The organism is Thalassospira sp. B30-1, from assembly GCF_015767575.1.
Classification (GTDB): domain Bacteria; phylum Pseudomonadota; class Alphaproteobacteria; order Rhodospirillales; family Thalassospiraceae; genus Thalassospira; species Thalassospira xiamenensis.
Map to the genome: position 1 here is coordinate 4,014,931 of NZ_CP065232.1, position 461,373 is coordinate 4,476,303.

Annotated in this window: 390 protein-coding genes, 5 tRNA genes and 1 riboswitch (1 of these 396 only partly in view); of the genes, 164 read left to right on the forward strand and 231 right to left on the reverse strand. The window is 54.9% G+C overall.

Annotated features, from left to right (window positions below):
* Window positions 1-75: 75 nt before the first annotated feature.
* Window positions 76-327: a hypothetical protein gene (locus IT971_RS18845; protein ID WP_139189979.1), complete on the reverse strand. Its 252-nt coding sequence runs from the start codon at window positions 325-327 to the stop codon at window positions 76-78.
* 352 nt (window positions 328-679) lie between these two features.
* Between IT971_RS18845 and IT971_RS18850 the strand changes: the two genes are divergently transcribed.
* Entirely contained in the window at window positions 680-3,100 is a 2,421-nt protein-coding gene (locus IT971_RS18850) for a DUF4175 domain-containing protein (RefSeq protein ID WP_065701851.1), read from the forward strand.
* 81 nt (window positions 3,101-3,181) lie between these two features.
* Here IT971_RS18850 and IT971_RS18855 read toward each other — a convergent pair whose 3' ends face one another.
* Entirely contained in the window at window positions 3,182-3,997 is an 816-nt protein-coding gene (locus IT971_RS18855; protein ID WP_074624793.1) for a DUF3426 domain-containing protein, read from the reverse strand.
* Window positions 3,998-4,361: 364 nt separating this feature from the next.
* Between IT971_RS18855 and ftsE the strand changes: the two genes are divergently transcribed.
* From ftsE to IT971_RS18875, 4 genes are all read left to right on the forward strand, one after another.
* On the forward strand, window positions 4,362-5,039 hold the full coding sequence (ftsE, locus tag IT971_RS18860) for a cell division ATP-binding protein FtsE (protein ID WP_037987102.1): 678 nt from the start codon (window positions 4,362-4,364) through the stop codon (window positions 5,037-5,039).
* A 47-nt stretch (window positions 5,040-5,086) separates the two neighbouring features.
* Window positions 5,087-5,989 carry an ABC transporter permease gene (locus IT971_RS18865; protein ID WP_063094384.1) on the forward strand — a complete coding sequence of 301 codons (903 nt, stop codon included), beginning with the start codon at window positions 5,087-5,089 and terminating at the stop codon, window positions 5,987-5,989.
* Window positions 5,990-6,109: 120 nt separating this feature from the next.
* Entirely contained in the window at window positions 6,110-6,835 is a 726-nt protein-coding gene (locus IT971_RS18870) for a YdcF family protein (RefSeq protein WP_062948446.1), read from the forward strand.
* Between the two features lie 72 nt (window positions 6,836-6,907).
* Entirely contained in the window at window positions 6,908-7,759 is an 852-nt protein-coding gene (locus IT971_RS18875; RefSeq protein WP_063094382.1) for a 1-acyl-sn-glycerol-3-phosphate acyltransferase, read from the forward strand.
* 74 nt (window positions 7,760-7,833) lie between these two features.
* Here IT971_RS18875 and IT971_RS18880 read toward each other — a convergent pair whose 3' ends face one another.
* The 6 genes from IT971_RS18880 to IT971_RS18905 all read right to left on the reverse strand — a co-directional run bounded on the left by IT971_RS18880 (window position 7,834) and on the right by IT971_RS18905 (window position 13,355).
* Window positions 7,834-8,769 (reverse strand): DMT family transporter, encoded by a 936-nt coding sequence (locus IT971_RS18880; RefSeq protein ID WP_063094380.1) that lies wholly within the window; start codon window positions 8,767-8,769, stop codon window positions 7,834-7,836.
* Entirely contained in the window at window positions 8,769-9,329 is a 561-nt protein-coding gene (locus IT971_RS18885) for a gamma-glutamylcyclotransferase (protein WP_063094378.1), read from the reverse strand. Before IT971_RS18885 ends, IT971_RS18880 begins: the two co-directional genes overlap by 1 nt.
* A 45-nt stretch (window positions 9,330-9,374) precedes the next feature.
* A complete protein-coding gene (locus IT971_RS18890) occupies window positions 9,375-10,256 on the reverse strand; it encodes a DMT family transporter (RefSeq protein WP_063094376.1) in 882 nt (293 codons plus the stop codon).
* Between the two features lie 87 nt (window positions 10,257-10,343).
* Window positions 10,344-11,309 carry a prephenate/arogenate dehydrogenase family protein gene (locus IT971_RS18895; protein ID WP_007092001.1) on the reverse strand — a complete coding sequence of 322 codons (966 nt, stop codon included), beginning with the start codon at window positions 11,307-11,309 and terminating at the stop codon, window positions 10,344-10,346.
* 1 nt (window position 11,310) lies between these two features.
* The gene (hisC, locus tag IT971_RS18900) at window positions 11,311-12,408 is read right to left on the reverse strand and encodes a histidinol-phosphate transaminase (RefSeq protein ID WP_063094374.1); all 1,098 of its coding nucleotides are present in this window, start codon (window positions 12,406-12,408) and stop codon (window positions 11,311-11,313) included.
* A gap of 53 nt (window positions 12,409-12,461) precedes the next feature.
* Window positions 12,462-13,355: a chorismate mutase gene (locus IT971_RS18905; RefSeq protein ID WP_063094372.1), complete on the reverse strand. Its 894-nt coding sequence runs from the start codon at window positions 13,353-13,355 to the stop codon at window positions 12,462-12,464.
* 177 nt (window positions 13,356-13,532) lie between these two features.
* On the opposite strand from IT971_RS18905, the gene IT971_RS18910 reads away from it, so the two are divergent.
* The 4 genes from IT971_RS18910 (at window position 13,533) to IT971_RS18925 (ending at window position 16,599) form a co-directional block, all read left to right on the forward strand.
* Complete coding sequence (locus tag IT971_RS18910; RefSeq protein WP_007091998.1) at window positions 13,533-14,693, forward strand: homoserine O-acetyltransferase; 1,161 nt, start codon at window positions 13,533-13,535, stop codon at window positions 14,691-14,693.
* A 3-nt stretch (window positions 14,694-14,696) separates the two neighbouring features.
* The gene (gene metW, locus IT971_RS18915; RefSeq protein WP_007091997.1) at window positions 14,697-15,341 is read left to right on the forward strand and encodes a methionine biosynthesis protein MetW; all 645 of its coding nucleotides are present in this window, start codon (window positions 14,697-14,699) and stop codon (window positions 15,339-15,341) included.
* 87 nt (window positions 15,342-15,428) lie between these two features.
* Window positions 15,429-16,298 carry a hypothetical protein gene (locus IT971_RS18920; protein WP_063094370.1) on the forward strand — a complete coding sequence of 290 codons (870 nt, stop codon included), beginning with the start codon at window positions 15,429-15,431 and terminating at the stop codon, window positions 16,296-16,298.
* A 10-nt stretch (window positions 16,299-16,308) separates the two neighbouring features.
* Window positions 16,309-16,599 carry a hypothetical protein gene (locus IT971_RS18925; protein WP_063094368.1) on the forward strand — a complete coding sequence of 97 codons (291 nt, stop codon included), beginning with the start codon at window positions 16,309-16,311 and terminating at the stop codon, window positions 16,597-16,599.
* Here IT971_RS18925 and moaE read toward each other — a convergent pair.
* The 7 genes from moaE to IT971_RS18960 form a co-directional block, all read right to left on the reverse strand.
* Entirely contained in the window at window positions 16,596-17,054 is a 459-nt protein-coding gene (moaE, locus tag IT971_RS18930) for a molybdopterin synthase catalytic subunit MoaE (RefSeq protein WP_063094366.1), read from the reverse strand. The genes IT971_RS18925 and moaE overlap by 4 nt on opposite strands.
* Window positions 17,055-17,078: 24 nt before the next feature.
* Window positions 17,079-17,630, reverse strand: coding sequence for a CDP-diacylglycerol--glycerol-3-phosphate 3-phosphatidyltransferase (gene pgsA, locus IT971_RS18935; protein ID WP_007091993.1), 552 nt, complete (start codon window positions 17,628-17,630; stop codon window positions 17,079-17,081).
* A gap of 156 nt (window positions 17,631-17,786) precedes the next feature.
* Window positions 17,787-19,037: a uracil-xanthine permease family protein gene (locus IT971_RS18940; RefSeq protein WP_223304878.1), complete on the reverse strand. Its 1,251-nt coding sequence runs from the start codon at window positions 19,035-19,037 to the stop codon at window positions 17,787-17,789.
* Between the two features lie 175 nt (window positions 19,038-19,212).
* Window positions 19,213-21,132, reverse strand: coding sequence for an excinuclease ABC subunit UvrC (gene uvrC, locus IT971_RS18945; protein ID WP_139189980.1), 1,920 nt, complete (start codon window positions 21,130-21,132; stop codon window positions 19,213-19,215).
* 439 nt (window positions 21,133-21,571) lie between these two features.
* A complete protein-coding gene (gene folB / locus IT971_RS18950) occupies window positions 21,572-21,997 on the reverse strand; it encodes a dihydroneopterin aldolase (protein WP_051682075.1) in 426 nt (141 codons plus the stop codon).
* 62 nt (window positions 21,998-22,059) lie between these two features.
* Window positions 22,060-22,830 (reverse strand): SDR family oxidoreductase, encoded by a 771-nt coding sequence (locus IT971_RS18955; RefSeq protein WP_040060167.1) that lies wholly within the window; start codon window positions 22,828-22,830, stop codon window positions 22,060-22,062.
* 158 nt (window positions 22,831-22,988) lie between these two features.
* Window positions 22,989-23,951 carry a calcium/sodium antiporter gene (locus IT971_RS18960; RefSeq protein WP_063094364.1) on the reverse strand — a complete coding sequence of 321 codons (963 nt, stop codon included), beginning with the start codon at window positions 23,949-23,951 and terminating at the stop codon, window positions 22,989-22,991.
* Between the two features lie 317 nt (window positions 23,952-24,268).
* Between IT971_RS18960 and IT971_RS18965 the strand changes: the two genes are divergently transcribed.
* Window positions 24,269-26,029: a cation:proton antiporter gene (locus tag IT971_RS18965; RefSeq protein WP_007091987.1), complete on the forward strand. Its 1,761-nt coding sequence runs from the start codon at window positions 24,269-24,271 to the stop codon at window positions 26,027-26,029.
* A 62-nt stretch (window positions 26,030-26,091) separates the two neighbouring features.
* Here the strand turns inward: IT971_RS18965 and phoB are convergent, their stop codons facing one another.
* From phoB to IT971_RS18995, 6 genes are all read right to left on the reverse strand, one after another.
* On the reverse strand, window positions 26,092-26,787 hold the full coding sequence (gene phoB / locus IT971_RS18970; protein WP_007091986.1) for a phosphate regulon transcriptional regulator PhoB: 696 nt from the start codon (window positions 26,785-26,787) through the stop codon (window positions 26,092-26,094).
* A gap of 17 nt (window positions 26,788-26,804) precedes the next feature.
* A complete protein-coding gene (gene phoU / locus IT971_RS18975) occupies window positions 26,805-27,527 on the reverse strand; it encodes a phosphate signaling complex protein PhoU (protein WP_007091985.1) in 723 nt (240 codons plus the stop codon).
* 21 nt (window positions 27,528-27,548) lie between these two features.
* Window positions 27,549-28,352 carry a phosphate ABC transporter ATP-binding protein PstB gene (gene pstB / locus IT971_RS18980; RefSeq protein WP_037987065.1) on the reverse strand — a complete coding sequence of 268 codons (804 nt, stop codon included), beginning with the start codon at window positions 28,350-28,352 and terminating at the stop codon, window positions 27,549-27,551.
* A gap of 1 nt (window position 28,353) precedes the next feature.
* Window positions 28,354-29,703 carry a phosphate ABC transporter permease PstA gene (gene pstA, locus IT971_RS18985; RefSeq protein ID WP_063094362.1) on the reverse strand — a complete coding sequence of 450 codons (1,350 nt, stop codon included), beginning with the start codon at window positions 29,701-29,703 and terminating at the stop codon, window positions 28,354-28,356.
* Window positions 29,696-31,075 carry a phosphate ABC transporter permease subunit PstC gene (pstC, locus tag IT971_RS18990; protein WP_007091982.1) on the reverse strand — a complete coding sequence of 460 codons (1,380 nt, stop codon included), beginning with the start codon at window positions 31,073-31,075 and terminating at the stop codon, window positions 29,696-29,698. Before pstC ends, pstA begins: the two co-directional genes overlap by 8 nt.
* Window positions 31,076-31,210: 135 nt before the next feature.
* Complete coding sequence (locus tag IT971_RS18995; RefSeq protein WP_063094360.1) at window positions 31,211-32,239, reverse strand: PstS family phosphate ABC transporter substrate-binding protein; 1,029 nt, start codon at window positions 32,237-32,239, stop codon at window positions 31,211-31,213.
* 427 nt (window positions 32,240-32,666) lie between these two features.
* Between IT971_RS18995 and IT971_RS19000 the strand changes: the two genes are divergently transcribed.
* Window positions 32,667-32,957 carry a hypothetical protein gene (locus IT971_RS19000; RefSeq protein ID WP_063094358.1) on the forward strand — a complete coding sequence of 97 codons (291 nt, stop codon included), beginning with the start codon at window positions 32,667-32,669 and terminating at the stop codon, window positions 32,955-32,957.
* 91 nt (window positions 32,958-33,048) lie between these two features.
* Here IT971_RS19000 and glcF read toward each other — a convergent pair whose 3' ends face one another.
* The 4 genes from glcF to IT971_RS19020 all read right to left on the reverse strand — a co-directional run bounded on the left by glcF (window position 33,049) and on the right by IT971_RS19020 (window position 40,668).
* The gene (gene glcF / locus IT971_RS19005) at window positions 33,049-34,368 is read right to left on the reverse strand and encodes a glycolate oxidase subunit GlcF (RefSeq protein WP_007091657.1); all 1,320 of its coding nucleotides are present in this window, start codon (window positions 34,366-34,368) and stop codon (window positions 33,049-33,051) included.
* Window positions 34,368-35,609: a glycolate oxidase subunit GlcE gene (gene glcE, locus IT971_RS19010; protein ID WP_063094356.1), complete on the reverse strand. Its 1,242-nt coding sequence runs from the start codon at window positions 35,607-35,609 to the stop codon at window positions 34,368-34,370. The genes glcF and glcE overlap by 1 nt, the downstream gene beginning before the upstream one ends.
* A 90-nt stretch (window positions 35,610-35,699) precedes the next feature.
* Window positions 35,700-37,184, reverse strand: coding sequence for an FAD-linked oxidase C-terminal domain-containing protein (locus tag IT971_RS19015; RefSeq protein ID WP_063094354.1), 1,485 nt, complete (start codon window positions 37,182-37,184; stop codon window positions 35,700-35,702).
* A 16-nt stretch (window positions 37,185-37,200) separates the two neighbouring features.
* Window positions 37,201-40,668, reverse strand: coding sequence for a pyruvate carboxylase (locus IT971_RS19020; protein ID WP_063094352.1), 3,468 nt, complete (start codon window positions 40,666-40,668; stop codon window positions 37,201-37,203).
* Window positions 40,669-41,102: 434 nt separating this feature from the next.
* On the opposite strand from IT971_RS19020, the gene IT971_RS19025 reads away from it, so the two are divergent.
* The 3 genes from IT971_RS19025 to IT971_RS19035 all read left to right on the forward strand — a co-directional run bounded on the left by IT971_RS19025 (window position 41,103) and on the right by IT971_RS19035 (window position 44,107).
* Window positions 41,103-42,506 (forward strand): cache domain-containing protein, encoded by a 1,404-nt coding sequence (locus IT971_RS19025; protein WP_037987450.1) that lies wholly within the window; start codon window positions 41,103-41,105, stop codon window positions 42,504-42,506.
* Window positions 42,507-42,552: 46 nt separating this feature from the next.
* A complete protein-coding gene (locus IT971_RS19030) occupies window positions 42,553-43,224 on the forward strand; it encodes a response regulator transcription factor (protein ID WP_007091662.1) in 672 nt (223 codons plus the stop codon).
* 166 nt (window positions 43,225-43,390) lie between these two features.
* On the forward strand, window positions 43,391-44,107 hold the full coding sequence (locus tag IT971_RS19035) for a Crp/Fnr family transcriptional regulator (protein WP_223304880.1): 717 nt from the start codon (window positions 43,391-43,393) through the stop codon (window positions 44,105-44,107).
* Between the two features lie 19 nt (window positions 44,108-44,126).
* Here IT971_RS19035 and IT971_RS19040 read toward each other — a convergent pair whose 3' ends face one another.
* From IT971_RS19040 to IT971_RS19055, 4 genes are all read right to left on the reverse strand, one after another.
* Complete coding sequence (locus IT971_RS19040; RefSeq protein WP_230729277.1) at window positions 44,127-44,786, reverse strand: hypothetical protein; 660 nt, start codon at window positions 44,784-44,786, stop codon at window positions 44,127-44,129.
* 139 nt (window positions 44,787-44,925) lie between these two features.
* On the reverse strand, window positions 44,926-45,285 hold the full coding sequence (locus IT971_RS19045) for a TraR/DksA family transcriptional regulator (RefSeq protein ID WP_007091665.1): 360 nt from the start codon (window positions 45,283-45,285) through the stop codon (window positions 44,926-44,928).
* A gap of 112 nt (window positions 45,286-45,397) precedes the next feature.
* Window positions 45,398-46,612, reverse strand: coding sequence for a hypothetical protein (locus tag IT971_RS19050; RefSeq protein WP_063094341.1), 1,215 nt, complete (start codon window positions 46,610-46,612; stop codon window positions 45,398-45,400).
* Window positions 46,613-46,703: 91 nt separating this feature from the next.
* Window positions 46,704-46,982 carry a hypothetical protein gene (locus IT971_RS19055; RefSeq protein ID WP_063094339.1) on the reverse strand — a complete coding sequence of 93 codons (279 nt, stop codon included), beginning with the start codon at window positions 46,980-46,982 and terminating at the stop codon, window positions 46,704-46,706.
* A gap of 511 nt (window positions 46,983-47,493) precedes the next feature.
* Here IT971_RS19055 and IT971_RS19060 point away from each other — a divergent pair.
* From IT971_RS19060 to IT971_RS19075, 4 genes are all read left to right on the forward strand, one after another.
* Window positions 47,494-49,410, forward strand: a complete 1,917-nt coding sequence (locus IT971_RS19060) for an ABC transporter substrate-binding protein (RefSeq protein WP_223304881.1) — start codon at window positions 47,494-47,496, stop codon at window positions 49,408-49,410.
* Window positions 49,411-49,455: 45 nt separating this feature from the next.
* The gene (locus IT971_RS19065) at window positions 49,456-51,813 is read left to right on the forward strand and encodes an ATP-binding protein (RefSeq protein ID WP_063094335.1); all 2,358 of its coding nucleotides are present in this window, start codon (window positions 49,456-49,458) and stop codon (window positions 51,811-51,813) included.
* Between the two features lie 263 nt (window positions 51,814-52,076).
* The gene (locus IT971_RS19070; RefSeq protein WP_063094333.1) at window positions 52,077-52,301 is read left to right on the forward strand and encodes a hypothetical protein; all 225 of its coding nucleotides are present in this window, start codon (window positions 52,077-52,079) and stop codon (window positions 52,299-52,301) included.
* A gap of 155 nt (window positions 52,302-52,456) precedes the next feature.
* Window positions 52,457-52,687, forward strand: a complete 231-nt coding sequence (locus IT971_RS19075; RefSeq protein ID WP_063094331.1) for a hypothetical protein — start codon at window positions 52,457-52,459, stop codon at window positions 52,685-52,687.
* Window positions 52,688-52,704: 17 nt separating this feature from the next.
* Here the strand turns inward: IT971_RS19075 and pncB are convergent, their stop codons facing one another.
* The 3 genes from pncB to IT971_RS19090 all read right to left on the reverse strand — a co-directional run bounded on the left by pncB (window position 52,705) and on the right by IT971_RS19090 (window position 60,185).
* Entirely contained in the window at window positions 52,705-53,994 is a 1,290-nt protein-coding gene (gene pncB / locus IT971_RS19080; RefSeq protein ID WP_063094329.1) for a nicotinate phosphoribosyltransferase, read from the reverse strand.
* Between the two features lie 181 nt (window positions 53,995-54,175).
* On the reverse strand, window positions 54,176-58,726 hold the full coding sequence (gene gltB / locus IT971_RS19085; RefSeq protein ID WP_063094327.1) for a glutamate synthase large subunit: 4,551 nt from the start codon (window positions 58,724-58,726) through the stop codon (window positions 54,176-54,178).
* 28 nt (window positions 58,727-58,754) lie between these two features.
* Window positions 58,755-60,185: an NAD(P)-dependent oxidoreductase gene (locus IT971_RS19090; protein WP_007091673.1), complete on the reverse strand. Its 1,431-nt coding sequence runs from the start codon at window positions 60,183-60,185 to the stop codon at window positions 58,755-58,757.
* Between the two features lie 265 nt (window positions 60,186-60,450).
* Between IT971_RS19090 and IT971_RS19095 the strand changes: the two genes are divergently transcribed.
* The 5 genes from IT971_RS19095 to IT971_RS19115 all read left to right on the forward strand — a co-directional run bounded on the left by IT971_RS19095 (window position 60,451) and on the right by IT971_RS19115 (window position 63,414).
* On the forward strand, window positions 60,451-61,281 hold the full coding sequence (locus IT971_RS19095) for an undecaprenyl-diphosphate phosphatase (RefSeq protein ID WP_063094395.1): 831 nt from the start codon (window positions 60,451-60,453) through the stop codon (window positions 61,279-61,281).
* A gap of 65 nt (window positions 61,282-61,346) precedes the next feature.
* A complete protein-coding gene (locus IT971_RS19100) occupies window positions 61,347-61,895 on the forward strand; it encodes a GNAT family N-acetyltransferase (protein WP_223304883.1) in 549 nt (182 codons plus the stop codon).
* 147 nt (window positions 61,896-62,042) lie between these two features.
* Window positions 62,043-62,363 carry a metalloregulator ArsR/SmtB family transcription factor gene (locus IT971_RS19105; RefSeq protein WP_063094324.1) on the forward strand — a complete coding sequence of 107 codons (321 nt, stop codon included), beginning with the start codon at window positions 62,043-62,045 and terminating at the stop codon, window positions 62,361-62,363.
* A complete protein-coding gene (locus tag IT971_RS19110) occupies window positions 62,360-62,737 on the forward strand; it encodes an SRPBCC domain-containing protein (protein WP_065701852.1) in 378 nt (125 codons plus the stop codon). The genes IT971_RS19105 and IT971_RS19110 overlap by 4 nt, the downstream gene beginning before the upstream one ends.
* Before the next feature lie 41 nt (window positions 62,738-62,778).
* Window positions 62,779-63,414: an ATP-dependent Clp protease proteolytic subunit gene (locus tag IT971_RS19115; RefSeq protein WP_063094322.1), complete on the forward strand. Its 636-nt coding sequence runs from the start codon at window positions 62,779-62,781 to the stop codon at window positions 63,412-63,414.
* 9 nt (window positions 63,415-63,423) lie between these two features.
* Here IT971_RS19115 and IT971_RS19120 read toward each other — a convergent pair whose 3' ends face one another.
* The 3 genes from IT971_RS19120 to IT971_RS19130 all read right to left on the reverse strand — a co-directional run bounded on the left by IT971_RS19120 (window position 63,424) and on the right by IT971_RS19130 (window position 64,603).
* Window positions 63,424-63,699, reverse strand: coding sequence for a DUF3572 domain-containing protein (locus IT971_RS19120; RefSeq protein ID WP_063094320.1), 276 nt, complete (start codon window positions 63,697-63,699; stop codon window positions 63,424-63,426).
* Between the two features lie 46 nt (window positions 63,700-63,745).
* Entirely contained in the window at window positions 63,746-64,138 is a 393-nt protein-coding gene (locus IT971_RS19125; protein WP_063094318.1) for a hypothetical protein, read from the reverse strand.
* 376 nt (window positions 64,139-64,514) lie between these two features.
* Window positions 64,515-64,603: transfer RNA gene (locus IT971_RS19130), tRNA-Leu, on the reverse strand.
* Window positions 64,604-64,840: 237 nt separating this feature from the next.
* Between IT971_RS19130 and IT971_RS19135 the strand changes: the two genes are divergently transcribed.
* The 3 genes from IT971_RS19135 (at window position 64,841) to IT971_RS19145 (ending at window position 67,309) form a co-directional block, all read left to right on the forward strand.
* Complete coding sequence (locus IT971_RS19135; RefSeq protein WP_223304885.1) at window positions 64,841-66,238, forward strand: hypothetical protein; 1,398 nt, start codon at window positions 64,841-64,843, stop codon at window positions 66,236-66,238.
* Between the two features lie 101 nt (window positions 66,239-66,339).
* Entirely contained in the window at window positions 66,340-67,029 is a 690-nt protein-coding gene (bluB, locus tag IT971_RS19140) for a 5,6-dimethylbenzimidazole synthase (protein WP_063094316.1), read from the forward strand.
* Between the two features lie 28 nt (window positions 67,030-67,057).
* A complete protein-coding gene (locus IT971_RS19145) occupies window positions 67,058-67,309 on the forward strand; it encodes a hypothetical protein (RefSeq protein ID WP_063094314.1) in 252 nt (83 codons plus the stop codon).
* Window positions 67,310-67,316: 7 nt separating this feature from the next.
* On the opposite strand, the gene IT971_RS19150 is transcribed toward IT971_RS19145, so the two are convergent.
* The 3 genes from IT971_RS19150 to mutT all read right to left on the reverse strand — a co-directional run bounded on the left by IT971_RS19150 (window position 67,317) and on the right by mutT (window position 69,002).
* A complete protein-coding gene (locus IT971_RS19150) occupies window positions 67,317-67,667 on the reverse strand; it encodes a hypothetical protein (RefSeq protein ID WP_007091681.1) in 351 nt (116 codons plus the stop codon).
* 82 nt (window positions 67,668-67,749) lie between these two features.
* Window positions 67,750-68,511, reverse strand: coding sequence for a molybdopterin-binding protein (locus IT971_RS19155; protein WP_063094312.1), 762 nt, complete (start codon window positions 68,509-68,511; stop codon window positions 67,750-67,752).
* Between the two features lie 59 nt (window positions 68,512-68,570).
* A complete protein-coding gene (gene mutT / locus IT971_RS19160) occupies window positions 68,571-69,002 on the reverse strand; it encodes an 8-oxo-dGTP diphosphatase MutT (protein ID WP_007091683.1) in 432 nt (143 codons plus the stop codon).
* Window positions 69,003-69,221: 219 nt separating this feature from the next.
* On the opposite strand from mutT, the gene IT971_RS19165 reads away from it, so the two are divergent.
* Window positions 69,222-70,097: an alpha/beta hydrolase gene (locus IT971_RS19165; protein ID WP_196871090.1), complete on the forward strand. Its 876-nt coding sequence runs from the start codon at window positions 69,222-69,224 to the stop codon at window positions 70,095-70,097.
* A 57-nt stretch (window positions 70,098-70,154) separates the two neighbouring features.
* Here the strand turns inward: IT971_RS19165 and IT971_RS19170 are convergent, their stop codons facing one another.
* From IT971_RS19170 to secA, 3 genes are all read right to left on the reverse strand, one after another.
* Window positions 70,155-72,194, reverse strand: a complete 2,040-nt coding sequence (locus IT971_RS19170; RefSeq protein ID WP_063094308.1) for a tetratricopeptide repeat protein — start codon at window positions 72,192-72,194, stop codon at window positions 70,155-70,157.
* Window positions 72,195-72,450: 256 nt separating this feature from the next.
* Window positions 72,451-74,490 carry a tetratricopeptide repeat protein gene (locus tag IT971_RS19175; protein ID WP_063094306.1) on the reverse strand — a complete coding sequence of 680 codons (2,040 nt, stop codon included), beginning with the start codon at window positions 74,488-74,490 and terminating at the stop codon, window positions 72,451-72,453.
* A gap of 161 nt (window positions 74,491-74,651) precedes the next feature.
* The gene (gene secA / locus IT971_RS19180) at window positions 74,652-77,363 is read right to left on the reverse strand and encodes a preprotein translocase subunit SecA (protein WP_037987025.1); all 2,712 of its coding nucleotides are present in this window, start codon (window positions 77,361-77,363) and stop codon (window positions 74,652-74,654) included.
* Between the two features lie 334 nt (window positions 77,364-77,697).
* Here secA and IT971_RS19185 point away from each other — a divergent pair, with 334 nt between their 5' ends.
* The 4 genes from IT971_RS19185 (at window position 77,698) to argJ (ending at window position 82,444) form a co-directional block, all read left to right on the forward strand.
* On the forward strand, window positions 77,698-78,801 hold the full coding sequence (locus IT971_RS19185) for a hypothetical protein (RefSeq protein WP_063094304.1): 1,104 nt from the start codon (window positions 77,698-77,700) through the stop codon (window positions 78,799-78,801).
* A 69-nt stretch (window positions 78,802-78,870) separates the two neighbouring features.
* The gene (locus IT971_RS19190) at window positions 78,871-79,986 is read left to right on the forward strand and encodes a hypothetical protein (RefSeq protein WP_063094302.1); all 1,116 of its coding nucleotides are present in this window, start codon (window positions 78,871-78,873) and stop codon (window positions 79,984-79,986) included.
* A gap of 227 nt (window positions 79,987-80,213) precedes the next feature.
* Window positions 80,214-81,068, forward strand: coding sequence for a peptidylprolyl isomerase (locus tag IT971_RS19195; RefSeq protein ID WP_007091688.1), 855 nt, complete (start codon window positions 80,214-80,216; stop codon window positions 81,066-81,068).
* Between the two features lie 146 nt (window positions 81,069-81,214).
* Window positions 81,215-82,444 carry a bifunctional glutamate N-acetyltransferase/amino-acid acetyltransferase ArgJ gene (gene argJ / locus IT971_RS19200; RefSeq protein ID WP_063094299.1) on the forward strand — a complete coding sequence of 410 codons (1,230 nt, stop codon included), beginning with the start codon at window positions 81,215-81,217 and terminating at the stop codon, window positions 82,442-82,444.
* An 81-nt stretch (window positions 82,445-82,525) separates the two neighbouring features.
* Here argJ and IT971_RS19205 read toward each other — a convergent pair whose 3' ends face one another.
* The gene (locus IT971_RS19205; protein ID WP_063094297.1) at window positions 82,526-83,797 is read right to left on the reverse strand and encodes a pentapeptide repeat-containing protein; all 1,272 of its coding nucleotides are present in this window, start codon (window positions 83,795-83,797) and stop codon (window positions 82,526-82,528) included.
* Window positions 83,798-84,164: 367 nt separating this feature from the next.
* Here IT971_RS19205 and IT971_RS19210 point away from each other — a divergent pair, with 367 nt between their 5' ends.
* The 11 genes from IT971_RS19210 to IT971_RS19260 all read left to right on the forward strand — a co-directional run bounded on the left by IT971_RS19210 (window position 84,165) and on the right by IT971_RS19260 (window position 96,896).
* A complete protein-coding gene (locus tag IT971_RS19210; RefSeq protein WP_037987020.1) occupies window positions 84,165-85,385 on the forward strand; it encodes a response regulator in 1,221 nt (406 codons plus the stop codon).
* 12 nt (window positions 85,386-85,397) lie between these two features.
* A complete protein-coding gene (locus tag IT971_RS19215) occupies window positions 85,398-86,591 on the forward strand; it encodes an HD domain-containing phosphohydrolase (RefSeq protein WP_063094295.1) in 1,194 nt (397 codons plus the stop codon).
* Window positions 86,592-86,607: 16 nt separating this feature from the next.
* On the forward strand, window positions 86,608-88,041 hold the full coding sequence (locus IT971_RS19220; protein WP_063094293.1) for a nitrogen regulation protein NR(II): 1,434 nt from the start codon (window positions 86,608-86,610) through the stop codon (window positions 88,039-88,041).
* 113 nt (window positions 88,042-88,154) lie between these two features.
* On the forward strand, window positions 88,155-89,186 hold the full coding sequence (locus IT971_RS19225) for a LacI family DNA-binding transcriptional regulator (RefSeq protein WP_063094291.1): 1,032 nt from the start codon (window positions 88,155-88,157) through the stop codon (window positions 89,184-89,186).
* A gap of 147 nt (window positions 89,187-89,333) precedes the next feature.
* Window positions 89,334-90,593, forward strand: a complete 1,260-nt coding sequence (locus tag IT971_RS19230; protein ID WP_063094289.1) for an ABC transporter substrate-binding protein — start codon at window positions 89,334-89,336, stop codon at window positions 90,591-90,593.
* 108 nt (window positions 90,594-90,701) lie between these two features.
* On the forward strand, window positions 90,702-91,634 hold the full coding sequence (locus IT971_RS19235) for a carbohydrate ABC transporter permease (protein WP_063094287.1): 933 nt from the start codon (window positions 90,702-90,704) through the stop codon (window positions 91,632-91,634).
* Window positions 91,631-92,461 (forward strand): carbohydrate ABC transporter permease, encoded by an 831-nt coding sequence (locus tag IT971_RS19240; protein ID WP_062951245.1) that lies wholly within the window; start codon window positions 91,631-91,633, stop codon window positions 92,459-92,461. The genes IT971_RS19235 and IT971_RS19240 overlap by 4 nt, the downstream gene beginning before the upstream one ends.
* 4 nt (window positions 92,462-92,465) lie before the next feature.
* Window positions 92,466-94,088, forward strand: a complete 1,623-nt coding sequence (locus IT971_RS19245) for a glycoside hydrolase family 43 protein (RefSeq protein WP_139189981.1) — start codon at window positions 92,466-92,468, stop codon at window positions 94,086-94,088.
* Window positions 94,081-95,112 (forward strand): ABC transporter ATP-binding protein, encoded by a 1,032-nt coding sequence (locus IT971_RS19250; RefSeq protein WP_063094285.1) that lies wholly within the window; start codon window positions 94,081-94,083, stop codon window positions 95,110-95,112. The genes IT971_RS19245 and IT971_RS19250 overlap by 8 nt, the downstream gene beginning before the upstream one ends.
* 15 nt (window positions 95,113-95,127) lie before the next feature.
* A complete protein-coding gene (locus tag IT971_RS19255; RefSeq protein WP_063094283.1) occupies window positions 95,128-96,237 on the forward strand; it encodes a Gfo/Idh/MocA family protein in 1,110 nt (369 codons plus the stop codon).
* Window positions 96,238-96,248: 11 nt separating this feature from the next.
* Window positions 96,249-96,896 (forward strand): ThuA domain-containing protein, encoded by a 648-nt coding sequence (locus IT971_RS19260; protein WP_063094281.1) that lies wholly within the window; start codon window positions 96,249-96,251, stop codon window positions 96,894-96,896.
* A gap of 89 nt (window positions 96,897-96,985) precedes the next feature.
* Here the strand turns inward: IT971_RS19260 and IT971_RS19265 are convergent, their stop codons facing one another.
* The 3 genes from IT971_RS19265 to IT971_RS19275 all read right to left on the reverse strand — a co-directional run bounded on the left by IT971_RS19265 (window position 96,986) and on the right by IT971_RS19275 (window position 98,938).
* On the reverse strand, window positions 96,986-97,306 hold the full coding sequence (locus tag IT971_RS19265; protein WP_063094279.1) for a YnfA family protein: 321 nt from the start codon (window positions 97,304-97,306) through the stop codon (window positions 96,986-96,988).
* A 12-nt stretch (window positions 97,307-97,318) separates the two neighbouring features.
* The gene (locus IT971_RS19270; RefSeq protein WP_063094277.1) at window positions 97,319-98,341 is read right to left on the reverse strand and encodes an asparaginase; all 1,023 of its coding nucleotides are present in this window, start codon (window positions 98,339-98,341) and stop codon (window positions 97,319-97,321) included.
* 111 nt (window positions 98,342-98,452) lie between these two features.
* Window positions 98,453-98,938 (reverse strand): Lrp/AsnC family transcriptional regulator, encoded by a 486-nt coding sequence (locus tag IT971_RS19275; protein ID WP_063094275.1) that lies wholly within the window; start codon window positions 98,936-98,938, stop codon window positions 98,453-98,455.
* Between the two features lie 142 nt (window positions 98,939-99,080).
* Here IT971_RS19275 and phhA point away from each other — a divergent pair, with 142 nt between their 5' ends.
* Window positions 99,081-99,971 carry a phenylalanine 4-monooxygenase gene (gene phhA, locus IT971_RS19280; protein WP_063094273.1) on the forward strand — a complete coding sequence of 297 codons (891 nt, stop codon included), beginning with the start codon at window positions 99,081-99,083 and terminating at the stop codon, window positions 99,969-99,971.
* Window positions 99,972-100,097: 126 nt separating this feature from the next.
* Here phhA and IT971_RS19285 read toward each other — a convergent pair whose 3' ends face one another.
* Window positions 100,098-100,520 (reverse strand): response regulator, encoded by a 423-nt coding sequence (locus IT971_RS19285; RefSeq protein WP_007091698.1) that lies wholly within the window; start codon window positions 100,518-100,520, stop codon window positions 100,098-100,100.
* 312 nt (window positions 100,521-100,832) lie between these two features.
* Window positions 100,833-100,933: riboswitch (cobalamin riboswitch) on the forward strand.
* A 114-nt stretch (window positions 100,934-101,047) separates the two neighbouring features.
* On the opposite strand from IT971_RS19285, the gene IT971_RS19290 reads away from it, so the two are divergent.
* The 5 genes from IT971_RS19290 (at window position 101,048) to IT971_RS19310 (ending at window position 108,244) form a co-directional block, all read left to right on the forward strand.
* Window positions 101,048-103,111: a methylmalonyl-CoA mutase family protein gene (locus IT971_RS19290; protein ID WP_063094271.1), complete on the forward strand. Its 2,064-nt coding sequence runs from the start codon at window positions 101,048-101,050 to the stop codon at window positions 103,109-103,111.
* Between the two features lie 2 nt (window positions 103,112-103,113).
* On the forward strand, window positions 103,114-105,270 hold the full coding sequence (gene scpA / locus IT971_RS19295; RefSeq protein WP_063094269.1) for a methylmalonyl-CoA mutase: 2,157 nt from the start codon (window positions 103,114-103,116) through the stop codon (window positions 105,268-105,270).
* A gap of 16 nt (window positions 105,271-105,286) precedes the next feature.
* Complete coding sequence (gene meaB / locus IT971_RS19300; RefSeq protein WP_082822628.1) at window positions 105,287-106,372, forward strand: methylmalonyl Co-A mutase-associated GTPase MeaB; 1,086 nt, start codon at window positions 105,287-105,289, stop codon at window positions 106,370-106,372.
* 103 nt (window positions 106,373-106,475) lie between these two features.
* Window positions 106,476-107,780, forward strand: coding sequence for an SDR family oxidoreductase (locus IT971_RS19305; RefSeq protein ID WP_065702158.1), 1,305 nt, complete (start codon window positions 106,476-106,478; stop codon window positions 107,778-107,780).
* On the forward strand, window positions 107,777-108,244 hold the full coding sequence (locus IT971_RS19310; RefSeq protein WP_063094266.1) for a DUF2269 domain-containing protein: 468 nt from the start codon (window positions 107,777-107,779) through the stop codon (window positions 108,242-108,244). Before IT971_RS19305 ends, IT971_RS19310 begins: the two co-directional genes overlap by 4 nt.
* A 55-nt stretch (window positions 108,245-108,299) precedes the next feature.
* Here the strand turns inward: IT971_RS19310 and IT971_RS19315 are convergent, their stop codons facing one another.
* On the reverse strand, window positions 108,300-108,455 hold the full coding sequence (locus tag IT971_RS19315) for a hypothetical protein (protein ID WP_156487990.1): 156 nt from the start codon (window positions 108,453-108,455) through the stop codon (window positions 108,300-108,302).
* A 298-nt stretch (window positions 108,456-108,753) separates the two neighbouring features.
* The gene (locus IT971_RS19320) at window positions 108,754-108,909 is read right to left on the reverse strand and encodes a hypothetical protein (protein WP_156487991.1); all 156 of its coding nucleotides are present in this window, start codon (window positions 108,907-108,909) and stop codon (window positions 108,754-108,756) included.
* A gap of 230 nt (window positions 108,910-109,139) precedes the next feature.
* Between IT971_RS19320 and IT971_RS19325 the strand changes: the two genes are divergently transcribed.
* Window positions 109,140-110,138 (forward strand): tRNA-dihydrouridine synthase, encoded by a 999-nt coding sequence (locus IT971_RS19325; protein WP_252724159.1) that lies wholly within the window; start codon window positions 109,140-109,142, stop codon window positions 110,136-110,138.
* A gap of 86 nt (window positions 110,139-110,224) precedes the next feature.
* Here the strand turns inward: IT971_RS19325 and IT971_RS19330 are convergent, their stop codons facing one another.
* The 3 genes from IT971_RS19330 to IT971_RS19340 form a co-directional block, all read right to left on the reverse strand.
* On the reverse strand, window positions 110,225-133,048 hold the full coding sequence (locus IT971_RS19330) for a M10 family metallopeptidase C-terminal domain-containing protein (protein ID WP_065701854.1): 22,824 nt from the start codon (window positions 133,046-133,048) through the stop codon (window positions 110,225-110,227).
* A 239-nt stretch (window positions 133,049-133,287) separates the two neighbouring features.
* Window positions 133,288-134,592, reverse strand: a complete 1,305-nt coding sequence (locus tag IT971_RS19335) for an HlyD family type I secretion periplasmic adaptor subunit (RefSeq protein WP_063092721.1) — start codon at window positions 134,590-134,592, stop codon at window positions 133,288-133,290.
* Window positions 134,592-136,904 carry a type I secretion system permease/ATPase gene (locus IT971_RS19340; RefSeq protein ID WP_063092720.1) on the reverse strand — a complete coding sequence of 771 codons (2,313 nt, stop codon included), beginning with the start codon at window positions 136,902-136,904 and terminating at the stop codon, window positions 134,592-134,594. The genes IT971_RS19335 and IT971_RS19340 overlap by 1 nt, the downstream gene beginning before the upstream one ends.
* A 444-nt stretch (window positions 136,905-137,348) precedes the next feature.
* On the opposite strand from IT971_RS19340, the gene IT971_RS19345 reads away from it, so the two are divergent.
* The 3 genes from IT971_RS19345 to IT971_RS19355 all read left to right on the forward strand — a co-directional run bounded on the left by IT971_RS19345 (window position 137,349) and on the right by IT971_RS19355 (window position 139,461).
* On the forward strand, window positions 137,349-138,245 hold the full coding sequence (locus IT971_RS19345; protein ID WP_063092719.1) for a M48 family metalloprotease: 897 nt from the start codon (window positions 137,349-137,351) through the stop codon (window positions 138,243-138,245).
* Window positions 138,246-138,276: 31 nt separating this feature from the next.
* Entirely contained in the window at window positions 138,277-138,609 is a 333-nt protein-coding gene (locus IT971_RS19350) for an HNH endonuclease signature motif containing protein (protein WP_065701856.1), read from the forward strand.
* Between the two features lie 153 nt (window positions 138,610-138,762).
* The gene (locus IT971_RS19355; protein ID WP_114093483.1) at window positions 138,763-139,461 is read left to right on the forward strand and encodes a MarC family protein; all 699 of its coding nucleotides are present in this window, start codon (window positions 138,763-138,765) and stop codon (window positions 139,459-139,461) included.
* Window positions 139,462-139,480: 19 nt separating this feature from the next.
* Here IT971_RS19355 and IT971_RS19360 read toward each other — a convergent pair whose 3' ends face one another.
* The 4 genes from IT971_RS19360 to IT971_RS19375 all read right to left on the reverse strand — a co-directional run bounded on the left by IT971_RS19360 (window position 139,481) and on the right by IT971_RS19375 (window position 145,924).
* Window positions 139,481-140,626, reverse strand: a complete 1,146-nt coding sequence (locus tag IT971_RS19360; protein ID WP_063092718.1) for an HPP family protein — start codon at window positions 140,624-140,626, stop codon at window positions 139,481-139,483.
* Window positions 140,627-140,856: 230 nt separating this feature from the next.
* A complete protein-coding gene (locus IT971_RS19365; RefSeq protein WP_063092717.1) occupies window positions 140,857-141,786 on the reverse strand; it encodes a calcium/sodium antiporter in 930 nt (309 codons plus the stop codon).
* A 163-nt stretch (window positions 141,787-141,949) separates the two neighbouring features.
* The gene (locus tag IT971_RS19370; RefSeq protein ID WP_082822551.1) at window positions 141,950-144,334 is read right to left on the reverse strand and encodes a transketolase; all 2,385 of its coding nucleotides are present in this window, start codon (window positions 144,332-144,334) and stop codon (window positions 141,950-141,952) included.
* Between the two features lie 372 nt (window positions 144,335-144,706).
* Complete coding sequence (locus tag IT971_RS19375) at window positions 144,707-145,924, reverse strand: methionine gamma-lyase (RefSeq protein WP_063092715.1); 1,218 nt, start codon at window positions 145,922-145,924, stop codon at window positions 144,707-144,709.
* A gap of 224 nt (window positions 145,925-146,148) precedes the next feature.
* On the opposite strand from IT971_RS19375, the gene IT971_RS19380 reads away from it, so the two are divergent.
* From IT971_RS19380 to IT971_RS19390, 3 genes are all read left to right on the forward strand, one after another.
* Window positions 146,149-147,759 (forward strand): sigma-54-dependent transcriptional regulator, encoded by a 1,611-nt coding sequence (locus IT971_RS19380; RefSeq protein WP_063092714.1) that lies wholly within the window; start codon window positions 146,149-146,151, stop codon window positions 147,757-147,759.
* Between the two features lie 81 nt (window positions 147,760-147,840).
* The gene (locus IT971_RS19385; RefSeq protein WP_063092713.1) at window positions 147,841-148,626 is read left to right on the forward strand and encodes a 3-hydroxybutyrate dehydrogenase; all 786 of its coding nucleotides are present in this window, start codon (window positions 147,841-147,843) and stop codon (window positions 148,624-148,626) included.
* A 3-nt stretch (window positions 148,627-148,629) separates the two neighbouring features.
* Window positions 148,630-149,154, forward strand: a complete 525-nt coding sequence (locus IT971_RS19390) for a hypothetical protein (protein ID WP_063092712.1) — start codon at window positions 148,630-148,632, stop codon at window positions 149,152-149,154.
* A gap of 19 nt (window positions 149,155-149,173) precedes the next feature.
* On the opposite strand, the gene IT971_RS19395 is transcribed toward IT971_RS19390, so the two are convergent.
* Window positions 149,174-150,049, reverse strand: a complete 876-nt coding sequence (locus tag IT971_RS19395; protein ID WP_062951191.1) for a LysR substrate-binding domain-containing protein — start codon at window positions 150,047-150,049, stop codon at window positions 149,174-149,176.
* A 101-nt stretch (window positions 150,050-150,150) separates the two neighbouring features.
* Between IT971_RS19395 and IT971_RS19400 the strand changes: the two genes are divergently transcribed.
* Complete coding sequence (locus IT971_RS19400) at window positions 150,151-151,275, forward strand: S-(hydroxymethyl)glutathione dehydrogenase/class III alcohol dehydrogenase (protein ID WP_063092711.1); 1,125 nt, start codon at window positions 150,151-150,153, stop codon at window positions 151,273-151,275.
* Between the two features lie 73 nt (window positions 151,276-151,348).
* Complete coding sequence (gene fghA / locus IT971_RS19405; RefSeq protein ID WP_063092710.1) at window positions 151,349-152,206, forward strand: S-formylglutathione hydrolase; 858 nt, start codon at window positions 151,349-151,351, stop codon at window positions 152,204-152,206.
* A gap of 92 nt (window positions 152,207-152,298) precedes the next feature.
* Here fghA and IT971_RS19410 read toward each other — a convergent pair whose 3' ends face one another.
* From IT971_RS19410 to IT971_RS19485, 16 genes are all read right to left on the reverse strand, one after another.
* The gene (locus IT971_RS19410; RefSeq protein ID WP_063092709.1) at window positions 152,299-152,901 is read right to left on the reverse strand and encodes an energy-coupling factor transporter transmembrane protein EcfT; all 603 of its coding nucleotides are present in this window, start codon (window positions 152,899-152,901) and stop codon (window positions 152,299-152,301) included.
* Complete coding sequence (locus IT971_RS19415; protein WP_063092708.1) at window positions 152,898-153,572, reverse strand: energy-coupling factor ABC transporter ATP-binding protein; 675 nt, start codon at window positions 153,570-153,572, stop codon at window positions 152,898-152,900. Before IT971_RS19415 ends, IT971_RS19410 begins: the two co-directional genes overlap by 4 nt.
* 74 nt (window positions 153,573-153,646) lie before the next feature.
* Entirely contained in the window at window positions 153,647-154,195 is a 549-nt protein-coding gene (locus tag IT971_RS19420) for a biotin transporter BioY (protein WP_007088871.1), read from the reverse strand.
* Window positions 154,196-155,596: 1,401 nt separating this feature from the next.
* The gene (gene ureG / locus IT971_RS19425; RefSeq protein ID WP_063092707.1) at window positions 155,597-156,217 is read right to left on the reverse strand and encodes an urease accessory protein UreG; all 621 of its coding nucleotides are present in this window, start codon (window positions 156,215-156,217) and stop codon (window positions 155,597-155,599) included.
* Window positions 156,214-156,939 carry an urease accessory protein UreF gene (locus tag IT971_RS19430; RefSeq protein WP_063092706.1) on the reverse strand — a complete coding sequence of 242 codons (726 nt, stop codon included), beginning with the start codon at window positions 156,937-156,939 and terminating at the stop codon, window positions 156,214-156,216. Before IT971_RS19430 ends, ureG begins: the two co-directional genes overlap by 4 nt.
* Window positions 156,929-157,546, reverse strand: coding sequence for an urease accessory protein UreE (locus IT971_RS19435; RefSeq protein ID WP_063092705.1), 618 nt, complete (start codon window positions 157,544-157,546; stop codon window positions 156,929-156,931). The genes IT971_RS19430 and IT971_RS19435 overlap by 11 nt, the downstream gene beginning before the upstream one ends.
* Before the next feature lie 11 nt (window positions 157,547-157,557).
* Window positions 157,558-159,267, reverse strand: a complete 1,710-nt coding sequence (gene ureC / locus IT971_RS19440; protein WP_063092704.1) for an urease subunit alpha — start codon at window positions 159,265-159,267, stop codon at window positions 157,558-157,560.
* Between the two features lie 2 nt (window positions 159,268-159,269).
* The gene (locus IT971_RS19445; RefSeq protein WP_007088864.1) at window positions 159,270-159,581 is read right to left on the reverse strand and encodes an urease subunit beta; all 312 of its coding nucleotides are present in this window, start codon (window positions 159,579-159,581) and stop codon (window positions 159,270-159,272) included.
* Window positions 159,582-159,597: 16 nt separating this feature from the next.
* Entirely contained in the window at window positions 159,598-159,900 is a 303-nt protein-coding gene (locus tag IT971_RS19450; protein WP_007088863.1) for an urease subunit gamma, read from the reverse strand.
* A 9-nt stretch (window positions 159,901-159,909) separates the two neighbouring features.
* Window positions 159,910-160,767, reverse strand: a complete 858-nt coding sequence (locus IT971_RS19455) for an urease accessory protein UreD (RefSeq protein WP_223304887.1) — start codon at window positions 160,765-160,767, stop codon at window positions 159,910-159,912.
* 222 nt (window positions 160,768-160,989) lie between these two features.
* A complete protein-coding gene (gene urtE / locus IT971_RS19460) occupies window positions 160,990-161,685 on the reverse strand; it encodes an urea ABC transporter ATP-binding subunit UrtE (protein WP_062951169.1) in 696 nt (231 codons plus the stop codon).
* A gap of 2 nt (window positions 161,686-161,687) precedes the next feature.
* Window positions 161,688-162,479, reverse strand: coding sequence for an urea ABC transporter ATP-binding protein UrtD (gene urtD, locus IT971_RS19465; protein WP_063092703.1), 792 nt, complete (start codon window positions 162,477-162,479; stop codon window positions 161,688-161,690).
* Entirely contained in the window at window positions 162,476-163,663 is a 1,188-nt protein-coding gene (gene urtC / locus IT971_RS19470) for an urea ABC transporter permease subunit UrtC (protein WP_063092702.1), read from the reverse strand. Before urtC ends, urtD begins: the two co-directional genes overlap by 4 nt.
* 3 nt (window positions 163,664-163,666) lie before the next feature.
* A complete protein-coding gene (gene urtB, locus IT971_RS19475) occupies window positions 163,667-165,361 on the reverse strand; it encodes an urea ABC transporter permease subunit UrtB (RefSeq protein WP_139189982.1) in 1,695 nt (564 codons plus the stop codon).
* Window positions 165,362-165,477: 116 nt separating this feature from the next.
* A complete protein-coding gene (gene urtA, locus IT971_RS19480) occupies window positions 165,478-166,752 on the reverse strand; it encodes an urea ABC transporter substrate-binding protein (RefSeq protein WP_063092701.1) in 1,275 nt (424 codons plus the stop codon).
* Window positions 166,753-167,107: 355 nt separating this feature from the next.
* The gene (locus IT971_RS19485) at window positions 167,108-168,052 is read right to left on the reverse strand and encodes a LysR family transcriptional regulator (RefSeq protein WP_063092576.1); all 945 of its coding nucleotides are present in this window, start codon (window positions 168,050-168,052) and stop codon (window positions 167,108-167,110) included.
* Window positions 168,053-168,156: 104 nt separating this feature from the next.
* Here IT971_RS19485 and IT971_RS19490 point away from each other — a divergent pair, with 104 nt between their 5' ends.
* Complete coding sequence (locus tag IT971_RS19490) at window positions 168,157-169,140, forward strand: MBL fold metallo-hydrolase (protein WP_063092564.1); 984 nt, start codon at window positions 168,157-168,159, stop codon at window positions 169,138-169,140.
* A 96-nt stretch (window positions 169,141-169,236) separates the two neighbouring features.
* On the opposite strand, the gene IT971_RS19495 is transcribed toward IT971_RS19490, so the two are convergent.
* Window positions 169,237-170,433, reverse strand: a complete 1,197-nt coding sequence (locus IT971_RS19495) for a urate hydroxylase PuuD (RefSeq protein ID WP_063092563.1) — start codon at window positions 170,431-170,433, stop codon at window positions 169,237-169,239.
* 262 nt (window positions 170,434-170,695) lie between these two features.
* Between IT971_RS19495 and IT971_RS19500 the strand changes: the two genes are divergently transcribed.
* A complete protein-coding gene (locus IT971_RS19500; protein WP_063092562.1) occupies window positions 170,696-171,610 on the forward strand; it encodes a LysR family transcriptional regulator in 915 nt (304 codons plus the stop codon).
* A 64-nt stretch (window positions 171,611-171,674) separates the two neighbouring features.
* Here the strand turns inward: IT971_RS19500 and IT971_RS19505 are convergent, their stop codons facing one another.
* The 3 genes from IT971_RS19505 to IT971_RS19515 all read right to left on the reverse strand — a co-directional run bounded on the left by IT971_RS19505 (window position 171,675) and on the right by IT971_RS19515 (window position 174,523).
* Complete coding sequence (locus IT971_RS19505; RefSeq protein ID WP_063092561.1) at window positions 171,675-172,712, reverse strand: histone deacetylase family protein; 1,038 nt, start codon at window positions 172,710-172,712, stop codon at window positions 171,675-171,677.
* Between the two features lie 75 nt (window positions 172,713-172,787).
* On the reverse strand, window positions 172,788-173,963 hold the full coding sequence (locus IT971_RS19510; protein WP_063092560.1) for a methyl-accepting chemotaxis protein: 1,176 nt from the start codon (window positions 173,961-173,963) through the stop codon (window positions 172,788-172,790).
* Window positions 173,964-173,989: 26 nt separating this feature from the next.
* Window positions 173,990-174,523, reverse strand: coding sequence for a PAS domain-containing protein (locus IT971_RS19515; RefSeq protein ID WP_007088850.1), 534 nt, complete (start codon window positions 174,521-174,523; stop codon window positions 173,990-173,992).
* A gap of 266 nt (window positions 174,524-174,789) precedes the next feature.
* Between IT971_RS19515 and IT971_RS19520 the strand changes: the two genes are divergently transcribed.
* A complete protein-coding gene (locus IT971_RS19520; RefSeq protein WP_063092559.1) occupies window positions 174,790-175,173 on the forward strand; it encodes a hypothetical protein in 384 nt (127 codons plus the stop codon).
* Between the two features lie 71 nt (window positions 175,174-175,244).
* On the opposite strand, the gene IT971_RS19525 is transcribed toward IT971_RS19520, so the two are convergent.
* The 9 genes from IT971_RS19525 to uraH form a co-directional block, all read right to left on the reverse strand.
* On the reverse strand, window positions 175,245-176,327 hold the full coding sequence (locus IT971_RS19525; RefSeq protein ID WP_174441863.1) for a BMP family ABC transporter substrate-binding protein: 1,083 nt from the start codon (window positions 176,325-176,327) through the stop codon (window positions 175,245-175,247).
* Window positions 176,328-176,544: 217 nt separating this feature from the next.
* The gene (locus IT971_RS19530) at window positions 176,545-177,465 is read right to left on the reverse strand and encodes an ABC transporter permease (protein ID WP_051682096.1); all 921 of its coding nucleotides are present in this window, start codon (window positions 177,463-177,465) and stop codon (window positions 176,545-176,547) included.
* Complete coding sequence (locus IT971_RS19535) at window positions 177,465-178,544, reverse strand: ABC transporter permease (protein WP_139189984.1); 1,080 nt, start codon at window positions 178,542-178,544, stop codon at window positions 177,465-177,467. The genes IT971_RS19530 and IT971_RS19535 overlap by 1 nt, the downstream gene beginning before the upstream one ends.
* The gene (locus IT971_RS19540; RefSeq protein WP_063092558.1) at window positions 178,531-180,114 is read right to left on the reverse strand and encodes an ABC transporter ATP-binding protein; all 1,584 of its coding nucleotides are present in this window, start codon (window positions 180,112-180,114) and stop codon (window positions 178,531-178,533) included. Before IT971_RS19540 ends, IT971_RS19535 begins: the two co-directional genes overlap by 14 nt.
* Before the next feature lie 122 nt (window positions 180,115-180,236).
* On the reverse strand, window positions 180,237-180,689 hold the full coding sequence (locus IT971_RS19545; protein WP_062951155.1) for a nucleoside deaminase: 453 nt from the start codon (window positions 180,687-180,689) through the stop codon (window positions 180,237-180,239).
* Window positions 180,690-180,820: 131 nt separating this feature from the next.
* Window positions 180,821-181,855: a xanthine dehydrogenase accessory protein XdhC gene (xdhC, locus tag IT971_RS19550; RefSeq protein WP_063092557.1), complete on the reverse strand. Its 1,035-nt coding sequence runs from the start codon at window positions 181,853-181,855 to the stop codon at window positions 180,821-180,823.
* 5 nt (window positions 181,856-181,860) lie between these two features.
* On the reverse strand, window positions 181,861-184,269 hold the full coding sequence (gene xdhB / locus IT971_RS19555; RefSeq protein ID WP_063092556.1) for a xanthine dehydrogenase molybdopterin binding subunit: 2,409 nt from the start codon (window positions 184,267-184,269) through the stop codon (window positions 181,861-181,863).
* Entirely contained in the window at window positions 184,262-185,755 is a 1,494-nt protein-coding gene (xdhA, locus tag IT971_RS19560) for a xanthine dehydrogenase small subunit (protein ID WP_063092555.1), read from the reverse strand. Before xdhA ends, xdhB begins: the two co-directional genes overlap by 8 nt.
* A 7-nt stretch (window positions 185,756-185,762) precedes the next feature.
* Window positions 185,763-186,116: a hydroxyisourate hydrolase gene (gene uraH, locus IT971_RS19565; protein ID WP_062960626.1), complete on the reverse strand. Its 354-nt coding sequence runs from the start codon at window positions 186,114-186,116 to the stop codon at window positions 185,763-185,765.
* Window positions 186,117-186,537: 421 nt separating this feature from the next.
* Between uraH and puuE the strand changes: the two genes are divergently transcribed.
* The 4 genes from puuE to IT971_RS19585 are packed head-to-tail and all read left to right on the forward strand — an operon-like array spanning window position 186,538 to window position 189,619.
* On the forward strand, window positions 186,538-187,458 hold the full coding sequence (puuE, locus tag IT971_RS19570) for an allantoinase PuuE (RefSeq protein WP_063092554.1): 921 nt from the start codon (window positions 186,538-186,540) through the stop codon (window positions 187,456-187,458).
* 33 nt (window positions 187,459-187,491) lie between these two features.
* Window positions 187,492-188,019, forward strand: coding sequence for a 2-oxo-4-hydroxy-4-carboxy-5-ureidoimidazoline decarboxylase (gene uraD / locus IT971_RS19575; RefSeq protein WP_063092574.1), 528 nt, complete (start codon window positions 187,492-187,494; stop codon window positions 188,017-188,019).
* 51 nt (window positions 188,020-188,070) lie between these two features.
* Window positions 188,071-189,102, forward strand: coding sequence for an allantoicase (gene alc / locus IT971_RS19580; RefSeq protein WP_063092553.1), 1,032 nt, complete (start codon window positions 188,071-188,073; stop codon window positions 189,100-189,102).
* A 4-nt stretch (window positions 189,103-189,106) separates the two neighbouring features.
* On the forward strand, window positions 189,107-189,619 hold the full coding sequence (locus tag IT971_RS19585) for an ureidoglycolate lyase (protein WP_063092552.1): 513 nt from the start codon (window positions 189,107-189,109) through the stop codon (window positions 189,617-189,619).
* A 39-nt stretch (window positions 189,620-189,658) separates the two neighbouring features.
* On the opposite strand, the gene IT971_RS19590 is transcribed toward IT971_RS19585, so the two are convergent.
* The 9 genes from IT971_RS19590 to IT971_RS19630 form a co-directional block, all read right to left on the reverse strand.
* Window positions 189,659-190,336, reverse strand: a complete 678-nt coding sequence (locus tag IT971_RS19590) for an HAD family phosphatase (RefSeq protein WP_063092551.1) — start codon at window positions 190,334-190,336, stop codon at window positions 189,659-189,661.
* Window positions 190,333-191,109 (reverse strand): type IV pilus biogenesis/stability protein PilW, encoded by a 777-nt coding sequence (locus IT971_RS19595; protein ID WP_223304889.1) that lies wholly within the window; start codon window positions 191,107-191,109, stop codon window positions 190,333-190,335. Before IT971_RS19595 ends, IT971_RS19590 begins: the two co-directional genes overlap by 4 nt.
* A 56-nt stretch (window positions 191,110-191,165) precedes the next feature.
* Window positions 191,166-192,872, reverse strand: coding sequence for a DUF4153 domain-containing protein (locus IT971_RS19600; protein WP_063092549.1), 1,707 nt, complete (start codon window positions 192,870-192,872; stop codon window positions 191,166-191,168).
* Between the two features lie 143 nt (window positions 192,873-193,015).
* Window positions 193,016-193,798, reverse strand: coding sequence for a succinate dehydrogenase iron-sulfur subunit (locus IT971_RS19605; protein WP_063092548.1), 783 nt, complete (start codon window positions 193,796-193,798; stop codon window positions 193,016-193,018).
* 25 nt (window positions 193,799-193,823) lie between these two features.
* On the reverse strand, window positions 193,824-195,620 hold the full coding sequence (gene sdhA, locus IT971_RS19610; protein ID WP_063092547.1) for a succinate dehydrogenase flavoprotein subunit: 1,797 nt from the start codon (window positions 195,618-195,620) through the stop codon (window positions 193,824-193,826).
* A gap of 4 nt (window positions 195,621-195,624) precedes the next feature.
* On the reverse strand, window positions 195,625-196,008 hold the full coding sequence (sdhD, locus tag IT971_RS19615) for a succinate dehydrogenase, hydrophobic membrane anchor protein (protein WP_007088830.1): 384 nt from the start codon (window positions 196,006-196,008) through the stop codon (window positions 195,625-195,627).
* Window positions 196,009-196,035: 27 nt separating this feature from the next.
* Window positions 196,036-196,416, reverse strand: coding sequence for a succinate dehydrogenase, cytochrome b556 subunit (sdhC, locus tag IT971_RS19620; protein WP_007088829.1), 381 nt, complete (start codon window positions 196,414-196,416; stop codon window positions 196,036-196,038).
* Between the two features lie 272 nt (window positions 196,417-196,688).
* The gene (locus tag IT971_RS19625; RefSeq protein WP_063092546.1) at window positions 196,689-197,741 is read right to left on the reverse strand and encodes a MaoC family dehydratase; all 1,053 of its coding nucleotides are present in this window, start codon (window positions 197,739-197,741) and stop codon (window positions 196,689-196,691) included.
* Window positions 197,742-197,827: 86 nt separating this feature from the next.
* On the reverse strand, window positions 197,828-198,706 hold the full coding sequence (locus tag IT971_RS19630; RefSeq protein ID WP_063092545.1) for a CoA ester lyase: 879 nt from the start codon (window positions 198,704-198,706) through the stop codon (window positions 197,828-197,830).
* A 220-nt stretch (window positions 198,707-198,926) separates the two neighbouring features.
* Between IT971_RS19630 and IT971_RS19635 the strand changes: the two genes are divergently transcribed.
* From IT971_RS19635 to IT971_RS19645, 3 genes are read left to right on the forward strand one after another with little or no spacing between them, the layout of a single operon-like run.
* Window positions 198,927-200,477, forward strand: a complete 1,551-nt coding sequence (locus tag IT971_RS19635; RefSeq protein WP_063092544.1) for an OmpA family protein — start codon at window positions 198,927-198,929, stop codon at window positions 200,475-200,477.
* A gap of 1 nt (window position 200,478) precedes the next feature.
* Entirely contained in the window at window positions 200,479-202,014 is a 1,536-nt protein-coding gene (locus IT971_RS19640; RefSeq protein WP_063092543.1) for a hypothetical protein, read from the forward strand.
* Window positions 202,004-202,885: a hypothetical protein gene (locus IT971_RS19645; RefSeq protein WP_063092542.1), complete on the forward strand. Its 882-nt coding sequence runs from the start codon at window positions 202,004-202,006 to the stop codon at window positions 202,883-202,885. The genes IT971_RS19640 and IT971_RS19645 overlap by 11 nt, the downstream gene beginning before the upstream one ends.
* 7 nt (window positions 202,886-202,892) lie before the next feature.
* On the opposite strand, the gene IT971_RS19650 is transcribed toward IT971_RS19645, so the two are convergent.
* The 11 genes from IT971_RS19650 to pspA all read right to left on the reverse strand — a co-directional run bounded on the left by IT971_RS19650 (window position 202,893) and on the right by pspA (window position 212,111).
* Window positions 202,893-203,795 (reverse strand): HlyD family secretion protein, encoded by a 903-nt coding sequence (locus IT971_RS19650; protein ID WP_063092541.1) that lies wholly within the window; start codon window positions 203,793-203,795, stop codon window positions 202,893-202,895.
* A gap of 8 nt (window positions 203,796-203,803) precedes the next feature.
* The gene (locus IT971_RS19655; protein WP_063092540.1) at window positions 203,804-204,007 is read right to left on the reverse strand and encodes a DUF1656 domain-containing protein; all 204 of its coding nucleotides are present in this window, start codon (window positions 204,005-204,007) and stop codon (window positions 203,804-203,806) included.
* On the reverse strand, window positions 204,004-206,097 hold the full coding sequence (locus tag IT971_RS19660) for an FUSC family protein (RefSeq protein ID WP_063092539.1): 2,094 nt from the start codon (window positions 206,095-206,097) through the stop codon (window positions 204,004-204,006). Before IT971_RS19660 ends, IT971_RS19655 begins: the two co-directional genes overlap by 4 nt.
* A 15-nt stretch (window positions 206,098-206,112) precedes the next feature.
* The gene (locus tag IT971_RS19665) at window positions 206,113-206,520 is read right to left on the reverse strand and encodes a MarR family winged helix-turn-helix transcriptional regulator (RefSeq protein ID WP_223304891.1); all 408 of its coding nucleotides are present in this window, start codon (window positions 206,518-206,520) and stop codon (window positions 206,113-206,115) included.
* Window positions 206,521-206,712: 192 nt separating this feature from the next.
* Window positions 206,713-207,843 (reverse strand): serine hydrolase, encoded by a 1,131-nt coding sequence (locus IT971_RS19670; RefSeq protein ID WP_223304892.1) that lies wholly within the window; start codon window positions 207,841-207,843, stop codon window positions 206,713-206,715.
* Between the two features lie 62 nt (window positions 207,844-207,905).
* Window positions 207,906-208,238, reverse strand: a complete 333-nt coding sequence (locus IT971_RS19675; RefSeq protein WP_063092536.1) for a hypothetical protein — start codon at window positions 208,236-208,238, stop codon at window positions 207,906-207,908.
* A 22-nt stretch (window positions 208,239-208,260) separates the two neighbouring features.
* The gene (locus IT971_RS19680; protein WP_063092535.1) at window positions 208,261-208,830 is read right to left on the reverse strand and encodes an EndoU domain-containing protein; all 570 of its coding nucleotides are present in this window, start codon (window positions 208,828-208,830) and stop codon (window positions 208,261-208,263) included.
* A 102-nt stretch (window positions 208,831-208,932) separates the two neighbouring features.
* Window positions 208,933-210,309, reverse strand: coding sequence for an ATP-binding protein (locus IT971_RS19685; protein WP_063092534.1), 1,377 nt, complete (start codon window positions 210,307-210,309; stop codon window positions 208,933-208,935).
* A gap of 256 nt (window positions 210,310-210,565) precedes the next feature.
* Window positions 210,566-211,144, reverse strand: coding sequence for a PspC domain-containing protein (locus IT971_RS19690; protein ID WP_063092533.1), 579 nt, complete (start codon window positions 211,142-211,144; stop codon window positions 210,566-210,568).
* Window positions 211,141-211,389 (reverse strand): envelope stress response membrane protein PspB, encoded by a 249-nt coding sequence (pspB, locus tag IT971_RS19695; protein ID WP_007088817.1) that lies wholly within the window; start codon window positions 211,387-211,389, stop codon window positions 211,141-211,143. Before pspB ends, IT971_RS19690 begins: the two co-directional genes overlap by 4 nt.
* A gap of 56 nt (window positions 211,390-211,445) precedes the next feature.
* Window positions 211,446-212,111 (reverse strand): phage shock protein PspA, encoded by a 666-nt coding sequence (gene pspA, locus IT971_RS19700; RefSeq protein WP_063092532.1) that lies wholly within the window; start codon window positions 212,109-212,111, stop codon window positions 211,446-211,448.
* A 168-nt stretch (window positions 212,112-212,279) separates the two neighbouring features.
* Between pspA and pspF the strand changes: the two genes are divergently transcribed.
* The 3 genes from pspF (at window position 212,280) to IT971_RS19715 (ending at window position 214,760) form a co-directional block, all read left to right on the forward strand.
* Window positions 212,280-213,284: a phage shock protein operon transcriptional activator gene (gene pspF, locus IT971_RS19705; RefSeq protein ID WP_063092531.1), complete on the forward strand. Its 1,005-nt coding sequence runs from the start codon at window positions 212,280-212,282 to the stop codon at window positions 213,282-213,284.
* 2 nt (window positions 213,285-213,286) lie between these two features.
* On the forward strand, window positions 213,287-213,763 hold the full coding sequence (locus tag IT971_RS19710) for a hypothetical protein (protein ID WP_063092530.1): 477 nt from the start codon (window positions 213,287-213,289) through the stop codon (window positions 213,761-213,763).
* A 220-nt stretch (window positions 213,764-213,983) separates the two neighbouring features.
* Window positions 213,984-214,760, forward strand: a complete 777-nt coding sequence (locus tag IT971_RS19715; RefSeq protein WP_082822555.1) for an outer membrane protein — start codon at window positions 213,984-213,986, stop codon at window positions 214,758-214,760.
* A gap of 64 nt (window positions 214,761-214,824) precedes the next feature.
* Here IT971_RS19715 and IT971_RS19720 read toward each other — a convergent pair whose 3' ends face one another.
* From IT971_RS19720 to IT971_RS19760, 9 genes are all read right to left on the reverse strand, one after another.
* Window positions 214,825-215,958 (reverse strand): acyl-CoA dehydrogenase, encoded by a 1,134-nt coding sequence (locus IT971_RS19720; RefSeq protein WP_007088813.1) that lies wholly within the window; start codon window positions 215,956-215,958, stop codon window positions 214,825-214,827.
* A gap of 69 nt (window positions 215,959-216,027) precedes the next feature.
* Window positions 216,028-216,648: a carbonic anhydrase gene (locus IT971_RS19725; RefSeq protein WP_007088812.1), complete on the reverse strand. Its 621-nt coding sequence runs from the start codon at window positions 216,646-216,648 to the stop codon at window positions 216,028-216,030.
* Between the two features lie 142 nt (window positions 216,649-216,790).
* On the reverse strand, window positions 216,791-217,102 hold the full coding sequence (locus tag IT971_RS19730; RefSeq protein ID WP_063092528.1) for a P-II family nitrogen regulator: 312 nt from the start codon (window positions 217,100-217,102) through the stop codon (window positions 216,791-216,793).
* A gap of 4 nt (window positions 217,103-217,106) precedes the next feature.
* Window positions 217,107-218,081: a sodium-dependent bicarbonate transport family permease gene (locus IT971_RS19735; protein WP_037987627.1), complete on the reverse strand. Its 975-nt coding sequence runs from the start codon at window positions 218,079-218,081 to the stop codon at window positions 217,107-217,109.
* Between the two features lie 163 nt (window positions 218,082-218,244).
* The gene (locus IT971_RS19740) at window positions 218,245-219,432 is read right to left on the reverse strand and encodes an acetyl-CoA C-acyltransferase (RefSeq protein WP_007088809.1); all 1,188 of its coding nucleotides are present in this window, start codon (window positions 219,430-219,432) and stop codon (window positions 218,245-218,247) included.
* A 30-nt stretch (window positions 219,433-219,462) separates the two neighbouring features.
* Window positions 219,463-220,635: an isovaleryl-CoA dehydrogenase gene (locus IT971_RS19745; RefSeq protein ID WP_063092527.1), complete on the reverse strand. Its 1,173-nt coding sequence runs from the start codon at window positions 220,633-220,635 to the stop codon at window positions 219,463-219,465.
* Between the two features lie 58 nt (window positions 220,636-220,693).
* Window positions 220,694-221,158 carry a PaaI family thioesterase gene (locus IT971_RS19750; RefSeq protein WP_063092526.1) on the reverse strand — a complete coding sequence of 155 codons (465 nt, stop codon included), beginning with the start codon at window positions 221,156-221,158 and terminating at the stop codon, window positions 220,694-220,696.
* A 189-nt stretch (window positions 221,159-221,347) separates the two neighbouring features.
* The gene (locus IT971_RS19755; protein WP_223304894.1) at window positions 221,348-222,190 is read right to left on the reverse strand and encodes an ABC transporter substrate-binding protein; all 843 of its coding nucleotides are present in this window, start codon (window positions 222,188-222,190) and stop codon (window positions 221,348-221,350) included.
* Between the two features lie 253 nt (window positions 222,191-222,443).
* Window positions 222,444-224,255: a DEAD/DEAH box helicase gene (locus tag IT971_RS19760; protein ID WP_063092524.1), complete on the reverse strand. Its 1,812-nt coding sequence runs from the start codon at window positions 224,253-224,255 to the stop codon at window positions 222,444-222,446.
* 375 nt (window positions 224,256-224,630) lie between these two features.
* On the opposite strand from IT971_RS19760, the gene IT971_RS19765 reads away from it, so the two are divergent.
* Window positions 224,631-226,301 carry a methyl-accepting chemotaxis protein gene (locus tag IT971_RS19765; protein ID WP_063092523.1) on the forward strand — a complete coding sequence of 557 codons (1,671 nt, stop codon included), beginning with the start codon at window positions 224,631-224,633 and terminating at the stop codon, window positions 226,299-226,301.
* A gap of 106 nt (window positions 226,302-226,407) precedes the next feature.
* On the opposite strand, the gene IT971_RS19770 is transcribed toward IT971_RS19765, so the two are convergent.
* Both IT971_RS19770 and IT971_RS19775 read right to left on the reverse strand, forming a co-directional pair.
* Window positions 226,408-227,268, reverse strand: coding sequence for a prephenate dehydratase (locus tag IT971_RS19770; RefSeq protein WP_007088803.1), 861 nt, complete (start codon window positions 227,266-227,268; stop codon window positions 226,408-226,410).
* A gap of 81 nt (window positions 227,269-227,349) precedes the next feature.
* A complete protein-coding gene (locus IT971_RS19775; protein ID WP_063092522.1) occupies window positions 227,350-228,090 on the reverse strand; it encodes a 3-deoxy-manno-octulosonate cytidylyltransferase in 741 nt (246 codons plus the stop codon).
* Between the two features lie 335 nt (window positions 228,091-228,425).
* Here IT971_RS19775 and IT971_RS19780 point away from each other — a divergent pair, with 335 nt between their 5' ends.
* The 3 genes from IT971_RS19780 (at window position 228,426) to IT971_RS19790 (ending at window position 231,284) form a co-directional block, all read left to right on the forward strand.
* Window positions 228,426-229,133 (forward strand): cytochrome c family protein, encoded by a 708-nt coding sequence (locus tag IT971_RS19780; RefSeq protein ID WP_007088801.1) that lies wholly within the window; start codon window positions 228,426-228,428, stop codon window positions 229,131-229,133.
* Window positions 229,134-229,240: 107 nt separating this feature from the next.
* Window positions 229,241-230,026, forward strand: coding sequence for a histidinol-phosphatase (gene hisN / locus IT971_RS19785; protein WP_063092521.1), 786 nt, complete (start codon window positions 229,241-229,243; stop codon window positions 230,024-230,026).
* A gap of 31 nt (window positions 230,027-230,057) precedes the next feature.
* Complete coding sequence (locus IT971_RS19790; protein WP_063092520.1) at window positions 230,058-231,284, forward strand: sodium:proton antiporter; 1,227 nt, start codon at window positions 230,058-230,060, stop codon at window positions 231,282-231,284.
* A 174-nt stretch (window positions 231,285-231,458) separates the two neighbouring features.
* Here the strand turns inward: IT971_RS19790 and IT971_RS19795 are convergent, their stop codons facing one another.
* The 5 genes from IT971_RS19795 to IT971_RS19815 all read right to left on the reverse strand — a co-directional run bounded on the left by IT971_RS19795 (window position 231,459) and on the right by IT971_RS19815 (window position 236,405).
* Window positions 231,459-232,124 carry a LysE family translocator gene (locus IT971_RS19795; RefSeq protein ID WP_063092519.1) on the reverse strand — a complete coding sequence of 222 codons (666 nt, stop codon included), beginning with the start codon at window positions 232,122-232,124 and terminating at the stop codon, window positions 231,459-231,461.
* Complete coding sequence (locus tag IT971_RS19800) at window positions 232,124-232,624, reverse strand: DinB family protein (RefSeq protein ID WP_063092518.1); 501 nt, start codon at window positions 232,622-232,624, stop codon at window positions 232,124-232,126. The genes IT971_RS19795 and IT971_RS19800 overlap by 1 nt, the downstream gene beginning before the upstream one ends.
* A gap of 48 nt (window positions 232,625-232,672) precedes the next feature.
* Complete coding sequence (locus IT971_RS19805; protein ID WP_063092517.1) at window positions 232,673-233,632, reverse strand: DMT family transporter; 960 nt, start codon at window positions 233,630-233,632, stop codon at window positions 232,673-232,675.
* Between the two features lie 113 nt (window positions 233,633-233,745).
* Window positions 233,746-235,704 carry a potassium/proton antiporter gene (locus tag IT971_RS19810; protein WP_063092516.1) on the reverse strand — a complete coding sequence of 653 codons (1,959 nt, stop codon included), beginning with the start codon at window positions 235,702-235,704 and terminating at the stop codon, window positions 233,746-233,748.
* A gap of 236 nt (window positions 235,705-235,940) precedes the next feature.
* A complete protein-coding gene (locus IT971_RS19815) occupies window positions 235,941-236,405 on the reverse strand; it encodes an Lrp/AsnC family transcriptional regulator (RefSeq protein WP_007088794.1) in 465 nt (154 codons plus the stop codon).
* 155 nt (window positions 236,406-236,560) lie between these two features.
* Between IT971_RS19815 and IT971_RS19820 the strand changes: the two genes are divergently transcribed.
* The 4 genes from IT971_RS19820 to IT971_RS19835 all read left to right on the forward strand — a co-directional run bounded on the left by IT971_RS19820 (window position 236,561) and on the right by IT971_RS19835 (window position 240,356).
* Complete coding sequence (locus tag IT971_RS19820; RefSeq protein WP_255356823.1) at window positions 236,561-237,577, forward strand: DMT family transporter; 1,017 nt, start codon at window positions 236,561-236,563, stop codon at window positions 237,575-237,577.
* Window positions 237,570-238,547: a DMT family transporter gene (locus tag IT971_RS19825; protein ID WP_063092514.1), complete on the forward strand. Its 978-nt coding sequence runs from the start codon at window positions 237,570-237,572 to the stop codon at window positions 238,545-238,547. Before IT971_RS19820 ends, IT971_RS19825 begins: the two co-directional genes overlap by 8 nt.
* Window positions 238,544-239,416 (forward strand): DMT family transporter, encoded by an 873-nt coding sequence (locus IT971_RS19830; RefSeq protein WP_063092513.1) that lies wholly within the window; start codon window positions 238,544-238,546, stop codon window positions 239,414-239,416. The genes IT971_RS19825 and IT971_RS19830 overlap by 4 nt, the downstream gene beginning before the upstream one ends.
* A 178-nt stretch (window positions 239,417-239,594) precedes the next feature.
* Window positions 239,595-240,356: an SDR family NAD(P)-dependent oxidoreductase gene (locus IT971_RS19835; RefSeq protein ID WP_063092512.1), complete on the forward strand. Its 762-nt coding sequence runs from the start codon at window positions 239,595-239,597 to the stop codon at window positions 240,354-240,356.
* A 116-nt stretch (window positions 240,357-240,472) separates the two neighbouring features.
* On the opposite strand, the gene IT971_RS19840 is transcribed toward IT971_RS19835, so the two are convergent.
* The 3 genes from IT971_RS19840 to IT971_RS19850 all read right to left on the reverse strand — a co-directional run bounded on the left by IT971_RS19840 (window position 240,473) and on the right by IT971_RS19850 (window position 242,173).
* Window positions 240,473-240,763 (reverse strand): 4a-hydroxytetrahydrobiopterin dehydratase, encoded by a 291-nt coding sequence (locus IT971_RS19840; protein ID WP_007088789.1) that lies wholly within the window; start codon window positions 240,761-240,763, stop codon window positions 240,473-240,475.
* Between the two features lie 81 nt (window positions 240,764-240,844).
* Window positions 240,845-241,480 carry a uracil-DNA glycosylase family protein gene (locus IT971_RS19845; RefSeq protein WP_007088788.1) on the reverse strand — a complete coding sequence of 212 codons (636 nt, stop codon included), beginning with the start codon at window positions 241,478-241,480 and terminating at the stop codon, window positions 240,845-240,847.
* 27 nt (window positions 241,481-241,507) lie between these two features.
* Window positions 241,508-242,173, reverse strand: coding sequence for a glutathione S-transferase family protein (locus IT971_RS19850; RefSeq protein ID WP_063092511.1), 666 nt, complete (start codon window positions 242,171-242,173; stop codon window positions 241,508-241,510).
* A gap of 328 nt (window positions 242,174-242,501) precedes the next feature.
* Between IT971_RS19850 and IT971_RS19855 the strand changes: the two genes are divergently transcribed.
* Window positions 242,502-243,902 carry a M17 family metallopeptidase gene (locus tag IT971_RS19855; RefSeq protein ID WP_063092510.1) on the forward strand — a complete coding sequence of 467 codons (1,401 nt, stop codon included), beginning with the start codon at window positions 242,502-242,504 and terminating at the stop codon, window positions 243,900-243,902.
* A gap of 94 nt (window positions 243,903-243,996) precedes the next feature.
* Window positions 243,997-244,344 carry a MarR family winged helix-turn-helix transcriptional regulator gene (locus tag IT971_RS19860; protein ID WP_007088785.1) on the forward strand — a complete coding sequence of 116 codons (348 nt, stop codon included), beginning with the start codon at window positions 243,997-243,999 and terminating at the stop codon, window positions 244,342-244,344.
* A 324-nt stretch (window positions 244,345-244,668) separates the two neighbouring features.
* Here the strand turns inward: IT971_RS19860 and IT971_RS19865 are convergent, their stop codons facing one another.
* The 7 genes from IT971_RS19865 to IT971_RS19895 all read right to left on the reverse strand — a co-directional run bounded on the left by IT971_RS19865 (window position 244,669) and on the right by IT971_RS19895 (window position 253,235).
* Window positions 244,669-245,337 (reverse strand): LysE family translocator, encoded by a 669-nt coding sequence (locus IT971_RS19865; protein ID WP_063092509.1) that lies wholly within the window; start codon window positions 245,335-245,337, stop codon window positions 244,669-244,671.
* A gap of 220 nt (window positions 245,338-245,557) precedes the next feature.
* Window positions 245,558-246,244 carry a hypothetical protein gene (locus IT971_RS19870; protein WP_063092508.1) on the reverse strand — a complete coding sequence of 229 codons (687 nt, stop codon included), beginning with the start codon at window positions 246,242-246,244 and terminating at the stop codon, window positions 245,558-245,560.
* Window positions 246,245-246,325: 81 nt separating this feature from the next.
* A complete protein-coding gene (locus tag IT971_RS19875; RefSeq protein WP_063092507.1) occupies window positions 246,326-247,960 on the reverse strand; it encodes an ABC transporter ATP-binding protein in 1,635 nt (544 codons plus the stop codon).
* Between the two features lie 10 nt (window positions 247,961-247,970).
* On the reverse strand, window positions 247,971-249,002 hold the full coding sequence (locus IT971_RS19880; protein ID WP_063092506.1) for an ABC transporter permease: 1,032 nt from the start codon (window positions 249,000-249,002) through the stop codon (window positions 247,971-247,973).
* Between the two features lie 2 nt (window positions 249,003-249,004).
* Window positions 249,005-250,114, reverse strand: a complete 1,110-nt coding sequence (locus IT971_RS19885; protein ID WP_063092505.1) for a microcin C ABC transporter permease YejB — start codon at window positions 250,112-250,114, stop codon at window positions 249,005-249,007.
* Window positions 250,115-250,117: 3 nt separating this feature from the next.
* Window positions 250,118-251,998 (reverse strand): extracellular solute-binding protein, encoded by a 1,881-nt coding sequence (locus IT971_RS19890; protein ID WP_065701861.1) that lies wholly within the window; start codon window positions 251,996-251,998, stop codon window positions 250,118-250,120.
* Between the two features lie 310 nt (window positions 251,999-252,308).
* A complete protein-coding gene (locus IT971_RS19895; RefSeq protein WP_063092503.1) occupies window positions 252,309-253,235 on the reverse strand; it encodes a LysR substrate-binding domain-containing protein in 927 nt (308 codons plus the stop codon).
* 154 nt (window positions 253,236-253,389) lie between these two features.
* Between IT971_RS19895 and IT971_RS19900 the strand changes: the two genes are divergently transcribed.
* Window positions 253,390-253,599 (forward strand): DUF1127 domain-containing protein, encoded by a 210-nt coding sequence (locus tag IT971_RS19900; protein WP_063092502.1) that lies wholly within the window; start codon window positions 253,390-253,392, stop codon window positions 253,597-253,599.
* Window positions 253,600-253,833: 234 nt separating this feature from the next.
* On the opposite strand, the gene IT971_RS19905 is transcribed toward IT971_RS19900, so the two are convergent.
* The 3 genes from IT971_RS19905 to IT971_RS19915 form a co-directional block, all read right to left on the reverse strand.
* Window positions 253,834-255,099: a bifunctional 2-polyprenyl-6-hydroxyphenol methylase/3-demethylubiquinol 3-O-methyltransferase UbiG gene (locus IT971_RS19905; RefSeq protein ID WP_063092501.1), complete on the reverse strand. Its 1,266-nt coding sequence runs from the start codon at window positions 255,097-255,099 to the stop codon at window positions 253,834-253,836.
* 135 nt (window positions 255,100-255,234) lie between these two features.
* Entirely contained in the window at window positions 255,235-256,218 is a 984-nt protein-coding gene (locus tag IT971_RS19910; protein ID WP_063092500.1) for an NADPH:quinone oxidoreductase family protein, read from the reverse strand.
* Between the two features lie 117 nt (window positions 256,219-256,335).
* Window positions 256,336-256,641 carry a hypothetical protein gene (locus IT971_RS19915; protein WP_007088774.1) on the reverse strand — a complete coding sequence of 102 codons (306 nt, stop codon included), beginning with the start codon at window positions 256,639-256,641 and terminating at the stop codon, window positions 256,336-256,338.
* A gap of 333 nt (window positions 256,642-256,974) precedes the next feature.
* Here IT971_RS19915 and IT971_RS19920 point away from each other — a divergent pair.
* Window positions 256,975-257,064: transfer RNA gene (locus IT971_RS19920), tRNA-Ser, on the forward strand.
* 173 nt (window positions 257,065-257,237) lie between these two features.
* Entirely contained in the window at window positions 257,238-259,040 is a 1,803-nt protein-coding gene (locus tag IT971_RS19925; RefSeq protein ID WP_063092499.1) for a monovalent cation:proton antiporter-2 (CPA2) family protein, read from the forward strand.
* Between the two features lie 12 nt (window positions 259,041-259,052).
* Here the strand turns inward: IT971_RS19925 and IT971_RS19930 are convergent, their stop codons facing one another.
* Window positions 259,053-259,586: an NUDIX hydrolase gene (locus IT971_RS19930; RefSeq protein WP_063092498.1), complete on the reverse strand. Its 534-nt coding sequence runs from the start codon at window positions 259,584-259,586 to the stop codon at window positions 259,053-259,055.
* Window positions 259,587-259,682: 96 nt separating this feature from the next.
* Entirely contained in the window at window positions 259,683-260,339 is a 657-nt protein-coding gene (locus tag IT971_RS19935; protein ID WP_063092497.1) for an NAD(P)-dependent oxidoreductase, read from the reverse strand.
* 195 nt (window positions 260,340-260,534) lie between these two features.
* Here IT971_RS19935 and IT971_RS19940 point away from each other — a divergent pair, with 195 nt between their 5' ends.
* A complete protein-coding gene (locus IT971_RS19940) occupies window positions 260,535-261,092 on the forward strand; it encodes a DJ-1/PfpI/YhbO family deglycase/protease (protein ID WP_063092496.1) in 558 nt (185 codons plus the stop codon).
* Window positions 261,093-261,206: 114 nt separating this feature from the next.
* Here the strand turns inward: IT971_RS19940 and IT971_RS19945 are convergent, their stop codons facing one another.
* The 4 genes from IT971_RS19945 to IT971_RS19960 form a co-directional block, all read right to left on the reverse strand.
* Window positions 261,207-262,019: a hypothetical protein gene (locus IT971_RS19945; protein WP_063092495.1), complete on the reverse strand. Its 813-nt coding sequence runs from the start codon at window positions 262,017-262,019 to the stop codon at window positions 261,207-261,209.
* A gap of 32 nt (window positions 262,020-262,051) precedes the next feature.
* Window positions 262,052-263,674: a hypothetical protein gene (locus IT971_RS19950; RefSeq protein WP_231858553.1), complete on the reverse strand. Its 1,623-nt coding sequence runs from the start codon at window positions 263,672-263,674 to the stop codon at window positions 262,052-262,054.
* A 79-nt stretch (window positions 263,675-263,753) separates the two neighbouring features.
* The gene (locus IT971_RS19955) at window positions 263,754-265,496 is read right to left on the reverse strand and encodes a hypothetical protein (protein WP_063092494.1); all 1,743 of its coding nucleotides are present in this window, start codon (window positions 265,494-265,496) and stop codon (window positions 263,754-263,756) included.
* Window positions 265,497-265,523: 27 nt separating this feature from the next.
* Window positions 265,524-267,380, reverse strand: coding sequence for a tyrosinase family protein (locus IT971_RS19960; RefSeq protein ID WP_074624794.1), 1,857 nt, complete (start codon window positions 267,378-267,380; stop codon window positions 265,524-265,526).
* 109 nt (window positions 267,381-267,489) lie between these two features.
* Here IT971_RS19960 and IT971_RS19965 point away from each other — a divergent pair, with 109 nt between their 5' ends.
* Window positions 267,490-267,990: an Lrp/AsnC family transcriptional regulator gene (locus IT971_RS19965; RefSeq protein ID WP_196871093.1), complete on the forward strand. Its 501-nt coding sequence runs from the start codon at window positions 267,490-267,492 to the stop codon at window positions 267,988-267,990.
* A 49-nt stretch (window positions 267,991-268,039) separates the two neighbouring features.
* Here the strand turns inward: IT971_RS19965 and IT971_RS19970 are convergent, their stop codons facing one another.
* The 7 genes from IT971_RS19970 to hutI form a co-directional block, all read right to left on the reverse strand.
* Window positions 268,040-269,587, reverse strand: coding sequence for a TRAP transporter large permease subunit (locus IT971_RS19970; RefSeq protein WP_063092492.1), 1,548 nt, complete (start codon window positions 269,585-269,587; stop codon window positions 268,040-268,042).
* Window positions 269,587-270,090 (reverse strand): TRAP transporter small permease subunit, encoded by a 504-nt coding sequence (locus IT971_RS19975; protein ID WP_063092491.1) that lies wholly within the window; start codon window positions 270,088-270,090, stop codon window positions 269,587-269,589. The genes IT971_RS19970 and IT971_RS19975 overlap by 1 nt, the downstream gene beginning before the upstream one ends.
* Window positions 270,091-270,150: 60 nt before the next feature.
* Window positions 270,151-271,248: a TRAP transporter substrate-binding protein gene (locus IT971_RS19980; protein WP_007088762.1), complete on the reverse strand. Its 1,098-nt coding sequence runs from the start codon at window positions 271,246-271,248 to the stop codon at window positions 270,151-270,153.
* A 71-nt stretch (window positions 271,249-271,319) separates the two neighbouring features.
* The gene (gene hutU, locus IT971_RS19985) at window positions 271,320-272,996 is read right to left on the reverse strand and encodes a urocanate hydratase (RefSeq protein WP_063092490.1); all 1,677 of its coding nucleotides are present in this window, start codon (window positions 272,994-272,996) and stop codon (window positions 271,320-271,322) included.
* On the reverse strand, window positions 272,993-273,802 hold the full coding sequence (gene hutG / locus IT971_RS19990; protein ID WP_007088760.1) for an N-formylglutamate deformylase: 810 nt from the start codon (window positions 273,800-273,802) through the stop codon (window positions 272,993-272,995). Before hutG ends, hutU begins: the two co-directional genes overlap by 4 nt.
* Window positions 273,799-275,340 carry a histidine ammonia-lyase gene (gene hutH, locus IT971_RS19995; protein ID WP_007088759.1) on the reverse strand — a complete coding sequence of 514 codons (1,542 nt, stop codon included), beginning with the start codon at window positions 275,338-275,340 and terminating at the stop codon, window positions 273,799-273,801. Before hutH ends, hutG begins: the two co-directional genes overlap by 4 nt.
* A 54-nt stretch (window positions 275,341-275,394) precedes the next feature.
* Complete coding sequence (gene hutI / locus IT971_RS20000) at window positions 275,395-276,552, reverse strand: imidazolonepropionase (protein ID WP_369813947.1); 1,158 nt, start codon at window positions 276,550-276,552, stop codon at window positions 275,395-275,397.
* A gap of 148 nt (window positions 276,553-276,700) precedes the next feature.
* On the opposite strand from hutI, the gene IT971_RS20005 reads away from it, so the two are divergent.
* The 3 genes from IT971_RS20005 to IT971_RS20015 all read left to right on the forward strand — a co-directional run bounded on the left by IT971_RS20005 (window position 276,701) and on the right by IT971_RS20015 (window position 280,836).
* Complete coding sequence (locus IT971_RS20005) at window positions 276,701-278,065, forward strand: formimidoylglutamate deiminase (protein ID WP_063092488.1); 1,365 nt, start codon at window positions 276,701-276,703, stop codon at window positions 278,063-278,065.
* Window positions 278,062-278,766, forward strand: a complete 705-nt coding sequence (locus IT971_RS20010) for a GntR family transcriptional regulator (RefSeq protein WP_063092487.1) — start codon at window positions 278,062-278,064, stop codon at window positions 278,764-278,766. Before IT971_RS20005 ends, IT971_RS20010 begins: the two co-directional genes overlap by 4 nt.
* Window positions 278,767-279,714: 948 nt before the next feature.
* On the forward strand, window positions 279,715-280,836 hold the full coding sequence (locus IT971_RS20015; protein ID WP_156487963.1) for a hypothetical protein: 1,122 nt from the start codon (window positions 279,715-279,717) through the stop codon (window positions 280,834-280,836).
* A gap of 60 nt (window positions 280,837-280,896) precedes the next feature.
* Here IT971_RS20015 and thpR read toward each other — a convergent pair whose 3' ends face one another.
* From thpR to IT971_RS20045, 6 genes are all read right to left on the reverse strand, one after another.
* Complete coding sequence (gene thpR / locus IT971_RS20020) at window positions 280,897-281,439, reverse strand: RNA 2',3'-cyclic phosphodiesterase (protein WP_063092484.1); 543 nt, start codon at window positions 281,437-281,439, stop codon at window positions 280,897-280,899.
* A 61-nt stretch (window positions 281,440-281,500) separates the two neighbouring features.
* Window positions 281,501-282,367 (reverse strand): pirin family protein, encoded by an 867-nt coding sequence (locus tag IT971_RS20025; protein ID WP_063092483.1) that lies wholly within the window; start codon window positions 282,365-282,367, stop codon window positions 281,501-281,503.
* 49 nt (window positions 282,368-282,416) lie between these two features.
* Entirely contained in the window at window positions 282,417-283,457 is a 1,041-nt protein-coding gene (locus tag IT971_RS20030) for an NADP(H)-dependent aldo-keto reductase (protein WP_063092482.1), read from the reverse strand.
* Between the two features lie 144 nt (window positions 283,458-283,601).
* Window positions 283,602-284,720 (reverse strand): FIST C-terminal domain-containing protein, encoded by a 1,119-nt coding sequence (locus tag IT971_RS20035; protein ID WP_063092481.1) that lies wholly within the window; start codon window positions 284,718-284,720, stop codon window positions 283,602-283,604.
* Window positions 284,721-284,855: 135 nt separating this feature from the next.
* Window positions 284,856-285,557: a J domain-containing protein gene (locus IT971_RS20040; RefSeq protein WP_007088749.1), complete on the reverse strand. Its 702-nt coding sequence runs from the start codon at window positions 285,555-285,557 to the stop codon at window positions 284,856-284,858.
* Between the two features lie 912 nt (window positions 285,558-286,469).
* Entirely contained in the window at window positions 286,470-287,228 is a 759-nt protein-coding gene (locus IT971_RS20045; RefSeq protein WP_223304897.1) for an arylesterase, read from the reverse strand.
* 184 nt (window positions 287,229-287,412) lie between these two features.
* Between IT971_RS20045 and IT971_RS20050 the strand changes: the two genes are divergently transcribed.
* Both IT971_RS20050 and IT971_RS20055 read left to right on the forward strand, forming a co-directional pair.
* On the forward strand, window positions 287,413-288,159 hold the full coding sequence (locus IT971_RS20050; RefSeq protein ID WP_110252387.1) for an ABC transporter ATP-binding protein: 747 nt from the start codon (window positions 287,413-287,415) through the stop codon (window positions 288,157-288,159).
* Window positions 288,156-290,714, forward strand: a complete 2,559-nt coding sequence (locus IT971_RS20055; protein ID WP_063092480.1) for an ABC transporter permease — start codon at window positions 288,156-288,158, stop codon at window positions 290,712-290,714. Before IT971_RS20050 ends, IT971_RS20055 begins: the two co-directional genes overlap by 4 nt.
* A 77-nt stretch (window positions 290,715-290,791) precedes the next feature.
* Here the strand turns inward: IT971_RS20055 and IT971_RS20060 are convergent, their stop codons facing one another.
* The 3 genes from IT971_RS20060 to IT971_RS22470 all read right to left on the reverse strand — a co-directional run bounded on the left by IT971_RS20060 (window position 290,792) and on the right by IT971_RS22470 (window position 294,021).
* Window positions 290,792-292,408: an acyl-CoA synthetase gene (locus IT971_RS20060; protein WP_063092479.1), complete on the reverse strand. Its 1,617-nt coding sequence runs from the start codon at window positions 292,406-292,408 to the stop codon at window positions 290,792-290,794.
* Window positions 292,409-292,544: 136 nt separating this feature from the next.
* Complete coding sequence (locus IT971_RS22465) at window positions 292,545-293,075, reverse strand: hypothetical protein (protein WP_252724160.1); 531 nt, start codon at window positions 293,073-293,075, stop codon at window positions 292,545-292,547.
* A complete protein-coding gene (locus tag IT971_RS22470; RefSeq protein ID WP_252724161.1) occupies window positions 293,065-294,021 on the reverse strand; it encodes a hypothetical protein in 957 nt (318 codons plus the stop codon). The genes IT971_RS22465 and IT971_RS22470 overlap by 11 nt, the downstream gene beginning before the upstream one ends.
* Window positions 294,022-294,330: 309 nt before the next feature.
* On the opposite strand from IT971_RS22470, the gene IT971_RS20070 reads away from it, so the two are divergent.
* Window positions 294,331-295,050: a Bax inhibitor-1/YccA family protein gene (locus tag IT971_RS20070; protein ID WP_063092477.1), complete on the forward strand. Its 720-nt coding sequence runs from the start codon at window positions 294,331-294,333 to the stop codon at window positions 295,048-295,050.
* A 115-nt stretch (window positions 295,051-295,165) separates the two neighbouring features.
* Here IT971_RS20070 and IT971_RS20075 read toward each other — a convergent pair whose 3' ends face one another.
* Window positions 295,166-296,743, reverse strand: a complete 1,578-nt coding sequence (locus tag IT971_RS20075; protein WP_063092476.1) for a hypothetical protein — start codon at window positions 296,741-296,743, stop codon at window positions 295,166-295,168.
* A 193-nt stretch (window positions 296,744-296,936) separates the two neighbouring features.
* The gene (gene htpX / locus IT971_RS20080) at window positions 296,937-297,878 is read right to left on the reverse strand and encodes a zinc metalloprotease HtpX (RefSeq protein ID WP_063092475.1); all 942 of its coding nucleotides are present in this window, start codon (window positions 297,876-297,878) and stop codon (window positions 296,937-296,939) included.
* A 345-nt stretch (window positions 297,879-298,223) separates the two neighbouring features.
* On the opposite strand from htpX, the gene IT971_RS20085 reads away from it, so the two are divergent.
* On the forward strand, window positions 298,224-298,814 hold the full coding sequence (locus tag IT971_RS20085) for a hypothetical protein (RefSeq protein ID WP_110252386.1): 591 nt from the start codon (window positions 298,224-298,226) through the stop codon (window positions 298,812-298,814).
* A 67-nt stretch (window positions 298,815-298,881) separates the two neighbouring features.
* Here IT971_RS20085 and IT971_RS20090 read toward each other — a convergent pair whose 3' ends face one another.
* From IT971_RS20090 to IT971_RS20105, 4 genes are all read right to left on the reverse strand, one after another.
* The gene (locus IT971_RS20090) at window positions 298,882-302,061 is read right to left on the reverse strand and encodes an efflux RND transporter permease subunit (protein WP_063092473.1); all 3,180 of its coding nucleotides are present in this window, start codon (window positions 302,059-302,061) and stop codon (window positions 298,882-298,884) included.
* 38 nt (window positions 302,062-302,099) lie between these two features.
* Entirely contained in the window at window positions 302,100-303,266 is a 1,167-nt protein-coding gene (locus IT971_RS20095) for an efflux RND transporter periplasmic adaptor subunit (RefSeq protein WP_065701863.1), read from the reverse strand.
* 123 nt (window positions 303,267-303,389) lie between these two features.
* A complete protein-coding gene (locus IT971_RS20100; RefSeq protein ID WP_063092570.1) occupies window positions 303,390-304,043 on the reverse strand; it encodes a TetR/AcrR family transcriptional regulator in 654 nt (217 codons plus the stop codon).
* A 288-nt stretch (window positions 304,044-304,331) separates the two neighbouring features.
* Window positions 304,332-309,167, reverse strand: a complete 4,836-nt coding sequence (locus IT971_RS20105) for an NAD-glutamate dehydrogenase (protein ID WP_063092472.1) — start codon at window positions 309,165-309,167, stop codon at window positions 304,332-304,334.
* A 371-nt stretch (window positions 309,168-309,538) separates the two neighbouring features.
* On the opposite strand from IT971_RS20105, the gene fabI reads away from it, so the two are divergent.
* A complete protein-coding gene (fabI, locus tag IT971_RS20110; RefSeq protein WP_063092471.1) occupies window positions 309,539-310,297 on the forward strand; it encodes an enoyl-ACP reductase FabI in 759 nt (252 codons plus the stop codon).
* A 12-nt stretch (window positions 310,298-310,309) separates the two neighbouring features.
* Here the strand turns inward: fabI and IT971_RS20115 are convergent, their stop codons facing one another.
* From IT971_RS20115 to IT971_RS20130, 4 genes are all read right to left on the reverse strand, one after another.
* Window positions 310,310-311,467: a calcium-binding protein gene (locus tag IT971_RS20115; RefSeq protein ID WP_063092470.1), complete on the reverse strand. Its 1,158-nt coding sequence runs from the start codon at window positions 311,465-311,467 to the stop codon at window positions 310,310-310,312.
* A gap of 153 nt (window positions 311,468-311,620) precedes the next feature.
* A complete protein-coding gene (locus tag IT971_RS20120) occupies window positions 311,621-312,295 on the reverse strand; it encodes a DUF488 family protein (protein ID WP_063092469.1) in 675 nt (224 codons plus the stop codon).
* A gap of 69 nt (window positions 312,296-312,364) precedes the next feature.
* Window positions 312,365-312,439 (reverse strand) — tRNA-Gly (locus IT971_RS20125).
* A gap of 35 nt (window positions 312,440-312,474) precedes the next feature.
* A tRNA-Gly gene (locus IT971_RS20130) sits at window positions 312,475-312,549 on the reverse strand.
* A gap of 217 nt (window positions 312,550-312,766) precedes the next feature.
* On the opposite strand from IT971_RS20130, the gene IT971_RS20135 reads away from it, so the two are divergent.
* The 5 genes from IT971_RS20135 (at window position 312,767) to IT971_RS20155 (ending at window position 315,631) form a co-directional block, all read left to right on the forward strand.
* Entirely contained in the window at window positions 312,767-313,276 is a 510-nt protein-coding gene (locus IT971_RS20135) for a prolyl-tRNA synthetase associated domain-containing protein (RefSeq protein ID WP_063092468.1), read from the forward strand.
* A 135-nt stretch (window positions 313,277-313,411) separates the two neighbouring features.
* Window positions 313,412-314,338: a thioredoxin gene (trxA, locus tag IT971_RS20140; protein ID WP_065701864.1), complete on the forward strand. Its 927-nt coding sequence runs from the start codon at window positions 313,412-313,414 to the stop codon at window positions 314,336-314,338.
* Window positions 314,335-315,021 carry an LON peptidase substrate-binding domain-containing protein gene (locus tag IT971_RS20145; RefSeq protein WP_037990752.1) on the forward strand — a complete coding sequence of 229 codons (687 nt, stop codon included), beginning with the start codon at window positions 314,335-314,337 and terminating at the stop codon, window positions 315,019-315,021. The genes trxA (IT971_RS20140) and IT971_RS20145 overlap by 4 nt, the downstream gene beginning before the upstream one ends.
* Before the next feature lie 20 nt (window positions 315,022-315,041).
* Window positions 315,042-315,230 carry a Trm112 family protein gene (locus IT971_RS20150; RefSeq protein ID WP_037990751.1) on the forward strand — a complete coding sequence of 63 codons (189 nt, stop codon included), beginning with the start codon at window positions 315,042-315,044 and terminating at the stop codon, window positions 315,228-315,230.
* 14 nt (window positions 315,231-315,244) lie between these two features.
* Window positions 315,245-315,631: a gamma-butyrobetaine hydroxylase-like domain-containing protein gene (locus IT971_RS20155; RefSeq protein WP_063092467.1), complete on the forward strand. Its 387-nt coding sequence runs from the start codon at window positions 315,245-315,247 to the stop codon at window positions 315,629-315,631.
* A 111-nt stretch (window positions 315,632-315,742) separates the two neighbouring features.
* Here the strand turns inward: IT971_RS20155 and IT971_RS20160 are convergent, their stop codons facing one another.
* Both IT971_RS20160 and IT971_RS20165 read right to left on the reverse strand, forming a co-directional pair.
* A complete protein-coding gene (locus tag IT971_RS20160; RefSeq protein WP_063092466.1) occupies window positions 315,743-316,408 on the reverse strand; it encodes an OmpW family protein in 666 nt (221 codons plus the stop codon).
* Window positions 316,409-316,611: 203 nt separating this feature from the next.
* On the reverse strand, window positions 316,612-317,838 hold the full coding sequence (locus tag IT971_RS20165) for a UbiH/UbiF/VisC/COQ6 family ubiquinone biosynthesis hydroxylase (protein ID WP_063092465.1): 1,227 nt from the start codon (window positions 317,836-317,838) through the stop codon (window positions 316,612-316,614).
* Between the two features lie 487 nt (window positions 317,839-318,325).
* On the opposite strand from IT971_RS20165, the gene IT971_RS20170 reads away from it, so the two are divergent.
* From IT971_RS20170 to IT971_RS20195, 6 genes are all read left to right on the forward strand, one after another.
* Window positions 318,326-318,664: a P-II family nitrogen regulator gene (locus IT971_RS20170; protein ID WP_007088725.1), complete on the forward strand. Its 339-nt coding sequence runs from the start codon at window positions 318,326-318,328 to the stop codon at window positions 318,662-318,664.
* 23 nt (window positions 318,665-318,687) lie between these two features.
* The gene (locus IT971_RS20175) at window positions 318,688-320,016 is read left to right on the forward strand and encodes an ammonium transporter (RefSeq protein WP_007088724.1); all 1,329 of its coding nucleotides are present in this window, start codon (window positions 318,688-318,690) and stop codon (window positions 320,014-320,016) included.
* Window positions 320,017-320,400: 384 nt separating this feature from the next.
* Window positions 320,401-321,609, forward strand: coding sequence for an aminotransferase class I/II-fold pyridoxal phosphate-dependent enzyme (locus IT971_RS20180; protein ID WP_063092464.1), 1,209 nt, complete (start codon window positions 320,401-320,403; stop codon window positions 321,607-321,609).
* Window positions 321,610-321,656: 47 nt separating this feature from the next.
* The gene (locus tag IT971_RS20185; RefSeq protein ID WP_007088721.1) at window positions 321,657-324,134 is read left to right on the forward strand and encodes a DNA translocase FtsK; all 2,478 of its coding nucleotides are present in this window, start codon (window positions 321,657-321,659) and stop codon (window positions 324,132-324,134) included.
* Between the two features lie 276 nt (window positions 324,135-324,410).
* Window positions 324,411-326,096 (forward strand): methyl-accepting chemotaxis protein, encoded by a 1,686-nt coding sequence (locus tag IT971_RS20190; protein WP_063092463.1) that lies wholly within the window; start codon window positions 324,411-324,413, stop codon window positions 326,094-326,096.
* Window positions 326,097-326,331: 235 nt separating this feature from the next.
* Window positions 326,332-328,014, forward strand: a complete 1,683-nt coding sequence (locus tag IT971_RS20195) for a methyl-accepting chemotaxis protein (protein ID WP_037988440.1) — start codon at window positions 326,332-326,334, stop codon at window positions 328,012-328,014.
* A 99-nt stretch (window positions 328,015-328,113) separates the two neighbouring features.
* Here the strand turns inward: IT971_RS20195 and trxA (IT971_RS20200) are convergent, their stop codons facing one another.
* From trxA (IT971_RS20200) to tsaE, 6 genes are all read right to left on the reverse strand, one after another.
* Window positions 328,114-328,434, reverse strand: a complete 321-nt coding sequence (gene trxA / locus IT971_RS20200; protein WP_007088718.1) for a thioredoxin TrxA — start codon at window positions 328,432-328,434, stop codon at window positions 328,114-328,116.
* A 105-nt stretch (window positions 328,435-328,539) separates the two neighbouring features.
* Window positions 328,540-332,001 (reverse strand): double-strand break repair helicase AddA, encoded by a 3,462-nt coding sequence (addA, locus tag IT971_RS20205; RefSeq protein ID WP_063092462.1) that lies wholly within the window; start codon window positions 331,999-332,001, stop codon window positions 328,540-328,542.
* Window positions 331,998-335,132: a double-strand break repair protein AddB gene (gene addB / locus IT971_RS20210; protein ID WP_063092461.1), complete on the reverse strand. Its 3,135-nt coding sequence runs from the start codon at window positions 335,130-335,132 to the stop codon at window positions 331,998-332,000. The genes addA and addB overlap by 4 nt, the downstream gene beginning before the upstream one ends.
* Entirely contained in the window at window positions 335,132-335,905 is a 774-nt protein-coding gene (locus IT971_RS20215; protein ID WP_063092460.1) for a nucleotidyltransferase family protein, read from the reverse strand. Before IT971_RS20215 ends, addB begins: the two co-directional genes overlap by 1 nt.
* Window positions 335,905-337,014 (reverse strand): aminoglycoside phosphotransferase family protein, encoded by a 1,110-nt coding sequence (locus IT971_RS20220; RefSeq protein ID WP_063092459.1) that lies wholly within the window; start codon window positions 337,012-337,014, stop codon window positions 335,905-335,907. The genes IT971_RS20215 and IT971_RS20220 overlap by 1 nt, the downstream gene beginning before the upstream one ends.
* Entirely contained in the window at window positions 337,011-337,487 is a 477-nt protein-coding gene (tsaE, locus tag IT971_RS20225) for a tRNA (adenosine(37)-N6)-threonylcarbamoyltransferase complex ATPase subunit type 1 TsaE (protein WP_063092458.1), read from the reverse strand. The genes IT971_RS20220 and tsaE overlap by 4 nt, the downstream gene beginning before the upstream one ends.
* Before the next feature lie 230 nt (window positions 337,488-337,717).
* On the opposite strand from tsaE, the gene IT971_RS20230 reads away from it, so the two are divergent.
* From IT971_RS20230 to IT971_RS20240, 3 genes are all read left to right on the forward strand, one after another.
* Complete coding sequence (locus IT971_RS20230; RefSeq protein ID WP_063092457.1) at window positions 337,718-338,740, forward strand: NAD(P)/FAD-dependent oxidoreductase; 1,023 nt, start codon at window positions 337,718-337,720, stop codon at window positions 338,738-338,740.
* A 34-nt stretch (window positions 338,741-338,774) separates the two neighbouring features.
* Entirely contained in the window at window positions 338,775-339,194 is a 420-nt protein-coding gene (locus tag IT971_RS20235) for a hypothetical protein (protein WP_063092456.1), read from the forward strand.
* 100 nt (window positions 339,195-339,294) lie between these two features.
* Window positions 339,295-339,708, forward strand: a complete 414-nt coding sequence (locus tag IT971_RS20240; RefSeq protein ID WP_063092455.1) for a GFA family protein — start codon at window positions 339,295-339,297, stop codon at window positions 339,706-339,708.
* Between the two features lie 21 nt (window positions 339,709-339,729).
* Here IT971_RS20240 and IT971_RS20245 read toward each other — a convergent pair whose 3' ends face one another.
* Both IT971_RS20245 and IT971_RS20250 read right to left on the reverse strand, forming a co-directional pair.
* Window positions 339,730-340,524, reverse strand: coding sequence for an SDR family oxidoreductase (locus IT971_RS20245; protein ID WP_007088710.1), 795 nt, complete (start codon window positions 340,522-340,524; stop codon window positions 339,730-339,732).
* Window positions 340,525-340,574: 50 nt separating this feature from the next.
* A complete protein-coding gene (locus IT971_RS20250) occupies window positions 340,575-340,892 on the reverse strand; it encodes a hypothetical protein (protein WP_063092454.1) in 318 nt (105 codons plus the stop codon).
* 103 nt (window positions 340,893-340,995) lie between these two features.
* Between IT971_RS20250 and IT971_RS20255 the strand changes: the two genes are divergently transcribed.
* Entirely contained in the window at window positions 340,996-341,337 is a 342-nt protein-coding gene (locus IT971_RS20255; RefSeq protein WP_007088708.1) for a helix-turn-helix domain-containing protein, read from the forward strand.
* A 41-nt stretch (window positions 341,338-341,378) separates the two neighbouring features.
* Here IT971_RS20255 and IT971_RS20260 read toward each other — a convergent pair whose 3' ends face one another.
* Together IT971_RS20260 and lepA are read right to left on the reverse strand one after the other, a co-directional pair.
* A complete protein-coding gene (locus IT971_RS20260; RefSeq protein ID WP_037988388.1) occupies window positions 341,379-341,837 on the reverse strand; it encodes a heme-degrading domain-containing protein in 459 nt (152 codons plus the stop codon).
* Window positions 341,838-341,967: 130 nt separating this feature from the next.
* The gene (gene lepA / locus IT971_RS20265; protein WP_007088706.1) at window positions 341,968-343,773 is read right to left on the reverse strand and encodes a translation elongation factor 4; all 1,806 of its coding nucleotides are present in this window, start codon (window positions 343,771-343,773) and stop codon (window positions 341,968-341,970) included.
* Between the two features lie 534 nt (window positions 343,774-344,307).
* On the opposite strand from lepA, the gene IT971_RS20270 reads away from it, so the two are divergent.
* Together IT971_RS20270 and IT971_RS20275 are read left to right on the forward strand one after the other, a co-directional pair.
* On the forward strand, window positions 344,308-346,350 hold the full coding sequence (locus tag IT971_RS20270) for an ATP-binding protein (protein WP_063092452.1): 2,043 nt from the start codon (window positions 344,308-344,310) through the stop codon (window positions 346,348-346,350).
* 108 nt (window positions 346,351-346,458) lie between these two features.
* Complete coding sequence (locus IT971_RS20275; protein ID WP_063092451.1) at window positions 346,459-346,914, forward strand: hypothetical protein; 456 nt, start codon at window positions 346,459-346,461, stop codon at window positions 346,912-346,914.
* Window positions 346,915-347,010: 96 nt separating this feature from the next.
* Here the strand turns inward: IT971_RS20275 and pheT are convergent, their stop codons facing one another.
* The 8 genes from pheT to IT971_RS20315 all read right to left on the reverse strand — a co-directional run bounded on the left by pheT (window position 347,011) and on the right by IT971_RS20315 (window position 354,984).
* On the reverse strand, window positions 347,011-349,419 hold the full coding sequence (gene pheT / locus IT971_RS20280) for a phenylalanine--tRNA ligase subunit beta (RefSeq protein WP_063092450.1): 2,409 nt from the start codon (window positions 349,417-349,419) through the stop codon (window positions 347,011-347,013).
* A gap of 4 nt (window positions 349,420-349,423) precedes the next feature.
* Entirely contained in the window at window positions 349,424-350,494 is a 1,071-nt protein-coding gene (gene pheS / locus IT971_RS20285; protein ID WP_063092449.1) for a phenylalanine--tRNA ligase subunit alpha, read from the reverse strand.
* Between the two features lie 117 nt (window positions 350,495-350,611).
* The gene (gene rplT / locus IT971_RS20290; protein WP_007088700.1) at window positions 350,612-350,968 is read right to left on the reverse strand and encodes a 50S ribosomal protein L20; all 357 of its coding nucleotides are present in this window, start codon (window positions 350,966-350,968) and stop codon (window positions 350,612-350,614) included.
* A gap of 16 nt (window positions 350,969-350,984) precedes the next feature.
* A complete protein-coding gene (gene rpmI / locus IT971_RS20295; protein ID WP_007088699.1) occupies window positions 350,985-351,182 on the reverse strand; it encodes a 50S ribosomal protein L35 in 198 nt (65 codons plus the stop codon).
* Between the two features lie 349 nt (window positions 351,183-351,531).
* On the reverse strand, window positions 351,532-351,936 hold the full coding sequence (locus tag IT971_RS20300; protein ID WP_007088698.1) for a response regulator: 405 nt from the start codon (window positions 351,934-351,936) through the stop codon (window positions 351,532-351,534).
* A 38-nt stretch (window positions 351,937-351,974) separates the two neighbouring features.
* The gene (infC, locus tag IT971_RS20305) at window positions 351,975-352,490 is read right to left on the reverse strand and encodes a translation initiation factor IF-3 (protein WP_007088697.1); all 516 of its coding nucleotides are present in this window, start codon (window positions 352,488-352,490) and stop codon (window positions 351,975-351,977) included.
* 248 nt (window positions 352,491-352,738) lie between these two features.
* Window positions 352,739-353,755: a glycosyltransferase family 9 protein gene (locus tag IT971_RS20310; protein WP_007088696.1), complete on the reverse strand. Its 1,017-nt coding sequence runs from the start codon at window positions 353,753-353,755 to the stop codon at window positions 352,739-352,741.
* Window positions 353,752-354,984: a glycosyltransferase family 4 protein gene (locus IT971_RS20315; RefSeq protein WP_063092448.1), complete on the reverse strand. Its 1,233-nt coding sequence runs from the start codon at window positions 354,982-354,984 to the stop codon at window positions 353,752-353,754. Before IT971_RS20315 ends, IT971_RS20310 begins: the two co-directional genes overlap by 4 nt.
* Before the next feature lie 174 nt (window positions 354,985-355,158).
* Here IT971_RS20315 and IT971_RS20320 point away from each other — a divergent pair, with 174 nt between their 5' ends.
* A complete protein-coding gene (locus tag IT971_RS20320; RefSeq protein ID WP_063092447.1) occupies window positions 355,159-355,821 on the forward strand; it encodes a carboxylesterase in 663 nt (220 codons plus the stop codon).
* A 23-nt stretch (window positions 355,822-355,844) separates the two neighbouring features.
* On the opposite strand, the gene IT971_RS20325 is transcribed toward IT971_RS20320, so the two are convergent.
* From IT971_RS20325 to tsaD, 5 genes are all read right to left on the reverse strand, one after another.
* The gene (locus tag IT971_RS20325) at window positions 355,845-356,195 is read right to left on the reverse strand and encodes a Rieske (2Fe-2S) protein (RefSeq protein ID WP_063092446.1); all 351 of its coding nucleotides are present in this window, start codon (window positions 356,193-356,195) and stop codon (window positions 355,845-355,847) included.
* Window positions 356,192-356,605, reverse strand: coding sequence for an EVE domain-containing protein (locus tag IT971_RS20330; RefSeq protein ID WP_063092445.1), 414 nt, complete (start codon window positions 356,603-356,605; stop codon window positions 356,192-356,194). The genes IT971_RS20325 and IT971_RS20330 overlap by 4 nt, the downstream gene beginning before the upstream one ends.
* A gap of 3 nt (window positions 356,606-356,608) precedes the next feature.
* Complete coding sequence (locus tag IT971_RS20335; protein WP_063092444.1) at window positions 356,609-356,887, reverse strand: YciI family protein; 279 nt, start codon at window positions 356,885-356,887, stop codon at window positions 356,609-356,611.
* 101 nt (window positions 356,888-356,988) lie between these two features.
* A complete protein-coding gene (locus IT971_RS20340; protein ID WP_063092443.1) occupies window positions 356,989-357,996 on the reverse strand; it encodes an NAD(P)H-dependent glycerol-3-phosphate dehydrogenase in 1,008 nt (335 codons plus the stop codon).
* A gap of 54 nt (window positions 357,997-358,050) precedes the next feature.
* Entirely contained in the window at window positions 358,051-359,109 is a 1,059-nt protein-coding gene (gene tsaD, locus IT971_RS20345; RefSeq protein WP_007088689.1) for a tRNA (adenosine(37)-N6)-threonylcarbamoyltransferase complex transferase subunit TsaD, read from the reverse strand.
* A 263-nt stretch (window positions 359,110-359,372) separates the two neighbouring features.
* Between tsaD and hemC the strand changes: the two genes are divergently transcribed.
* The 4 genes from hemC (at window position 359,373) to IT971_RS20365 (ending at window position 364,097) form a co-directional block, all read left to right on the forward strand.
* Window positions 359,373-360,326 (forward strand): hydroxymethylbilane synthase, encoded by a 954-nt coding sequence (hemC, locus tag IT971_RS20350; RefSeq protein ID WP_063092442.1) that lies wholly within the window; start codon window positions 359,373-359,375, stop codon window positions 360,324-360,326.
* Window positions 360,298-361,089, forward strand: a complete 792-nt coding sequence (locus tag IT971_RS20355; RefSeq protein WP_252724162.1) for a uroporphyrinogen-III synthase — start codon at window positions 360,298-360,300, stop codon at window positions 361,087-361,089. The genes hemC and IT971_RS20355 overlap by 29 nt, the downstream gene beginning before the upstream one ends.
* A gap of 366 nt (window positions 361,090-361,455) precedes the next feature.
* Entirely contained in the window at window positions 361,456-362,667 is a 1,212-nt protein-coding gene (locus tag IT971_RS20360; protein ID WP_223304900.1) for a COG4223 family protein, read from the forward strand.
* Window positions 362,664-364,097, forward strand: coding sequence for a heme biosynthesis protein HemY (locus IT971_RS20365; RefSeq protein WP_063092439.1), 1,434 nt, complete (start codon window positions 362,664-362,666; stop codon window positions 364,095-364,097). Before IT971_RS20360 ends, IT971_RS20365 begins: the two co-directional genes overlap by 4 nt.
* A gap of 85 nt (window positions 364,098-364,182) precedes the next feature.
* Here IT971_RS20365 and purH read toward each other — a convergent pair whose 3' ends face one another.
* The 3 genes from purH to IT971_RS20380 form a co-directional block, all read right to left on the reverse strand.
* On the reverse strand, window positions 364,183-365,760 hold the full coding sequence (gene purH, locus IT971_RS20370; RefSeq protein WP_063092569.1) for a bifunctional phosphoribosylaminoimidazolecarboxamide formyltransferase/IMP cyclohydrolase: 1,578 nt from the start codon (window positions 365,758-365,760) through the stop codon (window positions 364,183-364,185).
* Between the two features lie 279 nt (window positions 365,761-366,039).
* A complete protein-coding gene (locus IT971_RS20375; protein ID WP_063092438.1) occupies window positions 366,040-367,998 on the reverse strand; it encodes a nucleoside-diphosphate sugar epimerase/dehydratase in 1,959 nt (652 codons plus the stop codon).
* 117 nt (window positions 367,999-368,115) lie between these two features.
* The gene (locus tag IT971_RS20380) at window positions 368,116-369,135 is read right to left on the reverse strand and encodes a glycosyltransferase family 4 protein (protein ID WP_063092437.1); all 1,020 of its coding nucleotides are present in this window, start codon (window positions 369,133-369,135) and stop codon (window positions 368,116-368,118) included.
* A 189-nt stretch (window positions 369,136-369,324) separates the two neighbouring features.
* On the opposite strand from IT971_RS20380, the gene IT971_RS20385 reads away from it, so the two are divergent.
* Together IT971_RS20385 and rpe are read left to right on the forward strand one after the other, a co-directional pair.
* Window positions 369,325-370,674, forward strand: coding sequence for an RsmB/NOP family class I SAM-dependent RNA methyltransferase (locus IT971_RS20385; RefSeq protein ID WP_063092436.1), 1,350 nt, complete (start codon window positions 369,325-369,327; stop codon window positions 370,672-370,674).
* A gap of 126 nt (window positions 370,675-370,800) precedes the next feature.
* Window positions 370,801-371,469 (forward strand): ribulose-phosphate 3-epimerase, encoded by a 669-nt coding sequence (gene rpe, locus IT971_RS20390; RefSeq protein WP_040061298.1) that lies wholly within the window; start codon window positions 370,801-370,803, stop codon window positions 371,467-371,469.
* 113 nt (window positions 371,470-371,582) lie between these two features.
* On the opposite strand, the gene IT971_RS22475 is transcribed toward rpe, so the two are convergent.
* Window positions 371,583-371,843, reverse strand: coding sequence for a DUF1674 domain-containing protein (locus IT971_RS22475; protein WP_007088679.1), 261 nt, complete (start codon window positions 371,841-371,843; stop codon window positions 371,583-371,585).
* 248 nt (window positions 371,844-372,091) lie between these two features.
* On the opposite strand from IT971_RS22475, the gene IT971_RS20400 reads away from it, so the two are divergent.
* The gene (locus IT971_RS20400) at window positions 372,092-374,470 is read left to right on the forward strand and encodes a Tex family protein (RefSeq protein WP_063092435.1); all 2,379 of its coding nucleotides are present in this window, start codon (window positions 372,092-372,094) and stop codon (window positions 374,468-374,470) included.
* 187 nt (window positions 374,471-374,657) lie between these two features.
* Entirely contained in the window at window positions 374,658-374,963 is a 306-nt protein-coding gene (locus IT971_RS20405; RefSeq protein WP_051682147.1) for a hypothetical protein, read from the forward strand.
* Here the strand turns inward: IT971_RS20405 and IT971_RS20410 are convergent.
* Window positions 374,951-375,250 carry a hypothetical protein gene (locus IT971_RS20410; RefSeq protein WP_063092434.1) on the reverse strand — a complete coding sequence of 100 codons (300 nt, stop codon included), beginning with the start codon at window positions 375,248-375,250 and terminating at the stop codon, window positions 374,951-374,953. The two genes, IT971_RS20405 and IT971_RS20410, sit on opposite strands and share 13 nt — an antisense overlap.
* A gap of 96 nt (window positions 375,251-375,346) precedes the next feature.
* Between IT971_RS20410 and IT971_RS20415 the strand changes: the two genes are divergently transcribed.
* Together IT971_RS20415 and IT971_RS20420 are read left to right on the forward strand one after the other, a co-directional pair.
* Complete coding sequence (locus IT971_RS20415; RefSeq protein ID WP_007088675.1) at window positions 375,347-375,952, forward strand: superoxide dismutase; 606 nt, start codon at window positions 375,347-375,349, stop codon at window positions 375,950-375,952.
* Between the two features lie 278 nt (window positions 375,953-376,230).
* Entirely contained in the window at window positions 376,231-377,670 is a 1,440-nt protein-coding gene (locus IT971_RS20420; protein ID WP_139189986.1) for a hypothetical protein, read from the forward strand.
* 78 nt (window positions 377,671-377,748) lie between these two features.
* On the opposite strand, the gene IT971_RS20425 is transcribed toward IT971_RS20420, so the two are convergent.
* The 4 genes from IT971_RS20425 to IT971_RS20440 all read right to left on the reverse strand — a co-directional run bounded on the left by IT971_RS20425 (window position 377,749) and on the right by IT971_RS20440 (window position 383,015).
* Window positions 377,749-379,248 (reverse strand): aldehyde dehydrogenase family protein, encoded by a 1,500-nt coding sequence (locus IT971_RS20425; protein ID WP_110252385.1) that lies wholly within the window; start codon window positions 379,246-379,248, stop codon window positions 377,749-377,751.
* Between the two features lie 34 nt (window positions 379,249-379,282).
* Window positions 379,283-380,626, reverse strand: coding sequence for an aspartate aminotransferase family protein (locus tag IT971_RS20430; RefSeq protein WP_082822557.1), 1,344 nt, complete (start codon window positions 380,624-380,626; stop codon window positions 379,283-379,285).
* A gap of 62 nt (window positions 380,627-380,688) precedes the next feature.
* On the reverse strand, window positions 380,689-381,876 hold the full coding sequence (locus IT971_RS20435; protein ID WP_063092432.1) for an FAD-binding oxidoreductase: 1,188 nt from the start codon (window positions 381,874-381,876) through the stop codon (window positions 380,689-380,691).
* Between the two features lie 77 nt (window positions 381,877-381,953).
* Window positions 381,954-383,015 carry a DUF1338 domain-containing protein gene (locus tag IT971_RS20440; RefSeq protein ID WP_063092431.1) on the reverse strand — a complete coding sequence of 354 codons (1,062 nt, stop codon included), beginning with the start codon at window positions 383,013-383,015 and terminating at the stop codon, window positions 381,954-381,956.
* A gap of 179 nt (window positions 383,016-383,194) precedes the next feature.
* Here IT971_RS20440 and gcvA point away from each other — a divergent pair, with 179 nt between their 5' ends.
* The gene (gene gcvA / locus IT971_RS20445) at window positions 383,195-384,112 is read left to right on the forward strand and encodes a transcriptional regulator GcvA (protein ID WP_063092430.1); all 918 of its coding nucleotides are present in this window, start codon (window positions 383,195-383,197) and stop codon (window positions 384,110-384,112) included.
* Between the two features lie 173 nt (window positions 384,113-384,285).
* Entirely contained in the window at window positions 384,286-386,007 is a 1,722-nt protein-coding gene (locus IT971_RS20450) for a methyl-accepting chemotaxis protein (protein ID WP_063092429.1), read from the forward strand.
* Between the two features lie 35 nt (window positions 386,008-386,042).
* On the opposite strand, the gene IT971_RS20455 is transcribed toward IT971_RS20450, so the two are convergent.
* Together IT971_RS20455 and IT971_RS20460 are read right to left on the reverse strand one after the other, a co-directional pair.
* On the reverse strand, window positions 386,043-387,317 hold the full coding sequence (locus IT971_RS20455) for an MFS transporter (protein WP_063092428.1): 1,275 nt from the start codon (window positions 387,315-387,317) through the stop codon (window positions 386,043-386,045).
* A gap of 72 nt (window positions 387,318-387,389) precedes the next feature.
* Window positions 387,390-388,022 carry a LysE family translocator gene (locus IT971_RS20460; RefSeq protein ID WP_063092427.1) on the reverse strand — a complete coding sequence of 211 codons (633 nt, stop codon included), beginning with the start codon at window positions 388,020-388,022 and terminating at the stop codon, window positions 387,390-387,392.
* A 295-nt stretch (window positions 388,023-388,317) separates the two neighbouring features.
* On the opposite strand from IT971_RS20460, the gene IT971_RS20465 reads away from it, so the two are divergent.
* The 13 genes from IT971_RS20465 (at window position 388,318) to IT971_RS20525 (ending at window position 401,706) form a co-directional block, all read left to right on the forward strand.
* Window positions 388,318-388,551 carry a glycine zipper domain-containing protein gene (locus IT971_RS20465; protein WP_040060230.1) on the forward strand — a complete coding sequence of 78 codons (234 nt, stop codon included), beginning with the start codon at window positions 388,318-388,320 and terminating at the stop codon, window positions 388,549-388,551.
* Complete coding sequence (locus IT971_RS20470; protein ID WP_063092426.1) at window positions 388,548-389,159, forward strand: RT0821/Lpp0805 family surface protein; 612 nt, start codon at window positions 388,548-388,550, stop codon at window positions 389,157-389,159. Before IT971_RS20465 ends, IT971_RS20470 begins: the two co-directional genes overlap by 4 nt.
* Window positions 389,160-389,391: 232 nt before the next feature.
* Entirely contained in the window at window positions 389,392-389,688 is a 297-nt protein-coding gene (locus IT971_RS20475; RefSeq protein ID WP_063092425.1) for an SCP2 sterol-binding domain-containing protein, read from the forward strand.
* 23 nt (window positions 389,689-389,711) lie between these two features.
* Window positions 389,712-390,383 (forward strand): DUF6134 family protein, encoded by a 672-nt coding sequence (locus tag IT971_RS20480; RefSeq protein WP_063092424.1) that lies wholly within the window; start codon window positions 389,712-389,714, stop codon window positions 390,381-390,383.
* A 54-nt stretch (window positions 390,384-390,437) separates the two neighbouring features.
* On the forward strand, window positions 390,438-391,745 hold the full coding sequence (locus IT971_RS20485; RefSeq protein ID WP_063092423.1) for an OmpP1/FadL family transporter: 1,308 nt from the start codon (window positions 390,438-390,440) through the stop codon (window positions 391,743-391,745).
* A 98-nt stretch (window positions 391,746-391,843) separates the two neighbouring features.
* On the forward strand, window positions 391,844-393,535 hold the full coding sequence (locus tag IT971_RS20490; protein ID WP_063092422.1) for a long-chain fatty acid--CoA ligase: 1,692 nt from the start codon (window positions 391,844-391,846) through the stop codon (window positions 393,533-393,535).
* A 104-nt stretch (window positions 393,536-393,639) separates the two neighbouring features.
* The gene (locus IT971_RS20495; RefSeq protein WP_062950364.1) at window positions 393,640-394,044 is read left to right on the forward strand and encodes a MerR family DNA-binding transcriptional regulator; all 405 of its coding nucleotides are present in this window, start codon (window positions 393,640-393,642) and stop codon (window positions 394,042-394,044) included.
* A gap of 47 nt (window positions 394,045-394,091) precedes the next feature.
* Entirely contained in the window at window positions 394,092-395,228 is a 1,137-nt protein-coding gene (locus IT971_RS20500) for a thiolase family protein (RefSeq protein WP_063092421.1), read from the forward strand.
* The gene (locus IT971_RS20505; RefSeq protein ID WP_063092420.1) at window positions 395,228-397,552 is read left to right on the forward strand and encodes a 3-hydroxyacyl-CoA dehydrogenase/enoyl-CoA hydratase family protein; all 2,325 of its coding nucleotides are present in this window, start codon (window positions 395,228-395,230) and stop codon (window positions 397,550-397,552) included. Before IT971_RS20500 ends, IT971_RS20505 begins: the two co-directional genes overlap by 1 nt.
* An 18-nt stretch (window positions 397,553-397,570) precedes the next feature.
* Window positions 397,571-399,355: an acyl-CoA dehydrogenase C-terminal domain-containing protein gene (locus IT971_RS20510; protein ID WP_063092419.1), complete on the forward strand. Its 1,785-nt coding sequence runs from the start codon at window positions 397,571-397,573 to the stop codon at window positions 399,353-399,355.
* A 55-nt stretch (window positions 399,356-399,410) separates the two neighbouring features.
* Complete coding sequence (locus tag IT971_RS20515; protein WP_063092418.1) at window positions 399,411-399,941, forward strand: thioesterase family protein; 531 nt, start codon at window positions 399,411-399,413, stop codon at window positions 399,939-399,941.
* A 37-nt stretch (window positions 399,942-399,978) separates the two neighbouring features.
* Complete coding sequence (locus tag IT971_RS20520) at window positions 399,979-400,785, forward strand: enoyl-CoA hydratase/isomerase family protein (RefSeq protein ID WP_063092417.1); 807 nt, start codon at window positions 399,979-399,981, stop codon at window positions 400,783-400,785.
* Between the two features lie 21 nt (window positions 400,786-400,806).
* Complete coding sequence (locus IT971_RS20525; RefSeq protein ID WP_063092416.1) at window positions 400,807-401,706, forward strand: NAD(P)-dependent oxidoreductase; 900 nt, start codon at window positions 400,807-400,809, stop codon at window positions 401,704-401,706.
* 488 nt (window positions 401,707-402,194) lie between these two features.
* On the opposite strand, the gene IT971_RS20530 is transcribed toward IT971_RS20525, so the two are convergent.
* The 7 genes from IT971_RS20530 to IT971_RS20560 form a co-directional block, all read right to left on the reverse strand.
* Window positions 402,195-402,677: a hypothetical protein gene (locus IT971_RS20530; protein ID WP_063092415.1), complete on the reverse strand. Its 483-nt coding sequence runs from the start codon at window positions 402,675-402,677 to the stop codon at window positions 402,195-402,197.
* Window positions 402,678-402,816: 139 nt separating this feature from the next.
* The gene (gene mdoH, locus IT971_RS20535; RefSeq protein WP_230729274.1) at window positions 402,817-404,910 is read right to left on the reverse strand and encodes a glucans biosynthesis glucosyltransferase MdoH; all 2,094 of its coding nucleotides are present in this window, start codon (window positions 404,908-404,910) and stop codon (window positions 402,817-402,819) included.
* A gap of 112 nt (window positions 404,911-405,022) precedes the next feature.
* Window positions 405,023-406,789 carry a glucan biosynthesis protein gene (locus IT971_RS20540; RefSeq protein WP_223304902.1) on the reverse strand — a complete coding sequence of 589 codons (1,767 nt, stop codon included), beginning with the start codon at window positions 406,787-406,789 and terminating at the stop codon, window positions 405,023-405,025.
* Window positions 406,790-407,129: 340 nt separating this feature from the next.
* The gene (locus tag IT971_RS20545) at window positions 407,130-408,728 is read right to left on the reverse strand and encodes a gamma-glutamyltransferase family protein (protein WP_063092413.1); all 1,599 of its coding nucleotides are present in this window, start codon (window positions 408,726-408,728) and stop codon (window positions 407,130-407,132) included.
* Between the two features lie 18 nt (window positions 408,729-408,746).
* The gene (locus IT971_RS20550; RefSeq protein WP_007088644.1) at window positions 408,747-410,267 is read right to left on the reverse strand and encodes a tripartite tricarboxylate transporter permease; all 1,521 of its coding nucleotides are present in this window, start codon (window positions 410,265-410,267) and stop codon (window positions 408,747-408,749) included.
* Between the two features lie 17 nt (window positions 410,268-410,284).
* Window positions 410,285-410,836 carry a tripartite tricarboxylate transporter TctB family protein gene (locus IT971_RS20555; protein ID WP_063092412.1) on the reverse strand — a complete coding sequence of 184 codons (552 nt, stop codon included), beginning with the start codon at window positions 410,834-410,836 and terminating at the stop codon, window positions 410,285-410,287.
* Entirely contained in the window at window positions 410,833-411,777 is a 945-nt protein-coding gene (locus IT971_RS20560; protein WP_063092411.1) for a tripartite tricarboxylate transporter substrate binding protein, read from the reverse strand. The genes IT971_RS20555 and IT971_RS20560 overlap by 4 nt, the downstream gene beginning before the upstream one ends.
* A gap of 238 nt (window positions 411,778-412,015) precedes the next feature.
* Here IT971_RS20560 and IT971_RS20565 point away from each other — a divergent pair, with 238 nt between their 5' ends.
* Complete coding sequence (locus IT971_RS20565) at window positions 412,016-412,849, forward strand: sulfite exporter TauE/SafE family protein (RefSeq protein WP_037988410.1); 834 nt, start codon at window positions 412,016-412,018, stop codon at window positions 412,847-412,849.
* A gap of 113 nt (window positions 412,850-412,962) precedes the next feature.
* The gene (locus IT971_RS20570) at window positions 412,963-413,634 is read left to right on the forward strand and encodes a FadR/GntR family transcriptional regulator (RefSeq protein WP_063092410.1); all 672 of its coding nucleotides are present in this window, start codon (window positions 412,963-412,965) and stop codon (window positions 413,632-413,634) included.
* Between the two features lie 23 nt (window positions 413,635-413,657).
* Here the strand turns inward: IT971_RS20570 and IT971_RS20575 are convergent, their stop codons facing one another.
* The 5 genes from IT971_RS20575 to IT971_RS20595 form a co-directional block, all read right to left on the reverse strand.
* A complete protein-coding gene (locus IT971_RS20575) occupies window positions 413,658-414,413 on the reverse strand; it encodes an aspartate/glutamate racemase family protein (RefSeq protein ID WP_063092409.1) in 756 nt (251 codons plus the stop codon).
* The gene (locus IT971_RS20580; protein ID WP_063092408.1) at window positions 414,410-415,237 is read right to left on the reverse strand and encodes an ABC transporter permease; all 828 of its coding nucleotides are present in this window, start codon (window positions 415,235-415,237) and stop codon (window positions 414,410-414,412) included. Before IT971_RS20580 ends, IT971_RS20575 begins: the two co-directional genes overlap by 4 nt.
* Before the next feature lies 1 nt (window position 415,238).
* Window positions 415,239-416,084, reverse strand: a complete 846-nt coding sequence (locus IT971_RS20585) for an ABC transporter permease (protein ID WP_223304904.1) — start codon at window positions 416,082-416,084, stop codon at window positions 415,239-415,241.
* 98 nt (window positions 416,085-416,182) lie between these two features.
* Window positions 416,183-417,499 (reverse strand): PotD/PotF family extracellular solute-binding protein, encoded by a 1,317-nt coding sequence (locus IT971_RS20590; RefSeq protein WP_063092407.1) that lies wholly within the window; start codon window positions 417,497-417,499, stop codon window positions 416,183-416,185.
* 27 nt (window positions 417,500-417,526) lie between these two features.
* Window positions 417,527-418,612, reverse strand: a complete 1,086-nt coding sequence (locus tag IT971_RS20595) for an ABC transporter ATP-binding protein (RefSeq protein WP_063092406.1) — start codon at window positions 418,610-418,612, stop codon at window positions 417,527-417,529.
* 315 nt (window positions 418,613-418,927) lie between these two features.
* Here IT971_RS20595 and IT971_RS20600 point away from each other — a divergent pair, with 315 nt between their 5' ends.
* The gene (locus IT971_RS20600; RefSeq protein WP_063092404.1) at window positions 418,928-419,659 is read left to right on the forward strand and encodes a GntR family transcriptional regulator; all 732 of its coding nucleotides are present in this window, start codon (window positions 418,928-418,930) and stop codon (window positions 419,657-419,659) included.
* 595 nt (window positions 419,660-420,254) lie between these two features.
* Window positions 420,255-421,832, forward strand: coding sequence for an aldehyde dehydrogenase (NADP(+)) (locus IT971_RS20605; protein ID WP_063092403.1), 1,578 nt, complete (start codon window positions 420,255-420,257; stop codon window positions 421,830-421,832).
* A 100-nt stretch (window positions 421,833-421,932) separates the two neighbouring features.
* Here IT971_RS20605 and chrA read toward each other — a convergent pair whose 3' ends face one another.
* The 4 genes from chrA to IT971_RS20625 all read right to left on the reverse strand — a co-directional run bounded on the left by chrA (window position 421,933) and on the right by IT971_RS20625 (window position 425,921).
* Window positions 421,933-423,300 (reverse strand): chromate efflux transporter, encoded by a 1,368-nt coding sequence (chrA, locus tag IT971_RS20610; protein ID WP_063092402.1) that lies wholly within the window; start codon window positions 423,298-423,300, stop codon window positions 421,933-421,935.
* 1 nt (window position 423,301) lies between these two features.
* Window positions 423,302-424,120: a sulfurtransferase/chromate resistance protein gene (locus IT971_RS20615; RefSeq protein ID WP_063092401.1), complete on the reverse strand. Its 819-nt coding sequence runs from the start codon at window positions 424,118-424,120 to the stop codon at window positions 423,302-423,304.
* 187 nt (window positions 424,121-424,307) lie between these two features.
* Window positions 424,308-425,618, reverse strand: coding sequence for an MFS transporter (locus IT971_RS20620; protein ID WP_063092400.1), 1,311 nt, complete (start codon window positions 425,616-425,618; stop codon window positions 424,308-424,310).
* Window positions 425,619-425,642: 24 nt separating this feature from the next.
* Entirely contained in the window at window positions 425,643-425,921 is a 279-nt protein-coding gene (locus IT971_RS20625; RefSeq protein ID WP_063092399.1) for a metal-sensing transcriptional repressor, read from the reverse strand.
* A 103-nt stretch (window positions 425,922-426,024) separates the two neighbouring features.
* Between IT971_RS20625 and IT971_RS20630 the strand changes: the two genes are divergently transcribed.
* The 3 genes from IT971_RS20630 to IT971_RS20640 are packed head-to-tail and all read left to right on the forward strand — an operon-like array spanning window position 426,025 to window position 427,802.
* The gene (locus tag IT971_RS20630) at window positions 426,025-426,357 is read left to right on the forward strand and encodes a hypothetical protein (RefSeq protein WP_139189987.1); all 333 of its coding nucleotides are present in this window, start codon (window positions 426,025-426,027) and stop codon (window positions 426,355-426,357) included.
* Between the two features lie 47 nt (window positions 426,358-426,404).
* Window positions 426,405-427,136: a HupE/UreJ family protein gene (locus tag IT971_RS20635; protein WP_082822558.1), complete on the forward strand. Its 732-nt coding sequence runs from the start codon at window positions 426,405-426,407 to the stop codon at window positions 427,134-427,136.
* An 18-nt stretch (window positions 427,137-427,154) separates the two neighbouring features.
* Window positions 427,155-427,802 (forward strand): hypothetical protein, encoded by a 648-nt coding sequence (locus IT971_RS20640; RefSeq protein ID WP_063092397.1) that lies wholly within the window; start codon window positions 427,155-427,157, stop codon window positions 427,800-427,802.
* A 1,112-nt stretch (window positions 427,803-428,914) separates the two neighbouring features.
* On the opposite strand, the gene IT971_RS20645 is transcribed toward IT971_RS20640, so the two are convergent.
* A complete protein-coding gene (locus IT971_RS20645; RefSeq protein ID WP_062950308.1) occupies window positions 428,915-429,364 on the reverse strand; it encodes a PaaI family thioesterase in 450 nt (149 codons plus the stop codon).
* Window positions 429,365-429,598: 234 nt separating this feature from the next.
* Here IT971_RS20645 and IT971_RS20650 point away from each other — a divergent pair, with 234 nt between their 5' ends.
* On the forward strand, window positions 429,599-429,775 hold the full coding sequence (locus tag IT971_RS20650) for a hypothetical protein (protein WP_156484574.1): 177 nt from the start codon (window positions 429,599-429,601) through the stop codon (window positions 429,773-429,775).
* Window positions 429,776-429,875: 100 nt separating this feature from the next.
* The gene (locus tag IT971_RS20655; RefSeq protein WP_063092343.1) at window positions 429,876-430,808 is read left to right on the forward strand and encodes a LysR family transcriptional regulator; all 933 of its coding nucleotides are present in this window, start codon (window positions 429,876-429,878) and stop codon (window positions 430,806-430,808) included.
* 10 nt (window positions 430,809-430,818) lie between these two features.
* Here the strand turns inward: IT971_RS20655 and IT971_RS20660 are convergent, their stop codons facing one another.
* The gene (locus tag IT971_RS20660) at window positions 430,819-431,607 is read right to left on the reverse strand and encodes a sirohydrochlorin chelatase (protein ID WP_223304907.1); all 789 of its coding nucleotides are present in this window, start codon (window positions 431,605-431,607) and stop codon (window positions 430,819-430,821) included.
* A 96-nt stretch (window positions 431,608-431,703) separates the two neighbouring features.
* Complete coding sequence (locus IT971_RS20665) at window positions 431,704-432,615, reverse strand: LysR family transcriptional regulator (RefSeq protein WP_063092342.1); 912 nt, start codon at window positions 432,613-432,615, stop codon at window positions 431,704-431,706.
* A gap of 138 nt (window positions 432,616-432,753) precedes the next feature.
* On the opposite strand from IT971_RS20665, the gene IT971_RS20670 reads away from it, so the two are divergent.
* The 4 genes from IT971_RS20670 to IT971_RS20685 all read left to right on the forward strand — a co-directional run bounded on the left by IT971_RS20670 (window position 432,754) and on the right by IT971_RS20685 (window position 435,882).
* A complete protein-coding gene (locus tag IT971_RS20670) occupies window positions 432,754-433,455 on the forward strand; it encodes a pirin family protein (RefSeq protein ID WP_037989206.1) in 702 nt (233 codons plus the stop codon).
* A gap of 38 nt (window positions 433,456-433,493) precedes the next feature.
* Window positions 433,494-433,964, forward strand: a complete 471-nt coding sequence (locus IT971_RS20675; protein WP_082822657.1) for a DoxX family protein — start codon at window positions 433,494-433,496, stop codon at window positions 433,962-433,964.
* Between the two features lie 210 nt (window positions 433,965-434,174).
* On the forward strand, window positions 434,175-434,645 hold the full coding sequence (locus IT971_RS20680; protein ID WP_007088624.1) for a response regulator: 471 nt from the start codon (window positions 434,175-434,177) through the stop codon (window positions 434,643-434,645).
* Window positions 434,646-434,667: 22 nt separating this feature from the next.
* Complete coding sequence (locus IT971_RS20685; protein ID WP_063092341.1) at window positions 434,668-435,882, forward strand: response regulator; 1,215 nt, start codon at window positions 434,668-434,670, stop codon at window positions 435,880-435,882.
* Between the two features lie 46 nt (window positions 435,883-435,928).
* Here the strand turns inward: IT971_RS20685 and IT971_RS20690 are convergent, their stop codons facing one another.
* The 3 genes from IT971_RS20690 to IT971_RS20700 all read right to left on the reverse strand — a co-directional run bounded on the left by IT971_RS20690 (window position 435,929) and on the right by IT971_RS20700 (window position 439,172).
* On the reverse strand, window positions 435,929-437,392 hold the full coding sequence (locus IT971_RS20690) for a sensor histidine kinase (RefSeq protein WP_223304908.1): 1,464 nt from the start codon (window positions 437,390-437,392) through the stop codon (window positions 435,929-435,931).
* A gap of 43 nt (window positions 437,393-437,435) precedes the next feature.
* Window positions 437,436-437,801 carry a hypothetical protein gene (locus IT971_RS20695; protein ID WP_233495314.1) on the reverse strand — a complete coding sequence of 122 codons (366 nt, stop codon included), beginning with the start codon at window positions 437,799-437,801 and terminating at the stop codon, window positions 437,436-437,438.
* 204 nt (window positions 437,802-438,005) lie between these two features.
* A complete protein-coding gene (locus IT971_RS20700; RefSeq protein WP_063092338.1) occupies window positions 438,006-439,172 on the reverse strand; it encodes an EAL domain-containing protein in 1,167 nt (388 codons plus the stop codon).
* A gap of 134 nt (window positions 439,173-439,306) precedes the next feature.
* Here IT971_RS20700 and IT971_RS20705 point away from each other — a divergent pair, with 134 nt between their 5' ends.
* On the forward strand, window positions 439,307-440,284 hold the full coding sequence (locus tag IT971_RS20705; RefSeq protein WP_223304911.1) for a response regulator: 978 nt from the start codon (window positions 439,307-439,309) through the stop codon (window positions 440,282-440,284).
* A gap of 8 nt (window positions 440,285-440,292) precedes the next feature.
* Here IT971_RS20705 and IT971_RS20710 read toward each other — a convergent pair whose 3' ends face one another.
* Window positions 440,293-441,699, reverse strand: a complete 1,407-nt coding sequence (locus IT971_RS20710) for a sensor histidine kinase (protein WP_037988904.1) — start codon at window positions 441,697-441,699, stop codon at window positions 440,293-440,295.
* Entirely contained in the window at window positions 441,696-442,361 is a 666-nt protein-coding gene (locus tag IT971_RS20715) for a response regulator transcription factor (protein WP_007088617.1), read from the reverse strand. Before IT971_RS20715 ends, IT971_RS20710 begins: the two co-directional genes overlap by 4 nt.
* Before the next feature lie 228 nt (window positions 442,362-442,589).
* Between IT971_RS20715 and IT971_RS20720 the strand changes: the two genes are divergently transcribed.
* The 4 genes from IT971_RS20720 (at window position 442,590) to IT971_RS20735 (ending at window position 445,489) form a co-directional block, all read left to right on the forward strand.
* The gene (locus IT971_RS20720; RefSeq protein WP_223304913.1) at window positions 442,590-443,636 is read left to right on the forward strand and encodes an ABC transporter substrate-binding protein; all 1,047 of its coding nucleotides are present in this window, start codon (window positions 442,590-442,592) and stop codon (window positions 443,634-443,636) included.
* Between the two features lie 93 nt (window positions 443,637-443,729).
* The gene (locus IT971_RS20725) at window positions 443,730-444,116 is read left to right on the forward strand and encodes a hypothetical protein (RefSeq protein WP_110252574.1); all 387 of its coding nucleotides are present in this window, start codon (window positions 443,730-443,732) and stop codon (window positions 444,114-444,116) included.
* 93 nt (window positions 444,117-444,209) lie between these two features.
* Window positions 444,210-444,713 carry an RNA polymerase sigma factor gene (locus IT971_RS20730; protein ID WP_063092336.1) on the forward strand — a complete coding sequence of 168 codons (504 nt, stop codon included), beginning with the start codon at window positions 444,210-444,212 and terminating at the stop codon, window positions 444,711-444,713.
* Window positions 444,710-445,489 carry an anti-sigma factor gene (locus tag IT971_RS20735; RefSeq protein ID WP_063092335.1) on the forward strand — a complete coding sequence of 260 codons (780 nt, stop codon included), beginning with the start codon at window positions 444,710-444,712 and terminating at the stop codon, window positions 445,487-445,489. The genes IT971_RS20730 and IT971_RS20735 overlap by 4 nt, the downstream gene beginning before the upstream one ends.
* Before the next feature lie 4 nt (window positions 445,490-445,493).
* On the opposite strand, the gene IT971_RS20740 is transcribed toward IT971_RS20735, so the two are convergent.
* Both IT971_RS20740 and IT971_RS20745 read right to left on the reverse strand, forming a co-directional pair.
* Window positions 445,494-446,342 carry a citryl-CoA lyase gene (locus tag IT971_RS20740; RefSeq protein WP_063092334.1) on the reverse strand — a complete coding sequence of 283 codons (849 nt, stop codon included), beginning with the start codon at window positions 446,340-446,342 and terminating at the stop codon, window positions 445,494-445,496.
* Complete coding sequence (locus tag IT971_RS20745; protein ID WP_063092333.1) at window positions 446,339-447,556, reverse strand: CaiB/BaiF CoA-transferase family protein; 1,218 nt, start codon at window positions 447,554-447,556, stop codon at window positions 446,339-446,341. The genes IT971_RS20740 and IT971_RS20745 overlap by 4 nt, the downstream gene beginning before the upstream one ends.
* Before the next feature lie 119 nt (window positions 447,557-447,675).
* Between IT971_RS20745 and IT971_RS20750 the strand changes: the two genes are divergently transcribed.
* The 10 genes from IT971_RS20750 (at window position 447,676) to IT971_RS20795 (ending at window position 458,919) form a co-directional block, all read left to right on the forward strand.
* Window positions 447,676-448,356: an IclR family transcriptional regulator gene (locus IT971_RS20750; RefSeq protein WP_007088610.1), complete on the forward strand. Its 681-nt coding sequence runs from the start codon at window positions 447,676-447,678 to the stop codon at window positions 448,354-448,356.
* Window positions 448,357-448,682: 326 nt separating this feature from the next.
* Window positions 448,683-449,681: a tripartite tricarboxylate transporter substrate binding protein gene (locus IT971_RS20755; RefSeq protein WP_007088609.1), complete on the forward strand. Its 999-nt coding sequence runs from the start codon at window positions 448,683-448,685 to the stop codon at window positions 449,679-449,681.
* A gap of 46 nt (window positions 449,682-449,727) precedes the next feature.
* Complete coding sequence (locus tag IT971_RS20760) at window positions 449,728-450,201, forward strand: tripartite tricarboxylate transporter TctB family protein (RefSeq protein WP_007088608.1); 474 nt, start codon at window positions 449,728-449,730, stop codon at window positions 450,199-450,201.
* A 10-nt stretch (window positions 450,202-450,211) separates the two neighbouring features.
* Window positions 450,212-451,747: a tripartite tricarboxylate transporter permease gene (locus IT971_RS20765; protein ID WP_037988912.1), complete on the forward strand. Its 1,536-nt coding sequence runs from the start codon at window positions 450,212-450,214 to the stop codon at window positions 451,745-451,747.
* Between the two features lie 35 nt (window positions 451,748-451,782).
* On the forward strand, window positions 451,783-453,465 hold the full coding sequence (locus IT971_RS20770; protein WP_063092332.1) for a methyl-accepting chemotaxis protein: 1,683 nt from the start codon (window positions 451,783-451,785) through the stop codon (window positions 453,463-453,465).
* Between the two features lie 2 nt (window positions 453,466-453,467).
* The gene (locus IT971_RS20775) at window positions 453,468-454,586 is read left to right on the forward strand and encodes an AbrB family transcriptional regulator (protein ID WP_063092331.1); all 1,119 of its coding nucleotides are present in this window, start codon (window positions 453,468-453,470) and stop codon (window positions 454,584-454,586) included.
* Window positions 454,587-454,656: 70 nt separating this feature from the next.
* On the forward strand, window positions 454,657-455,322 hold the full coding sequence (locus IT971_RS20780; RefSeq protein ID WP_082822656.1) for a sugar transferase: 666 nt from the start codon (window positions 454,657-454,659) through the stop codon (window positions 455,320-455,322).
* A 65-nt stretch (window positions 455,323-455,387) separates the two neighbouring features.
* Entirely contained in the window at window positions 455,388-456,554 is a 1,167-nt protein-coding gene (locus tag IT971_RS20785) for an outer membrane beta-barrel protein (RefSeq protein WP_063092329.1), read from the forward strand.
* A gap of 4 nt (window positions 456,555-456,558) precedes the next feature.
* Window positions 456,559-457,080 (forward strand): polysaccharide biosynthesis/export family protein, encoded by a 522-nt coding sequence (locus IT971_RS20790; RefSeq protein WP_063092328.1) that lies wholly within the window; start codon window positions 456,559-456,561, stop codon window positions 457,078-457,080.
* A gap of 171 nt (window positions 457,081-457,251) precedes the next feature.
* Window positions 457,252-458,919: a thiamine pyrophosphate-binding protein gene (locus IT971_RS20795; RefSeq protein ID WP_063092327.1), complete on the forward strand. Its 1,668-nt coding sequence runs from the start codon at window positions 457,252-457,254 to the stop codon at window positions 458,917-458,919.
* 27 nt (window positions 458,920-458,946) lie between these two features.
* Here the strand turns inward: IT971_RS20795 and IT971_RS20800 are convergent, their stop codons facing one another.
* From IT971_RS20800 to IT971_RS20810, 3 genes are all read right to left on the reverse strand, one after another.
* Window positions 458,947-459,597, reverse strand: coding sequence for a 5'-methylthioadenosine/S-adenosylhomocysteine nucleosidase (locus tag IT971_RS20800; RefSeq protein WP_063092326.1), 651 nt, complete (start codon window positions 459,595-459,597; stop codon window positions 458,947-458,949).
* Between the two features lie 102 nt (window positions 459,598-459,699).
* Window positions 459,700-459,776, reverse strand: a tRNA-Arg gene (locus tag IT971_RS20805).
* Window positions 459,777-459,917: 141 nt separating this feature from the next.
* Window positions 459,918-461,373 carry the 3' portion of an adenylate/guanylate cyclase domain-containing protein gene (locus tag IT971_RS20810; protein ID WP_063092325.1) on the reverse strand. The gene runs 281 nt beyond the window's last position, so the window shows 1,456 of its 1,737 coding nt (coding positions 282-1,737); its start codon lies off the right edge, out of view — the gene reads right to left on this strand; its stop codon occupies window positions 459,918-459,920.

A 461,373-nucleotide genomic window follows, 5' to 3' on the forward strand; every position in this document is an offset into this window, starting at 1 on the left:
CGCATCGATCACCGTCCGGCCAAGGCGACAACCTACTACCCCGACGTTCAGACACACCTCGGGCATCCGCCATTTTCACCGGCAGACGGACTTCGGGCGCACTGCCACCAACCTGTCCACCACCGACGGGCCACAATCCGATGCCGTCACTGCCGCCACCGCTGCCATTGCTGCCGCTTCCGGCAAATCCGGGGTCCGTTCCCCGACAAGACGCACCTCTCCCGTCATGACAAACAAGCGTGTTAAAAGCGTATTAGAACCGGCGCGTAATACCGCCGTAATGGCTCCGCCATCCGCCGACGCATATCCTGCGGACTGCCCCTCCACCCTGCCTCAATCCTTGCCGCTGCATCCTGATCCCCTCTTTGATCCGGCCCCAAACGCAAAAACCCGCGAGGCTCAGGGCCTTGCGGGTTTCTGTCCGGGTGCATTTCTCCCGTTGACTTTTCTCTTATGCCATAATCAAAAGAACAAATCAAGAACTTTTTGAAAAAACTTTATATACCGTCCAAGGCTGCCGCCCTTCAGGGACCGCCTTTTATTTTGGCCTGGCCGCGATCCTGACTTGACCCGCCCCGCCAAAGCCCCAAACTTAGATTAAGGTCTGAAATCTGTTCATAGGACCACGCTGGCGTCACATGTCCCGGACACGGGGCGATTGCAGGGGCCTGAAATCGATATGTCGATCATACCACCCAATCCCCGACTGGAACGGCATCTGCGCCTGGCGCGGATGATCATGTCGTGGGAACGGGTGTGGCCCCGGCTGATCCCGCCTTTGACAATCGTGATGCTGATTGCCGGTCTGACCCTGACCGGTACCTTTGAAATACTGCCCGCGACCGGGCATATCATTTTGCTGTCGATCCTGTCGGTTGCCGGTCTTGCTGCCATTATCCTGCCGTGGCGCCATTTCACATGGCCCAATCGCCGTGCTGTCCTGCAAAGGATGGAACAGGAAAACGGCCTTGAAAACAACCCGCTGCAAAGCCTTGAAGACCATATCGAAGATCGCGACGACCCACTGACCAGCTATCTGTGGCAAAAACAATTGCAACGCCACGAAGCGATGCTGAACCATCTGCATCTGCCGCGTCCCGCGCCGTCCCTTGCCAGGGTGGATCGATACGGGCTGGTCGTCTTGCCGGTATTGCTCCTGAGCGTTGGGCTGTTTGCGGGCCATGACCGTATCAGCGAGCGGTTTTACAAGGCATTCAGCCCCCTGCAACGGCTGGGTACCGCCGATTTCAGCACCACATTGTGGGTGACCCCACCGGCCTATACCGGACAAATCCCGCGCGTCCTGCGGTTTGAACAGGTTAAAGGCGCGCAAAAGCAGGATGATGGCGGCTCTGACGCATCACGCGTCATTGATGTCGACGTGCCTGTCGGATCGACACTGGCCGGCAGCATCGGCAGCGTCTGGCAACCGACCCTGCATACGCCGACCGGTGAACGCGACATTTCCGAAAGCAGCGACAACAGCTATGTCCTCTCGACCGCTCTTGATCAGGCCGGACCATGGCGCATTTCGGTGTGGGGCACGGATCGGCTGACCCTTAATGTCAATCTGGTTGCCGATAAACCACCCGCCCTTTCATTCGTAAGCCCGCCTTCGATTACCCGGCGCGAACATATCCGGCTGGATTACGTTGCGACCGATGATTACGGCATGAAAAATCTTGAACTGGTTATCACACCCGCAACCGACGGCATTGGTCGGGAACAGTTTGGCACCATCGATAATATCCGTATCGATCTGTCTGGTGGCGACACCCCGGGGGGGGAGGCCGCCATGCCAACACGGATCGAAGGACCACGTTTCATTGATCTGGTATCCCATCCATGGGCGGGGCTCCCGGTTAACCTGCAACTGGTATCAAAAGACAATGCCGGACAGGATGGTGAAAGCGACATACGTTCGATTATCCTGCCCGAACGCGAGTTCACCCATCCCGTCGCCAAAAAACTGATCACGATCCGCCGCGGATTGCTGCGCTATCCCGACAAGGCCCTTGAAATGCGCAACGCCCTTTTGCCTGTCATTTATGCCCCGCAGGCATTCAACGGCCATATCGGCATTTTTCTGGCACTTTCCGTGACCGAGGCACGGCTTTCGGCGCATCTGCGCGACCGCGCGGTCCATCAAGACGTGGCCGGTTTGCTTTGGCACATCGCCGAAGAGATCGAACGCGGCAGCTATGGCATGGCCGAACGCAATCTGATGGAGGCCGAGGAACGGCTGCTGGATGCCCTTGCCAACCCGGACGTGACCGAAGCCGAAATCGCCGATCTGATCGAAAACTATCGCCGCGCCCTTAACGAATATATGGCCGCCCTCGCCCGCGAGGCACCGCAGAATCAGCAAAGCCAGCAACAGGGCCCCGCCGCCATCCTTGAACAGCAGGACCTGTCACGTATCGTCGATCAGATCGAAGCACTCATGCAGGCTGGTGCGCGTGATCAGGCGCGCGCCCTGATCGACCGCCTGCGCGAACTGGTCGAAAACATGCAGATCACATCGGGCGACGGCGGGGCCGATATCACATCCACCTTGCGCGAAATGCTTGATGGCATTCGTGATCTTGCCCGCCGCCAGCAGGACCTGATGAACCAGGGTGACAATCCGTCAAGCCCCGGCGGAAATGGCAACCGCGCCCAGCAGCAGCAAAATCTTGCCGGGGACGCACAGAACCTGACCAATAATTCCGGCTTTGGCCAGTTTGGCAATCTCAGCGGCATTGAAACCGCGATAGAGGCCATGCAACGCGCCGCAGAGGCCCTTGACCACAACCGTGCCCACGAAGCCCTGCAACAACAGGGACAGGCCATGGAAGCCCTGCAACAGGGTATTGGCGAGTTAAGCCGTGCTCTTGAAGGTTTAAGCCAGATGATGCCGATGCTCGATGAACTTCAGGGGTCGGGCAATCGTGATCCGCTTGGTCGGCCGGTGGGCGGCGATGGCACCACCGTCATCCCCGAAGTCGACACCCTTGAAAGGGCATGGCGCATTCTTCAGGAACTCCGCCGTCGTTCCGGCGACCCGGACCGCCCGGTGATCGAACAGGAATATATTGATCGCTTGCTGAAACGGTTCTAAAGGCCTGTCCAAAGGACGACACAGATAAAACAAAAGGGCAGCGACGGATCGCTGCCCTTTGTCATTTTCAGATCAAACCGGTCAGGGTTCAACCGCTTCCCGCGGGTCAAGGAATGTGACCTGCAAACGGGTTGCTGTCGGGTTCGGACGGCGGATTTTGGTTTCGACCGTCATGGTTTCACCAACCGGCAGCATCTGGGCTTCCATCGGCATGTCCGCCCCGCCCTGCACCGCACTTTCGTCATAGATCAGCGGCACCTTTTTGCGCTGAACCACACGATCCAGCGGATCGAGAAGCTCAATCAACAAATAGGGCAACGCCCGGTCGATCTCATCGATATTGACGATCTCGGCGCGAACGACAAGAACGTCAACACCGTCTTCTTCTTCGCGAGTCGGCGGCAATTCACGAATATCAAGGCCTTCGCCAACATGAGGGACGTCAAGCCCGACCATGTCATAGACCTTCGCAATCGGCGGCCACAAATTGATCAGGATATCTTTGGCAAAATATCCGCCCGCACCAATCCCGCCAAGGATCAGGAAGAACAGGATCCAGCCAATCACACCCTTTTTCGATTTCGCAGGCGGTTTCGGATTGTTGCGAATCAGCTGCTGCGGGATGGGGGGCGGATCGGGAATTTTGTCCGCGTCCTCGAAACCGGGATCAACCTGACCTGGCATCTGATCGGCATTGAAATCGGCACCAAGCGCGCCATCCTGATCGAAAGGCGGCGGCAGCTTGTTTTCCTGTGCTGGCGACGGGGTTTTCATTCCCGGCGGGTCCTGATGCCAGCTATTGCCGCAGTTCTTGCAGCGTACGGTTCTGCCCTTTGGGCCGATCGCCTCTGTTTTCACAGAGTATTTTTTTGAACAATCTGGGCAAGTAATGATCATTGCAAACCTGGCATCTCGATGTCAGCGGCATGAAACCCGGGGCACGGCCATAACCTAGTGATTTCCGGCGATCCCCCGAATTCGCCGGGTAGGGCAGAACCTACACTATATGTAAATAGCGGCGATTTAACAGACTGTTAAGCACAGATAACTGAAGCTGCCCCAATTTGGATAGCACAGCATTGCACATATGGTGCTTAGATGACATCCGAAGAACTGTTTAAGTCGTCATATTTTCGGCCAATCTATAATGATACCCACTTTGGGATCAGCCAGATCGGACTTTTGCAATTGTTCAACCGGCCCCATCATTATCATGTTATGTCGGGTCTGATACGTCGTGCTGCGATATGGAGCGCAAGTTTTGACTGAAGTCGTAAGTTTCAGGAATGTGGGTGTCCGCTATGAATCCGGGCCGGAGATTCTGCGCGATCTGAACTTTACCCTGCATCGTGGCAGCTTTCATTTCCTGACCGGGGCTTCGGGCGCGGGCAAATCGACATTGATGCGCCTGCTCTATCTTGCCCTGCGCCAGACACGCGGCGAGATCAATATTTTCGGACGCGACAATATCCGCATTCCGCGCGACGAACTGCCCGCCATCCGCCGCAAGATCGGCGTGGTGTTTCAGGACTTCCGCCTGATCAATCATTTGACGACTTTTGAAAATGTCGCCCTGCCGCTACGCGTCGCCGGGGTCGAGGATTTGCAAATCCGCAAGAACGTGACCGAACTTCTTGAATGGGTCGGCCTTGGTGATCAGATCAACGCGGTGCCGTCCCGGCTTTCCGGCGGGCAGCAGCAACGCGTTGCCATTGCGCGCGCGGTTATAGGTCGCCCGGCCCTGCTTTTGGCTGACGAGCCGACCGGCAACGTTGATGACCGGATCGCCATGCGGCTGTTATATCTTTTTGAAGAACTGAACAAACTTGGCACCACGGTGCTGATCGCCACCCATAACCGGCAACTTGTGCGTCGCTTTGGCCATAATCAATGGCTGCTTGAGGCTGGCACCCTGCACGACATCACGCATAGCGCGTAACCGACCAAACCGACGGCAACTGGCTCAGACAGGACCCAAAATCGATCATGGCTTTTCGTTCGCAACCGTCACATCTGCCACTTGATAGCGACTCATCGACGCGCTTTTTGCCAAGCATCGTCGCATTGATGGTGGCCTTGCTGACGTTTTCGATCGTTGGCCTGGCGGCCCTGCATGACAGTGTCGGCAAATGGTCCGGTCAGATCGAAGGCAGCCTTTCGATACAGGTTCCCCCGACCGGCATGGCGGATCGCGACCCCGAAGAACGCGAACAGGCTTTGCAGGCAACCGTTGACGATATTATCGAACAGCTCGCCGACATGCCCGGCATCTCCCGGATCGAGGAACTCAGCCCCGAAACCATGTCGGCCCTTCTTGAACCGTGGCTTGGCCCCGATGAAATCGTCAGCGAATTACCGATCCCGCGCATTATCGAAATCACCCCGGAAACCGGGTTTAATTTCGATATGCTTGAACGCCGTCTGGGTGAAATCGCCCCCGAAGCCGTTCTGGACGATCATCGCATCTGGATCGAACGGATTGCCGATGTTGCCTTTTCGGTGGAACTGGCATTGATGGCGTTAATCGTCGTGCTGTTTGGGGCAACGATGCTGTCGGTTGTTTTTGCCACACGTTCGGGTCTTTCAATCCATCGGACGATCATTGAATTGCTGCATCTGATCGGGGCACAGGATTCCTATATCGCGGGCCAGTTTGCCCGCCATAACCTGCGGCTGGCATTTTTCGGGGCATTGATCGGCCTTCTGATCGCCCTGCCGGTTTCGGGTGTGATCGCGTGGCTTGGCCTGCGCGCCGGATGGCCTATCCCGACACTGGTTTTCAGCCCGCTTTTCATCGGCATCATCATCGCCATTCCGTTCGTGGTCGCCGGTGTCGCACAGATGACGGCCAAAAGAACTGTGCTGCGTGTCTTGCGCAGAATGTTGTAACCTGCCTCACTCCTCCGTATAGTCGGCCTGCAGCGTCGTGATCATTTACTGTTTCGGATCATGACCTTGTCCCAAAAGGAGAGCCCCGTCGCATGCCAGCGTCCCGCCAGGCCCAATCATATGAATAGGCCGCCCCTTTCCGTTCAGCACCGACGACGCTTTCGCCGGTTCCGGTTTTTGCTATCGACCCTGATCCTGCTGGGGCTGGTCTGGGCGGGTGGCTTTATCTGGTATGTCGACATCATTCCAACCGCGGTTGATGAACCTGATCGCAAGACTGACGCCATCGTTGTTCTGACCGGTGGCAGTGAACGGCTTTCGGAAGGGCGCCGTCTTCTGACCCGCCAGCTTGCCAGAAAACTGTTTATTTCCGGCGTCTATCGCGGGGTTGAAGTCGACGAGCTTCTATCGGCGGGCAAAGCCGATCCCCGGCTGGTTTCATGCTGTGTAGTTCTGGGTCATGTTGCGGAAAACACCCGCGGCAATGCGCAGGAAACGGCGGTTTGGGTGTATGAGGAAGGCTATAAAAGCCTGCGCATCGTCACGGCAAACTATCACATGCCGAGGTCGCTTCTGGAATTTCGCAGCCTGATGCCCGATGTCGAAATCATCGCCCACCCGGTGTTCCCCGATAACGTCAAGGTCGACAGTTGGTGGCGGTGGCCGGGAAGCGCCAGCCTGATCGCAAGCGAATATAACAAATTCCTGTTTGCCAGCCTCAGGAACTATATCCTGCGGCTGCTGCCAGACGGTGATCGCGCCAACCTGCATGGCCCCGCCCCGACACCAGACCCCTCCGGACAGGATTATTCCGCATCAAATCGCCCGGCGCAGAAATCGGGTTGAAGATACAGCGTTTCACTCGTGTCGTATAACTGTTACAAACCCTTTGACTAAGTGTTTGAAGGATCTGTCTGCATGAGAGCCCTGCGCGCGTTTTTGTTTAACGTGTTGTTTTTCGCCGGTACAACAGCACTTTGCATTTGTATGGTTCCCCTGATGCCGTTTGGTCGCAAGGCCAATCAGCTTGTTGGACATATGTGGTGTCATTTGACGCAAGGCGCGTTGGCCATCTCTGTTGGCATGTATAAACGTATTCGCGGCCTTGAAAACCTGCCCAAAGGCCCCTGTATTCTGGTTGCCAAACATCAGTCTGCGTGGGAAACCCTGACCTTTCACACGGTCGTGCCTGACCCGGCATATATCCTGAAAAAGGAACTGACCCGCATTCCGTTGATGGGGCAGTTCCTGTTGTTTTCCGGGCAGATTGCGGTCGACAGATCGGCTGGATCATCCGCCCTGAAAGACATGATCAAGGGTGCTGAACGTGCGCTTGAGGACGGCAGGCAGATCGTAATCTTCCCCGAAGGAACCCGCACACCGCCCGGTTCGGATCGGCCGTATCATCCCGGTATTTATGCGCTATACAAGGCGTTCCCCAATACGCCGGTCATTCCCGTTGCCATCAATTCCGGCATGTTCTGGGGACGTCACAGCTTCATGAAATACGGTGGCGAGGTCACCATGGAATTCCTGCCCGCGATTGAGCCGGATCTGGATCGCAAAACATTTATGAAAACCATCAAAAGCAGGATTGATGACCGCACACGGGAACTTGAACGCGAAGCACAGGCGGAGTTTAATCTGCCGACCCTGACATCACGTGACGTCGAGATCGAGGAAGCCCGCGAAAAAGCCGAAGCCGAACAGCAGGAAGCCAAAACCGCGATTCCGATGAAATCCGTCAACCAGGAAAAAACACCTTCCTGATCATACGGATCGTTCGAACACCCAAAAGGCCGGAGTTTGATCCGGCCTTTTCGATTCTATCCGTCCGGCAGCTTTTATGCTTTCCGGCGTGTTGCCTGCCAGATGCCAAAGGCAATCAATGTGATCCCGCCCAGATGGTAAATGTGTAGTTCCTCGCCCAAAAAGATGATGGCAAGGATGCTGGCAAAAACCGGCATCAGATACAGAAACACACCGGCATTTGCCGGGCCGACAACCGCAACCCCCTTGTTCCAGAACAGATAGCCCAAAAAAGCGGGCCCCGCGCCGATATAGAAAATCTTGAGCATATCGGGCCATGCCGGATCAAGATGGGTAAAGAACGGCTCATTGCGAACAGTCACCGACCAGATATAAAGCGGAGTCAGGAACACCAACCCGATCAGGGCCGAAACAAACACAAGGCTTAGCGGATGGACCCCCTTGGGGGCGCGTTTCAAAAGCATCGAGTATGCCGCCCAGACCATTGCTGAAATCATCGCAAACAGATCGCCCGAGACAAAGTTCATCTCGGCAAAGACCGAAAAGTCGCCTTTGGCAATGATCACCGCCGTCCCGACACCGGCAATCAGCACACCGGCCCACTGGCCAAGCTTGGGTTTATCGGCCGTAAGCACCGCTGCAAATAACAGAACCCAGACCGGAGTTGTCGCATTGAGAAGCCCGGTATTGACCGCCGTTGTGTTGTAAGCCGCCAGATAAATGACGATTGAAAACATGAAAACGCCGGTTGTTCCGATCAGGAACATCGACATTTTATGATCGGCCATCAGCCTCAGATCGCGTTTAAGGTGCGGAATACAAACCGGAAACAGTAATACGGCGGCCACAACCCAACGCCAGAACGCCAATGCTTCAAGCGGCACCGTGGCATTCACCCCGCGTGCAACGACATGGTTTGACCCCCACATCATCGCGCAGGCAACCAGCATCAGATAGGCAGCCATCATCGGGGCATTGGCACCTTTGGACGTTGTGGTGGCGTCCGACATCAGATTCCGGCTCCCATATTGATTTCACCGTATTCGCGGCGCACCATATCCATCAGATCGTGCAACGGCGGGTCGACAATTCCCATCTCGTCAAGATGGCAGACCGTGTTTTCAAGATATTCCAGGTTCGGGCCAATATTGCCATGTGCCGCAACAATGATTTCAACCGCCGTTCGCACCGGCAGGTTTCCGGCGAACTGTTCATGCGTTGGATCGGCGACATAGGTGTGCGCGATGACCGTGCGTCCGTCGGCAAGCTCGACCTCGACATCGGCGGGAATATAGGTGTTGGTCACCAGTTCGCGTTCATCAAGATAGGCCTTGACCAGCGGCCAGTTGTCAGGCGCGATCCGAAACGCGTTCCCGACACATTCCCCGCCGACATTCAGCCCCAGGACCAACCCCGGATTTTCCGGTGTGCCGCGATAGTGATGGGAATAGATGCAAAAGGACCGGTGATAGCCGCGCAGCGTCGCGCGTGCCCGTTCTTCAAATTCGAAGCCCGGACGCCACAGCAGCGATCCATATCCAAATACCCATCTTTCCTGGGGCTCAGTCAAAATTTCCTCCGGTCACGCTGGCATTTTTCAAGTTTCGCCCTGAACCTAGCGTTTCACCATTACCAATGCCACCCCAAGTGCGGCAATTGCAAATCCGGCAAAGCCGAGCATGCCCAGATGTTCATCAAAAAGCAGCCAGGCAAAGAAGGCAGCCGTGGGCGGGACAAGGTAAAACATGCTTGCAACCCGGGTTGCCTCGCCCTGCTTGATCAAAACCATCAGAAGCATGATCGCGCCGATTGACAACACCAGAACCAGCCACGCCATCGCAAGAATGAAGTTCATGCTCCATTCGATCACCAAGGGTTCCTTGATCAGGGCAACCACCCCGACAAAGGCCGCCGCGGCAACATACTGGATAACCGTACCGCTCATCAGGTCCATGCCCGTGCAGAACCGCTTCTGATAAAGCGTCCCGGCCGTCATGCCAAACAGCGCCATGATGGCAAGCCCGATGCCAAAGGCCGTAATACCGATCCCGTCACCGATTTTGGGCACCAGCACCAACGCCACACCGATCAGGCCAAGAACAAGCCCCGCCCACTGGCGTCCACTGACACGTTCCCCAAGAAGGGCACCGACGACCGATGCGGTCACGACCGGCTGCAATCCGACGATCAAGGCCGCCAAGCCCGACGGAAGCCCCGTATCAATTGCCCAGAAAACACCGCCCAGATAAATCCCGTGGACAAGAACACCGGTCGTGCTGATATGGGCAACCTGCTGCCAGCTTTTGGGCCATTTGGCACCTAGCAACGAAATCACCGGCACCATCAGAACAATCACAATGGCGAAACGGGCAAACAGAAAGGTAAACGGGTCGGCATAGGGGAGTCCGAACTTTGCGCCAACAAAGCCCGTGCTCCAGAGGAACACAAACAAGAACGGCATAATCCTTGCAAAAGCCGGATGATCGGTGGCAGGCATGACGTTCCCCTTTTTCCGGCGAAAGATGCTGTTTGGGGCGCATCTTTCCACCCGACGACGGCCTGCCATTTGCAAACCGTGAATTGATTATTTATCGGTCTTGTTTTTGCCCTTGGCGTCGCTTTGGCGGTCTTCACCTTCGGCCGAGAAATTGGTGAAATACTGCCCGGCATCGACAATACCACGGCGGATTTCACGCGTACGGCTGAACAGGTCGAACAGTTTTTCGCCCTCGCCCCAGCGGATCGCGCGCTGCAACGCCATCAAATCTTCCTGAAAACGGCCAAGAACTTCAAGGACCGCTTCGCGGTTGTTCAAAAACACGTCGCGCCACATCGTCGGGTCGGATGCGGCAATACGGGTGAAATCACGGAAACCCGATGCGGAAAACTTGATGACTTCCTGACGCAGTGCATCTTCAAGATCGGTTGCCGTCCCGACGATGGTATAGGCGATCAGATGCGGCAGATGCGATGTGATGCCAAGAATGCGATCATGATGATCGGCATCCATGCACTCAACCTTCATGCCACATGCTTCCCAAAGGGCCTGCACGCGCGCGGTCGCACTTTCCTTTTCACCGGGAACCGGGGTCAGGATGCACCACCGGCCTTCGAACAGTTCGGGAAAACCTGAATCCGGTCCGGAATGTTCGGTCCCGGCCAAAGGATGGCCCGGCACGAACGAGACGCCTTCGTCAAGATGCGGCGCAATGTCACGAATGACCGCCTGTTTGACCGACCCGACGTCGGAAACAATCGCACCCTTTTTAAGTTTTCCGGCAAGCTGTGCGCCGATGGCTTCATTGGCCCCCACCGGCGCACAGATCATCACCAGATCGGCATCCTTAACCGCTTCCTTGATGTCGCAATAAGCTTCATCGGCGATACCCAGTTCAAGCACCCGGTCACGGGTGGCTTCGGAACGCACGGCACAGGTGATTTTTTTCGCCAGACCGTCGCGCAGGATACGACGGGCAAGTGACGAGCCAATCAGCCCCATGCCGATAAAGGCAACGGTATCAAAAAGCGGTTCGGATGCGGTGTTGGTCATTTTACCTGTTCACAAAGTCTTTGATCGCCTGAAGGCAGATTTCCATTTCTTCCTTCGTACCAATCGAAATACGCAACATCTGCGGCAGGCCATAAGCACCGATTTTGCGCGGGATAACGCCCTGTGCCATCATGAAATCATTGGCAGCATCGGCGTTTTTGCCTTCTTCCTTGGGGAATTCGACCAGAACAAAGTTGCCATAGCTCGGATGGGCGATCAGGCCGTCAATCGCGTTCACCTGATCGCGGAACCACGCCAGCGTTTCAGCATTATGACGCACGCAGGCATTGACGAATTCATCATCATCAAGTGCCGCAAGACCGGCTTCCTGTGTCGGAAGGGCCACGTTAAACGGATTGCGCAGGCGTTGCAGAACATCGGCAATATCAACCGGCGCATAGCACCAGCCAAGGCGAATGCCACCAAGACCATAAATCTTGGAAAAAGTGCGGGTCATGACGGTATTTTTACCGGCACGCACCAGTTCTTCACCGGCGGAATAATCTTCCTGACCAGTCATGAATTCGGCATAAGCCGCATCAACAACCAGAACGATATCTTCGCGCAAACCATCACGCAGGCGTTTCATTTCCGCATCATTGATGTAGGTGCCCGTCGGATTGTTCGGGTTCGCGACAAAAACGATTTTGGTTTTTTCGGTAACAGCCGCCAGCAACGCCTCAACGCTGGTGGTCATATTGGTTTCGGCCGCAGTCACCGGAACCGCACCGACACCCTTGGCCGCAATCGGATACATCAGGAAACCATGCTGCGAATACAGCACTTCATCCCCCGGACCGGCATAGGCACGGATCAGAAGGGTGATCAACTCGTCCGAGCCGGCACCGCAGACAATCTGATCGGCTTCAATATTGTATTTCTCGGCCAGCTTTTTGCGGAGCGCCTCGCAACCGCCATCGGGATAGCGATGCAGCTTTTCAGCCGACTTGCGGAGCGCCTCGATGGCCTTGGGGCTCGGACCAAGCGCGCCTTCGTTCGATGAAAGCTTGATCACGCGGGTTGCACCATCGGTGCGCGACTTGCCGCCAACATAAGGCGCAATATCAAGAATGCCGGGACGTGGGGTGGGCGCAGACATTTCCTAGTTTCTCCCAGTGGGCAGGGCCGGTGACAATCAACCGACCGGTATTATCAACTCAGCGCGTCTTCAGGAATCGGCACGCCATAGGCACCGACAACACTGAGCCCTTCGGGATCAAGTCCCTGATCGGTCAGTGCACGCTGAAACGCTTCGGCGCGATTACAAAAGAATCCCGGCACATCAACAAGAACAAAACGCCGATCACCGGTTTCATCGGCAGAAAAGCCAAGGATTGCCGATCCATCGATGCCACTCGCAATTTTTTTGCGCGCCGTATCCATCGAAATCTCGTTTGGCAGGCTGACGATAAACAGCGTGCGATCATCACCGCTTTCTTCAAGCTCGATTGCCGCAAGGACAAATCCTTCGGTCTGCTCACCCCGTCCGACCGGACGTCCGCCAAATGGCAGTTTCGAGACAATGCGCACCGGGCTGTCATCGGACAACAAGGTCCACCATGGCTGTGCTTCGCCCAGTTCGGGTTTCGGGAACACACCGACCGCCGCGCGCCCTTCTTCAAGGGCATAAAATGCTTCGCGCGGTGTATCGAATTCGACGATTTCGTTCAGGCAGCCAAAGTTAAGGCGCGCAAGTTCCCAGCAATCCACCCCGTCGGCATTGCGGCAAAGGGCGACCGTATAAGGCGCTTCAAGGCGCGTTCCGGCAGCGATCATTTCGCGCCAGATCTGGATCAGGGCCGTTTTCGGAAAGGCACCATCGTGACGATCAACCAGTGTACGCATGATACGGGCTTCACGTGCCGGACGATACGGCACCTTGACCTTGCCACCGGCCGCAATCACCCGGTCCTTATAGGCCCCGACTGCCTGCACAACCTTGGTGCGCCGAATGATCAGCGATTGCAGTGCCTGATCGATATCATCGATTTCCGCCCTCAGCCCGTTCAGATCAAGATTTGCTAAATTTTCGTCGCTTTGCGCCATGATCCGCTCTTTTGTCAAACGGGGCCCAGTATTAGGACAGGGCAGCCGAAAAGCAAAGAAAAGATTGACTAAATCCCGGTCTATTCCTAGCTAGAATAGGCTTGTTTTCTTTGATGCCAAGGAACAGCCAGCCCTGCCTGCAACAAAAACAACCTAATCCAAGGGAAACGGACATTCATGTCGACCGCCGCCAGCACAAATCAGCGCAGCAAACTTCCCGGCCATCACATGGTCCTTGGGGAAACGGAAAAGCTGCGTCTTGATAGCGGCATCGAATTCGGGCCGTTCACCATTGCCTATCAGACATATGGTGAACTTAACGCCGACAAGACCAACGCCATTCTGGTTTGCCACGCCTTGACCGGCGATCAGTATGTCGCCGATGAAGTCCACCCGATCACCGGCAAGGAAGGCTGGTGGCGTGAAATCGTCGGGCCGGGCAAAATCATCGATACCAACAAATATTTCGTCATTTGTTCGAACGTGATTGGCGGTTGCCTGGGAAGCACCGGGCCCAAGGAAATCAACCCGGCTACCGGCAAGCCCTGGGGCCTTGATTTCCCGGTGATCACGATTGCCGATATGGTGCGTGCGCAGACCATGCTGATTGATGCATTGGGCATCGATACCCTGTTTGCGGTTATTGGCGGCTCGATGGGCGGCATGCAGGTTCTTGAATGGTGCAAAAGCTATTCCCATCGCGTTTTTGCCGCCGCGCCGATTGCAACCAGCTTCCGCCATTCGGCGCAAAACATCGCGTTTCACGAAGTCGGGCGTCAGGCGGTCATGGCCGATCCGGACTGGTGCGGGGGCAATTACCTGCTGGAAGGCAAAAAGCCTTCCCGCGGGCTGGCCGTGGCGCGGATGACCGCGCACATCACCTATCTGTCGCAACCGGCCCTGCATCGCAAATTCGGCCGCAAGCTTCAGAACCGCGGGGCGATCACCTATAGCTTCGATCATGATTTCCAGATCGAAAGCTATCTGCGCCATCAGGGCAAAAGCTTTGTCGACCGGTTTGATGCCAACAGCTATCTCTATATCACGCGGGCGATGGATTATTTCGATCTGTCCGCCGATGCCGAAGGCCGCCTTGGCGAAGCCTTCGTTGGCTGCAAAACCCGTTTCTGCGTCATTTCTTTTTCCAGCGACTGGTGCTTTACCACCGCCGAAAGCCGCCAGCTGGCCCATGCACTGAATGCGTCGTCATGCAATGTCAGTTGTGTGGAAATCGAAAGCGACAAGGGGCATGATGCCTTCCTGCTCGACGAGCCGGATTTCCATATGGTGTTAAGCGGCTTTATCGAGGGCGCTGCTGAAATCCGGGGATTGAAATAGGTTATGAATCATTCTTTACCAAACGCGACCAGCGTTATCCCTAATGACCGTATTCGTGTCGATCTGCAGCTGATTGCCGATATGGTCGAACCGGGTACGCGCGTGCTTGATATCGGGTGCGGCGATGGTGAATTGCTGGGTTATCTGACGCGCAGCAAGGATGTTGACGGTCGCGGACTTGAGCTTTCCAACGAGGGGGTGCGCAATTGCGTGGCACAGGGTCTTCCGGTGATGCAGGGCGATGCGGATCGTGATCTTGGCGATTATCCCGACGGGGCGTTTGATTACGCCATCCTCAGCCAGACATTGCAGGCGACCAACCGCCCGAAACAGGTTCTGAGCGAACTGCTTCGCATCGGTCAGAAAGCCATCGTTTCCTTCCCGAATTTCGGTCACTGGCGTGCGCGGTTTGATTTGATGTTCCGCGGGCGCATGCCCCAAAACCCGAACCTGCCGATCATGTGGTACGAAACCCCGAACATCCATTTTTGTACCGTCCGGGATTTTGTGGCCCTTTGTGATGAATGCGGCTTTAAAATCGAACGGTCGATGGTGCTGAATGAAAGCGGATCGAAAGTCAGTCTGGATAGCCATTCACGGCTTGCCAACTTCTTTGGCAATCAGGCGCTTTTCATGCTGAGCAAGTAGTTCCTGCCAACGCCTTTGTCATTTTTGCCATCACAATTGCCCCCCATCCCCGTCAGATGACGAGCATGATCACGTGATGGGGACGTTATGGCAGTTTCATCGATCTACCAATTCACACGCAAGGCAGTTCTGATTATTGGCATCGGGCTTTTGGCCGCCTGTTCGCAAAAGGCCGAAACCCTGAAAATCACGGTCACCCAGTTTGGCAGCGCGACCGAGGATGCCTTTGATGCCTATGGCACGGCACAGACCGCGCAATTTGCGCCATCACCAAAATCGCAAAACGCCCGGCAATCGGAATTCATCGCGAATATGGAAGCCTTCACAGGCAAGGTGACGCCATCCAATCTGCCCACCCTGCTTGATCCGGATGCGGTTAAAATCGATCCGAATGTTGCGCAACAATGGCAAAAGACACTGGCCAGCCTGCGAAACCAGTATCAGCAATTTGTCGCGATTTTCGATCAGATCGAAGCCGGATCGGCACTTGGGGCATCGGCGGTAACGGATACCGGTCCGATCCTTGAAAAACTACGCAATCAGCTTGACGCCATCACCAGCGATCTGGCCAAAGACCCGCCGCAATTTCTGGTGCGCCGTGGCACACTGATTGCCGATTTGAACAAAATCCGTTCCGAACCGAACGATGATGACGATGCCAAATCACTGCGTCTGCAAATCTGGTGGCAGGATTGGAACGCTTTGATGGCCGAAGAAAAACTGCTTCAGGCACATACATTGCGCAGTTTCATGGCGGCATCTGCGTTAGGCAGACATTTGCAAACGCAGATCGATAATTACGCCAAGCTGGATGTAAATGCCCTGATCGGGGCTGCCGAACAAGGCATAACACTGGCCGGAAAAGTGCGCAGCCTGTCCCCAACGGAACTTGTCGCCGAGGGCCGCAATCTGTTTGAGACCGCAACCGGCAGCACAACAGCCACACCGGCACAATAGGGAGATTCCCATGAACAATCTTGATGAATTGATCCGTGCGGCCAAAAACAGCTTTGTTGAAATTGACGCAGCCTATCAGGCAGCCGACATCAACGAAAAACTCGTGATGGCCGAAAAGCGCAACAAGGCCGCCGATCAGCTTATAGCGCTTCAGGCCAAGCGACTTATCCGGAATGCATCGGCAATTACCGATGCGGATATAACCGAGATGAAGAACCTTAAAGACCGGATCGACGATGCCGCCCAAATCCAGACAGCCCTGCTGCAATTTGTCGGGTTGCTGGCAAAATTTGTCGGTTAATCCGTGTTCCAGCGATCGGCATCGGCATCGTCCGATGCCTTCGCTGTGACCCAGTGATCGCCTTTGGGGGTTTGTTCGCGTTTCCAAAAGGGTGCACGGGTTTTAAGGAAATCCATGATGAAGTCGCAGGCTTCGAACGCGGCGCGACGATGGGCCGACAACGTGATCACCAGGACAATCCGTTCACCGGGCAACATACGGCCGAACCGATGCACAATCCGCACATCATCAAGCTGCCAGCGTCTGGCGGCTTCGTCTGCGATATTTTCAAGTTCGCGTTCGGTCATCCCCGGATAGTGATCAAGGGTCAGGGCCGAAACCTGATCACCGCCATGAATATCACGCACCAGTCCGACGAAACTGACCGCCGCCCCGATATCGGCACGGCCATCGGTCAGGGCTGCCAGTTCGGCGCCCGGATCAAAATCGTTTTCCTGAACGGATACGCGTGCCATGCGGAATCTTATCCTATGCAGCTCTTAGTCGAGATGCTTAAGCCCGGTGCGAAGATAGATATACCCGGTCTGAACCGTCACCAGCCCGGCAATCCATAACAGGATATCACCAATCAGGATCGACGGGATCATGTCCGGCGACGCATCGCCAACCAGAAGAAACCCGATGGCAAGGATTTGTGCCGTGGTTTTCCATTTCGCAAGCACCGTCACCGGTAGCGGTACTTTCAGTTCGGCCAGATGTTCGCGCAGGCCCGACACCATGATTTCCCGGCACATGATGATCACAGCCGGCAAAACAGCCAGACCGGAAATACGTTCAAACGCCACCATCATCATCAGGGCGGCGGCAACCAGAAGCTTGTCCGCGATGGGATCAAGAAACCGGCCCAGCGGCGAAACCACATTCATGCTACGCGCAAGGTAGCCATCAAAAAAGTCCGTTACCCCGGCAAAGGCAAACAGCACAAACCCGATCCAGTTGCCAATCGGCCCGTTGATATAGAAGGACGCGACCAATGCTGGAATCACGATGATGCGCGACAAGGTCAGCAGATTGGGAATCTGGTTTTTCATGAGGGGCCTGTTTGCGGGTATGTGCGGCAGTAATAAAATTTCGGATGACCTGTTATGAGCCAAACCGCACAATTATTAAAGTCTTGAATATATGACAACAAGGGCGATGTTTCAGATGTCAAACAACCGAAACATCGCCCTTGCGTTTCAAACGCCTCAGTCCGCGGGGGCCTCTGATGATTTGCGACCAATGCTGAGCAACTGGTAAAGAATGATTGCCGCAAGCGTCGCCGTGCCGATCCCGCCAATCGCGAAACCACCAAATTGCACCGTGAAGTCGCCGCCCCCGAAAATAAGGGTAATACCAACGGTGAACAGATTGCGCGGATCGGAAAAATCGACCCGGTTATCCACCCAAAGGCGCACCATTGCCGCCGCAATAAGTCCAAATACCGCAACACCAAGCCCGCCCAGAACCGGCCCCGGGATGGTATGGAGCAACGCCCCGAATTTCGGCGAAAAGCCGAGTAAAATCGCAATTACCGCCGCAATCACAAAGATCAGGGTCGAAAAGACGCGCGTTACGGCCATGACACCCATGTTTTCAACATAGGTGGTCACCCCCGTACCGCCACCGGAACCGGCCAGCATGGTTGCCAGACCATCGCCAACAAAGCCACGGCCGATATAGCGATCCATATTCTGTTTGGTCATGCCACCAATCGCCTTGATATGGCCGAGGTTTTCCGCCACCAGAATGAAGGCCACCGGGGCGATCATGAACATTGCCGAACTTTCAAAGCGCGGCGCGACAAAGGATGGCATGCCAAACCACGCTGCCTGCGAGAGTTCTGTAAAGTCAATCGCTGGCATCAGGCCAAACCCGTTCCCCAACACCAGAACCAGCACGTAACCCGCCAGAATCCCGATCAGAATCGAAACACGGCGCACTGAAACCGGCGCATAGACAGAAACCATCGCCACCGACAGCAATGTCAGAAGCGCCACCAGCATATGCATGTTATCGCCGGAAATACCGTTGATCCCGACGGGTGCCAGATTAAGACCGATGGCCGCCCCCACCGCTCCCGTCACAGCCGGTGGCATCAGTTTTTCAACCCAGCCGGTTCCGGTTGCCATCACGATCAAACCGATCACGACATAAAGCGCACCTGCCGCAATAATACCGCCAAGCGCGCCACCGATATCCGGGTTGGGCCCAGATCCGGCATAGCCGGTCGCGGCAATAACCACCGCAATAAAGGCAAAGGATGACCCCAGATAGCTTGGTACACGTCCCGCCGTGCAAATAAAGAAGATCAGCGTGCCGATCCCGGAAAACAGGATCGCAAGGTTCGGATCAAACCCCATCAGAAGCGGGCCAAGAATGGTGGCACCCGACATGGCGACAAGGTGCTGCAAGCCCATCGGGAACATTGCCCCCCACGGCAGACGTTCGTCAGGCATGACGGTAGAAGACCGGGTCAGAGACCAGGAAGGAAAATATCGCATCGGTTTCCTTAAGCTGACTTTTAGACGTTACCCCAGTAACGCACTCTGCCCGATCAGCATGGCGCGTTATCAAACCGCGTCGGGTATCGCGCCCTGACCGGCAAAAAGCAAGATGCCTGCCGCAGGTTTTTTATTCCGTGTCATGAAAATGATCGTAAATCTTGCGGGCGAGGGCGGCACTGATGCCATCTACCGCCTCAAGGTCGGTCAAACCGGCATCCGCCACCCCGCGTGCCGACCCGAAATGATGCAGCAACGCCTTTTTACGCGCCCCGCCCACGCCGGGCACATTATCAAGAACGCTTTTGCCGATCTGCTTGGACCGTTTGGCGCGATGCGTGCCAATCGCCCAACGGTGCGCTTCATCGCGCAAACGCTGGATGAAATATAAAACCGGATCCTGCATATCAAGACGCACGGGCGGTTTTCCGGGGATATGCAGCACTTCCTTGCCCGCATTGCGATCAACACCCTTGGCAACGCCGACAAGCATCACGTCTTCGATCCCAAGGTCTTCAAGCACTTCGCGGGCCACACCAAGCTGCCCCAAGCCACCATCGATCAGACAAAGGTCCGGCCATGTGCCGTTTTCCCGGTCCGGGTCTTCCTTTTGCGCACGCGCAAAGCGGCGGGTCAGAACTTCGCGCATCATGGCAAAATCATCACCCGGTGCGATATCGCCCTTGATGTTGAATTTGCGATAGGCACTTTTCATAAAACCCTCGGGTCCGGCAACGATCATGCCGCCCACCATGTTGGTGCCCTGAATATGACTGTTATCGTAAACCTCGATCCGTTCTGGCGTGCCGTCCAGTTCGAGTTTATCGGCCAGATCTTCCAGCAATTTCCGTTGCGAAGCACTTTCGGCCATGCGCCGCCCAAGCGCGTCCTTGGCATTGGTCAACGCATGTTCAACAAGCTTGCGTCGACCGCCACGCTTGGGCACCTGCAAGGTGATCTTGCGGTTATTATTGATCGACAATGCGGTTTCGACCAGTTCCTGACCTTCGATCTCATGCGATAGCAGCACCTGTTTCGGGGCCGGTTTATCGGCATAGAACTGCCCGACAAAGGCCGACAGGATTTCGGCAATTTCCGCCCCCTGTTCATGGCGCGGGAAATAGGACCGGTTGCCATAGTTCGAGCCCGAGCGGAAGAAGAAGACCTGAACACAGCTTTGCCCGCCTTCGTGATGCAGGGCGATCACATCGGCCTCTTCTACGCCTTCCAGATTGATGTCCTGATGCGACCTGATCTGGCTTAACGCACGGATACGATCACGATACATCGCGGCCTGCTCGAAATCCATCCGCTCAGACGCGGCAAGCATGTCACTTTCAAGCTGCTTGAGGATTTTCTGGCTGCGCCCGGTCAGGAAGTCACGGCAGATATCGACAAGCGCGTCATATTCGGCTTTGGCAACCCGATCCACACACGGCGCGGAACAGCGTTTGATTTGATACAGCAGACACGGACGCGACCGGTTGGAAAATACGGCATCTGTGCAGGAGCGCAGCAAAAAGGCACGCTGCAAATGGTTGATCGTGTTGTTCACCGCCCAGGCGGACGCAAACGGACCAAAGCAACTGCCATCCTTGGCCCGTGCCCCGCGATGTTTGACGATGCGCGGATAATCATGATCCTCGGTGATCAGGATATAGGGGAAACTTTTGTCATCGCGCAGAAGGATGTTGTAACGCGGTTTAAGCTTCTTGATCAGGTTGGATTCAAGAAGAAGCGCCTCGGCTTCGGTGTGGGTGGTGATGATTTCCATCCGCACCGTCTGTGCGACCATACGGGCAATCCGTATCGGCAACTGCATCAGACGGGTATAAGCCACCACGCGCTTTTTAAGGTTCTTGGCCTTGCCGACATAAAGAACCCGGTCCTTGTCATCAATCATGCGATAGACACCGGCCGATCCCGGCATGGTTTTCAGCGCATGTTTGATGGCCTCGACACCGCGCGCAGCCCCCCCGTCATAATCATCGCCTTCAAGCGACAATCCGATTTCCCGAGCGGGGTTTTCGGAGGGGGTTTCAGGCTTCATCAGGCGTCTCCGGCAGATTTATTAAAAATCAAAAGTTGTGACGGCTGTCACTTCTCAAAGTGGCTTCCGACAATACCCAAAAAGATTAACGTCGCAACATCACTTCACAGAATCGCAACCCAAAAAAGATGTCCACCAAGGCTGTGGATAAGTTTGTGGGTAATAGGGGGGCTCTTTGCTGCACCCCTTGAGAGTCTTAACGTTCTATGAAGTGCACATTTATTGAGCAAACAATCTAAGTTATTGTTTTTAAACACAAAAAATACTGTCAACCTGAAAACATTCGGTAATACAGGAGTCAAAAAAGAATATTTTCCTTTGATTCCATGCCCCCAGATGCTTGTGCATAAGGGAGACAGCGATTCGGCCTAGAGGAATCACAGAGTCCCCGTCCAAAACCGTTAACAAAAGTAAATTTTAAGCAGATTTACGGATGGGATCAGCGCGCGATATTAAAGCGCTCTATTTCCACTCCGACCGCGGCAACGTCGTCAAAGACATCAAGCTTTTCAACTCGGACGTTTACCTTGCGTACCCGACGATCCGCCAGGCACATATCGGCCAGTTTTTCCCCAAGGGTTTCCACAAGGTTCACATGACCGTCACGGCAAATTTCCCGCGTGCCGGTCACCAGATCTTCGTAGCTTAAAACAGTGGCAATATCGTCATTCTGGACACCCTCGCCTTCCAGAACGGCAAGGTCCAGATTGATACGCACCCGCTGCGGGGCATGTTTTTCATGATCATATACGCCAATGGATGTCTCGACGACCATGTCACGCACGAAGACACGACGCAAACTGCCGGCATGATCTGCGTAGGGCAGTGTCGTAATGTTATCGTCCTGCTTAAGGCCTGCGGTCATGGTCTGGTCTTCCTTGTGCTGCGCTTGGTGCGGCCAGATGTCCGGAACCCAAGCCCGACGCATCATTCCTCTGGCATATTCTGTTCGCCACTGGGCGCCCAATTGAGGTGCTGCCCGCCGTCAAGCGCTAACATTTGCCCGGTGATGGCTGGCGCGGCAAGGAAAAATCGTACCGCGTCGCAAATCTCTTGCGGGTTTGTCCCAATTTTCAGGGGCGTCTGATCGCATTGCTGATCGAAAACTTCCTGTGTTTGCCGGACACTAGGCAGTGCCGGGCCGGGACCAATCGCATTGACCCGGATGTGCGGCGCCAATGCCAGTGCCAGTGTCTGGGTCAGCGTCCAAAGGCCGGCCTTGGACAAGGTATAAGTCATGAAATGCGGTGTCAGATTCCAGACACGCTGATCAATCAGGTTGATGATGACGCCCTTTTGCCCGGCGGGCAGCCGTTTGGCGAAATCCTGCGACAACACAAACGGTGCGCGCAGATTGGCTTCCATATGATAGTCCCAGCCCTCACGCGTGGCGGTGCTGATATCATCATATTCAAAGGTGGATGCATTATTGATCAGCACACCAATCGGGCCAAGTGCAGCCGTTGCTTCGCGTACGACACGGCTGCTGTCTTCTTCCTTGCCAAGATCAGCGGAAATAACGCAGGCGCGACGACCAAGGGACCGGATTTCCTCGGCAAGCTGTTCCGCATCCCTGCGCGAGGAATGGCAATGAAGGGCAACATCATAACCCTGTGTCGCCAGATCAAGCGATAAAGCCCGTCCGATACGCTTGGCAGCCCCGGTTACAAGAGCCGTTTTAGGCATTTTCCCTGTCATCTGGTTTCCATCCCGTTCATCAAGATGCGCCCCTTCCCGGGGAAGGCAGCCCCCTTAAATATCGGCCGCCGTCATTTATGTTTGGTCATTCCGGAACTTACAATCAAACCCGCCAGCCGGTCCATAACCGCATTTATCGTTTCAGGCATGAAGATCAATCATGCCGTAACCAGACTCGCAACATATCCCAGATAAGCCAGAACAAAGACGATCCCGGTGATCCGCGACACTCCGCGCAGGAAATAGCCGACCACCAGCAAAAGAATGGTAACTGCCAGCATGATCCAAAGATCGGATTGCAGAATCTGGTCTGGCACGGCAATCGGCGCAATCAGCGATACACCACCGATGATCACCAGCAGGTTCAAAAGATTGGAACCAACAACATTGCCAAGTGCAACGTCGGAATGCCCGCGGAACGCCGCAACAATCGATGCCGCCAGTTCAGGAAGCGATGTTCCGAATGCGACAAGGGTCAAGCCAATGACGGCTTCGGACACACCGAACTGACGCGCGACAGAAACACCACCATCCACCAGCAGATCCGCCCCATAGGTCAAGGCGACAATCCCGATAACAGTGGCAACAATCGGCTTGAGCCAACCGCTTGGTACTTCGCCGACTTCGTCGACTTCTTCCTCATGCAGGTGGCTGGCATCACCCGGGCTTTTTTTGTCATGCTGATAGGTAAAGTACCAGATCGCTGCCAGAACCAGCAGCATCACCGCCCCAGCCCAGCGTTCGACAACGCCAAACATGCAAAGCCCGATGAACAGAACGGTCCCCAGCAGCATGGTGCCGCCATCGCGCACAACCATGGTCCGCGATGCCGTAATCGGTTTTAGAACCGCTGTTGCGCCGAGGATCAAAAGAATATTGGCAATGTTAGAACCAACCACGTTCCCCATCGCGATGTCGCCCGACCCGGCAAGCGCCGCATTCAGCGACACGACAAATTCGGGGGCCGACGTCCCAGCGGCAACCACGGTCAAACCAACAATGATCTTGGAAACCCCCATCAACAGCGCCAGACCGACAGCACCGCGAACAATGAACTCACCACCGGCAGTCAAAAGCACAAGACCACCGATAATCTGCAAATAGGGGATGAACTGTTCCAATTCCGGCCTGCTCGTTTGGGGAAATTTCTGATTGTTCCATGCCCTTTTACGGGCCAGCGGAACATGGCATTGCGAACGTAGAATAGCAAGCTGCGTCGTCCCGTCGTAATACCATTCGTCACATCGGTGTGATGCGGTTCCCACACTGGCACGCATACCGAAAGCAATCGTCGCGGTCGCCTGCTCTTAAGACGTGTCATCCATCACAGATGCCCTCTCATACGCGAAATTTCCATAGAAATCATAGGGGTATTTCCGCTATCCTGATTTGAACGACTTCCTTTACACGCCTATCTGCGCCGGACGCATAATCCATCATGTCACACAGCGTTCTTTTCGAGCTGTTCCTTGTCCTGACCGCCGCGGTGATTGCCGTCCCGCTGGCACAGAAATTACGTGCGAACTCGATCATCGGTTTCCTGATCGGCGGCTTTTGCATCGGCCCTTTCGGTTTTGGCCTGATCAGTGACCGCGAAGACATTTCAACCGTCGCCGAGCTTGGCATTGTCTTTCTGCTGTTCATGATCGGTCTTGAATTGTCGCGCGAACGCCTGCGCGTGATTGGGGGCCGGTTCGCGACCCTTGGTTTCCTGCAGATCGGCGTCACGATGGCCGTGATGTTCGGTGTATTGCTGCTGATCAATTACGATATGCCCGCCTCCATCGTGATTGCCGGAGCACTGGCCCTGTCATCAACAGCCATTATCCTTAAACAGCTTTCTGATGAACGCCAGTTGCACACACGTTTCGGGCGTGCAGCCCTTGCCATCCTGCTGTTGCAGGACGTTGCGGTTGGTCCCTTCCTGATCATGGTGCAGGCCGCTGGCAATGCCGGGAGCGAAACCAGCCCCTGGATCAGCGCACTAAGCGGTGTGGGGGCGGTTGCTGTATTGTTGCTGACCGGTCGTTATCTCCTGCCGCGACTGTTTCGGTATATTGCGGCTCTTAAAAACCCGGAACTTTTTGCAATCGGGACCCTGTTTGTCGTTCTGGCTGCCAGCACATTGACCGAAGCCGCGGGCCTTTCAATGGCGCTTGGTGCCTTTATCGCCGGGGTAATGTTGGCCGAAACCGAATTCCGCCATCAGATCGAAGCCGACATTTCGCCATTTCGCGGTGTTTTCCTGTCGCTGTTCTTCATGTCTGTGGGAATGTCGGTCAATGCCAATGTGGTCATCGGTCAGGCCGGAACGATCATTTTGTGGCTGATCGGGCTTCTGGTCATAAAGGCAGCGGTTCTTTTCGGATTGTCCCTGCTGATCGGCTTTAACCGTGCATCTTCAATTCGGGTCGCCATGAGCCTGGCCGCCGGTGGTGAATTCGCCTTCGTCATGCTTGCACTGGCATCGCAGAACGGGGCGGTTCCGATTGACATCGCCGTGATGCTGATCCCGGTGGTTGCGATTTCGATGGGTCTGACGCCGACTTTGATTTCGCTCGGCCACCGCATCGAACAGAAGCTTCATCCAAAGGAAACCGATCAGCTAAGCGAGATCTCGGATGAAACCGACGGCATTCAGAAACATGTTCTGGTGATTGGTTGCGGGCGCGTCGGCCGGGTTCTGGCCCGTCTGCTGCGCACCAAGGAAATCCCGTTTATCGTTCTGGAATCCGATGCCCAACAGGTTTCGCGTGGCCGAGCCGAAGGTCTGCCTGTTTATTTTGCCGATGGGTCCCGACCGGAAACATTTCGTGCCGCCCATACCGAACAGGCCCATATTGCCGCCGTTGCCATGGGCAACCCGCACGCAACCGAAAAGACCGTCGCCTTGCTGCGACAGCATTATCCGCATCTGAAAATCTTTGCCCGTGCCCAGGACATCACCCATATCGGTCCGCTGTCACGCAGTGGTGCCGATGCGGCCATCCCCGAGGTACTTGAAACCGGTTTACGCCTGTCCGATCACGTTCTGGCGGCCTGCGATATCCCGCAGGAAGATATCGATATCGAAATAGCCAAGTTCCGGCGTGCCGATATGCTGCTGATGAACGAACTTGCCCCGCGCACCGCGCGCCAAAAAACCGAAGACCAGGCACAAAAAACTGCCAAACCGGCAAAATCCAGGAAAAGCACCTGAAACACAAAGACCCCCATCACGAGAATGGGGGTCTTTCGTTTCGTCTTCCAGAATAACCGCAATCAAGCGGCTTCGACATCCAGTGCATAGCCAGCAGCACGAACCGTGCGGATCACATCGCGCGTTCCCTTGACGTCATTCAATGCCTTGCGCAGACGACGAATGTGAACGTCAACCGTGCGGGTTTCGACATAGATATTCGGCCCCCAAACCGCATTCAGAAGCTGCTCGCGCGAGAAAACCCGCCCCGGATGTTCCAGGAAATAACGCAGCAGACGGAATTCGGTTGGGCCAAGATGGATAGCCTTGCCGTTACGACTGACACGATGGGCGGCCAGATCCATTTCGATATCGGAATAGATCAACTGCCCTTGTGGTTGCGCCGGACCGGATCGACGCAGAAGTGCGCGAATACGGGCCAGCAATTCACCAATCGCAAACGGCTTGGTTACATAATCATCGGCCCCGGTATCAAGGCCGCGGATGCGGTCGCCTTCTTCGCCACGCGCCGTAACCATGATCACCGGCAAATCGCGGCTTTCAGGCTTCCGGCGGATCTGGCGGCAAACCTCGATCCCTGACATCACCGGCAGCATCCAGTCCAGAAGGACCAGATCGACATGGGTTTCGGCCAGAATTTTCAACGCTTCGTCACCGTCCCCGGCTTCGACAACCTGCATCCCCTCGCGTTCGAGGTTGTAGCGCAACATGGTTACGATTGCAGCTTCGTCCTCGACGATAAGAACCGTTGGGTCCATCTTCCTATGCTCCAGTGTCACTCATTCGGTTCTACGACGGCAAAGTTCGCCGCGTCATTTTTTGGCCGAGTATCCATCGGCAGGTCTTCGCCCTTGATCCGGTAATAGATCGTTTCGGCAATGTTGGTCGCATGATCGCCAATACGTTCGATATTCTTGGCGATAAACAGCAGATGGGTCGATGCCGTGATGTTACGCGGATCTTCCATCATATAGGTCAGCAGTTCACGGAACAGGGAATTGTACATATCGTCAACTTCCTGATCGCGCGCCCAGACACGCTGGGCCTTTTCCGCATCACCTTCGATATAGGCATCCAGAACGTCCTTGATGATTTCCTGGCACAGCTTGGCCATGTTCGGGATCACCTGAACCGGGCGGATCGGCGGCACCTGGTTAAGAACCTGCGCACGCTTGGCGATATTTTTCGCCAGATCACCGATACGTTCTAGATCGTTGGACAGTTTAAGCGCGGTCACCACCTGTCGCAGGTCATCTGCCATCGGCTGACGCAGGGCCAGAAGACGTACGGCAAAATCCTGCACTTCCTGTTCCAGCGTATCGATACGGTGATCGGAAAGAATGACCTTCTCGGCCAGTTCAGAATCCCGTTTAACGATCGCACGAATGGCGGAAATCAGCTGACTTTCGGCAAGCCCGCCCATCTGCGAAATGATGTTGTTCAGACGGGTCAGTTCTTCGTCAAACGAACTGACGATATGATGTTTCTCATCGACCATCGAAAATACTCCTGCCCGGACTTAACCGAAGCGACCCGTAATGTATCCCTTGGTGCGCTCGTCCTTGGGATTGGTGAAAATCTGATCGGTTTCGCCCACTTCGACCAGCTTGCCGAGATGGAAAAACGCCGTGCGCTGCGACACGCGGGCAGCCTGCTGCATGGAGTGCGTCACGATCACAATGGTGTAGTTCGAACGAAGCTCGTCGATCAGTTCCTCGACCTTTGCGGTTGCAATCGGGTCAAGTGCCGAACACGGTTCATCCATCAGGATGACTTCGGGGCTGACGGCAACCGCACGTGCAATGCAAAGACGCTGCTGCTGCCCACCAGAAAGACCGGTTGCCGGTTCCGGCAGACGGTCTTTGACTTCTTTCAGTAGACCCGCCCGTTCAAGCGAGGTCATGACGATTTCATCGAGCTCGTCGCGCGAATTCACCAGACCGTGAATACGTGGGCCATAGGCCACGTTGTCATAAATCGACTTCGGGAACGGGTTCGGTTTCTGGAACACCATGCCAATGCGCGCGCGCAACTGAACAACGTCGATTGCCTTGTCATAGATATCACGGTCATCAAGCGTTACCTTGCCCTTGATCGTGACACCGTCAATCGTGTCATTCATGCGGTTCATGCACCGCAGGAAGGTTGATTTGCCGCAGCCCGACGGGCCGATAAGTGCTGTGACCTGACGTTCGACAATGTCAAGATTGACATCAAAAAGCGCCTGGTTGTCGCCGTAGAAAAGATTGAGGTCACGGGCCGTCATTTTCGGGCTAGTGACTGACGGCTCTGCCGTCATTGCGCTTTGAGTTACAACAGCCATTTTACCACTTCCGTTCAAATTTCTTGCGCAGATACACGGCCAATCCGTTCATCAGAATCAGGAAGCCCAGCAAGACCATGATGGCCGCCGAAGTCTTCTCGACAAAGGCACGTTCCGGACTATCCGCCCACAGATAAATCTGCACCGGCAGAACTGTCGCCGGATCAAGTGCCCCGCCCGGGATATCAACAATAAACGCCACCATACCGATCATCAGAAGCGGTGCGGTTTCCCCAAGAGCCTGCGCCATGCCGATGATGGTCCCGGTCAGAATACCGGGCATCGCCAGCGGTAACACGTGATGGGTCACCGTCTGAACCGGCGACGCCCCAAGACCAAGGGCAGCCTGCCGGATCGACGGCGGCACTGCCTTGATCGCCGCACGTGATGCGATGATGATGGTCGGCAATGTCATGAGGGCCAGCGTCAGACCACCAACAACCGGGGCCGACCGCGGCAGGTGCATGACATTAAGGTAAACCTCAAGCCCGAGAAGACCGAACACGATCGACGGCACAGCCGCAAGGTTGTTGATGTTGACTTCGACAATCGTCGTGAACCGGTTTCGCGGTGCAAATTCTTCCAGATAGATCGCCGCCAGAACACCAATCGGAAACGACAGTATCAGTGTCACAACCAGGGTATAGAAAGACCCGACCGCAGCGCCCCAGATCCCGGCCAATTCCGGTTCGCGGGAATCACCATTGGTAAAGAACCGCGTATGGAACTGCTTTTCGACCGATCCTTGAGAGACCAGTGTATTATACCAACCAATTTCCTGATCGTTCAGGCGACGGTCGCCTTCGTCTGTGTTTGCACTGATATAACCTTTGTTGAGCATATCAAAGTCGTCACCGGAAATCAGCCAGACCTTCCGGGTCTGTCCGATCAGAGACGGATTTTCAAGCACCCTCTCGCGCAGATCATAAGATGCCCCGCCCGAAACAATGTCATAGAGATCACGCCGTTCGCTACGTCCGCTCACTTCCGGGAACTGTTTGCTCAGTGCATCCCTGATCAGACTATCAAAATTGGCCCTGCCAATAATTGCCGGATCACCTGTTCCGTCCGGATCAATCTTGGCCGGGTCGAAAAAGATTTCCATCTGAACATAGGTCTGGAAAAAGGCACTATAACCTTTCGAAATGATCGAATAGCCAAGCACAACCAGCGCCATAAGAGCGATGGCAATTGCGCTTAAGCCGTAAATCTTGAACCTGCGTTCCGCTGCGTAACGTTTTTTAATGTTACGTGCCAATTTCGGGCTGTCCCAGTCAACCGGCGTGTGCAGATTGCCAGAGATCACTTTTGCGGCGGCTCTGTCTTCCATAAGCGATGCCATATCAGTCATATTTCTCGCGATACTTCTGAACAACCTTAAGGGCAAACACGTTCAGACCCAAGGTGATAAGGAAAAGAAGCAGACCCAGTGCAAATGCCGACAGGGTTTTGGCACTGTCGAATTCCTGGTCACCGACCAGAAGTGTTACGATCTGCACGGTAACAGTGGTCACGGCCTGCAACGGGTTTACCGTCATGTTGGCGGCAAGTCCGGCAGCCATCACAACGATCATGGTTTCCCCAATCGCACGCGACACCGCCAGCAATACCGCACCAACAATACCGGGCAGGGCTGCGGGGAAAATCACATGCCGAATGGTTTCAGACCTTGTTGCACCAAGGCCATATGATCCGTCGCGCAACGACTTCGGCACCTGTGACATGACATCATCAGACAGCGATGACACGAACGGAATGATCATGACCCCCATGACCAGACCCGCAGCCAGCGCACTTTCGGAACTGACATCAAGTCCAAGCACAGCACCATTGTCGCGCAAGAACGGAGCAACTGTCAGGGCAGCAAAGAAGCCGTACACAACCGTCGGAACACCGGCCAAAATTTCAAGGGCAGGTTTGGCAACCGCCCGGAATTTCGGCGATGCATATTCACCCATATAGATGGCAGAGAACAAACCGACCGGCACCGCCACAAACATTGCAATCAGCGTAATCAGCAATGTTCCAACAAAAAGCGGGATTGCGCCAAATGCACCGTCGGACGCCACCTGATCTGCGCGGATGGCCGTCTGCGGGCTCCATTCCAGACCGAACAGGAAGTCCAGCGGGCTGACCTTGCCAAAGAAATGCAGCGCTTCAAACAAAAGCGAGAAAACAATGCCGACCGTCGACAGGATGGCAATCGCCGAACACACGATCATGATATAGCGAAACAGCCGTTCGACATTGTTTCGCGCGCGCATTTCCGAAGAAATCCGGCGGTAAGACAGAGCCAAGCCCACCAGGGCAACAGACACCATCACAACAATAAGAGCAGCATTTGCGATGGTGTTAAGATTGGCAAGCCGATGGCCGGCCTCTACAATCTCGGGAGAAACGGTAAGATGTTCCCCGCCTCCGGCAGCAATTTGCGAGATGCTGTTAAGCGCCAAAGATAACAGCCCGGAATTGGACGTCACTTCTTCGGGAAGATCGGCAACGATCATTGTCTGAATGATCGTCCCTTCAAACATCATCCAAACCAGCAAAAGGCCCAAAGCCGGCAGGCCGCACCACAACGCCGTATACATCCCGTAATGCGCAGGCAGCGAATGAAGATTGCTGTATCGACCGTTCGACAGGGCAACCGCGCGCTGTCGACCGAAATAAAATGACACGGCACACAGGAGTGCCACAGCAAGCAGCAAATAGGTCAGGGACATTGCGATTAATCCATTTGCCAAAGAATGACCAAAAAACTTGGTGCGCGTTTAAGGCAGGTCCAAGAATAAATCAATTAAAGCCTGAAAACAAAGAAACCGGTGGCAGAAAAGGCTGCCACCGGTTGAAAGATCGCGTTACATGCTCAGCGGAGCAAGGTTCAGCGCAGCATTACGAACTGCTTCACGCTCGGCCGCATCCATCGGGATGAGACCACGGTCAGCAAGGTAACCTTCGTCACCAAATGCTTTGTCGGAGGTGAATTCGGTCAGATATTCTTTGATACCCGGAATGGTACCAACATGGGCGTTCTTGACATAGAAGTACAGCGAACGCGAAACCGGGTAATCACCAGCAGAGATGGCTTCGAAGGTCGGCTCAACACCGGCAATCAGGGAACCCTGAAGTTTGTCGCCGTTCTGATCAAGGAACGAGAAGCCGAAGATGCCAAGCGCATCATGGTTTGCTTCGAGTTTCTGAACGATCAGGTTGTCGTTTTCACCGGCTTCAACATAGGCACCGTCTTCACGAACGCCTTTGCAAACTGCACCGTGCTGATCTTTGTTGTCCTTGATTGCCTTAATGGCTTCGAAGGAGTCACAGGCTTCTTCAAGTACCAGCTCGGTGAAGGCATCACGGGTACCGGAGGTCGGGGGCGGGCCGAGAACTTCGATTTTAACGTCCGGCAGGCTCGGGTCGATTTCGGCCCAGGTGCTGTACGGGTTATCGATCAGCGACTTGCCGTCTTTCGAAGGAACGGTTTTGGCCAGCGCCAGGAAGATCTGTTCTTTGGTCAGGTCAAGACGCGGAGCATCTTTGGAGTTCGACAGAACGATACCGTCGTAACCGACTTTGACTTCGGTGATTTCGCTGATGCCGTTTTTGGCACAGGTTTCAACTTCGGACTTCTTGATGCGACGCGAAGCATTGGTAATGTCCGGATGCTGTTCGCCAACACCGGCGCAGAACAGCTTCAGACCACCGCCGGAACCGGTCGATTCAATAACCGGTGTCTTGAACGAGGTGGTTTTACCGAATTCTTCAGCAACCGCAGTTGCGAACGGGAAAACGGTGGACGAACCAACGATACGAATCTGGTCGCGTGCCTGAGCCGCGCCAACAAAGGCAACGCTCATCAGCGCCGCAACAGCAAGAGTCTTCTTCATGGTAAATTCCCCAGTAATTGTTCCAAACCGGAACGGTGCAACGATCTGCGAGGCGGACTCTAACGCTGGGTGCTTACGGTATTGCGTCACTTTTGTTAACATTATGTGACAACGCATCGGAGATGAAAAAGACCTCGAAAAAACCTTTATTTATCAAAGGTTTTCTAAAATAGATCCGGGCCGGAATCAAAACTGGAACCGGCATTTTTCCTGTTTCCAGCCGCAGGTTTTACAGTCTTCGTTACATAAACTGTAACATTGCCCCGAAACATCACCCGGACTGGATAGACGACGCCACGGCAGCAGACCATCAACTGTTTTCGGTTTCCCTGCCTTTACAAAGTCCCCTGAAAACACGAAGCTTGTTCATAAGATATCAATCCGTTGGGAACAAAGTAGCGCAGAACTGCGCAAAAGGGAGACGACCATGAGCACTTCGCTCGACGAGATTCAGGCACTGATCCAGAAGCTTTCCGGTGAACTGGGCGACATGTCCGAAGCCGCATCACGCCACATCGATGACCTGCATGTCGCGGTCAACAACATTGCGTCTCATGTCCTTGCCATGGAAGCCGTCATTGCGGTGATGGCAACAAAGGTCGATGTCAGCGAAGCCGAAGTTCAGAACTGGATTCGCGAAAAAACCGCTGCTTTTGCCGAAGACAGCAGCGAAGGTTCTGCCGCCGAAAGTATCGCCACCAGCCTGCTTGCGAAATAAGCGGTTTCGCAAGCAGTCTCTGCCAGATTGCATAAAAGCCCGCACGACGCAACGTCGGCGGGCTTTTGCATTTAGACGTCCAAACCGTTGTCTAGGCGATCTTTTCAGCATAGTACGGCAAAAGCTTTTCGGGGGTCGGTCCCCCCGCTGCCCAGTCAAGCAATTGCACCGTATGCACAACTTTCAACGCATCGGTTTCAAGCTGCACCATGCAGCCGATATTGCCCGTCGCAACCAGATCCGGTGCCGTGTTTCTGATATTGCCAAGTTTGCGGTCGCGCAATTTGCCCGCGATTTCAGGCTGCAACAGGTTATAAACCCCCGCCGACCCGCAGCATAAATGCCCTTCGGCAATTTCAAGCACCTCGTACCCGGCCTTTTTCAGAAGGTCGCGCGGTTCACGAATGATCTTCTGACCATGCTGCATCGAACATGCCGAATGATAGGCAACCCGCGCCCCGCCATGAGTCGCCCCGGCAAAACGATCCGCCGGGACATCAATCCCTGCCAGATATTCGGTCACATCACAGGCAAGGTCGGAAATTTTGGCCGCTTTCGCCGCGTAGTTCCGATCATGGCGCAACATGTGCCCGTAATCCTTGACCGTTGTGCCACATCCCGATGCCGTAATGACAATCGCATCAAGCCCCTCGCCCGCAAGTTCCCGGCTCCAGGCATCAATGTTGGCTTTGGCCTGTTGATGGGATTGCGCTTCCTTTCCCATATGATGGACAAGCGACCCGCAACAACCCGCCCCTTGGGCCACAACGATTTCGATGCCAAGGCGTGTCAGTAAACGAACGGTTGCCTCGTTTATCTCGGTCTCAAGAACCTGTTGCGCACAGCCGGTCAGGATGGCGACCCGGCCTTTGCGTTGACCAATTGCCGGGATCACCTGCGGCTTGTCGACCCAGCTTGGCGGCGGCATATGGCGCGCCCCCATTTTGACCATGCCCTTCAGACGGCCCGGCAAAAAGCGTGCGAATGGCGATGCCAGTTTCGCCCCGATCAGGGAAAGCCTGAAAAGCGTCGGATTTGGCACGACAATCGATAAAATCCGGCGCAACCATTTATCTGCAAACGGCCGGTCATAGGTTTCTTCGATATGGGCGCGCGCATTGTCGATCAGGTGCATGTAATCGACACCCGATGGGCATGTCGTTGTGCAGGACAGGCACGACAGGCACCGATCAAGATGTTTGACCACCTTTTCTGTCGCCGGTTTATCGTTTTCCAGCATGTCCTTGATCAGGTAAATCCGCCCGCGCGGACTATCAAGTTCATCCCCCAAGGTCACAAAAGTCGGGCATGTCGCGGTACAGAACCCGCAATGCACGCATTTGCGAAGGATCTGTTCACTTTCGGCAATTGCCGGGTGGGCAAGCTGGGCGGCGGTAAAGTTCGTTTGCATTACGCGTTCCCCCGCTTGGCAATCATGTGTCCGATCCGGCCCGGATTAAGGATACCTTCAGGGTCAAAATTCTCGCGGATTTTGGCATTGATGCGGGCCAAAGCCGCGTCCTCGGCATGGAAAACCGGCACCTGATTTCTAATATCTTCGGGCGCGCGCACCAGAACCGCCCGCGCATCGTGAGACACGGCAATGTCGCGCACTTTATCGGCCATCGCATCACCCCCGGCCAGTTGCAGCCAGGTTTGCGCCCCGGCCCAATCCATCATGATCTTCCCGCCGGTTTCGTCGGCCAGTTTCGCAGCAATCGCACCGCCAGATGCCGGTGGCCCGGAAACACGCCATAGCAATCCGATCCCCCCTGCAAACGGGGCAACATCGGCAACCGCCTGCCAGAACGCGTTGCTGTTGGCGCTATGAAGTTCTTCACTGGCACCGATATCGGCCAGAAGCTTACGCAATGCCTCGCACCGCCAGGCAACCGAGGGTGCAGGACCTTCAACGCGCAGCGCGACAATACCGGTCCCGATGCCGGTCACAATGTCCAGACCAAGTTTTACAACCTGTTCCCGCGCAATCCATGCGGCGGCCGAAACCTCGTTCTCGCTGCCCAGGGCGCGCGTCATGGCACTGCCTGCAATTTGCATATCGTCACAGGCGATCAGAACAGTTCGGGTTTTCTCGTCGCGCGGCATGACTTTCATGGTGATGGTATGCATCACGCCAAGCGTGCCAAACGATCCCGCCATCAGCTTTGACAGATCAAACCCGGTTACGTTCTTCATGACCCGTCCACCGGATTTAAAATCCTCGGCCCGGCCGCTGATGGCTTCAAATCCCAAAAGATGATCGCGTGCCGCACCGACCTTGATCCGGCGCGGTCCCGAAAGATTGGACGCAATCAGTCCGCCAATCGTTCCGGCATGATCCGCAACACCATCGGCGAGCAACCCCGGAAAATTTCCGGGTTCAAAATGGAATTGCTGGTTCTTATCGCGCAGTAACGCGTGAATTTCGGCAAGAGACGTGCCCGCCCGCACAGAAACCACCAGTTCTTCCGGTTCATAAAACATGACCCCGGTCAATTTCGACAGGTCCAGAACATGGTCGGCTGCTACCGCATGCCCATATGTTTTCTTGCTGCCCGATCCAATGATTTCAAGCGGGTTTTTTGAACCAAGCGCCCAACTGATGGCCTCACGCAATTGTTCGGGCGTGGTGGGGGATATGACTTCCGTCATTGCGGCTTCTCTCTTCCTCTCCTGATCCTTGCCAACCGGTTGGTGGGAACCGGTGGCAGGATTATTTTTCTTCTCGTCTCTCGTTCCGACCTAAAAGCGCGGGATATCCGGGAATTTGTTGGCGACTTCGCGCGCATGCAGGGTTTTAAGTTCGCCACAGCCATGCAAGGTCGGGAAAACCTTGCCGGGATTAAGCAATTCATCCTCGTCAAACGCCAGCTTCAGGCGTTCCTGATGTTTCATGTCATCTTCGGTGAACATTTCAGGCATCAGATCGCGTTTTTCGACGCCAATCCCGTGCTCGCCCGACAAAACCCCGCCGACCTCGACACATAGTTTCAGGATATCGGCACCAAATGCCTCGGCCCGTTCCAGTTCGCCGGGCTGATTGGCATCAAACATGATCAGCGGATGCAGATTGCCGTCGCCTGCATGAAAAACATTGGCAACCCGCAACCCGTGGCGTTGCGACAAAACCTGCATCCCGGTCAGGACTTCGACCAGACGTCGGCGCGGGATGGTGCCATCCATACAGATATAATCGGGCGAAATACGGCCAATCGCCGGAAAGGCATTCTTGCGCCCCGACCAGAACAGCAGCCTTTCATCCTCGCTTTCGGAGATACGCGAATAAACCGCACCGCATTCACTGGCAATCGCGCCCACCCGTTCAATCAGATAATCGACCTCGACCTTTGGCCCATCGAGTTCGACAAGCAGCAACGCCTCGACATCAAGCGGATAACCCGCATGGACGAAATCCTCGGTCGCCTTGATGGCCGGGGCGTCCATCATTTCAAGACCGCCCGGAATGATCCCGTCGGCAATGATCCGGGCAACGCAATTGCCGCCCTCCTCGCTACTGTTAAAGCCAAGCAGAAGCGCGCGCGCCGTTTCAGGCTTTCGCAGAATGCGCACCGTGACTTCGGTAACGATGCCAAGCAACCCTTCGGACCCGGTAATCACCCCCAAAAGGTCATAGCCCGACTGATCCAGTCCCTTGCCCCCGATCCGAAGGATTTCACCCTCGATCGTGACCATTTCAACACCAAGGACATTGTTGGTGGTTAGTCCGTATTTCAGGGAATGCACACCACCCGAATTTTCCGCGATATTGCCGCCAATCGAACAGGCGATCTGGCTGGACGGGTCCGGGGCATAATAAAACCCCTTATGTTCGACCGCGCGCGTGATCCCAAGATTGGTCACACCGGGCTGCACGACGACCGCCCTGTTGTCCCAGTCGATATCCAGAACGCGGTTAAACTTCATCATACTGATCGTGATCGCATCCGCCATCGGCAACGCACCGCCCGAAAGGCCGGTGCCCGCCCCACGTGGAACGACACGAATTTTGTGGGTATGGCAATATTTCAGAATGGCCGCGACCTGCCCGGTATTTTCGGGCAGGACCACGATCATCGGAAGCTGGCGATAGGCCATCAACCCGTCGCATTCATAGGGCCGGAGCCGGTCTTCATCAACAATAACCCCGCCGTCGTTGGGAACGATGTTCCGCATGGCAGCAATGATGTCCTTGCGACGTGCAAGGGTCGATTGATCCGGCTCAGGCATCCTAAGCATGCGACGTTTACTCCCTTAATTCGATCAGCAAATCCTTGCTGTCGACCTGTGTACCGGCGGGGGCATGAATGGTCGCCACAACCCCGTCCCTTTCCGCATGAACCGCGGTTTCCATTTTCATCGCCTCAAGCGAACACATCACATCGCCCGCCTTGACCTTCTGGCCCTCGGCAACATGGACCTCGACGACAAGGCCCGGCATCGGGGCCGCGATATGAAGCTGGTTACCATCCTCGGCCTTTGGCTTGACCTTGCCCGTGGCGGCCAATGTCTTATCGGCAACCTTGACTGTCCGGGGCTGGCCGTTCAGCTCAAAGAACACGGTCCGATTGCCTTCCTCGTCCCCGCCTTCGGAGGTCGCGAGATAGCGGATCACAAGCGTCTTGCCCTTTTCCAGATCGACGGAAATCTCGTCATTCTGGCTCATGCCATAGAAGAAGATCGGGGTCGGCAGGATCGAAACATCGGCGTTGTGACTACGATGTTCGGCATATTCAAGGAACACCTTGGGATACATCACATAGGATGCAACCTCGGCATCACTGATGCTGCGATGGGTTTTCTTTTCGATTTCCTTGCGGGTTGCTTCGAAATCAATCGGGGCCATGGATTTGCCCGGTCGATCCGAAAGGGCTTCGGCCCCCTTAAGCACCTTGCGCTGAAGGGCTGGCGGGAAGCCACCAACCGGTTGACCGATTTCACCACGGAAGAACGAAATGACACTATCGGGGAATGCGATGTCCTTTTTCGGGTCCAGCACATCCTTTTCGGTAATGCCCGACGTCACCATCGTCAACGCCATGTCACCGACAACCTTCGAGCTTGGCGTCACCTTGACGACATCGCCAAACATCTTGTTGACTGCGGCATAAGCTTTGGACACTTCCGGCCAGCGTTCCTCGATACCAAGGGAACGTGCCTGCTGGCGCAGGTTGGTATATTGGCCGCCGGGCATTTCATGGACATAAACATCCGATGTACCGCTGCGGATATCGCTTTCAAATCCGGCATAATACCGCCGGACCTGTTCCCAATAGGTCGAAACTTCTTTAAGCGCCTCGGTATTAAGCCCCGGATCACGTGGTTGCCCGATATAGTTATTGGCAATCGAACCAAGGTTTGGCTGAGATGTCAGGCCAGACATCGAATCCATGGCTGCATCCACCGCATCCACCCCGGCATCAATCGCGGCAATCACGGTGGCCGCCGAAATGCCGCTGGTATCGTGGGTATGGAAATGGATCGGAATATTGACCGTATCCTTCAACGCCTTGATCAGGGTCGTTGCCGCCGCCGGACGCAGAACCCCCGCCATATCCTTAAGCCCCAGGATATGCGCACCGGATGCCTCAAGCTCCCGGGCCATTTTGACATAGTAATCAAGGTTATATTTCGGGCGTTTCTCGTCAAAGATATCGCCCGTATAGCAAATGGTTGCTTCGCACAGCTTGTCGGTTTTCAGAACCGCATCCATGGCAACCTTCATGTTTTCGACCCAGTTCAGGGAATCGAACACACGGAAAACATCCATGCCGTGTTCTGCCGCCTGCTTGACGAAATATTCGACCGCATTGTCGGGATAGTTGGTGTAACCGACCGCATTCGACGCCCGCAACAGCATCTGTGTCAGGATATTGGGAACCCGTTCACGCAGTTTGACCAGACGATCCCACGGATCTTCTTTCAGGAACCGCATCGCGACGTCAAACGTCGCCCCGCCCCAGCATTCCAGCGAAAACAGTTCCGGCAGCCCATGCGCATAATAAGGCGCGATTTCAAGCATATCGAAGGTTCGCATCCGGGTCGCCAGCAACGACTGATGGGCATCACGCATCGTGGTATCGGTGATCAGAACGCGTTTCTGATCCTTCATCCAGCGTGAAAAGCCCTCGGCCCCCAACTGGTCAAGCTTCTGCTTGGTGCCCGGGCGGATTTCACCCAGATCAATCGATTTCGGCATCACCGGCGCATGCAGGTTTGTCGGCACCACCCGGCCTTCGACCTCCGGGTTACCGTTGACCGTAACCTCGCCAATGAAACGCAGCAAACGGGTCGCGCGGTCGCGACGGCGCACGAATTTGAACAGTTCGGGCGTTTCATCAATAAACCGCGTGGTATATTCACCGGCCCTGAATTTCGGATGATTGATCAGGTTTTCAAGGAAGGCCAGGTTGGTCGCAACACCGCGAATACGAAACTCGCGAAGGGCACGGTCCATACGGTCGACCGCTTCGCGCGGGGTACTTCCCCATGCGGTGACCTTTTCCAGCATACTGTCATAAAACGGGGTGATCACCGCCCCGGAATAGGCCGTGCCACCATCCAGACGGATGCCAAAACCGTTGGCCCCGCGATACACCTTGATGATCCCATAATCGGGCACAAAGCTGTTTTCAGGGTTTTCCGTCGTGATGCGGCACTGAAGCGCATGATCACGCAGCTTGATCTTGTCCTGCCACGGAATGCCGGTTTCCGACGGGAAACCGATGCGTCCCCCCTGCGCAACAAGGATTTGCGCCTTCACAAGGTCAAATCCGGTCACGCATTCCGTCACGGTATGTTCAACCTGGATGCGGGGATTGACCTCGATGAAGTAAAACTTGGATGTATCAACATCCATCAGGAATTCGACGGTCCCCGCATTGACGTAATTCGCAGCCTTGCCCAGACGAAGGGCTGCTTCGCAAAGTTCCTTGCGCTGTTCTTCGTCAAGGTAGGGGGCGGGTGCGCGTTCAACGACCTTCTGGTTGCGGCGCTGAACCGAACAGTCGCGTTCAAACAGATGCACCAAAGTGCCATGCGTATCACCCAGAAGCTGGACTTCGACATGGCGGGCGCGACGGATCAGTTTTTCAAAATAAACCTCGTCATTGCCAAATGCAGCGGCGGCTTCGCGTTTGGCGGCCAGAACCTGCTTGGAAAGATCCTTGGAATTCTCGATGACGCGCATCCCGCGGCCACCACCGCCCCAACTGGCCTTCAGCATGATCGGATAACCGACCTGATCGGCGATGCGGGTAACTTCATTCATATCGTCAGGCAATGCACCCGATGCCGGCATTACGGGCACACCGGCACTTTCTGCCAGATTACGCGCGGCAACCTTGTTGCCCAATGTCCGCATGACTTCGGAATCAGGACCGATAAACGTTATTCCGGCCTCGGCACAGGCGTCGGCAAAATCGGGGTTCTCAGACAGAAACCCATAGCCCGGGTGAATGGCATCAACGCCAGCTTCACGGGCAACACGCAGGATATCCTCGATATCAAGATAGGCGCGAATGGGTTTGTTGCCCTTGCCAACGGTGTAACTTTCGTCGGCCTTGAACCTGTGCAGGGCAAAACGGTCTTCGTCGGAAAAGATGGCAACTGTGCGAATGCCAAGCTCGTTGGCGGCACGCAGAACACGAATCGCGATTTCACCGCGGTTCGCGACCAGAAGTTTACGGATACGCTTTGGTGCAGAACGCGTCATGGACACCGGGCTCCTACCAGATTTGTAGGGCAGGTGCGTCCCTGTGCGCCCCTGCCGAAAACCAAGAGAAACGCCACGATATGATCCCGGAATGCGTTGCGGTGCGGGATGCCTGCAACGCCATACCATCTGTGGCGATAAAGGATGTCTGTCACGTTAAAACGCGTGCAGCGCATCCAGGGTTCCTGGCGCCCGGTGGGCAGGCGACGTGTCTGATATATGCGCAATGCGCTGCCTCTGTCAAAGCATGATCTTCGAAATTGGTAATACCAATTTCACTTTATCGCAGCCAGTGTCTTTTCACCATGTGGAAAATCGCGCCTGCGCCTAATGCAACCCAAAGGTTCAAAACCTGTTATCAGGCGCAGACTTTTGGTGCTTTTGTGATATTGTCCGGCCCGAAAATTCTTCCTGTATCCGAGACTGTTGTGCCCATGCGGAAAATCAATCTTCGACTAAAGTTTTTGCTGCTGTCGATCCTGCCACTGGTTCTGGCCGCTGCGGCAATATCGTATCTGGTATTTGCACAGGCCGAACGACTGGCCGAAGCAGAAATCAGAACGTTCGAACGCAACATTCTCGAAGCCCGCAAGGAAGAGCTTAAAAGCTATCTTGAACTCGCCCTTGCTTCGATAGATCACATTTATTCGGTCGCAAGCCCGCTGGATGCCGTTTCCAAGGAACGGGTCAAAAGCATCATCGAAGACCTGTCCTATGGCGAGGATGGCTATTTCTTTATCTATGACCGTGATGGTACGGCCCTTGTCGACCCGCCACAGCCATGGCGTCTGGGGCGCACATATTGGAACCTGCGCGATTTGAACGGAAATTCCGTCATTCAGGCGCTGATTTTCAATGCCGAAAAAGGTGGTGGTTTCCTGCGCCATGTCTGGGAAAAACCGTCAACCGGCGAACCCGCCGAAAAAATCGCCTATTCCCTGATGCTTGAAAAATGGGGCTGGATGATCGGTACCGGGATTTATATCGATGACATTTCCGAACAGGTGAAGGAAATCGAGACCGAGGTATCATCCCATATCCGTGACACGACAATATCGATTGTCGGCATCACCATTCTGGCGGTTTTGCTCGTCGGCATTTCGGGCACCGTCGTCACCCTTTCGGAACGCAAACTTGCTGATTCCAAGCTAAAGGAACTGACCCATCGGGTTGTTGATGTGCAGGAACAGGAACGTTTGCGGGTGTCGCGCGAATTGCATGACGGCATCAGCCAGATTCTTGTTTCCGTCAAATATTCGGTAGAAACCGCAATCGCACGCCTGGGACCGGAAAAGAATGCCGCGACCGAACCGATGGAAAAGGCCGCCAAGCGATTGCAGGATGCCATCCACGAAGTCCGTCGCATATCGCGCGACCTACGCCCGGCGGTTCTCGATGATCTTGGCCTGCGCCCGGCCATTGAAAGCATGTGCAAGGAACTGGCAGACCGGTCCGACATGCAGATTGATGTCAAATCGGACAATATCGATGTTGTTCTTGATATCGCGAAAAAGACGACACTGTATCGGGTCTTGCAGGAAACCCTGACCAATATCGAACGTCACGCCGATGCCACGCATATCAAGGTCACGATCCGCCGCGAAGGTCAAAGTGTCGTGATGAAAATCATCGATAACGGTGTCGGATTTGAAACCAACCGGTATATTCGCAACCGTGATCCGCGTGCGGGGATCGGCCTTCGAAATATGCGCGAACGCATGGAATTCCATGGTGGGGGCATGACCGTCAAATCCGAACCGGACGATGGAACAACCATAACTGCCTATATTCCGGTTTCGCGTGATAATGATCTACCCGTCACCGTCATCAGCGGCTAAGGTGGCAACAGATGTTTCAGCAATGTGACAGAGAACAGAATTGACCATGAGCAGCGCAAATACCCCCTATTCGCCCAACCGTCCCATTCGTGTTTTGCTGTGCGACGACCATGCGCTGGTCATGGATGGCATTCGCTCACGCCTTGAATGCTATGACCATATCGATATCGTCGGCGAGGCTGGAAACGGCATGGAAGCCCTGTCGCTGGCCGGAAATGTCAAACCCGACATCGTTCTGATGGATATCTCGATGCCGGTCATGAACGGGCTGGAAGCCGCCGAAAAATTCCGCGAAACCATGCCCGATATCAAGGTCATCATCCTGACCATGCATGAGAATCCGGAATATCTTCGTACCGCCCGACTGGCAGGCGCGCGCGGCTTTATACTGAAAGATGTATCGTCAAACGACATGGTGCGCGCGATCGAGGCAATTGCAAATGGCGGCGAAGCTTACAGTCCGACATTTGATCGCATCAGCAACACCGAAGGCGTTCCTGACGACGGCATGCCGCTGACCACGCGGGAACGCACCGTCTTGCGGCTTCTGGCCAAAGGTGCCAGCAACAAACATGTCGCCCGCGAACTTGATATAAGTGTTCGTACCGTGGAAACCCATCGCCGCAACATCAAGCGCAAGCTCGACATCGACAGTTCCGCCGGCCTCGTGCGTTATGCGATAGAAAAGGGCCTTGTCACCCTGGACAGCACCGCCTGACGGCACGCCCGAAAAAGTCGTACTATTGTGATGTTTTTCACCTTTTGATCGCTATTAGGTTGAATTTACAAACCAATAGGGTAGATTGCTCAAAGATTTAGAGTGCTTCCATTTAACAGCCTGCGGCGACCGATCCTGTATCTGTCCCGTTCCGTCAGGGGGTTTTGTGAATTACTCCGCGCCGCAATCAACCATGCCAGACATGTTGCGCTGCCGCCGATGCGGCGTCCGGCAACTTGCGCTTTTCAACGATCTGACGGATGACGATTTCAAGCTGGTTCATCTGCCGATTGAGGACATGGCAATTGCCAAACGCGCGATCCTTTACAATGCCGGGGACAATGCAAACGCGCTGTTCACCTTGCGCAGCGGTCTGATCAAATTGACGCATTATCTGGCCGATGGTTCGCAACGGGTTGTGCGCCTCGTCCGTCCCGGTGGCACAATCGGCCTTGAAGCCCTCGTCAGCGACAGCTTTGCCCATCACGCCGAAGCCCTCCAGGACAGCACGCTATGCCGGATTCCGGTTGCGGTTGTTGAAAAACTTGATCGCGAAAGCCCCCATTTACACAAACAGTTGCTCACACGCTGGCATCAGGCGGTAATGGAATCAGATAACTGGTTGACCCAGATGTCGACCGGATCTGCCCGGGAACGTGTTGCACGGCTATGCCTTTATCTGTGTGATGATGCGGATGACAGTTGCGTTCTGCCCGGTCGGGAAGATATTGGCGCAATGTTGGGTATCACCACCGAAACCGCCAGCAGGATCATCGCCGAATTTCGCCGAAACGGTCATCTAAACCCGCGCTGCCGTTCGGAATTCGATCTTGATGTCAAAGCACTTCAGGTCGTCGCCGGACTTGATCACGAAGCAGCCTGATCAGATCGTGCAAAATCCGTCAGCGCATTGCATCGGGCAATGTTGTCTGGAATGCCGAATTTGGCCCGCACGCCTTCGATAGCCGTTCATATTCATCCTGGGTATCTATCGCACGATGGTCTTCGCGCCGCAAAAGATCAATGGCGCGCAAACGGCGTTTGAAATCCTGTCCATACTGGTTCAGTAACCGCCGTTGCAGGCGTTGCACCTCGCCCGCACCAACCGGTCGCATGGCGGCAAAGTCCGCCGTGATTTCGGCGACCATGGCATCAAGTTCCCGCTGGATATCCTGTTCCATATGCTGATTGATCTGCACATGCTGCCCTTCATGGGCATAAACCACATCATATTCACATGTGCCACGCTCTAGCTCGGACGCGACATACACCAGATGCTTGATCACTTCGACCTCGGGGTTAATCCGGATCGGATACAGACAGAATGCCCCAACGCCAACCTCGACCGGCTCCAGCCGCATGTCGAACCGTGCCTGAAGTTCATATTCGGTCAGGCCGGTCACCATATAACGACTTCCCTGATTGGCCCGGTTGTTAAGCCAGCGAACAGACCGATGACGATCCAGCATCGGGTCCTGATTGATAAATGAGAGGCTTGCAACAGGCGCACGCGCGACCGCACAGCTGTTTTGCTGTGCTGCGGCATGATCGCTCGGCGTCACAAACAGAAACACCGTGATCAGAATGCATACTGCAACCGCGCCCCACCTGATCGATGATTTGGGTGCAACGTGTTTCGCCCTTTGATCTGCCATATAAAAGATACGTTAATTCGGTCTGAACGGTTTGATCAATCCATCCCTAACTGTGTTTGACATGGGCAGCGCAATCAACGCAAAGCGGTGTGGTCGGGTCAAATTCCAGACGCTTCTTCTCGATTTCTTCGCCACAATTGTGGCAGAAGCCGTAATCGGCATGCTCGATCCGGGCCAGCGTCTTTTCGATGCGATCAAGTTCGGCAGCACGACGGCGCTCCTGTTCCAGATGCATTTGCTGATCCTGAAGCGCATCCATCCGTGACAGGCGGCCGACGGCCTGCTGATCAAGCTCGACCGGCTTTCGATAATCTTCCGAATGATTTGAATGGGCACTTATATCCGCGCGCCGGTCTTCAAGTCGCTGACGCAAGAATGCAATGTCAATATCGCTACGCTCAGACATTCTGGTCCCTCACCGATTTGTTGCCGCCATAAAACATATATATGGGTAGCGACCGATGCATTTCGCCAAGGGGGGGGATACGAATTTGTTCCACCCCGGCATTCAGCCTTGCCTAGCCACAGTTTCCGCAGGCATCCAACAGCTTCTCCATCGCCGCCTCCGCTTCGTCATCATCGAGTTTTTCGGCCTTCATCTTTTTCTGGATCTTGCAGCACAGTGCAGGACCATCGGCAAAGGCATGGTCTGTCCAGAACGGAATATCGGTGCCGAAATATCCAATCTGATCAAGGAACGACACACCATAATAATACGCCGCCCCGACCGAATTATAAAAAGTCGGGTCATCGATGAACCCGCCATCCGGCGTCATGGATTTGGTCAGACACCAGTCCAGGATCGTGGAAATATCGGCTGATGCCAATTTCTGGCTATCGCTGTCGACTTCCGCCCAGCCAAGGTCAAAGATTTTGGCAACGTCATAATTGTTGTGATTGTTGAAGTCACCATTGTGCTTCCAGCCAAACGGATAGACATCATCACGGATCGCCAGTGTCGTTTTGAAAATAGCGGGCCAAAGCCCGACCTTGCCATGCTGATACGAAATATTGTGGAACGTCAGACTAAGGTCCGGGCTTTTCAGCATATCGCCCGTATCTGTTTCAAACCAGCCGCCCCAATATCCCGATTGCGCGTCCTGCCAATCATCCAGCCAGCTTTTATAAGCTGCGATATAATCGTCGCTAAGATCGAAACCTTTGACATACTGGCGGAAATAATCGCGGATTTCGCTTTTGAAGCACATTTCCGACAAGGCGGCACTGACCGCGCCCAATGCATCGCGACGATCCAGACCATCGGCAAAAATCCGTGATGTTTTCTGACTGTCCAGCCAGGCAACAAGATCGGCGGGTTTGGCAATCGGCGACAGAAAAGTCAGCGGATAATCCGGTGCAATCCCCTCGTCTGCCAGCGCGTTGATCGCATCGATCATCGCATCCACCTTCAGGAACCACTGGTCATAGCATGGTCCCCACGAACCATCGCTTGCCACCTGTTCCTCTGCCCAGTCCTGATCCTTGTTTTTCAGCGATTTTTCAAACTGGGCTATCTTCTTTTCCAGCCCATCCCAGTCAGCGGTATAAAGCAGCAACCACTTGCACTCGATCATATACTGATCGGACGCGGCCATGCTGTTGCCGGTCTGCTGGGCCGCAATCAGTTTTTCTTCCAGCGGGGCAAGCTTGTCGGCATAGGTACCTTTTCTATCGGAATAGTCCGGATCAAAAGCACTGAACTGCTGCTCTATCAAGGAATTGAAATCTGTCACGCTGGCCCCCTGTCATCGATGTGTTCGACGACTTAAAACAGGTGCCGCCCGAAATGCAAAGTGAAACAGAAACAAAGATCAGAAACGACCATCAGTTCTGGGCCAGCCAATTTCTGATCACACGCAATGCCTGTCCAGGATCGGTATCGACAATCCGGTTTGCAATATTGGCCTTGCGACGATCAATTTTCCCGTCAATACCGGCCACAGAAAAACTGTAAGCATCAATGTCATCTCCCTCATCGTTCGGGCGATGACGGCCCGGCGATGATCCCGGCTGATAACGTGGGATCGGTGCCGACGGCTTTGGCCCGGGCAGATACCCCGGATCAGAAGAAGCCTGCCCGGATGATGCAGATTTTTTTGCCATTCAGAAATTGTCTCTCAGATCCGCTCGTTCTGGCAAGAAGAATCACAATTGGTGTCTTTGTCGTCAAATGCCCCACGAAACGGCCCAGAACGAAATTGATCACCGAAAGCTTATATGATGGCAGTACCCATATTAGGTTATGTTAAACTTTAGTCGAATTCGCTGTTGATCCGGGCAAAAGATCATTCCTGTCCAAATGGTCGGGAAACCGGCACAGATCAAGGTCAAAACTCTTGACCTTGGCGTAACTGGGGCCCTTCAATCGCTTCATTTCACGTGGTTCAAGCGAAACCACGGCGGACCGATATGTTGTTTATCGATCCCAAAAGGTGCAAATAGGAAAATTATCCGCCTTTGCGTTGTAAAAACGAACAGCTCGCGCATCTTTAAAAGATCAGGGGAAAATCCGCTTTCAGAACTTTACCCGGAAATGGCTTTAGGATATTCACCACCTAAGAGTAGGATAATCGATACCTTTCGATAAGCATAAGAAATTCAGGGGAAGCCCGAAGTGTACAGGGTAGTGGGTTGCTTTATATCGCTGGTATTATTGCTGGCCGTGGTTTTGACCGCGCCCCGGAATAATGCGTATGCGGCCGAATTCGGCGAAGCGCCGATGCTTGCCGAGATGGTGGCGAACGGCAAATTGCCCCCGGCCGCAGAACGCCTGCCCAAGACCCCGATGATTGTTACCCCGACTGACAAGCTTGGCCAGTATGGCGGCACCTGGATGATGGCGCAAAATTCGGAACGCGATCACGCCCTTCTGATCAGGACGATCGGCTATGAACCGCTTCTGCGCTGGACCCCGCAATGGACAGACACGGTTCCCAACGTTGCTCTTTCGATGCAGGCCAACAGTGACGCGACGGAATTTGTCTTCCGGTTGCGTCCGGGCATGCGCTGGTCAGATGGTGCGCCTTTTACCGCCGAGGATATATCCTTCTGGTACGACGACATTTTACGCAATCCGGCTTTTGGCAATGCGACGCCTGAATGGCTGACCGCAGGCGGAAATCCGGTGCATGTTGAAAAAATCGACGAAACCACGGTCGCGTTCCGCTTCGACACGCCCTATGGGCTGTTTCCGACCTTTCTTGCCCGGCCCGAAGGTGTCGAACCGGTAAGCTATCCCGCCCATTTCCTGAGGCCACTGCTTCCGAAATATAACAGGCACGCAGATGCCGATGCGCAAAAGCTTGGCTTCAAGGATTGGAAAGATCGCTTCCTTTCGGTGTTAGGAACGCCGGGCACCATAGACGATCCCAGCCGCTGGATGAACCCGCAGGTTCCGACCCTGAACGGCTGGTGTCTGACCGGGACATATGGCAAAGACGATCCGCTGGTTGCGGTTCGCAATCCGTTTTATTGGAAAATCGATCCGGGCGGACGTCAGTTACCCTATATCGACCGGGTTTCCTTTGATCTGGTCGGCAGCAAAGATGAAGCCGGTGACACCGCGATCACAGGCAGGGTCAATATGCAGGAACGCCATATTGGACGCCGCGTGGACGAAATTCTTGCGGCCAATAGCAATCTGCAATCCTTCACGCTGATTGAAAGCGACATGAATATCCTGACCCTGTCGCTTAATCTGAACGACAGGGACCCGGTGCTTCGCGACATATTCCAGAACAAGGAATTCCGCGTGGCGCTGTCGCATGCCATCGACCGCGACAGCATCATTGGCCGGTTCGTTCCCGGTGCCCTGCCCCATCAGGCAGCACCACGTCCCGAAAGCCCGCTTTACCACACGGTTCTCGCACGCCAGTTCATTACCTATGATCCGGTACTTGCCGCAAGCCATCTGGCGAATGCCGGTTTGACACGCAAAGACGACGAAGGTTTCCTTCTGCGTCCCGATGGCAAAAGGCTGTCCTTTACCATCGATACCGAAGGCGCATCCCGCTTCGAAATGCTCTCTGCCGTTATCGATTACTGGCGTGATGTCGGCCTTGATGTGACGGCCCGCGACTTATCGCGTGATGTATTTGTCGATATGCGTGAAAAAAACAATCACCATGCCAGCGCATGGGGCGGTGATGGCGGGCTTGATGCCATGGTTCTGCCGATCAACTACCTGCCGGTATCCAGTGAATCATCCTGGTACGCCACCGGTTGGGCACAATGGTATTCCGACCCGAAAAATCCCGACGCGGTTGAGCCCCCGGCCGAGGTTATCCGTCAACTGGAACTCTATAACCAGTTGAAAGCCACCGCAGATGCAGAAAAACAGAATAAACTTATGCGCGATATTCTCGACATCAGCGCAAATCAGTTTTACGTTATGGGAATTGCCTTGCCGCCCAATCGCAAAGGGCTGGTGGCAAAGAACTTCAAGAATGTTCCCAAGGTCATCCCGGCGGCTTGGAGCTATGCCACACCGGCACCAACCAATCCATCCCAGTATTATCTTGAGAGCCAATAACAGAATTCACCGGCAATCAGGCTGGGCCAGGGTTTAGAGGTTGGCGTGAAGAAGCTTTTTGACCGCCTGTTTGGCAGTCTGGTTTTCAAGATCGGGATCGCAATTGTCATTGTCGAAACCATCCTGCTTGGCCTATTCGGTGGTTACTATGTTCAATATTTCGGTGCAGAAATTGATCGGCGGATCGCCGAACAGATCAGTGCGCCCGGTCGCCTGATTCAGGATGAACAGCTCAAGATTTCCGTCATTAGCGATCCCAAGCAGCTTGAACTGCTGTTGGGACCGCATCTTCGCGAAGCCATGGCCATAGGCTTTGATGGTACGATCTATCACGCTATGGACCCGATGCTGATCGGATCCGATATTGCCTCTGTCCCGGATTTCCCCAAAGACCGGCTTTCTGCTGATTTGCGCAGTCAGGTGCTGTTTACCACCGATGGCCCGGATGGCCGCAACATGGTCAGCATCACACCCCTGTTCAGCCTGAATGCCAACCAGCCCTTCATGTTTGCTTATTTCAAGGTCTCGACCCTCGGTCTGGAACAAAGCCAGCGACAGATGCAGTCGGTTCTGCTGATCGGCTCGGTTCTGTGCATTCTGATGACGTCGGGACTGATTTTCCTTTTCATGCAGCAAACCGTTCTGCGTCGCCTGATCACGGCCGCGCAATTTGTTTCTGAAATCCAGTTTGGAAAGCTCAGTGCCCGACTGAAACCGGCTGGTCGCGACGAAATCGGCGCGCTTGAACGTGGCCTGAACACTATGGCCGAAAGCCTGGAGCGGCGCACCAACCAGCACCAGATCGCCCAAGAGGCCCTTCGCGATAGCGAGGAACGTTTCCGCGACTTTACCCTGTCGTCCGCCGACTGGTACTGGGAAATGGGGCCGGACCTTAAAATCGCGTTTGCATCCTACAAATTCTATCAGCTGATCGAAGAACTGAACGGCTCCCCGCAGGGTCAATCCTTTGACAAACTGGGCCTCAAAGCTGAAACAGATCATAGCTGGAACAGTCTGATCAAACGGCTCGAAAGTCATCTTGCATTCCAGAATTTCGAATTTTCCTGGATGTCGCGGGACGGACAAAAACATTTCGGGCGCATCAATGGCGTCCCGGTTTTTGATCTTGATGGCTCGTTCAAGGGATATCGTGGCACCGGTAGTGACGTCACATCACAGCACCGCGCGACCGAAGAACAGCATGCCCTGCAACGTCAGCTCGCCACGTCACAAAAACTCGAAGCCGTCGGTCAGATGGCAGGCGGCGTGGCGCATGAATTCAACAATTGCCTTGCAGGTATTCTAAGCTTTGCCGAAGTAGCTCGCGCGAAAATTGATGATCCGGAACGGGTCAAGGAATATCTGGACCATGTGATTTCCCTTGGCGAACGCGCCACCAGTGTCGCCGATCAGCTTCTGATGTTCTCGCGCCGCCGGATTGATCAGCCGACCGTCGTTCAGGTCGATACAGCCATTACCGAAATGGAAAAGCTGCTGATCACGCTGCTGGAACACCGTATTGAATTGCAAATCTGGGCCAATGATGCCCCGCTATATACGCGGGTTGATCCGACACAGCTTTCGGCCTGCATCCTGAACCTTGCGATCAATGCCCGTGATGCGATGCCCGATGGCGGCACATTGCAGATTTCCTGCTATGGCGCGACAGTCCCGCCTGCGGATGAACGCTCCCCCGATGACGAAGATGACATCTTCCCGAAGGCCGCCGCAGGCGACTATGTCGTGGTAACAGTTCAGGATACAGGTACGGGCATCCCTGCCGACATTCTTGGCAACATCTTCGAACCCTTCTTCTCGACCAAGGAACCCGGCAAGGGCACCGGGCTAGGACTGTCGATCGTTCATAGCTGGGTCGAAGAATCGAACGGCTTTATCGATGTCGAAAGCGTCGAGGGCGAAGGCACGACCTTCTCGATCTATCTGCCGCGCTCCGAAGCCGGAAAGGTCAAGGCATCCGCCTTGCAGGAAATCGACTATTTTCCGGGCAATGGCGAACGGGTTCTGATTGTTGATGATGAGCAATCCCTGCGCACGACCGCCAAGATCATCCTTGAAGATGCCGGCTTTGATGCCCTTGTGGCCCGCAGTGCCGAAGAAGCCCTGCAAATCATTACCGAATCCCATAAAACAGATCGCATTGATGTCATTCTGACCGACGTTGTGATGTCGGGACTGAGCGGACCGCAACTTGCGATCGAAGCACAACGTCAATATCCCGATCTGGCCGTCGTCTTCATGTCGGGCTATCCGGCACGCACACGCAAGGAAATGGAAAAGATGCTGGGCGACTATATCTTTGTCAAAAAGCCGTTCCGCCCGGCCCAATTGCAAAAAGCCATTCACGAGGCCCTGGCCCATAAAACCGAACGCCAGCGTCTTTAGAAAGCTTGTTCGATTCGTTCAAGCTCATCCAATGTTCTGGTCTTCCGCACGGCAAGCCCCCCCTGCACGCAAAAATTTTATTATTCCAGCCACAGATAACCCATTGATATAAAACGGCTCACAAAAATGTCATCGGGTTCAAATGCCACATTGTGACCGCTGTCACTTTAAAAGTGTTAATTGAAGCCTAATTTCTAAGTCAGAAGCAAGGATATCTTGATGTACAGGTACCCCAACTTCACGAAATTTGAGGCGAGGATACAATGATCGGTTCAGTGGGTTCAGGACTAAGTTCAGCAGCGCAAGCCGTTAATGACGCCATTACGCCGGGTGGCGGAAAAGATGGCGTATCCGCACCGCTCGCCGCTGCAACCTCCTCCATCCAGAAGGCTCAGGGCCTTGCCCAGGTTATCGGGTCCATCGTTACGGAACATCAGCCGCTTGAAACCAGCGGTGCACGCGGTACCCGCGTCAATCTTCTAGCGTGATTTTCCCTCTCGTTAGCTTCCTTGGGGTGGTTCTGACCACCCCTTTTTCTGTGTGCGTCCCTATCCACAGCGGTCCCACCCGCTACCCGCTTCAACGTCATGACAAAACCCGTTGATCATGCTAATGTTTTTGCAGTTTCAGAACGGATAAACTCATGGCAACCAACCGGATTGGCAGCAGCGCCACACAAACGGGCCTTCTTGATGCCCGATCCATGCCGCAAGGCGTGCCTTCGGGTACGCGCGGCCGTGTTGCCGCGAACGCGGATCAACCATCATCCGACAGCTTCATCGCCGCCCAGCTTGCCCGTCTGCGCAATCTGATCGCCGCCGACCAGATTGACCACAATGCGCGGCGCGGGACATATCTGAACATTGTCCTTTGATCAGGCCTTATCCCGGCCTACCCTTGCCTTGTGGGATGACCAAAAACCCGGATGTAACGTTCGACCTGCCTGGGATCGCCCGAAATCTTTTCCGGATTGTCTGAAAGCTTGACCGCCGGATGACCATTGGCACTTGTCACCTTGCACACCAGCGACATCGGCTCAAGCCCCTTCTCCCCCGCCGGATCACAACCGCGAAAATCATTGGTCAGGTTCGTGCCCCAGCCAAAGCTCATACGGACCCGGCCATGGAAATGCAGATAGGTTTCGATAATCGCATCAATGTCGAGATTGTCTGAAAAGACCAGAAGCTTCTCGCGCGGGTCCCTGCCGTGTTCTTCCCACCAACGGATGATCTGTTCACCACCTTCAATCGGCGGCGCACTGTCGGGGCGAAAGCCGGTCCAGTCCGCCAGCCAGTCGGGCGCGCCTTTAAGAAACGACGCCGTGCCATATGTATCGGGCAACGCGATCAGGAGATTGCCGCTGTAATGCTGGCGCCATTGCTCCAGCACCCGATAAGGCGAAGCCGCAAGTTCGTCATCATTTTTGGAAATCGCCGCTTCGACCATCGGCAATTCATGGGCATTGGTACCAATCGCCTCGATATCCGCGGTCATTGCCAGCAACACATTTGACGTGCCGATGAACCGGTTGCCGATCCCCTCTTTCAGGGCTTCGACACACCAGCGCTGCCACAAAAAACCATGCCGCCGCCGAGTACCGAAATCGGCAAGAACAAGGTCTGGCAAATCGCGAAGCCGTTCAACCTTTTCCCAAAGCTTGGCCTTGGCACGCGCATACAGCACATCAAGTTCGAACCGCCCGCGATTGCGCAACACAGCACGCGACCGCAATTCGGTAATGATCGCAAGGGCCGGTGTTTCCCACATAGAACTATGCGTCCATGGCCCCGTAAAATGCAGTTCAAACTGCCCGTCGATCTTGCGCAATTCATATTCCGGCAATTGGAAATCGCCAAGCCAGCGAATAAATTCCGGCTTGAACATATGGTTGCGCCCGTAAAATGTCGCCCCCGCCAGCCAGATCAGTTCCTGGCGGGTAAAACGCAGGCTGCGCGCATGGTCAAGCTGCGCGCGTAATTCGCCTTCATCAATGATATCGCCAAGCCTTATATGTCGGCTGCGATTGATCAGTGAAAAGGTAACATCCACATCCGGGTGTTCCTGCCAGATCGCCTGCAACATCAGAAGCTTGTAAAAATCGGTATCCAGAAGACTGCGGATGATCGGATCAAGCTTGAAATTGTGGTTATAGGTCCGTGTGGCAATATCGGTAACGGTCATGAACCACCTGTCAGATTGGCAAAGATGTTCGCTTTGACATAAGTATCAATGCCACCGGGCGAAAGCGCCACCCCGCAAACATCCCGACCGGCAAAAAAAGAAGCCCCGTACAAAGTACGGGGCCAGTTTGTTTGTCCGGGTGTATGGACAAGGGAGCTTGCGCAAAAGCGTGAAAAAGGGTTCACGCAGTTGCCTGGTTTTCGCTCATCGAGCGAATGGGGTTTTCCAGCTTGTCGACGATTTCTTTCGGCACGATCTGCCAGAAATTGCCGCGTTCGCGATCCCAATTGTCAAGGATGGTGCGTGCAAAACCGCTATCGGTTTCCGCAACATGCTCTTCAATCAGCGAACGACAGACTTCGTCCCAATGCTGGGTTTCAATACGTTGGTACAGGATGGAGCCATCGTTGACGACATCCCCAAAGGTGCCCTCGACGTCATAGATGAACGCCATGCCACCGGTCATGCCAGCACCAAAGTTCTCACCAACCGCGCCAAGGATCACGGCGGTACCGCCGGTCATGTATTCACAACCGTTCGAACCACATCCTTCGACCACAACCGTAGCACCCGAGTTACGAACGCAGAAACGTTCCCCGGCCTGACCGGCTGCAAACAGCTTACCCGCCGTTGCACCATAAAGGATGGTGTTGCCGATAATCGTGTTTTCGTTGGTCTTAAGCGGGCTTGATGGCCGCGGGCGCAAGACGATGGTACCGCCCGAAAGACCCTTGCCGACATAATCGTTGGCATCGCCCTGAACTTCGATTTTCAGCCCCTGAACCGCAAACGCGCCCAGCGACTGACCGGCAGAACCGCGCAAACGCACATGCAGATGGCCCGGTTTCAGGCCGGTCATGCCATATTTCTGCGTGATCAGCGACGAAATACGCGTCCCGATAGCACGCTGCGTGTTCTGAATGTTGTATTGCAGCTGCATCTTTTCGCCGTCTTCAAGCAATGCGCGCGCATCCTTGATCATCTGGGCGTCAAGCGTATCGGGCACTTCGTTGCGCCCCTCAATCGTGCAGTAACGTTTGTGATCACCGGCATCGGCCTGTGCAAGCAGCGGGTTCAGGTCAAGGTCAACAAGGTCCTTCGCACCGCGATGAACCTGCTGCAGCAGGTCCGAACGGCCGATGATTTCCTGCAGGTTGTCATAGCCAAGCTCGGCCAGGATATCCTTGACCTCTTCGGCCATGAAGGTGAACAGGTTGACCAGCTTGTCCGCCGTACCGACGAACTTGGCACGCAATGCCGGGTCTTGGGTACAAACGCCAACCGGGCAGGTGTTCGAATGGCACTGACGCACCATGATACAGCCAAGCGCGATCAGGGATGCGGTACCAATACCAAATTCTTCCGCACCCAGCATCGCACCGATCACAACGTCACGGCCGGTTTTGAAACCGCCATCGACGCGCAGCTTGACCTTGCTGCGCAGGTTGTTCAGCGTCAGAACCTGATTGACTTCCGAAAGGCCCATTTCCCAAGGAATACCGGCATATTTGATCGAGGTCTGCGGGCTGGCACCGGTGCCGCCATCATAACCCGAAATCAGGATGACGTCGGCCTTTGCCTTTGCCACACCGGCCGCAATCGTACCCACGCCCGAACGCGACACCAGCTTGACGCAAACGCGGCAACGCGGGTTGATCTGTTTCAGGTCATAGATCAGCTGCGCCAGATCTTCGATGGAATAAATATCGTGATGCGGCGGCGGCGAAATCAGGGTCACACCCGGCGTCGCATGACGCAGCTGTGCGATTTCAACCGTGACCTTGAAGCCCGGAAGCTGACCACCTTCACCCGGTTTTGCACCCTGGGCGACCTTGATCTGGATTTCTTCGCAGTTGTTCAGGTATTCGGCGGTCACACCGAAACGACCCGATGCCACCTGCTTGATCGATGAACGTGCATTGTCCCCGTTCGAACGCGGCCGGAAACGTTCACGCGATTCACCACCCTCGCCAGAGTTCGATTTCGCACCGATGCGGTTCATCGCAATCGCCAGTGCCTCGTGGGCCTCGGTCGAAAGCGCACCGTGGGACATGCCCGGGGTAACGAACCGTTTGCGGATTTCGGTGATGCTTTCAACCTGCTCCTGACGAACCGGTTTGCGGTCAGAACGGAAATCAAGCAGATCGCGAAGATGAAGCGGTTCACGCGAACGAAGCCCCTCCGAAAACTTGCGGAAGGTATTGTACGACCCCGTGGTGACGGATGACTGCAACGTATGGATCAGCGGACCGGTCCAGACATGGCGTTCACCCGAACGACGATATTTGTAAAGGCCACCGACCGGAAGGGTCACGACATTGCCGTTAAACGCTTCCTTGTGCTGGGCAATGCAACGACGCTGGATACCCTGAAGACCGATACCCGAAATGCGCGACGGCATGCCGGGGAAGAATTCCGCCACCAGCGACCGCGACAGGCCGATACTTTCAAAGTTATAGCCACCGCGATAGGAACTGATGATCGAAATGCCCATCTTGGACATGATCTTGAGCAGTCCGGCATCAATCGCCGCCTTGAAACGCTGCATGACTTCGGCCGTGCTGCCGACATTGGGGAACAGCCCGCGCGCATAACGGTCCAGAAGACCTTCCTGCGCCAGATAGGCGTTCACCGTCGTCGCACCTACACCGATCAGAACCGCAAAGTAATGCACATCCATGCATTCCGCCGAACGGACGTTAAGCGAGATATAGGTACGCAGCGACGTTTTCACGAGATAGCTGTGCACACCACCCGTCGCCAGAACCATCGGGATTGCCGCACGCTCGGCCGAAATGCCCTCGTCGGTCAGGATGATATGAAGCGCACCGCCACGAACCGCTTCTTCGGCTTCGCGCTGGATACGGGTGATCGCATCGCGCAGTGCTGACGCGCCGCCATTGATGTCGAACGTGGTGTCGATTTCGACCGCCGTATCGCCCATATAGCCGCGCATTGCGTCATATTCGGCATTGGTCAGAACCGGGCTTTCAAGCTGAAGCAGGTCGCACTGGCTTTCATCTTCGTCAAGGATGTTGCCAAGGTTGCCAAGGCGCGTTTTCAGGCTCATGACGCGGGCTTCGCGCAAAGAGTCAATCGGCGGGTTGGTTACCTGCGAAAAGTTCTGGCGGAAGAAGTGATGCAAACCGCGATACCGATCCGAAAGGATCGCAAGCGGGGTATCATCCCCCATCGAGCCAATGGCTTCCTTGCCGTCTTCACCCATCGGATGCAGGATCAGTTCAAGGTCTTCGTGCGTAAGACCCATTGCCTTCTGCAAGCGCAGAAGCGCTTCCTTGCCAAGGCGCGCGGGTTCGGTGTGCTCCGGCGAAATCAGGTCATCAAGCACCTTGGTGCGACCCACCCATTTCGACCAGTCACGACGGTTCGCAAGCTTATCCTTAAGCTCGCTGTCATGGTACAGCTTGCCTTCTTCAAGGTTGATGGCAATCATCTGCCCCGGGCCAAGCCGCCCTTTTTCAAGGCAGCTTTCCTCGTCGATATGCACCATGCCTGCTTCGGAACCGGCAATCAGAAGACCATTGCCAGTGACGGCATAACGCAGCGGACGAAGACCATTGCGGTCGGTCCCCCCCATCAACCACTTGCCGCCATAAGCTGCCAGTGCCGCCGGGCCGTCCCACGGTTCCATCACCGCGTTGCAATAGGCATAAAGGTTTTTATAGCTGTCCGGCGTCGATGCCTTTTTCGACCAAGCTTCGGGGACCATCATGGTTTTCACCATCGGCAGGTCACGACCGGCACGCACCATCAGTTCGAACACGGCATCAAGGGCGGCCGAGTCAGATGACCCCGGCTGAATGACCGGTTTCAGATCTTCGATAGTGTCGGAAAAGGCCTCGTGCGCCATGCGGGCTTCGTGGCTTTTCATCCAGTTGACGTTACCGCGCAGCGTGTTGATCTCGCCGTTATGGGCCAGAACACGGAACGGCTGCGCCAACGGCCAGCTCGGGAAGGTGTTGGTCGAATAACGCTGATGATAGACGCAGAAATTCGAAACGAACCGCTCGTCACGCAAATCCGGATAGAAAATGTCGACCTGCTCGGCAAGGAACATGCCCTTGTAGATGATCGAACGGCACGACATCGAACAGATATAGAAATCCTTGATCGCTTCGGACAGGACCGCTTTCTCGACACGACGACGGATGGTGTAAAGATCGACCTCGAACTGGTCTTCATCAACGTCACCCCGCGCACCGATCAGAACCTGTTCGATTTCAGGCCGCGTCTGGTTGGCTTTTTCACCGACAACCGAAACATCCACCGGAACCTGACGCCAGCCAAGAATGCCGTAACCCTGTTTCAGGATTTCGGTTTCAACGATGGCACGGCACCGTTCCTGTGCCGACATATCGATACGCGGCAGGAATACCTGACCAACCGCAATCAGGCTTTCCGGCGCTTCCTGATTGATAACCTTCAGATACGCCTTGAAGAAATCCTGCGGGATCTGCAGGTGAATGCCCGCGCCATCGCCGGTTTTGCCGTCGGCATCAACCGCACCACGATGCCAGATCGCCTTAAGCGCTTCGATACCGGCTTCAACCACCTCGCGACGCGGCTTGCCATCAATCGCACCGACAAGACCCACACCACAGTTGGCATGTTCTTCGGCCGGGTCATACATACCGTACGCCGACAGATGTTCGGCATTCTTTTCAAAACGGGCGATCTCTTGCGCGCCACGGTCATGAATAATCTTGTTCATAACTCTCTCTCCTAATGCGGCAGCGGGCTTAAGCAGCAGCTTCTTTGCGCGCCAGCAGATATTCATCGATCCGGTCAGCCGCATCGCGACCGTCACGGATGGCCCAAACCACCAGCGACGCACCGCGCGCAATATCACCGGCGGCAAAAACGCCATCCAGATTGGTCATCATCGAACGGAAATCGATTTTAACCGTGCCCCAGCGTGATACACCCAGTTCCGGCGCATCAAACAGGGTCGGCAGGTCTTCCGGCTCGAACCCAAGCGCCAGGATGACCATGTCAGCATCCATGGTGTAGTTCGACCCTTCGATCAGTTCGGGGCTCTGACGGCCACCGGCATCCGGGGCACCAAGGCGCATCTTGACCGCACGCACACCGGTCACCTTGTCGTCGCCAACAAAGGCTTCCGGGTTGGTCAGCCAGACAAACTCAACGCCTTCTTCCTCGGCATTGGCCACTTCGCGCTGGGATCCCGGCATATTCGCACGGTCACGGCGATAAAGACATTTGACCGATTTCGCACCCTGACGGATCGCGGTACGGACACAGTCCATGGCCGTATCGCCACCGCCAATAACCACAACGTTTTTGTCTTTGGCATTCAGCGTGCCATCGTCATAGGCGGCAACCGTGTCGCCAAGGCCGATGCGGTTCGAGGTGGTCAGATATTCAAGGGCCGGATAGATATTGCCAAGACCAACACCGGGCAGCTTCAGATCGCGGGACTTGTAAACACCCGTGGCGATCAGAACGCTGTCATGTTTGCGGCGCAGTTCATCAAGCGTCGCGTCGCGGCCAACCTCGAATTCGGTGTGCATGACGACACCACCTTCTTCAAGCAGCTTCACCCGGCGTTCAACGATATGTTTTTCAAGCTTGAAACCCGGAATCCCGTAAACCAGCAACCCGCCCATGCGGTCATAGCGGTCATAGATATGGACTTCATATCCTTTAAGGCGCAGTTGTTCCGCAGCCGCCATGCCTGCCGGGCCACCACCGATGATCCCGACCGACATGCCGTTTTCCTGCGTCGGCTTGGGTGCCTTGACCCAGCCATTCGCAAAGGCGGTATCGGTAATGTATTTCTCGACCGACCCAATCGTGACCGCACCATGCGTTGACTGTTCGATCACGCAATTGCCTTCGCACAGGCGATCCTGCGGGCAGATGCGGCCGGTCACTTCGGGCATGTTGTTGGTTGCCGCCGAAATGGCATAGGCTTCTTCCATGCGACCTTCGGTCGTCAGGCGCAGCCAGTCCGGGATGTTATTATACAAAGGACAATGGGCCTGACAGAACGGCACGCCACATTGCGAGCAGCGCGCAGACTGATCCGCCGCGGCTTCTGTCTCGAAACCTTCGTAAATTTCATTGAAGTCCGTGCGACGCTCGGATGCTTCTCTCTTGTGCGGATATTTTTGTTCAAGATGAACAAACTTCAGCATCTTTTCTGTCATAGCGGCCCTCTAAAAGGGTTTTATGTTGCGGGTTGGCTTTTGTATACGCGCCGGTTTTGCAAGAATCCAGCACAAAATGCATGATAGGTCAATATTACTGACCATTATATCCCCAAATAAAATCAGGATATCGGGAATTTCGGGATTTAAAGCGCTGAAAGAAAGTTTCATTAGTACCATAATGGTACTATTAATGCATTTCGTCTGTTTGCGCTAAGCTGCTATAAGCGGTGAGTTTTTGCCGATAACAGCGATCGAGGCCGGGGTGACGTTACAACATATAATTCTTCTGGCGGTCATCCAGGGGATCACGGAATTCCTGCCCATCAGTTCATCGGGTCACCTGATCCTGACCCCCGCCCTGACAGGGGCCGCAGATCAGGGTTTGTTGGTAGATGTTGCCGTCCATGTCGGCACACTGGCCGCCGTTATGATCTATTTCTGGCGCGATGTTTTCGCGATGATCGGCGGATTCTTCTTCCTTTTGTCCGGGCGCATCAATCCCGGTGCCCGACTCGCCCTGCACATCATCCTCGCCACCATCCCGGTGGTCGCGGTTGGCTTCTATTTCAAAGTCTCGGGCATCGAAGAACAGCTTCGCTCGGTCGAAATCATTGCTTGGACGACGCTTATATTTGGCATCGTGCTGTGGATTGCCGACAAGATCGGCATGACGATCAACCGGCTTGAACATATGCGTTGGGGCGGGGCGCTGTTCATCGGCCTTGCACAGGTTCTTGCCCTCATTCCCGGCACCAGCCGTTCGGGCATCACCATGACGGCCGCACGGCTGATGGGGTACGAGCGCGCCGATGCCGCACAGTTTTCCATGCTGCTGTCGATTCCGGTTATTCTGGGCGCGGGTCTTCTGGCCGGGATTGACCTGCAACAGTCCGGTGACATGGCCCTGACCATGGATGTCCTTCTCGCGGCGGGCCTGTCCTTCATTACCGCCCTGATTGCCATTGCCATGCTGATGAGCTGGCTTAAACGCTCCACCTTCACGCCGTTCGCGATCTATCGCATCCTTCTGGGCGGCGGCTTGCTGGTGTGGATTTATGGCTATGGCGGCGGTCCGATCCCGTTACTTGGGTAATCCACCGTCAAGACAGCCTGCCATTGCGCCACTGACCGACTAACCGACTGGCTAAGTGATCGACCATGCCTGCCCGAATGTTTCTTCGTCCGATTGATCCTGTTGTCGACGGTGCGGCTCTCCATACCATTTTTGGTAATCCGGAATGCTGCACATGGCTTCCCGAACCGGCCTTTGCATCAATCGCGGATACCATCGCAAAGCTCAAACACTGGAACAGCGGCTTTGAAAAGACGTCATGGGCGGTTGCCGCGTCGCCGAATGGCCCGGCCCTTGGCCGCATCGCCCTTTATAATACCGGCGATGATCCCGACGTATGGGAAGCCGCCTGCATGATTTCCCCTGCGGCACGCGGGCAAAACCTTGCTGCGCGGGCCTTGTCCCATGCCATTGGGTATCTCTTTGAAACCACGACCGCGCGCCGCATCTTTGCCGATATCGATCCCGACAACATTGCATCAATCCGGGTATTCGAAAAACTGGGCTTTACCCGCGAAGGTCAGCTTCGCGGGACCTGGAACACACATATCGGCATTCGTGATTCGGTGATCTACGGATTGATGAAAACAGACCCACAACCCGATATCGGCCCGGCCCCCATCGTCATTGCATGACCCCGGCCTGACGCCACGACCGACGAAGACTAATTCAGACCGATTGCACAATGCGCACCGGTTTCCCATAACCGGCAATCGGCGTTGCACCTTTTCGTCTCTAATTTACCTTGCCCAAACACATAAGCCTGTGCTTATGTGTTTTGCATGATGGAAAACGACATATTCAAAGCACTGGCCGATCCGACCCGGCGCACAATTTTTGAAAAGCTTGCCAGCAGCCAAAGCATGAATGCCAGTGCCCTTCGCGACGGCATGAGCATCAGCCAACCGGCCATGTCCCAACATCTGGCTGTCCTGCGTCAGGCAAAGCTGGTGGATGAAGAACGACAGGGACGCTTCGTCCATTACCGTGTCAATCCCGATGGCCTGGCGCTGATTGTTCAATGGGTGGCCCGATACAGCACCACCTTCTGGCCGGACCGGATAGATGCCCTACGCCAGACCCTAAAGGAGATGGACCAGTGACCGACAGCAAGACACGCACTGCCAAACCCAAAAAGCCCAAAGCTTCCCGTCACCTTGAATTTGAATTCAGACTGGATGCACCAAGGGAGAAGGTCTGGCGGGCGATCAGCATTCCCGAAATTCGCGAAAGCTGGTTACCCGGCACCAATTTGCGCAACGCCATACCGATACGGCAAATTCCCGGCAAGGAAGTGACCTATCTGATGCGTGATCCCTATCCGCCCCATCTGGAAAGCATGGTGACCTTTCACCTCGCGCAATCTGGCGAAAACAGCACCTGCCTGCGCATCATTCACCAGTTAACCGATGCAAAATGCCTGCCCCCGGCCAAGGCCGCCAACAGCAACAGTGTGGAAATGATCTGCGCGGCCTGACGCCGCCTCACCCGATCCCTTTTCGAACCCGGAGCCCCTCGATGCGCGACATGATGCAACTGATCCCGATGGTTGTTGAACAGACCAGTGCTGGCGAACGGTCCTTTGACATTTTTTCGCGACTTTTGCGCGAACGGATCATTTTCCTCAATGGCGAAGTGAATGACACGATCTCATCGCTTGTCTGTGCGCAATTGCTGTTCCTCGAAGCCGAAAACCCCAAAAAACCGATCAACCTTTATATCAATTCCCCGGGTGGCGTCGTCACCAGTGGCATGGCGATGTATGACACGATGCGCTACATAAAGGCGCCTGTTCATACCCTATGCATGGGCACCGCACGATCGATGGGATCGTTCCTGCTGATGGCAGGCGAACCGGGCCACCGCGCAGCCCTCCCCAATGCCAGCCTGCATGTGCATCAACCGCTGGGTGGCTTTCAGGGCCAGGCATCGGATGTCCTGATCCATGCCGAAGAAATGCGCCAGACCAAACAGCGCATGATTTCGCTTTATGCCAAACATTGCGGTCGCAGTTACGAGGAAGTGGAACGCACCCTGGACCGCGACCGTTTCATGACCGCAAATCAGGCTCTGGAATGGGGGCTGATAGATCAGGTACTCGAACATCACGGTGCCAATGACGATGACGCAGCCAGATCCACAGCAGACACCTGATCTGACGCATCAATCCTGCCAGATCGGCCCGCCCGAAAGGATGATTTGCGCCCGCGCCGGGTCTTCCGGCGCATAGCCGCTATCGTCGACAAAGCGCATCAGGAACGGCTCATGCGACATTAAAAAATCAATCGCGCCCAATTGGACTTCATTGCTGGTAATCCCGGCTTTCAGGTCATCAAGTCCCATACCGGTCTGGGCAAAAAGCCCCTCCAGCAACTCGTCATCACCGGCAATAAACGCTATTGCCCGGATGGCAAGCGTTTCGGCTGCTTCCTTGTTCATTGTCCATCTGCCCTTTACCGCATGACCGGCCTGTTGACCCAAAGTACTAGCTGAACCACTTCGCCTTGGCCAAGGCGCGCCAGACAACCAGCCCGGCAATCACGATCAATACCGTGCCAATCATACCAAAATTCTGCCCCAGCAACACGACAAGTCCCCAGAACCCGATGGTTCCGAACCCGACCGCAAGGGCCAAAAACGCCGATTTTGTAAGGCTGTCCTGATTTTTCTGGGCGGCTTCCGCCCGCTTGAGCTCGTCAACAATCTCGTACCAGGCAATCTGTTGCCAGCGGGAATATTTAAGACCCTTGCGCGGACCTTTGCGCAGAAACTCGTCAAGCAACTTGACGATATTGTTTGCACGCTCCTCGGGCACGACATATTTGCCGAACCGCTCCTTCTTGCGCGGGCCTTCGTCTTCACTACCGATATCGTTCACCCAACCACTCCGAAAGCTGCCCGTTTTCGGGCCATGTCATCGGTCATAAGCGTTTCTGATTTATATCCGGTAAATCAGAAACGCCATGATAACGATCACACGGCACTTTATGTCCCGCAAAGGATTGCAGGAGAAAGGTCACGGCAGAAACCAGACGGTTGGAAATATCCAGGCTCAGGCAACGACCATTGCGGTAATTGCGATCACGCCAAATGCAAGAAGATGGATCATCATTTTCTCCTGTTGCTAGGGACATTCGTCCCGGCCAAACGTATGCGTCTTACGTTTGTTCATAATCCCTAATCTGCAAAACAGGTAATTTGATGGCGCAATTCCGCGCCAAAAACGACGACCAAACAATCGTGACTGGGGAATATGGTGCGGGCGGCCGGACTTGAACCGGCAAGGTCTTTAAGGACCGGCGGATTTTAAGTCCGCTGCGTATACCAATTTCGCCACGCCCGCAAAGCGCTTACAAGGTTGGTGTCCAACCGGCAGAACAGGGTTCTAGCGCGGCTTTAAAAACGGCGCAATACCGGAATGCCCGATTTTATCAATCCGCAAAAGCCGAAATCCGATGCCATCGCACAAAAGCGAATACGGCATTGCGACATAATTGCCTGTCTTTCACCACATTACCCCCATTTTTCCGCGGCACGGTTGCAACGATCCCGTAGGAATCAACAGGCGACCCGGTTGAACGTGAAGAGGCACAGCGACATTTCACTGGCTATCTCAGCATGTCTGGCACTTGCCATGCTTGGCCTTTTGCTGCGTCACGAAATCGTCCCGAATGCCAATGCCGAAGATGACGGCTCCGGTCGCCCCGACGCCCCGATTTTGCGCAGCGAAACACTGAACCGCGCCGCCAACCAGCAACGCCATATCGACCGCCTGTATGACAAGATGGAAAATGACCTGCTGGGCAGCACCATCGGCCCCCTGTTTCTTGACGATTCTGTCCCCGCGCCTGAACAGCCACCCAATGCCCTTGCGCTTGGCACCGGGAATGCGACCACGATTGAAACCTTTGGCGGGCGCTCGGCACTGGCATCCATCGCCAAGAAACTGGATTTCGATACCGCAAATGGCACCTTTCCCAACCAGACCCGCAGCGGTGCAACCCCGATCAGCCTGTGGGTCCATGGCAGCCAGACCGACATCGAAAACCGGGTTACCGATACCGGCTATAACCCGAACCTCAGCGGCGACGTCATTTCAATTGATACCGGGGTCGATTATCTGGTGGATGACAGCCTGATCATCGGGCTTGGCGTTGGCTGGGGCAGCACACTTAGCGAGGCCGCCGCCCGTCAGGTACTCTACCGGGAAAATAACGTCACCTTTTCCCCGTATTTCGTATCGCGCATGACCGAATGGCTTAACATTCGTGGCAGTGTGGGGATGGGCACAAGTACCATCACCCAGTCCGCCATTGATGGCGGCCCGGATAATCTCAGTTACGCCGAAAATCTTGAAAGTTCGACACTATCAAGCTCGATCGGTTTTGGTACCGAATACGATCTCGGCTTCGTGCCAGTCACAGTAAGCCTCGATGGCGACATCATCACCGCCCGCGAGGAATTTGAAAGTGCGCGCGGTGCCGACGGGTCACTGATCCCTGCCCGAACCGCCCTGACCCAGCTTTTCGATAGCACCGCAGAAGCACGCTATAACCTTGTCCTTGGCGACCATAGCCTTGTGCCCTTTGCCGGGCAGGATCAGACCGTCACCCTGATGAATCAGGGCTATGGCCGATCCACCAATCGCCGTTATTTTGTCGGCACCGAATATGTCTATGACCCCTGGCATATCGGCGCATCCGTCGAAGGATTCCGCGAATTTTCCCCCAATACCGATCCTCTCGAAGGGGTGCGTTCCGAAATCAGCCTCAGTTCCGAACTTCCCTATGGTTACGGGGTTCTAAGCCCCTATGTGACAAGTGAAAATACCAGTACCTATTCACAGGTAGGCGGCGGCATCACCCATAATTGGGGCGGCATCCCCGGCCAGATGAGTCTCGAAGTGCAGCGTAAACTGACCTTCGCAACCGAACACAACAACATGTCTGGCCTGATGACCGTCCGGTTCAATTTCTGATGCTTTCCTTACGGCTTTGCTATGTTGTGGCTTGGCGTTACCGTGCTGTCCGGTTAGGGTGCACAAAGAATTAAAACCGTCCAGCCCAGCAGGTCCGCGCCATGACACAATCCGATCGCGATGCGCCCGATGCGCCCAGCGCGACAGATACACTCACCCCGCCGGTGTTTGATCGCACCTTTCAAAAACAGTTCATCGATCTGTTATTGTGGCGTCGTGATGTGCGGCGTTTTCGCACCGACCCGATCCCCAAGGAAGACATCGACGGCCTGATCAAGGAAGCCTGCCTTGCCCCGTCTGTTGGCAATTGTCAGCCATGGCGCTTTGTAAAGGTCAACGATCCCGACCGTCGCAAAGCCATCCGCGACAGTTTCGAACGCGCCAATCAGCAGGCGCTTAACGACTATCACGGCGAACGTGCCAGACTTTATGCGTCCCTGAAATTGCAGGGCATGGATCAAGCCCCCATACAGCTCGCCGTTTTCGCCGACGAGGAAACCGAGGCCGGCATGGGGCTGGGCCGCAAAACCATGCCCGAAATGCTTGATTATTCCGCTGTCGCCGCCGTACAGCTTTTGTGGCTGGCCGCGCGCGTCAAGGGGATCGGGGTTGGCTGGGTTTCGATCCTTGAACCCGAAACCGTTCTCAAAACACTAGACGTTCCGTCGCACTGGCGTCTGATCGCCTATCTGTGCATCGGCTATCCCGAAGAAGACCACGTCGTTCCCGAACTCGTCCGCGAAGGCTGGCAGGATCGCATTGATCCGGCTGCCCTGACGCTTGAACGCTAACCAAATTCGATCATCAAAGGAAACCCCGATGTCCGCCGACAAAGGCCAACCGACCAATCCCGAACACCCCGCCAAGAAAAGCCTGCCGAACGGTCACTATTTCAAGATCATGGGCTATCTGCTGACTGCGGCGTGGGTCGGCTACATTCTGGCGATTTCCGGGGGCGATACCACGCACCCGATGTTTGATTATATCTTTGTCGTTCCGCTGGCATTCTGGATTGGCGGCATGATCATCGGCAAAATCCTGCGCGCGCGCAGTGGTGCAGATCGGCCCTAGAGCCTTTTTATTCGCCCCTGCCGTCATTGCGGTCATTCCGGTGGCTTTTGCGTTCGTCCTCATAACGGTCGTTATCGGAAAAACCGCCCAGATTCATGATCCCGATGCCAAGACTGATGCCGCCAAACGTGATGAACAACCCGAAAAACAGCAACATGATAAAGATCGGCGCATCGCGTGATGCCATGGCAAGGCTGTAAATCCCGCCAATATCAAAAAACAGCACCAAGGCACCAAAAACCAGCGCCCCGAACCCGCCATAGGCGGTATGTTCAATCATGAATTTGACAATCGACCGGGCTTCGCGCGCAGCCCGGCTGTTGCGAATTTCATCCGTTTCCTTCGGGTCACCTGTCATACCGGTCCCTCCAACGCACCCTCAAACGATTGTCATAGCCGCAATGATAGCCCCGCCAAAATGATCAATCGCAATCCGCACGTTACGAAACGGCACCACTATCTTCGATAATCTCGCGGCCCAGCTCAATGATCACCGCGCGAATGCGCTCTGATGCAAGGTCAACATCCTTGGCCTCTTCGCCCCGCACCACAAGCGTCGTGCCCAGCTTCCCTTCGCGCAGGAACGGATAGGACCCGATATCAGTATCGGGGAAATCATGCTGGATCTCGCCCAGCACCTTGGCAATCGTGCCTTCCGGGATATACCCGCCGACCGACCGCGATACCATCGGTCGCCCGCCGGTCAGCTGATGTTTGATCCCCTGGAACATGGCCTGCATGATCATCGGCACACCGGCCATGACATAGACATTTTCCATCCGGAACCCCGGTGCCTTGGAAACCGGGTTATCAATCAGCTCCGCCCCCACCGGAATATGCGCCATGCGCAGCCGTGCCTCGTTCAGGTCGGCAGGGTTCTCATAATGGCTTTTCAGCAATTCATGCGCTTGCGGGTTCAGTTCGATCTCGACCCCGAACGCACGCGCCACACAGGGCGATGTAATATCATCATGGGTCGGACCTATGCCGCCCGTGGTAAAGACATAGTCGAACTTTGCCCGGCATTCATTGACCGTCTCGATGATCGTGGTTTCGATATCGGGAATCACCCGCGTTTCTGCCAGGCGAATGCCAAGCTTGTTCAGCTCCTCCGCCAGATAAGGCAGATTCTTGTCATGGGTCCGTCCCGACAGGATTTCATTGCCGATAATGATCAGACAGGCCCGAACCGCTTCAGACATCACAACCTCGCAAACTTGAACTCAATATTCAAATACGACCGCCAAAAGGGGTCGGATCGTCACAGAAAATCGCGCAACATCGCCACCAGCGGCACATCGGCCGGCGGCATCGGATAATCACCCAACCGGATCGGGCGCACCCATTTTACCTGCTGGCCTTCCATCGGGGTGATTTCCCCTTTCCAGACCCGACACAGATAAAGCGGCATCATCAGATGGAAATCATCATAGGTAAATGACGCAAAGGTAAAAGGTGCCAGACAGCTTTCGGTAATATCAATGCCAAGCTCTTCCTTAAGCTCGCGCACCAATGCCATTTCCGGCGTCTCGCCGGCCTCGACCTTGCCGCCCGGAAATTCCCAAAGCCCCGCCATGGATTTGCCTTCGGGGCGTTGTGCGATCAAGACACGATGATCGGCATCCACCAGCGCCACCGCACTGACAAACACCGTTTTTTCGGGGATTTTTCCCTGCCGCAAGTCCACCGACATGCAGCCTCTTTCTGTATTTTGAATGGTCATGCGATTGTTTTATCCTGCATGGCGGCTTTCGCCAAGAGATGCATTTGACGGATACCCGCCCCTTCCCGATCCGGGTTGAAACGGCAATATCCTTTGCGTCATATTTCCCTGAAATAAAAAAGAACCCGATAGCGGGCTATCGCGTACAACAGTCAAAATCAAATCAATAATATCTGTTTTACGGTGACAATGCGCGTATTCAAACTGACGGCAAATGCCCTGATCGCGGCCCTGTTTCTCGCCGGTTGCGATAAGCTCGCCGCATTCAATCACCTTCAGGCTGGCGACTATCAGCCGACCGTTGCCGATCTGCGATATGGCGATGCGGATCGCCAGAAACTTGATCTTTATCTGCCTGCGGATCGCACAAAACCGGCCCCGTTGATCGTCTGGTTTTATGGCGGATCATGGGATTCGGGCGATAAGGCAAAATACGCTTTCGTCCCCAAACGCTTTACCGAAATGGGCTATGCCGTCGCCATCCCCGATTATCGTCTGGTGCCTGAAATCCGTTTCCCGGAATTCATCAAGGACGGCGCCAAGGCCCTCGCCTTTCTGAAACAGTACGGCCAGGAACATCCAAACCGCATCACCGCAACCCCGATGATATTGGCCGGTCATTCCGCTGGTGCCTATAACGCGGTTCAACTGGTGGCCGATCAATCCTATCTGGCATCCGTGGGGATGTCGGCCAACGACATTGCCGGGATCATCGGGCTTTCCGGCCCCTATGATTTCTATCCCTACGACGTCAAGGCAACCCGAATCGCCTTTGGCGATACCCCCGCCGCCCAAAGCCAGCCGGTCGAGCAGGATTTATTCCACATGCCGCCGATGCTTCTGATCACCGGCAACCGCGATCACACGGTTTATCCCCGCAATTCCCGCCGATTGGCCGAACTCGCCCCGGACACGAAACTGATTGAAATCGCCGACACCGGCCATGCCGGAACTCTGATTGCTTTGGGCAGTATCCTGACAGAAAACCGGGAAATTCTGGCACCAATGTCTAAGTTTCTAACCAAACATCTGCCCGCGCCAACAAAGAGGACTGACGCATACTGAAACGTGCATCAGCCGCAATAGTCGTCGCTCTCATTCAGTCCTATTTGTAACGCTACCCTATTTGATCTCGATATCCTGCGCCGCCTTACCTTCGCGATACAAGTCATATGCCTGGGTGAAGGCCGCCTCCAGATGACGTGTGTAACGTTCGGAATCAAACAATGGATGCGTCGAACGGTTCTCAGCCAGTTTACGACGAATATCTGCCAGCTTTTCCGGATTCAAAGCCAGATCAAGGGCAATTTCTTCGTAATCCGCATCACTTCTGGCCACAAGCTCCGTCATGCCAACTGCATGCAGAAGACTTGCTGCGACGCGCGCAGCAAACTGTTTTCCGGGCCGTGTAATGACCGGCAAGCCTGCCCAAAGTGCATCACTGGCCGTCGTATGTGCATTGACGTTAAAGGTATCAAGAAACAGATCGGCATGCTTTTGCCGCGCCAGATGTTCTTTCTCAACAAGCCTTTGAGCAAAGACCAGGCGGTCCGGGTCAACACCACGCGCCTTTGCCTCGCGGCGCAGGTTGTTGACCGCCCAGTCATTTGAATGAAACAGCCAAAGAACGCTTCCCTCAACCTTGTTGAGCAACCTCATCCAGATATCAAATTCTCGCGGGGTAATTTTGTAATTGCCGTTAAAACAACAAAAAACAAACCCGTCGTCGGGCAATCCGAAATCCGCGCGGGTCGTTTTTGTATCTGCTATTTCCCGGCAATTGTCATTTGGCTGATAACTGTCGGGCAGATAGATAACCTTTTCCGTGTAACAGTCTTTGCATTCCTGCGGGATGACAACCTTGTCGGCCACGATATAGTCGATGAAATCAGTGCCCAATGTTCCCGGATAACCGACATAGTTCATCTGGACCGGCGCCAGTTTATAGGCAAACACCGCTGTCCTGCCTTGGCGGGTGTACCCCTTCAGTTCAATGGCGATATCCAGATCCTTTTGGCGTGCGCGTTCCACCATTTCCTCATCGGAAACCCCGAACACATTTTCAAAAGAATCCACAAGACCCAGTAGCCGGTCTCTCGTTTGCCCCTGCTGAACTTGACCATAACTGAACGCATGGATTTCAAACCGACTGCGATCATGATGCTTAAACAGTCCCATCATCAGGGATACGGTCGCATGGTTATGAAAATCGGCAGAAAAATAGCCGATTTTCAACTTGGCCGTTTTCTCTTTCGGTTTTCCAAACACCGGCTGTGGTGGTTTATGGAAATTGGTGCGCGCATATGCCTGTGACCGCTGAAGCTGATGCTTCGGATCATCCTCATAGGACAGCATGGTAAAGGGCTCGATGGCCTGATCTCGCGTACCAATCCGATCCGCAACCCGTTCAAATTCGGTTATTCCCGACCAGTCACATAGAATGGCCTGAATATAAAGCTTCTGGGACAGGGCACTCCAATAATCCGTCCTCATCCTGCAGGCAAAGGCAAAACCCTCCTGCGCTGCGGTAAGCTTGCCTTTGTCAAACAGGACAGTTCCAAGATTGTTATAAGCTTCGGCATATTTTGGATTGGCTTTGACCGCTTGAACAAAATATGCCTCGGCCGCGTCCAGCCTGCCAAGTTTGTAAAGCACACCACCAAGCGTGTTGTAGGCTTCTGCATCATCCGGATTTGCTTTAATCGCCGCAACCAGGGTTTCGCATGCGGCGTCCATCTTACCCTGATGGAAATAGAGCGTGCCAAGATTTGAAAGTGCCTGTGCGAAATCCGGGCGAAGTACGATTGATTTTTTCAAGCTGTCTTCGGCAACATCAAGCAATCCGAGGCGAAAGGCTGATGCCCCTCTGATGTTCCAGGCCATCGCAGCATCAGGGAATTCTTCCACAAGCGCGCTTGCACCCGAAAATGACTGGCTTACCTGCCCTTTCGCGAAAAGACTCACAACTTCTTCAAGTCTTTTCTGCAATGGTCGTCCCTGATCCTGTCTCTGCGCAGTCAGGTCCGCAAGGGCTTTGCGTGCACGTTCGTTTTTCGGGAAAGCATTCAGAAACTCTTGATAAAGCCCGACGGCCTGCCCGACTTCCCCGTCGCGCACCAACTTTTTTGCCCGTCGTGCGACCTGATCAAATGTAAGCTTCAAACCCCGTTCTCCAAACAACCCGCAACATAATTCACCAGCATCCCCCGAACGACGACACACCTCAAATATCTAACCGTTTATACGACTACGGTTACAATAAAGCTAATTGCCCCGTCCGTCTGGAAACAACTTTTACCACACAAAAAGCCCGGAAAATCTCTGTGATTTTTCAATCGTCATGCCTCGTCCCAAGGCCCATTTTCACCATCAGGCGCAGTCCCCGCACGGTGATTATCCCGGGGTCAGCCCCCTAACCTTACGAAACAAAAATATGATCTGGTTCTTTGCCTTCGAAATAACGGTCATATGCCTCAACATATGCTTTTTCCAGATGCTTGGTATAAGTCGCCGAATCAAATAGCGGCGCGCTTAAACGGTTATCGATCAACTGCTGGCGGATTTGAGCAAGCCGTCCGGGGTTTTCCACCAGATCAATGATCAACGCTTCATATTGCTCTTCGGTTTCTGCCACCAGCTCAGGCAATCCAACCGCACAAAGCAGACTTGCCGCAACGCGCGCCGCAAAGCTCTCCCCGGTTTTTGTCACAATTGGCAACCCGGCCCAAAGCGCATCACTCGCTGTTGTGTGCGCATTGACATTAAATGTATCAAGGAACAGATCTGCATGTTTGTGGCGTGCCAGATGCTCGGGCTCTTGTAACCGTTCGGCAAATACGATCCGTTCCCGTGCAATTCCCCTGGCTTCGACCTCGCGCAACAGGTTTTCGCGAACGCCTTCATTGGCGTTCAACAGCCAAAGAACGCTGTCGTCATATTTCGCCAAAAGTCGCATCCAGATATCGAATTCTCTGGGCGTTATCTTGTAATTGCTATTGAAGCAGCAAAACACAAAACCCTTTTCGGGCAGTCCAAAGTCGCTGCGCGTCGTTGTTGTTTCGGGAATGATGCGGTTACGGTCATTGGGCTGATAACTATCTGGAAGATAGATCACTTTTTCGGTGTAAAACTGTCGCAGATTGTCAGGAATGATGACCTTGTCAGCAACGATGTAATCCATGAAATCTGCGCCAAGCGTCCCCGGATAGCCGAGATAGCTGATCTGGATCGGTGCCAAACGATAGGCAAAAAGCCCACTGCGCCCCTGACGGGTAAAGCCCTTCAGATCAACAGCGATATCAATTTTCTGCTGCCTGACGGCCGCCACGATCTGCGGATCGGACGCCATCGAAATATCGACAAAGCTGTCAACAAGCTTGCTCAATCGGTCCCGTTTGACACCCTGTTTGACGATCCCATAGCTATAGGCATGAATTTCAAACTTCTCGCGATCATGATGCTCAAGCAATCCGATCATCAGAATAAGCGTCGCATGATCGTGGAAATCGGCTGAAAAATAACCGATTTTGATTTTTTCCGATCGGGCCACCGGTCGCTCCGGCAACGGCACCGCATTCACGTGACACCGTTTGCGGATCATATTGGCCGCACGCTTTTGCTGGCGTTCTGCATTGTCATCGTATGACAGCATGGAAAATGGCTCGACGGCATCGCCTTCAATACCGATACGCGGCGCAAGCTTTTCAAAATCGGCAATTCCCGACCAGTCACATAACAGCGCCTGCATATAAAGCTTTTGCGACATGGCGGGCATATTCTCGCCCTGAACCTGTGCCGCAAAACCAAAACTTTGCTGCGCAGCACTGATCTTGCCGCTTTTGAAGAAGGTATTGCCTAGATTATAATAGGCTTCGGCATAGTTCTTGTTGGCCTGTATCGCCCCAACAAAGTATTTCTCCGCCGCGTCAAATTTACCCAATTTGTGGTAAATGCCGCCAATGCTGTTGTATCCCTCGGCATATTGCGGATTGGTTTTGATCGCGTTGGCAAAGGCTTCCAACGCGGCCTGAAGCCTTTCCTGCTGATACAGCAAAACCCCCAGATTGGCGTGGGCTTGGGTAATTTCCGGTTCCAGTTCGACCGCTTTGCGGAAACTCTGCTCGGCAAGGTCGAATTTCTTAAGGCCAAAGGCCGCCGCGCCGAGCAGATTCCAAACCACGCCAGAATTCGGCACTTCTTTTAACACCGCGTTCGCCGCATCAAATGACGCTTGGATCTGTCCGCTGTCAAACAACCTGCGAACTGCGGTCACTTTCTCCTGCAACGAACCCTTGGCGACTTCCGCTGGCAGCTTAAGCTCGGCAAGTGCCTTTCGCGCGCGTTCATTTTTCGGATAGGATTCCAGGAACTCTTCATAAAGCTTGATCGCCTCGTTCTTGCTTCCCTGACGCTCAAGTGATTTCGCCCGACGCCTGACCTGATCGAATGAAAGCTTCAAGTCCCGTTCCCCGCAACACACAAATTATCAATCAACCTGCCCGATCCCAAACTTGGGACTCCTCGGTCTCATTGTTCCGTTCAGGCAGTATTTGTCTTCCATCATCATGAAAAAAGCCCGGATCAACAATCCGGGCTTTGTATTAATTTATGATTTCTGCCTTACGCCAGCTGACCGTGGCAATGCTTGTACTTTTTGCCTGATCCACACGGGCAGGCGGCATTGCGTGCAACACGGCCCCAGGTCGATGGATCGTTCGGATCAACATTACCCGATGCAGCCCGCGAATGGACCGTTGCGCTGTCACCACCCTCACCTGCCATGGCTTCGGGTTCCGGGTGATTTTCGTGCATTTCCTGCGGCGCGCGGCGCGGTTCCAGATCTTCCGGGCGGGGCGTCGATTGCAATTCAACATGTGACAGCATCTGGGTCACGCGTTCGCGCAATGTCACCAGCATGCCTTCAAACAGGTTGAACGCCTCGCGCTTGAACTCGTTTAACGGATCGCGCTGGCCATAAGCACGAAGCCCGATGCCCTGACGCAAATGGTCAAGGGCAAGAAGATGCTCTTTCCATGTCTGATCAAGCAGCTGAAGCACAAGGCTCTTTTCAACCTGGCGCATGATATCGGCACCATAATTGGCAACCTTGGCCGCCATCTTGCTCTCGACCGCCTGCTCGATCCGCTCGCGCATGACTTCGACATCAATGCCTTCTTCCTTGACCCACTCGGCCACCGGAAGATCAAGACCGAACAGACGTGTGCATTCTTCATGCAGGCTGGCGGCTTCCCACTGTTCCGGATAAACCTTCTCCGGGCAGTATTTGGTCACAAGGTCCTCGACAACCTCGCTGCGCATATCCGCCACATCTTCGGCAACATTCTTGGCCTGCATCAGATCGCGGCGCTGTTCATAAATGACCTTGCGCTGGTCATTCATCACATCATCGAATTTCAGTACGTTCTTACGAATGTCGAAGTTACGCGCCTCGACCTTCTGCTGTGCCTTTTCAAGCGCCTTGTTGATCCACGGATGATAGATCGCCTCGCCTTCCTGAAGGCCAAGCTTCTGAAGCATCCCGTCCATGCGCTCGGACCCGAAAATGCGCATCAGGTCATCTTCAAGCGACAGGAAGAATTTCGATCCCCCCGGGTCACCCTGACGGCCAGAACGACCGCGAAGCTGGTTATCAACGCGGCGCGATTCATGGCGCTCGGTACCGATCACAAACAGGCCACCGGCATCAAGAACCTTCTGCTGATCGGCTTTGACTTCGGCCTTGATCCGCTCGATCCCCTCGGCACGCTTTGCGTCGTCTTCGATATTGGCAAGCTCGATCTCGGCACGCATTTCAACGTTGCCACCAAGCTTGATGTCGGTACCACGACCGGCCATGTTGGTGGCAATCGTGATCGCGCCCGGCGCACCGGCCTGTGCCACGATGAACGCTTCGCGTTCATGCTGCTTGGCGTTCAGGACCTCGTGCGGGACTTTACGTTCTTTCAGCAACGCGCCAAGAATTTCCGACTTTTCAATCGACACCGTGCCGACAAGGGCCGGCTGGCCGCGTTTGTGGCAATCTTCCAGAAGATCGGCAATCGCGTTCCATTTTTCCTTGGCCGTCCGATAAATTTCATCATCGGCGTCTTTACGGGCAATCGGGCGATGGGTCGGGATTTCGACAACCTGAAGATTGTAGATTTCCTCGAATTCCTCGGCCTCGGTCATTGCCGTACCGGTCATGCCCGCAAGGGTCGGATAAAGACGGAAATAGTTCTGGAAGGTGATCGATGCCAGAGTCTGGTTTTCGTTCTGGATCTTGACCTTTTCCTTGGCTTCCAGCGCCTGATGCAAACCGTCCGAATAACGGCGGCCTTCCATCATGCGGCCGGTGAATTCGTCAATGATCACGACCTTGTCATCCTTGACGATGTAATCGGTGTCCTTCTGGAACAGCTTGTGCGCCTTAAGCGCCTGATTGACGTGATGCACCAGATGCACGTTGGCAACGTCATAAAGCGTGCCTTCGGTCAGGATGCCCATCTGCTGCAAAAGCTGCTCGGCATTCTCGGTGCCATCTTCGGTCAGGGTGACGGCACGTGCCTTTTCATCCTTCTCGTAATCGTCCTCGGTCAGTTTCGGGATCAGCGCATCAATCGCGCGATACAACTCCGAACTGTCTTCGGCCGGGCCGGAAATGATCAGCGGCGTCCGTGCTTCGTCAATCAGGATGCTGTCAACCTCATCGACAATGGCAAAGTTGAACGGGCGCTGCACCATGTCTTCAAGGCGGAACTTCATGTTATCGCGCAGATAATCAAAGCCCAGCTCGTTATTGGTCGCATAGGTGATATCGCATGCATAGGCCGCACGCCGCTGGTCATCGGTCATGCCATGCATGATCACGCCAACAGAAAGCCCCAGGAAGCCGTAAACCTGCCCCATCCATTCCGCGTCACGACGCGCAAGGTAATCGTTGACCGTCACAACATGGACGCCCTTGCCTTCGATCGCGTTCAGATAAACCGGAAGCGTCGAAACAAGCGTTTTACCTTCACCGGTTTTCATCTCGGCGATCTTGCCAAGTGTCAGAACCATGCCGCCCATCAGCTGCACATCGTAATGACGTTCGCCGCGGACACGCTTGGCAGCCTCGCGAACGGTGGCAAATGCGTCAGGAAGAATATCCTTCAGAGTCTCGCCCTTGGACAGACGTTCGCGCAGCCAATCGGTACGGGCGCGCAGTTCGTCGTCACTAAGCTTCTCGACTTCGGGTTCCAGGGCATTGACTTGCTCGACCGTGGCCCGCAGGGCTTTGACTTCACGATCGTTAGCTGAACCGAAAATTTTCCGGGCAATTACGCCGAGCATTAAAACGTTCCTGAACAAATGAAAAAACAGTTATGGGGCAACGGCTATATACCGAGGCCCGATCACAGATAGAACCCTGTCTGCCATCTGTCAACGGAACGAACCATTATCACTAATGTTAGGGCGGTTATGGCCGCAAAAAGTCCCGACCAAGGGCACGCAGTTATACAACCTTTGCCTGCACACGCAGATGTCACTTCCTTCACGCTTGAGGAAATCACAAAAAACACGTATGATCTGTGTTCAACTTTGAATTTCAGAGCAAGTAGCTCATCTTTTTCGCGATATCTCAGGGCTTGGGTGCCCTGCGCGAAAGAAGCCTCAGGAGGAGGAAATGGTGGATTTCTCCACGCTTAATCCCTTTCGACAGGGACAATCATCCCTGACCGACGCGCGTCAGCCGATTGCCACATCTGGCAGTCAGGCTGGTCAGAATGCAAGCAAAACCGGTGGCAATCCGACCCCGGTTGTTGATCCTGTTGACCTGTCCGAGGATGCGGTTGCCGCACGCAATGCGGATAAAAACCCGTTGCAGGCTGCCGGTTCGAAATCCCTGAAATCCGAACCGATGACCACCGACGAGCTTTTCGCCAAGGCGCTCGACGCCGCCCTTGAGCTGATCAAGGATGATATGGTCGAAATGTTCAAGCTGGCCGGAATGGATGACAAGGAAGCCCTTGCCGCGACCAACGCGATGTTCAAGGGAATCCGCGAAATGGCTGCTGATGACGGCCAGATCGATTTCTCCTTCCAGCAAGCCATCGCAAGTCACTCGCGCACCGAAATTTCCTATGCAGGTGCCAATGGTGCGGGTGTCGGCGTTTCCGAGTCCGCGATGATGGCGATGCAGTCTCTTGATATCAACATCAACAGCGACACCGGCGAGTTTTCATTCAATTACGAGGCCTCCAAGATCCAGGTTGTCAGAACCGAAGCCGTTGCCATTGGCAACAGCATGGGGGCGGCGATGGGCGCGCTTGGTACCGTGATGAACGGCCTTGGCGGCGGCAATCTCGTCGATATGCTGGGGAACCCGGCCGGTGCGGGCAATGGCGGTCTTCTGTTTGATATGGAAGGCAGCGGAGTCGCTGACTTCATCCGCGATCTGATGCTTGATACCACCGGGGCCGCACCGGCCGCCGACGGCAAAGAAAATGCAGATGGCACCACCGAAGACGCCAGCATGCAGGAAATTCTCGCCAGCCGCATGGCCAAACTCAATGCCCAGATCATGGAACAGGCAACCCTGGTCGTACGTGGCGTGACCGAAACCATGGCCGAAGACGGTTCTGGTGATCCGATGCTGAAACTGTCGGTCGACATGCTGATGCCGATGGGCCGTTTCGGACAGGATGAAAACGGTGCCACCTTCCAGTTGCCGAACGGCGAAACCGTCTCCGTAATTGACCCAAGCCAGGAACAGGACGTTCTGGCCTGACCATAGCAGCACGGGATGGGGCCGCAGCAATTGCCCCCGTCCCGCAGCCCTTCAGGAAGGAGGCGCTGAATGTTTGGACAAATCAATATCTCCAATTCTCCTGCCGACGCGACAGAACGCTATGTCGCGGCGACACCTAATGTCGTCACGAACGTCGTTGACGAAGCCAAAAGCACCGCACAGTTGGAAGAAGACATCACTCGGACACGTAGCATCATCGACAATATCGAGATCAGCCAAGAAGCCAATGAACGACTGAAATCGACCGTCGAAGAGTTCGACAAGCCGGTTTTTGAATTTCAAAGCAGCGCACTTGACGTTCTGAACCTGATGAAGCCTGCGCTTAGCGATGCGCAAAAGCGCATGAATAACGAGGCTTTCATCGTTCTTGCGATGATGGGAATCCCCCCGGAAAAGGCACGCGAAATTGCCAATTCCATGACGGGAAATACCCCCGAAGGGCTCGCCGTTTCAAATCTGGATGGCACCGCCGCCTCGGTCTCAGCGCAAGAACTGTCTTTAAATGCCACCAACGAAACATCTGTCATATCTGCTGGCGGGATGTCGATCGTTTCTCAAAGCTTCAAGCTTGACCTGACCCAGCTCGAAAGCCGTTTCTCAAAGATCAAAGGCAGCGCGAACATCTCGATCTCGGAATTCCGCGCCCAGATCGAAATGATCCGGATTGAAATCACCCAAGTCTATCAGAAAGACCCGCTGATCCTTGATCTTGACGGGGACGGCATCACCACCTCACACGTCAATGATAACAAACATTTCGATATTGATGGCGATGGAACTATTGATCAAACCGCATGGGTTGGCGGCAATGACGCACTTCTGGCGCTTGATCGCAACGATGATGGCATCATAAATGATGGCACCGAATTGTTTGGCGATCAAAACGGTGCCAAGGACGGCTTTGCCGAACTCGCCAAATATGACGACAACAATGATGGCGTGATAGACAATAAGGACAAGGTCTTTTCCTCTTTGGTCCTGCTGCGTGCTGATGGCAGCCAAGGCTCGCTTGAAAACGAAGGCATCAAATCGATTTCGCTGACAATGATCACCCCGCTTGATCAGCGTCTGATCGGTGGTGATCTGGTTGCCAAATCACAATTTGAGCGCGATGACGGCACCACCGGCACCGTCGGCGAAGTCCTTTTTGACGTTCGCGCCTGACAGCTATTTCTGGATTCTGGCAGAAACCGGCGGGCAAGGGCGCGAAATCCCCCTTGCCCGCGCCATTATATTTTCCGCACTACATCAGCATTTCACATTTTAGCCAGATTGCTTTGAAAAAACCGTGACATCCGAGGGGAACCCTTGTGTGTCACGACCGGATGTGATTTATCCGTGGGGTGAGGCATGGGGAAAAATCCCCCTTAAATGAAAAGTCTGGAGAAAATATGCTGCGCAAAACCCTACTCGCTGCGTCACTTGCGACCGTCATGTTTGCAAGCCCGGTTATGGCACAGGACGCTGCACCGGCCGAAGACCAGGTTCTTGCAACCGTCAATGGCGAGGAAATCCTGGAATCCGAAGTGCGCGCGACACAACAGGGCCTGCCCCAACAGTATCGCCAGCTCCCGTTTGAAATGCTCAAGCCAATGCTTGTCGACCGCGAAATCAATCAGCGCCTGCTGATGCTTGCCGGTCAGGATGCGGGTCTTGCCGACGATGAAGAGGTCAAGAATCAGCTCGCAGCTCTTGAGCGCCGCCTCGTCGCCGAAACCTATCTTGAGCGCGCAATCGCAGAGAAAGTCACCGACGACGCGATCAAAGCCCATTACGACGAATTCATCAAAACCAACGAGCCAGAGCCGCAGGTTCACGCGCGTCACATCCTTCTGGAAAACGAAGACGACGCCAAAGCCGTGATTGCCGAGCTCGATGACGGTGCCGATTTCGTCGAACTCGCCAAAGAAAAATCAACCGGCCCGTCCGGTCCCAATGGTGGCGACCTTGGCTTCTTCAACAAGGGCGACATGGTCGCACCGTTCGCCGAAGCCGCCTTCGCGATGGAGCCAGGCACATACAGCAAAGAACCGGTACAAACCCAGTTCGGCTGGCACGTGATCCTGGTTGAAGAGAAAAAAGACGGCGTACAGCCGACCCTGGAAGAAATCCGTCAGCAGATGGAAGCAGAAGTCACCCAGCAGGCCGTTCAGGACCTGATTGAAGAACTTCGATCCGATGCCGAGGTGGTGAACAACACCGAAACCCCGGCCACAGACGACAGCGCAGAAACCCCGAAAAACTAAGCCCCACGGCTTAACCGGTTTCAAAGCTGAGATCCAAAACGGGGTGAGCCGTCCGGCATCGCCCCGTTTTTTTGTCATCCACCCGTGCCAAATGCGCTACCTTTGGATTAATGGCAGGGTTACGTTCAACGAAGGAAATTGAACAGATGGTTGCGACGTCGCTTTCTCCGCTGGCCCCGGCCGGCTTCCCCGATCTTCCGGCAATTCCCGGTGTCAAACTGCATACCGTGACCCTTGGCATCCGCTACAAGGGCCGCCCCGATGTCCTTCTGGCCGAACTCGAACCGGGCACGCAGGTTGCGGGTGTCTTCACCACCTCGACCACGGCATCGGCCGCTGTTCGCTGGGGACGGGAGGCGCTTAAAGGCGGCACCGGTCGCGCATTCTTTGTCAATGCCGGCAACTCGGTTGCCTTCACCGGCAAGGCGGGCGAAAAATTCGTCGCAGACAAGGTCGAAGCCGCCGCAAAGGCGCTGGGCTGCAACAAGACCGAGATTTTCACCGCCTCCACCGGTGTCATCGGGGAGCCAACCACCGCAAACCGCATCACCGATGCCCTGCCCGATCTTCTGGCAAATGACGCTGGCTGGCTTGATGCCGCCAAGGCGATCATGACCACCGACACCTTCCCCAAGGGCGCATCGGCTACCACCACCATCCATGGTGCCAAGGTCACGATTGCCGGTTTTGCCAAGGGTTCAGGCATGATCGAACCGAACATGGCAACCATGCTTGGCTTCATCTTTACCGATGCCGCCGTGCCCCATGCCGTGCTGCAATCCCTGCTTGCCGATTGCACCAACCGGTCGTTCAATGCGATCACGGTCGATAGCGATACCTCGACGTCTGATACCGTCCTTCTGGCGGCAACCGGCAAGGCCGGTAATGCTGCCGTCACCGGTATTGATGATCCGGCACTGACCGGTTTCAAAACCGCGCTTGAAGACGTCATGCGTGATCTTGCCCATCAGGTCGTGCGCGACGGCGAAGGGGCGTCAAAATTCATCACCGTCAATGTCACCGGCGCCATCAGCGAAGCAGAAGCCAAAATCACCGCCAAGGCGATTGCGAACTCTCCGCTGGTCAAAACCGCGATTGCCGGTGAAGACGCCAACTGGGGCCGCATCGTCATGGCGGTTGGCAAATGCGGCGTGCAGGCCGACCCGAACAAACTGACCGTTTCCATCGGTGGCATTGTTCTGGCGAAAAACGGCGAACGCGTCGCCGATTATGACGAAGCCCCGGTCGCAGCCCACATCAAGGGCCAGTATATCGATATCGATGTCGATCTTGGCTTTGGCGATGGCACGGCCACCGTCTGGACCTGCGATCTGACACATGGCTATATCTCGATCAATGCGGATTACCGCAGCTGATCAGCTTGCCAGACCCCAAAAGATCAAATCCGCCTTTCACCCGAAAGGCGGATTTTTTACAGATACCCCCGACCTTCAAAATCAGGCGTGATCGGGCAAACGCCCATTCAGGGCCGCGGCTACATTGGCTCCGGCAAAATCCACACTGCTCAGGTCCGTTTCACCAAATGCAACGCCGGAAATATTGGCGCGCACCATTTTGACTTCCGCCATCTTTGGCTGGCTGAAACTGGCATTGCGCATATCGGCCTTGGAAAAATCCGCACCGCTCAGATCGGCATACCAGATCACACCTGTTTTTTGCCCATTGCCATCACGTTGTTCAACGGCACCAAACCGCGCGCCCTGGAATATCGCCTTCTGGCAGTTGGCCCCGTTCAACCGCACACCGTTTAATATCGCACTATTGAATTTCGCCAGTTTAAGGTCCGCCCGCCGCAGTGATGCCATGGCAAGAATGGTGTCGACGAACAACGCACCGCGTAAAACGCAATTTTCAAAACATGCCGCCGAAAGATCCAGGCCCGAAAAATCCATCCCCGAAAGGTCACGCCCGTTCGCATCCAACGGCTTGCCCTGTCGTCCACCGGTCGAAAGCCATTCGCTATGTGCATTGACCAGATCGCGAATATCTTCGGGCAAGGGGGCCACTGCCTTGCTGCCAAGGCTGTTGGCGGTATTGGCCTGCGAAAGATCGACACCGTTCAGATCGACATTGCGAAGGTTCGCTCCGCTTAAATCGGTACCGGCCAGAACCGCATTATGAAGCTTCGCCCCCTTGAGGTTGGCGTTCTTCATCTTCGCCCCCGAAAGATTGCAGCCCGTTAAATCCGCCCCGGCAAGATTGACGGCAAACATGTTCGCATCACTCAGGTCGGCATCCACCAGACTGGAACCTGACATATTGGCTTCCGAAAGATTGGCCCCCGCCATCACCGACCCTGCCATGTCGGCATTGCCAAGATCGGTGGCCCGTTTGACCCGGCGTTCCCGCCCGGCATCCATCACGATCATCACTCCGGACCGGAGATCGGCCGCCTTGAGACTGGCGTTTCGCAACTTGGCCCGCGCCATATTCGCCCCGCGCAAATCGGCCCGCTCAAAGCTTGATCCTTCAAGATCGGCTTCGACAAAGTTGGTTCCAAACAGGTCACAGAAATTGAAACTGACATCCTTGATCACGGCCTGGATGAAGTTTGCTCCGGGCAGGATGGCGTCTTCAAGGCTGATCTTGCTCATTTTGATACGCGAAAGGTTCCCGTTGCGAAGCTGCATGCGCTTGCCACCGGGCTGCTTTAAAACATATCGCTGATGCTTTTTGATCGCCTCGATCAGCTCCGGTCGTGACACCATGTGATAGAATCAATCCCCCAGCAACCTGCCCCAACCGCAAAATGCAACGTTACAAAATTAGTATAGCCGGGCCGGGCCCGTTATTTTCTGACACTATTTGACATCTTGGAATTTGCCGGGCGCTTTCCAACAACCAGCCAACATAAATTGTAAAACAATTATGCTCGCCCGGGGCCTGTTCGATGCGGCATTGATCGCCCCTGTATCGCCTGTGCACGACTCGCGGCCCGTCGCCGAAATGCGCCATCACATCCTGAACGTGCAGAATATCTTTTCCTGCAATTTTATTTAAATGTGATCGAGACCTTTGATCTGGCGGACAAAATCACCAAATCCATAGTCAGTTCTCGTGGCATGGACCTATTTTATGAATAATATCCTGTTCGTTGATGATGACGAAAACATCCTGAACGGCCTGCGGCGGCGGTTGCGCGGCATGCGTCCGGACTGGCACATGGTTTTTGCCACCAGTGCGGCTGCCGCCATTGAACTTGCCAGTCACGAAGAATTCGATGTGGTCGTATCGGATATGCGGATGCCCGGTATGGATGGCGCAACGTTGCTGAGCACCCTGCAAAAATCCCATCCACACGCCACCCGCATCATCCTTTCGGGCTTCGCCGAGGAAGAGGCCGTCCTGCGTACCGTCGGGCCAGCCCATCAATATCTTGCCAAACCGTGCGAAGACCTGGTGCTGATCGAAACCATCGAAAACGCGCTTGATTTGCGCAGTCTGCTGACCAGGCCGGAATTGCGGTCCCTCGTTGCCAGCATCGACACACTCAGTTCCCCGCCCGATACTTACCTTCGGCTGGTCAAGGCACTCGAAGACCCGAGAATATCCCAGGATCAGATCACCCGGATCGTTTCATCCGATATCGCCCTGACCGCCGAAGTCCTGAAACTGACCAACTCCGCCTATTTCGCCATCGCCCAGAAAATCAGTTCCGTCTCCCATGCCGTACGCATGATCGGGACCGAGACGCTAAAAGCACTGGCCCTTTTTGTTGGCATTTTCCGCGGATTTGATGGCCCCAAAAGCGAAGCCGACAAATTGCTGCGCCTCTGCCATCGCAGCCAGCAGATCGGCGTCACCGCCGCCCTGATTGCCGAATATGAAAAACTGCCGCGCGCCATCTGCCACGCTGTTCCCTCGACCGGCATGCTCAGCCACGTCGGCAGCCTGATCCTTTATGCCAACCGCAATGCCGAAATGGCCAAGGTGATTGATCGGGTCGAACAGGAACATATCCCCATCGAACAGGCCGAAATCGAACAGTTCGGCGCCGGTCATCCGGAAATAGGCGCCTATCTTCTGGGTTTATGGGGCTTCCCCGCCCCGGTGGTACAGGCCGTTGCCTATCACCACCGCCCGATGGATACCCCGCATCGCGAAATGAACGTCCTTACCGCAATTTATGTCGCACAGGACCTCACCCGGCAGGTTGCCGCCGAAGAAACCGGCAAACAGGTCGAAAGCCATATCGACATGGAATATCTGAAAACCATCGGCAAAGCTGACCAGCTTGACGAATGGCGCATGATCGCGCGCGTTGTCGCCGACAAATACAAAACCCTGACCCAGTAAAGATCCGTGGCCATGGAAAAAAGCAAAGTCCTTTTCGTTGATGACGACAAAAACCTGCTGCATGCCCTGCAACGCAAGATGCGTCACAAATACGATTTTGAAATCGCCATTGGCGGGCAGGAAGCCCTACGTATCCTGATGGAAGACGGTCCCTTTGCCGTCTGCATCGCCGATATGCGGATGCCTGGCATGGACGGTGTGAAACTTCTGACCGAAATCGGGCGCGTCAGTCCCGATACGGTTCGCATGATGCTGACCGGCAATGCCGACCAGCACACCGCTGTCGAGGCCATCAATCGCGGCCATATTTTCCGGTTTTTCAGCAAACCCTGCGATGATGAAATTCTTGAACAGGGGATCAACGATGCCATCCGTCAATATCATCTGATCACGGCGGAACGCGATCTTCTGGAACAGACACTGGCAGGCAGCGTCAAGGTTCTGACCGATGTTCTCGCACAGCTTAATCCCCTGATATTCGGCCGTTCCATGCGGGTGAAATCATGGTGCGACATGATTGCGCGCGATATTGGCTATCCCCAGCCGTGGGAACTTGGTCTGGCCGCCCTTCTTGCGCCGATTGGCCTGGTCTCGCTACCACCTGAAACGCTGGCGCGTCTGGCCATGGGCAAGGTTCTGCAACCGCTTGAACGCGACCTTTTGAAACGCACGCCAGAGGTCGGAAAACGACTGATTTCCAATATCCCGCGTTTGAACCATATCGGCGAAATCGTCTATCTTCAGTTCCGCAATTTTGACGGGACGGGCTTCCCCACTGACAACAGTCCGAAGGGTACGGATATTCCTCTTGGCGCGCGCGTGCTGCGTATCCTCAATGACCTTGCGGAAATCAGCACCAGCGACATGCCACTGGCCCAGAATTTCGATGAATTGAAAGAACATTCGCATCGCTACGATCCGGAACTTTTCGGTCAGATTTCCGACCTGCTGGCAATAGTTGACGACTCTTACGATGTCGATATCCATCCCAAGGGCCGCGAACAGGATATCTTGCTGAAATCGCTGCGTGTGCACGACTTCCTGATGACCGATATCGAAACCGTCGATGGTCATGTGCTGCTGACCCACGGCAACCACGTTTCCGAGGTCCAGTTGCAGCGCCTGCGCGTGTTTCAACAGATCCACAAATTCCATGAACCGATCCGCATTCGTCGTGGCGGCATGAAACCTTCGCAAAACGGTTGAAACACGGAAAGCCGGTATGAACGACACACACCACAATGACGAAAACCTCAAGGTCATCCACCCGACCAGCGATTCGGCGGGTACCGACGACTTGCTCGACGCGATTGATCAACTTGATGTCAGCCCCGAAGCCCTGAAACAGATTCATGCTCTTCTGAACGAACAGAAGAAACGCGAAACAGAGTCAAATCAGCGGCTTAAAACCATCCTCAACAGCGTTGTCGAAGGCATTCTGGTCATTGATGGTGCCGGGATGATTTGCGATTGCAACGAGTCTGCACTCAATCTGATGCGGGGCACGATGTCCGATATGCTGGGCCGGTCGGTTAATGCCTTGTTTGTCGATCGAAAATCGACCGTGCGTCACAAATTGCTTAACCGTTGCATCAATATCAGCAGCGGCACACTGCGCTATGACTATACCGAAACCATGGGGCAGCGCCTTGATGGCGATACCTTTCCGATGGAAATCACCGTAAGCCCCGCCAATTTCACCGGCGAAATGAGCTACCTTTACATTTTCCGCGATATCACGCGCCGCAAACAGGCCGAAGAATCGCATCAAAAGCTCGAAGGTGAATTGCGCGAAGCCTTGAAACTCGAAGCCATCGGTCATCTTGCCGGGGGCATTGCCCATGAAATCAATACGCCCAGCCAGTATATCCGCGACAACCTGAAATTCCTCAATGACGGCTATGGCGCGCTGTCGCGCATTCTGGGGCTGGCGTTGCAAACGCTGTGGCAAAATCGTGATCGTTTGCCGGAAAACACCTTCAACAATTTTGCCCGCAAAATGCGCGATGCCGATCTGGAATTCCTGCTTGATGAAATCCCGCACGCCACCCAGCAATCCCTTGACGGCATCAATCAGGTGGCCCGCATTGTGCTGTCGATGAAGGAATTTTCCCATCCGGGCGGGGCGGAAAAAACCGCGACCGATATCAATCGCGTCCTGTCAAACGTCACCGTGATTTCGCGTAACGAATGGAAACATTATGCGCAACTCATCGAAGAATACGAACCGGAAGTGCCGCATATCCCGTGTCACATCAACGAAATCAATCAGGTGTTTCTCAACCTGCTCGTCAATGCCGCCCAGGCGATTGACGCCGCCGGACGCACGCCCGAAGAAGGCGAGATCAGGATCAAAACCACCTTCCTTGATGACAGTGTCCTGATCAGTATTTCCGATAACGGCACCGGCATCGCCAAGGAAAACCGATCCAAAATCTTCAACCCGTTTTTCACCACCAAGGAAGTCGGCAAGGGCACTGGTCAGGGCCTTGCCATCACCCACGACATCGTGCAGGTCAAGCATGGCGGACGCATCTGGTTTGAAACCGAAATGGGCAAGGGCACAACCTTCCACGTCCTCCTCCCGGCCGAGGATCGGACAGGTAAACCTGACACGGTCAAAAAGGCTCCCGATAAAAAGAAGAAAAATGCCTAGGATCCCGATGTATCGCGACATCTTTGAATATATTGGATTTAATAGAACTGTTTCATAAGTTAGGGTTCGGCTTCTGAAAACCTCATCGGCGAAAACCCAATCTGGAGACCAATATGGCGTCGCGTCCGACCGTTCATGACGTTGCCCGCGAGGCCGGAGTCAGTCTTGCCACCGTCGACAGGGTTTTAAATGCACGAAGCGGCGTCCGTCCGGCCACCGCGCGCAAGGTCGAAGAAGCCATGGCAAAACTGCGATATGAACGCGATATCGCCGCCGCCAATCTGTCCAAAAAACGCTTTTACCGGTTCTGCTTTATCCTGCCCAAAGGCCCCAATACCTTCATGCGTGGCCTGGAGCAGGAAGTTGGCAAAATTGCCGAACACGGACCTCTTGATCGCATAGAAATCGAAACCATCATGGTCACGGCCTTCGATGGCATTGCCTTGGCCGAGGTGCTTGATGCCATTGGCCATCAGAAATTCGACGGTGTCGCCGTTGTCGCCACGGAATCACAAGCCGTGCATCAGGCCATAGAGGGATTGCGGGAACGCAATATCCATGTCGTGACCCTGGTCAGTGACCATCCGACATCCCGGCGCGAACATTTCATCGGGATTGATAACGAAGTTGCCGGCCGGACTGCCGCCGGATTGCTTGGTCGTTTTTGCCATGCGCCATCGGGGAAAATCGCGGTCATAGCAGGCTCAATGCTACTGCGTGACCATATGGAACGGCGCAACGGCTTTGAACGGATCATCCGCAACGAATATCCGCATTTCTCGATCCTGCCTGCTATCGAAGGTCTCGATAATTCCGACCGGGTGGAACTGTTGCTGCGCGAAATGCTCGAACAAAATTCCGATATTGTCGCACTATACAGCCTGGGGGCGGGCAATCGTGGCGTTATCCGCGCTCTTGAAAAAACCGGCAAGGCCGGAAAAATCCCGGTGGTCGCCCACGAACTGACCGAACATACCCGGACCGCATTGCAAAACGGCATCTTTGATGCCGTCATCAATCAGGACCCCGGCCATGAAGCCCGAAGTGCCGTGCGTGTGCTAAAGGCACTGGTTGACGGACGCCCCTTCCTGAATGCACAGGAACGCATCCGCATCGATATTTTCATGCGTGACAACCTCCCCTAGAACAAAATCTGAAACAGGCACTTTTAAATTCCTCTCTTTTGAGGTACGTTCATCAAAGACGTACGTACCTCAGAAAAGCAACTGAATATCGTCTCGTCCTAAAATACATCAACAAAAGGTTGCAAAAGCAACCCCCGGGAGGAACCAATGAAACATATGTTTGGCGCTGTCGGCATCGCCGTATGCAGTCTGTGCACCGTCGCCGCTCAGGCCGATACCACCATCAATATTCTGCGCGTTGAAACCGGCGATCCGGCCCAGAAGGCATATCTGTCGACTATCGGCAAAGATTACGAAGCCAGCCACCCCGGCGTGAAAGTCAATTTCGAATATCTCGCCAACGAAGCCTATAAAAGCAAACTGCCGACCCTGCTGCAATCCGATGCTGCCCCCGACATTTTCTATAGCTGGGGCGGTCAGACGCTGGCCGATCAGGCAAAGGCAGGCTTCCTCAAAGACATATCCGGCCTGCTAAACAGCGACTTCCTTGATACCGTTCCCAAATCCGCGGTTAACGCCTATTCGGTCGACGACAAGATTTACGGCCTGCCAATCTATGCGACCGAGGTCATCTTCTGGGTCAATAAAGACCTGACCGCCAAGGCTGGCGTCGATCACACCCAGATCAAAACCTGGGATGATTTCCTCAAAGCGGTTCAGAAAATCAAGGATGCCGGCATCACCCCGATTGTCGCCGGCGGCAAGGATAAATGGCCACTGCATTTCTACTGGGCCTATCTTGCGCTGCGCTATGGCGGGGCGGATGCGATTAACGAAGCCATGCAGGATGACGGCGAGAATTTCGAATCAGAGCCCTTCGTCAATGCGGGCCGGACCTTCCAGGAACTGGTCAAGCTCGAACCATTCCAGTCGGGCATGATGGGCACAAGCTACGAACAAGCCAGCGGCATGTTCGGCGACGGTGCCGCGGCCTTCCACCTGATGGGGGATTGGGATTATCTGCCGTCGCGTGCGCGTTCCCAAAGTGGCAAGGGCCTGTCTGATGACCAACTGGCCATCATGCCCTTCCCGATGATCGATGGCGGCGAAGCCGGTGCCGATGCAACCTTTGGCGGCATCAATGGCTGGGCGGTTTCCCATAATGCGCCTGATGAAGCGGCTGATTTCCTGCAACACATGATCAGCGCCAAATATCAGCGCGAAGCCGCCAAGGCCGGGATCTTCATTCCGATCGTCAAGGGAACCGACGACGCAATCGATAATCCGTTCTTCCAGCAGGTCGCGCGGGATCTGACGCAATCTTCCTATCATCAGATCTTCCTTGATCAGTATCTCGGGGCGTCCGTCGGCGCCACGGTGAATGATATTTCCGCCGATCTGGCCCAGGAAGTCATCACCCCAGAAGAAGCCGCCGCACAAATTCAGGAAGCCTGGGACTTCCAGTAAGTTCTGACCCTGCATTTGACCCTGCATTCGGGGGCGTTTGGTTCGATCCGCTTGCGGGTTGGGCAACGCCCCCACCTTCTCCAATGATACATGCTTCGGAGGCGGCCCATGCCGACCATCCCCCACGCCCCGCCGCACCTTTCGCTGGTCCAGCGCACAAAAAACGTCCTGACCAATGGCAAATTCGCGGCCCTTGTGTTGCTGTTGCCGCCTGCCCTGATCCTGTTCAGCCTGTTTGTCATTCTTCCCCTGCTTCAGTCGGGCTATTTCGCGTTCTTTAACTGGAACGGATATGGCGAACCGACCGACTATGTCGGACTGAAGAATTTCGAACAGATGATCGGACATTCCGTGTTTCATTCGGCGATCTGGAACACGATAAAGATCGTTCTGGTATCGCTTCTGGTGCAGATGCCACTCGCCCTGTTTCTGGCCCTTCTGATCTATAAGAAAACACCGACCAATGCCCTTTTTCGGCTGATCTTCTTTGTGCCCTACATTCTGGCCGAAGTCGCCGCCGGCCTGATCTGGAGCTTCGTTTTCGACGGCCATTACGGCGTCACCGCATCGGTTGGCGAAACCTTCGGGCTTGAACCCTTCTTCATTCTGGCCGATCGCGATTGGGCCTTTGTTGCCGTCATGACCGTGATTGTCTGGAAATATTTCGGCTTCCACATGATGATCTATATCGCCGCCCTGCAAGGCGTACCCCGCGATCTGATCGAAGCCGCCCGCATCGAAGGCGCAAAACCGTTTGATATCGTGCGCTATGTACAGATCCCGCTGATCAAACCTGCCATCATCGTCAGCGCCTTTTTCGCCATCATCGGCGCGCTTCAGGTCTTTGACGTGATCATCCCGCTGACCAATGGTGGCCCATCCAACACCAGCCATACCATTGTCACCTATCTTTACACCTTCGGCCTGACACGTCTGCGCATCGGTTTTGGCAGTGCTATCGGGGTTGTCCTGTTCATCACCGCGGTTGCCGTTGCCATTTTCTATCAACGTGCCGCCATGTCGCCGGGGAAAAAGCCATGACAAGCAAAACCTTCCTGCGCAATCTTCTGCGCGTCACCATACTGTGCGTCATCGCTAGTTTCGTCATCGCACCCCTGCTTGCCACCGCTCTTGGCGGCTTTAAAACAAATGCCGAAATCCGCACCAGCGCCTTTGGCCTGCCCGAAAGCTGGAATTTCGAATTCTATAACGCCATCGTGTCCGATCCGGCTTTCTGGCGATATCTGGGCAATTCGCTGCTGATTTCGGTGTCGGCGGTGATCCTGACCCTTCTGGTCGGGGCGGCTGCGGCCTATGTGTTCGCGCAAATCCGCTTCTTCGGATCGCGGATGCTGTTTTCCTATCTGCTGCTGGGCCTGATGTTCCCGTTTGCAACCGCCATCCTGCCGCTGTTCATTCAGGTGCGCGATATCGGCCTTCTGGATTCCTACTGGTCGGTCATTCTGCCGCAAACCGCCTTCGGGTTGTCGCTGGCAATTCTGCTTTTCCGCACCTTCTTCGAACAGCTCCCGCGTGAACTGTTCGAAGCCGCCTATGTCGATGGCTGTGGCTATATAAGGTTTTTCTGGCGGTTCACCCTGCCGCTTTCCACACCGATCCTCGCCACGGTTGGCGTCTTCGTCTTCGTCCAGAGCTGGAACAACTTCCTGCTGCCTCTGGTCATGCTCAATTCACGCGAAGCCTTCACATGGCCGCTTGGCATGATGCAGTTCCGCGGTGAATTCGTCACCGAATGGAACCGCACCCTGGCCTTCGTCACCCTGACGATCATGCCCGCCATCGTGTTCTTCCTCGCTGCCCAAAAATATATCGTCGCCGGCCTTACCGGTGGTGCTGTCAAAGGTTGATGCCATGTCTGCTGAAATGATCCAGAACCCCATCCTTCCCGGTTTCAACCCGGACCCGTCAATCTGCCGTGTGGGCGATGATTATTACATCGCGACCTCGACCTTCGAATGGTTCCCCGGTGTTCAAATTCATCATTCCCGCGATCTGGTAAACTGGAAACTGATATCGCGTCCGTTAAACCGCAAATCGCAACTCGATATGCGCGGCAACCCGGATTCCGGTGGCATCTGGGCGCCCTGCCTGACCTATGCCGACGGTCTGTTCTGGCTGATTTATACCGACGTCAAACGCAAGGATGGCGCCTTCAAGGATACGCCAAACTATCTTGTCACTGCCCCCGCCATTGATGGCCCGTGGTCTGATCCGATCTATCTCAATGCATCGGGTTTTGATCCGTCGCTGTTCCATGATGATGATGGCCGCAAATGGCTGATCAACATGATCTGGGATCATAATCAGGTGGTCGGTGAACGCTTTGTCGGTATCGCCCTTCAGGAATACGCCACCACCGAACAGAAACTTGTCGGACCGATCCGCAACATCTATCGCGGGACCGATCACCTGTTTACCGAAGGCCCGCATCTTTATCGTCGGGATGGCTATTACTATCTGCTCGTGGCCGAAGGCGGCACTGGCTATAACCACGCCGTGACCATCGCCCGGTCACGTGAACTGACCGGCCCGTATGAAACCGATCCGGCCAAACATATCCTGACCGCCAAGGACAATCCCGAAAACCCGCTGCAACGTGCGGGCCATGCCGATATTGTCGAAACGCAGAATGGTGAATTTTATATGGTGCATCTGTGCAGCCGTCCGCTGCCCGGCACTAAAAGATCACCGCTGGGCCGCGAAACCGCGATCCAGAAACTGATCTGGGAAAAAGGCGAATGGCCCCGTCTGGCCAATGGCACCAACGAGCCTGACCTGACGGTCCCGGCCCCCGATCTTGAACCCCATCCGTTCGAAGCCGAACCGTCGCGTATTGATTTCACACCGGGCGACCTACCTGCCATGTTCCAATGGCTGCGTACCCCCGAACCCGAACATCTGTTCTCGCTGGCCGAACGGCCGGGGCATCTGCGGCTGTTCGGGCGTCAGGCACCCGGGGGCGCATTCGAACATTCCCTTGTGGCCCGTCGCCAGACTGACATCAATTACAGTGCCGAAACCGTTGTCGAATTTACCCCACTGGACTTCCAGCAGATGGCGGGCCTGATGGCGTGGTACAACAGGTTCCAGTACCATTACCTTGCTGTCACCGCCGACGAAGACGGCAATCGCAAGCTCAACATCTATAGCTGCCCGGGCGATTTCCCCTATGCCCGGCTGACCTACCCGCTGCCGGCGTCTATCGACCTTCCAAAGGACGGTGTCATCCGCCTTGGCGTCGATGTGAACGGGCCGGAATTGCGGTTCCGCTATGCCCTGCCGGGTGGGGACTGGACCATGATTGATGCGGTCCTCGATCACACCGCCCTGTCTGACGAAGCCGGAAGCGGCGAAGGCACGAACTTCACCGGTGCCTTTATCGGCATGGCCGCCCATGACAATAGCGGCCGCGGTGTTCACGCCGATTTTGCTCATTTCATCTATAAAGCCAACGGGGAAAGCAACAATGGCTGACGTTCATCTCAGACATATCAATAAATGCTTCGGCCCCATCGAAGTCATCCCTGATATCGAACTCGAAATCCCGCATGGCTCCTTTACCGTTCTGGTCGGGCCATCGGGCTGCGGCAAATCGACCCTGCTTCGCATGATTGCCGGTCTGGAAAAACCGACATCCGGGACGATTGAAATCGGCGGCACTGACGTCACCGGTTTCGAACCATCCAACAGGGGCATTTCGATGGTGTTCCAATCCTATGCGCTTTATCCGCATATGACGGTGGCACAGAATATCGATTTTGGCCTGCGTCTGATGAAAATGCCCGCCGCAGAGCGCGAAGAACGCGTCAGGGATGCTGCCAAACGCCTGCATCTTGAACCTTTGCTGGATCGCAAACCTTCCGAACTTTCCGGCGGGCAACGTCAACGCGTTGCCATCGGGCGGTCGATTGTGCGCAATCCCAAGGTCTTCCTGTTTGATGAACCGCTTTCAAACCTTGATGCCGCCCTGCGGACCCAGATGCGTGTCGAACTGGCCGAACTGCACCAATCCATCGGTGCCACCATGGTTTATGTCACCCACGATCAGGTCGAAGCCATGACACTGGCCGATCAGATCGTGGTCATGAATGGCGGTCGCATCGAACAGGTCGGCCCGCCGATGGAACTTTACGACAATCCGCAAACCGAATTTGTCGCCGCCTTCATCGGGTCACCGAAAATGAACCTGCTGCCCGGTCAGGCCATTGGCCACGATGACATCAAATCGGTCGGCATCCGCCCCGAACATCTCGAAGTTCATCTCGATAACGGCAAATGGCCGGCAAAGGTCGGGGTGATTGAAAATCTTGGCAGCGACACGGTCGTCTATATGGAAACCGATGATTTCGGGCCCGTTACCGTGCGCCTGCCCGGCCATCACCCCTTGCGCACCGGGGATCGTGTTTTCCTGACCCCGGATGAAAAGCACCTGCATCTGTTTGGCAAGGATGGCCGCAAAATCCACGCCAAAGACGCACTTTCTGCGCCCGCCACCTGAACGGAAAAACTCGTTATGACAGCATCATCACTTGGCGTTGGTATCATCGGATGCGGTGTAATCAGCGAAATATACCTTAAACGTGCCCAAACCTTCCCGCAGATCGACGTCAAGGCCGTCGCCGACCTGAACCCGAATGCGGCGCGCATCCGCGCCGAGGCATTCAACGTCGATGCCCTGACCGTCGATGCCCTTCTGGCCCGCGATGACATTGATATCATCCTGAATCTGACGATCCCGGCCGCTCATATGGATGTCAGCATGGCGGCGGTAAATGCCGGCAAACATGTCTATTCCGAAAAACCGCTAACCGGCACAGCCGCCGATGCCCGTGCCCTGCTCTCGCTCGCGGCCCAAAGAGGTGTGCGGGTCGGCTGCGCGCCCGATACCTTCCTTGGCGGCAGTCACCAGACCGCACGCGCCCTGATTGATCAGGGCAAAATCGGCACTCCCCTGGCCGGGACCGCTACCTTGATGCTGCCCGGTCACGAACGCTGGCATCCCAACCCGGATTTCTACTATGTGCGGGATGGCGGCGGTCCGCTGCTCGATATGGGACCTTATTACATCACCGCGATGGTCAATATGCTGGGTCCGGTATCGCGTGTTTCGGGCATGGGGCGAAGCAGTCGCACCACCCGCGTCATTGAATCCGGCCCCCGCAAGGGGCAGGAAATTCCCGTCACCACGCCAACCCATATTACCGGTGTCATGGAATTTACCAGCGGCGCACTGGTTCAGATCACCACCAGCTTCGATGTCGAGGCACACCGCCACACCCCGCTTGAAGTCTATGGCAGCGAAGGCACCCTGCTTGTCCCCGATCCCAACCGCTTTGATGGCACCGTCGCACTCTATCGCCGTGGCGAAGACTGGCAGGACATGCCAATGACGCATGGCTATGGCGATGACAATTATCGCGGGATCGGCATCGCCGATATGGCCGATGCCATTCTCAATAATCGTCCGCACCGTGCCAGTGGCAAACTCGCCCTGCATGTTCTTGACGTGATGGAAAGCCTCCTGACCGCCACCCTCGAACAACGCACCATCGCCATCCAAAGCCATTGTGACCGACCCGACGGGCTCGCACCAAACCTGTCCGTCGGCCAAATTCACGCATAAAGGATAAATCCATGCCCCAGAAATCAGCCCTCATCTTCTATGGCGGATGGGAAGGACACGAACCCGAAGCCTGCGCCAAAGTTATCGACACCATGCTGCGCAACGAAAACTTCAACACCGAACGGGTCGAAGGCACAGACTGCCTTGCACGCGAAGACCTTGATCGGTTTGATCTGATTGTGCCTCTCTGCACCCAGACGACGGTTGAAAAGGATGCACTCGACAATCTGGTTGCCGCCATTGCTGCCGGAACCGGGCTTGGCGGTTTTCATGGTGGCATGGGCGATACGTTCCGTATGGAACCGGCCTATCAATTCATGGTCGGCGGGCAATGGGTCGCCCATCCGGGCAATATCATTGATTACCGCGTCAACATTACCAAACCCGATGATCCCGTTGTCGAAGGCATCGGCGATTTCGATTACCATTCCGAACAATATTACATGCATATCGACCCGGCGATTGATGTGCTGGCCGAAACCACCTTCACCGGCGAACATGCCGCTTGGATTGACGGCGTAAAAATGCCGGTGGTCTGGAAACACCGCTATGGCAAGGCACGGGTCTTTTTCTCGGCCCTTGGTCACGTTGCCGACGAATTCAAAGTGCCCCAGATGTACGAAATTGTCCGTCGCGGCCTGATTTGGGCGGCACGCTAAGCCCCGCCACCACGCATTGACAAAAACCACACCCGTTGATTTTCGGGTGTGGTCTTTGCATTTGATGACACTGTCAAAAAATCGCCTGCCTATCGCGGCGCAAACAGGATAATCCCCGCACCAATCAAACAGACCGCAACCCCGGTCATGTCCCATCGGTCGGGCATTTTGCCCTCAACCAGCCATAACCAGCCCACCGACGCGACGATATAAATCCCGCCATAGGCCGCATAGGCCCGACCGGCAAAATCGCTTTCAACCTTGGTCAGCAACCAGGCAAACGCGATCAGCGATAAAATCCCCGGCACGATCCAAAGCGCGGACTTGCCAAGTCGAAGCCACGCCCAGAATGCAAAGCATCCGGCGATTTCGGCAATTGCTGCACCGGCATAGGCCACAATGCTGTGCATCTTTCCCCCAAATCAGAATGCCGGACGCAAATCCCCGGCATATTTGCCCGCCCAGTTGGTCAGAACCGGCGTCAGATATTGCTTGAGCGTCTCGGCACGGGCATCGTCAATCACGCCATGCTGGCGCAATATCGCGCCCATCGCAACCTCGGCCCCGCGCTGGGTGCCATCATCGATCTTAAGCGCAACGCCAAGTCCCTGTTTGGGGAATGCTGCGCAATAAACGCCTTCGGCCCCGACCTTGACCAGCGCATCCTCGCCGCACACTTCCATGATCCCGGTGCAAAAACGCCCGGTGCCCGCCACCATGAACGGGGCTTGCGCACATCCCTTGCGGATGCGTTTGATCGCTTCAATACGTTTCGGTGCCAATCCGCTTGGATCAGCCATGCGCGCCATGGCAAGGCCAAGGTCACGCAACCGCATCCCGATCACCGGAATGCCGCATCCATCAATACCGCGTGGCGTGGACGACAGATCGCAATCGCCCATTTCTTCCAGAATTCTGATCAGGCGCTGCTGAACCGGATGGGCTTCCTCGATATAACCTTCGGGATCATCGCCCAGATGCTGCGCGGTCGTCAGGAACCCGCAATGCTTGCCCGAACAATTGTTATGCGCTTTTGAAAGCTTCACATGATCAGACGCCTGCTTGATCGCCGCATTCAGGCTTAGCGAATAATGCGGCGCACAGGCCAGCGTATCGACGGATAATCCGATTTTCTCAAGCCATGCGGCAACGGTCTTGGCATGTTCTTCCTCGCCATTATGCGACGAACAGGCCAGCGCGATATGTTTGTCCTCAAGCCCGAAGGCATCCGCCGCCCCGCTTTCAAGCAGCGGGATCGCCAGCAACGGCTTGATCGCGGATCGCGGATACATCAACGCGTCAATATCGCCCCCTTCGGCAACCACCGTGCCATCGGCCTTCATCACGACATACCGCCCGCGATGGAAACTTTCGACCATCCCGCCACGCGTGGCTTCGACAAGAATCGGATTGGCAGCAATCTGGTTGGCAGAATTGGCAGACATCTTCGGGCTCTCCATGACCGGGGCGCATTCAAAACAGGATCAAACCTATGCCCGAAATCACCCCAAAAAAGCAAGCATCACCCGTGATGCGGTGCAGCGCGATCAAAACGATCACCCACCCGCCAGATGACCAACCGGAATGGCCGTCTGGTTCTTGTATTCCTTCAGCACAAGGCTTGACTGCACATCACGTACATTGGGCATGGATAACAGCTTGTGCGTCACGAAATCCCCGAAGCTTTCAATATCGCGCGCCAGCGCGACCAAAAGGAAATCCTGCCGCCCGGTCATCGCCCAACAGGACATGATTTGCGGCAGGTCGTTCATCGCCTTGGCAAAATCCTCGGCCCCTTCTTCGGTGTGGCGTTGCAGGCGGACCTGAATGGTTGCCAGCACGCCAAGCCCTGCCTTCTTGCGGTCCAGCAACGCCACCGTCTGGCGGATGATGCCCGATGCCTCAAGCTGCTTGACCCGGCGCAGGCAGGGCGATGGGGACATGCCGACCTTTTCGGCCAGCTGCACATTGCTGATCGATGCGTCGTGCTGAAGGATTTGCAGGATTTTGATATCGGTTGGGCTCAACAGCACATCGGTCATTTTTCGCCCTCAAAATGGTTTATGCGGTCACATCTGATCAACCATAACGCATTTTGATCCCTATATCGCGCGAAAATGACATTTGAATTGATGTAAAATGGTCCGTGCAGAAAATCTCATCAGGGAGCAAACGAGGACCGTCATGGACCAGAACAAAAATCTGCGCGGCGACTACAGCCACATCAATGATGACTACACCGTAGCCCAGGACTGGGCATCCTATTCCGCCGCCGAACATGACCTTTGGCGGAAACTTTATGCCCGCCAGAAGGCGATCCTGCCGGGCTATGCCGCCCCCGATTACATCCGCAATCTTGAAAAACTTGATGCCGCCGATGAAATTCCGCATTTCGGCCGGGTTAGTGAGAAGCTCCATGCCGCCACCGGCTGGCACCTTGTCGCGGTGCCGGGGCTGGTGCCCGATGATGTGTTTTTCGATCATCTCGCCAACCGGCGTTTCCCGGTGACCGTCTGGCTGCGCAAGCCCGAGGAAATCGACTATCTCGTCGAACCCGACATCTTCCATGACTTCTTTGGTCATGTGCCGATGCTCTATGATCCGGTCTTTGCCGATTATCTGGCGGCTTATGGTGCCAAGGGCCCCGAAGCCATTGCCAAAGGCGGGCTCAAGAAACTTGCCCGGATGTACTGGTACATGGTCGAGTTTGGCCTGATCATGACCGAACACGGATTGCGCGCCTATGGCGCGGGCATGCTGTCATCGCAAACGGAAACCATCTATTCCGTCACCGATCCAACCCCCAACCGGGTGGCGTTTGACCTCGAACGGGTGATGGCAACTGACTATGCCATCGATGATTTCCAGAAAACCTATTTCGTGCTGACCGACTATCAGCAGCTTTTCGATGCGATGGATGCCGATTTTGCGGCCATCTATGACCGCCTCACCCACCGCCCGGCGATTGATCCGTCGGTCACACTTGCCGGTGATCAGCTTTATCATGTCCACGGGGACGAAAACCACACGATCACCATGCCATCAGGTGATCCGGCGCAACTTCGCCACGCCTGAGATGGCATTTAAATAGTATGATATGAGGAATACAAAAAATCGGGTCCAACGGCATTTTTTGCCAAAAGACCCGATTTTTTGATTTTTCACTGAAAATGAAAAATATGGACGATTACCAAAAATAGTTCAGCAATGGCTCATGGATTTATCAAGCGCCCGGTTAAGCTGCTCGATCACCACCATCGGGCTGGCATCCTTGCTGATAAAGTCCGCCGCGCCAAGGGCATCGGCCTGGGCCCGCGTATCGGCATCATAATGGGCCGAGAAGAACAGAACCGGCACTTCAACCGCATTCGGATAGCGGCGTCGAATCTCGCAAAAGGCTTCAAACCCGCTCATCCCGGGCATTTCAAGATCCAGAATGATCGCCCGCGGATAAAGACCGTCCAGCTGGTCGATCAGATCGTCGGCACAGTCAAACCCTGCCACGTCATAGCCGGCACGGCGCAAAACGGTTTCAAGAGCCGCCTTGGCGCTGGGGCTGTCGTCGGCAAACACCACCAGACCGTCATTCATTGGTCGGGGCGGCACGGCGCTAAGCGCATTCATGGATGGCAATACTCCGAGATTTGGGACAGCGCCAATCTGGCAGACGAAAATGTCAAATTGGTTAAACCCCGCAATTTTTCCCAGAAACCATCATAATCCGGCCAAAGTATAATGGCAGCGGCACGCCATGAATATCCGTTCATCAATCTCGTCCTTGGCAGAAAACAACCACTTTTCAGAAGGATAACGTTACGGAATGCTGATGGATGATCGCAACATTGATCTAAATAGGTATTTCCATGCCTATTTACGTAATTATGGGCGGGTGCTATAAACACCGCCATGTCGCAGATGCGATATGAAACATTCTTTCGGGAATATCGGTGCGGTCCGGCGCATGTCCGCGATCAAGGCCGAAGCTGCCCTCGCAACTGTAACTGCGCCGTTTTTGGCGGCGCATAAGCCAGATACCGAAAGATGGCTCTTGTTTCTGCCGGACCGGGCGGGGTGTACCGGGCGGAGGGAATCCGTTGTAAAATAGATATCGGCCCAGATCCGAAAAGATCCGACCGCGACCGGGAGAGAGCATGACAGACCCGTTAAAGCTGGCCTCAGAGTTTCCAGCCGCCGATTATGCAAGCTGGCGTCAACTGGCGGAATCCGGCCTGAAAGGCGCATCCTTTGACAGGAAACTGGTCACAAGGATGCTTGACGGTTTCGCGATGCAGCCGCTTTACACCAACGACGATCAGGACGACGCAACCCGCCTGATCCATCAGGTCCTGTGTGCCGCCGTCGATGCCAAGGACGCCGCCAGCGGCTGGGACATCCGCCAGCTTCATGCCCATCCCGATCCCAAATCGGTCAATGCCGCGATTCTCGACGATCTGGAAAACGGCGCAACGTCGGTTCTGCTACGCTTGGATGCCGCCGCACGCACGGGGGCGGATGTCACATCGGGCGATGCTGGCATTGACGGCATTGCCATTCACTGCCTTGCCGATCTCGATGCCACACTTGACGATGTCTATACCAACCTTGCCACCGTCGCACTTGATGCCGGTGCCGCCGCAATTCCGGCCGCCGCCCTTTTGGCCGCGCGCCTTGAAAAGGATGGGCAAAACAGCGCCGACGCGGATGACGATTTTGCAAGCGACGCCGCACCAGCCTTTAACATCGATCCGATTGGCACATTGGCAGCAACAGGGTGCCTTCCGGTTTCCGCCGATGATGCGATCAAAAAGGCCGCCGATATTGCCGCCGATCTGATCGACCGTTTTCCTCATGCCACCGCCATCACCGTCAATGGCGCGCCGTTCTATAATGCCGGTGCAACCGATGGGCAGGAACTTGCCTACCTGCTGGCAGGTGGTGTGACCTACCTTCGCGCGCTGACCGATACCGGCATGGTGATTGATCAGGCGGCAGGCGCGATTGCGTTCAATGTGGCGGTTGGCACCGATTTCTTTGCCGGGATTGCCAAGCTGCGCGCGCTTCGCCTGATGTGGAGCCGGGTTCTTTCGGCATCGGGTGTCGATGATGCCACCATCACGATCAATGCCATATCGGCCGAAATGTCGCTGTCGAAGGTTGATCCGTGGGTCAATATGCTGCGCACCACCGTCACCAGCCTGAGCGCCGGTCTGGGCGGTGCCGATAGCGTTATATGCCTGCCCTATGATCATCTGATCGGCCTGTCTGATGGCTTTGCACGCCGCATTGCGCGCAACACCCAACTGATCCTGCAGGAAGAAAGCAACGTTCATCGTGTGATCGACCCGGCAGGCGGTTCATGGTTCATCGAAAACCTGACCCGCGAACTGGCATCCAATGCCTGGGGCCGGTTCCAGTCACTTGAAGCCAAGGGCGGCATTATCAAGGCACTTGCCGACGGGTCCCTGCAAAAAGAGATTTCGGAAATCTGGCAGAACCGCGCAAACCGCGTTGCCACCCGGCGCGATCCCCTGACCGGGGTGTCGGAATTCCCCAACATCACAGAGGCCAAAGTCACCTGCGATGCGCAAGACCTGACGACAATCCGCAAGGAAGCCAAAGCCCGCCAGACCGGGTTTAAGGATGCAATCGGCATCAGCCTTGAGGATCTGATCACGGCGGCCAAATCCGGTGCCACCATCGCACAGATGTATGAAGCCCTTTATGGCAAGGCCGCGGGCACAACCATCGATCCGCTGCCAACCCATCGTCTTTCGGAAAGCTTCGAAACCCTGCGGGATCGTGCCGATGCCCACAAGGCATCAACCGGCAAATTTCCGCAAATCTTTCTGGCCAATCTGGGCCCGGTTGCCAAACATACCGCGCGCGCCATGTTTGCCCGAAACTTCTTCGAAGCTGGCGGGATTGAGGCGATCCTCAATAACGGCTTTGCCGATGCCAGCGAAACCGCCAAGGCATTTGTTGAAAGTGGTGCCAAAATCGCAGTCATTTGCGGATCGGACCCGCAATATGCCGACATGGCCGCCGATATTGCCAAAGCCCTTAAACAGGCCGAGGCGACCCGCATTTACCTTGCCGGGCATCCCGGCGATGCGAGGGCCGATTACGAGGCGGCCGGTATCGATGATTTCATATTTATCGGGGCGGATGTTCTTGCGATCTGCGAGACGGCCCTTTCACATCTGGGGGTAAAATAACCATGACCCGGATTCCGGACTTTTCCGATCTGCCGCTGTTTGATGGCGCAACTTCCGGCCCGACCAGCCCGGTCAATACAGCACCCTGGACCACGCCCGAAGGCATTGATGTCAAGGCCGTCTTTGGCGCGGATGATCTGGCAGGGCTTGATCATCTCAACACCATGCCGGGCATGCCGCCCTTCCTGCGCGGCCCCTATCCGACCATGTATGTCCAGCAACCCTGGACGATCCGGCAATATGCCGGTTTTTCGACCGCCGAAGAATCCAACGCGTTTTATCGCCGCAACCTTGCCGCCGGGCAAAAGGGCCTGTCGATTGCCTTCGACCTTGCCACCCATCGCGGCTATGACAGCGACCATCCGCGGGTAACCGGCGATGTCGGCATGGCCGGTGTGGCAATTGACAGCATCTATGACATGCGGACCCTTTTTGATGGCATTCCGCTCGATCAGATGTCGGTATCCATGACCATGAATGGCGCGGTTCTGCCGGTGATGGCGCTTTATATCGCGGCTGCCGAAGAACAGGGTGTGAAGCATGAACAGCTTTCAGGCACCATTCAGAATGACATTCTGAAGGAATTCATGGTCCGCAATACCTATATCTATCCGCCGAAACCCTCGATGCGGATCATTTCGGACATCTTTGCCTTTACCTCGCAAAACATGCCGAAATTCAATTCGATCTCGATTTCCGGCTACCACATGCAGGAAGCCGGGGCGACCGCGGACCTTGAACTGGCCTATACCCTGGCCGATGGCATCGAATATGCCCGTGCCGGTCAGGCTGCTGGTCTTCCGATTGATAAATTCGCGCCGCGTCTGTCGTTCTTCTGGGCGATTGGCATGAATTTCTTTATGGAAATCGCCAAAATGCGCGCCGCCCGCATGATCTGGGCCAAGCTGATCAAACAGTTCGATCCGCAGAGCCCCAAATCGCTTTCATTGCGCACGCACAGCCAGACATCGGGCTGGTCACTGACAGCACAGGATGTCTTTAACAACGTCATCCGCACCTGTGTCGAGGCGATGGCATCAACCCAAGGCCACACGCAGTCGCTGCATACCAACGCCCTTGACGAAGCATTGGCCCTGCCGACCGATTTTTCGGCGCGCATTGCGCGTAACACGCAGCTTTTCCTGCAACAGGAAAGCGGCACGACCAAGGTCATCGATCCGTGGGGCGGGTCCTATTATGTTGAACGTCTGACGCGTGATCTGGCGGAAAAGGCATGGGCCCATATTCTTGAGGTCGAAGAACAGGGCGGCATGGCCAAGGCGATTGAAGCCGGCATTCCGAAAATGCGCATCGAAGAAGCAGCTGCCCGCACGCAAGCCCGCATCGATAGCGGCCGTCAGACATTGGTCGGCGTGAACAAATACCGCGCGACCGATGATCGCCCGGTCGATGTTTTGCAGGTCGATAACGCCGAGGTCCGCCGTCAGCAGATCGCCAAGCTGGAACGTCTGCGCGCCGAACGCAACAATGCGGATGTTGAAAGCGCCCTTACCGCCCTGACCAATGCCGCCGATCAGGGGAATGGCAACCTTCTTGATCTTGCCGTGCAGGCCGCCCGGTCGAAATGCACGGTGGGCGAGATTTCCGACGCGCTTGAAAAGGTTTATGGCCGTCATCAAGCCGTGATCCGGTCGATTTCGGGGGTCTATAAAACCGAAGTCGGTGCCGATAACGAAGCATTGGCCAAAGTCGACCGGCTGGTAAACGAGTTCGAACAATCCGAAGGCCGCCGCCCGCGCATCCTGATTGCCAAGATGGGGCAGGACGGGCATGACCGCGGCCAGAAAGTCATCGCAACCGCCTTTGCCGATCTTGGCTTTGACGTCGATATCGGCCCGCTGTTCCAGACACCCGAAGAAGCCGCCCGGCAGGCGGTTGAAAACGATGTCCATATCGTCGGTGCCAGTTCTCTTGCCGCCGGTCACCTGACACTTGTGCCGCAGCTTCGTGCGGAGTTGGACAAGCTTGGCCGCGAAGACATCATGATCGTTGCCGGTGGTGTTATCCCACCGCAGGACTTTGACAAACTTTACGAAGCCGGGGCAGAGGCGATTTTCCCGCCCGGAACCGTGATTGCCGAAGCGGCCTGTGACCTGTTAGAAAAGCTGAAGGAATCAACGTCCGAGGAAGCGGCCTGATTGTGAAGGCGAGATCGTGACAGAAACCGCGCCAAAGAGTGCGCCCCAAAATGCACCGGAAACACTGCGCACCGTATCGGGCGGCCCCAAGGGCCAGCCCCGCAAAACGGTGCGCAGGCGGGTTCTTTCAACCGACGAGATTGTCGATGGCATTCTGGCTGGCGACCGCACCATTCTGTCACGCGCGATCACGCTGGTCGAAAGCCGCAATGCCAGACATTTTGATCAGGCGCAGGACGTTCTTTCGCGCCTGATGCCCCATACCGGCGGATCACAGCGGATCGGCATTACCGGTGTGCCGGGTGTCGGCAAATCCACCTTTATCGAGGCCTTTGGCAAAAACCTGACCAAGGCGGGGAAAAAGGTCGCCGTGCTGGCGGTTGACCCGACAAGTGCGCGGTCAGGTGGTTCGATCCTGGGTGACAAGACCCGGATGAATGAACTTTCAATCGATCCGAATGCCTATATCCGCCCATCGCCCAGCAGCGGCTATCTCGGCGGGGTCAATCGCATGACCCGCGAAACCATTTTGCTGTGCGAGGCGGCCGGTTTTGACGTGGTTCTGGTCGAAACCGTCGGGGCCGGTCAAAGCGAAACCATGGTCGCCCAGATGACCGATTTCTTTCTGGTCCTGATGCTGCCCGGTGCCGGGGACGAATTGCAGGGGATCAAGAAAGGCGTTCTTGAAATCGCCGATCTGATCGCGGTCAACAAGGCCGATGCAGACCCGGCCAAGGCCCGCGAAGCCAAACGCGAATATTCATCCGCCCTTCGCATCCTGCAACCCAGCAGCCATCATTGGCGACCGCAATCGATCATGGTTTCCGCCCTGATCAATGACGGCCTTGATCAGGTCTGGGATTTGATCAACCAGCACCGCACCATCATGGAAAACGAAGGCGAGTTCACTGCGAAACGGGCGCGTCAGCAACGCGACTGGATGTGGACCATGCTGCGTGACCGTTTGCTTGAAACCTTTACCGCCCGCGAAGATGTCGCCGGACGCCTCAAAGCCCTAGAAGCCGATGTTCTGGCCGGGTCAACCAACCCGACCGCCGCGGTCGAGGAAATGCTTGGGCTGATCAAGACACCACATGCTTGAAATAGTCGGCAATTAGTCATTTATTTCAGTGCCTTCAAATCGCCCCGCGTGTAAAAGAAACGCTTAACACACTCCGCATGATTTCATTTGTATGAAGACACTGATGCAATCACAAAAGACTGTATACGTGCTTGGCGGTTATGGCCTGATCGGTTCCGCCTGTATCAGAGCCCTTGTAAGAGACGGCTTTTCCGTTGTTGGAATTGGCCGGTCGATAGACAAGGGAAAGCAATCCAATCCGGCGATAGAATGGCGAGAAATCAATATTTCCACTGCCAGCACCCAAGATTGGCGGGAATTGCTGTCCAATGCCGACATCATCGTCAATGCCGCAGGCGCACTGCAAAATGGCGCGCGTGACAACCTGATTGCGATTCATGAAACATCCATTGCCAGAATCACGGAAGCGATTGGAGATTCTGGCAAAAAATTCATTCAGATATCAGCCGTTGGTGCAGACATTCAGGCATCAACAGATTTCATGCGCACCAAAGCCCGCGGCGACCAGATCATCATGCAATCCAAACTGGAATGGTATGTGTTGCGCCCCAGTCTGGTGATCGCTCGTGACGCATATGGCGGCACGGCACTTCTACGCGCAGCATCGGCATTTCCCATCGTCAATATGCGCATCTTTCCTGAAGTCCCGGTTCAAATCGTCTCTGTTGACGATGTTGCAGATGCCGTGGTTCAGGCAGCGTCAGGATCAATACGGCCAAAACTGCTGACCGATATTACAGCGGACGAGTGTTATGCGTTTGATCAATTGAAGACAAGAATCCGCAAATGGCTCGGCTTCCCGGACTGGCGATACCGTTTTGATTTTCCGCCCTTCCTGTTAAAAGCCATTGGCGCGTTTGCCGATATTCTGGGGTGGTTTGGCTGGCGATCCCCGCTGCGTAGCAATGCTCTTGCCGTACTCGATACAGGCATCACAGGCAATTCGAGTTCGTGGATTTCAAATGGTGGCAGGCCATGCCAACCCCTTGAACAGGTACTTGATACGATGCCTGCAACCATTCAGGAACGCTGGTTTTCTCGTATCTATCTGTTGGTTCCTTTTTCTATCGCGATCTTGTCACTGTTTTGGATTTCGTCAGGCTTGATCGGGTTTTATGCGCAGCAAAATGCGCAAAACCTGCTGATTTCGCGTGGCGTTGAACCTTCCCTTGCGCACCTGTTTGTTTTTGGCGGTTCAGTCGCCGACCTTTTGCTTGGCCTATGCGCCCTTGCAAAAAGGACCTGCAAAAGCGCCTGCCTTGCAATGATAGGTTTATCGCTGTGTTACGTGTTTGGCAGTATCGTTATAGCACCCGACCTTTGGCTTGATCCAATGGGACCCATGATAAAAGTATTTCCGGGGATTGCCCTTTCCATGATCACACTGGCGGTTCTAAACGAAAGATGATTTACGAAATCGTTTTGTTCCTGCACGTTATCGGGGCGTTTGTTCTGTTTGGAACCGGTGCGGGAATAGCTTTCTTCTTCGTGATTTCAAACCGTTCAGGAAATCCCGCATTCATCGCGCATACAGCTGGCACTGTTGTTCTGGCAGATGGTATTTTCACCGCAACAGCAGCAGTCGCCCAACCCATTTCGGGTTATATCCTGACGCAGCTCGTTGGCTGGGAGCCGAGCGAAGGGTGGATTGCGCTGTCTTTGGGATTATACGTGTTTGTCGGGCTATTCTGGCTTCCTGTCGTCTGGATTCAAATCAAACTCCGTGATTTGGCAAGAATTGCAGATTCCGAACAAATTCCCTTACAACCAGCCTATCGCCGTCTTTATCGCGTTTGGTTCGCCTTTGGGTTTCCCGCATTTTTCGCGGTTCTGGCGATCATTTGGCTTATGCTGACCAAGCCTTCTTTCTGATAAAAAGGCCGCGCAAAAGCGCGACCTTTGATCGGATAGCTCATCGCAGCAGGTCTTATTTCTTTTCGCCAGCTGCTTCGAGTTTTGCCTTAAGAATTTTCAGCTTTTCGACGGCTTCATTGATTTCGGTGTCGAGATGCGCCAGGTCTTCACGCTTGTCACGCGGCATGGCTTCGATCTCGTTCAAAGCTTTTTCGATGATATAAAGCAAATTCTGTCCTCCGTTATTGGCTGCCGGTTATATGACAGCTCGAAATCTCTTTGTCTTAAGCAGGCCGCAATTCGGCCTGTCATAATCGCCGCTGTCATAGCCCGGTTTGCTATCAGTCCCCATGATCCTGATCAACAATCCGGTCAAACCGGGTCAACGGCTTATGGGTGGCGCACCCGTTTTAGTGCGCACCAATGAGCCGCCCGGATCGTATGCCGGACCCGCAAGTTATTCTACCCAAAACAGGGGTAAAGAAACAGGGATACAAGACAATGTCTGGTGAAAAAAGACCGGCAGGCTAGCCGTTGGTGGCAGGCTGTTCGAGTTTGTCTTTGAGGATTTTCAGATTTTGCGCCGTTGATTTCATCACGGTTTCAAGACGTGACAGTTTTTCACGGGCATCGCGCGATACGGCTTCGACTTCGTCCAGCGCACTTTCGATGACATACAGCATTTCCACACTCTCCTGCCCGAACCATTCGTTCGGGTCGTTTTATTGTGATTGACCTTATGAAGGTGGGCGGGAAATTCGCTGAAACCTTGTCGGAAATAAGCCAAATTGGCCTTAATTCGCCGATCCTGCTGTTGGCAGGGCAAACCTGATCTGTGATTTTTGACCGGCATGATGTTGCGGTTTGTGTTAAAAGCCGCGCACTTGATTTCATGAAACGGGATAATCGGCACATGACGCATCTGGTGCTTGCACCAATGGAAGGACTGGTCGACTGGCGCGTTCGGCAGTTGCTGAGCGCGACGGGCGGGTTTGACCTGTGCGTGACCGAGTTTATCCGTGTGTCGCAAAACCTGTTTCCGGCCCATGTGTTTTACCGTTACTGCCCCGAATTGCTTCAGGGCGGCAAAACGGCATCGGGCACGCCGGTTCTGGTGCAGTTGATGGGGCATGATCCCGAACTGATGGGGGAAAATGCCGCCTTTGTCGCATCCCTTGGCGCGCCGGGGATCGATATCAATTTCGGCTGCCCGTCCAAAACGGTGAATAAACGCGAAGCCGGTGCATCGCTTTTGAAATGCCCCGACAACCTTTTTAACATTGTTTCGGCCGTGCGCCGGGCGGTTCCCGATCATATCCCGGTCAGTGCAAAAATCCGTCTGGGTTATGCCGACAAGGAACTGTTTCTGGACCATTCGTGCGCGGTTGAGGCCGCCGGTGCCCAGCACCTGACAGTGCATGCGCGCACCAAGCTGGAAGGATATAAACCACCCGCACATTGGGAATATCTGGCGCGCATCCGCGACGCCATTTCAATCCCGATGACGGCCAATGGCGAAATCTGGACGGTCGAGGATTACGCGAAATGCCGGGATATTTCCGGCTGCACATCCTTCATGCTGGGCCGCGGGGCGATTGCCGCCCCGGATATCGCCAATCGGATCAAGGCGTTTGAGACCGGTCAGAATCTTGAAAAGCAAAGCTGGTCCGATGTCCTGACGATGCTTTTGACCTATATCGATCTGATGAATGCCGATGACACTACCGAAAACCATCAGGCCGGGCGCATCAAGCAATGGGTGGCGATGATCCGCAAGGGGCATGAACAGGCCGCCGATTGCTTTGACGAGATCAAGCGCATTCGCGACATTCACGAGCTTCGCGCCAAACTGACCATAGACCGCGATAACCCGGAAAATCAGCGGCCAAATGTTCCGATTGCCGCCGAATAGCCGGTAAAGACAGACAATCAAAAGAAAAGGCAGCATGGTTGGCTGCCTTTGTCATTTCCGGGTCAGGTGATCCAAACGATCCGCGATCAGGTGCCGAACCCGAAATCATCGGCATCAAGATCATCGGTATCATGGACGCCCATCAGGGTGACAGATGCATCATTGCCAAGTTCAATCACGACATTGCCATCGGTATCAAGATGCATGTCATTCTTGATCTGGTTGAAGTTGCTGTAATTCCATTCCGACAGATTGATGATGTCCTCGCCCGGGGTGAAGTCGGTGATGATGTCGTGACCGTTGGTTTTGCCGATCTCGAATTCATCCCAGCCCGAACCCCCGGTCAGGGTATCGTCACCGGCACTGCCATACAGGCGATCATTGCCCGCCCCGCCCAGAAGCACATCGTCGCCCGAATTGCTCCAGAGGATGTCATTGCCGTTGCCACCATCAAGCGTGACATTGCCATAGGTTTCATAGGAGCTGGTCAGATCGATGATGTCATCGCCATCACCGGCTTCGATCACCTCGATATTTCGGATGCGCGGCGAAATGCCCGGATCGCTGACCGTGTCGGCAAGGAATAGCGCGTCATTACCGCTGGTCAGTTTCAGGGTATCGGTGCCATCGCCACCTTCGAAGATGTCGTTCGACTGGTTATAACCGTTCAGATTGACATATTCGCCAGTCCCGGCATCGCCACTGTAATCATGGCCCCAACCATTACCGTGATGGCCGGTATGGCCCCAGCCGGTATTGTTGTCATGGCCATCTTCGCCCGGCGCGCCATCATTAAGCGCATGCCAGTTCGAGCTCCAGGTGTCGTCGGCATTGTATTGCAGGACATCGTCACCGGCACCACCATTCAGGATGTCGATCCCGGCACCGCCGGCAAGGGTATCGTTGCCCGCACCACCCCAAAGCGTATCGTTGCCTTCGCCGCCATCAAGGACGTCGTCCCCGGCGTTGCTCCAGATAATGTCATTGCCGGTTCCACCAAGAACCGTCACATCGCCATAGGACTGGGTTTCGCTGGTCAGGTCGACAATGTCATCACCGTTACCGGCATCGATGACTTCGATATTCGAAATGCGCGGCGAAACGCCCGGATCGGTGATCTTGTCGTCAAGGAACAGGGCATCATTGCCGCCGGTCAGGGACAGGGTATCGGTACCGTCACCCCCATCAAAGATATCCTGCGAACGGGTATAGCCTTGCAGATTGACCTGTTCGTTGGTGCCGTCCATGTCCGGATCGCCGACATTCTTTGCGGCATAGCTGCCCGACCAGGTCGCGTCTTTCTGATATTCGATGACGTCATCACCGGCACCGGCATCGATCAGATCGCTGCCCGATCCACCATTGATAACGTCATTGCCATCGCCACCCCAAATGGTGTCATTGCCGCCATCACCGCCCAGAACATCATCGCCCGACAGGCCGGACAGCAGGTTCGCACCATCGTCGCCAAACAGGTAATCGTTGAAGTTCGACCCGATCAGATCTTCGATCGAAGACAGGACGTCATATCCGTCACCACCAACGGCGGTACCGTTTTTCAGGCTGACACCAACCGCGGATGTTGCATTGGCATAGCTTGCGGTATCGCGGCCAGATCCACCCGAAAGGGTATCATTGCCCTGACCACCCATCAGGGTGTCATTACCGCCATCACCATAAAGCCTGTCATCGCCTGATCCGCCGAACAGGGTATCAGTGCCATCGCCGCCCCACAGACGGTCGTTGTTTTCACCGCCATCCAGAACGTCGTTGCCGTCACCGCCAAGGATCGAGTCATCGCCGGTGCCGCCATTGATCACGTCATTACCGGCTTCGCCATAAAGCTTGTCCTGACCCTGACCACCCAGCAGCGTATCGGCCCCGTTACCCGCCCAGACACGGTCATCGCCCGACCCGCCATCCAGCGTATCATCGCCTTCGCCGCCGGTGATGCTGTCCTGACCGCTGCCGCCGTCAATCAGGTCGTTACCGTTATCACCATACAGCTTGTCGTCGCCATCACCGCCATAAAGGCTGTCATTGCCATCCATGCCCGACAGCGTGTCCTGACCATTCAGGCCAAAGACGGTATCGTCACCCGCAAGGGCGGCAATCGTGTCATTGTTGCTGGTGCCATACAGGACATCGTCATAAGGCGTCGGCCCGGTCGAGGCTTCGACACCGACAAACATGTTCGCATTCAGGTCGCTGATCGCGACACCCAGCAGGGTAAGCGTACCCTGACCATTCAGGTTGATAACGGTGTTGCCATTGACCTCGGACATCAAGCTGCGCAACTCGGCCCAGTTATCCACATCAAGCGCAGACAGATTGATCTGGTCACTTGCCCGATTGAAATCGGTGACAACCTTATCGCCGGAATTATCCGATACGATGATCTGATCCGAACCGGCACCACCGGTATAGGTATCGTTGCCAGCCCCGCCATCCAGCGTATCGTTGCCGTCACCACCCAGCAGCGTGTCATTACCGGCATCGCCCGACAGGGTGTCGCTTCCGATACCGCCTTCGAGAAGGTCATTGTCATTGCCGCCCGACAGGACATCATTGCCGGTGCCACCCGAAAGCGTATCGGCACCGTCGCCACCCATCAGGGTATCGTTGCCATCCGCACCCGAAAGGGTGTCATTGCCCGCATCGCCCGAAAGCACGTCATTGCCAAGACCGCCATTGATGGTATCGGCACCATCCCCGCCCGAAATGACATCATCGCCCGCTTCGCCCGAAAGCTGATCATCACCGGCCGCGCCATAGATCGTGTCGGTATCATCACCGCCGGTAACAACATCATCGCCATCCATCGCATCGATGAAGTCCGAACCGCCGCCACCAGAAATCACATCGTCGCCCGATCCACCGATCAGGGTGTCATTGCCCGCACCGCCCGCGATCACATCATGGCCGTCATTGCCATGCAGGCTGTCGTCGCCGTCGCCACCGTCGATCACATCATTGCCGTTGCCGCCCGAAATCGTATCGTTTCCGGCACCACCCGACAGGTTATCGTCGCCGTCATTGCCAAGGATGGTGTCATTGCCATCCCCGCCATCGACCACATCATTCCCAGCCAGTGCATCGATATAATCATCTTCGCTAGTGCCCAGCAGGACATCATCAAACGGTGTTGCGCCAACCGGGCCTTCGATACCGACAAACATGTCGGACGTGACTTCGTTCAGACGCACACCCAGCAGCGTGACCGAGCCATCCGGGCCCAGATCGATGACGAGATTGCCATTGACCTCGCTCAGACGCGGGGCAAGTTCGGACCATTCGGAAATGCCAAGCGCATCAAGGGAAATCTGGTCAACACTGGTGTTGAAATCGGTAACGACCTTATCACCGACAAGGCTTGTGACCTTGACCAGATCGGCACCCGACCCGGTCGAGATACGGTCATTCCCCGATCCGCCATCCAGCGTATCGTTGCCATCACCGCCCACAAGGCTGTCATTACCAGCCCCACCGTCAAGCGTGTCGTCGCCTTTTTCACCGTTCAGATAGTCGTTGCCATTGCCACCGATCAGGGTATCGGCGCCATCGCCGGTCCAGATCGTGTCATTGCCTTCGCCGCCATCGACTGTATCGGCACTGACATCGGCTTCTACATTGTCAAACGTATCGTTGCCATCCCCAAGATCGACAACGTTGTTCTGGCTGTTGCCATAGACGTAATCATCATGCGCCGACGCAATGACGCGTTCAAAGTTGGCAAGAATATCGCCTGCGGCATCACCACCAAATGCGCGACCGCCTTCGCCCGGTGTTCTGGCATTGGCATCGGTATCGCCAAGATAAATCTCGACCCCGGCGTCTGATCCCTCATAGCTGATGGTATCAATGCCATCGCCGCCATCAAGCGTATCGGCACCCGCACCGCCTTCAATGGTGTCATCCCCGGCACCACCCAAAAGGACGTTATCGCCATCCGATCCGGCAATGTCGTCATTGCCCGCCGATCCGATGACATTTTCAAAACCGGAAATATCATCATTGCCGGTTTCGGCACTGCTTGCGGTACCGGCCGACAGATCAACCGTGGCTCCACTTGCCGCCTGGCTCAGGTCAAGGGTATCGGTGCCTGCACCACCCGAAAGCGTGTCATTCCCGGCACCGGCGATGATGGTGTCATTACCGGCCCCGCCATAAACGGAGTCATCACCCGCACCCCCGTCCAGAACGTCATCACCATCCGCACCAGACAGGACGTTTGCCCCGCTTGATCCGATAAGCGTATCCGCACCCGCCGTGCCCAGAACATTCTCGAAGCCGGAAATGGCGTCCGTACCGGTGGCATCGCTGCTTGCGGTGCCGGTCGACAGGTCAACCGTCACACCATTGGCGGCAGCGAAATCAAGGGTGTCGGTGCCATCACCACCGGCAAGGATATCGTTGCCCGCACCGGCAACAACCGTGTCATCACCCGTACCCGCATCAACCGTATCTGCACCGGCACCTGCGGTGATGACGTCATTGCCATCGCCCGCCAGAATAACGTCGTCGCCCGCCCCGGCATCAAGGGTATCGTTACCGGCACCCCCGTCCAACGTATCATTGCCTGCCCCGCCATAAAGGCGATCAGCACCGTCGCCGCCGGTCAGGATGTCATCACCATCGCCACCATCGAGCATGTCGTTGCCGATACCACCATCAAGGGTATCGTTGCCGCCATTGCCGATCAGGCTGTCATTGCCCGCACCACCCGAAAGCAGGTTATCGCCATTCGATCCGGTCAGGGTGTCGCTGCCGCCCGAACCAATCAGGTTTTCAATGCTGACAAGGCTGTCTGCTTCGCCATTGGCAAGCTGTGCGGTACCGGTTGCAAGGTTCGCACGAACCGCCGCGGTCGAATTGCTGTAATCCGCCGTATCGTTGCCATCACCACCGCGCAGCGCATCATTCCCGGCACCACCCGAAAGGGTGTCATCACCGGCACCGCCATCCAGCGTGTTGTTCTGCGCATCCCCCCTGATGATGTCATCATGGGCAGAGCCGACAACGTTTTCGACCCAGTAGATGCCGTCATTTCCGGCACCACCCGTCGCGGTGTAATTGGCCAGATCGACATTCACGCCCGATGCCGCGTCGTCATAGGTCACGGTATCGATGTCACCACCGCCATGGATAATGTCGTCGCCTTCACCACCGCGAAGCGTATCGTTACCCTGCCCGCCGATCAGCGTATCGTTGCCTTCGGCACCATCAAGGATATCGCGGCCATAACCACCATCAAGATAGTCGTCACCCGCGCCGCCATAAAGATTGTCGTCGCCAAGCTCGCCATTGATGCGGTCATCACCTTCGTTGGCCCAAAGCGTATCGTTGCCGCCGCCGCCATTGATGGTGACATCGCCATAGGCAATCGTATCGCTGGTCAGATCGACAACGTCGTTGCCTTCGCCTGCGTTGATGACTTCGACCCCGTCAAGGCGCGCGCCATCGGTGACGGTTTCTTCAACCACCGCATCAAAGGTGATGGAACGCACGAAATAGTCGCTGCTGTCACCACCCGATGAACCATCGGCATAAGGCTCGCCTTCGAAGGCGAGGTAACGGAATTCAACCGGATTGCCCAGACTGTCGGTGACACTGATGGTTGCGGTGCCGACACCGCCACTGGTGTAATTGATTGTGCTTTCGTCAAGCACACCCGACGCAACCAGATTGCCATCGGCATCAAAGGCCTGCCAAGAACCGACTTCGCCGCCATGCTCGGCCGCAATCAGGTTGGAAACCTGAACCGTGGCATTCCGCGCATTGGCACCCAGATCGACAACAACGGCTTCGCTTTCGCCGGTATTGCCATTGTGGTTGATCTGGCTTCCGGCCGGTGAACCGCCGTTATTGCCAATACCGTTGCCATCAAAGGTCACGGTGTCATCGGCCGCGGCAAGGTTCAGTTTGCCGTCTTCACCGACATAGGATGTACCAAAATCAAAGGCATAAAGATTTGCATCCGACCATGCGGCCTGCACGGCACCCGATGATGCCGAATCCGTCAGGCCCAATGTCCGGGTTTCAATCGTGCTACCCGTCGTCTGGCCATCGCCCAGTTTGCTGCCATCAAGGATGAGCGCATCACTGCCACCGCTCAGGTTCAGGGTATCGGTACCGTCACCACCGACAAAGGTATCATCCGAGATGTTCTTGCCACCGATATCGGCAAAATCGCCGGTACCATCGACGCCCGGGCTGCCGGTATTTTCCGTGGTTTCACCGCTTACGGCCGTGCCATCGGCTTCAAAGTTCAGGACATCGTCGCCGGATCCGCCATCAAGGGTGTCGTCACCCGATCCACCCGAAAGCGTATCCGCACCATCGCCACCATTAAGTTCATCATTGCCGGTGCCGCCGCCAAGCGTATCCGAACCGGTCCCGCCATCGACCGTGTCATCGCCCGAACCACCCATCAGGGTATCGTTGCCCGCACCACCATCAATCGTATCGTTACCGGCACCACCATCGACAATATCGTCACCGGCAAGCGCATCAATAACGTCATCGCCATCGCCGCCGGTCAGGCTGTCGTCATAAGGGGTCCCGCCATCGGTAACCCCGGTGAAATCATCGGCTGAAAGATCAAGCGGATTGACACCTTGCAGCGTGATCGTGCCGCCGGACGGCAGATTGATCACCGCATCACCAAGCGAATTGCCGGTGATCAGATCACGAAGCTGGGTCCAGGTTTCAATGCCCGTGCCATCAAGGGTCAGTTTGTCGGTCCCGACTTCAAAGTCGGTGACAACATCATCATCGGTGCCGTCGGCAAAGATAAAGCTGTCATTGCCAGCCCCGCCCGAAAGCGTATCGTCGCCAGCCCCACCATCAAGGGTGTCGTTACCCGCTCCTGCGGCCATGACGTTATTGGCGTCCGATCCGGTCAGTTCATCATCGCCCGAACCGGTTGTGACATTTTCAAAGTTCGAAATGCTGTCCGAACCGGTTTCCACCGATTGCGCCGAACCTGCTGCCAGATTGACCGTGGCACCACTGGTTGCGTTGCGCATGTCGATGGTGTCATTACCCTGGCCACCATCAAGACTGTCATCACCGGCACCCGCGATAACCGTGTCATCGCCCGCACCGGCATCGACATAGTCACTGCCTGCACCATCAGACACGACATCATTGCCGTCACCGGCCACGATCCGGTCATTGCCATCGGCACCGTCAATCGTATCGTTTCCTGCGCCGGACGATATGGTGTCATCGGCGGAACTTCCGGAAATCGTATCGCCACCAGCACCTGTAACGACCTGTTCAAAGCCCGAAATGGTATCAGAACCGGTTTCCGTGCTGCTTGCCGTGCCATTTTCAAGATCAATGACGGCCCCGCCATCGGCATTGGTCAGATCAAGCGTATCGGTGCCATCGCCACCGGCAAGAATATCATTCCCGGCATCACCGATAACGCTATCGTCACCCGCACCGGCATCGACCGTATCATTGCCATCACCCGACGAAATCACATCGTTGCCGTCACCCGCAGCAATCACATCATCGCCAGAACCCGCCGCGATATCGTCATCACCCGCCCCGGCGTCAATCACGTCACTGCCAGAACCCGTATTGATATGATCATCACCATCACCGGCAAGGACGCTGTCATCCCCGGCACTGGTCCAGATGGTATCGTTGCCAGCCCCGCCATCAACCGTGACATCGCCATAGGAATGCACCTGGCTGGTCAGATCGACAACGTCATCACCGTCGCCGGTTTCAATGATTTCAACGCCACTGATTGACGGATTGGCAGCACCATTTTCATGATCGCGATCCAGAATGATCGCATCACCGCCCGACGTGCCCACCAGCGTATCGATGCCGTCACCGCCATCATACTGATCATCACTGACGCCAAGCCCGTCAAGATCGGCAATTTCGCCGGTGCCATCGACACCCGGACTGCCCGCATGATCGGTGGTATCACCCGATTGGCCGGTGCGATCCGCGCCAAATTCCAGAACGTCATCACCCGCACCACCGGCAAGCGTATCCGTGCCAGGCCCGCCGATCAGGGTGTCGTTGCCGTCACCACCGTCGAGCGTGTCATCACCATCCCCGCCATCAACCGTATCGTCCCCGGCACCACCACCAACAGTGTCGTTACCAGCACCACCACCGACGGAATCATTACCATCACCGCCATCGACCGTGTCATTGCCATCGCCACCGTCGACCGTGTCGTTACCGGCACCACCGCCAACGCTATCGTTGCCCGATCCGCCACCAACGGAATCATCGCCTTCGCCGCCATCGACCGTGTCATCACCGTCACCACCGTCGACCGTATCGTTACCGGCACCACCGCCAACGCTATCGTTGCCCGATCCGCCACCAACGGAATCATCGCCTTCGCCGCCATCGACCGTGTCATCACCATCGCCACCGTCGACCGTATCGTTGCCATCACCGGCACCAACCGTATCGTCACCGCTGCCACCGCCAAGTGTATCATCACCCGGCGTTCCTACATTTTCAATTCCGGCAAAGTGATCCGGTGACAGGTCGCCAACAGCAACACCCGAAAGCGTTACCGTGCCGCCGGACGGCAACGTGATCACCGCACCATCCGGACCATCGGACAGAATCGACTGCAATTCGGTCCAGCTTGTAACACCGATATCGGGCAGGGAAATCACATCGCTGGCGATGTCAAAGTCGCTGACCAGATCGGCGTCGCTGCCATCTTCAAAGACAAAGACATCCGCGCCATCGCCACCGGTCAGGGTGTCGTTGCCGTCACCTGCGGCCAATGTATCATTGCCCGCACCGCCCGAAAGGACGTCGTCGCCAGCCCCGCCATCGATCACGTCATCGCCAGCGCCGCCATCAATCGTGTTGGCCGCATCATTGCCGGTAATGGTATCGGCATCTGCCGAACCGGTGACATTTTCGAAATTGTCAATCGTATCGGAACCGGTTTGTGCGCCGTTTGCCGTGCCAGCGGCAAGATCAACCGTTACCCCGCCACTGGTGCCCGACAGATCAAGCGTATCAATGCCGTCGCCGCCATCAAGGTGATCGTTACCGGCATCAATCGAAACCGTATCGTTGCCTGCACCGGCATCAATCACATTGTTCGCGGCATTACCGGTGATGGTGTCATCACCATCCGTCGCGATCACATTTTCAAAGCCGGAAATGCTGTCCGAGCCAGTGGCATCGCTGCTTGCCGTACCATTGGCCAGATCAATTGTCGCGCCATTGGCCGCAGACATATCAAGCGTATCGGACCCGTCACCACCCGAAAGCGTATCATCGCCGATACCGGCCATGATCGTATCGTCACCGGCACCGCCCGCGATGATGTCATTCCCGGTTCCGCCATCAAGGATGTCGTTATCGGCACCCCCATCGATATTATCGGCACCCGCACCGCCCAGAATATTGTCCGAACCGTCACCGCCAAGGATGACGTCATCACCGTCATTGGCCCACAGGGTATCGTCACCGGCACCGCCATCAATCGTGACGTCACCGTAGGAATGCGTTTCACTGGTCAGGTCGACAACATCGTTACCCGCACCGGCATTGATGTTTTCAATATCCACAATCGACGGGTTGGCGGCACCGCCACCGGCGTGATCGCGATCCAGAATGATGGCATCATCACCGTCGCCTGCCTGCAGGGTATCGTTGCCTTCGCCACCGACAAAACTGTCATCAGAAAGGTTTTTGCCACTGATATCGGCAACGTCACCGGTGCCATCCGTCGTCGGGCTGCCGACATGGTCGGTGGTTTCACCCGATGCCGCGACATGGTCCCCTTCGAAGGCCAGGACATCGTCACCGGCCCCACCGTCAAGCAAATCTGCTCCGGCGCCACCGGCAAGGGTGTCGTTCCCTGCACCGCCCGAAAGGGTGTCATCACCCGCACCACCCGAAAGGATGTTATCGCCATCCGATCCCAGAAGGGTGTCGTTGCCCGATCCACCGGTCGCCCCTTCGATATCGATCAGGGTATCGTTGCCATCGCCGGTGGTGCCGGTCCCCGCGGCAAGATCAACCACAACCGGATCTGTCCGATCCGAATAATCGGCGATATCGGTGCCATCGCCACCGACAAGGGTATCATTGCCGGTACCTGCCTTGAGGGTATCGTTACCCGCCCCGCCCAGAATGGTGTCATCGCCACCACCACCGGCCAGCACATCATCACCGGCACCGCCTTCGATCACGTTGTTGGCATCATCGCCCGAAATGGTATCGGCATGGTCGGAACCGATCACGGTTTCAAACCCGTCAATCACATCATTTCCGGCACCACCGGTTGCCGTGCCATTGGCAAGGTCGACGGAAACGCCGTCTTCGGCCCCTTCGTAGGACAGCGTGTCATCGCCTTCGCCGCCAATCAGGGTATCGTCGCCGCCATTGCCATAAACGGTATCATTGCCTGCGCCGCCATCCAGGATATTGGCGTTTTCATCGCCGATCAGGATATCGTCGCCATTCCCGCCGATGACATTTTCGATGCTATCAAGGGTATCGTTTCCGGCTGCGCCAGTTGCGCTACCTGTGCCGAGGTCAACGGTGACACCTTCGGATGTGTCGGAATAATCGGCGGTATCGTTACCGTCACCGCCATTGAGTTCGTCATCACCGGCCCCACCGGTCAGGGTATCATTGCCCGCATCACCATTGATGACATCATCCCCGGCACCGCCATCAACAATATCGTCACCGTCAAGCGCATTGATTTCATCGCCAAGCTGGCTGCCCTGCAGGACATCGTCAAATTCGGTACCTTCGATGGTGACATAGCCAAAGAAATTATCCGGCCCCAGATCATCGACCGAAACACCTTCAAGCGTGATGCTTTCACCCGGGCCGAGCGAGATAACCGCATTGCCATTGGCGTCATCGAACATGCGATCGGCAAGATCGCTGTAATCCTCAATCCCGTAGGATGACAGATCAATCACATCTTCGTTGACGTCAAAATCGGTAACCGTATCGCTGCCGCCGCCCGGGGTAACAACGATCATGTCTTCGCCGTCGCCGGTAATAATGACGTCGTCACCATCGCCGCCAATCAGCGTATCATTGCCCGAACCACCATCAAGCGTATTGACCCCGTCCGCCCCGATCAGCGTATCGGCAAAGTCGGTACCAATGACCCGTTCGACATCGCGAACAATGTCATTGCCACCCGAACCCGATGCATACTGGTTGACCAGATCAACAACAACCGGACCTTCGACATTGGAATAATCGACCGTGTCGATACCGTCGCCACCATCAATGATGTCGTCACCGGTATCGCCATAAATCCAGTCGTCGCCGGTCCCGGCCTGAATGATGTCGTCACCCGTGCCACCCGACAGGGTGTCGTTATCCGCCCCACCGTCCAGAACATCGTTGCCGGTACCACCGGAAAGGGTATCCGATCCCGCACCGCCGGTAATTTCGTCATCACCACTTCCGGCATCAACAACGTCATCCCCCGAACCGACATTGATCACGTCGTTCCCGGCACCGGCCGTTACGGTGTTATCAGCAGCATTGCCATTGATTGTGTCGTTGAAGTCCGAACCGACGACATTTTCGATATTGGCAAGGGTATCGTTGCCCTGACCGGTCGCTGTGCCTGCGGTCAGGTTGACATTCATCGCCCCGGTTGCGGCACTGTAATCCACAGTGTCAGAATCCGCACCACCGTCGAGCACATCATTGCCTTCGCCACCGACCAGCACATCATCGCCAGCCAGGCCCGAAAGGGTATTGCTGCCATCGGTTCCGGTCAGGGTATCTGCATATAACGTCCCGGTAAGATTTTCGATGCCGTCAAGGACATCATTGCCGTCTCCGCCGGTTACGGTACCGGCCGTCAGATCACCAACAATTCCGGCACTTTCGGTCGAATAATCGGCCGTATCGGTGCCAGCACCACCAATCAGCGTATCCGACCCGGAATTACCAACCAGGGTATCGTCACCGGCATCACCCGACAGGGTATCGTTACCCGAACCGCCAATCAGACGATCATTGCCATCACCACCCGAAACGGTGTCATCCCCGCCCAAAGCATTGATGATATCGCCACCGTTTCCGCCAACCATTTCGTCGGCATTTTCCGTACCAAGACGAACGTCGACACCGATAAAGTTTGCCGCGGTCAGGCTGCCTGCCTGAATATTGTTCAGTGTAATCGTGTCGCCGCTATCAAGCGTGATGATCAGATTACCATCGCCATCCGCACTGAACTGGGATTTCAGGGCATCGAAACCGGCAATATTGAAATCGGTAAGATCAATAACGTCAACGGCCGGGTCGAAATCGGTAATCGTGTCGTTGCCATCGCCCGGGCGGAAGACAACCTGATCAGCCCCTTCGCCAAGCGTCAGAATATCGTCGCCAACCCCGGCATCGAAGGTGTCGTCACCAGCCCCGCCAAGGAAGATGTCCGTGCCTTCCCCGCCAAGGAAGGTATCGCTGAGTCCTGAGCCTTCGATGATTTCGATACCGTCAAGCGTATCGGTTCCGGTTCCCGTCCCGCTGACGGTATTGTTCGCGGTATCAATAACCAGCCCACCGGTCGCATCCGAATAGGTTGCCGTATCAAGACCTTCACCACCGATCAGGACATCATCCCCGGCACCTGCACGCAGGATATCGTCGCCAGCACCACCATCAAGAATATCTGCCCCGCCGCCGCCGGAAATGATGTCATTTCCTTCGCCACCGGTCACATGGTCATCGCCCGCACCCGCGGTGATCGTATCAGCGCCGACACCACCATCGACAGTATCGTTCCCCGTGCCGCTATCGATGACATCATTGCCTTCGCCACCAAGGACGACGTCATCGCCTTGGCCAGCAACAATCGTATCGTCACCGGTACCGCCGTCGACCGTATCGTTGCCATCACCGGCATTGATGACATCGCTACCTGCCCCACCGGTAACAATATCGTTGCCGGAACCCGTGGTCACAACGTCGCTGCCGTCGCCACCATCGACGGTGTCATTTCCGGCACCGGTATCAATGATATCGTTTCCGGCACCACCAGAAACATAATCCTCGCCGCTGCCGGTTGTCAGCGTATCTTCACCGCCCGCACCGATAACCGTGTTATCGCCATCCCCGGCATTGATAACATTTACCTCATCGGTCGCGGTGATAACGTCATTGCCGTCACCGGTAACAAGGTTTTCGATATTGGTGAAGATGTCGGTTGTTGTACCGTCTGTTGCCGTACCGGCGGCAAAATCAACAGTCAGATCACCCGAAACGTCTGACAGATCAAGGGTATCGGAACCTTCGCCACCATCAATGGTGTCTGCGCCGCTGCCACCGCGAATAACATCATTCCCGGCACCGCCCAACAGAACGTCATCACCATCGCGGCCATCAAGGGTATCGTTCCCAGCACCACCATCAAGCGTATTACGACCTGCATCGCCTTTCAGGATATCGTCGAAACGCGAACCGGCAATATTTTCAAAATTGGCAACCTGATCGCCTTCAGAACCACCGACGACACCGGTTTGCAGATCAACCGAAACACCACCGGCGGCACTGTCGTAGGAAAGGGTATCTTCGCCGTCCCCACCATCGAGCGTATCGTTGCCGGCACCGCCATCAATCAGGTCATCGCCAGCCCCGCCGCTAATGATATCGCTTCCGGCACCACCAGATATGATGTCATTACCAGCCCCGGCCGAGATGGTATCGGCGTTGGCGCTACCTGTGATGGTGTCGTCAAAATTCGTCGCAACAATTTGCTCGATATCGCTCAGGATGTCCGTGCCGGTATCCGCACCAGTCGCGATATTGTTGGCAAGGCTGATATCCATCCCCGACTGGGCATTACTGAAATCGATGATGTCCGAACCGGCACCACCGATATAGGTATCATCACCTGCTTCGCCGACGAATGTATCGTTGCCTGCACCGCCATCCAGCACATCATTGCCCGAACCACCGGACAGCGTATCGTTCCCCGCACCGCCCGATAGCACGTTATTGGCGTTATCACCGATAAGGGTATCGTCAAAATCGGTGCCTGTGACATTTTCAAAACCGGAAATGTCATCTGTGCCGTCGGCACCTGTCGCGACGCCGGTTACCAGATTGACAACCTGCCCGCCGGATGCCTTGGAATAATCCAGTGTATCGACACCGGCACCACCGCGCAGCGTATCATCCCCGGTTCCACCCGAAACCGTATCATTGCCACCGCCCGCATTGATGATATCGTTCCCCGCACCACCGGCCAGGCTGTTTGCACCCGACGTCCCGGTCAGGGTGTCATCAAATGCGCTACCCGTCGCATCCTCGATATCCGAAAGCGTATCGGTACCGTCAATCTTGGTAGCAGTGCCACCTTCCAGATCGACATTAACCGCACCTTCGCTTGCGCTGTAATCAACACTGTCGGTGCCGGTTCCACCGGAAATCACATCATTGCCGGCACTTGTATTGAAAACATCATTACCGGCACCACCGATCAGCGTGTTATCGCCACTGCTGCCGGTAATGGTATCGTTAAGGTTTGAACCGGTAACGTTTTCAACATTCAGTACCTGATCGCCGGTCTCGGTATCGGTTTCACCGGTTTCAAGATCAATGGTAATGCCGTTCAGGCTGTTGCTGTAGTCGACAGTATCGTTACCCTCGCCACCATCAATAAGATCTGAGCCAGCGCCGCCGGAAAGTGTGTCGTTGCCACGGCCCCCGAGCAATGTGTCATCACCGCCGCCACCAGCAATAATATCGTTGCCATCTTCACCCGACAGGGTGTTCGCGGCCTCGTTACCGACAAGGGTATCGGCAAACTGCGTGGCGATAATATTTTCGATGCCTGTGACTTTATCCTGTCCAAGACCGAAAACATCGCCTGTCGACAGGTTTGCCGAAATGCTGCCGGTTGCGGCACTGTAATCAACCGTATCAACCCCGTCCCCGCCAATCAGGGTGTCATTGCCCTGTGTTGCGGTAAAGAGGTCATCACCGGCCCCGCCATTCAGGACGTTCGCGCCGCTATCGCCCTTCAGGACGTCGTCGAATTCCGACCCGATGACATTTTCAATATCGATCAGTTTGTCCTGACCATCAGCACCGGTCGCACTAAGGGCGGACAAATCAACATTCACGCCACCGTCGGCATTTTGATAACTGGCCGTGTCGTTACCCGCGCCACCAAACAGCGTGTCGTCGCCGCCAAGCCCTTCGAGCAGGTCATCACCGGCACCACCGGCAAGAATGTTTCCTTCATCATTACCGGTCAGGACATCGTCCCCGGTACCGCCAATGACATTTTCAATATCAAGCAGTGTGTCGTTCTCAAATCCGGTCGAAGCCGTACCGTCTTCAAGATTGATCTGCATATCAGCGGTTTTGTCACTGTAGTCGGCGGTATCATTACCCGCGCCACCGTCCAGTATATCGTCCCCGGCACCACCATCGAGCAGGTCATCCCCGGCACCGCCAAGCAGAACGTCATCACCTGCCAACCCGTCCAGCGTATCGTTGCCATCCAGACCCGATAACGTGTCTTCGCCAGCGGTACCAGCGAGAATGTCATCTCCAGACGTTCCGACGATGTCGCGGATACCGATGAAATTGTTGGCAGAAATCTGGTTCAGGCTGACGCCTTTGAGAACCATGCTGGTATCTTCGCCGAAATCAACAACCAGATCACCATCCGCATTGACCGACATGCGGCTGTAAAGTTCGTCATAGGTGTCTATCGCGAGTTCGGAAATGTCGATCTGATCGTAATTTACATCGAAATCTGTAACGGTGTCCTGACCGTCACCCGCAGACAATTTGTAAATGTCCGCGCCGAAGCCACCGCTGAGCGTATCGTCACCCGCGCCACCACGAATAACGTCATTGCCAATTCCGGCCGAAATAACGTTTGCACCGTCACTACCGATGATCGTGTCATCACCGGTGGAACCGATAACATTTTCGACGTTTGAAATGCTGTCCGTCCCGGCCTCGCTTGTCGCAGTGCCCGCGGCAAGATCGATATTTACAGCGCCCGAACCAAAGAAACTGACGGTGTCCGTTCCCGTACCGCCATCAATGACATCGTCGCCATCGCCACCATACAAAAGATCATCACCAGCACCGCCGGAAACGGTATCGTTCCCTAAACCGCCCGCAATTGTGTTATTGGCAGAATCACCTGTAAGGATGTCGTCGAAATCCGAACCTGATATGTTTTCGATTTCCGAAAGCGTGTCATTGCCAGCCCCACCAGATGCCGTTCCGGATGCCAGATCAACGCTAACAGCACCTTCTGCGTCGGTGTAATCCACAAAATCCTGGCCCGCACCGCCAACCAGCTGATCATCCCCAAGGCCGCCATCAAGGATGTCGTTGCCAGCCCCACCGGAAATCTGATCGTTTCCGGCACCACCGCTCAGATCATCATTGCCGGAACCACCTTCGATCCGGTCATCGCCAGCACCGCCATCGATGCTGTCATTGCCGCCCAACCCCTTCAGAGTGTTGTTCTGTGCATCACCAGTGATCGTGTCGTTGAAGCTAGAACCCGTAACGTCTTCGATATCGACAAGCGTGTCGCTATTGCCGTTGGCGATAAAACCACTGCCATTGTTCAGATCAACCGTAACAGCAGATTCTGATGAATAATCGACCGTGTCCTGACCATCGCCACCATCAAGCGTGTCATTGCCAAGCCCGCCCGAAAGCGTATCGTTGCCAGCACCGCCATAAACAGTGTCCGCACCAGCCCCTGCGCTGATGGTATCATTGCCACCAAGGCCATCGATGATTTCGTCAAAGCCCGTACCAACCAGAACATCGTCACCTTCGGTCGAACCAAGGCTTTCGATGCCAACAAAGTTATCAGCGGCAAGCTGATCCGGTGAAACACCGGTCAGGGTCAACGTCTGGTCATTGATGGAAATGACGGCATCGCCATCGGCATTGGTTTCGATCAGGCTTTTCAGTGCTTCCCAGTTCGGAAGGCCAAAGCTGCTCAGATCAATACGGTCTTCACCAATATCAAAATCGGCAATTTTATCTTCGCCGGAAGTCCCGTTGAAAATAAAGGTATCCGCCCCGGTGCCACCAGCAAGATAGTCGTTGCCTGCGCCACCATTGATCAGATCATTGCCCGCGCCACCCAAAATGCTGTTTGCACGATCCGAACCAGTCAGAACATCATCGAAGTCCGAGCCAACTGCATTCTCGATTTCCTTGAGTGTATCGGTGCCTGCACCACCAGTTGCCGAGCCCGAACCCAAATTGACCTGAACGCTGCCTTCTGCACTGGCATAATCGACGGTATCAGAGCCATCCCCCCCCACAAGGGAGTCATTGCCCGCCCCACCGATCAGCGTATCGTTGCCTGCCCCACCAAGAAGCAGGTCATCGCCATCGCGACCATCAAGGATGTCATTTCCGGCACCGCCAGAAAGCACGTTATTCTGGTCATCTCCGGAAAGCGTATCGTTATAGGATGATCCGGAAACATTTTCGAAATTGGCAAGTGTGTCTGTGCCCTGACCTGTTGCCGAACCTGCATCAAGATCGACATTCACACCACTGCCTGAATCCTGGAACGAAACGGTGTCAGTACCTTCGCCGCCGTCAAGTGTATCAGAGCCGACCCCGCCAACGATCACATCGTTGCCAAGACCACCATCTATGATGTCGTCGCCAGCATCACCGGATATAAAGTCATTCCCGGTGCCGCCATCGACGACGTCATTTCCAACGCCCCCCGAAATGACGTCATTGCCAGAACCACCTGAAATCGTGTCATTCCCGGCATTGCCCGAAATGCTATCGTTGCCAGCCTTGCCATCGATCACATCGCTGCGGCTGGTGCCAACAAGGGTGTCGGCATTTTCTGTACCGTCCAGCGAACGAATACCTTCAAAGTTCTTGAAGGTCAGGCTATCGGGATCAACGCCCTGCAAGGTGACAATAGAATCACCAATCGTGATGGTCGCGTTTCCATCGCCATCCACACCGATAAAGTCTGCAATGTCCGAAAACAGCTCAAGACCATCGATGCCCTGAATGTCGATGATGTCATTTTCAGGATCGAAATCCGTGATCAGGTCATTGTCGCTATCGGTCGAAATAACAAAGGTATCCGAACCGGCACCACCTGAAAGCGTGTCTGCGCCCGCCCGACCATCAATCGTATCGTTGCCGGCACCGCCCCTAAGGATATCGGAACCCGAACTGCCCAGCATGCGATCATTGCCGGCCGAGCCTTCGACCTGCTCAAACCCGTCAATCTGATCGACAAAATCGCCACCGGTAACAGTTCCGGCTTCGAGATCGACGGTTACACCACCAACCGGGTTGCCTGCGGCGTCGCTATAGCTAAGCGTATCGAAACCGTCACCACCTGACAGCGTGTCCGAACCCTCACCACCAAATACGGTATCGTCACCCGCGCCGGTATCAATCTGGTTCTGCGCACCATTTCCGCGAACGGTATCGTTACCGTCACCGGTTGTCACATTTTCGATATCGATCAGCGTATCATTGCCATCGCCTGATGCTGTTCCGGCATCAAGGTTGACGTCCATATCGGCGTCAACGTCACTGTAATCGGCGGCGTCAGAGCCAGCACCACCGTCAAGGGTATCGTCACCGCCACCGCCAGCAAGAATATCGTCACCGGCAAGACCGGTCAGGATATTATTGCCGTCATCGCCGGAAATGATGTCGGAACTTGCCGAACCGCGAACATTTTCGAAGTTGGAAACGGTCGACAGACCGGAATTGGTCTGGACGGTGCCCGCCGCAAGATCAACAACCGCACCGGTTTCACTGCCAAGGGCGAGCGTGTCAGTGCCTTCGCCCCCATCAAGCGTGTCATCCCCGCCACCACCAGCGACCAGATCGTCACCCGCTCCGGCCGAAATGACGTTATTGGCACCATCACCGATCAGAACGTCATTGCCCGCACCGCTGACAATGTTTTCAACGCTGCTAACCGTATCGACTTCGCCGCTGGTGTTGTCTGTGACGGTCCCGGAACCCAGATTAACCGTCTGCGCACCATCGCGTGCCGTCAGATCCAGCGTGTCGTTGCCCGCACCGCCGATATAGGTGTCATTGCCGGCCTCGGCGACAAAGGTATCGTCACCCGCACCACCATCAAGCGTATCGTTACCATCGCGGCCGGTAATGGTGTCGTTGCCGGCCCCGCCCTGAAGCACGTTGACACCGCTGTCACCGGAAATCGTATCGTCGGAATTCGATCCGATAACGTTTTCGATACGGTCAAGAACGTCATTGCCATCGGCACCGGTTGCGCTACCGGCGGCAAGGTCGACATTCACCGCGCCATTGGCACCGGAATAATCAACCGTATCAATACCTTCCTGACCGCGCAGGGTATCATTGCCCGCACCGCCCGAAAGCGTGTCATTGCCATAACCGCCCGAAATGACATCGTCCCCGGCACCACCGCCGAGGATATCATTGCCGTCAAAGCCATACAGCGCATCGTCGCCGTCAGTACCTTCGGCAACGTCGTCACCATCGCCTTCAAAGATACGTCCGAACCCGCGGAAATTATCCGCAACAAGACTGTCAGAACTGACCCCTTCAAGGGTCAGAACACCCTGTTCACCGAAATCGATAACGGCGTTGCCGTTGCCATCATCGCTCATCATCGATTGCAGGGTCGCGAAATCGGTGATGCCCAGCTTCGAAAGGTCGACCGTATCTTCGGCAATATTGAAATCGGTGACCGTATCGTTGCCGAAATTCTCGGTCAGTTCGATGTCATCCTTGCCCGAACCGGTCGTCAGCGTATCGTCGCCTGCGCCACCGGTCAGGGTATCGATGCCATCCCCGCCGATCAGCACGTTATTGCCGTCATTGCCGGTAATATGATCGTCGAAGTCCGACCCGATGACGTCTTCAACCATTTGCAGGACATCATTTCCTGCCCCACCGGTTGCCGTATTCTGCGAAAGATCAACGGTTACCGCATCGGTCGCATCGGTGTAGCTGACGGTATCAGTGCCATCGCCGCCCTGGATATGATCATTGCCAAGACCGCCGCGCAGGAAATCGTCACCCGAACCGCCTTGCAAAACGTCATTGCCGATACCGCCAACCAGAAGGTCGCTGCCTTCGCCACCCTGAAGAATGTCGTCTTCTGAACCGCCATAAAGGCTGTCATTGCCTTCACCGCCCTGCAAGACATCCGCCCCAGCACCACCATCAAGGCTGTCATCGCCAAGGCCGCCCTGCAGCACGTCATCACCAAGACCGCCATCGATGACGTCATTGCCATCACTGCCCTGCAACGTGTCATTCCCGACAGCCCCGCCAAGGAAATCATCACCATCGGAGCCATGGACAATGTCGTTCCCCGATGTCGGGGTGTTGTCATAGATATTGGTCTCGTCGCCGGTCTCGTTTCCGCTGTCGGTAGCACTGCCGCCAGTAGCATCCCCGGTCGCATCTCCGGCTTCGGCATCCGTCTCGCCAGTGGTTCCACCATCAGTCTGCTCGCCCGATGTGCTGTCGCCGTCTTCAGCACCCGCGTCAATCGGGTCGGCTTCGCTATCCGTGGTTTCGCCGCCGGTCGCATCCTCGGCTCCGCCTTCATCCGCGCCAGCATCTTCACCAACAGTCTCATCGCCAGTCTCATCACCGGTCGCGTCACCGGAAAGACCGGTTTCATCCGTGCCGGTTTCGGGCGATGTTTCTGCCCCGGCCTGAAGACCGCTATTGGTGTTTTCCTGTTCGGTCTGGCTCTCTGACTGCGACGGCTGTTCTTCGCCGTCCGTGCTGTCATCACCATCACCCGACGCAGGCGTATCTTCATTCAGAACGTCTTCGCCCGCACCGTCCGAACCGCCAAGGCTGTCATCTTCGGCACCGTCACCCGCGTTCGTTTCATTACCCGCCGCGTCCGAACCGGTTTCAGCCGGGGGTGTTTCCTGATCGGGCTGGGTTTCCCCGTCGGCTCCCTCATTCGGTGAAACATCGGAAGTCTCACCATCGGTTTCAGTCGAAGCGCCCTCTTCGGTTCCGGATGTTTCCGAACCGTTTTCTGCCGGGGTCTCTTCGCCTTCCGTTACTGGATCAGCCGAACCTTCCTCGGTTGTCTCCGCAGTATCGGTGCCATCCGCGCCATTTGAAGTTTCTTCACCAGATGCACCGGCTTCACCCGAACCATCACCCGATGCCGTATCATCCGGCTCGTTCGAGGATGCGTTATCGGATGCTTCATCCTGTGCACCGGTTTGTGCATCACCCGTCTGCGTCTGATCCCCGCCGGTGGTTGATCCGGTTTCAGTTTCCTGCGAAGCGCCACCGGTTTCGTCGGCACCATCCGTCCCGTCACTGCCGGTTTCCGATCCCGTGTTGGTATCGGCACCAGCATCAGAGCCCGTTTCGGTACTATTTTGATCGGTAGGGATTGTCTCATCGACAGTGGTGTTCGGATCGGTTTCTTCATCCGCTCCGGCATCACCAGTGGTTTCGTCGCCAACGCCCGAACCTGTGTCGGTTCCTGCATCGGTTCCTGTGTCGCCGGTTTCTTCAGCAATGGTGTCATCACCCGATCCGCCAGACGCAGAATCATCGCCAGCCCCGCCATCGGTTTCCGACTGGGAACTGTCTCCACCGTTACCGGAAGAAGCCTGATCACCGGTTTCGCCATCGGTCGCATCACTGCCGGACGTATCAGTTTCACCCGTCACCGGTCCCTCCGACGGGTCCGATGCCTCGTCGGTCGTGTCACCAGTATCTGCCCCGGCAGTATCGCCGGTCGTTTCACCAGAAGGTTCGGTGTTGGCGTCCGTGCCGGTGTCAGTTGCCGTTTCACCGCCGGATGCATCGCCACTTGCCGTGCCGGAATCCGTGTTGCTGCCGGTTTCAGATGCGGCATCATCACCGGTTTCAGTTTCTGTCCGGCTTTCGGTCGCGCCATTTTTCAGATCGACAACAACACCCTGTTCGGACGTGCTGTAATCAAGGGTGTTGCTGCCCGCACCACCGTCAATCGAGTCATTACCGCCACTGGCGCCAAAGGTATCGTCGCCTGCACCACCCAAAAGCGTATTGTTTCCGGCGTCCCCGCGCAGAACATCATCGCCCGATGTCCCGGTCAGATTTTCGATATTGCTAAACGAAACGGTATCGTTGTCTGTCGCACTGCCTGCCGTACCGGTCGAAAGATCGGCCGTTACGGCATCATCCGAACCGTCAAATGACAGCGTATCGTTGCCAGAACCGCCATCAACAATATCGCCGCCGCCATTGCCCGAAATCACATCGTCGCCAGACGTGCCCTGGATCACGTCATCACCTGACGTTCCGTCAATGATGGTTGCGTCGCCCGACGACAGATCGCCGGAACTGTCCAGCGCGACATCGGTCAGTTTCGGGGCATCAACAAGGGTGATTTCGGAAAGCTGGGCAATGCTAATGCCCTTAAGCGTCAGCTGATCACCGGACGCAAAGGTAATGACGACATTGCCCTGACCGTCATCCGAGGCGCGCGAAACCAGATCGGCCGCACTTTCAATGCCGAGATCGTCAAGGGCCAGATAATCTTCGCCAAGGGTGAAATCGGTGATGGTCGCCTGACCAAATCCGGCCTGCAAAACAAATGTATCGCGGCCTTCGCCACCCGTCATTTCATCCTGGCCCTCGCCCGGTACCAGGATATCGTCACCCGCACCACCGATCAGGGTGTTGTCGCCCGCATCCCCGATCAGGATGTCGTTAAACGACGTGCCGATGACGTTTTGGATATTGGTGAAGGCCTGCGTTGCAGGGGATTGTGAACCTGACGCGCCCGACGAACCGGAATCAGAATTACCCGCAACAGAGCTATCCTCTGCGCGGTTATCCAGCACCTGTTCGATATCAGCATCCGTTAAACCGGTGCCATCGTCCTGATTGGCGGGCGAAGCCAAGATTCTGCTCCCTACTTGGGATTAATTTTTCAATCCATTGAATACAGAAGACAAAGCAGCCTTCTATATACAGTAGTATAGACGCCAATCAAGCACCCATCAACGGAAGATGCGCACTGGAATCGCTAAATTACATTTTTTTCATGTTTTCCCGGGATTTGAAAGGCGAAATTCGCCTCTGACAGAATCTGTCAGGTTGTATAGGGTAGGTAGAAAGACCCCGAATCGGGCTGGAAGACCTATTGTTCGCGGAATGCGCGATCAAAACTGTCGGTGATCGGAGCAAACAGATAGGCGAGAATCGTTCTGGCACCGGTGACGATTTCAAGCTGTGCGGCCATTCCCGGCGATAAAATCATGCCTTCATGTTCGGCAAGGCTTTCCGAATCGATTTCGATCATTGCCTGAAAATACGGGCGGCCTTCCGGATCGGTCAGACGATCCGGCGACACATCCGCCACAACGCCCTTTACCGGCGCAAACCAGCGCTGGCTGAAAGCCGTCACCCGGATATTAACTTCAAGCCCCTCATGCACGACATCGATATCGTTCGGCGATACGCGCGCCTCGATCACAAGCTTGTCGTCCTGTGGCACGATTTCAAGCACTTGCGCACCGGGCGGGATCACCCCGCCAACGGTGGAAAACTGCAAATTGGTGACCGTACCGGAACGCGGTGCCTTGATGTCGGACCGCACCAGAATATCCTCGGCCGAGCGCAACCGTTCATTCAGGTCTGAAATCTCGCCCTGGATATCGCGAAGCTCGGTATTGATGGTTTGCAGATTGTCACGCGTCAGCTGCGCCTGACTGGATTTGACCTGTTGGATTTGTTGTTCGATGCGTGCGATATCGGCCGAAAACCGCCCTATATTGCCAAGAACTTCGACCAGACGACTTTCAAGCTGAAGCAGACGGGTGCGTCTGGCATAGCCAAGATCGACCATGGGTTTGACCATGGCAAGCTCTTCCTTGACGATGCCAACCTGCTGCTCGGATGCGGTTTTCTGTTCCTGCGTGCCGATGATTTCGCGGCGCAGTTCCTTGATCCGTTCGTCATACAGTTCAAGTTCACCGCGAAACGCGTTCATGCGGCTTTGAAACAGGGTTTCCTGCGATTCAACAATCCCGGCATATTTCGGATCATAAAGCGGCGCGGGAAACTGGATTCTGTCCTTGCCGCCACGTTCGGCAATCAGGCGGGCCTGTGTCGCCAGCGCATTAAGATAGCGGTTATTCAGCAGATCAAAACTGGCCCGCGCACGCGTATCGTCAAGCCGGATCAGGACATCGCCACCCTGCACACGTGCCCCGTTGCGCACCAGAATGTCGCGAATGATCCCGCCTTCAAGGTGCTGAACACTCTGCCGACCGGAAAACGGTGCGACCACGCCGCTTGCCGTTGCGGCGGAATTGATGCGCGCGGTTGCCGCCCACAAGAACACCGACCCGACACCCAGGATCAGGATCAGAAGACCGATCCGCACCAGCGGTCTGACATCGGTTTCAAGTTCACGCGCGGTTGGAAGCTCCACCCCTGCCATCAGACACCACCCTGTCTGCGACCAGCCGATCCTTCAACCACCCGAAGCTGTGGCGGGTCACTGCGTTTCGGGCGCGGGGCGGCGGCGGGCTGTTGTGCTGGGCTGCGCTCGCCGGTACGGCGCGCCTTGCGCGCCTCTTCACGGGCAGCGGCCTTTTTCGCCAGAACCTGCTCACGCGCTTCTTTGCGGCTGGCCTCAAGGGCGGCTTCGCGGGCGGTCTTGCGCGCGCTCAGTCTTTGTTTTTCCTGCTTTTCACGGGCAATGCGCATCCGTTCGGCACGGTCGTCCGCTGTTGTTTCGGCCTTCTTGCGGGTGGCCGGGCGCATGGTCATCATGGTGCCGCCCGGGGTCGGTTGCGGCACCATTTCGGTGCGCTCGATCCCGGCCTTTGACTTGGCCTGTGCGACACGGCTGGCCTGTGCGCGGGTCGGCGTCGGCATAATACCGGCGGGCAAAGGCGTCTGTTCCGGCGTCTGATTTTGCGCCGAATTTTTTTCAATGATCGGGCGCGGTGCATCCGGGTTGGGCACCGCAATCCGTTTGGGCGTGATCCGCATTTGTCCATCACGCGCCGGTGGGGCAACAGGCGATGCCACGGGTGCAGGTGGTGGCGCGATCATCTGATCGGCCTTGGCCCGCACCGGCACGACCTGAATCTGACCATTGGCTAGGGCAAGGATCGCATCGGCACGCACCAGAATTTCGCGTTCGTGACTGACGATAAAGGTCGTAATCCCGGCACGGCGCACGATATCAATCAGCCCGCTGATATGCCCGACACCATTGTCATCAAGGGCGGTTGTCGGTTCATCCAGCAACAACATGCGCGGCCGCCCGAACAGCGCCGCGGCAAGGGCGATCAACTGGCGCTGCCCGCCCGAAAGATTGCGCCCGCCCCGTTCAACCCGGGTTTCATAGCCATCGGGAAGATCAAGGATGAATTTATGCGCCCCGGCCAGTTCGGCCGCCTGAATGATGTCGCGCATTTCGGCATTGCCAAGACGGGCAATATTTTCGGCAATCGTCCCGGGAAACAGGAACGGGTTCTGCGACAGATAGCCGACCTGCGGGCCAAGTTCACCGCGATCAATACGCGATGCTTCGATTTCATCAAGCTTGACCGACCCCGATCCGGGCACCCAGATACCCATGATCAGCTTCAAAAGGGCCGTTTTACCAACCCCGTTGAACCCGGCGATGGAAATCACCTGCCCCGGCCCGGTCTTGAACGAAAATCCCTTGAACAGAACATTGCGGCTGCCCGGCGGGGCAAAAACCAGCCGATCCACCGTCACCGAAATACCGCGCCCGCGTGGCAGCGGCGCAGGTGTCGATTGACGTTTATCCAGAAGAATCTTATTCAGCCGTTCGAACGAATTGCGCGCCGAATTCCAGCTGCGCCATGCCGAAACCGCGCCATCAAATGGGGCAAGCCCGCGCATCCCCATGATCATGGAGGCCACCATGATCCCGATCGTGATGCTCTCGGACAGCACCAGATAGGCACCAACCCCGATAAAACAGACCTGCATGGCCAGACGGATGAAATGCGAAAGCGTTGTCGATGTTCCGACCCGTCGGCTGGCCTGGCCTTCCCAATACAGCGCATCGGACTGATCAGCCTGCCAGCGCTGGCGCGCGGACGGAGTCATGCCCATGGCTTCCATCGCCTCGGCATTGCGGATATAGGTTTCTTCCTGCGCAATACCGCGATTCTGGCTTTCTTCGGACCGGTCGACGGAAATCTTTGCCGCCGCCTCGTTGGCAATCGCAATCAGGATCAGGATCGCCGCCCCGGCACAGGCGACAAGCCCAAGCCGCGTGTCAAAGATGAACACCACACCGATATAGACCGGGGCCCACATGAAATCGATCAGGGTAAAGGGGCCCGATCCGGTCAGGAACCCGCGCAGACCATAAAGATCGCGCAACGGTCGCTGGCGCATATTGTTGCCGCGTGCGGCCTGTTGCACGACATGGGCAAACAGATCCCCGCCAAGCCGAAGATCAAGTGCGGTGCCAACCCGGATCAAAAGGCGCGAACGCAATTGTTCCATCGACGCAATGAACAGCAGCACCAACGCGATGCCAAGCGTCAGAAGTAAAAGCGTATCGACACTGCGGCTGGAAAGGACACGGTCAAACACCTGCATCGAATAGATCGGGATGACCATGTTCAGCATATTGATGACCATGCTGAATCCGCCGACAAGGGCAATCGACCGCCAGAACACCCGTTCCAGCGGGGTGCGATCCCCTTCCCGTGTCGCGCCCGCCTTGCGGACCGACTGGATTTTGTCCAGCAGGGTCATTGTGTTCCTTCCCGAAACCCCGTTCGCAGCAAATCTTGTATCACATCAAATATGGCGCACACGCCAAGCGACCCGCGACAAACCTGTTACGAGCCACCTATCCGATTGCATAAGCACTATTCTAGGGCAACATATAAGGATGTGTTAACAAATTAAGGAACTTCAACGATTTGCGGGCAATAATACGCTGGTTCCGGCATTGCGAAATGCTGCGTTTTGCCACGAATCCGAAAAAACATGCCAGCAGGCAGACATGCCGGAATTGCCGACAACCTGTTGGAAATCTTCCTTTTTCTGATTTGAATTGCGCCAACTCAAATCAGGCGGCGTGCGTTTGGCTTACCCTTGGAGCACGTCGCAAGGCGCAGGCAAAGGTACGTTGCCCTTGCCCTTAACATCTAAAAACATACCTTTTAAGTCAGGGAAAAAGAATCGGGACACCCCATGGAAAACGAACCCTCAAGCCTGCCTGTCTTCCTGCAACGCTTTCTTGCCATCAGTCCGGGCGGCAATTCGCACACCTTCCCGTTAATGGCCTGCATGGCCGGGGTTCTGGCGACCTGCGCATGGATGCTCGGTGGATTATCCATGGCAATTTCGGCCGCGATTGCCGTTGCGCTGATGCTTGTGCTTGCCCCGATGATATCCCCCGAAGTCCTGATGAAATTGTTGCGCGCCCGCCCGCTGGATGCCGCTTCCTTCCCTGCCATTCACGAAATGGCGGCGATGCTGGCGCGCCGTGCCGGGCTTGATTACCTGCCAAAGCTTTTCCTGCTGCCGGGCAAGGGGGTGAATGCAATCACCACCGGCACCGCCGAAGAAACGACCATCGCGATATCAAATGATGCCCTTCATACGCTTTCCCCGCGCCAGATGCGCGCCCTGCTGGCCCATGAAATCGCCCATGCATGGCACGGCGATACGCGCATCCTTCTGATGACCGACGTGCTGTATCGGGCCACATGGACCATTGCCCTGTTCGGATTGATGCTTTTCATTTTTGGCAATTTTGATCCGCCGAACTGGATGGTCATTGTCTTTGGCGTGGTCCCGACCGTAAGCTTCCTGTTACAGCGCGCCGTGATCCGGGATCGTGAGTTCATTGCCGATCACGGCGCAAGCGACCTGTTGAACGGCCCCGAAGACATGATCGAGGCGCTTTTGCATATCGATCAGATCAATCGCCGCCGTTTGCGCCTGATCCCTTATCGCAGCACGCAACCCCCCTTATTGCTTGATACCCATCCACCGGTCAGCGCCCGCATCCGGGCATTGCGCGACCTTAAACCCGGCACGTGGCAGAAATTCTTTGAAAACCGGCGACCTCCCGGCACAAAATAGCCCAACCTGACAATAACCACGTACTTCTTTCATGCCGGTATCGCCCACACCAGATCAGGAACTTGGTCCCTGCCCGATTTGCGGACGGATGATGATCGCGGGCGACAGTGTTGACCGGCATCACTGGACGCCGAAATCAAAGGGCGGCACGGATACCCAATGGCTGCACCGTGTCTGTCATCGCATGATCCACCGATTGTTTGACGAAACCACCTTGGCGCGCGATTTCGATACACCGGAAAAAATCATCGCCCATCCCGATATGCAGACATTCATCCGATGGATACGCAAAAAACCCGTTGATTATATCGACTGGCCGGAAAATGCCGGACGATACGGACGCAATCGTCGTCGCAGCCGTTAAAATCACGAAAACACGTAACAGGCCGATTGCATTTTGCAGCCGACATAAAGGTTTACCTTGCGCGACCGGGCCGATATACGGCCCCAGTTTTGCGGCGACAAACCCGGCTGCAATTGGCACTATGACAAACGATCAACGGACAAAGGAAACCAGATGCCAAGCCTCGACATGCTGAGCGAACTGATCCCGGCCTTTGTCACGTTATTTGTGATCATCGACCCGATCGGGCTGGTGCCGGTCTTCATCGTCCTCACACAGGGCACCGATACCAGACATCGCCGCCGCATGGCGATCCGGGCCTGTATCGCAAGCTTCCTGATCCTTGCCGCCTTTGCCGTTATCGGCGAAAGCGTGCTTGGCATTTTTGGCATACATATGCCGGCCTTCCGGATTGCCGGCGGAACGCTTCTGTTCCTGATCGCGCTTGAAATGCTGTTTGAACGCCGCAGCCAGAAACGCAACCAGCGCGCCGAACAGGTTCATCAGGAACTTGAAGACGAACACGAACTTGATCAGCAGATCACCGATGCCAAACCGGCGCAACCCGACGAAGAACCGGACGATATTTCAATCTTCCCGATGTCGATCCCGTTCCTTGCCGGCCCCGGTTCCATCGCGACCGTGATGCTGCTGATGGGCAAATATGAAGACAGCGTGGTGATGCAGGTCAGCGTCGTCGCGGTTGTCGGCCTTGTCATGCTCTGCGCGCTTACCATGTTCCTGCTGGCCAATCTGGTCGCCAAACGCCTGAGCCCGACAGTCGCGACCGTGATCTCCCGCCTGCTCGGCATGATCCTCGCCGCCCTTGCGGTCCAGTTCATCATTGATGGCATCAAACAGGCGTTTTTCTGATCGACACCTTCGACGTTACCTAGCCCTTCAACCCCGCATGGGCCAAGGCAGCGATAAGGTCCGTTCGGGTGACAATGCCGATGATCCGGTTATCTTCGACCACCGGAACCGCATCACAGGCCCCATCCGCCATCAATGGCAGCAGGGCGGCAATCGGGGTATTCGCCGTTGCCCGTGGCTCTGTCACCGACATGATTTCGATGGCCCGGATCGGGACATTGCGACGGCGATCAATCAGGCGCGCCATGGCGGCAAGCAATCCGCGATCCAGACGAAGGGCATCTTCGGTCGCACGCCGGATCAGATGGATCTGGAAAATCACCCCGATAAAACGTCCGTCATCCTCAATGACCGGCAATGACGTAAACCCGTGCCGCCGGAACAGGTCGGCGACCTCGTTAAGCGGGGTTTGGGCATTCACCGTCACCAGATCGCGTGACATGATCTGGCCTGCCGTGACCGGACCAGCGCGATGGGCCGCGACCTGAAATTCGGCCGCCCCGATCAGGCGCGCAAGATCTTCGACGCCAAGGTTCAGCGACTGGCGATATTGCTGCAAAATCGAATTCAGCTCCCCCTTGTCCAGACCAAGCCGTTCAATCGGGGAACGGTCCGCTGTCTGAAAGGGGCTCTTGTCATCGAAATGGCGTAACGGATATTTCCGCCCGGTTGCTCGGGCATAAAGTACTGCCGTCAGAACAAGAATGGCCGTGATTGCCGCAACCGGTGTAAGGGCAAACCGAAAGCCAAGCTCGGTTGCGATATCCGGGTTCATCGCAACAATCATCGCAACCGCCCCGCCCGGCGGATGAACCGCGCGCGCAACGATCATCACGGTAATGGCAAGCCCGACCGCCACCGCCACCCGCAAAACCGGATCGGGGATCACATAGCAAACCGCAACCCCGGCAAGGGCGGCGACAGAGTTGCCGACAATTGCCGACCACGGCTGCGCCAGCGGGCTGTTTGGCACGGCAAACAGCAACACCGACGACGCCCCGAACGGCGCAATCAGATAAAGCCCCGCCCCCTGCAGATCAAAGAACGACAGAACAAAACCGGCAATCCCCAGCCCGATCAGCGCCCCAAGCCCGGCACGGATGGCTTCCTTATGCGTGCTGGCCGGTATGGCCGGATAAAGCGCGCGATAGTTGCGAAATTTCATCGGATTGGTTCATTTCCCGGCCCGTTATTGAACACTTAATTATTGTTCAATTTTTATAAATGCGATTTTTTCTAGTATTTGTAATTCGCATCCCCGTCAATAACGGCAACCGATAAATCCCCCAACAAAAAGGAGGGCACGCGGCCCTCCTTTCGAACTTTTCCCGGCAAGGCCCCTGATCGCAAGCCCCCGCAAAAGGCCGGATCGCGGTCGTGCTGGCTGGCAATATTTCACTGTGCGGCAAAAACATATCCGCCATAGGCAACAAGCATCACGATCCCGATCCCCCGCCCGATGGTTTGACGGCGCAACAACACAGTCAGGACCAGCGATACCGCGATCATGATCGGCAGATCAAAGGTCAGGAAACGGCTGGCAACCGGGATCGGGGTAATGATCGCGGTCAGGCCAAGAATACCCAGAATATTGAAAATGTTCGATCCGACGATATTGCCGATGGCAATTTCCGACTGCTTTCGCAACGCCGCGATTAACGAGGTCGCGAGTTCCGGCAAGGACGTGCCAACCGCCACGACCGTAAGCCCGATAAACGCCTCTGACACGCCAAAGGTCCGGGCAATTGTTACCGCCCCATCGACCATGAAACGCGCGCCAAACATCAACGCCACCAGCCCGCCAATCACCCAGACCAGCGACAGCCACAAGCCACGCGCCGGAACCGGCAGATCACCCTCATCGGCAAGTGGCGCATTGGGCGCATTGCGCGACTGGCGATAGGCAAACACAAGATAGGCAACAAGCGATACAAACAGGATACCCCCGGCAACCCGCCCCATCATCCCGAAGGCAAAGATCGGCACAAGGGCAATGGCTGCCGCCATCATCACCGCCGTGTCGCGTTTCAGGGTATCGCCAGAAACCCGGATCGGCCAGACAAGCGCCGACACACCAACGATCAGCAGAATATTGGCGATGTTCGATCCAACAACATTGCCAAGCGCAATATCGGAAACCCCGCGCAACGCGGCATCAACCGAAACCAGCAATTCCGGGGTCGATGTGCCAAAGCCAACCACGGTCAAACCGATCAGGAGCGGCGGCATCGCCAGACGCTGCGCAATCCCGACACTGCCGCGCACCAGCGCCTCGCCGCCGAAAAACAGACCGACAAGGCCCGCCAGCAACATCAGATATTCCATAACCAAAGCCCCCATCGCGCTAATGATCAATAGTGTCACAGCATACAGCGCGCAGATGTGTGTGCGTTTCCGACCCTGCGCAAGTGACCCCGATTACATTTCCGCCGACAAAGCAAAATGGCCGGGAAATTCCCGGCCATTGATGCAGATTTCCAGATGGACATCAATCCCAGCGCTTGGTTGCCCGGATGATCGCATCGGTGTCGATCTGGTAATATTTATACAGATCAATGCTGTCGCCGCACTGACCAAACGCATTGACGCCAAGCGGGGCGACGGCGTGACCGCGGACCGAACCCAACCACGCCATCGCCGCCGGATGACCATCAATCACCGTGACAAGACGCGCATCCGATGCCAGCGGCTTCAGAAGGTTTTCGATATGGGCCATGCGCCCATCGGATTTGCCTTCAAGGCGCGCCCGTTCCAGATCCTGCCATTCGTTATAAAGCCGGTCGGTCGATGTCACCGCCAGAAGGCCAATCCCCGGATGATCGGCTTCAAGTTTTTCCCACGCGGCAATCGCTTCGGGGGCCATTGCGCCGCAATAGGCGATCGCCATTTTGCAATTTTCGCCCGGTTCACGCAGCCAGTAACCACCCGATACGATTTCGGACTTTGTGGCATCGGAAAGATCGCGTTCCGGCTGTGCCAGCGGCTTGGTCGACAGGCGCAGATAAACCGATCCGCCTTCGGGATTTTGCAGATGATCAAATGACCAGCCCATGATGGTCGCAAGTTCGTCGCCAAAGCTTGGCTCGAAACTGGTCAGGCCCGGCTGCCCCATGCCGATCATCGGGGTTGAAATCGACTGATGCGCGCCACCTTCGGGCGCCAGCGTAATCCCGCTTGGCGTGGCGACAACCATAAACCGCGCATCCTGATAACAGGCATAATTCAGCGCATCGAGGCCGCGCGCAATGAACGGATCATAAAGCGTTCCAATCGGGAACAGGCGTTGGCCAAACAGGCTGTGCGACAGGCCAAGGGCGGCCAGGTTCAAAAACAGGTTGTTTTCGGCAATGCCAAGTTCGACATGCTGGCCTTCGGGCGACCTGATCCATTTCTGGGCCGAGGGCACCTTGCGTTCGCGGAATTCATCGGCAAGATTTTCACGCGCAAACAGCCCGCGCTGGTTCACAAACCCGCCAAGGTTGGTCGATACCGTCACATCGGGCGATGTGGTGACGATCCGGTCCGCCAGATCGCTATCCTTCAGTTTCGCAAGCTCGTTCAGGATTTTGCCAAACACTTCCTGCGTGCTCGATGTATCGACCCGCGCATAGGGCATTTCGGGAATATCGATGACGGTTGCCAGCTTCTTGCGCGATTTGCCGTCATTAAACGGTGCCGCATCGATATAGGCACGCACCTTATCCTCGGCCACGTCAAGACCGGCGGCGTAATCCCATTCCTGCCCGTCATTGATATTGTTCTGTTTTTTGAACGCATCCATCTGGGCGACATTCATAAGGCCCGCATGGTTGTCCTTATGCCCCTGAAGCGGGGTGGCATAACCCTTGACCGTATAGGCGATAAAGATCGTCGGCTTGTCATTGGGAACGGAATCAAACGCATTCAGGACCGCTTCCATGCAATGCCCGCCCAGATTGGTCATCAGGTCATGCAGGGCATCATCATCATAATCGCCAAGCAGACTTGCCAGCGCATTATCGCCCGGCATATCGCCAAGGATCTGTTTGCGCCACGCCGCACCCCCCTGGAACGTCAGGGCGGAATAGACATCGTTCGGCGCCTCGTTCAGCCATTTTTTCAATGACCTGCCACCCGGCTTGGCAAAGGCATCATGCAGTTTGCGGCCATATTTGATGGTGATCACGTTCCAGCCAACGGCGCGGAAAAACCGGCCGATCACGCGGAACAGATGCGCATCGATCATGCCATCAAGGCTTTGACGGTTGTAATCGATCACCCACCAGACATTGCGAATATCATGCTTCCAGGTATCAAGAAGCGCCTCATAGATATTGCCTTCATCGAGTTCCGCATCGCCAACAAGGGCGACCATGCGACCGGGTTTTTCACCGCGCGGCAGCATATCCTTGTAACGCAGGTAATCCTGCGTGAGGGCGGCAAAGTTGGTGACCGCCGCACCAAGCCCGACCGACCCGGTCGAAAAATCGACGACATCGCCATCCTTGGTCCGCGACGGATAGGATTGCGCACCGCCAAATGCGCGGAAGTTTTCAAGCTTTTCCCTGGTCTGGCGACCGAACAGATAATTGATCGCATGGAAAACCGGCGATGCATGCGGCTTGACCGCGACCCGGTCCTGCGGGCGCAGAACATTGAAATAAAGTGCTGTCATCAGGGTTGTCATCGATGCGCAGCTCGCCTGATGGCCGCCGACCTTGATGCCATCGCGTTTGGGGCGGATATGGTTGGCGTTATGGATGGTCCAGCTTGATAGCCAGCGCACCTTTTTCTCAATCTGGCCCAGCATCTCAAGATCCTTGGCCGCCACGCGCCCGGTCGAGATTGCTTCGATCATTTCGCCAATTTCAGGGGTGCTGTTTTGTGCTGACATCTTTTTCTCGCCTCTCGCTGGCGTTTCGGCCCGGCATCACCGGTTTTGCCGCACGCCTTATTTCGGTATGGATTTGCGTATTTTTGCTGCTACGCGATGCCAATCAAGCGAAAGCACCAAAAATCGCAGGATTGACGAAACTTTCAAAAAACCCTCGTTCAGCCCACGCAAGTTTTTTGAAATTCGTCGAATGTGGCACACAGGCCCGGAGTTGATTTTTATCCGTTACCGATGCCGATTCGGGATGCCCCAACGCTGCCAAGGCGGTTGCCGCATGGCGCGGAACGGCACCCACACCATGCGCAACCTTATACGGACCGCAAATCGTTTGGGGGATTTGCGGTCCGCCTCCCTTGTTCAGGGATTCCGGGATTATTCAGCGGCAATCGCCATCTGATCCCCGTCCAGCGCCTGTTCAAGATCGGCAAGAATATCGTCGATGCTTTCAAGGCCCGCCGACAGGCGGATCAGGCCATCCGTGATCTGATACTCCGCACGTTCTTCGGGCGTGTAGGTCGAATGGGTCATTGATGCCGGGTGCTGGATCAGGGTTTCGGCATCGCCAAGGCTGACCGCGCGCGTGATCATGTTAAGACCGTTCATCAGCTTGCGGCCCTCTTCGATCCCGCCTTTAAGTTCAAACGCGATCATGCCGCCAAAGCGGGCCATCTGCTTTTTCGCCAGTTCATATTGCGCAAAGCTCTCAAGACCGGGATAGAAAACCTTTTCGACCTTCGGATGGTTTTCAAGAAAGGCCGCGATTTTTTCGGCATTGTCGCAATGGCGTTCCATACGAAGTTCAAGCGTCTTGAGCCCCCGCATCACCAGATTGGCATCCTGCGGCGACAGGACCGCACCGGTCATGTCTTTCAGGCCGACAAGGCGAACCTGTTCAAGGTCTTCCGCACGGCCAATCACCGCACCGGCCATCAGATCACCATGACCGCCCAGATATTTGGTCGCCGAATGCACGACAATATCGGCCCCGAGTTCAATCGGGCGCTGCAGATACGGCGTGCAATAGGTGTTATCCACCACGACCTTGGCACCATGTTTATGGGCGATGTCGGAAATGGCTTCGATATCGACCAGACGCATGTTCGGGTTGGCCGGGGTTTCGAAATAAACGATTTTGGTTTTGTCCGAAATCGCCTTTTCAAGCTCCGCCGGATCGGTCAGGTCAACATGGGTATGCTTGATCCCGAATTTCTCAAGCCCGTGACGGAAATAGGCGAATGTGCAGCCATAAAGGGTGCGATCGACAATGATCTCGTCACCCGGCGCAATGAATGTCCAGAAGACCGACGTAATCGCCCCCATGCCCGATGCGGTCGCAAGGGCCGCTTCACCGCCTTCAAGCACCGCTAGACGGCTTTCAAGAAGGGCCAGCGTCGGGTTGCCGATCCGTGAATAGATAAAGCCCTGCTCTTCACCGGCAAACATGCGCCCGCCCTGCTCTGCGGTTTCGAATGCAAAGGTGGAGCTCATGTAAACCGGCGGGTTCAGCGCGCCATTATGGCTTTGCGGATCATACCCATGATGGATGGCGCGGGTGGCAAAACCGGATTTGGTGTGACGCGGATCAGACATGAAAGGCTCCCGTTATTTGAAGTGTTCTGCCCCCATAACCGCAAAGCCCGTGCCAGAATTGAAAACCCCTGTATTTCAATTACTTAGCGCCACAGCCCTTAGATCAACTGTAAACTTAAGTTTACAAACACCTCCACCAACCACGACATTTCGCCAAAACCACTGGAAAACAGCCCCTTACGACTGTATAGTTTTCGTTACAGTGTAAACATTTCGGTACAGCCATGCGTTTTGAAATCACCGGGGAAAACAGGGTCGGCATCACGCGGGACGTCGTCAATGTGCTGGCGGATTTCAAGCTTGATATCCGCGCCTTCGAGGTCACAACCCACCATATCTTTGCCGATATCCCGGCAATCCGGCCGGAACGTTTTCCGTTGCTGGCCCATCGCCTGATGCAACTTCCCGGCATCGAGGACGTCAAACCGATTGACCGCCTGCCAACCGAACGCAGGCGCGCGCAGCTTCACGCAACCCTTGCCGCCCTTGGCGATCCGGTAATCGCGGTGGATGCCAACGGCCTGATCGCGCAGGCCAATCCGGCAGCGCAAAATATCGCAGGCTCCCCCGATGCGCCGCTGCGTGACCGGCCCTTGGCCGATTTCCTGACCGACCCGGATATTGATGACCTGCGCCAAAGCCATTTCCGCCTGCCGGAACGCGAAGTCACGCTGGGCGGTCAAACCTATCTGCTACAGGTCGAACCGATCGGCCATGTTGATGATGGTACGGATGCCGCCGATGACGCACCTTGGGGCGGGGTCATGGTGTTTCACCGGGCCGCGCGCCTTGGCCGCGTCATGACCGCCCTTCAGGATCGAAGCCACACCGGATTTGACGACATCATCGGCCAAAGCAAGGTACTGGCACGGGTCAAGGCACAGGCAAAACGACTGGCATCGGTCGATGCCCCGCTTCTGATCCTCGGCGAAACCGGCACGGGGAAGGAGCTTTTCGCCCGCGCCTGCCACCGCGCAAGCAACCGGGCCGATCAGCCTTTTCTGGCGCTAAACTGTGCTGCCATGCCCGAAGGACTGGCCGAAAGCGAACTGTTTGGCTATGCCGCCGGGGCCTTTACCAGTGCGCGGCGTGGTGGCAAGCCGGGACTTCTGGAACTGGCCGATGGCGGCACGCTGTTTCTGGATGAAATCGGCGAACTGACACCGTATCTGCAGGCAAAGCTTCTGCGCGTGTTGCAGGATGGCCGGTTCCGGCGCGTCGGCGGCACGGATGAAATTGCGGTTGATGTCCGCGTCATCAGCGCGACCAACCGCGACCTTGACGCCATGTCCCATGACGGCACATTCCGCGAAGACCTTTATTTCCGCCTTAACGTCCTTGGCATCACCCTGCCGCCCTTGCGCGACCGGCGCGAAGACATTGCCGAACTGGCGCTTTATTTCGTCACCCGCACCGCCCAGCAAACCGAACGCCCCACACCCCATATCGCAAGGGATGCCCTATCCTGGCTTGCCAGCCACGACTGGCCCGGCAATGTGCGCGAACTGGAAAACACCCTTTTCCGGGCGGTCGCCCTTCTGGATGGCGATATCCTGACCGCACGCGACCTGACCACCACCGCAAGCAGCCCGTCCGTCACCGCCACGGACGAACCCGGCAGACTCCGCGATCCGGCAACCGCTGCCCCCGCAACCGACCCGATCAATGCCGCCATCGCCCAAGGAACCCTTGCCGACGGGATGGACATGCTCGAACGTGAAATGCTGGCGCGCCTTTACCCGGATTACCCAAGCTCGCGGAAGCTTGCCGAACGGCTTGGCATCTCGCACACGGCGATTGCCCGCAAGCTTCGCAAATATGGCATTTCCGGTTGATCTTGCCTCCCATGTTGCATTGCGGCATGATCCACCTAACTTATGAGGAGGAACAACTCCTCACCCACAGGGAGAAACATCATGCTGACAGGCAAATGCGCACTTGTTACCGGATCGACCAGCGGCATCGGCCTTGCCATGGCCAAGGCCCTTGCAGGGGCCGGGGCGGATGTCATGCTGAACGGCTTTGGCGACAAGGACGAAATCGAAGCCACCCGCAAATCGCTTGAAACCGAATTTGGCGTGACCGCGCATTACAATGGCGCGGACCTCTCCAAACCAGATCAGATCGAAGCGATGATGATGGACGCCGCCGCAAAATTCGGGGGTGGTGCCGATATCCTGATCAACAATGCCGGCATCCAATACACCGCCCTGATCGAAGATTTCCCGCCGGAAAAATGGGATGCGATCATTGCGATCAACCTGACCTCGGCCTTCCACACGACGCGCCTTGCCCTGCCGAACATGAAAAAGAAAAACTGGGGCCGGATCATCAATACCGCATCCGCCCACGGTCTGGTCGCATCGGTCCAAAAGGCCGCCTATGTCGCGGCGAAGCACGGCATCATGGGCCTGACCAAGGTAACAGCCCTTGAAACCGCCGAAAGCGGCATCACCGCCAATTCAATCTGCCCGGGCTGGGTGCGCACCGAACTGGTCGAACGCCAGATCGAAGCCAAGGCCAAGGAAGGCGGCATCTCCGTCGAACAGGCCGCAACCAATCTGGTCTCGGACAAACACCCGTCCAAACAGTTCGTCACCCCCGAACAGATCGGCCAGACCGCGCTGTTCCTGTGCTCGGACGCCGCATCACAAATGACCGGCACGCATATGTCGGTCGATGGTGGCTGGACGGCGCAGTAAAAGATGACCTACCAAGCTCTTCAAGTTCTGCAAGACTGTTACCATGCCCTGAATTTGCTAGAAAACGAGGAAAATGAGGACCTCTGGCGTGTCCACTGGGCAGGCGCACTCGCACTTCTGAGAGCAGTGGGCAACGTTTTAAAACAGGTTGACGCCAAAACCGACCCTCGAATTGCAGCGGCAGAGAAAGAGCAATTTAAAAAATGGAAGCAGGATGACAGAGATTCAGAGATGTTCTTTGAATTCATCAAGAAAGATCGCGACTTATTACTAAAAGAATATGAGTTCAATGTTCACCCGTTAGACACTTCCAGCATTTTAATTACTACTAAATTGCGCGATCAAAATGGCAACATTTTTGAGCACAATGAGGTTCATGAACTTGATGGGAATATCTATCGTCCAATTCTTTCCGGCCCCAAGGAAGGGGACGATGCCCGAGATGCATATAAAGAAGCTCTTGAATGGTGGGGGCATCAACTAGATGAAATCGATCAAATAATTTCGAACCTCACCAAACCAGAATAGGCAAGCTTCTAAAACGAGATCACCCCAAATACCGCCCCAAATGCTCCACCAGCATCCGGATTTTCGGGCTAAGGTGCCGGTTGGTCGGGTAAAGCGCCCAGATACCTTCATCGGTCGGCTGGAATTTGGACAGGACCGGGATCAGATCACCGCTGGCGATCCACGGATCGACGTAATAATCCGGCAACTGGACAATGCCGATGCCCTTTAGCGCGGCATCCAAAAGCGCCTGCCCGCTATTGGCGTGGATCGAGCCATGAATTCGGATGGTACGCTCCCGCCCGTCTTCCTCAAACCGCCAGTAATCCAGCGTCCCGACAAGGCAGTTATGGCGCGCAAGCTCCGAAAGCGAATGCGGCTCCCCACGCTTGGACAGATAGGCTGGCGATGCGCAGGCATAAAGGCGGCGGGTTGAAAGCTGCTGGCTCATCAGACTGCCGGTCGTGCCATCCAGCCGCCCAAGCCGGATCGCCATGTCATAGCCTTCAAGCACCAGATCAAGTTTCTGGTTGGTAAAGCGGCACTGGACTTCAAGTTCCGGATATCGGGCGACGAAATCATTGACCAGCGGCGCAATCACGGTTTCACCATAGGTGGTGGGCGCGGTCAGCTTAAGCTTGCCACGCGGCACCTGTGTGAGGGTCCCGATTGCGCGTTCCGCATCCTGCAAGCCATCCAGCAATTGTCGGCAATGCTGATAATAAACCTGCCCGGCTTCGGTAGCACTAACCTTGCGCGTGGTGCGGTAAAAAAGCTGCACGCCAAGCTTTTCTTCTAACGCGGTGATCTGGCGGCTGACCTGTGCCACGGAAATGCCAAGCTGCTTGGCCGCTGCCGTAAAGCTTTTGCGTTCCGTCACGGCGACGAATTCGCTGATCCCATCCCACGCATTCATTATTACACCATCGTAAAAGTCATTTACCGAAATACCGGATTATCAGATCAGGGGAAATAAATACACTGTTGGCAGTAGATCACACAAGCCGGAGGAGCGACATGAGCGCCCAAACCATCACCTGCAAAGCCGCCATTGCCTGGGAAGCGGGCAAGCCGCTATCGATTGAAGAAGTTCAGGTCGCCCCGCCCAAGGCCGGTGAAGTCCGTGTCCGCATCGTTGCCACCGGTGTTTGTCATACCGATGCTTTCACCCTGTCGGGCGACGATCCCGAGGGTATTTTCCCCGCCATCCTTGGCCATGAAGGCGGCGGGATTGTTGAATCAATCGGCGAAGGTGTCACCAGCGTTGCGGTCGGCGATCATGTGATCCCGCTTTACACCCCCGAATGCGGCGAATGCAAATTCTGCAAATCGGGCAAAACCAACCTGTGCCAGAAAATCCGCGCCACTCAGGGCAAGGGCCTTATGCCCGATGGCACCACGCGCTTCTCGCAGAATGGCAAACCGATCTTCCATTATATGGGCTGCTCGACCTTCTCGGAATATACGGTTCTGCCGGAAATCTCGATTGCCAAGGTCAACAAAACCGCCCCGCTTGAAGAAGTCTGTCTGCTGGGTTGTGGCGTTACGACCGGCATGGGGGCTGCCACCAACGCAGCCAAGGTCAAACCGGGCGATAGTGTTGCGATTTTCGGTCTGGGCGGCATCGGCCTTTCGGCCATCATCGGCTGCAAAATGGCCGGCGCCAGCCGCATCATCGCCATTGATATCAACGAAAAGAAATTCGAACTCGCCAAACAGCTTGGCGCGACCGATTGCATCAACCCGAAAGACCATGACAAACCGATCCAGGAAGTCATCGTTGATATGACCGATGGCGGCGTTGAATACAGTTTCGAATGTATCGGCAATGTCAATATCATGCGATCCGCCCTTGAATGCTGTCACAAGGGCTGGGGTGAGTCGGTGATTATCGGTGTTGCCGGTGCCGGTCAGGAAATCTCGACCCGCCCGTTCCAGCTTGTCACCGGTCGCGTCTGGCGCGGCACCGCCTTTGGCGGGGTCAAGGGCCGGTCGCAACTGCCCGATTATGTCGAACGCTACCTCAAGGGCGAATTCAAACTGTCCGATTTCATCACCCACACCATGAAGCTTGAAGACATCAACGAAGCTTTCGACCTGATGCATGAAGGCGAAAGCATCCGTTCGGTCATTCACTATTAAGACCATCTGGCTTCATACGAAAACCCCGCCCTGCCGGTAAAATTCTGGCAAGGCGGGCGAACGGGAGAATAAAATGGGCATTGAAAATTCATCCAGCAACAAGGTATTCGGCGGCTGGCACAAACAATATACCCATCGGTCCGATGTGCTGGGGTGCGATATGCGGTTTGCCATCTTCCTGCCGCGGCAGGCGGGCAAGGGCAACCGTGTACCGGTGATGTACTGGCTATCGGGACTGACCTGCACGGATGAAAACTTCATGCAGAAGGCCGGCGCGTTTCGCATCGCAAGCGAACTTGGCATTGCCATCGTCGCCCCCGACACCAGCCCGCGCGGCGACCATGTGCCCGATGACGAAGAAGAAGCCTATGACTTCGGCAAGGGGGCCGGTTTTTACGTCAACGCGACGCAGGAACCCTGGGCGCGCAATTACCGCATGTATGATTACGTGACCAAAGAACTTCCGGCCCTTGTCCGTGATCATTTCCCGATTTCCGATGATGCGGTGATTTCCGGCCATTCAATGGGCGGGCATGGTGCGCTGATGATCGCGCTTAAAAACCCGGGGATGTTCAAATCGGTGACGGCCTTTTCCCCGATTTCAAACCCGATCAATTGCCCGTGGGGCCAGAAGGCGCTTGGCAATTATCTCGGCGATGACAAATCCGTCTGGAAACAGTGGGACAGCTCGGAACTGATGAAGGCCGCCACCGCCAGGGATATGCAAACCCCGGCCCTCGTTGATCAGGGCGATGCCGATGGCTTCCTGACCGAGCAGCTTAAACCCGATACGCTTTTTGCCGCCGCAAGCCACGCCGGTTATCCGCTGAACCTGCGCATGCAGGAAGGCTACGACCACAGCTATTACTTCATCGCGAGCTTTATCGAAGACCATCTGCGTTTCCACGCATGGCATCTTGGTATCGCCTGAGATCAGGTAACCGCATCAGAACCCGCACCCAAGCGGTTTTCACCCGGCACGCGCCTCGTCCCTATAGGCCTGCCGGGTCTTTTTTTGGAAGATTAATCCGGGTCAAAGCTGCGCGCATCAATGGCATCGGCGACATCGTCCGCCGTTTTAAGCGTGCGGATGATCAGCGGCACGACAAGCGCCAGCACCGATTTATCAAGCCCGCGCGCGCGTTGTGCATCGCGGATTTCATGACCGATTTGCGCAATCACCGGGATAAATCGCAACACCATCGAAAACGCCAGACTGACCTTTTCCGGGTTAACCCCAAACCGCGCCAGCGGCCTCATCGCCCGTTCCAGCGCGGCCAGCATGTCGGACGTTCTGGTCGTCAGGGTCACAAGCCCGGCGAAGCTAACAATCGCGGCCAGCCGGAAAATCACCACAAGCCCCGCCTGCCAGTCATTGAGCCAAAGCTGCACGGCAAAGAACAAAGCCAGCAACCACAATATCGGCCTGATCTGCGCCCAAAGGATGCGCGGGCCAAAACCCGAAGCCGGATACAGAACAAAAACCGTCACCAGCACCCCCGCCAGAACCGGCCAATCAGGGATCAGAAAAACACCAGTCCCCAGCAGGATAAGGGCAAGCACCTTTAACCCCGCTGCCGCCCGGTGCAGGGCGGAATTGCCATCGATGTAAAGTCCGGCAATCACGCCATCATCTCCCGATAGCGGGGAATGGCGATGGCCGGGACGTCGTCACAGGCGATCCGGCCATTTTCAAACACCAGCACCCGGTCATAACCGGCGATCAGATCAAGGTCATGGGAAACCGTAATCACGGTCTGATCCAGTTCGGCAATCGCCCGTTCGACCCGGTTACGATTGCGCAGGTCAAGCAAGGTGGTCGGCTCGTCAAAGATGATGTAACGCGGCGCCATCACCAGCACCCCGGAAATCGCCAGAAGCTGTTTCTGCCCCCCGCTTAACAAATGGCTGGGATGGTTGCGAAATTCCGACAGGCCATATCGCGCAAGGACTTCGTCGATACGACGGTCAATCTCGTCCTTTGGCAGTTTAAGCGCCTTCAGGCCAAAGGCGATGTCTTCCTCGACCACCGGATAGACGATCTGATTATCCGGGTTCTGAAAAACAAAGCCGACATGGCGGCGCACTTTGCGCCCGTCCTTGGCAGCATCGAAGTCATCGACGCGCACAATCCCCGACGATGCCACCTGAAGCCCGTTCAGAAGCCGGACAAAGGTGCTTTTGCCCGATCCGTTGGCCCCGACAATCCCGATCCGCTTTTCGCAAAGTGACAGTGAAATATCGTCAAGCACGCGACGCTGATCAAATTCCACGGTGACATTTTCAAGCGTGATCATCAGCACCCGGCGCAAAATTTCAGACAAGGGATAACAGCAAAAGGCGCGATCTGATGACCGCGCCTCATCAAAACCTAGCGTGCCTTGGAAATCAAGGGATAGGCACGGCGCACGGCAAGGCAGGCTGCGGTTGCAATCGCAACCTTGATCACATCGCCAATCAGGAACGGTGCGGCCCCGACGGTCGCCTTCCAGTAACTGACATCAACAACGATGCTGACCCAAAGATTGCCAATCGCATACAGGACAACAATCCCGCCAACCGCAATCGACAATGCCGCGTTGAAGATATTCAGCCTGTCCCAGAATTTTTCAATCAGCAGGCCGATCACAAACGCCGAAATCACCCAGCCGACGATAAAGCCACCCGTCGCCCCCAGAAGAACACCAAAACCACCGCGCCCCCCCGACAGAAGCGGCAGGCCAAGCGCCACCAGCACAACAAACAGCAGGATCGAAAGCCCGCCACGACGCGCCCCCAAAATCGCCCCGGCCAGCATCGGCCCCAACGATTGCGCGGTCACCGGCACCCCGGTAATCGGCAGGGTGATGGGTGGAAACAGCCCAAGCACAGCGGTCACTGCGGCAAACAGCGCGACATAGACGATATCTTTGGTGTTCATGATTTCACGATCCTTCCTTCCCGTTCTCCCCGACGGTGATGGCACAAGCCCCGACACATCACCGTTCGTTTTCCGGTCCTCCCGACCGGTTCAACGGCCGAAGGGATAGCCGCAAAACCGCAGATCGCAAAGCAAAATGACGCATCATCTCCATCAGGATGGGATAAGGATCGCCTAATAATATTTTGCTTTCAAAAGCTTGCCGCGGATCAAACGGCATCACATTCCGAACCGCAGACAGCCGACGACGGATGCGACGGCAGGGCCCCCACCCAAAACCGGGCTTCCCGCAATCAGGTAAGTCCGACAAACCTTGGGCTTTCGCATCCTCGCCCAACCGGGCGCAGACAGCGCCGCTGACAAGGCCGCCTTCGGACGAACACCTCGCTCCGCTCGCTTTCCGGCAATTCTGCCCCACACCCCGAGCCGACCTCATGCCACCAACAGTCTCGCCAACAGGCCACCTCAGACTGACCCCCTGCTCCGATCCGATCACTCCCGGCCATGGCAGCACTTCTGGCAACCGATGGAGCCCGGACACACCTCGGGCGTCTGCCATCCTCGCCAACAAACCACCTCGGGCTCACGGCCCGCTCCAATCACTTTCGGCAATGGTGACACTTCCCACAACCGATGGAGCCCGGACACATCTCGGGCATCTGCCATCCTCGCCAACAAACCACCTCGGGCTCACGGCCCGCTCCGGTCACTTTCGGCAATGGTGGCACTTCCCGAAACCGATGGAGCCCGGACACATCTCGGGCATCTGCCATCCTCGCCAGCAGACGACCTTCGGGCTCACTGCCTGCTCCGGCCACTTTCGGCAATGGCGGCACTTCCCGCAACCGATGGAGCCCGGACACACTTCGGGCGCACGGGGCCCCACTGGTCCACCATCGACGGGTCACAGCCAACCGCTGCCCCTGCTGCCATCGCTGCCGCTCCCGGCAAATTCAACGCTCCCTCTCCAACAAGACGCACCTCTCCCGTCATGACAAATGACCGGGTTAGTCCCCTTAGTCCTCTGCCTTAGTCCTTGGGCAGAAGGCCGCCATAATGGCTCCGCCATCCGCCAACCCATATCCTGCGGATCGCCCCGCTACCCTGGCTCAATCTTTGCCGTTGCATCCTGATCACCTCTTTCATCCGGCCCCAAACGCAAAAACCCGCGAGGCTCAAGGCCTCGCGGGTTTCGGTCCGGGCGGTTTTCTCCCGTTGACTTTTCTCTTATGCCATAATTAAAAGAACAAATCAAGAACTTTTTGAAAAAAGTTTTATATGCAGTCCGCGTGCGCGGCTATCGTCCGTGCTCAACCTTTCGTCCAAATAGTTCAGGCCCGGCCATTTTCAGGCCGGGCCCGTGTGCTCCCGTCATCCGGTATTATTGCGTCCTGATCCCCATCAGGACGCGGCGGATTGACGGAGCCCCCCTGTCTCGATGATGAAACTCTTGACGTCTTCAAGGCCATCCATCGCCTTGAGATTGGTAAACAGGAACGGACGGGTGCCGCGCATTTTTCTGGCATCGCGGTCCATCACCCCCAGATCCGCGCCAACAAGCGGTGCCAGATCGGTTTTGTTGATCACCAGCAAATCGGACCGCGTGATGCCAGGCCCCCCTTTGCGCGGAATTTTGTCGCCCGCCGAAACATCGATGACATAGATGGTGATGTCGGCCAGTTCCGGCGAAAAGGTCGCCGACAGGTTATCACCACCCGATTCAATAAAGATCGCTTCAAGCCCCGGATGCTTGGCGCTCATATCCTCGACCGCGGCAAGGTTGATCGATGCATCTTCGCGAATGGCGGTGTGCGGGCAGCCACCCGTTTCAACACCGGCAATGCGGTCCGCGGCCAATGCCCCCGACCGGGTCATGAATTCGGCATCCTCGCGGGTGTAAATATCGTTGGTGATCGCGGCGATATTGAACTCGTCGCGCATGGCCTTGCACAGCCGTTCCAGAAGGGCGGTTTTGCCCGAACCAACCGGGCCACCGATACCAATGCGAAGGGGTGAGCTCATGATCTGAAAAGCCTCGTATATTGGGTTTCGTGTTTCATCGACGTCCAGTCAACCATCGGGGCAGCCGCCCCCAGATTGACCGGATCGGTATTCATCGCGGTTTCGGTCGCCATCGCCACCGCCTTGTCAAGGGACGCCAGGGTCCGCACGCCATCGGTCTGCCCCAACGGCACCAGACGCACCGCACTCGACACCAGATTGGCCGCCATCGCGTGCAAAAACGCGCTCAGCGCATCGCGCAGCGGCACATCCGCCTCGGCTGCGGCAATACCCACCGCAACCGGATAGGATGGCAGACGGTCATCATCACGCATTCGTTTCGCCCAGAGGGTTAAAATGCCATCGCCCCAGACCTTTTGGGCGGTCGAGACAAAGGCACGCCCCTGTGCGGTTGCCTCCAGCGCCATTTCAGCCGTCCCGCGCCAGCAATCGGCATCAACCCCGATGTCAAAAAGGGCGTCCAGATCCCCCGCACGCGCCGCGCGCCATGCGGCACAAAACAGCACCGCATCAATCCGCCCGGCACCGAATTCCAGAACCCCTTCGATCCAGGTTGTCAGGCTTTCGGCACTGATGACCCGGCGATCCTCGACCGCGTATTCAACACCGTGGGAATAGGTATAGGCCCCAACCGGGAAGGACGGGCTAAGCCATGTCATCAACCGCATCAGGCCACCCGGCGTCAGGTTGGCGGGGGAACGGGGATCAAGTTCAGTGGTCATGCGGCTCCCCGATGGCATGGGCGTGCGCATGAGAATGGGAATGCCCGTGAGAATGCGCATGGCTATGGTCATGGCCGTGATCATGCCGGTGGTCATGATCGTGATCGTCATGATCATGTGGTTCTTCGAAATGATCATTGCCGTGGCTATGCCCGTGGCCGCCACCGCCCAGCCCGTGATAGGCCCCATTCAGCGGATCGAACGGGGCGACTTCGGCAAAAACAACACCGCCCAGCCCCTGCACCATATCGCGCATGACATGATCATCAATGATGCGAAGCCGCCCGTCTTTCAGGACCTGAAGCGGGGTATGACGGTTGCCGATATGCCATGCCATTTTGGCCGCCGCAATCGGGCCGGAACAGGTGATGGTCAGGACGTCCTCGGCAGCCGCACGCACCACGATCACCCCGCCATCAACCAGACGCAACTTATCCCCGTCGCCCAAACGCACCGCATGGGGCAGATCAAGCAGAAACGCATCCCCGGCATCATCCATCAGCCGGATGCGCCGCCGGTGACGGTCGGCAAAGGCAAGTGTTACCGTACCGCGCACTTCGGATGTGTCGGACTGGCTGACCGGGATATGTTCAATCGCGCGACGCATGATCCGGGCTCCTAGAACAGGAAATAACGCTGTGCCATCGGCACACGGTCGACCGGCTGACAGGTCAGAAGTTCGCCATCGGCACGCACCTGATAGGTTTCCGGATCGACTTCCATTTTCGGCAGGGCATCGTTCAGTTTCATGTCCTTTTTGCCGATATTGCGCGTGTTCGAAACCGCCAGAAGCTGCTTTGCCAGACCGAATTCGGCGGCAATCCCGGCATCGATCCCGGCCTGGGATACGAACGAGAAGCTCGATTTCGACAATGCCGAACCATAGGCACCAAACATCGGACGATAATGAACCGGCTGCGGTGTCGGGATCGAGGCATTCGGATCCCCCATCGCCGCCCCGATGATCATGCCCGCCTTGATGATCATGTCGGGTTTGACGCCAAAGAACATCGGTTTCCAGACCACGATATCGGCAATCTTGCCGACCTCGATTGATCCGACATGCGATGCGATCCCCTGCGCAATTGCCGGGTTGATCGTGTATTTCGCGACATACCGCTTGGCACGGAAATTGTCATTCCCCGGCCCATCTTCCGACAGGTTGCCGCGCTGCTTTTTCATCTTGTCCGCCGTCTGCCAGGTGCGCGAAATTACCTCGCCCACCCGGCCCATGGCCTGACTGTCCGATGAGATTATCGAAAACGCGCCAAGGTCATGCAGGATATCCTCGGCCGCAATGGTTTCGCGGCGGATGCGGCTTTCGGCAAAGGCGACGTCTTCGGGGATTTTCGGATCAAGGTGATGGCACACCATCAGCATGTCCAAATGCTCGTCGATGGTATTCACCGTAAAGGGACGTGTTGGGTTGGTCGAACTTGGCAGAACGTTCGCTTCCCCACACAGCTTGATGATATCGGGTGCATGGCCGCCACCGGCCCCTTCGGTGTGGAAGGTATGGATGGTGCGGCCCTTGAACGACGCGCGGGTATGTTCGACAAAGCCGCTTTCATTCAGCGTATCGGTATGGATCATCACCTGCACGTCAAGGTCATCAGCCACCGACAGGCAGGTATCAATCGACGCCGGGGTCGTGCCCCAGTCTTCATGCAGTTTAAGCCCGCAAACACCGGCTTTGACCTGTTCGATCAATGAACCCGGCAGGGTCGCGTTGCCTTTGCCAAAGAAACCGATATTCATCGGCAATCCGTCGGCTGCCTGCAACATGCGGGCAATGTGCCACGGGCCGGGCGTACAGGTGGTGGCGTTCGTGCCCGCCGCCGGGCCGGTCCCGCCGCCCAGCATCGTGGTGACGCCGGAATACAGCGCATCTTCAACCTGTTGCGGGCAAATCCAGTGAATATGGGCGTCAATACCGCCTGCGGTAATGATGTTGCCTTCACCGGCAATCACCTCGGTCCCCGGACCGATGATGATATCGACACCGGGCTGCACATCGGGGTTCCCGGCCTTGCCGATCCCGGCAATTCGGCCATCGCGAATGCCGATATCGGCCTTGATGATGCCGGTATAATCAAGGATCAGCGCGTTGGTGATCACGGTATCGACCGATCCCTCGGCACGCGATGCCTGCGACTGGCCCATGCCGTCGCGGATGACCTTGCCACCGCCGAATTTGACTTCCTCGCCAAGGATCGTGAAATCCTTTTCGACCTCGATCAAAAGATCGGTATCGGCCAGTCGGACCTTGTCGCCCACGGTCGGGCCAAACATGGCGGCATAGGATGCGCGATCAATTTCATAAGCCATTTTTACGCTCCCAGCTTGCCGTTGATTTTGGCATTAAAGCCATAGACCACACCCGACCCGGCATATTTCACCAGATTGACCTCGCGCGTCTGGCCCGGCTCGAACCGGACGGCCGTGCCCGCCGGGATATCAAGACGGAAACCGCGCGCCGCCTCGCGATCAAAATCAAGGCCCGGATTGGTTTCATAAAAATGATAATGCGATCCGACCTGTACCGGGCGATCCCCGGTATTGGCGACGGTCAGTGTTTTGGTTTCTCGATCCTGATTAAGGATCAGGCTGCCTTCTTTGGTAATGATTTCACCTGGAATCATGGCCTGTTTCCTTTGCCTAGCGGATCGGTTCGTGAACGGTCACAAGCTTCGTCCCGTCGGGAAATGTCGCTTCGACCTGAATTTCATGGATCATCTCGGCAATGCCATCCATCACCTGATCGCGCGTGATCACGGTCGCCCCGTCACGCATCAGATCGGCAACGGATTTGCCGTCGCGCGCGCCTTCGACCACAAAATCCGTGATCAGGGCAATGGCTTCGGGATGGTTCAGTTTCACACCGCGTTCAAGGCGGCGTCGCGCCACCATGGCGGCCATTGAAACCAGCAATTTGTCCTTTTCGCGTGGCGTCAGATTCATGCCGTTCTCCTAAATTTCCCAAAGACGCGGCAGGCGCGCCGGAAGTCCCCGTGTTTCATGGCGGAACTGTCTCCACCACGCGCCGTAAACCCGGCGCAATTTCATCGGATCGCGCGCCATGAAACGCGCGATCACAATCCCCTTCATCGCGGTTGCCGCGCACAACACATCCGTTTCCATCAAACCGTCGGATGCGCGCACCAGACAATCGCGGGCAATATCAAGCTTATCTTCGGCACCCTGCCCGACCAGAATGGCGGTCGCCGCCGCCCGCGCCCCATCAAATGACGCCGGATGATCCAGCATGCGCAAAACATCGCCTTCCAGATGCAGCGCATCGCGCCAGACAGGCCGCCCGTCAATCGAGACATCCCATGCATCACGTGCCAGCCCGGTTGCGAAAACCTCACCGCGGGCAAGGCGGCCAAACACCATGATTTCACCGGCCATCACCTGCCCGGAACCGGTAACGGAAACACTCGTCTTGCGGCGCAGACGCGCTTGATCAAACAGGATGGTTTCATGCGGCAACCATTCCAGCCAGCCGTTATCTTCGGCAGCCAGATCAACCGACATCACGCAATCAGGCCCGGCGGAACGGTAAATCTTTTCTGCGGCCTGTGCGGTAAATAGCGCGGATGCCCCTGCCCTGACCCGGCCTTCAAATGCCAGATGATCGCCACCCACCATGCCGCCCGATGTCGTCACCAGAACGGCAGTCACCAGATCCCCGGCCATCGGCCGCGGGAACAGGATTTTCATCGGATCGCGGTAATAAAGATGATCAAGGGCCGCAAAACCCGCACCCGGCTTAAACGCCACCTCGGCCCGGCCGTCGGTGACGATCGGGTTGGAAGCGTCTGACATTTGCGGTTCCGCCTTCAAATCGCTGCGGACCGGGTTTTCGAGTTTGCGAAGCTGCACAAAGCCACCTGAATATTTCAGTCGCACAACCGGTTAACCCGTGGTCAGACCGGCTGGCCCATCGGCAAACACAGCAAGATGCGGGCCAAACCGCACAGCCCGCAATCACGCCATTTACCGCACCGGCCCCAATTCACCCATGCGCAAAATTTTGGCAAATGCTGATCAAACAGTCAGATACGACCGCACCTTTTCGCGATCGAGCGCATCCTTGGACCCCGCCAGCACCACCTCGCCACGTTCCAGCACGACGATCTCGTCGGCCAGTTCATGGGCGAAATCAAAATACTGTTCGACCAGAAGGATCGCCATATCGCCGCGATCTGCGAGCTGTTTGATGACGCGCTGGATATCCTTGATGATCGATGGCTGAATGCCTTCCGTCGGCTCGTCCAGCACAAGAAGTCTCGGACGTGTGACCAGCGCCCGCCCGATGGCAAGCTGCTGCTGCTGCCCGCCCGAAAGATCGCCACCACGACGCCCCAGCATGTCGCGCAGGACCGGGAACAGTTCAAAAATCTCGTCAGGGATATGACGCAGGGCGCGCGGAAGGGCGGCAAACCCGGTTTCAAGGTTTTCCTTCACGGTCAGAAGCGGGAAAATCTCGCGCCCTTGGGGGACAATCGCAATCCCGGACGCCGAACGACGCCACGCCGGATCACGCGAAATGTTTTTGCCTTCCCAGGTGATGTTGCCATCGGCAATCGGGTGTTGCCCGACAACGGCGCGCATCAGCGATGTTTTTCCCACACCGTTACGCCCCAAAACCGCTGTGACCTTGCCGGTTTCCGCACTAAGCGACACCTTGCGAAGCGCATGCGACGCCCCATAAAACAGATCGATATTGGCTACATCCAGCATGATCAGCGCCCCAAATATACTTCGATGACCCGCGGGTCTTTCTGAACATGGTCAAGACGGCCTTCGGCCAGAACCGATCCTTCGTGCAAAACCGTCACCTTGCAATCAAGGTCGCGAACAAATTCCATGTCATGTTCGACCACCACAACCGACCGATCCATTGCAATGGATCGCAGCAATTTCGCGGTCTGTTCGGTTTCGGAATCCGTCATCCCTGCAACCGGTTCATCCACCAGAAGCAATTCCGGCTCCTGCATCAGCAACATACCAATCTCAAGCCACTGTTTCTGCCCGTGCGACAGGTTGGCTGCCGTCTCTTCACGCTTGTCGGTCAGCATGATGGTTTCAAGTGTCTGCTCGATGCGAAGCTTCTCAGCATTCCCCAAAAGATGGAAAAGCGCCTGAAACACACCCCGCCCGCCCGAACAGGCCAGCAGCAGATTGTCAAACACCGTATGGCTTTCAAACACGGTCGGTTTCTGGAACTTGCGCCCGATGCCAAGGTTCGCGATCTCGGCCTCATCAAGCTTCGTCAGATCGACTTCGCTTCGAAACATCACATCACCCGTATCAGGCCGGGTTTTACCAGTGATGATATCCATCATCGTCGTCTTGCCCGCGCCGTTCGGCCCGATAATCGCGCGAAGTTCGCCCGGCTCGACATAAAAGGACAGGCTATTGAGCGCCCGGAACCCGTCAAAAGTGACGGAAACCCCATCGACATAAAGGATGGTATTGGCTTTGGCGGCCTTGCGTTCGGCCTTTTCAATCTCGATTGCGGCTGCCTCGCTCATGCCTTGCCTCCTTCGTTTGCACGCCCGTTCAGGAAACGCTTGCGCAGGGTGCTAAACGCCGATTGCCGGTCGGGTGCCCCAAATGCCGGCACCGCCCCGATCACGCCCTTTGGCAGGAACAGGGTCACGGCGATGAACAACCCGCCAAGGAAGAACAGCCAGAAATCAGGCATCACACCGGTAAAGAAGGTTTTGGCATAGTTCACGATGAACGCCCCCAGCACCGCACCATACAGCGTACCGCGCCCGCCAACCGCAACCCAGATGACGATTTCAATCGACAGGGCCGGGGCAAATTCACCCGGATTGATGATGCCGACCTGCGGCACATAAAGCGATCCGGCAATCCCGGCCATTACGGCCGATACGGTAAAGACGAACAGCTTGTAATATTCGACCCGGTAACCGGTAAAGCGCACACGCGCCTCGGCATCACGGATCGCAATCAGAACCTTGCCCAGACGGGAATTGGTAATACAGCGCGCCACGACATAACAGATGCCCAGCATCACACAGGATGCAATGAACAGGGCCGCCCGCGTTCCATCGGCCTGCAACGAGAAACCTAGCAGATCCTTGAAATCGGTCAGGCCGTTATTGCCGCCAAATCCCATATCGTTGCGGAAGAATGCCAGCAACAGCGCATAGGTCATCGCCTGTGTGATGATCGAAAGATACACCCCTGTCACACGCGACCGGAAGGCAAGGAAACCAAACACAAACGCCAGAAGCCCCGGCACGAACATCGCCATCACGATGGCAAACCAGAACATGTCAAAGCCGTACCAGTACCACGGCAATTCGGTCCAGTTCAGGAACACCATGAAGTCCGGCAGTTCCGGATTGCCATAAACCCCGCGATCCCCGATCTGGCGCATCAGATACATGCCCATGGCATAACCGCCAAGCGCAAAGAATGCCCCGTGACCAAGGCTTAGAATCCCGCAAAACCCCCAGATCAGATCAACCGAAAGCGCCAGCAACGCATAGCAAAGATATTTGCCAAGCAGGCTCATCATCCATGTCGGAACATGAAAGGCCGATCCTTCGGGCACGATCAGGTTGCCCACCGGGATCAGGATCGATGCCGCAATCAGGATCGCAAGCAGGATCATTCCGCCGCGATCCCGCAACAGCCAGCCGATCACCGGCGTCATTTGGTATTTCTGGCGATAGTCGGTCATGTATCAGGCCTCCACCGCGCGACCCTTAAGGGCAAACAGCCCCTTGGGTCGTTTCTGGATGAACAGGATCAGCGCAATCAGAACAAAGATTTTCGCCAGCACCGCACCGGCCACCGGTTCAAGGAACTTGTTCACAATGCCAAGACTGAATGCGCCAAGGACCGTGCCCCAAAGATTGCCAACCCCGCCAAACACCACGACCATGAAACTGTCGATGATGTAGGTCTGACCAAGGTTCGGACTGACGTTTGAAATCTGGCTAAGCGCGACACCGGCAATCCCGGCAATGCCGGAACCAAGCCCGAATGTCAGGGCATCGACATACCCGGTACGGATACCAACCGATCCCGCCATGCGGCGGTTCTGGGTCACGGCACGCATTTGCAGGCCAAAGGCAGTATAGCGCAACACAATCGCAATCCCGCCAACCACAATCAGACTGAACAGGATGATCCAAAGCCGATTGTAGGTCAGGACCAGACCGTTTGACAGCTCAAGCGCGCCACTCATGAAATCGGGTGCGGTAACCTGCTGGTTGGTTGCGCCAAAGATGCTTCTGATTGCCTGCTGCAAAACAAGGCTCACCCCCCATGTCGCCAGAAGCGTTTCAAGCGGACGCCCATACAGGAAGCGGATCACGCAGCGTTCGATCACAATGCCAACCAATCCCGCGACAACAAATGCCGCAGGCACCGCAATCGCCAACGACCAGGGCGAACCCGACGGAATGACAGATGAAAAAATCTGCTGCACAACAAAGGTGGTATAGGCACCGATCATGATCATTTCGCCGTGCGCCATATTGATCACGCCCATCACACCAAAGGTGATGGCAAGACCAACCGCGGCAAGCAACAGGACAGAGCCAAGGCTGATGCCGCGATAGACATCACCTAACGTCTGCCACATCGAAAGCCGCCCCTCGACATCGGCAAGCGCATCTTTGGCGGCGGCAACGACTTCGGGCTGGTAACTTTCGGCTTCGGCACTAGCAACGAATTGCGACAATACCGCACGGATTTGCGGTGTGGTTTCGCTGGCCAGCACTTCGATGGCGGTCAGGCGTTCCTCGGTGGTTTCACCAGCCGCCAGCGCCATGGTTGCCCGCGCAAGTTCCATCCGCGCCAAAAGTGTCGCATCTTCTTCACGTTCGATCGCGCGGATCAGCAATGGTAACATCGACGGATCGCGGGCATCCATTACCTGCTCGACGGCAGCGGTACGGATACCGATATCCTGACTAAACAGGTTAAGGGCCGCCAACGCATCGCGCAGCGCACCGCGCAGACGGTTGTTGATCTTGATCTTGTCGAGCTCCTTGGAACCGCTTTCACCCACAACCTCGCCGCTGACGACATCGATATGGTTCCAGACCTTGCCCTTTTTCTCGCCAATCACGACGTGTTCGTCGCTGGCACGCACAAACAGGTTGCCTTCAAGCATTGCGTTCAGGATCGGCGCGACGCGGGGGTCGCCATCGGCGGCCATGGCCTCGATTGCTTCCAGCTTTTTGGTCGAACTTTTATCGTTCAGCTGTTCCGTTACATTGCGCAGTTCTTCGTCGCTAAATGCCTGTGCTGGCTGCGGTGATGCCAGCACCAAAACCGCAAAAATTGCGGCAACGGCAAACAGGACAGGCAGGGAATTATTCGCGCAAGAACGGAAACGGCACAGGACAGCGGTCATGACAGTGCGCATGGTCACCAAGCCTTTGAAAATCGGATGTCAGAAAATCGCAAAAAGAATGGTTGCCCGATGATCAGGACAACGAAAAACAGGCTGGCTGCATCAACAGCCAGCCTGTCCAATCCCGATCAGTACATCGGTTTTTCACAGTTGCCGCAGACCCACGGATAGGTCCAGTCGGCGGTCAGCTTTGCGCTTTCGGGCAGGAAGTCCGACCATGCATCGCCAACGACGGTGCCTTCGGTTTCCCAAACGATGTCAAACTGGCCATCATCCTGCACTTCGCCGATCAGAACCGGCTTGGACAGGTGGTGGTTGGTGTTCATGACAGCCGTACCACCGGTCAGGTTCGCAACTTCCTGGCCATACATGGCCTGGCGGACGGCATCAACATCGGTGGTGCCAGCCTGCTCAACAGCCTGTTTCCACATGTTGAAACCGATATAGGTTGCTTCCATCGGATCGTTGGTTACGCGTTTTTCGTCACCGATAAAGGCATGCCATTTTTCGATGAAGGCCGTGTTGGCATCGGCTTCAACCGACTGGAAATAGTTCCAGGCCGCCAGATGACCGACCAGCGGCGCGGTATCGATACCGGCCAGTTCTTCTTCCCCGACCGAGAAGGCAACAACCGGAATGTCCTCGGCTTTAATGCCCTGGTTGGCGAGTTCCTTGTAGAACGGCACGTTGGCATCACCGTTAATGGTCGAAACCACGGCGGTTTTCTTGCCAGTGGATGCGAATGCCTTCACATCGGCAACAATCGACTGCCAGTCGGAATGACCGAACGGGGTGTAGTTCTCCATGATGTCTTCATCGGAGATACCCTTGCCATTCAGGTAGGAACGCAGGATTTTGTTGGTCGTGCGCGGATAGACATAGTCCGTCCCCAGAAGAACGATACGCTCGGCACCGCCGCCATCTTCGCTCATCAGGTAGTCAACAGCCGGGATTGCCTGCTGGTTCGGCGCGGCACCGGTATAGAACACGTTGCGAGAGCTTTCCTCGCCCTCATACTGAACCGGATAGAACAGCATGCTGTTCAGTTCCTCAAAGACCGGCAGAACCGACTTGCGCGAGACCGAGGTCCAGCAGCCGAACACGACATCGACCTTGTCTTTTTCAATCAATTCACGTGCTTTTTCGGCAAAAAGCGGCCAATCCGACGCCGGATCGACAACTACTGCCTCAACCTGTTTCCCCAACAGGCCGCCATTTTTATTCAGATCATCCACCAGCATCAGGACCGTGTCCTTCAGCGTGGTTTCCGAAATCGCCATCGTCCCAGAGAGAGAGTGCAGAACGCCGACTTTAATCGTGTCAGCGGCCTGGGCATTTGACATGGTCATTGCAGACCAAGCCAAGGCCCCAGCGCCCATAAGCGCCTGAAGCTTCTTATTCATTCTATTGCCTCCACTGCGAGTTTATTGCACCGCAGTGTTGCTTGCTAAAATCGTGCCAGATTCCGAATAATATGCTGCACCGCCAGAAATCGCGGCGACTCAACGCAATATCCAACTATTTAACAGGCAGAAAATGGAAAATATTTGCGCCACACGCGATTTCAATGATCACTTTTCGATCATTAATTAAAATTTGATTATTTTTTAATCACGTTGACCTTGGGCTTCTTCCCCCTTATCTGAGGGGCGGAAGTTTCGCCTTTCTGCGGTTATTGCACCACAATGCCCATAGGCCGAAGCATCCCGCCCCGCCGGTTCGCCGGCGGGGTTGTTTATATATGACAATGCGGAACAATCATTGCGCCGCGATGGCAGGCAGATCCGTTGAAATGTCACCGATCACCGATCTGATCTGATTGCGCAACCAGACCAGCCCGACATCCTTGTCCGCCCAGATCGGCCAGTTCATGGTCACCGGCGGGAAGTTCAGCGGAATAGGCATTTCACAGAACACCAGCCCGAATAACGGCGCATATTGCACCGCAATCCTGCGCGGCACAGTCGCAACAATCGGCGCATTCCGGGCAGCGGCAAGCAACGGCATGAAATCTGGTGCGGCCAGAACAACATCAAGATCGATGCCAATCGCACGTAATGCATCCCCAACGCAGCCTTCGACATTTCCGGTCTGAGACAGAACGGCATGACGCGCACCCAGATATGTCTCGCGCGATAATGGCGGCGTCAGCTTGCAGATATCGGGGTTAAAGCAACAGGCCACGCTGGACTCAAACAGCACTTCGCCGATCTGACGGGACTCCTTGCATCCGATTGCCAGATCGATTTCCCCGGCATTCAGCATCAAATCGACCGTTTCAACCGTAATCGAACGACTTACCAGACGCACACCAGGTGCGGTTGATTGCAAATGGTGCACCAATGCTGGCAACAGGACCATTTCCATTTCACCGGTGATACCGATGCGAAATATGCGGTCTGCCGTGTCCGGATCAAAACTGTCCGTCGCCTGAAGCGCACTTTGCGCCTGCGTCAATGCCGCCCGAACCGGCCCGGCAAGGGCGCGCGCCTTTGCGGTTGGCTGCATTTTCTGTCCGACACGGACAAAAAGATCATCCTGCAGCAATATCCGAAGCGTTGACAAATTGTGGCTCATTGCGGACTGACCAATCCGCAATTTTTCGGCAGATTTCGTGACGCTCAGCTCTTGCATCATTGCGTCAAACGCAATCATGAGGTTGAGGTCAAATGACCTTAAATTGAAATGATCAATAGTATCCATGATCCGCATCGATTTGATTACTGACTGATTGGAATATAGCCTTTCTCTATCGCGTTACAAGCTGCCGGTTAAATCCCGGCATTTGATTGAGGGAGAATATTCTGATGCTGTCACGCAGAGACATGCTTAAAGGTTCGCTTGCTGCCGCTGCCATCGGGGCGACGGCCAGCACCGTTTTTATTCCATTGCGCGCCGCGGCCAAGGCACCATTGGTTGGTACACAGGCGCCGGGCTATTACCGCCTGATGGTGGGCAACGTCGAAGTTACCGCACTTTCGGATGGCACCGGGCAGTTTCCACTTGCCGATCTGTATCTCAATACCAGCCCCGAACACGCACGCACGGCCCTTGCCAATGCATTTCAGGGAACTCCGACATCGACATCGGTTAATGCCTATCTTCTGAATTTTGGTGACCGTCTTGTTTTGCTTGATGCTGGGACCAGCGACCTGTTGGGACCGGAACTTGGTAAATTGCCGGACAATATCATCGCATCGGGCTATCACCCCGATCAGATCGACGATGTGGTGATCACCCACATTCATACAGATCATACCGGCGGACTGACGTTTAACGGCAAGAAAGCCTTTCCCAACGCCACGGTGCATGTACCGAAACTCGATGCCGAATACTGGCTGAGCACTGAAAACCGTGACAAGTCGCCGGAAAGTGCCAAGCAATATTTTGATCAGGCCGTCCTATCGACCAAGCCCTATATCGACGGCGGCACACTTTCGACTTACGAGGCCAATGCATCACCCGTTCCGGGCCTGATCAATTCAACACATCGTCCGGGGCACACACCGGGCCACAGCGCTCTTTGGTTCGAAAGCAATGGCGAGAAGTTTGTTTATTGGGGTGACATCACCCATGGTGATGTCATCCAGTTTGACGAACCGGGCGTCTCGATTGCTTTTGATGTCGATCCAGATCAGGCGATCATCACCCGTGAAGCCGCCTTTGCCGAAGCCGTATCAGAAAAATATCTGGTTGCCGGGTGCCATATCGCCTTCCCGGGCATTGGGCATGTCATCGAAGACAGCACGATGTTTGACTGGGTGCCGATGAACTATCGCGCTGACGTCTGATCCGACTTCCCCCGACCCGCGCTTAAGACGCCAGGCGAAAAAAGGGCGACCTGCATCACGCAGGCCGCCCTTGATTTCCGTCATCAACAGAACCGGCTATTCCGGCATCCCGGCACGGATCCACTGCCCCAACTGACCCCGTTCCTCGTCCGTCATTTCGGTCATATTGCCAAGCGGCATGGCACGCCCGATGACGGCCTGCGCCAGAACGCGCTGCGCATTGGCTTTGACCTGTGCGATGTCGTCAAACATCACCCCCATTGGGGCTTCGTCAAAACCTTCATCGGTCGGGTTGGCAGAATGACAGGCCGTGCAGCGAGTCTGAACAATCGCCAGCGCATGATCGGCAGTGATGATTTCCTGATCGGCCAGCTTGGCAGCATCGGGATCATAGGATGCAAACATCGCCAGGATCGCCATGCCCACCGCGGCCGATGGCAGTTGCCAGGCAATCGCCTTACCGCTGCCCCCGGCATTACGCGTGTTAAAGAAATGGCGCACCAACCCACCAATGATCAGGATCAGGCCGACAATCAGCCAAGACTGATCATGGGAAAACAGCATCGAATAATGATTGCTGATCATCATCAGCAAAACCGGCAGGGTCAGATAGTTGTTATGCGTGGATCGCTGTTTGGCCTGCAACCCCAGGGCCGGATCGGGTTTCTCGCCCGCCATCAGGCTAGCGACAACCTTTTTCTGGTTAGGGATGATGATGCGAAACACATTGGCGGCCATGATCGTACCTAGCATCGCACCAACATGGATGAAAGCCCCGCGACCACTAAACACATGGGTAAAGCCATAGGCCGCAACCATTGCCAGAATGAACACGCCAATCGCGAGTTTTCCGGTGCTTTGGCCAATCGGGCTTTTGCACATCAGGTCGTAAATCACCCAACCGGCAAACAGGCTGGCAAGCCCGATCAGGATGGCATCCCATTTGCCAAGCGGCATGACATTCGGATCGATCAGATAGCTCTCCGCACTCCAGTAATACATTGTCACCAGAAGCGCAAAACCGGTCAGCCAGGTGAAATAGGCCTCATACTTGAACCAGTGCAGTTCGGGCGGCATGGATTTCGGCGCAACCATCCATTTATTGACATGGTAAAACCCGCCGCCATGGACCATCCAGGCTTCGCCATAAACGCCTTCATCCATGCCCGGACGCTTACGCAGGCTCAGATCCAGCCAGACGAAGTAAAAGGATGAACCGATCCACGCGATACCGGTAATCAAATGCGCCCAGCGCAGGATCAGATTGATCCAGTCCTGAAACAGAATATCCACCCGTTGAAACCTCCGTCTTGCCGGGCGTCGCTCATACCGCCCCGCTGTCCCCTTGCCGGTTATGCGCATCATGCGACCGCACTGATCCGGAATTATTCCAATCAGAGTCCTAACATAGCGTATCCGGGTGCTCTATTATTAAGGGCAGGTGCATAATCGAAATGACTTTCAAGTTATTTTTTAAAATGGCACAGTAGCCGTCAGGATTTGGAAACACACAAATTCAGAAAATAAAAAAAGCTGTATCAGGAGCCCGCAACCCATGTCCGACTTTGAGGACATCCAGATTTTTGTCCGCGTAGCCGAACTTGGAAACCTGTCTGCCGCCGGGCGCGAGTTGCGCCATTCGGCTGCGGTTGTTTCAAACCGGATTGCGCGCCTTGAAGAACGGCTGGGTGTTCGGCTTTTGAACCGCACAACGCGCCGGGTCAATCTGACGACCGAGGGCGATGTTTATTACCGGCACTGCCTGCGCATTCTGGCCGAAATGCAGGAAGCCGAAAATGCCATCGCCAATCAGAAAAACACCACGCGCGGTCCGGTCACGCTGACCTGCCCGATTGCGTTTGGCAACAAATATGTCGCCCCTATCATCCCGAAATTTGTTGAGAAAAACCCGGACGTTCAGATCAGACTACACCTTTCCGACCGGTTGCTGGACCTGCTGCAGGACAAGGTCGACCTTGCCATTCGCATTGCCGAGTTAAAGGAAAGCTCTTTGATCGTGCGCAAGCTTGCAGCCAATAAACGCATGCTGGTGGCAAGCCCGGCCTATCTGAAACGACATGGCATTCCCAAGGCGCCGGGCGATTTGTTGCATCATAACTGCCTGTTGCTGCGTTTTCCGGGATCACGGCAATATCAATGGACCCTGCATGGTGCCGAGACGGAAGGCCCGGTAACCCTGTCGGTTTCCGGATCCATGGATTCAGATAATGGTGAAGTGCTGACCCGCTGGTGCCTTGATGGGCATGGCATCGCGCTTAAATCCCACTGGGAAGTCGGCGACCATATCCGCAACGGCCAGCTTCAGGTTGTTTTGCCCGATTATACGCCCCCAGCCCATGCGGTTTATGCGCTTTATCCGGAAAACCGTTACCTGCCAACACGTGTGCGGGCCTTTGTCGATTTTCTGGTAAGCGAGTTTGGCGGGACACCGCCATGGGATAAGAGCTGATACCAATTTGTATATCCCCTAAGCACTCTACCAAATGCAGGACGTTTAAGGGCATTTGCTTGTATTAGCTTTTGGTTTCCGACAGATATCCCCCCAAAACAGCCGCAACATTGAATCCGATGACGTCGTGCGCGTAACCGCCTTCCATAACAAACACGGTCTTAAGACCCAATCGCCCGATCATCTGGCCAATCCGGTTAAAATCATCGGTTTGCAGTCTGAAATCGCACAGCGTTTCGGCCTCATGAGCATCAACGCCAAGGGCGATCACCAGGGCTTCGGGCTGCCAGGTGATAATTTTTTGAATAGCCCTTGCAAAACCTTGTGACCACGGCCCGAAATCCGATCCGCCGGACAGCACGATATTCAGGTTCGCCCCCTGCCCGTCCAGACGACCGGTTTCGTTTTCATAACCCATAAAGAACGGGAATTGATGCTTGGGATCGGCGTGGATCGACACGGTCAGAACATCACCACGGTCATAGAAAATATCCTGTGTTCCGTTACCGTGATGGTAATCGATATCAAGGATCGCGACCTTTTTCGCACCTTTGGTAATCATCTGCTGGGCGGCAATGGCAGAGTTATTAAGGAAGCAATATCCGCCATAACGATTGGCATGTGCATGATGCCCCGGCGGGCGGGTCAGGGCAAAGGATGCCTCGCCATCGTTCCAGACGGCATCGGCCGCCGACACAACGGTTTGTGCGCCCCAATAGGCCGCCTTCCATGTCCCCTTGGTGATCGGGGTATCCGATGAAATGGCATATTGCCCAAGACGCGCGCTGATATGAGCGGGATGACCACCGGAGAAACCGGCTGTCGGCCAGACATAGGGAAAAGCATCATGATCATTGCCTGCGGCATTCCAGTCCGCCCAAGCGTTTTCAAGAAAGGACAGATAATCCGCATCATGAATGGCAGCAATCGGTGCCATGCCATGATCGGTCGGGTCAACCAGCTGCGCCTGTACGGAATGGGCCACAGCATCGCGGATGATTGCCATACGGCGGGAATTTTCAAAGCACGGAATCAAGCGTCCATGGTGCATTTCACCATTCCCGTCATGGGAATCGTGGCGGGAATTAAAAAACACACGCATGACTGACTTCCTTTCCGGCAAAGGCGATAAGGGGCATCTATCCCCTTATCGTAGCAGAAAGTTCTTAACAGGTAGCTATTTGCGCGCGGTGCTGTACAGCAGTTCGGCGATGGTATCAAGGAACCCACCCAGCTGTTTGCGCAGATTTTCAGACTCCCGCGCCAGTTTGCCCGCCATATCGCGGGTGGTATCGGCGGCCTCGCCAGTCTGACCGGCCATTTCGGAAACCACGGTGATATTGTCGGTCACTTCCTGTGCGCCGCTGGATGCCTGTTCGACATTGCGGGTGATGTTTGATGACAATGCCGTCTGGGTTTCAACATTATTCGAAATCAGATCCGAACGGATGGCCAGATCATCAATGACAGATGCAATCTCGCGGATCGAATTGACCGATGCCTCGATTGCATTCTGAATATCCTGAACTTTTTCCTCGATCGATTCCGTTGCCTTGCTGGTCTGGTTGGCAAGGCCCTTGACCTCGTTTGCAACCACGGCAAAGCCCTTGCCCGCCTCGCCTGCACGGGCCGCCTCGATGGTCGCATTCAGAGCCAGAAGGTTGGTCTGGGCAGCGATGTCGCGGATAAAGCTGACGACTTCGACAATCTCGCCTGCTGCTGCTTCGAGCTGGCCGATACGCCCATCCGTTTCCTGTGCCAGGCCATTCGCACGATTGGCAATTTCTACCGATTCACGAGCCTGATCGGCAACAGTGCGGATCGACTGATTGAGTTCTTCGGATGCCTCGGACACGCCAGCAACATTGGCCGCCGTTTGACGGGCCGCGGCGGCAACGTTTGTCGAACGCGAACTGGTTTCATGTGCAATACGATTGGCGTCACCCGATGCGCTTGAAAGCGCACCCGCGGCCTCGGCAATCTGATCAACGGCTTCGAATGAACCGCTTTTGAATTCTTCAACGATGGTATTGAAACCGGTCAGTTTTTGTTCAATCGACGCGGTCGCCGCATTGATTTTCTGTGCCGACGTCAGATAGGCCCCGACAAGCCCGGTTTCGACAATCCGACGATAATACCGGTTTTCAGAAACAGCCCCCATCGATGCCGCACTTTCGCGCAAGAAAGCGTCATTTCGGTCAATCAACCTGTTGATCGCGATGAAAAGTTCGCGCATGTCGGGATGACTGTCGACATTGGTAATGCGCGCTTCGTAATCCCCTTCGGCCGCGGCCAGAACAACGTTCAGTGCCTTTTTGATCCCCGATTTGCTAGAACCACCAAATAGCGACATTTTGAAACCTCGAATTAGCAAACAGCCTAAAGGCTTTGAATGAATTTGTCGTATGCCAGACCGGCATCTGAAAGCTTTTGCGCCAGAGCTTTTTCCGCAGCGATCATGCCGTCCTTACGGTTGGCGGTGCTTTCTTCGATCTGGCGGAGTTCCGCATAAAGCGGGATGATCGTGTCTTTAAGAACCTTTGGATCAGCCACCCGACGGTTCGAGTGGTAGCCGATGATTTTGCCATTCGCGTCAAGACTGGGCGTGATATGGGCGTACACCCAGTAATGATCACCATTCTTTGACATGTTGACGACATAAGCGAAGATCTCGTGACCGGCGGCGATTTCATCCCACAGCAATTTGAAAACACAGCGCGGCATATCGGGATGACGAATAAGCGAATGAGGCTGCCCGAGAACTTCCTTTTCATGGTAGTCAGATAGACGCAGGAAAACCTCGTTAGCATATGTAATCCGGCCTTTAAGGTCAGTTTTGCTGACGATCAGTTCTTCCGGCTCGAAATGACGTTCCTTGCCCGTTGGCTTGGCCCTGACTGGCGTTTGGCTCACGTTTCTTTCCCCGATTTTCTGTCCGATTACCTGCTATTTTAGATCACAGCAGTTTGAATGCCCGGATACCATGTAACGATATATCCGCGAATGATAAATGTAAAATATCCATGTGATACATAGACTAAGCGCGATGATAAAAATTAGATAAATATAATTGGCCCCCACAATCCCAACATACAATAGTAGGATCGACCAACGATCATGTCTTGTCAGGCGGTCATCCTTTTGATCTTCTGATAAGGGGGTGTTTGCAGGGAAGCAACATGACAAAAGATCTTCGGGACTTTCCATTTCGCGTGGTGATCCATGAAAAGCGCTCTGCTCAGGGCGTGCTTGACTGGCTGGACAAGAATATCCGCAGCGACAGATGGACCATGGGCATTCGCAATATCGAACTGCCGCGCGCGACCCAATCCGCCCCCATCGTCGATCTGGTGATCTATTTTTCCCGGCGGGAGGATATGGAGCTTTTTCGCGAACGCTGGGCGGGTAAAACGCGCGAGCACAAGGTCAAACTGAAATTCTGGCGCGCTGCACTTTATGCCTTGCTACACCCGAAGATGGAAATGATCGCCTACGAAAAAGTCGATGACAGCCCGAAACGCATCCGTCCGGGGGATCCGGAAACAAGCATCAAGAAGCCCTGAAACGAAACAACCCCGCATCTGATGTGCGGGGTTGTTCAGTACGTCGCCGTTACAGGACGTGCAAATCGTGATTATTTCGGCAGTTCGGCATCAATGCCTTTGATGTACCAGTCCATGCCCAGAAGCATTTCGTCGGTTGCATCTTCGCCTTCCTTGATGCGCAATTCGCCAGCCTGATCATAGATCGGGCCTGCGAACGGATGAATTTCACCTGATGCGATCTTGGCTTCGGTTTCTTCGGCCAGTGCTTTTACGTCGTCCGGCATGTTGGTGTAAGGTGCCATGTCCACCATACCGGAATCAATACCGCCCCATGTGTCGATTGATTCCCAAGTACCATCCATGACAGCCTTGGCGCGTGCGACATAATATTCATCCCAATGGTCAACAATCGCGGTCAACTGTGCCTTCGGGGCGAATTTGATCATGTCGGATGCCTGACCAAAACCAACGATACCGCGGTTCTCGGCAACCTGAAGCGGAGCCGGGCTATCGGTGTGCTGGACCATGATGTCAGCACCCTGATCAATCAGGGCCTTGGCTGCGTCGCCTTCTTTGCCCGGATCGTACCAGGTGTTTGCCCAGACGATTTTGACTTTCACATCCGGGTTAACCGACCATGCACCCAGCATGAAGGCGTTGATGCCACGAACAACTTCCGGGATCGGGAACGAACCGACATAGCCGACAATGTTCGACTTGGTCATTTTACCTGCGATCACACCAGCAACGTAACGGCCTTCATAGAAACGCGCGGCATAGGTCGAAACGTTTGCATCACGTTTGTAACCGGTTGCATGTTCGAATTTCACATTCGGGAACTGCTTGGCGACCTTGACAGTCGGGTTCATGAAACCGAACGAGGTGGTGAAAATCAGGTTATGGCCGGTCTGGGCCAGCTGACGAATCACACGTTCAGCATCGGCACCTTCCGGAACGCTTTCGACGTAACTGGTGGTGGCATTGTCACCAAGGGCCGCTTCGATCGCCTGACGACCGATGTCGTGACGATAGGACCAGCCATGGTCACCAATCGGTCCGACATAAACAAAGCCGGCTTTGACGTCTTCGGCCTGGGCTGCACCCATGCCGAGTGCAAGTGCACCGGTTGCCACAACGGCGGCAAGCGTGCGCTTCACGAGGTTTGCATTCATTATCTGGTCTCCCTGTTAATCAGCTAATCAGGATTTAAACCCAATTGTTTACGCAATCAATGACGTGTTCTTGTCCAGACCAAGACTCAGCCAAACCGGCCTGATGATATCCAGAGATAATATTCAGAACGGCTTGATTGAGTTTTGGTCCGATACGCACTTCCTCCCACCGGGTCGGGGAATCTTTTTGGCGTTCCCCGATCCCGTTGCACCAGCCCTATTGTGCGGGCCGGAACGCCTGCCCGATACAGGCAGGTGCATTCAATCTGATCTTGGCGCGATCACTGGAAATGATCACCAGAACAATCACGGTCGCAAGGTAAGGCAACATCGACATGAATTGTGACGGGACATGAACACCCGCACTTTGCGCATGAAGCTGCAATACCGAAATAAGCCCGAACATATAGGCCCCGGCCAACAATCGCCCCGGACGCCACGTTGCAAACACCACAAGTGCCAATGCGATCCAGCCACGGCCCGCGGTCATGTTTTCGGCCCACATCGGTGTATATGACAGTGACAGATACGCCCCGGCAAGCCCCGCCATTGCCCCACCAAACATGGTCGCCATATAGCGGATTTTGATCACCGAATAACCAATGGCATGCGCGGAATGATGCGAATCACCAACCGCCTTGAGGATCAATCCGCCACGGGTCCGTGACAGGAAAAATCCGACCGCAATCACCATCACAATCGACAGATAAACCAGAAAATCCTGACCAAACAGAATTTCACCAACCAGCGGAATATCGGTCAGAACCGGGATATGAAGCCCCGGAAGCGGTTCAATCGCAAAACCGACAAAGCCGGAGCCAACAAGCGCTGAAAAACCGACCCCGAATATGGTCAGAGCCAGACCCGTTGCCACCTGATTGGCCATAAGGGTCAATGTCAGGAAGGCGAAGATCAACGACATCAGCATTCCGGCAACGATTGCCGCCAGAACACCCAGAATGGCCGATCCGCTTGACGCGGTAACCGCAAAGCCGGAAATCGCCCCGACCAGCATCATGCCTTCGACGCCAAGGTTCAGCACACCGGATTTTTCGGTGATCAGTTCGCCGGTCGACGCCAGCAAAAGCGGGGTCGATGCCGTAATCACAGTCAGCATCAGTGGAATGAGCCAATCCATTATGCGGCCTCCCCTTTGGCAGCAGGGGTTCCGAAACGAACCCGGTACTTGGTCAAAACATCACATGCCAGCAGGAAGAACAGCAAAATCCCCTGGAACAGGCCGGTTACTGCATTTGGCAGCCCCAACGTAATCTGGGCCAATTCCCCCCCTAGGTAGGTCAGCGCCATGATCAGCCCACCAAACAGAATACCCAGCGGATGCAACCGCCCAAGGAAGGCAACGATAATCGCGGTAAAGCCATAACCGGGCGATATGGCGGGTTGCAACTGACCGATAGGTCCGGCAACCTCAAACAGACCGGCAAGACCGGAAAGACCGCCGCCCAGCAACAGGGTAAACCAGACCATGCGTTTCTGCCGGAACCCAACATGACGCGCGGCCTGCGGGGCCTTGCCCACCACGCGCAACTGGAACCCGATCACGGATTTCGACAGCAAAATCCACCCGGCAATCACCACCAGTACCGCAAAGGCCGTTCCAAGATGGACCCGCGTCCCGTCATAAATGATCGGCAACAGGCCTGCATCCGGGAACGGGCGGGATTCAGGGAAGTTGAATCCTTCGGGGTTGCGCCACGGCCCATGCACAAGGAAGCTCAGGAACAGTGTTGCGACATAGGTCAGCATCAGGCTGGTCAGGATTTCGTTGGCATTGAATCTGGTGCGCAAAAGCGCCGGTATCGCCCCCCAGAAGGCCCCGCCAATCGCCCCAAGAACAAACATTGCGGGCAAAAGGAACATGCTTTCACTGTCATGAAAATACAGCGCAAGACCACCGCCGAATATGGCGCCCATGGTCAATTGACCCTCGGCACCGATGTTCCAGACATTGGCGCGGAACCCCATCGACAGCCCGATGGCAATGATCACAAGCGGACTTGCCTTAACAAACAGTTCCGAAAGTCCGTAGCTGTTGTTGATCGGCAGGATGAAGAAAGTATAGAGCGCATCGAACGGGTTCTTGCCCATAAAGGAAAAGATGATCCCGCCGACAAACAGCGTCATGAGAATTGCCAGAACCGGCGACAGATAAACCATCGCCTGACTATGCTGGCGACGGGGTTCAAGCCTGACCAACGTGATCTCCTTCGATAAGCTCTTTCGTCTTCAGGGTTACGTCGCCGTCCAGATCGTGAAGTCCCCCCATCAACAAACCGATTTCCTCGACACTGACGTCGGCCATCGGCCGCGGGGCGGACATCTTGCCTTCGGCCATCACCACCACCTGATCACAAATGGCGAAAATCTCGTCCAGATCCTGCGAAATCACCAGAACCGCCGTGCCCTTCGCCGCCAGATCAAGCAATGCCTGATGGATGGCACTTGCCGCACCGGCATCCACACCCCAGGTCGGTTGGGAAATCACCAGTACGCCCGGATCCTGAAGGATTTCACGCCCGACGATGAATTTCTGGAGGTTGCCCCCCGAAAGGCTTCCGGCCTCGGCCGAGGCGCCGGTGGTGCGTACATCGAATGTCTTGATGATCTTGTCGGCAAAGGTACGGGTCGGCACTTCGCGGATCAGACCACGTGCAGACAACGCCATACGACGAAACGCTGTTAAAAACCCGTTTTCCGACAGGCTCATATCAGGAACGGCACCATGCCCGTTACGTTCTTCGGGCACAAACGCAGCACCAAGCCGACGGCGGCGGCGCGGACCAAAATGCGCAACCGGATTACCATCAATTTTGATGCAGTCGGGCGTGCCGATGATCTCGGTTTCGCCGGCCAGTGCCTGAAACAGCTCGTTCTGGCCATTGCCGGCAACACCGGCAACCCCCATGATTTCCCCGCCCCGCACCTTAAGACCAATCCCCTTAAGGTCGGTGCCGAATTGTTCGTCGCTGATCAGTGAGAGATCGGAAATATCAAGACGCACATCCCCGAATTTGCGTGTCCCGCTGCGATCAGGTGCGGTCAGTTTCTGGCCGATCATCATTTCGGCCATGGATTTCGCCGTTTCCGCGCGCGGATCACACCCGCCAACGACCTTGCCGCCGCGCAAGACGGTCGCCTTCTGACACAGTGCTTTGACTTCGTGCAGCTTGTGGCTGATATACAGGATTGCGCAACCTTCATCGGCAAGACGGCGCAATGTTTCAAACAGCTTTTCGACTTCCTGCGGGGTCAAGACCGATGTCGGCTCGTCCAGAATAAGCAGTTTTGGATTTTGCAGAAGGCATCTGACGATTTCGATCCGCTGACGTTCACCAACCGAAAGTGTATAGACATGCCGATCTGGATCAAGCGGCAGACCATAGGTCTTTTCGACCTCGATCACCTGCTGACGCAGGGCGGCCATATCGCGCACGTCGTTCATCGCCAATGCGATGTTTTCCAGAACCGTCATGGTTTCAAACAGCGAAAAATGCTGGAACACCAGCCCAATGCCCATTTCGCGTGCGTCATGCGGGCTATGGATCGTGACCGGCTTTCCTTCCCACAGCAATGCGCCATGATCGGCCTGCAACACGCCATAGATGATTTTCACAAGCGTACTTTTACCCGCGCCATTTTCCCCCAGAAGGGCATGGATTTCGCCAGGTTCGATACGGAAACTGATATCGTCATTTGCCAGACAGCCCGGAAAGGCCTTGGTCACACCGCGCACTTCAAGCTGTGCCGGTTTCACCCCGCCTGTCATCACCAAGCCTGTATCTGAGCCGGTATTCCCGGTCCTCGAAGTCACTGCTGCCACCCCTATTTTGCGATCCGATCACGCGCACCGTTGGTATTACCCGTTCACGGTTTGCTAATCAAACGGTCTCAATACGCGATTTTATCTTCTTTGGCATCCCAGGCCGCAAAGACATCACGCGCTTCCCCTAAATCCAGATGTTCGCACGGCAGGCTCCGATCCGGGATCGGTTTTGCCACTTCATCATACAGGAATTGATCGTCAAAGCCGATTGCCGCTGCATCATCGCGGGAATTGGCATAATAGATCCGGTCAAGACGCGCCCAATAGATCGCCGAAAGGCACATCGGGCATGGCTCGCAACTGGTGTAAATCTCGCAACCGGCAAGATTGAAGGTACCAAGCTTTTCACAGGCCGCACGGATGGCGCTGACCTCTGCATGAGCGGTCGGATCGTTGCTGGATGTTACCTTGTTCCAGCCTTCGGATATGACTTCGCCGTCCTTGACAATGATTGCCCCGAACGGGCCGCCACAGCCTTCTTCCATTTTTGTCCGCGACAAATTCACGGCATGGAGCATGTGTTTATGCTTGGCATCACACACAGCCAAATCTCCCTATATGAACTCCTGATCCGGTAAACGGATCCTCCTGATCAGGCCGCTATTGGCGCGGCCCTTTATCATTTATATGCCTTGCAATGAAGGCTTTATCATCCGGCAAGGCCGTCTTGTGCGACCCTGTTCACCAGATTTTGCGCCATTCGTGCTTCACGTACGGACAGCAATTGCACTGCAACCGATGCCGCAATGATTGCCGGCTGTTTGCCGGTAATGCCCTGAATTCCAATCGGGCATGTCAAACGACCGATTTCCGTGTCACCCAACCCGCGATCCTTTAATCGCCGGACAAAGCGCGCGCGTTTGGTCTGGCTTCCGATCATGCCGACAAAACCAAGATCATTCCGCATCAAGGCCGCCCGACAGATATCAAAGTCCTGCGCGTGGCTGTGCGTCAGGATAAGCGCGAAGGCATCGGGCGGCATGTCGCCCACCTCGTCCTCGGGCCTTTCGCTTTGATGCAGATGAAGTTTCGGTGTTTCCGGCAGGGTCAGGTATTCATCACGCGAATCGATCAGGTGAATATCGAACGGCAAGGGTGCCAGTGCCTGAACAATCGCCTGCCCGACATGCCCGGCACCAAACAGCCAAAGCGGCGTTGCTCCGTCATCAAGGCGCAGGCACAGCTTCTGCTGCCCCGCCAGATCACACAATCCTCCGCGCCCCCCGGCAAACAGGCGCTCCAATGCATCGGCATCCTGAATACTGGCCGTTTCAAGATGTTGGCTTTCGCCCATCGATAAAATCGCCCAAGCACGATGAACAGGACCGGCATTGCTTTGCGTATTTCGGATCGCTGTCGCCAACTGATGCTTTTGCATCGAGCTCAGCAGGTGAAACGCAATATCGACAGAACCGCCGCAGCATTGGCCAAGCCCTGGCCCCAACGGGAATGGAACCAGTTCCGCATCAAAATCCCGCCCCAGATTCAGGATTTCACGCGCCTGAACCGTCACCTGATGTTCCAGATTGCCACCACCAACCGTCCCGACAATGTCGGCTTCACTGATCAGCATAAATGCCCCTGCCTCGCGAGGGGTGGACCCGCGAATGGCCGCCACACTGACCAGCATCACCGGATCGGATGATTGCAACACAGCAATATGGGCGTCGGGTGACAGGCGCATGATGTCTATTCCCCCGCAGCCGGAACCGCATCATGACTTTGGGCAATCATGCCCTTGGCCACATTGGCGACCGCATTCAGGACGGCCTCGGGCGTTGCCGGGGCATTCAGCATCGGGATCACCTTGTAATCCCCGACCGATGCGATCGCATCAGCAATGGCACGATGCACTGAAATCGCCAGCATCAGCGGCGGCTCACCAACAGCTTTTGATCGGTGAATGGTTTTTTCAACGTTTCTTCCGGATGACCACAATTCAAGACGAAAATCTTCCGGTCGATCCGAACATGCGGGAATTTTATAGGTAGAAGGCGCATGCGTTCGTAAACGACCTGCATCATCCCACCACAATTCCTCGGATGTCAGCCACCCCATGCCTTGAATAAAACCGCCTTCGATCTGACCGCGGTCAATCGCCGGGTTCAGCGACCGGCCGACATCGTGGCTGATATCAACGCGTGTGACCTTATATTCGCCCGTCAGGGTGTCGATCATCACCTCGGAACAGGCCACGCCATAGGCGAAGTAATAGAATGGCCGACCCGACGCGGTTTCACGGTCGTAATGGATTTTCGGCGTCGCGTAATAGCCCGTCGCCGAAAGCGAAACACGCGCCAGATAAGCCTGTTTGACCAGATCGGCAAATTCCAGTTCGGTCACATCACCAACAATCACCCGGCCCGGAACAAACCGGACGGCAGCCTCGGCAACACCGTATTTCTCAGCCGCAAAAGCAATCAGGCGCGATTTGATGATAATCGCGGCATCGCGCGCGGCCATGCCGTTCATATCCGCGCCGCTTGAGGCTGCAGTTGCCGATGTGTTGGGAACCTTGCCGGTATTGGTTGCCGTGATCTTGATCCGGTCGAGATCGATCTGGAATTCCTCGGCCACGACCTGGGCGACCTTGATAAACAGACCCTGCCCCATTTCCGTCCCGCCATGGTTCAGATGCACCGATCCGTCCTGATAAATATGGATCAATGCGCCCGCCTGATTAAGGAAGGTCGTGGTAAAGGAAATACCGAACTTGACTGGCGTAATCGAAATACCGCGCTTGATCACCGGGCTTTGCGCATTGAACGCGTCGATTTCCTCGCGGCGCTTGCGATAGTCGCAAGATGCCAGAATATCGTTCGTCAGTTCCGCAAGGACATTATCCTCGACCGTCATGTGATAGGGCGTCGTGTTGCGGTCGGTTGTCCCGTAATAGTTGACGATCCGCACATCAAGCGGATCGCGGCCAATCGTCATGGCGATTTCATCGATGATCCGTTCAATCGCAACCATGCCCTGCGGCCCGCCAAAGCCTCGAAACGCGGTATTGGACACCAGATTGGTTTTGCAGCGATAGGACCGGATTTCGACATCGCCAAGGAAATAAGCATTGTCGGTATGGAACATCGCACGATCACAGATCGCGGCCGACAGATCGGCCGAGAAACCGCAATTGGCAGCATATTGAATATCCAACCCGCAAATCCGACCATCATCATCAAAACCGACATCATATTCGACGATAAAGTCATGGCGTTTGCCGGTCATGACCATGTCATCATCGCGATCCAGACGCATTTTCGCCGGGCGACCGGTTTTAACCGCAACAATCGCCGCCAGTGCCGCCCATTGTGATGCCTGCGTTTCCTTGCCACCGAAACCACCGCCCATACGGCGCACTTCGACGGTTACCGCATTGGCCGGACGACCAAGGACATTGGCGATATTGTGCTGAACCTCGGACGGATGCTGGGTCGAGCAATGCAAAAGCACATCACCATCTTCCTGCGGAATGGCAAAGGTGATCTGACCTTCGAGATAGAAATGGTCCTGCCCGCCGATTTCCATCACCCCGGACCGGCGATGTTTGGCGCGCGCCAGTGCCGATTTGGCATCGCCCTGCGCCATGACATGGGGCGGTGCAACGAATTGCTGTTTTTCAAGTGCTTCCTTGACGCTCAGGATCGCGGGCAGTTCTTCATATTCGATCTCGGCCAGCTTGACAGCATTGCGTGCCTGTTCGCGGGTTTCGGCGGCGACACAGAAAACCGGCTGACCGTAAAACTGAACAATCCCGTCGGGCAGAACCGGATCATCATGGGTATGGGCGGGTGACACGTCATTGACACCCGGCACATCATCCGCTGTCAGGACACACACCACACCGGGTGCGGATCGCACCTTTGACAGATCCATCTTCGTGATTCTGCCATGTGCGATTGTCGCCGCACCGGGGGCCAGATGAAGAGTGCCGAACGGTTCAAGAATATCGTCAACATAAACCGCTTCGCCCGCAACATGCTTCGGACCGCTGTCATGCTTGCTGGCAGACCGAACCCCGCCCGAAAGCCCCGGTGTCGGCGCCAGAAGCTCACCCGGGTCTTTGGTATCGATGGCTTTGGATGCGTTGTCAGACATGGGCAGCCTCCCTGCCAACCAGACGGGTGGCAATTTCAGGTGCCGTTGTTTCAATAAACAGTTTGGTCAAAAGGTTCTGCGCGACCAGCATGCGGTATTCTTTTGATGCCCGCATATCCGACATCGGTGCAAAATCCCTGGTCAGGGCCAGTTGCGCCGCGTTCAGACTGGCCTCGTTCCAATCCTTGCCAATCAGGGCCGCCTCGCACTTTTTGGCCCGCATCGGTGTTCCGGCCATGCCACCAAATGCCGCCCGGAACTCGACAACCTTGCCGCCATCAATCCGAATGGCAAAGGCCGCAAGAACCGCCGTAATATCCTGATCAAACCGTTTGGAAATCTTGTAGGCCTTGAACTGCACCCCGGCCGCAGGCTTCGGAACGATGATGCTTTCGACGAACTCGCCCTTGGCCCGGTCCTGCTTGCCATAGGTGATAAAGAAATCTTCAAGGGCAACTTCGCGACGGATATCGCCCATGCGCAGGGCAATGCGCGCGTCCAGTGCAATCAGGGCAGGCGGTGTATCGCCAATTGGCGATCCATTGGCGATATTGCCACCAACCGTCCCCGCATTGCGGATTTGCCGTGACCCGATCCGGCGGACCAGCTCTCCGACATCACCGGCAATCATGCCAAGTGCGTTATGGGCATCGCTATAAGTCACACCGGCACCGATAGTCAGAACACCATCCTTTTCCCGGACCGATTTAAGATCCGCGACATCCCCGATATAAATGATCGGATCAAGCCGTTTGAGCATCTTAGTCACCCAAAGCCCGACATCCGTCCCGCCCGCCAGCACCGTCGCATCGGGATGGGCCACCAAAAGTGCGGCCAGTTCATCGCTGCTGCGGGGGGCGAAATAACGCCCCACCGGCATTTCAAGTGCCAGCATGTCGGCACCTTCGACCATCGTGGACAATCGGGTCGCGATATCGGAACGGCGTTTTTGTTCGACCGGATCGGTTGCGCTTATGCCACCGGCCTTGCGGGCGGCTTCGATGATTGGTCCGTAACCGGTGCAACGGCAAAGGTTCCCGGCAAGGGCATCATTGATGGCACCCCGGTCATCCTCGCCCCCATCCAGCCAAAGCTGATACAGGCTCATGACAAAGCCCGGCGTACAGAAACCGCATTGCGACCCATGGGTTTCCACAATGGCCTGCTGCACAGGATGCAGGCTGCCATCTTCGGATTTAAGATGTTCAACAGCCAGAAGCTGCTTCCCATCAAGGGTCGGCATAAACTGGATACAGGCATTGACCGTCCGGTAACGCATGCTGCCCTGACTATTCGGTTCGCCCAGAATGACCGTGCAGGCACCGCAATCGCCCTCGGCACAGCCTTCTTTGGTGCCGGTCTTGCGCTCGTTTAAGCGCAGCCAGTTCAAAACCGTCATTTGCGGATCGATATCGCGCAGGCGACGTTCCTCGTTTCCGAACAGAAACCGGATATCATCGCGTGTATCAAGGGCCGGTTTGGTCATGATGGCCTCAGCTACCGCGATAGGTGGAATAGCCAAACGGCGAAAGCAGCAGCGGCACATGATAATGCGCCTGCGCATCTGAAATACCGAACCGGATTACAACCTGATCAAGGAATTTCGGTTCCGGCAGATCAAGACCGATGTCATCGAAATACGCACCTGCATGAAAGACAAGCTGATACTCGCCCGGCTTGAACGAAGCACCATCAAGCATTGGCGCATCGGTTCGCCCGTCGGCATTGGTTACGGCTTCGGCGACCAGATCATCATGGCCGTCACCAAAACGGTGCAGCTCGATCCGGATGCCGCCCGCCGGGCAACCTTTTGCCGTATCTAGAACATGGGTAGTCAGTCGTCCCATGCCGGGCCTCCTCTTTTCTCTCTCATGCGGTGGTCGGTCGCTTCTTCCCTGGTCGGCTTTTCTGGTTGATCGTTTTATGCCGAACGAATTTATAGCGTTTCAAAAAGGTCGCATTAGGACACGGATCGTGGAAAGAGGTGATAAAGTGAAACTATATCAATAATTCTTTGAAAAACGATTGCCACAGCTTCGTGCAGAATACTATCAAAGCCGGATAAAAAGCTTCTAAAAGCCAATAAAAAACCGGCCAAAGCGATTTCCCGTCCAGGAACATTATCAAAGTCATATTGATAGTGCGGCATAATCATCCATCAATCAGCGCGCAGGAGTTCTTCCTTGCTGCGCTGCGACCTATGGTTAATGCTACACCAAACAGCCCGCATGACAAAGCCGGGCGTTGCGATATCAGGAGAGGCCAAAGATGACCGAACAAAATTATGCACGCGACCTGATTGGCTATGGCCCCAATCCGCCAAAGGCCAACTGGCCGGGCAAGGCCCGTGTTGCGGTCCAATTCGTGCTGAATTACGAGGAAGGCGGTGAAAACTGCGTTCTACACGGGGATCGCGCGTCCGAGGCATTTCTGTCGGAAATCATCGGTGCCGACATGCGCGAAGGCGTTCGCCATATGAGCATGGAGTCGATTTACGAATATGGTTCGCGCGTTGGTGTCTGGCGCATCCTTAACCTGTTCCGCGAACGGCAAATTCCGATCACCATCTTTGCCGTTGCCATGGCGCTGGCCCGTCACCCGAAGGTTGGCGAAGTCGCGATGCGCGATGGTCATGAAATCTGCTCGCACGGCTATCGCTGGATCGATTATCAATACTTCCCCGAAGAACTTGAACGCGAACATCTTTACAAGGCGATCGACATCATCAGGGATGTGACCGGGGAGCGCCCGCTTGGCTGGTATACCGGGCGTACAAGCCCGAACACCCGACGGCTTGTCGCCGAAGAAGGCGGCTTCCTGTATGACGCCGATGATTACAGCGACGAACTGCCTTTCTGGTCAACTCTGACAGACACACCGCATCTGATCGTTCCCTATACGCTTGACGTCAACGACATGCGCTTTGCCGCCATGCAGGGCTTCAATTCCGGTGAACAGTATTTCCAGTATCTGAAAGACAGTTTTGATACGCTTTACGAAGAAGGTGCCGAAACGCCGCGGATGCTATCGGTTGGTTTACATTGCCGTCTTGTCGGCCGGCCGGGGCGGTTTGCAGCCCTGAAACGCTTTGTCGATTATGTGCGCGGTCATGATGATGTCTGGTTTGCACGTCGCGTCGATATTGCGCGTCACTGGCGTGAACATCATCCGTTTACCGAAAACAAATAAGCATCAAGAAAAACAAGAACTGAAATGGCCGTTATGACCAAACCTGAAAAATCATTGTTCGAAACCCGACCGCCCAGCACCTTGGCGCAAAGCGCCTTTGTCTCGCTGTATGGCGGGGTTTACGAACATTCCCCCTGGATCGCAAAGCAGCTTTATGATCGCGGCATCACGTCTGCCCTTGATGCCCCCGATGCGCTCGCCGATGCCATGGCAGCCGTGGTAAATGGCGCGGTTGGCGATGACAAACTGACACTGCTTCGCGCCCACCCTGATCTTGCAGGCAAGCTTGCCTTGGCGGAACTGACGCATTCCTCGCAGAATGAACAAACCGGTGCCGGACTTGATCAATGTACGCCCGATGAACTTGCCCGGTTTACGAAATTGAATGACGACTACAAAAAGAAGTTCGGTTTCCCGTTCATCTTTGCGGTCAAAGGGTTCCATCGGACCGACATCCTGAACGCATTCGAACGCCGCGTTAAAAACGATGTTGAAACCGAATTTAACGAGGCCATCAATCAGGTACACCGTATCGCCAAGCTGCGCCTCGAAGCCCTTTGATCGCCAATGACTGGCCCGAACAAAATAACCAATAATCAGGATTTAAAAGCCATGAGCCACCACACAAACCTTGATGCCCCGGAATTTACCCGGCGTTTTGTCAATCTGGCCGACGAACGTCTGGGCGCAGAAGCAATCTTTGCGACCGACGATTTCTTTGCCGACAAGCAACGCATGTTGCAAACCGCCGATGCCATTTTTTATCCGGATAAATATGATGACAATGGCAAGTGGATGGATGGCTGGGAAAGCCGCCGGAAACGTGTGGAAGGTCATGATTACTGTGTGGTACGGCTGGCAACATCGGGCCGGATTTACGGTGTCGATATCGATACCAGCCACTTCACCGGCAACTTCCCGCCCGCCGCATCGCTAGAGGCATGCTATTGCCCGGATGGTGATCCCGCCGAAGATACAACCTGGATCGAAATTGTTGCCCCGATCGGGTTGCGTGCCGGTGTCGGCGCAGAAGCCCACCATTATGCTGACGTCACGGCAGAGGGCGTTTTCACCCATGTCCGCCTGCATATCTATCCCGATGGAGGCATTGCCCGTCTGCGCGTTTATGGCCGCCCGGATCGGGACTGGTCAAAAATGGCAAGCAGTGCCGATCAGATTGATCTGGCAGCCATGATCAATGGCGGCGTGGTCCTGACATGGTCGGATGCCCATTATGGCAACCCGAATGCCATTCTGGCCCCGGGCAGAGGCATCAATATGGGTGATGGCTGGGAAACCAGACGGCGCCGCGAACCCGGCAACGAGTGGCTTATCGTTGAGCTCGGCCATCCTGGCGAGATCGAGAAAATCATCGTCGACACCTGCCACTTCAAGGGCAACTATCCCGACCGGGTTTCCATTCAGGCCGCCTATGTGGATGGTGAAAAGGATAAGTCGCTGCGCGCACGTTCGATGTTCTGGCAAACCATTTTGCCTGAACAGAAAATGCAGGCCGACCATATCCACGAATTTGATGCGTCGGTCATCGCCAAGCTCGGCCCGGTATCGCATTTGCGCGTCAATTCCATTCCCGATGGCGGGATCAGCCGCCTGCGCATTCTTGGCAAACCGGCAAAGCGATAAGACTATGAAACTGAAAGTCGAACCGCTAAACCCCGCGGCTTTTGCCCCGTTTGGCGAGGTGATATCCACCGCCACCGCGCGGGACGAATATAAAATCAATCTGGGGACAACAACGCGGTTTCACGACATATCGCGCGTTGATGTCGGGGACGAAGGTGGCATACCAATCATCAGCATTTTTCGCGGCACACCGCGCCCGATGCCGATTGAAATCAAAATGATGGAACGCCATCCACTGGGCTCCCAGGCGTTCGTGCCTCTAAGCGGTCAGAAGTTCCTGATTGTTGTGGCAGAGGGTTCAGATACCCCTGCCCTCGAAGACCTACGCGCCTTTATCTCGGACGGGACACAAGGTGTGACTTATGCCAAGAATGTCTGGCACCACCCGCTTCTGGCGCTTGAACCAGAAAGTGATTTTCTGATCGTGGATCGCAGCGGCCCGGGCAACAACCTGAACGAAATTGATCTGCCGATGGTTGATGATACGCCTGTAACGCTTGACTGGCCCCAGACTTGAGAAAACGATCACAAGACATTGCACCCTGATCAATTGCGATCAGGGTCGTTTTGCCAGTCCCTGATTGCCAAGATACCGGTGCAGTTCGCTGGAATCACCGACAACATCCTCGGCCCCGGCCTGCATTAACATTTCGGCATCTTGCGGATTTCGATGGCCTCCACCAAGAAATCCGACGGATCGCATCCCGGCCGCCCCGGCGGCAATAATCCCGGCGGGGCTGTCTTCGATCACAAGACAGTTTTCCGGTTTGGAACCGCATTCCCGCGCCGCATGCAGGAAGATATCCGGGGCCGGTTTGCCATTTGCCACTTCCTCGACCGAGAAAATCCGCGCCTCGAAGAAATCAAGCAAACCGGTATTTCCAAGACAGGTATCAAGGCGTGCCAAATCACTGCCCGATGCAACGCAAACCGGCACATCAAGTGATTTCAGAACCGCGTCAATGCCACCAATCGCCCGCAGATCTGTTTCAAAAAGACTTCCGAGCAGATCTTCACATTCTTTCTGATACTGCACGGCGTCAATCGCGGTTGCGTGATCATTATTCAGGCAGTCGACCATCCCGGCATAGGACACACCGCCAAAACGGCGCGCCAGGTCATCCGACGAGACTTCAATGCCATAGCCTGCAAGTATCTGAACATCGACGGCAAACGACAGCACTTCACTATCGATCAGCACCCCATCGCAATCAAAGATGACAAGATTGATCACTGTGTTGCCGCGCCGCCACCCAGATCAAGGGCAAGCAACCGTTTCTGGATTTCCTGTGACAGCACCGCACTTGGCTGCGCCTCAAGGGCGCGCTGATAAGCCGCGCGTGCCATTTCGGTTTTGCCCATCGCAAGGGCATTTTCGGCAAAATGCGCAAGATGTTCAGCCGTCGGCATTGCCTTGTTTACAGCCACAAATATCTCTTCTGCTTCCTGATATTTGCCCTGCTTATAAAGCACCAGCCCGTAGGTATCGAGCGCACCGGGATCACCGGGTGCAACCTGCAAGGCACGCTTGATCAGACGTTCTGCTTCACCCAAATTTTCACCACGAACCGCATAATGGAAGGCAAGCCAGTTCGCCGCACCGGCATTCCCCGCATTCGATGCCTGCGTTGCTTCTGCCAGCATGGTGTTGCGATAGGTTTCCATCACCGCCTTGATGGCATCGCTATCAAGACCATCAACCCATGTCAGACCGACACGGACCGCCTTGCATCCCTTGCCACCCTTTTCCTGACAAAGGGCAACGGATTCTTCAACCGCGCCCAGCACGGTCGCGCTCGGCCCGGCGGCATATTCAACCCCTGCCTCGTCACGCGATAGCGCCTTGAAATCGATCATCGCCCGGTATCGTTCGTCAACCGGCTTTTCCGCCGGGCTTGCGAACATATCCTGAGGCTCCCATTTCGCAGAGGTATCGCCGCAGGCCGCCAGCGTTAGAAGGGCCAGGCCCGCAATGAGATGATGTGTCCGGATCAACAAAGCAGTCATTCCCTGATGCTGTTTCATGTGATGACAAAGCATAGCCTGTCCCGATTAGGCAGGCGTTAACGATACTGGCCCCACTGCACCCCACCGATCAAAAGATCGGAATAACGGGGTGAAACCGCTTTGAAATTACCATCGGCAAGATCACGCAACATTGCCGCATGGTCGATTTCGTTCTGGCCATGGAAGAAACTGGTCACAATCTGCCAATCATCATCCGCGACCTCATAACGATAGATATCAACATAATCACGCGCCGTGAAAAAGGCTGCTTCTTCCATTCCATCGCCGTCAAGATCGACCAGCAACAATGCGCACTGGTCCGGGGCTCCTGTGCCTGAACCTTCCTTGCGACAGAAGCGGCGATCATATTCAAGCTGTGCTTCAAGCAATCCGGTTACGGCTTCCCCAGGCACGCGATATTCCGCAGGATAAACCGGAATATTGTCAATTTCGCCCATCACCCGTCCGGCATCGGAATCGATATGGCTGCGCAGTTCAGCAAGTGGCGGCACCGTGTCGGGTTTTGCCACGTCAAGTTCAGCAAGTGCCTTCTCGCCCGGCATTCCAAGATTTCGGGCAATGAAAGAAAGATCAGCCGTGTCCCAGTCTGCCATCGACAAAAGACGGCTTTGCTGATTGCGCGCCGAAATGCTGACCGGGTCAAGCAACGGCAGATGTATGATAAAGGCCGTCAGGGCCCCACAAATCGCGATATGGCCAAACGCCCGGCGCAACGATACCGGGGTTGACTGGCGACGGCCAAATGCCGCCACCGAAAGCCATATCGTCGCCATCAAGACAAATACCGCCGCCCAGATCGCATAAATCCGCGATGGGGTCAGTCCGTATTCACGCACCCGGATATAAATCGTTGCCATCGCAATCAGGGCAAAAATCGGTGCCATCCACAATGTAAAGCGAAAGACACGATCACCGATCCGGCCAAACAAGGTTACACCTTCGCCTGCCTGCACCGCCCCAAACAGTAGGTAACTTAACCCTGCTGCGGCGGCCATCACGGTCCACCAGACACCAAATTCCTGATCCAGCAGAACTTCCCAGCCACCCAATGCCGCCGCAATCAGAAACAGGAAAAGCCCCAGAGCCTGAATCGGATAAAGAATGCGGAACATTCCGCCAATCACTTGGCGGACCGGGATCAGAAGCCCCGATTTTTCACGCGCAATGAGGATACCTGTGGCAAAAGCCGCCCCCGAAAGGGGCATCGCAACATACGCCTCACTGATCAGGTCCCAAATCTGGTCGATCCCCACCAGCATAAACAGCGAAGACAAGGCATAAAGAACGGGCCAGACAACACCAACCCCGACCAAACCAAATGCCAATGCCAGCTTGATTGACCAGATTTCGGGCACCAGTGCCGCCCGATCCGGATAGTTTGGTAAAACAGTCGTCTGCAACGGCCCCCATATCCGCCATATGGCGACAGCAAGCCCGACCCAAAACGCCTGACAGGCGAGCAAACCTAAAATGGCGACATCATCGGTATGATCGAACCCGACCAGATGCTGAAATGCCAGCACCTGAAGGGCTGCGAGGGTTGGTAAAACAAACGTCACCGCAAGATCATCACGCAGACGACGCACGCCAATGGCAAACCAGCTGCAATAGGCCAGTGCGGCAATAAAGGTCATTAGACTCGCCAGAAGATAGTCATCCTCCCAGCGATAATCGATCAGATACCAGAATGCGAAGCCATATGCCGCGCCGCTAAGGGGGAACAGCCAATGCGCTTTTTTCATCGGTTTGCCTTTGCTCGTGCCCGATTGTTCGGGTCAGGTTGTCTTTATAAACAGTATTAAAACAGAAAAAGCCGCCGGGATCATCCGATCTCCGGCGGCTTTAACTTTTTGTCTTAAAAAGACTTTTTTATGGTCTAAGCCGATCAGGCGCGGCGTTCTGCGATCATCTTTTTGATTTCGGTGATCGCCAATGCCGGGTTCAGGCCTTTCGGGCAGGTATTGGTGCAGTTCATGATCGTGTGGCAACGATACAGGCGGAACGGATCTTCGAGCGCGTCGAGACGTTCACCGGTATATTCATCACGCGAGTCAGCCAGCCAACGATAAGCCTGCAACAGAACAGCCGGGCCGAGATAACGGTCGGAGTTCCACCAGTAAGACGGGCACGCGGTCGAGCAGGAGAAGCACAGGATGCATTCCCACAGACCGTCAAGCTTCGCGCGTTCTTCACGCGACTGCAGACGCTCGCCATCGGGCGGAGTCGGGCTATCGGCCTTCAGCCACGGCTCGATCGAGGCGAGCTGTGCATAAGGCTGCGACAGATCCGGCACCAGATCCTTGACCACCGGCATATGCGGCAGCGGATAGATTTTGACCTCGCCCTTGATGTCCTCGATCGGTTTCAGACACGCAAGCGTGTTGCGACCGTCGATATTCATCGCGCACGAACCGCAAATGCCTTCGCGACAAGAACGACGGAATGTCAGGGTCGCGTCGATCTCGTTCTTGATCTTGATCAGCGCATCAAGAACCATCGGACCGCACTTATCAAGGTCAATGTCGTAAGTATCGGTACGCGGGTTATCGCCACTGTCAGGATCATAACGATAGATCTTGAAGCTGCGGGTGTTTGTCGCGTCAGCCGGTGCAGAGAACGACTTGCCCTCTTTAACGACCGAATTGGCGGGAAGATTGAATTCTACCATCTCTCAAATCCTCTCTTGCCGCGCCTTAATAGACGCGCTCTTTCGGCTCGATATACGACACTTCATCTGTAAGGGTGAAGTTATTGACCGGACGATAGGTCAGATCAACGCCATACCCTTTGTCCCAATCGACAGTCGCAATCGTGTGCTTCATCCAGACTTCGTCATCACGCTTCGGATAATCCTCGTGGGCATGTGCCCCGCGTGATTCGTGACGGGCCTCGGCGGAATTCATGGTTGCAGCAGCGCAGACCATGAGGTTTTCGAGTTCCATCGTTTCGACGAGATCGGAGTTCCAGATCAGCGAACGATCCGACACGGCAACATCAGGAAGCGTTGCTGCGGTCGCGGAAAGCTTTTCGACACCTTCCTTGAGAATCTCGGCAGTACGGAACACGCCGCAATTGCCCTGCATGACGCGCTGCATTTCCAGACGGATTTCGGCGGTCGGACGAGAACCCTTTGCCCAACGCAGACGGTCGAAACGTGCAATAGCCTCGTCGCCATCGGTGGTTTTGAGTTCCTTGTAGGATGCCTTGGCATCGACGACTTCGGCGGCGTGCAAGCCACATGCACGACCAAAAACAACAAGGTCGAGCAACGAGTTGGTGCCAAGACGGTTTGCACCGTGGACCGACACGCAGGCCGCTTCGCCGGCCGCCATCAGACCCGGAACGATTGCGTTCGGGTTATCCGCGGTCGGACGCAGGACTTCGCCCTTATAGTTGGTCGGAATGCCGCCCATGTTGTAATGAACCGTCGGCAGGACCGGGATCGGTTCCTTGGTCGCATCAACACCGGCAAAGATTTTTGCGGTTTCGGTAATACCCGGCAGACGTTCCCACAGCACTTCCGAACCAAGATGTTCAAGGTGCAGGTGGATGTATTCACCGTGTTCGCCAACACCGCGACCATCACGGATTTCCTGTGCCATACCGCGCGAAACGACGTCACGTGACGCAAGGTCCTTAACGGTCGGTGCGTAACGTTCCATGAAACGTTCGCCTTCGGAGTTGGTCAGATAACCGCCCTCGCCACGCGCACCTTCGGTGATCAGGCAGCCAGAACCGTAAATGCCGGTCGGGTGGAACTGAACGAATTCCATGTCCTGAAGACCAAGGCCTGCACGTGCGACCATGCCATGACCGTCACCGGTGCAGGTATGGGCCGAGGTGCAGCTAAAGAATGCGCGACCATAACCGCCCGACGCCAGAATGGTCATCTTGGCGTTGAAACGATGGATTTCACCGGTATCAAGATCCCAGGCGACCAGACCTTTGCACGACCCGTCGTCACCCATGATCAGATCAAGGGCGATATATTCGACAAAGAATTCGGCTTTGTGTTTCAGGCACTGCTGATACAGGGTGTGCAGCATGGCATGACCGGTACGGTCAGCCGCGGCACAGGCACGTTCGACCGGCGCTTTACCGTGGTCACGGGTATGACCACCGAACGGACGCTGATAGATTTTACCATCTTCGGTCCGCGAGAACGGCATGCCGTAATGTTCAAGTTCATGAACAGCCGGAACAGCGTTACGGCACATATATTCGATCGCGTCCTGGTCACCGAGCCAGTCGGAGCCCTTGACGGTGTCATACATATGCCACTGCCAGTGATCTTCGGACATGTTGCCAAGTGATGCACCAATGCCGCCCTGCGCCGCAACGGTGTGCGAGCGGGTCGGGAAGACCTTGGTGATACAGGCGGTTTTCAGTCCGGCTTCGACCGTACCAAGCGTCGCACGAAGACCGGCGCCGCCTGCGCCCATAACAACGACGTCGTAGTTATGGTCGATAATTTTATATGATTCGCTCATTGGTTCAGGCTCCGGCAAAAACGATACGCATGACCGACACGATGGCAGCAACCGACAGGAATGCGGCCACAGCCTTGATCAGGAACAGCGATACGATTTCTGCTTTACGGTTGTGCACATAATCCTCGATCACGACCTGAAGGCCGTGCGTGAAGTGCACAGAAACACTGATGATCATCAGGATCATCATGGTCGAATGGAAATACGAGCTCAGCCAATCACGGACTGCATCATAGTCGGCCGTATGGCCAGACAGGATCGATATGATGAACCAGATGCCGAGCGGAAGGTTTGCGACAGCGGTAACGCGCTGGGTCCACCAGTGCGACGAGCCACTTTTAGCAGAACCGAGGCCGCGAACACGGCCCAGATCGGATTGCATTTTCATGACAGGTTTGTCCCCTCTTGCCCGGCCTTAGGCCAGACCGATAATCCAGGTAAGAATGGTCAGCACGATTGCCGCGCCAAAGACGATCGGGTTGCCTTTTCTGGCGCCCTCATTCGTCAGGCCGCGACCGGTATCCCAGACAAGGTGCCGGACACCGTTGCAAGCATGGTAATAAAATGCCGCCGTCCAACCGAACAGCAGCAGCAGACCAAACCACGAGGTGAAAAATGCGTGATAGCCGTCAAATGCATCACGACCAGCGCCGGCACCAATCAGCCAGGACGCCAGAAATACGAAACCAATGGCAAGACCGACACCCATCGCACGGAACGAAATGGACATCTTGGCTGCCATCGGAAGCCGGTACACCTGCAAGTGCGGAGACAGCGGCCGATTGGCTTTGCTCATAGCGGATTTGCCTCTTCTCAAAGTAGCTGGCGGGAAAGCAGGGTTTATTTACCCATGCAACGGGTTTGAGTCAATCTAGACACCTTTGAAATCCAAAGAAATCCGCGATCAAATTCCGTTTTCGCCTCGGTTAAACTACGTAGTTGACCTCTCTTGTGCCGTCTACGACCCGCGGGAAGGGCCAAGGGTTCCCCCTTAATGCAGAAAACGGCGTAACGTGCATTTAGCAATCGCACAATTAGACCTTAATACGCAAGACTGCACCTGCCAGATTATCTGGGAATTAAAACGGTATAATCAAAGTCCAGAAGAACGCCGGAGTCATATTTTCCTTCTGCGTCACGTAACGGGAAGTCAGATGCCTGCCGATCGCGCACCGCAACAAGACGCAAACGAAGCGCACCGATGTCTCGCCGCCCCGGAATTTCAAACTTGTCCAGCACCTCCGACCAAGCAAACACCGTATCGCCGGCAAAAGCCGGATTAGCATGCGCACCGGCATTAATCGCAGCAATACGAAAACCGTTGCCAAGCCCGTTAAAGGACAATGCACGTGCCAGTGAAATGATGTGCCCACCATAAATCAGCCGCTTGCCAAACCGCCCGGCACCTGCCGCAACCTGATCAAAGTGAACCTTGGCCGTGTTCTGGTAAAGACGGGTTGCGATCTGGTGTTCGGCTTCTTCGATGGTCATGCCATCGATATGATCGATTTTTTCGCCAATCGCATATTCACCCCAACGATGGGATGCCCCGGCCAGCTCAAAATCATAGGCCGACAGATCAAGGCTTTTGGGTATCTGCAATGCCTCTGGCGCAACAACGCCTGGCAATTCAGGAAGAACTGTTTCAGGTGCCCCGGCACTTTCATCATGTTTGCGCACCATGACCCAGCGATTGTAATCCAGCACCATCTCGCCGCGCTGATTACGACCGATGGAATTGACGTAAACCACACCGCTCTTGCCGTTCGAGTTTTCCTTAAGCCCGATCACGGTCGATACCGTACTGACCGTATCGCCAGGATAGACCGGCGCGCCAAACACCCCACCGGCATAACCAAGATTGGCAACCGCATTTAACGACACATCTGGCACGGTTTTGCCAAAAACCATATGAAACGCCAGAAAATCATCCACAGGCGCGCGATCAAACCCGATCCGCCGGGCAAATTCATCAGATGACTGCACCGCAAAACGGGAACCATAAAGGCCGGTATAAAGTGCGACATCACCGGTCGTGATCGTGCGCGGTGTTGCGTGGCGCATTTCCTGACCGATGCGGAAATCCTCAAAATAATTTCCGGGATTTGTTTTCGATGCCATGGTGCCTCCCTGCATTTATGGCGCTTGGTCTGACGGGATGGCATGCCGGTTCTTTTCGCGCTTTTTATCCGGCTATGCGACCGGGCTTAAGCCGCGTCCATTTCCGCAATCTGATCGGCCATTGCGACCAGACGCTTGGCCGAAACCACATGCAAATTCTCGATCAGTTTGCCATCGACCACGACAACACCTTTGCCCTCTTGTGCCGCTTCCTGATGGGCGGCAATGATTTTGCGTGCCCAGGCAATCTCGCTTTCGGCTGGGGCGAATGCGGTATTAGCAGCCGCAATGGTTTTGGGATGGATCAGCGTTTTGCCATCAAATCCCATTTCGCGCCCCTGCTTACAGGATGCGGCGAAGCCATCATCGTCCGAAAGATCAAGATGAACGCCGTCAAGGATCGCAAGGCCATAGGCACGGGCCGCCAGCAGGCAAAGGCCAAGACTTGTCATCATTGGCAAACGATCAGGCGTATGAGCACAGTTCAGATCCTTCGCCAGATCAGATGTCCCCATCACAAAACCGCCAAGACGCGGATGAGCCCCTGCGATTTCCCTGGCATCAAGCATCGCAAGCGGCGTTTCCATCATGCACCAGATACGCATATCCGCATGCGCACCCTGCGCTTCCATGATGGTCGCAACCTGTCGGACCGTATCGGCACTTTCCACCTTTGGCAGCAAAATCGCGTCGGCCGATGTTTTGGCCGCAGCCACGATATCGGCATATCCCCACGGGGTGTTTAATCCGTTGGTCCTGATCTGGATTTCACGTTTGCCATAACCACCTTCTGCCAGCGCGGCAACGATCTGATCGCGGGCAACATCCTTAGCGTCGGGTGCCACCGCATCCTCAAGATCAAGGATCAGGCCATCAGCAGGCAGACTGCGCCCCTTTTCCAGTGCCCGGGCGTTGGAGCCTGGCATATATAAAACGGAACGACGCGGACGGGCAGTTGCAGCCACGGGACACCTCCACAAAGCGTAATTTTTGTACAATACTTAATAATAATCTTTGTGAAAATTACCCAAACTCAAAATACGCTTCAAGTCACTTTTTGCAGTGCGATATCGGGAACGGGCTGCGGCTTATTATTTAACAATCAGTACTTGCTGATCTTGCGATGATAAAGATAATAGCATTAGAGGGGACTACTACGCACAATAATTGAATCCAGGGGTCAGAATGAAATCGCAACCTGCTAAGGCGTTGGTAGTCGCTTTATGCGCCACCAGCCTTTTAAGTGGTTGCGTTACCAACGGCGGTAACGGCAACTTTCTGAGCATTACGCCCGGGGCAAATGGCGAATGTGAATATAACGAAGCAGCCTATGTAATCGGCGGAGCATTGCTGGGCATCGGTATCGGTCTGCTTGCGGGTGGTGACAACAGAGGGGTCGCAACAGTAGCCGGGGGAGCCGCTGGCGGACTCATTGGCAAAGGAGTGCAATCGTACCTTCAGAACAGATGCAAAGAACTTGCGGCTGTTAAAAAGCAAATGAAAGAAAGTGATCTCAATGTTCAGGCAGTTAACGCACCTGCACCAAGCAGCTGGGTTAACCCGGACGCATCGTCACCAAAAGAAGGCGAACAAGGCATCATCGTTACTGTTTCTAATGCAATGATGTTTGCCAGCGGCTCATCTGTACCAACAAAGTCTGCCGCTGCTGATCTGCAAAAATTGGCAAAGACCTATGCAGGCAAGAACCGAAAGGTTTTGATTATTGGGCACACGGACTCGTCCGGCCCCGAACAGCTGAATCGGACCCTTTCGGAAAAACGCGCACGCGAAGTTGCCAAAATCTTTGAAAGCTCCGGGGTCGGCCTGGCTGATCTGTATTACAAGGGTGCCGGCGCAGATCGCCCGATCGCAACCAACCTCACCGCAGAAGGGCGCGCTGCAAACCGCCGGGTTGAGGTCGTCGAACTTGGAACGGAAGAGGGCATCATCGCCTATGATAATTTTGTTGAAAGTGATCCAACTCTTCCCTCTCGCGTTGTGAAATCGCAAGAGTCACCTTATATTCCCCGGCCTCCTCAAACGTCCAAACCAGCGACGGAAAACAAACCCGAACTCCCCTCCAAAACGATACCAACAGTCGCCTCCTTGAAATCTGGCAGCTCAATCGATTTCGGCGGCCTGCCCATTGATGAGTTCGATCAGAACTTGGCTGCTAATGTGGAGAAAAGCCAAGTAGAAAAATCTCTTTTTTCTACTTTGTGGCCGGTCTCTGAAGCAAAAGCCTCCAACGAGACCGACATGATGCTTGGAACGAATTGCATTAATGACAGTTATAGACCAGTTGGAAGCATCATGTCTCTGGACGGAGACATGCCGGTTCATCGCACATCGGATTATATTCCCGGACTTTACTCGACCTCATGGCATGACACTGTTAACGGGCATCTTATTGGCCTGACCAAGGTGGCTGTCTTGGAAGATAGCGGCCTTGTCGAGAAAGCGCCCGGTCTCTTTGTCTTTGAAAATTACAAGAAAGGGGACCAAGCACCGACCCTTAGCGCCGAGGGCTCTGCAAGGTCCTATATCGGCGCGAACGGCGTGGTCTATCGCGTATTCTTTGACGAAGGTGCATGGCCGGTCAGATGTATCGATACCTTCTTCCCGCGAAATGTGGCTCAACAAGGCCTCGCGCAAGCTCGGATATATTACGACAAAGATAGCAAAGTCTTTGCAAACGAGATGCACTTGAAAATCGCCAAAAGCACGGAACAATAAAATGGATGAACTTTACGCATTCTTGCTGTTATATCGTGCCATCATTGGCGCAGCTGTCCTTACCGCAATCTTTGTCATTCTTGTCATTGCTTGGTGGGATGAAGTAAAACTGTTTTTCAAGAGCGCTCTCTACAGCTTACCCCTGATCGGTAAGACGCGTCGCTTATCAAAAGACATCTCGGTACGCAGAGATGGCTGGTTTGCATCCGAACGTACTCTTTGTGATGACTTTGCTGGTGACATCCGGCGAATTGCCGCAGATCCCGAAATGTATGACCGCTCCAAAAGCTATCTGGGGAAAGTACAAGAACTGGGCAGGAACGAACTGGGCATCCTCATGCGTGTTCTCCTGATCGCAATGGTATTTGTCGAAGCCCTCGGTTTTGCGTATGTGCTTGCCGGATACACGCTGCCCGGAGCGAGTGAACAGTTACAGGTTCAGGGATCTTTCTTTATCGCCTTTCTCATTTCCTGCGTGTTGGTGTTTCTTACCCACCAATCAGGTCAGGAACTTCACAAGCGAGGCCTGATCAAGAAAATTCGGACCTGGTGGATCCATGACAATGCGGAAGACCGCCCTAATCTTCTGGGTCGCACAAACAAGGTCACACTTGAGAACGATCAGGTGGATGATAACGATCCCGCCTATATGCAAATTCTGCATCGCGTTGACACTAATGCACATGTTACGCCCGGCGCTCCGATGTGGACCATCATCGCCGCGATCGCCATTATCGGTGTCGCAATTGGAGCGACATATGTGCGCTATGAGACCTATCAACAGGAAAAAACTGCGGAAACCATTGGCGCGAACACCTCGCCAAACAATTCCCTTTTCTCGCTTGAAGGCCTAGCGTCTGAAGGGCTTCCTGATGTTTTGACCGAGCCGCAGACAGAAGCCAATAATCAAGCGCACAATGAGCAAGAGGGTGCGCGTGACGCTGCCAACTTGACGACCTATGCCATTTTGGCGACCCTCTTTATCCTTATTCAAATCATGGGTATTGGCATCGGTTATAAAACCGGATTTGCAGGTAAAGAAAGCTCGACCGCACGGCGCATCATTCGCAATTTCCCAAGCAGAACATCTTACGAAGCCTGGTACGAACGCAAACGTGATGCAATTGCGCGGGTCGCGCAAAAACACCTTTCAAACTTGCAGGCACGACTGACCGAGAACGCAACTTCCAATGGTGTAGATAAAACGCATAGAGAAGTTATACAACACTCAGCTGACCGCACCTTTATCGAGCATTACGAACAAACGGAAATCAAGGCAGAGCAATCCCGCCAAAACAGCGAAGCTCGAAAACTTTCGCGTACTGTGGAAAGCAAACTGCAACCATCGGAAAGCATCAAAACGACCACCGCGCCAGAACCTGTAAACCAGGGCAAGACAGCAGCGGAGAGTCCGGAAGAAATGGAAGCACGCATTCGCAGGGAATTGCTTGCCGAAAAAGAGGCAAAAGAAAAGCATGTCGAAACCGAAGACGAAATGCGTGAACGCATGCGTAAGGAGCTCGGACTTGGATCTTAAACGTTTAGCTCCGAGAACTATACAGAACTTCGGGCCACTTTTTGCCGTCGCAATACTAGCTGGAGCGTTGATTTTTTGGTTTGACCAAAAGACGGCAAATGCCACAACCGCAAAAATCGGCAGTTGCTATCAATTGGTCACGCTGGGGGATATTGATCCCCCGTCTGCGTCACGCGACTTATATGTACTTGTCGACCAGACAATGACTCTTCCCAAAAAACTCCAAGAAGAAACATATCGAAAAATTATCGAGTTTTTGCGCCCAGGGGATGTCATACAGATTATCGGATTTTCTGCAAATGCTGCTGGTTTCTATACTGAGGTCATTCTCAAAGGCATTATAGATAACCGCTTAGGCGATGAGATTCGCTACTCCGTCTCCAAGAAAGTCCTGCACCAACTCGATCAGTGCTATCAGGCTCAGGACACCCAAGTGCGTCAATATACAGGACGCGCCTTAATCCACGCATTTTCCCAAGCAACAACAGAGCTCCCCAAAACAGAAATTGTTTCCAACCTTGCGGTTGTTGCAAAGGACATTATCGCCAAGTCGGAAACACCTGAAAAATATGTACTGATCGTTTCAGACATGATGGAAAACTCGGACCTCATGTCCCTGTATGGCAACGGCAAGCTCGAAAACCTGCCCATCGATCAGGAAATCAAAAAACTGGGCGAAAAGCTGGCATTTGAAGATATGAGCAACGCCAAAGTATATGTCATTGGCGGAGGCTATCTTGACAATGGCAATTACAGATCATCCTTGGAATTGAAAGCGCTGGAGCATTTCTGGGCAAGCTACTTTGAGCATTCCAATGCTGAACTCAAGCAGTTTGGCACCCCGTCATTGCTGAGCGGAATTGGAAACTAGATCTTCCCTAAAAGACGGATGACCAGAAGTGGTCACCGTCTTTTTCACCCAGAACCATCACCGTCGCACTCCGCCCCGCAACCAGCCGGACACTTTCAGGGACGCTATCAAGCGATACGCGCACCGGCACACGTTGCGCCAAGCGAACCCAGCTGAAGGTCGACTTGACATTTGCAAGGCTTCCCCCTGCGCCCGACCGTTCACTATCCTGAATACCGCCTGCGATGCTGACGACATGGCCGTAGATAGCGTTATCTTCCCCCATCAGACGGACTTCAACATGATCGCCGATTGCGATACGCGGCAGTTTGGTTTCTTCGAAATAACCCGCCACATAAAATGACTGGCTATCGACCAGGGCAGCAATCGCCTGCCCTGCACCAACATAGTTCCCCCGACGTAACGAGAAATTCGTCAGGATGCCATCAACCGGGGCAACAACCTTGGTACGTGCCAGATTCAAAACCGCAAGGTCAAGATCGGCCTTGGCCAGATCCATATCTGCCTGTGCGGTCGCGAGATTGGTTGCAACCTGTTCTTTTTTCTGACGCGAAACAACGTCGCTATCAAGCCCCCGGTAGCGTTTCACTTCACGCTTGGCCTGATCACGTGCGGCAATGGCACTTTCAAGTTTTGCCTGTGCCTGATCAACGGCCACCTGATACCGGGCTGGATCAATGGAAAACAGCAAATCCCCGGCATGAACAATCTGGTTGTCGGTGACATTTACCTCACTGACCAGCCCGGCGATGTCCGGCGCAATTGCCACAACGTCGGCACTGACCCGTCCATCCCGGGTCCAAGGAGAGTTCATGTAGTAGTCATAAAGCTGATAACCGCCAGCAGATGCCGCCAGAACAAGAACAAGCGTCACCAGAACGCGAAGGGAATTGGCAAAAGTCGGTTTCACATCGTCACCTATTGAACAAACAGAGCCGAAAGTGCCGTCAGGATCAGCACGAACAAGGCCAGATCCGTTAAAGCGGGATGCGCGGTTATCTTGTAAAAACCGATCCGCGCAAGGGCGACATGCAGCACTTTCAGGCAGAACCAGGCGCCAAGCGCCATTATCAGAAAGGCGGGCACAAACACGCCGTAAACATCGATCATCGGATTGATCATGCGGTTTCTCCGATCAGGGGTGGCAGATCGGACACGAATGCCTTATCTGCCCGGCGATCCAGCACCGGTGCGCCCGCGCGGCATAAGGCACGGCGCAGCGCAATCAGCGGGATCAGCAATTTAGCGCGAAGCGGTGTGGGTGAAATTGCCACGACCTCACGCAGGATATTATCGACTTCATCAAGGATCACAGGATCGGGCAGTGCGCCAAAATCTCGGCGGCGATTGTCAAAATGACGCGCCATGTTTCGCAAAACCACATCCAGTTTGGTCGCGATCCTTTGATCCGCCAGCGCCTTAAAACGATGCAGGTCATAAATGCTGGCAGCAATCGAGACCTCCGGCATTGACCGGATCAAAGTATCGCGATGGTCTGGTGCCAATGCCAATCTGGGCAAAATCAAACCCTGCCGATCCAGTAAACGGCGGATCATGACCATGCGCGGCAAACGGAGCGTCCCGCGCGCAATAGCACTAATGTCGCGCCAGTTTGACATCACCAGTCGCCGAATGCTGGCATCGACTGTCACGCTGCGTACAAAGGCCGTAACAAGTGCCGCGACAGCAAAACCGGCAAGCGATGCCAGACCGCTATCGAGCAGGGTGGCAAAGTTGCTGCTGTAACTGGTATCGACATTCAGGATCATCACGACATTGACCAGCATCGCCAGACCAAACCCGTATGTCTGCGGGGAAGTCATCAACACCCCCAGCAAAAGGAAATAGGGTGCAAACGCCATAACAAGAAGCGGGAAGCCATCAATGCCGGGCAGAATCGCAAGGCTGTAGATAATCACGACAACAATTGCCATCGCGGTATAACGGATGAAGCCCTTCAAGGCCGGAACCGGATTATCAAGGAACGACATGATACTGGCACCGACTGCTGCCATCATCGCCGCCGTCCCACCCGTAGGCCATGCCGTCATGATCCAGAAACCGCATACCAGCAAGGTTGCAATCACCGCCGTCATGCCGGACCGGAACGCAACACCGTAATCGCGATGCAAAGCCCGCTCCTGCGCGCTATCGCGCCAGCGATCCACGACGTCGACTGGAACATTGTCGACACGCACCCCATCCCACAACCGGCAGCAATCGGAATAAAAATTCAAAAGCCGATGCAGACGATTACAAAGATTAAGCTGCAACAGGCCATCCCATTCCGATGCATTCGAAAACTCGGCACCATATGCGGCAATTCGCGCATGAAGCGCCTGCGCTGACAAACCATCGTAGTGGCCGGTTGCCATATGGATCGCCACATCATCAAGAATGGCCCGCAAATCTTTGGGGATGCTCCCACTGTAATCGACAAGCGCGGTTATTCTGTCATGAACGGCGAAAAACACAGGCAAAAGAGCGGCTATCGCGCTTTGCAGGGCTTGCAATTGGCGGGTTCGCCCAGCAAATCGGGACTTTTCATATCCCAGATGAACAGAAAGCCCGTGCAATTCACCAATATCTGCCGCGATGCGTGTCCGGTCCTGATGCAATTTTTCAGGATCAGAACCAGCATCAAAGCTTAGCTTTGCCAGGTCGGCAATATCGCCCATCCAGCCATCAATCCGTGCCGCGACGACCGGGCCGACATGGCGTGGGAAAATGATATGACTGACCAGTGTGGCACAAATGATGCCAAGCGTAATTTCCTGGACGCGCGCAACGGCCGTATCAAAAATAATCCCGGGGTCCGTTACGCACGGAAAACCGACAATCGCCGCGGTATAGCCCGCCAGCATGAAAAGGTAGCTCTTGGGCGTCCGGTCCAGTCGGGAAAGATAAAGGCAGCCCCCAACCCAAATTGCGAGCGCAAGCGATAGCAAAGCCGGCGCATTCACAAGATTGGGCACCATTACAATCGCCGCAACCGCCCCAATGATCGTTCCGATCACACGATAAAGTGCCTTGGACGCCAGAACACCGGACAAAGGATGGGCAACGATATAGACCGTTGCCATCGCCCAGACAGGCCGATCAAGATCAAAGGCCAGCGCAATGAACAATGCAAGAACCGCCGCGGCAAATGTTTTTGCCGAAAACAGCCAGTCAGCACCTTTAGGACGCAGGGCAAGAATATTTGCAAACATCTTATCCCCCGCACCCTAAGCGTCGCCACCGCGTTGCGCCAGTTTGTCAAGCAATTGCTGCATGACATCAAGAGTGGTCGCAAGATTTTCGGGGTCGATATCGGCCGTGAGTTCGTTGCGGATATCGGCAAGAATGATCTCGATCTCGGCGGCTTTGTCTTTACCTGCTGCCGTTAGCGCAACCATTTTGGCGCGCCGGTCGCTCAGATCGCAAACACGCGAAATAAGTCCATCGCGTTCCAGCGCATCAATAACCCGCACAAGAGACGGGCCTTCGACGCCGATTTCATCTGCAATCAAACCTTGCCGTACGGGACCGGCTGCCCGGTTGAGAACAATCAGGGGCATTACCATGGTTTGAGACAAGCCTTGCGATTGTAATGTGCTGTCGATCTCGCGACGCCAGCAACGCGCGACACGCATCAACGTGCTTCCAAGACTCAGATAAGGGGTATCAATATCATTGTTTTCCATGATGCAAAGCATAACAGAGAAATTAGATAGTATCCTAACTATTATAATCCTATCAGTTATGCGCTGTAAGCATAAATGTCCGCCCGCATGCTCGCGATGAACAATTAATCGATTAGTTTCAATTATTTAAATTGCACTGATCTATTGCGCCTTGCCAAACAGGCCCGACAACAGCAGGCCCGTTACAGGTGGCACCTCGTTCAACGCGCGCCCATTGGACAAGAAAACAATCGCGACATCCTGTTTGGGGAACCACGAAAATTCCGCAGAATAACCGAAATAAACCCCGTCATGCCCCCAAACAGGTCCCCAATCGGTTTTGCCGATCATCATGCCATAGCCATAGGAACCTTCGCCGGCGAATAATGTATCCGTCGTGGCCCGCTCCAGCGCGTTCGCGCCCAGCAAAATACCATCCGCAAACAGCGCCCGGCCAAATTTCAAAAGATCTTCTGCGGTTGAAATCACCCCGCCATCTGAAAGCTGATCGCCGACATCAAAATCGGTCACATCCTCAAGCTTGCCATCCCCATTGGCGTCATCAAAGCCGCGCGCAAGATCATCGGGGCGCGGATACCGGCCAAAGGATGTATTGCGCATTTCGGCTGGCTCAAAAATCCGTCGATTGAACACCGCTTCGATGTGATCGCCTTCGACCTGTTCTATCAGGACACCCAGCAGGATATAGTTGCTGTTGGACGGGTTATATTGGGTACCGGGTTTGAAATGTGCTTCACGGCCCGCAATCAGCGGCAGCAATTCGCGATTACGCCAGCCGTGCTGGGGATCGCGCCCGACCAGCTCAAAGAAAAATTCCCCATCCAGATAATCGGGAATGCCTGAACTATTGCGCAAAAGATCACGAACGGTCGCAACATTGGCATTGGCAATCTTGTCGCGGAATTCCGCAGGAAGCCATTTGGCAATCGGATCGGAAAGGTCGATGCGCTTTTCAGATGCCAACTGCAACACAACCACCGCAGTCATCATTTTGGTCAGTGACCCGATATAGAATTGCCTGTCCTGGGTCATGCCCTTGTCGGGATTTACCGCTGCATACCCGGTTGCGGCAAAGCGCATCTGACCGTCACCATAACCAATGCCGATTACTGCACCCGGCAAACCGGCCTGCTCGACATATTGCCGCAAAAATTTGACAAGCGGATCATCGGGCTCGTTTTTTTCCTCGGCATATGCCGCCGACGGCACCGATACTGCGACAAGCAGCAGAAATAATACCGGCACCAAAAGCCGCCAAAACCCTGAAGTCACGACTTTGTCCCCACAAAACGTCAAATTTGGTGCCAGCATTGATGAAATTGTTTATCGGCTGGTTAACCTGTTGATTGATCTATCTGTTCTATCCATGCGACCAGAGCAGCACGAAATTCCAAAGACGGGACCCAGACAATCTCTTCGTCCTGCTCTTCATATGCCGGAGCAATTTCGCAAATTGCCGCATCCATTTTTAAGATATAGGCATTCATTGCCATCTCCCAATGGTCTTCACTGCCATTGATGATGGCATCCACCCGATCAAGCACGATTTGCGCCCATTCCGGTGCATTCTGAATATCCAGAACAAGACAGGCAGCGATGCGATCATGCCCTTCATCGCCAACAATCCTGCCGGGCCAATCGGGTACCATCATTTCACCGCCTGCCATTTTCAAGCCTCACATTTCACGGTTAACGCAGCGGGAACGCGGTGTTGATGTTTCCGCCATTGACCCCAACCGCGATGTAGAAACGGTTTGAATCGTCGTCACCTTCGCAATACGGCCCCTGTGTAGCCATCACCGGATCTGGTCGATTTTTCCCGCACACCACCCAGCCGGGTGCTCCGGCAGGACAGGCTTCCTGATTGGCTTCCGCATAAAGGATGGAGTTCACAACCTCATCCTGGGAACAGCTGTCGGGGAACATTGTCGAAATCGACTTCTGAACACCGTTCTTTTTAAAGGATATATTGTAAATTCCCATCGGGTTCGCTGGCTGGGTGATCACAACATTCGTTATCCCCCCACCCGCAGGATTGCTTCCGCCGGGACGGGAATGGAAACCGACAGCCTTGCCTTTGCTGTTTATCTCGCCACAGAAAACGTGATCGCCATTGATGTCGGGCAGCCCCGCATTTGTGATCGTACCGACCGGGCACGCGACCTGAGCCATCGCGGATGTGGCATTGATCATCAACAGCCCGCAAACCAGCAGGATCACGGCGACAAAAGTATGGGAGAGCTTTAAAAGTGTCGTCATAAACGACCTCCTTTGCCTTGTCCTAGCAGTTCCTGCCGCCACCATCAGGGCTGCGGCATACTGCCCGGAACAGACGCCATCAACCCAGCACTGTGACGCCGTTCAAAGCTGCGAGAATTCCAGCCCGATCCGAAGTGCAAGGACACTCGCAGGTTCAAAACGCATTGGCACGCCACCGATTTTACCGCCATGCCATTGCGCCTTGGTCATCACGAATGCCCCTAGTGGCAAGGCATGACTGGTGCGGAAATTGACCAATGCACGGATTTCCTTGGGCTTTCGAATGCCTTCATCACGCCACAGGCAGTGATAGGCAAAAAGCGGTGTTCCGCTTCGCCGGTCAAGGAAAACGAAAGGCACCTCGAAATGCCCCCAACGCGCGTAATAAAGGCTTTCAAGCCCGACACTCGACGTCAGGAACTGGGTCTGGATCGCGGTTTCAGCCAGTCGGGTAATTGTCGCACTGTCCGTGGCCTTGGCACCGATCAATCCGGCGCGAAGCCCGGGGTGAATCAGATGGACCTTAAATGCCACCGCGCGCTGAAACGGTTTTGCATCCTGATCGACACGTTCCAGCCTGCGCACCAGCCATGCACTTTCAAGATATTCAAGATAACGGCGCAGCGTATTTTTGGCGATATCAAGTTCCCGCGCCAATGTCTCGATCGAGAATTCCGCACCGGTGTTATAGGCCAGCAACACAAACAGACGGTGCAAATCCGATGGATTTGAAATGCCGTGCAACCCGGGAAGATCGGAATGAAGCGATCGATGGATTGCCCCCGCCTCGCCGTCACGATCATGGAAACCGCCTTCGTTGATATAGGCTTCGAACAGGTCGTTAAGCTCGATCAGGCCTTCGGGAATATCGGCGGTATAGCGCCCGACATTGGGTGTTTGCGGCAAGACGTCTGATGGCGCGATCCCGCGCTGCTCAAGATATTCGGCGAAACTGAAAGGCGGTAAAAACAGGCTTTGAATATGACCAAGCGCGTTTGGATTGGGTGCCAACGCACTAACCGCAACCACGCGCAACATCGGGTCTGCCACCAGCAATTTTGCAACCCGGTCTTCCCAATCGCGCTGATAGGACACCTCGTCGATAAACAGCCAAAGCGGATGATCTGCCGATATGCCCCGCATGGAACGGAGTATTTTTGGCAGTCGCGGCAAATCGATTTCAAGAAACAGCGGGTGTTCAAGCGAGATATAGCAAACATGTCGACGTGGTGTATCGGCATTAAGCAATTCGGCAACGGCCTGCCGCAACATGACGGTCTTACCCACCCCACGCGGCCCGGTTAAAACAACGGCCTTTGTTCCGTCGTTTTTTTCAATTGCGGCCCAGAACCGTTTGAAAAACGCACGCTGCGGCAGATCATGAACCAGATCATCGGTGATGCCATCCCACCACGGATTATCAAGCATCAACCGATGCAGAAAATCCTGTTCGCCCGGATGTTCGATCATGGTCGCCATATCACCCCCCGTTTTGCTGGCAGGCTTTCCCGCCAGATATCACCAGAGGACACCAAGCTAGTCAGAAAACCTTTAAATTAGGTATAACGATAAACGCTATTTGGTTATTTTTCAGCAAATAGTTGCGATCACGAACAAAAACAAAAAAAGAAACCGAACCCGTAGAAACAGGTCCGGCTCGAAAGGTGAAGCTGCGGGATAACTCAATATAACTGCGAAGCAGGGGGGATTGATACCGATGTCATCGCAGCATCTGCTAAGCTTTATCGTTGGGGGAGGTCGAAGCATCATCGTCGCTGCCATCGGCGTCTTTCTTGCCGCTGGCGTCGTCTTTTTTCATCTTTTCAAGTTCCGATGCCAGCCGGTAATCACCGGAAGCAACGTAACCTTCCATTGAACCGGTTCGGCGTTCAAGGTCATCGAATTTCTCGCGAAGGTCTTCCATCCACGGCTCTTCGAAATCGACACCCATGGTCGGGCGCTCTTCTGGCGCGTCGGTATGCGCGGTCGAGGCATTATATGATCCCGTCCGACCGGCCCCGCGAAACTTGCCGCGCAGACCATCAAACCATTCCGGATGATGCACATAGGCCCACGCAAGGGCGAACAGCATCACACCGACAGGGAAGCTGAAAATCAGGATCAGGATAAAGGCGATCAGCACACCTTTGCGCGGGATACCAAACTTTTCGGCAATTCCCCGGGTCGTGCGGCGAATGACGCCCCCGCACTCCTTGCCGTCCTTGCCCTCACGCCGGAAACGGCAACCGCCATGACGATGTTTCTTGTGACCGCGCTGATAGCCGGCACCGGCAGCAGCTTGCTGTGCAGTCATATCCTGTTCCTCCATTCGGCAACCTCGGCATCCAACAGGCGTTCAAGTGTTTCGACACGATTTTCAAGGCGTTCTGCCCGGCCTTTGAGCGTGGCGACGATTTCCTTTTCCTTCGCCACCTGTTCCGGACTGGATTTTTGCTGTTCGGCTTTCATCCGTTTCCAAAGTGTTATGTAGTGAAACACAACCCAAACAGGGCCGACAACGACAACAAACACAATTAACGGTACAGCAATCGCCCACATCTTTGTCAGCTCAACCTTTGTTGCAGCTTATCGCATCGAAACACGCGAACCGCTGATTATTTGTCTTTCTTGACCCGCGCTTTAAGCTCTTTCAGATCGTCCTCGATCCCAAGCTCGGCTTCAAGGTCTTCGAACTGTTCTTCAAGGCTCTGCCCGCGACCAAGATCCCAGGAGTCCGCGCCGGCCTCAAGCTCGTCAATGCGGCGTTCCATCTGCTCATAGCGCAGCAATGCTTCATCGATCTGACCCGAATGCAACTTTTCGCGCATCTTGACACGCTTTTCGGCAGTCTGCATGCGGATTTCAACCGCACGCTGCTTGCCCTTGGCTTCGTTAAGCTTGTTCTGAAGCTTGTTCAAGTCATCGTCAAACTTGCCAAGCGTTTCCTCGATCACTTCAAGCTCGCGCTCCAGCACGATGCTCTGATCGGCCAGACGGCGACGCGCCATCAGTGCACCCTTTGCCAGATCGTCACGGCCTTTGGAAATGGCAAATTCCGCTTTGCCTTCCCACTCAAGCTGACCGTCATGAAGCTTCTTGAGCTTGCGCTCGACTTCTTTCTTGTCGGCAATCGCCTTGACCGCGGCGGAACGGACTTCAACCAGGGTATCTTCCATTTCCTGGATCATCAACCGAACCATTTTCTCCGGATCTTCAGCACGATCCAGAAGCGAGTTGATATTGGCATTTACGATATCGGACAAACGCGAAAACACGCCCATTGTCTGATCTCCTTAAAAATACGGGGGACGCAAAAATTCTGATCTCTCTATTTCAAATGCCGTGCCAGTTTTGACACCCAATAAAATCAATGACTTAGAATCACCCGCCTTATCCAATTAACTTTTATCGCGACAATTTTGTCTTTTTTCGATAACGTTTTTCGCGAAATGGATAGCTTGCAACCGATATTGGGCGAAGACCCCGTTTTTCTGGCCGCCCTTGAACATGTTTCACGTCTGGCACCGATTGAACGGCCATGCCTTGTGATCGGCGAACGGGGATCGGGCAAGGAACTGATTGCTTCACGCCTGCATTACCTGTCCCGTCGCTGGGGCGGCCCGCTGGTCAAGGTCAATTGCGCGGCCCTGTCTGAAACCCTGCTTGATACCGAACTGTTCGGGCACGAGGCCGGGGCCTTTACCGGGGCAACCAAACGTCATGTCGGGCGATTTGAACGCGCGCATGGCGGCACCATCATTCTCGATGAAATAGCCACCGCCAGCCCAATGGTGCAGGAAAAACTCCTGCGCGTTGTTGAATATGGCGAGATTGAACGTGTTGGCGGCTCCGAGGTGATCGAAGTTGATGCCCGCGTCATTGGTGTGACAAATGAAAACCTGCGCGAATTGGCCAAAACCGGGAAGTTTCGCGCCGACCTGCTCGACCGACTCGCCTTTGACGTGATCGCCGTGCCGCCGTTGCGCCAAAGGTCTGATGATATCTTGCCACTTGCCGAACAGTTCGCACTCGAAATGACCAAACGCCTGTCGCGACAGGTTTTTGCCGGCTTCACACCAACAGCGGCGCGCCAACTTCTGAGCCATTCCTGGCCCGGCAATGTCCGCGAGTTGCGCAATGCGGTCGAACGCAGCCTTTATCTGGCTGAAGATGATGAAAATCCGCTTGCGCATATCGTACTCGACCCGTTCGAAGGCATCTGGACCGAAACCGACCGTGATGCTCCACCTACCACACCCGAAGAACCTGCCCCCACCGGCACAACAGATTTCAAATCTCAGGTTGCAGAATTTGAAATCAAACTGCTTGAAAACGCCCTGCGTCGAAACGCGAATAACCAGACCGAAGCCGCCAAGGCGCTTGATCTGAACTACCATCAGTTCCGTCGACTTCTGGAAAAATACGATCTGCTGCCGGGGCGCTCAGGACCATAAGCATGTATCAGCCCCGCACCCCAAACTATCGCAAGAGCGACCCGGTAATGCGCTGGAACCTGCCTGACAGGATATTCTTTGCGTGTGGTGCCTGCCATATCCTTGCCCACGCATTCATCGAACGCTTTGACGCGACCGGCGAACTCACTCCAATCTGGTTCCATCCGAAAGATAACCTTCCCGGCAATCACATCATCGTCTCAGGCGGAGATTGGGTCTTTGACTATCACGGATACAGCAACCACAAGCGCTTCATGGATCATTGCTTCCGACGCGCCCGACAACGTTGGCCGGGGTGGGATGCCGACATAATACCGCTCCCACGTGACGTTCTGATATCGGAACCCAAATCCCGCGAATTTGACGGATTATGGCTCCGTGAACCGCAACAATTCCTGCACGATGCACTGCCGCGTGCACGACGTTTTCTGGATCGGTTTTCGTCGCCCCCAAGGCAACCGAGCCAGAGCGCTTCTTAGTGACGTCCGCCCCAAGCCCACTGCCCGCCGTTTTCATGTGCGCAAGCACCGCCGAGCGTTGTTTGCCGAACAGAAGACTTGCCGGGCCACATACGCGATCAGATGTCCTGAGCTCCGCCGCGTAGCGGCCAATTATTTATTCAAGTTGCCATTTTGACAGCACCATGAAATTGTAAGTTAAATTTCTAATATTACCTCAAAATAATGCAGGTCAAAATCAATGAGCCCCGCCATGATGAAATCTCCGATGGTTCGTCTCTGCCGCACGATCTGCGTTTTACTCATCCCAGCTTTTCTCCTCTCCACCTTGCCGCCGAGCACGGCACATGCAGAAGATGACTGGTTGTTCGCACCCTATCTGCGGGCCGATCTGGGGTCTTCCATCACGGTTGACGATAGAGCCGAATTTGACGACCCGGGTGAACGCGATTCGATCGAAATGACAAGCTATAAAGGATCGCGCTACCAGATCGGTGCGGGGCTCAAGCTCACGGACTATCTACGAACCGACATCACGGTATCTTATGGTAATCGACTGTCCGCAGCAGATGACTATCGTGACGCGGATGGCATCCCGAACAAACCAAACAACAAGCTAAATGACGGTGCTTTCGAAACATCCAACTGGACGACAATGGTGAACGTTTATGTTGACCCATTAAGTATTGCTGGCGTTGATCTCGGTGCCTTTTCACCCTACGTGCAAGGCGGTATCGGCTGGGCCCGAAACAAAACTGAAAAAATGTTCTTTGCAGCCCCCAATGGTAGTTACACTACCGGCGACACGCATAACGATTTGGCCTGGCAGATTGGTGCGGGTGTCGGGTACGTGATTTCCGACCAATGGACGCTCGACATGTCCTACCGCTTCCTTGACATGGGCGAAGCGCGCGGTGGTGACAAATTTATTAATGGGGCGACGGTGACCAGCGTGGAGGCTGCCCGGTTTGACCTACGGGCACATGAGTTCATGATTGGCCTGCAATATCAGTTCTGATTGCGACACTGTTTAATCTTGAAAAGGGGTACGTTTTGCGTACCCCTTTATTGCTGGTTTGCCATCAATCGGCAAGCGACCTTGCAATCACCATGCGTTGAATGTCGGACGTGCCTTCGTAAATCTGACAGACCCGCACATCACGGTAAATGCGCTCCACCGGGAAGTCTTTAAGGTAGCCATACCCGCCGTGAATTTGAATGGCGGCCGAGCACACTTCTTCGGCGATTTCGGATGCGAACATCTTAGCCATGCAGGCCTCGGTCAAACAGGGTTTGTGATCGTCGCGAAGTTCGGCAGCGCGATGGACCAGCAAACGGGCCGCATCGATTTTGGTCGCCATATCGGCAAGGCGAAATGCCACCGCCTGATGTTCGATGATCTTTTTGCCGAACGTTTCACGTTCATTGGCGTAATCGCGGGCCGCCTCGAACGCCGCGCGTGCCATGCCGACCGATTGCGCGGCAATACCAATTCGCCCACCTTCAAGGTTCGCTAGTGCGATTTTATAGCCTTGCCCTTCTTCACCCAGCATGTTTTCACCGGGCACCCGGCATTCGACAAAGGTGATCTGGCAGGTGTCCGATGCATTCTGGCCAAGCTTTTCCTCGACCCGCGAAACGACATAGCCCGGCGTATCGGTTGGCACGATGAAGGCCGAAATACCGCGTTTACCTGCTTCCGGGTCTGTAACGGCAAAGACAATCGCCACATCACCCTCACTGCCGGACGTGATGAATTGCTTGGAACCGTTGATAATCCAGTGATCGCCGTCGCGCACGGCACGCGTGCGCAGTGCACTGGCATCCGATCCGGCTTGCGGCTCGGTCAGGCAAAATGCGCCGATCTTTTCGCCACGCGCCATCGGGACCAGATATTTTTCTTTCTGATCTTCGGTACCGAATTTCAGGATCGGCATACACCCGACCGAATTATGCACCGACATGATGGTGGAGGTTGCCCCATCGCCAGCAGCTATTTCTTCGAGTGCCAGCGCATAGGCGACGTGATCCATGCCCGCCCCGCCATATTCTTCGGGCACCAGCATGCCCAAAAAGCCAAGTTCTCCCAATCCGGCAATCGCTTCGGCCGGAAAGGTATGGTGGATGTCCCATTTTGCGGCATGAGGTTTGAGTTCATTTTCGGCGAACTCGCGCGCTGTATCGCGCACCATGATCTGATGTTCTTCCAACCGCATGGCGGTCACCCTCCCAATTGGGCGATGCACCGGCCATGCGATCAGAAGATCGTTTTCATCAGGCCGGGCCTATTCTTCGCCCTGAACAAATTTGTCCTGCTCGGCATCAAAGCGCCACAGGATTCCTTCTTTCATGCCGTACCACCAGCCATGCAGCTTAAGGTCGCCGGCTTCGACCCGTTCCTTGATGAACGGGAACGACATCAGGTTTTGCAGCGAGTTACGGATCGAATGACGCGATACCTTGTCGACATCCGGGCCATGCTCCAGACAGCATTTCGCAATGCTGACCCACTCGCCGATAAAGTCGCGATCCGGCACCTTGCCCGCTTCGCCGTGCTCGACCAGAGCCTCCATGCCACCGCACGCCGAATGGCCCAGAATGACGATGTCCCTGACCTTGAGATCACGCACCGCAAATTCGATCGCCGACGACGTCCCGTGGTAATTCTCATCGGGCTCATAGGGCGGAACAAGGTTTGCCACGTTACGGATGACAAACATCTCGCCCGGTTCGGCATTGGTCAGGATGGCTGGATCAACGCGGGAATCAGAACAGGCAATCAGAAGAACTTCTGGGCGCTGGCCCATATTGACCAGGTCCTCGACGCGTTCCGGGCGCTGATCATAATACATCGCCTTAAAGCTCTTGAACCCGGCAAGCATCCGATCAACGGTTGGCTTTGACATCTCGCGAAGTCCCCTATTCTGTCATAACGCTGCCGACAAAATAGGACCAAATTGCCCAAGTTGATAGTCCCCATTCAAACCTTTTGAACCGTTCTAAACGCGCGATCTCCTTTGTTTCGCAGACAACCAAACCCTGACGTTTCTAGAAACGATCCGCGCGCAGCACCTGACAGTCACTGATCGTGACCACACCAATATGTCGGTCAACCACTTCAAAGGCGGCTTCAAGCATGGCATCAAGCTTCTCCGGGCGGATAATGCAGATCACCTGAACCATGCCGCCCCCGCGCGACACGGTATCGTCCCGGCGCCAACTGCCAGATCGCCCCGATCCACCAAGCACCGGCAGCACGGAAAAGCCGGTAACCCCCGCCCCTTCAAGTGCCTGGCGCAGGCGGCTCTCCATAATGGCTTCGATAATGATCGCCACGCGTTTGGCATCATGCTTTTCCATGGGATTAACCTCCGTGAACGGCGCTTGCCATCGCAAGATAAAGCGGAATGCCAAGCGTCAGGTTGAAGGGGAACGTCACGCCAAGCGACAGCGTAAGATAGACCGACGGATTGGCCTCTGGCAGGGCGACACGCATGGCCGCAGGCACCGCGATATAACTTGCCGAGGCGGCCAGAACCATCAACAGCACTGTGCCCCCCAGTGACAGGCCGATCAGCAACGCAAATACCAGACCAAGGCAGGAGCCGATCACTGGCATCATCACACCAAAGGCCAGTGGTCCCGCACGCAGCACGGCACGACCCTGTTTAAGCCCACGCCCCGCAACCAGCCCCATATCAAGCAGAAACAGGCAAAGAACCCCCTGGAAGGGTGAAACAATCAGCGCCTCGATCTTTGCCATGCCCTCAGCCCCGGTGATCCAGCCGATAAAGAAACTGCCGACAAGCAAAACGATGGAACCATTGAGCAGGATTTCACGGATCAGCGCCCCATCCATCCGCCCCTTACCGCCCGATGACACAAGTAACAGGGCCGAGAAAATAGCCGGTGCCTCCATGGCCGCCGCGACAGCAACCATATAACCCTCTGCCACAATGCCGGAACTTTGCAGGACCGAGGTTGCCGCGACAAACGTCACGATCGAGATCGAGCCATAATGCCCGGCCACGGCCGCGGCATCTGTCCGGCTGAGTTGCGATATCCACCGCAAAAGGCCAAAGGCGATAAAGGGCAGAACGAAGGACAGGATCACACCTGCCATCAGGGTCATACCCAAGGTCAGGTCGATCCCATTATCTGAGACCGCAACCCCACCCTTGAAGCCAATGGCAAAGAGCAGATAAAGCGATATGCCTTTGGCTACGGCTTCGGGGATCGTCAGATCGGATCGCGCAAGGGCAGCCCCCACCCCCAGAACAAAGAAAAGTACGATGGGCGACAGAAGATTTTGCGCCGCCAGGCTCAACACATCTTGCATGGCTGTCCCTTGACTATGATACCTTGGTGTTGGTGTCGCGCAAGCAGTCTCGCCCCTGCGCCAAAACCGCAATTCCGATAGCAGGATCACGGTTTTCTGTCATCAGAAAGCCGAACCCTCCGATCACAGGGGCGTAACTTCGTTCACATAATTTACCAAAAACTTAAAGCAGCTCGATGGCGACCGCCGTGGCCTCACCGCCACCAATGCAAAGCGACGCCACGCCCTTGGTCCCGCCATGGGTTTTAAGCGCATGGATCAGGGTCACCAACAACCGCGCACCGGTGGCACCTATCGGATGGCCCAGCGCACAGGCACCGCCATGGACATTGACCTTGCCGTGATCAAGTTCCAGATCACGGATGGCGGCCATCGCCACCACGGCAAAGGCTTCGTTGATTTCCCACAGATCAACATCGTCCTTGGACCAGCCGGTTTTGCCCAGCACCTTTTTGATCGCATCAATCGGGGCGGTCGTGAACCAGCAAGGTTCTTGGGCGTGGGTAGACTGACCAACGATTTTGGCAAGCGGCTTAAGCCCTCGCTTTTCGGCTTCCGACGCGCGCATCATGACAAGAGCCGCCGCCCCATCGGAAATCGATGCCGAATGGGCCGCGGTTACTGTGCCGTCCTTGGCGAATGCCGGGCGCAGGGTCGGGATTTTTTCCGGTTTTGCCTTTGGCGGCTGTTCATCGGCATCAATGGTAACCTCGCCATTACGGGTGGCATAGGTCACCGGGGCAATTTCATCAGCAAAATGGCCTGACTTGGCAGCATTCTGCGCACGGGTCAGCGACGTGATGGCATAGTCGTCCTGCGCTTTGCGGGTAAATCCGTATTTTTCGGCTGTCGCCTCGGCAAAGGTGCCCATCGAACGGCCCTTGTCATAGGCATCTTCCAGCCCATCCAGCGCCATATGGTCATAAACCATGTCATGACCGTATTTGTGGCCCGACCGCATTTTCGGAAGCAGGAACGGCGCATTGGTCATGCTTTCCATCCCCCCCACAACCATGACATTGGCGCCACCGGCGACCAGCGTATCATGGGCAAACATCACGGCCTTCATGCCCGATCCGCACATCTTGTTGATCGTGGTTGCACCGGCAGAACGCGGGATACCCGCCTTCCATGCGGCCTGACGCGCCGGGGCCTGTCCCTGACCAGCGGGCAGAACGTTACCCATAATGACTTCGTCAACATCTTCGGCAGCAACACGGCCATGCTCAAGCGCGGCCCTGATGGCAACGCCGCCCAGTTCGGATGCGGTAACGGTTGCGAAATCCCCCTGCAGGCCGCCCATCGGGGTTCTGGCACAGGAAACGATAACGATGGGGTCTGAATTGCTCATGGATCTGATCCTGTATTCCAAATATGGGGATTAGGCGGTTTCGCCGAAAAGTTCACGGCCAATCAACATGCGGCGAATTTCGCTAGTGCCTGCGCCAATCTCGTAAAGCTTGGCATCGCGCAGCAAACGTCCCGTCGGGTATTCATTGATATAACCATTACCACCCAGCGTCTGAATGGCTTCAAGCGCCATCCAGGTCGCTTTTTCGGCAGCATAAAGGATCACTCCTGCCGCGTCCTTGCGTGATGTTTCACCACGATCACATGCCTTGGCGACCTCGTAAACATAGGCCCGGCAGGCATTCATTGTGGTGTACATATCGGCCATCTTGCCCTGCATCAGCTGGAATTCACCGATCGCCCTGCCGAATTGTTTGCGTTCATGAATATAGGGCACGACCACGTCCATGCATGCCCGCATGATGCCGGTCGGTCCGGCGGCCAGAACGACGCGCTCATAATCAAGGCCGCTCATCAAAACACGAACGCCGCCATTCAAATTCCCAAGGATATTTTCCTCGGGTACTTCGCAATCCTGAAACACCAGTTCGCAGGTGTTTGACCCCCGCATCCCCAGTTTATCGAGCTTCTGCGCCGTCGAGAAACCCTTGAAACCCTTTTCGATAATAAATGCCGTAATACCCTTGGGCCCGGCATCAATATCGGTTTTGGCATAAACTACCAGCGTATCGGCATCCGGACCATTGGTGATCCACATCTTGTTCCCATTCAGGATGAAACGGTCACCTTTTTTTTCCGCCCGCAATTTCATCGACACCACATCGGAACCGGATCCCGGTTCGCTCATGGCAAGCGCACCGACATGTTCACCACTCATCAGCTTCGGCAGGTACTTTGCCTTTTGCTCGGCATTGGCATTGCGTTTGATCTGATTGACGCACAGGTTTGAATGCGCACCATAGGAAAGTGCAACCGATGCCGATGCGCGGCTGATTTCTTCCATGGCAATCACATGTTCAAGATAGCCAAGACCGGTACCGCCATCTTCCTCGGGGACCGTCATTCCGAGCAGACCAAGATCGCCAAATTTGCGCCACAGATCATTGGGGAATTCATTTTTTTCATCAATCTCGGCCGCGCGCGGCGTGATTTCTGCCTCGGCGAAGGATGAAACGGTTTCGCGGATCGCTTCTGCGGTCTCGCCGAGATCAAATTTCAATCCGGGAAAGTCGAAAAATGCCATTTTACTGTTCCTGCCCTGGGTGTTTTGATTTTTTGATAAAAGTGAATAATCAAACCGATTATGCAGCGTTACTTAATAATTCCGGCGGCAGCTTCATGACCTTGAGCGTCTGAAGCGACGTCGCACACAGAACCGGCTCACTATTCCTCATACCAAAGACATCGATGCGGGTGACAATGATCGACCGACCGCGTGAAACCACCTCGCCAACCGCGCGCAACTGATCGCCCATGCCCGGCGCGACGATGTTAAGCTTGTATTCGATGGTCAGCATGCCCTGATCTTCGGCAACGAGGCTCCATCCAGCAAAGCCGCCCGCGATGTCGGCAAGCCCGGCGATCAGGCCACCATGAAAATAGCCGTTATGCTGGATCAGATCCGCGCGTGACGGCACGACAATCTCGACCCGCCCCGGCTTAACATCAACGACCTCGGCCCCGATCGAAAGATTGTAGGGCTGCTGAGAAAACCGATGCCGGACTTCAGCATTATAGTTCGGATTTTGCGGCTCAAACTGTGCCATCTTGCGATCCTGTCCTGCCTGCAGTCATGCCGGTTCAATATATCGAGCACCGGTCATCACGGGTTATGAAGCAAATCTGTTGTAGTTTACGTTAACGTAAACGTCAAATCAAAATCCGCATCACTATACCTATTTATGATCACAACAGGCAAAAGGCCGGTTTTCAACTTTATATCAACTCATCGGGAGTCAGTTTGTGCCTGTGCTCCAGCGGGCGATGCTGGCTTCGAGCATTTCATCCATCACGCCGTCGCCCACAAGCTTGAAAAGTGCCTGAGCAATACGGCCACGCATCGCGCCGGTATTGCAGGGCGACTTATGCGACATGGTCAGATACAGGCTTTCTTCGCTTACCGCGATGTCATAGCTGCGAATATCGTCAATCTTTTCCCGCGCAGCAAAAGCTTTGCCGGGGAACTCTTCGTAAATCAGATATTCTCCGCGATTACGATCCAGCATCTTCAAACCTTGTTCAAGGCTTGGAACTTCCCGAATTGTCAGGTTCTGGGCCGCATAGCTGTCGAATTCCTGCCCGAAACTGTTGTTAATGACTGTAAGCCCCTCAAGCCCGCGCAGATCCGACCATTGGCGATAATTGATATCAATGTTGGCTTTGGTCCAGATGACCGTGCGCGTCCCCTGGAATGCCGGATAAAAATAATCCATGTATTCAAGTCGCGGCACTGTAAAGAAGGCACCTGCGATCATATCGATGCCACCCTCACGCATGTGCTGCTGCACACGCCCCCAACTACCTGCATTGACGACTTCAATGTTAATGCCTGCGGCATCACCAACCCGCTGCAGGAATTCAGCAGCCGCACCAATCAGATGACCAGAACCATCGTCGGCAGGCCAAAGATAGGGTGGGTAATCCGGGTTTCCCGATGCAATCAAATGGTTGCAATCCCGCACGCCACCATTATCGACCGCAAAATTCTGTGAGGCGTCCTTGGCATGGGCAATGTTTGCTGCGATTAAACCAGCAACGCAAATGGACGCTAAATACCCTGTCCGGGTCATCAACTGCATATCCATCACTCTCCAACCGCATCACCAATCTCGCAGCGTCGATTATTTTATGAGTAATGTAAGGAGACTCTCGAGCATATTCATCATCCGGTATGTGTTTTTTCGTACATTACCACAATCGCACACCAACCGGTGGATGATACTGTGTGACGTCCTGAAATCAAAAAAGCCCCCGCAAAGCGGAGGCTTCTTTTAAAATCTTCAGATTTCCCGCGCTTTTCAGCAAAAGGCGGAAAGAGAAAGGCAAAATGACTTAGGCGGAACGGCGCTTCATGCCCTGGTTTCCACCACGGACTTCACCACGACCACCTTCGGCACGGCGCGGACGATCACTGAAATCACGACCGCGGGTATCACGATCTCGATTTTTGAAACCGCGTTCGCCACGTGGTTTGTCAGCAAAACGACGCTCGCCATCACGTGCCGGTGCACCTTCGCCACGCGGGCGGAAGTTGGTGCCACGGTCCGTGCGCTCGGTACGATCAGAACGCTCTGCACGATCAGGGCGCTGGTCGGCAGCAGCGCGATCAAAGCGCGGCTTGCGATCAAAACGGTCACCACCGCGGTCGTTGCGATCCGAACGGGCCGGACGATCACCACCGCGATCACCACGCGGCTGATCTGACTGGCCAAAACGACGGCCGCCATCACGACCACCGTCACGATCACCACCAAAAGCCCGACCGCCTTCGCGATCCCCTTCGAAACGGCGCACACCATCACGGTCGCCTTCGGCACGACGTGGACCACCGAATGAACGGGCGCCGTCGCGGGCACCATCACGGCCACCAGCAAATCCACCGCGACCACCACGGCCGGCATCACGACCACCATCACGGCCGCCGCCGAAACCGCCACGACCACGACCGCCATCACGGCCACCGCCAAATCCGCCGCGACCGCCACCACCTGACGAACGGGCCGGAGGAGCCGAATGGAATTCATGATCTTCGTCGATCTCGACCTGCTGGCCGATCACGCGTTCGATGTTGCGCAGATGACGAACGTCACGCGGCTCGCAGAACGAAATCGCGATGCCTTCGGCACTGCCGCGACCGGTACGGCCAATGCGGTGCACATAGTTTTCCGGATCGGTTGGCAGGTCATAGTTGATGACATGCGTGATGCCCGGAACGTCAATCCCACGTGCAGCAACGTCAGTTGCAATCAGGACCGGGAACTGGCCATTACGGAAGTTACGCAGGATTTTCTGGCGAATACGCTGCTGCTTGTCACCATGGATGGCGTCGGTATCGACACCTTCATCGCGCAGCTGGAACGAAAGCTCGTCCGCATCGGCTTTGGTTTTGGTGAAAACCAGAACGCGTTCGCTTTCCTGACGTTTCAGCAACTGAACCAGAAGCGAGGTCTTGTCGTGACGTTTCACGAACATGCCGCGCTGGGTCACACGCTCGGTCACGCTGGACTGCGGCGCGGTTTCAACCTTAACCGGATTGTTCAGCAAACGGTCGGTCAGATGTTTGACAGCCGGCGGCATGGTTGCCGAGAACATCACCGTCTGGTGATCACGCGGCAGCACTTCGGCAACGGTCAGAACGTCTTCCGAGAAGCCCATATCGAGCATACGGTCGGCTTCGTCGAGAATGAAGACTTCGATGTCATCAAAACGAATGGTATTGCGTGACATGTGGTCAAGCAGACGACCCGGGGTCGCAACCAGAATGTCAACGCCACGGCGCAGTTCCTGAATCTGCGGGCCCATCGGCGAGCCACCGTAAACAACAGAAGAGAACAGGCGAATGCCTTTTTTGAAATCACGCAGGCACTGACCGATCTGGTTTACCAGTTCACGCGTCGGCGCAAGAATAAGCGCGCGCGGCTGGCCCGGTGCCGGGCGTTTCGGGTTCTCGGCAAGGCGCTGCAACAGCGGAAGGCAGAAAGCAGCGGTTTTACCACCACCCGTCTGGGAAATACCCATCAGGTCACGACCCTCAAGCAAAGCCGGAATGGTTTTTGCCTGAATCTCGGTCGGTGCGGTGAAACCAGAAGCTTCAACGTTGCGCAGCAGGGGCTCGATAAGGTTGAGCCCTTCAAAATTAGTCATAAAGGAAAGTCCTTCAAAATCCGGTCGGCGCCATGTTCGCGCCATGATGTGCCTGCTCGACAGCAATAGCGACCGGTGCACGGCGATCAAGCCGCTGCTTCGGACCCTGCATGAGAGGCATATGATGAGGCCATGACGTCATCACGTCATCGCCGCCCTCGCCTTTTCACACAGTTCCTGACAGCTCAATCTGCCCTACAAGCGAAGGAATGAACGGGGTGATACATGCCCCCCAGAACAAAGTCAATCAATCCCTGCGCCGGGCAGCCATGCAAAAACGCATTCACCATTCCCATATGTAACGCGGAATTAATCTATGCATGTCTAATTTGTGTGCATTATCGGTCGCTTAAATAACGCGTAAGGGGAAGAAATATGCGTTTTCGGGTTGTTACGGGGATTTTTTCGATCCCGGCCATCTGCCTGCTGACACTTCTCGCGATTATCGCGACAGTCGCTTTGAATTATCAAAACAGCCTGCGTAACGGTAAGTTCGAACAGATCGAACATCTGACCGAGGGCGCGGTAACGATCGTTGATTCATATATTGCCAAGGTCAAAGCGGGCGATATGGATGAAAACGCCGCCAAGGCAGAAGTGCTTTCATTGCTCAATGCGTATCGCTTTGATGGGGAGAACTACATATACGCCACCGATTATAACCATTGCATGGTTCTTGATCCGCTCAGCCCCGAAGATGTCGGCAAATGCAACCCCGACAGTAAAGTGCGCCAGATGATCGTCAAAACCGCCAAGGCCGGTGGTGGCGTGATAACCTATGAAACCAAAAAACCAGGCATGGGCGATACATTGGTCGAAAAGGCCGCATATGTTCGTCCGATTCCGGGCTGGAACTGGGCATTAGGTGCGGGTGTCTATATGGATGACGTCGCCGCAGAATTTCAGTCCGTGATGCAACGTATCGCGATTATCTCTGTGATCGCGATCGTCATCGCCGGCGTGTTGTCCTGGTTCGTCGGCACCCGTATCACCAAAAGCATCGTCGGCCTGAACCGTTCGATCGCGACAATTGCCGAAGGCAATTATCAGGCACCAGTTGAGACGGATTCCAACTTTACCGAAATCGGCGACATGGCATCTGGCGTTCTTGCCCTGCGTGACAAATCCGCGCAGGCCCAGCAGCTTGAAAAAGACGCCGCCATCCAGAAACAGAGAGCCGAAGAAGAACGGCGCACCAATATCCGCAACATCGCCAAAAAACTCGAGAGCGAAGTTGGTGGTATTGCCGGTGCCGTTGACCAATCGGTTAAACGCAGCGGTGAACTTGCAGTTAGTATGTCACACAACGCCGAAGGCATTCTTGATCAGAGCCAGCAGGTTGCATCTGCCGCCGGGTCCGTGTCACAGAACGTTGACGCGGTTGCCGCCGCGACCGAGGAACTTTCTTCCTCGATCACGGAAATCAACGTTCAGATTTCCCAGATGTCAAATACTGTCGAACGCGCAACGCATGAAAGCCAAAGCGCCTCTGAGGATGTTGGCGGCCTGTCCGAAGCCGTTGATAAAATCAAGGAAATCGTCAGCCTGATTAACGACATCGCGGGCCAGACCAACCTCTTGGCCCTGAACGCAACCATCGAAGCCGCCCGTGCAGGTGATGCGGGCAAGGGCTTTGCGGTGGTCGCAAGCGAAGTCAAAAACCTTGCCACCCAGACCGGGCGCGCGACCGAGGAAATCGCGGCCCAGATCAACGGCATCGTCGAAGGTACCGAGCGTGCGGTTACGGGTATTTCGCGCGTGTCGGAAACCATTGATCAGGTCCGGTCTGCGTCAACCGCCATTGCAGCGGCAATTGAAGAACAGGGTGCAGCCACACAGGAAATCGCGGGCAATGCCAATCGCAGTGCGGATGGCGTGAAACAGATTTCGTATAGTGTCGATCAAACCATGAAGAACGCGCAAAGCACAACCACCCATGCGGGCGATCTGCGCAACGCGTCCGAAGAACTTTCGTCGCGGTCTTCGGAACTGACACAGATCATTCACCGCTTCTCGAACGATCTGATCAAGCAGGCTGAGAATTGATTCCTGCGAAGAAAATAGCCTCAAACAAAACGGATGTGGCTTAAGCAAAACGGGCCATTTCGCAGGAAATGGCCCGTTTTCTTTATCGAAAAGGATCTAAGCCGATCTATTCGGCGGGAAGATCATTTTCCCGACGGAAGGAATGAGACGGGTAAACACCCAAAATCCGGACCTCGTGCGAGAAGAACTGAAGTTCTTCAAGCGCATGGCGCAGACCAAGCTGTTCTGGATGGGCTTCGACCTCGGCAAAGAACTGGGTTGCGGTGAAATGCCCCTCGACCATATAGCTTTCAAGCTTGGTCATGTTGATCCCATTGGTCGCAAAACCGCCAAGCGCCTTGTAAAGGGCCGCCGCAACGTTACGGACGCGGAAGACAAAGCTTGTCACTACCGGCGTGCCGTCATTGGCGATATCAAGCGGCTCGCGCGCCAGAATGATGAAACGGGTCGTATTATGTGCCGCATCTTCGACCTCGGTGCGCAGCACATCAAGGCCATAAATCTCTGCGGCCAGAACCGGGGCAATCGCAGCAATGCTTTTATCGCCCAGATCGGCCACTTCCTTTGCGCAGCCTGCCGTATCTGGCCCGACAACGGTATTCACGCCAAGTTCCTGACGGATTTTACGGCACTGGCCCAGCGCGTGAACGTGGCTTCGGATTTCCTTGATATCCGAAATCCTGGCACCGGGAACTGCGACAAGCGCGTGGTTGATGCGCAGGAACGTCTCGCCAATGATATGCGCCCCAGAGTCAGGCAAAATGTGGTGAACATCCGCCACACGACCGGCCAGAGTGTTATCAATCGGAATCACCGCCAGATCGACATCACCATCGCGCAATGCACCAAATGCGCCCTCAAACGTCCGGCAAGGCACGGTTGTCGCACCGGGAAAGGCGCGCCGCGCTGCCTGATCGGAGTAGGCACCGTGCATTCCCTGAAAAGCGATACGTTGTTGGGCAGTCATCTGGTTGTTTCCTGATATCTAATATGATTTCCATGTCATGCCCCGCGGCTTTACCGCCAGACAAAACATAGAAAAGCCTAATTACGAGCCCAGCACAAGTCGTGCGCGTTCAAGGTCTTCCGGGGTGTCGACGCCAAGCGGTACGCCGTTCACAAGCGCAACCGCGATCACCATGCCATTTTCAAGTGCGCGCAGCTGCTCAAGCTTTTCACGCTTTTCAAGTTCGGCCGGTGGAAGACTTACAAACCGGTCAAGTGCTGCCCGGCGATAGGTGTAAAGACCGATATGATGGTAAAGCGGCCCGTCGCCATGCGGGGCCGTTGCCCGCGTGAAGTAAAGCGCACGCGCCACACGACCGGCACCAAAGGCCGCTACCGCCTTCACCACATTGGGATTTGTACGTTCTTCTTGCCGCGTGATTTCAGCCGCCAGAGTCGCGATGTCGACATTCGGATCGACAAGCGGCTCAAAAACCGCACGAATATCGGCTGCATCAATCGTCGGAAGATCACCCTGAACATTGACCACGGCGTCGTATTTTCCATCCGGGTCAAAGCTTTGCAACGCCTGATGCACCCGATCCGATCCGCTTGGCAAATCCGGATCGGTCAAAACGGCAATACCACCAGCCGCCGTTACCGCGTCGGCAATTTCCTGTTCGGCGCACGCGACGATAACCGGACCGATTCCTGCATCGGTTGCCCGGCGCCAAACATGAACAATCATCGGTTCGCCGTGAATATCAGCCAACGGCTTGTTGGGCAGGCGTGTCGATGCCATACGGGCAGGAATAACGACAACGGGGTTGCGCGGCGTAGTCATATAGGCCTCCGGTCTGGCTTGATCCTGCTTTGATCTCGCGCAAAGCGCGCGTCTGATCACCTGTGCAAGAAGCAATGTCGTGAATCGGCGGGACAATAGCCGGTTTTGGGGATTCTGCGAAAGACGGAATTGAATATGACGAAGGTATATCTCGTCTGTTTTCGCCTTTATGTTTAAGAAAGGTTGATGCAAATCTCTGAAACGTATAGTTTCCCTCCGACCGGTCTGACCTGCTGTCGCATGCGCGTTCTTGTGATCTTTAAGAGCGTTTTGGGGGCGCATGGGTCAGCTGTTAAAAAGAAACCTGAGAGTGATTAGGCTGTAGGGATCCCGTCATGAAAACGATGGAAATCAACAAGATCGTCGCCGGTGTTATCTGTGCTGTGCTTTTGGTTATAGTTGTTGGCAAGATCGGAAGTGCTCTTGTGCACCCCGAAGAACTGGAAACGCCCGTTTACCCGTTCTCCGAGGATCTGATGGCTGGTGCCAACGCACCGGCTGCCGCACCGGCAGAGCCGGCTGGACCAGAACCGATTTTTGCATTGCTGGCATCAGCTGACCTTGCCGAAGGCGAGAAAGTCTTCAAAAAATGCGCATCCTGCCACGACACCGAGAATGGCGGCCCGAACAAAACCGGCCCGAACCTTTATGGCATCGTCGGTAACAAGTTCGCCCACAAGGATGACTTCGCCTATTCCGACGCCATGGCGAACCATGGCGGAACCTGGGGCTGGGAAGAACTGAACCACTTCCTGTACAAGCCGCGCGATTATGTCGAAGGCACGAAAATGAGCTTCGGGGGTCTGAAAAAGGCCGAAGATCGCGCTGCTGTCATCGCATGGCTTAACAGCAAGTCGGACAATCCGCTGCCTTATCCTGATCCGGCAGAAGCCACCGCAGCTGAAGGCACCGACGCCGCAGCAGATGCAGCAGCAGATACCCCGGCCGAGGCCGCGGAGTCCAACGATGCCCCTGCTGAAGAAGCACCTGCCGCTGATGCACCGGCAGAGCCCGCAGCAGAGGGTGAAGCACCCGCCCAATAAAGGGGTGGGAAATTCACCGGATAATCGATTGATTTTTTACAGGGGACAGGTAACTGTCCCCTGTTTTCGTTTGCCACTAATCGTTTCAAAACAAGGAATGCGTTTTAATGGAAAATCTCGACCACTTTCTGGAGATCGCCCACAAACTGGCCGATACCGCCCGTCCGGTCGTACACCAGTATTACCGCACCCCTGTTGCCGTGGACGTCAAGGCCGATGCAAGCCCGGTGACCATTGCCGACCGCGAAGTTGAAACCGCGATGCGGGCAATCCTGATTGCGGAACTTCCCGATCACGGAATTCTTGGCGAAGAACATGGCCACCACAATATTGATGCCGATTTTGTCTGGGTCCTTGATCCGATTGATGGCACCAAGTCATTCATCGCTGGCAAGCCAAGTTTCGCAACACTTATTGCCCTGTGCCACAAAGGTGTTCCCGTTATTGGCATTATTGATCAGGCCATCACCAATGAACGCTGGGTTGGTGTTATGGGTCGCGCCAGCACAATGAATGGTGACGAAATCAACGCCCGCGAATGCGAAACGCTTGATGCTGCCACCTTCTTTACCACCGCACCGGAGCTGTTCCGCACCGATGCCTCCGCGCGCGCCTATAAGGCAGTTTCGAACAAATGTCGGCAGCCGATGTATGGCGTTGATGCCTATGCCTATGGGTTGGTTGCCCTTGGCTTTGCCGATACCGTGGTTGAATGTGGTTTGCAGGCCTATGATTTTTGTGCCCTTGTCCCGGTCGTCGAAGGTGCCGGTGGCGTTATGACCGATTGGCAGGGCAAGCCGCTGACGATTTTCAGTGACGGTTCCGTCATCGCGAGTGGCGACGCCCGATGCCATCAGGACGTTCTTTCGACCATCCGGGCAGCAACGGTCTGATCTCTGTGCCCGCTTTCCGTTAGGCCGCATCATGTTCGAATGGGTCATCATCCTGTTTCTGGGAACCGGACTGCTTTACGGCCTGCAATCGCGCAGGCTGCAACGGCGTAACATATCCTCGCCGATGATGATGGTTATAACCGGTGCGTTGATCGCATTGCCATTGGGCATATGGCACGAAGCACCCCTTGCCCCGTTCGCTGATCGCATCCATTTCGCCACCGGGTTTTCCGAAATGACGCTGGCGATCATTCTGTTTCTTGATTCCGCTGTCCTTGACTATCGCAAGGAAAAACCTGCCATACGGCTTGCCAACCGGTTGCTCCTGATCGGGTTGCCGTTGACCATCGGTGTGACATGGGCTTTCATCATTGGCCTTCACCCTTCCATCGGGATTCTTCCGGCACTGATCCTTGCCCTGATTGCAAGCCCGACCGATGCGGCCCTTGGCCGACCGGTATTGGAAAACAAATCGGTTCCCGATCCGATCAGACAGGGGATCAATATCGAAAGCGGTCTGAATGACGGGCTGGTTTTACCAATATTCACAGCCGTTGTATTGCTCGAAGCCGACCTTGTCGGTGAAGGCAGCAACAACTGGCTGACCGAGGCGATCATCGAAATTTCCGTCGGGGCCGGGGTCGGACTTCTGGCTGGCTATGTCATCGGCCAGATCGTCAATCACGCGGTTACCACCAACACCATCCTTGACCGGTTCGAACGCTTGCTTGGCGTGCTTTCAGCACTTTTCATCTTCTTCCTGTCTGAGAAGCTCGGCGGAAACGGCTTTGTCGCGGCCTTCGCTGGTGGTCTTGCATTGAACATATTCTCCGAAAAGGTCCGCGAAACTATCGAAAGCTTTGGCGAAGCAGAATCAGAACTACTTACCATGCTGACCTTCTTCATTTTCGGTCTGGTGGTTATCCCGGCTGTGTATCAGCTTTGGACATGGGAGATGCTGATCTTCTCGATTGTCAGCCTCGCGATCCTGCGCCCGCTTTGTGTCTGGATTTGCATGATCGGCAGCCCCTATAGTCTGGCGGAAAAACTCTATGTCGGCTGGTTTGGCCCACGCGGCATCGCGTCGGTGATTTACCTGCTGATCATGATCACCATGATCGATCCGAAGGGCTATGAATCCCTTATTGCTGCCGCCGTCATGATCGTCGCCATCAGCGTAACCGCACATGGTCTGTCGGCTGCCCCGCTTTCAAATATGCTGGTGCGTCACCTTGCAAAAAAAGGCGCCCGGTCCTGAGGATATCCCAGCCGGGCGCAAGTCTTGGTTTGCAGTAAGAGAGCTCTGGATGGAGTGCAAAATCCAGAGGGCCCGGCTACCAATCCGGACCAAGGACCTTTGCGCCTGAATGCAAAAGCCCGGCATCGTCATCCTTCCCAACCGGTTGGGAACGAAGGGTGACGAATTCGATTATCAACGCTCGGTCAGCGCCAACCGGACACCCAACGCGATAAACATCCCGCCAAGAGAACGTTGCAGCCAGATACCGAGCGCCCCGTTAGCCCGAAGGCGGGTTGCGGCAAATCCGATGGCAAACACCACGACCGTCTCGACACAAAAACCGATGACATTCACCAGGGTACCAAGCACCAGAAATTGGATCGCACCATCCCCCGCCGCCGGGTTAACAAACTGGGGCAGAAACGCCATAAAGAAAATCGCGACCTTAGGATTAAGGACATCGATCATCGCGCCCTGACGCCATGCGTGAAACGCTGTCATGGTGGGTATCGGAGTCCGCTTTACCGCAGATATTTCAGATGCCGCATCATCCGGACCACGTTTGGCAAAACTGCTGCGCAAGGCACCAATCCCCAGCCACACCAGATATGCCACACCAACCCATTTCACCACCGAGAATGCCAGTGTTGATGTGGCCAGAATGGCCGAAAGCCCAAGGGCTGCGGCAACCACATGGACAAACGCACCGGAACAAACGCCAAGACTGGAAAACACCCCGATCTTGCGACCATGGATCGCGGTCTGGGCACTGATATAAGCCAGATCAGGCCCGGGCGAGATATTGAGCAACAGGGCGGCAATCAGAAACGGCGTATATTGGATCAGAAGATCGGCCATCACGCATCGACCTCCAGGCAATAGTAAACCAGATCCATCGAAAGTGACTTGGCACCGGCCTCGATCAGCATGGAATGAAGCTGCCCGCGATGATGTGTTTGGTGGTTGAACATATGCGCCAAGACAATCTCGCGCGGCAGTGTATATGCCCCGGCCAGCATCGATTGATAGGACAGATCACTTGCCAATGTGTCCGCGTCAAGTTGTTCGGTAAAGGCGATGATTTTGGCATCCTGTGCCTTACGCGCGGTTCGGAATTCTGAAAATCCGGCGTACAGCACGGCATCAAGCGCCAGACGTTCAGGCACCCCGACCAGACGCCCCAACCACAGACGATCCGCCACCAAAAGATGGTTCAGTGTCTTGATGATCGACGGGAAAAAAGCAGCCCGCGGGGCGGTAAGTTCGCCCGCTTCAAGACCCGCACATGCGTCCAGAATATGCTGGTTCGCCCACGCATTATAATTGGCCATGCGTTGAAAGTAGGCAACTCCGTTCATAATATTTCATCCATCTTGATTCCGCCTCCCCCCGTCACTTCAAAAGCTTTATCCGGCCTTTGCGTCACAGGGGCTTGTCGTCTGGTTAGCACCACCTGTCGCATCTGCTGTTGTGTTCATGGCAAGGACGGGCGGTTTGGGCATCCGTTTGGTCAGGATCACGATATTACCCAGCAAAGTCAGGCCAACGCCTAGAACGATATTGCTGTCCCAGACAAATCCTTCAAACCAGGTCGACAGTAATAGCGCTACTACCGGAAACATGACGGAACTGTATGCCGCGCGATCCGGGCCGATCTTGCCCAGAAGTGTCAGATAGGAGCCAAACGCCAGAACCGAGCCAAACAGGGAAAGGTAAATCAGCGCAGCGACAAAGGACGGACTGGTGTCAAAGGTAAACGGAATACCGGTAACAAGGATGTATCCGATCAACAGGATCGAGCCATACATCATGCCATAAGCATTCGCCTGAAGGACCGGAATGCCGCGCGCCTGATTGCGCGCCGATGCCATATTTCCAAGCGACGCGATATAGCTGCCCGCAAGCGAAACCAGCAACCCAACGCTACCACCTGCTGCCAGATCAAACGTTGCAAGATCGCGCGCAAACACCAGCGAAATCCCGCCAAGCCCGATTGCCGCCCCGATCAATGTCCGGGTTTCCGGGCGTCGCTTGAAAAAGATCGCACCATTAATCATGTTCATGATCACGATGGTCGAAAACACTACCGCCAGAAGACCCGACGTCAAATGCGCACTTGCGATGTAAATCAGTACGTAATTCAGCGAAAACAGGCATATGCCAAGGGCCGCCATAAACACATGATCACGCAGGGAATAGCGCATAGGCAAACGGCGGATAACACACCATGCCATCAAAATTACTGCCGCCAGGACAAAACGATAGGCAACAGCCAGTTCCGGCCCGACCGAAAGCTGATACTGGATTGCGATCCAGGTGCTTCCCCAGATCAGAACGACAACACTATATAATCCAAGCGGGCCCATGACGGCACTCCAACGAAATCAATCGTTGGTATTTAGGGCAGTTTTTGCCAAACAGACAAACCAGCAAAACTCATCTATCCATTAGACATACTAATGGACTTTCCGTCCCATCCCTAAGATTTATCGCTTTTTCCCGATTCTGCCCGCACCGGCCCGATATCATCATTTTCGCCATCATTGGCGGCATCGTCGACAATCGACATGTCATCTCCGGGTTCTTTGGCGTCATCGGTATCAAGAACATCATCACCACGCTTCTTGCGCATTTTTTCGCGCAGGCGACGACGCTGCCATTCCTTCCAGATTGCCAGCAATTCTGTGCGCGAATGGAACATCGGCAGATGGCGTTTGGGCTTGACCGGTTTCTGTTCGACCGCCATGCCAACTTCGACAATCTCGTGCGTATCATCGATCCGACGAACAATCAGTTCAACCATGCCATAGGCAACCCGGTCCCCAGGTTCGATATCGCCCGAAAGGTTGCGTTCAAGGATTTCGGCAACGGTCGCCTCTTCGTCCGCGTCCCCAACCACAAAGCCATACAAACGGCCAAGATCGGCAATACGGGTATCGGGTGGGAAACTGAAATCACCAAACAGGTCGACGTCATTTGCCCCCTCGGCCGGACCGGCGAACAATTGATCAAGCAGTTCGACATGGCGCGGTGGGGTAATGATATAAACCTGATCACCGCCTTCGATGCGCCCGGCACTGTGCGGGCGTAACGATTTGCCATCGCGCAAAATCAGGCTCGGCCGTGCCCAGCGCGGAATGCGTTGCCCGGTTGCCACCGCACTTTCGCTGTGAACGCGATAAACGACAATTTCCTGATTGGCGTTGCCCGGCAGTTCAAGGTCGATACGATCGACCGGCCCGTGTCGCGGCGGAATCATAATGCCCAGCCAGCGCGCCATCAGCCGGATTGTCCACCCCTGCAACAGCAGCGACGTGATCACAACAATAAAGGCCGTGTTGAAAAGAAGCTGGCCATATTCAACACCTTCCACCATCGGCACGATCGCAAGCAGGATGGAAACCGCCCCGCGCAAACCAACCCATGAAATAAAAGCGGTATCATTGCGTGAGAAGTTGAAGAACATCAGGCAAAGCCATACCGCAACCGGGCGGGCGACAAACACCAGTACAAGCGCCAGAATAACCCCGGGAATGATCACATCACCAAACTGTGACGGTGTTGCAAGCAACCCCATGGTGACAAACATCACGATCTGCGCCAGCCAGGTGGTTACGTGCTGGAACCGGCGCACCCCGACACTCATGCGCATCTGACTGTTGCCAGCATAAAGACCGGCGACATAAACTGCCAAAAAGCCGCTGCCACCAACGATACTGGTTGCGCCAAAAAGGCTAAGCGCGCAGGCAAGCGTTACAATCGGAACAAGTGCGGGTTCAAGCTTGACCCGGTTGATCATCTGGACGATGGCCATGCCACCCAGAAGACCCAAAACAGCCCCAAGTCCGATTTGCAGAACAAACCGTTCAAGCAGTTCCAGCGCCAGATTATCCCCGCCGCCCTGCATGATCAGTTCGACCAGCGAAATGGTCAGAAACACCGCCATGGGATCGTTCGAACCGGACTCGACTTCAAGTGTGCTGCGCGTACGGTCGCGCAAATTTATCCCGCCCACCCGCAAAAGGAAAAACACCGCCGCCGCATCCGTCGAACTGACAATCGCCCCGAACAACAAGGCCACCAGCCATGGCACATCAAGCACAAGCCAGGTGACCCCGCCAACGACAAACGCGGTCAACATGACCCCGACCGTCGCCAGTACGAGCGAGGGTGCGGCTGCAATCTTCAAGGTTCGAAGCTGGGTTTCAAATCCGCTATCAAACAGGATCATCGCAAGCGCAATGGACCCGATAAAATAAGCCAGCGGCGCATTATCGAAATTGATGCCGCCAATCCCGTCCTCGCCAGCACCAAGGCCGACAAACAGGAAAACAAGCAACAAGGGTGCACCAACCCGGAAACTGATCAGACTGGTAAAGACCGCAACAACGACCAGAACCGATGCAATCAGGATCACCAGATTCATCGATTCGATCATACTCGCGTCTCCATCCTGTTTGTCATTATCGTGAGACAGGTCGAAAAACCCGTCAGGTTCCTGTCAAATGTTTTCCAAGACAGGAAAGTTTGAAATGCGTTACGGCAACTCATCTTGCAATGATGTGCTTAAAGCGCGCAAAGGCGGCATTCTTGCGGCAGGATTACCCGATATTTGGTCAAATATCAGGCAAATGAAATCAATTCTCTCCACCGGTTATAATTCAGCACAGCCAATCATTTATCGCCATCAAGCATTGCCGGAACAAAGCCGGTTTCTTTGGCTGTAGACAGGGCAATTTCCGGAATAACCTCGACCACGCCGGGGACTTCCTTGATCGTATCCGTCACAAAGCTTTCAAGATGAGAAGTATCGCGCAGGCGCAATTTCAACAGAAAATCAAATCGGCCGGTCATGTGATGACATTCAAGAACCTCGTCTGCCTTGATCAGCGACTTGACCAGTTTCTTGTTTCCCTTGGCCGGGTCGGTGCGCAACCAGACCATTGCGGTAAGTGCGCGACCAATCGCATTGCCGTCAACTTCGACGCGGTAAGCCTTGATAACCCCCTGTTCGCGCAATTTGCGCACACGGTCATTCACCGCCGAAACAGAAAGGCCGACCTTCGTCCCCAGCGCCGAATAAGACAAAGACGCGTCATCCTGCAAAATGTCGATCAACTTGCGATCAATGGCATCCATAAAACATCCCCCTGAAGAATTTTTATCAATATCAGACGATCTTACACGAAAACTGTGTAGGCATGAAACTTTCGGGTCGCCATCAACAAATGGTAGGACTATTTCGCTGATCAAGACTGGATTTTTTATAAAATCAGTCTTATTCGTTGATGATCATGCATCTTTTTCGTGTTTCTCGGGATGACGATGCGCTTCGCGGCGCCCTTTTAATGACCGGTGCTGCAATCCTTTTTGCGGCGATGGCGGTGCTTATCCGCTACATCACACGCGAAGTTCATCCCTTCGAAGCAGCTTTTTTCCGTAATCTGTTCGGGTTGATCCCAATGATCCCCTGGATGCTGCGCGACCGGTTGGTTGGTCTGCGTACGCTGAAACTGAAATTGCATTTCATCAGGGCGGTCATCGGACTGGCCGGAATGCTATGCCTGTTTTCGGCACTTGCCATTGCCCCGGCGGCACAGGTGATTGCAATCAATTTCACGGTCCCGATCCTGACCACCATCCTTGCTGCCCTGATCCTTCATGAAACCGTCAGGGCGCGCCGCTGGACGGCTGTGGCACTCGGCTTTATTGGCGCAATGATCATTGTGCGTCCGATCGGACAAACGCTTGAAACCGGTGCGATCCTTGCCCTTCTGGCGACCCTGTTTACTGCCTTTGCCGTAACAACGGTCAAGATGCTCTCGCGCAGTGAAAGTGCCAACGCCATCGTGACATGGATGGGCATGATCATGACGCCCCTGTCACTGATCCCGGCCCTTTTCTTTTGGCAAAATCCGACATGGGAACAGCTTGGGGTACTTCTTGCAATCGCTGTTCTGGCGACTGCGGGACAACAGCTTTTTGTGCGCGCCAATCGCACGGCCGACCAGTCCTATGTCATGGCCTTCGATTTCCTGCGTCTGCCATTTGTCGCGGCCCTTGCCTTCATCATGTTTGGTGAAACCGTCGATTTCTGGACCTGGGCCGGGGCGTCGCTGATCATTGGCTCAACCCTTTATATCGCGCGCCGCGAAGCTGTTCTGGCCAGAAAGGAAAAGCGCCGCCGCCGTATGCCGACAACGGCAGCCGCGGATTCTCAGGCGATCCCGGTCACCAAGGCAAAAACCATCAACCCGCCCGAAGATCCGGAAAGCACCCCCGAAAGCAAAGCAGGCCGCATTGATGCGTAGGTGGTTCAACAGCCTGCCCCCCTATCTTCAGGCATCTGTTTTCGCCGTGATTGCATCGCTTATGGCCGCCCTTTTTTCGGTGATTGTCCGCATAGCAACCCGTGAAATCGATCCGCTGCAGGCTGTTTTCTTTCGCAACTTATTTGGGCTTCTTTTCATCGCTCCCATCGCGCTCCGGTCCGGTTTTGCACAGCTGAAAACACAGCGGATGCCGCTGTTTCTGTTGCGCGCCTTGCTGTCGATGGGGGCCATGAGCTTCTGGTTCTCCGCCATTGCCTATATGCCGCTGGCCGAAGCAACGACGCTGAACTTCACCGTCCCGCTGTTTGGTACCGTCCTTGCCGCGATATTTCTGGGTGAAGCGGTTCGAAAATACCGCGTAGCCGCCCTTCTGGCAGGCTTTATCGGTGTCGTCATCATTATCCGCCCCGGCAGCGAAACCATGCAACTGGCAAGCCTTCTGCCAATTGCAGCCGCCCTTTGCATGGCCAGCGCAGGGTTGACGATCAAGTCGCTGTCCAAAACTGAAAACAGTACAACCATCGTGCTTTACATGATGCTGTTGACCACGCCACTGACATTCATCCCCGCGCTCCTCGTCTGGCAGACACCAAGCCTGCAGGCGCTTGGTTTGATGGCACTGGGTGCGTTTATCGCCAACATCACCCAGATCTGTAATACCAATGCTTTTCGAATATACGATTACAGTTTCGTCGTCGGCTTCAACTATCTGCGCCTGCCCTTTGTTGTCGCCATCGCCTTGGTCATGTTCGGTGAGGTCCCTGAAATCTGGCTGTTGCCCGGTGCGGGTTTGATCATCGGGTCCGCACTGTTCATTGCACGGCGCGAAGCCAAACTCGCCAAAGAAGCAAGACGGATCAATCGCGGCCCGTCAGCCGCGGCGATTGACCTTGACCCACCCCCGTCACGCGATAATCGACAAAATATTAATGGGTCAGAGCGCAGATGAAAAACTGGTTCAAAAACCAACCCGCCACGGTACAGGCCAGTTTTTATGCCCTATCGGCAGCGATTCTTGCAGCCTGCTTCACATTGACAATTCGTTTTGCCACCGAGGAACTTCACCCCTATCAGGCTGTATTCCTGCGGTTTCTGTTCGGACTGCTGATGATCGCACCAGTAGTTATGCGCGGTGGATTCGCCCCCTTACACACCAAACGCCTGCCACTTCTTGGATTGCGCGGTATTCTGTCGGCATCGGAAATGTGTTTGTGGTTCTTGGCGGTGCTTTATCTGCCACTGGCCGAGGCCACGACACTTAACTTTACCGTCCCGTTATTTGGCACCATTCTGGCCGCGCTGATCCTTCGCGAAACCATCCGCATTCACCGTTGGCTTGCCGTTTTTGTCGGATTTATTGGTGTTGGGTTGATCATTCAGCCCGGAACGGCCGCCATGCAACCGGCAAGCCTTCTGCCAATTGCCGCAGCCATCTGCATGGCAAGTGCCGGGCTCATCACCAAGCGACTGGTTGCCACCGAAAGCACCACCGCCCTTCTGTTTTACCTGATGCTGATTACAACGCCAGTTTCCTTAATTCCGGCCCTGTTTGTCTGGCAAACGCCAAGCTGGCATGTGCTTGGCCTGATAGTGCTGGCGGCCGCGATGATGAACGTCATGCAGGTTTGCAATGTCAAAGCTCTGCAATTTGCCGATTACAGCTTCTTTGTCGGATTTTCCTATTTGCGCCTGCCGATCATCGCCATTCTGGCCCTGATCCTGTTTGGCGAAGTCCCCGACATCTGGATATTTCCCGGTGGCGCCCTGATTATCGCAGCGGCAGTCTATGTTGCCTTGCGTGAACGCAAAATTGCCTGAACAGCAAACCTGAACAGTTCGAAAACCACCCGGCCAGCCGGGACCACACCCACACCGCAACATCCAAACTCTTCCCCTTGAACTCAGACGGTCAAATGCCCTTGCCCGATAAACAAATAATTTGGTATAGAATTACCTATTATTTGTTTATCGGGATCAAAACAGGGAATTTCATGTCATGCAGGTCAAGGGATCCATTGCCATTGTCACCGGGGCCGCATCGGGCCTGGGCGCCGCCACCGCGCGCGTGCTTGCAGCCGCCGGGGCAAAGATTGCGGCCTTTGATCTGAATGAAGCAGGCGCCAAAACAACAGCAGTCGAACTTGACGGCATCGGTTACAAGGTTGATGTATCAAACGCCAAAAGCGTCGAAGACGCGATTTCCGACGTTATCAAGACCCAAGGCATTCCATCCATTTTGGTCAATTGCGCAGGCATCCTGCAAGGCGAACGCATTGTTGGTCGCGAAGGCCCGGCAGATCTTGATGCATTTGCGCGCGTGATCAATGTCAATCTGATCGGGACATTCAACATGATGCGCGTTGCCGCAACCGCCATGAGCCGCAATGAACCGACCAAAGGTGGTGAACGCGGGGTTATCGTCAATACCGCATCCATCGCCGCCTACGAAGGTCAGATCGGACAGGCCGCTTATTCGGCATCCAAGGGCGGCGTTGCCGCGATGACCTTGCCAGCAGCGCGCGAACTGGCCCGGCACGGCATCCGTGTCGTTTCGATTGCTCCGGGCATGTTTGGCACGCCCATGGTCACCGCCCTGCCCGACGACATGCAGCAGGCACTTGCGGCCAACATTCCCTTCCCCAAACGCCTTGGCGATCCGGCGGAATATGGCCGATTGGCCCTACATATATGTGAAAATGAAATGATTAATGGCGAAACGATCCGCATCGATGGCGCGGTAAGGCTGGAGCCCAAATAAGCCAGCCCCCCAAACGGGAACCGCTGCCACGAAAAACGCCCTGCCAGTCCCGCAATGGCAGGGCGTTTATTTTCCAGCTTTGATCAAGGATCAGCCCCTATCGTCCGACACGGCACCTAGTGGGCGATAACCGTTTCGGCAAAAGTCGCCAGATCGATGTCTTTTTGTGTCACGCCACCCGCGTCGTGAGTTGTCAGCGTGACCCCCACCTTGTTATAAACATTGAACCATTCCGGGTGGTGATCCATCTTTTCGGCCTGTATCGCGATGCGCGTCATGAAACCAAATGCCGAATTGAAATCACCGAACATGTAAACCTTGCCGATTGATAACCCGTCTTCTGCCAGTTTCCAGCCATCGAGTTTAACAAGCGCAGCTTCGATGGCGGTTTTGTCCAGTTTGCTCATTGTGACCTCCTGCTTTTTGCTTGATCCCATTTGACCATGACACCGGAAACTTGCCAAATATTGAACGGTGCAAAGCAGTCCCTACTTCAAAAGGCAATGCACACGTTCACGCAACACCGGTAAAAGGTCACTTTCAAACCACGGGTTCTTTTTGATCCAGCCGGTATTGCGCCAGCTTGGATGCGGCATCGGCAGTAACCCGTCTGGCAAATACTCGGCAAATAGATGTACCGTTTCGGTCATGCTTTTTGCCCGGCGCGGGCCAAGATAACGTTCCTGCGCATACTGCCCGATCAGAAGTGTTAATCCAACATCGGGCAAATGTTTTAGCAATGCATCATGCCATGTCGGTGCACATTCGGGGCGCGGTGGCAAATCACCACCACGTTCAAACCGGCCGGGATAACAAAATCCCATAGGCATGATGGCAAGCTTGCCCGGATCATAGAAATCCTCAACCGGCATTTGCAGCCAATCGCGCAACCGGTCCCCCGATGCATCATTCCACGGCAGCCCGGTTTCATGCACCTTCGTCCCCGGTGCCTGCCCGATCACAAGGATTCTGGCACCCGCCGCCATCCGCACGACAGGTCTGGGGCCCAGGGGCAATGCACTTTCGCATATCCGACAGGCCCGGACATTGACCAGAAGATCGTCAAGTGCGGGGTCACCACCCGGCGGATCGATTTCGGGAAGCCTGCCGGTTAATCCGGCCATTGCATGCTCCTGTTTTGAGGTATCGAACTATGCGTCGGGAAGTTCGCCACCGGCAACAACCCATTCCTCGGCCATGGCGTCGCGATACCATTCCACCATTTCAGGCAATCCAAGAATGGTTTCCATATAGGCATTACCGATGGGATCAAGCGACACGTCATAAGTTTTGAACCGGGTCACCACCGGCGCAAACATCGCGTCTGCAATCGAAAAATGCCCAAAAAGGAAGTCTCCCCCCTGACCAAACTGCGTGCGGCATGTTTTGAGAATCTCGCAGATGCGCGCGATTTCTTTTTCGACGATCTCGCTTCGGCCACGCCCGGGCAATGTTTTGCGTAAGTTCATCGGCATGTTGCTGCGGATCGCACCAAACCCGCCATGCATTTCAAGCGAGACAGACCGCGCAATCGCCCTCACATCAAGATCAAGCGGCCACAACATCGCATCAGGTCGACTGTCCGCAAAATATTCCAGAATACTCAACGCTTCCCAAATGGTTTTCCGGCCATCAAAAAGTGCGGGGACCTTTTTGCTCGGCGAGACGACTTCGGCCTTGGCATGCCATTCTTCGCTATAAAGCGGGATCAGCTTTTCCTCGAAATCGATCCCTGCCACACGCAGGCCCAGCCACGCGCGAAGCGACCACGAAGAATAGTTTTTATTACCGATATACAGAATGGGGCGCGTTTCCATAGGAAGGTATCCTTCATTCAAACCAAAAGGGGGCGGCCAACACACTATCGGGCTATTCAAAACCCGGTTCAAGGCCGTTCAGTCACCGGGCCGTGCTCGGTTTTGGCGATCCGGCAAATGATCATTCAAGGTCTGCCAATCAATGTCGCAGTCACCCAGCACATCCCGAATTATATTTCCGGATGCGGGGTTTTCTTTTGGGCGATTGCCGATTGACGGTGGCATCCGTAAGATCGAAGTCATATCTCGCAATAACAGGCCTAAACAGACTGCCTGCTCAAGAGCCCCACCACTCTCGCCAACACGTCACCACAAGGGAAGTATCAAATTGTTCGATCACATTATCTCGTCTGAAAAGCCCTCCAACCCGGTCCGCATCACGGCAGTTCAAGAATCCGATTTCAAAAAATGGCTCGGCAAACAGTCCGATGCTCATCAGGCATGGATTGCCTCGTCCGGCTATGACGGCAAACGCGGCACCCATCTTGCCCTTGCCGGTGACGCGGGTACCTATCAGACCATCGTGATCAGCTATGTCGACGATGCCAAAACCCAGTGGGATTTTGCTGGACTTCCGACTGCCCTGCCCGCGGGTGAATATATCCTGACAGATGATGTTACAAAAAATGATGCCATATGCGAAAAGGCCGTTCTTGGTCTTTACCTTGGCGGGTATCGTTTTGATCGCTACCGCAAATCAGAAGCCAGCACCGCGAAACGTGCGCTATTTGCCATTCCGTCAAACGATGCGACCAAACGTGCTGAAAATATCGCGCGTGGTATCGGACTTGCACGCGACCTGATCAACATTCCGGCCAATGATATGGGGCCGGAAGAACTCGAAGCCGCAGCACGTCGCCTTGGCGAAGAGTTTGGCGCAAAGGTGACGAGCATCATTGGCGAAGACCTGAACAAACGCAATTTCCCGGCGATCTACACGGTTGGCAAAGGCAGCGATCGTGCCCCCCGCCTGATTGATCTTCATTGGGGTGATGAGAACGCGCCCAAGGTCACACTGGTCGGCAAGGGTGTCTGCTTTGACACCGGCGGCTATGACCTCAAACCGTCAAGCAACATGCTTCTGATGAAAAAGGATCTGGGGGGATCGGCACAGGTTCTTGGTCTGGCCCGTATGATCATGGCATCGGGTCTTCCGGTGCGCCTGCGTGTTCTGATCCCGGCTGTTGAAAACATGGTTTCGGGCAAGGCATACAGGCCAAGCGACATCCTTCAGACCAGGAAGGGCATCACCGTCGAAGTTGGCAATACCGATGCCGAAGGTCGCCTGGTTCTCTCCGATGCCCTGACCGAAGCCGCGGCCGAGGATCCCGAAATCCTGCTTGATTTCGCAACTCTGACCGGGGCTGCACGTGTTGCACTGGGCCTTGGCCTGCCGGCACTGTTTTCCAACAATGACGACCTTGCCAATGGCCTTCTGGAAAATGGTCTGGCGCTGAATGATCCGATGTGGCGCTTGCCGTTGTGGGATGATTATCGTCCGATGCTCGATAGCAAGGCGGCCGACATGAACAACATTTCCGGTTCGCCCTATGGCGGTGCGATCATTGCGGCTCTGTTCCTTGATCGCTTCGCCGAAGGTGCAAAAGCCTGGGCCCATATCGACCTGATGGCGTGGAATCCTTCGGCACGTCCCGGACGTCCCGAAGGCGGCGAAGCCCAAGGAATCCGGGCCGCTTTCAAGCTCATTGCGGATCGTTACGGAAAGTAAACATTTCGATTTTCCCAATTAGACCTTTGACATCCGCGCAGGGGTCAGGTAGACAGATTACGTATTCGTAACAAATTAATTGTTGGGCACAGGCATGTCGATCGAGATCAAACCGTCTCAGGCGCTTGACCTTTGGCGTATCGCGATTGTTGAAAGCGTGCGTCGGGACTCTCCCGACCTATCGGCTCGCCAGATGGCCCTTATGCTGACTGTTTATCTGACCCCGGCCCCGCATACCGTTCGGGGCCTTTCCGACGCCCTGAATATCTCCAAACCAGCGATTACACGTGCGCTTGACCGCCTCAGTTCACTGGGCATGGTCAAACGCAAGGTCGACGAAGATGATCGTCGCTCCGTTCTGATTCAGCGCACTGTGAAGGGTTCTGTCTTCCTGCGCGAATTTGGCGATATTATCGTGTCCGCGGGGAAGAAAACCGAATAGATCGATCTCTTGATCCGATGACGTTCGGGTCTCGTGGCAGTAGGTCAGGCGAAATTGAATTGATATTCTGTCGCCAATAGCTGGTCTGAATACCAAAGGTCGGGAAATGGGACAGAAAATCTGTCCTAAAGCTAAAACTCTCCCTTCTCATACGTAAGAATAGGCATCAAACAGACCAGTTGGTTTGTTCGAAGCTTCTGTATTTCGTCAAACAGAATATATTTTTAGTATTTAATATCAAAACGTTACTGACAATCACCTGTATCACGAGCCCAAAACACGCAGCTTTGACGCCAAGAAATAATACCCGATCCAACTTTCGGCCTAGCGGGTCCGCGCCACGCTTTCAGGCATGTCAATCAGGGACAAAAGCAGGGCGGCAACAATCAAAACACCGCCACTGATCCGGCCAATCGTGTTTTTTCCACCACGTTTCAACAACCATGGCATCAGTCTTGCGGCACCAAACGCATACATCATTACGAATGTGTAATCAAAAATCACAAACGTGATCCCAAGGATCACCAATTGCGACCAAAGGTCCACCGAAGGATCGATGAACTGCGGGAATAATGCACCAAAAAACGCGATCGCTTTCGGGTTACCCGCTGCAACCAGAAAACCTTCGCTAAACAACCGACGTTTTCGTACCGGCTCAAACCCTGTTCTGATTTTTATTTCGGTATCGTTATCATTTCTTGATGCCTTGGGTTTTCGCAGGATTGCCGTCAGACCGATGACAATCAGGAACGCGACGCCGCACCATTTGACAACGCCAAACGCCGTCACCGATGTCGCCAGCAACGCCCCCAAGCCAACCGCGGCAATCACCATCTGGATCATGTTTGCGGTCACATCACCAAGGGCGGTAATCATGGTCGGGCGCGGTCCATAACGTAACGAATGCGACATGCCGATCAGGACACTGGGCCCGGGCGTTGCCACCATAAGCGATACAAGTGCGCAAAAGCTGAGCCATGTTTCAATCGACATTTCATTCCACGGATTACGTCAATCAAGACGGAATATCACGCCCATGTCACCATACAAGTGCACTCTGTGCACTGCTGGCATCTGCCGATCAGGCATCCTGAAAACAGGTAACCCGGCAATGGATCACACCGAACAAAAACCATTCGGGTAAGGAGAAGGAAATTGTTTTGAATTACCGATACGGTATCGGCGGGTATGCCTTTAGGCGGGCGAAATAACCTTAGCGGCCCGGCTTCTTGTCGCCGGGCCAGTTATCATAAAATTTGCGCACCTGAACCGAACGAATTGATTCTGGCGGCACGATGCCGCGTGCGGTTGCCAGAAGCCGGCTCTGAAGTGCTGCAAAATACCTATTGGTTGTTGGACGGAACGGAGAGAACGGTGGCTCGGATTTGATTTCCTCGCCCTTTTCTTTCGCCGCTTCTAAGGCTTCTTTTTCTGCTTCTAGTTCTTCTGGTGTTTTGGGCGGCGGTGGTGCAATCAGCTCCGGCCCGTTATAGACAAAACCACGTTTGCCTGCTTCAAGTTTCTCGTATCGGTTCTGGGTATCGCGATACATGATGCGTTGCAGATCTCGCAGGAACGCATTCAATAATTTTGGCTCTGCCTGCTCGATGACCGCACGATCAGCAACACTTGATGCTTCAAGCCAGACATAGAACACCATTTGCCGGATCGCGCCGCTCTTGGGCAAAACAACGGTAAGCGCAATTGAATCCGGTTCGATCACCGTTTCCGGAATTTGCGGTTCTTTTGGCTCGGCACTTTCAGACGGCTTTGCGTCCTCTTGCCCACCGCCCGATGCCTGTGCATCCGGACCAAACAGCGCAATCCCGATCATCATCGCCAAAAGCGATTTGAAAAGGCAGTTCCTGAACGCTTTCGGTTTTCTTGCCGGTTCGGTCATGAACAGTTTGCTTTCAGCCCGTTATTAATTTTACGCAATACCCAACGAACGCCAATTGTCCCGTCAAGTTCCGATTTGGGGTCAGCTCTGCACAAGCTCCAGCCCCGCAGCACGCAAATCAAGCGCTGCTGCCAACAAAGCCTTTGTATAGGATTCTTTCGGATTTTCAAAGACTTCGTCGGCATTTCCGCTTTCGACAAGCCGCCCGCCCTGCATCACCATCACCCGATGCGAAAGCGCACGCACAACCCGAAGGTCATGGCTGATAAACAGATAGGCCATCTTGTGTCGCGCCTGAAGATCGCGCAAAAGATCAACAATCTGCGCCTGTACAGACATATCAAGTGCCGAGGTCGGTTCATCAAGCACCATAAAACGCGGCTTTAAAACAAGTGCACGCGCAATCGAAATACGCTGGCGCTGTCCGCCGGAAAATTCATGTGGATACCGGTCCATCGCATTTACCGGCAAATCAACTTCGCGCAGGGCTTCGGCAATGCGTTCGGTACGCTCCTGCCGCGACATTTCCGGATGATGGATTTCAAGCCCTTCGCCCACGATCTGGCTGATTGACATCCTCGGGCTCAGGGATCCGAAAGGGTCCTGAAACACCACCTGCATGTCGCGGCGCAGGGCCCGCAAATCCGCCCCGGAAAACTGCCGCACATCTTTACCGTCAAACCAGATATCACCGGTGGACGACAAAAGCCGCAAGATCGCCATCGCCAGTGTCGTTTTGCCCGATCCGCTTTCGCCGACAATACCCAGCGTCTCGCCCTGCCTCAGGGTAAGCGATATATGGTCTACAGCATCAAGGTAATATTCCGGACGCCCCAAAATCCCCTTCTTACCAATCGGGAACCGCACCAGAATCTCATTGGTTCGGATCAGTTCCTTTGCATTTTCGGGCAATGGCGGGGCATTACCACTTGGCACTGCCGCCAGAAGCTTTTGGGTATAAGGATGCTGCGGATTGTCAAAAAGCCCCCGGCCTGTGCCGCGCTCAACCACCTCGCCATCCTTCATGACGCAGACATTATCGGCCATCTTCTGCACGATCTGAAGATCATGGGTAATCAGCAACAAACCCATGCCAAGCTTGGCCTGCAAATCCTTCAATAATTCAAGTATCTGCGCCTGAATGGTTACATCAAGGGCCGTGGTTGGCTCGTCGGCAATCAGCAATTCCGGTTCATTTGCCAATGCCATGGCAATCATCACGCGCTGGCGCTGTCCACCCGATAATTCATGCGGCAATGCTTTAAGACGCGAGGCCGGATCGGGAATACCCACCAGATCAAGCAGCTCAAGAATACGCGCCCGTGCTTTGGCACCGCGCAATCCCTTATGAAGCAGCAACACCTCGCCGATCTGCTTTTCGATATTGTGCAGCGGGTTTAACGATGTCATCGGTTCCTGGAAAATCATTGCAATCCGGTTGCCCCGAATTTGTCGCAGAATTTTCGCATCCGTTCCGACCATTTCCTGCCCGTCAAACAGGATAGAACCACCCGGGTGGCTGGCCCGCGGATAGGGCAGCAATTGCAGGATGGAAAGTGCGGTCACCGATTTACCCGATCCGCTTTCCCCCACAAGCGCCATGGTCTCACCACGCTTCATGGTGAACGAAACGCCTTTGACCGCAGGAACACCGGCAAAACTTGCCGAAAGATCCCTTACTTCCAGAAGCGGCTGTGTCGATTGATTGGTCGTCATAACCGTTCCCCTAGAAGGTTTTTCGTGGATCAAAGGCATCGCGCACCGCCTCGCCGATAAAGATCAGCAAACTCAGCATAATCGCGATTGCAAAGAACGCCGTCATGCCAAGCCACGGTGCCTGAAGGTTGTTTTTACCCTGTGCAAGCAACTCGCCAAGCGACGGCGATCCGGGCGGCATGCCCAGCCCCAGAAAATCAAGCGATGTAAGGGCCACGATCGAACCGTTCAACACAAACGGCAGGAACGTAATCGTTGCCACCATCGCGTTCGGCAGAACATGACGATACATGATGCGATAATCGGTCATGCCCAATGCGCGTGCAGCCCGAACATATTCGAAATTGCGCGCCCGCAGGAATTCCGCACGCACAAGCCCCGTCAAACTCATCCAGCTAAACAGCACAAGAATGAACAAAAGCGTCCAGAAACCCGGCGCAAACAGGCTGGCCAGAATGATCAGGATGAACAACTGCGGCAATCCGGACCAGATTTCGATCACACGCTGGAAACCAAGGTCAATCCAGCCACCGAAATAGCCCTGTACCGCACCAGCCGCGATCCCGATCACCGAACTGATCGCCGTTAAGGCAAGGCCAAACAGGATCGAAATCCGGAATCCGTAAATCAGGCGCGCCAGAACATCGCGCCCAAGATCATCTGTTCCCAGCCAATGCCGGAACGATGGCGGGGCGGGCTGTGCCTCGCGCATTTCAAAATCGATGGTATTGTAAGAAAACGGTATCGGCGGCCAGATGGCAAAACCGTGTTCCTCGATCTTGCCAAGGATATAGGGATCATAGAAATCGGTTTCGACGTCAAAATCGCCGCCATAAACGGTTTCAGGGTGGTCTGACAGGATCGGGATATACCAGTTATCGTCATATTTGACGAAGATCGGCTTGTCATTGGCCACCAGCTCAGCGACCAGACAGATGACGAACAGGATCGTGAAAATCACAAGCGACCAGTATCCGCGCTTGTTGGAACGGAAATTTGCGATCCGGCGTTTGTTCAACGGCGAAAGAATGATGTTGTTCATGATCAATTCTCCCGCGCTTCAAAGTCGATCCGCGGATCAATCAGGTGATAGCTGAGGTCACTGATCAGGTTCAGAACAAGACCAAACAACGTAAACAGATAAAGTGTCGCAAACATCACCGGATAATCACGCTTCATCACGGCTTCAAAACCCAGCAATCCAAGTCCGTCGAGTGAGAAAATCACTTCAATCAGGACCGAACCGGTAAACAGCAACCCGATCAGTGCACTGGGAAAACCGGCAATCACCAACAACATCGCATTGCGGAAGACATGTCCGTACAGAACCCGCTTTTCCGTCAGTCCCTTGGCCCGCGCGGTCACCACATATTGTTTGTTGATTTCATCCAGAAACGAGTTCTTGGTCAGCATCGTAAGCGTGGTGAATCCGCCAATGGTCAATGCCGTAATCGGCAATGCCAGATGCCAGAAATAGTCCGCAACCTTGCCCAAAAGCGACAATTCATCAAAATTCGATGATGTCAGCCCCCTTAACGGGAACAGATCGAAATAGGTTCCACCGGCAAACACCACGATCAGCATCACGGCAAAAAGGAAACCCGGAATGGCATAACCGACAATGATCGCCGCCGATGACCAGACATCAAAATTCGATCCGTCCCGCACGGCCTTGGCAACGCCAAGCGGCACGGAAATGATATAGATGATCAATGTCGACCAAAGGCCAAGTGATATCGAAACCGGCATCTTATCAATCACGATATCGACCACATCGCGATCCTGAAAATAGCTTTGGCCGAAATCGAACGTCAGATAATTTTTCATCATCATCCAGAAACGTTCGTAAGCCGGTTTATCGAACCCGAACTGCTTTTCAAGCTGGGTGATGATTTCGGGGTCAAGTCCCTGAGCCCCACGGTAGTTCGAGGTCGAGGAAAAATTGTTTCCCCCGCTGGCACCACCGCCGCCCCCACTATCAGCCCCCTGATTGCTGATGCGCGCGGTTGCGGAAACATCCGTGCCCTGTAACTGGGCAATCATCTGTTCGACCGGGCCGCCCGGCGCGAATTGCACGATTGCAAAGTTCAGAACCATAATCCCGAACAGCGTCACCGGGATCAGCAAAAGACGACGCAGGATGTAATTCAGCATGGCCTAGTACCCTCCCTTCTTAAGCTGCCGCGACTTTTCGGGATCAATCCACCATGTCATGACCGATGTTCCCTTAAGCGGCACCTCGTCAGGTCGCCCGAACACATCCCAATAGGCCATCCGATCCCCGCCAAGATAATATTGCGGGATCACGTAAAATCCCCACTGCAACACGCGATCAAGCGCGCGTACCCGCTGCACAAGACTTTCCCGGCTGTCGGCATCCACAACCAGATCGGTCAGTTCATCAATGACCGGACTTCTGATACCCGCAAAATTGCGACTGCCGGGTTGGTCGGCGGCGGCGGATGACCAAAAAATCCGCTGCTCGTTCCCCGGTGAAAGACTTTGCGTCCACCAGAAAGTCGTCATATCGAAATCATAGGCCTGAATACGATTAACCCACTGCCCGGTATCAATCATGCGAATATCCATGGTCACGCCAAGCTGGCGCAGACGGGCTTTAAGAACCAACGCGATTTTCTCAAGCCCTGGCTGGCGGATAATCAGTTCGAACCGGAACGGCTCGCCGGTCTTTCTGTTGACCAGTTGCATGTTGCGCAACTGCCAACCCGCCTCCTGCAAAAGCTTCATCGAATGACGCAATGCTTCGCGTCGACCATTGGGCGCATCAAAGTTCGGCAATTGCGGCGGCTGGGTGAACAGTTCGGGCGGCAGCTGGCTTCTGAATCCTTTCAGAATATCAAGCTCCTCGCCTTCCGGCACGCCGGTTGCCGCAAGTTCCGAATTGGCGAAATAGCTGACATTGCGCTTATACGCGCCATAGAACATCGCCCGGTTCAGCCATTCGAAATCAAACGCATATTGCAGCGCCTCCCGAACACGGATGTCAGAAAACAGGGGCTTGCGTGTGTTAAACACATAGGCCTGCATACCGTTTGGCAGATTGTCAGGCAGGAATTCCTTCCTGATCTGGCCGTTCTGGATTGCCGGGGTGTTGTATGCCGTGCTCCATTCGCGCGATGAATGTTCGCTTCTGATCATGTATTCACCGGCAAAGAACGCCTGACGTGATACATCGGGATCAAGATAGGTATCAAACCGCAGCGTATCGTAATTATTGCTGCCGCGATTGACCGGCAAATCCGCCGCCCAGTAATCCTTGACCCGTTCATAGGTGATCTGGCGACCGGCCTCGAAAGACTTGATTTTATAGGCCCCACTGCCGACAGGAGGATCAAAGGTCGTCTTGGAAAAATCCCGCCCTTCCCAGTAATGCTTTGGCATGATGGAAAGTTCGGCAACAATCATCGGCAATTCGCGATTATTGCCCGGCTTGAAATCAAAACGCACCGTCAGATCGTCAAGCGCTTCGACTTTATCGACCTGCGCGTAGTACTGCCGGTAAACAGGGCTGCCTTTTTCAATCAGGATATTGAATGAAAACACCACATCTTCGGCGGTGATATCAGTGCCATCCTGAAAGCGCGCCCGAGGATCAAGATGGAAAATCACAAAGGATCGATCGACCGGATATTCAACGCTACGCGCAATCAAACCATAAAGTGACGAAGGCTCATCCGCACTCGACACCATCAGACTGTCATACATAAGCCCAAGGCCGCTTGCTGCCGTCCCCTTCAGCGTGAAGGGGTTTAATGTATCAAACGAGACGATGGAACTTTGCACCAGCGTCCCGCCCTTGGGCGCATCCGGATTGACGTAATCGAAATGCCGAAAATCAGGACCGTATTTCAGATCACCATAAAGCGATATGCCATGTGACACAGTGGTTAGCGGACTGAGCTGTTCCTCTGCTACCGGAACTGTCGGGGCCGGTGTAATGTCGGGCTTGTCGCCTGTCTGTGCCGCTGCCGGACCGGCCATTGCGATTGGTAACCCGATCACAACCGCCAGAAGCATACCCCCGACACAACGGGAAAACGTTCCCCGGCTCCCGTTTTTCCGTGCTATGCACGTCTCGCCTTCTTGCCGCGTCATATTTATTCCTGAAATGTGCCCGGCTCGAAGCCCGAACCCCGGCAGGGCCAATACGCATCATTGAACCATCTGACATCATTACGGACGCAATGATCGGAACGTTCCGGACAATTCCCGCCAAGAAAACGGGACCGGTTACGCCGACGTTACGTCCGCAAAGCCATTTGGTCCAAACGACATATTCATAATGAGGAATAAAATGGTTCAATTTCAAGGCATCATCTTGAAACTGTCATTCCGTTCCTGATTCTTTTTGCACAAGCTTGCGCTTGCCTGTCTCGATCTTGATTTCGCTCATCAACCAATCGCGAAATGCCTTCACTTTTCGCCGCTCCAACCTTCCTTCGGGATAGCACAGCGAATAGGCATAGGGACTATCAACCGGCAAATCGAACGGCACCATAAGTCTATTGGTCACAACATATTCCCCGATCATTGCCGGATCGGAAATTACCGCACCAAATCCGCTGGCCGCGGCCTCCATTGCCATATCAAGGGTCGCAAAAACAGGTCCCCGGTCCGGATCGACGCTCTCAATCCCGGTTCCTTTTAACCAGATACGCCAATCCTCACGCTGTGCCGAACAATGCAGCAGGGTCACATTGCCAAAGTCTTCCGGTCTTTTCAGTTGCTTTGCCAGATTGGGATGACATACCGGCAAAAGCCGTTCCCCGGTCAGAAATTCATGCACCAGCTGGTCGCCCGGCGTATCAGCAAAACGGATGGCAATATCGGTTTCATTGAAATCAACCGGGGCGGCATCGTCACTATAGGTGCCAAGCTGTACCTGCAGGTCAGGATGTTCCATCTGAAACCGGCCAAGACGCGGCACGATCCAGCGCATGGCAAATGTCAAGGGCGACAGGACCTTAAGCTGCGTGTCATCAGGCCGGTTTTCGATACGCGACACCGCCAGTTCAATCGAATCAAATGCCGCCGTCAGGGACGCCAGCAAATTCCGCCCTGGCCGGGTCAGTTTCAATCGGCGGTGATGACGTTCGAACAATTGCCGCCCCAGCACATCCTCCAGGTGCTGAACCTGTCGACTGACCGCCCCTTGTGTAACATTAAGCTCATGTGAAGCTTTGGTGAAACTTTCAAGTCGACCGGCCACTTCAAAGGCACGAAGCGCGTTTAACGGTAATGGACGGCGTTTCATGACGATCATCTTGCATGATTAAAACTCATGCAATGATGACAAAAGATGGTTTGAGCGCAAGTGTTTTTAGGCGTAACTCTGGGTTTAGCAAAACGAAACACATTCAGGCCGCATACAAACTGAGAGCTGGCCGATAGATTGAAGGAATAAGATCATGGTCGCGATCACCAAAGATGCCGGTGCTTTTGTCACCACCCGACGTCACCACAACATCACAAATGTTATGGAACTCCCGCGTCAGTGGGCGAAACGTTATATTCTCCGCCAGAAGCTTGCGACGATGGACAGCCATCTCCTGCGCGACATTGGCTGGGACGTATATGAAGCCCGTATCGAAGCAGCCAAGCCGTTCTGGAAAGCCTGAGCATTTCGCTTAAAGGCACCAAACCGAGAGTATTTATTATGTCTCCCCGACTTTTCCGCCTGCAGGGGCCACTTTCTTTCCCTCTGCAGGTTATTGAAGCGCTGACAAGCGTCTTCAGCCTCCCGACACGCAAAACCGAGACCCGCACCCGCTATTGACGGTTTTGTGTCCCTGATTGCCGGCCATCCCCCGATGGTCGGCATTTCTTTTGCCTGATCGGATCTGCAAGACGGATTATTTTGATGGATGCAGATACATCAGGTTCGCGGCGTTCAGCACCGAATACATCACTGCGAACTGGGCATCGAATTCATATTTATCTGGGCTTGGCTCAAACAGCTCGTAAATCTGGCCAACCGTGCGTTTGCCATCGATGCGTGACAGAATCCCCGGGCTTGCAGGCGGAAGACTGCGCGTTACCGACAATCCCGTAAAATTGATCTTGATATGGCCGGTCTTCGCGACAGAGCGGGCCAAAGCAGCTCCGTCAATACGCACAAAAAACGGCACCGCATGACGATCCGGGACCGGCGGCTTGATCTTGTTATCCGATTTGACCACATAAAACAGATGCTTGGTAATATTGCCCGCCATCAATTCAGCCAATGCCGCGCGCTTGCGAAACGGCACATGCACGGCCTTGTCCAGAACGTCGTGGCGCGAACAATAGGTCGTCGGATCATAGCGCATCGGTTCAATGAATTGCTGAAGCCGCAAACCGGCCTTCTCGACAAAATCAAAAACCTCGTCCACGCGATAGGCCCGATCCTGCTGATGCAAAAGCAGATCGTAAAATCCGGAATCGCCCCCCTGGATATGGTCATTCACAAACGGGTTACGCTTCAACCAGTTTGTACCCGGCAGTGAATCGAACAATGCCTTGCCAAGGTTAAGCCGTTTGCGCCCACCCGCCTCGGCCGAGAGGCGTTCCATCATTTCCTGCATATGGTAGACGCCGATCCGGCCAAGTTCGCCATACACCATCAAACCCATACCGCCCCTGGGTTTAAGCGCATCTGCCAACGCCTTTAAACCGGCGTCCGGATCAGGCAGATGATGAAGCACCCCGCAGCAATCAATATAATCAAACGGCCCATATTTCCCGGCCAGATCAACGAACGACCCGGTAACGAATTTGACACTCTTTTCAAGATTACGGCGCTTGATCCGGGCCTCAGCGATCTTGCGCGAGCTTTCCGAAAGATCGATATAAACAATCTCGACCTTGGCCTTGCGATCACGCGCCTGCTGCGCGAGCATCACCAACGCATCTCCGGTGCCGCCCCCGGCAACAAGAACTTTTATCTTTTTGCCATCAGCCGATGGATCGCGGCCGCCAAACACGAAATGAACCACTTCGTCCCAATTGCCGGGGGACCCTACGACAAGACGCTTGTCCTCATCTTTCGGGTCACGCGCCGGATAAGGAAATGTTTCATATTGCGCCCGTGTTTTGTCGGACGGTTGCGGCGCGTCTGGCTTTTTCCGGATTTCGGACATCTATAAATTCCAATGGATCAACAGGTGCGGTGGCAAGCCCGAAAACAAGCCCGCAAGCAGTAATTCTATCAGGGACGGCAACATCCTATAAAATTTCAAGGATTTGATTAATAGAATAATCACCTTGGGACGCACTCATTCCCGACACCGGATCACAAGCTTCCCTGTTGCCGTCCGGTTACGGAGCGCCGCAAGTGCCTCCATCGCGTTTATCAGCGGATATGTCGCAGACACCAATGGCGATATTTCCCCAGACGACAGCAGCTCCAAAAGCTCGGCCATGCCAGCCTTTGCGATATCGGGGTTCTGTTCAAGATAAGCCCCGAAATAAAAGCCCAGTGCAGCAACATTCTTGACCAGAAGGATATTGGCAGGAATTTGTGGCACCGATCCGCTGGCAAATCCGATCAGAAGGATGCGCCCTCCCGGCGCAACACAGCGCAGGCTATGATCAAACACATCGCCCCCGACCGGATCATAAACCAAGTCGACACCTATTCGCCCGATGCGGGCACAGATTTCCTTTACCCGGGCCCGTATGCTTTCGGATTTGTAGTCAATTACATGATCCGCACCATGCGCTTTGGCGATGGCACATTTATCAGCCCCACCCGCGGTTGCGATCACGGTCGCGCCCAGAAGTTTGGCGCATTCCACCGCCGTCAGGCCAACACCCCCGGCAGCCCCATGAACCAGAACCACTTCACCCGGCAGCAAATTGGCGCGATACTTCAAACCAAACCATGACGTTCCATAAGCAATCTGGAATGCAGCCGCCACATTGAATTCAACATTGTCGGGCAACCCCGTCACCAGTCTGGCATCAACTGAAATCCGACCGGCATATCCACCCCAGTCAGGCAGGGCCATGACCCGATCACCAATGGTAAAACCCTGGACGTCCGTCCCAATTGCAGAAACGGTCCCGGCAATTTCAAACCCCGGCGCAAACGGACCAGTCGGGCGTTTCTGATATTTTCCCTCAAGAATCAGGGTATCGGCAAAATTAACGCCACAGGCGGCAATATCGATGATGATTTGATGGGCTTGTGCGATCGGTTCTTCGCAGTCGATCAGCATCGGCGCTTCGCCGAAAGCCTCGCATATCCATGCTTTCATCGCTGTCTTCCATCCTATGATCCTGCCCGATCACGCACAGTGTGCCGTGCACGCAGCGATCAGACAAGCGAAAGACAGATACGGTATTGAAAACGGTGGAATACAGACAGGAACGGCTTAGAAAAACTTCTGACGCCTGCGTTTTCGCGTCACCAGCAAAAGAAGTATTCCGGGCACCAGCAATATGACAAACGCCGGGGCCAATAGCACGGGCACAAACGCATTGTCCCAAATCCAGGCCGAGATATAGCGCTGAATCACGGACTGCAACAGGTTCAGGCTTCCGGCATCCAACCGATACCAGAGCTCCCCTGCCGCGACAAAGCGGAACGTTCCCGTCTGAAGCGAGGTAATGCCATCACCGACCAGTACAGCAAGACTGGAAAACAGCAATATCCATCCCAACGCTCTGAAAAGCCACATAGCCGTCTCCGAATTCCCGGTCTGAACTTTTCGTTATCATCACAGACATGCCGACGGCTTTGCCCCGTCAGCATAAAGGTTGCTGCGAATCACCCTATCGTCCCGGTACATCTGGAACCATAGCCTGAAACCTTAGAGGCGATTAATCAACAAGAAGTAAATATTGGACAAATTGCTACAACTTTATCCGTCAAGTGATTGTAAAAATGGCATTTGTTCGCTGTTTGGATAGTGACCAGAACAAACATCAAAAAGTAAGGGATTTTGCCTTGTCAACCGGGATCGGGTCGGCTAATGTCCGCCCGCTTTCGCGATATATACAAGATCGCATGTGGAGAGGTGGCCGAGTGGTTTAAGGCGCACGCCTGGAAAGCGTGTTGGGGTGTAAGCCCCTCAGGGGTTCGAATCCCCTCCTCTCTGCCACTTTGCAGCCTGCGGGCCGCAGCGATACCAAAAGCTGCAAAAAACTTCCCTTCTTCGATGTGAAATACGAAAATGCGCGCACAACTTTTGTGTGTCGTGTTTCTTATTGCCCGCTAAACTGCACGGTAAGGCACAAATCAGGTACCTGCATCATCATAGGGACGTGGCAAAACATGGCGACAATTGAAGGCGGCTTTCTGCATACGGCGGTTCTTTTCCTCGGTGCGGCCGTGGTTGCAGTACCGATCTTCAAGAAACTTCGCCTGGGTTCCGTGCTGGGTTATCTGTGCGCTGGGGCACTGATCGGGCCGTTTGGCCTTGCCATGATTGCGGAACCGGAAGAAGTTTTGCATTTCGCCGAATTTGGCGTTGTTCTTCTGCTGTTTATTATCGGTCTTGAATTGCGCCCCCAACGCCTGTGGGCAATGAAAAGCGAGATTTTCGGGCTGGGGATGGCGCAGGTGGCCATCACCGCCGCCCTTCTTTACGCCGCCCTGATTGCATTTGACTGGCCATGGCAGCAGGCGATGATTGCCGCCCTTGCCCTGTCCTTGTCCTCAACCGCGTTTGCCCTTCAAATCCTTGAAGAAAAGGGCACGCTTAACAGCGACCATGGCAACACAGCCTTTTCAATCCTGCTGTTTCAGGATCTTGCTATCGTACCACTAATCGCGCTTGTCGCGTGGCTCAGCCCGATAAGTGACGGCGACGAAGCCGGTACCGACTGGATTTATATCGCCAAAACCATCGGTGCAATTGCGTTGGTCATCGGGGCTGGGAAATATCTGCTTAATCCGTTTTTCCGCATCATCGCCCTGACCCGCGCGCAGGAAATCTTCACATCCGCAGCACTGCTGCTCGTGATTGGCGCGGCTCTTTTGATGCAGGCCGTCGGGCTTTCTATGGCACTTGGCGCATTTCTGGTCGGTGTCATGTTGGCGGATTCCGAATATCGCCACCAACTTGAAACCGATATCGAACCGTTTCGCGGCATTCTGCTCGGTCTGTTTTTCATCGCGGTCGGCATGTCGGTCAACTGGCCGCTTGTCGCGGATAATATCGGGATCGTCCTGGCATCGGTTGCTGGTCTGATGGCAATCAAGGGGATCGTCGTTTATGGACTGGCCCGGATATTTGGCAAATGTCACGCAACCGCATGGCGGACTGCGGTCACCATCCCGCAGGGCGGCGAATTTGCCTTTGTCCTGTTTAGTCTGGCGACATCGCTTGCGGTCATCAGCTCCACACGCGCCAACCTTCTGACCGCCATCGTCACCCTTTCGATGGCTGCCACCCCGCTTGTCGGTGCGATTGCCGAAAAACTGTCGGCCAAGCTTCGCAAGGATGATCAGCCCGATGTCGATGGCGTTGAAACAGCTGAACTGCAATCAGTGGTCATTGTCGGCTTTGGCCGTTTCGGACAGATCATTTCACGTGTTATGGCAGCCCGCGGCATCAATGCCACCGCAATCGACAACGACCCGAAACGCATTCAGATGGCCAGCCTCTATGGCAACAAGGTCTATTTCGGTGATGTCCGGAGAAGTGATGTTCTTGCCACCGCCGGGGCGGCGAATGCCGATCTGATCTGTCTGTGTATAAATGATCGTGACGCGACCACACAGGCCGCCAAATATATCAGCGAACTGTTTCCCAAACCGAAACTGCTGGTGCGCGTTTATGACCGCAACCATGCACTTGATCTGATGGAAATCGGGCTTGGCGTCGAACAGCTTTATCGCGAAACCTTTGATACGGGTGTTTCCATGGCACGGCACGGGCTTTCAATGCTTGAAACCGAACATGATGTTATTGATCAGATTGCTGATGAATTTCGCCGTCGTGATATCGACATGCTGCACGCCCAAGTGGCCGAAGGCCGCATTGCCGGCATGGCAAAGGTTCATGAAAGCTATCAGCTTGACCGCAATGATGCCCGCACCAACAAGGATGACCCGGCAATGTCGCGGCTGTAATTATCCGGTCCGTTAACCTTGGGCAAAAGCCCGAAGCTTGTCGCGCATCACCAGAACCGAATGCTCATCGGTGTAATCTTCGAAGCGGTCCAAAGCCACCCATGCCAGATCTTCGGATTCATCGGTGATTTTCAGCGGATCGCACATATCGGCCTCGAACAGGAACCGCATGTCATAATGCAGATGTGCAGGCCCCTTGGCATTTTCGGGAATTTCGTGGATATCGATATCAAATATCGCTGACGACAAGGGCCGTATCCAAGAAAGACCGCTTTCCTCATAGGCTTCGCGCTGGGCGACAAACAATACGTCGCGCACTCCGTCACAATGCCCGCCAAGCTGAAGCCAGCATTTAAGCTTCCGGTGATGGGTCAGCACCACATGACTGCGTTCCGAATTCACGACAAAAGCCGATCCCGTGACATGTGACGTTACCGGATCATTTTCAAATGCCTTGGGTTCACCTGCGATAAAGTCACTGATACGCATGTGATTTTCCAGGTCACGATCAGACTGTGAGACAAAGCTGGCAAGGTCGATCTGCATGATATTCCGGTGTTTGAAATTGACGGTTTACCGACCCTAGCCGAAGCCGCCACAACAGAACAACCGAAAACCCGGAAGCATAAAGACGAAGCCAACCTATTTACGGACGATCCGATTTACCGCCTCGGAAATCTCCGTTCTCCCATCGGTCAGTTCAAGAATCTCCCGCCGGATTTCCGGGGTTTCGATCAATTTGGCCAGAAACTGCGCAACGTTGCCACGCTTGACCGTGCCGTAAGGGATGGCAAATCCGGCGTTCACGCGCCCATCCTGATCTTCATGCAACAATGTTCCCGGCCGGAGGATCACCCAATCGGCATCGGATGCCGCAACATCCGCATCGGCGCGCTTTTTCTCGGTCATATAATGTTCAAACCGCGGGTTGGGGTCTTTGCCGCGCCCGGCTTCGGGGAAGGCAGAAACAAGATAAAGCCGTGAAATGCCTTCCTGCTTCATCGCGGCCACCAAATGCCCCGGTCCGTCGCCGTCAATCCGCGTGGTCCGGTCAAGGCCGCTTCCTGCCGCCCCGGATGAAAAAACAACAATGTCGTGGCCCCGGATCAAAGGGGCGAGCGTTTCTGCCGTCAGTTCCATCAAATCCCCGAGAACCGGCGTAATCCCCGCATTCCTGAGGTTGTCGGCCTGTTCGGGTTTGCGATGCAGGCCCGTAACCTGATGCCCATTTGCCAGTAAAAGCGGTGCCAGACGATGCCCGATACCACCCGTGACGCCGATAATGAAAATGCGTGCCATATCCTGCCTCTATCCTTCGCATCGGAAATCGAACCTACCTGAAAACTAGTTTGCGCCCCCGTGATGTCAACAAAGCCCGGCGTCACCGCGCAGCATGCAGATGGGCATAAAATTGCCACAAGAAATTTTGGAACGTTTTGAAATCACAGCCGTTGGTGAGGTGTAACGCTCGACATCAATGAAAGGAGAGACGTTATGCCTGCGATTGATACCGCAAAGATTCTTATTCTCGCTACCGACGGTTATGAACGTTCGGAACTGCGCGTTCCGCTTGATAAGCTCTCGACCCATGGGGCAGATGTCAAAATAGCATCGCCCAAATCATCCCCGATCAAAAGCTGGGATAAAAAGGACTGGGGCGACACCGTCGAGGTCGATATCGAAGTCAAAGATGTCGATATCAACAATTACGACGCGCTGGTTATCCCCGGCGGTCAGATCAACCCCGATCTTCTGCGCAATGACGAGGCATCCGTCAGTCTGGTCCGCGAATTTGTCGCGTCAGGCAAACCGGTTGCGGCGATTTGCCACGGCCCATGGCTTCTGGTCGAAGCCGGTGCCCTGCGCGGGCGCGCAGCAACCTCATACAGTTCGATCAAAACCGACTTGCTAAATGCCGGTGCAGTCTGGCGCGACGAACCGGTGGTCTGCGATCAGGCCATCATCACGTCGCGCAATCCCAACGATCTTGATGCCTTTGTTTCCAAGATCGTCGAGGAAGTTAGCGAAGGCAAACACAGGCGCGCGGCCTGACAAGCCGCATGAAAGGCAGCCTTGCCCGCAACTGCACACGGACGGATGGGAACCATCCGTCCGTGTGCGCATCAGCAATCCGATCACCCTACTCCGGACCATTATTCCGACCCCTTATTCCGGGCACGGATCCTTGGCATTCAGAAGATTGCCGGTCGAATACCAGATATCATGCAGGCCCTGGCTCAGATCAAGGCGTACCGGTGCATCTTCTCTCCCCTGAAACAGGATGTCATAAACCTTGGCTTGCAGCGGTGAACTGCACCCCAATGGCTGGGTTGGCATCCCGGGAAAATCAAGCTCAAGTCCCGCTTCGATCTGGGTTTGCGAAAACTCATCGGGCGGCGACGGCAATGTCAGAATATTCTGAAAATCAGGATCCCGGGCGATGTAATGCGTCAGATGCGCCTCATCCCCATAGCCAAACAGGTAATAGACAAGCTCGGCCGGTTGATCGATCCCGAAATTGAAATGCCGGAAAATAACGACATCCTCGATCTCGACCGCGACATTATCCAGTAATACCGGTCCCGGTGTCCCGCCGCCTGCATTGGAATAACCGTCATAGACTGTCGCGGTAAAGCTGGTCACCCTGCCTGATTTGATATCGGGCAGGGTGAATTTGTCATCATCGACATTGATCAGGTTATAGGGCTTATCAGGATTGGCTGCGCGCAATTTACGGTACTGCGCCATCGCATCATCCGTCAGATGCGCGCGCAGAACCATCTGGTACATATGCTTTTCCTGAGTGAACATCGGCATATGCAGCAAAAACAGCGTTTCCGATCCAACCATAAACATGCCGTGATTGCCCGGTGCATCGGCTTCGGCCCCATTACTGGTATGGCTCATTTCACCCATCGGCGGATGGGCCTTCGCCATCTCCACCAAACCAGAAAACATGGTAACGGTAACCGCGATCATTATCGCCGGTTTCCTGAAGACAAGAGGTCCGATCATTGTGCCTGCTCCATGAATTGTTTTACCTCTTCCACCAGTGACGGGTTTTTCGCCGATCCGGCATCGCGGAAAATGAATGAGAAATCCGATGCTAGCGTATCGCTGCCAGCAATCGTCGCATTGGCATGACAAAAATCGCAGGATTGATCCTGGATGTAGGTTTCCATGGTTGTATTGGCGACTTTCAGATTACCCTCGGACTCAAAGGTGCCATAGCGCAGCGGTATCGATGCATTCGCACCGGGCTCCATGACTGGGGGGCTTGGGCTGCCATCCCACAACACATTGACCAGCTTGTAATACTGAAACACCGATTTCCCGCCGGTTTGCGATGCGATCTTTTGGGCAACACCGGCATTTAGCGTATCCATTTCACTGGTTAGGGCCTGTTCGCGCGTAACCTGTACGGGCTGATCGCGGGGATAAAGATCCTTGCACTGGTTCTGATCGTTACAGTCAATGCGCGGCTGATTGGGTTTGCAATCCGGTCCGGTACAATTCGGGTTGTTAAAGGAATATCCGCCGGGCGGTAAAGTTGCCTGCCCGTCGGGCACATTGTCGACCTGCTCGAAGGTTGCCCAGATCAGATCGGGGAATGTATCGGTCTTGTGAATGATATGAAGCCCGACCAAACCGACAACTTCCTGGCTGCATTCACCGGTATCAGGACGTTTCAGCCATGCAACCGATGTCAGATACCGGTCATAAATGTCGCTTTGCCCTGTCAGGACCCGCCACGCTGCCTTGATCTCGAACGCTCCAAGCGCATCCTGACCTTGCGGTTCCGTCGGTGGAACACGCAGGAACTTGCCACTTGGCAGGGACAATCCCGCCGGATGTCGACCATCAGCATTGGTTGCGACCCGCATCTGATCGGCAGCGTCATAAAGCGTATTGTTCATGATGTAATCGAACTCGACCTTGCCGACCTTACGTTCGAAAAACACCAGATTGCCGTTCTGATCGGTCAGCCATCCGCCGGTGGCTTCCATGATCTCGTCGGACTGGGTATCACGCGTACCACTTGAAAGATGGAACCGATGGGCAGTATTAACCGCATTTTTTGAAAGCGTTGTTAAAATCTTTGCCGAACCAGCCGGATAGCCCAGCAACATCTTGTCACTTTTACATCCCGACGGCACGGCTTGCGGCACGCCCCAATCGGTCGGCTTGGCCGCATCAGGCAGGAAGATCGCCTGCGCATCCTTGAAACTGCCCCAGACCGGTACGCTGGTTAAGGGTGAGGTCGGATTTTCCGGTACCCCCCAATTTTCCACCGAAACGTTTTGATCTGGCTCACCTGCGGCCGATGGTGTTCCCGGCCATGAACTGCTGACCGGCCAGTTCATCGCGATGAACATTTGCCACGCATAACAATTGTTACCCTGCTGGGTTGGCAGGAACAGATTGTCACTGGTCATGAACGACCCGCTTGTCGGATCGAAAACCAGTTGATCCGGGCATTGCTGTGCCGATTGGGCTATTTCCGTCACCCGGCTGATATTGATTTCATCCGCCCTGCCAGCCGGAACATCAATCACCCAAAGAAGTCCCGCAATCGCCAGGATACAAAACCCCGCAAGCACACAGCCTGCCCCCAAATGTAATCGGTTCATCATAACGGCTCCCTCTGTCGCAAACAGCATCCGGGGCAGATCACAACCTTGACCCCACCCCGGATGCGTCCCCCCGCCCCTGTTAATGACTTGGAATAACAGCCAAACCACTTTCCCACGGATGATCGGCATCCGATGGATTGGCCGGTTCATTCGGGTTCAGAACCCGGAGGCTGACGGATCCCGGATTTGCCGATGACGATACAGCAAGATCCATAATGAAGCCCTGCGTACCGCCACCGTCGGTCTGGCCCGGAATCGCCGATGCATCTGGCAGGAACTTGGTCACTTTGGCCTTGATCCCGGGGTTGGAAAACTCAATCCGCGCGTTGTCGATCGTGGTGTTTTTATCCGCTCCCTGCACGATCAGAACAAAGCTGTTCACCGTTCCCGGTACCATCAATGCCGGAAGATCGGTCGGAGATTCCCCATAAAACAGATCAATCGGCACGAACTGAACCGGCCAGGGCTGCATACTGCCGCTGCTGCGGCTTGAAACGCATTTCATCGGTGACTGCAACGGTTGGTTCGGAGTCATCTGCGTTGCCGAAAGGGCAATTTTCATCTGGTTGGCGATATCGCCAATATGGGCAATCTTCTGACCATTGATCGTGCAGTCATTGATCGTGAAACCGGCACTTGGCGGAATATCAAACACCGCATGCAGTATCTGGTCCGAATTGTTCGGACCGGTTCCCGCCGTGCCACGGGTGATTTTCCAATACTGGCTGATATCCTCGCCATTCGGCCCCTTCCAGTTCGAAAGGTTCTGGGGCTGCTGGATATAAAGCCCGACCGGATCGGTCAGTGAAATACGGTAACGTGCCGCAGCCCGGTTGGCGATGAAACCGATATGCGGATCGGAATTGCGATAGTTCTGACCGTATTGCGCACAACAAATCAGGCTTTGGGGATCGCGGCTGCTTAAATCCGGACGCTGGATGGTTGCCGCCGCGGCAAGGTAAATTTCAGCACTCAGCGTATTGGGGCCTGACGTCAGATGCAGCGCCCCGCCCGACTGGCCGGGAACCCGCACCGTGCCGCGGTTCCACTTGTTGGTCACGTCATAGGCCGGACGTCCGGTGGTCGGATCCATGACTGGATCGCCTTTTTTACCGGTCGGCTGATCAACCGTGTAACGCAAATAAAGGTCTTCAAGCTTGACCGCCGGATCAACATACATCTGATAAAGGCCAAGGACCGCCTCGGGATTGATCCGCCACATCGTCAGATAATAGGCCGGGTTTTCGCAGGTAAACATGACGCTTTGCATCTTGCTGCCCGACGCATCATAGGTAATCGACCATTCACAATATTCATCAAGCCAGCCACGTGGGCCGGATGGCGAGAAATCAACGTATTCCCCGGTCCAATCGATTTCCGGACACCGTTTGGCCGGGATTTTCAGGATCGGAGCCGAACCGCTCGGATCATAGAGCTTGTAAAGCGTGCCATCGACGGTGATCTCGCCACTATCGGCAAGGCTCATGACCTCATCCATGGTCAATGGTCGATGCAGTTGCGGGTTGTTGGATGCCTCGGGTGGGGTCAGAAAGGCGATCAAGCGGTTCGGGAACGGGGTCCAACTGATGACTGCGTCACCGGCTTCACCAAATCCCTCGGTCAGCGGGTTATAGTAATCCGCCCGTGGTGCATCATTCAGGTTCGACCACGGATCACCAATGATCGCCATCTCGGTCCAACCGGCAACATTATTGTTCCAATCGGTTTCAAAAGCCGACAGTTCGTTTTCCATACCAAGCTTTTTGTAATCCTTGGGTGCCTGATGGGCGGGCGACGTAAATCTGGCAAAGGGTGTGCTCATTTTCGGTCTCCTGGGTCACGGTTATGATCAATGAAGCGAACAGCAGCCGCGCGGTGCCATCTGTCCAATAATCGGTTGGCGCGGATCCCCCCAAACCAGCTGGGGAATAAAGCCGGGTAGCGCTTTGTACTCGTCAGCCGTCACAACACGGCCGGTATCGAGGTGGGTCACAACAAGGGAAATTTGCGGTTTGTCTTCGGGGCGAAGATCAAGCGAATAGATGGTCGGCCCGGCATTCAGAACACGTGACACACCCTGTGTCACACAACGTCCTTTATCATCGACAAGCCCCATGCCGATCCGGCTGAACCGGCCGACATAATGCATGTTGCAGCTTGTCGCGTCGTTCGGGGTCGCGTCGGCCTGATTGATGAAAACATCGATCAGATAACTGTCATGGGTACAACGAACATCGTCAAAGACCACCCATGGGCCATCGTCCATGATCTTGGCTTCGGCACGTGTTGCGACAAACGGATCGGCGGAAACACCGGCCTCTTTTGCCATTTTTCCCGGTTTGGATGGCTTCGCCTTTACTGCCGTCGGGGATTTCTTGCGCGCCGCGTCACCAGTGAACTGTTTGGCAAGAGGTTCTCCATAGTCATACCCGATACGACGGCTATCCTGCGCCATTTCACCAATTGAAGTATAGCGCCAATGGTCCGCGCTGGAATAACTTACATCCGTCGCACCTGCGCCCAAAAACGGTTGAAGCGGTGTCTGGGTGGTGAATTGCGCGCCGGGATGATTGCGGATCCAGACTTCAAGCATCCGGTCGATATTGGCGTGATAGGACAGGAACAGCGGATCAAACGCGGTATAGGCATTGTCGCCCATATCCGGCCCCAGCCAGCCGTGATAATTGTCGTGGGGCTGTTCATAAAGACCGTCAAAATTGACATCGCGATAAGGATACAAATTATCGGGCTGCGGCGGGTGAAACGCCGGGATATTGGCCCACGGGTAACCGGGGACTCCCTGCGGCGTGCTGAAAGTTTCGAATTCCAGCGCATCAACGACCTGCTGCTGGAAAATCCGCGCCATCGCATAAAACTTGGTGCGTTCCGCCCTGTCGGTATCACCGGATGTGTAAAATAACGGATTACGCTGGACGTATTTGCAGTCCGGTCCGCTCATCTTGCCGATCGCACACAGTTTGGAATTGCCGTCCTTGGCCGCAGCATAACGTAACGGGTTGGGGCGCTTCTTGCCGGTGCCGGGATGGATATATGCCTCGTCCAGAAACGCTTGGGGCAAGCCAGCTTCGGGGCTACCATCGACACTGGCATCTTGTGCCATCCAGTCCCAATAGGGGATCGCAAAATCGATCAGTTCTTCCAGATACAGAAGATACGCCCGATGCCAAAGCGCAAAGGCTTCCTGATAATGCAGGCACCAGTTGGTGTGGATATAGGCAAATATCTGCCACGGTGCGCCGCGGTCCGGATTGCCAATCTGCATGATATCGTCAAGCTTGGCACGATAGGCATCAAGCTCGTCCTGACTTAACGACCGGATATCGGCCCTGATACGTTTGACCTTTTGCGGCAAATCCGGCGGCGGTATGCGGTCGGCCGGATCGAAGGGGGACGTTTGATCAACCCGCCACCCCTGATTAACCCAAAGCCGAAAGGTTTCCAGCGCATCAATCGGCCAGAATTGAGTCTGATCGGTGGTCAATGGCATGCTACGCGATGCCAGATGATTATAAATCGTCACCGACCATTCCTTGACCGAATCCACCTGATCCAGATCGATGAAATAACCGCGCATGCACCCGATCCAGCCCCGCGCCACGGCATCTCGCTCGTTAGGCGCAATCCAATAAGGCGCGACAAACAGGTTTTTAACGTCAGAATTCCATGTCGGTTTCGCTACAATCATCGCCTGCCCCGAATAACCCCATGAGTTTTATTGAAGTTTTCTCCACTTTAGGTAGTGTTAAGTTTAGCCCTTCCGTACGGAGAAATTTTGCAAAGTTGGGCGAATAGTGATGGGGTTTTTGCAATTTCAGGGGGCTATTGCAGGATTTATGGCAGATGCGATTGATCTGAAGATTTTGGCGAAGCTCCAGAAAGACTGTACGCAAAGTCTGGAATCGCTTAGCGACAGCGTCGGGCTATCCCCGACAAGCTGTTATCGACGGATCAAGAAACTCGAAAGCGACGGGGTCATTCGCGCGCGCTGCGCGATCCTTGATGAAAAGAAACTCGGCTTTCAGGTCACTGCCATGTTTCTGATAAAGCTTGAAAAAGATAGCGCCGATATCGATCAACGCATGCAGCAGATCCTCAAAAACCGGCCTGAAATCCAGCATTGCTATCTGATCGCCGGTGATTTTGATTTTGTGATGATCGCCAAATTCCGCGATGCGACGGAATATACTGACTATATCTATCACTTCCTTGAAACCTACGCCGATATCCCGATCCAGACCTATACCTCCAAACTGGTGGTCCGTACCGTCCGGCAGGACTGGGCCCTACCGCTTTAGGCGACAAAAATGCCTCGGATAAGGTCACGAGGCGCTTTTGAGTAGATGCTCAGAAAACCACGCTTGGCAACCATTGCGCCAAAGACGGCCACAACCAGATTACGAAAATGCCAAACACCTGAAGTGCTATGAACGGCACCACACCGGCATAAATCTGTCCGGTGGTGATTTCCGGAGGCGCGGCACTGCGCAGATAAAACAGCGAAAACCCGAATGGCGGGGTCAGGAACGATGTCTGCAGATTGATCGCAATCAGGATCGCCAGCCACACCGGATCATGACCCATCATAATCAGTCCGGGGGCAATCAGCGGCAGCAGGATCACCGTGATTTCCACGAAATCAAGGAAGAAGCCCAGAACGAAAATCACCGCCATGCAGAAAAACAGCGCGCCCATCGGGCCACCGGGCATGGATTCAAGGATTTCCGCCACATGGTCTTCGCCGCCCAACCCGATAAATACCAGCGAAAACATGCTGGCGGTCAGGATGGTGGCAAAGATCATCGCCGTTACGGTCATCGTCGATGTCAGTGCAGATTTCAGAACGTCGGCCTTCCATGCCTGTCTCAGGCACGCGGCAATCGCGGCAATACCGGCAATCGCCAGAACGACATATCCAGCGCCCAGAACATAATCAAACCCGGTCAGATCATTTCGCTGAAACCGGACCGGGGCAATCCCGGCCATAACAGCAAGGATCAGAAGGGCCGCAGTCCCCGCCAGGACCAGCTTCCGGTTTGCTCCCTGCCGCACACCGGCCATCAGGATCGCGCCAATCGCGCCGACCGATGCGGCCTCTGTCGGGGTGGCGACACCACCAAGGATCGCGCCCAAAACCGCAATGATCAGCAAAACCGGCGGCAGGATAGCCCGGATTACCTCGCCCATATCCGGGCGGCCATCGTCACTTTTGACCGGCGGCATATCATTTGGCCGGAAAAAACCACGCAACAGGATATAGGCAATATAAATCACCACCAGCGTCAGACCGGGGATGAGGGCCCCTGCAAAAATCTGCCCGACCGAAATGGTTTCGATGGTGAACTTGCCCTGTTCGTACTGTGCCTGCTGATAGGCCGATGACATCACATCAGACAGAATGATCAAAAGCGTAGACGGCGGAATGATCTGCCCCAGCGTACCCGCCGTGCACACAAGCCCCGATGCCATTTTCGGGTTATAGCCAGTACGCAACATGGTCGGAAGCGCAATCATGCCCATGGCAATCACGGTTGCACCAACAATCCCCGTCGATGCCGCCAGCAACGCGCCCACCAGCACCACGGAGATGCCAAGCCCACCGCGCAACTGGCCAAACACCCGGCCCATGGTATGAAGCAAGTCTTCGGCAATGCGCGATCTTTCCAGTACCACACCCATGAGGACGAAAAGCGGAATGGCAATCAGCACGTCATTGGTCAGAACACCAAACACCCGCTGACCAAGGGCCCCCATCAGCGCAATATTCATCGCGTCAGTTGCCCAACCGATAAAGGCAAAAATCACCGCCACACCAGCGATGGAAAACGACACCGGAAAACCAAGCAAAATGCAGCCCATCAGGGCCGCAAACATCAATAAATCAAGGTATTCCATCAGGCGGTACGCCCCCGCAAAATGATAATTTGCCGCAGAAGACAGGCAACCGACTGAATAATCAAAAGAATACAAAAGGCCGGAATCAGGGATTTAAGCAACCAGACGGCCGGAATCCCCCCCACCGAAATCGCGCCTTCCAGCATCGAAACGGAATTAACCACCGACGGCCATGACCAATACAGCAATGTCGCCATCGACGGGATCGCAAGCACGACATAGCCAAAGACATCAATCCTGGCCTTGGTCGTTTCGTGTGCCGCAGCATAGAAAATATCGACCCGCACATGTCGATCAACCAGAAGCGTATAACCCGCGCCCAGCATGAAAAGCCCGGAATGCAGGTAAAGCACGCTTTCATTCAACGCGATCGAACTGAACCCGAAAACATAGCGCAGCAAAACCACGGCAAACTGCAAAAGAACCATCAGAAGTGCAAACCACCGCACGGTCATTCCGGTCCACTGGTTCACCTGATCCAGCGCATCAGCAAGGCGTTGCATGAAATCCCCCGCGAAACAACAAGACCGGCGCGAGCAAACCCGCGCCGGTCTTCAGTTCTATCAGAAGCCAAGGACCTTGGCGCGCGCATTCATCTGACCGTTATCGGCATAGGTCATGTAGCCGCCAATAAGATCACGATAGGCAACAAAGCTCTCAGTCGTTTTGCGTGTCAGTGCATCGTCACTTTCGCGAAGCTCGCCAATCACTTCGGCTGCTGCCTTGCCCATTGCTTCGATCACATCATCGGGCAACATGCGCACCTGCACTTCCTGCTCGGCAACAAGCTGTTTCAGGGCCATCGCATGCTTGGTCTCGTACTCGGTCCAGACCTCGTTATAAAGGCTGTCACAGGCAAATTTGACCACGGCCTTAAGGTCGTCGGGAAGGTCGGCATATGCCTTGGCATTCACTGCACATTCCTCGGCCGAGGACGGCTCGCCCACACCGGGCCAGTAATAGTTCTTGGCAACCTGATAGAAGCCAAGCGCACTATCGGACCACGGACCGATGAACTCGCCTGCATCAAGCGCACCGGACTGCAATGCCTGGAACATGTCACGCCCGCCCATGGCCTGAACCGCCATGCCAAGCTTGGCACACATTTCCGAGGCAAGGCCGGTAGTACGGAATTTAAGCCCCTTAAGGTCTTCGGCCGATTTGATTTCATTGCGGAACCAGCCTGCCCACTGCGGGCCGGAGTTCCCGCACAAGAACGGTTTCAGGCCAAACTGGCCATAAATCTCGTCATAAAGTTCCTGACCGCCACCATGGGTCAGCCAGCCGACCTGTTCGTCTGCACGCAGGCCGAACGGCTGCGACCCGAACAGAAGAATGCCCTTGGATTTTGATCCCCAATAAGCCGGAACCGCGTGATAAATGTCAGCAGTCCCCTCGGCAACTGCATCAAACACGCCGTTGCCCGGCACCAGTTCACCGGCGGCATGCAATTTGACCTCGATCCGGCCACCCGAAAGGGTCGTGATGCGATCAGCCAGTTTCTGTGCGGCAACGCCTGGCCCAGGCAGGTTTTTGGGCCATGCGGTTACCATGTTCCATTGGCGTTTATCCTGTGCAATGGCTGGCGTTGCAAAGGTTGCCGCCATGGCGGCAGCCCCGGCACCGGCAACACTGGCAGTCAGAAATTCACGTCTTTTCATTTTATATAGCCTCCTTGATGAAGAACCCTGATTGGTCGGGGGCGTTTGCCCCCGGCCCTTCTTTTGTCAGATTACTTGCCGAGAATCCCGGGAAGATTAAGCCCGTGTTCTCGTGCGCAATCCAGTGCGATTTCATATCCCGCATCGGCATGACGCATCACACCGGTTGCCGGATCATTCCAAAGGACGCGTTCGACCCTGCGTGCAGCATCTTCCGTGCCGTCACAACAAATCACCATGCCGGAATGCTGCGAAAAGCCCATTCCGACACCGCCGCCGTGATGCAACGAAACCCAGGTGGCCCCCGATGCCGTGTTCAGCAGCGCATTAAGCAACGGCCAGTCACTGACCGCATCCGAACCATCTTTCATCGCCTCGGTTTCGCGGTTCGGGCTTGCGACCGAACCACTGTCGAGATGGTCGCGACCGATCACCACCGGGGCTTTCAATTCACCGTTTTTGACCATCTCGTTAAAGGCAAGCCCCAGACGGTGCCGCTGCCCCAGACCGACCCAGCAAATACGTGCCGGCAAGCCCTGGAACGCAATACGTTCGCGCGCCATATCCAACCAGTTATGCAGGTGTTTGTCATCCGGGATCAGTTCCTTAACCTTCTGATCCGTCTTGTAGATATCCTCGGGATCGCCCGAAAGTGCAGCCCAGCGGAACGGTCCGATCCCCTTGCAGAACAGCGGCCGAATATAGGCCGGAACAAAGCCCGGGAACGCAAACGCGTTTTCAAATCCTTCTTCGAGGGCCATCTGACGGATATTGTTGCCGTAATCGACCGTCGGGATACCGGCATCGTGGAAGGCAACCATCGCCTCGACCTGAACACGCATCGATGCGCGCGCGGCCTTTGCCACCGCTTTCGGATCAGATTCCTGCTTTTCGCGCCATTCCGCGACAGACCAGCCCTGCGGCAGGTAACCATGCACCGGGTCATGGGCCGATGTCTGATCGGTCACGATATCGGGGCGGACACCACGTTTGACCAGTTCCGGGAACACATCGGCGGCATTGCCGATCAGGGCAACCGATTTCGCCTCTCCCGCTTTGGTCCAGCGATCAATCATCGCCAGTGCCTCGTCCAGCGAATGGGTTTTTTCATCGACATAGCGGGTCCGAAGGCGGAAATCGGCCCGCGTTTCATCACATTCGACGGCCAGACAGCACGCACCGGCCATAACCGCGGCCAATGGCTGTGCACCGCCCATACCGCCAAGACCACCCGTCAGGATCCATTTGCCCTTAAGGCTGCCTCCATAATGCTGACGCCCGGCCTCGACAAAGGTTTCATAGGTGCCCTGAACGATGCCCTGTGATCCGATATAAATCCACGACCCCGCCGTCATCTGGCCATACATCGCCAGACCTTTTTTATCGAGTTCGTTGAAATGATCCCAGTTGGCCCAATGCGGCACAAGGTTGGAGTTCGCAATCAAAACACGCGGTGCATCCTTGTGGGTGCGAAACACGCCAACCGGCTTGCCCGACTGCACCAAAAGAGTCTGGTCATCTTCCAGTTCCTTCAGGCTGGCAACGATCTGGTCAAAATCCTTCCAGGTACGTGCCGCCCGGCCGATACCGCCATAAACCACAAGTTCATGCGGGTTTTCGGCAACGTCCGGATGCAGGTTATTCATCAACATGCGCATCGGTGCTTCGGTCAGCCAGCTTTTGGCAGTGATTTCCGTGCCGGTTGCCGGATAGACGTCGCGCTGGTTATGCCGCGGATTGTTGCTCATGATTTGCCTCTTAACGTCGGGGCCAGTTCGGCCAATTTTTCAAGAATGGAAGTCAGATGCGTGCGCAGTTTTGCGGCACGGCTTTCGTCATAGGCCCAGGGTGCTGCCTCGGCCTGAAGATAGGTTGATTGCGCCAATTCCATCTGGATGGCGTGCTGATTGATATCGGGGCGACCGTAATGGCGCGTGGTCCAGCCGCCTTTGAAACGGCCATTAACGATGCTGGTGTAATCCTTCGCCGCGGCACAGACATCGCGCGCTGCCGCCTCGATCACCGGATCGCAGGTCGTCCCCAGATTGGTGCCAATATTGAAATCGGGAAGCTTCCCGTCAAACAGGAACGGGATATGCGATCTGATCGAATGACAATCATAGAGGATCGCGACCCCATGCTTTTCGCGGACCCGGTCAAGCTCGCCTGCCAATGCCTGATGATAGGCTCTGTGAAAATGATGGGCGCGAAATGCGATATCATCGTCGTCAGGTGCCTGATCCCAGATGTTTTCACCATCAAAATCAGTCAGCGGCACCAAGGTCGTGGTGTTCTGACCGGGATACAAACTGACCCCTGCCGGGTCGCGATTGGCATCGATCACGTAACGATGGAACGTTGCCCGAACCGTCGTGACATTATCGAGAAGCCCGTCATAAAGCGTGTGGATATGCCAATCCGTATCGGCAAGTTCGCGCCCGCGATCATTCAGTTTTGCGGCAATGTCGTCTGGAACATAGGTCCCCGTATGGGGCAATCCCAGAACGATGGGACCATCGCCGTGCCTGACTTCAACCGGATTGCTCTTGGTCATGCGTTGCCCCCCACCACAAAACCCGAAAGTTTCGCCGCCGAAACAAGGCTGCCGTTGGTGACCAGCTCCGCCGCCTTCGCCAGATCAGGTGCCATGTAACGGTCCTGCTCGACACTTGGAATGTCTTTGCGGACCATCGCCAGGACATCCTGCAAACCGGCACTGGTTTTCAGCGGACGGCGGAATTCAACGCCCTGTGCCGCACAGATCAGCTCAACCCCCAGAATGTAGGAAAGGTTGGCATTCATCCGGGCCAGTCGGCGTGCACCGTGGGCGGCCATCGACACATGGTCTTCCTGATTGGCGCTGGTCGGCGTGCTGTCGGTCGAGCACGGATTGGCAAGATGCTTGTTCTCGCTCATGAGCGCTGCCGTCGTGACCTCGGCAATCATCAGACCGGAATTCAAACCCGGATCGGGGGTCAGGAACGGCGGCAGATCATGTGAAAGCGTCGGATCAACCATCAATGCCACGCGACGCTGGGCAATCGCCCCGATCTCGGCAACGGCAAGGGCAATCTGATCGGCGGCAAAGGCCACCGGTTCGGCATGGAAATTCCCGCCCGAAACAATCCGGCCATCTTCTTTGAGAACCAGCGGATTATCGGTGACCGCATTGGCCTCGATCTCCAGCGTCTGCCCGGCGAAGCGCAGCAAATCCATGGCTGCCCCGGTCACCTGCGGCTGGCAGCGGATGCAATAGGGGTCCTGAACGCGGGTATCGCCTTCGCGATGGCTTTCGCGGATTTCCGATCCGTCCATCAATGCGCGCATCGCGCGCGCCACATTGATCTGCCCCGGATGACCGCGCAGCGTATGGATTTCATCAACCAGTGGGGCTGTCGATCCCATGATCGCATCGGTCGAGAGCGAGGCGGTGACAATCGAACTGGCCGCGTTGCGCCAGGCTGAAAACAGCCCGACCAATGCGCATGCGGTTGAAAACTGTGTGCCGTTAATCAGGGCAAGGCCCTCTTTCGGGCCAAGGACCACCGGTGTCAAACCAGCCCTTTTCAGGGCATCCGCACCGGCCATGGTTTCACCGCGATAGACCGCTTCGCCTGCACCGATCATAACCGCCGTCATATGGGCAAGCGGTGCCAGATCGCCCGACGCCCCAACCGATCCCTGCGATGGGACGACCGGGGTTACACCATATTCCAGCATCCCCTCGATCAGATCGATAATGTCCCAGCGCACACCCGATGCACCCCGCCCGAGCGACAGCAATTTCAACGCCATCATCAGACGCGTGGTCGGGATATCAAGCGCATCCCCGACACCGCAGCAATGGCTGAGGATCAGGTTGCGTTGCAGGGTTTCGGTATCCTTGGCCGCAATCTTGACCGATGCCAGTTTGCCAAAACCGGTATTGACCCCGTAAACCGCATCACTGCCTTCGGCGGCGGCACGGACCATCGCATGGGCGGCCTCGACCCCGGCCTTGGCCGACGGGTCCAGCTTCACGGCGGCCTGACTGCGCCAGATATGTTCAAGATCGGCCAGTTTCACAGACGCGGGGATCAGGGTGACGGTCATTTTGCATCCTTGTCGAATACAGGTTTCGGGGCGCGTGGGCAGAGTTCAGGGCGCCTAGCGCGCGACCGGAACCCCACCAAAAATACGTTCGAACAGCGGGTTGAACCCGATGCGGTATGAAAGCTCTGCCGGGTGCGACACATTCCAGATCGTCAGATCGGCACGCATCCCCGCTCTGACCTGCCCGGTATCGGACAGGCCCAGTGCACGGGCGGCATGGGCCGTTGCCCCGACCAAGGCTTCTTCGGGGGTCAGGCGGAATAATGTGCAGGACATATTCATCGCGAGCAGGATCGACATCAGCGGCGATGTCCCCGGATTGCAATCGGTGGCGACCGCGATTGGCACGCCATGCTTTCGAAAGGCAGCGACGGGCGGCAACTGTTTTTCATGCAGGGTATAAAATGCGCCGGGCAACAGGACCGCGACCGAGCCGGATTTGGCCATGGCCATCGCATCTTCTTTGTTGGCATATTCGACATGATCGACCGACAGTGCGCCATAGCTCGCGGCCAGTTTGGTGCCGCCGATATTTGAAAGCTGTTCGGCATGCAGTTTGACCGGAATGCCAAGCGCGCGGGCGACATCGAACACACGGGCAATCTGTGCGGTATCAAACGCGATGCCTTCACAGAAACCGTCAACCGCATCGACCAGCCCTTCGGCGTGGGCCGCGCGCAATGTCGGGATGCAGACCTCGTCTATATAACGATCCGGTTCACCCTTGAATTCTGCCGGGGTAGCGTGGGCACCAAGGAAAGTGGTTTTGATTCGAACCGGGCGATGTTTTTCAATCGCACGTGCGGCGCGCAACATGTTCAGTTCCGTGTCGCGGTCCAGCCCGTAACCGGATTTGACCTCGATCACGCAAACACCCTCGGCTAGCAGCCCATCGACCCGCGGCAAGGCACTTGCCAGCAATTCTTCGACACTGGCGGCGCGGGTTGCGCTTACGGTTGAGACAATACCACCGCCCGCACGGGCGATTTCCTCGTAACTTGCCCCTTGCAGACGCATTTCGAACTCAACCGCGCGATTGCCGCCATGCACGACATGGGTATGGCAATCTATCAGAGCCGGGGTGATCAGGCGGCCTTCAAGATCGCGATAGGGGAATTTTTTGCTGTCTTTATAGTCTTCGGGGATCGCGTCGGCATCGCCGACCCAGACGATCTTTTCGCCTTCAATCGCCACCGCGCCCTTATCAATCATACAATATGATAATTGATCTTTGCCCGGCGCTTTATCGATCGCGACAATTTTCGCATTCCCCAAAAGCATGTAAAGCTCACCCTTGATAAGTCTGTTATTAAATATAATATGTACGTACATAATATCACTGTCAAGACAGGTAGAAGCAATGACGGTTCTCTGGGCAAATCAGGCACTTACCACCAAAGGCTGGGAAAACAGCGTCCTGATCGAGATTGGTAAAGACGGCAGAATCACAAAGGTTCAGGCCGATTCCCCTGCCACCGGAAACCGCGTTGGTACGCTTCTGCCCGCGATATCGAACCTGCATAGCCACGCGTTTCAGCGTTCGATGGCCGGACTGACCGAAAAACGCGGCCCCGATCCCCGTGATACCTTCTGGACATGGCGACAATTGATGTTCCGCTTCCTTGATCAGCTCACCCCGGATCACGTGCAGGACATCGCGGCCTTTGTGCAAATGGAAATGCTCGAAGCCGGATACGCCAACAATACCGAGTTCCATTACCTGCACCATCAACCGGGCGGCGTTCCCTATGACAATATCGCCGAGATGGCCGAACGCATTGCGGCGGCGGCAAACATCACCGGTATCGGCCTGACGCTTCTGCCCGTGCATTACCAGTTCGGCGGTTGCGACAAACGCCCGCTGGGCGCGGGGCAAATCCGGTTTGGCAATGATCCGGAACGCTTTGCCAAATTGTATGAGGAAAGCGAAAGGGCGTTGAAATCCCTGCCGTCCGACACACGCATGGGCGTTGCCCCGCATTCGCTGCGCGCCGTTGGTCGCGAGGACCTGATTGCCACCACGCGGCTGTCAAAGGACGGTCCGGTTCACATGCATCTGGCCGAACAGGTCGCCGAGGTCGAGGAAGTCGCGGCATCCTGGGGCAAGCGCCCGGTCGAATGGCTGCTTGAACATGCCGATGTCGATGAAAACTGGTGCCTGATCCATTGCACGCAGATGCAGGAACACGAGACGCTTGGCCTTGCCAGAACCGGGGCTGTTGCCGGGCTTTGCCCGATCACCGAAAGCAGCCTTGGCGATGGTATCTTTGATGGTGTGCGGTACCTGAATGCGGGTGGAAATATCGGTGTCGGATCGGATTCCAACATTCGCATTTCACTTTCCGAAGAACTCCGCACACTGGAATACAGCCAGCGTCTGCGCGATAAATCGCGTGCCGCCCTTGCCACCCCGGAAAAATCCACCGCCCGCCGGTTGTTCGATGCGGTTGCCAAAGGCGGCGCACAGGCGGCAGGCCGCAATGCCGGCCGGATCGAGGTCGGCGCACTGGCCGATCTGATGGCGCTTGATGGCGCGGCAGTTGACCTTATCGGTCGGACAGGCGATACGATCCTCGATACATATGTCTTTGCCGGAGATGATCGCATGGTGCGTGATGTCTGGTCGGCCGGTCGCCATGTCGTGACCGAGGGCCGCCATATCGCACATGATACGATCACGGGCCGGTATCGCAAGGTGATGGAACAACTCAAGGAAGCGGTGTGAGCACCACCACGGAACTGACAAACTGGCAATCGGTCCATGACGAGGTCCTGCGCCGCATTCACACCCGTGAATGGAAACCGGGCGACCAGATCCCCAAGGAAGTCGAACTGGCCGAGGAACTGGGCTGCGCGCGCGCGACCGTCAACCGGGCGCTTCGCGAACTTGCCACCGAGGGCTTCCTTGATCGCCGCCGCAAGGCCGGAACCCGTGTTGCGGCCCATCCGGTGCGACGCGCGCGGCTTGACATTCCGGTCATACGGCTGGAGATCGAGGGCCGCGGCCAGAAATACGCCTATGCCCTGCTGTTTCGCGAACGCCGCAGCCCGCCGCCGGAAATCTGCGCCAATCTGGGTGTAACACCTGACAGCGACATGCTGCATATCACGTCGCTGCATCTGGCGGATGGCAAGCCCTATATGTTTGAAGAACGCTGGGTCTCGGTCGCCGCGACGCCAGAAATTGTTGATGCTGATCTGTCCAAAATCAGTGCCAATGAATGGCTGGTACTTCATGCCCCCTACACCAAGGGCGACATTTCATTTTCCGCCGTGCTGGCTTCCGAAAACGAAGCCGAAATCCTGCGCACGCAAAAGAATGAACCGCTGTTCCTGATCGAGCGCACGACCTGGGAAGGGGAACAGGGCATTACCTCCGCCCGGCTGTTATTCGCGCCGGGATATCGGATGCATACGGCACTTTAGACCTTCCACAGAGCCTTTGGTTTCTGCGCATATCCGCCCCTTTTTTCAGATTTCCTAAAAAAGTTCTTGATTTGTTCTTTTAATTATGGCATAAGAGAAAAGTCAACGGGAGAAATACACCCGGACCGAAACCCGCAAAGCCTTGTAGGCTCTGCGGGTTTTTGCGTTTGGGGCCGGATCAAAGAGGATATCAGGATGCAGCGGCAAGGATTGAGGCAGGGCAGCGGGGCAGCCCGCAGGATATGCGTCGGCGGATGGCGGAGCCATTACGGCGGTGTTCCGCGCCGGTTCTAATACGTTTCGAACACGCTTATTTGTCATGACAGGAGAGGTGCGTCTTATCGGGGAACGGACCCCGGATTTGCCGGATGGGGCATAAATGGCAGCAGTGGCGGCAGTGATTTGTGGCCCGTCGGTGGTGGGCAGGTTGGGGGCAGTGCGCCCGAAATCCGTCTGCTGGTGAAAATGGCGGCCGCCCGAGGTTTGTCTGGACGTCGGGGTGGCAGGTTGTCGCCGTGGCCGGAAAGTGATCGAGGTGGGCAGAAAGCCCGATGATGGTCCGTCGGCGAGGTTGCGGGAGGCCCTTGGTCCTTGGGCCCGTGGTATGTCCGGACTTCGAGGTCAGGCCATTGCCGAAAGGGACTGGCTGTCTGCGGGCCGTCTGTTGGCAAAGCTGGCGAAAGCCCGGGATGTGTCCGGCGTTGCCCGAAGTCCTGCATTGCCGGAAGTCGCCGTGGCGCAGGCCGTGAGCTTGATGGCCGTCTGTGGAACCCAAGGTTTGTTCGGGCTTGCTCAGTTGCGGGACGTCCGGTTTGTAAAAAAGGCGCCTGTCCGCTTTTCTCGCAGTCCCCTTTTCTCGAGTGCTTTGCGAAACGGCATTGAGCGGTACTTATCTGGGGCCGCGAGCACGCGCGCTTGACGGTAAGGTATGACGAGCATAGAGCTTGGGTGAAAAATCAGAAAAAACCTAACGGATATGCGATGACGTCCGAAGACCTGTCCGCCCGCAGGGTATTTGCGAATAGCCAAAAAAGATTAAAATCCGAAATCATCCGCGAAGTTAATTTCGAAGGGGTGATAGAGCGGGCCCGGTCCATGGTCATCTTGCCAGACGCAAGAATTCTGGTAGAGGGCTCCTCCGTCAAGGATGGCGCGCCTTTGGCTGCTGTGTGGTCGCCTGCGGCTGATAAGCTCGAGACAGTGGGCCTTTACAGGTCTGCGATTGAGGAAAATGCATCCTCTGATCATCATTCAAGCAGCTTGTTTCCGTGGCGCGGGGCCTTTGGCTGGCTGGATTATGATCGCTTGCACGTGATGTCTGCCGATTTTAGCCGGTGTCTTCAGACCTATCCAATTCGCAATATGGATTTCCTCGCGGAAATGGAGATTTCCCGACAGGATTCCTTTGGTCGCAAACCCAACCCACTGAGCGCCATGGCGGTCAGTGATGATCTGCTTTTGGTGACGCTATCTGATAATTTCAGAGTCCGGGTTGGGCGCTTTTTTGCGTTTCTGCGCCGAACGGGCGACAGTTTCGAGTGGACCGGCTTGCCGGTGGAATTGAACTCCCCAGAAGTCATGGCAGCGTGGCGTGACCGTGCAATGGGCTCTTCTTGGTTGTTTATAATGGACGCGTTCTTGTGGGGCAGGAAGCTCCGCGCGGTAACAAACGGGGGGCAAGCAACCCATTTCAACAGCGGGCCAACCTTTGAAACGAAACTTGTCATTGATTATGACATCGTTGGTGCGGTTGCCGAGGAGCGCGGGTTCTGGCAGCGCTTCAAGAAGCCTCGTGCGCCTGAGCTGCATCTGAAAGCTGTCAGCCAGTTGCCGCTGGGCGATCTGACCTTTAGCCGGGATATGTCCTATAGCGTGCTGAAGCTCGCTGGGCTCAACAAGATCCTGATATATCCGCCGGACCTGTCCGCCCCATTGGGCATGTTGCCCTTGACACCAGGGATGAGTCTTGGCCAGCGTAAACATGATCGTGTTGCCTTGGCCTTTGATGAAGAGACGATGCTGGTGGGAGATAAAACGGGCTTCAACCTGTGTAGAATATTGTTCGATTAGAATTAGAAAAAGGGGACTGTTCCCTTTTCTGAAGCCGCAGTCAGGCTTTTGTCTGCCCAATCATTCAAACCCGTTATACGCCGCAATCACCCGGAATTCAGGGCCATCGACGGTTGAGTGGCTTTCGTAGAGGCAGAAGCGATCAACGGTGAAGCTGCGCGAGGTCAGGTCGATATTGTCGGCCACCGCCTGTTCGACGGTCGCACGGGCGGCGTCGCGGTTACGGCCCAAAGTGATATGCGGGGTGAATTTGCGCATGTCCATGTCCGGGCATTCTTCGAGCCGCAGCAATGCCTTTTCCACCCGGTTTGCAAGACTGTGCAGGGCGGGTTGATCAGTGACACCGGCCCAGAAAATGCGCAGTTTGCGGGCAGACGCAAAGATGCCAAGGCCCTGCACGCGAAGGTCGAACGGTTCGAACGGGAGTTCGGACAGGGCCGCATCGATTTCGCGGGCCAGACCGGGATCGACATTGCCGATGAATTTCAGCGTGATGTGCATGTTTTCCGGGGTCTGGGCATCGAGCCCCTTGATCCCGCGCGCCAACGGGTAAAGGTCGTCGGCAATATCAGCCGGAATTTCGACGCCAACAAACAAACGCATATTCGGAACTCACGCACGACAATCTGGCAGATGGGGATTTGAGTGGACGACCGCCCGGTATTTATCCGGTCGAACGGCCCGGCAGCGGGATGATGTCGTCCTCGCCCTTGATTTGCGGGAAGCGGCCCGCGGCCCAGTCGGCCTTGGCCTTATCGATCCGTTCCCTGGAACTGGAAACGAAGTTCCACCAGATATGGCGATAGCCGACCGGCAACCCGCCGAGCAGCATCACGCGGCAATCGGATTGGGCGACGATATCGGGAATTTCTTCGGGCGCGATATAGATGAAGTTTTCCGGTTCATACAGATCGCCATCAATGCGCAGGCTGCCGGAAACGACATACAGGGCGGCTTCCTGATTTTCGCCGGGCAGCAGAAGCTGCGCGCCAGCATCCATGCGGACATCAAGATAGAACAGCTTGGACTTGACCGGAACCGGGGCGGTTTTGCCGAAGGCCTCGCCCGCGATCAGGCGCATATGCAAACCGGCATCTTCGATAATCGGCAGGTCGTCCTTGGCGATATGGAAAAATTCCGGGTCGGATTCTTCTTCGTCTTCGGGCAGGGCCGCCCATAATTGCAGGCCATCGAGTTTATGATGGCTGTTGCGTACCGCATCGGTTTCGCGTTCGGAATGGGTGATGCCGCGCCCGGCACTCATCCAGTTGAGATCGCCCGGCTGGATTTCGAGCAAACTTCCAAGGCTGTCATGATGGCGGATCGCACCTTCGAAAAGATAGGTGACGGTGGCAAGCCCGATATGGGGATGCGGGGCAACGTCAACCCCCTGCCCCGGCTCGAACGATGCCGGTCCCATGCGATCAAAAAACACAAACGGACCGACAGACCGGACATCCCGATGTGGCAGGACGCGGCGCACGGACAGGGGACCAAGATTGGTTTCCTTGCCGGAAATCAGTATAGACATGCGCCGCCTCCTTTTAATGTATCTGAGACCTATCTGGTTTCTTCCTGCCTTACGGGCAAGGGTTCGGCCAGGTTGTCTGGATTTTCTCGATCTCGGCCAGAACGTCGTCGGACAGTTCAAGATAGGCAGAGCCGATATTGGATTTGAGCTGTTCCATGCTGGTCGCACCAATGATGTTGGCGGTCAGGAACGGGCGGGTATTGACATAAGCCAGCGCCATCTGCGCGGGATCAAGACCGTTATCCTTGGCAAGTTTGACATAGGCCTCGGTCGCCTTGATGCCATTTTCCGTCAGGTAGCGGCCGAAATATTGCGGCCAGATGGATGAACGCGCGCCTTCCGGGCGGGCACCGCCGAGATATTTGCCCGACAAAGCGCCACCGCCCAATGGCGAATACGCCAGAAGACCGGCATCTTCGCGGATCGAGCATTCCGCCAGACCGACTTCATAAGTCCGGTTCAAAAGCCCGTAAGGATTCTGCACCGAAACCACGCGCGGCCAGCCTTTTTTCTCGGCCAGTTCAAGGAACTTCATCAAGCCCCACGGGGTTTCGTTCGACAGACCGATATAGCGGATTTTGCCTGCCTGCACGAGGTCATGCAGGGCTTCGAGGGTTTCCTCGATCGGGGTGAATTCCTCGTTCGCGTCATGGACGTAACCGAGCTTGCCAAAGAAGTTGGAATTCCGATCCGGCCAATGGAGCTGATAGATATCGACATAATCGGTTTTGAGGCGTGTGAGGGAACCGTCAATCGCCTCGTTGATCTGCGCACGGGTCAGGCGCGGGCCACCCCGGACATAGGGAAAACGTTCTGCCGGGCCGACAATTTTGGATGCGATGACCAGATCATCACGACGACCCCGTTTTTCCAGCCAGTTGCCGATGATGGTTTCGGTTCTGGTGAAGGTTTCTTCCATCGCCGGAACCGGATACATTTCGGCGGTGTCGATGAAATTGATTTCATTGCCGGTGGCGTAATCGAGCTGTTCGAACGCTTCTTCCTGCGTATTCTGCTGGCCCCAGGTCATGGTACCCAGACAAATCACACTGACATTGATGTCAGTCCGACCCAATCGACGATATTCCATAGATCAATCCCCTTTTACGCCCTGATTGGGCGCATTTTATTTTCAATGGTATGAATATATCCCGGTCGCGGAGTGATGAAAGCTTTTAGCGCAAATTTTCTTGCAACATCATGGAATTGCAATGAATTTTCGACGCATTTGATCCTAGATGAACAGGGTCAGAACCCCGGTATAGCTGTAAAAGCGATCATTGCAGACCTCGCCACTGCCGTAAAATCCGGTGAGCGGCAGATCACCGATTTCATCGCGGATGATCATCATTTCACGGCTTTCGGTGCCAAACAGATGCGGCCCGCGGGCGACACAACTGCAATAAAGCGCGCCGCGCGGTTTGCCGGGAAGGCGTTTTTGCAAATCGCCCAGCATGCGGCGCAAATCCTGTTCGGCAGCAACGCCGTCACGCCGCACGAAACGGATGGTATCGCCCACCTGCACATCGCCGCTGATGGCCATCAGGTTGTTGTGCGGATCGACCCCCATCAGGTTGCGGACAACAAAATCGCCGGTATCAGAGCCCGGCACTATCAGGGCAACGTGATAGCGGCCCGAGGCGATGGAATTTTCGTTACCGTCGGCTTCCATTTCCGATTTGAAAACTTCGAGGGCCGGACGATCATCAAGGGTTGCGATGATGCCATCGCGTCCCTCGGTCACGCGATGCACCGGTCCGACCGGGGTGCAGGCCTGACTGATTCCGACCTGCACAATCGTTTTGTCGGCAAACAAAACCCCCGAAAGGCCGCCTTCGACGACCTTGTCGGCGATTTGCGGCGCGCCGCGTTCCCCCGATGCAATGCCGCCAACCAGATAGGTTGACCCCAGACGCGCCAGTTCGGAAAGAGTGGCCAGGCTGTCAGGTGCGCCCGGATCGCCGTGAACCAGACCAAAGATCGGTTGCAGGCGATCAATCGCCCGCTGCAATTCCGGTGCATCGAGATCGTTATCGGTTTTAAGCGGTTCGAAAATATGAAAATCATTCGGATCAATCGGGGCCACCATCACGGAGGCGGCCGGAACCCCGAAATAGGCCCGGCCAGACCCGCACACACCAATCCCGACAGTGCCGACCCAGTGTTCAAGCGACAGGCGGGAACGCAGGAAGGTCAGGATGCTGCCAAGGTCGGCGGCCAGTGCCTCGGAGACATATAAAAAAGCCAGTGCCTGTTGCGGCAATGGCTGTGTTTGCAATTGATCGGCCAGTTCGGTGGCGACTGCTGCCCAATTTTCCCCGCTGGCATGTGCCGCATGAAATTCAGCCGTCATGCATTCTCCCGCTTTTTGAAAACCTGCCTGATGATGTGGCGGTCCGTTTTCTTGGTCTTGTGGTTATCCAAGCATTATCTAAGCATTCGGGGGGGCCATTCACAATGGGCGAACAAAGATTTCAGCCCTGCCCCGTCAGGCAATATGTCGGCGCAACAGGTCCATGGCGGCATTAAGCTGTGTCATGCGCTGGTGCGATCCATAATTGCTATCGGGGTGGTGAATGGCGGCCAGAATGCGATATTTGGTGCGGATGGACTTCATGTCGGGACGGGCATTGGGCGCAAAGCCCATGACATGCAGGGCTTCGTTAAAGGTGGTGACGCCGCGATCCAGCGGTTCGAACGCCAGATTATCGACAATGGCGCGCAGACGTTCGAGTTCCTCGCGCGATTGCAGAAGTTCGACGGGCGGTTCGGCCTGGCGTTTTCGGATGGCGTGGGCTTCTTCCAGTGCCTTGCGTTCGGCCGCAAGGATATCGGCCTTTTCAACGCGCATCTTGACTTCGCCCTTGTCGAAATGCAGCGCCATATTGAGCGCCTTGCGCACCGCGATGATTGAATGCCCCGGTGGCAAACGCAATTGCAATCTTGGTTTGCGCCGCCAGGGACGGCCTTCGGCGGGGCCTGATTTCAGGACGATGGTTTCACGATCACCCGGCGGCGGATCGCCCGGGTCCTCGTAATCTTCAATCGCGCCTTCGGGCACAATCAGCATGACGGAACGCGCCAGATCGGCCGCATTGACCCCGCGTTTGGCGGCCAGTGCGAGAACAGCATCACGGAACATCGAAGAACACGGAATGGTGTAGGATTGTTTGACTGATTGTGCCGCCATCACCCTTGCCCGATATATATCAATTTAAATCAATATCTTACGGCGGAAAAACCACCGCAATCCCGACTGAGAAGATCAATTTGGCTAAAGTGTAGCGGCGGGAGAACCCGGCTGCAACTGCGGTTGTAGGCAAAATTGAATCGCTTCCGATTCATCCACAGGCAAAACAGGCGATTTCGCAGGGGTTCCCGATACCGTAGAGACAAGATAAGTATTTGATATTAAAATATCTTTTCCCGCATTATCGATTCTTCGCCTGAGTTTCAGCCCCTTAGCCCGCCCGCAAGAATGGATCCCCCATGTTTGCGGCCCCATAAACGGGGGAAAATCCATAATATATTGTTATTATTGAATTATTTTCGGTTTTTATGCTTTGGCTCGCCCCGGCGGCAACGGCGTCAATTTGGTTGAATTAACGTCTCGTTTGCATTTGTTCTGTCAGATCAAACCAGAGATGACTACAAATGTAGTTGCGGATCGGGATATTCGAAACATAACCGAAAGTAAATGATGTGTTAATTTCACACTCAATCAGGTGTTCTGAGGGCTTTTGGGCCATTTTCGGGCCGGTTTTTACCATTTCCCAGCCGTCCCTGAAACATCTCAAACCATTGATAATAAACACATAAACCTGAAAAAACGAGCAGATCGACTTTGCCCCGCCCTGCTTCACCAAAATCGTTTCGGTTTGCTTTCTAATTCTATCTACGTATGCAGTTTTTCGGGATAGTTTCTGTCGAAACTGATCCTGGAGGACGATGGAAATCCTGTATTTTCATGCCAATGCCGCCCAGCAATTATTTGTTATAAAAGGAATTATCGAATTCCACCGCAAGAAGAAAAGGCTGCACCAACGGGTACAGCCTTTGAGAAATCCGGTCACCTGAATGCGGTTGGTGCGGAGGCGGAAAATCAGGAATCTGCTTCGAGAACGTCAATCACCTGCGGCAGGATGCGTTCAACGATCACCTTGACGCCGTCGGCATTGGGATGGATGCCGTCATCCTGATTAAGGCTGGAATCGGCGGCGACCCCATCAAGGAAGAAGGGATAGAAGGCGAGCTGATATTCTGCTGCCAGTTCGGGGTAGATTTCATTGAATTCAGCCCCGTATTCCTTGCCCATATTGGGTGGTGCCATCATCCCGGCCAACAGGACCGCAACATCGCGGTCGCGCAGCTTTCCGATGATTTCATCAAGATTTTCGCGGGTCTGGGATGGTTCCACCCCGCGAAGCGCGTCATTGGCACCCAGTTCCAGCAACACGATATCGGGATCATCCACCAGCGCCCATTCAAGGCGCGAAAGACCCGCCGCCGTCGTATCGCCGGAAACCGAACTGTTGATGACCTTGACGTTATGCCCGGCATCGCGAAGGGCGGCTTCAAGCCTGGGGGCAAAGCCATCCTCGTGCGAGAGACCGTAGCCCGCCATCAGGCTGTCACCATAAAGCATCAGGGTTTGCGGGGCATTGTCGGCAGTGTTGTTTGCCGCATTGTCGGCGGCTTGGGCATCATGAATGCCAAACAGGCTCATGGCGCCAATCAGAATACCAAAACCCATCCCGGCACATCGAAACAGGCGGCGGGAAAGCCCTTCGAACAATCCGGGCTTTTGCTTGAAAGTGAACTGGTTAACAGCCGGGTCTTGCCCGAACAGCGTGTATGCCACAAATCTCACCTTATGTTTTGTCATCTTGCACAGACGGTTAGCCTCTGGTTACCTGCTGGTCACCCATCGGTTACCCTGAGATCGTCAAATCTGAAGTCAAATTTGAACTGGTGACACCAAATTCCGTACAGTTATTTAACCCGTTTCTTCGCCCCTGCAATGCCTTAGCCCGATTGGACCCGTAATGAGTGTTACCGAAACTGCTTCTATGCCGGAAAAAACAGCGAATACGACAGAGGCCGCGCGCCAGCGCACCGTCGATGTTTCCGGTCTTAAGCTGAGCCTGAAGGGACCGGCGGGGATTGTTGATATCCTCAAAGGGGTCGATATCCAGATTGACGCGGGCGAACGTGTCAGCCTTGTCGGGCCATCGGGATCAGGCAAAACATCGCTTTTGATGGTGATTGCCGGGCTGGAGCAGGCGCAGGCGGGCACGATCAATATCTGTGGCGAGGATTTGCGCAAGCTTGATGAAGATGGTCTGGCCCTTTATCGCCGCCATCATGTCGGCATCGTGTTTCAGGACTTCCACCTTGTCCCGACCATGACAGCGCTTGAAAACGTGGCCCTTCCGATGGAGTTTGCCGGACGCAAGGATGCGTTTGAGCGGGCCGAGGCGGAGCTTAAGGCCGTCGGACTTGGTCATCGGATCGGCCATTATCCGGGCCAGTTGAGCGGCGGGGAACAGCAGCGCGTGGCACTCGCACGTGCGCTTGCGACCGACCCGGAACTGCTTCTGGCGGATGAGCCGACCGGCAATCTTGACGGGGCCACGGGCGAAACGATTATCGAATTGCTGTTTGATCTGGCGAAACGCAAGGGATCGACTTTGCTTCTGATTACGCATGATCCGGGGCTGGCATCGCGGTGCGACCGGTCGATCATGCTGCGCGACGGGGAAATCGTTACGCAACAGGATGCCGACATATGAGCCGTATTTCCCAATCCACCAACGGGGCGGAAAAGCTGTGGTCGATTGCCTGGCGGGTCTGCCGACGGGAATTGCGCGGCGGGTTTTCCGGCTTTCGTATTTTTCTGGCCTGTCTGGCACTTGGCGTTGGTTCAATCGCTGCGGTCGGAAACGTTTCGGAATCCGTTTTAAATGCGCTTGAGCGCGATGGCCGCGCCCTTCTGGGCGGCGATGTCGAGCTTCGGCTTGTCCATATGCCCGCAAGCGAGGAACAGCAAAGCTGGCTTTCGGAGAATACCGAACGCATGGGCAGGCTTGCGACCATGCGCGCCACCGCCTATGGGCCGGAGCAGCGCAGGCTGGTCGAGCTTAAGGCGGTTGATGATGTCTATCCGCTGTTTGGCGAGATGGAACTTGCCGACGGTATTGCGTTTGACGGTGCCCTTTCTAAAAAGGACGGTGTCTGGGGCGGTGTGGCCGAGGCCGGGCTTCTGGAGCGGTTGAAGATTACTGTCGGTGATACGGTTCGCCTTGGCGATATCAATATTCAGGTGCGCGGCGTGATCGCGACCGAGCCCGACAAGGCGGTTGGCTTTTTCAATTTCGGCCCGCGTTTAATGGTGTCGATGGATGCCCTTGCCGAGACCGGACTGGTGCAGCCGGGCAGCCTGATCAATTATTATTACGCTTTGGATTTGAATGATGCGGAAACGCCAAAGGTGTTTCGCGACCGGCTTGACGCACAGTTCGAGGATGCCGGGTGGCGCGTGCGCGATGTATCGGATGCCAATCCGGGCCTGCGGCGGTTTATCGAACGGCTGACGCTGTTTCTGACACTGGTGGGGCTTTCGGCATTGCTGGTTGGCGGGATTGGTGTTGCCAATGCGGTGCGCAGCCATATCGAAAGCAAAACATCCGTTATCGCGACGCTTAAATCCATCGGGGCATCACATGGCCTGGTGTTGCGGATTTACTTCCTGCAAATCCTGATGCTGTCGCTTGTCGGGATTGGGATCGGGCTTCTGATCGGGGCGGTAACACCGGCGATCATTGCACCACTTCTGGCCGGGCGTTTGCCGATTGATGTGACATTGGGCCCGGCATTGCCGTCGCTTCTGATTGCCACGGCATTTGGCGTTCTGACCACGCTGGTCTTTGCCATGCCGTCGCTTTTGCGTGCGCGTGAAATTCCGGCAGCCCGGCTTTTCCGCGCCAGTGCGGGATTGATGAATGGCAGTGCGTTAAGTAAGCGTGACCTGCCTTATGTTGGTGTGCCGCTTATCCTTTTGCTTCTGCTTACGGTCTTTACCGCAACGGATCGCGAGATCGCGATTGGCTTTATCGCCGGATCGCTTTTGGCGATTGCGGTTTTTGCCGCGGCGGGCAAGGCAATTGTATCGCTTTCAAAACGGATGACGGGCGGGCGCAATGCCTTTAGCCGATTGGCGCTGGCAAACCTGCATCGGCCGGGTGCCAGCACGGTGCCGATTGCGTTGTCGCTCGGTCTTGGCCTGACGCTGCTGGTGACGATTTCGGGGATCGAGGGAAATCTGGATCACGAGATATCGGAAAATCTGCCGGACTCGGCCCCGGCCTTCTTCTTCCTTGATATCCGACCTGATCAGATGGATCAGTTCAAAACGCAACTTCTTGAAAAAGATAACGTTTCGGATATCGAACAAACACCGATGCTGCGTGGGCGCGTGGTTGCGATTGACGGGGTCGATGCCAATGATGTTGGTCCGGGAGATGATCGCTGGTTCCTGCGCGGTGATCGTGGCCTGACCTTTGCGGCAAGCCCGCCGCCCGAAACCCAGATCGTGCGCGGGGAATGGTGGCCGGCTGATTATGACGACGGGGCCAAGCCGCTTGTTTCCATCTCGCGCGATATTGGCGAGGCATTCGCATTGGAGCCGGGCGATACATTGACCGTCAATGTGCTGGGCCGGGATATCACCGCCGAGATTGCCAACTGGCGCGAAATCGAATGGCAGAGCCTTCGGATGAATTTCGCCATGGTGTTTTCGCCGGGCCTGATCGACAAGGCCCCCTATAGCCTGATTGCGACCGCCCATATGCCGCGCGACATGGAAGAACCGGTTGATCGCATGATCGGCATGGATTTCCCCAATGTGTCGGCGATCCGGGTGCGCGAGGCGCTTGAGGCCGCCAATGCCATTCTGGCCGGGATCGGCACCGCGCTTAACGCAACCAGTTCGATTGCGATTGTCGCCGGGGTTCTGGTCCTTGCCGGTGCGGTTGCCGCCGGGCGGCGCAAACGGATTTATGATGCGGTTGTCCTTAAAACCCTTGGGGCGACGCGCGGCAATATCCTTTATGCCTATGCGCTGGAATACGGGATTTTGGGCCTTGCCACCGGGGTGATTGCCGCCCTGTTTGGCAGTCTTGCGGCCTGGTCGGTTCTGGTGCTGATCATGGAAGCGAGCTGGACCTTCCTGCCGATGACGATCTTTGGCCCGATTGCGATTGGTCTGGCGGCGACCCTGTCGGCGGGCTTCATCGGGACATGGCAGGCATTGCGAAGCCCGGCGGCACCGCTTTTGCGTAACGAATAGCACGCAGTGCAGAACACCCAAAAGGGCCGGTCCATCACAGACCGGCCCTTTTCATTTCGATTGGGTATCGTCGGAAATCATGCCAGATCACGAAGCGCACGACGGACGACCTTGCCGGTTGTCGTCATCGGCAATTGTTCCATGAAGGCGATTTCGCGCGGATATTCGTGGGCGGCCAGACGGGTTTTGACGAAATCACGGATATCGGCTTCAAGTTCCGGACTTTGTGCGACCCCGTCGGCCAGCACGACGAAGGCCTTGACGATCTGGCCGCGCTGTTCGTCGGGTTTGCCGATCACCCCGGCCATGCGCACCGCCGGGTGGCCGATCAGGCAATCCTCGATCTCGCCCGGGCCGATGCGATACCCCGCCGAACTGATCAGATCATCATCGCGCCCGACAAAACGGATATAGCCATCTTCGTCAAGCTGCCCCATATCGCCGGTCAGAAGCCATTCCCCGATGAATTTTTCGCGGGTGGCTTCGGGGTTGCGCCAATATTCCAGAAACATCACCGGATCAGGCGACCGAACCGCAATCCGGCCCATTTCACCGGCAGGCAGGACATTCCCGGCCATATCGATCACCGCAACGTCGTGCCCCGGCACCGGGCGGCCCATCACGCCGGGTTTGGGGGCCATGATCGACTGACAGGAACTGACCACCATGTTGCATTCGGTCTGGCCATAGAACTCGTTGATGGTAACGCCAAACACGCGACGCCCCCAATCCAGAAGTTCTGCACCCAATGTTTCCCCACCGCTTGCGATTGAACGAATATTGCATTTGAACTTTGCCGCCACATCGTCGCCAGCCGCGCGCATCATCTTGAGCGCGGTTGGCGGCAGGAAGGTATTGCGCACGCCATATTCGGCAATCAGGCCAAAGGCGGCCTCGGCACTGAATTTTTCGAAACGGTGGGCCACGACCGGCTTGCCGTGATGCCAGGCCGGCAGCAGGACATCCAGCAACCCGCCAATCCATGCCCAGTCGGCCGGGGTCCACATGACATCGCCGTCCTGCGGGAAGAAGTCATGCGACATTTCCACACCGGGCAAATGACCCAAAAGCACGCGATGGGCATGCAGCGCGCCCTTTGGCTGGCCGGTGGTGCCCGATGTGTAAATGATCAGGGCCGGTTCATCGGCGCGCGTCTTGACCGGTTCGAATTCATCGCTGGCCTCGGCCGAGAGTGCCTTGAAATCAAAACAGCCATCGGGCGCACCATCAATCACATAGACATATTCAAGCGCCGGAAGCAGATCGCGGATTTCAGCAATTTTGCGCGCCCCTTCCTGATCGGTCACCAGTGCCTTTGCGGCACAGTTGCCAAGCCGGTATTCAAGGGCCTCGACCCCGAACAGGTTGAAAAGCGGCACGGCAATGCCACCCATTTTATAGGTGGCGATATGGGCCACGGCGGTTTCGGGGCTTTGCGGCAACAGAATACCGACCCTATCGCCACGACGGATGCCATGGCGGCGCATGACATTGGCGAAACGGTTCGACAGGCGTTTGAGCTGCGCAAAGCTGTAATCGCGGCGCGATCCATCGCGCCTGCGATACATCAGGGCAAGACGATCAGGGTCGTCTGCCCATTTGTCGCAAACATCGACACCAATATTGAAATGAGTAGGCACGTTCCAGACAAAATCCGAACGCACCGACGCGTAATCCGCACGAACCGGTAGCATGTTTCCTCCCTGTATCCGCCACGTCTTTTTGATTTTTTGATTTCACGACGTTTTGGTCGGCACATGCTAGTCGATGCATCGGCAAATATGAACCATTTTGTCGTGATCAGACCGGCACCACATGACGCAGTACCCGCTAGCGGCCCGGATCGAGCAGGAAGGTAAAATTGGACGGTTGCCCGGCATCGGTAAACGCGGTGGAATGACAGCCAAGGCAGGTGCCATCCATTTGATGCTGGATAAAGCTTTCAAGGGCGACGTTACTTAAGAATCGGGGAACTTCCCCCACCCCGAACGGGGCCCCGCCGCCATTTCCGATCCATTGGGTGCCGACCAGAAAATAGTTTTTCCAGACACTGTCACCCAGTTTCCGCTGCCAGACGAAATTCGCCTCTGCCGTTCCGGAAAAAAGCCGCCAGCAACGGACGATATCGGGCGCAGTGACGCGATTGCCATCCGGATCACGGGCATAGGGTGGCTCGTCCGCCCAGCGCAGATCGGATTGTACGATCTGATTGGCAAGATGGTCGGCACGGTCGACACCGTCATAAAAAACGTAATCACGATCGGTTTTGTCCGGGCCCAGACAACCTTCGGGGAACAGGTCATTGGCGATGATGCTGTTGGGGCGGCGTGCATTTGATGCCAGTGGTGCGTTATCGACCATGTTCGAATGTCGACCATATCCAGCGATCCCCATTGCCGCTTTTGACACGCTGAACGATGTGCAAACCGACCATCCCGACCGTCACATCCAGGCATTTGGCCCTGCCATCAACGGCATCCTTTGCCGCAACGGCGATCCGGGCCGGTTTTGTATAATAGCGTTCCTGATCGGCGGGATCGGTCATGATGCGCCAGGCAAACTTGATCATTTGCGCGCCGGGCTTGAAAGCCGTCTTGTCGCTGGCCAGCAGATTTGCAGTGTCCCCCGTTAAGGTTCCAGCCCCCGCAGACAGCTTTAGAATCGGGAAGCCGACAGACTGGCCACTTTGGGCAAAGGCCATGCGACCGGCGGCACTATCAAGGCCATTCCAACGGATATAATCGGCGGCAATATCATTCACCCGCGTTTCGTACAGAACGAAGTTTCCCGCCTGATCAATCAGCACGTCGCCCGAGGCCTGCACGAAGGCCGATAGCAACAAAGCCCCGTCGGGCAGATCGTTGCGACATTGATCATCGGGTGCCGACGCCCCGGCAAACAATGAATATTTGTCACGATAGGTTTCCCACCATGCATACCCGGCATCGGGGTGCCGGTAACCGGCATCAATCGGATTCCCGTCACCATCGTAAGGCCAGACCAGCGAAACCATTGCCTGCCATGAAAACCGGTCAAACGGCCGCTGTGCTTCGTAGGCAACGAAGCGATAAATGAAATTGGCGTCAAATTCGGGCACATCAACCGGTTCGGCAGCACAGAGGCCACCGACACCCGCCGTCGCACAAAATTCATCTTCGGGATAAACCGCATCAAATACCGGCACCTCGTTTGCCTTTTTGGAGGCAACGAAATTCGGATTCTGTGCCGATGCGACGGAAACGGCGAAAAGCGACAGGACAAAACCGAGCAACGACGCACGCCCGACCCGCGAGATGAACAAGAACATGTTCGATCCACAGGTTTCCAATATGCCGTTGTTATCGAAAACTTTTTTTCCCATCGACGACCCAAACCGCCACCTGAACCGGGGCGAAACCGCGCGTAACAGTACCGATCCTTTGAAAGGATACGAAATTATAGGCCGAAATGGTCAGAAAATCGCGTTTCGAGACAAAGTGAACAAGATCACAATATTGTCAGTTCCGGGGATACCACAATTAGCCAAACCGTTGCTTTTCACGGAAATGCTGCCATATTTTCAGCATTGCAGAGTTCTATGAACATTCTGCCCGTTATGGATCAAAGAGGGATTTCAATGGCTTTTGAAACGCGTCAACGCGGCTATGACGTCTCGGTTGGCCGGTCGGCGGCCGAGATTGATGAAGGTCTCCGCGCCTATATGCTGCGTGTCTACAACTATATGGCATCTGCACTTGCCCTGACCGGTATCGTCGCGATGGCTGTGTCGACCAGCCCTACCCTGATGCAGGCGATTTTCGGAACCGGTTTGCACTGGATCGTGATGCTGGCCCCGATCGGCCTCGTCCTGTTCCTGAGCTTCCGCATCCACAAGATGAGCTTTGGTGCCGCACAAACCACATTCTGGATTTATGCGGCTCTGATGGGTCTGTCGCTGTCGTCGATCTTCCTCGTTTACACGGGTGAAAGCATCGCGCGGACCTTCTTCATCACCGCAGGCACCTTCGCCGCGATGAGCCTTTACGGCTATACGACGAAGAAAGACCTTTCGAGCTGGGGAAGCTTCCTGTTCATGGGTCTGATCGGGATCATCCTGGCCAGTGTCGTGAACATCTTCCTGGGCAGCACGATGCTTCAGTTCGTGATCTCGGGTGCGGGCGTTCTGATCTTTACCGGTCTGACCGCCTATGACACCCAGCGGATCAAGGAAAGCTACCACGCCCACGATGATCAGGCGACCGCAGGCAAGAAAGCCATCTTTGGCGCCCTGCAGCTGTATCTGGACTTCGTGAACCTGTTCGTAATGCTGCTTCAGTTCTTCGGTAATCGCGAATAGAACTGATCCCCGGCATTCGCAGTCGGAAAACCCCGCATCCGAAAGGCTGCGGGGTTTTCTTTTGTCTGATTTAAAGCGTTTTGTGTTTAATCTGCACCATTTTGCCGGAAATCCCTTACGAAGCCTTGGCTTCTCCTGCGCCGCCGGTCGCATCGATTACTGCCTGGCGTTGCGAAAGCTGATGCATCATGTTTTCGGCACGGGTGAAACTGCCCGAGGCAGCGCGCGCCGCCCCGCGTGCAGCAGCCTCGTCGAAGGCTTCGTAAGCCTGAGAGAAATTCATCCGTGCATGCGAAATTGTCTTAAGGTCTTTTTCGGCGGCACCAAGGGAAAACTGCACACTGCCAAGCGCGAACATCGCCCGTCCCCAAAGATAGGGGTGATCGCGTCTTGAACAGACTTTAAGAGCCGCCTGAAAGACCGGAATAACCTGTTCGGCAACGACACCGATGCTGCCAATCGTGGACTGGGCGACAACAGACTCCGCCAGACCATAGGCAATCTGGGCATATAAAACGGTGTGGGCCTTGGTATTCACAAGTCCCAGCGCCCGACGATAATGGCCACTGGCCATTTCGGCCATTTCGATATCGTCAATTTCCTTGGCATGGATCATCGTGGCTTCGCCAAGTTTGCCAATGGCAATCGCGCGCGAAACCGGCGTGCCCGCCATCAATTCAAAACGGCGTTCCAGAAGCTTCCACACACCGATGGCTGTTGCGCCTGAACGCGCGTTCATATTGCTTACCATCGACCAGTTCAAAAGCGTGCCATACAACGCCATGATCGCCGACCGTTCCGGATCAATCAGTGACAGATCCGCAACCCCGCGCAACATGTCTTCGATTTTTTTTATGGTTTCAACGGTTTCCTGCTGAACGACCCGTTCATTCAGAAGACCGGTCGGCTTTTTGATCGTTTTGCTGTCTTTTGGCGTTTCCGTGGCCAGGGTCAGGAATTGACGGACAATCAGCTCAATTGCCCGGATGGCACTGAGGCAATAGCTGCGTTCACCCGTTTCAGCCAGCATAACCGCACCAAAAGCATAGGCGGTTGTCACGCCCTGTCCGACGTCGGCAAAGTTTTCGCCGTTATTGATCCGTTCCTGAAGGTCATCAAGGTGAGACGCAAGGCGTGCCACCTGCAACGCGCGCAGATCACGGCCACGTGCACGCGCCAGCAATTCACATGTCAGAAGGATATGAAGGGCCGCTGCGGTATCTTTATGCTGTGGCTGACGAAAGGTGTGAACCAATGGCAGCAGCAATTCATAAAGCGGTGAAACCAGCATGTCGTTGCTGAAATGAACTTCCAGCAATCCGTTCACCGGATTGGTCTGCCCCCAGAATACCGCCGTAGCATCCTGACGCCGGGCAAGGTTTAACACACCAGCATGGGCTTCGCGCACGGCCTGAAAGGCATCGGCAATATCGGTGCTGATTGTGAAATACCGTCCCAACGACAGTGGCGCAGTATCGGGGATATCCGATAGGGTGCGTTTCACCCAGTCACCAACCTGATCGGGCAATGGCGTTCCGGATGGATCTTCGGGGACAAAGTGGGCAACGGCATACAGACATGGCTCAACACGTTCGTCCGGTCCATCGACCGACGCAGAACCGTTTTCAACCGTTTCCCCGGCTGTAAAGATGGACTTGAAAACAAGCCCGACCATCGACCAGAAGCCCGCCATTTATCCCCTTCTCAAACATCCGTCGCCATCCTTCCGTGGCCGGAGGTTGACTTAGACGATTATGATATAATCTCGTGCAGCGGCGGCGGCGTCAATCATACGCCATCGCATTTCGCACCATACCGAAGGATAAAACCGGCAAGGTTTGTATAGGTCGGGGTCGGGAAATCCCCCCAAATTTTAGTAACTTAGATTAATTCCAGGGGCGACGACGCACCCGGCGATCCTTTGCCGCCCCGGACCACGGACCGGATTTTGCCGGTGCGGCAGCTCCCGATTGTGGCGCGCCCGCCATTTCACGCAGCTTGGCAATCCGGTTTGACATGCTCGGATGGGTTGAGAACAGATTGTCCACACCTTTGCCCGAAAGCGGGTTGGCAATATACATATGCGCCGTCGCCGGGTTGCGTTCGGCATCCATGTTCGGAATGGCATGAACGCCTTTGTCCAGTTTGTTAAGGGCGGAGGCCAGCCACATCGGATGGCGGCAGATTTCAGCCCCGATCTTGTCAGCTTCGTATTCGCGGGTACGCGAGATTGCCATTTGCACCAGCATCGCGCCAAGCGGTGCCAGAATGGCAACAAGGATCATGCCCACCCCGCCGAGCGGATTGTTGTTGTCATTGCGACCCCCGCCAAACATGCCGGCAAACATGGCAAAGTTGGCCAAGGCGGAAATCGCCCCGGCGATGGTGGCGGTGATCGTCATGGTCAGGGTATCGCGGTTTTTGATATGGGCCAGTTCATGGGCCATCACACCGGCAATCTCGTTGCGATCAAGCAACTGCATCAGGCCGCTGGTTGCGGCGACGGCAGCATTTTCGGGATTACGTCCGGTGGCAAAGGCATTGGGCTGGGGATTATCGATCACATAGACCTTGGGCATCGGCAGCCCGGCATTTTGCGCCAGTTCGCGCACCATCGATACCAGTTCGGGTGCAGTGCGGTCATCCACCTGCTTTGCACCGCGCATGCGCAAAAGCATGGAATCTGCATTCCAATAGGCAAACACATTCATCACCGCAGCAAACAGCAATGCGATGATCATGCCCTGTTGCCCGCCAATCATCATGCCGACTGCGCCAAACAGCGCGGTCAAGCCAGCCAGCAACAAACCTGTACGCACATAATTCATGGTCGACACTTCCTTTGACGAATACTCCGCGCAGAAGATAGGGAGAAGTTGCGCCAAGGCAAGCACCCGGCAAACTTGTTCTGCTTCTTTGCCACCGCATAGAAAACTTATTCGTTGGTGTGGGAAGATTATTCCCGCCAACCCTTTGAACAAGCAAAATGATTATGGAATTTTTTCCTGCGTGACCAACATCACAGAGCAAATGCCGCAGATATCAACGGAGTCCCACTAATACACCCATGAGTGGTCTTTTAATTGCATGTACAATTTAAAGATCATTGAAGGAGGTGTCATATGGTCGAGTTTCAAGGGAAAATGTCTATTGTCGGTGCACGGTACCTAACCATGCCCAGACCGATTGATCCACAAACCGGTGAATACAGCACCAGATTCTCGCTTGAAGAATGGAAAGCCCTTCAGACCAAGCGGAAGGAAGAATTCGAAACCTATCAAGCCAATGCCGAAGGCCAGTTGAATGGCTGGTTAGATGATAACAGCGGGGCACAAGTAACACGCGCCTATTATCTTGATGATCAGCTTGTCGCAGTCTTTGGCGAGGATAACGTCAATGTTTCCAATGGCATGAATTACGCCATAGAATATAGCAAAGCGCAGAGTGACGGCGAGAATCTTGGCTATTCCGGGGATCAGTTAACCCGATATGTCGAAAATCGCGTCGAGGTCGCGTTGCGTTCCGAATATGGCAACCGACTAACGGTTAAAGAAGGTACGGCAGGAACACTTGGCACGCTGGCAGATTACCGCGAGGAACTGTTTGGCGGGGATCGCTGGCCATCAGAAGAAAACATGCCGCCGCCGCGAGAAATTGACTGGAATGCGCCATCACCGGCACAGGCTGGCACCTGGCAAGGACCGCTTCGTATCGACACAGATACCTTCCTTGGCATTCGGCGTCTGGTTTTTGGAAATCAATAAAAGAGAAAACAGCCGGACCACGGGGTCGGGGGAACTTTATGGTCCGGCTGTTGTGCAACGGTTTTCGTTACTCCGCGGGCTGCTGCGCGTCAGCCCCATCAAGTGAACGAACCTCGTTGCCACGGCCGATCTTGCGCACCAGCACGTAGAACACCGGTGTCAGGATCAGACCGAAGATGGTCACACCCAGCATGCCCGAAAACACGGCGATGCCGATGGCATGGCGCATTTCCGAACCCGCACCACTTGAAATCACCAGCGGCACAACGCCCATGATGAAGGCAAGCGACGTCATCAGGATCGGACGCAGGCGCAGGCGGCTGGCTTCGATGGCTGCCTGAACGGTTGTCCGGCCCTGATGTTCAAGTTCACGGGCAAACTCGACAATCAGGATGGCGTTCTTTGATGCCAGTCCGGCCAGAACGAACAGACTGATCTGTGTGAAGATGTTGTTATCCCCACCGAACAGATAGACACCAAAGGCCGCCGAAAGCGTACTCATCGGGACGATCAGGATGACCGCCAGCGGCAAGGTCAGGCTTTCGTACTGGGCGGCCAGAACAAGGAAGACCAGCAGAATACAGATCGGGAAGATGAAGATTGCCGTGTTACCCGCGAGGATCTGCTGATAGGTCAGGTCGGTCCATTCATAGGACATGCCCGGCGGCAGGGTTTCATCAAGGATCTTGATAATCGCGGCCTCCGCCTCGCCACTGGAATAGCCCGGTGCGGCGTTGCCATTCAGATCAGCAGAACGGAAGGCGTTGTAACGCATGGCGGTATCCGGCCCGAATGTTTCGGATACGGAAAGAACACTGCCAAGCGGCACCATATCGCCATCCGCGTTGCGCGTTTGCAGACGCAGGATGTCTTCGGGGCTTGAGCGATAGGGTTTGTCGGCCTGTGCGATCACCTGATAGGTGCGACCGAACTGGTTGAAGTCGTTGACATACATGGAGCCCAGATAGATCTGCATGGTCCGGAAGATTTCATCGACCGGAATGCCGAGCTGCTGGACCTTTGTACGGTCAAGATTGGCCTGCAATTGCGGGACATTGATATTGTAGCTTGAGAACACACCAGTCAGTTCAGGTGCGGCCCATGCCTTGGCCAATACCTGTTTCATGGCGTCATCAAGCGCACGATATCCCTGGTCGCTTCGATCCTGCACCTGCAGTTTGAAACCGCCCACCGTGCCAAGACCCTGAACCGGGGGTGGCGGGAAGATTGCGACAAAGGCCTCGTCAAGGGCAGCATATTTCTGTTGCAGCTTTCCGGCAATCGCCAGCCCCGACAGATCATCGGATTTGCGTTCGGCAAAGTCGGTCAAGGTCACAAAGACGATGCCGGCACTTGAGCTGTTAACGAACCCGTTGATCGACAGGCCGGGGAAGGACACGGCACTTTCGACACCGGGTTCCGCCAATGCGATTTCAGACATTTCGCGAATGACTTCTTCGGTACGGTCCAGTGTCGCGCCCTGCGGCAATTGTGCAAAGCTGACCAGATACTGCTTGTCCTGCAACGGGATGAAGCCGGATGGCAAAATCTGGAAACCCTGCCAGGTCAGAACCAGCAATCCGGCGTAAACCGCCATCATGATGGTTTTCATCCCCAGCAACCGTTTGACACCACCGCCATACAGTTCCGTGCTGCGATTGAAGAACCGGTTGAACCAGCGGAAGAACCAGCCAAAGACAAAGTCCATGGCGCGGGTCAGCCAGTCTTTCGGTGCGTCATGCCCTTTCAGCAGAAGTGCCGACAGAGCCGGGCTGAGCGTCAGGGAGTTGATGGTTGAAATGATCGTTGCGATGGCGATTGTCAGGGCGAACTGCTGATAGAACTGACCGGTCAGGCCACTGATGAAGGCAATCGGAACGAACACACCGGTGATCACGAGCGAGGTCGCAATGATCGGCCCGGTCACTTCGCGCATCGCGGCCACGGTTGCATCACGCGGTGACAGACCACGTTCGATATTACGTTCGACGTTTTCGACCACCACGATGGCATCATCGACCACGATCCCGATGGCGAGGATCAGACCGAACAACGACAGCACGTTGATCGAGAATCCCAGCAACAGCATCAGGGCAAATGTCCCGATAATCGACACCGGCACGGCCAGCAGAGGAATGATCGAGGCACGCCACGTCTGCAGGAAGATTGTCACCACCACAACAACGAGCGCGACGGCTTCGAGCAGGGTTTTGATCACCGACTTGATCGAGCTTCGAACGAAAACGGTCGGATCGTAAACGATGCTGTATTCAAGACCTTCGGGGAAGTTTTCCTTGAGCTCCGCCATGGTTGCGCGAACGTTGCTTGAAATTTCAAGCGCGTTGGAACCGGGCGATGCAAAGATCGGAAGGGCAACAGCCGATTTGTTATCAAGCAGGGAACGCAGGGCATATTGCTGTGCCTCCAGCTCGACCCGGGCGACATCGCCAAGACGGGTTACAGTGCCGTCTTCGTCACGATTGATGATGATTTCGGCAAATTCCTCGGGCGTTTCAAGGCGCCCGTGGACATTGATCGGCAACTGGAACTGCACACCGGTATCATACGGCGCGCCGCCAATCGTACCCGCCGCGACCTGCACGTTCTGGCTTTGAATGGCCGAAACAACATCGCCTGCGGTCAGGCCGCGTTCGGCGACCTTGTCCGGGTTAAGCCAGATGCGCATGGCGTAGTCACCCGACCCGAACAAACCGACCTGCCCGACGCCCTTGATGCGGGCCAGCTGATCCTTGACATTCAGGGTCGCGTAGTTGCGCAGATACAGCATGTCATAGCGGTCATTTGGCGAGAGCAGATGCACCACCATCGTCAGATCCGGGGATTGCTTTGACACCGTCACGCCAAGCTGACGGACGATATCAGGCAAACGCGGTTCGGCCTGCGATACCCTGTTCTGGACTTTTTGCTGTGCCAGATCGGGATCGGTCCCGATTTCAAAGGTCACGGTCAGGCTGAGACGGCCATCGGTCGTTGCCAGCGAGTTGACATACAGCATCCCCTCGACCCCGTTGATCTGTTCTTCAAGCGGGGAAGCGACGGTTTGCGCAATTTCAGCCGGGTTTGCACCGGGGAATTGCGCTTCGACCACAACGGTCGGTGGCACGACTTCCGGATATTCGGAAATCGGCAAATTCAGCATGGCAATCAAACCTGATAACAATATCAGGACGGATAGAACGCCAGCGAAAATCGGGCGATCCACAAAGAATCTGGATATATTCTGCATAACGGTCAGCCTAGTCTTTGCGCGCAGTCAAGCATCCGTCAGGATGCCGAGGCCTGCAGAATTTCAGGAGCAACAGGCATACCGGGTCGAACTTTCATGATCCCGTTCACAATCACCATGTCACCGGGTTCAAGCCCGGAGGTCACGATGCGACGCCCGTCAACTTCGGCCCCCAGCGTTACCTGACGGTAGGCAACCGTATTGTCCGACTGGACCACGTAAACGAATTTGCGGTCCTGATCGGTGCTGATGGCGTCGGGTGCAATCAGGATGACATCCTGTTCGGCCGAGGTGCCGAGTTGCAGGCTGGCGAAACTGCCGGGCAGAAGTGCGCCGTTGCTGTTGTCAAACAGGGCGCGGGTCCGGATGGTGCCCGTACGGGTATCGATGCGGTTATCGAAACTGTGGATAAATCCGTCAATTGTCTTGCCACCGGCGATGGTCATGCGGACCGGGATTTTCTGATCCGCGCCGCTGACTTTATTGGCGTCATAGATGCTGGCGAAATAGGTTTGTTCATCCAGATCGAAATCGGCATAGATTTTACCGGTCGAGACTATGGTGGTCAGAACCGGGGCATTCGGCCCGGCATTGACCTGATTGCCGACGGTCAGTTCGACCCGGCTGACACGGCCATCAATCGGTGCCTTGACGAAGGCATGATCGAACTCGATTTCGGCAAGTTCAAGCTGTGCAAGCGCGCGGTTAACCTGACTTTGCGCAACCTGTTCGGCGCTGACGCGTTCATCAAAGACACGTTTGGAAACGGTGCCATTGGCCACCAGTTTTTCAGCGCGTGCCTTTTCCTTGGCGGCAAGCGACAGGGTTTGGCGGGCAGCCGCCAGTTCCGCCTTGGCTTCGTCAACGGCGGCCTTGTATGTGCGGGGATCGATCACGGCGAGAATATCGCCCTGCTTGACGATCTGACCATCTTCGAAGCGGATATCGACAATGGCACCACTGACCTGCGGGCGAAGCTGGACTTCCTCGACCGCACTCAGCCGGCCGGAGAAATTGTTCCAAAGCCTGACGGACTGGCTGTGCACGTCCTGGACAGTGACGGGGGTGATTTGCGGTGCAGCCTGTGCAACGGCTTCGTCGGCATCGGCGGTGCCTATGGTGCTTAGCCCGTAACCACCGGCAGCAATCGCAGCGATTGCAGCTGTGGCGGACAGCAGCATTCTCAGTTTGGATCGTGATTGCATCTTTCCATTTCCCAATAGCGTGACCCGCGCATTCGCGGACAGATTAACGGGAAGATGCGTACCGATCGGTTTGTTAGCAAGGGGAAAATGAAAAAAATTTACATGCGTTCTAAATTTTATGAATTATCCGGCGGCTGACAACGAGGCTTCCTCGGCCTTTACATCCCTGAATTCACAGCGTAAATCCAGCATCCGGCAGATGCCGACACGCAAATCAGACCGAACAGTATCCAAACTGTTAAAAACTTTGCCGTATGTCAGCAAGCCATGCACAAACTGGAAAACAAGACGCGCCAGCAGCGTCACATCGGCATCCCCGGAAAGCATGCCCTCGCCCTTAAGGCCGCGAATCATGGAGGCAAGATACTTGATCTGCTCCTCGGCAAGTTCGCGTGAACAGTCCTGAATTTCGATATCCTCGGGACCAACCTGGCCACCGGCGGTAAAGATCGGGCAAACACAAACCTCGGCATCCCCCGGAATAGACTGCTTTTTCTGTTTGTTCATGATCAGATCGATATAGCTGTTCAACTGATCAAGTGGCGCAATTTCTGGGGAAAAGATCGCTCTGAGTTCGTCCTTTCCCTTATCCCAGTGATGGCGCGCCGAAGCTGCAAACAGGGCGGCCTTGCTGTCAAAGTGATGATAAAACGCCCCTTTGGTAACCCCTGCATGCTTGCAGACATCACTGACACCAATATCGTGATAGCTGCTGGTCCATAGCAATTGTATGGCGGTCTCCAGCAATTTTGTCCGGGTCTCGGCAGCGTTCCTCATTTTCACACCATTTTTCTCTTTTTCTGTATTCAATATACGTACCGGTTGGTATTTTTCAAGGCATCCCCTGACTTCATTTGGTTTTCATCATATAAAAACGGCAGGAGAATGGCAGTAAATTAAATCGATTCAATTACTTCGCATTCGTTATCCGGTTCAAAAAATTTACCAACCCGACAGCATCCGGTTGCTCCTGACATTCCGGAGGATATTTCAGACCCCGGGCGAAGGCAAAAAAAGAGGGCACCCGAAGCGCCCTCTTTTGCGAAAATGCCTTGCCTGTGCGGATCAGCCGCCGACCATGGCCCTGATCTGACGGTTGGCAACCGTGATCATCGACAGGTCGATCTGCCCTGCGGCACGCAATTCATCGATCAGCTGATCACACCGTGCACAACCGCGCTGATGATCATCGACCCATTTCCTGACCAGATCACCACCAACCGTGCCGTTCGTGCCAGAAGACAGCACCACACGCGTCAGTTCGCGCTGATGACCGAACAGATCATCAATCGCGGCGGCGCGCGCCAGTTTCTGCCAATGGGTTTCGGCTTCGATGGACTCGGCTGCTGCACGCAGCAGGCCAAGCTGGAAGCGTGCCCCGATGGCAAAATAGGTTGCCCCGACATCGATGACATCACGCCCGGTTGCCTCGGCAATGCGGACGATATCGCAAACCGCGACCATCTGCTGCATTGCCGCGATACGGCGCGCCAGATCTTCGGGCACGCCCCGATCAATCAGGGATTGCGATTTCTGATCCAGGGTCGTGCGGAAAGCCGCATCGGCCGGGACGATATCGTCAAAGGCCTCGATCACCTTGGCGACCGCCGGACGGAACAGCTCGATCTTCGCCCCGACATTCAATTCCTCGCAATTGCGCAGGAACCACAGGGTCACATCTTCGACCATGCGGTTGATGTGGGAGAACATCGCGATCTGGACCTTGGCATCAACCTTGTTATCAAGGGCTTCGATACCCGCCCACAGTTTGCGCAGGCCAAACACCGCACGGGTAATCAGATAACCGCGCGAAACGTCCACCGCCGAAAGCCCGGTTGCCTCCATCATGTCATGGACAAAGGTGCCGCCAACGCGGTTGACCAGACTGTTGGTGCCGACGGTCGCGATGATTTCACGTTTCAGACGATGGCTGGAAATCGCCGCGCTGTATTTTTTACGGACAGCCGTCGGGAAATACCGCACCAGTTCTTCGACGAGGATCGGGTCATCGGGCAGATCGGATTTAAGCACCTCGTCATACAGCCACAGCTTGGCATAAGGCATCAGAACCGAGATTTCCGGACGGGTAAGGCCCTGATGGGCGGCCGTGCGACGTGCCAGTTCCTCGTCATCGGGAAGATATTCGATTTCCCGGTTCAGACGACCTTCGCGTTCCAGCATCCGGATCAGGCGAACCTGCGCATCCAGCGCATCCCCGCCCCCGGCAAAGGCGTTCGAGATCGCCTGGCTTTGCAGATAGTTGTCACGCAGCACCAGATCACCGACCTCGTCGGTCATTTCGACCAGCAGTTTGTTACGCTGCTTTTCGGTCATGTCACCGGCGGCAACCACCTCGCCCACCAGGATCTTGATATTGACCTCGTGGTCCGAGCAGTTGACACCCGCGGCATTGTCGATGGCGTCCGTATTCAAACGCCCACCAGCGTGGGCATACTCGATACGGCCACGCTGCGTGCAGCCAAGGTTGGCGCCCTCGCCGATGACCTTTGCGCGGATATCCTTGCCATTGATGCGGATGGAATCGTTGGCGCGGTCCCCGGCATCGGCATTCGATTCCGCGGATGATTTGATATAGGTCCCGATCCCGCCGAACCACAGAAGTTCGACATCGGCTTTCAGGATGGCCTTCATCATGTCGGCCGGCGTTACCTTGCCGGTGCCAAGATCAAGCAGCTTGCGAACCTCGGCCGAGGGATCAAGCGTCTTGGCCTTGCGGTCAAAGATTGCACCGCCCTTCGAGAGGACCTTGGTATCGTAATCGGCCCAGCTTGAGCGCGGCATATCAAACAGGCGCTTGCGTTCGGCAAAGCTTTTCGCCAGATCCGGGTCGGGATCGACAAAAATATGCATGTGGTTGAAGGCCGCAACCAGCTTGATCTGTTCGGACAACAGCATGCCATTGCCAAAAACGTCACCCGACATATCGCCAACACCGGCAACAGTGAAGGGTTCTTTCTGGATGTCTTTGCCAATTTCGCGGAAATGACGTTTGACCGATTCCCACGCACCGCGCGCGGTGATGCCCATTTTCTTGTGATCATAGCCCTGCGAGCCGCCCGATGCGAAGGCATCGTCAAGCCAGAAGCCATAATCACGGGCAACGCCATTGGCGATATCGGAGAAGGTCGCAGTCCCCTTGTCGGCCGCAACGACCAGATAGGGATCATCGTCATCAAGACGGCGTACACGTTCCGGCGGGATGATGTCGCCACCGACGATGTTGTCGGTGATATCAAGCATGCCTGACATCAGCGTTTTATAACAGGCAATGCCTTCTTCAAGGAAGGCTTCGCGACCGCCATCAACCGGAGGCCGTTTGACGACAAAGCCGCCCTTGGAGCCAACCGGCACGATCACCGCGTTCTTGACCATCTGTGCCTTGACCAGACCGAGAATTTCGGTGCGGAAATCTTCCTGACGGTCCGACCAGCGGATACCGCCACGCGCGACCGGACCACCACGCAGATGGACGGCCTCGACACGCGGCGAATAGACGAATATTTCGCGCCAAGGACGCGGAAGCGGCAGATCTTCGACCATGCCGGAATTGAATTTTACCGACAGATAGGGTTTCGGATTGCCGTCCTTGCCATACTGGAAATAGTTGGTGCGAAGCGTTGATTGAACGAGGTTGAGGAAGGCGCGCAGAATGCGGTCCTCGTCCGGGTTCATCACATCTTCAAGGCGGGTGATAATGTCGCCTTCGATGGCCTCGGCTTCGGCGGCCAGCCCCGGATCACGATCCGGGTCAAAGCGTGCAACGAACAGATCAACAATCGTTGCCGCCAAGCCAGCATTATTGGCCAGTGTTTTGGCCATGTAATCCTGCGAGAAGGCCGATCCCATCTGACGCATATAACGGGCATAGGTCCGCAGAATAACGACTTCGCGCCAATGCAAGCCGCCCAGCAGAACAAGACGGTTAAAGGCGTCGTTTTCAACTTCGCCATGCCACATGCGAATGAAAAGTTCCTGGAACTTGTCACGCACATCATGCAGGTGGAATTCGCCGTCAACCAGCACCCCGAAATCGTGGATGCGGACATTCACATCGGTATCGCGTGGTTCGACCTTGAACGGGTTTTCGGTAATGACCTTAAGACCCATATTTTCAAGCATCGGCAAGACGTCGGAAAGCGGAACCGGTGCACCGGGGTTATAAATCTTGAAGCGCAGCTCGTTCTCGGCGGCTTCGATCGGGCGATACAGATTGACCCGCAAGTCCGATGATTTGATCACGTCCTCGATACGGTCGATATCAAGAGCCGCGGTATCAACACCGAACCGATCACGATAATCGCCGGTGAAGCTTTCGCCGTAACGACGATAAAGGGTCAAGCCGCGTTCTTCGCCCATTTCACGGACCAGCACCTGACGGAGCGTATCAGCCCAGTCGCGTGCGGTTTCAACAAGCTGACGTTCGATATCGGTAACATTGTATTCCGGCAACTCACCCGGCGTGGTTTTGACCAGAAGGTGCAACCGCGCAAGGGGGCTATCGCCGATCAATGTGTAATGTGCCGTCACCTTGCCATCAAAGGCGGCTTCGATCACCGACTGGAACTTCATGCGAAGTTTCGTCGAGAAACGGTCACGCGGACAGAAAACCTGACAGGAAACAAAACGTTCAAAGGCATCACGGCGCACGAACAGGGCAATCCGCTGGCGTTCCTGCAAATGCAGGATGCCCATGCAGATATGATACAGATCATCAAGTTCGATCTGGAAAAGCTCGTCGCGCGGGAAGGTTTCAAGGATATTGACCAATGCCTTGGCATCGTGGCTGGCAGGCGGGAAGCCGGCACGCTTGATGGTTTCGGCAAGCTTCATGCGCAGAAGCGGAATGAGGCGCGGGCTGAGGTTATAGGCAACCGAGGTGAACAGACCGACAAAGAGATGCTGGCCGACAACCTTGCCTTCATCATCGAACTGCTTGACGACAATCGTGTCGAGATGCACCGAACGATGCACGGTTGACTGCTTGTTGGCCTTGGTCACCATCAGAAGACTTGGCTGGGCGACAAATGCCTGCACCTCGGTCGACAGATTGCCGATCTGGCGCAGCTCATCAAAGATATGCGTCCCTTCACGGCGCAGAATCCCAAGCTGGCTTTGCGGATTAACGTCCACTTTGGCCTTCTTGCCCGTACCGCTGAATTTATATTCACGATAGCCAAGGAAGGTGAAGTGATCGTTATGGACCCAGCCGAGGAAATCCTGGGCTTCCTTCTGGTCTTCTGCGGAAATACCGGTTGGCGCGGTTCTGATGCCATCAAGAACTTCAGCGACTTTTGACAGCATCGCCTGCCAATCCTCGACCGAAAGACTGACATCGGTAAGAACGTCTTCCAGACGATCACGGATTTTTCGCAGAACGGCTTCGTCGGTCTGCTCGTCAATTTCAAGATGCATCACGGATTCACGCGACGCATCCGAATTCTCGACCGCTTCGACCGACTGCAATTCACCACGATCATCACGCGCGATACGCATGATCGGATGGATGACCAGATGGACGGTCAGATCGAATTCGTTAAGCGCAGACGTTACGGAATCCACCAGGAACGGCATATCCGTATTGATCATCTCGATCACGGTGTGATCGGATTTCCAGCCGTGCTCTTCAAGATCGGGGTTATAGACCCGGATCTTGGCGGCATTGGCCGATGGGCGCTTTTGCGCGAATTTATATAATGTCAGTGCCGCGCCATAAAGCGAGTCGACGGATCGACCTGCCATGTCGTCGGGCGGTACATCCTTGTAAAAAAGGCGAACGAATGCTTCTGCATCCTTCGCCATCTTACCGGTCAAGCGTTGCTGGATCTGTTCGACAACCTTGTCGATGACTTCCCGTTTCGGGTCGTCGCTTCGGGCTTTCATGTCCAATTTCCCTTTTTATCGGCTCTGTTTGCCAGAACCGAAGTGCCGACCTTTGCGGGCGGCACTACACACCTCGGATGTCACATGTATTTGGGAAGACAACCTGAAGTTCCCCACACCCGGAAATGACGGAAAACTGCAGCTTCCTTCCATGGCTACACATAGCGGATCATCTGCCTAAAAACTATGCTTCTGCACAAAAAAAAATCGTTCACTCAATAGGTTCCGATCAACGGAGCCCTGTATTCCAATTGGGGATTGTCACAGAATTTTACACTTTGTTGCATCGCAAAATCATCTAAGCTTTGTATCGCTTGCGAATCAGGAGTCCGCTTCGCATCCGCAAAACAACTCAAAGCAGGAGATGCCAAGTGCTGGCAGGAAAGAAGGGCCTTATCGTCGGAATTGCCAACGACAAATCGATTGCCTATGGCTGTGCCCGAATTTTCAACCGGGAGGGTGCAGAGCTTGCGATCACCTATCTGAACGACAAGGCCGAAAAGCATGTCCGCCCCTTGGCAGAGGGACTAAACGCCGCGATCATCACCCCGCTTGATGTTCAGAACGAAGACCAGATGGATCGATTGTTCGCGGCAATTTCCGATCAATGGGGAAAACTGGATTTTGTCCTGCATTCCATCGCATTTGCGCCTGGCGATGACCTGCATGGGCGGGTGATCGACTGTTCACGCGACGGCTTTCTGACCGCGATGGATATTTCGTGCCATTCATTCCAGCGACTGGCAAAGCGTGCAGAGCCGTTGATGATCGACGGTGGCGCACTTTTGACCGTCACCTATATGGGGTCGGAGCGGGTTATTGACCATTATGGGGTCATGGGTCCGGTCAAGGCCGCGCTTGAAAGTGCAACCCGATACATGGCGGCGGAACTTGGCCCGAAAAACATTCAGGTCCATGCGATTTCACCTGGCCCCCTTCTGACACGGGCGGCATCGGGCATTGCCGAGTTTGATCACCTTATGACCAACGCCCAAAGCCGGGCACCGGGACGCAGGCTGGTTACCATCGACGAGATCGGGGAACTGGCCGCTTTCCTTGCCAGCGACCGGTCACGCGGGATCACGGGCGATGTCATCCATATCGATGGCGGTTATAACATCATGGGCTAAAGCAATTTGCCTTTAACCGATCATGTTGTCCTCGAACACGATATTGTCCTCGGTGAAATCGGCAAGATCGGTATTTTCAATCAGGACACCATAATCGTAATGCCGACCATCACTAAAATCGACATACAACCCGGCGTCCGTTTCCTCTGCATGCTCTAGAAAATCAGCGAAGTCATGGATGCCGCTTTTTTCCTGAAACTCGGTTCCGAGCTGAAGCCTGTCACCGTTGGAACCTGTTTCAAAATCGGCAATACGGTCGCGTTCGGCACCGCCTTCAAACACCCGCCACAAAAACGTGTCCGGTCCATCATCCTCTGGATATCTGTCACTGTTGCCGCGCAGGAAATCGTTGCCGTCGCCACCCTCGATGATGTCATGCCCATTGCCACCATGCAGCACATCATGCCCGTCGCCACCGCGCAGAACATCATCGCCGAAATGCCCCTGCAGAACATTCCGACCAGCATCGCCGATCAACAGGTCATCATGGATTGTGCCGTATAGATTTTCGATATCATGGATCACGTCGCCTTCGGCTTCGCCGCCCTGAAAAACACCGGTTTCAAGGTTGATCGAAACACCGGCATCACCATTGTAGCGCAGTGTGTCGTTTCCAGCGCCGCCATCGACATAGTCCGCATCGGCACCGGGGCTTAACATATCATCCCCGTCGCCACCCAGAAGGGTATCCTCGCCGTCGCGCCCTGTGAGGGTATCGTTCCCGCTTCCGCCCAGCAGGGTGTCGTTGCCCGGATCATTGCCAAGATAATCGCCGTACAGAAAATCGTCGCCGTCACCGCCCAGCAGCAAATCGCTGCCACCGCGCCCCCAAAGCACATTGCTTGCGTCATCGCCGATTACGGTATCGTCAAACGGACTTCCTTCGACCACTTCGATGCCAACAAGCCGGTCGCCTTGTGCCTCGCCCCCGTGACCGGTTCCGGCTTGCAGATCAACAATCACGCCTTGTGTTGCGGTATCGGTATCGTAGTTGGCGCTATCACGTCCTCCGGGGCCACCGTCAAGCAAATCTGCGCCCGGTCCGCCTGTCAGTTCGTCATCCCTGCCAGCGCCATAAAGCTGGTCATCGCCCGCGAGCCCATAAATCGTGTCATTATCACTTGATCCGACAAGGCTATCATTGCCTTCTGTTCCGGTAACGAGTGCCATAACGCCCTCCTACAACTGACAACATCAACTGCAGATTTAAATATATATTCCTGCACACATCAACATTCGTAAAATAGAATGAAATATAAACTTGAATTATACAAAATGACCATTTTCAAAAAATGGCGATAACGCGTTTTAGGACATGAAATATTAGAAATTATTTTGCCGTTTTCTGAATTTTATTGCGTCATCTGCAAGCGGAGCCGCTTTGACAATTTGCTTCTTAAGGGCCAGAACCAGATCGGCATCGGGATCCGGTGCGCTGGCAGCGAACAGATCTGCTGTATCACCGCCATTGATCGCAATCATGCGCTTTTCCGTTTCGGCCTGGGTTTCAACACGCCCGTCGGAAACCAGATGCCGCAAATCAAATCCGGCGGCCTTGAGTGCCGGCGCGATCAGCAATGTGCGATGGCAATCCAGCGGATCCTTTTCCGCACACATCAGACAGATTCGGTATTTGCCCGCACCCGATATCAAACGATCAATCCCGGCCCTGAATTCCGGGCGTGCTGCCATCAGGTCGTAGCTTAGCCGACCATCGGGATACAATGTCGGGTCCTGTGGTTTTCCACCCAGAACATCGCCCATGAAAACGTAAGCAATGCCGTTCTCGCGCAGGAAGGGGCCAAAGGTATCGGCGTCAAACGCCTTCCAGTAATTCGATCCGCGAAAAGTCCGGATGTCGGCCACCGCCGTAATATCCTGCCCCTTCAGAAGGGCAAGCAAACTGTCGCGGTCATGCCCGGCATAACCGACGGTCCAGATAATGTTTTGGGGGTAATCGTTGTCCTGATTGTCGTGCATTTTTCCAAAAAACGACATCTTATTGGGAACCGCAAGACCAAAACAAAAAAGGCCGCCCCGAAGGACAGCCTTTTTAAACTTTCATCATGGAGCGGGCGAAGAGATTCGAACTCTCGACCCTAACCTTGGCAAGGTTATGCTCTACCCCTGAGCTACGCCCGCATCATCATGAAAGCATGATCAAGGAAACCACCTGATGGAGCGGGCGAAGAGATTCGAACTCTCGACCCTAACCTTGGCAAGGTTATGCTCTACCCCTGAGCTACGCCCGCATTCATCAGTATTTCCTGCCCCTGTGGAGCGGCGCGGATAATAGCCCAACAAAACGCGATTGCAACCCTTTTTTCCATCAAATCGCCGCCACATCCAGAATGGCGGTTTTCCTTGACTTTTTACCCTTAAAACAGGGAAATCACGCCAACATGCTGCAATTTGCGTCCTAATTGCAATCTGACGATCTTCGCGCGACCCAGCCAGAAGGAAAACAGGATGAGTGATCCATCAACCGCACTTTTCGATTATCTCGAAAATCTTGGGATCAAAACCAGCACTCACACGCATGTGCCGTTATTCACGGTCGAGGATTCGCAAAAGCTGCGCGGGGATTTGCCAGGCCTTCATTCCAAGAACCTTTTTGTCAAAGACAAGAAAGATGCCCTGTGGCTTGTCGTGGCCGAGGAAAATACCGAAATCCGCATGAACCATCTGCACAAGACACTGGGCTGCGCGCGCCTTTCTTTTGGCAAACCGGAGCTGCTGCTTGAAACGCTGGGCGTCATTCCCGGATCCGTCACACCGTTTGCCCTGATCAACGATCATGCGCGCAAGGTCAACTTCGCCCTCGATTCAAAGCTGGCCAAAGGCGACATTCTTAACTTCCACCCCTTGCGGAATGATAGAACCACGACAATTCAATCGGATGATCTGCTTCGATTTATCACCAGTCTTGGCTACGCAATCAGAATTGTCGATTTTGACGAGGAAATTGGTTCGTTCTGATTCCGAACAAATGCTCACAAAGCCTTTTACCGCGAAACATTAAGCTATAAGACTTACCTAATGTTATGGTTGGACCCCTTGTCGAACAGCGGTTGCGGCATCATCTAGAATCCAGAATTAGAGAGTAAAGCAATAATGTCCATCATTCTTGACGCCACCGCTGCGAACGCCACCCCGACCGCCGGACAGGACAAAGACCTGATCAAGGACAGCAGCGTAGAAACATTTGTCCAGGACGTCATCGAACCCTCGATGGAAGTGCCTGTTGTCGTCGATTTCTGGGCCCCTTGGTGCGGTCCATGCAAAAGCCTGACCCCGACCATCGAAAAGGTCACACGCGAAGCTGGTGGGCGCGTAAAGCTGGTCAAGGTCAATATCGACGAGAATCAGGAACTGGCGATGCAATTGCGCATCCAGTCCGTTCCAACGGTCTATGCCTTTAAGGGTGGCCGACCGGTAGATGGTTTTCAGGGCGCACAGCCAGAAAGCGAAGTCCGCGCGTTTTACGAGCGCCTTGCAGGCGGCCCGATTGAAAGCCCGATTGCCGCAATTCTGGATCAGGCGGCAGGCGCACTTGCAGATGACGACCATGAAACAGCCCATGGCCTTTATGTTGGCGTCCTTGAACGTGAACCGCAAAACGAAACAGCAATCGGCGGCATGATCCGCTGCATGGTCGCCATGGGTGAAATTGAAGAAACCCGCCATTTTGTGGATAACATGGCCGAAGCAGACCGCCTGAAAGCGCCGATTGCATCCGCGATCAGTGCGCTTGAACTGGCGGAAACGGGCTACAGCAAGGAAGACCTTGATGTTGCGCGTGCCAAAGTGGCCGCCAATCCGGAAGACCTGCAGGCACAGTTTGATTTGGGCATGGCCTGCTTTGCCACCAACAAGCGCGAAGAAGCCGTCAACGCCATGATTGCGATCATTCGCAAGGATCGCAGCTGGAACGACGATGCCGGTCGCACCCAACTGATTAAATTTTTCGAGGCCTGGGGCCCAATGGACCCGGCCAGCGTTGCGGGGCGCCGCGCACTTTCGACGGTTTTGTTTTCATGAGCATATGCGGTCCTTTTGATCCCAGTTTTTCGGATCTTCCAGATACGATGCCGGTTTTTCCGCTAAGTGGTGCGCTTTTGCTGCCGCGTGGCCATCTGCCGCTCAATATCTTCGAGCCCCGCTATCTGAACATGATCGCGGATGCCCTGGGACAGGACCGCATGATCGGCATGGTTCAGCCACGCCCGGACGGGCGAAACACCTATCACATGGACCCCGACAATCCGCCGGTGTTCCAGACCGGCTGTGCGGGTCGCATCACGGCGTTCAGTGAAACGGATGATGGCCGTTTCCTGATCACGCTAACGGGTGTCTGCCGATTCAACATCATCGAAGAACTGCCGATGCAAAGTGGCGGATATCGTGCAGTGCTTGGTGATTTCGCCCCATGGAAGGATGACCTGCTGTTGCCATCGCCGGATTTGCAGCCCGTCAATCGCGACCGGCTCCGGCAAGCATTGGAAGGCTATTTTGCCCAGCATTCATTGCGATCCTGCTGGGACACGCTGAGCGATACGGATGATGAAATGCTGGTGACGGCCATTGCAATGGGCTGCCGCCTCAGCCCGCTTGAAAAACAGGCTTTGCTCGAATGCGCAAGCCTGTATGATCGCGGCGATATGCTGACAACCTTGCTGGAAATGGCGGCCCATCCACGGGCCCCGCAAACAGCCACCAATTAAAGTGATATGAAGGCCAGACAATGACCGCCACACATAGCCCGGTAGACCCGAAATTGCTTGAAATCCTCGTTTGCCCGGTCACGAAGGAAACGCTGGAATATAATCGCGAACAGAATGAGCTGATCAGCGTCAAGGCGGGCCTTGCCTATCCGATCCGCGATGGCATTCCGATCATGCTGCCTGACGAAGCCCGCGTCATCGCAGACTGATTGTGACGGCTTTCATGTCGGAAGACAGCTTTACCCCGCGTTTCAGTCCGGTTGAAATCAACTATCTGCGTGATGAGCACATTCTGGAAATCATCTGGGATGATGGGCTGACGTCAAAATTCAGTGCCGAACTTCTGCGGGTCGAAAGCCCGTCTGCCGAGGTTCAGGGACATCATCCGTCCGAGAAAAAAATCATCCCCGGCCGCCGTCATGTCGGCATTATCGACATCGTCCCGGTCGGGAACTATGCGGTGCGCCTTACATTTGATGATCTGCATGATAGCGGATTGTTCAGCTGGCAATATCTGCGTGACCTGCATGCCAATCAGGATCAGCTCTGGACTGATTACCTTCGTGCACTCGAGATGCGTGGCCTGTCACGCGATCCCGTACGGCGTTAAGGCAACAGGCCACCCTCTGATCCGGCCCCATAAACAAAAAACGGCCCTGCCAAGTGACAGGACCGTTCTTGGGATCAGACAACAAACCGGAAAGTTTGCCGTCGGTAGTGATCAGAAACGGTAACCAACACCGATACCAAAAATCCATGGATCAAGGTCCACATCAACCTTGGCCGGCGATGCTCCGCCGAGGTCAGCAGTCACCGTTGTGTTCAGGAAAAGCTTCTTCACGTCAAAGTTCAGAGACCACGGACCGGAAATTGCGTAGTCAAAACCGGCTTGGAACGCGTAACCAAAGCCATTGTCATAGTTGACGGAGTTCGCGCCACCAGATTTCTCGTTATAGAACATGGTGTAGTTCAAACCTGCGCCAACATACGGGCTGAAACGCTGATCCGAGAGGAAGTGATATTGTACCGTCAAAGTTGGCGGAAGCAGATTAACCGAGCCGAGATCAACATCAGGATTCTGCCATTTAACATCATGCTTGGTCGTTGCTGCGATCAACTCGAGGGCAATGTTGTCGGTAATGAAGTAAGAAAAATCCACCTCGGGGACGTAATCATTGCTGACCTTGCCTTCCCCGGTAGTAATGTCACTGGTCGAGGTATCTTCGTCCGGCACCACACCAATAACACGGCCGCGAATCAGAATATCGCCCGCCTGTTTGGTTTTAAATGCCGCTTCCTGCGCCTGTGCGCCAGTTGCCGCAATCATCATCGTGCCAACAACAGCGCAGCTGGCCACTGTGGTCATCAATTTCCGGGTAAGTGTCATGTTTATCCCCTGCATTCAAAAATACGTCATGGGGACATTGCATCTTCGCAAATGCGAAATGCTTGACTCAAATCAACACGGCACGACAAAAAGCGACACAATTTTGAATTGTTTTCAACTGTGCGCAGATAACCAAACCAAAAGGCGATCTTTAGAAATCAAAGATCGCCTTTTGCATCAATCCCCATCTGGATGGGGGAAGATTAAAGCGGTTTACCCTGCATCAGGCGCGGCAGAGTCCCGGCATATCCCATGGCATGGGACATGAAAGTCTTTTTGAGCGGCGGGATTTTCTGCACAACGGCAAGCCCGATATCGCGCGCCCAACGCACCGGCGCAACATCATTGGAAAACAGCCGATTGGTCACATCGGTCACCGCCAGCATCACGGTATTATCAAACCGGCGCCATTGCTCGTATTCGGCCAAAACATCAGAACCACCGATATCGCGACCAAGGCGGCGGGCTTCGACAAGAATCTCGGCAAGGGCCGCGACATCGCGTATCCCCATATTAAGCCCCTGCCCGGCAATCGGGTGCATGCCATGTGCCGCATCCCCGATCAGGGCGATGCGCGGATCGGTGTAGCGATAGGCATGCTGCAAACCGAGCGGATAACAAAAACGCGGGCCGATGACTTCAAGATCACCAAGGTAGCCGTCAAACCGCCGATGCAATTCGTCGACAAACGTCTCCTCGTCCAGATTGACAAGATAATTGGCGAGATCGGTTGTTTCCGTCCAGACGATCGAACAACGATCATCGGTCATCGGCAAAATGGCAAATGGTCCGGCGGGCAGGAAATGCTCCACGGCAAGACCGTTATGGGGCACCTTGTGCTTGACCGTACAGACCACCGCACTTTGCCTGTAGCTCCATTGGTAGGTCTTGATGCCCGCCCAATTCCGCAGCATCGAATTGCGCCCTTCGGCGCCAATGGCCAACGCGCCGCGGATAGACCGGCCATCTGCCAATGTAACCGTCATGCCGCCCTGATCACGTACAATGGTTTCAACACGTGCCGGTGCGATCATTTCGACCAGATCGGTTTCGGCAATAGCCCGATAAAGCGCGCCACGTGTGATCAGATTCTCGACGATGTAGCCCAGAGGCTGGTTTCCGACATCTTTATGATCATAATGAAGGAACAGCGGACTTACGCCGTCTGCAATCCTGATATCAAGGATCGGTTCGGCTTCGTCCGCCATATATTTCCATGCACCGATCACATCAAGCACGGACCGGGAAGCCGCAGCTATGGCGCAAGTACGTCCATCATAATTGGCAGTGAGGATGGCTTTGGGGTCAGCGTAATCAATCACAACGGAACGCAGGCCACCATGCGCAAGCGCAAGCCCCATCGCCGCACCATTCAGCCCCCCGCCAAGAATGATGACATCGGCCTTAATCGTTTCCTGCTGAGCAACCATCGTGCACACCTTTGCTTTCTGCGCCAGCCGGGCAAAGTCGTATGACACCTGACTGGAAAATCCATGTTTCGACAGTTTTTACGTAAAACAGCCGTCGAAAGATGCATCTGATTTAACGCGTCACGACCACGGCCACAAGCCGGACCAGGAAAATACCGCACATTGCATCAATCCGGACATTCTCGATCCTGATGACAGCAATGCCGCCACGACATCGCCTTGACGGAAAACAGATTTTTAGATCGCTATAGTTGATTAAAATTTGTGCATAAATTTTAATCAGCGCCAAAATCTATGCACAATTAGTATCCTGCCCGCGTTTTGCATCACCCGATCAGATGACCTTTTTGTTGAGGAATATATATAAGATTCAACGTATTAGAAGATTGATTTCGAATCTGGCACGATTCTTGGTTTGTAGGTTGCGACTGCGAAATCGTGATTACCACGTCGGTACTCAACGGATATGCCGGGAGGTCGCAATATTATGAAACTCGTTACTGCTGTCATTAAGCCATTCAAGCTCGATGAAGTCCGTGAAGCGCTTAGTGCGCTTGGCGTTCAGGGCCTGACGGTGACTGAAGTCAAAGGTTTTGGCCGCCAGAAAGGCCAGACCGAAATTTATCGTGGCGCTGAATATATGGTCAGCTTCCTGCCGAAAGTGAAGCTGGAAGTCGCGATCACGGATAATCTGGTTGATCAGGTTGTCGAAGCCATCACCAAAACTGCTCAGACCGGGAAAATCGGGGACGGAAAGATTTTCGTTCTTGATGTGAGCCAGGCGGTACGTATCCGCACGGGCGAAACCGGCGACGACGCCCTGTAAGTCCAGAGACAAGGGGAGACATTATGAACATTCCGATGAAGAAAACCGGCTTTGCCGCTCTTGCCGGGGCCGCTGCGCTGGCAATCACGTCACCGGCCTTTGCTCAGGACGCGGGCGTTCCGGCCGAGACCCAATACATCCTCAACACCTTCAGCTTCCTGTTTAGCGGTGCGCTGGTGATGTGGATGGCCGCCGGCTTTGCCATGCTGGAATCCGGCCTGGTGCGGACCAAAAACGTATCGACCATTCTTTTCAAAAACATCGCCCTCTTCGCCGTTGCAGGTATCATGTATTACCTGATCGGTTATAACCTTATGTATATGGACGTTTCCGGCTGGATCGGTTCGCTCAGCCTCTGGAGCGCTGATGACGCTGCAGCACTTGGTGGCGATTTCTCTGGCGGGTATTCGGCGACCTCCGACTGGTTCTTCCAGATGGTGTTCGTTGCAACCGCAGCTTCGATCGTTTCCGGTACCGTTGCCGAACGTATCAAACTGTGGCCGTTCATGATTTTCGTCGTCGTCCTGACCGGTATTATGTATCCGATTACCGGTGCATGGACCTGGGGCGGTGGCTGGCTGTCAGAAATGGGCTTTGCCGATTTCGCAGGCTCGACCATTGTTCACTCGGTCGGCGGCTGGGCGGCTTTGACCGGCGCAATCATCCTTGGTGCACGTAAAGGCAAATATGGTGCGGACGGTTCGGTTCATCCGATGCCCGGCTCGAACCTGCCGCTGGCAACACTTGGTACCTTCGTTCTGTGGCTCGGCTGGTTCGGCTTCAACGGTGGTTCGCAGCTTGCAATGGGTTCGGCTGCTGACGTTATCGCGATTGCCAACATCTATGGCAACACCTCGATGGCTGCTGCCGGTGGCGTTGTTGCCGCAGCAATCCTGACCCAGATCCTCTACAAAAAGGTCGACCTTACCATGGCACTTAACGGTGCGCTGGCTGGTCTGGTCTCGATTACTGCTGGCCCGGACACCCCGACCATCGGTTCCGCCATCATCATCGGCGCCATCGGCGGTATTCTGGTTGTTGTTGCGGTTCCGCTGCTCGACAAACTGAAAATCGATGACGTTGTCGGTGCGGTTTCGGTTCACCTTGTCTGCGGTATCTGGGGCACCATGGCTGTTCCGTTCACCAATGACGGTGCATCGTTTGGTGTTCAGCTGACCGGTGTTGTTGCGATGGGTGCCTTCACCATTGTTGCATCGGCAATCGTGTGGCTGATCCTGAAATTCACGGTTGGCATTCGCCTTAGCGAAGAAGAAGAAGCACTGGGCAGCGATGCTGTCGAGCTTGGCCTCGAAGCTTATCCGGAATTCGGTAAAGGTTCGCAGCGCTTCTAAGCGATCAGATTTCCTGACGGGTGCCATGTTCGCATGGCACCCAGCCTGTCAGACCGATTGACCCGCCTTGGGATTTCCCAGTGGCGGGTCTTTTGTATTTTGCCCATGCCACCTTTTTAAGCACAGTGATAAGCACAAGACATGCAAACGGTTCCATCCGGTCCTTATCCCGAGGATGATCCGCGTGCCAGCTGATCTGCCAATTCTTTGCCCGAATCTTCTGCCAAAAGCCCGGAGAGCGCAACTTTCCGGGCTTTTTCGCAACGGAGACCATCGCCCTTAAATCTTTCTTTGTATTTTTGGCATAGGGGTAAAGTCAGGGGAGATTGCCCACATTTTGCGGATACCTGCATTTTGACGCCTGTCGATCTGCGAGATCCATTCATGACCGGAATGCCGAACGCGATGTTTAACCAGCGCCTTGATCAATTGCCCGCCTATCCGTTTCCACGGCTTGCTGCCCTGTTAGAGGGGCTTGAACCCGGCAAGACGCCATTGGTGATGTCGATTGGCGAGCCGCAGCACGAACCACCTGCAATGATCACCGAGGCCATGGTGAAATACGCCAGCCTCTGGCATAAATACCCGCCCGGAAACGGCACGCCGGAACTGCGCAGCGCGATCAAGGGATGGCTTGACCGCCGTTACAATCTGCCTTCGGGCATGATTGATCGGGATGCTCATATTCTGCCGGTCGCCGGAACACGCGAGGCGCTTTATCTGATTGCAACATGCGTTATCCCGCAGGATCAACCCGGCCCGAAACCCAAGGTTCTTTTGCCCAATCCGTTCTATCAGGTCTATTGCGGTGCGGCAGTCCTTAACGATGCGGAAATGGTGCCGCTGGCGGCGGGACCGGAAACCGGTTTCATGCCGGATCTTGATCAGATCGATATCGAAACACTTAAGGCGTGCCGCCTGTTTTTCCTGTGTTCCCCGGCGAACCCGCAAGGGGCCGTTGCATCGCGCGACTATCTTGAACGCATTATTGCGATGGCGCAGGAACATGATTTCGTTCTGGCGATGGATGAATGCTACGCCGATATCTATGACCGTGAGGCCCCGGTTGGTGCGCTTGAAATCTGTGCAGCGCAGGGCGGCAGGATGGATAATGTGGTTGTTTTCCATAGCCTGTCAAAACGATCCAGCGCGCCGGGCCTTCGTTCAGGGTTCGTTGCCGGTGATCCCGTGATTATCAAACGCTTCAACGCATTGCGCAGCTATTGCTCGGCGACGATTCCGATGCCGATCATGGCCGCATCCGCCGAATTGTGGGCCGATGATGCCCACGCATCGGAAAACCGTGATCTTTATCGCGCCAAGATTGATGTCGCGCAGGAAATTTTTGGCAACCGGTTTGGTTTCTATCGCCCGCCGGGGGGCTTTTTCCTGTGGCTTGATGTCGGTGATGATGAAGCCGCAACCAAAAAAATATGGGTGGAAGCCGGGGTAAAAGTCATTCCGGGCAGTTATCTGTCGATCACGGATGCAGATGGCAACAATCCCGGAAAACGCTTTATCCGCATTGCCCTTGTTCATGACCTTGAAACCACCCGCGAAGGGCTTCGACGTATTGCCGATGCCCTGAGCTGAACCAAGTCTGCCCGATCAACAGCGACGAAACGACAACGGATACCCCGATGAGCAGTCAGTCCAACCTTCTCGCACGCAGCACCGCCTTTATGCCGGGCAGTCTTGTCAATCTGCTGAAACGAAGCGGATTGCAGCTATGCGGGCTTGCGCTGGTTGGCGCAGCAATCGCCCTTTTCATGATGCTGATCGGTTTTCATCCCGGTGATCCGTCTTTCAACCATGCGGCTGATCGCGATGTGATCTTCAACCCGCTTGGAACATTCGGGGCTTATACCGCCGATCTGTTGTTGCGCACGCTTGGTCTGGCATCGGCGCTGCTTACTGTCTTGATCCTCGGCTGGGGTCTGCGGCTGATTGCGGTTCGGCCGTTCAACTGGATGTGGGCACGTTTTCTGGTTTTGCCGCTTGCGCTGCTGATGGTCGCCACCGCGGCTGCCGCGGTCCGACCGGGTATGCACTGGCCGCTCACGGTCGGGTTTGGTGGTTTTGCCGGTGATCTGCTGCTTTCCAAGCTTCAATACGGGTTCGAAATGATTGGCGTGCCAGGTGCACGTCCGCTGATTGCGCTGATTGCAATGATACTTGGTCTGTTCCTGACCATGTTCTGCATGGCCTATCACATGTCTGAATGGCAGAAAGTCGGCTCGATCCTGTCGCGTATCGCAGGCGGTATTATTTCCGCAATCGGCCGCGCCATTCCTGGCAATTCAACAGATGACCGCCCGGGCGAACGGACAGCAGCCCGCAATCCCCGCATGCGTCAGGAACCGTCGCTGGAAAAAGGCAAAACCGGCCTTGGTGCTGCGATCAGTACCCGTCTGCAAGCGGCAACATCGTCACATAACAAGGACGATGATATCGAAGAAGACGATTACAACGACGCCGATCATGCGCCGCCGGTTCATATTGTCGCAGCCCCGGCGGCAAAATTGCAGCCCGGCGAAAAAGCATCGGCCCAGCGTCAGGCGTCGTTTGATCTTGGATCAGACGATTACCGATTCCCGCCGCTTAGCCTTTTGCATGAACCCGACCCGGCAGACGCAACCCAGATTGATCAGGAAGCATTGGCGCAAAATGCCCGCCTTCTGGAAACCGTTCTTCAGGACTTCGGCGTCAAGGGCGAAATCGTTCAGGTTCGCCCCGGGCCGGTTGTTACCCTTTATGAACTTGAACCGGCAGCAGGCGTCAAGTCATCACGCGTGATCGGCCTGGCCGATGATATCGCGCGTTCCATGAGCGCGATTGCCGCCCGTGTCGCGGTGGTACCGGGGCGCAATGTCATCGGTATCGAATTGCCAAACGCGCGCCGCGAAACCGTACATTTGCACGAAATTCTGGCATCGAGCGATTTCGAAAAGAATACCGGCAAACTGAATATGAGCCTTGGTAAGGATATCGGCGGGACGCCGGTTATTGCCGACCTGTCGAAGATGCCGCACCTGCTGATTGCCGGTACCACAGGCTCGGGTAAATCGGTTGGTGTGAACGCGATGATCCTGTCGCTGCTTTATCGCCTGAAGCCCGAAGAATGCCGTTTCATCATGATCGACCCGAAGATGCTGGAACTGTCGATTTATGACGGTATCCCGCATCTTCTGACGCCGGTTGTGACCGACCCGCATAAGGCGGTTGTCGCCCTTAAATGGGCGGTGCGCGAAATGGAAGACCGGTATCGCGCCATGAGCCAGGTCGGTGTGCGTAACATCGCGGGCTATAACAAACGCATTAAGGAAGCAGCGGCCAAGGGCGAACAGCTAACGCGGCGCGTTCAGACCGGCTTTGATCCCGAAACCGGCAAACCGATCTTTGAAGATCAGGAACTGCCGATGGAGCCGCTGCCGTTTATTGTGGTTATCGTCGACGAAATGGCCGATCTGATGCTGGTGGCAGGCAAGGATGTTGAAGCATCGATCCAGCGATTGGCACAGATGGCCCGTGCCGCTGGCCTGCATCTGATCATGGCGACCCAGCGCCCGTCGGTCGACGTGATTACCGGTACGATCAAGGCCAACTTCCCGACGCGCATTTCCTATTCCGTGACATCGAAAATCGATTCCCGGACCATCCTTGGCGAAATGGGTGCCGAACAGCTTCTGGGTCAGGGGGATATGCTCTATATGGGGCAAGGCGGCCGATTGCAGCGTGTCCACGGCCCGTTCGTATCGGACGAGGAAGTCGAAAGCATCGTCGCCCATCTGCGCGATCAGGGCGACCCGGCCTATCTCGAAACCGTTACCGAAGAACCCGAAGAAGATCCGGTCGCGGCTTATATGGCCGGTGGCGGCGGTTCAGACGGCGGTGGGAATGGATCGGATGATGATCTGTATAATCAGGCTGTCGGCATTGTCCTGCGCGAGAAAAAGGCATCCACCAGCTTCATTCAGCGCAAATTGTCTATCGGCTATAACCGCGCAGCCCGCATCATCGAACAGATGGAAGAAAACGGCATTGTTTCGTCGGCTAACCATGTCGGCAAACGCGAAGTCCTGATGGAAAACATGGACGGATCGCCTTACGAATACTGATCGTCGTGCAACCAAAAATATCAACAACAAACGAAAGAGGGATGCCATGTGCATCCCTCTTTCGTTTACGGATCTCGCCGCGATACTGATTTCACTCACTGATTTCAATGAGGATTCTTCATTTTATCACGGGTTTTCTGATTTCGATCAGGAACAATTGGCAAAGCTCTTTTTATAAAACCGCACATCTGCACAACCCTATGTTGCAGTTATGCTGACCTGACAGCTTTTGCTGCATGCAGTTTCCGCCGTTTACATCCAAATACGGAGAACCCGATGAAACTCTCCAATTTCTCGCTTTCCGCCAAATTGCGGATGGTACTGGTAATGACGGCTTTTGCGCTGGGCGGTCTGGCGGTCTTTGATCTTGTGACCCTGCGATCTGCACTGGTCGAAGAAAAGAAAGCCAATGTCCGGCAAGTCGTCGATATGACCCGTTCGATCTTTAGCCATTATGATCAGCTCGCCAAATCCGGTGAGATCACCCTCGACGAAGCGCAGACCCGTGCAACAGAGTTTATTCAGAATGCGCGTTACGCTGACAATAATTATGTGTTTGTACTGGGTCTTGATACCAAGGTCATACTGCACCCGATCCAGCCAAAACTGAACGGCCAGAACGGTAAACAGGTGATTGATGTCAACGGTGTCCCGGTCCTTGATGAAATGGTCAAGGCAGCACGTCATCCCGAAGGCGGTTTCCTGACCTATGAGTGGAACAAACCGGGGCATGACGGGGTATTTCCCAAACTGGCCTTTGCCGAAACATTCAAGCCGTGGGGCTGGGTGATAACAACCGGCGTTTATATCGATGATGTTGATGACATTTTCTGGCAAACCGCCATCAATGACATCGCTGTTGCGATTTCCATGCTGATCGTCATCGGAATGGCCGGACTTGCGATTGACAGATCAACAACCCGACCCCTGCGAATGATCACCGAGGCGCTTAACAAACTGGCCCAAGGTGATACCAGCGTCACCACAAACGAAACAGATCGGCGTGATGAAATCGGTGCGCTGGCCCGCTCGCTTGATGTTTTCAGGTCAAACCGCGAACAGGCCGAAAAGCTTGAACAGGAGCAGAAAGATACACACAAGATCCAGATTGCCCGCGCAGAAAAGATCGAAAAGCTGATTAAAAGTTTCGAGATCGAAGTCGAAGGCAATCTGTCGACGGTTCACAGCGCGTTGGAGCAATTACGCACCACGGCAACAGGCATGGCCAGCCAGTCTGACGAAACCACCGGCCGTGCGGCCAACGTTGCCGTGGCAACCGAACAGGCAGCAGCCAATGTCGATACCGTTGCGGCCGCGGCAGAACAGCTTGCTGCATCCATCGATGAAATCACGTCGCAGGTTTCGCGAAGCTCTGATATCGCACAGTCGGGTGCAAACGAAGCCGATGACGCAAGTACGATTTTTGCAGAACTTGGAACGGCTTCCGACAAAATCGGGCAAGTGGTTGAACTGATCCAGTCGATTGCCGAGCAAACCAATCTTCTGGCACTCAACGCCACAATCGAGGCCGCCCGTGCCGGTGATGCCGGAAAAGGCTTTGCCGTGGTTGCGGCCGAGGTCAAAAACCTTGCCAACCAGACCACGCGCGCGACCGAAGACATTGCCGGTCAAATCGGCGGTATTCAGGAATCGACCCAGAATGCACTGGGCGCGATCCAGCACCTTTCGGGTCGAATGAAGGAACTGAACGAGGTTTCGGCAAGCATTGCCGCCGCCGTACGTGAACAGGATGCAGCAACCGGCGAAATTGCCCGCAACGTTGCCGAAGCCGCAACCGGCACCAAGGATGTCGCGCAAAACGTCGTCGGCTTGCGCAAGGCCGCCGAAGAAGAACGCGAAGCATCCGGTCAGGTTCTGGCGGCATCCGGCAGCCTGAACAGCAAATCGCAAAACCTGATGGAGCAAATCAAACAGTTCCTGAACGATATCAGGGCGGCATAAGCCAATCTGATACTGAACTTTCAGCTGTGCCGTCCTGAAAACCGTCAAAGTATTTTGGGACGGCACATTCGGAAAAGACAAAAAGCAACTTTCAGTTGATTTTGATCTATCGCAAGATTTCCAGTCTAGAAAAAGCCTAAAACCGGAAAAGAATAACAAAACCGGCAGAAACACCGTCCCCACACGTTTTGGAGATGAGGCGTGAATGCCACCAACGGCTTATCTGGAAACGCTCATGACCCTATCCAATCTTTCCATATCGACAAAACTACGACTGGTTCTGGTGCTCGTTGCGCTTGCGTTGACCACTCTTTCAGCAATTGATTTGATCAACCTTCGCGCGACCATGGTTGATGATCGCAAAAACACTGTTCGCAATGTTGTTGAAATGGCCAACACAACTCTGGAGCATTATCAGCAACTGTCCAAAGACGGACAATTGTCGGATGAAGATGCCCGAGAGCAGGCGCTTGCAGCCTTGAATGCGCAACGTTTTGGCGATGACAATTACGTTTTTGTATTCAAGCCGGATACCCGAATTGTTTTGCACCCTGTCCAGCCACAGTTGAATGGCAAGCAAGGCCGCGACATCAAGGACCCGAACGGAATTGCACTGTTTGTAGAATTGGCAAAGGCTGCCGGACAGCGCGACGGTGTTTTTGTCCCTTACACCTGGAACAAGCCGGGGAAGGAAGGCACATTCCCCAAACTTTCCTATGCCAAAGCCGCACCGTTTGGCTGGATCGTTGCCACCGGCATTTATATTGATGATGTTGATGCATTATTCTGGCAGCGCGCGATTACCAATATTGTGGTCGCATTTGCCATGCTTTTCATCATCGCTGTCCTCGGCGTCATGATCGACCGGTCGACATCTCGTCCGCTTAAATCGATCACCACCGCGATCAACAATCTGGCAAACGGCAATACCGAAATCGCCATCACAAATTCAGATCGCAAAGATGAAATTGGCGACCTGCAACGGGCCTTGCTGATTTTCCGCGAGAACCGGATCCAAGCTGACAAACTTGAACGTGAACAGCAGGAAAACCAGGAAGCACAGCTTCAGCGTGCCAAAAAGATCGATGCAATGATCCGCAACTTTGAAACAGAGGTTGCCGGGAACCTGACAGTTGTTAATGCAGCGGTAACGCAGCTTCGCAGCACAGCCAGCCACATGATGGATCAATCGGTGTCGACAACCAACCAAGCCACCGCTGTTGCGGCGGCGACCGAAGAAGCGTCGGCAAATGTGGACACTGTTGCCTCCGCCGCCGAACAGCTTGCCGCCGCGATTGATGAAATCACACTTCAGGTCAATCGTAGTTCGCAGATTGCCCAGTCGGGTGCCGAAGAAGCCGAGGAAGCCAGCTCTATCTTTGCTGCGCTCGGAAATGCATCCGACAAGATTGGCGAAGTTGTTGAATTGATCCAGTCGATTGCAGAACAAACAAACCTTCTTGCACTGAATGCGACCATCGAAGCAGCAAGGGCGGGAGAAGCTGGTAAAGGGTTTGCCGTGGTGGCCGCCGAGGTCAAGAACCTTGCCAATCAAACCACCCGCGCAACCGAAGACATCGCAACCCAGATCAACGATATCCAGTCATCGACACAAAATGCGCTGGGCGCAATCCAGCACCTTTCGGGTCGGATGAACGAATTGAACGAAGTTGCAGGTGGAATTGCCGCAGCCGTCAGCGAACAGGATGCCGCCACGGGTGAAATCGCCCGTAATGTGTCCGAAGCCGCCGAGGGAACCAAGGAAGTGTCACGCAATGTCAACGGCCTCCGGCACTCTGCCGAAGACGAACGAGGCGCTTCTGGTGAAGTCATGGATGCTGCGGAAAGCCTTAGCGACAAATCACACGTCCTGATGTCCCAAATCAACGATTTCCTGGCCAACATCCGGGCCGCCTGATCAAACGGCACAAGTCTTCGATACAAAGTTCAAAGAAAAAGGCGGGCTGCATGACACAGCCCGCCTTTTGATGTTTTAAGATCGTCACCGATCAGATGATCAGATCGACTGATTGATCCAGTCGACAAGAGCGCTTTTCGGCAGCGCGCCAACTTTCATCGCGGCAACTTCGCCACCCTTGAAGATCATCAGGGTCGGGATACCACGTACACCGTATTTTGCCGGGGTGTTCGGGTTTTCATCGATGTTTACCTTGGCAATCTTGAGCTTGCCGCCCAGTTCGCCAGCAATTTCGTCCAGATACGGCGCGATCTGTTTGCACGGGCCGCACCATTCCGCCCAGAAATCGACGAGGACCGGGTCATTGGAACCCAGAACGTCGGAATCGAACGAAGTATCGGATACTTTAATCGTGGTCATACTATCAGTTCCTGGTTGTTACGAGGCCAAGTCGGGTTTCCCCTCCAACCTCGATCCGCTGTATGGAGGCAAAGGTAGGCAGCACCGACGCAAAGGTCAAGCGCGTTACAGTCTCATGATGTGTTCGGGCAGCTCGACCATCCATGGTCCGTTGGTCCAAAGGATGTAACACCGAATGTTTTTATCCGGGTACATCTGGCCCAGTGCCGCCTTGTAAATCGACATCTGCCGACGATAGGCACGTGGTGTGCCCTCGACATCGCGTGGGGGCGGCCGATTTGTTTTAAAATCAACGATCATGACGTCGTTTTCACGCACCACCAGACGGTCAATCTGGGCGGAAACGACGTCTCCGCCGACAATGCCAACCAATGGTACCTCGGCCCTTGATCCCGTATCAAACACCGGCGCAAATTCGGGATTTTCAAAGATCGCGATTGTTTCACTGGTGATTTCACGCTGCTGGTCTGCATCAAGCGCATGCACCGGCTGGGCAAGGAACCGTTCGGCGGCATCCCGCCTTTTGGCTTCGGGCAGGTCGGGCAACAGTTCAAGCAGCTTGTGAATCAGAAGCCCGCGTTTGAAACTTTGCCCCTGATCCCCGCCCAACGGAGATTGCACAGAGGGCTCTTCTTCAAGCGGGCGGCTGGGTGCCAGCGGTTTTGGCGGGAAGGCTTCGGTCGGCGCGATGTCGCGAATCAGAACGCGCGTGGACAAATCGGCGGTGCCGGTCGCGGCAGTGACCTTGTCTGCCCGAGGCGCTTCGCGCTGATCGGTTTCCCATACCCAACCGTCGCCCGACCAGCCGGACCCCGAAAATTCCGTAAAATCGAATGTTTCGGAACTCGCATAGCCCTCCATCGCCTGCTGACACAGATTGTACCAGCAATGATCGGGTGCCTTGCGCTTGCCCTGCCAGCCGCAGATATAAAGCCGGTCTTCGGCGCGCGTCAGCGCCACATACAGCAGGCGGTTATATTCCTGATCGCGCTTCACCGCGATGCCATCACGCAGACGCGAAACCACATCGGTTTCCAATGCCACACGTGGCAGCCAATACATCAGGTCGCGATCTTCCTGCCAGAACAGGTTGGGCGCCTGTGTTGGTACCTGCATGGTATCGGGCAGGAATACGATGGGCGCCTGCAGGCCCTTGGCCCCATGCACCGTCATGATCCGGACCTCGTCACGGCCGCTTTGTTCAAGGTCACGCTTGATTTCGGCGTCGCCTGCCATCAGCCAGTGCAGAAACCCCTGCAAGGTCGGCGCATGATCGGCTTCGTAGCCCATGGCAAGGTTAAGGAATTCGTCAATCGGGTCGTTTGCTTCGATCCCGAGCCGCCCGACCAGACGTGCGCGCACCCCGCGCGCATCATCACCGCGCCCACCCAGAAGTTCGGCAAACAGTTCGAACGGACGTTCGTAATCCACACGTCCCAGCCATTTGAACAGGAATTCATAGGCCGAAAGGAAGGCCGGATCGGCATCATCACTGCCTGCCTTTTCGCGCAAGGCAAGCCAAAGGGTGCGCGGACGGTTATGGGCAATCGCAAACAACTGATCATCGTCAAACCCGATCAGCGGGCTTTTGAGGACCTCGGCCAATGTCAGGTCGTCTTCGGGCATCAGAAGAAACCGGCCAAAGGCGATCAGGTCCATCACGGCAAGCTGATCGGTGATCTGCATACGGTCCACACCGGCAACCGGAACGTTGCGTTCCTTTAACGCCTTGACGACCTCGTCGACAAAGGCCGTCCGACGTCGCACCAGGATCATGAAATCACCTGCCCGCACCGGACGTCCGCGCGATGTCAGTTCCTCTCGGGTGTCGATTGCATGGCGGATACGCCCGGCGATTACCCGCGCAAGGCGGATTTCCGGGTCCTCAAGGCGCACGATACGGGTTGGTGGGGTCCACGGGTCCTCGGCGGCTCTTTCCTGCGGTTCGACCGCCGGCCACAATTCGATCCGACCGGCCTGCCCGACACGGAACGGACTGTGACTGACATCGGCACCATCATCGCCCACCCCCTGTTTCGCGATCATCCCGGCAAAAACCCGGTCCACCGTGCCCAGCACGGCATCGGTTGAACGAAACGATATATTCATCGGGACTTCGCGCCATTCGGCTTCGATTTCGCGCGCCCGTTCGCGGAAATAGGCCCGCATCTGGGTGAATTTTTCGGGATCGGCGCGCTGGAAGCTGTAAATCGATTGTTTCGCATCCCCAACGGCAAAGATTGTCCGTGGCTTTTCATCATGCTGCCCGGCACCGGCAAAGAATTCCTCTGCCAGAATACGCACCACTTCCCATTGTTCGGGGTTGGTGTCCTGTGCCTCGTCAATCAGGATATGATCAAGACCTTCGTCGAGTTTGAACAAAACCCACCCGGCAATCCCGGCCTGCTGTTGCAATAACTGCAGACTGGTCAGGATCAGATCGTCATAATCAAGGCGGGCATGCAGCGCCTTTTTCGCGGCATAACGATCCAGCATCGCATTGCCGATACGGATCAGGGCCGATGTGGCACCGGCCAATGCGGCGGCTTTGCGCAAACGGTCAATTTCGATCAGACGGGCACATTCGGCCTCCAGCGCATCGGCCCCCATCGGATGGTTTTCGGCGGCTTTTTTCGTGATCAGTTTGGCACGCGGTTCTCCTGCGGCGGTAAAGAAGACACCGCGATAATCTGAAAACACCGCCAACCGATCCTCGATACCGGTTTTTTCAAGGAATTGGGCCAATGCGGGCACACGATCCTGATCGGTTTTGGTGCCCGCCTCAAGTGCGGCTAATCCACGCATCAGCCCATCCCGATCAAAGGCATCATCGGATAGGGCCTTGCGCAGGATATCATCCTCGCTTTGGCCGTTGGGAACGCCAAGTGCCGCATAAACCGCATCGCGCATGCGTGCCGCACCGCCATGGCGTATCAGCATGCGTTTCAACCGGCCGCGTTCACGCGCCAATTCGCCCATGACCTCGCCAAAGGCACCTTCGCGGACCTGTCCGGTCACGACCGACAGGGCATCAGCCAGATCGTCATCCCGGCCATTTCGGGCAAAGGCCAGTACTTCTTCCTGAACGTCGGCCATGGTTTCGGCCGCAGTACGGTCATCCATGATTTCAAAATGCGGTGCCAGCCCGGCTTCGAGCGGGAAACGGCGCAGCAATGACTGACAGAAGGCGTGGATCGTCTGGATTTTCATCCCGCCCGGCGCATCAAGAACCGATGCAAACAGGCGGCGCGCACGGCGGGTTTCATCAACGCTTGGTGCCGTTCCGGCCAGTTTGAAAAGATCGTCCTGAAGTTCACGATCTTCCATCGTTGCCCAATGACCCAGCCGTTCATTGACGCGGTTGGCCATTTCCGCCGCGGCGGCCTTGGTAAAGGTCAGGCACAGGATGCGATGGGGCTCGGTCCCCGACAGCATCAGGCGCAGTACCCGATCCGACAGAACCTTGGTCTTGCCGGCACCAGCCGATGCCGACACCCAGACCGAGGCCATCGGATCGGATGCATTGCGTTGCAGGATATTGGGATCGGTTCCGCGAATTTCGGTCATGCGTCGCGCCCCCCATTATCTTTGCTGTCCTCTTGCTCCGTATCCTCGCTGCCCATCCATTCGCGCAGGCGTGCGAGATGAACATAATCGGAATATTTTGGCGCATGATCCGGGTGCGGCACACTCAGGTAAGGTGTATTTTCGTCGTCAAATGCGGTGGCAAGTGCATTGACCCCGGCCACCGCATCACGCGCAAGCTCCGCCGGGGTGGTTTTCATGCGTTTGGTATCAATCTCGCGGATTTCACCTGCGGGGTCGCCACCGGAAAGCTTCCAGAACGCCATGGAAGCCGGTGGACCGGCCGGGACATCCTTAAATCCGCCGTTCTGCGCAATCGCGGCCTCAAGCGGCAATTGCGGAGCAAAGCCATTGGCAACGTCCGTCTGACTGGGCGGCATGCCGGTTTTATAATCAATGATCGCGATCCCGCCATCGCGCAGCATGTCAATCCGGTCCGCACGGGCATAAACTTCGAACCCGGTCGCGGTTTCAAGCGTACCGGATTGTTCGGTATAGGATCTGCGCACATGATCCCGGCGTGCTGCCTCCGTCTGGATGAACCAGCGGGCAATCCTCTCGAACCGTGGCCACCAGAACGCCCAAAGGCCGGGCCGGGCCGCAAGCGGTTTGAACACCGCCCGCCCGATCATGATCAATTCCTGTTCGCCATCCGGTGGCAAATGATCCGGGTATCTCGAAATAAACTGATCAAGAGCATCATGGATCAGGTTGCCGTAATCCGCCGCACCGGGATCTTCGTCCACCCCGTCAAGTTTGCGCAAACCAAGGATATGCCGGGCATAGATCGCATACGGATCACGCATCCATGTTTCAATCTGGGTAACCGACAACCGTTTTGGACGGGCGGAAACCGGCGGCGTTGGTGCCGGACGGCCAATTTTGCGGCGCATGTCATCGCGCGGTTCATCCAGCAGATCGGCCAAGGCACGCCATGCATGGGCATCCGGCTTTTCCATTGAAACGCCCGACTTCCGAAGAATGTTTTCAATCCGTAACAACCAGCGGGACGGCACAGTTGGCGTGCCTTCAACGCGCAGCGCACGGGTCATGACCACATCAGGCGCACAGAAAAGCTGTTGAAAATCATGGGCGGATTGCCCGACCCGATGTTCAGGTGCCGGAAGGCCGAAATTACGCCGCATCGGGCGGCTCATCCAAGGATCGGCCCCGGCCTCGGGCGGCCAGACACCCTCGTTCAAACCGCCCAGAATGGTCAGATCGGCCTGCTGCATCTGGGCTTCGACCGTGCCCCAGATAAACAGGCGCGGATGTTTGCCATAACGCGGACGCACCGCACGATCAGCCATCAAGGCATCCAGAAAGGCTGCATACCGGATACCCGGCATCGGAACGAAATCTGTCAGGGCCTGCAATAATTCGTGGACGAAATCAGCCAGGGCTTCGCCCGCTTCGCCACGCCAAAGCCGTTCGGCACCATCCTGCACGTCGCTTGCGGCAAGGGCTTCGGCGGCCATGATGTGACTGCGCAGGGCCCCCACCGGCGAGATCGATTTTTCATCCATCAGATCGAGCAAAGGCGCAAGACTGTCTTCAAACCGGGAAATCAGATCGGAAAGTCGCGCATGATCATCGCGAATACGTTCGATCCGCGGGGCCGCGTTATCCGCCCCGGACGCGGTGATGCGATCAATCGTCTCATCGCGCCAGCCATCCAGCGCCACCTGCAAGCCGTCCAGCCCCGGACCGGGACGCGCGCCACGCAAAACATACTGTTCCATTTGCCGGGCCAGGACACGGAACTGTTCCGGCGGAAGCCCCGCCGCACTCAGCGGATGTTTCAGAAGCTCCAGCAAGGGCACCGGGGCAAATTGCTCCTGCACGGCGCGCACGACAAGGCGCAAATAGATTGCGGGCGCTGTGTCATGCAACGGAATGCCTGCGGAATCATCAATTTCGATTTCCCAGCGACGCAGTTCCGTGGCAACACGGCGCGCCAGGCCGCGATCCGGGGTTACCAGAGCACAGGTTTTACCGGGATGTTCCAAGGCGTCGCGCATCATAAGCGCAATCGTCGCGGCCTCTTCGCGCGCGCCGGAGCAGTCAACCCGCAGAACGCCATCCAGAATTTCTGGCGCGAAATTGGCGATATGGCGCCATTGGTCGGTTGTTTGCGCCGGGCGCAGGGCCTCGCGCGTCAATCGTCGGCGTTCTTCATCCTGCGGGTACGATTGCGGTACCGATGGCCAGATCAGGACCGTCCCCGGATCACGCCCGATATGGCGCAACGTTGTCCCCAAAAGATGTTGCGGGTGGGTGGCATCCTCGTTAATCGCCTGCCAGTCATCACGCCCCAACCCCGTCATCAGGCCGGGCAGGACCACGCGCCCCCGGGGCATTGCCAGCACAGCCTTCATCAAATCACGCAATGCCGGAAACGGGCCGGTTGACCCGGCAATGATCACCGGTGCGGCCGGCGGGTTATCGCGCCAAAGATCAATCTGGGCGGCAATCAGGGCATTGCGGCGCATGGCCCGGTCACTGACCTGATGGGTTTCCAGAATGGCCGGCCAGTGCAAGGTAAGGATTTGCAGAAATTCCAGCGTCAATTGCCAATGTTCGGCAAATTCGGCAGGCACCAGCCCCTTAAGATCATCAAATTTGCAATTTTCGGTCTGTACCTGATCAAGAAACCGCGCCAGTTCCCCGGCCAGACGGGCGGCCTGATCCGCGGTTGGTTTATCACCCTTATGATCGGGCCGGTTCATGATCAGACGGGTTAGCAGCAGTTTTCGTTGCAAATCCGGAATGGATGGCGGCAGATCAAGGGCCGCCTGTTCGCCGCCTGCACCATAAATCGCCAGTTCGTCCTCGTCAGCCTCGCCCAATGCGCGGATGGTCGGCAGCATGGTCACCGCCCCATTCGACTGACGAAGGAACGCATCGCGCATTACCTTTGCCGACCGGCGATTGGGTACCATCAGGACATAATCAGGTAAGGCGACCGGCTCTGCTGCGGTTTCCGCCATCAACTGTTTTGCGATCAGATCGGCAAATGCAGCGCCCGGCGGAATATAAAACAGGTTTTCAGGCTGTGCCGCCGGTGCGGCAAAGTGATCGGCGGCGTCCATATAATCGAACAGATCCGCCATCAACCGCCCCCGGCTTTGGCTGCTTTTGCCATTCTGGCGGCACTTTCATGCGCCAAAGCGTCTGCGATGACGATTTCGGCATCGGCCAATGCTTCTGGCGTGCCGATATGGAAATAATCCCCGTCATGAACCAAACCAAAGCAGCGCCCCGATGCCAAAGCCTTGTCGTAAACCAGATTTGATGAAAACGCGCCATCAGGGGTATTTTCAAACAATCGCGGCGACAGGATTTGAACACCGGTAAAGAAATACGGGGCAGACACGGCATCGCCGCGACGCTTCAACCGACCATCGACCTGCCAGAAGAAATCACCCGCACCGTCATAACCAAACGCCCCTTCGACCGGATAGATCGCAAGCAACGCGTCCATATGGTCCGGATCGAAGGCCTCTGTCAGGCGGTCAAAAAGCGGCTCCGCCCCCTCGGTCCAGAAAACATCCGCATTGGCAACCAGCACAGCCTGATCATCAAGCATTGGCAGGGCCTTTTTCACCCCACCGCCTGTTTCAAGCAAGTCTTCCTCGGGCGAGCACAGAACCCGTGGCAGGGTCCGGGTGGCGACGTGGTCGACAATCATCTGGCCAAGATAGTGACAATTCACCACCGCCTGATCAAACCCGGCATCCGCCAGTTTATCAAGCACATGATCAAGCATCGGCTTCCCCGCAACCGGAACCAGTGGTTTTGGCATGTGATCGGTGATCGGACGCATGCGTTTGCCAAACCCCGCGGCCAGGACCATTGCTTGCGCCTTTGCGGTGTTATCCCTCATCAGGATGCCCCCTGTTCGGACGATTGGCGTGCGCCGGAAAGTGACGGGGCCATTCGTGCCTCAACCGGGATATAATTTGCAATCCATGCCGCCAATTCAGGTAAATTGCGGTCTGCATCGCGCAGGATCAATTCCCAGCAGCGCGGGATGAAATCGAAATAGCGTCGTTTGCCCGCCTTGATCGCCAACCAGCCAAACCGGCCCAGTATCCTGAAATTCCTTACCATATTGCAGGCCATATATGATGTTTCGAAATCGGAATGATCCAGATTTTCGAAGGCTGCACAATAACGATCCTTCAGACTGGCTTCGAGTTCCGAACCGATATCATGCCGGACATCACGCAATAACGACACCAGATCATAGGGCCGTGGGGCGATTGCGGCGTCCTGAAAATCAATGATCCCGCAATCCTCGCCGCCCTCGTCATTTTCAACCAGCATCAGGTTATCGACGTGATAGTCGCGGTGAATGATGACCGTGCCGGTTTTCCAGCATGACGGCAAAACGCCATCAAGCATCACGTCAAAATCAATCATGGCCTGATTGCGTCGGACCGGATCGGCAATGATCAACGGCAGATAGTCATCCTTGAAGCTTTTCAGCATACGCCTGAAATTATCCGGCCCGTAAACCACCAGATCGGCCTCTGCCTGCATCCGGGCCCGCGCCGTTTTTGTATCGCAATAGCGATGCAGGTTAATCAACTGATCCACCGCCCGAAGATAAAGGGCCGGTTTGGACGCCCCATTCTGGTCGAGCGCCCGTGTAAAGGTCAGATCGCCAAAATCCTCGATCAGGACAAGACCCTGCGACACATCGCTGGCATAGATTGCCGGTACGCGCCAGCCTGCCTGCATGAACAGGTCTGTCGTTGTCATCACGGGCGCCACAGATGCCGGGCGTTCGGGATTCTCATGGATGCCGTGCGGATCAACGCTGATGGCATCAATGGGAAAATCCATCAACAAAGCGGTGCGGCGACCGTCATCCAGACGATAGTATTTCCGTGCAGAGGCGTCATCGACCAACGGCACCGGCACCACATCACGCCAGCCGTTTTTCCCAAGGAAAAGATCAATCACATCCTGTCGTGCCGCCGCATTCATGATGCAACCTCATCGAGATTTTCAATGCGCTTCTGCCAATCGGCACCGTGCGGAAGAAGCTGAAACACCCGCGCATCAATTGTTGATCCGGGTTCGATATGAATATCAAGACGATTTTCGGGCGTCAGATATTCCAGCCGGTCAGGCCATTCAATCAGACTGACGCCATCGGCAAAGGCATCTTCGATATCAAGCTCGTGGATTTCTTCGGGATCGGACAACCGATACAAATCGAAATGCCAGACAGGGATGGGAGCAAGTTCGTAAATCTGCACCAGGGTGAAGGTCGGACTGGGAACTTCTTCATGCGGATTGTTGGCCAACGCACGGATATAGGCCCGGCAAAAGGCACTTTTCCCCATGCCCAGTGTCCCATGCATCAGGATCACGTCACCCGGCTTTGCCAATGCGGCAAGTTTCCCGGCAAGGGCTTCTGTCCCGTTCTGGTCGCTGACAGTAACTGTCCTGATCATGATATCCGTCAATTGATTGCAAGCTGACCCTATTTGTAGGGTGACGGGACCATCCTTCGCAATGATTTTACGTGCAAGGATAAAGGCAACCCGCGCACAAGGTTAAAAACGGCGGGAAAGGCCGGTTTACATTGCGATAACCGGTCCCAAATGTTATCTCGCACATATATGATTCAGGCTATGAATTACCGTCGCTTTTATCGACCTGATGTTATTTGGATGGAATGAACATGTCAGACGCATCGTACAGCACCGATATCGCCATAATTGGCGCTGGCCCTATCGGGCTTTTCGCCGTTTTCGAAGCCGGAATGCTGGGGCTTAAAACACATGTCATTGATGCGCTTGATATGGTTGGCGGGCAATGCAGCGCGCTTTATCCCGAAAAGCCGATTTTCGATATCCCGGCCCATCCGCAAATTGCCGGTCAGGACCTGATTGATCAGCTGGCCAAACAGGCCGCCCCGTTCGAGCCGACCTATCATCTCGGTCAGCAGGTGATCAAACTTGAAAAGCGTGACGATGGCCGTTTCACGCTGGAAACCTCGGTCGGCACCATCATTGATGCGGGTGCGGTTGTGATTGCGGCCGGTTGCGGTGCCTTTGGCCCGAACAAACCGCCGATGGACGGCCTTGAAGATTACGAAGGCAGCGGCGGCGTTCAGTATTACGTCAAACGCCGCGCCGATTTCGCCGGCAAAAAGGTTGTCATTGCCGGTGGCGGGGATTCGGCTGTTGATTGGGCGCTTTCCCTTCATGACATCGCCGAAAAGGTCATGGTTGTTCATCGTCGCCCGAAATTCCGCGCCGCACCGGACAGCAGCGCAAAATTGCAGGCCCTTGCCGAAGCCGGAAAGATCGAGATGGTCATTCCCTATCAGCTCAAGAGCCTCAAGGGTGACAATGGCAAGCTTTCCCATGTCGTCGTTGCGACGCTTAAGGGCGAGGAACTTGCACTGGAAGCAGATCACCTGTTGCCGTTCTTTGGCCTTGCCATGGAACTGGGTCCGATTGCCGATTGGGGGCTTAACCTTGATCGCAACCATATCGGTGTGACGCAGGCCACGATGGCAACGTCGGTTCCGGGCATCTTCGCGATTGGCGATATCGCGACCTATGAGCACAAACTGAAACTGATCCTGTCAGGCTTTGCCGAAGGGGCCAGCGCCATCCATGCCGCGCGCAGCTACCTGTTCCCGGACAAGGAATTCCATTTCGAATATTCCACCACGACGGGTGTTCCGAACGAGTAACGAGCCTTGTAGACCATTCAGGAAAGCGCCCTTTATGCTAGGGCGCTTTCCGAACAAACAGGCAAGGATTCTGTGCCTGATTTTTGCTTTTTCTTCTCAGTCACGCTTCAAATTTCGTTTCCATCCAGGTGGAATACCACCTAAAGTCATTGCAGTAAATTTTCAGCAACCGGAAAATGCAATGGAAAATCCTGAGAATCCGTCCACCGCAAAACGCACACCTTTAACCGACATGCATAAACTTGCATTGTTCGGAGCCGGAACCTTGCTGTGTGGAACAATAATATTCATGTTCACACTTAATAGCGTTTTCGAAATGGCAATGCGTGGCCGCTCTGGCGGGAGCATCATGTTAACGATTGGAATGACATTGGCAATCGGTCTGCTGATTGCTGGTGGGACGGTCGTTTCAAAATGCGTATCAAAAGCAATCAAACCTATTCTAGAAGACTAAAAACCTTCAACAACAAGCTCGGCCGATTAGGGTGTTGATTGGGCCCCTTCTCTTGGCAACATTGGCGGAATAAGCCCTGATCAAAAAGGAAAAGCACACCATGCCCGCAGCCGATAAAACCACCCTTCATTCCGGCGGTTGTCTGTGTGGCGCGGTGCGCTTTTCCGTTTCTGGCGATCCGACGGGCGGCAATCATTGCCATTGCGGCATGTGCCGCAAAGACAGCGGTTCAGGCGTCTCAACCTTCGTCACCTTTCCGACCGCGACCCTAAAATGGGAAGGCAAACCGGCCGAGTTTGAAAGTTCGCCCAACCGGTTTCGCGGCTTTTGCCCGAAATGCGGATCAAGCCTTACCTGGCGGCACGGCGACTATCCCGAATTCCTTGATTTCAGGCTTGGCAGCTTCGACGACCCGACGCCCTTCAAGGCAAAAAAGCATCTATGGATGAGTACGGCCCTGCCCAGCTTTGCGGGAATTGACCCCGATATCGAACATATCGATCAATCGAGCTGATCGACCACGAATGTCCTTTTCCTAGACGGTCGGGACCGTGCCGCCATCGATGGTATATTCCGCACCATGAATCGACGACGCCCGGCTTGATGCCAGAAAGGCAATCAATTCTGCGACTTCTTCCGGCTGTGCCGGACGTCCCAAGGGGATGCCGCCCAAGGCATCAAGGATGCTTTGGCGTGCGGCTTCCTCGCTGATACCGCCGCCTTCTGCAATCCGTTCGACCATCGCCTTTGAGGCATCGGTATAAATCCATCCCGGCGCAACGGCATTGACCCGAACACCTTTGGGGCCGACTTCCTTTGACAGAACCTTGCTGTAAGTCGTAAGCGCGGCCTTTGCTGCGGCGTAGGCGGTTGTTGCGTCAAATAACGGCAAACGCCGCTGAATTGAGGAGGTATGCACAACAACACCGCTGCCACGCCTGATCATTTCCGGCACCAGACAGCGGTCCAACCGCACAGCCGCCATCAGGTTAAGGTTCAATTCCTTTTCCCAACCGGCATCGTCGATCACGGCAAAGCCACCGGACGGGTTTGACGACCCGCCCAGAACGTGGATCAGGATATCAACTCCTCCCATGCGTTCTTGTGCAGCTGCGGCGAGTTTTTCGACGCCGGCCGTGGTTGAAAGGTCCGCCTGCACATAGCAATCGCTGTCGATATCATCGGGTTTCTCGCCCCGCGCCGCCGTAAGCAGGGTTCCGCCACCCGCCATCATGCGTTCAAAAACGGCCTTTCCTGTACCTTTGGTACCGCCGGTTACAATTATGCGTTTTTGCGCAAATTCCTGCGCAGGATCTGGAAGCTGAAACATTTTCGGGTCGCTTGTTTTGTTGGGAAAGTTGCGTCAAAAATCGCGGTCGATTAGCCGATCAAAAGCTTTTCGATCTTGCCATTCGCAAGTTCGAACCGATAATCAAGTTCAATCGGACTGTTGGGGAAGTCACCGCTGACCTTGGCTTTCACCGCAAATTGTTCAGCTATATGGGCAACTTCAATCGGCTCGGCGACAAAGTTGTATTTTGCTTTGACGTCTTCCATCCATTTGCCGATTTCGGGTTGGCCGTGATGGCGTTGCTTTTCGTCTTCGACAATTGCAGTTTCATTGAAAGCCGCAACCTTCTGGGCAACGCTATTGGATGGATCAAAATATGCGGTGATCGGTTCAGGGAGTTTGATCATCTTGTTTGTTCCTGTCTGTTTGCTTGTCAGACAGGCATTTTTCAAACAAACTCCCATTTTGGGAAGTACGTACTTTAAAGTAAGTAACTAACAGGCTTGAAGCATGGCGAAAACCTACACGCCGGTCACTGCGGCATCAGACGTCGAAACGATCTTTAAAATGCTTGAAGGTCGATGGAAGCTGATCATTCTTTTCCATCTGTTTGGCGGCAAGGTGCAACGTTATTCAGATCTGGAAAAGCTGATCCCGGGCATTTCGCAAAAGATGCTCGCCCAGCAGCTTCGACAGCTTGAAGCCGACGGCATCATCGAACGCAAAGTTTACCCGGTGGTGCCGCCCAAGGTCGAATATCGCATGAGCGAATGGGGCCAATCATTGTGCCCCGCATTGGATGCCCTGCTTAAATGGGCAGAAGCCCGTCCTGCCGAACTCAAAGTTGGCTGACGATCATTGGCCGATAACCCGATACCCGAAATCGAACCGAGTCAGGCCGAAACCCCAAGAAAATCTTCAAGAACACCAACAATCATCCCGTGATCCTCGTGCGAGGCAAGGCCGGAAACGGTGATTGCCGCGATCACGCCAACGCCTTTGACGCGAACCGGGAAACTGCCGCCGTGGTCGGCATAATCGGCGAAATCAATCCCGTGATCGGCAAGCGTTTTGCCCTTGGCCTTCAACGCCAATCCGAACTGCATCGATGATTGATGTTCGCGAAGCGTCAGATTGCTTTTGCGATATGCCCAGGAATCATTGGCGGGTTTTGCCCCCAAAAGGGCCGCGTGGAACAGGGTGCGATCAGATGTACGGATGTCAACGACAACCGGGGCTCTCTGTGCCCGTGCCACTGCCACGAGGGCCGATCCGATTTCCCACGCCGTTTCCTCGTCAAAGCGATCAAAGACAAGGATGGCTTCCTGACGTTGAAGAATTTCAAGATCCATAGCGGGCTCCTGCAGCAAAACGGTATGACGACCTATCCATAACGCATGGCACGAATTGCCGAAAGCCCTCAAAGAAAAAGGCTGCATCCCCAATGGGATGCAGCCTTTGTTTCGATGCCGTAATATCGGTTTATTTATCGTCGCTCATTTTAAGGGCGTTGATAAAGGCCGACTGTGGAATTTCGACCTTGCCGAACTGGCGCATCTTTTTCTTACCGGCCTTCTGTTTGTCCAGAAGTTTGCGTTTACGCGACACGTCACCGCCATAACACTTGGCTGTCACGTCTTTACGCATCGCAGAAACCGTTTCACGTGCGATCACCTTGCCGCCGATGGCGGCCTGAATGGCGACCTTGAACATCTGGCGCGGGATAAGGTCCTTTAGACGTTTGCAAATCTCGCGGCCCCGATGTTCGGCAGCAGACCGGTGAACCATCAATGCAAGCGCATCAACCGGCTCTTCGTTGACCAGAATGGATACCTTGACCAGATCGCTTTCATCGTAGCCCGCCAGTTCATAATCAAAGCTGGCATAGCCACGCGAAATCGATTTCAGGCGGTCATAGAAATCAAACACCACCTCGTTCAGCGGCAGTTTGTAAACCGCCATCGCCCGGTTCCCGACATAGGTCAGGTCCTGCTGAATGCCGCGACGTTCGGTGCAAAGCGTCAGAATGCCGCCAAGATATTCGTCCGGCACCATGATGGATGCCTTGATCCAGGGTTCTTCAATCGCCTTGATCTTGGTGACATCGGGGAAATCCGCCGGGTTATGCAGCAGAATATCTTCGCCCTTGGTCATCGAGATTTTATAGGAAACCGACGGTGCCGTGGTGATCAGATCAAGTTCGAACTCGCGTTCAAGACGCTCCTGAATGATTTCAAGATGCAAAAGCCCCAGGAAGCCACAGCGGAAACCAAGCCCCAGTGCGGTCGAGTTTTCCGGCTCGAACTGGAAGGATGCATCGTTAAGGTGCAGCTTTTCAAGCGCATCGCGCAGCACATCATATTCGCTGGTATCAACCGGGAAAATGCCACAGAACACTACCGGAATGGACGGTTTGAAACCGGCAAGCGGTTTTGCGCAGGGACGTTTTTCTTCGGTAATCGTGTCGCCGACTTCGCATTCGGCAACGGTTTTCATACCGCAATTGATAAAGCCGACTTCACCCGGCCCCATTTCATCAAGCGCAAGCGGCTTGGGCGTGAACACGCCAACACGGTCAACCGTGTGGGTAACCTTGGCGTTCATGAAGCGGATTTTCTGGCCTTTTTTCAGGGTGCCTTCTTTGACACGCACCAGAATCATCACGCCAAGATATGAATCGTACCAGCTATCAACCAGCAGGACTTCAAGCGGTGCCGCCGGATCGCCCGTCGGAGCAGGTAAACGATGCACCAATGCTTCAAGCACATCAGGAACACCAAGACCGGTTTTGGCCGAAATCATCAGCGCGTCACTGGCGTCAATGCCAATCACTTCTTCGATCTGTTCCTTGACGCGGTCCGGTTCTGCGGCGGGCAGATCAACCTTGTTCAGGACAGGCACGATTTCGTGGTTGTTATCAATCGCCTGATAAACGTTGGCCAGGGTCTGCGCTTCGACACCCTGGGCGGCATCAACCACCAGAAGCGATCCTTCGCACGCGGCAAGCGAACGCGATACTTCATAGGCAAAATCGACGTGACCCGGCGTATCCATCAGGTTCAGGGTATATTCCTGACCATCCTTGGCCGTGTATTTCAAACGCACGGCCTGAGATTTGATGGTGATCCCGCGTTCGCGTTCGATATCCATCGAGTCGAGGACCTGCTCGGACATCTCGCGATCGGTAAGACCACCGGTAAGCTGGATCAAACGATCGGCCAGGGTCGATTTACCGTGGTCGATATGCGCGATAATCGAAAAGTTTCGAATGTTCTTAAGATCGGTCATATGGCTGCTTCTGGCACTGGGCGATGGTTATGTCAAAAATTCGGTTCGGTTTTTGCCAAAACTTGATCGCATTTCACATCGATCATTTATCACAAAGCCGGTGTCACGCCGTTTGCACCATCCCGGTCAGCCAGCCCTGCACAAGGCAGCGACATCTGGAAAGGCACGGCAGTAAAAGTTGTGCTGCCGCGGAGCAAGCGGGCGATACCGGCAATTTCGGATCGTCTTGGCCGTCCTGGCGATAAAAACCAATCGCCAACAGCGGGTTTATAGGGGTTTTTAACTTCAATTAGAAGCACTGTGTTTGAATTCGGTTCTGCGAATTCGCCTTCACCCTGCCCCGGATTTGCATGATCGTCCCTTCCTGATGGCAACAACATGCCCCGAACAAGAGCAAGTTGCTGTCACCGCGCGATTTTTTATATGAGATCATCCGCATTATTGCCGGTTGAAAGCTTTTCAACCCGACCAAAAAAACATAGGCTTTGATCCCGGGGCAGTTAGGCAGGATCAGGCAAGGGTGCAACAAAGAAAATGTTTCTGACATCCATCGAGCCGTCATTGTCCCGACGCGGGTTAAGCAAACTGCGAAAGCGTCTGGCTGCGCTCACGATGACCGGCATGGTGATCCTGCTTTTTTCCTTCTTCTTTATCCAGAAAACACTATACGACAGCGCGATTGATCAGGCGCGGGCGCAAATGATGGCCATCACCTATCATCTGAGTGCCGTGCTGATGCAAAACAGCACAATCGACCTGCAACGCGTCATTGATGAAAATCCCGATCTTTCCGTTGGCGTTCTGGATACTGATCGCAATCAGATCAACGGCACCATCCCGCCCCATTTGGTTGATGATCTTTTTGACGAAATAGACAAACAAAAAGCCTATCGCGGCAGTTTGCTGTGCATGCATGGCAATACCGTGATGCTGATGGCCTACAGTATTTTGCCGCAGCTTGACCGTATCGTTGTGACCTATATTCCGCGGCACATTTTATTGGGCAACTGGCGCGAAGCCATCATGCTTCACGCCTCGTTGTTTCTGATCGTGCTGGTTATTATGGCGGGACTTTCTGTTTGGCTGTGGCAGCGCCTGAAACGACAGCATTTGCGCGCCGCCGACCTGGCCGAGCATTTCAACGATTCAGAAAACACGCTGTCTGATTGCGGCTGTGCGATTTTAAGCTGGTCGTCAAAGAACCCGTCCGGAATTCTTACATCTCGTCTGAACTGGCCGGAAATACTCGGCCTTGAATTTGGCGATGTCAAACCAACCGCCGATGCATTTCTGTCACGTCTTGGCGCGGCATCGCGGGCACAGCTACGAAGTCCGCTGATTGACAACGAGTGGCAAGATAATCGTATCGGCACAATGGTCGATATACTGACATCAGCCGGTCAAACCCAGCGCTTTTATCTGATGGCTCAACGCCGCCAGGAAGAAGACAGTGAAACCATTACCGTCCTTTTGCTGGAAATCGCCCCGCAGCAGGAACTTTGTCACCCGTTCGAAACCTATCTGCATCATACGCCAGAACCTGCAATCGCAGTCGACATGGAAGGCATTCTGCAAGGCCTCAGCCCCGCATTGGCCGAACTTGTTGGCAAGGCGGTCTATGACCTGATCGGAAAGCCGGTCGAATTTCTTTTCCTGCCAGAAGACCGGGAAACTATCCGCACAAGTTTCATAAACCGGCAAAGTGGCGATACACAGGAAAGAGAACTGGTTTTACGTATTTCCGATCAGCGCGGCGAAACCCGATGGCTGGCGTGGCACGCCATTGGTCCGTTCGAGGGCATGACATTCAGCAGCGCACGCGACGTGACCCAGTTTGTCGAAAATGCAAACAAGCTTCGCGATACCCTTGATCAGCTTAAGCGGACCAATGAAGACCTTGAACAATTTGCCTATGTCGCGTCCCACGACCTGCAACAGCCATTACGCATGGTCGCAAGCTATACCCAGCTTTTGAAACGCCGTTATGGCGGATCACTTGATCAGGAAGCGGACGAATATATCGACTATGCGGTCGATGGCGCAAAGCGCATGCATAAACTGATCAGCCATTTGCTGGAATATGCCAAAACCGGCAGCAACGATGATGAAATGGCGGAACTCGACTGCAATCAGGTACTTAACGAAGCGCAAGCCGACCTCAAGGCCATTATTGTTCAGGAACAGGCAACCATTACCCATAATGATCTGCCCGTGATCAACGGTGATCGGATCAGTTTGTCTCGTCTGTTCCAGAACCTGTTGTCGAATGCGATCAAATATCGTCGCCCAGGCGTCCCACCTCACATCGATATTCATGCCATGCGAGATCCCGACATGCCCGGATTCTGGCGTATTTCGGTTCGCGATAATGGAATTGGCATTCATCCGGAACATGCACATCGTATTTTCCGCCTGTTCCAGCGTTTGCACAAAGATGAGTTCAGCGGAACCGGGCTTGGGCTTTCACTATGTCGGAAAATTGCAGAACAGCATGGCGGTCGGATATGGCTTGATACGACCCGCCCCCTGACCGATCCCGGGGCAACATTTGTCTTCACTCTGCGCGGGAAGCCATAAAAGCCCCCAAGTCCAAGGGTGGCAAGCATCTTGCTTTGAAACAGACAGCACAAAGCGGGTCGGTAAAACCTGCCCGCTTGATGACCATCGGCCACGACGGAGCATGGTATGACTAGCACCCGTTTATATACGGCACTTTCATTGACTGGTTTGTTGCTTCTGGCGGCATGTGGCTCGGACATGCGAACCATGCCAAACAGCCACATGCAATCGCTGGCCAGCCTGTTTGCCGAGCGCGATGTTCATGCCCCTATGCCGCGTGGATGGCGGCAATTGAATGGTAAGGAAATCAACTACCGTTTCGCAAACGAAACTTACGCTGTTTACTCAGTTGACGAGGATGAAGAACTGCTGGTCATGCATCTGTCCGATAACGGAACCGGTCGGCTTGAAGCGGATGACGACTGGGAAAGCTGCACATGGAACAGCATGATCGATCAACTTAACATCGAATGCGATGACACCGATATGGAATGGCGGATTTACACCAATGGTCCGGACATCGTGGCCGTCGACCTTGATGAAGAAGAATTTGCCGTCTTGCGTAAACGACCAGGTGGATAGCTTCCTTGCGCCTTCGCGCACATTCCCACATTCGGACAACAAAAAACGGGCCGCCAGACAGGCGACCCGTTTTTATTATGCTTGTCGGGGAAAACCCTAGGCGCGCAAAGAACCGCCTGTTGCCTTTTCGACAGCAGCGACAACCTTTTTACAAACCCCGTCGATTTCTTCTTCGGTCAGGGTTGCCTTGGTCGGCTGCAAGGTGATCGAGAAAGCAATTGATTTCTTGCCATCCTCGATACCTTTGCCGGCATAAAGATCGAAGATCGTGACATCCGAAATCAGGTTACGGTCCACATTCCGTGCTGCCTTGACAATGGCTTCGGACTGAACATCCGCATCCAGAAGGAAGGCAAAATCACGTTCGACCGACTGGAAGCTTGATGCATTCAGTAACGGGCGGCCGGGGCCTTTTTTCTTTGGCATCGGAACGTTTTCAACGAACAGCTCGAACGCAACGACGCGCCCTTTGACACCCAAAGCTTTCAATACTTTCGGGTGCAGTTCACCGAAATAGCCAAGGATGTTTTTCGGCCCCAGCTGCAAGGCGGCTGATCGGCCCGGGTGATACCACGACGGGGCACCATCAGCATTCACCTGCACGTTGGCTGCGGCAGTACCAAGGGCTTCCAGCAATGCCTCGGCATCCGCCTTGACATCAAACAGGTCAATATCGCGACGGGACCCTGTCCAGCTGCGCGGAGTAGTCGATCCCGACCGCAAACCGGCCGCAACCAGACGCTGATCCCCCGGCTGATCGCCAAAGAATTCCGGACCAGCTTCAAACAGTGCCAGATCAGCAAAGCCGCGCGACTGATTGCGACCGACTGCGGCAATCAGGTTGATCAGCACATTGGGCCGCATCACATCAAGATCGGAACTGATCGGATTGGCAAGGAACAGCCCCGGTTTCAAATCCGCAAACAGTTTTGCCCAACGCGAGTCCGTGAACGACCACGTGACGGTTTCAAACATGCCGCGCGAAGCCAGTGTCCGACGGGTCAGACCGACCCGCTTCTGGAACGGGCTAAGGGCCGGAACCGGCAGGCTGGTTTCACGTTCCAGCGGCACCGTCGGTATTTTATCGTATCCGACAATGCGCAGCACTTCCTCGACCAGATCGGCTTCGCCAACGATATCCGGACGCCATGTTGGTGCAACAGCCGTAATAACGGGCGCATTTCCGGTAACTTCGAAGCCAAGCGACTTCAGAATTGCAATCGCCTGATCGGCGTCAACGTCGACACCCCCCAGTTCCCGGATGCGATCAATGCGAAGATCAAAGCTGTTCCTGGGCGCAGGAACGTCACCGGCCTTGACCACGTGCGAAACTTCGCCACCACAAAGTTCCGTGATCAGACGGGTGGCAACTTCCATGCCCCAGACAATTGATTGCGGATCAACGCCGCGCTCGAACCGGTAACGGGCATCGGAATTGATCTGCAGTTTGCGACCGGTTTTTGCAACACTGATCGGATCGAACAGGGCACATTCGACAAACACATTGACCGTGTCTTCGACACAACCGGTTTCTTCACCGCCGATAATACCACCGATGCCAAGTGCCTTTGCCTGATCGGCAATCACGACCATGCTCTCGGACAGCTCGTATTCCCTGTTATCAAGTGCCGCAAGCTTTTCGCCATTGATCGCATAGCGCACATTGATGTCACCCGACAGTTTATCGGCATCAAATACATGCAATGGACGGGCAAGGTCATGGGTCACAAGGTTTGTGATATCGACAAGAGCCGAAATCGGACGCAAACCGATGGCTTCAAGACGGGCTTTCAGCCATGCCGGGCTTTCGCCGTTTTTAACACCGCGAATGTAGCGACCATAAAATGCCGGGGCTGCGGCATTTTTTGCAATATCTGCTGAAATCGTGACACCCACCGGGCTATCGAACGATCCGGCAACCGCTTCCTGACGTGGATCTGCCTTTAGCGCCCCAAGACCGGCAGCGGCAAGATCACGTGCGATCCCGCGCACACCGGTACAATCGGGACGGTTCGGGGTCAGGCCGATTTCAATGATCGGATCGTCCGCACCAAGAACCGTTGCAACCTGTGCGCCGATTTCGGCATCTTCCGGCAGTTCGATGATGCCGTCGTGATCTTCACCCAGGCAAAGTTCGCGGGTCGAACACATCATGCCCTGGCTTTCGACGCCCCGGATTTTACCCGGTTTCAGTTTCGAACCGTCAATCGGGATGATCGCGCCCGGCTGTGCCAGTGCAACCTTGATCCCGGTTCGGGCGTTCGGTGCACCGCAAACGACCTGAATGATTTTATCACCGGTATTCACCCGGCACAGTTTCAGGCGGTCGGCATCCGGGTGCTGACCCGCTTCTTCGATATAGGCGACACGGATATCCCGAAGCGCTGCGGCTCGGTCGGTGACGCTTTCGATTTCAAGCCCGACATCGGTCAGTTTTTCGGCGATAACATCAATCGACGCATCGGTATCGAGGTGCTGCTTCAGCCAATCGAGTGTGAATTTCATGATCTTAGCCTCTCACCATGTTCGGTACATCCAGCGGCACGAAACCGTAATGTTTCAGCCAGCGCAGATCGGTATCGAAGAAGGTGCGAAGATCGGGAATGCCGTATTTCAGCATCGCGATACGTTCGATCCCCATGCCAAAGGCAAAGCCCTGATATTCATTCGGATCAAGCCCACAAGCCGCCAGAACGCGCGGATGAACCATGCCGCAGCCCAGAATCTCCAGCCAGTCGTCGCCTTCACCAATCTTGAGCTCCCCGCCCTTGCGCGAACAGCCAATGTCCATTTCGGCACTCGGCTCGGTAAAGGGGAAGAAGCTCGGACGGTAGCGAACCGGAACTTCGTCCAGCTCAAAATAGGTTTTAACAAACTCCAGCAGGCACCCTTTCAGATGGCCCATATGGGTTTTCTTGTCGATCACCAGTCCTTCGACCTGATGGAACATCGGCGTATGGGTCATATCGCTATCGGAACGATATGTCCGCCCCGGCGCGATGATCCGGATTGGCGGGGTTTTGCTCTGCATGGTTCTGATCTGCACCGGCGAGGTATGGGTGCGCAGCACAAGGCGCGACCCGTCTTCCTGCTCGGGCAGATAGAAGGTGTCCTGCATCTCGCGCGCCGGGTGTTCCGGCGGGATGTTCAGGGCGGTAAAGTTATGGAAATCGTCTTCGACATCCGGACCTTCGGCAAGCGCAAAGCCCATCTCGCCAAAGATCGAGATGATTTCGTCCATCGTCTGGCTGATCGGATGAATCCGGCCTGCAGTCTCGTCCATGCGCGAAGGCAGGGTTACATCGATCCGTTCGCCAACCAGGCGTGCATTCAAGGCCGCGTCTTCCAGGCCGGATTTGCGGGTCTCGATCGCCTCGGCAACCTGATCCTTGACCGTGTTCAGCGTTTGACCGAATTCACGGCGCTGATCCGGATCCATCTGGCCAAGGTTTTTCATCAGGCCGGTAATGCGGCCCTTTTTGCCAAGAGCACTGATACGAACATCTTCAAGAGCCTGCAAGTCGGCTGCTTTTTCGATTTCGGCCAGAACCTCTTCGCGCAATGCTTCGATGTTTTCCATAACTTCCGATGCTTTGCTTAAAGTGAATTGGGATAAACAAAAGAAAGGGGACGGCCAATATGGCCGCCCCCGATCAAATCAGGCAAGTGCCGATTAAACCTTTTTGCAAAAGGTTTATTAGCCGAGTGCAGCCTGCGCCTGGGTAACCAGAGCTTTGAAAGCATCGGGTTCGCGCACGGCGATGTCGGCAAGCACTTTGCGGTCCAGTTCAACGCCAGCCTTCTTGAGGCCGTTCATGAACTGCGAGTAGCTCAGACCGTTTTCACGAGCACCGGCGTTGATACGCTGAATCCACAAGCTGCGGAACTGGCGTTTCTTAACGCGACGGTCGCGATATGCATATTGCAGACCTTTTTCAACGGCCTGCACAGCAGTGCGGTAAGCATTCTTGCGGCGACCACGATAACCTTTGGCAGCCTTGATAACCTTGCGGTGACGGGCGTGAGAAGACACGCCCCCTTTTACACGAGCCATTTAACTCTCCTTAGCCTTAACCGTACGGCAGGAATTTTTTGACGATGCGGGCATCTGCGTCACAGAGAATCTCCGTGCCACGTGCCTGGCGCTTCATCTTGGTGGGTTTCGCAGTCAACAGGTGACGCTTGTTAGCGACATTGCGACGAACTTTACCCTTTGCGGTCAGGCTAAAGCGTTTTTTAGCGCTCGCTTTGGTCTTCATCTTGGGCATTTTTCTATCCTTGCATAAGCAATGAAACACGAAATTCCCCACGGCGGCTGGGCATGCCCTGAAAGATCAATGATCTTTCCAGCCTCACCACCTGTTTTGGGGACGGGTGGTTATAGACTCCACCCCTTCCTTTTTCAAGGACCTTTTCGCCCCTGTTACCCGCGATTTTCCCCGCTTCACCACATCGCGTAAAAGATCAGACTGAAACGGTCACAACAACACACCGTTGGCAGAGATCCTCGCATATCTGCGTGATCCGAAATCGTATTGTGAAAGTCAGGGAAAAAGTCGGACGATCAGGATGCACTCATACCTGGCGACAGATCGATGTCAGCCCGGCAGAAATATGTTAAACTGCTGTTTTAATTGTGTGAACCCGACCGATCCACTTCTCGATTCGGCTCAGCAGTTTTTCGCGATTGATCGGCTTTAAGACGAAGTCATTTCCACCCGCGGCAACACCGCCACGCAAATCTTCTTCGCCCTGACGGGCCGTGACATAGATGATTGCACAGGCACGATCAGGGAAACCCGTGCGAACCCGAAGCGAAGTTTCAAAGCCATTCATGCCGGGCATCATGATATCCATCAGAATGATGCGCGGCTTTTTTGTCTTCAGGACTTCCAGAAGTTCCTTGCCAGAGGAAACGCCAACAAAACTGTATCCGCCACTTTCGACGATTCGTTTCAGAAGCACGAGACTTTTAGGGTCGTCATCGACCCCGACGATCAGAAGATCATTCCCGGCTGCCATGGCATTCCCTCTTGCTTGGAAAGGCAAAACGCCGCGGGTTAACGCGGCGCCAGCACCATAATCATTATGCGGCCTTCCATCTTCGGCATCTGTTCAGTTTTGGCAAGATCTTCAAGATCCCCCGAAAAACGCTGCAGCATGCCAAGACCAAGGTCCTGGTGAGCCATTTCACGTCCACGGAAACGCAAAGTGACTTTCACCTTATCTCCACCGCCAAGAAACTTCTGCGCTGCACGTAGCTTCACATTGTAGTCATGGATATCAATGTTCGGACGGAGCTTGATTTCCTTGACTTCAATAACCTTCTGTTTCTTTTTGGCTTCGTTCTGTTTCTTGCTTTGTTCGTATTTGAACTTGCCGTAGTCGATCAGCTTACAGACGGGAGGCTCGGCATTCGGAGCGACTTCGACAAGGTCGAGTCCAGCTTCCATCGCCATTTCAATGCCTTCACGAACCGTCATTGGATCAGACATATTGCCTTCAGCGTCAACGACACAGATGGCACGGGCTTTGATATCCTCATTGACGCGCGGACCTTCCTTGGTCGGCTGCATCGGTTTACGTGGTCGTGCTATGGATAATCTCCTTTGGTAATCAAACAAAAAAGCACAGAAACAAGTCGCTGGTGATGCAATAAGTCGCCGGAAAGCACATCCGGTCATGCGTACTGCAAAACGGACCTTTGCCTAGCATATCGGGCCGTCATCAGAAAGCAATGATTTTAGCCTTGGGCAACGGTATTCAAAGCCTTGAAGTCCTTCGCATTCAATGACGCACGACCGACATGGCAGAAACGGCGATATTAATCGACAAGATCAAGGCGATGACGAACCTCATCCATCACCCGGTTAACCGTCAATTCCCTCAGGTCATTCTCTCGCACGATGCTGACGGCGTTGTCCGTTGTCCCGCGCGGCGCACTTTTTTTGGGGTCGGAGTCCCGCGAAAACAGCACAATAGACGGCGCCCCGGCCGCTGCTGCAATGTGCATTGGCCCCGTATCATTGCCAATCGCCAAAACAGAGCGTGCCGCAAGTCCCGCAATATCAAGAAACCCTGTACGTCCCATCAGGTTTCGCGCCTTGGGGCACATACTATCGATTTTGCCAAGAACCTCGGCTTCCTTATCAGTTCCGATCAGCACCGGCGTCAGACGATAGTCGGCAATCTTTTTTGCCAGCAAACCGAACCGCTCGGCAGGCCACCGCTTGTCAGGACGATGCGGGGCACCGCCAGGACAAATAAGAACAAAAGGACTTCGAACCCCAAAACGTTCCAGATCAATATCCGATCCGGCAATAAACGGCGGTGGCACATTTTCGATCCCGGAGCGATGCAGCTGATCCGCCAAACGGTCAATGGTATGCAGACTGTCACGATCCGGGTTGTCATGCGGATGCGAGCAGCCCTTGGCAATTCCGGACCACTCCGGTGCTTTCCCCGGCCAAAACAGCCGATAGTAAAACCCGCTGCGATCCGAAGTTTGCAGATCATAGACCCGATCAAAGTTGCCATTTCGCAGGAAGCGGCGCAGCGCAAGAACCTCACGCACCTGATAAAGCTTTGGCCGCCGGTCTATTGCAATGGCGTCAAAATAACCCGTTGATTTTATCAGGTCGACATAAAGCCGTGTTGTCAGAACCGTGATATGAGCACGCGGATGCGCGGATCGAATCGCGGCAAATGCCCCCATGGCAAGAATAATGTCCCCCAAGGCAGACAGCTTGATGACAAGAATGCGTTCCTGCCTGGCATCCGGCATCACACCCGCGACAATTTCAGCATCTTGCGACATGTCCGAAGTCATCGTTTCTGTCATGCAGCGTTCCTGATCGCGCCTTTCAGCGCCTTTTCATAAACCGCCAGAGTTTTTTCCGCCATTTGGGTCAGGGAATAGTTTTCGATAACGTGCTTTCGCCCCTTTTGCGCCAAAGCGGCACGCTTTTCCGGGGTCAACCGCAACACTTGTGTCAATGCCACAGACAATTGCTCAACTTCATTCGGCGTAACAAGCCATCCGGTTTCACCGGGCAAGACCGTCTCCATGGCACCGCCATGGGCCGTCGAAACAACCGGGCGCCCCATTGCCTGCGCTTCGGATGGAATTCGGCCGAAGGCTTCGGGCTCGATTGACGGACACGCAACCACATCCGCCAGCATGTAGGCCGCTGGCATATCGGCACAATGATCAACGATATGCACAATATCTTCGAGGCCAAGCTTCCTGGTCAAAGCCAGCACTTCATCGCGATAAGCCGTGCGTCCCTGATCGGAACCGACCATCAGACAACGCACGTTCCGATGGCCAAGTGCTTCAAACACTGCCGGTAAAGCCTTGATCAGGAAACAATGCCCTTTCCAGCGCGTGATCCGTCCCGGAAACATGATGACATATTCTTCACCGGTCAAACGCCACTGGTTTGACAATGCAATCAGGCGTTCCTGACTGACATTTTCCGGATTGAACAAATCGGTATTGGTACCGCGCGGCACGATATTCAGGCGCGCAGGATCCATTTTATAAAATTTGCGAATATGGTCCGCGATATGATTGGAAATGGCGATGACCTGATCACCCATTGTCATGATCGCGTTATAACGCTTTTTGAACAGGTTGTTATGACCGGAATAAGTGCCATGGAATGTCGTAACAAACGGAATCCCCGCCTTGCGCGCAGCAAAATAGGCACTCCAGGCCGGCGCGCGCGAACGCGCATGAATAATATCAACGCCCTCTGCACGGATAAGATCAACCAGCGCATCAACATTGCGGCGCATGGTAAACAGATTTTTTGACTTCAGTGGCAGGGTAATATGACGGGCACCAAACCGGTCCAGCTCCCGCTCAAGCCGACCGCCCTGAGAAGCGACCAGCGCAACACCACCACCATCAACAATGGCACGCGCAATATCAACCGTACCGCGCTCCACACCACCGGTATCAAGTTCCGGCAGAACTTGCAGAATTACGGCCGGACGATAAGCCGAACCTTGCACCTGCTGTTCCGGACGATAAACTGACTGGGTCTTGATCTCTGACGCGCTCATGCAATTCCAACCACTAACACCCAAGGATACCCTTCCCGGATGACAAATGACATGCCGACGCCTCAGTATCTCGAGCGGCCTGACGGATTAAAAATCGCATACCATGCGACTCCCGGCAAGCTGACAGAAGTACAAGGCCGACAAAAGCCTGGTGTTCTGTTTCTGGGGGGCTTCATGTCCGATATGACCGGCACCAAGGCCACCCATCTCGAGGCCCATTGCGTACAGCAGGGGCTGGCTTATACCCGCTTTGACTATTCGGGTCACGGACAATCGGCAGGCGCATTCAAAGACGGGACGATTGGACAGTGGGCCCGCGATGCCATTGCCATTATTGACGAAATCACCTCAGGTCCGCTTATTCTGGTCGGATCATCAATGGGGGGCTGGATCATGCTGTTGGCGGCACTGGCCCGGAAAGAACGCATCGCCGGACTTGTTGGCATTGCGGCGGCCCCCGACTTCACCGAAGACCTTATGTGGGCGCAATTCAGTGATGCCCAGAAATCTGAAATCACCAAGAACGGAGCCCTGATCGAGCCGACCGAGTATGGCGACGATCCCTATACGATTACGCAGGCTCTGATAGAGGATGGCAGAAATCAGCTACTTTTGCGAAATCCGATCAAACTTGAATGCCCGGTTCGCCTTATCCAAGGCATGCAGGATCCGGATGTCCCGTGGCAGACCGCCATTCGTCTGACGGAAGCACTGGTTTCCAAGGATGTCCGCATAGATCTGATCAAAACCGGTGATCATCGCCTGTCCGAACCGGATCAGCTTGATGTCATCACCAAACATCTTGATGAGCTTATCGAAAAGGTGACGGTCGCCTAAGACCGTCACCATGACGCAGAATTTCAGGCCAGAACGACTTTCTCGTTCTCAATCTTTACGGCAACGGGTTCCAGCATATCGCCGTCACAAGGACCCGATACGCATAGGCCATCTTCGATCCTGAAACGTGCGCCATGCGTCGAGCAGATGATTTCGTTGTGAATATCACTGATGAATTCATCGGACTCAAGTTCAAGCGGCACACCAATATGGGGGCAACTGTTGACGTAACCGAAAACCCCTGCGTCGTCCCGCACGATGAAAATCCCGGCCCGGCCAGAATTTCCGTCAAGCGATATGCCTTTGGCCCCGGTCGCATCCAGATCAGAAAGCGCACATAACACTGTTCCGGAGGGCGGCAGATCAACTGTCATGCCGAAACACCACCCATCTCGCAAATCGCTGTCCAGGATGCATCATCTATCGGCATGACCGACAAACGGGATTGTCTGAGCAACGGCAATTCGGCAAATCGCGGATCAGCTTTGATATCGGCCAGTGTCACCGGATTTGGCACCGGTTTGACGGTTTTGAAATCAACCTGAACAAATTTGCCGGTGGCGTCAGTTGGATCGGGATAGGCTTCGCGGACCACCTCGACAATGCCGACAATCCGTTTTTCATTCACCGAATGATAAAAGAAAGCCAGATCACCGATCTGCATGATCTTGAGGTTTTTTGCCGCCTGATGGTTGCGAACCCCATCCCATCCCTCGACACCTTTCCTGACCTGATCGTCCCACGACCAGCTTCCCGGCTCGGTTTTGATCAGCCAGTATGCCATGGATCAGAATACCTTTTTGAAGGGACGGATAATCACGGATTCAAACAGACCTGCCTTGCCGTATGGATCGTTGGCGGCAAATTCTTCGGCTTCGGCCTGGGTGTCAAATTCGATAATGAAGACCGAGCCATTCATGCCCTCAAGATCGGGATCAAGTGTGGGGCCTGCTGCAACGATCCTGTCGGCAAAACCGTCCTTGATATAGGCAAGATGCGCATTACGATTGGCTTTGCGCACAGCAAGATGCCCCGGTTTGTCGACACAGCGAATGTAAAAATGCATGGCAGCGTTTCCTGTCAAAATTGGTTTTGATACCGGTAAATTGACAGAACCTGCTCAAAGGCTCAAGCCGAACAAAAGCTGATAGCGTGGATGTGACCAGATTATTTTCCGGTTTCAAGCTCATCGCGAAACGGGCGCTGCAACAATGCATTGATCGTGCTGCGCAGGTCCGCATCATGGTTGGCGACCTGATCCACAGCACTGCAGATTGGCATTTCAATACCGTATTTCGACGCAACAGCTGTAATTGACGCGGCTGTATGAACACCTTCGGTCACCGAACGTCGTGCGGCCAAAATGGCATCAGCCTTCTGCCCCTGCCCAAGGGCAAACCCGAAGGTGTAATTGCGCGACAACGTGCCGGTACATGTCAGCGTCAGATCGCCAAGTCCCGCCAGCCCCATCATGGTTTCAATCCGCCCCCCCATCGCCACCGCCAATCGCGACATTTCGGCAAGTCCACGGGTAATCAGGGCTGCGCGCGCATTATCGCCAAGCTCAAGCCCCGCGACAACGCCGCTTGCGATTGCCAGAACGTTTTTGATAGCCCCCGCAACTTCAACACCCACGACATCGGTACTGAAATAGGGCCGAAATGCCGACGTCCCGATCAGTTCCACCAGATCCTTGCCCAAATTCCTGTCTGAACAGGCAAGTGTAATCGCCGCGGGCAGCCCTTTGGCAACTTCCTGGGCAAATGTCGGGCCAGACAGAACCGCAACCGGAACATCACCAAGCGTTTCGTTCACGACCTGCGCCATAAGCGCACCGGTCCCTTTTTCGATCCCTTTGGCGCAAATAACGGCAGGAAGCGTTTCGGGCCAATGCGGGGCAAGCTTGATCAAAGTGCTTCGAAGATGCTGTGCCGGTGTAACCAGAAGAACCGCGTCTGACTCTCTCAATCCATCAATCGCAATTGTCGCTCTTAATGCTTTCGGAAGCTTCACCCCAGGTAGATAAAGGTCATTTTCACCAGAATTGTCGATGCGTTCCGCCAGCGCACTATCACGCAGTACAAGCTCAACATCAGCACCAGCCCGTACAGCCTGAATAGCCAGCGCAGTACCCCATGCGCCGCCGCCGACTACCGTTATGCGCTTATCCGACATAGTTCTTCTCGACCCCGATGATAAATATTCGAACAGTTTGGCGTTTGGAGAAACTCAGGCCTTCACTCCCGCACCCGGACGCTTTGGTGCCTCTGGGTCAAGCGGCCAGCGCGGTCGCGGCTTGAAATCCAGTTCGTCATGCTGACCGAGGCGAAAACGTTCCAACCCTGCCCAGGCAATCATGGCGGCATTATCAGTACAAAGCTCCAACGGTGGCGCAACAAGCGTCATGCCAGCCTGATCGGTCAGTTCCGTCAAACGGGTCCGCAAATATTTGTTTGCCGCAACCCCACCGGCAAGCACCAAAGTCTTGCCCGTCGGATAATCGCGCATGAATTCGAAAATTGCATTTCGTGTGCGATCAATGAGCGTATCACCCACTGCCCGCTGGAACGAAGCCGCCAGATCAGCTTTGACTTCGGCAGTTTGCTGTTCGACAGGAAACCCGTCGAGATAGATGCGGACCGCAGTCTTCAAACCCGAAAACGAAAAATCACACCCGGGACGCCCGCGTAACGGTCGGGGCAGACCAAACCTGTCCGGGTTCCCGGCCTCCGCCGTTTTTTCAAGCGCAGGCCCCCCCGGGTAACCAAGCCCCATCATTTTCGCGGTTTTGTCGAATGCTTCACCCACCGCGTCATCGATGGTCGTCCCGATCCGCTTGTATTGGCCAACACCTTCAACGATCAGGACCTGGCAATGACCGCCGGAAACCAGCAACAGCAGGTAAGGAAATGCAACATCATCCGTAAGGCGCACCGTAAGCGCATGACCTTCAAGGTGATTGACCGCCAGAAACGGCTTCTGAGCTGCAAAGGCAATCGCCTTCGCGGTCATGGCCCCCACCATAACGCCACCAATCAGACCGGGGCCACCTGTGCAGGCCACGGCATCAAGATCGGCAAAATCAACACCCGCATCATCCATCGCTTCGGCGACAAGACGGTCAAGATGTTCAAGATGCGCGCGTGCCGCAATTTCCGGAACAACACCACCATAAGGACGATGATCGTCAAGCTGCGAAAGCACCCTGTTGGACATAACCTCGCGCTTGTCATTCACGACAGCTGCCGCCGTTTCATCACAACTGGTTTCGATACCCAATACGATCATTTCTTGCAAATCCGGCAATAAGTCGCGTCAGATTGACGCATCCTGTGTGGGAAAATTCTGGCAGTGATGTAGCCTAAACAGCACCCGTTTTCCACCCCAAGGCAATGCATTTGCCCTATGCAGGAAAAGCGTCAGAGAAAAAACACTACCACATAAGTCAATGAAACAGGGACATTCATCATTATAATCCGATCCGGTTTGGGTAAGGTGGCATACGCTACCGCCCTTGTTTTCAATCGGTTTTATGACTACAACTCGGGCTCATGACAAACACATCTGATACCGTAAAACTCCGCATCGGCACACGTGGCTCTCCCCTGGCGATGGCTCAGGCGCATGAAGTCCGCGACAAGCTTGCGAAAGCGCATCCCGAACTCGCCGCCGAAGGCGCGATTGCCATTACCGTTATTACAACGACGGGCGACAAGATTCTTGATCGCGCATTGTCGGAAATCGGTGGCAAGGGGTTATTCACCAAGGAAATTGATGATGCCCTGATGGGTGGCGAGATTGATCTTGCTGTTCACAGTATGAAAGATGTGCCGACGGTGCTGCCAGATGGCATGATTTTGCCAACGATCTTGCCGCGCGAAGACGTGCGCGATGCGTTTATTTCTCTGAAATACAAAAGCTTTGCCGAAATGCCTGCGGGATCGGTGATCGGCTCGGCATCGTTACGCCGCCAAGCAATGATCCTTAATAAATATCCCGATCTCAAGGTTGTGACATTCCGTGGCAATGTCCAAACCCGCCTTCGCAAGCTTGAAGAGGGTCAGGTGGATGCCACGCTTCTGGCAATGGCAGGTTTGAACCGGCTAAACCGTCCAGAAGTTGCAACTGCTGCAATTTCCGAGGACGACATGCTCCCCGCTGTTGCCCAAGGGGCAATCGGTATTACTATTCGCGAAACTGACAACCAGACGCACAACTGGCTTTCTGCTTTGAACTGCCCGGCATCGGCCATCCGCGTCGCGGCTGAACGCGCGGCGTTACGTGCGCTCGACGGTTCATGTCGCACCCCTATTGCTGCTCTTGCCGAATATCTCCCGGATGGCAGAATGCGTTTACGGGTCAGCATTGTGCGCCCGGATGGCAGCGAACGACTGGATACTGAACGAATGATTTATGATCCGGACCTGGCAAATGCCGCAGCCGCCGGAACCGATGCCGGTAACGAGCTCAAAGAGCGTGGCGGGTCAGACTTTATCTCGGCCTAGTCGGGTTAATGGCGCGATCTGGAATATCAGCGGGGAGAATATGGGACCATTGATCCTCAATACCCGACCGGAAGCCGATTCGCAGGAACTCGAAACCACGCTTCTGCAACGTGGTTATCGCCTGCTTTCGGCGCCGATGTTGCGGATCGAGTTTCCCCAAAACCCGGATCAGCTTGATCTTGCTGATGTGCAGGCATTGATATTTACCTCTGCCAATGGTGTGCGTGCCTTTACCCGGCAATGTGATGACCGGCGTTATCCGGCTTTGTGCGTAGGTGATGCCACTGCGCGCACCGCACAACAGGCCGGTTTCACCGATATACGAAGTGCTAACGGTGACATTCACGATTTGGCACGCCTGATCAAAGATCAGATTGATCCGACAAACGGGGCGTTATTCCATCCTGCGGCCCGCAAGGTCGCCGGAGATCTGGGATCACTTTTGCGAGACGGAAACTTCGATATCCGAAGGCAAACCATGTATGATGCCGTTCCGTCCGATTGTCTTCCAAATGAGGTCGTCAGCGCGATTTCTGCCCATCATATTGATGCAGTTTTATTTTTCTCTCCCCGTACGGCGGAAAGCTTTGTTAAGCTGATTGAAAGACACAAGCTGCAAAAAGATCTGGTCGGTACACGTGCAATTTGTCTGAGTTCGGCAGTGCAAGATCGCCTAAGCGTCCTTACATGGCTAAAGACAGAAGTGGCAAAACACCCGACACAGGAATACCTTCTTTCGGCACTAGAGAACGCATTCGCCTGACTTTTCCGCGCCAAGTGGTGTCTCGGAACAACCGCAAACTGCAATGGTCCGACCGTGAAAAAACCAGAAACGCCAAAAACCCACGCTTCCACAGACCCAGCCGAGACAAAATCCGGCTCGTCCGAAACCATTTCCATTGATAGCAAGGGCAATGCAAATGTTGCCAAAGAACCTGCTGATCAAAAGCCGGGAACGACGTCGGGTGGGTCAGAAGGTGCGAAACCTTCATCCACGTCAAACGCTACCTCAAAGTCAGACAGCCAGAAGTCCGGCTCCAAAACGGCAGATGCAAAACCTGAAATCAAACCGGGTATGAGCCAAAAGACTGCTTCCGACAAGCAAGCCACAGACAAGACAGACAAAACCGTGCAAAAAAAGCGTGGTGGTCGCGCAATCCTGTTGTTTGTGATCATTATTGCCGGTGCTTTGGTCACCGGATGGCTGACACGTACCCTTTGGTGGCGTGACGCGGAACCCGTCCTGAGCCAGTATGTGCCTGCTGAAATCCTGGCGGAGATCACACCGGCAGAAGTGGCGGATAACCAATCGTCAGGAACTGGTAGCGAGCCGACAACCGATAGTGCCACACCATCCACATCTGCCAATGATGCACCCGGAACTTCATCAAGCATAACGCCTGGTGCGCCGGAACGTGACGATGCAATGATCGGCAATGAAGACAACCTGTCTGAGCCGACAGACAATGCTTTTGCCCGCAATGAAAAAGCACCATCAGAAGGTGATGAAACAGTCGTCGTCGATACGGCATTGACCGAACGCCTGTCACGTCTCGAAGGTACGATCAACGCCTTGCGTGAACGCCTTGACAGTGAACGCGGCGATTCGCTGAACTCCACAGTTGCACGCCGGATGGCAGAAATTGAAACCCGCACCGCACCGATTGAAGAACTGGCACGGGTCGAAGCCGAACTTTCTGGTGTTGCAGCAGAAATGCGCGATCTGTCAGCACGTCTGTCAACCATGGAAGAAGAAGTGCGGGCAACTGCCGGTCTTCGGGTTGAAAGCCGTGGCCAGGCCATTGCCATGGCCGTTACGATCCTGCGCGATGCCGTGCAGCGCGGCGGATCGTTTATGATCGCGCTTAATCAGCTGGAACGCAGCGGCTCGGACGATCCCGTCATTGCAGAACAGATATCAGCCCTGAAACCGCTTGCGGATCGTGGCGCGCCCACCATCGAAAAGCTGCGCCAGTCATTTCCGGCAATGGCACAGAAAGCCGTACAGGCATCAAGTGACGACCATTCCGGTAGTGTTCTTGACGCGACCTGGGCCAATATCAAAAAACTGATCCCGGTTCGGCGTATTGATGTTGTCGGCGAAGAATCGCTCGATGGACGTTTGGTGACCGCAGAAACAGCGCTTGAAAGTGATGATCTTGATGGTGCCATTGCCGCCCTTGATGGTATCGAAGGTGACAATGCCAGGGCCGCCGTCAACGAGTGGCTTGAAGACGCCAAAAGCCGTCAGGTGTTGAACGGTGCCATCGCAACGCTCAGTGCACATGCGATCAATCTTCTGACCGGTGATGGGTCTGCAAATACGGGGGACAGCCAATGATCCGTCTTGGCCTGTTCATTCTGATAACTGCAATTCTGGTCACCTGCACGGTCTGGTTTGCCAATAATCCCGGTACAATGACCATCGTCTGGCTCGGCTACAGGTTTGATGGCTCTATTGGCATGGTCGCCCTTGGCCTTCTTGTTCTGACCGGGGTTCTGGTCATCCTTTGGCGCTGTTGGTCCGCCATTGCCAATTCTCCCAATTGGCTTGGCCGTATTCTGGGCAGTCGCCGTCGCAAAAAAGGTCAGCAGGCCCTTACCATGGGATTGCTGGAACTTGCATCTGGTGATGTTCGACAAGCATTGAAGCATACCCGTGCGGTCGACCGGTATCTTGAAGACGATACCCTGACCCGCCTGTTAACAGCCCAAGCCGCCGAACTTGACGGAAACAACGAGGCTGCCAAACGTCAATTTGAAGCAATGCTTGAAAAGCCTGATTCAGCATTTTTCGGGTTGCGCGGTTTACTGCAGTTATCGCTGAAGTCCGATAACCGGTCGGAGGCACTCGATTATGCGGAACGGGCCCACCGCCTGCGTCCGCGCAATCCGTCCGTGCTTGTAACGTTATTTGATTTGTTACTGGGTGCAAAACGCTGGGACCGGGCCCTGACCCTGCTGGTGGATGCCCAAAAGGCAGATATCTTTAACGAAGATGAACTGACACGTCGCCGTGCACTTCTGATTACAGCCAAAGCCGAAGACGCAATAACGGATGGTGAAAATGCCGAAGCCATCAAACTTTTGCGCAAAGCTTTGAACGCGCGCCCGGACTTTACCGGCGCGGCCGTTCTTCTGGCTAGGCTTTATGCCGACATTGATCAGCCTGCGAAAGCGCGCGACGTTGCCCAGCAAAGCTGGCAGACATCACCATCCGCGGCCTTGGGTCAAATCTATCTGGACAGTCTTTCCGAAGACGCCTTGGCAAAAGTCAAAGCTGTCGAAAAGCTGATTGCCGCCAATCCGGAACATGTAGAAAGCCAGCTTTTGCTTGCCGAAGCCGCACTTTCTGCCGATTTGTGGGGCATGGCACGCAGCAACCTGGAAAAGGCCATCGCCCAAAAGGCGCAGTCACGTCACTACCGTCTTCTGGCTGATCTGGAATTCCGTGAAAAGAAAGATGCCGCAAAAGCACGTGAGCTGCTGGTAAAGGCAAGTCACGCCAATCCCGACCCCGGCTGGCGGTGCGGCGCATGTGGTACGGAAACAGATAAATGGGCGGTAACCTGCCCGTCCTGTCATTCCTTTGGCAGCATTGACTGGCGCGCACCGATGCGCGTTCATAATGATCAGCCCGCATCCGATCCGGCAACGCCAAAACAGCCCGCCGCCATAAAGCGGGATGGGGCAATGATCGAAAACTCCGATCCGATTGATAAAACTGTGAACAGCAGCGCAAAAGGGGAACATCCAGCAACGGCTGTTTGACCCTGATATCCATCCACTGAACACAAAAAACAGGCCGCGGACATAAAATGTCTGCGGCCTGTTTGCTTAAGGTTCAAACCAAAGATTAATGACGGAAGTGACGCATACCGGTAAACACCATGGCAATACCATGTTCATCGGCAGCCGCAATGACTTCTTCGTCACGCATTGAACCGCCCGGCTGAATAACCGCTGTGGCACCGGCATTGACTGCGGCCAGCAATCCGTCTGCAAACGGGAAGAAGGCATCAGACGACACGACCGATCCCTTGGTGCGCAATTCGCCTTCACCCGCATTTTTACCGGCTTCTTCGGCTTTCCATGCGGCAATCCGTGAACTGTCAACACGGCTCATCTGGCCGGCACCCACACCAACCGTTTTACCGTCTTTGACATAAACAATCGCGTTTGATTTGACATGTTTGCCAACACGGAAGGCAAACAGCAGATCATCAAGTTCGGCTTCGGTCGGCTTGCGCTTGGTGACGACTTTAAGCGCGTCACGCTTGACGCGACCGGCATCGCGGTTCTGAAGAAGATATCCACCAGCCAACGACCGAAGCGTCATGTCTTCACCTTCCGGATCCGCCATGCCACCGGTCACCAGAAGACGCAGGTTCTTCTTCGCTGCCAGAACTTCCTTCGCCGCGTCATCGGCATCCGGGCAGATCACGACTTCGGCAAACAGCTTGGCAATTTCTTCGGCAGTGGCCTTATCAAGGGTACGGTTAACCGCGATGATGCCACCAAAGGCCGAAACCGGGTCACAAGAAAGTGCCTTGTGATAGGCTTCAATCAGAGTTGCCCCCTCGGCAACGCCACACGGATTGGCGTGCTTGATGATGGCAACAGCCGGTTTTTCATCAAACTCGGACACCAGTTCGAACGCTGCATCCGTATCATTCAGGTTATTGAATGACAGTTCCTTACCCTGAAGCTGGGTTGCGGTGGCAACGCCCGGACGGTTCTTGCCATTGGTATAGAACGCTGCCTGCTGATGGGGGTTTTCACCGTAACGCAGGGTCTGTTTCAGTTCGGCAGAAACATTCAGGCGCTGCGGGAAGGTTTCACCAAGCTCACCGGCAAACCAGCTTGAAATAGCCGAGTCATAAGCGCCCGTACGGGCAAATGCCTTGGCGGCCAGAACGCGTCGGGTCTCAGCCGTCGTGGCACCTGCATTGTCTTTCATTTCGGCAACAACGCGGTCGTAATCAGACGGATCGACAACAACCGTAACCGATTCGTGGTTCTTTGCCGCCGAACGGATCATGCTCGGTCCGCCGATATCGATATTTTCGATGCAGGTATCGAAATCGGCACCCTTGGCAACGGTTTCTTCGAACGGATAAAGGTTCACACACACCAGATCGATCGGCGAAATATCGTTATCTTCCATCGCCTTCATGTGGCTGGAAAGAGAACGGCGGCCCAAAAGGCCGCCGTGAATCTTCGGATGAAGAGTCTTGACGCGACCGTCCATGATTTCGGGAAAACCAGTATGATCGGCAACTTCCTTCACAGGGATACCGGCCGCTTCGATGGCCTTGGCAGAACCACCGGTAGACAGGATTTCAACACCCTGTTCATGAAGGGATTTGGCAAATTCGACCAGACCGGTCTTGTCGGAAACAGAGATCAGCGCGCGCGCAATACGAGCAGTCATCGGGTTCGCTTTCAAAAGATCGTCAGTGATGAAGGCACCGGACCCATTGATGATATATCGGCCCACAAAAGAAACCGTTCCGTATGGCTGCGCGTGGGCAAGACTGGCCTTCTGATGAATGAAAACCGATGGTTTTCATTCTGGCCGACACATGATCAATGAGTCCGAACCATGTTTCGCGCGGAGCTTTATCACGCAGACGATAAAATGTGGACCCCGAAATGTTGCATGGCCGCAGACCAGACTGCGCAGACGTGCCGTCTTTAAACAGATATCAGGTTATTGACCACTAACCGCCTGATCGAGTTTTCCCGGATCGCTATCTGCAAAGAAGGATTTAACCCCAATCTCGGGCGGCTGAAATTCGGGGACAAGACGCCCCATCAGTTCCAGCGTCTTGTGCGTATCACGCCTTGCTGCACTTTCACCAAGCTCGTCAAACACCTGCTTGATCAACGCATAATCAACAACACGCGGGGCCGCCAACATAACGCCGTCGGTTTCAGTCGGTTCTGGTGGCTCACCATCGTGGAACAATTCTTCGTAAAGCTTCTCGCCGGGACGTAATCCCGTTACCTTGATATCGATATCCTTGCCCGGACGCAGGCCCGACAGCAGGATCATCTGACGCGCCAGATCGATGATCTTGACCGGTCGCCCCATATCAAGAACGAATATCTTGCCGCCATCGGTGACACCATGCTTGCCAAGTTCGGCAGCCTGCAAAACAAGTTCCACCGCTTCGGCAATCGTCATGAAGTACCGCGTGATGCCTTCGTGCGTCACCGTCAACGGACCACCGGCCTCCAGCTGGCGGCGGAACAGGGGTACGACGGATCCGGTTGAGCCCAGCACATTGCCAAACCGAACCGTCACAAAACGTGTCGGGCCGCGCTGATCCGCTGGCAGCGTCTCAAGCGCCTGACAATAGCATTCCGCCAAACGTTTTGACGCCCCCATGACATTCGCCGGATTTACGGCCTTGTCCGTTGAAATCAGAACCATGGTGCCAACCCCGGCCGCACGGCATGCCTCGGCAACGTTGCGGGTGCCCAACGTATTGGTCAGAATACCTTCATTGGGATTATGTTCAACCAGCGGCACATGTTTGTAGGCTGCGGCATGAAAAACAATCTCCGGCTTTTGCTTTGCAAAAACCTGATCGATCCGGGTTCGATCACGAACATCGCCTAAAATACTTTCACGCGGAAGATCGGGATATTTTTCCGCCATCTCCATATCAATGGCATAAAGATTGTATTCCCCCGCATCCAGCAAGGTCAGACTTTCCGGACCATAGGCAGCAATCTGCCGCACCAGTTCCGAGCCGATTGATCCACCGGCACCGGTCACAAGCACCCGATGCCCGGCAATCATTTGACGAACCTTGTCTCGATCAAGGCGCGCCTGCGGACGGCCCAGCAAATCCTCGATCGCTACGGGGCGGATTTGCAGTGGGTCGGCAAGACCTTCCCGCAGATCATTCAACTTTGGCAGGCGCGCAAGGGTGATGCCCCTTTGCTCAGCAATCTCGACCCATTTCGTTATATCTTCGTGACGCAGTGCGTCACCGGTCAGAACCAACCGGCGCGGCAGCCCACGCTTGCTATTGGCGAGCTTGCCAAGGATCTCCTCAAGACGGTCTACGGTCGCAAGAACATCAACGCCGTGCATGTTGCGCCCAACGCGGCTATCGGTCAGCGAAACAATCCCGACAACATCAAACGGTGTATTTGCTGAACGACGCGTTTCGCGAATGAAGGCTTCCGCCTCGTCACCTGCACCAATCAACAGAACCGGCAAACGATGCGTCCCCTGCCGCAGCATTTCACGGGCAGAGGTTTTGTCCTTGGTGATCCGATAAATCAGCCGGGATCCCCCCAGCAGCGCCATTAAAAGGAACCACTGAATAATCGGTGTTGATCGCGGCAACCAGTCAAGCCGCGCGGTCAGGAACAACACAAGAAACAATACGCCAATGGCAACTGTTACCGCCTTGGCAATTCGCGTCAGATCGTTCAAAGACGCATAACGCCAAATCCCGCGATAAAGGCCAAAAAACCAGAAAGAGACTGCGGCGATAACGGTAAAGACTGATGCTGAAAACAGAATGTTCTGCGGATTATAAAAAACCACACCATCGCCCACGCGCAGATAAAGTGCTGCGGGCAATGAAACAGCTGCCATTGTCACATCATGGACAAAGGCAATCTGGCTACGTTGGAATAAACGCGACATTCGGTTCCTTACCGGAATACTGGTGTGGTTCATACTAGCCGCAAGCCTTTGGCAGGGACACGGTTTTTCTTTTCGCGTTCGGCCTGTGACAAGTCAAGCTATCCGAACGAGCGGCAATCAGGGCGAATGCGTTTTGACAGTCTTAACCGGCAAAAATTTCATTCCCGCAATCAGCAACACGACAATTATCGCAGCTATTGCCAACCGTTCAGATACGTCCGCATCTGTCGGCAAAAACACCACAAGGATCAGTGCCAGATTGGCAAGCATTATCAGGAATGAAACCCCAGCGTGGCTCATCCCACGCTGGGTCGCCTGTTGATAGAAATGCTCACGATGAGCATGCCAGACCTTTTCCCCCCGAAGCCCGCGCTTCATCAACGTAAAGGTTGCATCGACCAGATAGTATAATGGCAGGATCAAAGCTGGCATCCACGCACCACGTGCCGCCAGTTCAAGCAGCAACCAACCCAGAACAAACCCCAGCGGCACCGATCCGACATCCCCCAGAAACAGCTTCGCCGGATGCCAGTTCCAGATCAGAAATCCGGCCATGATCGCCAGAATACCAAGCCCGATATAACCAAGATCAATGAATTCAGGCAACGGCATCAAAAGCGCCAAAGCAAAAACGCCCGCGCCAATGGATCCCGCTTCGACCCCGGTAATGCCGTCAATCCCATCCATGAAATTGAAAAGATTAAGGAACCAGACCCAGGCAAGAACCACCAGAACACGATCCAGCCACATTGGCACCAGCCCTTGCAGGACAGGACTGTCAATCGCGAACACACCGACGATCACGGCAACGAACTGACAGGCAAAACGAATAGCAGGCGACAGATCATGTCGATCATCAAACCAGCTTAACATGCCAAGCGCCGCAGCCGCGGCGAGCATGACCCATTGAGGCAGATCAGCATTCCCCGACCATAAAAAAACCGCTCCGACCATGAACACCAAAAGCGGCGTCACGGCCAATCCGCCACCGCGCGGGGTTGGCACCGCGTGACTGGAACGATGATTGGGCATATCAAGAATCGCCTTGCGCCGCAGATAAAGCAACACCGCCCAGGTCAGCAACATAGAGCCGATCAGAAAGCAGCCGGAAAAAATCGCAAGTGCGGCAAAAGACATCTGTAACGCCCGTTCCGTTCAAATCATCCGTCTGGATTACCGGGCACTCGTCCCCATCGCAAGGCTTTTAAGTAGCCGACAAACCATATCCAGCAGGCCAGCCATGCCAGAAATCGCGCGGCTAAGTGCTTTACAGCCCCCCAAAGGGCGCTTACTTACAAGCCACAACCCGAAACCGGAGATATTCCTTTGACAGAACGCCGCGCCCGTCCGGACAACCGCCACGCGCCACACCATAGCCAACCGGCCGATCTTCCCGATCCACGGATGCTGGCGCTCAAAACCCTGCAGGAGCTGCGCGGGGGGGAAGTCACACTGGACGAGCTTCTGTCAAAACACGGGTTTGGTCTGCCGTCACTGGATCGCAATTTTTTGCGTCAATTGCTCGGCACGACATTGCGCCATCTCGGTGAAATTGATGCCATGCTCGCCCCACGCTATCACCCGCCACAAGATCGCACCGCCGCACGACTGACCAATATCCTGCGTCTGGGTGTTGCCCAGCTGTTTTTCATGGATACAGCCGATCATGGTGCAGTTGACAGCACGGTTAATCTGGCGCGCGATGCAGGACTTCATCGGTACACCAAACTGATCAATGCCGTCTTGCGCGGCTTGCAGCGCGACGGCTTTGAATGGCCTGAAAATGTCGAAGACTGGCAATTGAATGTTCCGGCATGGCTGCGCGGATCATGGAAAAAGGCCTATGGCGCGGACGTGGCCCAGGGCATTGCACAGGCAAGCCTTGGCTATGCCATGCTTGATCTTTCGATCAAAGACCCGGCCGAGGCCGCCGAATGGGCGGAAAAAATGGACGGTATCGTCCTTCCAACCGGCACGGTCCGGCTTGAAGGCGGGCGTCGCATCCGCAACCTGCCGGGCTATAAAGACGGCAAATGGTGGGTGCAGGACGCGGCGGCATCCATCCCGGCCAAACTGTTTTCGGCTCACAAGGGCAAAACCATTTATGATCTCTGCGCTGCACCGGGCGGAAAAACCATGCAGCTTGCGGCTTTCGGTGCACAGGCCATTGCCGTTGATAAATCCGAGGGCCGCCTGAAACGCGTCTATGAAAACCTTGAACGGGTTGAACTCGGTGCCGCTGTTGTTATCGGGGACGCCACCGATCTGGCCCCTGATACGCCACGTGCCGATGCGGTTTTGCTTGATGCGCCTTGTTCGGCAACCGGCACCATTCGCCGCCATCCCGATATTTTGCTGCGTCAGAACGACAAACTGATGCGATCACTTTTGCCGATCCAGACCAAGCTGCTTAATCAGGCTGACAAGCTTCTGAATGTTGGTGGCGAGCTGATCTATTGCACCTGTTCGCTTCAGCCCGAAGAGGGCGAGCATCAGGTCAAATCGTTCCTGGCCGACCACCCCAATTACGAACGCAAGCCGATTACCGCCGACGAACTGGGCGGTTGGAGTGAGGCCATCAACGATGCCGGTGAATTGCGCATCCTGCCGCTACATATGCAGGAATATGGCGGGATCGATGGTTTCTTCTGCGCACGTCTGGTCAAGAAATCCTGATTGGTATCTTAAACGATACAGATCAAGACAGCCATTCGCCCCGCTTGGGTGACAGGACCGCGTTTTTGGGGTATGAGAACCGCGAAATTCCCATATCCCAACCCGCTTCAGGACCTTTGCCGCGCCATGACCGCATCAAACGCCATTAAAATCGCACCTTCGATCCTTTCCGCCGATTTCGCCCAGCTGGGTGTTGACGTCCGCGCGGTTGATGCCGCTGGCGCAGACTACATCCATATCGATGTCATGGATGGTCATTACGTGCCCAACATCACCATCGGCCCGGATGTGGTCAAGGCACTGCGCCCGCATAGCGACAAGGTGTTTGACGTTCACCTGATGATCGCACCGGTCGATCCCTATATCGAAGCCTTCGCCAATGCCGGATCCGACATCATCACCATCCATGCCGAAGCAGGCCCGCACCTGCATCGTTCGCTGCAGCTGATCAAGTCGCTGGGCAAAAAAGCCGGGGTGTCGCTGAACCCGTCAACGCCGGAAAGCGTCATCGAATATGTCATGGACATGGTTGACCTTGTTCTGGTCATGACCGTCAACCCCGGCTTTGGCGGCCAGAAATTCATTCCAAGCCAGCTTGAAAAAATCAAACGCATCCGCAAGATGATCGACGCGACCGGACGCGATATCGACCTTGAAGTCGATGGTGGCGTAAACCCGGAAATCGCGCCCAAGGTGATCGAAGCCGGGGCAAACGTTCTGGTCGCCGGTTCCGCGACCTTCAAAGGCGGCCCATCCGAATACGCCAACAACATCAAAGCCATTCGCGGCAACTGAGCCCGGCGGACTGCTTTATCTGGCAATTCAGAAATGAATAGGGTCGGCGCAAAAATTCCCGACCCTATTCATATATGTATCACCTGAAGTCAATTCCGGGAATGGCTGCAACATCAAAAATCGATGCAACGGCCCTTGTTTTCCCAATCACCAAATCGGGTCGGCTCGGGGCCTTTGGGCCCGCCGATTTCGCGCTGTTTTGCAGCAGCTTCCTTAGCGGCCTTGGCTTCGGCCAGCGCATTGATTGCATCCTGTGACAGAACAGGTGCCATGTCTGCACCGGCAATGGCTTCATTCTTTTCTTCCGAGGTTTTCGGTTCTGCCTTTTCTTTTGGCACCTCGTGAATGACGGTTTCGCGGAACTTTCCGGCCATCCTTATTCTCCGGTTGTCGGGACTGCCCGATGGAACTGTTATCCCAGAAATAGCCCGCCTGCACCGTCGGGGCAAGTTATAGGGCAGCAATATCTGGCAGGATTTCCAAAATCCGTTCGATTTCAGCAGCTTGGGATTTCAACGAGAAAATCCATCAAATATGCAGACAGCCATTTATCCGAAACTGGCTCTTTCCCCCCTGCACGAAAGCCGCTATTTCAGGCAGACGAGCAAACCAAGGAGAAACCATGCGTCCAATTCCCCAGCGTATCGCCGAAGAACTTTCATGCCGGCCGGAACAGGTCATTGCCACCATCGAGATGCTCAATGAGGGCTCCACCGTTCCATTCATTGCGCGCTACCGCAAAGAAAAAACCGGCGGCCTTGATGATACCCAACTTCGTACGCTGGAAGAACGCCTGCGCTATCTGACCGAACTGGAAGAACGCCGTTCAAGCGTGCTTGAAAGCATCCGCGAACAGGAAAAGCTGACGCCGGAACTTGAAAAGGCCATCAACGAGGCCGACACCAAAACCCGCCTTGAAGATTTGTACCTGCCCTACAAGAAAAAGCGCCGCACCAAGGCCCAGATCGCTCGCGAAGCCGGGCTGGAGCCGCTGGCGGATGATCTGTACGGCAATCCGAACCTTGATCCGGAAACAGAGGCCGCAAAATATGTCGATGCTGAAAAAGGCGTCGAAGATACCAAGGCCGCCCTTGATGGTGCGCGTCAGATCCTGATGGAACGCTTTGCCGAGGATGCCGATCTGGTCGCCAAGCTGCGCGACCTTTTGTGGAATGATGGCGAAATCAGTGCCAGCGTGATCGATGGCAAACAGGCTGAAGGTGCCAAGTTTTCCGACTATTTCGAACATTCCGAAAAAATCAAAACCTGCCCGTCGCATCGCGCACTGGCCCTGTTCAGGGGACGCAACGAAAACATCCTGCAACTTAAACTGACCCTGGGGGCCGCCGACGAAGACCGCCCGCGCACCGAGCAGGGCCGGGCCGAGATCATGATTTCCGCCCATGTCGGGATTGCCGACCGTGGCCGTGCCGCAGACAAATGGCTGGTGGATACGGTTCGCTGGACCTGGCGGGTCAAACTGTCGCTATCCATCGAACTTGATTTGTTCGGCACCCTTCGTGACAGCGCCGAAGAAGACGCGATCAAGGTGTTTGCCGATAACCTCAAGGACCTGCTGCTGGCCGCACCGGCCGGGCAGAAGGCCACCATGGGTCTTGATCCGGGGGTGCGTACCGGTGTCAAGGTTGCCGTGATCGATGCCACCGGCAAGATGGTTGATACCGCAACCGTTTACCCGTTCCAGCCACGCAATGACGTCGAAGGGGCGCTGAATACACTGGCGGCCCTTGCCGCCCGCCACAAGATCGAACTGATCGCGATTGGCAATGGCACCTATTCGCGTGAAACCGATGAGCTTGCCGGTCAGTTACTCAAACGCTTCCCGGCCCTTAAGGCGACCAAGGTCATCGTCAACGAATCCGGCGCATCGATTTATTCCGCGTCACAATTTGCCGCCGAAGAATTCCCCGATCTGGATGTGTCGCTGCGTGGCGCGGTATCCATCGCCCGCCGCCTGCAGGACCCGTTGGCGGAACTGGTGAAGATCGAACCAAAATCCATTGGTGTCGGGCAGTATCAGCACGACGTATCGGAAACCAAACTGGCCAAATCGCTCGATGCCGTGGTCGAGGATTGCGTAAACGGCGTGGGGGTTGACCTTAATACCGCGTCTATTCCGCTTCTGACCCGTGTTGCCGGACTTTCGGAAACACTGGCGCGCAATATTGTCGGTTATCGCGATATCAATGGCGCGTTCCGGTCGCGTGCGGACTTGCGCAAGGTCGAACGTCTGGGCCCCAAAGCGTTCGAACAATGTGCGGGATTTTTGCGCATCCGCGGCGGTGAAAACCCGCTGGATGCATCGGCCGTTCACCCGGAGGCCTATAAACTGGTGGAACGTATCAGCACGCGTTCCAACAAACCGCTGGCAGAGCTGATTGGCGACTCGCCCTTCATCAAAACCCTGCGCCCGGATGACTATGCCGATGATGTGTTCGGGGTTCCGACGATCCGCGACATTCTGGCCGAGCTTGATAAACCCGGCCGCGATCCGCGCCCGGAATTCAAAACCGCGAAATTCACCGATGGTGTGAACGAGATCAAGGACCTTAAAACCGGTATGAAGCTTGAAGGTACCGTCACCAACGTCACCAATTTCGGGGCGTTCGTGGATATCGGTGTCCACCAGGACGGGTTGGTGCATATTTCACAACTGGCCGACAAATTCGTTTCCGACCCGCGTGAAGTCGTCAAGGCAGGCCAGATCGTGTCGGTTACCGTCATGGAAGTCGATGCTCCGCGCAAACGTATCGGCCTGTCGATGAAATCAGCACCGGACTATGAAGGCACCCGTGAAAAGCGTACCGAGTCCCGTGGCAATCAAAGCAATCCCGGCCATCAGGCCCGCGGCAACACCGGGCGAAACAACCAGCACGGCGGAAATTATCAAAGCAGTCCGCGTAACAATCAAGGCAGTGCCGGAAATGACGGTGGTGCGATGGCCGCCGCACTCAAGGCCGCGATGGAACGCCGAAAGTAATAATTTCATAAAAATTTCGCGCACGATCTGATTGTAGAAAGCCCCCTAACCTTTTGTTCAGGGGGCTTTTTACCTGTGACCGATGGAAAATCGAAACATTCGGCACGGAAATGCCGCATTTGCGCCGCCATTTTCCCGTCTTCACCGCGCATCTTTACTTCACCAAAAAGAAGCGCGAGGAAACAACATGTTTAGATCTTTGCGCAGCAAGCCGGTTGTAATCGCCCTCGTCGGAGTTTTGACAGTGACGACAGCCGCACTGGCTGCAATCCGCGTCGCACCGAAAGCGACCACCGACAGTGTCACCATCCATGCTGATCAGCCGAAAGGCGAAGTCATCCTGTCCTTTCAGGACGGATCGATTGCGCTGAACAAAGATTGCGGCTCTTTTCCGTGCCGTATCGATATTTCCCGCCTGCAAAAGGGGGAATATGACGTGATGATCCGCAATGGCACCGATATTCAGAACATGGTCAGCCTTTATAAGGAATAGCGGGCTGACCGGTTATCCGGCTCGGGGTACATGACGCCCGATAACAGAAGCCTGTCGGGCAGACATTCGCAGAATTCAAAATATTTTCGCATCCATGGAACGATGCGCGCCTCAGCTTGTTTAAAGGGTATGAAATATCGCAAAGCCGTCCAAGGCATTGCGCGCTGCTTCCTTTGTCCTAGATAAAGGCCGAGGATTAAGACCACGAGGTTTTCCATCATGCCCGTTTCCAAACCAGCCAAAAGACAGTGATCATCCATAGCAACAAGTTTTCCAACAGGTTGCATGGGATTTTCACTTTTACGGCAGGTGGTAATGGGGATATGTTGCGGAAGCCCTGTGCTGACCGCACAAACCAATAACGAAAGTCGAGGATCTGTATCATGGCTCTTGAACTCCCTGCACTCCCCTATGCCTATGACGCGCTTGCACCGGTCATGTCGGCTGAAACCCTTGAGTTTCACCATGACAAACACCACAACGCCTATGTTGTGAACGGCAACAAGCTGCTCGAAGGTTCCGGCCTTGAAGGCAAGTCGCTCGAAGAAATCGTTGTTGCATCCTATGGCGATGCATCCAAAGCCGGCCTGTTCAACAACGCTGCCCAGCACTGGAACCATATCGAGTTCTGGCAGATGATGAAGAAAAATGGCGGCGGCAACATTCCGGGCGAACTGGAAAAGAAAATCGTTGAAGATTTCGGCTCTGTCGATGCCTTCAAGGAAGCCTTCATTCAGGCTGGCGTGACCCAGTTCGGTTCGGGCTGGTGCTGGCTGGCACTTGATAAATCCGGCAAGCTGGTCGTGACCAAAACCCCGAACGCGGAAAACCCGCTGGTTCACGGTCAGACCCCGCTGCTCGGTTGCGATGTCTGGGAACACTCCTACTACATCGATTACCGCAACGCGCGCCCGGACTATGTCAAAGCGTTCATCAACGACCTGGTGAACTGGGAATATGTTGCAGAACGTTTCTCCAAAGCTGGCTGATTAGACCCAAAGCTTTGAGATTGAATTTAAAAGCGGCCCTGATGCGGGCCGCTTTTTTTATGAGCCAAACATCAAGCTTTTGGTCACTTTCCAAGCACACTCGGTATATTGGTCACCTCAGTACCAATATAATATGCTCCGTCAAACGGATGAAGGACCTCCTGCTAGCAGGAAACCAAGCCCGTCCTTTGTCATAAATCTACCTTTATATATTAGTTGATCATTATTCAACCTATGATTATATTTAAATCCCGATAAACGCCTTAGAGGGATCAGCCATGCCTATAAAATTCAAAAAGTTGCGTGAAGCTGCCACCGTAACAATCATTCTAGCATTCACAAATACCGGGATGCTGAGCCAGGCAACCGCTCAAACTAAAAACCCTACCCTTGCAGTAATTCCAGCCGGTTTTAATTTTCCAACACCTGGATACGTCATCCAGCAATGGATAACAAATGCAGGATCAAGCGACACAACCGTCTCAGCTGCCGGATTAAAAAACATCCGCGATCATGGATGGGATTTATGGAATGGGATGACGCAAATGACGGGCATTAGTTCCGGTGGCGCGACGATTGCAGAAATCGAAGTTCCAATCTGGACCACCTGGCCGGACCAAACGCAGGCGCTAAAACCGATATTCTCCAAATCAGGTGCTAGCGAATTACTATTTGAACTCTCGCAAGAAACCGCCATGCGCCGACCAAAGCAATTCAAACACCTAAAAAAGGCAGAAGTAAAAGCCAAAGCCGACACTGCCGCCGCCCCCGAGATTGTGTATACATTGGAGACAGAACGATTTAACAGAACCTGGGTAATTTCGGCGAATACACCTCAGATTGTGCCCTTTGGACAAGGCATTTATTCCATTCTGGGTAAAGCCAACATTGACAATTATGCCAACGATTTCCCGGCCAGCTATTCCCCTGGAGCAAAAGCGATTCTCGACTTCGATGCCCGAGCGATAGAGACCAAACCGGTATATTACGCCCTGAAAAGCAAGGGCACATCCATCATGCCCTATTGGCAGGGAACCAGTTCATCGGCCACAACAAATACAACCAATCCCGTACCGGAAACATGGAAAACCTGTGTCATCATTGATGCAGAAAATACAGCGACAACCGGTATGCGCGTAGCCACGGCAAATGAACAAAATGGTGCCTATGCCGCACCGGGCTTGCAATGCGCAAGCTATCTTTATGCTCCGATTGGTATGGTGTTTGTGCAAAGCCTGACCGCACTGGAAGCAGCCGCATTCGAAGGACAACCAGACATTAAGGCAGGCGACTTCGGTGCGCTTATGGCTATGCATGTCAACAGCAAGGAAACCGATTCCTGGACCTGGCAGACATTCTACTGGCAGGGGGATCCGTCTTTTGAAACCAACAGTCCAGGCAGCCTTGAGGGTCAACCATCTTCACTCGGCGCGCCTTGGTCAAGCTATGCAATGTGTACTGCCTATGATCAAAGCTATGATCGCGGTGCAACCATGAACCTTTGCTATAACCCGTATCTGGAAACAAGCCCCGGAATCCCCGATGGTATCCAGTCAAACTGCGTAAGCTGTCATGGCTCTGCCAATGTTGCGGCACAAGGCACAGAAAACCCGCCCAGCTATCCGTCAAACTATGACAAACTGATTGATTTTGGCGGATCAGAGTTCAAAGGCGTCATGAAAACTGACTTCTCCTGGACTATTGCCGACCAACAGTAACACAGCGGAAAATATGAAAAAGGAGCCCTGCAAGCACTCAGCGGGACTCCTTTTATCATCGTAAATTATCCGACGAGATCAGATATCGAACTTGATACCCTGCGCCAGCGGCAGTTCGCGGGAATAGTTGATCGTGTTGGTCGCACGGCGCATATAGCCTTTCCATGCGTCCGAACCCGATTCACGACCGCCACCGGTTTCTTTTTCGCCGCCAAAAGCACCGCCGATTTCCGCACCCGACGGGCCGATATTGACGTTGGCGATACCGCAATCCGAACCAACGGCTGACAGGAACAGTTCGGTTTCACGCAGATCGGTCGAGAATATGCAGGATGACAGGCCCTGTGGCACACCGTTCTGAAGCGCAATGGCTTCTTCAAGCGTTTCATAGGTCATGACATACAGGATCGGCGCAAAGGTCTCGTGGCGCACGGTTTCGGTCTGCGACGGCATTTCGACAACCGCCGGGGTGACGTAATAGGCATTCGGATACTGATCGGCCAACACGCGTTCACCGCCATGCACTTTACCGCCGTCTTTCTTGGCATTGGAAAGCGCGGTCTGCATGTTGTTAAAGCTGTCCTCGTCAATCAGCGGACCGACAAGCGTGCCATCGGCAAGCGGATCACCGATTTTGACAGACTTGTAGGCAGCAACGATTTTCGGCAGCAATTCGTCTTTGACGTCTTTGTGGACAATCACGCGACGCAAGGATGTGCAACGCTGACCACATGTCCCAACCGCCGAGAAGACCACCGCGCGCACGGTCATATCAAGGTCGGCAGACGGGGTCACGATCATCGCATTGTTGCCCCCCAGTTCCAGGATGGTCCGGCCAAAACGTTCCGCCACACGCGGTGCAACTTCGCGGCCCATACGGGTTGAACCGGTTGCCGAAACAAGTGCGACATCATGGCTGTCGGTAAGGGCTTCGCCAATGCTGCGATCACCGATCACCACCTGATGCAGGCCTTCGGGGGCATCACCGAATTTCGCCAATGCCTTTTCAAAGATTTTCTGGCAGGCAAGCGCCACAACCGGGGTTTTTTCCGACGGTTTCCAGATCACCGAGTTGCCGCAAACCAATGCAAGGGCTGTGTTCCATGACCAGACGGCAACCGGGAAGTTAAACGCGGAAATGACGCCAACAACACCCAACGGGTGCCAGTTTTCCATCATTTTATGGCCCGGACGTTCGGACGCGATGGTCAAACCGTAAAGCTGACGGGACAGGCCGACGGCGAAATCGCAGATATCGATCATTTCCTGAACTTCGCCAAGACCTTCCTGATAGATCTTGCCGCATTCCAGCGACACCAGACGCCCCAGCGGTTCCTTGGCTGCGCGCAGTTCTTCACCCAGAAGACGGGCCAGTTCACCGCGACGCGGGCCGGGCACCTGACGCCACTGGGTAAATGCCTTTTTCGAACGCGCAATGATGTCGTTCATTTCCGACGGATCGGTTTCGGCAACAGCCGCAATTTCAGAACCGTCAACCGGGGTCTGAACCTTAAGCGTACCATTGGAAATCTCGGCCTCGGACAGGCCCAGTTCAGTCAGAATGTTTTTGAAACTCACGGTTAAGCTCCCTTCTTTTTGAGTTTTACGGCAATCACGACCGGTCATCCGCATCCGACACCGCTGCCAGTTTTGGCAACACCTTGCCGATGATGGCAAAGGCTTCATCGACCTGTTCGAACGGAATGGTCAGCGGGGCCAGAAGGCGCACCACATTGGCGTGTTCACCACTTGGCATCAACAATAGCCCGCTCGCACGGGCCAGTTGCAATAATGTTTGCAGTCGTTTTGGCGACGGGGTGCCGTCATCTGCAATCAGTTCAAAGGCGCGCATCGCACCAATACCGCGCATCGCACCGATCACATGCCCACCGGGCAAATCGCGCAGCCAGGCAATATGGGTGGCATATTTTTCGCCAAGCTGCCTGGAACGGTGCAAAATATCGTCTTTTTCCAGCACTTCAAACACACCGGTCGCCGCCGCACAGGCCACCGGATTACCGGAATAAGTCCCACCCAGGCCACCGGGCATCAGGGCATTCATCACATCTTCGGCCCCCGTGATCGCCGCCAGCGGAAAACCACCGCCAATACCCTTGCCCATCACGATAATATCGGGGCAGACATTGGCATGTTCGATGGCAAACATCTTACCCGTCCGGCCAAAGCCCGACTGGATTTCATCAGCGATCAGAACCATGCCATTGGCATCACAAAGACGGCGCAGTTCGACAAGAAAGGCCGCGTCGCACGCCCGAAAACCGCCCTCGCCCTGCACAGGTTCGATCACCACGGCACCGATGCTTCCGGGGTCAACCGATAAGGCAAACAATCTGGCGATGGCATCCATTGCATCGGCCACTGATACACCGGTTTCACGGCAGGGATATGGCAAATGGTAAACCGGCCCCGGAAGCGGCCCCAATCCGGTCTTGTAGGGTTTGGTTTTACCCGTCAGCGCAAGGGTCGCAAGCGTTCGGCCATGAAACGCGCCTTCGAAAGCAATAACACCGGTCCGGCCGGTAAAGGCACGGGCAAGTTTCAGGGCATTTTCCATCGCCTCCGCCCCGGAATTGGTTAGCATCGATTTTGCCGGACCTTCAATCGGGCAGTTTTGCGCCAGCCAATCGGTTACCGCGACATAAGGTTCATGGGGCAACGCGTTAAAGCACGAATGGGTAAACCGTTCGCACTGCGCCGCCACACGGGCCATGACGACCGGATTGCGATGGCCGGTATTCAATACCCCGATCCCGCCGATGAAATCGATATAACGATTGCCATCGATATCCCAGGCTTCGGCATTCAGCGCCCGATCCAGATAAATCGGGTGCAGAGTACGAATACCATTTGAAACACTGTGTTTCTGGCGTGCCGTGACAGTGGCGGCGTCCATCACGGCATCAGATGTCTGGTTGGTCATATCGTCACGGGGCATGTGGGGTTGCTCCGGCTTTCATCGTTAAGATATTGATTTCGAACGTTCGTTTCGAAATCGATTTAAATCACGTTCAGTTCCAGAACCGGGGCATTGTCACGAATGCGCTCATATCCGAACACGGACATATCAAGTGTTTGGTAGTGGCCCGCAACGATCAGTTCTGAAAGACCACGGCCAACTGCCGGGCTTTGCTGCAATCCATGGCCCGAAAATCCATTGGCAAAGAAGAAGTTCTTTACCTCGGGATGCGGACCGATGATCGCGTTCTGATCAAGCAGGTTATAGGAATAATGCCCGGCCCAGGCATTGACCATCTTGATCGCCTCGAACCGTTCACACCGCTCGTAAAGCCCCGGCCAGATAATTTCGTCAAACAGGCTGTAATCGACGTCAAAATCCCAGCATTCCGGGTCACGATCCGCAGGCGGCGCAATGCCGGTAATGAAAAGATCGCCTTCGGGACGGACATAAAGGCCACTTGGATCAATCAGCATCGGACAGGCCGCGTTAATGTCGGCCGCATCCCGGCAATCAAACACAAAGATACACCGTTTGCGCGGCTCCACCGGGATTTCAAGCCCCGCCATGCGGGCAACTTTTGACCCACCGGTTCCCGCTGCATTAATCAGCGCCCCGCAGCCAAACCGCCGTCCGTCTTTCAGAACCACACCCGTGACCTGATTGCCATCGCGCAGCACTTCGACGACTTCGCCGTCGATATAATCAGCCCCCTGACGGCGGGCCTGTTTGCGGAAGGATTGCATCAGGGAATAGGCATCAAACCAGCCTTCCCCGGTGCGGCCCCAGCAGGCCGCCGCCAGATCGGATGTGTTCATCCACGGATATTTGGCGGCCAGTTGATCGGGCTCCATCCAGACGATATCAGCCCCCAGCTTGGTCTGGGTTGCGTGGTTATGTCGCAGGATATCGCGGCCGGACTCGGTCGCCAGAACCAGATAGCCCTTTTCATGGAAGGAAATATCGACGTCGGGATCAAGATCACGTTTCAGATTACGCAGGAATTCAATGCCAAAACCCGACATTTCAATGTTGATCGGGGTCGAAAACTGCTGACGGATCGATGCCGCCGACAGGGTTGTCGAACAGAATTCATAATTCGGGTCTTTTTCAATGACCAGAACCCGGCCCTTGAAATCATCCCGGCCGGTCAAAAACCACGCGGCGGAGCTTCCGATAACCGCCCCGCCAACAATGATGACATCATAATTTTCGTCCATTGAACCCATGATCGCCTATCACCCGATAGAATGTTTTGAAACCGGAACGGTATAACCCGTTCCGGCATTCCGGTCTTTTTGCTTCCTTATGCCGCCTTGCTTCCGGCGGTCATCTTAAAGATGCCCTGTGCATTGCTGCTGTCAAATCGAAGATCCAGTTTTTGCTCCCCGGTCGTCTCGTCACGCACGTGATCACGGCTGATGAATTCATAGAAGGAACCGGGCACATCGCGGGTCACCAGATCGCCATTGGCATCACGCATCTGACGCAGAACACGGGTTGCCTTGAACGCGGTCTGACGCACCGATCCGGTGCTGGAAATCTCGACCTTCTCCTTCATCGGGCGGCCTTTGGCGCGCTGTTCGTCGGCGACCGCCTCGATATCGTCAACCCGATCCGTTGCGTGGTTGAATGCATTGCCTTCGGTTGAAATCCACGCCATTTCGGCGGATTCAGCCAACAGTATTTCGTAATCGGCCTCGGCTACCGGGCCGTGCTGCGCCCCAAAGCATTTGACCAGAACCGGCAGAAGCTTGGTCGCATCGGCAAAGCCGATATTGCCGTTAGCAGCCAGTTGATCCAGCAGGACCTTGGCACCGGGCGACAGCGGATCAACCGATTTGCCAACCGTATTGGCAACCGCCTGCTGAAAGGCAGGGCTGAATTCTTCGACATGAAGTTCGGACACAAAGAACTGCGCGATCAGTTCCGGTTCATCTGCATGACAAAACGCCCGGCCCGTCATTTTCAAACGCGACAACGGGTAAAGACCGGCAATATCGAACCCAAGCGGGGCAAGGATGCGTGCCATGGCAACATGACCGCGCGGCAATGCGCCGGTTGCCGGGCCATCGACGGTACGAATGGCACCATGATCGAAAATGATCGGCTCGCCCGCGGCCAGTTTATCCTCGGAATAGGCTTTGCCTTCGGGAACGGCTTCCAGAAGACCATCAAACAGGATCATGTTAAGCGCCTGCGCCATCGTCAGGCGGCTGACTTTTCCGGCCTCATTCGCAGGATCGGCCAAAAGCCGGTCATTCACATCAATCATCCGAAACAGATAATCGGCCTTTGTCTCGCCAATAACGGCCTTAAGCACCGCGCCAAGCTGGCTGTTCAAGGGGGATTTAACTGGCTGGGGCATTTCTGCCTCTCCTTCCGTAATATTATCAATTACCCGATCAATTTTACTGTCCGGAAGGATCATGTGGTGGCACGAGGGGTTCCGAACCATTGAAATGCTAAGACTTGGCAGGAATTCTAACAAACGATATATTCGCACCATATCATTCCATTTGGTAATGAACTTGGGGATCAAAACACATGCGTCGCGTCCTGCCGTCCCTCACTGCCCTGCAATTTTTCGAAAGCTCCGCCCGGCATCTCAGCTTTACCCGTGCGGCAGAGGAACTGAACGTGACGCAAAGCGCGATCAGCCGCCAGATCCGCGCACTTGAGGAATATCTGGGCCGGGATCTTTTTCGTCGGGTGAAAAAGCGCCTGAAACTGACCGCGGCGGGCGAAGCCTATGCCGCGCAGGTGCGCGACCTTCTCGACCGGGCAGAAGCCGCAACCCTGCAGGTCATGGCCTATTCCGACGCGGGCGGGATGCTGAATGTCGGCACATTGCCGACCTTTGGCGCGCGCTGGCTGGTGCCGCGACTGGGGGATTTCAAAACCACATGGCCCGATATCCAGCTTAACCTGATCACCCAGACCCGCGAATTCAACTTCACCCGCGAAGGCATCGATATCGCCATCCATTTTGGCGAGGACAACATGCCCGGCTGCGTGTTTCACCGCCTGATGGGCGAAACCCTGATTGCGGTTTGCGCGCCCAAAATCCTTAAGGAAAATGACGATCTGCCGATTGCACGTGAACGGGTCCGCAATTGCACCCTGTTGCAACATTCCACCCGTCCCCGTGCCTGGCAGGACTGGCTGGCCGCAACCGGTGTTGCGGTTGTGGATGAACTGGCCGGTCCCAGGTTTGAACATTTCCATATGGTCATCCAGGCCGCCGTCGCCGGACTGGGGCTGGCCCTTCTGCCGGAATTTCTGGTGCGCGAAGAACTTGATAACGGGCGGCTTGTCGCCCCGTTTGACGTATCGATCCCCAACCGGCACGCCTATTACGTTGTTTACCCCGAAGAAAAGGAAAACAACTTTGCGGTTCGGGCCTTCCGCGACTGGATCATCGCGACATGCAGGGTGGAATCAGCACAATCAAACGCCGCATGACATCCTTCAACGGATATATCCCGACAACGAATTTTATTGCCGATTGAATCCACGCCCCCTAAAGTTCCCATCCATATGTATAAGAGCCGCCATTCAGGCGGTCAGGCAGGGGCATCCGTTGCAGGATGTTCAGACAGGGGTGGCCCTTCGGGGAATGACTGGGGTATAGGGAAATGGTTGTGTCACAACTGGAAAACCGTCTGGCGATTTACAACATCCTGCCGGAAACATTTGGTGCCCTCCGCAAGGCATCAGGACTGATCCACGATAAATCGGCCCAACGCGCCGAGACATTTTACCGGACCATTAGCCAAAGCGAAGATCTGAAATCCGATCCCCTTTCAGACGCCACCATTACATCCCTGATAAAAACGCTTCAAAACCACTGGACCCAGTTGTTTGACGGCAAGGTCGACGAAAATTTCGTCAAACAGGCCAACCGGATCGGCCAGACCCACGAAACCCACGGCATTACCCCAAAGCTTTACATCGCGACCTACAATGCGATCACCGATGCCCTGATCGAGGCCATCATAACCCGCTTTCGCTGGAACGCCGGTCAGGCGGCAAACATCGTCACCTCGCTGACATCAGTCATGCTGCTCGATATCGAACTGACGCTGACCGCCTATTGCGATGCCAGTGCCGTCAAACGCCATAATGCATCGGAAAATGCCTTCGCCGATCAGCAGCTTGATCGCACAATGGAACTGTCGGTTGCGATCAATCAAAGTGCCGTATCCAATGCCCGCATGATGAATGTCATCGAAGACGTTGATCGCAAGGCGCAATCGATTTCGGCTGCCATCGATCAGATGGTTTCCGGCATCAGTCACATCGCCGAAAATGGCCGGGCTGCTGCCGATAACGCGACCGATGCCATCACCGCCACCCGCAACGGCCAGCAAACCGTCAGGGAAGCTGTCGGCAGCATGGATGACATCGCACATGCGGTGTCGGACGCATCTGGCCGGGTCGATGCCCTGGCCGAGGCATCGGAAAAAATCGGCGAGATTGTCGCCTCCATCGAAGCAATTGCCGCCGAAACCAACCTTCTGGCGCTCAACGCTACAATCGAGGCCGCCCGCGCGGGCGAAGCCGGCAAGGGTTTTGCCGTCGTCGCGGGCGAGGTCAAGGCCCTTAGCCAGCAGACCGCACGCGCGACCGAGGAAATCCGCAGCCGCATCGTTAACCTGCAAGGCGAAACACAGGGCATCGTCGATGCCATGGCACGCGGCAATGATGCCGTCTCACGCGGGCAGAATGTGATGAATGATGTTGCCCGCGAAATGGGTGACATCGGCAGCAAGATGGAAGACACCACACGCCGCATTGCCGATATTTCAACCATCCTTGATGAACAGAACAAGGCAACCGATGCCGTCCGCGATGGCATTACCGGTATCGCAGGGCAAACCGGCGGGCAGGTTGCGGCAATCCGCTCGGCCATTGGTGTTATCGGTCAGGTCGAAGGCCTGATCGAAACACAGGTTTCCGAACTGGTTCAGTATGAAATTCCGAACCGCACCATACGAAGTGCCCGCGCCGAACATGCCGTGTTCTTCAAATCCGTTGCCGAATTGCTCGCCGGACTGGGCAGCAGTGCCGATATCCAGATGGGCGATGCCAAAACCTGCCGGTTTGGCAAATGGTATGACAGCCCGGCATCAAAACCGTTCCGCCATCTGCCGTCTTTCGACGCGATCCGGGCACCGCATCTGGCACAACACGAAGCCGGTCATGCGGCAATCACGGCCTTCAGGAACCGCGATATTATTGCCGCGGAAACGGCCTTCGCCCGCATGGAAACTGCGACCCGTGAAGTCCTGCAGAAACTCGATCAACTGGCAAACGAAGCGCGCAATATCACACCACTCGCCGAAGCCGCCGAATAGCCGGCCACGTAAAAAGACCCGAACAGCTTGAAACCTTATCCACCGATCTTGCTGGCAGATCCCGCACGAAGGGCTGCAATCATCTGAATGCACACAATCACGAACAGGAAGGACAAGGCCGCCTCCCAGTTGCCAAGCAGGTCATGCAGGGCTCCAAACAAAACCGGACCGACCGCGGCCAGCAAATAACCAACCGACTGACACATCCCCGACAATCGCGCCGAGGTTTGCGGGTCCGCCCCGCGGATACCCACCAGCGTCAATGCGATGCTGATCATCGCCCCCTGGCCAAGCCCCATGCAGAACGCCCAAAGATAGGGAAGCTCGGTCGTGGCAAAAACAAACCCCGGAATGCCGATCATCAACGGAACATGCAAAATGACCATCGCCAGTTTCTTGTTGGCGATTTTCGAATAGATCAGCGGTGCGGCAAACGCCGCCGGAATGCCAAACACGTTAAAGATCGTCAGAAGGGTTGCGGCCTCCCCCTCGGAAATGCCGCTATCGATGAAGACCTTCGCGACCCAGGCCGTGCCGGTATAAAACATCAGCGACTGGCACCCGAAAAACAGCGCAAGCCACCATGCCTCGGCATTTTTCCACAGTGAAACCTGTGTGACAGAAACGGGTGCCGGGCCCTTATGTCGATAACGCAACATTGGCAACCACAACAGGAAGGCAAGGGCGGCAAACACCGCCCAGATCCCCAATGAATAACGCCAATCACCATCCGCCGCATTTCGTATCGGAATTGCAACGAATGCCGCAACAGTCGCACCGGTCGACATTGTAAAGGTGTAAAGCGCTGTAATCAAAGCAACACGGGTCGGGAAACTGCGCCGCACCAGCGACGGGGTCAGCACGTTTAAAACGGCAATCGCCGACCCCAGAATGATCGTGCCAACAATCATGATGCCATAACTGCCGGTCGCGCGAAGTCCCTGCCCCACCGCAATAAACAGCAACATGGTCAGAAGGGTTGCCTCCAACCCGAACCGCTGGCCAAGGCGCGGCGCAAAGATCGATAACACACCGAAACTAAGAACCGGTATGGTCGTCAACAGCCCAAGCTGCACGCCCGAAAGCTGCAGATCAAGACCGACAATCTCGGCAAGCGGCCCCATGGCAACGATGCTGCCGCGCATGTTCGCTGCCAAAAGCAAAAGCGCCAGCAGAAAGCCAATATGCGGACCAAGGTGACGAAATCCGCGTGCCGCGGGATCGGCTGATCGCGTGTTTCCATCCTGCTGCGTTGGGGACACAGCGGGCGAAGCTTCAGACGGTGCAACACCGCCCTGATTTTGGGTCATCGGAATACTCCGGCGAAGGTGGTGGCGGGGAAAGCCTGAGTAACTTTGTTATTCATGCACCAGAAAGATCGATCAAACCGGCAGAATGCCAATCAGAACACGCATCGCAATCACGACAAACAATACCGCGATGATGCGTTCGATCCACATCGAATGTGCGCGCAGCCATGGCAAAACCGCGCCATGCGACAAGCCAACAGCAACAAGGCAGTACCAGGCAGCATCAATTCCCGCGGCGGTGAAAGCCAGCAGGAATTTACCGCCCCATTCAAATTCCGGGGACACGAACTGACTGAACAGGGCAAGGAAAAACAGCGCAATCTTCGGGTTCAGAAACGCGATCATGAAACCATCACGCGCTGCCTGCGTCATTGTATCGGCGACCTGCCCATTCTGATCAGATTCGAACCGTGCGCCTGATCCTGCCGCACGCCAGGCCCTGATCGCCAGATAGATCAGATAAAGTGCGCCAAGGACGCTGACGATATTGCGAAATGCCGGAACCGTCTGGAAAAGTATGCCAAGGCCGGTCATGGTGATGACGGCATAAAAACCGACGCCCAATCCATGAGCCACCGCACAGGCAAACCCCGCCTGACGTGATTGCCCGACGGAATATCGCAAAACAACGGCCAGACTGGGGCCGGGCGTCATCGCGCCAAGGATGCAGATTGTCGCAACGGACAACCAGGCCGCAAATGTCATGACGTTTCCCTTGGTCTTTCTGAGTTTTTTTATCGCGCCTAATGCCGCGCCATCAAGCTAGCGGGATGTCTGAACCGTTTCAACGCAAATGATGTTTCAAAATCGCATCAATCACAGGCGAAAACGCGTTCTGAATCAAGGCATTCCCCGATGCCTTTTTCTTACCTTATCTGCCGCACTCTCTCCTTAAAGCCGCCCGATGCCTTCCTTGTTGCCCGATCAGACTGTCTGATCGGCGGCGTATCCATTTCCCGGAATGCCACCACGATAAAACAAAATGGGAAGGACACGAGAGATGCGAAACGTAGCTATTACATTGGCCGTTGCCAGCACACTGGGATTGTCGGCCTGTAGCGGTTTGGGTGACAGGGATCAGAAAATGCTGAGCGGCGCCGCCATTGGTGCCGGTGTTGGCGTTGTGGGTACAGCCGTCACGGGCGGATGTATTTCCTGCGGGGCTTTAATTGGCGGGGTCGTTGGCACCGGTGCCGGTTATATCCTTCATGAAAATGAGGAACGCCGGAAGTGACAGGCTTGAAATGGTCCCGACGCATTATGGCCGCTGCGGTCTCTATTGGCATCGTCGCACCGGTTGCCATTCCGGCGATGGCCTTTGCCGACCCGCCACCCTGGGCACCGGCGCACGGTCATCGTGCAAAGCATAATGATAAACACCACCACCACAGGGATTATGACCGCGGATATCGACCCGACATGTTCGTATCAGACGGGAATTTCCTGCGATGCAACCGCGATGTGATTGGTGCACTGATCGGCGGCGGCGCAGGAACGGCTATCGGATCGACAATCGGCAAAGGCAGCGGGCGTGACGTTGCCATGATTGGCGGTGCGATCCTTGGCCTGCTGGGTGGGTACTCTGTCGGGCAAAGCCTGGATCAGGCCGATGTCGCCTGCACGGGATATGCCCTTCAACAAATTCCGGACGGACAGACCGCCCACTGGATCAACCCGGAGTCGCAACGCCAGTTTGATATGACGCCAACCCGGACATGGCAAAATACGGCGGGACGTTATTGCCGCGAATATACGGCAACAACCGTCATTGGCGGAAATCAGAAGCAAAGCTATGGCACAGCCTGCATGCAACCCGATGGAAGCTGGCAGATCGTATCTTGATATCGCCTGCCGAAAATACGACCTATACGCGTAGTTGTATATTGAAGGACCCGGAACTTCCGGGTCCTTTCTGCTGTCTGGAACCGCAATTTTGCGGTCGATTATTTATCCAGATCAGTGACTTAATAGGAGTCTAACTATCCATATCGTAATTTGTTTTACGTTAACGTCACTTTGCGTTACAGTGCTGACATAAACAGAAAAACAAAATCAGCTTCACAGGGAGGCGTTCGTGGAGGATATCCTCGAATCCGTAAAACAGAAACTTCCGCAATTGCGCGGCCTTAATGCCGTGGTTGCCTTTGATTGCGGCGAAGATGGACATATCGTCATTGATGCGACCGGCCCCGAGCCGGAAATCAGTGATGACGATATGAGCGACGCGGACTGCATCCTGAAAATCAAGAAAGCCAATCTGGAAAAGATGATTGCCGGCAAACTTGATCCGATGCTCGCCTTTACAATGGGCAAGCTCAAGATCAAGGGCTCCATGGGAGTCGCGGCAAAACTTTCATCCATGCTGGATTGATTTCTATCGTCAGGGGAACAGGGATGCGGCACAGCTTTATCAAAAGCACCGTTCTTTGCACTTTGGCCGCCGGATTGATCGGAAGCCTTGGTGCAACTTCATCGGCGCATGCCGACGAAACGCTGAATTACCAGGTCTTGAAGGATGGTGAACCCATCGGCTTTGAAACGGTCGAAATCACCGATACGCAAGATGGTTATACCGCCGCCATCACCACACGCACCGATGTGACAGTCCTTTTTCTTCAATTCCAATATGGCCATTCACGCCTTGAAAAATGGCGGAACGATCAGCTTATGTCGGTTGATACCGACACAAATGATGACGGCACCCCATATACCTACAAGGCTGAATATGACGGCGATTGCTATGAGGTCGCCGGCAAGGGAATCGCGAAACGTGATGCCTGCGACGGTGCATGGCCCCTCACGCTTTGGCGCGAGGATATCACCGCGAAAACAAGTCTTTACAGCGTCATCAATGCCGAACCTTACGCTGTAACAACCCGGAAAACCGGGACAGAAACACTTGTCATCAAGAACCGGGAAATACCGGCCACACACTATGCCATGACCGGGGATGTCCAACGCGATCTCTGGTATGGCGACGACGGCAGGCTTCTGAAAACAAGTTTCAAAAGAAAGGGTTACGACATCGACTTTATCCGGGTCGATGCCACAGACCTTCAAAAATAAAAGCGGGCGCAAAAAGCGCAAATTCCAAAACCGTTATGATCCAGGGAGAAACCCATGACGTCCAAATTCAAGAAAGGCTGCCTGTGGGGGGCAGCTTCCGGAACAGCACTTATCTGCGCACTTGCCGCAAGCGGCAGCGCCCACGCATCAGGCTTCCAGGTCCGTGAAACCAGCGGCACATTACAGGGTTCCAGCTTTGCGGGCATGTCGACGCTCTCAACCGATGCATCAACCATGTTCTACAATCCCGGAACAGTCGGCCAATACAAAGAAACGAGCTACAGTGTTGGTGGCACGTTGATTATGCCTGTCGCGAAAGCGAAAAACATTGAGGCATCCGGAGGCCTTGTCACAAACACTCAAACCTTCAACAACGGCAGCTATAAAGATATGGCACAGGACGCGTTTGTACCTAACGCTCATGCCGTCTGGAAACTAAATGACCAGTTAAATCTGGGTGTTTCAATTACGTCACCATGGGGACTGGTCACTGACTATGAACCTGATTTTGCAGGGCGCTTTTATGGTACAACCTCCAAAATCCAGACCATCAATATCAAGCCTGTTCTTGCCTACAGATTTGATAACGGGTTGTCGATCGGTGCTGGACCTCAAATTCAGCAGATGGATGCGTCGCTCGCTAGATCGGTTCCAAACCTTGCTGGTGCGGGCGAAGGAAACAGTGAAGTAAGTGGTGATTCAGTGGATGCCGGCTGGGCCGCTGGTATCAACTGGGAAGTGATTGATGGTACGAAAATCGGTCTTTCCTACAACTCTGAAATCAAGCACGAACTTGACGGTAAAATTGACTTTGATACGGCCGCCAACGCACTTGGTTATACCGACCGGAATGCGACGGCAAAGGTTGCCACGCCAGAATCAATCACCTTTGGCGTCTCCCAGGAACTGAGCAGTCAGTGGACCGTTATGGCAGACGCCCAGTGGACCAACTGGAACTCCATCGACACGCTCACCTTCAATTATGATGGTGACATCAGTCCGCAAGCCGGAACGCAAAGCTCAACCTCTGACGAATATAAGTGGGGTAGCGCCTGGTTTGCATCACTTGGCGCAAGATACCAGTATGACGATAACTGGTCCTTTACGGGTGGCGTCGCCTTTGATGAATCGCCAATAAAAACCGAATATCGCAATGTTAGACTGCCTGATTCCGACCGTTATTGGGTCTCACTTGGTGCCGCATACAAGGTTGCAGACTGGGCGGCCGTAAGCCTTGGATATACCCACGTTTTCGCAAACTCGGCACGCGTTGACGAGACGGATACATTCCTTGGCAGTTACGCGGCAGATTACGACGCACACGTCGACATCATCGCTCTACAGGCGAATTTCAAGTTCTGATCGGTTATACTGTTCGATGCGGGATGGCGGTTTGCCATTCCGCACCGGGCGGTTTTTTTTGCCCGCAAAGTGACGTTAACGTAATGGAGTTAACGCGTATGAACCAAATAAACGTCCAAGACGCGCCTGTCCTGCAAAACGGTGTCGATATCAGCTCGCCAGTGCGTATGCGCCCGGTTCACGAGATTTTTGATGATGCGGCAAAGCGTTTTGCCAAGCGCCCATGTCTTGATTTCCTGGGTCGTATTTACGACTACGAAGACATTGCCAGACAAATCGATCGCGTCGCCGAAGGCTTTCATCAGCTCGGCGTGCGTAAAGGCGACAAGGTCGGGCTGTGCCTGCCCAACACACCTTATTACGTGATCTGCTACTATGCCGTGCTGAAATGCGGCGGCGTCGTTGTCAATTTCAACCCGCTTTATGCCAAGCGCGAGATCGCCTATCAGATCGAGGATTCCGGTTGCCGCCTGATGGTAACGCTTAACCTGAAGCAGATTTATTCCAAGGTTGCCGATTGCCTGGATGTAACCTGCCTGAAGCGGATCGTCGTCTGCGAGATGAGCGACATCCTTCCCCCGGTCAAAAGCGTTCTTTTCAGCCTGTTCAAGCGCAGCGAACTTGCCGAAATCCCCAAAGATTTGCGCCATATTCCTTTTTCGCGGCTGGCTGATTGCAAACCCATAAACTTCGTTGCGGACGTAACGGTCAACGATCTGGCCGTGCTGCAATATACCGGTGGTACAACCGGTCGCCCCAAGGGGGCAATGCTGACCCACGGAAATCTCAGCGCCAATGTCGATCAATTGACACGCTGGATGCCCGATGCAAATCCCGGCCATGAAGTCACTTTATGTGTGCTGCCATTTTTCCACGTCTTTGCAATGACCGTGGCACTGAACACGTCGATCAATCTCGGGGCGGAACTTGTTCTACAGCCGCGCTTCGAACTTGATGCGTTGTTAAAGGCACTCGACAAGAAAAACGTCACGATCTTCCCCGGTGTGCCGACGATCTACACGGCGATCAATAATTCGCCGGAAACGCTCAAACATGACCTGTCTTCGGTCCGTTGCTGCATTTCGGGCGGCGCGCCGCTTCCTGTTGAAGTCAAACACCGGTTCGAAGAAATCACCGGTGCCAAACTGGTCGAAGGCTATGGCCTGACCGAAGCAAGCCCGGTCTGCACATGCAATCCGGTTAAAGGCGTCAATAAGGAAGGATCAATCGGCATTCCCTTGCCCGGCTCCGATATCCAGATCAGGTCGCTTGATCGGTCCGATCAGATCATGCCTGCCGGGGAAAAGGGCGAGGTTTGCGTTCGCGGCCCGCAGGTGATGCCGGGATACTGGCAGAACGAAACCGCAACCAGGGAAACCTTTGTCGATGGCTGGCTTAAGACCGGCGATGTGGGTTATGCCGATCAGGACGGATATATATTTCTGGTTGATCGACTTAAAGACGTTATTTTATGCAGCGGTTACAATGTCTATCCGCGCGCCATCGAAGAAGCGCTTTATCTGCATGAACAGATCGCCGAGGTCACGGTTATCGGCGTTCCCGATCAGTATCGCGGTCAGGCACCCAAGGCCTTTGTGCGTCTGAAGGACAATGTCACCGATGTGACCGCCGAAGATTTGCGAACATTCCTTGATGACAAGATTTCGAGAATCGAAATGCCACGTGAAATCGAGATCAGGGAAGAACTTCCAAAAACCATGGTCGGCAAATTGTCGAAGAAGGAACTGGTCGAGGAAGAGCGCCTGAAACGCGAGGGAAAAGCACAATAATTCAATACGTTAACGTCATGTCACACAGAATGGAAAAAATCCAAGTGACGTTAACGTAAACTAATTGACGTAAAGATAAAAATATATACCATAGGGGCGATCAAATGACGAAAATTGACGACCGGTTTTATACCGTTCCCGAACTGGCCGAAAATCTGGGGGTTACGCCACGCACCATCCGGTTTTACGAACAAAAAGGTCTCGTAGCACCACAACGTGCCGGCACGACAAGGATCTACACCCGGCAGGACAGAGCCAGAATGCTGATCATCCTGCGGGGCAAAAGACTGGGTTTCACGCTGAAAGAGATTGCAGATTATCTGGATCTTTATGGCGCAGACCCCACCCAGGCCGAACAGATCAGGATGTTGCTGACCCGGGTCCGGGAACGGATAGAAGCCCTGGAAGATCAACGCCAGGCACTGGACGTCACTTTGGATGAATTGCGTGACATCGAACAACAATCGATTGATGCGCTTAAAGAAAAAGGACTCGATCCGGTAGCGTAACAATTGCTTTCCGGAATCGCTGACAGCTCAGGAAGGAATACTTCGCCATGACCAATGCCGTAATTGCCGGATATGTCCGGTCACCTTTCACCCCGGCACGCAAAGGTGCCCTTGCCAAGGTCCGTCCTGACGATCTTGCTGCACAGGTTGTCAAAGGTCTGGTGGATAAAACCGGGATCGATCCCAACACGATAGAGGATCTGGTTCTGGGCTGCGCCTTTCCGGAAGGCGAACAGGGGCTTAACGTTGCCCGACTGGTTACTTTTCTTGCCGGTCTGCCGCGTTCGGTCGGCGGTGTTACGGTCAACCGTTTCTGCGGATCATCCATGCAGTCGATCCATCAGGCAGCAGGTGCAATCGCGATTGGTGCCGGTGACGCCTTCATCTGTGCCGGTATCGAAAGCATGTCGCGCGTGCCGATGATGGGCTTCAACCCGATGCCAAACCCGGCCCTGTATAAGGAAATGCCCGAGGCATATATGGGCATGGGTGACACAGCAGAAAACGTCGCCACCAAATACAGCCTGTCGCGCGCCGATCAGGAAGCCTTTGCCGTGGAAAGCCACAAAAAGGCCGCTGCGGCACAATCCGCCGGTAAATTCGTTGACGAAATCATTCCGATAGAAGGCCCCGATGGCACAATCGCCGAAGATGGCTGCATTCGCGGCGACACCACAGCCGAAGGTCTGGCCGATCTGAAACCGGCCTTCAAGGCGGATGGCGTTGTGACCGCGGGCACATCCTCGCCGCTGACCGATGGCGCATCGGCCGTTCTGGTCTGCTCCGAAGAATATGCCAAGAAACACGGCCTGACCCCGCTGGCACGGATCAAGTCCGTCGCGGTTGATGGTTGCCTGCCGGAAATCATGGGAATCGGGCCGGTTGGCGCCTCGAAAAAGGCGCTGGCACGTGCTGGTATCAAGGCATCCGACCTGAATGTCGTTGAACTGAACGAGGCCTTTTCATCGCAGGCAATCGCCAGCATTTCCGACCTTGGTCTGGATATCAAAACCGTCAATATCGACGGTGGTGCGCTGGCCATCGGGCATCCGCTGGGCGCAACGGGCGCACGTATTGTTGGCAAGGCAGCCGCCCTTCTGAAACGTGAAGGCGGCAAATACGCACTTGCCTCGCAATGTATTGGCGGGGGTCAGGGGATCGCGACCATTCTGGAGGCGATGTAATGACCAACATCAAACAGGTCGCCGTTATCGGCGCCGGTGTTATGGGGGCCGGGATTGCCGCCCATATCGCCAATTCGGGCACGCCCGTTCTGTTGCTTGATATCGTTCCCGAAGGATCAGAAAACCGCAACGCGGTGGCCGAAGGTGCGGTTGCCAAGATGCTGAAAACCGATCCGGCCCCGTTCATGTCCAAACGTGTCGCAAAGCTGATCACGTGCGGCAATATCGAGGACGACCTTGATAAGCTGGCCAAATGCGACTGGATCGTCGAGGCCGTCATCGAACGCCTTGATATCAAGCAGGATCTATACCGCAAAATTGATGCGGTTCGAGCCAAGGGATCGGTTGTCTCGTCAAACACCTCGACCATTCCGCTTGCCACACTGATTGATGGCATGGGCGACGGGTTTGCGCAGGATTTCATCATCACGCATTTCTTCAACCCACCGCGCTATATGCGTCTGCTGGAACTGGTCGGATCAGACGTCACCCGAAACGGTGTCATCGATATGGTCGCGAAATTTGCCGACCATAAACTGGGCAAGACCTGTGTCATCTGCCATGACAAACCGGGCTTTATCGCCAACCGCCTTGGTGTCTACTGGATTCAGGCCGCCATGGTCGAAGCCATGGACCGGGGATTGACTGTCGAAGAAGCCGACAGCGTCATTGGTCGCCCGTTCGGCATTCCCAAAACCGGTGTCTTTGGCCTGATGGATCTGGTGGGTCTGGATTTGATGCCGCATGTCCAATCCAGCATGGCCGGTGCCCTTGATAAATCCGATCCGTTCCACGCGATTTACCGCGAAAGTGATCTGGTCGGAAAACTGATCGCGGATGGCTATACCGGTCGCAAGGGCAAGGGCGGCTTTTACCGTCTGAACCGCGAAGGTGGCGAAAAGGTCAAGGAATCCGTCAATCTTCAGACCGGTGAATTCGCCAAATCGGAAAAAGCCCGCCTTGAAAGCGTTCGTTCTGCCGGTAAAGACCCGCGCAAAATGATGGAAGCAAAGGACAAGGGTGGCCTTTATGGCCGTGCCGTGATGGCCAAAACCCTTGCCTATGCTGCCTTCATCGCCGAAGAAGCCGCCAATTCGATTGTCGATGTCGATGACGCGATGAAACTTGGCTATGCGTGGAAAACCGGCCCGTTCGAACTGATGGATGCCATCGGGGTTGATACTCTGATTGCCATGCTTGAAACCGATGGTATCGAGGTCCCGGCATTACTCAAAAAGGCCGCCGGGAAATCGTTTTACAAGATCGAAGACGGCACGCTGTTCTTCCTTGGTTTTGATGGCAAATACGCCAAGGTCGTCCGCCCGGACGGTGTTCTTCTGCTTGAAGACATCAAACGCAAATCCGAACCGGTTGTCGGTAACCGCGCAGCATCGCTTTGGGATATTGGTGATGGCGTTGCCTGTCTTGAATTCCATACCAAAATGAATGCGCTTGATGCTGACGTTCTTGGTATGATCAAGACATCCATCCGGACTGTCAAAAAGCAGTTCAAGGCGATGGTGATCTATAACGAAGGCAGCAATTTCTCCGCCGGGGCGAACCTTGGTCTGGCTTTGTTTGCCGCCAATATCGCCGCGTGGCCGGAAATCGAGAATCTCGTTGAAACCGGTCAGGAAACCTACAAAGCCCTTAAATATTCACCCTTCCCGGTTGTTGGCGCACCCAGCGGCATGGCACTGGGCGGCGGCTGCGAGGTCCTTTTGCATTGTGATGCGGTGCAGGCCCATGGGGAGACCTATATCGGTCTGGTCGAACCCGGCGTTGGCCTGATCCCGGCCTGGGGCGGGTGCAAGGAAATGATCCGTCGCTGGTCGGAAAACCCGAAATTCCCCAAGGGCCCAATGGCACCCAGTGCCAAGGCATTTGAAATCATTTCGGTCGCAACCGTTGCCAAATCCGCAATGGAAGCCAAGGAAAACCTGTTCTTCCGCCCGGATGACGGCATCACCATGAACCGCAACCGTCTGCTGGCCGATGCCAAGGCGCGTGCGCTTTCCATGGTCGATGGCTACGAAGCACCCGAAGAATTCACCTATCGCCTGCCCGGCGAAAGTGCGCGGGTTGCCTTCGAGATGGCGGTTGATGGTTTCTATCGTCTGGGCAAGGCCACCGATTACGACCGTGTCGTCGCAGGTGAACTTGCCAGGGTTCTTGCCGGTGGTGACACCGACATCACCGAAGAACTTTCCGAAGATGACATTCTGGAACTGGAGCGCGAAGGCTTCATGCGTCTGGTCCGCAACGAAGGCACCATGGCCCGGGTCGAACATATGCTTCTGACCGGCAAGCCGTTGCGAAACTAGGACGAGGAGGACAGAAAAATGGCCCAATATAAAGCACCGCTGCGCGACATGCGCTTCGTCCTGACCGAACTGTTTGACTATAACGACATCAACCAGATGCCCGGATGCGAGGATTTCACACCGGATGTCGTCGATGCCGTTCTCGAAGAAGCCGCCAAGGTCTGCGAGGAACTCCTGTTCCCGATCAACCGCACAGGTGACGAGGAAGGCTGTCATTGGGATGATGGTGTCGTCACCACGCCCAAGGGCTTCAAGGAAGCCTATCAGACCTTTGCCGAAGGCGGATGGACGGGCATTGCCTGCGATCCCGTCTATGGCGGTCAGGGTGCGCCGAAAACGATCAATGCCCTGGTCGAGGAAATGATCTGTTCGACCAACCTGTCATTCGGGATGTATCCGGGTCTGTCTTTTGGGGCCTACGCCGCCCTTCACAGCCACGCCTCGGACGAACTGAAGGATAAATATCTTCCGAAAATGGTCGAAGGCACGTGGGCTGGCACCATGTGCCTGACCGAACCACATTGCGGTACCGATCTTGGCATCATCAAGACCAGGGCCGAACCACTTGAAGACGGATCCTATGCCATTTCCGGCACCAAGATTTTCATCTCGGCCGGTGAACATGACCTGACGGAAAACATCATCCATCTGGTTCTGGCCAAACTGCCCGATGCACCCAAGGGGACCAAGGGCATTTCCCTGTTCCTTGTCCCGAAATTCATGGTTGGCGACGACGGATCGCTTGGGGATCGCAACGCGGTCAAATGCGGGTCGATCGAACACAAGATGGGGATCAAGGCATCCGCCACCTGTGTCATGAACTTTGATGGCGCAATCGGGTATCTGGTCGGTGAACCCCATCAGGGCATGCCCGCCATGTTTACCATGATGAACCAGGAACGCCTTTCGGTTGGCATTCAGGGTCTTGGACTTGGCGAAGCCGCCTATCAGGGGGCGGCTGCCTATGCCCGTGACCGCCTGCAAGGCCGGGCATTGACCGGCCCGAAAAGCCCCGAAAACCCCGCCGACTCCCTGCTGGTCCATCCCGATGTACGCCGGATGCTTCTGACCGCACGCGCGACCAACGAAGGATGCCGGGCAATGGGCATATGGGTGGCGCGCGCACTTGATACCGCCAAACATCATGCCGATCCGGTAAAACGCGAAGAAGCCGACGAATTCGTCCAGCTGATGACCCCAATCGTCAAGGCCCTGTTCACCGATTGGGGCTTTGATAACACCAATCTTGGCGTTCAGGTCTTTGGCGGCCACGGTTACATCCGTGAATGGGGCATGGAACAATATGTTCGTGATGCCCGCATCGCCCAGATTTACGAAGGCACCAACGGCATTCAGGCCCTTGACCTTGTCGGGCGTAAAATGCCGGCAAAGGCCGGTCGTTACCTTCGGCGTTTCTTCCACCCGGTGCAGGAATATATCGAAGCCAACGTATCGAAGGACGGGCTTGGCGATTTCATCCAGCCACTGGCGAAGGCCTTCATGCGTTTGCAGCAGGCCACCGGTGAACTGGCCCAACGCGGCATGAAAAACCCGAACGAAGCCGGGGCCGCGGCCACCGAATTCCTGCGCCTGTTTGGTCTGGTCGCGGTTGGCTATATGTGGGCCCGCATGGCGGAAATCGCGTTGGCGAAACAGGACGACGATCCGGACGGTTTCTATAAGGCGAAACTGATCACCGCCAAATTCTATATGGAACGCATCCTGCCGCAGTCTGGCGCACTGTTCAGCGCGATGATGGCGGGGTCCGGCACCATGATGGAACTGGACGAGGATCTGTTCTGATCATGCAAACGGGCCGCATCCCTCAACCGGCATATATCGGCACAAGGAGCCTGTCGTGAATCTGATTTTCCGACTGATCCGTGTGCTGGTCTTGTCCTGGTTGCGGCCCGGTCTGCATCCGCTTGATCCGTCTGTCCTGTCATTCCGTGCATGGCCACTGGATCTGGATATCAATGTCCATATGACCAATTCGCGCTACTTCGCCCTGATGGATCTGGGACGAACCGAACTGATCCTGCGCAACGGCATCGCCAGACAGATGCTCAAACGCAAATGGCAGCCGGTCGTGTCCGGATCGACCATGCGGTTCAAGCGCGCGATCAAACCGTTTCAGCGCTTCAAACTCGAAACCCAGGCCCTTTATTGGGATGACAAGGGTTTCTATCTGGAACAGCGCTTTACCGCGAAGGGCAAAACTCTGGCACTTGGCGTTGTGAAGGCCGTGTTTGTCGGCCCCGATGGCATCGTCCCGCCCGAACAGATTTGCAGGCTGGTGGGTGCGGATGAAACGTCACCGATAATGCCCGACTGGCTTTCAGGCTGGCCGGACATGGAAACCGCCATCGAAGCACGGCTTGCCGCCTGACAAAAGAACCGGGCACAAGCCCGCGGGAGGAATTCTTATGACTTCAACTGATGCCGTCTTGCTGTCGATCACCGATCAGATCGCAACGATCACCCTGAACCGGCCCGACCGGATGAATGCACTTGATCAGTCCATGATCAAAGGATTTGGTGATGCCCTTGATCGGATCGAGGCGGACATTGCCAATATCGGCGCGGTCATTATCGAAGGATCAGGCGGCACGTTCATGGCCGGTGGCGATGTTAAGTTCTTTTATGAGCTATCAAAAAACCCGGTGGAAGAATCCCGCCCCCAGATCGAAACCATGATCAACCGGGTGCATGACATCATCATCCGCCTAACCGCCCTGCCCCGCCCTGTTATTGCAAAGCTTGATGGCGCGGTTGCCGGGTTTGGCATCAGCCTGATGAATGCCTGCGACCTTGCGGTTGCCGCCGAGGAAACCGTTTTCACACTGGCCTATATCCATATCGGCACGTCACCCGACGGCGGATCAACCCATTCGCTGCCCCGCCTTGTCGGCATGAAAAAGGCCAAGGAAATTGCCTTTCTGGGTGACCGGTTCACCGCGGCCGACGCCCACGAATGCGGTCTGGTCAACAAGGTCGTCCCCGCCGATCAACTGGCATCGGCGACGGCCAAATATGCAACCCGCCTTGCCGCCGGTCCACGCGATGCCCTTGCCCGCACCAAGGCGTTGCTCAACACCGCGCCCGAAAACGATCTGGCCGAACAATTGGAACTGGAAGCCAAAGCCTTCGCCAATTGCGCCGGAAGCCACGACTTCCGCGAAGGTGTCAGCGCCTTTGTCGAAAAACGCAGCCCGCAATTTGGCAAATCATAAGAAAATTCAGGGAAGAAAATCATGGCAAGTTTAGCTGGCAAAACACTGTTCATCACCGGCGCATCGCGCGGGATCGGCAAAGCAATCGCGCTGCGTGCGGCACGCGACGGGGCAAATGTTGCGATCATCGCCAAAACCGATGAACCCCATCCCAAACTGCCCGGCACCATTCATTCTGCCGCCACCGAGATCGAGGAAGCCGGTGGCAGAGCATTGGCCCTTAAAACCGACATTCGCGAAGAAGACCAGATCGCCGATGCCGTCGCCAGAACCGTTGATACCTTTGGCGGGATCGACATCCTGATCAACAATGCCAGTGCGATCAATCTGACCCCGACCCTGCAAACACCGATGAAGCGGTTCGATCTGATGTATCAGGTCAACACCCGGGCCAGTTTCGCCTGTGCGCAGGCCTGCCTGCCGCATCTGATGAAATCGGACAATCCGCATATCCTGACCATGTCGCCACCGCCCAACCTGTCGGCACAATGGTTTGCCAATCACACGGCCTATACGATTTCAAAATACGGTATGAGCCTCGTGACGCTTGGTCTTGCTGCGGAATTCGAAGACGAAGGTGTTGCCGTTAACTCGCTTTGGCCCGTCACCGTGATCGAAACCGCCGCCCTTAACATGATCCCCGGCCTTGAACAGGGCCGTGCGCGTAGCCCCGAAATTCTTGCCGATGCCGCGCACGCCATCCTGACATCCCCCGCACGCGACGTTACCGGTGGTTTCTTCACCGATGAAAGCGTGCTGGAAGCCATCGGGATCACCGATTTCGAAACCTATAACCTGACACCGGGCAAATCGCCCTATCCGGACTTCTTCCTTGAACTGGACCGAAACGGCAAAAACGATCCGAATGTCGCCCGGCTTCTTGAAAAACTGTCCGCGGCCCATAGAGCCTTGTCCGTTTAGATTGAAGCGATTTTGTTCGCGTTTGGCGAACGATTTTGCAAGGCACAGCGCGCAGGGCGATGCGGGGCATCGTTCAAGCGGTGTAACGCAGCGAAACGTCGCCAAACACGAACCCTTCGGGCCGGGACATTCTTCTGCCCCGCAGCGTCAAGGATCTTGACCGTAGCCCCCCGCTACGCTCTGCGATCCTTTCCTTGCAGGACAGAAGAATGTCTCCGGCAAAACGCTTCAATCTAAACGGACAAGGCTCTAATGCCGCCTGAACCCTTTTTCGTCGGCGTTGGGGAGTGTGTGCCCTGACGTCATCGGGATCTGATTTCAATCGGGATCAGGTCCCACTCGCCCGCTGAACTCGACCCGCCCTTTTGGGCGGGTTCTTTTTTGCATGCCCCCAAACCAACAAAGCACCGCCTTTATGGCAGTGCTTCATTGGGAATGCGCAAATGACGTTGAGGGTAAAACAAGTCAGCGCAAATCTGTAAATTCTTTTAGGACGCGGCGCGACGATCCAGCGACTGGCGCGGCATCACACAGCTTTTCACCGCCGGGGTCGGGCACATCATCTGTACCGACAGGGCAAGGGCCAGGTCATTGTTGCTGTGTTCACGATCCAGGAAACGCTCGGACCAAGCCTTGTCGCAGTTTGCCGACAGGAATGCACAACGCATCATGGCAAAGCCCGAAGAACCAAAACAGTTGTTCTGGCCGCTCAGATCGGCAAACCAGCTTGCAATGGCATCATGGGCCGCCTGATCAAGGATGTCCTGCATGCTTTCTTTTTCGGTTGTCGCAACGGTGTCCTGCTGCAAGGCGGTACGCAATTCGTTCACCAGACGCTGATGGGCCTGCGGATTATCAACACTGAACGAACGCAACCACGCACGCGCGGTTTCATCGATCAGGCGAGTCACAGCAGCAGATTCAAAAGCAGCGTAGGAAAAGCCTTTTGATGCGATGGTCAGATCAGTCATGTTTGCGGCCCCTTCGGGCTAAATGGCGACAATCGATGATTAACTCTTTGGTAAGGATTATGATCACCTAAAAACCGCGGCATATTTTGATTAAATCAGGGCGTTTTTGTGGCGCGACCTATGCAAGAAAATCAATGCACTATGACGAATTAGCGGGCATTTTTGCGTTTTCGTCCTTTTTGCCAGCCATAATTTGATCAAGAGGCTTGACCGGCCACGATAGAATCTTGAGTTTCTCGTCTTTTGTCAGGCTTTCGACGCCCAACCGGGACAGCTTTTCATAGATGATGCCGATCTCGATCTGGGTACGACGATCAGGTTTACGCGCGGGCAAAAGTGCCGAATGCAATGCGTTGGCAAACGGGTCCTCGATCAGGCGCAGCAACCCGTCTTTGACATCCTCATCGGGCGCTTCCGCTGTCAGGCGCGCCAATGTCGCAAGTTCTTCGGGGGATTCGGTTTCTTCGGGTGTCACAAAAAGCTTCATCCGGCGCGCCGCACGCCCGATGGCAAGGCTGCTTGACCAATGCGTCAGCCACGGTGCCAGAACAAGCCCCGCCAGAATCGGCGACAGCCACCAGAAGAAGGCCGTATCCACAAACAGCGCCACCGCCCCCCAGATAAGGCCGATCACGATGATCGTCCGATGGGTTTTCAATGCCGCCTTAAACGGTACCCCCGTATCGTCACGTTCCTGTGCATCCCAACCCACCTGATTACCGGTCAGAACCGAAAACACGAACTGCGCATGCAACATCATCATGATCGGTGCCTGCAAGGCGGAATACAGCGTTTCAAGAACACCACTCGCCAGCACCATGACCCCGCCGTATTTCTTCCGGTCACGGCCAAGGCAAACCATCAGGATCGAGATGATTTTGGGCACCACCAGCATACCGATGGTAAAGACCAGCAGCACCAGCATCTCGAACGACCGGTCAACCGGCCATTGCGGGAACATCGTAAACTGGCTGGGGAAGAAGCTATAGGTCAGTTGGGTGTTCTGCAGCGTCGCAATCGTCGAAGACAGCAACAGCAGAAGCCACAGCGGCGATGAGCCAAAGCTCATGACCCCCATAAAGAAATGAAGACGGCTAAGCGGCCTGAATCCCGGCGCAAACAGAAGCCGCGCGTGCTGCATATTGCCCTGGCACCAGCGGCGATCACGGATTGCATAATCAATCAGGTTCGGCGGCAATTCTTCCCAGCTACCTTCAAGCTGCGGGATCAGCCAGCAACGCCAGCCCGCCTTGCGCATAAAGGCGGCCTCGACAAAATCATGGCTCAGGATATGCCCGCCCATCGGCGGCTTGCCCGACAATACAGGCAACCCGCAGCAATCAATGAACGCCTGCACGCGAATGATCGCGTTATGGCCCCAATAGTTCGAACTACCCATGCACCAGAATGACAAACCCGCCGACATGGTCGGACCATGCACACGCGAAATGAACTGAAGGATACGGGCAAACAGGGTCTGGCGGCCGGTCGGCTGCGGCGGACTCTGGATGATCCCGGCATCGGGATTGTTTTCCATTAGATAGGCCATATTCACCATGGCCTCGCCCGACATCACACTATCGGCATCAAAAACGATCATGTGATCGTAATGCGTCGCATAGGTCTCGCAGAATTCCTTAAGGTTCCCGGATTTGCGTTCGGTATTTTCAGCCCGACGGCGGAAAAAGATCTTGCCGCGCGCTTTCAGATCGGCGCAGGCCTTGGCCCATGCGACTTCCTCGGCGATCCAGATATCGGGATCACGGGTATCGGACAGAACAAAGAAATCAAACGCATCGATTTCACCCGTCGCGACAAGGCTTTCATAACTTGCGCGAAGCCCGGCAAAAACACGGTCCGGGTCTTCGTTATAAACCGGGATCACCACCACATTCCTGGATCTGAGCGACCCTTTGCGCGCAATCGGCTTCAACCGTTTCAGCGTAATCGCATCCAGCCCGAACCCACGCAGGAATATCCCGACAATCCCGGTAAAGAAGGACACTGAAATCCAGGCAAAGTTGATCGTAAAGAACGCAATAACCACCATTTCCATGACGGTCAGCTGGTCGGCCCCCAATACATCGGCCATCAGCCACGCGGCATAGGCGGTCGCAAAAATCGATGCGCCAAACAGGAAAATGCGCCGTGATCCAACACCCGGCCCGCGCAGTTTGACTGTCGGGTCAAGGTCATCCTCGTTGACACCATGATTGGCTGCGCTATCAGGCATAGGATCGGAAATCCGGCTCATAAGGTTTTACTTTTCCCTGAATTCAACTTGCGACTGTCGGGCAAAACGCACCACACGGGCAATTGTGCCCGCGGGATTCGGGCCAAAGGCGTTAAAACACCCACGGCATCGTCCAGGTTTCACTCAGCACCCTGTCGTCATATTGCAGGAAGGCCCGTAAATTTGAACTTTGGGCGTCACCTGTCCCAATCAGATCAAAGATCACGCGAACCCCACCGTTTTCCGAATCCTTCATGATACGGACATTGCGTATTTCGGCATTGGACGCGCTGATATTGGCTTTAAGATTGTCGAGGTCAGCCAGATAATATTCAAGCTCTTCACCGGCAAAATTCAGGATGAAACGGGTTGCCGCCTGCGCGTCATCACCCTCAGACTGGATACGCATGATGCGCGTATCTGTCGCCTGTGACAGCTTGTGCAGGTCGCTTCCATCCTGTGTTGCCGCAATCTTATATTCGAATGTCAGCTCGGTTCCCGCCTCGGGCTTGTTCTGCGGGACCCAGAAGGCAACAATATTGTCGTTACCTTCGCTCGGGCTTGGTATCTCGACCAGTTCAACATGCCCTTTGCCCCAATCGCCTTTTGGCGTCACCCAATATCCCGGCTGCTGATCGAAACGGGTATCGAGATCCTGATAATGGTCAAAGTTCCGGTCACGCTGCAAAAGCCCGAAGCCGCGCGGATTTTCATCCAGGAACGAACTGATTTGCAGATTTGCCGGATTATCAAGCGGCCGCCAAAGCCATTCATTTTTACCGTTATTGATCAAAAGACCATCACTTGAATGAACTTCACCACGATAATCATCAAGGCGGCGGCGCTTCTGTTCGCCATAAAGGAACATGCTGTTCAATGGCGCAAGGCCGATCTTTTCGACACGATCCCGGAAGAAAAGCGTGCTGCTGACATCAACTTTGCTGTTGTTACCCGGGCGAATATCAAACCGATAGGCACCGGTTACGCGCACGCTATCAAGAAGCGCAAATACCGTGATCGTGCGCTCGCCTTGTTTGGGCGCCACGATCCAGAATTCACGAAATACCGGGATTTCTTCGCCGGACGGACCGGCAAGATCAATGGTCAGGCCGCGCGCCATCTGCCCGGCAACCTGATCACGCCCCAGAATGCGGAAATAGGAAGCGCCAAGGAAGGTCGCCAGTTCATCACTGCCTGCAACATTCCCCAACGGATACCGCAGACGGAAACCGGCATATCCCTGTGTCGAGAAATCATTACCCGAAAGGCCGGTCTCGCCAAAATCGAACAATCCCGCAGAATAGGGAACAGCCTGCACCTGACCTTCACGAATAAGGTTTATGGCAACCGGCACGTCATACATGTTGCCCGGATGATAAAGGTCCAGTGCGAAACCCGAATTCGCCTGACTGAAAAATGCTTTCTCGGATTTAAAGCGGATCTTCGCGTAATTATCGGAGCTAAGATTTGCCAGTGCTTCGGGCAGCTCACGATGCGGATTCTCGAACGGTTGTTTTGCAAGATTGCGCGCCCGCTCGATCACCTGTGCGGGATCAAAGGCCACTGGCACGGAAACCGCCGGTTTTTCAGCCGTCTCTGGTGCCGCCGCACCCTCAGCAGGTTGCACAGGATTTTCAGCAGAATTATCAGCAGGGGTTTGGGCACTATCCGCCGCCGGCTCTGTGCTTTCTGCTGCCGGGCTGGCCGTTTCGGCCTGTACGGGTACAGCAGGCTGCTCGCCTGACGAAGTTTCGGTCGTAGTGCTGCTATCCTGCGCGTGTACCGGGCCACTCGCCCCAAACGTTAAAAACCCCGCCAGCGCAACCGCAAGCAGAGCATGAACCGAGACACTGGTGACACGCTTTTGAAATCTGTACATATTTCCCGTCTGAGTTTTCCAACTGATCGGCGATTTTCCCGCCAAAGATGTTTTGCTTAAAGAACGGGGCAGCAATGTGACAGCATATTGATAAGAATCCGGTGCTGCCAGCATTTCAAATTCCGCATCTTGCGTCTTTACGCTTTTCCGGCCCAGACTCAAAGCAGCATTTTTGCATGGGCTATCCCCCTGAATTGCGGTGATTTCCATCTTGACGAACCGAAAAACATTAGCAGATCAAAATATCGGATTTTCATAAGAATTAAGGCCGGTCAAATTAATGACCGGCCTTTGCACCAGATGAATTAAGGGGAGCTCATCTGAATTGAGGATGGGAAGATTAATATCCGACGGCACAACCGTCTTTTCGCGGATCAGAACCGGCAACATATCCGGCATCGGTTTTCGCGATAAGCTGCGCACCACCAAAACCGAAATTGGTGCTATCGGGGGCCTCAACCTTGATCGCGTGCCCCTTGGTTTTCAGGGCATCGATCACATCCGCCCCGACCGAGGCCTCAACGGCAACCTCAAGCCCGGAAAGCGCCTGCCAGCGCGGCGCATCTGCCGCCGTTTGCGGGTCCTGCCCCCAAAGCTGGGTCCGAAGCGTCATCTGCAAATGGCCCTGTGACTGCATCGGGCCGCCCATCACGCCAAAGCTCATGACCGGGTTGCCGTCGTCCCCCATCAGGAAGCCCGGAATGATCGTCTGGAACGGGCGTTTTCCGCCTGCCACCTGATTGGGATGACCGTCTTTCAGGGTGAAACCGAAACCACGGTTTTGCAGGCTGATTGATGTGCCCGGCACAACAACACCGGACCCGAAACCCATATAGTTCGACTGGATGAACGACACCATCATGCCGCTTTCATCCGCCGCCGTGACATAGACCGTGCCGCCATGCTTTGGCGCACCGGCCTTGAAATCCTGCGCCTTGTTGGCATCAATCAATGCCGCACGCGATTTCAGGTAATCATCGGACAGCAGATGTTCGACCGTCACATCACGCATGTGATCCAGATCGGCAACATATTCATGCATATCCGCAAAGGCCAGCTTCATCGCCTCGATCTCAAGATGCAGGGCCTCGACCGAGTCCGGTGCATGATCGGCAATGTTGGTATGACGCAAAATACCAAGCGCAATCAGGGCTGAAATGCCCTGTCCGTTTGGCGGGATTTCATGCAGCTTGACCTTGCCAAAGCTTTGCGAAATCGTTCCGACCCAGTCGGTTTTATGATTTCCAAGGTCCTCTTCGGTCAGGACCGCACCATTTTCCTTGGCAAAAGCCGCAATTTTGGCCGCCAGCCGCCCGCGATAGAAACTCTCGCCACCGGTCTCTGCGATATCTGTCAGGCTTTCCGCAATCGCACGGTTGATGAACAATTCACCCGCCTTCGGTGCCTTGCCACCGGGCAGAAACGCCTCGGCAAAGCCCGGTTGCTTGCCCAAAAGATTGCCGCCCTTTTCCCAAAGGGTTGCAATGATCGGGGAGACGGCAAAACCACGGCTAGCATATTCGATGGCTGGCTCGAACAGTTTTTCAAACGGCAGTTTGCCAAACTTGTCGGAAATTTCGCGCCAGGCCGAAACGGCCCCCGGTACGGTCACAGATTCCCAGCCGCGCTGCGGCATGGCATCCGCCCCGGCAAAGCGTTCCGGCGACCATGCCGCGGGCGCACGACCAGATGCATTAAGCCCATGCAGCTCCTTGCCATCCCAGATGATCGCATAGGCATCCGAACCAAGCCCATTGCCGGTCGGCTCAAGCACCGTCAATGCAATGGCAGAAGCCAATGCAGCATCGGCCGCATTCCCGCCCGCCAGCAACATGCGCAAACCGGCCTGTGCCGCCAATGGCTGGGATGTCGATACAACATTGCGCGCAAGCACCGGTGACCGGCGTGAGGCATAAAGCGCGTCATGACGAAGTTTCATTGGAGTCTCCTGATCGGCTTAATCGCCGTCCTGTTCATCGGTGGCGGGACGGTTCTTTTTACGCATTTTAAGGATGGAACGGACACTGAAGATAACCGACAGCAACGCCGCCGCCAGAAGGACGGCTGAAATCGGTCGGGTAAAGAAAGTCATCCAGTCGGGATCACTCATCAATGCCCGACGCAGATTGGTTTCGGCAATCGGCCCCAGGATCACACCCAGCACCAGCGGTGCCAGCGGATAATCAAGGCATTTAAGGCCATAACCAACCAACCCGATAATCCCCAGAAGATACAGGTCCGTCACACGGTTATTAAGCGCAAACGCCCCAATAACGCAGCAAATGATGACGGTCGGCACGATGAACTGTTTGGGGATGTCGGTCACCCGCAGGAACAGGCGCATGGAAGCGACACACACCACCAGCATCATCAGGCTTGAAACGATCATGGCAATGAACATGCCATAGGCCAGATCGGCATGATCCATGATCAGGCGCGGGCCGACCGAAATGCCATGCACCATCAATGACGCCATCAGAATGGCATCCACCGCAGAACCGGGGATACCAAGCGCAATCATCGGGATCAGGCCGCCACCCGCCGTGGCAGAGTTACCCGCCTCGGACGCGACCACACCATCGGCGCAGCCTTCGCCGAATTTTTCCGGGTTTTTCGAACTGCGTTTGGCCTGATCATAGGCCAGCAGATTGGCGATCGATCCACCCGCACCCGGCAACGCCCCAATCAGAACCCCGATCATCGATGACCGGAACAGATTGACCGGTGCCATCAGGACTTCGCGCATGACTTTCCATGTCTTGAAGTCGATCACATCGGGGATCAGCGCCTGATTGGCCTTCTTGCCATGAATTTCCACTTCGCTCAGAAGCTGGCTGATCGCGAAAATACCAATCAGCACCACAAGGAACGGCAAGCCCGGCATCAGAAGATCGGTATCAAAGGTCAGGCGCGATTTGCCCATCATCGGGTCCGGGCCGATGGTCGCAATGCCAAGGCCAATGACGCCCGCGATCAAACCACGGATTAACGAATTCCCGACAAGGCTGGCAACAATCGTCAGCGCAAAGACGATCAGCGCGAAATATTCCCACGGGCCAAGCTTGACCGCAATCAGCGCCAGCGGCGGGGCGGCCACGATCAGAACGATGGTCGAAATCACCGTCCCGAAGAACGATGCCCATACACCCAGTGAAAGGGCCCGGCCCGGTTCCCCCTTGCGTGCCATCGGAAAGGCATCAAAGGTTGTGGCAACCGAACTTGGTGTTCCGGGAATCCCCAGAAGGGCGGCACTGATCAGGCCACCGGTATACCCACCAACATAAACCGACAGCATCACCGAAACACCCTGCAACGGCTCCATGGCAAAGGTCAGCGGCAGCGTCAGAATGATTGCCATTGTCACGGTAAAACCGGGGATGGCCGCGGCAACAATCCCGGCAACCGACCCGATCAGCATGTATGTCAGGGTATCAAAGGCAAATACCTGATGGGCCCCGGCAAGAAACGCATCCAGCATAATTTAAACTTTCCCGCCTAACCCGCGAACAGAACGCCGCGCGGTAAGAACACATTGAAAACTTCTGCAAACAGCAGGTTCAACCCGACCGAAAAAATCAGGGCGGCGATGATGGACTGCATGACCGTGCGTCGCGAAACACCCGCAATCATCAACTGCGCAATCAGCAGAAAGACAAAACTCGCAAGCGAAAACCCGGTCCACGGCAGAACGCCAAGATAAACCGCAAACAGCGCAAACAGGCCGATGGATACCCGACGCACATAAAGCCACTGGGTAAAGGCAGCCCCCACACCCGCAAGACCACCCGCCCGCACGATTTCAATGATCGAACGAACAGCCGCAATCAGGCAAAGCACCGCCAGCAGGGCAAAAACAAGCTTCGGGAAGGTGCCCGCCCCCAGCGGTTCCCAGCGTGACGTCGGCAAACCGGCCGCCATCGAGGACAGAACAACAGAAACGCCACCAAAAACGATATAGGAGATCAGCCGCGCCAATTCGGTGCGGGCGCGCGAAGCAGCGGATACACCTGTATCCGCTGCTGCTGCCTCCGTCACCTTGACGGTCATCCTTCGAGCTTGCCTACAAGCTTCGCGATGGTCGCATTAAGCTTTTCAAGATAGGCGCTGTATTTTTCCTGACCATAGAACACCGGATCGGCACCGGCATTTTTCATCAGCTTGATCACGTCTTCGCGCTGCATGACCTTTTCGATATGGGCTTCAAGCGCATCAACGGTTTCCTGCGGCGTCCCTTTCGGCAGAACCACACCACGCGTGATCACCAGCTCGGCATCCATGCCAAGTTCCTTAAGCGTCGGAACGTCCGGTGCATCATCGGTGCGTTCTGCGGTGCCAACGGCGGCATAAACCAGATCGCCATTGTCGACGAACTGCTTGGCAGATGAAATATCGCCAATTGCGATATCGATGTTACCACCCATCAGCGCACGGATACGCTCACCCGTATCGGTGTAACCGACATAGGAAAACTGAAGCCCCATGGCTTCTTCGATCATCGCGATATGAACATGCGGAATCCCGCCCAGCGTCACACCGGCGCGAACGGCACCCGGATGCGCCTTGGCATAGGCGACCATTTCTTCGAAGTTCGAAAAATTATCGTTCTTCGAAAGCGTCAGATACTGCGGCGACGATGCCACCAGTGCGACGGGGATAAAGCTGTCCCAGTTAAGCTCGGTAATTCCGGTCTGGCTCGATACCAGAAGACCTTCGTGAATCTGCGAAATGGTATAGCCATCTGCCGGACGTTTGGCGAATTCGGCAAGGCCGACATTGCCACCCACGCCGGGCATATTGATGACAGGAATGGCCTGTCCGGTTTCTTCGGCAAGGCCCTGTGCAACGATACGCATCAACGTGTCACTGCCGCCACCCGGCCCCCACGGCACGATGAATTCAATCGGTTTTTCGGGATAGCTCTGCGCCTGCGCGGGTGCGGCAAAGGCAGCAGCCATCAAACCGGCGGCTACGGCAATCTTGCGGAACATATGTTCTGCCTCCTGATGAGATTTGATACCTGAGTCTGAACCAATTTATATTTGGTTTGTTCATTTTGTCGCCATATTGTTGGCATTCTTGCATTTGGTTCGCAACTATTAAATCTGATTAATCGTGATTAATTGCCAGATTAAGCTGCTTAATGGCGCAAAACATTTGCCAACTACGACCAATCAGAGTTAGTACCAATACACCTAGATAGTCATTATTGGTTTGGATTGGTTCATCATGATTGAAATCGAAGGCACCATGAGCCTGTATCTGCTGTGGGGTGCGGCAATGCTGTTTGCCGGCATCGTTGGCGGCATCATGGCCGGGCTTCTGGGCGTCGGCGGCGGTATCGTCATTGTGCCGGTGCTGTATCATTTCCTGACCACCATGGGTGTGGATGAAAGCCTGCGCATGCAGGTTGCCGTCGCCACCTCCTTAACAACGATTATCGCCACCGCGATTTCATCCACCCGAAGCCACTATAAAAAGGGTTCGGTCGATATCGCCCTGCTTAAACACTGGGGCCCGGCAATTGTCGTCGGTGTTCTGATTGGCACCGCGATTGGTGGCTTTGCCGATGGCCGGGTTCTGACCATCGTGTTTGCCGTCGTCGCCCTGCTGGTTGCCGCCAATATGATTCTGGTCCGGGATCGCGAAACCGATACCCAGAAAAACCCGCCAAAATCCGTCTGGGCGATACTGGGTGTGATCGCGGGCAGCCTGTCGGCGATGATGGGGATCGGCGGTGGCACGATCTGCGTACCGGTATTAAGCTTCCTTGGATATGACATCCGCCGTGCGGTGGGCACATCGGCCGCAATCGGCCTGATCATCGCCCTGCCCGGCACCATTGGTTATGCCATGTCCGGCATTGGTGTCGACGGACGCCCGCCCTTCTCGCTGGGCTATGTGAACGTGCTGGCCGCGGCCCTGCTGATCCCGATGACGGTTCTTTTCGCACCGGTTGGCGCACGCATCGCACATTCCATCCCAAGGCGGGCCCTTCGCATCTGTTTTGGCCTGTTTCTGGCCATCACATCATTGCGCATGTTCTATGATCTGATTTCCTGATATCTGATTGGGATTGATGCTGTTCCGGGCTGACGAAACCGCAAGGGTGCAACATGCGGGCAACAGGCCGGAACAGATAAGATTTAAACGTCCAGATAACGATAAAAAACGCCATGAATGACATAGCAACCCAGGGGTTGGCAGAAAAGCTGAGAACAAGCTTCGCCGCGGGAGAATTCGTCAAGGACGGGCGCGTCATCGCCGAACGCGAACTGGCCGAACAGCTTGATGTCGGGCGCCGCGCGCTGCGCAAGGCATTGGATCAGCTTGAATCTGATGGCCTGATCTGGCGTCGTCAGGGTCAGGGCACCTTTGTCGGCACCCCGCCAACACCGCGCCTTCGCAAACTCGAAGGACTGGCCACCCGAACAAGCCCGTTTGAAATCATGGAAGTCCGCCAGGAGATCGAGCCATCCATGGCCCGGTTTGCCGCCCTGCGTGCATCACAGTCCGATATCGACACCATGCGCACCATGGTCGAAAACGCCGCCAAAGCCCAAAATCAGGGCGAATATGAAAAATGGGACGCGGCCTTTCATCAGAAACTGGCCGAAAGTGTCCGCAACACCCTGTTTCTGGCGGTGTTCGAAGCCGTCAGTGCCGTCCGCCGCGAAGCCGCATGGGCGCGTATGCGCGAAAGCAGCCATTCCGACCGCCTGATCAATGATCTGAGCACCCAGCATCGCGAGATCGTCGATGCCATAGAACAGCGCGACCCCAAACGCGCAGAAGACGCCATGCGCCGTCATCTGGTTCAGGTCGAACAGGCCCTAAAGCAAATCTGACCGGAAATCCGGCCCAAACCATCTCACGCCACCGGCGCAAACGCGGCAAATATCCCGTCATAGGTTTTCACCGGCGGGCTGGCATAGGCCCCCGCCTTGCTGGTCTGAAGCCCCAGCATCCCCATGGCTTCGATCAGCTTGACCGCCGCACTGACCCCGTCAATCACCGGCACGCCAAGCTCGGCCTGCAATCGGTCGGCAATATCGGTCATTCCGGCACAACCCAGAACAATCGCCTCGGCACCATCTTCGGCAAGGCAGTTTTCCGCCGAAATTTTCAGCGCCAGATAGGCCATATCCGCATTCTCGCCCTCGAAATCGAGTGTGCGAACACCCGCCGCCCGCACCACACATTGCGAAGATGCCCCATATTTCGACACCAGATGTTCAAGCGGCCGCACCGATACCGCCATCGGCGTGACGATGGCAAAACGCGACGCAACGATGGCCGCAAACCGAAGGGCCGCCTCGCACAACCCCATCACCGGCGCTTTGGTCAGGCAGCGCGCGGCATCGACACCGGTATCATCAAAACACGCCACCACATATCCGCTGATCTTCCCGCCCGAAGCCCCGTCTGCCTCAAGCCCGCGCATCGCGGCAAGCAACCCGACACTGGCAAATGCCTCGTCATAATAGCCCTCGATACTGGCCGGGCCGAACTGCGGGTTAAGGGCAACAATCTCGGTACCGGGCGCAACAATACGGCGCGCCTGCAAACCAACCTTTTCGGTAAACCCGACCGACATATTGGGATTGATAACCGCGATCCGGGTCATGCCTTTTGCCCCTTGCGATGCCGCAGGATCAGGACCGAACCAAGGGCTATGGCAATCACCACAAACGAAAAACCGGTCGTCACCGTGCCCAGCGCATAAAGCACCGGTGTCGTCACATTGGTCGTCATCCCGTAAATCTCAAGCGGCAGGGTATTAAGCGCCCCCGCCGTCATCAGCGTCCGGGCAAACTCGTCATAGGACAGGGTAAAGGAAAACATCGCGACCCCAATAAGGCTGGGTGCCACCATCGGCAAAACGATATGCCAGATGGTTTGCCAACTGCTCGCCCCCAGATCGCGCGCGGCTTCTTCAAAGGACGGATCAAACCGGTTAAACACCGCAAACATGATCAGAAGCCCGAACGGGAAGGTCCATGTCAGATGCGCGCCAAGGGCCGATGTAAACCATTGCGGTTGCCAGCTCACGATATTGAACAGCAATCCGATGCCAAGCGAAATCAGGATCGACGGCACGATCAGGCTGGCAATCGCCAGATAGAAAATCACGCTGTCCCCCTTGAACCGCTTGCGAAACGCCAACCCCGCCATAAAGGACACCAGAACCGTCACCACCATGACAATCAGGCCAAGCTTGAGAGATCGCAGGAACGATCCGCCAAAATCCCCGACCGCCTGCTGCTCAAACAAATTGCCGAACCAATGGACCGAAAATCCATTCATCGGGAAGGTCAGACCGCCATTTTCACCCTGAAATGACAGGATAAAGATCGTCAGCATCGGCCCATACAGGAACAGCACAAACAGCGCAAAGAAGGCCGCCAGAAAATAGAAACTTGTCGGGCGCTTTTCACGGGTCTTCGCCATCTCAAAGCTCCTTCCTGATATCGACCATGCGAAGCAACGCCGTCACGATCAAAAGCACGGTCACCAGAAGCACCACCGCACTGGCCGCCGCCGCCGGATATTGCAGCAACCCGATCTCATTGGAAATCTGAAGCCCGACCGAGGCACTCTGCCCGCCACTCATCAAACGCACCGTGATGAAATCGCCCATCACGACCGTGATGACAAAGATCGAACCGATTGCAATGCCGGGCTTCGATAGCGGCACAATCACGTGCCGCAGGGTTTCAAACCCCGATGCCCCGGCATCACGCGCCGCCTCGATCAGGGAACGGTCAATGCGCATCATCGAATTGAAAATCGGCACCACCATAAACAGGGTGTAAAGATGCACATCCGCCAGAACGACCGCAAAATCCGAAAACAGCAGGAATTCAAGCGGCTCATCGACAATTCCCAGCCCCATCAGGGCCGAATTCAAAAGCCCGTTGCGCCCCAGAAACGGAATCCACGAAATCATGCGAATGATGTTCGATGTCCAGAACGGGATCGTGCACAACATGAACAGGACAATCTGCCATGTCAGGCTGCGCACATGGAACGCCAGGAAATAGGCAACCGTAAACCCGATCAGAAGGGTAAAGCCCCAGGTAAGCGCGGCATATTTGAAGGTATTAAGGTAAATCTGCCAGGTTACTGAAGACCCCAGCAGGTATTTGTAATTTTCAAAAATGAAGTCGGGCAGAATGCGGTATTCGTCATAGTCCCAGAAACTGACGACAATAATCGTCAGCAACGGCACGACCAGAAAGATCGCAAAGATCAGCGCCATCGGCGAGATCAGGAAATACGACGATCGCTTGGACATATCAAACGCCATTGTCTGCCCTTTGAACCGGAAAAATCATCAGGGAAATCAGGATATCGGGCGCAACCAAAGCTGCGCCCGATCAAATTCAGATGCCCTTAGGCAGCGATGAATTCGTTCCACTTGCGGACCATGTGCTTGTTCTCGTCCATGACAGAGTTCCAGCACGCAACCGATCCCATGCGTTCCTCATACGAACCGCCATCGCGAACCGCACCGGCCTTTTCCATGACCTTGCCATCCGGGCTAAGGATATCGCCCTGGGCTTGCTTGCCTTCCATCCAGAAGCCCCATTCGTCTTCGGACATGAATTTCTGTGCGGTTGCCGGGGCTGCACTGTAATAACCCTGACGGTTAAGATACGCCCCGACCCAGCCCGACAGGTACCAGTCGATATATTCATACGCCGCCTCAAGTTCGAGGCCGGTAAGGTGCTTGGCAAGACCAATGCCACCACCCCATGCACGATACCCTTCCTTAAGCGGCTGGTATTTGCACGCAATGCCCTTGGACCGAACGGCAGCAACCGCCGGTGACCACATCGACTGGATCACGACTTCGCCCGATGCCATCAGGTTGACCGACTCATCGAAGCTCTTCCAGAAGGCACGGAACTGACCGGCTTTCTTGGCATCGATCATGATCGCAATCGTCTTGTCGATTTCTTCCTGGGTCATGTTGCCCTTGTCACCATAGGTGACTTCACCCATGGCTTCGCAAACCATGGCCGCATCCATGATCCCGATCGACGGAATATTCAGGATCGATGCCTTGCCCTTGAAGGCCGGATCAAGCAGATCGGCCCAGCTATTGATCGGACGTTCGATCAGGTCCGGGCGAATGCCCAGCGTATCCGCATTGTAAATCGTCGGAACAAGGGTCATCCACTGGGTCGGCGCAGATGCAAACTCGACACTGTCGGCCCCTTCGACAAAGCCAACCGTGTGCGGTGCCGTGCCCTGTGCAATCTCGGAATCCGGGGTCAGTTTGCCATCGATGAACAGCTTGGAGATATACTGATAGTTTTTAAGCTTGGTGGTATCCATCGGCTGCATGGTGCCCGCCGGGAAGACCTTCTTACAGATCCAGTATTCGATATCGGCAATATCAAACGATTTCGGCTGGGTTACCGCACGCTGGGCAACCGCATCGGAATCAAGGGCAGTCATCTGAAGCGTGAAACCAAGGTCTTCCTTAACCTTGTCGGCAACCGCATTGATGTTTGAAACACCCGTGCCGAACTGGCGCAACGTCACATCCTTGATGTTCTGCGCCCAGATGGTCGGGAAACCGGTGATCGCACCTGAACCAATCGCGACACCGGCAGTCGCAGCCGCCCCTTTAACAAAACCGCGGCGGGTGACTTCCTTGGTCGAAAGCAGGTTTTTCGTCGTTTTGGAATTGTCGGTCGTCATGTGAAGCTCCTGATAAATGATGTTTTTTTAGGCCAGAACATGCGCGTGTTCGGGTTTCCAGTAGGCGATGAACTTTTCCTTCCGGCGCACAGGCGCCTGCCGAAATTCGCTTTCGGTCTTCATCAGGGTGATTTCCTTGCCGTCATTGGTCGTCGCCACAATCCGCACCCAAAGGCCGAGATACTCGACCGTTGTGATTTCGACGGGAATCTGACCATTTTCGGCATCACCGGGCGCTGTTTCACCCAGTCCGATCAGGTCGGTACGAATTGTGAATTCAAGATCCTCGCCCGTGGCACCATCGCCATATCCGGGCAGGAAAAAGCTATCGGGCCCACGCGTCAGAAGCGTTCCCGCCGGGCTGCTTTCCGAAACCGTTCCCTTGAAGATATTCTGACCGCCCATGAAATTGGCGATGAAGCGCGAACGCGGCTTGTTGAATATTTCCTCGGGCGTGCCCTTCTGGCGAATGACACCGTCTTCCATGACAACAACCATGTCCGAAAGCGCAAGCGCCTCGTCCTGGGCATGGGTGACATGGACAAACGTGATGCCAAGCTCCTGCTGAAGGCGGCGCAATTCGTCGCGCATCCGCGCCCGCAGGAACGGATCAAGCGCTGAAAGTGGCTCGTCAAGCAACAGGACGGAGGGCTGCGTGATCAACGCACGCGCAAGCGCAATGCGCTGCTGCTGCCCACCCGAAAGCTGATCGGGCTTGCGATCCGCAAATTTTTCCATATGGACGCGGGCCAGCATTTCCTTGGCCCGTTCATTGCGCTCTGCTGTTGAAACGCCCTGCATCCGCAGACCAAATGCGACATTTTCCATGCAGGTCATATGCGGAAACAACGCATAATTCTGGAACATCATGGCCGTGCCGCGCTTGACCGGCGGAAGCTCGGTCACATTGCGATCCCCGATCAGAAGATCACCCTCGCTGATCACCTCATGCCCGGCGATCATGCGCAATGTCGTGGTTTTGCCGCAGCCGGATGGACCAATCAGGCAACAATAGGCCCCTGCCGGTATTTTGAGGTCGATCGATTTGACTGCGATGGTACTGCCGTAATGCTTACTGACAGCGATCAACTCAATGGCCCCGTTACCCTTCATGCGCCCACCCGTTACTGCATGCAAAATTGTTAACAATCCATATTTTCGATTGTAGGCAAATTGCATGCCACTTTCAGGATCGGCAGTTTTCCGCGAAGCGCATACAAAACCCCAAGGCGACAAAACCGGCCAATGCCCGATTCATACGCAACTTGTGCGCAATTTTTGCGCAGCAACATTCTTTTGATTAAACCTGATGCAATGCCATTCCGACTCACCAGAAAGGGCTGTCGCATTTTTTTGTTTTGCAGATCGTCAACAATTTTGTAGAAAAGAATTGACCCCTCGAATGAACAACCGGAAAGACGCGCCGCGATGGCCAACCCCGCACAGCCCACCCCCTATAAAGGCAGCGGTAAACTTCGCCCGGAAGAACTGATTTATCGGGAAATGCTCGACGCCATTCTTGACCGGCGGCTGGAACCGGGCATGAAACTGATCGAAGAAGATCTTGCCAAAACCTTCTCGGTCAGCCGTGCGCGCATCCGGGCCACATTTTTACAGCTCGCACACGACAAACTGATCAATCTGGTGCCCAATCGTGGTGCCTTTATCGCCGAACCGACCATTGACGAGGCCATCGAAGTCTTTTCAGCCCGCCGCATGATCGAGGACGGCGTGGTCCGAAAAATCGCCGCCAACATGACGCCCGACCGCGCAAGCCAGATCCGCGAACATCTGGAACGCGAACATCAGGCCCACCACGCAGGCGACCACCGCGCCGCCATCATCCTTTCGGGGGAATTCCACCTGTTGCTGGCCCGCCTTGCCGGCAACCTGGTGATCGAGGAATTTCTGGAACGCCTGATCCTGCGAAGCTCGCTGATCATTGCGATGTATGAAAGCCCGCAACCGGTTGATTGCTCTCACTCGGAACATGAAAGCCTTTTGAACGCCCTTCTGGGCGGCGACCCGGATCTGGCGGCCGCTGAAATGGCCAAACACCTTGATGCCATTCGCGACCGGTTGCAGCTTCAACGCCCCAAACCGGCCAAAACCGATTTCGCCAGCATCTTTGGCCGAAATCCCAAATCGGTTGCCAGCTAATCCGGCCAGTGATGGGTCGGGATTTTCAAATATCAGCACCCGTTATCGGCTTCCGTGAAGTCATGGGGCGGACCACGCAGCTTCCGCCCGAACACGCCAGAAATCCCTAGCCAGTAATCCTTGGCCGTAATGCGCGGCACAACACAGCGCAGCACTATACGGCACGGGCATACACGCCCGCAGACTACTGACACAGCATTCCCAACCAGATCATCATTCCCACGACGGCGGGAATCCAGTCTGTTTCAATGGGATATGGATTCCGGGTCTGCGCGCCGCTTTGCCCGAAATGACGATTTTGATCCATTCCGGGCTTTGTCAGTAATCTGAATTCTGACGGGCACACACGCCCGTCGCTTTCTCTGACCAAATATAATTGTATAAATTATCCAATGATGCTTAACTGTTTGAATCTCTACTGGCGGCTGCCGATGTCGATTTTGTCATATAATATGATATTTACATCGCCGCCCCGATTTCCTAAGCTGCGCCGAAGAAAACCGCGCAAATCGGGCGTTTGCAGATTACCGCAATCCACGGCCCAACCCTTTGCACGGTATCATCATACAAACACGCCAACCCCACAGGAGGCTCCATGCTGAATGGACAGCACTATATTGCAGGCGAATGGCTGAACGGTCCGGATGTGTTTCAGGCCGATAACCCGTCGACGGGTGAAAAACTGCCAACAAAGTTCCAGCACGGCACCGAGGAACTGGTGGATCAGGCGGTTCAGGCGGCAAATGCCTGTGCCGAAGAATTTGCGGCGATGCTGCCGGCCAAACGCGCGGCCTTCCTGCGCGCGATTGCCGATGAAATCGACGCACGCGGCGATGAAATCACCGAAATCGGCAATCTTGAATCAGCCCTGCCCGCGGCACGCCTGACCGGCGAGCGCGGCCGCACCGTGGGCCAGTTGCGCTTCTTTGCCGACTGGATCGAAGAAGGATCATGGTTCGAAGCCCGCATCGAAACCGCCCAGCCGGATCGTCAACCCCTGCCAAAGCCCGACATCCGCGTGATGCACAAGGCACTTGGCCCGGTCGGTGTTTTCGGTGCGTCAAACTTCCCGCTGGCATTTTCGACCGCGGGCGGTGACACCGCATCGGCACTGGCTGCGGGTTGCCCGGTCGTGTTCAAGGGCCACGCGGCCCACCCCGGCACGTCCGAAGTCGTTGCCAAGGCCATCGAAGCCGCAATTAAAAAAAACGGCATGCCCAAAGGCGTATTCAGCCTGATCCATGGCGGCACCCGCAAGGTCGGTCAGGCGCTGGTCGCCCATCCGCTGATCAAGGCGGTTGGCTTTACCGGTTCGACCGGTGGCGGTCGTGCGCTGTTTGATATTGCCGTTTCGCGCCCGGAACCGATCCCGTTCTATGGCGAACTCGGCAGCAACAACCCGGTCTTCCTGATGCCCAAAGCAATGGGTGCCAAGGCCGTTGAAATCGCCAAGGGCTGGGTTGGGTCGCTCACCATGGGTGTTGGCCAGTTCTGCACCAATCCGGGTCTTCTGATCGCGCTTAAGGGTGCCGATCTTGACGCCTTTGTCGAAACTGCTGCCGCCGAACTCGGTCAGGTTGGCGGTGCCGCCATGCTGACGGATCGTGTATCAAGCGCCTATCATCATGTAACCGATGCCATGGCCGGTCACGCCAAGGTAACCTGCGCGCTTAAACGCCGCGACAGCGACGGCCCGTTCGAAGGCAGCCCGGCGATCTTCCGCACCACCGCTGCCGACTGGCAGGCCAACCCGGAACTGGCCGAAGAAATGTTCGGCCCGGCTGGCATCATTGTCGAATGCGACACGCCCGAAGAAATGGTTGCCCTGTCCGCCACCCTGATCGGGCAGTTGACCGCGACCGTTCATATGGTTGATGCCGATGCCGAACTGGCCGGGAAACTGCGCCCCGCCCTTGAAAAATGTGCGGGCCGCATCCTGATCAATGGCTGGCCAACCGGGGTCGAGGTCTGCCACTCCATGGTCCACGGTGGACCCTATCCGGCAAGCACGGATTCCCGTGCAACATCGGTCGGGTCGCTCGCGATCAAGCGTTTCATCCGCCCGGTCTCCTATCAGGCCTTCCCGGATGCATTGCTGCCCGAAGCCCTCAAGGACGCAAACCCGCTTAACATCCCGCGCCTTGTAAACGGCAAATGGCAGATGCCGAAATAAAGATCGCACTTACAGAAGAATAAAAGGGCGCGGCCATGTACTGGTCGCGCCCTATCTGTTTCTGGACCGGATTTGAAAATACGATCCTGTTCCACCGCGATCAGGCGATACCCGTCAATCTGGCCGCAACACCCAGTCCGGCACATAGCAGCAGCACCTGAATAGTGCCCATTCCCCGCCAGAGAACCGCCAGAAGTGCGATCACGGTCAGTGCTGCCGCTGCCAGGTTTACCGACGAAAGAACCGGGATCAGCAAATCCAGTCCGGGTGCATCAAGCGGTTTGACTTCGGCAAACACCACATGAAGCCCGAACCATACCGCAAGGTTAAGGATGACCCCGACCACCGCGGCAGTAATTGCACTAAGTGCGGCTGTCAGGTTCTGGTTATTGCGCAGCCTTTCAATGAAAGGTGCACCAAGGAATATCCACAGGAAACAGGGCGTGAAAGTGACCCAGGTTGTCAGCAAACCGCCAAGAGTCGCTGCCATCAGCGGCGGCAGGGTGCCCGCATCGCGCAACGCCCCCATGAAACCGACAAACTGTGTCACCATGATCAGCGGCCCCGGCGTGGTTTCAGCCATGCTTAAGCCATCAAGCATTTCACCCGCCGCCAGCCAACCGAAATTCTGCACCGCTTCCTGTGCGACATAGGCCAGAACCGCATAGGCTCCGCCAAAGGTCACCACTGCCATCACACTGAAGAACCCGGCGATCTGGCTAAAGACATGGGCCGGGCCAAGCGCAAGAAACAGCGCCCCAACCGGCACCAGCCAAAGGCCAAGCAGGATCGCTGAAACGCGAAAGGCCCAGGCCCGATTGACCTGTGTATGGTCCGGGGATTCTTCACCCAGCAGGGTGTCGGCATCGGCAACCTGAACTGCACCGATTTTCCCATGTCCACCGCCACTGCGAAATGCCGCAATATTCCGGCGTGCCGCAACATAACCCATCATTCCGGCGACAAGAATGATCACGGGAAAAGGAACCCCGAAGGCAAAGATCGCAACAAAGGCCGCAACCGCAATCAAGATCATCGCACTGTTTTTAAGCGCCCGCTTGCCGATCCGGTAAACGGCCTGGGCGACAATTGCCAGAACCGCTGCTTTAAGACCAAAGAAAAATGCCTCGACAATCCCCACATTGCCCCAGATCGCATAGACCCAGCTAAGCGCCATGATCGCGACCACACCGGGCAGAACGAACAGGACACCGGCAATCACACCGCCAAGGGTCCGATGCATTAGCCAGCCGATATAAACGGCCAGCTGCTGTGCCTCGGGACCGGGTAACAGCATGCAATAGTTAAGGGCATGGAGAAACCGCTTCTCGCCAAGCCATTTGCGCTCTTCGACCAGAATTTGATGCATCAGGGCAATCTGGCCCGCAGGCCCCCCGAAACTCAAAAGACCGATCCGCGCCCAGACCTTGAAGGCTTCGCTCAGGGTCGGATAATCAGATGATCGCATGTCATACCTGTGGCTTGTTGGTTGGCCAGTTGTGGTTTTCATGCGTGGCGTCACGCGCCCAGCGATAGAACGAATCATATAGCAGCATACCGGCGTCAAGTTGCTCAAGATCGTCGGAATACATGCGAGATAATCCAAGTGACGCTGCAAGAAGCCCGGCCGATTCCGGGGCGAGATCAAGGCGGGCGGTATCCGCCCCGCGCACAATCAGGGCAAGCCGGTCAAGGGCCGGTATAGACAAACCAAATTCCGCCAGCATCACATCGAAACTGCACAATTCGTCACGATGGCTCCAGAACACGCCTTCGATGTCAAACGGTACCGCCTGATAACGCTCTGCCACACCCAGAACTTCTGCCGGGGCGACAAACAGAATAACGGCACGCGGATCAAGAAACCGCCGGATCAACCAGGGACAGGCAATGCGGTCAATTTTCGGTCGTGATCGTGTTACCCAGACTGTCCGTCCCTGAGAATCGCGCGCGGGCAGCTTCTCCGGGCGAATTACCGGATGTCCGTTTGACACCCAGTCTTCAAAGCCGCCTTCCAGATATTCCGACGGACAACCCTCCGCACGCAGCCATGCCGCGGTTCCCTGACTGCGTTTATGTCCGGCCTGACAGATCACAATGGAACTTGTCCCGGCGATGCGTGATGCCAGTTCAGACAAGGCAGTATCGTCCACCCGGATCGCGCCGGGTATCAGGCGCGGATCAGCGTTGAAGTCTTCGTCGGATCGAACATCAAGAAGCAGTGGCACGCGGGGCGTACCGATGATTTTGGAAAGTTTGTCGCTGGAAATCGCCTTGGGCGCAGGCATGTGCGTTCCTCCTTTGCAGGCTTGAATTGGAACGCGATCTTTAGCTGGCGCCTCGTGGGGAGTTCGCGTTTCCCCATAGCCATAGAAAACGCGAAGCCATGGAAATAGTCAAGACCAAAGCAAAATCGATCAGATCGCCGGTTTGCACTCCAGCGTAGATAATCAACTCTGCTGTCGGCCTGTCTGTTTAAGGCCACCGGGAATGGATTTCATCGATTACATAAGGATGGCGATGGCTGCGCGCCCCTTGCAAATGCGGATGATCTGCGGGGAGATCATCATGGCTGTGTTCGATTTCGTCGCTGTCGCTCGCAGGCCATAACAAGGCTCCGGCCAGTGTCGCGAGCAGGGCGATTGCGCCAAAAAGCACCAGACCCGCCTGAAATCCGTATTGTGAAACAAACCAGCCAGCCAGCGGATAGGTCACAAGCCAGCAGGCATGAGACAGGGCAAACTGGGCGGCAAAAATCGATGGCCGATCCCGGTCATGGGCTGATTTGCGCAACAGGCGTCCCGAAGGTGTCTGGGTTGCAGAATAGCCAAAGCCGGTAATGAACCAGACAATCAGAAGAACCGGCCATACCAGTTCGCCCATCAGGAGAAATGACGCCAGACCGGCAAAGGCCAGTGTTCCCAGTAGCGCACCGGCAATCATTACGGTGCGTTCGCGGGTCCGGGCAAGAACACCCGGCAGAACCAGAGCCGCCAGCATCGAACCGGCACCAAACGTCCCAAGGGTGATGGCAACCGCGCTGTCGCCAAGCGCAAGCGTGTCACGGACAACGATAATCGTATTGACCAGTATCTGGGCACCAAGGGCCGCGACCGCCATATTGATCGCCATCAATCCGCGCAGGCGCGGCGTCCGGGTAAAGATGCGTACCCCGCGCAACAGGCGTTTTGCAAAGCTGTCGGCGGTAAGCCTGGCCGGATCAGGAAGGCTTACGGCGAGGATGAATGCGGCTGACACGGCAAATCCCGCCGATGTCCCGGCAAAAAGCGCATTAAACGTCATGACCGTAAGCAGCAATGTCGCAATCAGCGGGCTTATCAGGTTTTCAAGATCATAGGCCAGCCGGGACAGCGACAGCGCCTTGGTATAGCGTTCCTCGTCCGTCAGGATTTCCGGAATGGTGGCCTGAAATGTCGGGGTAAAAGCGGCAGACGCGCTTTGCAGCAGGAAAATCAGAACGTAAATCTGCCAGATTTCAGTGACAAACGGCAGCATTGCGGCGATCAGCACACGAAAAAGATCCATCCCGATCAGAACCGGGCGGCGTGGCAGCGGGGCGACCAATGCCGCAGCAAAGGGGGAAACCCCGACATAGGCGATCATTTTAATGGCAAAGGCAGTGCCAAGGACCATCCCGGCATCCGCCCCGGCAAGGTCAAATGCCAGAAGCGACAGGCCGACCGTTGCAAGCCCGGTACCGAGCAGCGATGAAATCTGGGCCAGAAACAAATTGCGATAGCGACGATCCGACAGCACGGAAAGCATGGGGAACCTCGGAAAGGCGGGGGCTCACAGGTATTTTGCAATCTTTTTGAACCCGTCGAGCGATGCGGGACTGGCGGCGGGGGCATCGGCAAAGGCCGTGTCGAGACAATGGTCGATATGATCCTGTATCAGGATGCGTTTGGCTTGCGAAATGGCCTTTTCAACGGCGTGAAGCTGCTGTGCGATATCCTCGCACGGACGGCCTCCTTCGATCATTGAAATGACACTATGCAAATGACCATCGGCGCGCTTTAATCTCTTGACGATGTCGGCATGGGTTGCGTGTGGTGCGTGTTCTGTCATATAGATGAACCTATCCCCCCTAGGGGGATAAATCAAGCGACCTTGGTGACACAGATATCAGGAGAGGCAGGGCAAAACCGTGACAGGGCTGATGAACCGGGGAATGATGCGATTTGCTGTGGTTGCGGGAATTCTTCTGGCATTCATCGCACAGCAGAATCATCATTTGCCATCGGGTTTTCCTGTTTCGGAAGCATCGCCTGCGCAGTTGCTTGAAATCCTTGATCACGGTCACAGCCATGAACTCGATATTGTCGATAGTGGCGATAATGCCGGATGCACATCCCATGATCTTGTTGATCATGATCATCCCCCGGCCATTCTGGCGGACCGCGAAATCATGTCGCGCATGCTGTATCGCTGTGGCTGGTCGCGGGTGGAACTGACAGCACGGGACATCCCGCCCGGACAGGATATTCGCCCTCCCATCGTGTGAGAAGCCATTCGAGTACTCGATACAGTCTTCACGATGAAAGTTTTATCATGCACGGTTTTCGAACTGCTGCGCACGGGGTTGCGGGGATTGTTCCGCCGCGTCTTGCGACAGTATGTCTTGCGTTCGCGCTGCTGGTTCTGGCAGCGACGGATGCGCTGGCCCATGCCGTCACCGAAGGTGACAAGGGCTATATCATAGAAATCAGCGGTATCAATCTGATCCCGTTTGTCTATCTGGGAGCCAAGCACATGGTGACCGGATATGATCATCTTCTGTTTTTGTTCGGTGTGATCTTTTTCCTTTACCGGATGAAGCATATCGCCATCTATGTCAGCCTGTTTGCTGTCGGCCATTCGACGACAATGCTGCTCGGCGTCTTTTTTGACTGGAATGTCAGTTCCTATCTTATTGACGCGATCATCGGTTTGTCGGTGGTTTACAAGGCGCTGGACAATCTTGGTGCGTTTCAGCGGTGGTTCGGTTTTCAACCTGACACAAAGATCGCGACACTGGTTTTCGGGTTCTTTCACGGGCTGGGTCTTGCGACCAAAATCCTTGAATATGACATCGCGCCCGATGGGCTTCTTCCCAATCTGATTGCCTTCAATATCGGGGTCGAACTGGGCCAGTTGATTGCGTTGGCAATGATCCTGATTTTCATGGGTTTCTGGCGCAGAACCGAAGGGTTCTGGCGTCATGCCTATACGGTCAATGTCGCGATGATGTCGGCGGGTTTCATGCTGATCGGGTATCAGCTAACCGGCTATTTTGTTGCCTGACAAAACGGAGTTTGAACAATGTATAATGCCAATAAACCCAATCTTGACGAGCTTCCAAGCAGCCCGCAGTTGATCCGCTCGACCATTGTTGCGGCACTCGTTGCTGTTGTTTTGCTGGTGACGATCATTCTTCCGGCTGAATACGGGATCGACCCGACCCGGATTGGCAGTGTCCTTGGCCTGACCGAGATGGGTGAAATCAAGACCCAGCTTGCCGAAGAAGCCGAGGCCGACCGCCAGATGCAATACGAGTTGCAGAATCTTCAGCCGGGCAAGGACCAGTCGGGCCTGTTTGAAATCCTTGCCGGTCTGTTCATTTCCAGCGCACAGGCACAGACAGCGGGCGATGGATGGAAAGACACCATCAGCTTTACCCTGACGCCGGAACAGGGTGCCGAATACAAGCTGGTCATGGAAGAAGGCGCGGTTGCCCCGTTCAAATGGGTTGTCGAGGGCGGTGCCGTAAATTTCGACCTTCACGGGGACGGGACCGGCGGGCAATCCGTCAGCTATGAAAAAGGCCGGGCGATCCCCGAAGACGAGGGTGAGATCACGGCACGTTTCACCGGATATCACGGCTGGTTCTGGCGCAATCGCGGGAAACAGGATGTGACTGTTACCCTGCAAGTTGGCGGAAACTACAGCGAACTGAAACGCACCTATTAACAGATGCCTTTCCCCCTTGTGCATTGCATGTGCAAGGGGGGAAATTCCTGCATGGCACCGGATGCAATTTCGAAACGATGACTGCGACCTTCTGGCAAATAATCCGATTTCAATCGCCTTAACGGGAGCGGTTCATCTGATCGGGCTGATGCCCTTCGATCTCCCGGATGGTCCCGAATGGCCCCGAATGGCCCCGAATGGCCCCCGGGGGCAATGGCAGGATAGGAACGCCAGACTCCGAAAGCGCGGCAACAGGGTGATATTCCCCGAAGCAGGCTCACTGCCGCCCGGACGAACCTCAGACCTCCACAAGCCCCACCACCAGACGGCCCACTGACAGCCACAGGCTTACCGCCCGCTCCGGTCCTTTCCGGCAATGCCATGACCACCGAAGCCCGGCCAAACCTATGACCTCCGCCAGACGACCCACAGATCGCCCACGGCCTCACTGCCCGCTCCGGTCCCTTTCGCCAGTGCCATGACCATGAAGCCCGGACAAACCTCGGGCCTCCAGCAACCCAACCGTCGCCGACTGACAATCATCGGGCTTTCTGCCGCCTCGATCACCGTCCGGCCAAGGCGGCAACCTGCCACCCCGACATCCAGACAAACCTCGGGCCGCTGCCATTTTCACCAGCAGACGGATTTCGGGCGTACTGCCCCCAACCTGTCCACCACCGACGGACCACAAATCACTGCTGCCGCTGCTGCCATTGCTGCCACTTTCGGCAAATTCGGGGTCGCTTCCCCGATAAGACGCACCTCTCCCGTCATGACAAATAAGGGTGTTAAAAGCGTGTTAGAACCGGCGCGGAACACCGCCGTAATGGCTTCGCCATCCGCCGATGAGCATCCTGCGGATTGCCCCGCCGCCCTGCCTCAATCCTTGCCGCTGCATCCTGATCACCTCTTTAATCCCGCCCCAAACGCAAAAACCCGCGAGGCGCACAAGGCGCTTCGCGGGTTTCGGTCCGGGTGCATTTCTCCCGTTGACTTTGTCCTTATGCCACAATAAAAAGAACAAATCAAGAACTTTTTGAAAAAACTTTATACCCGGTCAGAAAGGCGGGAAGCAGGCTACCATCCGGGGCCGTCCTGTATTTTCATGAACCCTATGCGTCGCGCGGCACCCCGTTCGGGTCCTCGCTGCCGCGATGGTATTTGAAGGTGCCGGTCGCGGTTGCGATCACTTCGCCCGCCGCGTTATAGGCGGTGGCTTCGGTAAAGACGATCTTGCGCCCGCCGCCCTGTTTGCGTCCCTCAACCCGCACCGTGCCGCCGGTTGCCATTCCGATGAAATTGGTCGTCAGTGACAGGGTCAAAGATTTGCGGACATTCCCCGGAACAGCACAGTAACAGACAGCACAGCCCGACGCCGTATCCATCAGGGTCGCAATCACGCCACCATGCAGGATGCCCGCACGATTGCGGTGATGATCCCTGATTTCAAGTTCCACCACCGCACGATCTTCTTCCCATTCAACAACCTGATAGCCCAGATAAGCCTGAAGCCCGCTACCATGCGCCTGTTCCCAGGCAAGATTGTCATTCACATCACTCATGTCGCCGACCTTTGCGTTAATCCTGTTTGCCAAGCTATAGCAGATAAATCCAACATTTTGGACCATCCGAGTTTGGCAATAGATTGTGCGTTGCGATATAAATTAATCACTTAATATCAATTAGTTATATCTATCGTTCTCCAAACAAGAAGGGGATAGCGGTGAAACGAGAATAGTGGGTTCGAACGGCTTCTGGTACATCTGAAATCACCCCAGACGCAAAGGAACCTAACCATGGCAACGCTTGCACTTAAAGACACCACCACCATCGAACGCGAAGTTCGCGTCAACTGGTTCACCAACCTTGTTCATGCTCTTCAGGTCGCCGTGATCATGAAAGCGTCGAAAGCACGCACCCATGATGAACTGATGACCGAATGGAACAATGCATGGCGTCAGGTCGAGGGCTAATTCGCCCTCTCTGACCCTGCGGGTTTGAGGATTGGCATCCAGAAGATGGTGACAATTCATCGCCCTTGACGGTTTCAACCAAACAACCGAAAACGGTTGAATGCAAAAGTTTGATATCGTCACGATCCGGTTGTTTGTCGCCATTGTGCGCGCCGGAAGCATCAATGAAGCCGCCCGGCGCGAACATATCGCGACATCGGCTGTAAGTCGCCGCATCGGCGAACTTGAAGCCATGCTTGGCGTCAAGCTGCTGCGTCGTCTGCCCCGCGGTGTCGAACCGACAGAGGAAGGTACCATTTTCGCGCGCTACGGCGAAAAGCTTCTGGGTGATCTTAATCACCTGTCAAACGAGTTGCGCGATTTCAATACCGGCGAAAAGGGCAAGATTTATCTTGCTGCCGTAACCTCGGCAATCCTCACCGGACTGCCTGCATTTCTGGCCGATTTTCAACGTGATTTCCCCGATGTGACCGTCGATGTCCGCGAACTGACATCGCGCGAGTCCTCTGATGCCGTCCGCGAAGGCCGGGCCGATCTGGCGATCATGGCCGATAACGGCCCCTGTCAGGGTTTGTCGAACCACGTCTTTTGCGACGACCCGATCTGGGTCGTGACGCCCAAAGGCCATCCGCTCATCCCCGATCCATCCAATCCCGCCCCGGTTACCTTTGCCGAAGCCGCGAAATACGACATCATTTCCCTGCATGAAGGCGGCGTGATTGATGACCTGATCAGCGAGGCGGCGGGCAAACTGCATCACGATATGCATCCGCATATCAAGGTCATGCGTTTCGGCTCCTTGCGCCAGATGATCGCCGCCGGACTTGGCATCGGCTTCCTGCGGCAAAGCTCGGTTGCCGGTTACATTGATCACATGAATATTTCCGGCGCACCGATTGCCGATAGCTGGGCCAAACGCCAGTTGCTGATCGTGCATGACGGCGAAGATACCCTGACCAGTTCGGCGAAAATATTCCGGGACTATCTGTTAAAGAAATCGTCCGAAACAACAGTCAAACCGGGTCTTGGCTGATCACGCGATTTTATACAATGGCTGCACTGCTTGCGGCATGGCCGTCTTTGGCATTCGCGCTTAACCGCAGATTTGGCCTGCCCATTTCAGACCGGACGTATTTTGCGGCTTCCTTCAGGATCAAGTCGGGTAATTCGGCCCACTCGCCAATCGGATCAAGTATCTCAATGGCTTCATCCGGTTGCCCGGCAATCATTTCCGGCAGATCGGTGGTGGCGTGCGTGCCGCCGCCAGCCAGCATCGGAACAATCACAGCCCGTTTGCGCGAGCCAATTTTCCGCCAATCGCGAATGGACGGGTTGCCTTCGATATTTCCAATGCAAATTTCTGCATCGGGGCAGAACTGACCCACTTCATTGGCAAGCCTGACGGTTTCCGGCAATGCTTTGGTCAGGGTTTTAAGGCCATGCGGCACAAGAAATACCGACGTTTCCGAACAATCCCAACCACGCCGCACCATCGCAGAATTCACATGACGTGAAACCATCTCCGCAAAACCGGGCAAATTGATTGCAGGCGGCAGAATTACCGCACGATCAAGTCCGGCATCACGCAAATTGCGCGGCAATTCCTGAAACACCAGATAACCTTCACTGAAAAACAGCGGAAAGACGATCAGTTCGCTGGCGTCATGATTGCGTTTCAGCTTTGCCAATTGATCCGCAACCGAGGGCTGGCTGCGCATATAGCCATGATGCACAAAACCAGACCAATGGTCGCGCACGGCTTCTGCCAGTGTTCCCGCAGGATCACCGCCATTACCACTGTTACCGTGCGACACAATCATCAGGGTCGGCATATCGAATTCCGCCAAGTCCTTGAACAGTTCCAAAGCTGGTCGAGATCTAATGCTTGATACGGACCTCGCAAGAGATCGGATTTCACCACAGGCAGATTATTGTACCAGATCCCAACGCGGTTGCCCGCCAAACCGGTCATAAAGAAAATCAACCAGAAGCCGGATACGCGCCGATAACTGCCGACTGGGCGGATACAACAGATACAGGAAAAGCTCTGGCGAGGCATAATCACACAAAACACTGACAAGATTGCCGCTTTGCAAATCCGGACCGGCGATAAAGGTCGGCAATAATACCAATCCGAGATCAGCCAGGGCTGCATCACGCAGAACCTCGGCATTGTTGCAGCAGAACACGCCATTCACCTGCACCGAAACCGGTCCGTCCGGTCCGGTCATCTTCCAGCTCGACCCGGCGGGCAAGCTACCGTAATGCAAACAAGGCAAGGTTGCCAGATCACGGGGCGATACAGGTTCGCCATGCTTTCGGATGAATTGCGGCGATGCACACAGAACCCGGTTCATCGGAATGATTTCGTGATCAATCAGTGCCAATGTCTCGCTTGGCTGACTGATCCGCACCGTCATGTCGTAACCATCAGCAACCGGATCGATGAACCGGTCCGAAAGTGCCAGCTCCACCCGTATTTCAGGGTATTCACGGGCAAAATCGACCAAAGCAGGCCCCAGATGCAGGGTGCCAAAGGACATCGGCGCATTGATGCGAATATCCCCCGACGGGGTTGCGCGGTTTTCACGAATGGCTTCTTCTGCTTCGCGCAAATCGGCAAGAACCGCTTTGGCCCGGTCATAAAAAGCGCGCCCGCTTGGCGTGACAGCAACCTGACGGGTCGTACGGTTCAAAAGCTGCACGCCCAAGTCTTCTTCAAGTGCAATAACAGCACGATTAACCTGGGATCGTGACTGCCCGATAGCACGTGCCGCTGCGGCAAAGCTTCCTTCATCAACCACTTTTACAAAGGTTTGCAAGCTTACCAGCTTGTCCATCCGCACGCTCCATCTGGCGAAGGCCACAACAATTGTCGCATAATTTGCGACAGTATGCACATTATTAAGATAATTGTCACTTTTGTCGAAAAGCGTATTCTGGCTCCAACGAACAGCATTCAACTGATGGAGACCAACATGATTACCAAGATCGAATCCGCAGACCGTGGCCGCGCCCAGTTTGGCTGGCTTGACTCCCATCACACTTTTTCCTTCGGTCACTATTACGACCCGAAACGGATGGGCTGGGGCCCGCTGCGCGTGATTAACGAAGACCGGGTTATCCCCGGTGCCGGTTTTGACACCCACGGCCACAAGGATATGGAAATCATTTCCTATGTGCTTGATGGCGCGCTTGAACACAAAGACAGCCTTGGCACCGGTTCCGTTATCCGTCCGGGCCGCCTGCAACGCATGACTGCCGGTACCGGCATCCGTCATTCGGAATACAACCATTCCAAGGAGAAGCCGGTTCATTTCCTGCAAATCTGGGTCATACCCGAAGCCGCGAACCTCGAACCGGGTTACGAGGAAAAGGAAATCGCACGTTCCGATACGGGTTCGGGCCTGTCACTGATCGGCAGCCGCACCGGCCGGGATGGATCGATCACCATTCATCAGGATGTTGACCTTTACGTTGCCCATCTGGGTGAAGGCGAAACAGCATCCCATAAAATCGAACCGGGCCGGATTGCCTGGGTGCAAGTAGCGCGCGGCATGCTGAGCGTTAATGGCGAAACCCTGAAGGCTGGCGATGGTGCCGCCATCCGGGACGAAGATGAACTTGTCTTCACCGACGCAACCGAAGCCGAAGCTCTTGTTTTTGACATGGTCGCCTGAGCCGGTCTTCCGGTCCGACCCTTCAAAGGAAAACGAATATGTCGTCCCTTGAACACACCAAACCACGTCCGATTATCCCGGCCCTTGGCAATCTGTGGACTGCCCTTGAACCTCTTTCACCCGTGATCGTCCGCGTCACCACGGGTCTTCTTCTGGTCCCGCACGGTGCCCAGAAACTGTTTGGTGCCTTTGGTGGCTATGGCCTTGAAGGTACGGCTGGCTGGCTTGAAAGCATCGGCTTTGCCCCGGGCTTCCTGTTTGCCCTTCTGATCGGGCTTCTGGAATTCGTGGGCGGCCTGATGCTGACTGTGGGCCTTCTGACCCGCCCGGTAGCCGCCGCCGTGATTGCCTTTATGGCTGTTGCGGTCACCATTCATCTGCCCAACGGGTATGCATGGAACAATGCCGGGTTTGAAATGCCGGTCTTCTGGGGGCTGATGGCGCTTTCGGTCCTGATCCGTGGCGGCGGAAAATATTCGATCGATCGCAAGATTGGTATCGAATTCTGATCTTGCTCACCCTAACGCAACGATCTTCCCTCTTCCCTGAACAACGACTTCGGGCTGCCCTTACCGGCAGCCCTTTTTTTGTTTCCCTCCCTATATAGGGATATGTGGCTCTTCTCAACCGACGTAACATGCACACATAAAAGACTGCCAACTGAACCAGTATTTTGATCAACCGGTCTTCAGGAAACCATTACGGTCAGAGTTTGAGAAATGAACGCGATAAAATCCAATAGCCATAATGATATTGCCATTGCCGATGGCTTGCGTCGCTGTAAGGGTGACAATGCTTTTGGCAAACCGAACGCGCAGAAAAAGTTCCTGATCGTGGACGACAGTATCGAAGTCCGCTTCTCTATCCGTCGGATTTTGCGCAGCGGCGGAGCACAATCCGTCGATGTTGCAGAAAACGGTGAAACCGCACTTCAGATGATGGCGCAACTGTCGCGAAAACAGCAAAGCTATGACGTCATACTGATTGATTACATGATGCCCGGCATGTCGGGGATCGAAACGCTCTATGAAATCAAACGCCGACAAATCAAACATGCAGAAGGCACCCGCATGATCATGCTGACCGGCTTTTTTGATCCGGATATGGGTAAAGAAGCCGTATCGGTCGGAGCCGCATTTGTATTGTCAAAGCCCTGCGATGCTGCCAGCCTGATGGCAGCAATTGCCTGAACCCTTCCGCGAAGGAGCCGGGATGCCAGAAAGCGCTTCAATCATTTTCGTCGATGATGACCCCCATGTCCTCAGCGGATTACGCCGCCGTATCGTATCCAAACGCCCGAATTGGAAACTGCGGTTTTGCACCAGCGGCGCAGAAGCACTCGTAAATCTGGATCAGCATAGTGCAGATGTCATTGTTTCGGACATGCGCATGCCCGAGATGGACGGGGCAGAATTGCTTCGGTCTGTTGCCCGGAAATATCCGGATACCGCACGCATCCTTCTTTCCGGCTACGCCGATGAACAGGCTATCCAGACCGGTCTTGCGGCAACCCATCATTTCCTGATGAAACCCTGCAGCGATCAGGAAGTTATTCATGCCATCGAACGTGGCCTGATACTGCGCAACTATCTGCGAGACCCCCAGCTGATCAATATTCTGTACCGCATGCCTGCTGAACTTGTCTGGCCCCCGGTGTTTTACCGGCTTCATGCAATTCTGCAATATAAGGGACCACACAGTCAGAACGAACTACAGGAATTCTCCTTTGAAAATCCTGGTTTTATTATGCTGGTATGCGAAATGGCGCGGCGCGAAAAGCTGATCCTGCCAACAGAGGGTCCGGATCTCGTTACCCTGATTGACCTGTTCGGTCTTGAAACCATCAAGGCACTATGTGTCATTTGGACCTTGCATGGACAGCAAACCAGATTTGACCCTGACAATATCGACCAGCCAATAGATCGCTGCCTCATTCTGGGCAATATGGCGGCCGGGATCGCAAAACTTGAAGGCATGCCCTCAGAAACAATTGATCTGATTCGGGCAGCAGCATTGCTGTGTCATATCGGCCTGAATGTGATGGAGCATGTAATACCTGATCAGGTTGCTTTAAGCCGCAAGCAGGCCGACGACGATCAATGCGATATCATTTCCACTGAGATCGGCGAGATTGGAGTGTCTCATCCTGCCGTATCGGCATGCTTGGCCGCTCTCTGGGGTTTCAAGCACGAAATTGTCGAAAACATTGCTTTTCATCATCGCCCCGAAGCTGCGCCAACCCGTGACTCGCTGTCTCTTTTGATCGTTTATGCAGCTCAGCATTTTGCCCGCAAGTTTGGCAATGACCGTCATATCCGGGCGGCAAAATATGATCGCGCTTCGGGTTTCATCGCCCATTGTGATGCCCAGCAAAAATGGGCGAATTGGGAACGTCATTGTGCCCCACTTGGCGATAACCAAGCCTGACCAATCACCTTCCATTTCAGTCAAACGATACCGACGACCATGAACATCACGACCGGATGTCATAGAATTCATCGGTCGCGGTGTAATTCAATGCGCTATCATCATCAGTTGATCGAATACCGGGTTTCGGAATTCGAATAACGAATTCCGCCCCTTCGCCGTCCGGAGCGGAAAGGGTCAAGTCACCGTTAAAATCGTCCTGAATCAATTTCCGACATATCGGCAAACCCTGCCCCGTCCCAACGCCCCGTTCCTTGGTCGTGAAGAAATAATCGAAAATTCGATCTCGTAAATCCTCGGGAACACCACCGCCATTATCCCTTAATCGGATAAAAACATTCTCAGCGTCCGACGTGACATTCAGTTTGATTTTGCCGGAACGTTGCCCCGACTCGCGGATCGCCTGCGAAGCATTGACGATCAGGTTGATCAGGGCCTGTGACAAATGGTTCCGCCGCCCTTCAACTTCGGTGACGTCCGTATCATAGCTTTGTTCGAGTTCGGCAACATGTTTGACCTGATTACGCGTCAACGTTATCGCCGTTTCAATTTCCTCGGCGATGGAAATCCGTTCCACAGAGTCCGTTGTAGGATGGGCAAATTTCCGGATACCACGAACAATTTCCGCTATACGATCAAGCCCCTGAATACTCTCGCGGATCGCAAGCGGTATTTCTTCGGTCATAAAATCGATCCGTTCCGGCGCCAGTTCAAGACGAACAGACCCGTCACCTTCGTCTTTGCGGAGTGCATGAACGAAATCGTTAAAGCTGTCAGAGAGAAATTCAAGATTGTTCTGTATGTATTGGGCTGGGGTATTGATTTCATGTGCAACCCCACCAGCCAGCGTCCCCAAAGCATGCATTTTCGCGTAATCTGCAGCTTCTTCAATCACTTCCTGTTCCTGGCGTGCGCGTCTTGCATCGATATCAGCGGCAAATGCACGTTGACGGTGACGAATTACAAAGATCGCCAGACCAATCATCACGATCATCCCGGAAAAGAACAGATATGACAGAATCTCTATGTCGGACTTTACGCTCGCGATGTTACTTGCATTGTAGACTGACACAAAATTTGTTGTCCGCACCACCGCCTGCTGCAAGGGATCATCGATCGACACAAGTTCTTCGCGGATAAATTCCACCAATGCAGTCGCGTTCGATACGCCTTTAATCCGCTCATCAATCCGTGCGATCTTTTCATCAAGCATCGCAAGCAAATCGCCAACTTCCGGGATTTGGGCTAAAACCTGAAACCCTTCGCCCTGCTTGACCAATAGGGTTCTGCTAACAAAGATTTCATATTCCAGTAAAACCTTTTCAAGCTCATCCCTCTCAACAACGCCATCGGAACGGGCATACTCGATATACCGTTCGATTTCGAGGAACTGCCGCTGAATCTGGAAAACTGCCCATGCAAAATTTTCGCGATAGGCAAATTTCTCATCTTCGAGCTTTCTTACGATTGCGATCGAGAAAACCCCATAAAGAACAACGAACAGAGCCAAAATTGAAAAAATGGCCCTGTTCGATATTTTTGACAGAAAATTTCTAGTTTTGCCCATCAATCGACTTCACCTGCCAGACGGAATAAGACCAATAGGTATCAGTCTGGAAACGGGTATCGCTGTCATAGGGGAACACAACCCAAAACGGCCCTTTGTCACGTACCGACATTTCCGCATCATTCAGTCGATAAACCAGGATGGCATTGTCACGACGCAGGACACCAGCCGGAACCATGACGCTATAATCATTTAGCGCAGAAACGCGGACTGTATCGGCGGTGATGCCATAGGTATCGAACAGAACGTCGAAATCGACACCCTGAAATTTCTGAACACCATCCGTCCATGGGGTCGAGGTGTAAAACTCGGTGCTTGGCAGTTTGGTCAATTCATCAAACGAGACAGTCACCGTTTCACCGCCCGTGTTTGAGAGTATGAGCTTTCCGGCTGCTCGGGCGTTTTCCGTTGAGAGAAAACCGATGACACACAAAGCCATCGTAAATTTAATGATCGTTTTCATCATCATAGTTGTACTCCGAAACTGATTTACACATTGGTCACGCCAAAGGGTTACAACAATAGCTGGGCCGGAAAAAATGGCTGTATGGCCGGTTCATTTCGTAAAGATACTTGGAATATGTTCTTCAATCGGTTGTGGCATACCAAAAAGATATCCCTGCAATTCATCAACGCCATAACTTCTGAGACGAAGGGCTGTTGCCTCATTTTCAACGCCGGTGGCGACGACCGAATAATCAATCTGTCGGCATATCTGGACAATCCAAGAAATAAATCTGCCCGTATCGTCATTTCCCATCACCTGGCGGATCAATCGACGATCAAGTTTAACGCCAACAAAAAATTCGTGGCGCAGCAACTCCAACGCCCCTTTATCAGCCCCAAACCCATCAATAAAAATTCGTATTCCGCGATCTGAGAGAAACCTCGCGTTTTTTATAAAATTTTCGTCAATCTTGCCGAGCTGCATCTCATGAATTTCAAACGCGACTTCCAAACCATATTTCTGCATTTCAGCAACAAAGCCAGACAAAGCCTGAACGAACTGGCGGTTGCAAACCGAGGCGTAATCAAGATTAAGTGACAACAGGGCACCTGAACCCAGAATTTTGCGATAAACAGGCGCTGAATTAGTCGTCATATCCATCAAACACATCGTCAGACGATCCATGACAGGCTGATTTTGGCACTGCCTTATGATTTTCCCGATATCATAACCTTTATGCACATCAGACATTCGGCAAAGAACCTCGCCCCCCGTTCGCGAAAAGTCTTCGGCTCTGACACGGGGCTGGAACGCGGTTGTGACTGCGGATCGATCAAGAAGCTCATTCAACGTATCGGCAATGAGTTGATCAGCATGACTTTCTTTACGTTTGTCCTCAATCGTCTTGAAAAGCACTTCCTTGAAGGTCGCAATCGAAATCGGCTTTGTCAGAATTTTACTGACTTTTGCCAGACCGTTTGCTTCACGCATGGGAACTGCCGAAATATTTCCGGTTAGCAGAATCCTCGGAATATCGGGGGCGCACCGAAATGCACGTTTCAGAAAGCTGATTCCATCAATCGTCGGCATCACCAGATCAGCTACAATGATATTCACACCCGAACGATTTTTGGATAACCATTCAAGAGCTGCTTCACCATTGATATATTTGACTAAATTAAAGCTTCCGGACAAAGAACGGCATACCGAAGCCAGAAGATTCTCATCATCATCTACTATCAGAACCGTCGGAAGACCGGCTGCAGCAACGCTCATCTGAAACAACTCCGGTTATTACGAAACCTTAAAGATTCTGGGCACGAACGATCTTCACCAGTTCATACAGGTCTTGATATACCGAAGAATAATGTCAGGATGGACGCACCAATATCCCCATATGTGGAGTGTGCATGACAATGGTGTCGGATCAGCCTGTCCGCATTGCTTTTGTCGATGATGATGAAAACCTTCTGTCATCGCACCGGCGGAATTTCGCGCGTCTCGCCCCGCATTGGCAGGGATTGTATTTCAACAATCCGCAAACCGCGCTGGCAGAAATTTCTGGTGATCCCGATGTTACGGCGGCGATCCTTGACATTCACATGCCGATCATGACCGGGCTTGAGCTGGCGGCCAAGCTTCGAAATCTTCGAAGCGATCTGATCATCGTCATGTTGACCGGCTATGCCGATCTGCAATCAGCATTAACCGCGGTCAATGAATTCGGTGTATTTCGGTTCTACCCCAAACCTACCGCCCTGAAGACGGTTCTTGAGGGCATCGAAACCGAAATCGCCCGCAAACGCGGAGAGAGCCGCGATACAATCCCCGCGGCATTCCTGGATCTCTTTCATCTGGGGCTGATTGCAACCGATGACCGGCTTGCGATTTCACATATGAATGCACAGGCTGCGGAAATGCTACGCCGATCACCCGCCATGCAGGTTAATCCTGAAAACCGGCTTCTGATCGACAATGCCCCGGATGATCTGGATCGGTTTCTGCACCCCCCCGCCGGTCGTGTCCCTGCGATGCAACGCGGTTTCTCGCTTGATCATGAACAGGGTGCCCTTTCGGTTTTCCTGCGTCGTGTACGAAATGGTGCTGACAAGAAAGACAGTTTTGTGTTCATTCTGGTTGAACCTGAACGAATGGGGCCGCCAACAATTGATGATCTGATTGATGTGTTTGGTCTGACCCGGTCCGAGGCCAAACTGACACAAAAACTGGCAGAAGGAATGTCCCTTGATCAGGCCGCAGATCTGGTAGGTATTTCGCTAAGCTCGGCGCGCACCTATCTCAAAACGGTGTTTTCCAAAATCGGAGTTAACAGGCAGCCGCAATTAATGAAAACCGTGCTGTCGACCATCCCAGCCCTTCGCCGTTAAAGTGCGTTTTATTGGTCTGATGCCAATCGGAAACGCACCGAGAAGATCGCGCCGCTGTGATTTTCGGGTTCATCCAGCCCGATACGGGTATCGTGGCGCAAGGCGATTTCGCGCACGATAGACAGGCCAAGACCACATCCGTCTTCCCCGCCATCCGACACGCGATAGAACCGCTCGAACACATGCTTGCGATGTTCAAGCGCAATGCCCGGCCCGTCATCCTCCACCACCAGCTTGATGAATGCAGTGTTACCTGCCTCGGGCATTAACCGAACCGTGACCGAACTGCCTTCTGGGCAATAGGTCAACGCATTGTGGATCAGGTTCTTCAGCAATTCCTCGATCAGCGTCGCATCGCCCATGATCGGGGCCGCCCCGTCAATCCCTTCGTATCCGAGATCAATACCGCGTTCCAGTGCCTCGGGCACCTTGCTGCCCGTGACCGCGCGGGTGATCTCGCCCAGATCAATACGGACAAAGGGTCGTCCGGCCAGACCTTCGGGCGCGGACCGTGCAGATGCCAGCAACTGATTGGCAAGATGGGATGTCTGACGCGTTGATGCCGCCAGCTTTTCCATGACATCATGCAGCTTTTCCGGGTCCTTTTCACGCAGTCCCAGCTCGGCCTGGGTACGTAACGCTGCCAATGGTGTCCGCAACTGATGCGCGGCATCTGCGGTAAAGCGCTGCATGGTCGAAAGCGTATTTTCCAAGCGTTTCAGCAAATGGTTGATCGCCCCGACAAGGTGGCGCACTTCGGTTGGGACATCATGCAAAATCGGCCTCAGGTCCGAAGGCGATCTGCGGTTAAGTGCTTCTTCCAATCGCGCCAGCGGTTTAAGCCCCTGCCCGATCCCAAACCAGACAATAAGAGCCGCAATCAGGATCAGTCCGAATTGCCGGACAGCGGCACGTGCCAGAATATCCTCGCTCAGGCTTTCGCGTGTTCCGGTAGTTTCCGCGACCAGTACGTGAAAACGGGTCGCCATCCTTGCACTGGCAACATACCGCGATAACGCCCCGATCCGCACACGTTCACCGTTATATTCCGCGTCATAAAATACCGGCTCTTCAAGTAGTGGCATCAGTTTTTCGGGAACCGGTGGTAATTCCTCATAACCAGTTATGAATTCACCTTGTGCGGTACTGACCTGATAAAAAACCCGATCCTGTGCGGAGCTTGTCAGCATCTCAAGCGCGACATAAGGCACGTCAACCTCGATCTGGCCGCCAATCAGAACCACACGATCAGCAATTGCCAGTGCAGAACTCAGAAGCGCACGATCAAACGCCTGATTGGCGGAATGCACGGCATTGCTGCGCACCTCGAACAGCATCAGCGAACTGATCAGAAGCAACGGGATCAGAAGCCAGATCAGCAATCGTCGGCGAAGGGATGCGTTACGCCACTTCATGTTTTTTTCAGCAGATAGCCAAGGCCGCGGATGGTCTGGATTTTAACATCAGCCGTTTCGACGCGTTTGCGCAATCGACTGATATAAAGTTCGACCGCGTTTGCACTGATATCATCCTCAAATCCGGCAAGCTGGTCTGTAATCTGTTCCTTGGATAAGACATGCCCAAGCCGCAGCAACAGAATCTCAAGGATATTCAGTTCTCGCCTTGGAATTTCGATATCCTCGCCGTCAATCATCGCACGGCGGGCTACGGTATCATATGTCAGGCGGCCACAGGTGATCCGGGTATTATGCGTACCGGAATGGCGACGCATAAGGGCGCGCACACGCGCTTCAAGCTCGATCAGTTCAAACGGTTTTGCCAGATAATCATCCGCACCAAGATCAAGGCCGCGCACACGATCATCGATATCGTTGCGGGCCGTAAGGATCAACACCGCACTTTCTGACCCGCGATGACGCAACCGGCGTAGTATTTCAAGTCCGTCCATCCTGGGAAGGTTGAGATCAAGCACCACAAGACCGTATTCCTGTGTACGCAGAATTTCATCCGCTTCCTCGCCATCGGAAATCACATCAACCGCATAGCCCGCCAACTGCAAGGAGCGGGCGATGCCATCGGCAAGTGCTGCGTGATCTTCTACGACAAGGACTCTCATTGTATCGGGTCCGGTCCCCTGTTAAACCAGAAGGGTCTGGTACATATTGCCCGAACCACATGAATTTTCCAGATTTTGCCGGATCGGGAAAGCCTTGATATAATCATCTGGCATCACGCCTGCGCGTAAACGGTTAATGAGGGCCTGTAAGCAATGAACCTGCGCAGTACTATCATTATTGCAGTTTTCTGCGCAGCAATTTTCCGCGTTTTTCCCGCGTCTGCCGAGTTGTTTGTTTTTCCTGCACAGCAAAATGTAGGTCCCGGCGACCCGGAACAGAACCTGTTATCGGAAAGTCGAACTGTCGTCATTTATGGATCGGCCGACATCGAGGCCTTTCGCCCTGTGATTGATGGCTTCCAGCAAAGTAACCCCGAAATTCGCGTCGAATATCATCAGCTGCAAACGCTGGAAATGTATCACCAGACCCTGGCGGAGCATGAAGCCGGAGAACCAAACGCCGATCTGGTGATCAGTTCTTCGATGGACTTGCAGATGAAACTGGCGAATGACGGTTATGCCATTTCCCATCAAAGCGATCAGACCCGCGCTTTGCCAAACTGGGCGCGCTGGCGCAACGAAGCATTTGCCGTCACGCAAGAACCCGCCGTAATGGCGTATAATCGGCAGTTCTTTCGCGAAAACAATCTCGAACCTCCAAGAACACGTAACGACCTCATCCGGCTTCTGAACGATCATGACGATCTGCTCAGCGAAAAAGTCACGACCTATGATATCGAGCGCAGCGGGGTTGGCTTCCTGTTTCTGGCACGCGATGAACGCTTTTTTTCGGGGATATGGGATTTTGTCCGCACACTGGGGCAGGCAAGGGTAAAACTGTATTCCAACACATCCCCGATGCTTGAAAAAATCGCCGACGGTCAGTTGGTCCTAGGATACAATTTGCTGGGATCATATGCAGAAACATTCAGTCACCGAAACCCCAATCTTGGGGTGATCCTGCCTGATGATTTCATCGTTGTTTATTCCCGTATCGCCATCATTCCGCGCGGCGCGCGCAACCCGGAAACTGGCGGCAGATTCCTTGACTATATCCTTTCTATCGAAGGCCAGAGCATCCTGCAGGATGAAGGGAATTTTAACCCGGTCCGCCCCGATGTCCCACCCAGCCCGTTTTCGTCGCTGATTTTTGACCGCTACGGCGAACGGGTCCGATCATTCCCTGTAGGGCCCGGGCTTCTGGTTTATCTCGATCAGGCAAAACGCCAGCGGTTTTTAAGCCGCTGGCAGGATGCATTGCTTAATCGCCGGTAAAAATTTTGTATCGGCCGGAATAAAATACCATGCGGCGGTGTCTTGCTTGATGAAGGCGGATTTTCGATCCGTCCCTGTTCCAAGGAGGAATTCATGAAGAAGCTTATGATCGCTGCCGGCCTGTTCACTGTGATGTCCCTACCGCTTTCGACCGTCGCCCTTGCTGCTCCCGATACCATGACCGTTGAAACCGGCATTGGCCCGGTACTTGCCGGTGGAAATGGCATGACCCTTTACACTTTTCGCAAGGACACGGACGGACAATCGAATTGCTATGATGCCTGCGCAAGTGCTTGGCCGCCCTTTATTGCCAAAGCCGGTGCAACTGCGGATGGCAACTTCGGCCTGATCCAGCGTAAAACCGGCGAAATGCAATGGGCCAAAGACGGAAAACCGCTCTATTTCTGGGTCAAAGACACTAAAAAAGGCGACACAACGGGTCATGGCTTCAAGGATATCTGGGATGCTGCCCGTCCTTAAGCGACCAATCCGTAACAGGTCTGATTGCAATTTGTTTTGCAAGTCTTCCGGGGCAGTACGAAATTCGTTTCGTGCTGCCCGGAGGATAATGTGATGTCGCGACAGAGTCAGGCGATGCTTGATCTGATCCCGCAATTGCGCCGCTATGCGCGCAGCCTGACCCGATCATCGCACGATGCCGAAGACCTGTTGCAGGACTGCCTGACAAATGCTGTGGAAAACGAGGCATCCTGGCGCGGCACCAATCTGCGCGCATGGATGACACGGATCATGACCAATCTGAATTACAATAACCTGCGCAAAAACCGCCGCACCCCGCCACATGTCCCAATCAATACCACCGACAGCGATCCGGGTCTGCAAAGTCCCAATCTGACTGTCGAACATTATGCCTTTCGCGAGGCAGTGGAAAAACTGCCGACCGATCAGCGATCTGTATTGATGCTGGTGGCGATTGAAGGATACAGCTATGGCGAAACTGCAGAGATTCTTGACATACCGGTAGGCACGGTAATGTCACGCCTGTCACGTGCCCGTCACTTCCTTGCCAAACAGCTTTCCGGCAACAATATTGTTGAACTACGGAGTTCCAGATGAACGATAGGAACAACACATCCGTAACCGAAAATGATCTTCATGCGTGGGTCGACAACCAATTATCTGATGAACGTCGACAGACTGTCGACGACTGGCTTGAAACCCACCCTGAAGACCGGCAAAAGGTTGAAACCTGGCGCAGACAAAATGTAATTCTTAGGGATCTGTTCCCCGAACCTGATGCATATCTGGGACTTCCCCTATCACGACGTCGCGCATCAACAACAGAACATCATCGCACAATCTGGCGCAACCTTGCTGCGGCTTTGATCCTGTTTATCGCCGGAGGGGCCAGCGCGCTTTTGGGACAAAAAATCATTGGCCCAACCAGCCGTGAAGCCTCCTATATCGACATCCTTCAAAAGGCATCACGTGACGGATATGGAATTTATGCCAGCGAAGTTCGCCATCCGGTAGAAGTCTACGCCAATGAAAAGGATCATCTGGTCACGTGGCTAGGCAAACGTCTTGGCATGTCGATGACGGCGCCTGATCTGGAAACACAGGGTTTCGAACTCGTTGGTGGGCGATTGGTGCCCTTTGATGGCAAACCCGGTGCGCTTTTGATGTATCAGGATGGCAGTGGTGCAAGACTGACCGTAATGATCGCACGTGATCCTGATAATGGATCAACGGCATTTCGCTATGATCAGAAAGGGTCTATCGGCACCTTTTACTGGGTCGATCAGGGGATCGGTTATGCCTTAAGTGGCGAATTTGATCGGGATCTTCTGGAAAGTGCTGCGCGCAGCATCTACGCGCAGCTGCCGACCTGAAACCTTACTGATCGCCGACATCTTTCGGGAACGGGCGGCGTTCCGGACCGTCATAATTCCAGATCAGACGACGCGGAATTGGCCCCTTGTTGCGCCCCCCCTGATTGGTTTGTTCCCAGGCATGAGCGAGTATCCCAACCGAACGGGACAAACAGAACAAGCCCCGTGCAAGAGGTGCTGCAAATCCAAGCTCGGCATATATCACCGCCGTCGCACCGTCGATATTCATCGGGATGCGTTTGCCTTTGCGTTGCAGAAGGGTTTCCTCGATCTGACTGGCGATCTGTCCAAAGCGCCCGGAAACGATGCCCTCCGCAGCCGCCTTTTCAACAAGCGACAATAAACGCGGGGCACGCGGATCAAGCGGATGGAAACGATGCCCAAATCCCGGAATATGTTTGCCATGTTCGGCAATCTGATGATCCAGACCAGCAGCTGTCGCATCGGCCAGGCTTGCGCCGCTATCCATGCGCGCGGCAATATCGTGGTAAAGTCCGACAGCCTGTTCGCCCGCCCCACCATGAACATCACCCAGAACATTTACAGCACTGGCCATCGCGTTATTCAACCCGACCCCGCAGGTCGCAGCCATTCGCGCGATTGCGATACTCGGTGCCTGCGGGCCATGATCGACTGCCGCGACAAGCGCGGCCTCAAGCAAGGCTGCCTGTCCCTTTGATGGTAACTCACCGCGCGTCATCAACCAAATCATACCGGGGAAACTGATATTGCCGATCAGATCCTCAATGGCGTAACCGCTGAAATGGATTTTCCCCGGTTCCATATCGATGATGGATGTTTTCCACCAGTCGCTGACTTCGTTTTCAATGTCTTTTACAGTTTTATCGCTCATAGCACGCCCTCGGCTTTCAAGGTGGCGACCTCCTCGGCGGAAAGACCAAGAGTGGCCAGAATGGTTTCGTTGTCCTGTCCCAGAACCGGTGGTGGCGCATTAACCGAAGGCGCGTCGCCATTCATCTTGATACCGGTACGCAGAATGCGGATGTCACGTTCGGCACGCGGTACATCGGTAAAATCGGCAAGCATCCCGCGATCGGCAATTTGCGGCAGCGAAAGTGCCTGCGGCACGGTCAAAACCGCGCCTGCCGGTACGCCAGCGGCGTTGAATTTTGAAACCCAGTGATCTGTTGGACGGGTTACGAGTATTCCTTCAAGCAGATCGCTTAGTTCCCTGCGATGCGACAGGCGTTCCGTTCGGGTAATGAAACGCGGATCGATTTTCAGGTCTGGCAATTCCAGAACATCACAAACGGCTTCAAACTGTTCCTGTTTGTTTGCTGCAATGTTGATCTTGCCATCCTGTGTGCGGAAAGTACCCGACGGCGAGGATGTGAAATTATCGTTTCCGTTGGCTGTTGGCTGTTTCCCGGCGATCAGGAAATTCGACACCACCCACCCCATGGTGGCAATTACGGATTCCAGCATCGAAATATCGATAAAACTGCCCTTGCCTTCATTGCTTCCCATGGCACGCCCGGCAAGTGCCGCTGTGATTGCGTATGCGGCGGTAAGGCCCCCTATCGTGTCAGCCATCGGATATCCGACACGATAGGTTTCCTTATCTTCTTCGCCGGTGATTGTCATAATGCCCGAAAGCCCCTGCACGATCTGGTCATAGGCAGGCAGCTTTTTCATCGGTCCGGTTTGCCCGAAACCCGAAATCGCACAGTAAACCAGCGCCGGATTTACCCTCGACAGCACATCATAGCCAAGGTCAAGCCGATCCATCACGCCGGGTCGGAAATTTTCGACAACGACATCCGCCTTCGCGACCAGCTTTTTGAGTATTTCCTTACCGCGCGGATCCTTGAGGTTCAACGTGACGGATCGTTTCCCGGCATTCTGCGCCATGAACGAAACACCCATCAGCTTTTCATTCAATCCCTGATCCGCGCCCAATTGACGTGCAAGGTCCCCCCGACCGGGTGCTTCGACTTTGATGACATCAGCCCCCAGATGGGCAAGCTGATGGCAGCAAAACGGACCCGCCAGAACGTTGGTCAGGTCCAGAACGGTAATACCGGCAAGTGGTTTGGTCGTATCCATGACATTTCCTTAAATTCTGTCTGGTAGAATTTTGTTCTATTATATAGAATTTTGACCAATCACAAAACGCCCAATGACATTGCATCGGGTCCAACCGCCACACGGAAATCGGATTAATCATGTCAGAACAGAATGTTAGCGCGGTTGAACGTGCCCTGGTCATTCTTGATGCTTTTACAGATCGCGACGCCGATCTTTCGCTCAAGGACCTTGCTGAACGCACGGGGATGTATAAAAGCACGATCACCCGATTGGCTGGAACGCTGGAGTCGCGGGGGTTTCTGGCAATATCGGGGCGTGGACGTTACCGGCTGGGACCAGCATTGTGGCGTCTGGGGTCAATATATCGTCGTTCATTTCGTATGGATGACGTAGTTCGACCACATCTGTCGGCGCTTGTTTTGGCCAGCGGCGAAACAGCCTCTTTTTATGTGCCCGAAGGAGAAAACCGCCTGTGCCTGTTTCGCGAAAATTCCCCCAGCAGCCTGCGCCACCATCTGGAAGAAGGTGCGATACTCCCCTGTGATCGTGGCGCGGCCGGGCACGTGATACGCGCATGGGGTAATGGCGTCGATGATCATGCAATTGACGTTCTTGAAGCCGGTTTTTCCCAAAGCGAAGGCGAACGTGATCCGGATATATCAGCAATCGCAGTACCCGTTCTGGACCGGCAGAACAGGCTGCTTGGTGTTTTGACTCTTTCGGGACCGGTCAGCCGGTTCAATCAATCGAAACGCAAGGAAGCACTTCTTTTCCTGAAGAAACATGCCCTTGAGTGTGGACGAGCATTGTCGGCATAAACCGTTTTCCGCAGCGGCTTTTGCCGCATGATCATAAATGCTGTGAACTTTTTTCACTCTGTTTGGTGCGATGACAGGTTGGTGACAGGTTTGCCTGTTACCGTCTTCGCGCTGCCGATCCGTCAGGTCGAATGATCTGATATAAGGACAATCAAAAAGGATCATCGGCAAGGGAGGCCTTCAGCTGTTTGTTGTCATGGGGTACCGGCATGTCGCCGGAATGCAAGCGCAGCCAGACCTTCATTGCAGATGCCTTGTCCTGAACTGATCGGCCTGCCGCCAATCGGCGGCCAGGGAAGGTTTTTGTGTCTGGAGGAGACGACAACATGACGAAGCTGACGATGTTCTCACGTCGCGGATTCTTGGCTGCAGCAACTGCTGTTGCCGTTTCAACTGCTGCATTTGGCGCCTTTGATGCCAAAGCGCAGGAAGTTAATGATATCCACTTCATCGTTCCGGGTGGTGCCGGCGGTGGCTGGGACAGCACTGCACGTGGTACCGGTGAAGCCCTGACCAAATCTGGTCTGGTCGGTACGGCGTCTTATGAAAACATGTCTGGCGGCGGTGGTGGTAAAGCCATTGCCTACATGATCGAAGCTGCAGATCGCCTCGACAACACCCTGATGGTCAACTCCACCCCGATCATCATCCGTTCTTTGACCGGCGTATTCCCGCAGTCGTTCCGTGACCTGACCCCGATTGCCGGTGTTGTTGCTGAATATGCCGCGTTTGGCGTTCCGGCTGATAGCCCTTACAAATCCTTTACCGATGTTGTCGAAGCGATCAAAGCTGATCCGAGCTCGGTCAAGTTTGGTGGCGGTTCGGTCCGCGGCGGTATGGATCACATTGTTGCGGCCTATGCTGTTCAGCAGGGCGGCGGTGATGCCAAACAGGTGAAATACATTCCTTACGACGCTGGTGGCAAAGCAATTGCCGGTCTCCTGTCGGGTGAAACCGAAGTTATTTCGACCGGTCTTGGCGAACTTCTTGAACTGCACAAAGCAGGTCAGATTCGTATTCTGGCTGTGACCTCGACCGATCGGATCGAAGTTGCTCCGGACGTTCCTTCGCTGGGTGAGCTTGGCATTAATGCTGAATTCATCAACTGGCGTGGTTATTTCGGTTCCCCGGCTCTTTCGGCTGAAAAGGCGGACGAATACGCCAAGATTCTGAAAGACGTTCAGGCAACCGAAGAATGGGAAGTCGTTCGCAAGCGTAACGGCTGGGAAAAGTTCTACAAGCCGCGTGCCGAGTTTTCCGCGTTCATGGAAAATCAGGAAAAAACGGTTGGCGATCTGATGCGTGAACTTGGCTTCCTGAAATAAGCCATCCCGACCTGCAATAAAAAAGACCTCTGAAGGAAACCACGCCATGTCCATCAATCGTGACAAGTTCGGCGCACTGCTCTTTTTGTGCCTTGCGCTGATCTATGGCTATTATGTTCGCGATATCCCGCTTCTGTTCGGTGACGAAGATGCCCCGTTCAATGCCCGGACCCTCCCTAATGCCGTGGCGTGGGTACTGGGTGTGGTTTCCTTCGTCCAACTGGTACTGCCGGCCAATCGAGAGGCCGGCAGCCTCCTTGCCGCATTCCGCGGCATGAAATGGAAACCGGTCATCATGCTTGCCGCATTGATGATCTTCTATGGCCTGACCATTCGCTATCTCGGCTTCCTGATCTCGACCACCATCTTCCTGATGGGCGGTTTTGCCGTTCTTGGCGAACGCCGCATCAAGGTCCTGCTGGGTGCAGCCGTACCTGTCGTTTTCGTGTTCTGGTTCCTGCTGTCCCAGTTGATGGGGATTTATCTGGCACCGGGCGACATCTTCGAAATGCTGGGCTAAGGCGAAAGAAATGCTTGAAGGAATTTTCTCCGGTCTTTCGACCGCGGTCATGCCGATCAACCTTCTGATGGTTGTTGTCGGTTGTTTTGCCGGTACCTTTATCGGCATGTTGCCTGGTCTCGGTCCGATCACGGCCATTGCGCTGATGATCCCGATCACCTATGGCTTTGATCCCTCTACTGGCCTGATCCTTATGGCTGGTGTGTATTACGGCGCGATTTTTGGCGGGTCGACATCATCAATCCTGATCAATGCGCCCGGCGTTGCCGGAACCGTTGCCACGGCGTTTGACGGTTACCCGATGGCTCAGCAGGGCCATGCCGGCAAGGCACTTGCCATCGCGGCCTATTCTTCCTTCTCTGGGGGCACGATCGCTGCCATCTTCCTTCTGGTTGCAGCACCGGCACTGGCTTCGGTTTCGCTGTCCTTCCAGTCGGCTGATTACTTTGCATTGATGGTTCTGGGCCTGACTGCCGTTTCCGCGTTCGCCGGAAAGGGACAGGTTCTGAAGGCAATCACGATGACCCTGTTTGGCATCATGCTATCAACCATCGGCACCGATCCGGCGGCTGGCGTTGCGCGCTTCACCTTTGGCAGCATGGACCTTGTCGACGGCATCAGCTTCCTGTTGCTGGCGATGTCGACATTTGCCCTGTCCGAAGCCCTTCTGCAGATTCTGCGTCCGACCAAGGATACCCGTACTGACGAACAAAAAGCACTTAGAAACCTCGGCTCCATGAAGCTGACGAAGGAAGAGGTCAAAATCATGACCCCGGTCATCGCCCGCTCCTCGGTGCTTGGTTTCTTCACCGGCGTTCTTCCGGGTGCCGGTGCAACGATCGCGTCCTTCCTTGCCTATGGCCTTGAACGCAACCTGGCCAGTGCCAAGGAAAAGCTCAAGTTTGGCAAGGGATCAATCCGTGGTCTCACAGCTCCGGAAACGGCAAACAACGCGGCATGTTCCGGTTCGTTCGTCCCGCTTCTAACACTTGGTATCCCGGGTTCGGGGACCACTGCCGTGATGATGGGTGCGCTGATTTCTTATGGTGTTCAGCCAGGTCCGCGTCTGTTCGTCGAACAGCCTGACGTGTTCTGGTCGGTCATCATTTCGATGTATATCGGCAATATCGTTCTGCTGGTTCTGAACCTGCCGCTGATCCCGTACATCTCGCGTTTGCTGGCACTGCCGCAACAGTTGCTGGTTCCGTTCGTCCTGTTCTTCTCGCTGATCGGTGTTTATCTGGTGACGTTTAACACCATGGATATTCACATGATGGTCTTGGCCGCGGCAATTGCTATTGGCCTGCGCCTGTTGAACTATCCGATGGCACCCATGCTGCTGGGCTTCATCCTGGGCGAAATGATGGAAGAAAACCTGCGTCGCGCATTGATGATCAGTGATGGTTCGATTTCCTTCCTTTGGGAACGCCCGATTACGCTTATAATCCTGTTGATCAGCATTGCCTTCCTGTTGGCACCGCTTGTCGGGAACACCCGTCAGTGGTTGCGCAACCGCAAGGCCGTTCCGAACGACGGCGAAATGTAAGACCAAATATCTTCGACGCGAAGGATACAAAAGCGATGCGTTTTCTCGATAATCTTTCAATCGGCCCGAAAACCCTTTTGGTTCCTGTTTTTCTGATGGTTGTGATCATTGCGATGGGTATCGCAACGGTTCTGACATTGGAAAGCGAAAAGGAAACGCTGAACAACCTTCGCGTCGAAGCTTATGAACGCCGTTCCGATGCGCTGACACTCAGTGACGCGCTGAACGAAGCGCACGGAAGCCTTTTCCGGATTCTGACGTGGGATTCCAACGGCGTTAATGCCGCCGCTGTTCCCGAACTTCGCGAAAAGGCCGGTAATCTGTCTACCGAACTGGCCCCGCTTGCCGAACGTCTGGCAGAAGTCGGCGGCGATGAATTTACCACCGCCTACGACACCTATATGAACGAAGTCGATCAGTTCCTGATCGAAAGCGAGATGAATATCTATGGCGCGCTTGAGGTTATTGCGCGTGCCGATGAGTCCTTCCGCGCACTGCAAGTACCGTTGCAGAAAATTCTCGCGCAGTCTCAGGAAGTTGCCACCACATCATTTGGCAACGCCCAAGCGCAGGCCGAAACACTTCAGAAGGTCTTCGTCATTGTCGCGATTGTCGTGATCTTTGTCGCGGCAGTCGTTTCAGTTTTTGTTTCACGCCGTATTTCGCGCCCGATGACCGATCTTGCGCAACTGATCGAACAGATTTCCAAGGGTGACCTTGATGTGGAAATTCGTGGTGTGCAGCGCCGTGACGAGATTGGCGTGGTTGCGCGCTCGGTAACCGTTCTTCGCGATCAGTCAAAAGAAGCCGAAACACTGCGTCATGAACGCGAACGCGTGCGAAAGATAGAACGCGAACGCCAGCTTGAACTGGTTAAGGCAACCGACAATTTCCAGCGTGCCGTCCAGGAAGCTCTTGGCGGATTTGACCGTGAATTCGGGTCACTGAACGGCTCGGCCAACGACATGGAACAGATTGCGACATCGGCCACCGCACGTGCTGCTGATGCCAACCATCATTCCGAAGCTGTCCTGCATCATATCGAGGCCGTATCACAAACCACCGCCAGCCTGTCAGAGGCCATCGGCGAAATTGGCCAGCAGGCACAGAAATCAGCCGAAGTTGCCGGACGCGCCCGCACTGAGAGTGAACATTCCCGCGCCCTGTTTGAACAGCTGACCGAAGCAACCCAGCGAATTGGTGATATTGTTACGCTGATCGAAGACATCGCCAACCAGACAAACCTTCTGGCATTGAACGCAACGATCGAGGCAGCACGTGCCGGTGACGCAGGCAAAGGCTTTGCCGTTGTCGCAGGCGAGGTTAAAAACCTTGCATCGCAAACCGCCCGCGCGACCGAGGATATTTCGGCACAGGTCGAAGAAATCCGCGGTCTGACGGACAATGTTGTCAGTGCTCTTGAATCCGTTGCCAATGTTATTGGTGAAGTTGATCAATCAGCCGCGGCCATTGCGGCGGCGGTGGAAGAACAACAAGCCTCGACCAATGGCATATCGACCAGCATCCATGATGCCAATGGTGGCATGCGGACGGTTGCCGATGCAGTTGGTGCATTGGATACGGAAACCGCCCGCGTTCACACCGGATCGGAAAACGTTTCGCGTGCGACAAACACCCTGAATGCCGAAGCTGCCCGCCTGCGTGATGCGATCGACGGCTTCCTTGACCAGATCAACAAGAACAAGGCCGAGGCATAATAATGAGCGTCCCGCCGGAAAGGCCCGCAGACGACAGTTGGATCAACCGCCTTTCCAGCAGCCTCACCCCGAAATTTTTCAAAAACCTGTTTGTGGCACTTGGCATAGGGCTTGTGGGCGGATTGATCGCATACGGCATCAATATGCCGCTTGCCTGGATGATGGGGCCAATGCTCGCGACATTTGTCGCCAGCCTGCTGCGTGTCCGCATGGGTATCCCGATGCGATTTCGCTCCGTTATTCTGGGTGTGATCGGCGTATTTCTCGGGGCATCCTTTACCCCAGATACCCTTGATCAGGCGGCCCGATGGCCGATCAGTATGATTGCGGTTCTGCTTTACGTTCCGATCATCACGCTTGTTGTTACCTGGTTTTACAGCAAGGTCGCAAAACTCGATCCGGCAACGGCTTTGTTTTCAGCCACACCGGGCGGTTTGACGCCAATGGTGGTTCTGGGTGCCGCCGCAGGCGGCAATGAACAGGAAATCGCCCTCACACAGGGTTTGCGCGTTCTGCTTCTGGTCATGTCAGCACCATTGATCGTCCTTATGATCACCGGTGTCGTCGCAAGTGGTCATGGCGATAGCGAAGCCATCCAGATGACGTTGTCCGAGGGACTGATCACGGCATTCTGTGCGATTGCAACCGTCCTGGTTTTCCGAAAAATCGGCATTCCCGCCGCCGAAATGACCGGCGCCATGATGGCCAGCATGGTTTTGCATGTAACCGGTCTTGTGGAGGGCAATCTGCCCGGATGGTTGTTGGCCGGAAGCCTTCTGATCCTCGGCTCGGCAATTGGCAGTCGCTTCGCCGGGGTAAAGCTTTCCTTCCTCGCCCGTCTTGCAGGTTATTCGATCTTTGCCACTGCGCTGATCCTTGCCTTCACCGGCGGAGTGGCCTGGTTTGTTTCTGACTGGCTGGATCTTGATTATATTGCTGTTCTGCTCGCCTTCGCACCGGGTGGCGTTGCGGAAATGTCCCTTATCGCGCTAGCGCTGAATGTCGAACCAAGCTTTGTTGCTTTCCATCATATCGTCCGCATTTTCGAGATCGTATTGCTGGCACCAATCATGGCAAAGTGGTTCGAACGATATCGTCAAAAGCGTTTAAACAACCTTTAGTTATAAAGCGTTGGCGTCTTACGATTAATTCGCTAATCTTTTCCTGCACATTCCGGGCGGGGAACAGAAAATGCAAACGAGGCTTTCGGGGCGGAGCTCGCAAACATTCGGCTTACACGGCCAAAGTCCTTTGCCGAAACGGCTCTTTGATCTTTCAGTTGCCACAACCTTACTTATCGCGGCCCTGCCTTTACTATTTATGATAGCGATAGCCCTGAAATGCGATCATCGTGGCCCCGTATTTTTCAAACAGGTTCGCATCGGGTATCTTGGCAGGCCTTTCAATATTTATAAGTTCTGCACTCTTTGGGGTTCGATACGCCCGGAAGGCACACCTCTGCCACCGACAAAATTCTGTAATTTCATTCGGCGCTGGGGTCTGGACGAGCTGCCGCAGCTTTTCAATATCGTTCGTGGTGATATGTCACTTGTCGGGCCACGCCCGCATACACCAGCGGACAATCACGATTTCGCCCGGCACTTTGCGCTTTATAATGCACGCCATCAGGTGCCACCTGGCATCACAGGTCTGGCCCAGATCAATGGTTGGCGCGGCCCAATTCAGTCCAGTTTTGATCTGAAAAGCCGCCTTGACTGTGATCTTCTCTATATCAACCAGCAATCTTTGACATCTGACATACTTATTTTGATCTGCACAATCACGCGCCCTTGGTACTGGGTGAATGGCCCTAAGCGCACATCCCCTGAAACACTGTCATCATGTCGTACCGAATGAAAAACGCTGGCTTTAAGACTGCTTCACTATGTTGCAGCATTCTGCTGGCCAACTGTTTCAATCCTATGGCTTTTGCAAAGTCTGAACCGACACAAAAGAACAGGCGAGATACAACAATTCAGCTTGGCCTTTTTGATTTGGTGCCATCGCTATCGGTGACAGAGGAATTCAACGACAATATTTTTCTGTCCGATAGCTACCAAAAGTCCGACACCATTAGCCGGGTAGTACCTGCTTTAACCTTGCAATCAAATTGGCAACGGACCCGCTTACGGCTTGAAGCTCTTGGTGATACTGGGTTTTACGCCAAATCAGGCGAAGATGATTATCTGGATGGCGAACTTGGTGTTTCCGCCGGATCGGATATCGGCCCGGCATTTGCTGTTGATGGCGATTTCCGTATCGCCAAAGGTCACGAAGATCGCGGCGGTGATGATATTCCGACCGGTGCCAGCGAACCCGTCACCTATGACGAGAAAAATACTGAAATTGCCCTTCGCTATTTTGCCGGTGATGTCCACTACCATGCCGCCATAGCCTTTCGACAGCTTGATTTTGACGATACCGCGCTCACCAATGGGGGCATTGCCAATAATGATGATCGGGATCGGACTGAATTGCGGCTGATCATGCGGGCTTCTTATCAACTGGGACCAGGCCGCAAAGCTTATGGCGAGACCACCTTTAACCAGCGAGAATATGAAAATACCCCCGACGATCAGGGAATTTTTCGCAATTCAAACGGTTACCGATTGCTGGGCGGCATGACATTTGACCTTACCGATTTAATTAAGGCCGATCTCGGGGCTGGATGGATGTCGCAAATTTATGAGGATTCCCGTTTGCAAAATAACGAAGGATTTTCACTTCGTGCCGCAACAACATGGAATATTACACGCATGACTGCGTTGGATTTCCGTGCCAAACGCGAAATCGGGGAAACCACCGTTACCGGTGCCAGCGGAATTATCGGTGAAAGCTTCGATGCCGGTATTGAACATGAACTGCGCCGCTGGCTAAGCATCCGCCTTAACGCTGGCTATCAGCAGGATCGGTTTGAGGGGGCTGGACGTACTGACAAATTAATGCGCTTTGGCGGGGGCGTGCGTTATGAACTCAACCGTTTTACGGAACTGGATGGTTCCTGGCGATATGACCAGCGTAAATCAAACGAAACCGGCCATGATTATCGCCGCAATCGCGCTTTGCTGACGCTTCGGTTGAAAATGTGATGTCATGAAAAACATAATTCTGACTGCAATCCTTTTGTTCGCGGTTTCAGGTGGCGTTCATGCCCAGACCGTCTACACGATTGATAGCGGAGACAAGCTGCGTATCACGGTTTTCGACGAGGAATCTCTTTCAGGTGATTTCTCGGTCGGTGCAGACGGATCCGTCACTCTGCCCCTGATCGGAACGGTTACCTTGCGCGACCTCACGCCACAAGCCGCACAGCAAACCATCGCCAACGTCCTTGCAGACGGTTATCTACGCCATCCCGTTGTATCCATTGATGTTCTTCATTTCCGCCCCGTCTATATTATTGGCGAAGTCAATGAGCCCGGTGAGTACGGGTATGCTTCAGGAATGAACGTATTGAATGCCGTCGCACTTGGTGGCGGTTACACTTATCGCGCCGATCAGGATGACATCATTATCATGCGTGGCCGCGACGATAATCGCGTCGAGATTCAGGCCAACGAGCAAAGCATTGTATTGCCTGGTGATATTATTCACATCACGGAACGGTATTTTTAAATCTCGTTGTAAGCGAATAAGCGATCAATCTAATTGGAACGATTTCAAAAGATTGACGAAAAAATCTGTTTCAAGGTGAACCCCATCTTTACGGGCCGGTTTAACCATGATGAAATCCGGTCACGCGCAAAAGCGCCCCACCAAGACAATGCGCATCTCAGGGAGCCCCGAATGTCGAATACTGCGGAAATGCGTCACGGCGGACGCATACTGGTCGATCAACTTGCCCTTCATGGCTGCGAACGGGTTTATCTTGTTCCCGGTGAGAGCTATCTGGCTGTTCTCGATGGCCTGGTCGACCATCCCGATATAGAACCAATCATCTGCCGCCAGGAAGGCGGTGCCGCCATTATGGCCGAGGCGCACGGCAAACTGACCGGAAAACCCGGCATCTGCATGGTCACGCGCGGTCCAGGTGCAACCAATGCGTCGGCGGGCGTGCATGTCGCCCATCAGGACAGCACCCCGATGATCCTTCTGGTCGGTCAGATCGGGCGTGACATGCTTGATCGCGAAGCCTTTCAGGAAGTCGACTATCGCAAGATGTTCGAACCGCTTTGCAAGTGGGTTGCCCAGATCGACGACATCAACCGCATCCCGGAATATATCAGCCACGCCTATCATATCTCGACATCCGGTCGCCCCGGACCAGTCGTCCTTGCACTGCCGGAAGATATGCTATCATCTGCCGCCGATGTTGCCGATGCAAAACCCTATGTCCCGATCGAAGCCAAAACTGCGCCCGAAGATGTCGCCCGGTTCCGCGGTGCGCTAGCAGATGCGAAACAGCCGATCATGATCGTTGGCGGTGGTGGATGGACCGCAGAAACCACCGAAAACCTTAAGTCGTTTGCAAAACGAAACAATGTTGCGATCGCCACCAGTTTCCGCTGTCAGGATTACATCCCGAACACGCACAGCCATTTCATTGGCGATGTCGGTATCGGGATCAATCCGGAACTGGCGCAATTCATTCGCGAAAGCGACCTTGTGATCCTTGTCGGGTCGCGCATGGGGGAAATGACCAGTAGCGGTTACAGCCTGCTTGAAATTCCCTGCCCGAAACAGAAACTGATTCATGTTTACGCAGGCCCCGATGAACTGGGCCGTGTTTATCGCCCTGATATCGCAATCAATGCGTCCCAACGGTCCTTTATCCGTGCGATTGCTATGATGGAACCAGTGGACGGAAGCGGCCGTGAAGAGCAGATTGAAACGGCCCACACTTCATATCTGAAATTCTCGACCCCGCTTGATACGCCGGGTGACGTGAAAATGGCACATGTCGTTGCGCAACTTCGCGAAATGCTACCCGAAGACGCAATTGTGACCAACGGGGCTGGCAACTATGCCGCCTTCCTGCACCGCTTCTTCCGGTATGGCAAATATCGCACCGAACTCGCACCGACTTCGGGTTCGATGGGCTATGGCCTTCCGGCATCTGTGGCCGCCAAGCTGACCCATCCGGATCGCCCATCGATCTGTCTTGCCGGTGACGGATGCTTTTTGATGCACGGCCAGGAATTCGCAACGGCGGTTCAGTACGGTGTCAACATCATCGTGATCGTGGTCAATAACGGCATGTTCGGTACCATCCGCATGCATCAGGAACGCAATTATCCCGGTCGCGTTTCCGGCACCCAGCTGCACAACCCGGATTTTGCAGCCTACGCTGTCGCTTTTGGCGGACATGGCGAAACCGTTACCAAGACCGAACATTTCGGACCGGCTTTTGAACGTGCCATGAATTCAGGAAAACCGTCGATTATTGAGGTGCAGGTTGATCCGCAGGCCTTAACCCCGATCAAGACACTGGATCAAATTCGCGCGGGCAGCTGATCTGTGAAGCTATGAAATATGGCGAGGTCACTTACCAGTTGGCAGGGTGATCTCGCCCTTTTCAAGAGCCTTGCGCAATTTGGTAACTGCTTCTGCAAGCTTCTCGTCAATGACATGCAAATAGGCCGTCCAGTCCGAAAGCTTTTTAAGCTCTTCCTTGCCATCAGAAATTCCGCGCAGGCCGATCAAAGGTACGTCAAACTTCTGACAGACCCGCAAGATGGCATAAGTTTCCATATCGACCATATCGGCATCAATCGCGTCATAAGCGACACCCGATACAACGTTTGCGCCCGTAGACAAACGTGCTTCCGCGACACCTGGAATGCGATAAGGCAATTCCATAACTGCCGGAAGATTCAGATAGGGCGTAATCCCCTTCTCAAAACCAAGTGCTGAGCAATCCATATCGCGGTAAGACACAGATGACGCCTGATAAACCGCCGCCTGCTTAAGCGTGCGCGAACCTGCCGATCCAAGGGTTACCACCAGATCGGGCAAATCGCTCACCAATTTCAGCTCCGTCAAGGCTGCGCTCAGATTAAGTGCCGCCTCAACCGGACCGATGCCGATCATCAGTGGTTTGAACAGTTTTTCAAGATGAGGGCCATATTCCTGATTTGCCGCCATGGCAAACAGCACATTGGCTCCGGCAAAATCATGAAGATATCCGTGCATGTCTCATCCATCTCATCTGCGATTGATCAAGATGCAGATTAGTGGTCAGAAAACGCTTTGCCAGCCCTTAATTGGGCGGATTTGAAAATATTCTTGGGAAATTGGCGCACCCGACAGGATTCGAACCTGTGGCCTTTGCCTTCGGAGGGCAACGCTCTATCCAGCTGAGCTACGGGTGCGCAATAGGCATCGGGCATCACGGCCCGAGCGGTTGGGTGATACAGGTTTTGTCCGTCGCGGGCAAGGATTTTTGACGGCCCCTGCCAATCAGCATCCTGTCGACAGTTTAGTTAAATTCTGGTTGCTGCATATCACAGCGATCAGCTTTCGACATCACGTCGCTCATAGGGATCCCGTACGATCCAGGTCCCGTTCCATTCCCGGTCCTGTTCACGGCGCTGCAGACGTTCCATACGGTTAAGCATGAGCTGGGCGGCAAAATCGCTGCCGATACCCTCCTGAACTTCCTCAAACAGCGGTTGCGCCTTATCAAACTGGCCCTCGCGATAAAGCGCAATCGCCATCTCATAGGTTTTGCGCCACTCGCGACGTTCATCGCTCAGCTGTCCGGACTGCGCCAGCACTTCATAGAGATAGACCACATGCTCGGTCCCCAGCAGCACGACATGGTCGAGATCACGCATCTCGATTTCGCCAGCTGCCATGCTGGCGGTTTCATGCGACGCCAGAATTTGCGTACCATAAATCCGGTTGGCCTTTTCAAGACGGTTGGCATAGTTCACACAGTCGCCGACCACCGTATAAGACCGTGATTTATCCGTCCCGATGGAGCCGACAACAACCTCGCCGGTTGCAATACCAACCCGAATATCAAGTCCGTGATCGCCAATCAGGTCGGCATATTTGGTCTTCAGCGCGTTAAAGCGTGCCACCTGCTCCAACGCTGCCAGACAGGCATGCCCGGCATGGCTTTTTTCCCCGCAGAAGGGCGGCCCCCAGAATCCAATCACCCGATCCCCGACAAAGTTATCGATAATGCCGCTGTGGTTGGCAATCGGTTCGGTCATGGCCGTCAGATAGTCATTCAGAAAATCGACGAGTTTCTCGGGCGGGATATGCTCCGCCATCCAGTCAAAATTGGTCAGGTTGACGACGCTAACCGTCATTACACGCTTCTGCGAGGTCTCAAGCGCGGTTTCCTGCGACAGCAGGTTATTGATAATCTTTGGATCAATATATTTGCCAAACCGTTCGCGCATCCGGAACCGGACACGTAATTCACGCGTCATTCGGTTAAAGGCATCCGCCAAACGGGCAAAATCGCCCTTGCCCTTGAAATCAAGGCTGGTATCGAGCTTGCCCGACTGCACGCTGTTTAACGCATTGGTCGTATCACGAACCGCTTTGACCACTGCCTGCGCCAGATAGTAGGCCAAGGAAATGCCAATCACCACCGCGGCCAGCATCATGATGAATTCGGCCTGGATCAGGAAATCTTCGCGGGCTGAGACATTTTCGACTGTTTCGCTGGAATATTTTTCCAGCAGCAAAATCTCGCTGCGCAGATCAAGCACGATATTGCGATGAATGCCACGCACCAGATTTTCCTGACGTTGCGCATCGTCAAGATCGCCATCGCGTACCCTGCCAAGCAGCCGTTCAACCCCCAGATTGAACTGGGCGGCAATATCGGCAAATTCACGCATCCGCACATCAAGATCAAGCAAGACGCCCTGATCAAAATGACCTGATGCCTGTGCTCGGCCAAGGGCTGCCGATGTGAACGCCTTGCGAAAAGCCTGTTCGATCTGGGTC

Excerpts from the sequence above, each read along its gene's own strand:
- IT971_RS18850 (WP_065701851.1), top strand. The coding sequence starts at position 680 with ATGTCGATCATACCACCCAATCCCCGACTGGAACGGCATCTGCGCCTG.
- IT971_RS18855 (WP_074624793.1), bottom strand. The coding sequence starts at position 3,997 with ATGATCATTACTTGCCCAGATTGTTCAAAAAAATACTCTGTGAAAACA.
- IT971_RS18865 (WP_063094384.1), top strand. The coding sequence starts at position 5,087 with ATGGCTTTTCGTTCGCAACCGTCACATCTGCCACTTGATAGCGACTCA.
- IT971_RS18870 (WP_062948446.1), top strand. The coding sequence starts at position 6,110 with ATGAATAGGCCGCCCCTTTCCGTTCAGCACCGACGACGCTTTCGCCGG.
- IT971_RS18875 (WP_063094382.1), top strand. The coding sequence starts at position 6,908 with ATGAGAGCCCTGCGCGCGTTTTTGTTTAACGTGTTGTTTTTCGCCGGT.
- IT971_RS18880 (WP_063094380.1), bottom strand. The coding sequence starts at position 8,769 with ATGTCGGACGCCACCACAACGTCCAAAGGTGCCAATGCCCCGATGATG.
- IT971_RS18890 (WP_063094376.1), bottom strand. The coding sequence starts at position 10,256 with ATGCCTGCCACCGATCATCCGGCTTTTGCAAGGATTATGCCGTTCTTG.
- IT971_RS18895 (WP_007092001.1), bottom strand. The coding sequence starts at position 11,309 with ATGACCAACACCGCATCCGAACCGCTTTTTGATACCGTTGCCTTTATC.
- hisC (WP_063094374.1), bottom strand. The coding sequence starts at position 12,408 with ATGTCTGCGCCCACCCCACGTCCCGGCATTCTTGATATTGCGCCTTAT.
- IT971_RS18905 (WP_063094372.1), bottom strand. The coding sequence starts at position 13,355 with ATGGCGCAAAGCGACGAAAATTTAGCAAATCTTGATCTGAACGGGCTG.
- IT971_RS18910 (WP_007091998.1), top strand. The coding sequence starts at position 13,533 with ATGTCGACCGCCGCCAGCACAAATCAGCGCAGCAAACTTCCCGGCCAT.
- metW (WP_007091997.1), top strand. The coding sequence starts at position 14,697 with ATGAATCATTCTTTACCAAACGCGACCAGCGTTATCCCTAATGACCGT.
- IT971_RS18920 (WP_063094370.1), top strand. The coding sequence starts at position 15,429 with ATGGCAGTTTCATCGATCTACCAATTCACACGCAAGGCAGTTCTGATT.
- IT971_RS18925 (WP_063094368.1), top strand. The coding sequence starts at position 16,309 with ATGAACAATCTTGATGAATTGATCCGTGCGGCCAAAAACAGCTTTGTT.
- moaE (WP_063094366.1), bottom strand. The coding sequence starts at position 17,054 with ATGGCACGCGTATCCGTTCAGGAAAACGATTTTGATCCGGGCGCCGAA.
- pgsA (WP_007091993.1), bottom strand. The coding sequence starts at position 17,630 with ATGAAAAACCAGATTCCCAATCTGCTGACCTTGTCGCGCATCATCGTG.
- IT971_RS18940 (WP_223304878.1), bottom strand. The coding sequence starts at position 19,037 with ATGCCTGACGAACGTCTGCCGTGGGGGGCAATGTTCCCGATGGGCTTG.
- uvrC (WP_139189980.1), bottom strand. The coding sequence starts at position 21,132 with ATGAAGCCTGAAACCCCCTCCGAAAACCCCGCTCGGGAAATCGGATTG.
- folB (WP_051682075.1), bottom strand. The coding sequence starts at position 21,997 with ATGACCGCAGGCCTTAAGCAGGACGATAACATTACGACACTGCCCTAC.
- IT971_RS18955 (WP_040060167.1), bottom strand. The coding sequence starts at position 22,830 with ATGACAGGGAAAATGCCTAAAACGGCTCTTGTAACCGGGGCTGCCAAG.
- IT971_RS18965 (WP_007091987.1), top strand. The coding sequence starts at position 24,269 with ATGTCACACAGCGTTCTTTTCGAGCTGTTCCTTGTCCTGACCGCCGCG.
- phoB (WP_007091986.1), bottom strand. The coding sequence starts at position 26,787 with ATGGACCCAACGGTTCTTATCGTCGAGGACGAAGCTGCAATCGTAACC.
- phoU (WP_007091985.1), bottom strand. The coding sequence starts at position 27,527 with ATGGTCGATGAGAAACATCATATCGTCAGTTCGTTTGACGAAGAACTG.
- pstB (WP_037987065.1), bottom strand. The coding sequence starts at position 28,352 with ATGGCTGTTGTAACTCAAAGCGCAATGACGGCAGAGCCGTCAGTCACT.
- pstA (WP_063094362.1), bottom strand. The coding sequence starts at position 29,703 with ATGACTGATATGGCATCGCTTATGGAAGACAGAGCCGCCGCAAAAGTG.
- pstC (WP_007091982.1), bottom strand. The coding sequence starts at position 31,075 with ATGTCCCTGACCTATTTGCTGCTTGCTGTGGCACTCCTGTGTGCCGTG.
- IT971_RS18995 (WP_063094360.1), bottom strand. The coding sequence starts at position 32,239 with ATGAAGAAGACTCTTGCTGTTGCGGCGCTGATGAGCGTTGCCTTTGTT.
- IT971_RS19000 (WP_063094358.1), top strand. The coding sequence starts at position 32,667 with ATGAGCACTTCGCTCGACGAGATTCAGGCACTGATCCAGAAGCTTTCC.
- glcF (WP_007091657.1), bottom strand. The coding sequence starts at position 34,368 with ATGCAAACGAACTTTACCGCCGCCCAGCTTGCCCACCCGGCAATTGCC.
- glcE (WP_063094356.1), bottom strand. The coding sequence starts at position 35,609 with ATGACGGAAGTCATATCCCCCACCACGCCCGAACAATTGCGTGAGGCC.
- IT971_RS19015 (WP_063094354.1), bottom strand. The coding sequence starts at position 37,184 with ATGCCTGAGCCGGATCAATCGACCCTTGCACGTCGCAAGGACATCATT.
- IT971_RS19020 (WP_063094352.1), bottom strand. The coding sequence starts at position 40,668 with ATGACGCGTTCTGCACCAAAGCGTATCCGTAAACTTCTGGTCGCGAAC.
- IT971_RS19025 (WP_037987450.1), top strand. The coding sequence starts at position 41,103 with ATGCGGAAAATCAATCTTCGACTAAAGTTTTTGCTGCTGTCGATCCTG.
- IT971_RS19030 (WP_007091662.1), top strand. The coding sequence starts at position 42,553 with ATGAGCAGCGCAAATACCCCCTATTCGCCCAACCGTCCCATTCGTGTT.
- IT971_RS19045 (WP_007091665.1), bottom strand. The coding sequence starts at position 45,285 with ATGTCTGAGCGTAGCGATATTGACATTGCATTCTTGCGTCAGCGACTT.
- IT971_RS19055 (WP_063094339.1), bottom strand. The coding sequence starts at position 46,982 with ATGGCAAAAAAATCTGCATCATCCGGGCAGGCTTCTTCTGATCCGGGG.
- IT971_RS19070 (WP_063094333.1), top strand. The coding sequence starts at position 52,077 with ATGATCGGTTCAGTGGGTTCAGGACTAAGTTCAGCAGCGCAAGCCGTT.
- IT971_RS19075 (WP_063094331.1), top strand. The coding sequence starts at position 52,457 with ATGGCAACCAACCGGATTGGCAGCAGCGCCACACAAACGGGCCTTCTT.
- pncB (WP_063094329.1), bottom strand. The coding sequence starts at position 53,994 with ATGACCGTTACCGATATTGCCACACGGACCTATAACCACAATTTCAAG.
- gltB (WP_063094327.1), bottom strand. The coding sequence starts at position 58,726 with ATGAACAAGATTATTCATGACCGTGGCGCGCAAGAGATCGCCCGTTTT.
- IT971_RS19090 (WP_007091673.1), bottom strand. The coding sequence starts at position 60,185 with ATGACAGAAAAGATGCTGAAGTTTGTTCATCTTGAACAAAAATATCCG.
- IT971_RS19100 (WP_223304883.1), top strand. The coding sequence starts at position 61,347 with ATGCCTGCCCGAATGTTTCTTCGTCCGATTGATCCTGTTGTCGACGGT.
- IT971_RS19105 (WP_063094324.1), top strand. The coding sequence starts at position 62,043 with ATGATGGAAAACGACATATTCAAAGCACTGGCCGATCCGACCCGGCGC.
- IT971_RS19115 (WP_063094322.1), top strand. The coding sequence starts at position 62,779 with ATGCGCGACATGATGCAACTGATCCCGATGGTTGTTGAACAGACCAGT.
- IT971_RS19120 (WP_063094320.1), bottom strand. The coding sequence starts at position 63,699 with ATGAACAAGGAAGCAGCCGAAACGCTTGCCATCCGGGCAATAGCGTTT.
- bluB (WP_063094316.1), top strand. The coding sequence starts at position 66,340 with ATGACACAATCCGATCGCGATGCGCCCGATGCGCCCAGCGCGACAGAT.
- IT971_RS19145 (WP_063094314.1), top strand. The coding sequence starts at position 67,058 with ATGTCCGCCGACAAAGGCCAACCGACCAATCCCGAACACCCCGCCAAG.
- IT971_RS19150 (WP_007091681.1), bottom strand. The coding sequence starts at position 67,667 with ATGACAGGTGACCCGAAGGAAACGGATGAAATTCGCAACAGCCGGGCT.
- IT971_RS19155 (WP_063094312.1), bottom strand. The coding sequence starts at position 68,511 with ATGTCTGAAGCGGTTCGGGCCTGTCTGATCATTATCGGCAATGAAATC.
- mutT (WP_007091683.1), bottom strand. The coding sequence starts at position 69,002 with ATGTCGGTGGACTTGCGGCAGGGAAAAATCCCCGAAAAAACGGTGTTT.
- IT971_RS19165 (WP_196871090.1), top strand. The coding sequence starts at position 69,222 with ATGCGCGTATTCAAACTGACGGCAAATGCCCTGATCGCGGCCCTGTTT.
- secA (WP_037987025.1), bottom strand. The coding sequence starts at position 77,363 with ATGCTCGGCGTAATTGCCCGGAAAATTTTCGGTTCAGCTAACGATCGT.
- IT971_RS19185 (WP_063094304.1), top strand. The coding sequence starts at position 77,698 with ATGGTGGATTTCTCCACGCTTAATCCCTTTCGACAGGGACAATCATCC.
- IT971_RS19190 (WP_063094302.1), top strand. The coding sequence starts at position 78,871 with ATGTTTGGACAAATCAATATCTCCAATTCTCCTGCCGACGCGACAGAA.
- IT971_RS19195 (WP_007091688.1), top strand. The coding sequence starts at position 80,214 with ATGCTGCGCAAAACCCTACTCGCTGCGTCACTTGCGACCGTCATGTTT.
- argJ (WP_063094299.1), top strand. The coding sequence starts at position 81,215 with ATGGTTGCGACGTCGCTTTCTCCGCTGGCCCCGGCCGGCTTCCCCGAT.
- IT971_RS19205 (WP_063094297.1), bottom strand. The coding sequence starts at position 83,797 with ATGGTGTCACGACCGGAGCTGATCGAGGCGATCAAAAAGCATCAGCGA.
- IT971_RS19210 (WP_037987020.1), top strand. The coding sequence starts at position 84,165 with ATGAATAATATCCTGTTCGTTGATGATGACGAAAACATCCTGAACGGC.
- IT971_RS19215 (WP_063094295.1), top strand. The coding sequence starts at position 85,398 with ATGGAAAAAAGCAAAGTCCTTTTCGTTGATGACGACAAAAACCTGCTG.
- IT971_RS19220 (WP_063094293.1), top strand. The coding sequence starts at position 86,608 with ATGAACGACACACACCACAATGACGAAAACCTCAAGGTCATCCACCCG.
- IT971_RS19225 (WP_063094291.1), top strand. The coding sequence starts at position 88,155 with ATGGCGTCGCGTCCGACCGTTCATGACGTTGCCCGCGAGGCCGGAGTC.
- IT971_RS19230 (WP_063094289.1), top strand. The coding sequence starts at position 89,334 with ATGAAACATATGTTTGGCGCTGTCGGCATCGCCGTATGCAGTCTGTGC.
- IT971_RS19235 (WP_063094287.1), top strand. The coding sequence starts at position 90,702 with ATGCCGACCATCCCCCACGCCCCGCCGCACCTTTCGCTGGTCCAGCGC.
- IT971_RS19240 (WP_062951245.1), top strand. The coding sequence starts at position 91,631 with ATGACAAGCAAAACCTTCCTGCGCAATCTTCTGCGCGTCACCATACTG.
- IT971_RS19245 (WP_139189981.1), top strand. The coding sequence starts at position 92,466 with ATGTCTGCTGAAATGATCCAGAACCCCATCCTTCCCGGTTTCAACCCG.
- IT971_RS19250 (WP_063094285.1), top strand. The coding sequence starts at position 94,081 with ATGGCTGACGTTCATCTCAGACATATCAATAAATGCTTCGGCCCCATC.
- IT971_RS19255 (WP_063094283.1), top strand. The coding sequence starts at position 95,128 with ATGACAGCATCATCACTTGGCGTTGGTATCATCGGATGCGGTGTAATC.
- IT971_RS19260 (WP_063094281.1), top strand. The coding sequence starts at position 96,249 with ATGCCCCAGAAATCAGCCCTCATCTTCTATGGCGGATGGGAAGGACAC.
- IT971_RS19265 (WP_063094279.1), bottom strand. The coding sequence starts at position 97,306 with ATGCACAGCATTGTGGCCTATGCCGGTGCAGCAATTGCCGAAATCGCC.
- IT971_RS19270 (WP_063094277.1), bottom strand. The coding sequence starts at position 98,341 with ATGTCTGCCAATTCTGCCAACCAGATTGCTGCCAATCCGATTCTTGTC.
- IT971_RS19275 (WP_063094275.1), bottom strand. The coding sequence starts at position 98,938 with ATGACCGATGTGCTGTTGAGCCCAACCGATATCAAAATCCTGCAAATC.
- phhA (WP_063094273.1), top strand. The coding sequence starts at position 99,081 with ATGGACCAGAACAAAAATCTGCGCGGCGACTACAGCCACATCAATGAT.
- IT971_RS19285 (WP_007091698.1), bottom strand. The coding sequence starts at position 100,520 with ATGAATGCGCTTAGCGCCGTGCCGCCCCGACCAATGAATGACGGTCTG.
- IT971_RS19290 (WP_063094271.1), top strand. The coding sequence starts at position 101,048 with ATGACAGACCCGTTAAAGCTGGCCTCAGAGTTTCCAGCCGCCGATTAT.
- scpA (WP_063094269.1), top strand. The coding sequence starts at position 103,114 with ATGACCCGGATTCCGGACTTTTCCGATCTGCCGCTGTTTGATGGCGCA.
- IT971_RS19305 (WP_065702158.1), top strand. The coding sequence starts at position 106,476 with ATGCAATCACAAAAGACTGTATACGTGCTTGGCGGTTATGGCCTGATC.
- IT971_RS19310 (WP_063094266.1), top strand. The coding sequence starts at position 107,777 with ATGATTTACGAAATCGTTTTGTTCCTGCACGTTATCGGGGCGTTTGTT.
- IT971_RS19320 (WP_156487991.1), bottom strand. The coding sequence starts at position 108,909 with ATGCTGTATGTCATCGAAAGTGCGCTGGACGAAGTCGAAGCCGTATCG.
- IT971_RS19325 (WP_252724159.1), top strand. The coding sequence starts at position 109,140 with ATGACGCATCTGGTGCTTGCACCAATGGAAGGACTGGTCGACTGGCGC.
- IT971_RS19335 (WP_063092721.1), bottom strand. The coding sequence starts at position 134,592 with ATGGCAGGGGTGGAGCTTCCAACCGCGCGTGAACTTGAAACCGATGTC.
- IT971_RS19340 (WP_063092720.1), bottom strand. The coding sequence starts at position 136,904 with ATGACCCTGCTGGACAAAATCCAGTCGGTCCGCAAGGCGGGCGCGACA.
- IT971_RS19345 (WP_063092719.1), top strand. The coding sequence starts at position 137,349 with ATGGAAAACGAACCCTCAAGCCTGCCTGTCTTCCTGCAACGCTTTCTT.
- IT971_RS19350 (WP_065701856.1), top strand. The coding sequence starts at position 138,277 with ATGCCGGTATCGCCCACACCAGATCAGGAACTTGGTCCCTGCCCGATT.
- IT971_RS19355 (WP_114093483.1), top strand. The coding sequence starts at position 138,763 with ATGCCAAGCCTCGACATGCTGAGCGAACTGATCCCGGCCTTTGTCACG.
- IT971_RS19360 (WP_063092718.1), bottom strand. The coding sequence starts at position 140,626 with ATGAAATTTCGCAACTATCGCGCGCTTTATCCGGCCATACCGGCCAGC.
- IT971_RS19365 (WP_063092717.1), bottom strand. The coding sequence starts at position 141,786 with ATGGAATATCTGATGTTGCTGGCGGGCCTTGTCGGTCTGTTTTTCGGC.
- IT971_RS19370 (WP_082822551.1), bottom strand. The coding sequence starts at position 144,334 with ATGTCAGCACAAAACAGCACCCCTGAAATTGGCGAAATGATCGAAGCA.
- IT971_RS19375 (WP_063092715.1), bottom strand. The coding sequence starts at position 145,924 with ATGTCTGATCCGCGTCACACCAAATCCGGTTTTGCCACCCGCGCCATC.
- IT971_RS19380 (WP_063092714.1), top strand. The coding sequence starts at position 146,149 with ATGCGTTTTGAAATCACCGGGGAAAACAGGGTCGGCATCACGCGGGAC.
- IT971_RS19385 (WP_063092713.1), top strand. The coding sequence starts at position 147,841 with ATGCTGACAGGCAAATGCGCACTTGTTACCGGATCGACCAGCGGCATC.
- IT971_RS19390 (WP_063092712.1), top strand. The coding sequence starts at position 148,630 with ATGACCTACCAAGCTCTTCAAGTTCTGCAAGACTGTTACCATGCCCTG.
- IT971_RS19395 (WP_062951191.1), bottom strand. The coding sequence starts at position 150,049 with ATGAATGCGTGGGATGGGATCAGCGAATTCGTCGCCGTGACGGAACGC.
- IT971_RS19400 (WP_063092711.1), top strand. The coding sequence starts at position 150,151 with ATGAGCGCCCAAACCATCACCTGCAAAGCCGCCATTGCCTGGGAAGCG.
- fghA (WP_063092710.1), top strand. The coding sequence starts at position 151,349 with ATGGGCATTGAAAATTCATCCAGCAACAAGGTATTCGGCGGCTGGCAC.
- IT971_RS19415 (WP_063092708.1), bottom strand. The coding sequence starts at position 153,572 with ATGATCACGCTTGAAAATGTCACCGTGGAATTTGATCAGCGTCGCGTG.
- IT971_RS19420 (WP_007088871.1), bottom strand. The coding sequence starts at position 154,195 with ATGAACACCAAAGATATCGTCTATGTCGCGCTGTTTGCCGCAGTGACC.
- ureG (WP_063092707.1), bottom strand. The coding sequence starts at position 156,217 with ATGAGCTCACCCCTTCGCATTGGTATCGGTGGCCCGGTTGGTTCGGGC.
- IT971_RS19430 (WP_063092706.1), bottom strand. The coding sequence starts at position 156,939 with ATGACCACTGAACTTGATCCCCGTTCCCCCGCCAACCTGACGCCGGGT.
- IT971_RS19435 (WP_063092705.1), bottom strand. The coding sequence starts at position 157,546 with ATGCGTCGCGCGATTGAACATATCCCGGTCAGCCAGTCCGACACATCC.
- ureC (WP_063092704.1), bottom strand. The coding sequence starts at position 159,267 with ATGGCTTATGAAATTGATCGCGCATCCTATGCCGCCATGTTTGGCCCG.
- IT971_RS19445 (WP_007088864.1), bottom strand. The coding sequence starts at position 159,581 with ATGATTCCAGGTGAAATCATTACCAAAGAAGGCAGCCTGATCCTTAAT.
- IT971_RS19450 (WP_007088863.1), bottom strand. The coding sequence starts at position 159,900 with ATGAATCTGACGCCACGCGAAAAGGACAAATTGCTGGTTTCAATGGCC.
- IT971_RS19455 (WP_223304887.1), bottom strand. The coding sequence starts at position 160,767 with ATGTCAGACGCTTCCAACCCGATCGTCACCGACGGCCGGGCCGAGGTG.
- urtE (WP_062951169.1), bottom strand. The coding sequence starts at position 161,685 with ATGCTGGATGTAGCCAATATCGATCTGTTTTATGGGGCGTCGCATGCG.
- urtD (WP_063092703.1), bottom strand. The coding sequence starts at position 162,479 with ATGAGCGAGGCAGCCGCAATCGAGATTGAAAAGGCCGAACGCAAGGCC.
- urtC (WP_063092702.1), bottom strand. The coding sequence starts at position 163,663 with ATGACCGACTATCGCCAGAAATACCAAATGACGCCGGTGATCGGCTGG.
- urtB (WP_139189982.1), bottom strand. The coding sequence starts at position 165,361 with ATGCGCACTGTCATGACCGCTGTCCTGTGCCGTTTCCGTTCTTGCGCG.
- urtA (WP_063092701.1), bottom strand. The coding sequence starts at position 166,752 with ATGAATAAGAAGCTTCAGGCGCTTATGGGCGCTGGGGCCTTGGCTTGG.
- IT971_RS19485 (WP_063092576.1), bottom strand. The coding sequence starts at position 168,052 with ATGGATACTATTGATCATTTCAATTTAAGGTCATTTGACCTCAACCTC.
- IT971_RS19490 (WP_063092564.1), top strand. The coding sequence starts at position 168,157 with ATGCTGTCACGCAGAGACATGCTTAAAGGTTCGCTTGCTGCCGCTGCC.
- IT971_RS19500 (WP_063092562.1), top strand. The coding sequence starts at position 170,696 with ATGTCCGACTTTGAGGACATCCAGATTTTTGTCCGCGTAGCCGAACTT.
- IT971_RS19505 (WP_063092561.1), bottom strand. The coding sequence starts at position 172,712 with ATGCGTGTGTTTTTTAATTCCCGCCACGATTCCCATGACGGGAATGGT.
- IT971_RS19510 (WP_063092560.1), bottom strand. The coding sequence starts at position 173,963 with ATGTCGCTATTTGGTGGTTCTAGCAAATCGGGGATCAAAAAGGCACTG.
- IT971_RS19520 (WP_063092559.1), top strand. The coding sequence starts at position 174,790 with ATGACAAAAGATCTTCGGGACTTTCCATTTCGCGTGGTGATCCATGAA.
- IT971_RS19525 (WP_174441863.1), bottom strand. The coding sequence starts at position 176,327 with ATGAATGCAAACCTCGTGAAGCGCACGCTTGCCGCCGTTGTGGCAACC.
- IT971_RS19530 (WP_051682096.1), bottom strand. The coding sequence starts at position 177,465 with ATGGATTGGCTCATTCCACTGATGCTGACTGTGATTACGGCATCGACC.
- IT971_RS19540 (WP_063092558.1), bottom strand. The coding sequence starts at position 180,114 with ATGACAGGCGGGGTGAAACCGGCACAGCTTGAAGTGCGCGGTGTGACC.
- IT971_RS19545 (WP_062951155.1), bottom strand. The coding sequence starts at position 180,689 with ATGCTCCATGCCGTGAATTTGTCGCGGACAAAAATGGAAGAAGGCTGT.
- xdhC (WP_063092557.1), bottom strand. The coding sequence starts at position 181,855 with ATGCGCCTGTCACCCGACGCCCATATTGCTGTGTTGCAATCATCCGAT.
- xdhB (WP_063092556.1), bottom strand. The coding sequence starts at position 184,269 with ATGTCTGACAACGCATCCAAAGCCATCGATACCAAAGACCCGGGTGAG.
- xdhA (WP_063092555.1), bottom strand. The coding sequence starts at position 185,755 with ATGACCAAACCGGCCCTTGATACACGCGATGATATCCGGTTTCTGTTC.
- uraH (WP_062960626.1), bottom strand. The coding sequence starts at position 186,116 with ATGGGACGACTGACTACCCATGTTCTAGATACGGCAAAAGGTTGCCCG.
- puuE (WP_063092554.1), top strand. The coding sequence starts at position 186,538 with ATGACCGAACAAAATTATGCACGCGACCTGATTGGCTATGGCCCCAAT.
- uraD (WP_063092574.1), top strand. The coding sequence starts at position 187,492 with ATGACCAAACCTGAAAAATCATTGTTCGAAACCCGACCGCCCAGCACC.
- alc (WP_063092553.1), top strand. The coding sequence starts at position 188,071 with ATGAGCCACCACACAAACCTTGATGCCCCGGAATTTACCCGGCGTTTT.
- IT971_RS19585 (WP_063092552.1), top strand. The coding sequence starts at position 189,107 with ATGAAACTGAAAGTCGAACCGCTAAACCCCGCGGCTTTTGCCCCGTTT.
- IT971_RS19595 (WP_223304889.1), bottom strand. The coding sequence starts at position 191,109 with ATGACTGCTTTGTTGATCCGGACACATCATCTCATTGCGGGCCTGGCC.
- IT971_RS19600 (WP_063092549.1), bottom strand. The coding sequence starts at position 192,872 with ATGAAAAAAGCGCATTGGCTGTTCCCCCTTAGCGGCGCGGCATATGGC.
- IT971_RS19605 (WP_063092548.1), bottom strand. The coding sequence starts at position 193,798 with ATGGTAGAATTCAATCTTCCCGCCAATTCGGTCGTTAAAGAGGGCAAG.
- sdhA (WP_063092547.1), bottom strand. The coding sequence starts at position 195,620 with ATGAGCGAATCATATAAAATTATCGACCATAACTACGACGTCGTTGTT.
- sdhD (WP_007088830.1), bottom strand. The coding sequence starts at position 196,008 with ATGAAAATGCAATCCGATCTGGGCCGTGTTCGCGGCCTCGGTTCTGCT.
- sdhC (WP_007088829.1), bottom strand. The coding sequence starts at position 196,416 with ATGAGCAAAGCCAATCGGCCGCTGTCTCCGCACTTGCAGGTGTACCGG.
- IT971_RS19625 (WP_063092546.1), bottom strand. The coding sequence starts at position 197,741 with ATGGCATCGAAAACAAATCCCGGAAATTATTTTGAGGATTTCCGCATC.
- IT971_RS19635 (WP_063092544.1), top strand. The coding sequence starts at position 198,927 with ATGAAATCGCAACCTGCTAAGGCGTTGGTAGTCGCTTTATGCGCCACC.
- IT971_RS19640 (WP_063092543.1), top strand. The coding sequence starts at position 200,479 with ATGGATGAACTTTACGCATTCTTGCTGTTATATCGTGCCATCATTGGC.
- IT971_RS19655 (WP_063092540.1), bottom strand. The coding sequence starts at position 204,007 with ATGATCAATCCGATGATCGATGTTTACGGCGTGTTTGTGCCCGCCTTT.
- IT971_RS19660 (WP_063092539.1), bottom strand. The coding sequence starts at position 206,097 with ATGTTTGCAAATATTCTTGCCCTGCGTCCTAAAGGTGCTGACTGGCTG.
- IT971_RS19665 (WP_223304891.1), bottom strand. The coding sequence starts at position 206,520 with ATGCGTGTCGCGCGTTGCTGGCGTCGCGAGATCGACAGCACATTACAA.
- IT971_RS19675 (WP_063092536.1), bottom strand. The coding sequence starts at position 208,238 with ATGGCAGGCGGTGAAATGATGGTACCCGATTGGCCCGGCAGGATTGTT.
- IT971_RS19680 (WP_063092535.1), bottom strand. The coding sequence starts at position 208,830 with ATGACGACACTTTTAAAGCTCTCCCATACTTTTGTCGCCGTGATCCTG.
- IT971_RS19685 (WP_063092534.1), bottom strand. The coding sequence starts at position 210,309 with ATGGCGACCATGATCGAACATCCGGGCGAACAGGATTTTCTGCATCGG.
- IT971_RS19690 (WP_063092533.1), bottom strand. The coding sequence starts at position 211,144 with ATGACTGCACAGCAAGCTGCTGCCGGTGCCGGCTATCAGCGCGGTCAC.
- pspB (WP_007088817.1), bottom strand. The coding sequence starts at position 211,389 with ATGTGGGCGATTGCTGTACCGTTAATTGTGTTTGTTGTCGTTGTCGGC.
- pspA (WP_063092532.1), bottom strand. The coding sequence starts at position 212,111 with ATGGGCGTGTTTTCGCGTTTGTCCGATATCGTAAATGCCAATATCAAC.
- pspF (WP_063092531.1), top strand. The coding sequence starts at position 212,280 with ATGGATAGCTTGCAACCGATATTGGGCGAAGACCCCGTTTTTCTGGCC.
- IT971_RS19710 (WP_063092530.1), top strand. The coding sequence starts at position 213,287 with ATGTATCAGCCCCGCACCCCAAACTATCGCAAGAGCGACCCGGTAATG.
- IT971_RS19715 (WP_082822555.1), top strand. The coding sequence starts at position 213,984 with ATGAGCCCCGCCATGATGAAATCTCCGATGGTTCGTCTCTGCCGCACG.
- IT971_RS19720 (WP_007088813.1), bottom strand. The coding sequence starts at position 215,958 with ATGCGGTTGGAAGAACATCAGATCATGGTGCGCGATACAGCGCGCGAG.
- IT971_RS19725 (WP_007088812.1), bottom strand. The coding sequence starts at position 216,648 with ATGTCAAAGCCAACCGTTGATCGGATGCTTGCCGGGTTCAAGAGCTTT.
- IT971_RS19730 (WP_063092528.1), bottom strand. The coding sequence starts at position 217,102 with ATGGAAAAGCATGATGCCAAACGCGTGGCGATCATTATCGAAGCCATT.
- IT971_RS19735 (WP_037987627.1), bottom strand. The coding sequence starts at position 218,081 with ATGCAAGATGTGTTGAGCCTGGCGGCGCAAAATCTTCTGTCGCCCATC.
- IT971_RS19740 (WP_007088809.1), bottom strand. The coding sequence starts at position 219,432 with ATGAGCAATTCAGACCCCATCGTTATCGTTTCCTGTGCCAGAACCCCG.
- IT971_RS19745 (WP_063092527.1), bottom strand. The coding sequence starts at position 220,635 with ATGGCATTTTTCGACTTTCCCGGATTGAAATTTGATCTCGGCGAGACC.
- IT971_RS19750 (WP_063092526.1), bottom strand. The coding sequence starts at position 221,158 with ATGGCACAGTTTGAGCCGCAAAATCCGAACTATAATGCTGAAGTCCGG.
- IT971_RS19755 (WP_223304894.1), bottom strand. The coding sequence starts at position 222,190 with ATGCAGTTGATGACCCGGACAGGGTATTTAGCGTCCATTTGCGTTGCT.
- IT971_RS19760 (WP_063092524.1), bottom strand. The coding sequence starts at position 224,255 with ATGACTAATTTTGAAGGGCTCAACCTTATCGAGCCCCTGCTGCGCAAC.
- IT971_RS19765 (WP_063092523.1), top strand. The coding sequence starts at position 224,631 with ATGCGTTTTCGGGTTGTTACGGGGATTTTTTCGATCCCGGCCATCTGC.
- IT971_RS19770 (WP_007088803.1), bottom strand. The coding sequence starts at position 227,268 with ATGACTGCCCAACAACGTATCGCTTTTCAGGGAATGCACGGTGCCTAC.
- IT971_RS19775 (WP_063092522.1), bottom strand. The coding sequence starts at position 228,090 with ATGACTACGCCGCGCAACCCCGTTGTCGTTATTCCTGCCCGTATGGCA.
- IT971_RS19780 (WP_007088801.1), top strand. The coding sequence starts at position 228,426 with ATGAAAACGATGGAAATCAACAAGATCGTCGCCGGTGTTATCTGTGCT.
- hisN (WP_063092521.1), top strand. The coding sequence starts at position 229,241 with ATGGAAAATCTCGACCACTTTCTGGAGATCGCCCACAAACTGGCCGAT.
- IT971_RS19790 (WP_063092520.1), top strand. The coding sequence starts at position 230,058 with ATGTTCGAATGGGTCATCATCCTGTTTCTGGGAACCGGACTGCTTTAC.
- IT971_RS19795 (WP_063092519.1), bottom strand. The coding sequence starts at position 232,124 with ATGGCCGATCTTCTGATCCAATATACGCCGTTTCTGATTGCCGCCCTG.
- IT971_RS19800 (WP_063092518.1), bottom strand. The coding sequence starts at position 232,624 with ATGAACGGAGTTGCCTACTTTCAACGCATGGCCAATTATAATGCGTGG.
- IT971_RS19805 (WP_063092517.1), bottom strand. The coding sequence starts at position 233,632 with ATGGGCCCGCTTGGATTATATAGTGTTGTCGTTCTGATCTGGGGAAGC.
- IT971_RS19810 (WP_063092516.1), bottom strand. The coding sequence starts at position 235,704 with ATGATCGAATCGATGAATCTGGTGATCCTGATTGCATCGGTTCTGGTC.
- IT971_RS19815 (WP_007088794.1), bottom strand. The coding sequence starts at position 236,405 with ATGGATGCCATTGATCGCAAGTTGATCGACATTTTGCAGGATGACGCG.
- IT971_RS19820 (WP_255356823.1), top strand. The coding sequence starts at position 236,561 with ATGCATCTTTTTCGTGTTTCTCGGGATGACGATGCGCTTCGCGGCGCC.
- IT971_RS19825 (WP_063092514.1), top strand. The coding sequence starts at position 237,570 with ATGCGTAGGTGGTTCAACAGCCTGCCCCCCTATCTTCAGGCATCTGTT.
- IT971_RS19830 (WP_063092513.1), top strand. The coding sequence starts at position 238,544 with ATGAAAAACTGGTTCAAAAACCAACCCGCCACGGTACAGGCCAGTTTT.
- IT971_RS19835 (WP_063092512.1), top strand. The coding sequence starts at position 239,595 with ATGCAGGTCAAGGGATCCATTGCCATTGTCACCGGGGCCGCATCGGGC.
- IT971_RS19840 (WP_007088789.1), bottom strand. The coding sequence starts at position 240,763 with ATGAGCAAACTGGACAAAACCGCCATCGAAGCTGCGCTTGTTAAACTC.
- IT971_RS19845 (WP_007088788.1), bottom strand. The coding sequence starts at position 241,480 with ATGGCCGGATTAACCGGCAGGCTTCCCGAAATCGATCCGCCGGGTGGT.
- IT971_RS19850 (WP_063092511.1), bottom strand. The coding sequence starts at position 242,173 with ATGGAAACGCGCCCCATTCTGTATATCGGTAATAAAAACTATTCTTCG.
- IT971_RS19860 (WP_007088785.1), top strand. The coding sequence starts at position 243,997 with ATGTCGATCGAGATCAAACCGTCTCAGGCGCTTGACCTTTGGCGTATC.
- IT971_RS19865 (WP_063092509.1), bottom strand. The coding sequence starts at position 245,337 with ATGTCGATTGAAACATGGCTCAGCTTTTGCGCACTTGTATCGCTTATG.
- IT971_RS19870 (WP_063092508.1), bottom strand. The coding sequence starts at position 246,244 with ATGACCGAACCGGCAAGAAAACCGAAAGCGTTCAGGAACTGCCTTTTC.
- IT971_RS19875 (WP_063092507.1), bottom strand. The coding sequence starts at position 247,960 with ATGACGACCAATCAATCGACACAGCCGCTTCTGGAAGTAAGGGATCTT.
- IT971_RS19880 (WP_063092506.1), bottom strand. The coding sequence starts at position 249,002 with ATGAACAACATCATTCTTTCGCCGTTGAACAAACGCCGGATCGCAAAT.
- IT971_RS19885 (WP_063092505.1), bottom strand. The coding sequence starts at position 250,114 with ATGCTGAATTACATCCTGCGTCGTCTTTTGCTGATCCCGGTGACGCTG.
- IT971_RS19890 (WP_065701861.1), bottom strand. The coding sequence starts at position 251,998 with ATGCTTCTGGCGGTTGTGATCGGGTTACCAATCGCAATGGCCGGTCCG.
- IT971_RS19895 (WP_063092503.1), bottom strand. The coding sequence starts at position 253,235 with ATGAAACGCCGTCCATTACCGTTAAACGCGCTTCGTGCCTTTGAAGTG.
- IT971_RS19900 (WP_063092502.1), top strand. The coding sequence starts at position 253,390 with ATGGTCGCGATCACCAAAGATGCCGGTGCTTTTGTCACCACCCGACGT.
- IT971_RS19905 (WP_063092501.1), bottom strand. The coding sequence starts at position 255,099 with ATGTCCGAAATCCGGAAAAAGCCAGACGCGCCGCAACCGTCCGACAAA.
- IT971_RS19910 (WP_063092500.1), bottom strand. The coding sequence starts at position 256,218 with ATGAAAGCATGGATATGCGAGGCTTTCGGCGAAGCGCCGATGCTGATC.
- IT971_RS19915 (WP_007088774.1), bottom strand. The coding sequence starts at position 256,641 with ATGTGGCTTTTCAGAGCGTTGGGATGGATATTGCTGTTTTCCAGTCTT.
- IT971_RS19925 (WP_063092499.1), top strand. The coding sequence starts at position 257,238 with ATGGCGACAATTGAAGGCGGCTTTCTGCATACGGCGGTTCTTTTCCTC.
- IT971_RS19930 (WP_063092498.1), bottom strand. The coding sequence starts at position 259,586 with ATGCAGATCGACCTTGCCAGCTTTGTCTCACAGTCTGATCGTGACCTG.
- IT971_RS19935 (WP_063092497.1), bottom strand. The coding sequence starts at position 260,339 with ATGGCACGCATTTTCATTATCGGCGTCACGGGTGGTATCGGGCATCGT.
- IT971_RS19940 (WP_063092496.1), top strand. The coding sequence starts at position 260,535 with ATGCCTGCGATTGATACCGCAAAGATTCTTATTCTCGCTACCGACGGT.
- IT971_RS19945 (WP_063092495.1), bottom strand. The coding sequence starts at position 262,019 with ATGATCGCGGTTACCGTTACCATGTTTTCTGGTTTGGTGGAGATGGCG.
- IT971_RS19950 (WP_231858553.1), bottom strand. The coding sequence starts at position 263,674 with ATGATGAACCGATTACATTTGGGGGCAGGCTGTGTGCTTGCGGGGTTT.
- IT971_RS19955 (WP_063092494.1), bottom strand. The coding sequence starts at position 265,496 with ATGAGCACACCCTTTGCCAGATTTACGTCGCCCGCCCATCAGGCACCC.
- IT971_RS19960 (WP_074624794.1), bottom strand. The coding sequence starts at position 267,380 with ATGATTGTAGCGAAACCGACATGGAATTCTGACGTTAAAAACCTGTTT.
- IT971_RS19965 (WP_196871093.1), top strand. The coding sequence starts at position 267,490 with ATGGGGTTTTTGCAATTTCAGGGGGCTATTGCAGGATTTATGGCAGAT.
- IT971_RS19970 (WP_063092492.1), bottom strand. The coding sequence starts at position 269,587 with ATGGAATACCTTGATTTATTGATGTTTGCGGCCCTGATGGGCTGCATT.
- IT971_RS19975 (WP_063092491.1), bottom strand. The coding sequence starts at position 270,090 with ATGCAACGCCTTGCTGATGCGCTGGATCAGGTGAACCAGTGGACCGGA.
- IT971_RS19980 (WP_007088762.1), bottom strand. The coding sequence starts at position 271,248 with ATGAAAAGACGTGAATTTCTGACTGCCAGTGTTGCCGGTGCCGGGGCT.
- hutU (WP_063092490.1), bottom strand. The coding sequence starts at position 272,996 with ATGAGCAACAATCCGCGGCATAACCAGCGCGACGTCTATCCGGCAACC.
- hutG (WP_007088760.1), bottom strand. The coding sequence starts at position 273,802 with ATGACCAAGAGCAATCCGGTTGAAGTCAGGCACGGCGATGGTCCCATC.
- hutH (WP_007088759.1), bottom strand. The coding sequence starts at position 275,340 with ATGACCGTCACCCTGATCCCCGCGTCTGTGAAACTGGCCGATCTTGAA.
- hutI (WP_369813947.1), bottom strand. The coding sequence starts at position 276,552 with ATGATTGATAAGGGCGCGGTGGCGATTGAAGGCGAAAAGATCGTCTGG.
- IT971_RS20005 (WP_063092488.1), top strand. The coding sequence starts at position 276,701 with ATGACGGTTCTCTGGGCAAATCAGGCACTTACCACCAAAGGCTGGGAA.
- thpR (WP_063092484.1), bottom strand. The coding sequence starts at position 281,439 with ATGCGTTTGTTTGTTGGCGTCGAAATTCCGGCTGATATTGCCGACGAC.
- IT971_RS20025 (WP_063092483.1), bottom strand. The coding sequence starts at position 282,367 with ATGTCTATACTGATTTCCGGCAAGGAAACCAATCTTGGTCCCCTGTCC.
- IT971_RS20030 (WP_063092482.1), bottom strand. The coding sequence starts at position 283,457 with ATGGAATATCGTCGATTGGGTCGGACTGACATCAATGTCAGTGTGATT.
- IT971_RS20035 (WP_063092481.1), bottom strand. The coding sequence starts at position 284,720 with ATGACGGCTGAATTTCATGCGGCACATGCCAGCGGGGAAAATTGGGCA.
- IT971_RS20040 (WP_007088749.1), bottom strand. The coding sequence starts at position 285,557 with ATGGCGGCACAATCAGTCAAACAATCCTACACCATTCCGTGTTCTTCG.
- IT971_RS20050 (WP_110252387.1), top strand. The coding sequence starts at position 287,413 with ATGAGTGTTACCGAAACTGCTTCTATGCCGGAAAAAACAGCGAATACG.
- IT971_RS20055 (WP_063092480.1), top strand. The coding sequence starts at position 288,156 with ATGAGCCGTATTTCCCAATCCACCAACGGGGCGGAAAAGCTGTGGTCG.
- IT971_RS20060 (WP_063092479.1), bottom strand. The coding sequence starts at position 292,408 with ATGCTACCGGTTCGTGCGGATTACGCGTCGGTGCGTTCGGATTTTGTC.
- IT971_RS22465 (WP_252724160.1), bottom strand. The coding sequence starts at position 293,075 with ATGGTCGATAACGCACCACTGGCATCAAATGCACGCCGCCCCAACAGC.
- IT971_RS22470 (WP_252724161.1), bottom strand. The coding sequence starts at position 294,021 with ATGTTCTTGTTCATCTCGCGGGTCGGGCGTGCGTCGTTGCTCGGTTTT.
- IT971_RS20070 (WP_063092477.1), top strand. The coding sequence starts at position 294,331 with ATGGCTTTTGAAACGCGTCAACGCGGCTATGACGTCTCGGTTGGCCGG.
- IT971_RS20075 (WP_063092476.1), bottom strand. The coding sequence starts at position 296,743 with ATGGCGGGCTTCTGGTCGATGGTCGGGCTTGTTTTCAAGTCCATCTTT.
- htpX (WP_063092475.1), bottom strand. The coding sequence starts at position 297,878 with ATGAATTATGTGCGTACAGGTTTGTTGCTGGCTGGCTTGACCGCGCTG.
- IT971_RS20085 (WP_110252386.1), top strand. The coding sequence starts at position 298,224 with ATGCCCAGACCGATTGATCCACAAACCGGTGAATACAGCACCAGATTC.
- IT971_RS20090 (WP_063092473.1), bottom strand. The coding sequence starts at position 302,061 with ATGCAGAATATATCCAGATTCTTTGTGGATCGCCCGATTTTCGCTGGC.
- IT971_RS20095 (WP_065701863.1), bottom strand. The coding sequence starts at position 303,266 with ATGCAATCACGATCCAAACTGAGAATGCTGCTGTCCGCCACAGCTGCA.
- IT971_RS20100 (WP_063092570.1), bottom strand. The coding sequence starts at position 304,043 with ATGAGGAACGCTGCCGAGACCCGGACAAAATTGCTGGAGACCGCCATA.
- IT971_RS20105 (WP_063092472.1), bottom strand. The coding sequence starts at position 309,167 with ATGAAAGCCCGAAGCGACGACCCGAAACGGGAAGTCATCGACAAGGTT.
- IT971_RS20115 (WP_063092470.1), bottom strand. The coding sequence starts at position 311,467 with ATGGCACTCGTTACCGGAACAGAAGGCAATGATAGCCTTGTCGGATCA.
- IT971_RS20120 (WP_063092469.1), bottom strand. The coding sequence starts at position 312,295 with ATGTCGTTTTTTGGAAAAATGCACGACAATCAGGACAACGATTACCCC.
- IT971_RS20135 (WP_063092468.1), top strand. The coding sequence starts at position 312,767 with ATGAGTGATCCATCAACCGCACTTTTCGATTATCTCGAAAATCTTGGG.
- trxA (WP_065701864.1), top strand. The coding sequence starts at position 313,412 with ATGTCCATCATTCTTGACGCCACCGCTGCGAACGCCACCCCGACCGCC.
- IT971_RS20145 (WP_037990752.1), top strand. The coding sequence starts at position 314,335 with ATGAGCATATGCGGTCCTTTTGATCCCAGTTTTTCGGATCTTCCAGAT.
- IT971_RS20150 (WP_037990751.1), top strand. The coding sequence starts at position 315,042 with ATGACCGCCACACATAGCCCGGTAGACCCGAAATTGCTTGAAATCCTC.
- IT971_RS20155 (WP_063092467.1), top strand. The coding sequence starts at position 315,245 with ATGTCGGAAGACAGCTTTACCCCGCGTTTCAGTCCGGTTGAAATCAAC.
- IT971_RS20160 (WP_063092466.1), bottom strand. The coding sequence starts at position 316,408 with ATGACACTTACCCGGAAATTGATGACCACAGTGGCCAGCTGCGCTGTT.
- IT971_RS20165 (WP_063092465.1), bottom strand. The coding sequence starts at position 317,838 with ATGGTTGCTCAGCAGGAAACGATTAAGGCCGATGTCATCATTCTTGGC.
- IT971_RS20170 (WP_007088725.1), top strand. The coding sequence starts at position 318,326 with ATGAAACTCGTTACTGCTGTCATTAAGCCATTCAAGCTCGATGAAGTC.
- IT971_RS20175 (WP_007088724.1), top strand. The coding sequence starts at position 318,688 with ATGAACATTCCGATGAAGAAAACCGGCTTTGCCGCTCTTGCCGGGGCC.
- IT971_RS20180 (WP_063092464.1), top strand. The coding sequence starts at position 320,401 with ATGACCGGAATGCCGAACGCGATGTTTAACCAGCGCCTTGATCAATTG.
- IT971_RS20185 (WP_007088721.1), top strand. The coding sequence starts at position 321,657 with ATGAGCAGTCAGTCCAACCTTCTCGCACGCAGCACCGCCTTTATGCCG.
- IT971_RS20190 (WP_063092463.1), top strand. The coding sequence starts at position 324,411 with ATGAAACTCTCCAATTTCTCGCTTTCCGCCAAATTGCGGATGGTACTG.
- IT971_RS20195 (WP_037988440.1), top strand. The coding sequence starts at position 326,332 with ATGACCCTATCCAATCTTTCCATATCGACAAAACTACGACTGGTTCTG.
- trxA (WP_007088718.1), bottom strand. The coding sequence starts at position 328,434 with ATGACCACGATTAAAGTATCCGATACTTCGTTCGATTCCGACGTTCTG.
- addA (WP_063092462.1), bottom strand. The coding sequence starts at position 332,001 with ATGACCGAAATTCGCGGAACCGATCCCAATATCCTGCAACGCAATGCA.
- addB (WP_063092461.1), bottom strand. The coding sequence starts at position 335,132 with ATGGCGGATCTGTTCGATTATATGGACGCCGCCGATCACTTTGCCGCA.
- IT971_RS20215 (WP_063092460.1), bottom strand. The coding sequence starts at position 335,905 with ATGAGGGATAACACCGCAAAGGCGCAAGCAATGGTCCTGGCCGCGGGG.
- IT971_RS20220 (WP_063092459.1), bottom strand. The coding sequence starts at position 337,014 with ATGAATGCGGCGGCACGACAGGATGTGATTGATCTTTTCCTTGGGAAA.
- tsaE (WP_063092458.1), bottom strand. The coding sequence starts at position 337,487 with ATGATCAGGACAGTTACTGTCAGCGACCAGAACGGGACAGAAGCCCTT.
- IT971_RS20230 (WP_063092457.1), top strand. The coding sequence starts at position 337,718 with ATGTCAGACGCATCGTACAGCACCGATATCGCCATAATTGGCGCTGGC.
- IT971_RS20235 (WP_063092456.1), top strand. The coding sequence starts at position 338,775 with ATGCTAGGGCGCTTTCCGAACAAACAGGCAAGGATTCTGTGCCTGATT.
- IT971_RS20240 (WP_063092455.1), top strand. The coding sequence starts at position 339,295 with ATGCCCGCAGCCGATAAAACCACCCTTCATTCCGGCGGTTGTCTGTGT.
- IT971_RS20245 (WP_007088710.1), bottom strand. The coding sequence starts at position 340,524 with ATGTTTCAGCTTCCAGATCCTGCGCAGGAATTTGCGCAAAAACGCATA.
- IT971_RS20250 (WP_063092454.1), bottom strand. The coding sequence starts at position 340,892 with ATGATCAAACTCCCTGAACCGATCACCGCATATTTTGATCCATCCAAT.
- IT971_RS20255 (WP_007088708.1), top strand. The coding sequence starts at position 340,996 with ATGGCGAAAACCTACACGCCGGTCACTGCGGCATCAGACGTCGAAACG.
- IT971_RS20260 (WP_037988388.1), bottom strand. The coding sequence starts at position 341,837 with ATGGATCTTGAAATTCTTCAACGTCAGGAAGCCATCCTTGTCTTTGAT.
- lepA (WP_007088706.1), bottom strand. The coding sequence starts at position 343,773 with ATGACCGATCTTAAGAACATTCGAAACTTTTCGATTATCGCGCATATC.
- IT971_RS20270 (WP_063092452.1), top strand. The coding sequence starts at position 344,308 with ATGTTTCTGACATCCATCGAGCCGTCATTGTCCCGACGCGGGTTAAGC.
- IT971_RS20275 (WP_063092451.1), top strand. The coding sequence starts at position 346,459 with ATGACTAGCACCCGTTTATATACGGCACTTTCATTGACTGGTTTGTTG.
- pheT (WP_063092450.1), bottom strand. The coding sequence starts at position 349,419 with ATGAAATTCACACTCGATTGGCTGAAGCAGCACCTCGATACCGATGCG.
- pheS (WP_063092449.1), bottom strand. The coding sequence starts at position 350,494 with ATGGAAAACATCGAAGCATTGCGCGAAGAGGTTCTGGCCGAAATCGAA.
- rplT (WP_007088700.1), bottom strand. The coding sequence starts at position 350,968 with ATGGCTCGTGTAAAAGGGGGCGTGTCTTCTCACGCCCGTCACCGCAAG.
- rpmI (WP_007088699.1), bottom strand. The coding sequence starts at position 351,182 with ATGCCCAAGATGAAGACCAAAGCGAGCGCTAAAAAACGCTTTAGCCTG.
- IT971_RS20300 (WP_007088698.1), bottom strand. The coding sequence starts at position 351,936 with ATGGCAGCCGGGAATGATCTTCTGATCGTCGGGGTCGATGACGACCCT.
- infC (WP_007088697.1), bottom strand. The coding sequence starts at position 352,490 with ATGCAGCCGACCAAGGAAGGTCCGCGCGTCAATGAGGATATCAAAGCC.
- IT971_RS20310 (WP_007088696.1), bottom strand. The coding sequence starts at position 353,755 with ATGACAGAAACGATGACTTCGGACATGTCGCAAGATGCTGAAATTGTC.
- IT971_RS20315 (WP_063092448.1), bottom strand. The coding sequence starts at position 354,984 with ATGAGCGCGTCAGAGATCAAGACCCAGTCAGTTTATCGTCCGGAACAG.
- IT971_RS20320 (WP_063092447.1), top strand. The coding sequence starts at position 355,159 with ATGTCCGATATGACCGGCACCAAGGCCACCCATCTCGAGGCCCATTGC.
- IT971_RS20325 (WP_063092446.1), bottom strand. The coding sequence starts at position 356,195 with ATGACAGTTGATCTGCCGCCCTCCGGAACAGTGTTATGTGCGCTTTCT.
- IT971_RS20330 (WP_063092445.1), bottom strand. The coding sequence starts at position 356,605 with ATGGCATACTGGCTGATCAAAACCGAGCCGGGAAGCTGGTCGTGGGAC.
- IT971_RS20335 (WP_063092444.1), bottom strand. The coding sequence starts at position 356,887 with ATGCATTTTTACATTCGCTGTGTCGACAAACCGGGGCATCTTGCTGTG.
- IT971_RS20340 (WP_063092443.1), bottom strand. The coding sequence starts at position 357,996 with ATGTCGGATAAGCGCATAACGGTAGTCGGCGGCGGCGCATGGGGTACT.
- tsaD (WP_007088689.1), bottom strand. The coding sequence starts at position 359,109 with ATGATCGTATTGGGTATCGAAACCAGTTGTGATGAAACGGCGGCAGCT.
- hemC (WP_063092442.1), top strand. The coding sequence starts at position 359,373 with ATGACAAACACATCTGATACCGTAAAACTCCGCATCGGCACACGTGGC.
- IT971_RS20365 (WP_063092439.1), top strand. The coding sequence starts at position 362,664 with ATGATCCGTCTTGGCCTGTTCATTCTGATAACTGCAATTCTGGTCACC.
- purH (WP_063092569.1), bottom strand. The coding sequence starts at position 365,760 with ATGACTGCTCGTATTGCGCGCGCGCTGATCTCTGTTTCCGACAAGACC.
- IT971_RS20375 (WP_063092438.1), bottom strand. The coding sequence starts at position 367,998 with ATGTCGCGTTTATTCCAACGTAGCCAGATTGCCTTTGTCCATGATGTG.
- IT971_RS20380 (WP_063092437.1), bottom strand. The coding sequence starts at position 369,135 with ATGTCTTTTGCCGCACTTGCGATTTTTTCCGGCTGCTTTCTGATCGGC.
- rpe (WP_040061298.1), top strand. The coding sequence starts at position 370,801 with ATGACCGCATCAAACGCCATTAAAATCGCACCTTCGATCCTTTCCGCC.
- IT971_RS22475 (WP_007088679.1), bottom strand. The coding sequence starts at position 371,843 with ATGGCCGGAAAGTTCCGCGAAACCGTCATTCACGAGGTGCCAAAAGAA.
- IT971_RS20400 (WP_063092435.1), top strand. The coding sequence starts at position 372,092 with ATGCGTCCAATTCCCCAGCGTATCGCCGAAGAACTTTCATGCCGGCCG.
- IT971_RS20405 (WP_051682147.1), top strand. The coding sequence starts at position 374,658 with ATGTTTAGATCTTTGCGCAGCAAGCCGGTTGTAATCGCCCTCGTCGGA.
- IT971_RS20410 (WP_063092434.1), bottom strand. The coding sequence starts at position 375,250 with ATGCAACCTGTTGGAAAACTTGTTGCTATGGATGATCACTGTCTTTTG.
- IT971_RS20415 (WP_007088675.1), top strand. The coding sequence starts at position 375,347 with ATGGCTCTTGAACTCCCTGCACTCCCCTATGCCTATGACGCGCTTGCA.
- IT971_RS20420 (WP_139189986.1), top strand. The coding sequence starts at position 376,231 with ATGCCTATAAAATTCAAAAAGTTGCGTGAAGCTGCCACCGTAACAATC.
- IT971_RS20430 (WP_082822557.1), bottom strand. The coding sequence starts at position 380,626 with ATGCCCCGTGACGATATGACCAACCAGACATCTGATGCCGTGATGGAC.
- IT971_RS20435 (WP_063092432.1), bottom strand. The coding sequence starts at position 381,876 with ATGGGTTCAATGGACGAAAATTATGATGTCATCATTGTTGGCGGGGCG.
- IT971_RS20440 (WP_063092431.1), bottom strand. The coding sequence starts at position 383,015 with ATGCCCCAGCCAGTTAAATCCCCCTTGAACAGCCAGCTTGGCGCGGTG.
- gcvA (WP_063092430.1), top strand. The coding sequence starts at position 383,195 with ATGCGTCGCGTCCTGCCGTCCCTCACTGCCCTGCAATTTTTCGAAAGC.
- IT971_RS20450 (WP_063092429.1), top strand. The coding sequence starts at position 384,286 with ATGGTTGTGTCACAACTGGAAAACCGTCTGGCGATTTACAACATCCTG.
- IT971_RS20455 (WP_063092428.1), bottom strand. The coding sequence starts at position 387,317 with ATGACCCAAAATCAGGGCGGTGTTGCACCGTCTGAAGCTTCGCCCGCT.
- IT971_RS20460 (WP_063092427.1), bottom strand. The coding sequence starts at position 388,022 with ATGACATTTGCGGCCTGGTTGTCCGTTGCGACAATCTGCATCCTTGGC.
- IT971_RS20465 (WP_040060230.1), top strand. The coding sequence starts at position 388,318 with ATGCGAAACGTAGCTATTACATTGGCCGTTGCCAGCACACTGGGATTG.
- IT971_RS20480 (WP_063092424.1), top strand. The coding sequence starts at position 389,712 with ATGCGGCACAGCTTTATCAAAAGCACCGTTCTTTGCACTTTGGCCGCC.
- IT971_RS20485 (WP_063092423.1), top strand. The coding sequence starts at position 390,438 with ATGACGTCCAAATTCAAGAAAGGCTGCCTGTGGGGGGCAGCTTCCGGA.
- IT971_RS20490 (WP_063092422.1), top strand. The coding sequence starts at position 391,844 with ATGAACCAAATAAACGTCCAAGACGCGCCTGTCCTGCAAAACGGTGTC.
- IT971_RS20495 (WP_062950364.1), top strand. The coding sequence starts at position 393,640 with ATGACGAAAATTGACGACCGGTTTTATACCGTTCCCGAACTGGCCGAA.
- IT971_RS20500 (WP_063092421.1), top strand. The coding sequence starts at position 394,092 with ATGACCAATGCCGTAATTGCCGGATATGTCCGGTCACCTTTCACCCCG.
- IT971_RS20505 (WP_063092420.1), top strand. The coding sequence starts at position 395,228 with ATGACCAACATCAAACAGGTCGCCGTTATCGGCGCCGGTGTTATGGGG.
- IT971_RS20510 (WP_063092419.1), top strand. The coding sequence starts at position 397,571 with ATGGCCCAATATAAAGCACCGCTGCGCGACATGCGCTTCGTCCTGACC.
- IT971_RS20520 (WP_063092417.1), top strand. The coding sequence starts at position 399,979 with ATGACTTCAACTGATGCCGTCTTGCTGTCGATCACCGATCAGATCGCA.
- IT971_RS20525 (WP_063092416.1), top strand. The coding sequence starts at position 400,807 with ATGGCAAGTTTAGCTGGCAAAACACTGTTCATCACCGGCGCATCGCGC.
- IT971_RS20530 (WP_063092415.1), bottom strand. The coding sequence starts at position 402,677 with ATGACTGATCTGACCATCGCATCAAAAGGCTTTTCCTACGCTGCTTTT.
- mdoH (WP_230729274.1), bottom strand. The coding sequence starts at position 404,910 with ATGCCTGATAGCGCAGCCAATCATGGTGTCAACGAGGATGACCTTGAC.
- IT971_RS20540 (WP_223304902.1), bottom strand. The coding sequence starts at position 406,789 with ATGTACAGATTTCAAAAGCGTGTCACCAGTGTCTCGGTTCATGCTCTG.
- IT971_RS20545 (WP_063092413.1), bottom strand. The coding sequence starts at position 408,728 with ATGAAACTTCGTCATGACGCGCTTTATGCCTCACGCCGGTCACCGGTG.
- IT971_RS20550 (WP_007088644.1), bottom strand. The coding sequence starts at position 410,267 with ATGCTGGATGCGTTTCTTGCCGGGGCCCATCAGGTATTTGCCTTTGAT.
- IT971_RS20555 (WP_063092412.1), bottom strand. The coding sequence starts at position 410,836 with ATGACCGTCAAGGTGACGGAGGCAGCAGCAGCGGATACAGGTGTATCC.
- IT971_RS20560 (WP_063092411.1), bottom strand. The coding sequence starts at position 411,777 with ATGTTCCGCAAGATTGCCGTAGCCGCCGGTTTGATGGCTGCTGCCTTT.
- IT971_RS20565 (WP_037988410.1), top strand. The coding sequence starts at position 412,016 with ATGATTGAAATCGAAGGCACCATGAGCCTGTATCTGCTGTGGGGTGCG.
- IT971_RS20570 (WP_063092410.1), top strand. The coding sequence starts at position 412,963 with ATGAATGACATAGCAACCCAGGGGTTGGCAGAAAAGCTGAGAACAAGC.
- IT971_RS20575 (WP_063092409.1), bottom strand. The coding sequence starts at position 414,413 with ATGACCCGGATCGCGGTTATCAATCCCAATATGTCGGTCGGGTTTACC.
- IT971_RS20580 (WP_063092408.1), bottom strand. The coding sequence starts at position 415,237 with ATGGCGAAGACCCGTGAAAAGCGCCCGACAAGTTTCTATTTTCTGGCG.
- IT971_RS20585 (WP_223304904.1), bottom strand. The coding sequence starts at position 416,084 with ATGTCCAAGCGATCGTCGTATTTCCTGATCTCGCCGATGGCGCTGATC.
- IT971_RS20590 (WP_063092407.1), bottom strand. The coding sequence starts at position 417,499 with ATGACGACCGACAATTCCAAAACGACGAAAAACCTGCTTTCGACCAAG.
- IT971_RS20595 (WP_063092406.1), bottom strand. The coding sequence starts at position 418,612 with ATGAAGGGTAACGGGGCCATTGAGTTGATCGCTGTCAGTAAGCATTAC.
- IT971_RS20600 (WP_063092404.1), top strand. The coding sequence starts at position 418,928 with ATGGCCAACCCCGCACAGCCCACCCCCTATAAAGGCAGCGGTAAACTT.
- IT971_RS20605 (WP_063092403.1), top strand. The coding sequence starts at position 420,255 with ATGCTGAATGGACAGCACTATATTGCAGGCGAATGGCTGAACGGTCCG.
- chrA (WP_063092402.1), bottom strand. The coding sequence starts at position 423,300 with ATGCGATCATCTGATTATCCGACCCTGAGCGAAGCCTTCAAGGTCTGG.
- IT971_RS20615 (WP_063092401.1), bottom strand. The coding sequence starts at position 424,120 with ATGCCTGCGCCCAAGGCGATTTCCAGCGACAAACTTTCCAAAATCATC.
- IT971_RS20620 (WP_063092400.1), bottom strand. The coding sequence starts at position 425,618 with ATGCTTTCCGTGCTGTCGGATCGTCGCTATCGCAATTTGTTTCTGGCC.
- IT971_RS20625 (WP_063092399.1), bottom strand. The coding sequence starts at position 425,921 with ATGACAGAACACGCACCACACGCAACCCATGCCGACATCGTCAAGAGA.
- IT971_RS20630 (WP_139189987.1), top strand. The coding sequence starts at position 426,025 with ATGATGCGATTTGCTGTGGTTGCGGGAATTCTTCTGGCATTCATCGCA.
- IT971_RS20635 (WP_082822558.1), top strand. The coding sequence starts at position 426,405 with ATGCACGGTTTTCGAACTGCTGCGCACGGGGTTGCGGGGATTGTTCCG.
- IT971_RS20640 (WP_063092397.1), top strand. The coding sequence starts at position 427,155 with ATGTATAATGCCAATAAACCCAATCTTGACGAGCTTCCAAGCAGCCCG.
- IT971_RS20645 (WP_062950308.1), bottom strand. The coding sequence starts at position 429,364 with ATGAGTGATGTGAATGACAATCTTGCCTGGGAACAGGCGCATGGTAGC.
- IT971_RS20650 (WP_156484574.1), top strand. The coding sequence starts at position 429,599 with ATGGCAACGCTTGCACTTAAAGACACCACCACCATCGAACGCGAAGTT.
- IT971_RS20655 (WP_063092343.1), top strand. The coding sequence starts at position 429,876 with ATGCAAAAGTTTGATATCGTCACGATCCGGTTGTTTGTCGCCATTGTG.
- IT971_RS20660 (WP_223304907.1), bottom strand. The coding sequence starts at position 431,607 with ATGCCGACCCTGATGATTGTGTCGCACGGTAACAGTGGTAATGGCGGT.
- IT971_RS20665 (WP_063092342.1), bottom strand. The coding sequence starts at position 432,615 with ATGGACAAGCTGGTAAGCTTGCAAACCTTTGTAAAAGTGGTTGATGAA.
- IT971_RS20670 (WP_037989206.1), top strand. The coding sequence starts at position 432,754 with ATGATTACCAAGATCGAATCCGCAGACCGTGGCCGCGCCCAGTTTGGC.
- IT971_RS20675 (WP_082822657.1), top strand. The coding sequence starts at position 433,494 with ATGTCGTCCCTTGAACACACCAAACCACGTCCGATTATCCCGGCCCTT.
- IT971_RS20680 (WP_007088624.1), top strand. The coding sequence starts at position 434,175 with ATGAACGCGATAAAATCCAATAGCCATAATGATATTGCCATTGCCGAT.
- IT971_RS20685 (WP_063092341.1), top strand. The coding sequence starts at position 434,668 with ATGCCAGAAAGCGCTTCAATCATTTTCGTCGATGATGACCCCCATGTC.
- IT971_RS20700 (WP_063092338.1), bottom strand. The coding sequence starts at position 439,172 with ATGAGCGTTGCTGCAGCCGGTCTTCCGACGGTTCTGATAGTAGATGAT.
- IT971_RS20705 (WP_223304911.1), top strand. The coding sequence starts at position 439,307 with ATGACAATGGTGTCGGATCAGCCTGTCCGCATTGCTTTTGTCGATGAT.
- IT971_RS20710 (WP_037988904.1), bottom strand. The coding sequence starts at position 441,699 with ATGAAGTGGCGTAACGCATCCCTTCGCCGACGATTGCTGATCTGGCTT.
- IT971_RS20715 (WP_007088617.1), bottom strand. The coding sequence starts at position 442,361 with ATGAGAGTCCTTGTCGTAGAAGATCACGCAGCACTTGCCGATGGCATC.
- IT971_RS20725 (WP_110252574.1), top strand. The coding sequence starts at position 443,730 with ATGAAGAAGCTTATGATCGCTGCCGGCCTGTTCACTGTGATGTCCCTA.
- IT971_RS20730 (WP_063092336.1), top strand. The coding sequence starts at position 444,210 with ATGTCGCGACAGAGTCAGGCGATGCTTGATCTGATCCCGCAATTGCGC.
- IT971_RS20735 (WP_063092335.1), top strand. The coding sequence starts at position 444,710 with ATGAACGATAGGAACAACACATCCGTAACCGAAAATGATCTTCATGCG.
- IT971_RS20740 (WP_063092334.1), bottom strand. The coding sequence starts at position 446,342 with ATGAGCGATAAAACTGTAAAAGACATTGAAAACGAAGTCAGCGACTGG.
- IT971_RS20745 (WP_063092333.1), bottom strand. The coding sequence starts at position 447,556 with ATGGATACGACCAAACCACTTGCCGGTATTACCGTTCTGGACCTGACC.
- IT971_RS20750 (WP_007088610.1), top strand. The coding sequence starts at position 447,676 with ATGTCAGAACAGAATGTTAGCGCGGTTGAACGTGCCCTGGTCATTCTT.
- IT971_RS20755 (WP_007088609.1), top strand. The coding sequence starts at position 448,683 with ATGACGAAGCTGACGATGTTCTCACGTCGCGGATTCTTGGCTGCAGCA.
- IT971_RS20760 (WP_007088608.1), top strand. The coding sequence starts at position 449,728 with ATGTCCATCAATCGTGACAAGTTCGGCGCACTGCTCTTTTTGTGCCTT.
- IT971_RS20765 (WP_037988912.1), top strand. The coding sequence starts at position 450,212 with ATGCTTGAAGGAATTTTCTCCGGTCTTTCGACCGCGGTCATGCCGATC.
- IT971_RS20770 (WP_063092332.1), top strand. The coding sequence starts at position 451,783 with ATGCGTTTTCTCGATAATCTTTCAATCGGCCCGAAAACCCTTTTGGTT.
- IT971_RS20775 (WP_063092331.1), top strand. The coding sequence starts at position 453,468 with ATGAGCGTCCCGCCGGAAAGGCCCGCAGACGACAGTTGGATCAACCGC.
- IT971_RS20780 (WP_082822656.1), top strand. The coding sequence starts at position 454,657 with ATGCAAACGAGGCTTTCGGGGCGGAGCTCGCAAACATTCGGCTTACAC.
- IT971_RS20785 (WP_063092329.1), top strand. The coding sequence starts at position 455,388 with ATGGCTTTTGCAAAGTCTGAACCGACACAAAAGAACAGGCGAGATACA.
- IT971_RS20790 (WP_063092328.1), top strand. The coding sequence starts at position 456,559 with ATGAAAAACATAATTCTGACTGCAATCCTTTTGTTCGCGGTTTCAGGT.
- IT971_RS20795 (WP_063092327.1), top strand. The coding sequence starts at position 457,252 with ATGTCGAATACTGCGGAAATGCGTCACGGCGGACGCATACTGGTCGAT.
- IT971_RS20800 (WP_063092326.1), bottom strand. The coding sequence starts at position 459,597 with ATGCACGGATATCTTCATGATTTTGCCGGAGCCAATGTGCTGTTTGCC.